Raw genomic sequence first — 410,182 nt, 5'->3', positions numbered from 1 at the left:
GCTTGTAATCCGTTGTTCCGTGTCAGTGGAGGCGCATTATAGGGAGTTATTTCAGGCTGACAAGGGGAAATTTAAAATAACTTTCCGAGTGCGTGTTTTTTCACCAAAACAACCATTAACATGCCATAAAATAAGCAAATTGCCGTTTTTGCAGCCGCAATCACACTTCCAGGTGGCATACTAATGAATAAGAAAAAGAGTAAGGAAGAACATTCATGCCGTTAAATGCCCAACAGCTAGCCGCACAGAAAAACTTGTCCTACGTTCTGGCCGAAAAGCTGGCTCAGCGAATATTAAAAGGTGAATACGCACCGGGTGCGATATTGCCTGGCGAAATAGAGCTGGGCGATCAGTTTGGCGTGAGTCGCACCGCGGTAAGAGAGGCAGTAAAAACATTAACGGCAAAAGGTATGGTATTACCGCGCCCACGTATTGGTACACGCGTCATGCCGCAAGCAAACTGGAACTTCCTTGACCAGGAGCTGCTCACCTGGTGGATGACAGAAGATAATTTCCCGCAGGTCATTAAACATTTTCTGGTGATGCGTATCAGCCTGGAGCCTCAGGCGTGCTTACTGGCAGCGACCATAGGTACGGTTGAACAGAAAGCGCACCTCAACACGCTGATGGAAGAGATGGTTGAGCTGAAAAGAAACTTCAGACGCGAACGCTGGATTGAGGTTGATATCGCCTGGCATGAGCACATCTATGAAATGAGTGCGAATCCGTTCCTTATTTCCTTTGCATCTCTGTTCCATTCGGTTTACCAGACCTACTTTACCTCTATTACCTATAACGATGTGGTGAAACTGGATTTGCACCAGGCCATTGTCGACGCAATAGATGATAACGATGGCGATCGCGCCTTTGCTGCCTGTCAGGCATTGCTGATAGCACCGAACGTGCTACCGGATAAATAATATGTCAGAAAAGAAATCACGCAGTATGGCCGGGCTACCGTGGATAGCAGCCATGGCCTTTTTTATGCAGGCACTAGACGCCACGATCCTCAATACCGCCCTACCCGCAATAGCACATAGTCTTAACCGCTCTCCACTCGCCATGCAGTCGGCCATTATCAGCTATACCCTGACTGTCGCGATGCTGATCCCGGTAAGTGGTTGGCTGGCAGACCGATTTGGTACCCGACGCGTCTTTATGATTGCCGTTAGCCTGTTTACGTTGGGATCGCTGGCCTGTGCGCTGTCCAGTTCCTTAAGCGAGCTGGTGATTTTCCGTGTCATTCAGGGGATCGGTGGCGCCATGATGATGCCCGTTGCCCGTCTGGCGTTATTGCGTGCTTACCCCCGCAGCGAACTGCTTCCCGTGCTTAACTTCGTCACCATGCCAGGACTTGTGGGGCCGATTTTAGGTCCGGTATTGGGCGGTGTACTGGTTACATGGGCCAGTTGGCACTGGATCTTCCTGATTAATATTCCAATTGGCATTGCCGGTATCTTCTATGCCCGCAAATATATGCCGAACTTCACCACGCCACGCCGCGGTTTTGATATGACCGGTTTCTTTCTGTTTGGTTTGAGCCTGGTGTTGTTTTCCAGCGGCGTTGAATTGTTCGGTGAGAAGCTTGTCGAGACCTGGGTCGCACTCGGTATTATTCTTGCCAGTGTGTTGTTACTACTCGCCTATATTCTCCATGCGCGTCGCCACCCAACGCCGCTGATATCGCTTCCGATATTTAAGACTCGGACCTTTTCTGTTGGGATCGCCGGAAACCTCGCCACTCGCCTGGGTACAGGCTGTGTGCCCTTCTTAATGCCGCTGATGTTGCAGGTAGGATTTGGATATCCGGCTCTGATAGCCGGCTGCATGATGGCGCCAACAGCGTTGGGTTCAATTCTGGCAAAATCCATGGTGACGCAGGTACTGCGCAAACTCGGCTACAGGACCACATTGGTGGGTGTTACGGTATTTATCGGCCTGATGATTGCGCAGTTCGCTTTGCAATCTCCTGCCATGCCGATCTGGATGCTAATCCTGCCGTTGTTCATTTTAGGTATGGCGATGTCCACCCAGTTTACTTCAATGAATACCATCACTCTGGCGGATCTGACCGATGAAAACGCCAGCAGCGGCAACAGCGTATTGGCCGTTACTCAGCAGTTATCAATCAGTTTAGGGGTTGCCATCAGCGCCGCCGTTCTGCGTATCTATGAAGGTATGGAAGGAACCAATACGGTCGAACAGTTCCACTACACCTTTATGACGATGGGCGCTATCACGGTAATATCCGCGCTGATGTTCATGCTGCTAAAAGCCAAAGATGGACGTAACCTGATCAAAGATCGGCACAAACCTAAACCGACCCCCGCTCCATCAGAACAGGAGTAAGCTGCAAACGCTGTTGCTGTAATGCGGGCTGCGCCATCCGGTGAATTAATACATCGATGGCCAGTTCGCCCAATTCATCTTTTGGTTGGTGGATGGTCGTCAGGGGCGGCGTCATATAGCGCGCCAGCTCGATATCATCGTAACCCACCACAGCCATATCCTGCGGAATGCGCAATCCTGACTGGTACAGAGCCTGATACGCGCCAACTGCCATTGCATCATTGCCGGTAAAAACGGCCTGCGGTCGCTGTTTATGCGACAGCAACGTTTGCATAGCTTCAAAGCCGCCGCCGAACTCAAAGTCACCGGTAATCTCATAGCCTTCCGGGACAGGCAACCCCGCCCGCTTCATTGCTGCCCGATATCCTTCCAGACGCAAACGCGCCGGGGTTTTATCCAGCGGCCCGGTGATGCAGGCAATGCGCGTAAAACCTTTTTCGATAAGATGTTGCGTGGCTAAATCACCGCCCAGCAAGGAGTTATCCTGAATCAGATCGCTTTCACCATCAAAAGGCGACCAGTCCATCATCACGGTCGGTATAGAAGGATAACGCTGCATTATCTCTCTGGAAGGCTGATGTGTTTCGGTGCAGAGCAGCAACAAGCCGTCCACACGTTTTTGCATCAAGGTTTCCAGGTTACGGTTCATGCGCTGTTCATCGCCTTCGGTATTGCACAGCACCAGGCTGTAGCCGCGCTCAAAACAGCTACGTTCAACGCCGCGCACTAGTTCAGAATAGAAGGGATTGGTACTGGCAGTGATTAACATGCCAATCGTGCGGGTCTGGTTTAGCTTAAGGCTACGCGCCAGTGCGGAGGGCGCGTAGTTAAGCGCTTTAATTGCAGCTTCTACTTTGTCAGTGACGGACTCACTGACAAAGCGATCTTTATTAATGACGTGAGAAACCGTCGACGTGGAAACACCCGCCAGGCGGGCGACGTCCTTCATTGTAGCCAAGCGTTACCTCTGTTGACTTAAAAACGCTTCTATTTCTTCGCGCCACGGAACGGAAGGCTGTGCGCCTTTACGGGTAACCGCAATCGCCGCAGCGGCATGCGCAAAACGGATCGCTTCAGGCAGCGGAGTCTCTTCCAGCAACGCTGTAATTAACGCGCCATTAAAGGTGTCTCCAGCGGCAATAGTATCAACGGCTTCCACTTTAAAACCGGGCACACGCTGACCTTCACCATTAACGCTGGCCCACACACCACGACTACCTAAAGTAATCAGTACAGTATGGATACCTTTAGCGTGCAATGCCTGCGCCGCTTTGGCCGCGTCTTCATCATTTTCGACCCGGATCCCCGTCAGCTTTTCAGCCTCGGTTTCATTCGGGGTAATAATATCCACCAGCGCCAGCAGTTCATCAGAAAGTTCACGAGCCGGTGCCGGGTTCAGGGCGACCATGGTCTTATTTTGATGTGCAATCTTTGCTGCAGTCAGTACGCTTTCGATCGGCGATTCTAACTGCATCAGTAAGGCGGAGGCCTGCGCAATGCGATCGCGCTGTGCTTCCACCAGCGCTGGCGAAAGAGCTGCGTTTGCACCGGCGTGAATGCCGATAACGTTCTCACCTTCACCATTCACAAAAATCAACGCCACACCGGTCGATTCCCCCGAAATTACGCTAATCGGCGCAATATCGATGTTGTCTTTGGCTAACTGTTTACGCACACTTTCGCCAATATCATCATCGCCCGTACAGGCAATGAATGCGATATTCGCGCCACTACGACCCGCAGCAACAGCCTGATTCGCGCCTTTACCGCCAAATGCGACCTGATAATGGCTACCTGTTACGGTTTCACCAGGTGTCGGGAAAGAGTTAAGGTTAAGGATGTGATCGGCATTGATACTGCCAAGAACAACGAGGTTGCCTGCGGTTTTCATATTTGGTGTTCCAAGTCAAAGTGCGCCACCGGGTTAGGGTGGCGCGTGCCCTGCTTTTCTTTTTACGCTTTCATCCCCAAAATCAGATACGGGGATGGCGTATTTATGTCTCCATCAGGCCGCGAGCGACCTGAATCGGTATTACTGCTTGATGACCAGCTTCAGGTCAACCGGATATTTAGCCTGAACCTTCTCGCCTTTCAGGACTTTATCCGCAGTCTCAACGCCTTTCGCGCCGATCTGATCCGGCAACTGAGCAATGGTCGCAGCCAGTTTGCCATCATTTACTGCTTTTTCGCCATCTGGAGTGCCGTCAAATCCAACCACCATCACATCAGATTTACCCGCGGTTTGCAGTGCGCGCAGCGCACCCAGCGCCATTTCATCGTTCTGGGCAAATACGGCCTGCACATCTGGATGCGCGGTCAGCAGGTTCTGCATGACGTTCAGACCTTTGGTGCGGTCGAAGTCTGCCGGCTGGCTGGCCAATACGTTAAATTTGTGTGCCGCAACGGCCTGCTGGAAACCTTCGCCACGCTCACGCGCCGCTGAAGTTCCGGCAATCCCTTGCAGTTCGATAACTTTCGCGCCTTCACCTGCTTTCTTCGCGATGTAATCACCCGCAATTTTGCCACCCAACACGTTATCAGACGCGATGTGGCTTACCACTTCGCCTTTGGAGGCAACACGGTCAAGGGTAATAACCGGAATTTTTGCCTGGTTAGCCATCTTCACAGCATTACCAACGGCATCAGAGTCAGTCGGGTTGATCAGCAGAATTTTAGTTCCACGAACCGTTAAGTCCTGAACGTTAGCCAGCTCTTTCGCCGGGTTGTTCTGCGAGTCCAGAATCACCAGGTTGTAACCCAGCTTATCCGCCTCTTTTTGCGCCCCATCCTTCAGAGAAACAAAGAACGGGTTGTTGAGGGTGGAGACCACCAGCGCAATGGTATCTTTCGCCATCGCATTCGCGCTCACGGTGGCGCTCAGCGCAACAGCAGAAACCAGGGTAGCCAGTTTTTTCATGTTCATATTTAAGATGTCCTGTAATCGTTGTTACTGCTTTTTGTTGTCTACCAGTACCGCCAGCAAAATCACCACCGCTTTGACGATCATCTGGTAATAGGAGGATACACCTAACAAATTCAAACCATTATTGAGGAAACCAAGAATCAATGCGCCGATCAGCGTCCCAACAATACGTCCTTTACCACCCGCCAGGCTGGTACCGCCTAACACCACCGCTGCGATAGCATCCAGCTCATAGCCAGTACCTGCTGTTGGTTGCGCAGAGGAGAGGCGCGCGACTTCAATGATGCCCGCCAGAGATGCCAGCAGACCGCACAGTGAGTAAACGATAATTTTGATTTTACTGACGCTGATACCAGACAAACGCGTTGCCGCTTCGTTACCGCCCAGCGCGTAGATATAACGGCCCAGACGAGTGTGGTGCAGCATGTACCACGCCGCGAGGAAGACAATCCCCATGATCCACACTGGCGTAGGGATGCCTAACGGACGACCAATACCAAACCAGCCAAACAGATCGGCATTGTCAGTAAACCCGGTATTAACCGGACTGCCGTTGGTGTACACCATGGTCACGCCGCGCAGCAGCAGCATCATCACCAGCGTTGCAATAAACGCCTGCACCCGGCCTTTCGCAACAATCACCCCGGTGACTGCGCCAATGGCAGCGCCGAGCGCCAGGGCTGCAGCAACAGCCACCAGCGCATTGACCTCAATCCCTACAATTGAAGCCGCAACCGCGCCGGTAAGCGCCAGCAAGGAACCGACGGACAGATCGATACCTGACGTCAGGATAACCAGCGTCATGCCAACGGCCATGATGGCGTTCACCGACGTTTGCTGGAGAATATTGAACAGGTTATTAACGGTAAAAAAGTTAGGGCTCATGGTGGAAACAATCGCGATCAGCACTAACAGAGCGATGAGCGACTTTTGCTCCAGAAGCCATGCTTTAGTGAAATAACGGCGACCAGAAACAGCCTGGGTAGTCATCTTTTTTACTCCTGATTCACGCGATTAAGCTTGCCCACAGCGGCAGCCATTAATACTTCCTGAGTGGCCTGCTCGCGAGTGAACTCACCGCCGAGATGCCCTTCATGCATAACGATAATTCGATCGCTCATGCCCAATACTTCTGGCATCTCAGAGGAGACCAGAATGATACTCAGCCCGTCAGCCTTAAACTGGTTGATAAGCTGATAGATTTCTTTCTTGGCTCCAACGTCAACGCCGCGCGTTGGTTCATCAAGGATCAGCACTTTTGGCCGGGTCATCAGACCGCGCGCAATCGCCACTTTCTGCTGGTTACCACCGGAAAGCAGGCCGATAGCCTGTTCCATTGATGGTGTTTTAACATTGAACAGACGAATAAAATCACCCACCGCCTGCTGCTCATCTTTATGTTTCAGGCTTCCACCGGCGCGGCTGAAATAACGCAGCGCGGTCAGTGACATGTTCTCTTTCACCGACATGCCCAGCACTAAGCCATCGCGTTTACGGTCTTCAGAAATATAGACGATGCCGTTAGCCAACCCATCCTGCGGCGAACGGGTAACCACTTCATGGCCATCAAGCGTGACGTAACCGCTGGTGCGCGGCAATGCGCCGTACAACACTTTCATCAGTTCGGTACGTCCGGCCCCCATCAGCCCGGATACGCCAAGGATCTCGCCTTTACGCAGCGTGAACGAAACATCGTTTACGCCAGGACCGCACAGGTTATCGACCTTCAGGCGAATATCACCCGGCGCTTTTTCCAGGCGCGGGTACTGATCTTCCAGCTTACGTCCCACCATCATTTCAATCAGCGAGTCTTCAGTCAGCGAGGCAACTTCACGTTCAGCAATAAACTGCCCGTCACGGAAGACGGTTACGTCGTCGCAAATCTCGAAGATCTCTTTCATACGGTGAGAAATATAGACAATGCCGCGTCCCTGGGATTTCAGTTCGCGGATGACGCGGAACAGGGATTCGGTTTCAGTGTCGGTGAGGGCATCCGTCGGTTCATCCATAATGATGACCTTCGATTCAAAGCTCAGCACTTTGGCAATTTCGACCATCTGCTGATCGCCAATCGACAGCTCACCAACCAGTCTGTCGCTTTTAAAGCGCAGATTCAGTTTGGCGAGCAGCAGATCGGCTTCGGCGTACATCTTCTTCCAGTCAATTTTGCCAAAGCGATTCACAAACTCACGGCCAAGAAAAATGTTCTCGGCGATAGTGAGTTGCGGGATCAGGTTCAGCTCCTGGTGGATGATACCGATTCCGGCTTCCTGGGAGGATTTCGGGCCGTTAAAGGTGGTCTCTTTCCCCAGCCACAATAAAGAACCGGCATCACGGGTATAGATCCCGGTCAGCACTTTCATCATGGTGGATTTGCCCGCGCCGTTTTCGCCCACCAGCGCCATTACGCGGCCAGGGTAGACATTCAGCGCGGCGCCGGATAGCGCTTTTACGCCCGGGAACGCTTTATCGATCCCTTTGAGTTGCAGTAATGCGTTCATGATGGCCTCAGAACGTGACGCCAGCACAGAGAATGATATTCGCATACGGAGAACATTCTCCGCTGCGAATTACCGCCTGACTGTCTGCGGTTTGTTTTTTGAATTGTTCATGCGTGGTGTAACGAATTTCTATGGTGTTTCCCTGGTGTTGTTGCAGTTGCTCAATGTGGCTGAGCAACGTTTCGTGGAGTTGCGGATTATGTTGTTTAATTTCCGACGCGAGAATGGCTGCCTCGACCTGCATTTCACGTGTGACCACATCCAGTACCTGCATAAAAGAAGGTACGCCCTGGGTTAATGCCATATCAATACGCGTTGTGCTGTTCGGGATGGGTAAACCTGCATCACACACCACCAGCGTATCGGTATGCCCCAGACGGGAGATCACCGTTGAAATTTCAGAGTTGAGTACCGTGCCTTTCTTCATTTTCTTTCCCCACTAGCGAAACGTTTCGCTGGAGATAAGTGTAGTGCGAAGAGTGGACAGAAAACCACCGCGACGTTACGAAAATGTGATCGCCATCGAAACGTTTCGCAAGGATTATCATTTGATGAAATGAAAACTGAGAGGGGCAAAACAAAACGCCCCCTTTCGCGATGAAAGAGGGCGTCGATGAGATTAAATCTCTACCTGAGTACCAAGTTCAATAACCCGGTTCGGTGGGATTTCAAACTGGTCCGGCGCGCGCAGCGCGTTGCGCTGTAGCAGCAGATACAGCTTGCCGCGCAGACGCAGGTACCATGGCCGCTTGCCTACAATCAACGACTCATGCGACATGAAGAAGGACGTTTCCATCATCCGACAGCTTAAGCCTTCCAGACCGCAGCGATGGAACACTTCCTCCACGTTCGGCGTTTCGCGCCAACCGTAGCTGGCCACCACGCGCCAGAAGGTGGGCGATAACTGCTCAATCTGCACTCTACGCACGTTGTGAACATAGGGCGCATCTTCCGTGCGCAGCGTCAGCAGAATAACGCGCTCATGCAGCACCTTGTTATGCTTGAGGTTATGCAGAAGCGCAAACGGGATGACGTTCAGTGCGCGGGACATATACACCGCCGTTCCCGGCACGCGTACCGGTGGCGATTTCTCCAGAGAAGCAATCATCGCCTCCAGAGAGTTACCGTGCTCATGCATGCGACGCAGCAGACGGAAGCGTTCGCTTTTCCAGGTGGTCATGATGGTGAACATCACCAGACCCAGCGTCAGTGGCAGCCAACCGCCGGAAATAAGCTTATCGAGGTTCGCGGAGAACAGCGGAACATCGACGCACAAGAACGCCACCAGGATCAGGAAGACGAAGTATTTATTCCAGTGCCAGTTTTTGCGCGCCACGGTGGTCGACAGAATTGAAGTCAGTACCATCGTCCCCGTTACCGCAATCCCATACGCCGCGGCAAGGTTACTGGAGTGTTCAAAGCTCACTATCACGATAACTACCGCAAAATAGAGCATCCAGTTAACGAAAGGAATGTAAATCTGGCCCGATTCCATTTCCGAGGTATGGATGATACGCATCGGCGATAAATACCCCAGACGTACGGCCTGACGCGTCAGCGAGAAGACGCCGGAGATAACCGCCTGAGAGGCGATGACCGTTGCCAGCGCGGCGAGGATCAACAATGGAATTAATGCCCAGTCCGGCGCCAGCAGGAAAAACGGGTTTTTGATCGCTTCAGGATGCTTTAACAGCAACGCGCCCTGCCCAAAATAGTTCAGCACCAGTGAAGGCAATACCACGGAGAACCATGCCAGACGAATCGGCAATTTACCGAAGTGGCCCATATCCGCATACAGCGCTTCAACACCGGTAATCGACAGCACCACCGCACCCAGCGCGATAAAGGACAGCGTTTTGAATTCGAGGAAGAAATGCACCGCCCAATACGGATTGAGCGCCTGCAGCACTTCCGGATTGCCAATAATACTGCGCACACCTAATACCGCGAGCGTCAGGAACCATAGCAGCATAATCGGCGCAAACAGCTTACCGACCATGCCGGTACCGTGTTTTTGAATCAAAAACAGCAGGGTCAGCACAATTATTGAGAGCGGAACAATCCAGGTATCCAGTTGCGGGGCAACTATCTCCAGACCTTCAATTGCAGACATCACCGAAATGGCTGGCGTAATCACCACTTCACCATAGAAGAAGCTGCCGCCTATCAATCCCATAATGACCAGCATGGAGGTTGTTCGCGCCGAGGTATTGCGCCCGGCCAATGACATCAGCGTCAGGATCCCGCCTTCTCCGGCGTTATCTGCGCGCATGACAAACGTCAGGTATTTAATGGAGACAACAAAGATCAGCAGCCAGAAAATCAGCGAGAGAAAACCAAATACGGCATCACGTTCAACGCCAAAACCAAACTGGCCGGACAAACATTCACGAAGCGTATAAAGTGGGCTGGTACCAATATCACCGTAGACAACCCCAATGGCCGCAAGGGTAATCGCAGACAATGATTGTTTATTATCAGTGCTCATAGACTCGTCTTTCGTTTATACACATCATCTTTCAAGTCACTCCGTGTGGGCTGCATTCGTTATTCCCCCCATCCCAGAAGAAAACTCCATTGCCGCCTTGGTGCAGCTTGATTGATTTGGTGTATATATAAGAAATGTGTGCGTCGTCCCTTGGCCCACAAAAAGGCGCACAGTATGCACGATTAATCACAAAATCGTACCCCTAAATGAGACCAGATTAATCTGGCTCAAAGAAAAATAAGCGCACCTTCAGTCTATTACTGCAATGGTGTGAAGCATCTATACTCGCAGTTTATGCAGTACATTTGGCGAAAGGACGCCACTTCATTATGGCTCACCCACATTTATTAGCGGAAAGAATTTCCCGTCTGAGCAATGCGCTGGAAAAGGGACTTTATGAACGTAGCCACGCCATTCGTCTGTGTCTGCTGGCAGCACTCAGCGGCGAGAGCGTTTTCTTATTAGGTCCCCCGGGGATCGCAAAAAGCTTAATTGCCCGCCGACTGAAGTTTGCCTTCCAAAACGCACGCGCTTTTGAATACCTGATGACGCGCTTCTCTACGCCCGAAGAGGTGTTTGGTCCGCTGTCCATTCAGGCGTTAAAAGACGAAGGTCGCTATGAACGCTTAACGGCGGGCTATCTTCCTGAAGCTGAAATCGTTTTTCTCGATGAAATCTGGAAAGCAGGCCCGGCAATTCTTAACACCCTGTTGACCGCCATTAACGAACGTCACTTCCGTAACGGCGCGTATGAAGAAAAAATTCCGATGCGTCTGCTGGTGGCGGCTTCCAACGAACTGCCTGAAGCCGACAGCAGCCTGGAAGCGCTGTACGACCGTATGCTGATTCGTCTGTGGCTGGATAAAGTTCAGGACAAGGCCAATTTCCGCTCCATGCTGTTAAGTCAGCAGGATGAAAGCGACAATCCGGTCCCGGCATCATTGCAGGTGACGGATGAAGAGTATCACCAGTGGCAAAAAGACATTGGTGCGATCAAGCTTCCCGATCGCGTGTTTGAGCTCATTTTCACGCTGCGCCAACAGTTGGACGTGTTACCGAATGCTCCTTATGTGTCCGATCGTCGCTGGAAAAAAGCGATCCGCTTACTCCAGGCCAGCGCTTTCTTTAGCGGACGCGATGCGGTAGTACCTATCGACCTGATCCTGCTGAAAGATTGCCTGTGGTACGACGCGCAAAGCCTGAATCTGATGCAACAGCAGCTTGAAATATTGATGACCGGACACGCCTGGCAACAGCAAGCCATGCTGACGCGCCTGGGCAGCATTGTGCAGCGTCGCATTCAGCTCCAGCAGCAGCAAAGTGACAAAACGGCGTTCACGGTGATCCGCCAGGGCGGAATGTTCAGCCGTCGTCCTCATTATGATTTACCGCCAGAAGCCTCGTCTTCTGTCGTGACATTACTGCTGCAAAAGCCTTTAAAACTGCATGATATGGAGGTTATCCATATAGCTTTCGAACGTGGCGCGCTGGAACTGTGGCTAACAAAAGGCGGGGAGATCCGCGGAAAACTAAACGGGATCGGCTTTGCCCAAACGCTGAATATGGAAGTCGATAGCGCACAGCATCTGGTTGTACGCGATGTCAGTTTACAAGGTTCTCGCCTGGCGCTGCCGGGTGCTTCGCAAGAGAGTATGCCCGCAGAGATAAAACAGGAGCTTGAGGCGCTCGATAACGAGTGGCATCAGCAGCACAGCGCATTCAGCGAACAGCAAAAATGCCTGTTTATTCATAGCGACTGGTTAGGCCGCATTGAGGCCAGCCTGCAGGATGTCGGGGCGCAAATCCGCCAGGCGCAACAATGCTGACCCTTGATACGCTCAACATCATGCTGGCAGTCAGCGAAGAGGCGATGATCGAAGAGATGATCGTCGCCCTGCTGGCTTCCCCAAAGATGGTGGTATTTTTTAAAAAATTTCCTCGCCTTAAAAAAGCGATCACTGACGACATTCCCCGCTGGCGTGAATCATTGCGTAGCCGCCTCAAAGATACCCATGTACCGCCGGAGCTGATGGAGGAGGTTATGTGCTATCAACAAAGCCAGCTCCTCTCTCATGCGCAGTTTATCGTTCAGCTACCGCAAATATTATCGCTATTGCACCGCCTCCATTCGCCTTGGGCCGGGCAAGCGCAGCAACTGGTCAATGACAACAGCACCTTTACGCCTGCCCTACATACGCTTTTTCTCCAGCGCTGGCGCCTGAGCCTGGTGGTGCAAACCACAACGCTGAATCAGCAACTACTGGAAGAAGAGCGCGAGCATTTGCTCAGTGAAGTACAGGAACGTATGACCCTCAGCGGGCAACTGGAACCTGTACTGGCAGAAAATGACAACGCAGCAGGCCGGTTGTGGGATATGAGCGCGGGCCAAATCAAGCGCGGTGATTATCAGTTGATGGTGAAATACGGCGAATTTCTGACGCAACAACCCGAACTCCAGCGCTTGGCCGAGCAGTTAGGTCGTTCCAGAGAGGCGAAATCCGTGCCGCGTAAAGATGCGCCAATGGAAACCTTCCGTACCCTGGTGCGCGAACCGGCAACCGTCCCGGAGCAGGTGGATGGCATCCAGCAAAGTGACGATATCCTGCGCCTGCTACCACCAGAGCTGGCCACGCTGGGCATTACCGAACTGGAATACGAGTTCTACCGACGGCTGGTGGAAAAGCAACTGCTCACCTACCGCCTGCACGGCGAAGCATGGCGTGAGAAAGTAACGGAACGTCCGGTGGTGCATCAGGATTTTGACGAGCAGCCGCGCGGGCCTTTTATCGTCTGCGTTGATACCTCGGGATCGATGGGCGGATTTAATGAGCAGTGTGCGAAAGCCTTTTGCCTGGCGCTAATGCGCGTTGCCCTTGCCGATAACCGGCGCTGTTTCATTATGCTGTTTTCAACAGAAGTGGTGCGCTATGAGCTTTCCGGTCCGGAGGGCATCGAACAGGCGATCCGCTTTTTAAGTCAGCGCTTTCGTGGCGGCACTGATATTGCCAGCTGTTTTCGCGCCATAATTGAGCGCATGCAGGGTCGGGAATGGTTTGATGCAGATGCGGTGGTGATCTCAGATTTTATCGCTCAGCGATTGCCCGATGAGGTCGTCAGCAAAGTAGGGGAATTACAGCGGGTACACCAGCACCGTTTTCACGCGGTGGCGATGTCAGCACATGGCAAACCCGGCATCATGCGCATTTTCGATCATATCTGGCGCTTTGATACCGGGATGCGAAGCCGCCTGCTCAGACGCTGGCGGCGTTAATTGTTACAGCAGAGATGCGACGCTTTCACGTACCTGGGCCGGCCATACGCCACACTGAACCTGACCAATGTGCGGTAATTGCAGCAACAGCATGGTCAGACGCGACTGCCCAATGCCGCCACCAATTGTCTGCGGCATTTCACCGCGCAGCAGCGCCTGGTGCCACTCCAGACTCAGGCGATCTTCATCACCGGTCAGAGACAGCTGGTGTTTCAGGGCGTCAGCATCCACACGAATCCCCATAGAAGACAGCTCAAACGCATCTTCCAGAACCGGGTTCCAGACCAGAATATCACCGTTCAGACCGGCATGACCCAGCTCGGACGCTGAACTCCAGTCATCATAATCGGGCGCACGTACGTCATGACGGTGACCGTCACTGAGCTTACCGCCGATCCCCACCAGGAATACCGCACCCAGCTCTTTAGCGATCGCACGTTCACGACCTTTTGCATCAAGATCCGGATAACGAGATAACAGCTCCTGGCTATGAACAAAGTGGATCTGCTCTGGCAGGAACGGTGCCAGACCAAACTCTTTGCTAACCGCAGCTTCGGTGGCCTTAATTCCCGCCCAGATAGCCTCTACCGTGCTTTTCAGAGTGGAGAATTGACGCTCACCGTCGCCCATCACGCGCTCCCAGTCCCACTGGTCAACGTACACTGAGTGCAGCGGGGAGAGGCGATCTTCATCGGGACGTAGGGCTTTCATGTGCGTGTACAGCCCCTCGCCTGCGCTAAAGTCGTGTTGTCCTAACGTTTGACGCTTCCACTTCGCCAGTGAATGAACCACTTCGAATTGAGCGTCTGGCAATGCTTTAACCTTCACCTGCACCGCTTTTTCGCAGCCCGACAAGTTATCCTGCGTGCCATCTCCAACGCGACTGAGGATCGGCGCCTGAACTTCGATCAGGCCTAAACGCTCTTCCAGCTGGCGAGAAAAATGAGATTTTACGAAGCTAATTTGACGTTGTTTGGCAATGTAAGCGGTTTTCATTATGTGTACTCCTGTGTCCTGTTGCCTATGATTAAGCAACAGAATGGAGGTAATATTCAATAATCAACAAGCAAAAAGCCGACTTCGATTTTGATTCGTTAAAAATCACGTCTAAAATAGAGTGAATCATTAATCTACATAAGAAAAACCTATGGAAAATTATCAGATCGACAATCTGGACCGCGGCATTCTTGACGCCTTAATGGAAAATGCTCGTACCGCCTACGCAGAATTAGCCAAACAGTTCGGCGTCAGCCCAGGAACAATTCACGTTCGCGTAGAAAAGATGAAGCAGGCTGGGATTATTACCGGCGCGCGGATTGATGTTAGTCCCAAACAATTGGGTTATGACGTCGGCTGCTTTATCGGCATAATCCTGAAAAGTGCGAAAGACTATCCGTCAGCGCTGGCCAGACTGGAAAGCCTCGATGAAGTGACCGAAGCATATTACACCACCGGGCACTACAGCATCTTTATTAAGGTGATGTGCAAGTCGATCGACGCATTGCAGCAGGTACTTATCAACAAGATCCAAACAATTGACGAAATTCAGTCCACGGAAACGCTGATCGTCCTGCAAAACCCGATCATGCGTACCATCAAGCCGTGATCGCTTTTTTTAATACCCTGGTTTTCCACAGGTAGATCCCAGCTCGCTCACAGCGTACAATACGCCCTCTTTATAAAGGTGGGCGATCATGGCAGACATCACTCTTATCAGCGGTAGTACGCTTGGCAGTGCGGAATATGTAGCAGAGCATCTGGCTGAAAAGCTGGACGACGCGGGTTTTTCCAGCGAAATACTGCATGGGCCAATGCTTGAAGAGGTTCCGACTGACGGGATCTGGCTGATTATCAGCTCCACGCACGGTGCGGGAGATATTCCTGACAACCTGCAGCCTTTATATGATGCGTTACGCGAGCAAAAGCCGGACCTGTCACAAGTGCGCTTTGGTGCAATCGGGATCGGCAGTCGTGAATATGACACCTTTTGCGGCGCAATCGACAAGCTGGAAGCCGAATTGAAGGCCTGTGGGGCAAAACAGATCGGCGAAACACTCAGGATCAACGTACTGGAACATGAAATTCCGGAAGATCCGGCTGAAATTTGGCTGGGATCGTGGCATCCGTTGCTCAGAGATTTGTAAAGATCGTACTTTTTTATGTGGATAACTCTGGTTAAAAGCTTGGATCAACCGGTAGTTATCCCAAGAACAACCGTTGTTCAGTTTTTGAGTTGTGTATAACCCTTCATTCTGATCCCAGCTTATACGGACCAGGATCACCGATCATTCACAGCTAATGATCCTCAGCAACCTGTTGATCTTACTTAAAGGATCGTCCTTATCCACAGAAAGGTGCGATCCTAATAAGAGATCACAATAAAACAGATCTCTAAATAAAAAGATCTTCTTTTTAATACCCAGGATCCCAGGTCTTTCTCCATCGACTAAAGTTGAGTAGAATCCACGGCCCGGGCTTCAATCCATTTTCACACCGCGTTATGCGAGGCAATTACCATGTTTTATCAGGATCCTTTTGACGTCATCATCATTGGCGGGGGTCATGCAGGCACCGAGGCCGCAATGGCCGCGGCGCGAATGGGTCAACAGACTCTGCTTTTGACACACAATATCGACACTCTGGGGCAGATGAGCTGCAACCCGGCGATCGGCGGTATTGGGAAGGGACACCTGGTAAAAGAAGTGGATGCGCTTGGTGGGTTGATGGCAAAAGCGATCGACCACGCGGGTATCCAGTTTAGGATACTAAACGCAAGCAAAGGGCCAGCCGTTCGCGCTACCCGAGCTCAGGCCGATCGTGTGCTCTATCGCCAGGCGGTACGCACTGCGCTGGAGAATCAACCTAACCTGATGATCTTCCAGCAGGCGGTTGAAGATCTGATTGTCGAAAACGATCGCGTTGTGGGAGCAGTAACCCAAATGGGACTGAAGTTCCGTGCCAAAGCGGTCGTATTAACCGTGGGGACTTTCCTCGACGGCAAAATTCATATTGGCCTGGATAACTACAGCGGTGGCCGCGCTGGCGATCCGCCGTCCATCCCGCTGTCACGCCGTCTGCGTGAACTGCCGCTGCGCGTCAGCCGCCTGAAAACCGGTACACCGCCGCGTATCGATGCGCGCACGATTGATTTCAGCGTGCTCGGCCAGCAAAACAGCGATAACCCGATGCCGGTCTTCTCATTCCTGGGCGATGCTTCTCAACATCCGCGCCAGATGCCGTGTTACATCACGCATACCAATGAGAAAACCCATGACGTGATCCGCAATAACCTTGATCGTAGCCCAATGTACGCTGGCGTGATCGAAGGTATCGGCCCACGCTACTGCCCGTCGATCGAAGACAAAGTGATGCGCTTTGCCGATCGTAACCAGCATCAGATCTTCCTCGAACCGGAAGGACTGACCTCTAACGAAATTTACCCGAATGGCATCTCCACCAGCCTGCCGTTCGATGTGCAGATGCAAATTGTCCGCTCCATGCAGGGGATGGAAAATGCCAGAATCGTCCGCCCTGGCTACGCGATTGAGTATGATTTCTTCGATCCGCGCGACCTGAAACCTACTCTGGAAAGCAAATTCATCCAGGGTCTGTTCTTTGCGGGCCAGATTAACGGTACAACCGGTTATGAAGAAGCCGCCGCACAAGGCATGCTGGCTGGTCTGAACGCCGCACGTTTGTCTGCTGAAAAAGAAGGTTGGGCACCGCGTCGCGATCAGGCTTATCTTGGCGTGCTGGTGGACGACCTGTGTACGCTGGGCACCAAAGAACCGTACCGTATGTTCACATCTCGCGCTGAATACCGTTTGATGCTGCGTGAAGATAACGCCGACCTGCGTCTGACCGAAATTGGTCGTGAACTGGGTCTGGTGGACGATGAGCGCTGGGCTCGCTTCAACGAGAAACTGGAGCGTATCGAACAGGAACGCCAACGTCTTAAATCAACCTGGGTGAATCCATTAGCGGAGTCCGCAGCAGAAGTGAATGCTCACCTGGCTACACCTCTGTCACGTGAAGCGAGCGGTGAAGATCTGCTGCGTCGCCCGGATATGACCTATGCTCAGTTGACCTCTTTATCTGCGTTCGCACCCGCGCTTGATGATGCTCAGGCCGCAGAACAGGTTGAGATTCAGGTGAAATACGAAGGGTATATTGCCCGTCAGCTGGAAGAAATTGAAAGGCAACAGCGCAATGAAAACACCCTGTTGCCTGCAACGCTGGATTATCGTCAGGTCTCTGGCTTGTCGAATGAAGTTATCGCTAAGCTGAACGATCACAAACCCGTTTCGATCGGTCAGGCATCGCGTATTTCCGGCATAACGCCTGCCGCCATCTCCATTCTGCTGGTATGGCTGAAAAAACAAGGTATGCTGCGCCGCAGCGCTTGATAACACTATTTTGGCGGGGGCGCTTCGCTTGCCCGCCGTACAAATTTGTAGGCCCGATAAGCGAAAGCGCATCGGGCATTTGATTATTAACAGGTAACGACCGTGCTCAACAAACTCTCTCGTCTGCTGGCTGATGCCGGTATTTCTCTTACCGATCACCAGAAAAATCAGCTGATTGCGTATGTCGATATGCTGCACAAATGGAACAAAGCCTACAACCTGACGTCGGTGCGGGATCCAAACGAAATGCTGGTACGCCATATTCTGGACAGCATTGTCGTTGCACCGTATCTGAAGGGTGAGCGTTTTATCGATGTAGGTACGGGACCGGGCCTGCCGGGAATTCCGCTTTCTATAGTGCGTCCAGAAGCGCATTTCACACTGCTCGATAGCCTGGGAAAACGCGTTCGTTTCTTGCGTCAGGTGCAGCATGAGCTTGCGCTTACTAACATCACTCCTGTGCAAAGTCGGGTTGAAGAATTTCCTTCAGAACCGCCGTTTGATGGGGTGATTAGCCGTGCTTTCGCTTCACTCAATGATATGGTGAGCTGGTGTCACCATTTGCCGGGCCAGAATGGGCGTTTTTATGCGCTAAAAGGGCAGTTGCCTGCAGATGAAATTGATTCGCTGCCAGCAGAATTCAGCGTTGAGTCCGTCGAAAAATTACGCGTTCCGCAGTTGGATGGTGAACGTCATTTGGTGGTTATTAAGCCAAACAAAATTTAATTTTTATCAAAAAAAATAGCGAAAAAACGGCTTTTCAGGTGTTAAAAGTCATAGGTAATAGTGTGGTTAAATGTCGTTACATTTCACTAGTGCCTTACGGTTTTGCATCATAACTATAACGTACCGTTTTTTGTTAAAAGCGAAACAAGTCAGCTGTGAAAATATCAGTCTGCTAAAAATAGAACGTAAGAATCACCGTTTGTGTTAATTTTTTATTATAAATGTCAATGAGCGGTTTTTTTGTTGTTAGGCGTTGTTTTTTAAATAGTGGCTATTTTTACGCTTAAATATCAAAAAGATGAAAAGGCATCAATTGCCACGTAAATAAATTATGCGAAGGTGAATATGTTCAATATGTGATCTGGTGCACGCTTTGACGCCAGTGTTTTCGCGGCATTTGCAGTTTTGCATGATCGTTCACAGTTTGCCTAAAAGTAATAAATGTGGGGCAGCGAAAAATATTTAAACATTTATTCACTTTTTAGCTACTTATTGTTTGAAATCACGAAGGCGCACCGTATAATTTGTCCGCTTTTTGATGCTTGACTCTAAGCCATAAAGAACGTTTTATACGACACGCGGCATACCTCGAAGGGAGCAGGAGTAAAAACGTGATGTCTATGTCGCTCTTGAGTCGAAACGTTGCTCGTAAGCTTTTGCTCACACAGCTTCTGGTTGTAATAGCAAGTGGATTGCTGTTTAGCCTCAAAGACCCTTTCTGGGGCATCTCCGCGTTGTGTGGAGGATTGGCAGTGTTACTGCCTAATGTGTTGTTTATGATATTTGCCTGGCGTCACCAGGTACATACACCAGCGAAGGGCCGAGTAGCCTGGTCGTTCGCTTTCGGCGAAGCCTTCAAGGTATTAGCTATGCTGGTGTTGTTGGTGGTGGCGTTGGCTGTTTTGAAAGCGGTATTCATGCCGCTGATCGTTACGTGGGTTTTGGTGCTGGTGGTTCAGATACTGGCGCCGGCTGTAATTAACAACAAAGGGTAAAGGCATCATGGCTTCAGAAAATATGACGCCGCAGGATTACATAGGACACCATCTGAATAACCTTCAGTTGGACCTACGTACATTCTCGCTGGTGGATCCGCACAACCCCCCAGCCACCTTCTGGACGCTCAATATTGACTCCATTTTCTTCTCGGTGGTTCTGGGTCTGTTGTTCCTGCTTATGTTCCGTAGCGTAGCCAAAAAGGCGACCAGCGGCGTACCAGGTAAATTTCAGACCGCGATTGAGCTGGTAATCGGCTTTGTGCATGGTAGCGTGAAAGACATGTACCATGGCAAAAGCAAGCTGATTGCTCCGCTGGCCCTGACGATTTTCGTCTGGGTATTCCTGATGAACTTGATGGATTTGCTGCCTATCGACCTGCTGCCGTACATCGGTGAGCATATCTTTGGCCTACCGGCTCTGCGTGTGGTTCCGTCTGCTGACGTGAACATCACCCTGTCGATGGCGCTGGGCGTATTTATCCTCATTCTGTTCTACAGCATCAAAATGAAAGGCATCGGTGGCTTCGCGAAAGAGTTGACGCTGCAGCCGTTCAATCACTGGGCGTTCATCCCTGTCAACTTAATCCTTGAAGGGGTAAGCCTGCTGTCCAAACCAATCTCTCTTGGTCTGCGACTGTTCGGCAACATGTATGCCGGTGAGCTGATTTTCATTCTGATTGCTGGTCTGTTGCCGTGGTGGTCACAGTGGATCCTGAATGTGCCTTGGGCCATTTTCCACATACTGATTATCACGCTGCAAGCCTTCATATTTATGGTTCTGACGATTGTCTATCTGTCGATGGCATCTGAAGAGCATTAATTTACCAACACTACTACGTTTTAACTGAAACAAACTGGAGACTGTCATGGAAAACCTGAATATGGATCTGCTGTACATTGCTGCCGCTGTGATGATGGGTCTGGCGGCAATCGGTGCTGCGATCGGTATCGGCATCCTCGGGGGTAAATTCCTGGAAGGCGCTGCGCGTCAACCGGATCTGATTCCTCTGCTGCGTACTCAGTTCTTTATCGTTATGGGTCTGGTGGATGCAATCCCAATGATCGCTGTAGGTCTGGGTCTGTACGTGATGTTTGCTGTCGCGTAGTAAGCGTTGCTTGAATTAAGAGCAATATCAGAACGTTAACTAGATAGAGGCATTGTGCTGTGAATCTTAACGCAACAATCCTCGGCCAGGCCATCGCGTTTGTCCTGTTCGTTCTGTTCTGCATGAAGTACGTATGGCCGCCATTAATGGCTGCCATCGAAAAACGTCAAAAAGAAATTGCTGACGGCCTTGCTTCTGCAGAACGAGCACATAAGGATCTTGACCTTGCAAAGGCCAGCGCGACCGACCAGCTGAAAAAAGCGAAGGCGGAAGCTCAGGTAATCATCGAGCAGGCGAACAAACGCCGTGCTCAGATCCTGGACGAAGCTAAAACTGAAGCAGAGCAGGAACGTACTAAAATCGTGGCACAGGCGCAGGCGGAAATTGACGCCGAGCGTAAACGTGCTCGCGAAGAGCTGCGTAAGCAAGTTGCTATCCTGGCTGTTGCTGGCGCCGAGAAGATCATCGAACGTTCCGTGGATGAAGCTGCTAATAGCGACATCGTGGACAAACTTGTCGCTGAACTGTAAGGAGGGAGGGGCTGATGTCTGAATTTATTACGGTAGCTCGCCCCTACGCCAAAGCAGCTTTTGACTTTGCCGTTGAGCACCAAAGCATTGACCGTTGGCAGGATATGTTGACGTTCGCCGCTGAGGTGACAAAAAACGAACAAATGGCAGAGCTTCTCTCTGGCGCGCTGGCGCCGGAAACGCTCGCTGAGTCGTTTATCGCCGTGTGCGGTGAGCAGCTGGACGAAAGCGGCCAAAACCTGATTAGGGTTATGGCTGAAAATAACCGTCTGAATGCGCTCCCGGATGTTCTTGAGCAGTTTATTCACCTGCGTGCAGCCAGTGAGGCTATCTCTGAGGTAGAAGTCACTTCTGCCAATGCACTGAGTGATGAACAGCTTACGAAGATTAGTGCTGCGATGGAAAAACGTCTGTCACGCAAAGTTAAGCTGAATTGCAAAATCGATAAGTCTGTAATGGCAGGCGTAATCATCCGAGCGGGTGATATGGTCATTGATGGCAGCGTACGCGGCCGTCTTGAGCGCCTTGCAGACGTCTTGCAGTCTTAAGGGGACTGGAGCATGCAACTGAATTCCACCGAAATCAGCGAACTGATCAAGCAGCGCATTGCTCAGTTCAGTGTTGTGAGCGAAGCTCATAACGAAGGTACTATTGTTTCTGTAAGTGACGGTGTTATCCGCATTCACGGCCTGGCCGATTGTATGCAGGGTGAGATGATTTCCCTGCCGGGTAACCGTTACGCTATCGCACTGAACCTGGAGCGCGACTCCGTAGGTGCAGTTGTGATGGGTCCATACGCTGACCTCGCCGAAGGCATGAAGGTTAAGTGTACGGGTCGTATTCTGGAAGTTCCGGTTGGCCGTGGCCTGCTGGGTCGTGTGGTGAACACTCTGGGTTCCCCGATTGACGGTAAAGGTCCGGTTGATAACGATGGCTTCTCGCCAATCGAAGTTATCGCACCAGGCGTAATCGAACGTCAGTCCGTCGACCAGCCAGTACAGACCGGTTATAAATCTGTTGATGCCATGATCCCAATCGGTCGTGGCCAGCGTGAGCTGATCATCGGTGACCGTCAGACAGGTAAAACTGCGATGGCAATCGATGCCATCATCAACCAGCGTGATTCCGGCATCAAATGTGTGTACGTGGCTATCGGCCAGAAAGCGTCCACCATTTCCAACGTGGTTCGTAAACTGGAAGAACACGGCGCACTGTCCAACACCATCGTTGTTGTGGCGACCGCGTCTGAATCTGCTGCACTGCAATACCTGGCACCATATGCCGGTTGCGCAATGGGCGAATACTTCCGTGACCGCGGTGAAGATGCACTGATCGTTTACGATGACCTGTCTAAACAGGCTGTTGCTTACCGTCAGGTTTCCCTGCTGCTGCGTCGTCCGCCAGGACGTGAAGCATTCCCAGGCGACGTATTTTACCTCCACTCCCGTCTGCTGGAACGCGCATCCCGCGTAAACGCGGAATACGTTGAGAAGTTCACCAATGGTGAAGTTAAAGGTAAAACCGGCTCCCTGACCGCTCTGCCGATTATCGAAACCCAGGCGGGTGACGTTTCTGCGTTCGTTCCGACCAACGTAATTTCCATTACCGATGGTCAGATCTTCCTGGAAACCAACCTGTTTAACTCCGGTATTCGTCCGGCAGTTAACCCGGGTATCTCCGTATCTCGTGTTGGTGGTGCAGCGCAGACCAAGATCATCAAGAAACTGTCCGGTGGCATTCGTACCGCTCTGGCACAGTATCGTGAACTGGCAGCGTTTTCTCAGTTCGCTTCCGACCTGGATGAAGCTACTCGTAAGCAGCTGAGCCATGGTCAGAAAGTAACTGAACTGCTGAAGCAAAAACAGTATGCGCCAATGTCTGTTGCACAGCAGGGTGTGGTGCTGTTTGCGGCTGAACGCGGTTACCTCGAAGATGTGGAACTGGCGAAAATCGGTAGCTTCGAAGCCGCTCTGCTGGCTTACGTTGACCGTGACCACGCTCCGCTGATGCAAGAGATCAACCAGTCCGGTGGCTATAACGATGAAATCGAAGGCAAGCTGAAAGCTATCCTCGATTCCTTCAAGGCAACCCAGTCCTGGTAACGTCTGGCGGTCTGCTTTAGGGCGGACCGCAAGGCATTGAGGAGAAGCTCATGGCCGGCGCAAAAGAGATACGTAGTAAGATCGCAAGCGTCCAGAACACGCAGAAGATCACTAAAGCGATGGAGATGGTCGCCGCTTCCAAAATGCGTAAATCGCAGGATCGCATGGCGGCCAGCCGTCCTTATGCAGAGACCATGCGCAAAGTGATTGGTCACCTTGCGAATGGTAATCTGGAATATAAGCACCCTTACCTGGAAGAACGCGACGTTAAACGCGTGGGCTACCTGGTGGTGTCGACCGACCGTGGTCTGTGCGGTGGCTTGAACATTAACCTGTTCAAAAAGCTGCTGGCGGATATGAAAACATGGTCCGATAAAGGCGTTCAGTGCGATATCGCAATGATTGGCTCTAAGGGCGTGTCTTTCTTTAACTCCGTTGGCGGAAACGTGATCGCTCAGGTAACCGGCATGGGGGATAACCCTTCCCTGTCCGAACTGATCGGTCCGGTTAAAGTGATGCTGCAGGCCTACGATGAAGGTCGTCTGGACAAACTGTACGTTGTCAGCAACAAATTTATTAACACCATGTCTCAGACGCCAACCATCACTCAACTGCTGCCTCTGCCGGCATCAGATGATGATGAATTGAAGCGTAAATCTTGGGATTACCTGTATGAGCCAGACCCGAAAGCGCTGCTGGATACCTTGCTGCGTCGTTATGTCGAGTCTCAGGTTTATCAGGGCGTGGTAGAAAACCTGGCCAGCGAGCAGGCCGCACGTATGGTGGCGATGAAAGCCGCGACCGACAATGGCGGCAGCCTGATTAAAGAGCTGCAGTTGGTATACAACAAAGCTCGTCAGGCCAGCATTACTCAGGAACTCACCGAAATCGTCGGTGGTGCATCCGCGGTATAACCAGGTTAATTCGTAGAGGATTCAAGATGGCTACTGGAAAAATTGTCCAGGTAATCGGCGCCGTGGTTGACGTCGAATTCCCTCAGGATGCCGTACCGCGCGTGTACGATGCTCTTGAGGTTATGAATGGTAAAGAGAGCCTGGTGCTGGAAGTTCAGCAGCAGCTCGGCGGCGGTATCGTACGTACCATCGCCATGGGTTCTTCCGACGGTCTGCGTCGTGGTCTGGAAGTTAAAGACCTCGAACACCCGATCGAAGTCCCGGTAGGTAAAGCAACCCTGGGTCGTATCATGAACGTCCTGGGTCACCCGATCGACATGAAAGGCGATATCGGTGAAGAAGAGCGTTGGGCTATCCACCGCGCAGCACCTTCCTACGAAGAGCTGTCCAGCTCTCAGGAACTGCTGGAAACCGGCATCAAAGTTATCGACCTGATGTGTCCGTTCGCTAAGGGCGGTAAAGTCGGTCTGTTCGGTGGTGCGGGTGTAGGTAAAACCGTAAACATGATGGAGCTGATCCGTAACATCGCGATCGAACACTCCGGTTACTCCGTGTTTGCGGGCGTAGGTGAACGTACTCGAGAGGGTAACGACTTCTACCACGAAATGACCGACTCCAACGTACTGGACAAAGTGTCCCTGGTATATGGCCAGATGAACGAGCCGCCGGGAAACCGTCTGCGCGTTGCACTGACCGGTCTGACCATGGCTGAGAAGTTCCGTGACGAAGGTCGTGACGTTCTGCTGTTCGTTGATAACATCTACCGTTACACCCTGGCCGGTACAGAAGTATCTGCACTGCTGGGTCGTATGCCATCAGCGGTAGGCTACCAGCCGACCCTGGCGGAAGAGATGGGTGTTCTTCAGGAACGTATCACCTCTACCAAAACCGGTTCTATCACCTCCGTTCAGGCGGTATACGTACCTGCGGATGACTTGACTGACCCATCCCCAGCAACCACCTTTGCTCACCTGGATGCAACCGTGGTACTGAGCCGTCAGATCGCTTCTCTGGGTATCTACCCGGCAGTTGACCCGCTGGACTCCACCAGCCGTCAGTTGGATCCGCTGGTTGTTGGTCAGGAACACTACGACACCGCGCGTGGCGTACAGTCCCTGCTGCAGCGTTATCAGGAACTGAAAGACATCATCGCCATCCTGGGTATGGATGAACTGTCTGAAGAAGATAAACTGGTGGTAGCACGTGCGCGTAAGATCCAGCGCTTCCTGTCCCAGCCGTTCTTCGTTGCGGAAGTATTCACCGGTTCTCCGGGTAAATACGTTTCCCTGAAAGACACCATCCGTGGCTTTAAAGGCATCATGGAAGGCGAATACGACCACCTGCCAGAGCAGGCGTTCTACATGGTTGGTTCTATCGACGAAGCCGTGGAAAAAGCCAAAAAACTTTAACGCCTTAATCGGAGGGTGATATGGCAATGACTTACCACCTGGACGTCGTCAGCGCAGAGCAACAAATGTTCTCTGGTCTGGTCGAGAAAATCCAGGTAACGGGTAGTGAAGGTGAACTGGGTATTTTCCCGGGTCACGCCCCGCTGCTCACCGCCATTAAGCCTGGTATGATCCGCATCGTTAAACAGTTCGGTCATGAAGAGTTTATCTATCTGTCCGGCGGCATTCTTGAAGTGCAGCCTGGCAGTGTGACCGTACTGGCTGATACCGCGATTCGCGGACAGGATCTCGATGAAGCGAGAGCCCTGGAAGCGAAGCGTAAGGCTGAAGAGCATATCAAGAGCTCTCATGGTGACGTGGATTACGCTCAGGCATCTGCGGAACTGGCCAAAGCGATCGCGAAACTGCGCGTTATCGAGTTGACCAAAAAAGCGATGTAACACCGGCTTGAAAAGCACAAAGGCCAGTCTGGTTTCCAGGCTGGCTTTTTTTATGGCTTGGTTACAGGAAATATGTAAATAAATAGCAGTTTTATTATTTCGTGATTTAGATCATAAAAATATTGATTGGTTAAAAAATGAGGCGTAGACTCTTTTTTATGTGATGTATGTCACATAATGAACTCAGATAAAAAAAGAGATACCAACATGAAATTGATCAACAAAATCATCGCCCTGTTCAGCAATATGAGTTTTTAGTCTTTCCCCGCCAGCTCTGTGGCGCGAAGCTTTATGCGGTTTATCAGCTAGCGTCATCGTCATTAAATCCCCCCTCCTTCGCTGTATCATTTGTTCTCTATCATTCCTCCCCTCAATTTTCCCAACCCGTTTTTCTGCTTCTCACTGAATCACATAAATAAAATCGTACTATGCTGATGTAATGCTTTATTCATGCGGTAAAAAAATAGCAAAAACATTAACCTAAGGCTTTAATAAGAGCAGACTCCTGGTTTTTGGGAGACAAAAGACGCAGATATAGACGAAAATAGTGAGTTATCAGATGGGGAATCCCCCCTGTTGAACGTTTTATCTTCGGTCCATTTCACGCTGAAAAAAATGTAGTATTTTCAATGTGAAACGGTATAAATTCGTTCTCAAATTACAGTCAGGACGTGTATGTTGAATAATGCTATGAGCGTTGTGATCCTTGCCGCAGGCAAAGGCACGCGTATGTATTCCGATCTTCCTAAAGTGCTGCACACCCTCGCAGGAAAGCCGATGGTTCAGCATGTCATTGATGCAGCTAATGAATTAGGTGCGACTCATGTGCACCTTGTCTACGGACACGGTGGCGATCTGCTTAAGCAAACGCTGAAAGATGGCAATCTGAATTGGGTTCTGCAGGCTGAGCAGTTGGGTACCGGCCATGCAATGCAGCAGGCGGCGCCATTCTTTAGTGATGACGAAGACATTTTAATGCTCTATGGAGATGTGCCGCTGATCTCTACCGATACCTTACGTCGCCTGCGTGAAGCCAAACCGCAGGGTGGTATCGGTTTGTTAACGGTAAAACTGGACGACCCATCCGGCTATGGGCGTATTACCCGTGATAACGGCAAAGTTACTGGCATTGTTGAGCATAAAGATGCAACCGACGAGCAGCGTCAAATCCAGGAAATCAACACTGGCATTCTGATTGCCAACGGCGCTGACATGAAGCGTTGGCTGTCTAAACTGACCAACAACAACGTGCAGGGTGAATACTACATCACCGATATCATCGCGATGGCGTATCAGGAAGGACGTGAAATTGCTGCGGTACATCCGGCACGAATCAGTGAAACGGAAGGGGTAAATAACCGCCTTCAGTTATCCCGTCTGGAACGTGTGTATCAGTCCGAGCAGGCAGAAAAACTGCTGCTGGCGGGCGTGATGCTGCGCGATCCTGCACGTTTTGATCTTCGCGGTACGCTGATTCACGGGCGCGATGTTGAAATTGATACTAACGTTATCATTGAAGGTAACGTAACCGTTGGAGATCGCGTCAAGATTGGTGCTGGCTGCATCATCAAAAACAGCGTGATTGGTGAGGGTTGTGAGCTTAGCCCGTACAGTGTGGTGGAAGATGCCCATCTGGATGCCGCTTGCACCATCGGTCCATTCGCGCGTCTGCGCCCGGGTGCAGAGCTGCAGGAAGGCGCACACGTGGGTAACTTCGTCGAAATGAAAAAAGCGCGTCTGGGTAAAGGCTCTAAAGCTGGTCATTTGACCTATCTGGGCGATGCGGAAATTGGCGATAACGTGAATATCGGCGCGGGTACGATCACCTGTAACTACGATGGTGCCAATAAGTTTAAAACCATTATTGGTGATGATGTGTTTGTGGGTTCTGATACTCAGCTGGTGGCACCTGTCACCGTGGGTAAAGGTGCGACGATTGCAGCAGGAACCACCGTAACGCGTAATGTCGCTGATAACGAATTGGTATTAAGCCGTGTACCTCAGGTCCATAAACAGGGCTGGCAGCGTCCGGTGAAGAAGAAGTAATTTATTTTTGCCGGATGGCGGCTTTGCCTTATCCGGCCTACGTGCGGTGACGTTCTGTAGGCCTGATAAGCGTGAGCGCCCTCAGGCAGACAAGAGATGAGGGGATAATATAATCCTCCGCTCAACAAGCAGTACCTATAAAAATAACCCCACTCTCTACAAGGCTCGGGGCGCCCGTAAATACGGGTTTTATCCAAAGATTTCGCGTTGTGGTAAGGCGGCAAGCGCGTGAGACCATGGGAGCTTACAATCAGTAAGTGACCATGGCGAAAGCGTGCAGCCAACACAGCCACAGCGTGAAAGATGAAGGATAAATACAGGTTGACCGACAACGACAGGCTAATGCCTAAATTCGGAATCAAAAAATATGTGTGGAATTGTTGGCGCTATCGCGCAGCGTGATGTAGCTGAAATCCTTCTCGAAGGTTTACGTCGTCTGGAATATCGTGGTTATGACTCTGCTGGTCTGGCCGTTGTCGATGCTGAAGGCAACATGACCCGTCTGCGTCGTCTGGGTAAAGTGCAGATGCTGACTGCTGCTGCGGAAGAACATCCGCTGCATGGTGGTACTGGTATTGCTCACACCCGCTGGGCGACACACGGTGAACCTTCAGAAGCGAACGCGCATCCCCATGTTTCTGAACACATTGTTGTGGTGCATAACGGCATCATTGAAAACCATGAACCACTGCGTGAGCTGTTGAAAACGCGTGGCTACACCTTTGTTTCTGAAACCGACACCGAAGTGATTGCTCACCTGGTGCACTGGGAGCTGGAACAGGGTGGTACGTTACGTGAAGCCGTGCTGCGTACTATTCCGCAGCTGCGCGGTGCCTACGGCACGGTGATCATGGATACCCGTAACCCGGAAACCCTGCTGGCGGCCCGTTCTGGCAGCCCGCTGGTGATTGGTCTGGGTATGGGTGAGAACTTTATCGCTTCCGATCAGCTGGCACTGCTGCCGGTAACCCGTCGCTTCATCTTCCTGGAAGAGGGCGATATCGCGGAAGTAACCCGTCGTTCGGTCTCTATTTTCGACAAGTCTGGCGCGGAAGTTAAACGTCAGGATATCGAATCTAATCTGCAATACGATGCGGGCGAAAAAGGTATTTATCGCCACTACATGCAGAAAGAGATCTACGAACAGCCGAACGCAATTAAAAACACGCTGACCGGCCGTATCAGCCACGGTGAAGTGGATTTAAGCGAGCTGGGTTCGCATGCCAACGAGCTGCTGTCTCAGGTTGAGCATATCCAGATTATCGCCTGCGGTACGTCGTACAACTCCGGTATGGTGTCCCGCTACTGGTTTGAATCGTTGGCTGGCATTCCTTGTGATGTCGAAATTGCTTCCGAATTCCGCTATCGCAAATCCGCCGTGCGTCGTAACAGCCTGATGATCACTCTTTCCCAGTCTGGTGAAACGGCAGATACCCTGGCGGGTCTGCGCTTATCCAAAGAGTTGGGCTATCTGGGTTCGCTGGCTATTTGTAACGTACCGGGCTCTTCTCTGGTGCGCGAATCCGACCTGGCGATGATGACCAATGCCGGTACCGAAATCGGCGTGGCCTCCACGAAAGCATTTACCACTCAGCTGACCGTTCTGCTGATGCTGGTGGCGAAACTGTCTCGTCTGAAAGGCCTGGATGTGGCTATTGAGCAGGAAATCGTTCACGGTCTGCAGGCGCTGCCGAGCCGTATTGAGCAGATGCTGTCTCAGGACAAACGCATTGCCGCTCTGGCTGAAGGTTTCTCTGATAAACACCATGCGCTGTTCCTGGGCCGTGGCGATCAGTACCCGATTGCGCTGGAAGGCGCGCTGAAGCTGAAAGAGATCTCGTATATTCACGCTGAAGCATATGCCGCAGGCGAACTGAAACACGGTCCGCTGGCGCTGATTGATGCCGATATGCCGGTTATCGTGGTTGCGCCGAACAACGAACTGCTGGAAAAACTGAAGTCCAACATTGAAGAAGTTCGCGCCCGTGGTGGTCAACTGTACGTCTTTGCTGACCAGGATGCTGGCTTTACCAGCAGCGAAAATATGCACATCATTGAGATGCCGCATGTGGAAGAGGTGATTGCACCGATCTTCTATACCGTTCCGCTGCAGCTGCTGGCGTATCATGTGGCGCTGATTAAAGGCACCGACGTGGATCAGCCGCGTAACCTGGCGAAGTCGGTTACCGTAGAGTAATCCGTACCTAACTGAACTGAAAATGCCCTGCTATGAGCGGGGCATTTTTTTAAACTTGTTCTGTTTTTAATCAATTATCCCGCCTGTTTTATGTGACAAACCGTCATCTTCAGCTACTGTTTGCAGTGTCATAAAAAGAAAATTTTAGCGAAATGTTATTGTCATGGTAATGGTTAACGTTTTGTTTTAAATGTATTTTTAGACAAATAACTTCCCGTGTTTTTCATTGTCATAAAAATGTCATATTTCGTACATTTAACTGTCACCTGTTTGTCCTATTTTGCTCACAGTAGCAACTCAAACAACGATTTACGAAAACCGTGCAGGAGACATTATGAAAGTTATGCGTACCACTGTCGCAACTGTTGTCGCCGCGACCTTATCCATGAGCGCGTTCTCTGCGTTTGCAGCAGCGAGCCTGACAGGTGCAGGTGCAACCTTCCCTGCGCCAGTGTATGCCAAATGGGCAGATACCTATCAGAAAGAGACCGGTAGCAAAGTAAACTACCAGGGTATCGGCTCCTCCGGTGGTGTAAAACAAATTACGGCCAATACCGTTGATTTCGGCGCTTCTGATGCACCGCTGTCTGACGAGAAACTGGCACAAGAAGGCCTGTTCCAGTTCCCGACCGTTATCGGCGGTGTGGTGCTGGCGGTGAATATCCCTGGACTGAAATCCGGCGAGCTGGTGCTTGACGGTAAAACGCTGGGCGACATCTACCTCGGTAAAATTAAGAAGTGGGATGACGAAGCCATCACCAAACTGAACCCAGGTCTGAAGCTGCCTTCGCAAAATATCGCCGTTGTGCGTCGCGCTGATGGTTCTGGTACTTCCTTCGTCTTCACTAGCTACCTGGCGAAAGTGAACGAAGAGTGGAAATCTAAAATTGGTTCCGGCTCTACCGTTAACTGGCCGACCGGTCTGGGCGGTAAAGGTAACGACGGTATCGCCGCGTTCGTACAGCGTCTGCCGGGTTCTATCGGTTACGTTGAGTACGCTTACGCTAAGCAGAACAACCTGGCGTACACCAAGCTGGTCTCTGCTGATGGTAAACCGGTAAGCCCGACCGAAGAAAACTTTGCCAACGCCGCTAAAGGCGCTGACTGGAGCAAAACCTTTGCTCAGGATCTGACGAACCAGAAAGGTGACGATGCGTGGCCAATCACTTCCACCACCTTCATCCTGGTCCATAAAGAGCAGAAGAAGCCTGAGCAGGGCGTTGAAGTGCTGAAATTCTTCGATTGGGCATATAAAAATGGTGGCAAACAGGCTAATGACCTGGATTACGCCAGCCTGCCGGACAGCGTGGTTGAGCAGATTCGTGCTGCATGGAAGACCAACGTGAAAGACAGCAGCGGTAAAGCGCTGTACTAATAGAATATCTTTAACGAGTTGGCGGATGGCGCTACGCTTATCCGCCCTACAGTTCCGACTGTAGGCCCAATTTGTAGGCTGGATAAGCGTAGCGCCATCCGGCAGGGCAATTTCGTAAACGCGTTTAACTTAAAGAGTGATTTATGGCTGCAACCAAGCCTGCTTTTAACCCACCGGGTAAAAAGGGTGACATGATATTCAGCGCGCTGGTAAAACTGGCTGCGCTGATTGTGCTATTGATGTTGGGTGGCATTATTGTCTCTCTGGTTATCTCCTCCTGGCCAAGCATACAGAAATTTGGTTTCTCCTTTTTGTGGACCAAAGACTGGGATGCGCCGAACGATATCTACGGCGCGCTGGTACCGATTTACGGTACGCTGGTCACCTCGTTTATTGCATTGCTGATTGCCGTTCCGGTGAGTTTCGGCATTGCGCTGTTCCTGACTGAACTTGCACCCGGTTGGCTGCGTCGTCCGCTGGGTATCGCTATTGAACTGCTGGCAGCAATTCCGAGTATCGTATACGGCATGTGGGGCCTGTTTATCTTTGCCCCGCTGTTTGCGACGTACTTCCAGGAGCCGGTCGGAAACATCCTTTCCAACATTCCGTTTGTTGGCGCACTGTTCGCTGGCCCGGCGTTTGGTATCGGTATTCTGGCGGCTGGTGTGATCCTCGCTATCATGATCATTCCGTACATTGCTGCGGTTATGCGTGATGTGTTCGAACAAACGCCGGTGCTTATGAAAGAGTCAGCCTACGGCATCGGCTGTACCACCTGGGAAGTTATCTGGCGTATCGTCCTGCCGTTCACCAAAAATGGTGTGATCGGCGGTGTGATGCTGGGTTTGGGCCGCGCGCTGGGTGAAACCATGGCGGTCACCTTTATCATTGGTAACACCTACCAGCTCGATAGCGCCTCGCTGTACATGCCGGGCAACAGTATTACCTCTGCGCTGGCGAATGAATTTGCCGAAGCGGAATCGGGGCTGCACGTTGCTGCGTTGATGGAACTGGGTCTGATTCTGTTTGTGATCACCTTCATCGTACTGGCGGCGTCTAAGTTCATGATCATGCGCCTTGCGAAGAACGAGGGGGCACGCTAATGGCTACGCTTGAAATGCAAAACACCACTGCGCTGGCGGAGTCCCGCCGTAAAATGCAGGCACGTCGCCGTCTGAAGAACCGCATCGCGCTGACGCTCTCTATGGCGACCATGGCGTTCGGACTGTTCTGGCTCATTTGGATCCTGATGTCCACGATCACCCGTGGTATTGACGGTATGTCGCTGGCGCTGTTCACCGAAATGACGCCTCCGCCGAATACAGCGGGTGGTGGTCTGGCGAACGCCCTGGCCGGTAGCGGACTGTTAATTCTGTGGGCGACCGTGTTTGGTACACCGCTTGGCATTATGGCGGGTATCTACCTGGCAGAGTACGGACGTAAGTCCTGGCTGGCTGAGGTTATCCGCTTTATCAATGACATTCTGCTGTCTGCGCCATCAATCGTGGTCGGTCTGTTCGTTTACACCATTGTGGTAGCAAAAATGGAACACTTCTCTGGCTGGGCGGGCGTTATCGCGCTGGCGCTGCTGCAGGTGCCCATTGTTATTCGTACCACGGAGAACATGCTCAAGCTGGTGCCGGATAGCCTGCGTGAAGCCGCCTATGCACTGGGTACGCCGAAATGGAAGATGATTTCTGCGATCACCCTGAAGGCGTCTGTCTCGGGGATCATTACAGGCGTTCTGTTAGCGATTGCTCGTATCGCAGGTGAAACGGCTCCGCTGCTGTTTACGTCGCTCTCCAATCAGTTCTGGAGCACCGACATGATGCAGCCTATCGCCAACCTGCCGGTCACTATCTTTAAGTTTGCGATGAGCCCGTTTGCTGAGTGGCAGCAACTGGCCTGGGCCGGGGTACTGATTATTACCTTGTGCGTACTGCTGCTGAACATTCTGGCGCGCGTCATTTTCGCGAAGAAGAAACACGGTTAATTTTTACGGCGTGGCTGATGCGGCGCCGGATGAGGAAGAGATTGAAATGAGTATGGTTGATACTGCCCCAGGTAAGATTCAGGTTCGTGATTTGAACTTCTACTATGGCAAATTCCATGCCCTGAAGAACATCAACCTGGATATTGCTAAAAACCAGGTAACGGCGTTTATCGGGCCGTCAGGCTGTGGTAAATCAACGCTGCTGCGTACGTTCAACAAAATGTTTGAACTGTACCCGGAGCAGCGTGCGGAAGGTGAAATCCTGCTGGATGGCGACAATATTCTCACCAATACCCAGGATATCGCTCTGCTGCGTGCCAAAGTGGGCATGGTATTCCAGAAGCCGACGCCGTTCCCGATGTCCATCTACGACAACATTGCTTTTGGCGTACGTCTGTTTGAGAAACTCTCGCGTGCGGATATGGACGAGCGTGTGCAGTGGGCATTGACCAAGGCCGCATTGTGGAACGAAACCAAAGATAAATTACACCAGAGCGGGTACTCTCTCTCGGGTGGTCAGCAGCAGCGTCTGTGTATTGCGCGTGGTATCGCCATTCGCCCGGAAGTGCTTCTGCTTGATGAGCCATGTTCAGCGCTCGACCCTATTTCTACCGGGCGTATCGAAGAGCTGATCACTGAGCTGAAAGAGGATTACACCGTCGTTATCGTTACCCACAACATGCAGCAGGCTGCGCGTTGTTCCGATCACACGGCATTTATGTACCTGGGCGAGTTGATTGAGTTCAGCAACACGGACGATCTGTTCACCAAGCCCGCGAAGAAACAAACTGAAGATTACATCACCGGTCGTTACGGCTGATTCAGGAGCTTGTTGTGGATAACCTTAACCTTAATAAACATATTTCCGGCCAGTTCAATGCAGAGCTGGAAAGCATCCGTACCCAGGTGATGACCATGGGCGGCATGGTCGAGCAGCAGCTTTCTGATGCAATCACGGCGATGCACAACCAGGACAGCGAGCTGGCAAAACGCGTCATTGAAGGCGATAAGAACGTCAACATGATGGAAGTGGCGATCGACGAAGCCTGCGTGCGTATCATCGCCAAGCGTCAACCGACAGCGAGCGACCTGCGTCTGGTGATGGCGATTATCAAAACCATCGCTGAGCTGGAACGTATTGGCGACGTGGCGGACAAAATTTGCCGTACCGCGCTGGAGAAGTTCTCGCAACAGCACCAGCCTCTGCTGGTAAGCCTGGAATCACTGGGCCGCCACACCGTACAAATGCTGCATGACGTGCTGGATGCGTTTGCGCGTATGGATCTGGACGAAGCAGTGCGTATTTATCGCGAAGATAAGAAAGTTGACCAGGAATATGAAGGCATCGTGCGTCAGCTGATGACTTATATGATGGAAGACCCACGTACCATTCCAAGCGTGCTGACCGCGCTGTTCTGCGCACGTTCCATCGAACGTATCGGTGACCGCTGCCAGAATATCTGCGAATACATCTTCTACTTCGTGAAGGGACAAGACTTCCGTCACGTGGGCGGGGATGAGCTGGATAAGCTGCTGGCGGGCAAAGATCCGAAGGAATAAGCAGCTTGTTGCGTTCGCCGGGATCCCCCGGCGTCGCTATTGTTGGCCGGATAAGGTGTTACGCCGCATCCGGCATTCTGCGCCATTCGCCTGATGGCGCTTTGCTTATCGGGCCTACTGTTTATTCGACGATATTCCAACCCCGCGCTTTCCACAATTCCGGCAACTGTGCCAGATCGGTAAACGTCGTCACTTTTGGATGATCGATCGGTTTGTTATGCGGATCGGCGCAGAAGTAGAACACTTCCATCCCGGCGGCAATCCCCGCCTGCGCACCTGCGCTGGAATCATCAACCAGAATGCAGTTCTCAACGTTAACGTCCATCGCTTTCGCCGCATGGAACATCAGGGCCGGATCGGGCTTCCAACGCTGAATATCGTAGCCGCTGAACAGTAAATCAGGGAAATGGTGCAACATGCCCAGCTTACCCAGCGAATGCTGCATTTTGCTGACTGGACCGTTAGAGACCACACACATTGGTACGGCCATGCTGTCCAGTAGCGCATTGGCACCGGCAATCACCTCCAGTTCCGTATCGAACAGACGTGCGACCTCAGCGCGGTAAACCGGTTCTAAATCGGCTTTTGCCAGTTCGACACCGTGCTCTTCGTTGATAATGTCGATGATCTCGTACAGCTTTACCCCCTTGAAGCGTTTGAAAATTTCTTCAAGATCGAGCGTAATGCCAAACGCCTGGAACATGCTGACATACGCGCGAGAACAAATCACTTCACTGTCGACAAGGGTACCGTCACAGTCAAAAAATACGGCTTCTATCTGGGACATGTCATTTCCGTTTTAACAAGTTTAACGTTTTCGTAATGCATTATTGGGCGACGCAATCGTTGCCGTATAAGCAAAATCAATGAAAAAAGTTGCTCATAACCCAACCCTATTGTCGCATTTTGGTATAGGATAGCGACGAATTTTCCCTCCTTGTTCGGAAATTGATAATGAGTCAACAACACACAACCCAGGCTTCTGGCCAGGGGATGCTGGAACGCGTGTTCAAACTGCGCGAACATGGCACGACGGCACGGACCGAAGTGATCGCCGGTTTAACGACCTTCCTGACGATGGTGTATATCGTTTTTGTTAACCCGCAAATTCTTGGCGTGGCTGGCATGGATACCAGCGCTGTCTTTGTTACCACCTGCCTTATTGCTGCATTTGGTAGCATCCTGATGGGCCTGTTTGCCAACCTGCCGGTCGCACTTGCGCCTGCTATGGGCCTGAACGCATTCTTCGCTTTCGTGGTCGTTGGCGCGATGGGACTGTCATGGCAGATTGGTATGGGCGCTATCTTCTGGGGCGCTGTTGGTCTGCTGCTGCTGACGATTTTCCGCGTTCGTTACTGGATGATTGCCAATATCCCGGTTAGCCTGCGTGTGGGGATCACCAGCGGTATTGGTCTGTTCATCGGCATGATGGGGCTGAAAAACGCCGGTGTTATCGTGGCGAACAAAGACACGCTGGTGTCCATCGGTAACCTGACCTCCCACAGCGTACTGCTCGGCATTCTGGGCTTCTTTATCATCGCTATTCTGGCGTCACGTAATATTCATGCGGCGGTGCTGATCTCTATCATCGTGACCACGCTGCTGGGCTGGATGCTGGGCGATGTTCATTACAACGGTATCGTTTCTGCGCCACCGAGCGTGATGTCCGTTATCGGACATGTCGACCTGGCCGGTTCGTTTAACATTGGCCTGGCGGGTGTGATTTTCTCGTTCATGCTGGTTAACCTGTTCGACTCCTCCGGTACGCTGATTGGCGTTACGGATAAAGCCGGTCTGGCGGATGCGAAGGGCAAGTTCCCGCGCATGAAGCAAGCGCTGTATGTGGATAGCGTGTCGTCGGTTACCGGGGCGTTTATCGGGACTTCTTCCGTTACTGCGTATATCGAATCTTCTTCCGGGGTTTCGGTCGGTGGACGTACCGGTCTGACCGCCGTGGTCGTTGGCCTGCTGTTCTTGCTGGTTATCTTCCTGTCGCCGCTGGCGGGGATGGTACCGGGTTATGCAGCCGCTGGTGCGCTGATTTACGTTGGCGTCCTGATGACATCAAGCCTGTCGCGCGTGAAGTGGGATGACCTGACAGAAGCGGTTCCGGCGTTTATTACCGCCGTGATGATGCCCTTTAGCTTCTCAATTACCGAAGGTATTGCGCTGGGCTTTATTTCTTACTGCGTGATGAAGATTGGTACCGGACGTTTCCGCGATCTCAGCCCGTGCGTCATCATTGTCGCGCTGCTGTTTGTGCTGAAGATTGTGTTTATCGACGCGCACTAATCGCTGTTTATTTGCCCATATATCAACAAGCCCGGCATATCGCCGGGCTTTTTCTTTTACGCTTTCACGCGCTGAATGTAGTCGCCAAATGCGGTCAGTTGACCGGTCAGATGGTCCAGCGTGCTTTGGTCGATCACTTCACCTGTCTGCGGGTCTACTTTGTTCTGAATGACGCCGCCCATAAATTCCGGCTTGTTCATTACCATGGCGTCGAGGAATACCAGGATCTGACGCAGATGATACTGGCAGCGCGCGCCGCCAATAGCGCCCATAGAACTGGTCTGGATCAGCACCGGCTTACCCGATAATGGCTGATCGGGCAGGCGGGACAGCCAGTCGATGGCGTTCTTCAGTCCGCCCGGAACAGAATAGTTATATTCAGGTGTGACGATGACGACACCGTCAGCCTTTCTGATTTGCTCAGCCAGCGCTTCTACGCTGGCCGGAAAACCTTCTTCCTGTTGGAGGTCGGCATCGTACAGAGGGATATCACCAATCGACGGCAGCGCGTTCACTTCCATTCCCGCTGGAGCAATCTTGGGCAGCGTACGGGCAACCATTCCATTAAACGAACCTTTGCGCAGACTTCCCAGTAACGTAACAACATTCAATGTTTCAGACATGGTGACTCCTGTTTCATCATGAAGGTTAAATCAAAGCGTATGGCTCTTCGCTGCACATAATTGAGAGAACCGGATCAGACGCCCCGTTGGCTCATTGGCGCGAGTCTGGATATCAGGCAAACTTTTCCAGTCCTGTTTACCATCAAACTCCCAAACCTTGAGTTTTTCAATGGTTGGCGTAACTGCAACTGACCACACCAGTACATCTTCCGCATCGCAAATGGCTTCAACCTGCGCCACATGGGCACATTTCAGGCGCCCTGCGCCGGGTAAAAGCTGGAGCTCGCGCGGATCGTCATTGCACACATCGCCAGTGAGTTTGAGTACGCTCTGGCGCAATGTAATGAGCTGCGCGCGTGCTTCGTTGGGGTCGTTTTGGTTATTGATCCACAGGTTTTCGTTACTGGAGAAGCGCCACGTTTCCGCTGAATTTGGATTGTGAAACCCGCGGGTGGCCCGCTGAAGTTCCATATCCAGGCCGCACGTTCCTTCAGTTGTTAGCACAACACCGACGATATTCCCGGCATAGGAAATCGAAAAACCCGGCAGGTTCTTATCGCGAAAAACGGGCTTACCTTTGGCCTGAGTAACAATTTCGGGCAGCGTGCTGGTGCCGTAAAGCATAAACATCAGTTCAGCGAGAAGACTTCGGGAAGCCAGGAAACGTGTCCGGCGATGAGCGGGTAGATCTCTTGCTTCGATATGACATGGAGAAGGGAGGCGAGCTGAAACCAGGTGTCCCTCCGTAAGAATCCCTCTGGCAAAATGTGTCGCCATTTGTCGCTCCGTGATTAATGGTCCGTGATTATTACCAGAGTAACATTTACACGGCTTCCGGGCAGGCTTTGCTGCCCAAAAACTAAGCGAAAATGGGAGACATTACGCGATATTTACATTTCTGTTGCCAGAATGGTCGATTTAGCAACACCAAAATGAAGGATCGTCAGGAGATATCGCGATAAAGAGCCTTGATCGTGTCTTTTAGCCAGACGATCTTAGGATTGTGGCTGTTGCGTTTATGCCAAAGAAGAGTGAACGGTACGCGCATTTTTTCCAGTTGCGCCGTATCAAATGGCATTGGCCGTGCAACGAGTGGAAGCTGGTGGAGTTGGTTATAACGCTGGCAATAGACCGGTGCGGTGGCTATCAGCGCGTGATCCGGCTGCGCGGCCATAAACAGCGATTGCTCAAAACCGGGCAGACATAACGCGATATTGCGTGCGCGTCCCATTTCTTGCAGGACTTCATCCAACGCCCATGTATCGCTTTGCTCCCAGCTAATGCTGATGTGCGGATAGCGCAGAAAGGTGTCCAGATTCCACTCTTCCTGCAGTGCGGGATGATCTTCACGTAGCCAGACGCAGGGCAGATCGGAAAACAGCACTTCATGGTCGATCGACAATGGCAACAAACTCAGCAGTTCGCGCGAACGCGGATGACTTTCGCGCCCGGTAAAGCCAATATCCACTTCACCGCGAATAATGGCATCCAGCGAGTCATAGTCCCAGTTGCGTATTTTGATTGTTGCCTGGGGATAGCGCTGATAAATCTGCTGGGAGAGCGCATTGAACATGATCATCACTAACGGCGTTTCGGCCGCCAGATCAAACTTCAGCCCGCGTGGAGACTCATGGTGCGGCTTATCGAGCAACTGATTGCCCATCTGCATCCATTCAGCAAGGCTCTGCTCCATGCTGACCATCAGCGGCGTCGGTGATAGCCCCAGCGGGGTGTTCACAAACAAGGGATCGTCAAACCAGGTCCGCAGCTTCGACAGCGACTTACTGACCGCCGACGGTGTGACGTTCATCCGTTTGGCGGTTTTAGTGACGCTGCGTTCCTGCATCAACAGCTGCAGGCAGAGCAATAAATTAAGATCGAGACTGCTGAGGGATTTCTTCATGAGTTGGCGCGGACCGGTTAGGTGCAACAGTGATAATCAGCATGATACTCACTATGCTACAGCCAATCAGAATCCCGATCAGCATATTCAGCGCATCAAGGCCAAGAACCGCCGCCAGCCAAATCCACAGCGAGGAACCGCAAACCTGGGCAATACCTAATGCCGAGCTGGCGACGCCCGCGCGCAGCGAGAACGGCCCAAGCGCCTGGCTCATCGCAACACCGAAGCCGACCGAGAATCCGGCGCAGATTAACGTCAGCCCGAAAAGCGTTACTGCGTGTGAAGTGGCAAGGGTTAACACCACGCCGGCACACAGAAACAGCACCTGTGAGGTCAGCATCAGAACGCGAGGCTTAAATACGCTCAGAGCAAATGGCGTAGAGAAAGAGACCGCCATACTGATGCCTGCGGTCATGGCCATCGTGGTGGCGTACTCACCACGGTCGAAGCCCATCACTTCCATCAGCAGCACCGGAGACGTATTCACGAAGGTCAGGATCACCGACACGCTGAGGGTGGTAATGGCCAGACGGCTTAAGAAAAAGCGGTTTACCAGTGATTCGGTCGTGTGGTTCTTTTCCGTCGTCGCCATAAGCGTTGCTGGGCGCGATTCTCGCAGGACAAACACCGACAGCAGGCAAACAGCCACACCCATTCCCATCATCGTGTAGAACAGGCTCTGCCACGGGTATTTGAGCATGATCAGATGCCCCATCACCGGAGCCAGCACCGGCACGATACAGGTAATACCGTTCAATAACGACAGTACCTTCGCCCGGCGGCGATCGTCGAGCGTATCGCGCAGGATAGCGAAAGCCACCACGTAGCAACAGCCCGCACCTACGCCCTGAATAAAACGACCTATGAGGAATGGCGTACCGCTTTCGGCGAAAGAACATATCGCAGAGGCGAAAATAAAGATGAGTGCGCCGACTATGGCGACCGGTTTGCGACCTGACTGGTCGGCAATTTTACCGGCGAACAGCATCGCCGTCGCCATTCCTGCCAGATATACCGAAAACGCGATATGCAGTTGCGCCTCGCTGGCCTGTAAATCGGCAGCAATACGGGGCAGCCCCACCAGATACATATCAATACCGGCAGGATAAAGAAGAACCAGGGCGAAACTGCAGATTAGAAAGCGTGTCATAGCGACCTCATAAGAAATGTGGCGCTAAGCATACGGTCAGAGAGTCAACTGCACGAGTTGCCATTTGGACAACAGTGATTTCCACATGGGAAATAGTTGTTGCCGGATGGCGGCGTAAACGCCTTATCCGGCCTACGGGGCCTGTAGGCCCGGTTAGCATCACGCCACCGGGCAACACAACGTTACTTACCGATACAGAAGCTGGAGAAGATCCGTCCCAGCAGATCGTCGGAGGTAAACTCTCCTGTGATCTCACTGAGGTTCTGCTGCGCAAGGCGTAGCTCCTCAGCCAGCAATTCTCCGGCCCATGCTCCGAGCAGTTGGGCTTTACCCTGCTCGAGATGCTCTGCAGCTTCTGCCAGCGCCTGCAGATGACGACGACGGGCCAGGAAGCCGCCTTCCATATTGGTTTCAAAGCCCATGCTCTGTTTGAGATGATTACGCAGTACGTCAACGCCTTCACCGGTACGCGCGGAGAGGCGAACCAGTGAGTGGCCATTTACTTCACTAAGGCCCAGCGTCTCACCGGTAATATCCGCTTTGTTACGCACCACAGTGATCGGCAGTTTGGCTGGCAGACGGGCAATAAAGTCTGGCCAGATATCTGCCGGGTCCACGGCGTCGGTGGTGGTGCCATCAACCATAAACAGTACACGGTCGGCCTGTTCAATTTCCTGCCAGGCACGTTCGATACCGATGCGTTCCACTTCATCGTTAGCGTCGCGCAAACCGGCGGTGTCGATGATGTGTAGCGGCATGCCATCGATGTGAATATGCTCACGCAGCACGTCGCGAGTAGTCCCGGCGATATCGGTGACAATGGCCGCCTCACGGCCAGCCAGCGCGTTCAGCAGGCTTGATTTCCCGGCGTTTGGCCGACCGGCAATCACCACCTTCATCCCTTCGCGCAGCAGGCTGCCCTGATGCGCTTCCGCACGCACGGCATCAAGATCGCTGATAACGTTGTTGAGTTGCGCTTCAATCTTGCCGTCAGACAGGAAGTCGATTTCTTCATCCGGGAAGTCGATCGCTGCTTCAACATAGATGCGCAGGTGAGTGAGCGCTTCCACAAGATGATTTACCCGTGCGGAAAATGCGCCCTGCAACGAGTTCAGCGCTGAGCGAGCGGCTTGCTCTGAGCTGGCATCGATCAGGTCGGCAATCGCCTCTGCCTGAGCTAAATCGAGCTTATCATTGAGAAACGCTCGCTCGGAGAATTCACCCGGTCTGGCAATGCGCAGCCCGGGAATGGTCAGAATACGTTTGAGCAGCAGGTCAAGAATCACTGGACCGCCGTGGCCCTGAAGCTCTAAAACGTCTTCGCCAGTAAAGGAGTTTGGGCCGGGGAACCACAGGGCAATCCCCTGATCCAGCGCGCTGCCATCCGCGTCTTTAAACGGCAGATAATCGGCATAACGCGGTTTGGGCAGTTTCCCCAGTACGGTTTCTGCGACCTCACGCGCCTTCAGGCCGGAGATACGCAGGATACCCACGCCACCACGTCCCGGTGGGGTGGCCTGAGCGACGATGGTGTCGTTATGGCTCATGGTTTGTCTCTTCTTAATGCAATAAAAAAGGCGGTCTAATGACCGCCCTTTACTTTATGTTCCGTTTGCCGGATGGCGGCTTCGCCTAATCCGGCCTACACCGAATCAGGAGTTTTTCTTCTCGCGGCTATGCAGGCCACGTTTCTCCAGACCACGGTAAATCAGCTGCTGCTGAATAATGGTTACCAGGTTGCTGACGATATAGTACAGCACCAGACCTGACGGGAACCACAGGAAGAACACGGTGAAGATGACCGGCATAAAGGTCATGATCTTCTGCTGCATCGGGTCGGTTACAGTGGTCGGAGACATCTTCTGAATGAAGAACATCGTCACGCCCATCAGAATCGGCAGGATGTAGTACGGGTCCTGTGCAGACAGGTCATGGATCCACAGAGCGAATGGCGCATGACGCAGTTCAATGGAGCCCATCAGCATGTAGTACAACGCCAGGAAGATTGGCATCTGGATGATCAGCGGGAAGCAGCCGCCCAGCGGGTTAACCTTCTCAGCTTTGTACAGGGCCATCATTTCCTGGCTCTGACGCTGTTTGTCATCGCCCAGACGCTCACGCATAGCCTGAATCTTCGGCTGCAGCATACGCATCTTCGCCATGGAGGTGTACTGCGCTTTGGTCAGCGGGTACATGATGCCACGAACGATAAAGGTGATAACGATGATGGAGAAGCCCCAGTTACCCAGGAAGCTATGGATCCACTTCAGCAGTTTAAACAGCGGCTGAGAAATGAACCACAACCAGCCGTAGTCCACGGTCAGATCCAGGTGCGGTGCAACGGCCGCCATTTTATCCTGAATTTCCGGGCCGACCCACAGGGTGCTGGTCATCGCGCCAGTCTGGCCAGGCTGCACCAGTACCGGCTGTGATTTATAGCCGATAGCGGCAATGCCGTTACCCAGGTTAGCGGTATAGAAGTTGTTGGTGCCGTCGTTACGCGGAACCCATGCCGTTGCGAAATACTGTTGCAGCATTGCGACCCAGCCGTCTTTAGCATTGACGTTCAGGTTTTCGTTTTCAGCAATGGTGTCGAATTTGTATTTCTCATACTTCTCATCCGGCGTGGAGTACGCCGCGCCACGGAAGGTGTGCAGCGCAAAGTTGCTGCTACCGGTGTCGCGATGAGATGGCAGATTGATGGATTGCTTCAGCTGACCAAAGGTGGAGATTTCCAGCGGTTTTTCGCCGGCGTTCTGCACGCTGTAGTTAACGTTGACAGCATATTCACCACGCTTAAGAACAAACGTTTTAGTGAATGTGTTACCCGCTGCGTCAGTATAGGTCATCGGGATCTGCAGTTCGTTCTGACCGTCAGCCAGTACAAACGCGTCTTTATCGACGTTGTACAGCGGACGTGGGCCGTTAGCCGGGTTATCCGGGCCGTCACGACCTGTCAGGCCACTCTGTGCCTGGTAGATGAACTGTGGCGTAGTTTCCAGTAACTGGAACGGTTCGGTAGAACCGAGTTCTTTCGGGTAAGCTGGCAGTGAAGCCTGTTCCACATCACCACCACGGGTGTTGATGGTCAGATCAAGCACGTCAGTTTTAACCGTAATCAGTTTCCCCTGGCCACTGGCCGGTACGCCCTGGTCTGCGGCGCTACCCGCTGCGGTGGTCGTTGTCTGCGTGGTCTGTTGGGCCTGAGGTTGCGGGTTTTTATCCTGCTCCCAGGCTTGCCAGATCATGAAAGACACGAACAGCAAAGCGATGACTAAAAGATTGCGTTGCGAATCCATCGTTAGTGTTCTCTGGTATCAAATGGTCCGGGCGGGACGGGATCGTCACCACCAGGGTGTAAAGGGTGGCATTTTAATACGCGTTTCACCGTCAACCAACTGCCTTTTATCACTCCAAACCTGCGCAATGCCTCAATTCCGTAGCTCGAACAGGTTGGAGTGAAGCGGCAATGCGGCCCAAGCAGCGGACTGATCAGGCGTTGATAGACCCGAATGAGGGCTATCAGGACCCGCGAGCCAGGCGACAATGGCGACGCCATAATTTTTCCAACGCTTCCGAGAGAGCACGGTTATCGAGGTCAGCAACCCCTTTTTTCGCCACCACCACGAAATCCATTGCTGGAAGCTCGTGCTGACGTAAACGGAAGCTTTCACGCGTCAGACGTTTAATCCGATTGCGTTCATGCGCACGTTTAACATTTTTCTTGGCGACTGTAAGACCGATACGGGGATGCCCCAGCGAATTCAGGCGGCCGAGGATGGTGATTTGCGGCGTGCCAGCCCGTTGTGGCTGCTGGAAGACGAATGTGAAATGAGTGGGAGTTAACAAACGTAACTCCCTGGGAAATGCGAGCTTAACCACTCAGGGGCTAGCTTTTATTACTTAGAAACGGTCAGACGAGAACGGCCTTTAGCACGACGACGTGCCAGAACCTGACGACCATTTTTATTAGCCATACGAGCACGGAAGCCGTGAGAACGGTTGCGCTTCAGTACAGACGGTTGAAAAGTGCGTTTCATGGCGATTTCTACCTAAACTTGAATAAATTCACTGACTTTTGCGTATACCCGAACGAATTTCGAACGACTTACGCCACAGTGTGGGTGATTAAAGAGGCCGGATTGTAATAATTGTACACTCCGGAGTCAATTCTCTTTCCTTATTTCCCGCTTTTTTCCGCATGGTTTCGCGTAAAAAACAGGCAGCGTTGACGCCGTAAGGCGACCGTTACTCGCTGGGGGTAAGAATTATACGGGCTGGTGGATAAAGCGCAAGGATCGCACGGGATCTTTATTAGATCGTTTAAGCAGTAAAGCATCTTTACTCATTAATTTTTTCAATATGCGCGCTAAAACCTGCAGCACTTCTCCAGGATCGTTTACACTTAGCCGATTCTGGATCATCCTGTGGATAAATCGGGAAGAATCTGTGAGAAACAGAAGATCTCTTTCTCAGTTTACGCTATGATCCGCGGTCCTGATCGTTTCAATGGATCCTGATCGGGTAAAAATTGCAGATAGCAATTCGCACGTCACCCTTTGCATAGGGTCTTGTCGATGTGCGTCAACAATCATGAATGTTTCAGCCTTTGTCATTTATCGACTTTTGTTCGAGTGGAGTCCGCCGTGTCACTTTCGCTTTGGCAGCAGTGTCTTGCCCGATTGCAGGATGAGTTACCAGCCACAGAGTTCAGTATGTGGATACGCCCGTTGCAGGCGGAACTGAGCGATAACACGCTGGCTTTGTATGCGCCAAACCGTTTCGTGCTCGATTGGGTAAGGGATAAATACCTTAATAATATTAATGGATTACTCAATAATTTCTGTGGAGCGGATGCCCCACAGCTGCGCTTTGAAGTCGGCACTAAACCCGTCACGCAAACGCTGAAAACGCCGGTCAACAATGTTGTTGCGCCCGCCCACGTGGCTCAGCAAGTGCAACCACAACGTGCTGCTCCGGCGGCTCGTCCAGGCTGGGATAACGTCCCGGCTCCGGCAGAACCTACCTATCGTTCTAACGTCAACGTCAAACACACGTTTGATAACTTCGTTGAAGGTAAATCTAACCAACTGGCGCGCGCGGCGGCACGTCAGGTGGCGGACAATCCTGGCGGCGCCTACAATCCGTTATTCCTTTATGGCGGTACGGGTCTGGGTAAAACCCACCTGTTGCACGCTGTCGGTAACGGCATTATGGCGCGTAAGCCAAACGCCAAAGTGGTGTATATGCACTCCGAGCGTTTTGTGCAGGACATGGTCAAAGCCCTGCAAAACAACGCGATCGAAGAGTTTAAACGCTACTACCGTTCCGTTGACGCGCTGCTGATTGACGATATCCAATTCTTCGCGAATAAAGAGCGATCGCAGGAAGAGTTTTTCCACACCTTTAACGCCCTGCTGGAAGGCAATCAGCAGATCATCCTGACCTCGGATCGCTATCCGAAGGAGATCAACGGCGTTGAAGATCGTCTGAAATCCCGCTTTGGCTGGGGACTGACTGTCGCGATCGAACCGCCTGAACTGGAAACGCGTGTTGCGATCCTGATGAAAAAAGCCGACGAAAACGACATTCGTCTGCCGGGTGAAGTAGCGTTCTTTATTGCCAAGCGTCTACGCTCTAACGTACGTGAGCTGGAAGGCGCACTGAACCGCGTGATCGCCAACGCCAATTTTACCGGCCGGGCGATTACTATCGATTTCGTGCGTGAAGCGCTGCGCGATCTGCTGGCTTTGCAGGAAAAGCTGGTCACCATCGACAATATCCAGAAGACGGTGGCGGAGTATTACAAAATCAAAATTGCGGATCTGCTTTCTAAGCGTCGATCTCGCTCGGTAGCTCGTCCGCGCCAGATGGCGATGGCGCTGGCAAAAGAGCTCACTAACCACAGTCTGCCGGAAATTGGCGACGCGTTTGGTGGGCGTGACCATACTACCGTGCTTCATGCCTGCCGCAAGATTGAGCAGTTGCGTGAAGAAAGCCATGATATTAAAGAAGATTTCTCCAATTTAATCAGAACATTATCTTCGTGACGCTATGAAATTTACCGTTGAACGTGAACATTTATTAAAACCGCTTCAGCAGGTCAGCGGCCCGCTGGGTGGACGTCCTACACTGCCTATTCTCGGAAACCTGCTGCTGCAGGTTGCTGACGGCACGCTTTCGCTGACCGGTACCGATCTCGAAATGGAGATGGTGGCGCGCGTGGCGCTGATCCAGCCCCATGAACCTGGCGCGACCACCGTTCCGGCGCGTAAATTCTTCGATATTTGCCGCGGATTGCCGGAAGGCGCGGAAATTGCCGTTCAACTGGAAGGCGACCGTATGCTGGTGCGTTCTGGCCGCAGCCGTTTCTCGCTGTCTACGCTGCCTGCCGCCGACTTCCCGAATCTGGACGACTGGCAGAGCGAAGTCGAATTCACCCTGCCGCAGGCGACGATGAAGCGCCTGATTGAAGCCACGCAGTTTTCGATGGCGCATCAGGACGTACGTTACTACTTAAACGGCATGCTGTTTGAAACCGAAGGGGAAGAGCTGCGTACCGTGGCGACCGACGGTCACCGCCTGGCGGTTTGTTCAATGCCTGTTGGTCAGCCGTTGCCAAGCCATTCGGTGATCGTACCGCGTAAAGGTGTGATTGAACTGATGCGTATGCTCGACGGCGGCGATAACCCGCTGCGCGTGCAGATTGGCAGCAACAACATTCGTGCGCACGTTGGTGACTTCATCTTCACCTCTAAGCTGGTTGATGGCCGTTTCCCGGATTATCGCCGCGTATTGCCGAAGAATCCGGACAAGCATCTGGAAGCCGGTTGCGATATCCTCAAACAGGCGTTTGCGCGTGCGGCGATCCTCTCGAACGAGAAATTCCGCGGCGTGCGTCTGTATGTCAGCGAAAACCAGCTCAAAATCACCGCCAACAACCCGGAGCAGGAAGAAGCAGAAGAAATTCTGGATGTCTCCTATCCTGGTACAGAACTGGAAATCGGCTTTAACGTGAGCTACGTGCTGGACGTTCTGAACGCGCTGAAGTGCGAGAACGTGCGTATTCTGCTGACTGATTCCGTATCGAGCGTACAGATTGAAGATGCCGCATCACAGTCGGCTGCCTATGTTGTTATGCCAATGAGACTGTAATGTCGCTCACCCGCCTGTTGATCCGCGATTTTCGCAATATCGAAAGCGCGGATCTCGCTTTATCCCCTGGCTTTAACTTCCTGGTTGGCGCGAACGGCAGCGGCAAAACCAGTGTGCTGGAAGCCATCTATACGCTCGGCCATGGCCGGGCGTTTCGCAGTTTGCAGATTGGCCGCGTGATTCGCCACGAGCAGGAGTCGTTTGTTTTACACGGACGTTTGCAGGGAGAAGAGCGTGAGACGTCGATTGGTCTGACGAAAGACAAACTGGGCGACAGTAAAGTGCGCATTGATGGCACTGACGGGCACAAGGTCGCTGAACTGGCACACCTGATGCCGATGCAGCTGATCACGCCAGAGGGGTTTACTTTACTCAACGGCGGCCCCAAATACAGAAGAGCATTTCTTGACTGGGGATGCTTTCACAATGAAGCCGGATTTTTCACCGCCTGGAGCAACCTGAAGCGACTGCTCAAGCAGCGTAATGCGGCACTGCGCCAGGTGAGTCGTTATGAGCAACTGCGCCCGTGGGATAGAGAACTTATCCCGCTGGCGGAACAAATCAGCACCTGGCGCGCGGAGTACAGCGCCGGTATCGCGCAGGATATGGCGGATACCTGCCAGCAGTTTCTTCCCGAATTTTCGCTCTCCTTCTCATTCCAGCGCGGCTGGGAGAAAGAGACTGATTATGCCGAAGTGCTGGAACGCAGTTTTGAACGCGATCGCATGTTGACCTACACTGCGCACGGCCCGCATAAGGCGGATTTCCGCATTCGCGCCGACGGTGCGCCGGTGGAAGATACGTTGTCGCGTGGGCAGCTAAAGCTGCTGATGTGCGCCTTACGTCTGGCGCAAGGGGAGTTCCTGACCCGTGAAAGCGGGCGGCGCTGCCTGTACCTGATAGATGATTTTGCCTCTGAACTGGATGACGCGCGTCGCGGACTGCTGGCCAGCCGCTTAAAAGCCACGCAATCTCAGGTCTTTGTCAGCGCAATCAGCGCTGAACACGTTATAGACATGTCCGATGAAAATTCGAAGATGTTTACCGTGGAAAAGGGTAAAATAACGGATTAACCCAAGATAAAATGAGCGAGAAACGTTGATGTCGAATTCTTATGACTCCTCCAGTATCAAAGTCCTGAAAGGACTGGATGCGGTGCGTAAGCGCCCGGGTATGTATATCGGCGACACGGATGACGGCACCGGTCTGCACCACATGGTATTCGAGGTGGTAGATAACGCTATCGACGAAGCGCTCGCGGGTCACTGTAAAGATATCGTGGTAACGATTCACGCTGACAACTCCGTGTCCGTTACCGATGATGGCCGTGGTATCCCAACCGGTATTCACCCGGAAGAGGGCGTTTCGGCAGCGGAAGTTATCATGACCGTTTTGCACGCAGGCGGTAAATTCGATGATAACTCCTATAAAGTTTCCGGCGGTCTGCACGGCGTGGGTGTTTCCGTCGTTAACGCCCTGTCACAGAAGCTGGAACTGGTGATTCGTCGTGAAGGCAAAGTGCATCAGCAAACTTACGTGCACGGTGTGCCGCAGGCGCCGCTGGCAGTAACCGGCGAAACAGAATTGACGGGGACTCAGGTCCGTTTCTGGCCAAGCCACGAAACCTTTACCAATGTTGTTGAATTTGAATACGACATTCTGGCGAAACGTCTGCGTGAGCTGTCATTCCTGAACTCCGGCGTCTCTATTCGTCTGCGCGACAAGCGTGACGGCAAAGAAGACCATTTCCACTACGAAGGTGGCATCAAGGCGTTTGTTGAATACCTCAACAAAAACAAAACGCCGATCCACCCGAATATCTTCTACTTCTCCACCGAAAAAGACGGTATCGGCGTTGAAGTTGCGCTGCAGTGGAACGATGGTTTCCAGGAAAACATCTACTGCTTCACCAACAACATTCCACAGCGTGACGGCGGTACTCACCTTGCAGGCTTCCGTGCGGCGATGACCCGTACCCTGAACGCCTACATGGACAAAGAAGGCTACAGCAAAAAAGCGAAAGTCAGCGCTACTGGTGACGATGCCCGTGAAGGCCTGATTGCCGTTGTTTCCGTGAAAGTACCGGATCCGAAGTTCTCCTCACAGACCAAAGACAAGCTGGTCTCCTCTGAGGTGAAATCGGCGGTAGAACAGCAGATGAACGAACTGCTGAGTGAATATCTGCTGGAAAACCCGTCTGACGCGAAAATCGTTGTTGGCAAAATTATTGATGCTGCGCGTGCTCGTGAAGCTGCACGTCGTGCGCGTGAAATGACCCGTCGTAAAGGCGCGCTCGACTTAGCCGGTCTGCCGGGCAAGCTGGCGGATTGTCAGGAACGTGACCCGGCGCTGTCCGAACTGTACCTTGTGGAAGGGGACTCCGCGGGCGGTTCTGCGAAGCAGGGCCGTAACCGTAAAAACCAGGCGATTCTGCCGCTGAAGGGTAAAATCCTCAACGTCGAGAAAGCGCGCTTTGACAAGATGCTCTCCTCTCAGGAAGTCGCGACGCTGATCACTGCGCTCGGCTGTGGCATCGGTCGAGACGAGTACAACCCGGACAAACTGCGTTATCACAGCATCATCATCATGACCGATGCGGACGTCGATGGCTCGCACATTCGTACGCTGCTGTTGACCTTCTTCTATCGTCAGATGCCGGAAATCGTTGAACGCGGCCACGTTTACATTGCACAGCCACCGCTGTACAAAGTGAAAAAAGGCAAGCAGGAACAGTACATTAAAGATGACGAAGCGATGGATCAGTATCAGATCTCTATCGCTCTGGATGGCGCAACGCTGCACACCAACGCCAGCGCACCGGCCCTTTCCGGTGAGTCGTTAGAGAAACTGGTTTCTGAATACAACGCGACGCAGAAAATGATTGGCCGTATGGAACGTCGTTTCCCGAAAGCGCTGCTGAAAGAGCTGGTTTATCAACCGACGCTGCCAGAAGCCGATCTGGCTGATGAAGCGAAAGTTACGGCCTGGGTTTCCCAGTTGGTTAACGTGCTTAATGAAAACGAAATGCACGGCAGCACCTGGAATAGCTTCGTGCGTAAAGACGCTGAACTGAACCTGTTCGAACCGGTGATCCGGGTGCGTACCCACGGTGTCGATACTGACTATCCATTGGAACATGAATTTGTGACCGGTGGCGAGTACCATCGTATTTGTACGCTTGGCGAGAAGCTGCGTGGGCTGATCGAAGACGATGCGTTTATCGAACGTGGCGAGCGTCGCCAGCCGGTTGCCAGCTTTGAGCAGGCGCTGGAATGGCTGCAGAAAGAGTCTCGTCGTGGCCTCGCTATCCAGCGTTATAAAGGTCTGGGCGAGATGAACCCGGAACAGCTGTGGGAAACCACCATGGATCCGGAAAGCCGTCGTATGCTGCGCGTTACCGTGAAGGATGCGATTGCTGCCGACCAGCTGTTCACCACGCTGATGGGCGATGCCGTTGAACCGCGTCGCGCATTTATCGAAGAGAACGCCCTGAAAGCGGCGAACATCGATATTTAAGCCAATCTGTAGGCCGGATAAGGCGGTTTACGCCGCCATCCGGCAAGACGTTGTATTGTGCCTGATGGCGCGTTGCTTATCAGGCCTACAAACGACAACCAATCTACAAAAAGGGGAATCTCGATTCCCCTTTCTATCCCCCTTTTCGTAGCTGTTTTTTGAGCGGAATCGCGTTAGCATGAGGACGGACTCATTTAATCCGGGGAACTCATGGCTATCAAACTTATTGCTATCGACATGGATGGCACACTTCTGCTACCCGATCACACCATTTCACCAGCGGTCAAAACGGCGATTGCCGCGGCACGCGCGCGTGGCGTGAATGTGGTGCTGACCACGGGACGCCCGTATGCCGGCGTTCACAGCTATCTGAAAGAACTACATATGGAACAACCCGGTGACTACTGCATTACCTACAACGGTGCGCTGGTGCAGAAAGCAGGGGATGGCAGTACCGTGGCGCAAACCGCGCTGAGCTATGATGATTATCGTTACCTGGAGCAGCTCTCCCGGGAAGTCGGCTCGCATTTCCATGCCCTCGATCGCAATACGCTGTATACCGCGAACCGTGATATCAGCTACTACACGGTGCACGAATCGTTTGTCGCGACCATCCCGCTAGTGTTCTGTGAAGCCGAGAAAATGGATCCCGCAACCCAGTTCCTGAAAGTGATGATGATTGACGAGCCGGAGATCCTCGATAAAGCTATCTCTCGTCTACCTGCGGAAGTAAAAGAGAAGTACACCGTGCTGAAAAGTGCGCCGTACTTCCTCGAAATCCTCGATAAACGCGTCAATAAAGGGACGGGCGTTAAATCGCTGGCCGATGCGTTAGGCATTAAAGCCGAAGAGGTGATGGCGATTGGCGATCAGGAAAACGACATCGCGATGATTGAATACGCAGGGGTGGGCGTTGCCATGGATAACGCTATTCCGTCAGTCAAAGAAATCGCCAACTTCGTGACGAAATCTAACCTTGAAGATGGCGTCGCCTGGGCGATAGAGAAATACGTCCTTTCCTGATGCGTGTTATGCCTGGCCTCGGCTGGGCATTAACATTAAAATGTTATAAAACATATATTTATATTATCAGATGTGAAACCGCACATTAATACCTCCACATAGTACGTAACTTCTATACTCTCCCTTCTTCTTTTATATCTGGGCAATTCCTGCCTGCTACTAAACTTTCTTATGACAAACACAAGCATCCGCGTGGTGTTGATAACGTCTTCCTGTCTGGTTTTTCATGCCAGTGCCGCGACGGATTCCAGCTCAACTATTACACCTCTCTTTGGCTATCAGGATGACGGTCTGTCTGCGCCTGTACCGGAAAAAACGACGGTTAAACCTGCTGAAAACCACACTATTTTGCCCTTTTTAGGCGATGAAGCGCGTAAGCGCGGATATGAACTACCGGCACCGTTTGGCGTGAATATTAACTACATGAATATCCGACAAAATATTAATGTGGATAGTATTAACTTCAACGGTCTTTCCCTCGGTGGCCGCTCACTGGATAACGCGTTTAAAATTAGCGTCGGCAATACGCGTGAACGCAGTAAAACCGAAACGCTGAAGCTGGATGCCTGGCTGCTGCCGTTTATGAATGTCTATGGCTTGATTGGCTATACCGATGGCCACTCCGTTTCGCAAATAGGCGTCGGGATAAAAGGCCCCCTTAAAGACCGCACACCAAGCAGTTTGCAGAATCTGGCGTTTCAGCTCGATTTTAAAGGCACCACCTACGGCGTAGGGACGACGTTGGTCGGCGGTGTAGGCAACTGGTTTACTGCTTTTGATGCCAACTACACCCAGACGCGGTTCGATATTCTGGATGGGAGTATTGACGCCTTAACTCTTTCTCCGCGCATCGGATATCGCTTTACCACCCCCAGTGTGGATGCGCTGCACCTGCCATCCGGAAAGTTGAATCTATGGGTTGGCAGTATGTACCAGGACGTGCAGCAAGAATTTAGCGGTAGCCTTAACGACCTCACCATGCCGTCTGAAACGCTGCAAAGACTCGTTGATATTGCCAACAAAGACGGTAATGGTCGCTTTGACGTTAAACAGCATCTGCAATCCCCCTGGAACGTACTGGTGGGCGCACAGTATGAAATTACCCGGAACTTCAACGTCACGACCGAAATCGGCTTTGCTGAACGTAACAGTTTCTTCATGGCGGGAGAGTATCGCTTTTGAGCCGTCTTACCCTCTTCCTGCTGTTCAACATGCTCTCCTGTACAGTGCGGGCAGCGTTGCCGAGCCGAGGCGAAGTTGACGGTTGGCTAAATAAGTTGGGTGCCAGTGATAGCTTTGACGCCAGCAAAGGCATTGACTGGGGAGTAATGCCGGGACCGTTTTATACCCCAGAGCTGGGGTTAGGGATCGGTACAGCGGTGGTGGGGATGTATCGCCCTGACCCGAATGATACGGTAAGCCAAAACTCGACGCTGACGCTCAGCGGCTATTTTAGCTCAACTGGCGCATTCGGTATCACGATGCAAAATTACGCATTTTTTGCCGACGATCGGTGGCGATTTTTTCTCAATGGCGCATTAACGGATACTCCAACCTACTACTGGGGGCAAGGTTTTAGCTCTGGGGATAAAGATAACCAAAAACAGCAATACACCGCTCAGGTTCTGGAGTTGCGTCCAACGTTGTATCGCCAGTTGGCACCCAATGTTTATCTGGGGCTTGGCTGGTCGCTGAACGCCCAGCACGCTACCCAAATGGACGATAACGATCCGCCCAACATTGAGCATACCGGGCAGGGGGCGTCGGTTCTCAGCTCCGGAAGTAGTGTCGAACTCAGCTGGGACGATCGTGATTTCGTTCCCAACCCGCGTAAAGGACAGTATGCCGATGTGCGCTATACCCGATTCACACCAGAGGTGGGAAGCGATACGCGATTTGATGAATATCAACTGCACTACAGCCGCTATCACTCGCTGGACGAGAACAATGTGCTTGCCTGGGAGATGGACGGCGCGTTTACCCAGGGCGATGTGCCGTGGAGCATGATGCCGCTGCTTGGCAGCAATCAGCGTATGCGCGGTTATTACGAAGGGCGCTACCGGGATAAAAACGCCGTCAGCGGGCAACTGGAGTATCGGCGGAAACTTGACTGGCGGCATGGTGTGGTTGGTTGGCTCGGTGCGGGCACGATGGGACCCTCTTTTCATGCGCTGGACGATGGACGCTGGTTACCGTCCGCCGGTGTGGGCTACCGCTTTGAATTTAAGCCCCGGGTGAATGTGCGTCTTGATTATGGGATTGGCAAAGGGAGCAGCGGTTTTTATTTTCAGGTTGGAGAGGCATTTTGATCAATAAGGTGGTGTTAATAGCGCTCTTATGGCTGGCAACGGCGATAGCCCGTGCGGCAATACCTGTAACTTTGCAGCTCGTTTCTACAGAGGATAAGGCCCAGGGTACTGCCTGGCCGGTATTTTCGCCCCTCCCTGCACCTCAGGGATTACGTCCGTGCTGCGCGTTTGGCTACGACCTGCACGCACAGGTACTGCATATGCCGGTGCCATTTTATGAACTTGATAATGTTGTCACGATCGATAGCATCGGCGAGCACCGCTATAACGATAGCCTACTGTTAGGGCTAGCGAATCTGGCAGGGATCGGGCATGAGAATAACGGCATAGTGTATACCGCTCGCGGTGGCTTCATTGATACCGCACATGTCCGTGATACCGCAGACATGACGGCCTGGCTCTTTAGCCATCTTCTTCCACGGCTTGGTCAATCATTTACGCTGCGTCTGGATGATGAGCTTGCGCAACGGCATGTCGTATTTAACGCTTTCACACCCCCCACAGAGCCTGCTGATCGTTACGCGCTGGCGGCATGGATGGCCGCGCATCTGGCGTTTCAGCTCGCTGCCTGGCATGAAATTGCGCAATGGTATGGTTTTGAGTCTGTTCCAGGATTTTCGGAGGAGGTTTCTGCATTTTCCCCGGAAGATCTCTACTCAAATTTGTTGGGTGCCAGAATTGCGGTATCGCTGATCCTCAATGGGCAACTGGCAACAACGGAAATGTACGATGCGGCGATGAACAACGCGCTGCGCCAGGCGTTGATGCAATTGGGGGCAAAACCGGAAAAAATCACCCGCTTTCAGTTTGATATGCTGGATGGCAAATGGTGGAACAGCCAGCGTCGGGTACCAGAGAAATATTTGGTTCTGCACAGAAACTATGATGTGAGTGACTCGCGTTTACCGACGCCGGTACCGGGTGAACAAGCCTCGCCATTGAGACTGATGTTGCCACATCACTGGCGAGAATATTCCCTTGATGCGTTGGCACAACTCGAACTTTGGCCTGGCCGTACAATGGAGCGGCTGCCTACGCCAGGTTCCTGGTACACCGTCGCCAACTTTCCCGCGCTGGCTACAGTGGCACAATGCCGTGACAGCGAGGTGAACTCAGTCCCTTAAGAAAACGCGCCACAATGTCATTGCCTTACTACGTTTTCTCTCACGTTTTTCTTTCGCTGGCGGGTGACTTTCAGATTTTGCCAAGGGAATATGCGCAACGCCGCTACGCATAATCCATTTACGGGAAAATGCCGACGTCAGGGCCCGGCTTTTCAGGATTTTGCCATACAGTTTGAGACGTAACTTGTGGGTGGCTTTACGGTAAGCGTGATTCATATCTGGCGTATCCCGCAGCAGTACCGATTTGAGGATCTCCGCGCTGTCCAGCGCATAGCTAATCCCTTCCAGCGAGCTGGCGCTGATAAAACCGGCCGCTTCACCAATCAAAAATGCGTTGTCCTCGCCGCAGACGAAGTCTTTCCAGCGTGAGGGGAATAGCACCGTACATTTTTCACTTTTCACCGGTTTGCCGAACTGGAAATGGAACGCTTCCAGCTTCTCTTTCAGCGCGTCAAAGCGTGCCTGTCCGTCCTTCATGGGGTAGGCGCCACCAAAGATAAAATAGCCATCTTTGCTGATACTCCAGGAATAACAGTCAGTTGCATCGTTATCAAAAATACAGGAATAGAACGGTACGGGATGCTTTTCCGCAATCCATTGTTGAATAGCGACATATTTACGGATTTGGTGCTGTGGATAGAGATGACGGCGCACCAGTGAATTCGCGCCGTCTGCCCCCACCAGATAACGTGCAGTGATCTGCTGCTCCCAACCGTCGGCGCGGAAGATAACATGCCATTTATCGCCCTCGCGCCAGATTTTCCGACACAGGCTGTCGTGATACACCTGCACATCATCAGGGATGAGAGATTTAAGCCATAAATCAAAAGCATGGCGGTTGATATTAATGTAGCTGCGTTGGTAGTTACGCGTCAAAGAAGCGGCAACATCAACCGTTTTAACGCTAAATATCTGCGGGTTGGCGATAACATCAACGGGTAAGGTTATCCCGTCGCGGATAAACGAACGCTGGGCGTCCGGGGCCAGCAGACCGCCGCAGGGTTTAGTGAAACCTTCGTTGCCGCACTGGCGTTTTTTATCCAACGCAATCACGCGCATTTTTCCGCTTAGCTGTCGCGCCAGCGCTGCGCCTGCCGGACCTAAACCGATAATCGCTACGTCAAAATGTTCCATCTTTCTGTCCGCAAAAATGAAGATGGCGATACGCTAAAGCCTGAAAGTGAAGTGCTTGTGAAGTATGATTGTTTTAATCGTCTTGTATCAGGGCATCCCATGAAGCAAATCACCTTTACGCCGCGTAATCATCAGCTTACCAATATCAATACCTGGACACCGGACAGCCAGTGGCTGGTCTTTGATGTGCGCCCTTCCGGCGCCTCTTTTACCGGTGAAACAATTGAGCGCGTCAATATCCATACTGGCGAGCTGGAGGTGATTTACCGGGCTACTCAAGGATCGCACGTTGGCGTGGTGACCGTTCATCCAAAGTTGGAAAAATATGTCTTCATTCACGGGCCTGAAAATCCTGATGAAACATGGCATTACGACTTCCATCATCGTCGTGGGGTGATTGTTACGCAGGCTGGGGTGGAGAATCTGGATGCAATGGATATTACTGCGCCCTATACGCCAGGTGCGCTGCGCGGCGGGAGTCATGTGCATGTCTTTAGCCCGAACGGTGAGTTTGTCAGTTTCACCTATAACGACCATGTACTGCATGAGCGCTCTCCGGCGCTCGATTTACGCAACGTCGGCGTGGCTGCACCGTATGGTCCGGTGAAGGTCTCCGCGCAGCATCCGCGTGAATACAGTGGCAGCCATTGGTGCGTGCTGGTGAGCCAGACGACACCAACGCCAAAACCGGGTAGCGATGAGATTAACCGCGCCTATGAAGAGGGCTGGGTTGGAGAAAACAGGCTGGCGTTTATCGGTGATACGCTATCAGCCACTGGCGAGAAAGTACCGGAGCTGTTTATTGTTGATTTGCCACAGGATGAAAGTGGCTGGAAACAGCCGGGGGACGCGCCTCTGGAGGGGACTGACATGACCATGCCTGCGCCACCATCCGGTATTCGCCAACGCCGTCTGACGTTTACCCATGAGCGCGCCTTCCCGGGGCTGGTGAATCAGCCTCGCCACTGGGTACGCAGTAATCCAAAGGCATCAGAGATTGCGTTTTTAATGCGTGATGACAACGGTATTGTACAGCTTTGGCTGATTTCCCCACAGGGTGGAGCGCCGCGTCAGCTTACCCAGTGCGCTACGAATATTCAGTCAGCCTTTAACTGGCACCCATCGGGGAAATGGCTGGGATTTGTACTGGAGAACAGAATTGCCTGTTGTGATGTTCAAACGGGCGAGATTGATTTTTTAACGGAACGTCATGATAACCCGCCGTCGGCCGATGCGATCGTCTTCTCCCCTGATGGTCGACAGGTTGCGTGGATGGAAGACGTCGAGGGTTTCCGCCAGCTGTGGGTGACTGAAACCGGGCGTTAATTTATGGAGCAGACATTTCTGCCGGGGGAATAACGGCGTTCGTGGCCTGGGTTCTCTCCTCGCTCTTTTCTACGCGGGATCTCACCGAGTTATCTTTGCGAAAGAGATCCCAAGGTAGCAATACCGTATCGAGCACCGCGGTAAAAGGCATATCCAGAATCGCCAGCGACTTGGTTCCCCAGTTTGTATCACTTTCGCTAATCATTGTGGCACTGGCTCGCGTGCCAGGATACGTCCCTTCTTTACCACCTGTATGCGACATGATGCTGGAACAACCGCTTACAAACGCCATCCCACTACACATCGTCAGTGTTACCAACATTTTTTTAATCATCATTTATTCATCTGTATTTATCGTGTTTGCATGGTGAGTTAAAGCGATCCGTTGCGAAAATAACATCACCATTTCGTCGCACTGTGGCGGCCATCGCGATTTAACGAGAACAACTGCTCCCCCCAGTGTATGCAATAGACAACAAACTGCAAAAAAAGTGAGATGAATACGCTTGAAAAGTTTGTATTAAGACCCATTTTTAGAGTGTAGACAAATGAAGGGCATGCCTGATGGGTGTCCTGGCTACCTGACCTGTCCATGATGGAAGGTCAATATTCTCGCTGATTTCAGGAGCTATTGATTATGCGTAACTTTGATTTATCCCCGCTGTACCGTTCTGCTATTGGTTTTGACCGTCTGTTTAACCTGCTGGAAAACAATCAGGGCCAGAGCAATGGCGGCTACCCTCCGTACAACGTTGAGCTGGTAGACGAAAACCATTACCGCATTGCAATTGCCGTTGCCGGTTTTGCTGAAAGCGAACTGGAAATTACTGCCCAGGACAATCTGCTGGTGGTAAAAGGCGCCCATGCGGACGATCAAAAAGAACGTACTTACCTGTATCAGGGTATTGCCGAGCGCAACTTTGAACGCAAGTTCCAGTTAGCGGAGAACATTCATGTTCGCGGCGCAAACCTGGTAAATGGTCTGCTGTATATCGATCTTGAGCGCGTGATTCCTGAAGCGAACAAACCGCGCCGCATCGAAATTAACTAATTCTGTAGGCCGCTTCAGGCGGCCTTGCTAAGTCATCGGCTTGCCGTCAGGGAGCCGAAAGGTACCTACTCGCTTCTTAGAAGGAGATTATTATGCGTAACTACGATTTATCCCCACTGCTGCGTCAATGGATCGGTTTTGACAAACTGGCCAATGCCTTGCAAAACACCGGTGAAAGCCAGAGCTTCCCGCCTTATAACATCGAAAAGAGCGATGATAACCACTACCGCATTACCCTTGCGTTAGCCGGTTTCCGCCAGGAAGATCTGGATATTCAACTGGAAGGCACGCGCCTGACCGTGAAAGGTACGCCGCAGCAGCCGGAAAAAGAGACCAAATGGTTGCATCAGGGGCTGGTCACTCAGCCGTTCAGCCTGAGCTTTACGCTGGCTGAAAATATGGAGGTCTCCGGCGCAAGCTTCACTAACGGCTTGCTGCATATTGATTTGACCCGGAATGAACCTGAAACCATTGCTCCACAACGTATCGCCATCAGCGAACGTCCTGCATTAGATAGTTAAATAGCTCCATGCCTTTGCCCCGCCAGAAATGACGGGGCTTTTTTGTGCTTTACCACCCATACATTGCGACTGTACTCTGCGAGAATCCATTTACTTAATGATGTTATTCACAGGGAACAGGATATGAGTGATATAGCATTGACGGTCAGCGTTCTGGCATTAGTGGCAGTTGTCGGGTTATGGATCGGCAACATAAAAATACGTGGCGTGGGTTTTGGCATTGGAGGCGTGCTGTTCGGCGGTATTATCGTCGGGCATTTTGTCGATCAGGCAGGGATGACCCTGAGCGGCGACATGCTGCATTTTATTCAGGAATTTGGCCTGATTCTTTTCGTCTACACCATTGGTATTCAGGTGGGGCCGGGCTTTTTTGCTTCTCTGCGCGTTTCGGGCCTGCGGCTGAATCTGTTTGCTGTGCTGATTGTCATCATGGGTGGCCTGGTCACCGCGATCCTGCATAAGATTTTTGCCATTCCTCTCCCTGTGGTGCTGGGAATATTCTCTGGAGCGGTCACCAATACCCCGGCGTTAGGTGCGGGGCAGCAAATTCTGCGAGATTTAGGTACGCCTGGCGACGTAGTTGACCAGATGGGGATGAGCTATGCCATGGCTTATCCTTTCGGCATCTGCGGAATTTTACTGACCATGTGGCTGATGCGCCTTATTTTCCGCGTTAACGTCGATGCTGAAGCCCAGCAGCATGAATCCACGCTGACCAACGGGCACGCACTGATTCAGACGATGAACATCCGCGTGGAAAACCCAAACATCAACAATATGGCGATTCAAGATGTCCCGATTCTGAACAGCGACAAAATCATCTGCTCGCGTCTGAAACGTGACGAGACATTGATGGTGCCGTCGCCAGGGACGGTTATCCAGATGGGCGACCTGCTACACCTGGTCGGGCAGCCAGCTGACCTGCATAACGCGCAGGTGGTGATTGGGCAGGAGGTAGACACATCGCTGTCCACGCGAGGTACCGATTTACGCGTCGAACGCGTGGTGGTGACCAACGAACAGGTACTGGGTAAACGAATCCGCGACCTGCATTTCAAAGAGCGTTACGACGTGGTGATTTCCCGCCTGAACCGTGCGGGTGTTGAGCTGGTAGCCAGCAGTGACGCCAGCCTGCAATTCGGGGATATCCTCAATCTGGTGGGGCGTCCCGCGTCCATTGATGCCGTTGCCAATGTTGTGGGTAACGCGCAGCAAAAACTGCAGCAGGTGCAGATGCTGCCGGTATTTATCGGTATCGGGCTGGGTGTTCTACTGGGTTCAATCCCGCTGTTCATCCCGGGGTTCCCGGTGGCGTTAAAACTGGGTCTGGCTGGTGGCCCGCTGATTATGGCCCTGATCCTGGGGCGTATTGGTAGCATCGGTAAGCTGTACTGGTTTATGCCTCCCAGCGCTAACCTGGCGTTGCGAGAGTTGGGTATCGTGCTGTTTCTTGCAGTGGTGGGACTGAAGTCAGGCGGTGATTTTGTCGATACCCTAACACAGGGAGATGGTCTGAGCTGGGTGGGCTACGGTATTTTCATTACCGCGATTCCGCTCATTACCGTGGGCTTGCTGGCGCGAATCTTTGCCAAAATGAACTATCTGACGCTGTGCGGCATGTTGGCTGGCTCAATGACCGATCCCCCGGCTCTGGCGTTTGCTAATAACCTGCATGCCACCAGCGGGGCAGCAGCGCTCTCCTACGCTACCGTTTATCCACTGGTCATGTTCTTGAGGATTATCACCCCGCAACTGTTGGCGGTGCTCTTCTGGGGATTAGGTTAAAACTGACTTATCCGGCCTGCATCTCCTGTAGGCCGGATAAAACGCAACTCTCCATCCGGCATTACAAACACCCTCTCTCTTTCCCATTGTCTCATCACCCGACTCGCCCTCTCGTTTGAGAATCAGGTTCATACTCCTTAACTGTTCCGGTATAACGACCAGACAACAATATTTAAGGAGCTGTCATGAAGATTTCTCGCCTTGGAGAAGCACCGGATTATCGCTTCTCACTGGCAAATGAGCGTACTTTTCTGGCGTGGATCCGCACCGCGCTCGGATTTCTGGCGGCGGGGGTTGGCCTTGATCAACTGGCCCCGGATTTTGCCACGCCGGTCATCCGTGAGGCACTTGCCTTGTTGCTGTGTCTGTTTGCCGGCGGTCTGGCGATCTACGGCTACCTGCGCTGGCTACGTAACGAAAAGGCGATGCGACTGAAAGAGGACTTGCCCTACACCCACAGCCTGCTGATTATCAGCGTCATGCTGACTATTGTGGCGGTGATTGTCATGACGCTGGTGCTGTATGCCGGATAGCCGCAAATCGCGACGCATCGCTGATCCGGGGTTACAACCGGAGCGGACTTCACTGGCCTGGTTTCGCACGTTGTTGGGCTATGGCGCGTTAATGGCGCTGGCGATTAAGCACAACTGGCACCAGGCGGGAGTGCTGTTCTGGATATCGATAGTTGTGCTGGCGATAGTGGCGATTATCCTCTGGCGCTACACCCGTAGCCGTAATCTGATGGATGTGAGTCATAGCGATTTTTCTGAATCTCGCGCGGTGCGTGACAAATTTATGATCTCCCTCGCGGTGTTATCCCTCGCAATGCTGTTTGCTGTAACGCATGTTCGCCAACTTATCGTATTTATCGGGAATTTTGCATGACAGGATGTGAGAACATGGATGTTAGTGATGATGTTTTAAACGTGGTGATTGACCATCAGAAGTGTTTACAACCGGTTGAAGTGTACCGTGGTTTGCAACAAGGAAATGTTCGCCTGGTACAATTTATTCCGCTGGTTAAGCTCGATGGTTCAGGTCATCTGACAGACGAATCGGTTACGTCTGAGGCATGGGGCCGATTTTTAATTACGATATTTGATATCTGGGTACGTGAAGATATTAATCAGATATCTATCCAGCTTTTCGATAAAACGCTTCGCCAGTGGTGTGGTCTGACGGCACAGATTGAACGACAGACCATGTCATCAATGAATACGCGTTGCCAGACATGCTCATTGTTTCAATATTACCACGGTGATTGTCCTGCGTACTGCGAGGAAAATGGAAAGGGCGTGCTGTGTGCAGGCTATCAGGCTTTCTTCAGCCACACCGCACCGCATATGCGCGTGATGCGTGACCTGCTTAAGCAGCATCGCTCACCGATGGAGCTGATGGCGATGCTGCGTTAAGCTCAGCGGTATTTAACGTCCTTTGGCCAGATACTGCGCCATTTCATCTTCCGGGACCATTCCACCGCCGGTCGCCCACACCAGATGAGTGGCGTTATTGAGCTGATCCGCGCTGAAGCCGTGCATGTGCTGATAGTCAGCAGAGGCGCAAACGTGTTGCGGACCGGCCATCCCTGCCAGCGCTGACGGTTCAAGGCGAATACCTTCTTCCTGCGCCAGCCAGCCCAGCATATCGTACATAGTCTGATCGTCCAGGGTGTACAGACCGTCGAGCAGACGTTCCATTGCCCGGCCAACAAAGCCAGACGCACGGCCGACAGCCAGCCCATCAGCCGCTGTCAGGTTGTCGATGCCAATATCCTGCACGGAAATCGTATCGTGCAGTCCGGTATAAATCCCCAGTAGCATGCACGGTGAATGGGTTGGTTCTGCGAAGAAGCAGTGCACGTTATCGCCAAACGCCAGCTTCAGGCCAAACGCCACGCCGCCAGGGCCACCGCCGACACCGCATGGCAGGTAAACAAACAGTGGATGGTCTGCATCCACCACGCGCCCCTGCTGGGCAAACTGCGCCTTTAAGCGCTGTCCGGCCACCGCATAGCCTAAAAACAGCGTGCGCGAGTTTTCATCATCGATAAAGAAGCAGTTTGGATCGGACTCCGCCGCCTTACGGCCCTGTTCAACCGCCACGCCGTAATCTTCTTCATACTCCACGACCGTTACACCGTGGCTGCGCAGTTTGGCTTTTTTCCATGCGCGGGCGTCGGCCGACATATGCACCGTCACCTTAAAGCCGATACGGGCGCTCATTATACCAATCGACATGCCGAGATTACCGGTGGAGCCTACCGCGATGCTGTACTGGCTAAAGAACTGTTTGAATTCGGGCGAAAGCAGAACGCTGTAATCGTCTTGTGTGGTCAGCAGACCGGCTTCCAGCGCCAGTTTTTCCGCGTGGGTCAGTACTTCATAAATGCCACCACGGGCTTTAATCGAGCCAGAAATTGGCAGGTGACTGTCTTTCTTCAGCAGAATTCCGCCATTGATGCGCTGCCCGTACTCTTTCTCCAGTCGCTTTTGCATGGCCGGAATCGCGGCCAGCTCAGATTCAATAATGCCGCCGGTGGCCGCGGTTTCCGGGAATGCCTTTGCCAGGTACGGCGCAAAGCGCGTCAGACGGGCGTGGGCATCCTGAACATCGTGTTCAGTCAGGCCAACATACGGTAAACCTTCCGCAAGAGAGGTGGTGCCAGGGTTAAACCAGGTTGTCTCCTTGAGAGCAACCAGATCTTCCACTAAAGGATACTGGGCGATAAGTGTTTGAATGTTTTCCATAGTCAGTCTCTTTGCGCTTAGATAATAAAGGAAAGCAGGAATGTGCAAGCCAGTGCAATCACGGACGCGATAAATGTCGCGGTCGTATAGTATTTAAACGTTTCATTCAGGGTGGCACCGCAGTATTGCTTCACCAGCCAGAAGAGGGAATCGGTAACGATCGTGCAGCCAATAGCGCCGGAACCGATAGCAATGGCGATGATCTCCGGGCTGACGTTGGGATAGAGCGGCAGCATCGGTGCAACGATTGCCGTGGCGCCCATCATTGCCACCGTGGCGGAACCCACCGCGGCATGCAGGATTAACGCCACCAGCCACGCCAGCAGAATCGGGTGCATATGCATGTTCGAGAGGATCAGCGCAAGAGTATCCGCCAGCCCACTGCTCTTGAGGATAGCGTTGAATGCGCCGCCTGCGCCGATAATCAACAGAATGTTAGCGATGGAGCCAAAACCGTTTTCAGTGTGGGTCAGCAACGTACCCATACCGATGTGCTGACGCAGGCCGAGAATGTAATAGGCAACGAAAACGGCAATAAACATCGCGGTGATCGGGTTACCAATAAACTCCAGCAGCGTATATACCGTGCTGCCTTTCGCCATGTTCAGCTCAGCGACGGTTTTTACCAGCATCAGGCCAATCGGCAGCAGAACGGTAAACAGCGTAGCACCCAGCGACGGTAGCGTACTTTCGTCACGCACTTTAAGGTCAGAAAACTCAGCCGGAACCGGTTTAAACGGGAGACGGTTACCCAGGAATTTCAGGTACAGAGGACCACCGATCAGCGAGGCCATCAAGCCGACCAGTAAGCCGTAGACAATCACGGTGCCAATGTCTGCGCCCAGCTTGTTCGCCACGAACAGGGCAGCCGGATGCGGTGGTACCACGCAGTGCACCGCCATCAGCGCCGTACACAGCGGAATCGCCAGCTTCAGTAATGAAGTATTGGTTTTCTTGGCAATTGAAAAGGCCAGTGGAATCAACAGCACCACGCCGACTTCAACAAACAGCGTGATCCCGCAAATCAGCCCAACCAGAACCATAATGACGTCGGCGGATAGCCAGCGGCAGCGCTGCAGCGTCAGGCCAATGCGTTCGGCTGCGCCGGACACTTCCATCATTTTGCCCAGAATGGTCCCAAGGCCGATAACCGCGGCGAGGAAGCCCAGCGTACCGCCGATGCCACTCTCAATGGCATTGACCATATCCAACGGCCCCATGCCCATCATCGTACCCACGAAGAAGCTGGCTAACAGTAGCGCCAGAAACGGGTGGAATTTGAACTTCACGATGGTCAAAACGATTAACACGATGCTTATCAGCAGCGTGCTCACAACCCAGATTTGAGAGTGCATAACTCACCTTGCCCTGTGATTAATATAGGGTTATTGGACAAAAATAAGGCATGGTCTGACAAACGATATAAATCCCCCTTCACATGAGCCAGATTGCATCAAATGAGTGATTTATGTCTAATTGCGCTTTGTTTATGCGATATGGTTCACTCTGATTCACCTTTGAGCTGATTTTTGCAGCGAACTTTTTTACACTCCAGCGCATGAATCAGAAGGAAAGGAGGTGAGAATGGATCCCCTACGCGAAGTCAGAAACCGGCTGCTCAACGGCTGGCAGTTGTCAAAGCTGTATACTTTTGAAGTGGCGGCCCGGCATCAGTCTTTTGCGCTGGCGGCAGACGAGCTGTCATTGAGCCCCAGTGCCGTCAGCCATCGCATAAATCAGCTTGAAGATGAGCTTGGTATCCAATTATTTGTTCGTTCTCATCGCAAAGTGGAACTCACTCATGAGGGCAAACGGGTATTTTGGGCGCTGAAGTCGTCACTGGACACGCTCAACCAGGAGATTCTTGATATTAAGAATCAGGAGCTCTCGGGGACGCTCACCGTCTACTCACGACCTTCTATCGCCCAGTGCTGGCTGGTTCCGGCGCTCGGCGACTTTACCCGTCGCTACCCGTCAATTTCGCTAACCATGTTGACCGGGAATGACAACGTCAATCTACAGCGTGCGGGTATCGATCTCGCCATCTATTTTGACGATGCACCCTCCGCGCAACTCACGCATCACTTCCTGATGGATGAAGAGATCCTGCCGGTGTGCAGCCCGGACTACGCCCGCCGCCATGACCTTACCGGTTCGCTGGTGAATTTGCCGCACTGTACGTTGCTGCACGACAGACAGGCGTGGAGTAACGATTCCGGGACCGATGAGTGGCACAGTTGGGCGCAGCATTTTGCGGCGAATTTGCCGACATCGTCGGGGATTGGTTTTGATCGTTCGGATTTAGCAGTAATTGCGGCAATGAACCATATCGGCGTGGCGATGGGCCGAAAACGGCTGGTGCAAAAACGCCTCGACAGCGGAGAGTTGATTGCGCCTTTTGGCGATATGGCGCTGAAATGTCATCAGCATTACTACATCACCACGCTGCCCGGCAGGCAGTGGCCGAAAATCGAGGCGTTTATTGGCTGGCTACAGGAGCAGGTTAAATAAGCGGGTCGCGAATATTTTTTACGCTTTCGCTCTACACTGAAAGTGAAAAAGCGTGCTAAATACGTGATATCACTCCTGATGATTTGCGTAAGGACGACCGTGTTAAAGCCGATTGTTTCCCTTTTACTGTTGGCCAGCGCCACCGTGTGTGCCGCGCAACCTGCGTTGACGGCGGCGCAGTATGTGCAGCAGCTTGGGGTTGGGATGGACGTAGATTGGGCGCGTACCGATCGGGGCATCCGTGAATTCGATCCGCTGGTGGTGAGGGATTATAAGGCGAAAGGGTTGACCCACGTGCGCATTCGCGTGGCGGGTGAGCCTACGGAGGCGCGGCTCATTCATCTGCGCAAGCTGGTGGAAGCCTGCGAGCAGTATGGCGTGATCCCGATAATCGCCTATCAGGCTGACGAGTATAAAAAAGACCCCAGTGCCAGTAACGAAAAAGAGGTGGTTAACTGGTGGGTGGCAGTGGCGCATTACTTTGGTCAAAGTTCGCCGTTGCTGGGTTTCGACCTGATTTATGAACCTGCCGATAAGCTCAACCATAATCAGGCGTCGCTCAATAGGGTGTATGACAAAACCATCCGTACCATCCATGCCATCGATCCACAGCGAATGATATTTATCGCGCCGAAACTGCATGCCGCTCCGGAAGATTTGCCCAACCTAAAGCTGCCGCCGCAAAGTCAGAATACCGTGCTGGCCCAATGGCATATTTTCCCGTGGGGGCCGCTGAAAAATAACGGTAAATACCCGTGGACCTCAGGGACAGCGGCAGAAAAGGCCGCCATTCGCGCCCGTATCAATAACGCCATTCACTGGCAGCAGAAAACCGGTCATGTTAGTTGGGTAGGAGGCTGGTCGCCGGGAGAAACCATCAGGAATGCGCCTTCTGCCTCGCAAATGGCGTTTGCCCGCTTTATGGCTTGCGAGCTGAAGAAAGCGAAAATTCCCTATGCTATCAATGCGGATACGCAGTTCTATGATGGTGAGGAAGGGGCATGGAGACCGGCGCTGGAGCCGTTGTTGAATACCATGATTGCCCCTGAGTGTGAAAAGCCCGGCGAGAAGCCGGGCCATCATACGCTTAAACCGCCTGTCCCTGATGCGACACGCGTGACGCCAGCGGAAGCCAGCAAACAAAAATCAACAGCCCCATAAGGGTCATCAGCAGGCCCAGACTGGCTTGCCCGGTCTGCGGCAGCATGGCAGAGAACCACGCCAGCACGCCGGAACCAATGTTCTGTAATCCACCAACCAGCGCACCAGCAGTACCGGCCAGGAACGGGAAAGGCTCCATTGCGCCGCTGGTTGCCAGCGGAAACAGCATCCCGGCGCCGAAGAAAAACAGTGCGGCGGGAACCAGCAGCGTCCAGACGTTCATCACGTCGAACAGACCAGGGATCCACATCATCAAACCGGCGACCAGACAGCAGATAACTGACTGCCACATTAGCGTCGAGAAACGCTTATTCGGGCGACCGGCGAACCAGGCACCAAAAAACGCCGCCGGAATGGGCAGAATAAACAGGATACTGACCACCATGCTGCTTAAGCCGAGACGCGCGCCTAACAACACCCCGGAACAGGCTTCGAAGACCGCAACGCCCGCCAGGCCGCCGATCAGCATCAGCACGTAACAGGTGAAAGAGCTGTTGCCAAACAGCGTTTTGTAGCTGGCGATAAGCCGTGGACGCGGCGCACCTGCGGGGCGCGTTTCCGGCATCCAGCGCGCCATGCTAAACGTAACGCCTGCGCACAGCACCAGCAGGAAGATGTAACAGGCACGCCAGTTCCACAGGGTATCCAGCATACCGCCAATCAATGGTGCCAGCAGTGGGCTGACCAGAATCCCCATGTTTAACAGGCTATTAGCGTGGCGTAACTGCGTGCCTTCATACAAATCGCGCGGTAACGTTCGCGCCATCACACCGCCGACGCCCGTTCCCATCCCCTGTATTGCGCTGGCGATAATCAATACCGTCAGGCTGTGGGTGGTTATGGCGACCAGCGTAGCCAGCATAAAAATGGACATCCCGGCGAGGATCACCGGGCGGCGGCCAACGCGATCGGAAAGTGGGCCGTAAATCAGTTGTGACAGGCCGTAGGTCAACAGATAGGCGGCCATCACGCTTTGCACCGCCCCTTCGCGAACGTTCAGCTCACGCGCCATATCAGCAATCGCGGGGATATAAATGGTTTGCGCCATCTGACCTACCGCCACCAGTAATACCAACATCAACAACAAATTGACGCTTCTATGCCTTTTCATTTCGCTGATTACTTTTCAAAAAGTGAAAAAATAAGAATAAGGTGCTGCACTTTCCCGTAAATGCGCGTGGAATCTACCACAACAGAAAAAGAAGGCCAGATAGTGGGCTGGAATGTTTAAACGATGGACGGCAGGAAATGTAAACAAAAAGCGGCAACAAATGTTGCCGGATTGCATCGGGTTTACAGAGGTCATGATAAGCGTAGCAAAACTGCGCCTATGGCAATGCCTCCAGCCGCAACGAGACGTATTCCGGCAACCTTCTCTTTCAGTAGCAGCCACGCGAGCAGCGCGCCAAACAGGATGGAAGTTTCACGCAGCGCAGCGACTACCGCCAACGGAGCCTGAGTCATGGCCCACAGCGCCAGACCGTAAGAACCCATTGTGCCAATCCCGCCAAGAATACCTTTCTTCCACTGCTGTACCAGATAGCGCGACGCTTCCCGGCGTCGGGCAATCATCGCCCAGCCCAGCAGGCAGGAGCCGTTCAGAAAGAAGGTCCACAGCGTATAACCCAGCGCGGTTTCTGATAAACGTACGCCGGTGCCATCAACCAGCGTATATCCGGCGATAAAGCAGGCGTTAATGAGCGCCAGCACGATCCCGCGTTGCGAGCTGCTGCGTCCGTTAAACGCCATGCCGAGGATCGCCAGACAGATCGTGGCAATCCCCACCCAGGCTAGAACAGAGAGGCTATCGCCAAGAAACAGGACGCTGATAATTGCAACCAGCAGCGGCGCTGTGCCGCGCATTAACGGATAGGTCTGGCTCATATCCGAAACCTGATAGGTTTTGGCGACCAGGACGGTATATACAATTTGCAACGCAGTTGAGACGGCTAAAAACGGCAGGCTGGCGGCGGAAGGTTGCGGCGCAAAGGGTAAGCAAATTAATGCCATAATTGCAGCAGAACCGCTGACACCGATCGCTGAGTACAGTTTATCGTTTCCAGCTTTAACAATGGCATTCCAGCTGGCATGCAGCAGCGCGGCGAACAGCAAAATGCAGAAAACAGAAAGCGTCATGGTGGAATTCTTCCCTGAGAATGTCATAAAAACGTAACATATTGGCGCGACACAAGCACCAGGGAGAAGGTGAAAGGGGAGCGGAGTGTTACCCGCCCCCCTTAGGTGCGACTTGAATCCGAATTACTTAACGTATTTCAGAACGGCATCAAGTAGTTGCAGTGCTGCAACAATGAGTTTGAGGATAAGAATAGCGATATCCACGAGGCTCATACGCTCTCCTTTTGGTACAAGGAGCACGGTGCTGACGTACCTCGCCGCTGCCTGTTGCCAGCACCTTTGTTGACATAACACAGTGTGCTCACACGGGGGTTAAGGCGCTGACGGCACCACCCGTTTCAGCCAGGACTTTGATGCGCCGGTTTACGATGCGGCCCCCGCATAACACATTGCGTACCGAGACATTATAGATAAACACTGTATAAATTAACAGTATTTTATGGACGTTACGCTATTCATGTTCCATACTCAAAACCATCAAAATTCGTGCCGAAATTGCGTGTTCTTCGCAGAACGCGTATACTTTTTTCGTTGACATAACACAGTGTGTTCGGCGGCTACCAACCGCACAGCACTGAAAAAAACCTCGCTCCGGCGGGGTTTTTTGTTTTTCAGCAATGCACAACGAAATGTGATCATTGACGCATTTTTATGCAGATGAAAATTTTTCCATTGTCACGCTGAAAAACCTGTGTTTGTATAAATCCAGTTAATCAACAAACAGACAGGTCCCTAATGAACCCTTCCATGCTGACTGCGACCCTACTAAAAACTGCGCCATCTCGCGCAGCGGTCGTCGTGCGTGTGGTGGTGGTCGTCGGCAATGCGCCGTAGGGTCCGAATCAACACACGATTCCAAAACCCCGCCGGCGCAAACCGGGCGGGGTTTTTCGTTTCAGAGACCTGCCCGGAGCAAAGGCCCAGAATAAAAGGACTGGAGCATGGCAAGTTCGGGCATAACATCCAAGCGTACGCGTTTTACGGGCGCAGAATTCATCGTTCATTTCCTGGAACGCCAGGGAATTCAGGTTGTTACCGGTATTCCCGGCGGATCGATTCTTCCCGTCTATGACGCCTTAAGTCAAAGCACGCAAATCCGTCATATCCTGGCGCGCCACGAGCAAGGAGCAGGGTTTATCGCTCAGGGAATGGCGAGAACCGATGGCAAACCCGCCGTCTGTATGGCCTGCAGCGGACCGGGCGCAACCAATCTGGTGACCGCCATTGCTGATGCGCGTCTGGATTCCATCCCGCTGGTGTGTATCACCGGGCAGGTTCCGGCCTCAATGATAGGCACCGACGCCTTCCAGGAAGTCGACACCTACGGCATCTCTATCCCCATCACTAAGCACAACTATCTGGTCCGCCATATCAGTGAATTACCTCAGGTCATGAGCGATGCGTTCCGCATTGCGCAGTCCGGACGTCCAGGCCCGGTGTGGATAGACATTCCTAAGGATATTCAAACCGCCGTTTTTGATATTGAAGAGATGCCGGAGCCTGCGCAGAAAATGGCGGCACCAGCGTTCAGCCAGGACAGCATTCGCGATGCCGCAGCCATGATTAACGCCGCACAGCGTCCGGTGCTGTACCTCGGCGGCGGCGTGATTAACGCACCTGAGCGCGTGCGTGAACTGGCGGAAAAAGCGATGCTGCCCACCACTATGACCTTAATGGCGCTCGGTATGTTGCCGAAAGCCCATCCGCTGTCGTTAGGCATGCTGGGCATGCACGGCGCGCGTAGCACTAACTTTATTCTGCAAGAAGCGGATTTATTGATTGTTCTGGGCGCACGTTTTGATGACCGGGCGATTGGTAAAACGGAGCAGTTCTGCCCGAACGCCAAAATCATTCACGTGGATATCGACCGCGCGGAGCTGGGTAAAATCAAACAACCGCACGTGGCGATTCAGGCGGATGTCGATGAGGTTCTGGCGCAATTGATCCCATTAATTGACGCGCAGCCGCGAGAGTCGTGGCATCAGACGGTGGCCGATTTACAACGTGAATTCCCTTGCACTATTCCGCAGGAAAGCGACCCGCTCAGCCACTATGGATTGATCAACGCCGTGGCTGCCTGCGTAGACGATAGCGCCATTATCACCACCGACGTAGGCCAGCATCAGATGTGGGCGGCACAGGCTTATCCGCTGAACCGTCCGCGTCAGTGGCTGACCTCCGGCGGTCTGGGAACTATGGGCTTTGGCCTGCCAGCGGCAATTGGTGCAGCGCTGGCCAATCCAGACAAAAAAGTGCTGTGCTTCTCCGGCGACGGCAGCCTGATGATGAATATTCAGGAAATGGCGACAGCCAGCGAAAATCAGCTGGATATTAAAATCATCCTGATGAATAACGAAGCGTTGGGTCTTGTATATCAGCAGCAGAGTCTGTTCTATAAGCAGGGTGTTTTTGCCGCGACCTATCCGGGGATGATTAACTTTATGCAGATAGCCGCCGGGTTTGGTCTCGAAACCTGCGATCTGAATAACGAAGCGGACCCACAGGCAGCGTTGCAGGAGATTATTAATCGCCCTGGGCCTGCGCTGATCCACGTGCGCATCGATGCCGAACAAAAAGTGTACCCGATGGTGCCGCCGGGTGCGGCAAACACAGAAATGGTGGGGGAATAAGCCATGCAACAGCAGACACATGACAACGTAATCCTGGAACTCACCGTACGCAACCATCCGGGCGTAATGACTCACGTTTGCGGGCTGTTCGCCCGCCGCGCGTTCAACGTGGAAGGCATTCTCTGTCTACCGATTCAGGACAGCGATAAGAGCCGCATCTGGCTACTGGTCAACGACGATCAACGTCTTGAGCAGATGATAAGCCAGATCGACAAGCTGGAAGATGTGGTGAAAGTGGCCCGCAACCAGTCCGATCCGTCGATGTTTAACAAAATTACCGTGTTCTTTGAGTGAGTTAGTCGCCGTCTGAATCCGGGGTGATCACTTTTACAGAGCCGTTCCGGCAGTGGGTTGCGTAATCTGCCGGTAACGGACGGTCGCTTATCAGTACGTCAAAGGTGGAGAGTGGACCAATGCTGGCGGGGGCGACCTCATCGAACAGGGCGTGGCGCGTCAGCAGAATTTTGCGTAATCCGCGTTCCATCGCTTTGCGTTTTGTGGCCAGATCGTCCGGATTGAACCAGCTAACGCCGAAATGCTCATGGACTCCGCTGGCGGAGATAAAGACTTTCCGTGGGTTGAGTGCATCCAGCGGGGAGGGATTGCTGGTGTCGTAAAAGGCGTCACTTTTCGCCCGGTAGGTCCCCCCGCAAAGAATCGCTGTGGCGTTGGGCTTTTCATTTAGCGCTACGAACACCCGGTGCGAGTAGCAAATCCCGGTAAAGGAAATATCGTCCGGGATCATGCTGACCACCAACGGCATTTCCGCACCATTATCAAAAAAGACCAGATCATTTTCACTCACCAGCCCCGCAGCCAGAATGGCAACCGGTAAATCGTCGCGGTGATACTGTTTTTGCGCGGGGAGTGGCGCGTTAACGATGGCAGCAGGTTTGTTCACCATCACAATGTAACCACCGAGCAGCGTGAGTGGTAACGGTTCGTCATCCTGACTGAGATCCCGACGAATAGTCATCACGGAAACTTCCAGCATTCGTGCCGCCTCTTTCAGATGGATTCGGTCGGTCTTCTTCAACAATTCCATCAGACGTCGAATACGTTCTTTTTGCTTAGTTTCCATGTGCTTCTCCACGAATCATGTTCCCATGTTCCTTCAGTAACATTTTTGTGTTTCTGAGAACATGACATTGCCACATTACTATACGTCTGACTATCCGGAAATAAAAGCGTGTTTTTTCACGTTTTATTGATTATAACCAGTTAATTTTCAGTCAATTGTAAGCAACTTCATCATTTGTATTGTGATGTGGGTGTAACATTTAGTGCAATAAATAAACAATAAAATGATCTTCCAATCGCGATCCTAGTCACAAATGATACGAAAGTAACATGATAATGTTATTTTAATATCATTGTTGTGTGATTGTTTCTGAGAGGTAGTAAAATGGATATCGCGGTTATTGGCTCCAACATGGTGGATCTCATCACCTACATCAACCAGATGCCCAAAGAAGGGGAAACGCTGGAAGCACCGGCGTTCAAAATTGGCTGCGGGGGCAAAGGCGCAAATCAGGCCGTTGCGGCCGCTAAGCTCAATTCCAAAGTGCTGATGCTGACAAAAGTCGGTGATGATATTTTTGCGGATAACACTATTCGCAATCTCGAATCCTGGGGAATTAATACCACCTATGTCGAAAAGGTACCCTGCACCAGCAGCGGTGTCGCACCGATCTTTGTTAATGCGAACTCCAGCAACAGTATTCTGATTATTAAAGGAGCGAACAAATTTCTCTCCCCGGAAGATATCGATCGTGCGGCGGAAGATTTGAAAAAATGTCAGCTTATTGTCCTGCAACTGGAAGTGCAGCTGGAAACTGTTTATCACGCGATTGAATTTGGCAAAAAACACGGTATTGAAGTGTTACTAAATCCCGCCCCTGCATTACGGGAATTAGATATGTCTTATGCCTGTAAATGTGATTTTTTTGTGCCGAATGAAACCGAGTTGGAAATATTAACCGGTATGCCAGTGGATACTTATGACCATATTCGCGCAGCAGCACGTTCTCTGGTTGATAAAGGTCTGAACAATATTATCGTCACCATGGGTGAGAAAGGTGCGCTGTGGATGACGCGTGACCAGGAAGTCCATGTTCCAGCGTTTAAAGTGAACGCTGTCGATACCAGTGGTGCAGGCGACGCTTTCATCGGTTGTTTTGCTCACTATTACGTTCAAAGCGGTGATGTGGAAGCCGCCATGAAAAAAGCCGCTCTCTTCGCTGCTTTCAGCGTTACCGGGAAAGGCACTCAATCATCTTATCCAAGCATCGAACAATTTAATGAGTTTCTTACCTTAAACGAATAATACTCCTGCACTGTAAAAGGTAGCACTATGAACGATAAAAACATCATTCAGATGCCTGACGGCTATTTGAATAAGACCCCTCTGTTCCAGTTTATTTTGTTATCCTGTTTATTCCCGTTATGGGGATGCGCAGCCGCATTAAATGATATTCTGATTACGCAATTTAAAAGCGTATTTTCACTCAGCAACTTTGCCTCGGCATTAGTTCAGAGTGCCTTTTATGGCGGTTATTTTTTAATTGCGATTCCAGCATCTCTGGTGATTAAAAAGACCAGTTATAAAGTCGCCATCTTAATGGGGCTGACCCTTTATATCGTTGGGTGTACGCTCTTTTTCCCGGCATCGCACATGGCCACCTACACCATGTTCCTTGCGGCGATTTTCGCGATTGCGATTGGTCTGAGCTTCCTGGAAACAGCAGCCAACACCTACAGCTCAATGATCGGCCCAAAAGCGTATGCCACTTTACGCCTGAACATCAGTCAGACTTTTTATCCTATTGGTGCGGCTGCTGGCATTCTGCTAGGTAAATATCTGGTCTTCTCTGAAGGTGAAAGCCTGGAAAAACAGATGGCCGGGATGAACGCTGAGCAGATCCATAACTTTAAAGTGTTGATGCTGGAAAATACCCTTGAGCCATACAAGTACATGATTATGTTACTGGTTGTGGTGATGGTGTTATTCCTGCTGACTCGCTTCCCGACCTGTAAAGTCGCGCAAACCACGAGTCATAAACGCCCGTCAGCGATGGATACACTGCGTTATCTGGCCAGCAATGCCCGTTTCCGTCGTGGAATTGTGGCGCAATTTCTTTATGTGGGGATGCAGGTCGCGGTGTGGTCATTCACCATCCGTCTGGCACTGGAATTAGGTGATATCAACGAGCGCGACGCCTCAACCTTCATGGTCTATAGCTTCGCCTGCTTCTTTATCGGCAAGTTTATCGCCAACATTTTGATGACGCGCTTCAATCCGGAAAAAGTGCTGATTCTCTATTCCATTATTGGTGCGCTGTTCCTCGTCTATGTTGCACTGGCGCCAAGCTTCAGCGCTGTGTATGTCGCAGTGCTGGTGAGTGTCCTGTTTGGACCCTGCTGGGCGACAATCTATGCGGGTACGCTTGATACCGTGGATAACGAGCATACCGAAATGGCGGGTGCCGTCATTGTCATGGCGATTGTCGGCGCGGCGGTGGTTCCGGCGATTCAGGGCTATGTGGCCGATATGTTCCATTCATTGCAACTTTCGTTCCTGGTTTCCATGCTCTGTTTCGTGTACGTCGGTATCTACTTCTGGCGTGAAAGCAAAGTGCGCAACAACCTGGCTGAAGCGACAGTTTCCTGAGGAGAGCGATCATGACAACACGTATAACGCTGTGGCGAGAACTCTTTGCAGAGCATCCGCGAATCTTACTGAAGAATAACGACTTCACGGTTACCGCATTTCGTTACGCCAGCGGAGTGGAAGGGCTGAAGGTAGAAAACAGTCGTGGACATCTGGTTATTCTGCCCTGGATGGGGCAGATGATCTGGGATGCTCAGTTTGATGGCCATGACCTGACCATGCGTAACATGTTCAGTCAGCCGAAACCGGCGGCGGAAGTGGTGGCGACCTACGGCTGTTTTGCCTTCCACTCAGGTCTGTTGGCAAATGGCTGCCCATCACCAGAGGATTCACATCCTTTGCACGGTGAAATGGCTTGTGCCGCGATGGATGAAGCCTGGCTGGAGCTGGAGGGTGAGAATTTGCGCGTGGGTGGACGCTATGAGTATGTGATGGGGTTCGGTCATCATTATCAGGCACATCCTGCGGTGGTAATGCACAAAGCGAGCGCGCTGTTTGATATTCAGATGGCGGTTACCAACCTTGCCTCAGTGGCAATGCCGTTGCAGTACATGTGCCATATGAATTATGCCTACGTACCGGAAGCCACCTTCAGCCAGAATATTCCGGATGAGGCCATGAAGCTGCGTGAGTCGATACCCGCGCATGTTAAACCGACTGAGCAGTGGCTGGCGTTTAATCAGCGGATTGTACAGGGCGAGGCTTCTCTGGCGCGGCTCAATGAACCCCATTTTTACGATCCGGAAATTGTCTTCTTTGCTGACCAACTGGACAGGTACACTGATAAGCCAGAATTTAGCATGATCGCGCCTGATGGCACCACGTTCGTTACGCGTTTCTCCAGCACGGAGCTGAATTATGTGACGCGTTGGATCCTCTACAACGGCGATCAACAGGTTGCGGCATTCGCCTTGCCTGCAACCTGTCGACCTGAAGGATTCCTGGCAGCACAACGCAATGGCACCTTGATTGAAATAGAACCGCAGCACACCCGGACATTTACAGTCACAACTGGCATAGCCTGATCGCTCAAGGCTTGAACACCAAAGCACTTATCGTTAAGGTAAGCGCTTTTGCTGGGTGGCGGCATTAATGCCTTATCCGGCCTACAACGGCACCCGCCCGTAGGCCTGATAAGCGTAGCGCCATCAGGCATGCCTTAGCGCCAGGATGAACCCATGATTACCGTTGCCCTTATTGACGACCACCTCATCGTCCGCTCCGGCTTTGCCCAACTGCTGGGGCTGGAACCTGATTTGCAGGTGGTCGCTGAGTTTGGCTCAGGCAGTGAGGCGCTGGCGGGATTACCGGGACGCGGCGTGCAGGTGTGTATCTGCGACATCTCGATGCCTGATATCTCTGGTCTTGAACTGTTAAGCCAGTTGCCAAAAGGAATGGCGATTATCATGCTTTCTGTCCACGACAGCCCGGCGCTGGTGGAGCAGGCGCTCAACGCGGGCGCGCGTGGTTTCCTTTCTAAACGTTGTAGCCCGGATGAGCTGATCGCGGCGGTGCATACCGTAGCGACCGGCGGCTGTTACCTGACGCCGGACATCGCCGTCAAACTGGCGGCCGGTCGTCAGGATCCTCTCACCAAACGTGAACGTCAGGTGGCGGAAAAACTGGCGCAAGGTATGGCGGTCAAAGAGATTGCCGCTGAACTGGGTCTGTCGCCGAAAACGGTGCACGTGCATCGCGCTAACTTGATGGAAAAGCTGGGGGTCAGCAACGACGTCGAACTGGCCCGCCGGATGTTTGACGGCTGGCAATGAACACGCTCTGTTCCCGGTTAATCACCGTTGTTGCCTGCTTTTTTATCTTCTCCGCCGCGTGGTTTTGCTTGTGGAGCATCAGCCTGCATCTGGTTGAGCGCCCGGAGCTGGCGGTACTGCTGTTTCCGTTTGGCCTGCGTCTGGGGTTGATGCTGCAATGTCCGCGCGGCTACTGGCCGGTGCTGCTGGGCGCGGAATGGCTGCTTCTTTTCTGGCTGGCGCAGGAAGTGGCGCTGGCCCATTTACCACTTTTGATGATCGGCAGCTTCCTCACGTTACTCCCGGTGATGTTGATTTCGCGATACCGCCATCAGCGCGACTGGCGCACGCTGTTGTTGCAGGGCGCGGCGCTCACGGCGGCGGCGTTGCTGCAATCGCTGCCCTGGCTTGGGCAAGGTGAAGAGGCGTGGAACGCGCTGCTGCTGACGCTCACCGGCGGATTAACGCTGGCGCCGATCTGCCTGGTGTTCTGGCACTATCTGACCAGCACGACCTGGCTGCCGCTGGGCCCGGCGGTGGTGTCGCAGCCGGTGAACTGGCGCGGGCGACATCTGGTCTGGTACCTGCTGCTGTTTAGCGTCAGCCTGTGGCTACAGCTCGGTTTACCCGCCGAACTTTCGCGCTTCACGCCGTTTTGCCTCGCGTTGCCGATCATTGCGCTGGCCTGGCACTACGGCTGGCAGGGGGCGCTGATTGCGACGCTGATGAACGCCATCGCGCTGATTGCCAGCCAGACCTGGCACGATCATCCCGTTGACCTGTTGCTCTCGCTGCTGGTGCAAAGCCTGACCGGGCTGCTGCTCGGTGCGGGTATTCAGCGTCTGCGCGAACTTAACCAGTCGCTGCAAAATGAATTAGCGCGCAACCATCGTCTGGCGGAACGTCTGCTGGAAACCGAAGAGAGCGTGCGCCGTGATGTGGCGCGCGAACTGCATGATGATATCGGCCAGACCATCACCGCCATTCGCACCCAGGCGGGTATTGTCCAGCGCCTGGCGCCGGAAAACGCAGGGGTGAAGCGCAGCGGGGCGCACATCGAACAACTTTCTCTCGGCGTGTACGATTCGGTGCGTCGCCTGTTAGGCCGTCTGCGACCGCGCCAGCTGGACGATCTCACGCTGGAGCAGGCCATCCGCTCACTGATGCGCGAAATGGAGCTGGAAAGTCGCGGTATCGTCAGCCATCTCGACTGGCGAATTGATGAATCTGCACTTAGCGAAAGCCAGCGGGTGACGCTGTTTCGCGTCTGTCAGGAAGGGCTGAACAACATCGTTAAGCACGCCAACGCCAGCGCGGTGACGCTTCAGGGCTGGCAACAGGATGAACGGCTAATGCTGGTGATTGAGGATGACGGCAGCGGCCTGCCGCCAGGGTCGAATCAACAGGGATTTGGCCTTACGGGGATGCGTGAACGGATTAGCGCCCTCGGCGGATCGCTCTCGATTTCCTGTACGCACGGCACGCGGGTCAGCGTGTCGTTACCCCAGCGATATGTGTAAGGCGCGGTCATGTTTTCGTTTTTAAAAGCTCCGGCCAGTGCGCCGCTCATTACTGATAAGCGTGAAGTGGATGCCCTCTACCGCTACTGGCGGCGGCATATCCTGACCACCATCTGGCTCGGCTACGCGCTGTTCTATTTCACACGCAAGAGCTTCAATGCCGCCGTACCGGATATCCTCACCAGCGGCGTGCTGACTCGCAGCGACATTGGGCTGCTGGCGACGCTGTTTTACATCACCTACGGCCTGTCGAAGTTTGTTTCCGGTATCGTCAGCGACCGATCCAACGCTCGCTATTTTATGGGCATCGGACTGATTGCCACCGGCGTGGTAAACATTCTGTTTGGATTCTCCACCTCGCTATGGGCCTTTGCGGTGCTGTGGGCGCTGAACGCCTTTTTCCAGGGCTGGGGATCGCCGGTCTGCGCGCGTTTATTGACCGCGTGGTATTCGCGTACTGAACGCGGCGGCTGGTGGGCGCTGTGGAACACCGCGCACAACGTCGGCGGGGCGCTGATCCCTATCGTGATGGCGGCGACAGCGCTGCACTACGGCTGGCGCGCCGGGATGATGATCGCCGGGCTGCTGGCGATTGTGGTGGGGATTTTTCTCTGCTGGCGGCTGCGCGACAGGCCGCAGGCGATTGGTCTGCCGCCAATTGGCGACTGGCGGCATGATGAACTGGAAATTGCCCAACAGCAGGAAGGCGCTGGGCTAAGCCGCAAAGAGATCCTCACCCGTTATGTGCTACTGAATCCTTATATCTGGCTGCTGTCACTGTGTTATGTGCTGGTGTACGTGGTCCGTGCCGCGATTAACGACTGGGGCAATCTGTATATGTCGGAGACACTTGGCGTTGATTTGGTCACTGCCAATACCGCCGTGACAATGTTTGAGCTGGGCGGATTTGTTGGCGCGCTGGTGGCGGGTTGGGGTTCGGACAAGCTGTTTAACGGCAACCGCGGTCCAATGAACCTGATTTTCGCCGCCGGAATTTTGCTCTCCGTTGGCTCGCTGTGGCTAATGCCGTTCGCCAGCTATGTGATGCAGGCCGCGTGCTTCTTCACCACCGGATTCTTCGTCTTCGGCCCGCAGATGCTGATCGGCATGGCGGCGGCGGAGTGTTCGCACAAAGAGGCGGCGGGCGCGGCAACCGGATTTGTCGGGCTGTTTGCTTATCTGGGGGCATCGCTCTCCGGCTGGCCGCTGGCGAAGGTGATGGAGGTCTGGCACTGGACCGGATTCTTTGTGGTGATCGCTATTGCGGCGGGAATTTCCGCGCTGCTGCTGCTGCCGTTTTTAAACGCCCAGGCTCCGCGCGAACTCAACGAAGCGTGATGTACCTCACCTTTTTGCCCCGAGTGGAGCAAAACTAAGAAATTTTCCCGGTTTCACCTGGACGCTGTCTCAGGCGCGTCTTCCGGCTGATTTTTACAATGCCTGCTATTCGCAGGTATAAAAATTAGCTCGGGAGTGTCAAATGCTGGCCTTTCTAAACCAGGTGCGCAAGCCGACCCTGGATCTGCCGCTCGATGTGCGGCGCAAAATGTGGTTCAAACCATTCATGCAGTCCTATCTGGTGGTCTTTATCGGCTACCTGACCATGTACCTGATCCGCAAAAACTTCAACATCGCGCAGAACGACATGATCTCCACCTACGGGCTGAGCATGACGCAGCTGGGGATGATTGGCCTGGGCTTCTCCATCACCTACGGCGTGGGTAAAACGCTGGTTTCCTACTACGCGGATGGAAAAAACACCAAGCAGTTCCTGCCGTTTATGCTGATCCTCTCCGCCATCTGTATGCTTGGCTTCAGCGCCAGCATGGGCGCGGGTTCAACCAGCCTGTTTTTGATGATCGCTTTCTACGCGCTGAGCGGTTTCTTCCAGAGTACTGGCGGCTCATGTAGCTATTCCACCATTACTAAATGGACGCCGCGTCGCAAGCGGGGTTCTTACCTCGGTATGTGGAATATCTCCCACAACCTCGGCGGTGCGGGTGCAGCGGGCGTGGCGCTGTTTGGCGCTAACTATCTGTTCGACGGTCACGTCATCGGTATGTTTATCTTCCCGTCGATTATTGCTCTGATTGTTGGCTTTATCGGCCTGCGCTACGGCAGCGACTCCCCGGAATCTTATGGCCTCGGTAAAGCCGAAGAGCTGTTCGGTGAGGAGATCAGCGAAGAAGACAAAGAAACCGAAGAAAACGAGATGACCAAATGGCAGATCTTTGTTGAGTACGTGCTGAAAAACAAAGTGATCTGGCTGTTATGTTTCTCGAACATCTTCCTGTACGTAGTGCGTATCGGTATCGACCAGTGGTCCACAGTCTACGCCTTCCAGGAGCTGAAGCTTTCCAAAGAAGTGGCGATTCAGGGCTTTACCCTGTTCGAAGTGGGCGCGTTGGTCGGTACGCTGCTGTGGGGCTGGCTCTCTGACCTGGCGAATGGTCGTCGTGCGCTGGTGGCCTGTGTAGCGCTGGCGTTGATTATCGCCACCCTGGGCGTTTATCAGCACGCCAGCAACCAGTACGTTTATCTGGCTTCGCTGTTTGCGCTGGGCTTCCTGGTGTTTGGCCCGCAGCTGTTAATCGGCGTTGCGGCAGTCGGATTTGTGCCGAAAAAAGCGATCGGCGCAGCCGATGGGATTAAAGGCACTTTCGCTTATCTGATTGGTGACAGCTTCGCCAAGCTCGGTCTGGGGATGATTGCCGACGGCACGCCGATTTTCGGGCTGACCGGCTGGGCAGGCACCTTTGCTGCGCTGGATACCGCCGCCATTGGCTGTATCTGCCTGATGGCCATCGTGGCTGTGTTTGAAGAACGTAAAATTCGCCGCGAGAAAAAGATTCAACAATTGAAAGAAGCTTAAGTTAAGTGTGCATTGGTAACTTTTGCCCGCCTTAATGGCGGGCTTTTTTATGCTCTCAACTGGCTGGTTTCATGTACCAGATTGCGCAGCCACTGATGAGCGGCATCGCGGTGCGTGCGTTCATGCCAGGCCATGCTTTTTGTAAAACTGGCTATGGGCAGCGGGGGCGGTAAAACGTGCATACGGGTGTCGTCATACGCCAGACGGGCAGGAACAACGGCAATCATATCGCTGATAGCGAGGATGTCCGGCAATACCAGGAAGCTGCTAACCGACAAACCAATCTGCCGTTGGCGTCCGACGCTTGCCAGTGCCTCATCGGTGACGCCCCAGAAACTTTCACCCTCATAAGAAACCAGCACATGCTCCAGCGCGCAGAAGCGATCGAGCGTCAGCGGTTGCCCCGCATCAGGATGCGCATGACGCATGAGACAAACGTACTCTTCATCATATAACGCCCGGCTATGCAGGTTGTCGGGCGTGGAATCCGGCGTCAGCAATGCCAGGTCGATTTTCCCCTGCTCAAACTGTGTGGTGAGCAGCACTGGCTCAACCGGGATCACTCGTACACGAATGCCCGGTGCGCGCACGCGAAGCGCGGCAATAAATGGCACGATAACCGCTTTGAGCGCGTAATCCGTAGCGGCGACGGTAAAGGTGAGCGCTGCGGTGAGCGGGTCAAATTGTGTCGGTTTAAGCAGGATATCGATATCGCTGAGGATCTGTTTGACCGGGGCGGCCAACTGTTGGGCACGCAGCGTCGGAACAATGCCATGCGGTGTGCGACTAAACAGCGGATCGTCAAAATAGTCGCGCAGGCGGTTGAGCATACCGCTTACCGCAGGCTGGGTGAGCGACAGCCGCTGCGCCGCCCGGGTTACGCTGCGTTCATCCAGCAGGGCATCCAGCGTTTTTAACAGATTGAGATCGAGTGTTCTGATATCAGATTTCATGATGTCTGCCTGCGAGTTCGATAAGTCACATTATGACACGTTCAGTCGTCGACAGAGGTGAATTTGCCGCTATGATGGGCGTCCTGTCTGGTAATGGATGTGCGCATGATTTGGATAATGCTGGCCACGCTGGTGGTTGTTTTTGTGGTGGGATTTCGGGTGCTAACGTCCGGGTCGCGGCGGGCAATTCGCCGTCTGAGCGAGCGGCTGAACATTGATGTCGTGCCGGTAGAATCGATGATCGATCAGATGGGAAAAGTACAGGGTGAGGCTTTTTTACAGTACCTCCACCGTCCTGATGAATCGCATCTACAAAATGCCGCCCAGGTGCTGTTGATCTGGCAAATCGTTATTGTCGACGGCAGTGAGCAGAACTTGTTGCAATGGCACCGCTGGCTGCAAAAAGCCCGGCTGGCTGCACCGATTACCGACGCGCAGGTGCGTCTGGCGCTCGGTTTTCTGCGCGAGATGGAGCCGGATATGCAGGAGCTTAATGCGTTCCAGATGCGCTATAACGCCTTTTTCCAGCCCGAGGATGGCGTGCACTGGCTGCACTGATATCAAAATTTATGATGACGACTATTTTGAATCGTCATTATCTTTATATCTTACGCGAAAGCATGATGTACCTCGTTAACTCACACGACGAGGTACATCATGAATCAAGCGACTCAACAACGTGCAATTATCTGGCCTGCAGCGTATCTGCCGGGGACGACTGATAACTTTGCCTCAAATGAAATTATCGTTGCCGGACTGAGCGCCCGTGCCGTCTGGGCACAGCTTAATGACACAACGCGCTGGCCGACGTATTACAGCAACGTGGCGGATATCCGTTTTCACGACGGTTCCGGTCCATTGTTAAGCATGGATGCCCGCTTTCGTTTTACGACTTTTGGTTTCCCCATCGAAGCGCAAATCACTGAGTATGTGCCGCCGGTTGACGGCCAGGCCGCGCGTGTTGCCTGGCATGGCTGGGCGGAAGGCGACGCCACTACACGTCTGGATGTGATCCACGCCTGGCTCTTTGAGGATTTACCCGGCGGGCGCGTACGTATTCTGACCCAGGAATCACAAATTGGTGTTCCGGCACAAGAACTGGCACGTACGCTGCCCAATCCGATGATCAACGGTCATCAGGAGTGGATAACCGGCCTGGCCCGGGCTGCGCGTGACGCTTAATTGAGCCAGAAAGGGCTCTCTGTCCTGGGCTGGATAAGGCGCAGCCGATCTCTGGTGAATAGTTGTCAAAACGTTAAATACGTCACAAATTTAATGTTACACTGCGTAACTTTTCTACAATAACCCCACGCAGGTAACAAAATGAGTGAAGCTGTTGAACAAAAATCCCGCGCTGAGGCAAATTCCCGACCTAACTGGTCGGCGGTATTTGCCGTGGCGTTCTGCGTTGCCTGCCTGATAACCGTTGAATTTCTCCCCGTTAGCCTGTTAACGCCGATGGCGCAGGATTTGGGGATTTCTGAAGGCGTGGCCGGACAATCGGTGACCGTGACGGCATTTGTCGCCATGTTCGCCAGCCTGTTTGTGACGCAAATTATTCAGGCGACCGATCGTCGCTACGTGGTGATTCTGTTTTCGGTGCTGCTGACGCTTTCCTGTCTGCTGGTTTCCTTTGCCAATTCCTTTTCGCTGCTGCTCGTTGGCCGCGCCTGCCTCGGTCTGGCGCTTGGCGGCTTCTGGGCGATGTCGGCGTCGCTGACCATGCGTCTGGTTCCTGCACGTACGGTGCCGAAAGCGCTGTCGGTTATTTTTGGCGCGGTCTCCATCGCGCTGGTAATTGCCGCGCCGCTGGGGAGCTTTTTGGGCGGCATTATCGGCTGGCGCAACGTGTTTAATGCGGCGGCGGTAATGGGCGTGCTGTGCACGATTTGGGTGGTGAGAGCGTTGCCTTCGCTGCCTGGTGAACCTTCGCATCAGAAACAAAACATGTTCAGCCTGTTGCAGCGTCCTGGGGTGATGGCCGGGATGATTGCCATCTTCATGTCCTTTGCTGGTCAGTTCGCCTTCTTTACCTATATTCGCCCGATCTATATGAATCTGGCGGGCTTTGACGTTGATGGCCTGACGCTGGTGCTGCTGAGCTTCGGTATTGCCAGTTTCGTTGGTACGTCGTTCTCGTCGATGATTTTGAAGCGTTCGGTCAAACTGGCGTTAGCCGGTGCGCCACTGGTGCTGGCGCTCAGTGCGCTGGTCCTGATCCTGTGGGGCAGCGACAAAGTGGTCGCGGCGGGTATTGCGATTATTTGGGGGCTGTTGTTTGCGCTGGTACCGGTCGGCTGGTCGACGTGGATCACCCGTTCGCTTGCCGATCAGGCAGAAAAAGCCGGATCCGTCCAGGTCGCCGTGATCCAGCTTGCCAATACCTGCGGGGCAGCGGTGGGAGGCTATGCGCTCGATACCCTCGGACTGCTGTCGCCCCTGATGCTTTCCGGCAGCCTGATGCTGCTGACGGCGCTTTTGGTGGCAGCGAAAGTTCGCATAAAAGGTATGCAATAATCTCGGTGTTGTTCGCCGGATGGCGCTGTCGTCGTAGGCCGGATAAGGCGTTCTCGCCCTATCCGGCACTCCACGACTCACTAATCAGAACCATGCTTCCCACATGGCACCAAGGTTAAAGTCGTCCAGCGTTTCATCCTGCGTGCCGTTGACCCGCGCGGTGCGATCGTTATCCACCTTGCCGCCGGTGACGTAGAAGCGCAGCATCGGGCGGAACTCCGGTCCCATGGCGATCGACATGTTCTGCGACAGCGTCAGTTTCCAGCCGTGGTTATCCCCGCCGTTGTCGTAATCTACGCGCTGATAGCCCGCTTCCAGCCAGGTGGAGTGAACGTCGTTCCAGAAGTACATTGGACGCACAATCGCGCCGTAGTTCTTACGGTTATCGCTCTTATCGGTGCTGTTATCGTAATCATGGAACGCTAACAGGTATTCCACCTGCGCCTGGCGGGTAAACTTATGACTTCCCTCGAAGCTGGCGTAAACCGTAGTCAGGTCGTCGGTTTTGTTATAGACGCTGTTGTCGGAGTTATCAGAATAACGGGCAATCACTTTATTCACGCCGCTGTCGTTGGTGTGGCTCAGCACGAATGCGCCCTGCCAGGCTTTCAGGCGGTCATCGCTCTCGACGGCTTTGGAGTCAAAACCGTAGTTGGCGTAGATCTCCAGATCCAGCGGGCCCACTTTCATATTGTGAATTTTTGACGTCACAGCGTAGTTGCCTTTATCGCCGGTACCGGAACCGCCGGTACAGGTAATACGCGATGGGTTGGCTTCGTCTTCCATCACTTCCGGGCTGCACGATTCAACTGCGGCAACGGTGGCGACATCAAACTGTACGCCGCCGATGTCGAAGTTCTTCACCCCGGCGCCCTGGCCGTCGTGGTTCATCCAGAAGTAGTCGTTGATACCCTGTTGCGGACGCTGGTGGAAGTCGCGGCCTGCCCAGATATAGGCGTTGGGATTGGATTCCAGTACGTTGGTGACGCCCGCGTAGGCTTTTTTCAGGTTAACTTCGTCGCCCCAGTGGTCGATCATCACGTTGATGTCCCAGATGGCGCCGTTATCGCTTTTGAACGCTTTTGAGAGCTGGAACTCGCCGCCGTTGCCTTCGTTACCCAGGCGACCGATAGCGGAAGCACCGTTGTAGGAGCCATCAACGCCAACGTATTTCTGATCGCCGCTCTGGAAATGCGCGCCGTAACGCGCATAGCCGCTGAATTTCACACCGAACGGAATAGCCATATCCGGCGATTGCGCCGCGCTTTGCGGCTCGTTAATGACATCGGTTTTTTTCGCCACGGCGGCGTCCATTTTAGCCTGACGCTCAGCCAGCGCTTTATCGACGGCTTTGGCAACGATGGCATCGATTTGTTCTTGTGTGAATTCCTGTGCGAGGACAGAAATTGGGCACAGCGCGGCGACGACCGCCAGCGTGACTGGAAGTTTTTTTATCATGTTCATGGTTATCTCATCGACACTTTACCCTTCAGTTTGCGTAGAGCATTCTGAATAAGCGTGTGCATTAATTTATTTTAAGATAATAACCATCCCGTCTTGGTTTAATTTGCTATCACCAAAACAAGTTGATTTGTCTATTTAATAACGGGTACAGGGCTGCTTTATTTAATCGTAATGCTTTCTCCGTTGTTGAATGTTTAATTAACGATTAACGCTGATACAGATGAATAATTTCTTCTGACAGTTCGCGGGCTAATAACGACGTCATTAAGTGATCCTGCGCATGCACCATAATTAATGTCATTGGTTGCCGGGCTTCCCCGGCGTCCTGTTCGATCAATTTGGTTTGCATGTGATGAGCCTGACGGGCGTAACCGTCAGCCTCACGAAGCAGGCTTTTTGCCTCGTCAATATTGCCGGCGCGCGCGGCATGCAGCGCTTCAAAGCACAGACTGCGGGATTGCCCGGCATTGACGATGATTTCCATTACTGCTTCTTCTAATGCAATCATGTTGTTCTCTTCCTAATCGAATCCGTTATTTTCGGCGGTCTGGGCAAACCATTCGCCGCTTTTTTTCACCGTACGTTTTTGCGTTGCTAAATCTAACTGAACAAAACCGTAGCGGTTTTTATAGCCGTTAAGCCATGACCAGTTATCAATAAAGGTCCACATATGGTAGCCAAGACAATTACAGCCTTCGCTAATTCCTTTATGTAGCCATTTAAGATGCTCAGAAACAAATTCAATACGGTAGCTGTCGTTTATTTGCTCTTGCTGAATAAAACGCTGCTCATTCTCGACACCCATACCGTTTTCAGAAATAAAACAGCGCGGGTTGCCATAATTATCACGCAGATTGGTAATAATATCGTAAATACCCGGCTCATAAATTTCCCAGCCACGATAAGGGTTCATTTTCCGACCCGGCATTTCGTAATAATCAAACAGCCACTCCGGCATAAACGGTGCATCCGGGTTGACGGCGCTATCACGACATTTCACGCGACGCGGCTGATAGTAGTTGATGCCGAGCAGGTCGATTTTGCCCTCGGCGATTAACTGGCTGTCGCCTGGCTGGCATGTTGGTAACTGATCGTACTCCTTCAGCAGCTCAACCAGATCCGCCGGATATTCACCCTTCAGCACCGGGTCGAGGAAGCTGCGGTTAAACAGCAGATCCGCATAGTGTGCGGCTTTTACATCCGCCGGATTTTGTGAGCGCGGGTAGGAAGGCGTTAAATTCAGCACCACGCCGATTTCACCGTCATGGTTTGCGGCACGATATGCCCGAACCGCCGTCGAATGCGCCAGTATGGTGTGATACGCCACGGTGGCTGCACGTTTGAAATCCACCACATTAGGGTAATGGAAGTCATACAGATAGCCGCCTTCAACCGGGACAATTGGCTCGTTAAAGGTAAACCAGTGCTTAACCCGGTTGCCGAACAATGTAAAACACGTTTGTGCATAGCGGCCAAACGCCTCGACCACTTCACGGTTTTCCCAGCCACCTTTCTCCTGCATCACCATCGGCATGTCGAAATGGAACAGGGTGATAAATGGCGTAATGCCTTGTGCCAGCAGCTCGTCGATGACGTTGTTATAGAACTCGACGGCTTCAGGATTAACCTCGCCGGTACCGTCCGGAATCAGGCGCGACCAGCTCAGAGACGTACGGAAGCTGTTGTGCTTCAGCTGTTTGAGCAGTGCGATGTCCTGTTTCCAGTGCTGATAAAAGGTCGAGGTAGTTGCCGGGCCAACTCCCTGATGGAAACGACCTGGCTGACGGTCGAACCACACGTCCCACGTGGTCTGGCTTTTGCCGCCGTTCAGGCTATCCCCTTCGGTTTGCAGCGCTGAGCAGGCACTGCCCCACCAGAAGTTTTCAGGAAAACGGTATCTCATTGTTCTGACTCCTTGATTCATTATGAGTTGCTACGGGCAGCGTTCGCCACGGAGACGGCATCCTGTGCTTTTTGCTCTTCGGTTTTCAGCAAAGAACGTTCGTAAGCACGCAGGAATGGAAGGTACATCAGCGCTGACATCGCCATACAGATAAAGCACATCACCACCGGACTTAATGCCCAGTTTGCGGCCCAGGAAGCACCGATTGGCGCAGGCGTAGTCCACGGCGTCAGTGAAACAACCTGTGCCAGCCAGCCGAGTTTGGTGGCGCTATAGGCCAGCACGGCGTTAACCAGCGGGACGCAGACAAACGGGATGAACAACATCGGGTTCATGATGATTGGCGCACCAAACAGAATAGGCTCATTGATATTAAAGAAACTAGGCACAATTCCCATTTTGCCGATAGTACGCAGATGCGCGACGCGACTGCGCAGCAGCAGGAATGCCAGCGGTAAAGTTGAACCGACGCCGCCAATCAGCAGGTAGTGATCCCAGAAACCTTGCAGATAGACATGGGGCAGCGCAGCGCCCGCTGCCAGAGCGGCCTGGTTAGCGGACAGGTTCGCCATCCAGAATGGGTTCATGATGCCGGTTACGATCAATGAGCCGTGAATGCCGGCAAACCAGAAAATCTGGCACAACAGCACAGAAAGCAGAATAGCGGGCAGTGAGTCAGAAGCGGAAACCAGCGGCTCCAGCAGGTGCATAATCGCCTGCGGGATGATCATCCCGGTTTGTGCTTCGATAAACAGGTTCAGCGGATGCAGGGTCGCAATCACCACCAGTACCGGAATGAGGATCTCGAATGAACGCGCGACGCCGGTCGGGACTTCCTTCGGCAGGCGGATTGTCACGTTATTCTGCTTCAGCCATGCATATATACGGGTGGAGTAAATGGCGGTGATGAGGGCGGTAAAGATACCCTGACCGGAAAGATACTGCGTCGAGATTTTACCGTCGGCATAGGGTGCAGCAACCAGTAAAAACGCCATAAAGGCCAGCAGGCCAGACATCACCGGATCGAGGTTAAACTGACGGCCCAGGCTGGCACCAATGCCCACGGAGATAAAGAACGTCATAACACCCATGCTGAGGTTAAACGGCAGCATCAGCTGTTCACGATAAGTTGCCGAGAAATCGAGCCAGCCCCGGGCAAAGCTGTTGGTAGTATCGGCAGAGAACGGCGGAAAAATAAACACCAGCATGAAGGAGCCGATGATCATAAACGGCAGCGCCGCCGTAAAACCGTCACGAATTGCAATCACATACTTCTGCTGCCCTAACTTGCCAGCGAGCGGGGTGATGGATTGTTCAATGACGGCAACCATTGACTGATATAACGAACTCATAATGACACCTTTCTAGTGTGTCGCTTCAATCAGCGACAGAGCATAATCCAGCACTTTGTCACCGCGTTGCATACCGTAATCCATCATATCTATGGCTTTTACGGGTATACCCTGGGTGGCAGCCTTTTCGGAGAGCGTATTAAGCATGTACTTTACCTGGGGGCCGAGTAGCACCACCTGGTAATTTGGAAACTGAATGTCAAATTCGGAAACGCCGTAGGCCTCAATCTTCACAGGCAATCCGCGAGACTCTGCCTCTTCAACCATTTTGCGAACCAGCAAGCTGGTGGACATCCCTGCCGAACAACACAACATAATCCTGAACATAGTGAACCATCCTTTAAATGTAAAAACTTATTGCGAGTCTGATTTGATATCATGCGGAAACCGGTTTCCATTCATGGAAAACAGAACTGTGACGGCCATCAAGATCTTATTCTTATAAAGGCTAATTATTTGGATTTAGCTCACGAAATTAGCTGTGAAGATCTCTTTTTGAGTCCAAATGGAAAATCGGTTTCCATGAAAAACGGAAACAGCTATACTGCGGATGGCGATTATTTGAGCCAATGTTAAATTCAGGATGGAAAGGGCCAGGCGGGTCCTGTCAGGGGAGAATGATGTCTACTATCAACGATGTATCGCGTTTGGCTGGCGTGTCAAAAGCCACTGTGTCACGCGTGTTGAGCGGATCGCGTGGCGTAAAAGAGGCCAGCCGCCTCGCCGTGTTGAAAGCGGTGGATGAACTCAATTATCGTCCGAACGTGATTGCGCAGTCGCTACTCAGCCAGTCTACGGGCTGTATTGGCGTGATATGCGCGCAGGACAACATTAATCAGACCACGGGTTATCTCTATGCGCTGGAAAAGCATCTTAGCCAGCATCAAAAGCACCTGCTGCTGCGTTTTGCCAATACCAAAGCGGAAGTCATGAGCGCTCTTGATGAATTAAGCTGCGGCTTGTGCGATGACGTCCTGATTATTGGCGCGCGTTTTCCGCTGAACATCAATCAGGAGAATGTCATTCTGGTGGATTGTCTGGATTCCGGCGATGACGTCAACAGCATCCAGTTCGATCATGAGTTCGCTACCGAAACCGCCTGTAACTACCTGATAAGTCAGAACCGACGCCAGATTGCTTTAATTCATCCGGACGGGATGGGTTTCTCCGATCAGGTGCTGTTGGGCTATAAACACGCGCTGGAAAAAAACTTCCTGCCGTTTAACCGTAACCTGGTATTTATGGCTGCAACGTCATCGTCAGTGGCCTTGCAGGAGCTGCTGAACAACGCGTCAACGCTGAATTTTAACGCGCTGCTGGTGGCGGATGAACAGCAGGCACAGCGGGTGATCCCGCAGTTGCAGGCGTTTAATAAATCAGTACCGCAAGATATTATGGTCTTTAGCCTGGCCGGTTCGCTGCATCTGCCGGGAATCCCTACGATCCCGGCGATTGAATATTCTATGGACGCCATGGCGGCGCGGATCGTCAGTTGGCTCAACGAGAAAACCCAGAGCGTGCTGGGGTCGTACGTGCTGCGCGGCGACTTAATTATTCCTCAGCGTTAACGCTTTCCCTCTGGCGTGGGGCTATTTCGCTTCACGCCTATAAATCCGGGCATTCAACTTTGCCAAGCGCTTCCCAGTAGTTGTTTTGATTGTTTCTTTGAATTGCCAGAATGGCTTCGCGGATGTGCTGCTGATTACGCGTATCAGCCATAATCGTTTTTTCCCACACCTCATCAGATGGCGACCCTTGCGGGGTGCAAATCTTACGTAAATCCTTCATAACAGTATTCTTTTCGTGTACAGCCTGCAGACTGCCATAAGCCGAGTCGGCATGTGCCAGACCGGGTAGCGTGAAAAGGACGGCAATAATCGGAAAAATGACTCGTTTCATGATAATAATCCTTGTTGTCTATGCGCATCATCTCAAGAGTAAGTGTAGACGGCATACGACTCACTCATCACCCTGTGTTAATGTCTAAAAATAAATCAGCCAGAAGTTGTAGTTATTTCAGGAGGATAGGATGCAAATACAGATTACAGATACGATTACCGAAGACGATCAAGATGCCCTGCTTGCCGGATTGCGCGCTTACAACCGGCAGTTTCTGAGAACCACCAATTTTGGCGACCTGGCGGTGTACTGGCGCGATGAGCGCAATGACATTCTGGGTGGGCTGATCGGCAAAATCAAAGGCGAATGGCTGTGCATTGATTTTCTGTGGATGCATGACTCGCTGCGTAAAGGTGGTTACGGCACAAAATTGATGCAGGCCGCAGAACAGACGGCGCGTGAGAGAGGATGCCTGCATGCGCTGGTGGATACCATGAGTTTCCAGGCGCTGCCGTTTTATCAGAAAAACGGCTATCAGCTGCAAATGACCCTCGATAACTTCCCGGAAACCGGTTCCGCGCGCCATTATTTGTCGAAAACGTTTTGATGACCGGAAGGTCTGGATGCTGCCGCCAAAGAGGATTTAGGTACTTGCCCGGAGGTGATCACGCTTACCGGGCATTTTTGCGAGCGTTATTCCCTGAAAATGAATACATTGCAAAAGTATGTATTTATCCGCCAAGCCGCCTCGCAGATAGAAAAATTCCCAGATGTTGTGTGTGCGACTGGCGAGTAAGGTTCCGTCATCTTGTTCTTTTGGTGACGGACCGCCATGAAAAAACCAACAACTTCTACGCCGCATGATGCGGTATTTAAAAAGTTCTTAAGCCATCCAGAAACGGCTCGGGATTTTCTTGATAGCTATCTCCCCGCACCATTACGTGAACTTTGCGATCTGAACACACTGAAGCTGGAGCCAGGGAGTTTTATTGAGGAAGACCTGCGTGCCAGTTATTCCGATGTTCTGTGGTCGCTAAAAACGAGAACTGGTAAAGGCTATATCTACGCGTTGATTGAACACCAGAGTTCACCGGATGCTCATATGGCATTCCGAATGATGCGTTACGCCATTGCCGCGATGCAGAATCACCTTGATGCCGGGCACAAAACGCTGCCGCTGGTGGTTCCGATACTTTTTTACCATGGCGTTGCCAGCCCGTACCCTTTTTCGCTGTGCTGGCTGGATGAATTTGACGATCCAGAGACTGCGCGGCAGCTTTATGGAGCGGCCTTCCCGCTGGTCGATATCACGGTGGTGTCTGATGATGAGATTATGCAACACCGGCGAGTGGCACTACTGGAACTTGTCCAGAAGCATATATGCGAGCGCGATTTGATGGTGCTGGTCGATAAACTGGTTGCCCTGTTGATTAAAGGACACGCTAATGACAGTCAGGTAGAAACGCTATTTAATTACCTGGTGCAGTCTGGCAGCGCACCGCGTTTTGAGGCGTTTATTCGAGAGGTTGCCCTGCGCGTTCCCCAGCATAAGGAGAGATTAATGACGATTGCAGAATGCTTACGTGAGTCGGGACGAAGGACAGGGTTGCTAGAGGGCAAACGCGAGGGCAAAAAGGACGAAGCGTTGCGGATAGCCCATGCCATGCTTGAGAAGGGGATCGATCGTGAACTGGTGCTAATTATTACCGGGCTTGCAATTGATGAACTAACGGTATCTTCCGACTAATTTATCTTAGCCCCATTATGCTTTTTTCTTCTTGCTGATGCTTTTTCGTTTTTTAAACCGCAGCGGCCTTCCCGCTATAGTCATTTCATTACTCATCAGGCGGTTATTGCAAAAGGATAAAACGTGAAGCTGAAGATACCTTATTTCGGGGCCGGGGCGGCGGTATTACTGGCGGGATTATTGCTGGCAGGATGCGATCAACAGAGCAGTGATGCAAAGCATATAAAAGTGGGTGTAATTAACGGTGCTGAGCAGGATGTAGCGGAGGTCGCGAAGAAAGTCGCTAAAGAAAAATATGGTCTGGAGGTGGAACTGGTGGGTTTTAGCGGTTCTCTGTTGCCCAACGATGCCACCAATCATGGTGAGCTGGATGCCAACGTCTTCCAGCATCGTCCGTTCCTTGAACAAGATAATAAAGCACACGACTATAAGCTGGTTGCGGTGGGCAATACCTTTGTGTTCCCGATGGCTGGTTATTCGAAGAAAATCAAAACTGTCGCTGAACTAAAAGACGGTGCAACGATTGCGATACCTAACGATCCTACCAATCTGGGCCGGGCGCTGTTGCTGCTGCAAAAAGAGAAGTTAATTACGCTGAAAGCGGATACCGGTCTGCTGCCAACAGCGTTGGATATCACTGATAATCCGCGGCATCTGAAAATTATGGAACTGGAAGGTGCGCAGTTGCCGCGTGTACTGGACGATCAGAAAGTGGATGTGGCGATTATCAGTACCACCTACATCCAGCAAACCGGGCTTTCCCCGGTACATGACAGCGTATTTATTGAAGATAAAAACTCACCGTACGTGAACATTCTGGTGGCGCGAGAAGACAATAAAGATGCCGAGAATGTGAAAGAGTTCCTGCAATCTTATCAGTCACTTGAAGTGGCGAAGGCGGCAGAAACTATCTTTAACGGTGGCGCGGTTCCGGGCTGGTAATCATGACCTTTTGCCGCGCCGGTTGGTGTTAAACCGCTCTGGCGCGGCGACGTGAGTCCATTGAGATAAGTATTACCGAAGAGAGGATCAAAAGCGTGCCCAGCCAGTCTGGCAGGGTAAAGGTAATACCTAACAGCAGCAGGGACAGCAATGCGCTGCTCAACGGTTCCGCGCAGCTTAAAATGCTCGCTTTCGGTCCACCAATCATCTGCGCGCCTTTCAGGTACAGGCTAAACGTCAGCGATGTGCCGATGACCACCAGATAGAAAAACGCCAGAATCAAACTGCCATTCACCACGAAATTAGTGCCCTGTCCGGCATAAAACGGCAGCAGGATCATCCCGCCGATTAACATACTCCAGCCGACAACCGGCAGCGTGCCGTAGCGCGCGATAAGCGTTGAGGGGTAGGTGGTGTAGAACGCGGCGGCAAACGCCGAGGCAATTCCCCAGAACAGCGCGGCAGGTGAGATAGACAGCGACGTCGGGTTACCGTGGGTGACCAGCAAGAAGGTGCCGATAAGCGAGGTGAAGATCGCAGTCAGCACTAAAATCCCCGGTCGTGCTTTGCGCACCACGGAAAACCACGCCACGATTATGGTCGGTGACAAAAATTGCAGCACCGTCGCGGTGGCGGCGTTGGATTTTTCAATAGTCAGCAGAAAGGTTAGCTGTACGGTGAGCGCCCCAACCACGGAAAAAATCAGCAGGCTGATGGCGTCTTTGCGGTTTTTGATAATGGAGAACACTTTGTCGCCGTGAACGAAAGAGAGCATCAGCAGAATGAGCCCGGCGAAAATCAGGCGCGTCATGGTCAGAAACTGCGACGACATCTGGCTTTGCTCCATGATGTATTGCGCGCAAACGCCTGAACTTCCCCACAATACGGCGGCAATCAGGACGTTCATCATCCCTCTTCTGGTGGAACTCATCTTTCCCTCGGCATGTTGTTTTGTTTTATTTGTGTGCAGGCATCATAGCAGAGATGGTTGTGATTTCTGCCAGCACATCCGCAATCAGCCAGTCATTAAAGACTTTTACCTCCGGACGCATTACCGCGTGCTGTGGCGTAACAATGTAGTAAGACCACGCCAGAGGCCAGCGGGTGTTGGGATGAAGCTGAACCAGTTGTCCGTCTGTCAGTAGCTGCTGCACCAATGCTCTACGCACAATGGCGACACCTTGACCGCTGAGCGCCGCCAGAATCACCGCAGAGGTAGAGTTGATGTGCAATCCACTGTCGCAAACGGCAGGTGCCTGGGTGGCGGTCAGGACATCATTCCAGCCCGGGAAATTGGCGCCGGGGTGGGGAGTGTCATCATGGATAAGCTTCTGTGCGGCCAACCATCCTCCACAGGAAATTTTATCTACTGGCACAATACGCGGGCTACAAACCAGAACCGCTTCTTCATCCATCAGCCAGGTTTTATTTACCCCAGGCCAGTCGCCTTTACCGCAACGTACGCCCAGATCCGCTTCGCCATGAGCAACATCCATCAGCTTTTCCGTCACGTTCAAGCGTAATTCTATGTTTTCATGCGCTTGTGAGAAACGATTGAGGCGGCTCATCAGCCAGTTCATCACCAGTACCTGAGAGGCCGTGATAATCACCACCGAGCGCGCTCGCCGACCGCGTAACTTGTTCAGCCCAGATTCCAGACTATCCAGTCCCTGGGTTATCTCGCGCAACGCGTCCTGTGCTTCGCTGACCAGCGTGAGACGCTCTTTGCCTGAACGGGTACGATGCAGCAGCGGGTGGCCAACCCAGTCTTCCAGCGCACGAACCAGTTGCCCAACGGCAGCCGGAGTGACCCCCAGTTCCTGCGCCGCACCAGTAAAACTGCCGTGGCGGGCAGTGGCCTCAAAAGCGTGTAACCATTTAAGCCGATTAAGCGAGCGCATCAGGTCATTTCCCGTTTTGTGAATATCTTCAGTATATGCCATCGAGATAGATTTTCTTTCTCGGTTCGCTATTTCTTCTCATTCGTCAGCGCCTCAGGGGAGTGGCATTGTTAGCGCATTAACGAATACTTGAAACGAGGCTAGCGATGAACACATTATTTGTCGGCAAAAAACTGTTAGTGGTGGGTGGTACCAGTGGTATCGGATTTGAAACCGCAAAACTGATCCTCCAGGGTGGTGGTCGAGTGGTGCTGGTTGGCAATCGTGCCGAGAAAGCGGAACGGGCCCGTCAGGCGTTGTCGGAGCTGGGTGACGTCTCTGTCATTGTGGCGGATCTGATGTCAGAAGCGGGCGTTAAGCAGGTGATGGCAACGGTGAATGCTGAGCACAAAGACATCAACCTGTTAGTAAATGCAGCTGGGGTTTTCTTCCCAAAACCTTTCACTGATCATGAAGTTGAAGATTATGAACTGTACATGAGCCTCAACCGCGCGACGTTTTTTATCACCCGCGATGTCGTGCGTAATATGGTGGCGGCTAACATCCAGGGTGCCATCGTGAATATTGGTTCGATGTGGGCGCAACAAGCAATTGGCGCAACACCTTCTTCAGCGTACTCAATGGCAAAAGCGGGCCTGCATGCATTAACTAAAAATCTGGCCATCGAGCTGGGGGCGAATGGGATCCGCGTCAATGCCGTTTCGCCAGCAGTCGTGCATACACCTATCTACGAAGGATTTATCCCGAAAGAAGACGTACAAGGTGTGATGAGTAGCTTTGACAGCTTCCATCCGATTGGTCGGGTTGGTACGCCGCGTGATGTGGCTGAATCCGTCGCCTTCCTGTTGTCAGACAAAGCGCAATGGGTAACTGGCGCTATCTGGGATGTAGATGGGGGAGTTATGGCCGGACGTAATGGCTGATGTAAATCCCCCGCATAGCTGCGGGGGAGCGTCGAGACATTAAGGCTCAATCGGCGTCAGATAATCCAGCCGTAGCGGTTCGGCTAGCAGCTCGTTCATTTGTAGAATGAACGCCTGGAAATGTGGCAGAGCGATATGCTCATCCAGACCGGCCTGACCGCGCCAGGATTCGCGTACGTAGAACACATCCGGCGTGTCGCGTAACTGGAACAGGGCATATTCAATATTGCCCGGCTCCCGGCGCGTGGGCAGCAGCAGAGCTTGTAGCGCCTGTTTCAGTGCGTCGATTTTCCCCGGTTTGGCTTTCAGTACCGCAATAATTGAAATCACGTCAGAATCAGACATGTTAAAACCCCTCCAGCACAATCTTGCCGACCGAGCGACCGGTTTCAATTTGCGTGTGGGCTTTTTGCAGATTTGCCGCGGTAATCGCGCCAAAATGTTCGCCCAGCGTGGTACGGAGGGTGCTGTCGTCGATCAGCTGCGCCACGCGGGTCAGTAACTGATGCTGCGTAATGATGTCGTGGGTGGTAAACATCGAACGGGTAAACATAAACTCCCAGTGCAGCGAAATGCTTTTGGCCTTCAGCGGGCGCGCATCGAGAGATTGAGGATCGTCAATCAGCGCCAGTTTGCCCTGCGGCGCCAGTGCGGCAATAATTTGCGAATAGTGCTGCTCGGTATTGTTCAGGCTGGCAACGTGCGTCACCTCTTTAATGCCTATCCGTGCCAGCTCTTCCGTCAACGGCTTGCTGTGGTCAATCACATGATGAGCGCCCGCTTCACGTACCCATTTCTGGCTCTGCGGACGTGATGCGGTACCGATGACGGTCATTTTGGTCAGCTTACTGGCCAGTTGTGTCAGAATAGAACCGACGCCGCCAGCCGCGCCAACAATCAATAACACATCATCTTCATTGCCATTTTCCTCAACGCCCAGACGGTCGAACAGCATTTCCCAGGCGGTGATAGCTGTCAGTGGCAGCGCCGCAGCAGAAGCATTATCCAGTGTTTTTGGCTTCAGCGCGGTAATACGTTCATCAACCAGCTGAAATTCACTGTTACTGCCAGCGCGGCCGAGCGCTCCGGCGTACCAGACTTCATCACCGGGTGCGAACAGGGTGACCGCTTCGCCCACGGACTTCACCACGCCAACGGCGTCCCAGCCCAGCACACGCGGCACATCAGCGTTAAAACCTTCGCGGACCTTGGTATCAACGGGGTTGACGGAAATGGCTTTCACTTCAACCAGCAGATCGTGCCCGGTAGCAACTGGCATGGGCAGGTCAATCTCTTGTAAAAATTCAATGTTATTGCCGTCGGTCGCGGCGCGGGTAATGGCGATGGCTTTCATATTCTCTCCGGTCACAGGAATCAGTTGAATAATTCGATGGTAAACCGGTAACAGAACGGGAAAAATAGCCCTATGGCGACAGGACTTATACTCGGGGAGTGAAAATGTTCCGGCTTGAAGATCTCACGTTGTTTGTCCGCGCCGCGGCGCTGAATAGTTTTAGTGATGCTGCGCGCGAAGTCGGCGTTCAGCCTGCTCAGGTCAGTTCAGCTATCAAGCGCCTGGAGTCTACGTTGGCTATCCGCTTGTTCGCCCGCTCCACGCGCAGCCTGCGCCTGACGCCAGAAGGTGAAATCTGGTTACCCTATGCTCGCCAGATGCTGGACGTAATGCATGCCGGGCTGCAAAAAATTCAGACTCCGGAAGATGAAGTTTCTGGCACGCTGCAAATCGCCGTGCCTTCCGATCTCGGTCGTAACCTGCTGCTGCCGGTCTTTCAGTCGTTTCGACGCCGCTATCCCGCGCTGCGCCTGCGGATTTTTTTCTCCGACCAGGTAACGGATGTCTTTAAAGACCCCGTCGATGTTGCGTTTCGCTATGGCAACACCGAAGACGCGTCCTACATTGCGCTGCCGGTTGCACCGGGTAACCGACGCGTGCTGGTGGCATCACCGGAATGGGTTGAGCAAAACGGCGCGCCGCAAAAACTGGATGATTTAACACAGCTCAACGCCATGACTTTCGTATTACGCGGCCGCCTGCACGATCGCTGGACGTTTACGCGCAACGGCGAGGTCAGCAGTGTGCAGGTTAACGGCACCATTATGAGTGACGATGCGGAAGTGATCCGGCGCCTGGCGATTGCCGGAGAAGGTGTGGCGTACAAGTCGTGGCTGGATGTCAGCGAGGATGTGCGTGACGGTCGATTACAACTGCTGATGCCGGATTATCAGGGAGAGAAAGTCCCGCTGAATATGATTTGCCCGCATCGGAAGCAGCTTTCAACCGCGGTACGCCTTCTGCACGAGGCGGTGAAGGCACGGTGTGAAATGCTGGCGCAAAGCTAATAAGCGCTTTACGCCAGAATACTATCGCGTCGTTACTCAGTCTTTTTTCGTTGCATTCGCAAAGAAAATATCAGACTGAATGTCTTTAGTGCGGATGGTAAAGAGCTGATTAGTCAGATCTTCCGTCAGCTTCTCGGCATCGGCCATGATGCGCAGGTTGAAGTCATTCAGCATCTTATCCGCGGCGGGTTTATCGGTTTTCGCCATCTTCAGATACTCTGCTTCGACCTCTTTTTGCTCCTTCGCCACTTTGTCTTCCCACGCTTTGTAGGCTTTTTTGACGATTGGTGCGAGCTTCGGATAATCGGTCATCGTCAGCGTTTGTAATTTACGATATTTCCAGTAGATAGACTGATCGTCCGCTTTATCGGTACCCATCGTGTAGTTAGCCGGATACGCTTTCAGGCCGCTGTAGTACGGAACGAAGGCGGTGAGGTCAGCCATGCCCAGGCCAATGTAGGTCGTTTCACCAATCTCTTTTGGCAACCACGGACGGACCTGCATGACGTGCGCTTCATAGGTACGGAAAACGCTGACCGGACGCCATGGTTCTTTGCCGTTCAGACCGTTGGTGTACGGGTCATGGCTGGTCCCTTCATAGTGACTACGCAACACGGCCTTCACATCGTCCAGCGTCATTTTCTTCTCTGGCGTCATGAAGACCGGGAATTCGCGCCCTTTGGCCATATCCTGATTTACGGAAGGATTGAACTCTTTCTGGATGGTCCATACGCGAGGGTCGTTATACGTGCGGTCACGCTCGTCATCACGGGTATAGGCTTTGGAGAAGTTGAATTTACCGTCTTTCGCCGGATCGTACAGCCCTTTTTCAGTCGCAAATTGAATCAGGTTTTTTGACGCCATCATGTCCGGACTTTTAGGATCGTAATCCTGTAAGCGGCCCTGATTACCGGTGGCAAAATACTGGTTATTCGGCAGACGCTGCGCCATCCACTGGTGGCCGCTACCGGTTTCCAGGTACCAGATCTCGTTATCGTCGACGACGGCAACGCCAAAACCTTCGCCTGCGCCGACGGTCTCAACGATATGGCCCAACAGCGCCACAGCTTCACGTGCGGTTTTACTTTGTGACAGCAGAATATCCGGGATATCGTCTTCGGTGATCCCTTTATCCTCAACGTACGGGTCGGCGGCCAGTGCTTTCGGAGAGGCAAAAATGGATTCTGTACCGCTCACGCCGACACCCAGCTCGTTAAATCCGGTCGCGCCGTGCAGTTGGGTTTTCCAGTTTGGGACAGTGGTATAACGCAGAGAGTTTTTCGGCAGTGGCCAGGTAAAATCATTCGCACCATTATGTGCTTTGGTGCTGTATACCCCGGTCTGATTTTGCTTTGCCGGATGAATGACAAAATGCTGTGCTTTCAGGGCATCGCTGTCTGCGCTACGGGCGACCAGCATGGAGCCGTCCGCTGATGCTTCGTTGCCGACCAGCAGGGTCGTACAAGCAAAACCTGATGAAACAACGGCCAAATTTATAGAAAGTGCAATCAGGCACTTTTTAAAAGTAAACATTACGTATCCCTCATATGTACGCCAAAAATACACCGGAAACACACCGTTTCCTGAAATGCGATAACGCCTGAACACTCAGACATTGCTCGCGAGAGAGATAAACGCCCCTGCCCACGTCTTCTCCAAATATCCATCCGTAGGTTGAAGTCTTCTGGGCAAAATATAACGCCCATTTCGCTTAATTATTACGCAACGGATATTATGATATTCAGGATGTTTCCTGATTCGCGATGAAGAATAGCAATGGGTTATGTGTGGATTCAGTGACCCATGTCGCGTAAGTCAATGATGACAAATGTGAATTTCATTGAGGGGCCGTACTTTTTGTTTCCGGATATGACGCTACCTTTTGCGGCAATACAGCGAGGGCACATTGGAGCTGGCAAAAATCCATGCACCTTTATACTCCTCCATGACCAGGCTCAGGCTTCGTCCGCTTTGGCGGTAAAATCCAGGTAATGTGTCGTTAATATCCGCTTCATCAGCGGTGTCAGCGAAGGTTTTGACGACCTGCATCGCCTGTAGCACTCGGGCATCGCGCTTTTGGGTGTAGTTAAAATAGATGTTCCTGCTAATGTCTGAGGTATTACGCCCGTACAGTTTGCCGGTAATAGTGGCCAGGCCTTCACTGTTGTACATCCGAAACGATAACGTACCCGTAAAGCGGTTGCTGCCAATATTCCATTCCATGTTACCGATGCAATTCAGCGGTTTGTCGGCATAGCGTGAATGCCATAACCATCCGCCTGAACCGAGCACAGTAACCAGCCCGGCCACGAGCACTATAAGGTGGCGTGTTTTTTTCATTGCCCGCGCATCCAGTAATAATGAGTAGTACAAAATGCGTTAGCATCCACCCGTGCATCTTTATCACAGACAAATGCCACGATCCTTTCCGCTTTGCTGTAACCGGTAAGAAACACGTGCTTGTTGTTTTCACAGAGATAGGGATGTAACTGCATCAGATTGAAATAGCCTTGCTGGTCGTGTTCATTTGGTGAGTAATAGATTTTGCAATTTTGCCGCGATGGCGTCTGCATGGAAGCCTGGACAAATTTACTAAACGGCATAACAGGGCGCGTTTGATACCACACCAGCCAGATGATCAACGTGGCAATCACGACACTGGTGCTAAATAAAACCTCAAACCAGGGTATCTGCGTCGTTTGTTGTGGTGTCGAAGGAATTATCTTTGCGGGGGGGATTTCTTCAATAACCGGCGGCGGGGAAACTTCACTCTGTTGAAGCGTTATTGTCTCTACTTGCGTATTCTCATTTAATCTGAGCCCGCGTCGGGAAATAGTTTTCACCGTATCACGAGGCAACCCCACGTCCGCCAGCGCGTTTCGTAGCGTCAGAATAGCCTGGTAAAATGTGTTGGTGGTGGTCACATTATTTCTTTCACCCCAACCAATTGTCATCAACGTGTTCTGGGAAACAATGTCACTTGCGTGAGTAATTAAATAGAGAAAACAGAGCGAGGCAGGGAGCTGGAGCTGAATTGCTCGCCCGGTCTGACGATTGACCAGACTTTTGCTATCAGGATTAAATTCGACCAACTGATTGATAAGGTACAATTGCCCAGCCCTCAGTAACCAAAACGAATCACAGCGTGTGCTAACGCATCCTTTAAATTTTACATCCAAATCGAAAATGCGCCTCACTCTTTGTTCATGAACGAAGATAAGAATTTCACCAATTCATTAAAATCTCTTTAAATACAATGTGTTAGCAATCTCATTTCTTAGGTGAGAATTAACTAAGGTTAAATAATGAGAATTCATTACAGTTTTATCTGAATTATCTTTATATTTGTCCACAACATGACAAGGGTGATTGAGTTATCAGAATTACGTAATTAGTAAGTAACTTTTACGCAGGTTATTTTTTAGCAAATAGTGCTTTTTTACTGTTTATCCTGGAATCTGAATTTATGCATAAAATTCCTAATGCATAGGTTGTTATTCTGAGATAAAGCGTAAATAAGCTTAGCGCAATCGTATTACTCACAGACCATACATATTAGTGCATCAGGAGTTTATTACATTTTATTAGCGCCACTGTTATTAGCTGACAAGGAACGTACTACGTGTTGGATTGACACATTTATTTACCAATGAAATATTTATGGAAAAATAACAGGAGTCATTTTTGATGAAGAGATCACCGTCACAGACTGTTCGTTGCATAAGCTGTGAATTATCCTGTCAATTATTTCCGGATACTGCGGTTCGTGCCAGTTACTGTCACCGTGCCGCATTTGCGATCTGGCCTGAGGGGAATGGCTTTCTGCAAAAAGGAATTATTGAAAAGCTTCTGCTTAATAATCAAAACCATTTGTCGCGTGGGTTTATTTTTGTGGACTTTTCTTTCCCGAATCTGCGCCTGTTTGCCGACCCGCAATGGGTTGACCGGCTTGCCTACAGCGGTATGCATATTGTGTTGATAGCAGACAGGAACCTGGCGCCGTTAGCCAACTACTGGCTGTCCAAAAGCAATAAAATACAAGGGATTATATATTCTGATGATGATGACGAAGTTCAACATCAGAAAATTAGGCGACTCTTTACGGGTCATCTCGCTAACAGCAAACGTGGACGCTCACTTAACTATACTGAAATGATATTACTGAAGCGTTTTGTGTCAGGGAAAAGTATTCAGAAAATTACCAAAATAGATAATATCGATATTAAGAAAATATATGTCTACAAGCTCAGGCTTGAAGATAAGTTAGGCCATAGTATTCATCAAATATTGTCGAATATTTTATAACGTATTTTTGAATTTTATTATTTTCACATCCTTGCGATGTGGTGGACGCTCTACGCCTGAAAGCAGGAGGCTAATATGCCAAATCCCAAATCTTATTCTCGTATTGCCATAGCGGTTTCAGCCGCATTAACCTCTATGGTATTTTCAGCTCAAGCGGCATGGGTTGACGTTGATAGTCTACCCTCCACCGGACTGGTTAGCAGTCTGCCCCCGGAATTGCAGGCAATAATTCCAGCGCAGGCAAATGCCAGTTTCGCTAAAACCAGCGCCATGCCGAATTATGTTTATCAATGGAGTGCGGGCACGATTCCCGTTTATGGCAATGGATTAACGATTAATGGACCCGGCGCTGAAGCTTTTGAGCACTCTGTTACCGTTATTCAGAACAGTACAACGGGTAGTCCGGGCGTTATTTTTGGGGACGACCTGACGATTCGCACGCAGTCGAAGAATGCCGCCAATAATGGTAAAGATGTTGACGGTATCCGCACGCACGGGGCCAATACGCCGGATAACCCGGTCTTTATCATCACCGGGGATCGCACCAGTATTTATGTGGACGGTCAGGATGGTGACGGTATTAACGCCGGTTACAACTCCTATAGCCAGGGTTGGAAGGGCTCGGCCAGCATTTACGTCGGCGACGATCTGTATATTCAAACCACCGGTTCCCAGGGACGTGGTATCACAGCAAACGCGATGAAAGACGCCACGCAGGCCAAAAATACAATTGTGGTCGGCGACCGGGCACACATTGTGACGACAGGTGACAGTTCAGAGGGTCTTCGCACCGGGCAGAACGGTTCCTCGATACTGCTTGGCAATGACGCCACCATTGAGACTTCGGGTGCTTCTTCAACGGGGATTTATGCCGCCTCATCGTCCAAAACGGAACTGGGCAACAACGCGACGATTACGGTCAACGGCGTCAGCGCTCATGCGGTTTATTCCACCAACGCGACCGTGAATCTCGGTGAAAACGCAACGATCAACGTGAACAGTTCGGCGAAAGCGGCGTCATACAGCAAAGCGCCACGCGGCCTGTATGCGACTTCACGCGGGGCGATAAATCTGGCAGGCGGTGCCGCCATTACCATGGCGGGCGATCACAGCAACGAAAGTTATGCCATCAGCACCGAAACGGGCGGCATCGTAGACGGTTCTACTGGCGGGCGTTTTCTTATCGACGGCGATCTTCATGCCGCTGGCGCGACTGCTGCAACCAGCAGCCTGCCGCAGCAAAACAGTACCATTAAGCTCAACATGACCGACAACTCGTTGTGGAGCGGGGCGTCATATATCACCAGCGCCACTGCCGGGACGGGCGTTATCTCGCTGCAAATGAGCGACGCGACCTGGAACATGACTAACAGTTCAACGCTCACCGACCTGACGCTGAACGGCGGGTCAGTGGTGAACTTTGGGCATGCTGACGGCGAACCGTGGCAGACGCTTACCATCAATGAAGATTTTACCGGGAACGGCGGCAAACTGGTTTTCAATACTGTCCTGAATGACGATACCTCCGAAACCGACAAGCTGAAAGTGCTCGGCAACACCGCGGGTAATGCGTTTGTGGCGGTGAATAACATTGGCGGAACCGGGGCGCAGACCATTGAAGGTATTGAGATCATCGAAGTGGCCGGTAATTCTGACGGTACTTTTGAGAAAGCGGGCCGTATTGTTGCCGGTGCGTACGACTATAACGTTGTGCAGAAAGGCAGTAACTGGTATCTGACCAGCTTTATTCCTGCTCCTCCGGATCCGGAAGACCCGGACCCCGTCGATCCGCATGACCCTGACCCTGTTGATCCGGACCCGGTTGACCCTATTGATCCAGACCCGGTCGATCCTGTAGACCCGATTATCCCTGAGCCGGAAGAACCTGTTGCGCCTCCTGTCACTGAGCAGCAATACCGTCCGGAAGCAGGCAGTTATCTGGCGAACAACTATGCGGCTAACACGCTGTTTATGACCCGACTGCACGATCGTCTGGGTGAAACGCAGTACGTCGATATGCTGACAGGCGAGAAGAAAGTTACTAGCCTGTGGATGCGTAACGTTGGGGCGCATACCCGCTTCAAAGACGGTAGCGGGCAGTTGAAAACCCAAAGCAACAGCTATGTGATGCAGCTGGGCGGCGACCTGGCGCAGTGGAGTAGCGACGGTCTTGACCGCTGGCACCTCGGCGCGATGGCCGGTTATGCCAACAGCCAGAACCGCACGCGGTCCAGCCTGACCGGCTACCATTCACGTGGCCAGGTCACCGGTTACAGCGTGGGGTTGTACGGCACATGGTATGCCAATGACGCCGACAAGACCGGCACCTACGTAGATACCTGGGCGCTGTATAACTGGTTTGATAACAAAGTGATGGGCCAGGAGCAGGCAGCAGAGAAATACAAATCCAGCGGAATAACCGCTTCGGTTGAAGCCGGTTACAGCTTCAAACTGGGCGAAAGCGAGCGCAACAGCTACTGGCTGCAACCGAAAGCGCAAGTGGTATGGATGGACGTGCAAGCTGACAGTCACCGCGAAGCGAACGGTACCCGCGTGAAGGACAACACCGATGGCAACCTGATGACTCGTCTGGGCGTGAAAGCCTTTATCAACGGGCACAACGCCATCGACGACGGTAAATCTCGCGAGTTCCAGCCGTTTGTTGAAGCCAACTGGATCCACAACACACAGACGACCAGCGTGAAGATGGACGATGTTAGCAACGACATGCGCGGCACCAAAAACATCGGCGAGCTGAAAGTCGGCGTTGAAGGTCAAATCACTCCGCGCCTCAACGTGTGGAGCAACGTGGCCCAACAGGTCGGTGATAAAGGCTACAGCGATACCCGCGGTATGCTCGGCGTGAAATATAACTTCTAATGTAATGCAGTAATGTAAAAGCCGCTGATTAACCGATCGGCGGCTTTATTTTTTCTGGGAATCGTAGGCCGGATAAGCGTTAGCGCCATCCGGCATTAAGGTGGTGGGTTACAAACGTTGTCCCAGATGTTTTGTTGGTACTCGGCTTTGGTGTAAGACTGCCAATACAACAATATTTGTGTCTTGTGCACAGTAGTAAATCATATGACTAACATAAGGAAAGCTGTAAACATCTGCACCAAAATCATCAATGCGATGCTGCCCCATGCCTGGCATTTCAGCTAACTGAGAGAGAACGACCTGTAATTTCCTAAGATAATCCCTAGACTGTTTAGCGCCCCAATTTCTTGATGTGTAATCACGGATTTCAATAATATCGCGCTGTGCTTCTCCAGTAAGTTTGTAACTCACTTTTTATCCTTTGTGTTGATCCATCAACTCATCAAAAAAAGCATCACCATCAACAATATTGCCCAAATGAATATCGTTTTGAGCACGCTGAATTTTGGCCTTCAGTAACTGGAGCTTCATGGCTTCCATTTGTTCATAGTCCTCAATGGAAACGACGACTGCAACAGGTTTACCGTTACGATTAATTTGCACAGGTTCTCGCTGCGCTTTAAGTAGCATATCGCCAAACTGGGTTTTGGCTTCATTTGCCGTAAGAGTATGCATATTGCCACCATTTCGCATGAATCGTTCGATTCGTTCATTATAGTCGATATCTTTCTGGGGGTCACTATGAGGTGGGTGGTCAGACAAAGGGTATTGTGAAAGTAGGCCGGATAAGCGCAAGCGCCATCCGGCACCAAGTAAACCTGTAAGTACCGCTTGCAGGTTCAGCCGTGCTTCACTGGAGAGTCGCCAATGTGCTCTCGATTCTGTTCAGCTTCTGATGTGCCTCTTTCAACTCATCCTGCAACCGTTGCTCCTGCTCGCCATAGACCATCAGGACGATACAGCCATTCATCACTTTTACGGTAATCTGTTGCCCGGTATCAAACCCCGCTTCGCGTAGCCACTTGCCGGAAAGAATAATTTTGGGTGTGGATTTGTCGAAAACATTCGGGCGGTATCCCACAATTACCGAACGCTCGGTTCCGGATTGGTCGGTGTCTGGGGTAGAATGCGAATCAGCCATAATCAACTCCTTGATAGTTGGTGAGGTTAGCTTTCGCCGGGTACTGCGAATACCAGGCGAGGGCGTTTATAAGTCAGGTCGTCAGATACAAAGGTACGTACCTGATTGGTGGTATACTGCTCTTGTAGGTACGTACATGTCAACGGCGAAACGCGATCCAAATCAGTCTAAATCCGGAAAAGCACCAACTTTCCAGATTCGTATCACGCCTGAGTTAAAGGCGCAGTTTGAGGCTGCGGCAAAGACCGAAGGGATGAGTTTGGGGAATTGGCTCAAAACCTTGGGGAGAAAAGAACTTGAAAAATTAGGAATTGAGCCAGTTTCATAATTTTATAGTTCTAGTCGATATGGAAAATTAGAGTATACACTCTCCAAATCGTCTAGTATTTTATTAAATATTGATTCTAAGTCGTTGCTGACGTCTTGTAGGGGTAATGAGTGTGGAATTCTGTGCAGTCTATGTAATGGGTTGCCACATGTGATAAATTCAGCTTCTCTTACTGCCCCCCAGTGTCCGTGTGCGAATCCTGAGGTCCAAGAGTAGTAGGCGTCATAGAATTCTTTTAAATTTGATTCAATACTTAGCTTTCGTAAATCTAAATTTGTCCAGTTACCTAACTCTATATCTAAATACTCTTCCCAAGTATCTTCGCCAGCTATTATTTCAAGTGTTTCTTGATTGATATATTTCGGAGGTGCCAGATTTTCATCGAATCGGAGAGCATTGAGTTTTGCTTGCCCTGCACCATATTTACGCCACTTATTCCATAGCTTACCTTCATTTTTATTGATTAAATAATGCAGCGTGACATAATTTTCAAATAAACTTCTCAACGATAACCGACCAAGAATTCCTGATGAAACATTGCCCTCAATACATTCTCTGATAAGCTTTAAAGAGTAAAGGGTTATTCCAAAAATACAATCATGCTTTGCATCTATCTCGGTAGTTTTATGAGTTTTTTTCCAATGAATTATTAATTGAGAATGAATTAATTCTACTGAGCTAAGGCCATCGTCGATATTTTCAGATCTTTCTTTGGGTTCTCTTGGAACCAAACAAGGTGTATTCTCCCAACACTCATTCCAAAATCCTGTTGGCCAATCTTTGTTTTCAATCGTGAATGTCATTTCTAATGAACGGATCATTGGCCTTACATAACGCTGATCACCCATATTTGGGTAATGTATTAACTTTTCTATTTCATCTCTTGGGATATGAACTTTATTCGCAGCTACTAACGCCATAACTCTTAGCCAACGACAATCAGTAGCTTCTTGAGTCTGATGAAAAAGAGTTTCTCCAACCGCCGACATTAAAAGATGCATATTTGGCGCGGCTGCAGGTAAATATTTATACCAAGTTTCTTTTGCTGGAAGGGATGGAAATAACCGAAGAATAGTAAGTGCATTTGCAACATGTTTATCGGAAGTAATTATTTTTATTAGTTGTTCTCTTAGATCTAGATCAAGCTCAGATATACTAGTAATTGAAATATCTTCAAATTTATCCTTTAGGGGATGACTTTTGATAAAAGATATTATTTTATTGAAGTGTTGTAATGCTAAAGTTTGTGAGTATGCAGAACGTATTACAATTGCCCAAATCATCTCAGGTAAGCGCTCATATGTCCAATTGGAATAGAATAATCGCCCCTCAAGTTTGTTTTCAAGTTGGCTGAAAGCTGGCTTTAATGTTTTTCCTTGCTTCTTATGCTCACGTAATGTTGTGCGGCTCTTTCCACTTTTATTTCTTTTGTTTTTGCTAACAGGCATATTAATCTCCTTATAAAAATTTACCTTCTATGAAGGTTACTTATATCATTCCTAAGAGCTACTCTAAAATCATTTCTTGCTTTCCAAATCTTATCGATTTGAATATCAGTGTATCTATCACCATTTCCAGGTAAATTTCCTAACGATTTTCTTAGCTTATAATAAGCATTGATTACATCTGTAGATAAAAATAAACCTGCTTCATCTTCAACCCACAAATTTAATTTTTTTACTATCCTGAGTTGCTGTTCTCTTGGGATTATACCACCGTGCTCTTGTATTTTTTTAATTTTTGATGATATTTTAAATGCCGTAGGATAAAGCTCAATTCTTTTTTCGTAAAGTATATTTGTGTACTTGTTTTTTAACTCTCTTTCGAATCTTTTTTGTGATATTTTTGTTTGAAATAAATTTGTAAAAAATCCGAATATAGATACTAGAATGGACACACTTGCAGCAATAATCGCAACTATTATCTTTTCAGAATATTCCATATCGATATTCCTGTAGTTCAGAGATGTTAAATCGGAGATAAAAGAATTTTGGCGGAGATCACAGGAGTCGCATTTGATTGTTAACTTATTGATTTAAAATTGATATATTGTGTTGGATAAATGAGTAACCCCCATAAGCACCCCCAAATGATTTTGCTTGTGGGGAGCGGAGGCATCCAGAGCTACGTTTGACCTCTGTTTTCCACGGTAGTAAAGCGGCAATATCATTCTCGCTTTCGGTTGTTGTTTAGCACCGCAGTTATTTGGTAAAACCGAACAACTGAAGTTTCGCATATTAAGTTTGCCAGTGTCTGGCGGTGCTCTTCCTGTTGAACTTGTAAATTAGACTTACAGGTTGCGTAATAGCCTGTTGAGAATTCTTGGCAGCAATGATTATGCCAGAAACCCATAATCGACTCAGGTTATCTTGCAGGTAGCGCTCTAGGAAAATGTTTTGCCACGATATCATTCATCCTCTCCACCAGATCTAGGCGTTTAAAAGTGATATGCCCACTGCCCTTCTGAAAGTAGCGAATAGTGAAGAGATTATCTTCGAATACCTGCTGATGTGGATTATCGCGAATGAAGTCCATCAGTCGGATAGTCACATCGTGCCGATTATCGGGAATGGTTTTACCATCCAGTAGGAACAACATGCGCTCCAGATCCGCAATCTGGTCACGTCGCCAGCCCCAGTTCAGGCCGTAGCCCCATTTATCGTACTTCACCAGATTGTTAACGATAATCTTCTTGCCGAAGTAACAGGGGTTATTGGTTTTGTAATCCCAGCTTAATCCCCTGAACACATTGATGATGCCACGCTCAAAGACCTCCTGTTTGTTGTGATGAAGCTGCTCAAAGGTACTCAGGATATTCGCTTCGCTGATTGCCGGGAGGTCATCCTCTTCGAGGTTCTTAGCCCACTGGCTACGCGCCTCAGCATCCATTAACGTCAGCATCCCTGACTTCAACATCAGATCGCGCCAGATACTACGGTCAATGTTGCGGGTGATGACTGGCATCGCTTTGTCTACAGGTTGCACAAGCCAGCAGTCGAAAGAATGGCCCTGCTGCAACGCCCAGTGACTCGCTATGTCACCACCAATCGTGGAAGTGAGTCGGGAAACGTCATCAAGCTGACGAATCAGCGCCTCGATCTGTTTCAGCGCTGCATCGCGTCCTATCACGATACGCTCAATGCTGGTTGAGCAAATTAGCTCATTATGATCGGTTAAAACCTCAGCTTCTGTTTGCATGATATTTTGTCCGTAAAAGCAAACACACCCACCGTAAATGGCAGGCGCATTATGCAATGAGTAAAAGAGGAAGTAAGTTCGGGAATGTAAATCGGGAAGACGGCTCGCAAGATTCAGCGTGTCGAAGGAAGCTGGTTCTGCCGCAACAGACCGGTTGCCTGCCTCGCCCGTAAAATATCTACCGCCCGAAGGTAAGGTGACTGCTCCTGACAGTTAACCCCCCTGCGATCGATACGAACCAGTTCGTACTTTTCCACCAGAAAGTTAACTGCATCCGCCAGCGTGATACCGGCGTTGATGTGCTCCTGAATAACGGTTTCATCACTGAACGGCGTATCGTTCAGCGACAGGCCATAGTGCTGTTCCAGCAGACAGGTCAGCAGGGTCTGCCAGACATCAACGGAAGACGGACGTGACGATGCCGCCCGCATGAGGGGGGATGATTTGGTTTGCATAAGCGTTATCTCTTTAGTGGGAAGATATGTGCGTTGAAGGGCGAAGTATTAAAGTGTTATGCCGTGGCGACGGGAGTGGGATAAATCGCGATATAAACATAGCCGTGCGAGCCCAGCGTATCCGCCTCGCAGGTCAGACCTTTTGCATACAGTGTGACGCCGTGCTGATGACAGGGATTCAGTTCACCGCTGGTGAGCATTAACTCCAGCTGTTTCATCAATACCGGGAAAGCCTGGTCAAGATGGCGCAAATCCGCATCGCAGAACTGACCATCAAAATTTGCCCGGTCAGCCAGGTAATGCAGGCGGTTTCCCTCCTGGACCAGACGGGCACCAAAACACGGGGAAACACTGCGTCTGAGTCCCCACCAGGGTTCGCTGATATCATGTGTTGTTATCGTGGTATTCTTCGACAAAATGTCGCTCTCCTTAATCGTGAATTAATTCAGGCTTACGCTGCGTAATACGACATACGGGCCGTTGCGGTCCTGGCGGCGCTCTGCGAATACGGCCAGTACACCACTGATATCTTCCACCTCACGACCGGCATAGTGGCAGATGCTACCGGACCATTTATATTTACCGGTACAGAAGCGAAACAACCGGGACTGTGGATGCTGGCGGTATATCGCCATTGCCTGACGCTTACTGATAATTTTCATTAATGACTCCTCCCTTATAACCAGCCCCGTTCGGCAAACGAGACAATATCCATTCCGCCGATAACGAGGTGGTCCAGGAGACGCACACCCACAAGGTCCAGAGCATTCTTCAGTCGCTCAGTCACCCGTCTGTCAGACTGGCTGGGTTTGGCATGGCCTGAGGGATGACAGTGAGCAACAATCACCGCTGCCGCATTGTATTTCAGGGAGGCCTTCACCACTTCCCGTGGATGGACTTCGGTATGGCTGATGGTGCCTTTGAACAGCGTTTCGTGCGTAATCAGGCGGTGCTGGTTATCCAGCAGCAGCAGAACAAATGCCTCTCTTTCCTCCATAGTCAGATGAAGCCGTAACCAGTCACGTACTGAGCTGCCGGAGGTAAACGACGCGCCGGGCTCACGTAACTGGCGCTCCAGCAGAGTCAGCGCCTCGCGGATGGTCTGTTGTGCTGATGCCGTCAGTTCATATGCAAACAACGGTAACTGTTTTTCCATGGTGCAGTACCTCAGTCGATGATGTGCATAATGGCGTTGCACTCAGGGTGGTTCAGCGCATAGTCGCGCAGACGGTAATAATGCTCTGTCATGGCATCGCACTCCGTGCGGCAGGCATGGTGGCTGTAAGCAATCAGGCAGGCGGCAATACCCGCAGCTTCAGCACTCATTTCAGCCCCGTTACCATTCAGGATATTAAACAGAGACCATAGACCTTCACTCTCTTCCGGAGCCATAAAGGCACCACCGTTGCTGAGAGTGTAAAAGGCCCAGACGCCACCGCAGTAATCCGCACACAACCGGTCCATCCACGCAAAGATACTGGACTCAAGGGTTATCCATTGCGGGATGGAGCCAAAGCGCTGAGGCCAGAAACGAAGGCGCTGTTCATCCGGTACGTTAGTGGCTGCGAGGATGAATGGCTCTGTCACCTCAGGGGGCTGCGAAATGTGTTTATCCATTAATATATCTCCTGTAATCAAAATGACTGGCATCAACGGCCAGACAGGGCTAGCATGTTTTCGGTCATCACCCACAGGGCCCGGTTGAGCTTTACGTCCCCGTCAATGCCGTTCACGGCGCGGGTTCGGCTGCGTTTACCCTGTGCGTTCCGTCCTGACAGTCCTCCCTTCATCAGGTTCTCCTGCACACGCTGGTAAACGGTCCAGAGGTCATCATTGCGGTCTTCATAGCGACGCGGTGTGAGTACCTGGGCGGCAGTCACCGGCTGGTGGTCTTCACCAAAGCGATACGCCAGCGCCGCTTTAGCCAGTACCTGCTGTGCGGGTAGCGGTAATATCAGGGACTGCATCGCATCGCGCTTCTCCTCCACCCGGTCAAATATCCCCAGCACCTCATAGGCCCCTTCAATAACTTTCTCAACAACATCTCCTTTGTGGGGGACACGCACTTCGCCAAAGGACTCACCGCAAATTAACCCGTTCTGACATACAGCCCTGAAAATCCCAGGTAACATTTGATAGCTACTCGAACCATCATGGCTGTTAAGCAGGATGATCTCCGGCACCTGTTTGTCGGTGATTTGGCCTTTACGGCGTAACCGCAGCATATGTTTGGTGTGTTCGCGTTTGCTCTGGTCGCGCACACGGGTCTGACAGGCGAAGAACGGCTGAAAACCTTCACGTTGCAGGTTATCCAGTAGGGTAATTGTCGGAATATAAGTATAGCGATCACTGCGTGATGCATGCTTTTCCTCACTGAATACGCTGGGGACGACACAAAACAATTCATCGCGAGTTAAAGGACGGTCGCGGCGGATTACATTCACTTTACCAAAGCGGGAAGCTAAACGAGTCATTTTTCATTCCTTTTAAACTGGTATAAAAAAACCACCCCGAAGGATGGTTTTTTAGATAAGAGAGAATTAATAAAACACTGCTTATAAAAACAAGGTAGTTTTATTAACACGTGAATCATATATACTTTAAAAAGTATGCATGTGAATCTTACTTGCATAATCCAGCAGGTATGGAAGTTGACCTGCTATAGATGTAGTTATTTGGAACTTATCCTATTTTTTCCACAGTCGAATGCCAAGTTCCATACGGGTATGTTTTTTTAGGGAGTTCTCATCTACAGATACAACGGACTGACTCATGAATATTTTAATGTATTGTCCATTTATATTGCTAACATCCTTTTTACATTTAAAATCATTAACATAGTTTGTCATTTCATCTAATGTTCGTGGGCGATGTAAAAACCCAACAAAGTAACCACGATTCCTGATGTAATCAGTAAAACCCTCCAGATATATTAGTCGGTGATATTTGTTTCGTGCAATATGCCCTTTGGCTATAGCTGCGAAAGATTTAAATTGTATATTATCAAAGTCAAGAAGCCTGAACAAAAGATCTTTCTCAGCATAAAGAGAGGGAAATCTCTTAATAGAATAAGAAACACTAATGTATAACTGAACCATATTATCAACAATGCCTAGCACTGAAATATCAAGCCTACTAACCATGAATAAATTAATGTCTGCCTTTCCATATGCATGAGTTTGAGCAATTTCAGAGTCCCAAAACGTTTCATTTATGTTTGGAACGATTGATTTAAATTCATCATGCAAAATTTCAATAAGCTTTGGCTTTAGATGCTTAATTAAAGAGTAAGGGTTGTCAATTGTATAATTCATGAAACTATAAACAAAGCTATGAGTATCGCTAATGTTAGATATTTTGCTCTTTTTCTTTACATCTTTATGTCCATCAGCAGTATGACTTTCTTTTATTATTACCTCTGTATTTTCCATTTGATACCATATGGCATCAAATGTTTTCTTCATTATCTCTTTTCCCGCAGATGCTTTAAGCAATTCAGCAGTAGTCATTTCATTAAAATCATTTTTAAAGAAACGCTCATTTTCAAAATAATGCTTTCTTTTACTGTAAAAGTATTCTTCTTCATATTTTTCTTTCAATACCTGTAATATGAATCGTGAAATACTTTTACTTTTCCCTTTGCCATCTTTATTTTTTGTCTTGGGAGCAGCTGTCTTCTCAAGAAACTCGAGGAAAGACACATCGTCAAAGTTTACTGAAACTCTTTTTTCACTCGGCATAGACACCTCTAACCCACAAAGTACAGCACTTATTTTTACTAAAAAAGTACAGCACTTTTCTTTAATAGTCCACTATGCCTGTAACTATACTTCTCGCCAAGTCGACATAGCTACCAGCTTCACCAAGTTGTAAGGCTGGTAAAAAACTGAATGGAACACCATATCGCTTCCACGATGCCTATTACTTTCAAGCTCCGTATAAAAATACTGCTACTTCAATTAAAAGAGCTTTTACTATCTCTGACGCACTGGCAGTAAATTCAAGCCCCATTCCTGCATGCCCAAAACTCCCCGACAGGCCACACTAACTTGAGAGTGATTTCAGTGGGTGTCGATAGAAGTTTTCCTTCATTTTTAGGTTTTCTTTCTTCTATTGCCATTCCCTTCCTTTTCCCTTCTGTTCCTTCGTATTGTTAATAATGGACGTAGATGTAGTAGACATAGGTATCAGTAAGCAACAAAGACATACGGAAGTAGATCTACATAAGGGGATATGAGTACCCGTAACCATCCCGTTAGGGGAAATCTATAGGAAGTGGAGTAGTGGCATATCGCAAGGAGAAGAGATTAGTAGATTTCAGCATTCCTTAAATCATTACCAGGTATCCGATGAGCTGAGTTCAATCAGCTAAGGACACCACGTAATGAACACCAAGAACCAAAGCCGGTATGGGGAACTGAATCAAACCTATGTGCACGGTATCACCAGAACAATTGACAGAGCGTTAAAACAGTATCCCCGGCTATTGGCAATCAGATTCGATCTGCGCTTCCCTGACGAAGAAGAGCGTCCAGATTGCCCTACACAGTGTTATACAGGCTCTGAGGTCATCACTCGCTTCATCAACTCGGTAAAAGCACAGATCAAAGCGGACATTAATCGTAAGAGAAAAGCGGGTAAGAAGACCCTGACATGCAACATGAGATTTGTATGGGTACGGGAATTTAATCAGGAAGGGAGCAAGAAACATTATCACGTATTGCTTTTGCTCAACAAAGACGCCTATGCATGGCCGGGGAAGATTAAACAAGATCCTGGTAATACCTTCAACCAGAGTGTTTTTAATATGGTTGTTCGGGCATGGATACGGGCAATCAAACGAGAATACGCGGAAAGCAAGTATGTGGGACTGATTCACATCCCACCAAGCGGGTTTTATCAGTTAAACCGTAATAACCGTTACTTCGAGGACACTTACGAAGATTTGACCTCAAGAGCAATTTATTTGGCTAAAGAGTACAGCAAAGACAACTCCGATGGTCAGCGTAACTTTGGCTGCTCTCAGAACTGATACGTAATTTTTTACGAGGGAGTGGATGTTGAGAAGGAGAATGCGTCAACCGTCAACCACCAGCAATGGCGCGTCTCCTGATTCACTCAATATCAGTATGGAGACAACCCCATGAGCAACAACGACCAACAATCCTACCTCGCCAACGACAAAATGGTCGATATGGCATTTATCACCAGCTTTACGGGCTTAACCGATAAATGGTTCTACAAGCTGATCAAAGACGGAGAGTTTCCGAAGCCAATTAAACTGGGTCGTAGTTCCCGCTGGATGCAAAGTGAAGTGGAGGCCTGGGTTCAAAACCGCATCAATCAGTCGCGACAGTAATATAACTGAGAATAAATCTGATAAGTTAACTCGAGCTACTGACTCAAACCGCCCCAAAGCCTTCATTGAAGCTTTACGCTTTAACACTAACGAGTTACACATCTTAAAAAGAAAACCGGTTAGAAATGCATGTAGCGCATTCTACGCATATCGAAAATAACGACAGAGGTACACTGGGCATGTACACATCTCATCTGATTGTCATCCCCGTCTCATCTGTATGAAACTAAAAGGAATCATAGCCATGCCCAAGATAAACATATTGCGGGTAAAGCAGTATCTGGCACTCGACGCTGACAATCATTACGTTCCTGCAAAAGAGGTTCAGCCCGGAACTGACAATCTGTGGCGCTGTCCTGATTGCCATTGTCCTGTAAGGCTGCAGGACAACATCATTGGTGAAGAAGCCTGGTTTGAGCATTTTCCGCCTACTAAAGTCACTAAAGCCGATGTGTCAAAATGTGGTTACATTCGGGCAGAAATCAGGAGGCAGGCTTTTCTTCTACGATTACGCGCACTGGTTGACAGTATGGATACCATCAACCCGGTTACGCACTGGTTCTGTGTCTGGTGCAATACTCACTATCAGGGGGAGAAACATTGTAAGACCTGCAAAACGGGGATATACAGCATCAGCAGAGGAGACTGGAGCTGGAATTATAACCAGCCGGAAGGTAAATCGAATTCGGGGAATAAAGCGACAGCTCAGATACCGCCCTCAGGCGACCGGTAAGCCACCCTGAAGGCCGTTGCTCACCATAGCGGAATCCCACGATCTCATCATCAAAACAGCCAGAAATGCGCTTACAGGCCCACACTATCCCTTTATTTTGACCGCCTTACTGGTAGCGAGAGAAGGATGAAATACAGAACTCAGGCCACCTTGCTGAAAAGCATGGATAATTTTGGTTTTATTTTCAACGTCCAAAGCGTCGAAAATAAGGCCCCACCATTTTTTGATATCTTCTTCTGAAAAGTGTTCCTGCTTGGCGTTGTCCGTAAAGGGGTCGCCTTCCCCCGTAATAAGCCAGGTCAGAGAACGTCCGGTACAGGCGGCAATCATAGCCACGCTATCGATACCTGGCTCTGTACCGGTTTTAAGGTATTTTCTCATGGATGCTTCGGAGACCCCGCAATCCCTGGCAAAAGAAGCGACAGACTGCTTTCCTATAACAGCTTTGAGACGCTCGCCGAAATGCTCCGGTCCTTTCGGGATAGGGCGCTCCCCCCAACTGAGCTGACTATGATTACTCTTCATACTGATCAATCCAAGCTATTAGAAAGAAAACTATAGTGCGATACTTAACTTAATTAATAGTAATATTTTACCGAAATCATAGTTATTCGTCTTTATTATTAGCTTTATGCCGTAATATAGTACGGAAAATTCATTTCATTATATTGCAACCGGAAGATTTGTTGAAGGTGGCAGTACGAACCTACACTTTGGAAAGCAATCCATCCAAAAGCAACGAAAAAAATTACTTCTTACCTGTCATCAGTAATCACAACGTAAGTTGCGCTATGCCCCTGATATCATTAGGCCGGGGTTTTGATACCACGAAATTGAGATAGAATCGCGTTAACAGCAGATGCCAAGGACAGATCACAGGATAAAAAATGACAAGCCTTCAACAGTGTGCAGAACTACATCGTCAAATCAGGGCCATTGCCAACGATGTCAGAGGCTCAGTAGATGGGTGGAATTTTAAACAGTATATTCTCGTGCGCTTTTTTACCGCTTTATCAGTGAAAACTTCTCTAATTACATCGAAGCCGGTGACGATAGTGTCCACTATGCTGCGCTCGACGACAGCATTATCACTGATGACATTAAAGAAGATTCAATCAAAACCAAGCGTTATTTCATCTAAAGTGATGCCGTGGAGAAAAAGCATTGCGTAGAATGTATTCTTAGATAAGTGATCTGAACGTCAGCCATGTGCAAAATATAGTAAACCACTACACTACATTATTGATAACAATAAGCTGTGTAAGACTGTGATCCTCTCATGGTCCAATCCAATTCTGGCATGCTTTCAGTTGCCATCTTCAGATGATAAAATATGCAAAACCTTTCTAATTCAAAAAGGGCTGCTTGTGGATAATTCATTTCGTGCAGAAATAAAGGTTCTTTCCGTTTTCGACTTTGATGGAACGCTTACCCGACATGACAGCTTTATCCCCTTTTTGCGCTTTGCCTTCGGTAACAGTGTCTTCACCCGCCGGTTGGTTAAACTCGCTCTTCCTACCCTGCGGTGTTTGAGTCGCAAACTAACTCGTGATGAACTCAAAGAAATTTTGATATCAACGTTTCTCACTGGTATCGAGGAAAAGTGGGTCAAGGAGAAAGCTGAAGCCTATTGCAACATTTATTGGGGGCGTCTGATGAGAGCATCAGGCCTATTGGCTGTGGCATCAGAAGTGTCTAACAATGTTGAGGTGACACTCTGCTCAGCCTCACCGAGGCTTGTACTTGCTCCGTTTGCTGAACGACTGGGGATCAAGCTCATCGGTACAGAGCTGGAAAGCGTTAATGGTATCCTGACCGGGCGCATTACAGGGCACAATTGTCGTTGCATACAGAAAATTAACCGGCTGGAGTCTATTTACGGACCATTAGATCAGTATCATCTTAGAGCCTGGGGGGACACTCGAGGCGATTATGAATTGCTGGCAGCCGCCAAAGATGCCCACTGGCGGCACTTCCATCCTCGTTGGGACAGAAAAAAAGCTTTTATACACCGCTTAAAAAAGGAGTCGTTCAGGGTCTAAAATCGCACCACATGAACGTTTTAAAGAATAGACCGGGTTAGCTTTCACAGTTTCCTCCATGACCAGTGGTTGACCGTTGATACCTTTAAGACCCAGCCAGCTGGGTCTCTCGCCAGAGCCCTCTAATTAAGCTTATCCGGAAGCAAGCTAAAGGATATTTAACCTTTTTGTTTCATCTATCCACGGTCTAAATTCTTCCAGTAAGTTATCGTATAATTTTTCATCGCTGATAGAGCCGAAGTCATCCATTGCAAAGAAATGGGTGTTATCAACGCGGCGGTCTGTAAAATCATCCAGGTTTTTCAGGATTCCGTAGCTAGACCCACCGAGGCCGACAAATTTCCAGAAGATCGGGAAGTTGGCTGAGCGCCGGATAGCATTCTTAATTGCTCCGGTTTTGCTTATCCCGCCATCGGTAATAAACACTATGTAAACCGGGATTTTTGAGTCTTTGAAGTAGTCGACAATTTCTTCCATTACCGGTGGTTCATTGTTAGTACCACCAAGCCCCGGCAAATTTTCCCAGGCTGAACGCTTTCCGGAGCCACGAATGGTCTGAATGTAATCGTCAAGGTTATCCAGAGTGACGTTTGGATACTTCTTATGCTTCTCTCCAAACCCCCAGACATCCATCTCGCCATCGTCATCGAACTGGGCAGCAAGGACGGCTATGCGATCCAGCACGGACTGAACGTTGCCCTTACTGAACTGGCCACTCATTGAACCGGACGCGTCAAGAACAAACGCAACTGCTGCCTCCAGGGTGTCCAGCTTATTTTTAGTGAGGCTGACTGAGGCCTTTTTAGCGAGACTTACAAGTCGCGGAGATTTTGTTTCGAGTTTCTTTTCCAGACTGATACGAGCAGGTTGTGCTGGCTGCGGAGCTGTCTGTGCGACATCAACACCATAACTCATCGCCAGGGGCTCAAGCCCACCATTGAAACCGAGGCCAAGTGCCCGTAGCTTCCAGCTGCCGTTATGGCGATACACCTCCGCCACGATAATAGCTTTCTCGCTGCGCCCTGCTGTTTCGGGATCAAACGATGCGATACCGGAGGCCTGCAAATTCAGATTCTGCAAGCCTGTAATAGTATCGCTTCCGTCGATCACGAGGGTTATGGCGATTTTCTGAACAGCCGAGGAAACGCGGTTAAGTTCAATATGTACGCTTGATTGCTGCGTCCCTGCCGTCAGTTTTAAAGCCCCCTCCGGTGAACTCAGGTTATTGAAAAAGATGAAATCGTTATCACCGCTCACCTTACCTTGTGCGTTGAGCATGAAAACGCAGGTGTCGGGTTCGCCGTTAAAACCGGGACGTACCGGGTATCGCAGATTAAGAGTGACTGATGATGAAGATAGAAGGATATTTTGACCTGACTGTAATTGCATGACTCTGTTCCTTGTTTAGTAACCGTAGTCTCTGCCACCCTTTACCCGGGTTCTGGCCTGAAGTGCTGAAATACACTCATCGCGCTTTTGCTTGTTCGAAAAGTTGATGCGTCGGGATCCAAAATCACCATGAATATAGAAGTTGACACCTTTCTCGCGTGTGATATTCGATATTTTTCGAATCTCAATGCTGTCCTGCTCGCCCATTCTGCTCAGAAACTTGAGGCGAAGCCGGTCACCCAATCCCATATTACCTATATCAGCAGGAAGAATCATCGTCCTGTCATTGTCGTTAAAAATTATGCCGAAATATTCGATGGCGATGCGTTCTGCCATTTTTTTCATCGGCCAGATCATTACAATCGGATAGAGAACTAATATAACTCCTGCAATATTACGTGATGTTTCCGGGGATAAATTTTTCGCAAGAAGCCCACAAAATTGTAGAACGAGCACTGCTGAAACCACAATAACAACGATGGAGGCACCCAATGTTTTAAACAGGACGCCAATATCATATACACGCTGAATGTTAGGGATTGCTGAATATTTTCTTTTTAGTTTCCGGTAGAAAAATATCCCGAATATCAGGAACGGTAGAAACACAAAAAAAGCCACAACAAAAAGTAGCATTACAGCTGAACCATCATCTTTTTTCTTTGCCATGTGCTAACACCTATAAAAAACCCCGGTGACAGCACCGGGGTTGAGTTTATTTTTATTATTAAATATTCACGCCGTGCTGGGTTGCCAGTGCAGATAACCCGCCAGCAAAGCCCTGACCGACAGCTTTAAACTTCCATTCAGCGCCATGGCGGTACAGTTCGCCAAAGACCATTGCGGTTTCGGTTGAAGCGTCTTCAGACAGATCGAAACGAGCAATTTCCGCGCCGTTGTCGTTGTTGTACACGCGCATGAAGCTGTTACTCACCATGCCGAAGTTTTGTTTACGCGCTTCTGCATCATAGATGGTAACGGCAAACACCAGTTTTTTGATGTCTGCTGAGACTTTGGTCAGATCGATTTTGACCTGCTCATCGTCGCCGTCGCCTTCACCGGTACGGTTGTCACCCTGGTGCTCTACTGCGCCATCAGGACTGGTTTTGTTATTGAAGAAAATGAAATGGGCATCTGACAGCACTTTACCGTCTTCGCCTACTGCAAATACGGAAGCGTCCAGGTCAAAACCCTGACCGTCGGTTACACGGGCATCCCAGCCCAGGCCAACCATAGCGACATTCATGGTTGGTGCTTCTTTGGTCAGAGATACGTTGCCGCCTTTTACGAGAGAAACTGCCATTTTAAGCTCCTGCAAACAGTTGAATTAGGGCTGAATAAACAGCCCAGGATAAGAAAAGTAACTTTTCGATCAGGACGCGTTAATGCCGTACTGAGCACAAACAGATGCCAGACCACCAGCATAACCCTGGCCGACTGCGCGGAATTTCCACTCACTGTTGTTGCGATACAGCTCGCCAAACAGCATGGCGGTTTCAGTCGATGCATCTTCGGTCAAATCATAGCGAGCGACTTCAGTCTGGTTATCGTCATTGACCAGACGAATAAATGCACCCGATACCTGACCAAAACTCTGGCGACGAGCCTGAGCATCATGGATCGTCACAACGAAGATAACCTTGTCAACATCAGAGGGGACGGCGTCCAGTTTAATTTTCAGCGACTCATCATCACCATCACCTTCACCGGTACGGTTATCACCAGTATGCGTTACGGAACCATCAGAAGACGTCAGGTTGTTGTAGAAAATGAAATCAGCGTCACCCCGGACTTTACCGTTAGCGGCCAGCAGGAATGCTGATGCATCAAGGTCAAAGTCCTGACCGTCAGTTGAACGCGCATCCCAGCCAAGGCCCACCAGGACGTTTTTCATTGTAGGAGCTGCTTTACTCAGGGAGACGTTCCCGCCTTTTGAAAGAGAAACACTCATAAAATAACCTCTTCGATTAGTAATTGTTTAGGTTAACACTTAAGGGGATTAGCTCCCCTTTTCCTCAGATTCAGGTTTGCCCGGGAACATGACGCTTGCAATGATACCCAGCGCCAGAACACCCAATACAACATACAGGCTGGTTGTGGCCGCGATGCTGTAACCATGATGCCAGATGTGATCGGTCGCATTCAGCCCAAGTTTTGCCGCAATGAAGAACAGCAGCACGATAACGGCCTTCTCCAGATGAACCAGATACTGTTTCAATGCCTCAAGGACAAAGTACAGGGTACGCAGGCCCAGGATAGCAAACATCATGGCACTATAGACGATTAGCGGTTCACGGCTGACGGCAATAATTGCCGGTACCGAGTCAAACGCAAACATAACATCCGAAAGTTCAACCACGGCCACACACAGGAACAGCGGAGTGGCATACAGCGCCGCCTTTTTACCACGGCCAATGGTCACATCGCTGTTTTCTGGCTTCGCCAGCTCGGCATCCACTTCCTTCTGATTAAGCAGGAAAGCATGACCTCTGAGCTTCGGCCAGATGGGGAAGAAGCGTTTAACCATGCGGTAAGCCAGATGCTGAGAATAATCCTCAATTTCATCATCATCATCACCACTTTTAAGCATCATGACCGCCGTCCAGGCAACGATGATAGCAAAGATGACTTCAACGTACGGCCCCAGGCTCAGCAGGCTCGTACCGATGGCGACAAAAATGCCCCTGAAGACAATGGCACCAATGATCCCCCAGTACAGAACGCGATGGCGATAACGATCCGGTACGGCGAACCAGGAGAAAATGGCCATCATGACAAACAGGTTGTCAACCGACAGCACTTTCTCCAGCGCATAACCCGTAACAAACAGGCTGGCAACCTCAGCACCGTGGTGGATGTAGAGGAAACCGGCAAATGCCATCGCAACCACAACCCAGAATACGGACCAGAGTGCCGCACTCTTCAGGGAGATGGGCTTATCATCACGGTGCATAAACAGGTCAATAAAGATGGCACCGACTGAAAGTGCAATGAAAACAATGACCGTTTCAGTCGGGAAGCCGATGTGTGTTGAAACCATATTTTACCCTTAGGGATGTAGATCAGAGGCCAAATTCAGCCGGGTCGAAGCCCAACGCGATAGCGATCTCGCGGGAGGCCAGTTTCTCATCCTGATCGAAGTTACCGTCGCTCTTCGCAACAGCAATACCAACACGTAAGGCCAGCTGAGCGGCCTCAGGCTGATCCTTCAGCGCCAGGATGTATTTCATTGTTTCGCCCTTGCCGATTTCCACATCGAAATCGAAGCTTGAAACCAGTTTATTGAAAAACTCGATCACCTCATTGGTATCGAAGACCTTCAGCTCTTCTGAAGAGCGCAGAAAGCCCATCATTTTCTGCTTTTCTTCTGAGCTCACGCCGTCACTGGATACGGCAATACGGGCGCAGACAGCAACGGTGCCCTGCATAAATTTTTTGTTTTTGAAACAGCCAACCTGGCGGGTCAGTTCGTCCCGGCCGGAGTTAATGGCACCTTTAACTTTGTCGAAAAAACTCATACTTGCTTCCTTTGTTGCTGTGTTATTTAGAACCGGCGCTCCAGCGAAATCCCCAGCCAAATGCCCGGTCCATTTCGTCCTGGCCTTTGAAGTACTGGTTGATACGCTCGACCTTAATCGCGCCGTTTTCGTTTACGAGTCTGGCAATGGCGCACAATGTGCGACGGTTTTCACCTTCTGTCAGGCGGGTCTCAATCGGGGGCTGATCCGGAACGTGAATGGTGACCACACCATCTGTCTTATCCCAGCTGGGAACTCCTTCGTAGATAAAAGCGTAAATCAGCACTTCACGGATATGCTTCCATTCACGGCCATTGATATGCAGCCACTCGCCGTCTGACACATCCCCCGTACGATCATCGCCCTTGAGCTGAACATAAGGCTCATCACGATAATCACCGAAAGCATTACCCAACGCCTGAATGACCGACTTATAACCATCCTGAAGCTCAACAAACGCCCCCAGGTCCAGGTCGATTCCTTTGGAGCCGAACATGCCTGCAAGCCCGGATTTACTGCTACCCCGGTGCCAGTTCAGATTAATCCGGATTTCACCGAAGTTATCCCGCTTGGTCAGGCTGATTGCAGGCTTCTCTTTTGTCAGAGATACCTTACTCAGGCTGATTTTTGTCTCAGCGGGTGGAGGGGTTGCAACTGGCGGAGTCGGGGCTGCGGGGGCTGGATCATCGGCAATATTTACGCCGAAATGTTCTGCCAGTGGTTTGAGTCCACCGTTGAACCCTTGCGCAACAAAGCGAAATTTCCAGTCATTATTACGACGGTAAAATTCACCCAGAATTAAGGCTGCTTCCTGACGGCCGCTCAGGTCGACAATGCCGCTAACCAGGCCGGTAGCCCCCTGCTCCACGTCGATGGAAAGATTACGAAGACCAGATACCGTCTGCCCACCATCACAGGTCACGGTGAACGCAATTTTCTGAACATCAGATTTCAGCCGGTTGAGCGCGACAGTAAACGTTGAGTACTGGCCTTCACTGACCAGGCTGACGGTACCATCATCGTTACGTGGCTGGCCATAGAACACCATGTCCGCATCACCCTGCACCTTCCCGTCTGCGAACAGTCGAAACGCAGAAGCATCCACCTGGCCACCCGAGGTGATCCGGACCCGCAATTCCTGGGCTGGAACGGGGGCATTGCCCCCCGGCGTCAGATTCATTAGCGGATTACCACTGAAACGATATCGGAGTGCATATCGTCGATTGTGCGGCCGCGACAGGCATGGCCAAGGGCAGTAAAGTCCCAGTTGCCGTTATTACGACGCAGCGAAGCAATAACGATCCCGGTATGTGAGCCCTGCTCAGTCAGCTTGTAGTTAGCCAGCTCTTTGCCGGTTTGATCGACCACACGGCAGAAGGCATTTTCGACGTCATTGAACGACTGACCACGGAAGCTGTTAACCGTAAACGCCAGGTATTCAGCATTTGCAGGCAAGCGGGACAGGGTGACATTAATCACTTCATCATCGCCATCACCCTCACCAGTCAGATTATCGCCACTGTGCACCACAGAGCCGCAGGTGGATTTCAGTTTGCGGAACCAGATGGTGTCAATTTTTTTACCGGTGCTGTCCATTAATACGCAGCCAGCATCGAGATCGATTGAGCCGTTGCCACCTAACAATCCGCCAAGAAAACCTTTTTTCTTAATCGGATCCCAACCGAGACCGAATTGAAGCTGGCTTAACGCAGAAGATTGTTTGCTGAGTGATACCGTCTGGTTCTTACTTAATGAAACCATATATTATTCCTTAAAATGGTAATGACCGAGACAATCAAAGGTATGTTTATTAACTGACGAAAAAATCATATCATGATGAAGTTCACTGACAAGGGAAATTTTGGTAGGTTTCTGAAAAAACACGAATAAAAGATGCTCCAATCCTTGTTTTAATCAAATAAAAACCTTTAAATTCAACATTATGAAAAATTAAGTAAAATCTCAACACTCAATTTTTAGAAGATTGATAAATCATATTATGATTGACATGTAGCAAGGTCACCCATAGACTCATTTCTCAATCACAATACTGCATGGCGTTCTGGATAATAAAAAACTATGAACAAAAAAATTTGGTTTATGGAAGGCTTGTCCTCACAACGAGATATTATTCAGGGGGTAAAGTCATTTGCACAAAAAAATAACTTTGGAATTACCGTTTTTGCCTCCCACCGTAACGAAAGAAATGAAATTCTTTCCGTTGCCGATTATTCGTTGACTGAACCTGAAGACCCGCAAAAACGCCTTCAGTTTATTCAGGAAACCATCCAGAACCATGGCATCCACCATATTCACACGGGCCGTAATACCCAGTGGTTTGAGGAACACCGCACAGCCATTGAGTCGACAGGTGCCACCCTTACTACCGGTGCAACCGGAGCCGACTGGCTTACCCTGGCAGACGAAAAAGTTACTTTTGCTCAGTTCATGGAGCAAAACGGCCTCCCGGTCGTGCCCTCCTGGCGCGTGAATACCCTTGCTGAATTAAAGGCGCACCTCGTGGCCCCACCGTTTTCTGACAGTCCGGTATGCGTGAAGCCGGTGACGGGTATTTATGGCATGGGATTCTGGCGCTTTGATGACAGTGCATCGCCCATGGCCGTCTTTAATCATCCAGAACATCGCCTGGTCAGTCCGCAACAGTATATTGCAGCAGCATCGGCCTCTGAGTCGTTTAAACCCCTTGTTTTGATGCCATACCTGCCAGGCCCGGAATTTTCCGTTGATATCCTCGCAGCTAAAGGTGAAATTCTCGCAGCTGTGGGGCGTCGTAAAGAGGGGGCTATCCAGTATCTGGTGAACGAAGGATGCGCCTGGGAGCTGGCGTGCGCCTGTGCCCGAATTATGAAAGCGGACGGGCTGGTGAATGTTCAGACGCGAAACGATGTACATGGCAACGCAGTGCTACTTGAAACAAACATGCGTCCGTCAGGAGGGGTCGGTTACACGCTTCACAGCGGGGTAAACCTTCCCGGGCTGTTTGCTGCCTTTAAGCTTGGTCTGATGTCTAAAGATGCGGTGATCCAGAGCGCTACAAACACCTTTTCTCCGGTTGCAGTCAGATCCATCACGGATGTAATCGCATACCCGGAATTACTCTCTAACCGACTGAATTAAGGCGAATTTATGTCTGAATCCCTCGAAGATATGATTTATCGCCGTAAACTCTCAAGCGGCACTATCCAGGTTACCCGGGACCGGGGTGAAATCCCGCTCGATGACCTGTTTGATATCGCTGAAAGACGCAACCCGAAACGGGCCTTTCTGTTTGTCAGCAAAGTTCTCGGCAGGCATATTCCCGTTCCACCCTCAGTCATGCGGCAGGCCTACAGGCAGCTTGCCAACCAGTTTCCATCAACACTGGCAGGGCCCGTGCTGTTCATCGGCATGGCTGAAACGGCCGTTGGGCTTGGTGCAGGTGTGTTTGATGAAGTACGCCATCAGCATCATGAATCTGTCTATCTGACGTCTACCCGGCACCCGGTTGATGGCTCGTTGCTTTGCGAGTTCAAGGAAGAACACAGCCATGCCACCGATCATCTGATTTTTCTGCCAGATGATGAAGAGAAAAGACGCCGGGTTACCGATGCGCGAACGCTGGTTTTGATTGATGACGAAGCAACGACCGGTAATACCTTTGTTAACTTGCTTTCTGCCCTGCGTAATACCGGCAAACTCCAACATATCGAACAGGTTATCGCCGTAACACTTACCGACTGGAGTAGCAATGCCCTGCCGGAGCGTAGCCCCTTGCCTGTCCGTTCAGTTTCTCTTGTAAGCGGTCGGTGGGGATGGACCCCATTACCTGATGCACCTGTGCCAGACATGCCGAAGGTCAACGTAACTTCGCGCGGAGAATGGGACATTCAGGGAAAACAGTCCTGGGGGCGACTGGGGATGCTCGCACCAGCGGCCGATCTCGGTCATGGGGTATCAGTCCGCCGGGGAGAACGTATTCTGGTTCTCGGGACCGGGGAATTCGTCTGGGAACCGTTCCTGCTCGCTGAACGGCTCGAAGCTGCCGGGGCACAGGCATTTTACGGCTCGACCACCCGCTCCCCTATCGCTGTTGGTTATGCCATTGAGTCCGCGATTTCATTTACTGATAACTACGGGCTGGGCATCCCCAATTTTGTCTATAACGTAGCCCACCAGCAGTTTGACCGTATTCTTGTTTGTACTGAGACTTCCGCAGAAAGTATTGATAGTCAGCTTATGAACGCGCTGGCTGATGTTGCCCCCGTCGTTGAGATTGTTACCTATGAATAAACCCGTTGTTCTGAGCGACCTTGACGACACGCTGTTTCAGACCCGTCGTAAAATGGTAGACGAGCTGGCCCTGGAACCATTTCGTACCGGTGCCGTTGATCGCACCCTGAATCCACGAAGTTTTATGACAGAAGAACAGTCCATGCTGGTGGACTGGCTCCTTGAGCAGGCTGAGCTCATTCCTGTTACCGCACGGGGAACTGAAGAAATAAGCCGCGTCAGGATCCCTTTCCGCTCCTGGGCAATCACAACGCACGGGGCCGTCATTCTAACGCCAGAGGGAACGCCCAACGAGGAATGGAAGGCCCTTATGCTCGACCAGTTAGCGCCCTACCAGGAAAGGTTAGAGTCTATGCAACGTCTGATCACTGAAATGATGGACGCAAAGGGTATCAAGGCCTGGGCAAGGCTTAACTATGAATATGATGAAACTCCGGTTTATATGGTCATGAAACACCGGGACAGCACACGCCTCGATGAGCTCACTGCTATTGCTGATGAAATTGAAAAGGTGTTCTCAACGGAAGGTTTCTACATCCATCGAAACAGTAATAACGTAGCCTGGCTCCCCACGCCGGTTGAGAAGGGGCGAGCTGTCAGCTGGCTGCTCGAAAAGCTTCGCGCTGAGCGAGGGGTTTTCCCCGTAATAGGTCTGGGTGACAGCCTGAGCGATCACCGTTTTATGAAACTGTGCAGCTGGTTTGGCCTTCCGCGACAGAGTCAGTTTGCAGAGGCCATTTCACAGCGAATTTTTGGAGAAGAATAAAATGCAGCTACATGAAACATTCGCTGGCTCATACCAGCCCGGTGACGTGGAGTTTCTGCTAAAGCCGGTAGTCATTGAGATGACGCCGGTTGAGCAAAAAGAAGAGCTGATTCAGTCCGGAAAGAAACATTATTCGGACATGCTCAGCAAGGAGCCAGCGCCAACAAAATGGCATCTTGATTTGTTTCACCGGGCGCTGGATCGGGGTGCAGACAGGCTTGCAAAAGAAGTCACGCAGCTCGCTATTGCTCTGGCCGAACGCTTCGGTGATGAGCCCATCGTTCTGGCCAGTCTTGTCAGGGCTGGCGTGCCCCTCGGCGTTATGCTGCACCAGGCCCTGCGTGATATGGGGAAAACCTCATGGCATTACGGCATCAGCATCATCCGGGATCGCGGAATTGACAGTACAGCACTCGACGTCATTGAAGAGCGACATGGTACCAGCGGTATTGTTTTTGTTGACGGATGGACAGGTAAAGGTGCAATTACCGGAGAACTTGTACGCGCACTGAAAGATCGCCCAGGCTATCCTGAGCAGCCGCGACTGGTTGTCCTGGCGGATCCCTGTGGCTGCTCCTGGCTTGCTGCCAGTGATGACGACTGGCTCATCCCTTTTGGCATCATGGGTGCGCCGGTGTCAGGCTTGATCTCCCGATCAGTATGGTCCTCCGAAGGGTTACATGGTTGCATGGTTTGCGAGCATCTCAGCGAATACGAATGCAGCCGTATGCTTGTTGATACCATCGCTCATTTCCGTAAGAAGTTAGCACCGTCATCCCTCGCACCTCTGAACTGGAATATGGAATCAGCCCGGGCCTTATGGCAGACGAGTCGTGACGTTATCGCGTTCCTGGCCGATGAATTTAAAGTGGACAGCGTCAATCGTATTAAGCCAGGCATTGCTGAAGCAACCCGGGCCGTTTTACGTCGGGTACCGGATCATGTTTTTGTGCGTTCAATTGATGACCCGGACGTTGCACTGCTTGTAGGGCTTGCTCGTGAAAAGGGAATAGTTGTTACAGAAATGGGGGGAACCCTCGGCCAGTATCGGGCTGTAACCATTATCAAGAAGGTACACTGATGAAAAATCGTCTTTCTCCCTGGAATCTGGGGGCAACGCTATACATGCCTGCAACCCGGGAAAATATTGCTGATGCCGTTCTGCACGGGAAAATCCCAGGCTTACGATCTCTGGTCATTTGCCTTGAGGATGCTGTCAGTGAAGCAGACATCCCCGTTGCCCTCAAAAACCTTGAGCAGTTGCTGCACGAGCTCAGTAACAGCATGCGTAGCCGGGGTAAAAATGACTGGCCTCTGGTGTTTATTCGTCCCCGGCATGCCGAAATGGGCAAATGGTTAAAAGAGCATTATGATCTTTCTGCTGTCGATGGATTTGTGTTGCCTAAATTTACCCTCAGTTCGTTAACTGAATGGTGGGATATCATGGGCGGGACTCACCTGTGCATGATGCCAACACTGGAAACAGAAGACGTCTTTGACGTGGTTCAGATGCGCGTGCTGGCCACCCGCCTCATGGAACATCCCTGCCACGAACGCATTATTGCACTCCGAATCGGCGGCAACGATCTTATGAACGTTGTGTCGCTTCGCCGTCCCCGGGATCTGACGCTGTATGACAGCCCGATGGGTTACGTCATCAAAATGCTCGTTTCGGTCTTCGGGCCGCGTGATTTTGCCCTGACCGCACCCGTGTGTGAGCATATTGACGATCATGCCGTTATGGCCAGAGAGTTGGCTCTTGATATGGCGCATGGGCTCGTGGGTAAAACAGCCATTCATCCGCGTCAGATAGAGGTCATTCAAAACGCGCTGATGGTCACCCAAGGTGAGCACTCTGACGCTCTGCGGATCCTGAACTCTACCCAGGCTGTGTTTAAGTCGCAGGGAGCAATGTGTGAACCCGCTACACATCGCCGCTGGGCGGCGGATATTCTGGACAGAGCTCGTTTTTACGGATTACAGAATGAGCAAAGCGCTGATGGAATCAGATTACTTACCGTGACCCAGCATCATTAAGGAAATCATAATGGGGTTCAGGTTCAGAAAATCGATCAATATTATTCCGGGTGTTCGCCTCAACCTGAGTAACGGAACACCGAGCCTGAGCGTCGGGCCGAGAGGTGCTTCCGTTTCTTTTGGTAGCCGGGGGACCTATGCCAATCTGGGCTTGCCCGGTACCGGGCTGAGTTACCGTACCCGACTTGACCGGGCAGCGCGTTCCGGAGGAAGGAACCGGTCGGCAACCGACCCGGGGCTCAGACAATCTCTTGAGCAGGAAGCAGCTGAACTCATGTCAGCTGTGACCGCAATCCGTAATATTCATGAACTGACGCCAGACCCAAAAACAGGCATCAGCCGGACGGAACTGGAGGCAGTATACCTGCAAAACAGAGCGTCGCCTTTTCAGGTCCCGGCACCAGTTCGGCCTGAAAAGCCAGAATACCTTTCATTGCCGGAAGAGCCTGCCGGGAACGAAGGCATTAGTTTTCTGGGTAAATGGTTTGAATCGGAATCAGCTAAGGCTGAGCGCCATGCCGAGAATCTTCGCCGGTGGCAGCAGGAGCTGATTGATGTGGAGCGTGATAATACCCTCCGACAGCATCGATACCAGCAACAACGGACGGCCTGGGCCGAACAGTATGCAAACTGGAAGTTTGATGCTGAAGAACATGAAAAACGGCTCGCCACGGCTCAGGCAGATGCCCGACAACAGTTCCGGACAGATGCCGCGTTTTTTGAATCATACCTGGCGGGAGTGCTTGCAGAAACTGAATGGCCGCGTGAAACGCTTGTAGCATTTGAAGTAAAACCCGATCAATCGACTGTCCTGCTGGATGTTGATTTAGCTGAGATTGAAGATTTCCCTGATAAGATTTACGGCGTCAATGCCCGGGGCACGGAGCTGACGGAAAAAGCCATGACGCAAAAAACCGTACGCGAAAACTATGCCCGCCACGTTCATGGATGCTTGTTCCGCCTGGTCGGTATCGTTTTACATACGCTACCGTTCGACAACGTGATTGTGTCAGGCTTTACTCAACGGGTAAGTAAGCGGACCGGCTACCTGGAGGATGAGTATATTCTGTCCTGCAAATGCACTCGCAGCCAGATGTCATCGGTGAATTTTGAGGGCATAGAACACGTTGATCCGGTTGAAGCATTAGGCAATCTCACGGTTATTCGAAAGATGAGCAGTACATTCATTTTTCAGCCTATTGAACCACTAACCCTTTAAGCAGGCTAAATCTAACGATGCAATTAAATACCAGACAGGCCCGGATTTTTCAGCTTGCCAACTTACTGGGCACCGGCAAGCCTGTTTCCGCTGCCGACATTATAACCAGTCTGGAATGCTCAGAGCCGACGTTAACCCGGGCACTAAAAGAGCTACGCGAGTCATATTCTGCGGAAATCAAATACAGCAAGGCTGGTCATTCCTACCATCTCGTTAATCCGGGTCAACTGGATAAAAAGGCCCTACGCCGGATGAATGAAGCGCTCGCACAGAATGCTGAACTGAAAACCAGTGAGTCTGTAGGAAAGGTCGTTCTGGACAAGGATAAAAAAACGTCCGTGTCATTATCACTACGAATGCGGATTTTAAGAAAAATTGACCGCCTGGCAGCACTCAGTGGAACCACCCGAAGTGAAGCGGTTGAGAAACTGGCTTTGCGCGCCGTTGACGAACTGATAAAAGAATATAACGTAAAAAAGTCCTGACGCTAAATCTCAAACCGGGGCGGAAACCCCGGTTGTCTCATTTTTCACATCTGTCTTGATATGACATAGTTTTCGTCGAATATCTTGTCAGCAAGGCAACTGCTCCTTTCTGCCTACAAAACCTGGTGTCTTGACAGCCACTTGTGCTACACATCAATCTTTGCGCGATTTACACTCCATACATGCAGATCTGTGATGTATGATGATTTTCATGCACATGACAGTTTATTTTTGCCGGAGTTTTTTCAGAAACCTTATATTTCTGTCCGGTCTGAATTATTTTCTGTTGATAAGAGGCCATTCAGATGTCGGTAATTAAATGGTGGTTAACCAATTACTCTAAAGTGGCTTCTGAGCCAACGCCTGAGTATATACCCCCCTCCCCCCCCCGACTGATGCCGTCCCGTTTTATCAAATCAACAAACTCTAGCATCATCCTGAAACTACTTTCCTCTTCCGATCTCTTAAGAAGGAATTACATTTGAGACGCTTACCCGTATATCTGCTACTCGACACGTCCGGCTCTATGCACGGAGAGCCTATCGAGGCGGTCAAGAACGGCGTTCAGACGCTGCTTACCACGCTGAAACAGGATCCGTATGCACTTGAAACGGCCTTTGTATCAGTTATCACCTTTGACTCTTCTGCCCGACAGGCAGTCCCCCTGACAGACCTCCTGAGTTTCCAGTTGCCAGCACTAACAGCCAGCGGTACCACGTCTCTTGGCGAAGCGCTTTCTCTCACGGCCAGCGCCATTGCCACTGAAGTACAGAAAACGACTGCTGACACAAAAGGTGACTGGCGTCCCCTGGTATTCCTGATGACGGATGGGAGTCCGAATGATGACTGGCGTAAAGGTCTAAATGAGTTTAAAGCGGCCAGAACTGGCGTTGTTGTGGCATGTGCAGCCGGGCATGATGCTGATACCAACGTTCTCAAAGAAATCACTGAAATCGTGCTTCAGCTGGATACGGCTGACAGTTCGACAATTAAAGCTTTCTTTAAATGGGTAAGTGCGAGCATTTCGGTAGGCAGTCAGAAAGTTGAGTCCAATAAAAAAGAAGTAATCGGTCTTGAAGACTTGCCACCACCACCACCTGAAGTGAATGTGGTTTTATAATTTTATTGATTAAGGGGATGTTATGTCTGTCAGTCTGAGCAAAGGTCAGGGCGTAAGCCTGAAAAAAAATGAATACGATCTCTCGTCCGTTACTATCGGCCTCGGTTGGGATATTAATGAGGAAAAGAAAGGTTTCCTTGGTGGGATCTTTGGCAAGAAAGAAGAAGAATACGACCTTGATGTGATCGCTTTCCTGTGTAATTCAGCCGGAAAAGTGACCGATCTCGGCAATGTGGAAAATGGTAAACCTACGCTGGTGAATGGCGATATTATCTTTTTCAATAGCCTTCGCCATAAGTCAGGCAATATCTGGCTGACGGGCGACAACCGAACTGGAGCCGGTGATGGTGACGATGAGCAAATTATCGTTCGCCTGAATTCCCTTGATGCTCAGTACGAGAAAATTGTGTTTATCGTTCAGATCTACAATGGAGAAAAACTACAGCAGCACTTTGGCAAGGTTCAGAATGCCTTCATCCGGGCAGTTGATGCCCGTAATATTGAAATGGCACGATTCGATCTTTCTGGCGGACCCGCCTTCGCCAGCCAACGTTCCATGGTTTTTGCCGAGCTGATACGCGAACCTACAGGCTGGAAACTCAGGGCAATTGGTGAGCCTTCAGAATCAGATTCGTTTGTATCACACCTGAGGAATTACATCTGATGCGTCGCCTGCCTGTTTACCTTGTTATCGACACATCCGGCTCAATGCGCGGTGAGTCCATCCATTCCGTTAACGTTGGAATTCAGGCGATGCTTAACGCTCTCCGCCAGGATCCATACGCCCTCGAAAGCGTTCATGTCTCCATTATCACCTATGACAATGAGGCACGTGAGTTTATTCCTCTCACGCCGCTGGAAGACTTCCAGTTTTCTGACATCGTAGTGCCAAGCGCTGGCGGGACGTTCACCGGTGCTGCCCTTGAATGTCTGATGCAGTGTGTAAACCGTGATGTGCGTCGCTCGGATGGCGATACAAAAGGAGACTGGCGTCCCCTGGTATTCCTGATGACTGATGGTACGCCTTCTGATGCCCTGGCGTACGGTGAAGCAGTAAAAGCTATTCGCGGGCGAGGATTCGGCTCCATCATTGCCTGCGCCGTTGGTCCTAAAGCAGGCCACGAGCACTTAAAACAGCTCACCGATAAGGTTGTGTCTCTGGAGACTCTCGATTCAACCGCATTTGCAGGTTTCTTTAAATGGGTTTCGGCCAGCGTTTCTTCCGGCAGCACAAGCGCGGGGATCAATACCGGAACAGATACCCTCCCACCTCCTCCACCAGAAATACAGCTGGTGCTCTGACAGACAGGAAGGTGCTACTTTACCCGGCGGCGCCTTCCTGTACAGAACCGTTTTCTGCTGGCTGTTACCAGCCGTACGAGGAATATTATGAGACGCCTTCCCGTTTTTTTTGTTCTGGACTGTTCAGAGTCCATGATCGGTGAAAACCTGAAAAAAATGACTGATGGTCTGCAAATGATCGTCGGAGATTTAAGAAAAGATCCACACGCACTTGAAACAGCTTGGGTCTCGGTAATCGCCTTTGCCGGAATAGCCCGCACGATTGTACCTCTGCACGAAATTGCATCGTTCTACCCTCCACGCCTTCCCGTTGGCGGCGGCACGAGCCTTGGGGCTGCATTGCGTGAGTTGACCGTGCAAATTGATACCCAGGTAAGAAAAACCACTCATGAGACTAAAGGCGACTGGAAACCCGTAGTGTATCTCCTTACCGACGGGCGCCCTACTGACGACACAACCGCAGAAGTGAAACGCTGGAAAAATCACTACGCGAGTAAGGTGAATCTCATTGCCGTTGGCCTGGGCCTATCAGCGGACCTGAATATCCTGCGACAGCTGACAGAGAATGTCATGCTATTCACAGAATCACAGGAAGGTGACTTTACCCGTTTCATCAAATGGATCACGGCCTCGGTTACCGCCCACAGCCGCAGCGTCGGGGACGAAAAACAACCGGAGCTCAGCCAGACTGAATACGTAGTTCGCCTGTCCAAAGACGAATATGTAAAAGCGTACGACGAAAACTGCGTTACGCTCACCGGCCGTTGCAGCAAGACCCGTCGACCGTACCTGATGAAATATGAACGGCCACCAGCAAGGGTTTCCGGACTCGATTTCAACCTGAACCTGAACAGCTTTAATATTGCCGGATGCTATCCCATCGATGAGGACTATTTTGCGTGGTCAGATGCCACCGCTACCGGTTTGCAGGTAAACACCAGCGAACTGCATGGCGTACCGGGTTGCCCCCACTGTGGTAATGCCAGTGCGTTTGCCATGTGTTCATGCGGGAAGCTGCTGTGCATTGACGGCCCTGATGACGTGATCTGTCCATGGTGTGAAAAAGGCCTTTCATTCAGCAATGATGGCGGAAACACTAACTTCGACGTAAACAGAGGGAGAGGTTGATGTCGCAAGATACTTCACTTGAACAGAAGATTATCCGCTTAGTACTGTCTGAGTTGGGCCACGCTGTAGAAGCGGAGCGGCTTTTCCATCCATCGCAGGATCCAACCCTCTCCGGCGAGGTTATGCAGCTTATAAAGCGGATTGAGAACCTTGCACAGGGTTCATCTGCCCGGGTTAACGAAGGTGAGAACGAATCAGCGGCTGCCGTCTCGTCTGCTCCCGGCCTTTCCGATCAGCAACAGAAGGTCGGAGCTGATGCTGATCACCCGGACAACGACACTACCACTAAACCAGAGACGCAAACAGTCACAGATAATGAAATCAGCCCTACCTTCTGGAAATTGATGCCTTTTTACGAACTTCAGAAACCAGCTAAAAATGAAACTGCAAACCTGGCTTCTCCGATACTAAAACCTGGGCAGGTACCGGCAGGCCAGCAGCGGACCGGGTCAGAAGTGCAATTTGTAATGCCCCCGAAAGCGAGAATAACCATACCCAACGCCCGCGCAGGCGAACGTTTCTCTTCGCCGGTTGCCATCATACTGGATGAGGGTGGGCTGGCGACGATAAGAGACGTCGTCTTTCCCCGGGACATTGGCCTGTCGTATAAAAAAGAACAAGGGTTGCTCACTGGCATCCCCACTGAAAGTGGCGATATTGAGCTTTCAGTACTGTGGTCATGCACTTCGCACGACGAATGCGAAACAAAGTTACTTTTTGTAGTAAACCCGGATCCGAGAAGCCTGTGGAAGGTAATAGAACCACCAGCAGACGCTCCCTACCCTAAGTCCCATCTGGACGCTGCTAGCCTGGTCAGGGATAACATACGTATTGCTGCCGCCAGTCGCCGGGGGCGCTCTCACGAGCATGCCGGGAGCTTCAGAGATGATGACTTCTATATCAACCACTGCCAGGAAACAGGATGGTCTGTCATGCTGGTCGCAGACGGGGCCGGTAGTGCAGTAAATTCCAGAGAAGGATCGCGAATTGCCGTCAGGACGGCTGGCGATTACCTTTTCAATCAGCTCAGTGGAGTAAAAGGCGTCTATTTAAAAGAGCATATCTCGACGTGGGAAGGGAGCGATCGGCAGGCAACCATAAACGCGATGCTTCATCATTTTAAACAGGCAGCTACGCTCGCGGTCAATAGCATCCAGAACGAAGCCATTTGCGCAGAACAACCGGTGAAATCCTATTCAACAACCCTTCTGGCAACTGTAGCACTGCGAACTGATACGGACCTGTTTGCAGCTGCTTTCTGGCTTGGCGATGGTGCGATAGGTGCATACAGCCCTTCAGGTAAAGTCAGGATACTGGGAAATCCCGATAGCGGAGAATACGCAGGACAAACCCGCTTCCTTGACCAGAGCATTATCGCAGACCCACTATTTACCGGCCGCATCAGCGTGGGTAAATGGAATGACGTATCTCACTTGATCCTCATGACCGACGGCGTTTCAGACCCTCTGTTTGAGACGGATAACGGGCTTCGCAGTGACGAAAAATGGACCCGCCTCATTAATGAGCTCTCCCCTGTCCTCGCAGACGCCAGTATTGCGTCTGAGAGGTTAGGCGATTGGCTAAACTTTTTCTCCACTGGGAACCATGATGACCGCACTATTGCGGTGTTGTGGTAAGGGATACGCTTTTTCGGTGATCAATATGGCAAATATCGTTACGTGCAAAACAAAGGACGGCGAAACAGTCCAGTATGTTGACGAGGTGATTGGTTCAGGCTCGATGAAGGATGTTTACTTTTCCCCTGATAAATCTTACGTCGTCGCTTTTTATCATAAACCGCAGAATGAGCAGGCCCGGGATCGTATTGATATGATCACCGGCCGCTACAGGCAAAACATTTTTGGCCAATCCGGTGGCGAATACTGGAAGGATCTGTTTTGTTGGCCGACCCACGTTGTTGAGCATGGGAATAAAATCGGTATCGTGGTTCCAACCTACCAGAACCATTTTTTCTTTAAATATGGTTCCAAAAACGATGATTTCCTGGACATTAAAGGCCGGGAGAAAGAAGGCAAATGGTTTGCCAGCGCCAGCAACCAGAATAAATTCCTCGATCCGCGTGAACGAGGCAATACGCTTACCTATCTCAAAGTCTGTCTGCTGCTGACAAGAGCTGTCAGGAGGATGCATGCAGCGGGCCTCTGTCACAGCGATCTCAGCTATAAAAACGTGCTGATTGATCCAGAAATGGGCCATGCCTGCATCATTGACGTAGACGGTCTTGTCGTTCCAGGAAAGTATCCTCCCGATGTGGTGGGCACTCCGGATTTTATCGCTCCGGAGGTGGTGAAAACCAGCCATCTTTCTAAAGAAGATCCTAACCGCTTACTGCCAAGCATTACTACTGACCGCCATGCGCTGTCGGTGCTTATCTACATGTACCTGTTTTTCCGTCACCCTCTACGTGGCGGAAAAATACATGACATGTTGGATGAAGTACGTGATGAGACCTTATCAATGGGTGAGAAGGCACTCTTCATTGAACATCCGACAGACAAAAGTAATGCAGTCAAACTCAGTCAGTTATCCCCCTTTTCACTACCTTGGGCTGACCCAGATAAAATTCCATACACCATCATGGGCCCCTATCTGACACCGTTGTTTGAACGAGCCTTTATTGATGGCTTACATGATGCCACTAAACGCCCTACCGCAGATGAATGGGAAAGCGCTCTGGTAAAAACAGTGGATCTGATACAGCCGTGCCAAAACAAGGGCTGTGAACAGAAATGGTATGTTTTCTCGGGTAAGACAAAGCCGGTCTGTCCTTACTGCGGTACGCCGTATAAAGGTAAATTGCCAGTGCTTAATTTTTATTCTTCGCGAAAAGAAGGCAGCTATCGTCCTGACGATCACCGGTTGATGGTCTGGAGCGGGCAGTCTATCTATGCGTGGCATGTGAATCGTCTTATCGCGCCAAATGAACGTACAACGGGTGCACAAAGGAAACGGGTTGGTTATTTTGTTTACCATAACGATCAATGGTGGTTGGTAAATGAAGGCATATCAGGACTAATGTCATTACCGGATAAGCGGCAGATTATGGTTGGGGAAAAAATAGAACTGACGAATAACGCTCAATTTGTTTTGTCAAAAGAGGAAGGTGGCAGGCTGGTAGTTGTTCAATTAGTAGAAAACTAACAAATATCTCTCACCAGATTATAGCAGCTACGGTATTCACGTGATCGATAACCATGGTCAGTAATGCCATGATCTTCACCATGTCGACCGCACCCGGACTGAGTATCAGCCATCTGTGCATCTGCATTTCTGATGTTGTTTGCGGGGCTTTTGGTCGTTGATACTGGTTTTGTCATGAGTCACCTCTGATTGAGAGTTTACTCACTGAGTCGCGTATCCACTAATGGTGGGTAAGATCAACCAGACCTGTGCGAATGACAAAGAAGTCATATCCAATTACGGCTTAGGCCGTAGCTGCCCCCGGTGCGACAAGGCCAGTGAAAGGAATTAGCGAGCCATTAACCAGGGATGGTCTGAATATGGCCAGTGTTTACAGGCCCGCGAGGAAAGTGCCCGTACCTACAATCTGGAATTCCCTTCGTCTTTAGATAAAATGAGGTTATGGACATTGCTAAATGGACGATGAATAATTTCACTTATGACTCTTTTACCAAACTTGATATTATTCGACATAGCTCACAAACTCAGTTAATTTGGGAAAGAAAAGATGGACTTACTGGCATGGTTAATTGTGAAGAAGGTAGTAGGCCAATCGTAATCATTGTTCTAGAATCTTTACCACAAAGGATGATCGTGGATTAACATGAATGTAAGTTGCAATGCTTTTTTAGAAAAAACAAATAATAATTTCATTAATTGTCATTAAGTGGATTGTATGAAAAAAATAACATTGATTCTCCCCATGGCTATCATTCTTGCTGGATGTGGGGAAAAAAACATTGAGTGTTCTTCTGATGTCAGCAAAGATACAGTCATTGATATAATCAGAGATTCATCTACCAATAATCTAAATGGTTTTTTTAAACGAAATAACATCATTAATGATTTTAGCGATAAGTTAAAAAAATCAACCTTGGATGATCTTGATTTTGATGTTTCAGAAGTAACTACAATTAAGAAAGACCCTAACAGTAACATTAGAGAGTGTGAGGCGGTTGTAAGTATAAATGTTTCGCCTTCGGAATTTAATAAATTAAAACTAGAGTACAGAAATTATTTTTCTAATGGAGATCTTGATTCGTTAATAAGTCGCAATGGATTAAAAAATAACTCCGGGATTATATCTACCACTGTATATTATACAGTGAAGCCAACAGATGATAAAGAAAATGTATACGTTACCGTTACAGAAAGTGACCGTCTTTCATATGTCTCTGGGTTTATTTCTTTTCTTCAAATAGCAGAAAAGAAATTAGAAGAAAAAATAGCTGAACAAGAAAGAATTCAGAAGGTGCAGGCAGAGCAGCAAGCACAACGGGAGGCTGAGCGACAGGCACAACAACAGGAAAGAGAACGAGTTTATAAAGAGCAATTGCAAGCCGAGCAGGCACAACAACAAGAAAATGAAAGGGTTTATAAAGAACAGTTGCAAGCCGATCAGGCTCTGCGGGAAGCTGAGCAAGCACAGCGGGAGGTTGAGCAGGCACAACAGCAGCAGCCAACAGGTGGTCAGGAAGTAGCCCCTACACCACCTAAAGAAGAAACGGTTAGTACTGCAAAAAGTAAATTTATTATTTCAGATCAGGAGCTCAATAAAAATTGGCGAGCGTTGGATCCAACCGCTAAAAAAAATCTTCTTAATGAACAGAGGCAGTGGTTGAAAAACAAAGATATGACTTGTGGAAAAGTTGATATGCAAGCCACTGACTCAATGACTATAAAGATGTTCAATTGTCAGTCCGAATGGACACAAAAAAGAGCCGCTGAACTTCTAAATATACATTGAGTATTTTTAGGGGCCTGGAAACGGAAAATAAACCACGCCAAGACTACTTTTTAATCAGGATGGTTTTGCCTGTATCCCGAACGGCGTGGTTACGACGTTTTTAGGTCAGAAACGGAGATATTATGATAACGAGTTCAAAAGTAAGCAAAATCTTTAACAGATAGGAAAATGGCCCGTCAGGTGATGGAGCATCATGGGTATCAGCTTGACCAGATGGGAGTTCGTCTCAGAAGAAATGAGCTTTTCCTTAGCGCGGCACGCTATAAAAAGTAAAAAAATAAGAGCGCCATTAATGGCGCTCTTATTTATATGTAAAACAACTAACCTTGGTGTTGGCTGAAAATGATTTTGTGTTTCTGGTACTCAGATTCCATACTGTTAACGCAGTAAACGATGTAATAGACGTTGAAAAGGAATGTGTAAAATACGTTCATTTTGAGTTCAAACTTGAACTCTTTCAAAGCGTAAGCCTGTAATGAGGTCTTAGCCTTAAAACCCCAGATGATATACATAACAACGGATACGAATGACAGCAGCGCGGCGAGGTAGTCCAGAATGGTATCTTTGTCACTGATTTCATAGCTGAAATCCGACAAAAACCACCCCAGACCCGTAGCAACGGCTATCCATAGCGGGTAGTTGCTATCGACAAAGTTATCCCTCATTGCTTCGGTTAATTTCCTCTGATTGAGAAATAACCACATTAATGGGTAAATACCCCCCGTAACAGCGGTCAACAGAACAAAATTTAATACCTTAGTATCAATGCTTCTCTTTAATAAATTTATATCGTTCATAGTTAATTTTTCCAGCGGAAGGTTGAAATACCTTTATTGGTTTCAATAAGGGCTTCACGAGGTCTGCACTTGCCATAATCACTGTCAGAAGAAACCGTAAAGTAATAGACGCCACCAGTGTTAAGATCCCAGTCTGTACGGGGCATTTCATTGTCTTCTGAAATCTGATTCCGTCCACCATTATGCAACCGATCAAGCATATTGTGCTCACGTGCTTTGGTCATAAAGACTCGTTTCTTTTCATTTATCAGGCAATGTCCACTGTTGACAGTGATTTTATTAATTGTAAGATTATCCACGTTACTAATTAATTGATATTTCCAGAAGTAATATCTCCCTGCCGGGACATCTTTGTATTTAGATGACACATTAAGTGTAATAGTGTCATTAGCATTAGCATTAGCATTAGCATTAGCATTAGCATTAGCATTAGCATTAGCATTAGCATTAGCGTTATTTGAGAATTTCTCTATGTGATTTTCCAGCGTATCTCCACTCAATTCAATTTCACTAATAAGTTTCTGCTGTTTCCATACCTGAATAGATGAGCCACCACGCAGGGATTCACCCACAGTGTAGCTGTAGTCACCATTAGGAATGGTTACGCTCTGATCGCCATTCCCGGATATAGTGAATTTAACTTTATCCGCAGGTACATTTAATAAAATATCCGGCTTTCCTGAATCCTTACCGTACACATAACGAACATTTCCAGCGACATGACACACACCAACGTGCTTACCGCCCTTAATGGCATATGCATCAAAGATAGTTTGTTCACCATCACAGGAATCAGCCGGGTTTGCATAAACAGGCACAGAGAACATTCCTACACTTAATAGCATGGCACTGCCGAGTAATCTTTTCATATGTAATCCTTCAATGAGAAATGCCTCCTGAGATTCAGGAGGCTGAACAGGCTTTTAACCGAAGAAGAAATTCCAGGCTTTCTTTAACCCACTGACAACCATTGTTTTGGCTGCTTTCACCACATTTGCCACTGGCTTAGGAAGAGAGGCATCAATGAATTCATCAATCACACGATCAACGGTGTCTCCGAACCCTTCTGTTGCTTCTTCTATTACGCTTTTTGTTTTGTGCTCTTCCTTTACCTGCGACGCTACGCCGCTTTGTGCGTGCTTTGGGAGTGCCCGCACCATTGCCTCAACTAGTTGAGTGACGTTATAGCCCTCGCTGGCAGCAACAGCGATGACAGGATGATCAGTAAAACCGAGTCGGTGAGTAATGTAGGTTTTCTTATCGATGATGTTTTTTATCTGAGCTGGCGAGGGTTGAGCATTCTGTACATCCCATTCACGGAAAGGCTCAATCTTGTCTACCTGATTAAGCACAAACAGCGTCTTCTCTTCACCCCCGGCAGGTTTCAGAACGTTTTTGTAAAAATGTTCATCTGCTGAAAATGCTCGATCATCCCCTTTAATGACCCAGAGAACGAGATCGAGCTTCGGTAGTAATTCCCGATAAAGCTTCTCGTACTCACCATCACGCACTGCACTTTCACCTACTCCCGGAATATCAATCAATCTGATTGCGCGTTTACCAAACTGGATGCGTACTTCCTGCGTTTCTCGTGTACATGCTTCCACATCACTGACAGCACAGATATCCCCTTTGAAGATCGCATTACACAGGCTGGATTTACCCGCCCCGGTCTTACCCATGATGCCAATCACTGGCTCATAGTTGATGACCTCATTTATTCGCCTTGAAATACTCTCCCTGATATTTTCAGGTAAAATCTCCAGTGCATCTTTGACCGGGTTGAAACCGCCTTTCTCTTTGTATTCCATTAACTCCCTCTCTTTACTAATCAGTCCAGACGAAAATCTTGCTGCGAAAATCATCGAACAACGTCCAAAACTCCCAACAGATAACTCGCTGATGAAGACAAATTTTTGTGATTTTTTCAGGAAGGTAGGGTGGTGTAAAATTGTTAATACCGATCGAAACATTGAAATTGATCTGTTTAGCCTATTGATAAAAACGATCAATTATAAAAAATCAATAGTTATAAACTATTAAAATGCCAAGTACCGATCGGTATAGCAGATCAATAAGAAAAAGTAATTAAGAAAATGAATGGGGATTTACTGAGTTTTTGGCGCGCAGATAGAAGGAAAACCAAAGCTAATTAGTCAAAAGTATGTTCACAGTCACGACATTCATACTGATCGAACAGGACGCCATCAATGATGCTCCTGTTACCGCTCCAGCCGTCACACCGGCGACAAATCTCCCCAGTATTGTGCCAATGACCGCCCCAGTCGCAGTCCCCGCCACCGGAACAACAGAACCTATCGCCGCCCCTGTACCTGCACCACTAAGTGCTCCTGCCACGCCTCCAGCGATACCTCCTGCCTTCCTGCCAATATGACGTTCACTTATACGGTTAGAGCCGCATTCCGGGCATATCGTAGTCATTCTATAATTCTCTTTAATTTCAGTTTGTTAGAAAGCAAAAAGGCCCCCGGACGTTGTTGAACGGATGCCTTCTCGTAGGTAATTTTATCGTTAATAATTATTCAATTACTAAATAATCAATTGAGCTTTCACGCTGTCTTACCAAATGCTCTCAGTATCACTGTCCCTTTCGCCAAAGCGTCAATGTAATCCGCATACCACTGCATCATCTCTCGCCTTCCGTCCAGATACTGAGCATGGTTATACGTTCCGCGAATCGCGTTCTTATCGACATGTGCAAGCTGTGTTTCAATCCATGCCGAGTTAAAGCCCTCTTCATGCAGAATAGTACTCATTGTGTGGCGGAAGCCATGCCCCGTCAGTCTGCCTTTATATCCCAACAACTCAATCACCTGATTGATGCTTTCCTTGCTGATAGGCTTGCGAGGATCGTTCCTGCCGATAAAAACCAGTGGGTGATGTTTTGAGATCGGTTCAAGTTGCTTAAACAGGGCAATGACCTGCTCTGAGAGCGGCACAATGTGAGGCCGTTTCATCTTCATTACCTCTGCCGGTATCTCCCACAATTTTGCCTCAAAATCGATATCTTCCCAGCGTGCGAAGCGCAGTTCTTGCGTGCGTACACCGGTTAACATAATGATTTGGGTGGCTGTCTTCGTGATAATACTGCCGGTATAGCCCGACAGATCGTTAAGGAAGTGGGGAAGTTCATTGGCAGTAAGGAAGGGGAAATGTACTTTTTTCGGCGTAGCTAATGCGCTGGCAAGGTCGGGAGCAGGGTTATAGTCGGCCCTACCAGTGACTATTGCATAGCGGAACACCTCACCACAGCGTTGGCGGACCTTACGCATTTTCTCCAGTGCTCCACGTTTTTCCATTTTACGCAGTGCTTCCAGTAACTCCATTGGTTTGATTTCAGCAATAGGGCGTTTGCCAATATAGGGGAAGATATCTTTCTCAAAGGTGTCGATGATTTCATCACGATAGCGTAATGACCAGCGATCGGCTTTTGTCTGGTGCCATTCGCGGGCAACGGTCTCGAAGGTATTTTTCAGACTCATTTGCTGGGCGATTTTTTCTTCTTTCTTTGTCTCACCTGGATCGCCTCCAGTGGCGAGGATTTTTCTGGCCTCGTTACGTTTCTCTCGTGCGTCGGCCAGTGAAACATCGGGGTATACGCCAATAGAAAGCATCTTTTCTTTACCGGCGAAACGGTACTTCATTCGCCAGTATTTGGAACCATTAGCGTTAATCAGCAGATACATACCGCCGCCATCAGCCAGCTTATAGGGCTTTTCTTTTGGCTTCGCGGTTTTCACTTTAACATCGGTTAGCGCCATGACATCCTCCGGCTTTTGATGAACCCATCCTCCTGGGGGGATTTCCGCCAGTAACTAACCTGATACCCCCAATGCACCCCTTGTATAACAAAGATGTCTTTAAAACCCTATGTTATATCTCACATTTTTACCATTATGGGGGTGCTGATATTTTAAGGGAAAATAGCACCCCCTAATGCACCCCCAAAAACAACTTGATGTAGGTTGAGGTTGGTTGACCTCTGGATACAAGGAAAACCTGATATATAAGGGGTTTTAAGGGGTTTTGTTGACGTCGGGAGAGTTCAGTAGAGGCTAATTGGCGGAAGATCACAGGAGTCGAACCTGCCCGGGACCGCTGGCGGCCCCAACTGGATTTGAAGTCCAGCCACCTCACCGGAGATGACGATCTTCCGCGCCTCGATTGCTACATGGAGGCGGGGCGCATTATAGCTACTTCCAAACGTTTCCACACCCCCTCCCTCACTTTTTTAACTTCCGTTTCTCCATACCATGACCAGTTTCAAATAAATCCCCGCAAAATCCATTACTTACACTTAGACACATTTTTTGACGCTACTCTGATCACAGAAAACAAGAATCGTAATTTGATAACGAGATATCGGAATACCCGCGCTCACAGGGATGGTTTACAAGAACTGTAACCGGTATCAGTGCGTGTGAAAGTGCTAACAAGGATGCGTAATGAAAAGTGAGATTTTGTCCGTTAAAGAGAAGATTGGCTACGGCATGGGCGATGCCGCCAGCCACATCATCTTTGATAACGTTATGTTATATATGATGTTCTTCTATACCGATATTTTTGGTATCCCGGCCGGTTTTGTCGGCACGATGTTCTTACTGGCTCGCGCGCTGGATGCTATTTCAGACCCTTGCATGGGACTGCTCGCCGACCGCACCCGTTCGCGCTGGGGGAAATTCCGCCCGTGGGTGCTGTTTGGCGCTCTGCCATTTGGTCTGGTCTGTGTGCTCGCCTACAGCACGCCGGATCTCAGCCTGCACGGCAAAATGATTTATGCCGCAATCACCTACACGCTGCTGACCCTGCTTTATACCGTGGTGAATATTCCCTACTGCGCGCTGGGCGGTGTGATAACCAATGACCCAACGCAGCGTATCTCCCTGCAGTCATGGCGCTTTGTGCTGGCGACGGCGGGCGGCATGCTCTCCACCGTGCTGATGATGCCGCTGGTGAATCTGATTGGCGGCGAAGATAAAGCGTTGGGCTTCCAGGGCGGGATTGCCGTGCTCTCGGTTGTGGCGTTCCTGATGCTGGCGTTTTGCTTCTTCACCACCAAAGAACGTGTGGAAGCGCCGCCGAGCAGCAACTCAATGCGTGAAGACCTGCGCGACATCTGGCAGAACGACCAATGGCGCATCGTCGGCCTGCTGACCATCCTCAACATCCTGGCCGTCTGCGTACGCGGCGGGGCGATGATGTATTACGTCACCTGGATTCTGGGTACCCCGGAAGTGTTTGTCGCCTTCCTCACCACCTATTGCGTCGGCAATCTTATCGGCTCTGCGCTGGCAAAACCGCTGACTGACTGGAAATGCAAAGTCAGCGTCTTCTGGTGGACGAACGCCCTGCTGGCGGTCGTCAGTCTGGCAATGTTCTTCGTGCCGATGCACGCCAACCTCACCATGTTCGCCTTCATCTTCGTGATTGGCGTACTGCATCAGCTCGTGACGCCAATCCAGTGGGTGATGATGTCCGACACCGTTGATTACGGCGAGTGGTGTAACGGAAAACGTCTGACGGGGATCAGCTTCGCGGGCACGCTGTTCGTGCTCAAGCTGGGTCTGGCGCTCGGCGGGGCGATGATCGGCTGGATGCTGGCGGGCGGCGGTTACGATGCCGCAGCGAAAACCCAGAACAGCGCCACCATTAGCATCATTATCGCATTGTTCACGATTGTCCCGGCTATTTGTTACCTATTGAGTGCCGTGATTGCCAAACGCTTTTATACCCTGAAAACGCCGTATCTGACGGAAATCATGAGTCAGCTGGCTCAGGGTGCGCACCGCAATCAGCAGGATTTTTCGACGAAAGAATTACAGAACTAAGGAACCAACGATGAAAATTAGCGACGGAAACTGGCTGACGCAGCCTGGCCTGAATTTAACTCACCCGATTCAGGTATTCGAGGTCGAGCAACAGGGTAACGAGATGATTGTCTACGTTGCACCGCGCGATGTGCGTGAACGTACCTGGCAACTGGATACTCCACTCTTCACCCTGCGCTTTTTCTCGCCGCAGGAAGGCGTGGTTGGGGTGCGTATGGAACACTTCCAGGGCGCGTTGGATAACGGTCCGCACTATCCGCTGAACGTGCTGCAGGACGTCAATGTAGAGATACAAAACACCGCTGAATTTGCCGAACTGAAAAGCGGAAATTTGAGCGTGCGGGTCACTAAAGGTGAGTTCTGGTCGCTGGATTTCCTGCGTAACGGTGAACGTATTACCGGCAGCCAGCTGAAAAATAACGGCTACGTGCAGGACACCAACAGCGGGAAAAACTATATGTTTGAACGCCTGGATCTGGGCGTTGGCGAAACGGTGTACGGTCTGGGCGAGCGCTTTACTGCGCTGGTACGTAACGGCCAGACGGTGGAAACATGGAACCGCGATGGCGGCACCAGTACCGAGCAGTCTTACAAGAACATCCCGTTTTATCTCACCAACCGTGGTTACGGCGTGCTGGTAAACCATCCGCAGTGCGTGTCGTTTGAAATTGGCTCTGAGAAAGTGTCAAAAGTGCAGTTCAGCGTTGAAAGCGAGTATCTGGAATATTTCGTCATTGACGGCCCTACGCCGAAAGCGGTGCTGGATCGCTATACCCGCTTTACCGGTCGTCCGGCACTGCCGCCAGCCTGGTCATTCGGTTTGTGGCTGACTACATCGTTCACCACTAATTACGATGAAGCGACGGTGAACAGTTTTATCGATGGGATGGCCGAGCGCAATCTGCCGCTGCACGTCTTCCATTTCGACTGCTTCTGGATGAAAGCCTTCCAGTGGTGCGACTTTGAGTGGGATCCGGTGACCTTCCCTGACCCGGAAGGCATGATCCGCCGCCTGAAAGAGAAAGGGCTGAAGGTCTGCGTATGGATAAACCCCTATATCGGCCAGAAATCCCCGCTGTTCAATGAACTGAAAGAGAAAGGTTATCTGCTCAAGCGCCCGGACGGCTCCCTGTGGCAATGGGATAAATGGCAGCCGGGCCTGGCGATTTATGACTTTACCAATCCTGAAGCCTGCGAGTGGTATGCCAACAAGCTGAAAGGTCTGGTGGATATCGGCGTTGACTGCTTCAAAACTGACTTTGGCGAACGCATTCCTACTGACGTTAAGTGGTTTGACGGTGCCGATCCGCAGAAAATGCACAACCATTATGCGTACATCTACAACGAACTGGTATGGAACGTGCTGAAAGAGACCGTCGGTGAAGAAGAGGCAGTGCTGTTCGCCCGTTCGGCCTCGGTGGGTGCGCAGCAGTTTCCGGTGCACTGGGGCGGCGACTGCTACGCCAACTATGAATCGATGGCCGAAAGTCTGCGTGGCGGGTTGTCCATTGGTCTGTCCGGCTTTGGTTTCTGGAGTCACGATATTGGCGGCTTTGAGAATACCGCCCCGGCGCACGTCTACAAGCGCTGGTGTGCGTTCGGGCTGCTCTCCAGCCACAGCCGCCTGCACGGTAGTAAATCCTACCGTGTGCCATGGGCGTACGATGATGAATCCTGCGACGTGGTACGCTACTTCACTGAGCAGAAATGCCGCATGATGCCATACCTGTATCGCGAAGCGGCGCGCGCCAATGAACTCGGAACACCGATGATGCGCGCAATGATGCTGGAGTTCCCGGACGATCCGGCATGTGATTATCTCGACCGCCAGTACATGCTGGGCGATAGCGTGATGGTTGCGCCGGTGTTTAGCGAGGCGGGTGATGTGCAGTTCTATCTGCCGGAAGGACGCTGGACACATCTGTGGCGTAACGACGAGGTGGTGGGCAGCCGCTGGCATAAGCAGCAGCATGACTTCCTGAGTCTGCCGGTTTATGTGCGCGACAATACACTGCTGGCGCTGGGCTGCAATAACCAGAAGCCGGACTACGCCTGGCACGAAGGGACGGCGTTCCAGCTGTTCCAGCTGCAGGAGGGTCGGGAGGCGATTTGTGAAGTCCCGGCGGCTGACGGTTCGGTTATCTTCACGCTGAAGGCGACGCGCACGGGTAATACCATCACCGTGCAAGGAAGTGGCGAAGCGCGCAACTGGACGCTGTGTCTGCGTAATATTACGCAGGTTAGCGGCGTGAAGGGCGGCTCATCTGTGGGCAGTGAGTGGGGAACGGTTGTCACGCCGGATGCGGATGTGCTGACGATTACCCTGTAAGTAAATCTCAACGTGGGCTGGATGGCGATGCAATGCGTTTTATCCGGCCCACGCTGCGAGCAGCATTCCAGATCTGAAAATCCAAAACATCCTGAATTAAATTTTTATCTCCCCATATTTGCGAGCGATATCACTCTGAATCCCACGAAAAATGTGATCTGCGCCGTAAATATCTCACTATTTCCCGTTTTTGTCTTATTTCTGTCCGGAATACAGGACACGATTTAGTATTGTTGGCGCATCGTAGTCCTCTTATATTTATCATCACGGATTACACGTGGAGCATCAATGCTTCTTTATAACCTAAATAATTCGAGTTGCAGGAAGGCGGCGACGCAGCGAATCCCCTGAACGTACATAAGTACGTGACTGGGGTGAGCGAGGAAAGCCAACGCACATGCAGCTTGAAGTATGACGGGTATAGATATTTAATCTGGTATGTAATAAGGGTAAATAATGCAAATGATTACCTCGCGACAAAACAGATTATTAAAATTTCTTCTGTCTAAGAAGGAATATGTCACGCTGCTGAAAATTGCCGAGTATTTATCTGTTTCAGAGAAAACTGTGCAGCGCGATCTGCGCTTACTGGAACCATGGTTATCAGAATGGAAAATAACTATCGATAAACGTGCTGGTGCTGGGGTGATATTAAGTGCCGATAATATTACCGACCTTTTATATATGGACCAGTTATTAGGATCGGAGGGTGATGATGCTGACGGCATGATGAATAATTCACGGCGAGTCAAGATAGCTTCACAATTATTAAGCGAAACGCCGCATGAAACGTCGATCAGTAAATTATCCGAACGTTATTTCATTAGTAGCGCATCGATTGTGAACGATCTGAAAGTAATTGAATCCTGGATTACCCCGTTGGGCCTGTCGTTGATTCGTAGTCAGAGCGGCACGCACATTGAAGGCAGCGAGAGCGGTGTGCGCCAGGCGATGGCATCGTTGATTAACGGCGTGATTAACCATAATGAACCTGGTAACGTGGTTTATTCACGCCTGGATCCGGGCAGTTATAAAGCGTTAGTGCATTACTTTGGCGAAGAAGACGTTTTATTTGTCCAGACGTTATTGCAGGAAATGGAGAACGACCTGTGCTGGTCGCTCGGCGAGCCTTATTACGTCAATATCTTTACCCATATTCTGATCATGATGTACCGCATCACGCGGGGCAATGCGCTTCCGAGAAAAGAAGAAAGCATCTCTACCTGTGATGAGAACATATTTTCCATTGCCAGTCGCATGATTCAGCATATCGAAAAACGCATTGCCCACCCGCTGCCGGAAGACGAAGTCTGGTTTATATATCAATACATTATCTCCTCGGGTGTGGTGATTGAAGAGCATAATGACGTGAGCGTGATTGGTCATATGCACTCCAGCGACGAAGCGCGTTTGATTACCCATCGGTTGATTGCCACCTTCGCCGAGATGGTCGACAGCGATCTTAGCCAGGACACGGCGCTGTATGACGGATTGCTGATCCACATTAAGCCGCTGATTAACCGACTGAACTACCAGATCCGCATTCGTAACCCGCTGCTGGAGGATATCAAAGGCGAGTTGCAGGACGTGTGGCGTCTGACCCAGTGTGCGGTGAATCGAGTGTTTAGCGGTTGGGGCGAGCGGGCCGTGTCGGAAGATGAGGTGGGATATTTAACCGTGCATTTTCAGGCCGCAATGGAGCGTCAGATAGCGCGTAAACGCGTGCTGCTGGTCTGTTCAACGGGTATCGGCACTTCTCACTTACTCAAAAGCCGTATTCTGCGCGCCTTTCCGGACTGGACTATCGTCGGCGTGGTGTCGGCAGGTAGCCTGCCCACTGTACTGACGGACGATATTGAACTGGTGGTATCGACGATTAATTTACCCGCGGTTGCCATGCCGGTCGTGTATGTCACTGCCTTCTTCAATGATGCGGATATTAAGCGGGTAACAGAAACGGTTATTACGGAAAAATTACATCGGGCGACGTCGCTGGTCGTTGAAAATTAATGTCTGAACTCCATGAGGTATGATTGATGGACATCACGAAAATACTCAATACAAATCGCGTTATTTTGGACATGAAGGCTACAAGCAAAACGGAGGCTATTGAGGAACTGACGGATATTCTGCAAAAAGATGGAGCAATTAGCTGTCGCGAAACGTTTATTCAGGATGTCTGGCAACGTGAGTCAGAAGGCTCGACCGGCTTCGAAAACCATATTGCGATCCCGCACGGAAAATCCTCGGCGGTGGTCAATACCACGCTGGCGATTGGGCGTACCCGCCAGGATATTCCCTGGGAAACCCTAGATGGCAGCAACGTGCGCTGCATTATTCTGTTTGCCGTACGTCTTGAAGATCAAAACACCACCCATATTCGTCTGCTTTCGCAGGTTGCTGGCGCGTTGGCAGATGACGACATTATTGAACAACTATTAGTTGAAAGTAGTCCACAAAAAATTATTGAGCTTTTTAGCCAATATGCTGAATCCAATGTCTGCTAAATAAAATGTGGAGCATGTTATGAATATTGTTTGTGTTGCCGCCTGTACGGCGGGTATTGCGCACACCTATATTGCCCGTGAGAAGTTAATTAAAGGTGCCAAAGCGCTTGGTCATAATATAAAAGTTGAAACCCAGGGCACCATTGGCACAGAAAACGAACTGCTGACAGAAGATATTTCTGCGGCTGATGTCGTGATTCTTGCTGTCGATGTAAAAATAAAAGGGGAGGAGCGATTTTCAAACAAACGCATCGTGCGAGTAAAAACTGAAATCGTCATAAAATCGCCCATTCAGTTTCTTGAAAAGGTCGAAAAATCATTAGTTAATAATAACCAGTAGCGATCCTCATTCTGGAGGGGTTTCACATGAGTGAAAATAAAATTCCGCTATCTCAGGAAATAAAAAAACATTTATTAACGGGAATTTCGTGGATGATCCCGTTAATTGTCGCCGCCGGGATCTGTATTGCTCTCGGGCAAATACTTGGCGGCACTAACGTCGGTGAAAAAACAGGAACTATTCCCTGGATGCTCAACCAGATTGGCGGCTGGGGGATGGGGTTAATCGTACCGCTGATTAGTGCGGCGATTGCGTACTCCATTGCTGACCGTCCGGGATTCGCGCCGGGCCTGATTGTCGGCTTCGTCTGCGGAGAAATTCATACCGGTTTTATCGGCGGGATGCTGGGCGGATTTCTGGTCGGTTATACCGTCCTGCTGCTCAAGCGCTATATCCGTTTGCCGCAGTCGATGCAGGGGTTGATGCCCATCATGGTGTTGCCGGTACTGAGTACCGTTATCGGCGGCCTGTTGATGATGACGCTGATTGGCAAGCCGATTGCCTGGCTGCAGGACGCGTTGATTCATCTGCTGGAGTCCATGCAGGGCGGATCCCGCTTTCTGATGGGCGCTATCCTCGGTGCGATGGCGCCATTCGACTTCGGTGGGCCGGTGAATAAAACCATGTCGCTGTTTGCTGACGGCATGCTGGTCAGCGGCGTGTACGGTCCGGAAGCGGTGAAGTTTGTCGGTTCGATGATCCCTCCATTTGGCATTACGCTCTCTTTCCTGCTGACGCGTCACAAGTACACCCGTGCGGAACGTGAGGCGCTGAAGGCTGCATTCCCGATGGGGATTTGCATGATTACCGAAGGGGTTATTCCGATTGCGGCGCGCGACCTGCTGCGGGTGGTGGGCTCCTGCGTGGTGGCCTCGGCGATTGCGGGTGGCCTGATTATGGTGTGGGGTGTCGAAAGCCCGGTACCGCACGGCGGAATGTTTGTGGTTCCGCTCTTTACGCATCCGCTGCTGTTTTGCCTGGCGCTGGGGATCGGTACGGTGATTTGCGGCGTCATGCTGTCGCTGTGGAAGAAACCGGTAACCGAGCGTGATGAAGAGTTTGACGAACTCAGCGATCAAAAGCTGAAAGACGAAGAAATCACCTTCACCCTGGAATAACCGGAGGCCGTATGTTTGCCGATATGAAAAGCATGGTGACCAAAGCCTGGCGCGAGCAGTACGCGCTGCTGGCCATCAACTGTATGAACCTGGAAAGCGCCCGCGCAGCGGTGCGAGTGGCGGAGAAACACCGTGCGCCCATCATTCTGAATTTGTATCAGGGGCATCTGGAGCATTTTCCGGCCCCGATAGCGGCAGCGGTGGTCAAAACGCTGGCAGAGGAAGCCTCGGTACCGGTCGCGCTGGCGCTGGATCATGGAAAGGATCCTGTACGCATTCGCCAGGCTTTTCGCGCCGGATTCAGTGGCTTAATGATCGACGCCTCCGCCTTTGCGCTGGAGGAGAACATTCGCCAGACCCGGGCGGTGGTTGAGCTTGCCGCCAGCGTTTCTCTGTGCGTGGAAGGCGAGCTGGGCCATCTGGCCGATGCTCCGTGCTATGACCACGCCGCTAACGCTGATTTGATGACCCAGGTCGCCGACGTGGAACCCTTCATCCAACAGACCGGGATCGATTTGCTGGCGGTGTCGGTGGGTACGGCACACGGCATGTACGCGCCGGGCATCACACCTGCTATTGATTTCCAGCGGCTGGAGGAAATAGCCCGGTTATCAACGGTGCCGCTGGCGCTGCATGGCGGCAGCGGGACGCCGTTTGACCAGCTACAGCGCTGCCCGACGTTTGGTGTCGCCAAGATAAACGTTGGTGCGGCGGTTTTCGAAGCCGGAAAGGCTGCGCTACTGCATACCCTATGTCGCGACACATCCGGTGAACTCGTTGATGCCCTGGCCCTGATGGAACAGGCCTGCGAGGAAGCCATTATTCCGTACCTGCAGGCCAGCGGCGCTATCGGCAAAGCCTGATTCATTTTCTGTAACGCCTTCTATGCCTCTGCGATGACGCACTGGCAGGGCTTTCTACACCCTGAAACTGGAGAATTAACATGTTAGTTTCGATGAAAGAATTACTGCAACCTACCCGTCAGCACGGTTTTGCCATCGGCGCATTCAACGTAGCGGACAGCTGCTTTGTTCGCGCAGTAGTGGAAGAAGCGGAAGCGACCAATACCCCGGCGATTATCTCCATTCACCCCAGTGAACATGATTTTGTCGGCGATGCGTTTTTTAGCTACGTCCGTGATATCACCCTGCGCAGCCCGGTTCCCTTTACTCTGCATCTGGACCACGGCGCTTCGGTTGAGCATGTCCTGCGGGCAATTCAGTGTGGGTTTACCTCGGTGATGATTGATGGCTCGCTGCTGCCGTATGAAGAGAACGTGGCGCTGACCCGCGAAGTGGTCAAACTGGCGCATGCGGTAGGCGTTTCGGTGGAAGGGGAGTTGGGTACGATTGGCCAGACCGGGACGTCAGTGGAAGGCGGCGTGTCGAAGGTTACTTATACCGATCCTGCTCAGGCAGAGGATTTCATCGCCCGAACGGGTGCAGACACGCTGGCGGTGGCGATTGGAACCGCGCACGGGATCTACCCGAAAGGGATGCAGCCAGAGCTGCAAATGAACATCCTGCGCGACATCGCCGGGCGTGTGGATATTCCGCTGGTGCTGCACGGTGGTTCCGCGAACCCGGATGCGGAAATTGCCGAATCCGTGACGCTGGGCGTTGGCAAAATCAACATTTCCAGCGATATGAAATACGCCTACTTCCAGAAAGTCCGCGAAATCCTGGCGAAAGAAACCTGGTGGGACCCGAACGTAATCTACCCGGAAGCCATTAGCGCCGCGCGGGACGTGATCCGCCACAAAATGAAACTGTTCGGTTCAACCGGCAAAGCATCACTTTACTAACGGCATGCAGGCGGGGCGACCCGCCTCTTTCGCAACAAGGAAAAGTGGAATGAAGCGTTCACACATTAATTATGCCGTCGATAAAGCGCATGCCATCGCTGAGACTTTTCGGGTCTGTCTGCCTGATTTTGCGTATTTTACGGTCGATGCCTGGCGGCAACAGGATCAAACTCTGTGGCGTGAAGTGCGCGATCTCCAGTTGGGCTGGGATATTACCGACTTTGGGCACGGAGATTTTGCGCAAACAGGGCTGACGTTACTAACGTTGCGCAATGGTCTGATGGGGTCAGCGGATTACCCCAAACCGTATGCCGAAAAGATGCTGCAAATTCAGCAGGATCAGCAAACGCCATGGCATTTTCATCGCCATAAAATGGAAGATATCGTTAATCGCGGCGGCGGTGATTTATGTATGCAGCTGGCGTGGGCCACGCCTGATGATGAGTATGACGCCCGACGCGTTGTTGAGGTTAGCGTGGATGGTCAGCGGCGTACAATTAACGCTGGCGAGACGCTGGTATTGAAACCGGGACAAGGAGTGTGTCTGCCGCCGCGCTTGTATCATCGCTTTTGGGCGGAGAAGGCGTTTGTGCTGGGCTGGGAAATCTCGATGGTCAATGACGACCAGCATGACAACCACTTTCTGGAACCTGGCGGTCGCTTCCCGGTGATTGAAGAAGACGAGCCGGTGAAATGGCTGTTGTGCAGTGAATATATTCACTTATGAGCGTGAGTAGGCCCGGTAAGCGAAGCGCCACCGGGCAATAAATCATTGTGCAGGTGGTGGTGCAGTGACTTCACTCCCCGAAACCACGCCCGCCTGCATGGTTTGCGTTACCTGCTGTTTCTCCACGTTCACCGCATGCAGCTGACCGTTGACCGTTGGCTTGAGCGGCGCATCGGCCTGAATATTGCCGCTGGCGGTAAGCTGGATGTTGCCATCGCCGGAAAGCGGCAGTGCGGGCCAGCCCCACTGCTGCAGGATCGTCATTGGCACGCCGCGCCCGTTCAGGCTGACCTGCGTCTGGCGCTGAGGTAGCTGCGAAATGCTGGCGGTGGCCTCCAGCAGTCCTTTTTCCGTATAGGCGCTCAGTTCGCTGATATTGATGGTGCTGCTGTTTGCCGTTAGCGCCAGAGAAGGACGACGCACATCCGTACGGTTAAAGGTGGCTGCGGCAGCGTTGAGGGTGGCGCTCCCGCTCCAGATCCCCCACTGATTGTTCTGTACCAGCCCGAGGTTAGCGCCGTAGCCGTCCAGCGCGGTGAGCTGCCACGGGAAATTCGGGTCGATATCAATCACCAGATTGCGGCTGGCGCTGAATTTCTTCAGCGTCAGGCTGTTTAGCCACGCTGGCAGGGGTTTCATCCACAGCTGCTTCCAGTTTTCCGGCAGCGTGTATTCCAGACCAGCAATAGCGGCATCGTCAAGGACCAGCGCTTTGTTGCTGCGCATCCAGTTTCCGGATGTTCTGACCATACCGCCTTCCCAGCGGGTGGTGAACTGGCGCAGCGCAATGCCCTGCGGTGAGAACTCGGCGTTCAGAATCGGATCGAAGAAGTGCAGAGAGCCGTAAATAAACTCGCTGGCGTTCATCGACAATTTTCCTTCCTGAGTTTGCCAGTCGTCCTTACTGAAGGTCATGTTGCGCAAGCTCAGATCGAGATCCGTCACCGCCCAGTCGGGGCCTTGCAGACGGGCATCCGTCACTTCCAGACGACCAATTTGCAGGGAAGGAATAGTGCTTAACGGGGCAAAAAAGTCGGCCAGCGATTTGTCGCTTTGCAGCCGGATATCGTTCAGGCGCAGATTCTCCACAACCCAGCTCCCGTCGGCATTGCGTTGCGCTACGCCGGTTAATGCCCCACGCGCCACGTCAGCGCCAATATTGCTTAGCGTCACCCGGTCATGGTCGATGCTGCCTTCAATCAAGACGTTGGTAGTTGGAACATCGTTGAGCGTCAACGAACTGGCGCTGAGCTGAATTTGCGCTTTGCTCCCGAGAATTTTACCTGCCTCAGGGCTCCAGGGAATGACGCCGCCGTTAACGCGCTGGGCGCTGAGGTTCCACTCGCTGCCGGGGCTGTTAAGCGCCATATCCTGCAATTGCAGGCGATCGGCCTGGAACGGTAGCGGCGCGGTTTGCTGGGAAAGATTCAGCGTGCCGTTTTGCAACAAAATGGTGTCTACGTGCAGCGGGTCGGTGATTTGGCGGCTACTCAGCCCAATATCGACCGTTTTAGCGACCAGCGTTGAGGGCTGACCATCCCGGCCAAAGGTGACGTTTTCCAGCAGAATATGGGAAGGGGAGGAAAACCGGTGATCGATGGCATCAAACGCCAGATGGTAGCTGCTGTTCTCCGAAACCCAGGCACTGACGTGCTCTGCCCCCCAGCGGGTTTGCAGTAGAAAATAAAGGCCGAGAATCGCCACTGCAAGGGCGATCAGCACGTAAAAAAGCAGCTTTCCAATAAATTTCATGGTCTTCCATCCCGCGAAGTGCACATAGTCAAGTTATGCACGATTTAGGCGCAATGCTCAAGGCGGGAATGGTGAAAGAGCGTTACAGCGGCGTTGATTCAGAACCAACGCCGCATTTTGCTTATTGCTTTTCTGGCGGGAATACCAGATTCAGAACGATTGCGGTAATACCGCCAGCGGCGATACCGGAAGAGAGCAGGTTTTTCACCCAATCCGGGGCGAACTGGAGAATCAGCGGCTGCTGGGAAACACCCAGACCAACGGCCAGCGACAGCGCGATAATCAGAATCGCGCGGCGATTCAACGGCTCGCGGGACACGATACGCACACCGGATGCTGCGATAGTACCGAACATCACCAGCGTTGCGCCGCCCAGTACCGGCTCAGGAATATGCTGTACAAAACCGCTGACTGCCGGGAACAGGCCCAGCGCGATCAACATCAGCGCCACCACAAAACCAACGTAGCGGCTGGCAACGCCTGTTAACTGAATAACCCCATTGTTCTGGCCAAAACAGGAGTTCGGGAAGGTGTTGAACACGGCGGAAACAAACGAGTTCAGACCGTTCGCCAGCACGCCGCCTTTCAGGCGCTTCATATACAGCGGACCAGAAACCGGCTGCTCGGAGACATCAGAGGTGGCCGTAATATCGCCGATGGTTTCCAGTGACGTGATCATAAAGACCAGCATCAGCGGCAGTAGTAAACTCCAGTCGATGCCCAGGCCATAATACAGCGGCGTTGGCACCATCAGCAGGTCCTGACTTACCGGTGCGGTATTTTGCGGCAGCATGTCCATAAACCAGGCCAGCAGATAGCCTGCCGCCATCGCAATCACCAATGACGCAACGCGCAGGTACGGGTTGCGTTGACGGTTAAGCAGGATGATTAGCGCCAGCACCACGCCTGCCAACAGTAAATTCTTCGGCGCACCAAAGGTGTTGTCGCTCATTGCGGCATAGCCACCGCCAATCGATGTCAGACCCACCTGAATCAACGACAGGCCGATAATCATCACTACCACCCCTGAGACCAGCGGAGTAATAATACGACGCGCCAGGTGCAGGACACGCGAGATAACCATCTCGGTGCAGCTTGCCAGCATCAGCGTACCGAACAGCGCCGCCATCATGGTTGGGACATCTGCGCCACCGGTTTTTAGCGCCGTACCGCCCATAATCAGTGGCGCAACAAAGTTAAAGCTGGTGCCCTGAATGGATAGCAGCCCTGAGCCGACCGGCCCCCAGGCTTTGATCTGGATGATAGAAGCCACGCCGGAGGCGAACAGCGACATACTGATAATGTGTTGAGTATCCTGAGCCGGTAAACCAAGCGCCTGGCAAATTAACAGAGCAGGGGTGATCACCGCGACGAACATGGCCAGCAGATGCTGACAGGCGGCAAACAGGGTCTGGGCTAACGGGGGGCGATCTTCAAGACGGTAAATCAGTTCACTGTTGTGAGTCTGCGCAACCGGTTGCGCATTTGTTGACTCTACGGCGTTAACGGACATCAGAGGCAATCCCATGGTGGAAAAGCGGTGATTTTATCTGACCAGGGCAGAAAAGCAAACGTTTGCTAGCAGGTATTCTTAATATTTAAAACGGATAAACAAACATTTTTATATAACTTTTCATCATTTTCTGCTTAAAATCCACTCCGAAAACTCAATAAGAGCTAAAAATCGGTCTGGAATGCATCGTGCGTGATTGTGCTAAACGCACTAATGGAGCTGTAAATGTTTTATCTCGATACGTTATCAACGCTGGTTGCGGCAACCCTTGTGTTGCTGCTGGGACGTAAGCTCGTCCAGTCTGTTTCCTTCCTGAAAAAATATACCATTCCCGAACCTGTTGCAGGCGGATTGCTGGTGGCGATTGCGCTGCTGGTGCTGAAAAAAAGCATGGGTTGGGAAGTGAACTTCGATATGACCCTGCGCGATCCGCTGATGCTGGCTTTCTTCGCCACTATCGGCCTGAACGCCAATATCGCCAGTTTGCGTGCTGGCGGCCGCGTGGTGGGTATTTTTCTGATTGTGGTTGTTGGCTTGTTGCTGATGCAAAACGCCATCGGTATCGGTATGGCGACCCTGCTGGGTCTGGACCCGCTGATGGGTCTGATCGCTGGCTCGATCACCCTCTCTGGTGGACACGGAACCGGGGCCGCGTGGAGCAAGCTGTTTATTGAACGTTATGGCTTCACCAATGCGACTGAAGTGGCGATGGCTTGCGCAACGTTTGGTCTGGTGTTGGGTGGGCTGATTGGCGGCCCGGTGGCACGCTATCTGGTCAAACACTCCACCACGCCAGACGGTATGCCGGACGATCAGGCCGTGCCGACCGCATTTGAAAAGCCGGACGTTGGGCGCATGATCACCTCGCTGGTGCTGATTGAAACCATTGCTCTGATCGCTATCTGTCTGACGGTGGGTAAAATCGTTGCGCAAATGCTGGTTGGAACAGTGCTGGAATTGCCGACCTTCGTCTGCGTCCTGTTTGTTGGGGTGATCCTCAGTAACGGTCTGGCGCTACTGGGCTTTTATCGGGTGTTCGAACGTGCGGTTTCTGTACTGGGTAACGTTAGTCTGTCGCTGTTTCTGGCGATGGCGCTGATGAGCCTGAAGTTGTGGGAACTGGCTTCACTGGCCTTGCCGATGCTGGCAATCCTGGTTGTGCAGACTATTTTCATGGCGCTGTACGCGATATTCGTCACCTGGCGCATGATGGGTAAGAACTACGATGCCGCCGTGCTGGCTGCCGGACACTGCGGTTTTGGCCTCGGCGCGACGCCGACGGCGATTGCCAACATGCAGGCGATTACCGAACGTTTTGGACCATCCCATATGGCGTTTCTGGTGGTGCCGATGGTGGGGGCGTTCTTTATCGATATCGTCAACGCGCTGGTAATTAAGCTGTATCTGCTGTTACCGATTTTCGCGCAATAACGGCTGTGCGGCGGGGTAACATCCGCCGCCGCTATGAATTAACTACGCGTTGGAGTAGCGTTCGGTTTCCGGCATCCAGCGCTCTATCAGTGCCGCGGCCTGTTGCGGATAACGTTCGTGAATATGGCGGGCAATGCGCTGAACTTCCGGGATAATCGCCTGATCGCGCAGTAAATCTGCGACCTTGAATTCTGCCGTTCCGGTCTGGCGAGTACCTAACAGCTCGCCGGGTCCGCGAATCTCTAAATCTTTTTGCGCAATTACGAACCCGTCGTTGCTGTCTCGCAGAACCTGCAGGCGTTTCTGCGCGGTTTTAGACAGCGGTGATTTGTAGAGCAGAACGCAGTGGGAAGCCACCGCGCCACGGCCTACGCGACCACGCAACTGGTGCAACTGGGCCAGACCTAAGCGTTCCGGGTTTTCAATAATCATCAGGCTGGCGTTTGGCACGTCCACGCCCACTTCAATCACCGTGGTAGCAACCAGCAGATGCAGTTCACCCTGCTTAAAGGCCGCCATTACTGACTGCTTCTCGGCGGGCTTCATGCGCCCATGTACCAGGCCAATATTGAGTTCTGGCAGCGCCAGTTTAAGCTCTTCCCACGTCGCTTCTGCCGCCTGAGCTTCCAACAAGTCAGACTCTTCAATCAGCGTACAGACCCAGTATGCCTGACGTCCTTCGTGGGTACAGGCGTTGCGCACGCGATCAATAATATCGCTGCGGCGGGTATCCGGAATGGCGACCGTAGTGACCGGCGTACGCCCCGGAGGGAGTTCGTCAATGACCGACGTGTCGAGGTCAGCATAGGCCGTCATCGCCAGGGTACGTGGAATCGGCGTGGCGGTCATGATTAGCTGGTGTGGGTGGAAACCCTGCTGCTGACCTTTCTCCCACAGTGCCAGACGCTGATGAACGCCGAAGCGGTGCTGTTCGTCGATGATAACCAGCGCCAGCCCGCTGAACTGCACCTGTTCCTGGAAAATCGCGTGCGTGCCGACAATCATCTGCACCTGACCGCTGGCGATGGCTTCTTGTTGCGCCAGACGCGCTTTACCTTTCTGCTTGCCCGCCAGCCAGCCCACTTCAACGCCCAGTGGCGCGAACCAGTTGCGGAAGTTATTTGCATGTTGTTCAGCCAATAGTTCGGTAGGAGCCATTAGCGCAACCTGCTTACCATGTGCGATAGCCCGCAGCGCGGCCAGCGCGGCAACCAGCGTTTTACCGGAGCCGACATCACCCTGCACCAGGCGCATCATCGGCACATCCAGTGCCATATCGCGTTCAATCTCAGCGGTAACGCGGGCCTGTGCGCCCGTAGGTTTGAACGGCAATGCTGCCAGCAGCTTATCTTTTAGCGCGTTGTTAGCACTTAACGGCTGGGCGTGAAAACGCTGTGCCCCGGCGCGTAGTGCCAGCATGCTGAGATTATGCGCCAGCAGTTCTTCGAGAATCAGACGTCGCTGCGCCGGATGTTGTCCGGTTTCCAGATCGCTGAGTTGCAGCGACGGTGGGGGGCGGTGCAACGTGCGCAGTGCTTCGGGTAGGCTCATCATGCCCTGTAACAGCTCTGGCGGCAGCAGTTCGACAATGGCGCAGGTATCGAGCAGATCCAGTGCCTGATCGGTCAGCTTGCGCAGCGTGGCCTGCTTCACACCTTCGGTGGTTGGATATACTGGTGTGAGTGTTTCCTGCAATTCTGGCGTGCTGAGATCGCCTTGTACGCGGTATTCCGGGTGAATCATCTCTGCGCCGTATTTCCCGCGTTTGGCTTCGCCGTAGGCCAGTACCCTACGCCCGGTAGCAAGGCTGTTTTTCATCGCTGCGCTGAAGTTGAAAAAGCGCATGGTGAGAATCCCCGAGCCATCGCTGATTTGACAGGTCATCATCCGGCGGCCGCCGAAGGTGATATTGCAGTTCAGCACTTCGCCTTCAACGGTGGCATAGACACCCGGCAGCAGTTCGCCAATTGGGTACAGATGGGTACGGTCTTCGTAACGCAGAGGGAGGTGGAGCAGGAGGTCCTGCACGGTGTGCAGGCCAATTTTAGCCAGTTTACTGCTTTGCGCTGCGCCAACGCCGGTCAGAGAGTTGAGTGGGATGGCATCCAGTAAACGGCCTTTCATCGCGTTTATCTCGCAGATTGCATAGTGGCCCACCACGTTGCATCGGCTTCAATTTCGCCCTGCGTGTTTACGTGAGGGTAGGGAAGACCTTTGCGCTTAGCGACATTCGCCAGCACCGGATAACCGCCTTCAAACAGTAAGCGCTGCTGCTCTTCTTGTGGCAGCATGCTGTTTTCTCGTCGGTACATCCCCGCGTTTTGCCGCTGGCGCTGTGCTTCGTACAGAATCAGCGCGGAGGCGACAGAAACGTTCAGTGACTGCACCATGCCAGTCATGGGAATGATGATGTCCTGATCAGCCAGATCCAACGCTTCCTGAGTGATGCCGGTTTTCTCCTGGCCCATCAGGATGCAGGTGGGGCGCGTGTAATCAATCTCGCGAAAATCCACGGCTTTATCTGACAGATGGGTTGCCAGGACCTGCATGCCCCGGCTTTTTAAATGTGTGACCGCATCGCCAATGGTAAGGTGAGTTTTCACCTGCACCCAACTGTTGCTGCCTGCAGCAGAAGAGGCCATGGTGCGCATACGGCTACCCGGCCAGACGGCGTGGACTTCATGCACGCCGACCGCATCTGCAGTACGAATAATCGCAGAAACGTTATGAGGTTTGTGAACCTGCTCCATGCAGACGGTCAGATCGGGCTGACGACGTGCGAGCATCTCGCGGATACGTGCATAGCGCTGTTCATTCATAAGACTAGTTTCGGTTACGGGTGACTTTTATCACGTCCGGCATGACGCGGATTTTGCGCATGATATTCGCCAGGTGCACGCGATCACGAGCGGTCAGGCGAATAAAGGCGCTATAAACGCGGCCATCTTTCTCTTCCGTATTCAAACTTTGAATATTGGAGGTGGTCGTGTTGATTGCCGCCGTCAGGTTCGCCAGAGCACCCTGGTGGTTAAACATATCCACCTTAATCTCGGTGATGAATTCCTGCTCCGTCTCTTTATCCCATTCCACCGCCATAAACTTCTCTGGCTCTTTCTGGTAGCCACGAATATTACGGCAGGACTCATGGTGGATCACCAGACCTTTACCCGGACTGACGTGGGCAATGATTGGATCGCCTGGAATTGGACGACAGCATTTCGCGAAGGTGATCAGTACGCCGTCAGCGCCTTTGATTGGCAGATGACCATGGCCAGATTGTGCTGGTACGTTCGCTGTTGCTTCGCCCTGCTGGAGGTTTTTCGCTACCACCACGCTCATGGCGTTACCCAGACCGATTTCTGCGAGCAGATCGTCAAGCGTGGCGAGCTTCATACGCTCAAGCTCACGCTGGATGCTCTCTGGCGGGATCTCAGCCAGTTTACGGCTACCGCCCAGGGCATGGTTGAGCAGTCGACGACCCAGACTGACGGAATCATCGCGCTTGAGGTTTTTCAACAGTTGGCGAATCTTGGCGCGCGCTTTCGAACTGACGACGAAGTTTAGCCACGCTGCGTTCGGACGTGCGCCCGGCGCGGTGATAATCTCAACGGTCTGGCCGCTAAAGAGTGGTTGTGAAAGCGGGTAAGGCTGTCTGTCGACGCGCGCGCCGACGCAGGCGTGACCGATATCGGTATGCACGGCGTAGGCGAAGTCGACAGGCGTTGCACCGGCGGGCAGTTCGACAATGCGCCCTTCCGGTGTGAAAACATAAATCTCATCCGGGAAGAGATCAGATTTGACGCTTTCAATAAATTCAAACGAGCTACCGGCGCTCTGCTGCAGTTCCAGCAAGCTTTGCATCCAGCGCTGAGCGCGGATTTGCGCAGTGGTGCTGCTTTCGCCGCCGTGCTCTTTGTAAGCCCAGTGCGCTGCGACACCCATCTCTGCCATCTGGTCCATGTCTTCAGTACGAATCTGTACTTCAACCGGGACGCCATGAGGGCCGATCATTGAGGTGTGCAAAGACTGATATCCGTTCGCTTTCGGAATGGCGATATAGTCTTTCACGCGACCAGGGCGTGGTTTGTACAGGCTGTGCATCTGGCCGAGTACGCGATAGCAGGTATCGGAATCATGAACGATGACGCGAAATGCGTAGATATCCATGATGGAGTGAAAACGCTGCTCTTTGAGCACCATTTTGCAGTAAATAGAGTACAGGTGCTTCTCACGCCCGCTTACGCGACACGGAATACCTGCCTCCTGCAAACGCCCTTCGATTTCCGAGAGGATTTTTTGGATCATCTCTTTGCGGTTGCCGCGAGCGGCTTTAACCACTTCTTTAATCACGCGATAGCGGTTTGGGTACAGCGCTTCAAAACCCAGCTCTTCCAGCTCGGTTTTAATGTGATGAATACCTAAACGGTGTGCCAGCGGACTATAGATTTCGAGGGTTTCACGGGCGATGCGGCGACGTTTGTCCGGGCGTAATGAGCCCAGCGTGCGCATGTTGTGGGTGCGGTCGGCAAGTTTGATGAGAATGACGCGGATATCCTGCACCATCGCCATAATCATCTTGCGAAAGTTTTCAGCTTGCGCCTCTTTCTTATCGCGAAACTTAAGCTTATCAAGTTTCGATACCCCTTCTACCAGCTCTGCAACGCTTTTGCCAAAAAGCTGTTCCATGTCCTGATAGGTGGCTGGGGTATCTTCAATCACGTCATGCAGCAGCGCAGCCATCAGCGTTTCGTAGTCGAGTTTCATCTCGGCCAGAATGCAGGCTACCGCTACCGGGTGCGTGATATAGGGTTCACCGCTTGAACGTGTCTGGCCCTCGTGAGCGTCACGTGCAACGAGATACGCCTGCCGAAGACGCTTAATCTGGTCTTCCGGCAGGTAGTTTTGAATCAGTTGATTCAGGCTTTCAAACAGATACAAGGGCGACCCGCTTTGTGATTAACGACGACCTTCAGCAATAGCGGTAACGGCTTGTAATTCAGCGGCTTCCTGCTCTTGCTGTTCCTGGCGCTCACGCACGTCGAGGATCTGATTGTTGATCAGACCTTCTTCGATTTCGCGCAGCGCGATAACGGTAGTTTTATCGTTTTCTTCCGGTACGAGCGGATCCTTTCCGCCTACCTGCATCTGACGAGCGCGACGCGCGGCGACCAGTACCAGGTCAAAACGGTTACCAATTTTCTCTACAGCGTCCTGAACAGTTACGCGTGCCATACTTAAAATGCTCCACAGGTGAAGAAATGACTGGGCATGATACTGAATGTGGGTTCAGTCTGCCAACAGTTTGCTGATTAAAGCGTCATGACGCTGCTTTTGGCGGCTCATGCGCAGACGTTCGGCGCGAATGATGGTTTTCAAATCGCCCAGGGCGGTGTCGAAATCATCATTCACAATAAGATAATCATATTCGGCGTAATGGCTCATTTCTGCAACAGCTTGCGCCATACGTTTCGCGATCACGTCTTCGCTATCCTGACCGCGGCCACGCAGGCGGCGGTCCAGCTCAATCTTAGACGGTGGCAAAATAAAAATACTGCGCGCATGCGGCATTTTTTCACGAATTTGCTGCGCACCTTGCCAGTCGATATCTAAAAAGACGTCTACGCCGGATGCTAATACTTGCTCAATGGTTTCACGCGAGGTGCCGTAGTAATTACCGAAAACCTCCGCGTGTTCCAGGAACGCGTCTCTGCCAATCATGGTTCTGAATTCATCATGGTTCACAAAGAAATAGTGTTCACCGTGCACTTCCCCCGGGCGCGGTGCGCGCGTGGTGTGCGAAACAGAAACCTGGGTGTCATACAACGGTTGGGTCTTTAATAAAGCCTGAATCAGGCTGGATTTACCCGCGCCACTGGGGGCAGAAACAATATAAAGCGTGCCTTGAGCCATGAGTATCTTAATGTATGTGATTGTCGAAAGAGAGCCTACATACGGGCTTATTATACACGTAGCCGCTATGTGACGTAGCCCTTGTCACACTTTTTGCGCATGTTTATTGCGTTTTGCGTACCAGTTTCCTGTTTTATCGGTGATTTGCAGCAATACATGCAAATGTCCGGAAAGCTGTTCGCAGGATGAATTTTTGCCGCTCTGTTTCTATTTCACTTCGCGCTATACCTGCCGGGAAACGTATCGTTCAGCGGAGATAGCATGGGATTATGGAAATGCATAGGGCTGGTTTTACTGGTGTGGCATTTACCTGCGTGGGCGGTATGCCCCGTCTGGTCGCCTGCCAGGGCAAACGAGGAAATTTCACGACTACAGCAGCAGATTACACAGTGGAATGACAGTTACTGGAAGCAAGGGGAAAGTGCCGTAGACGACGGCGTTTATGACCAGCTCAATGCGCAACTAATTCAATGGCAGCGCTGTTTTGGCGATGATGTCCCACCAGATCTGTCTGTGCCCCCAATAAGTGGCACCGTCTCGCATCCAGTTCCCCACACGGGCGTTCGAAAACTTGCTGATAAGCAAGCGCTACAGCAATGGATGCTCGCTCGCAGCGATCTCTGGGTGCAACCGAAGGTGGATGGTGTGGCGGTGACGTTAGTCTATCGCAATGGCAATCTGGTACGGGCGATTAGCCGTGGTAATGGCATGAAAGGCGAAGACTGGACGCAAAAGGTTCTGCAGATCCCTTCCGTACCACATTCCACCAAGGGGAAACTCGCTAACAGTACGTTGCAGGGTGAGATATTTTTGCAGCAAGAGGGGCATATTCAGAAGCAGAGAGGGGGAATGAACGCCCGCTCGAAGGTTGCTGGATTAATGATGCGCCAGGGCAATCCGGAAATGTTACGCTCGCTGGCAATTTTTATCTGGGCCTGGCCTGATGGTCCGGCGGTCATGCCTGAAAGACTGGAGCAGCTCACGGCTGCCGGGTTCAGTTACACGCAACGTTATACTCACGCCGTGAAGAATGCGGATGAAGTCGAAAAGTTGCGCGCCAGGTGGTGGAGTTCAGCATTACCTTTTGTGACAGATGGTGTCGTGGTGCGAACGGCAAAAGAGCCACGGGCAAAGTATTGGCTACCCGGGCAGGGTGAGTGGCTGGCGGCGTGGAAATATCCTCCCGTGACGAGGGTATCTGAGGTTACTGGTATTCAGTTCTCCGTTGGTAAAAGCGGGAAAATTGCGGTGGTTGCATTGCTGACTCCCGTCATGCTGGATGATAAACGCGTACAGCGCGTCAATATTGGCTCCGTCCGACGCTGGAATGAATGGGATATCGCGCCTGGCGATCAGATTCTGGTGCGCCTGGCTGGACAAGGGATACCCCGTATAGACGAGGTGGTCTGGCGCAGCACTCAGCGTACTAAGCCAATACCCCCCGAGGGGCGCTTCAATTCATTAACCTGTTTTTATGCTACAGCGGAGTGCCAGGAACAGTTTGTTGCCAGACTGGTCTGGCTGGGCGGCAAAGAGGTGCTGGGGCTGGAGGGGATCGGCGAGGCGGGATGGCGAGAGCTCAACCAGGTGTATCGCTTTGAACATATCTTTTCCTGGCTTGGGTTAACTCAGGAACAGTTAGAGTCTGCACTTGGTGTAATCAAAGGGGAGAAGCTGTGGCATCAGTTCAACCTGTCGCGCGATCTCCCGTTCACACGTTGGGTTATTGCCATGGGAATACCGTTAACACAGGCAACCCTGAATGCCAGTCGGGATGCTTCGTGGCAACAATTGCAGGACCGTGATGAGCAAAGCTGGCGGCAGCTCCCTTTCATGGGGGAACGGCGGGCACGACAGATCATTCAGTGGCTGGAGACCAGGGAGGTCATAGCGCTGAGCAACTGGCTGGCTGCCCAGCGTATTACGGGCTTTATGCCTTAATGACCTTCATGGCGATAATAAAATACTGGCAGGCCCAACTTCAGGCGTAGCGCCAGTAAGCGGGCGGTAAAACCGAAGAGTAGGGTAGAGATAACCACCACATCGTGGCTGGAGACGTAATGTTGCAGCACGATGTAAAGCACGGCAGCGGCAAAAGAAACCCCAGCATACAACTCTTTCTGGAACACTAACGGAATGCGTTTGCAGAACATGTCGCGTAACACGCCACCGAAGACGCCGGTCGTGACCGCAGCGACCACGGCGATAATCGGCCCGTGACCCATATCCAACGCCACCTGTGCGCCAATAATAGAAAAGACCACCAGGCCCAGCGCATCCAGTACAAGGAATATTTTACGCAGGTAGGGCATAACAGGAGCAATAATGGTGGTGAGTACCGCAGCGGCTGCCACGATAATGACGTATTCGGGATGCTTGACCCAGCCAAGCGGATAGTGGCCGAGAAGAATGTCGCGTACCGATCCGCCGCCAATGGCCGTCGCGGTGGCAATGATAATGACGCCAAATGTATCCATACGACGACGCCCAGCAGCAAGCGCACCGGTCATGGCTTCGGCAGTAATACCAATTAAATATAAAACGTGTAACAGCATGTATTCCCCCTGATTTGCTGGGGGCTAAGGTTAACGATTTGTGCGCCTTGTCACGATTGAGATTTTCTAAGGTGAAGTGATTTTAATAACTACAGCTAATGCGAGTTTGCTGAAAATGCGTGGTGATATGCGCTTTGTATTATGACCTTCAATAAAGAATGATGAGAAAATATAATTCGAATTGAACAAGAGAGTATCAAAGCGTCGGGAAAAATACGTAGCCTCGCCATTTATTGGCGGGCTACGTAGAATGGTTGCTTACTCGATGTTCTGAATTTGCTCGCGCATTTGCTCGATCAGTACCTTCAGTTCAATCGCGGAATTCGTCACTTCGGCATTGATAGACTTCGATGCCAGAGTGTTCGACTCACGGTTGAATTCCTGCATCATAAAGTCCAGACGACGGCCAACCGCCTCTTTTTTCTTCAGAATGTTGTAGGTTTCTTTGACGTGGGCTTCCAGACGATCTAATTCTTCCGCCACATCGATACGTTGCGCCATCAGCACCAGCTCTTGCTCAAGGCGGTTATTTTCCAACTGCACCTGGGCGTCTTCCAGTTTGGCTACCAGACGCTCGCGCTGCCATTGCAGGATTTCTGGCATATGAGCACGCACTTTTGTGACTTCAGCACTGACGCCTTCCAGACGCTGCTCGATCAGCGCTTTCAGCGCCTGACCTTCGGTTTCACGCGCAACGATGAAGTCATCCAGCGTACCGTCAAGCGCGGCGAGGATTTCGGCGGCAATGGCGTCCAGATCCTGCTCCTGGGCAGCCATTACGCCTGGCCAGCGCAGGATATCAACCGGGTTGATTTCACCTTCATCGCTCTGCATTTTGACCCAGTTAGCAGCGCTAACGAGCTGTTTAGCGAGTTTTTCATTCAGAATCAGCTCGCCTTGCGCGCTGGCATCAGGCTCAAAACGCAGGGTACATTCGACTTTACCGCGCGTCAGACGCGTGCGAATACGTTCGCGAACAACGGGTTCGAGACTACGGAACTGCTCCGGCAGGCGAAAATAGGTTTCCAGATAACGCTGGTTTACCGAGCGCATTTCCCAGGTGGCGCTACCCCATTCACCCTTGATTTCACGCCGGGCGTAGGCGGTCATGCTGCGGATCATAGACGTTCCTGTTTTTAAAGATGAGATGGGAGGATTATAGCCATCCGCGTCTTGTCAGGATAGGAATAACAGTCGGAAGTCCGTATAATGCGCAGCCACATTCGTTTCAAGCCGGAGATTTTATCATGCGTCCAGCAGGTCGTAGTGCCAATCAGGTGCGTCCCGTCACCCTGACCCGTAATTATACAAAACACGCTGAAGGCTCCGTGCTGGTCGAATTTGGTGATACCAAAGTGCTGTGTACCGCCTCTATTGATGAAGGCGTACCGCGTTTTCTGAAAGGTCAGGGCCAGGGCTGGATCACCGCAGAATATGGCATGCTGCCACGCGCCACGCACACCCGTAACGCCCGTGAAGCGGCGAAAGGTAAGCAGGGCGGCCGTACCATGGAAATCCAGCGCCTGATCGCTCGTGCGCTGCGCGCCGCCGTTGACCTGAAGACGCTCGGTGAATTCACTATTACGCTGGACTGTGATGTTATTCAGGCAGATGGCGGTACGCGTACTGCATCGATTACTGGCGCATGCGTTGCGTTGGCGGATGCGCTGAACAAGCTGGTGGCGAGCGGTAAGCTGAAAACTAACCCGATGAAAGGGATGGTTGCCGCGGTTTCCGTGGGCATTGTGAACGGTGAAGCACTCTGTGACCTTGAGTACGTTGAGGACTCTGCTGCTGAAACCGACATGAACGTAGTGATGACTGAGGACGGTCGCATTATAGAGGTTCAGGGTACGGCGGAAGGCGAACCGTTCAGCCATGAAGAACTTCTCACCCTACTGGCATTGGCCCGAGGGGGAATCGAATCCATTGTAGCGACGCAGAAGGCGGCGTTAGAAAATTGATTTTAAAGGCGACTGATGAGTCGCCTTTTTTTTGTCTGTAATAAAGTGAGATGAGGAGCGAATCCATGAAACCGTATCAGCGCCAGTTTATTGAGTTTGCGCTTAGCAAGCAGGTACTAAAGTTTGGCGAATTTACGCTGAAATCCGGGCGCAAAAGCCCCTATTTCTTCAACGCCGGGCTGTTTAATACCGGGCGCGACCTGGCACTGTTAGGCCGTTTTTATGCCGAAGCGCTGGTGGATTCCGGTATTGAGTTCGATTTGCTGTTTGGCCCTGCCTACAAAGGTATTCCGATTGCGACTACTACGGCTGTAGCACTTGCGGAACATCACGATAAAGATATGCCGTACTGCTTTAACCGCAAAGAGGCGAAGACCCATGGCGAAGGCGGTAATCTGGTAGGTAGCGCACTTGAGGGGCGTGTCATGCTGGTAGATGATGTTATCACCGCAGGTACGGCTATTCGTGAGTCGATGGAGATTATTCAGGCGAATGGCGCCACTCTGGCGGGGGTACTGATTTCTCTCGATCGTCAGGAACGCGGTCGCGGCGAGATTTCCGCGATTCAGGAAGTGGAACGCGATTATGGCTGCAAGGTGATTTCTATCATTACCCTGAAAGATCTGATTGCGTATCTGGAAGAGAAACCAGAGATGGCGGAGCATCTGGTGGCAGTACGGGCCTATCGCGAAGCGTACGGCGTTTAAGAACTGCCGGATGGCGCTGCGCCTATCCGGCCTACGTAACCCCGTAGGCCGGACAAGACGAAATCGCTACTGCAATTGAGCGGCAACCAACGGCCAGCGGGTGTCAAAATCATCCGTTGGGCGGTATTTAAATTCGCTACGTACAAACCGGGACAGCATACCTTCGCAGAAAGCCAGTAACTGGCTGGCCAGCAGCGTTTCATCCACGGTGTAGCCTTCACCTTCACGCATTCTTTTTTCTCGCAGAACCTGGCGCAACTGCGCTTCAATGCGCTCAAAAAGTTGGTTAATGCGACCTTGCAGACGGTCTTGCTCGAACATCAACGCGTGTCCGGTCAGAATTCGTGTCAGGCCTGGATTACGCTCACCAAACCCTAAAATCAGCAGAACGATCAGACGCAGACGCGCGTTGGTGTCTTTTTCATCTTTCAAAATCAGATTGATACGCGTAATCAGACTATCTTCGATAAACTCAATCAGGCTATCGAACATACGGGTCTTGCTGGGGAAATGGCGATACAATGCCGCTTCGGATACGCCAACTGAGGCTGCCAGCTTTGCTGTGGTGATGCGTTGGCTACCATCGCTGGACTCAAGCATCAGTGCCAGAGACTGAAGTATTTCTTCGCGACGATTCCTTTTCGCAGTTTGCTTTTCTACCATGTTACAAAATACCCCTGAAAATAAGCTCTTGCCAGGCAGGCATCCACACAGCGACCGCAAACTGTTGTTTGCGGTGTGTTATTGCGTTATTACGCTATGGGATGCTTTTCTGCGGGTTACTTGCGCCCGGAATGGCCGAAGCCACCTTCGCCACGATCGGTGGCTTCAAACTCTTCCACCAGATTAAATTCAGCCTGCACGACCGGTACAAATACCATCTGCGCGATACGTTCGCCCGGCTCAATAGTGAAGCTGTCCTGACCACGGTTCCAGACGGACACCATCAGTTGGCCCTGGTAGTCGGAATCAATCAAACCAACCAGATTGCCCAACACGATACCGTGCTTATGGCCCAGCCCGGAGCGCGGGAGCATTACCGCTGCCAGAGAAGGATCGGCAATGTGGATAGCTAACCCGGTTGGCACCAGCGTTGTTGCGCCCGGCGCCAGCTCTACGGCGTCATCAAGACAAGCACGCAGGTCAAGTCCGGCAGAACCAGAAGTGGCGTACGTCGGGAGCGGAAATTGTTGCCCTACGCGCGGGTCCAGAATCTTAACGTCGATTTTTTTCATCATAACGGGTCACGATCTCGTCGAGTAATAATTGGCCCAGGAGTTCTTTACGCTCAAGCGGTAAGACTTTGTCTCCATCCTGCCAAAAAAGGTGTAATGCGTTGCTATCGCTGTTAAACCCTTGAGTTGACAGCGAAACGTCGTTCGCACAGATCACATCAAGGTTTTTGCGGATGCGTTTTTGCCGGGCATATTCTTCCACATTATTTGTTTCGGCGGCAAACCCAACGACAAAAGGACGGTTAACATCCAGTGCGGCAACACCGGCGATAATGTCCGGATTTTTGACCATTTTTACTGTTAATTCATCGCCCTGCGTCGCTTGTTTTTTTATTTTTTCGTGGGCGACAGTTTCAGCGCGATAATCAGCGACTGCAGCGCAGCCGATAAAAATATGCTGTTGTTGCACCGTAGACTGCACAGCGGCTTCCATTTCCAGCGCGGTCATCACATTAACCCGTTGAACAAATGGTGGTGTGGATAACGAAACCGGACCCGATACCAGTGTGACGTTTGCCCCGCGCTTTGCGGCAGCGGCCGCGATCGCAAACCCCATCTTCCCGGAACTGTGGTTGGAAATATAACGCACGGGATCAAGCGGTTCACGCGTCGGACCCGCCGTAACCATGATGTTGAGATGTTGCAGATCGTTGACAGGTGAAAAATGTTCTGCCGCCATATCCACAATCGTTAACGGATCCAGCATGCGCCCAGGGCCGATATCACCACATGCCTGACTACCGCTGTCAGGACCCCAAATGAGTAAACCGCGTGAGGCAAGAATACCCAGGTTGTGCTGGGTCGCGGCAGAGCGATACATCTGCTGGTTCATGGCTGGCAGTACAGCAACAGGAGCAGGCGTTGCCAGACAAATCGTTGACACCAGGTCGTTGGCCATACCTGCGGCGACACGAGCAATCAGGTCTGCTGTAGCGGGCGCCAGGATGACCAAATCGGCCCATTTCCCCAGCTCAATGTGGCCCATCGCGGCTTCGGCTGCGGGGTCAAGCAGGCTGTCGGAAACGGGATAACCTGAAACCGCCTGTAAACTCAGGGGAGTAATAAATGCTTTTGCCGCTTCGGTCATCGCCACGCGGACGTCAGCGCCGCGTTCCCGTAAACGACGCACCAACTCAGGGGTCTTGTACGCAGCAATACCGCCACTGACGCCAAGTACGATTTTTTTACCGGCCAGGCTCATCATGATCTTTCCTGTTGGGTTTCACCAGAAGGCGGATATTTTATCACAATCCGCAATTTGTCGTGCTTTTGACCGTGCTCCACTTTGCGAGGCGCTACGAAGAAGTGAAAACAACGCGTCGAATCACCGTCGGTGTTATGCCACTATGCGGACGCGAGAGGAGGGAGAAGTATGGAAAATACAGGAAGTATGATGCCCCGGGAAAAGCTATTGGCGCAGGGGGCCAGTTCTCTGACCGATGTTGAGCTTTTGGCTCTTTTTTTACGTACCGGCATGCAGGGTAAAGATGTGCTTACGCTGGCGAAAGAGATGCTTCAGCATTTTGAGTCGCTGTATGGTCTGCTGTCTGCTGATTACATGGATTTTAGCTATGTTCAGGGAATCGGTATCGCAAAGTACGCACAGTTGAAGGGGATTGCGGAGCTGGCAAGACGCTACTACAACGTGCGAATGATAGAGGAGCGGGCTCTACTTAGTCCGGAAATGGCGCGTGAATTTCTGCAAAGCCAGCTTTCGCAAGAGGAACGCGAGATCTTTCTGGTGATCTTTATGGATTCTCAACATCGCGTGATTAAACACAGCAAACTTTTTTCCGGTACGCTTAGCCATGTCGAGGTACATCCGAGAGAAATTGTCCGGGAAGCGATAAAAATGAATGCTTCTGCGGTGATCCTTGCGCATAATCACCCTTCGGGGTGTGCAGAGCCGAGTAAAGCAGATAAACTCATCACCGAGCGTGTTGTGAAATGCTGTCAGTTCATGGATATCCGGGTGCTTGATCATCTGGTCATTGGGCGCGGAGAGTACGTTTCTTTTGCGGAACGCGGTTGGATTTAACGCACTTTACGCGATCCATCGGGATCTTTGTCTGTTCGGGACTTGAGCACATCGCTGACTCAGCGTATACTACGCCACCTTTGAGAATCTCGGGTTTGGCATTTGGGCCTGGCAATCGAGAGTTCGCAAATACGCAAAATCATTCTTGTTGCGTCCAATGACGAGGCGACATTGAAAGATTAAGTGTATTGAACTGCGATAACCGGGCTGAGAAGCCTGACGAGGCGCCAATACCCCATACGAAGCTCGAGCTAATTTGATTTTTGGAGAATAGACATGTCCCGAGTCTGCCAAGTTACTGGCAAGCGTCCGGTGACCGGTAACAACCGTTCCCACGCACTGAACGCGACTAAACGCCGTTTCCTGCCTAACCTGCACTCTCACCGTTTTTGGGTTGAGAGCGAGAAGCGTTTTGTCACCCTGCGTGTATCTGCTAAAGGTATGCGTGTTATTGATAAGAAAGGCATCGAAACAGTTCTGTCTGAACTGCGTGCCCGTGGCGAAAAGTACTAAGTACTAAGAGGAAATAAATCATGGCTAAAGGTATTCGTGAGAAAATCAAGCTGGTTTCTTCTGCTGGTACTGGTCACTTCTATACCACTACGAAGAACAAACGTACTAAGCCGGAAAAACTGGAACTGAAAAAGTTCGATCCAGTTGTTCGTCAGCACGTTTTATACAAAGAAGCGAAAATCAAATAATTTTCGTTTTGATGTAAAGAAAAACCCTGCCTCGGCGGGGTTTTTTGTTTTCTGGCCGTCCCCATATTAATGAGACCTGACATACCGCCGGAGATACTATGCCTGAATTACCTGAAGTCGAAACCAGCCGCCGTGGTATTGAGCCGCATCTGGTGGGGGCAACGATTATGCACGCGACGGTGCGTAACGGTCGTTTGCGTTGGCCAGTATCTGAGGAAATCTATCGTCTGAGTGATCAACCTGTCCTCAGCGTACAGCGGCGCGCGAAATACCTGCTGCTAGAACTGGCGGATGGCTGGATAATCATTCATCTGGGGATGTCGGGTAGCTTGCGTATCCTTCCTGAAGAGCTTCCGGCAGACAAGCACGACCACGTTGACTTAGTGATGAGCAACGGCAAAGTTCTGCGTTATACCGATCCCCGCCGCTTTGGCGCCTGGCTGTGGACTAAAGAACTGGATGGATATAATGTCCTCGCTCATCTTGGCCCTGAGCCGCTGAGCGACGATTTCAACGCCAATTATCTACAGCAGAAATGTTCGAAGAAGAAAACGGCGATTAAACCCTGGCTGATGGATAACAAGCTGGTGGTGGGTGTGGGTAATATCTACGCCAGCGAGTCGCTATTTGCGGCTGGGATTCATCCTGACCGTCTTGCGTCATCGCTGTCGAAAGATGAGTGTGAATTGCTGGTACGCGTTATCAAAGCGGTGTTGCTGCGTTCTATCGAGCAGGGCGGGACGACGCTGAAGGACTTTCTGCAAAGTGACGGTAAGCCTGGCTATTTTGCCCAGGAGCTGCAGGTCTATGGGAGAGAAGGTGAGCCTTGCCGCGCATGTGGCGCACCGATTGTTGCGACAAAACACGCCCAGCGTACAACGTTCTATTGCCGTCGCTGTCAGAAATAGTGTCATTGCTGGCCGGATGCTGCATCCGGCCTGGTGCATTACTTCAGTTTACTCATTAATGCCTGATGGACGTTTTCCGGCAAAAAGTGCGTCACGTCACCCTGGTGGCGGGCAACTTCTTTCACCAGTGACGATGAGATAAATGACCACTCTTTAGATGGCATCAGAAAAACGCTTTCCAGCTGTGGCATGAGGTGGCGGTTCATATGGGCCAGCTGCATTTCATACTCAAAATCGGCTACCGCGCGCAGGCCACGGATCAGAATGTTCGCCTGATTATCACGGGCAAAGTTTGCCATCAGATCGCTGAATCCCAGCACTTCCACATTGCCAAGATGTGCCGTTGCCTGTTGTGCCAGCTCAACGCGCTCTTCCAGAGTAAACATCGGCTTTTTACTGGGGCTTGCGGCAATCGCCAGAATCACGTGATCAAACATGCTTGTCGCACGCGTCACGATATCAAGGTGGCCGTTAGTAATAGGATCAAAGGTTCCTGGATAAATCGCCCGTTTTTGCATGACTTGCCTCAATGCGTTTTGGGTGGCAGGTAAGGTTCCAGCAGTTGCAGCAGACGCTGTAGCGCGCCCTGATTTTGATACAGAACTTCAACTGCGTGACGGCCATAAAAATTACGATAATCTGCATCGGTCAGTAAGGAAGAGACCTCTTTCACCAGCGTAGTTGCGTCGGTGACGGTGATCAATCCGCTTGCCTGTTCGAGACGGGCGCAAATATCTTTAAAATTAAACGTATGTGGTCCCATCAACACCGGAATAGCATGCGCTGCCGCTTCCAGCGGGTTGTGTCCACCACGTTCAACCAGTGAACCGCCGACAAAAGCAAGGTCGGCAATGCCATACAGCAACATCAGCTCACCCATGGTATCGCCGATCACAACCTGAGTACCTGATGATGGAACTTCACCCGAAGAACGAGTGGTATAGCTTAGTCCAGCCTGGCGTACGAGGTTAATGGCATCCGGGAACCGTTCAGGATGTCTGGGAACCAGAATCAATAAAAGATTCGGGAACTGATTTAATAACGCCTGATGAGCGGCAATGATGATGCTTTCTTCACCGTCGTGGGTGCTGGTTGCAATCCATACCGGGCGGTGAGGCGCCCATTGACGACGTAATGTCACCGCTTTTGCGGCCAGTTGCGGTGTGACGGATATATCAAACTTCAGGCTGCCAGTAACGGTGACTTGATTGCTTCTGGCGCCAAGCGTAATAAAACGTGCGCCATCTTCTTCGTTTTGTGCGGCAATCAACGTAATTCGTCGCAGTAGTCTGCCAACAAATTTACCCAATTTCGCATAACCAGCGGCTGAACGAGCAGAAAGACGTGCGTTGGCAATGACCAGAGGAATGTGGCGCTTATGGAGTGCCGCGATCAGATTTGGCCACAGCTCGGTTTCCATAATTAACACCAGTTTGGGGTCAACTTTATTCAGAAAACGGTTCAGGGCATCCGGTAAATCGTATGGCAAATAAATGTGCTGAACGTCAGTGCCAAAAGCAGATTGTACGCGCTCAGAACCGGTTGGCGTCATGGTGGTTACCGTGATCGGCAAGTCGGGATAACGATGTCGCAGAGCGCGAACTAATGGGATTGCAGCCAGCGTTTCGCCCACAGAAACCGAATGAAGCATGATGCCGCCAGGTTTTAGCGGGCGGCGATAAAAGCCGTAGCGTTCGCCCCAGCGTTTACGGTAGGCCGGAGCCTTACGTCCGCGCACCCAAAGCCGTATCCAGATCAAAGGCTGAATAAGGTAGAAAAGGGCGGTGTAAAGCAATTCGAGCATAATGGTAGCTGACTTATGAATGTGCTGGGGATTCTATGTATTTAACTATGGCTTTACCATCATTTTTATCCAGGTTGTATCAAAACGATGGAATTGGTGAGGGACCGATTTCGCTGATGGCTATTTCAAAAATGCACATGGCCGCATTTATATGTCTTAACCTCTTGTGCGGTGTACGTTTTCTGATGAACTGGTTTCTTTTTTATCTGTATGTTTTTCATGGCTTATTTTGTATTTTGTTCAAAAAATATTCATTTCGGAATGCGTGATAATAAATGATATACTACTGCGTAATTTCAGGTAGCTAGCGGGCAGAAACGTTTCGAAAGCTCAGAAAGTCATCTTTGGATGCTTTAGGCAAGGATTACACGATTCTGATGCTTCAAACCTGACATGCCTGGCGACGCGATGCGGATATTAATGCATGAATATTGCTTTTTGTTTGTACAAGTATTTTCCCTATGGTGGGTTACAACGTGATTTCTTGCGGGTAGCGCTGACGGTTGCTTCTCGTGGCCATCATGTTCAGGTATTTACCCAGTCATGGCAGGGCGAGCGTCCGAAAGGGCTGGAGATTATACTCGTCCCCGTCACATCCAGAACGAATCATGGGAAAAACGAGCAATATTATCAGTGGGTTCAGAATTATTTTACTCAACATCCCGTCGATCGTGTCGTTGGTTTTAATAAAATGCCTGGGTTGGATGTGTATTACGCTGCGGACGTTTGCTATGCAGAAAAGGTCGCCCGCGAGAAAGGCTTTTTCTACAAATTGACGCGCAGGTACCGACACTATTCTGCATTTGAAAAAGCCGTATTTCAGCAGGGTGCCGGCACTACGCTTTTGATGTTAACCGATAAGCAAATTGGTGACTTCAAACATCATTACCAAACTGAGAGCCAGCGTTTTTGTATCCTGCCACCAGGAATCTATCCTGACCGAAAGTACAGCCAACAACCTGAAAACAGCCGGCAGGTTGTCAGAGAAAAAAACGGTATTGGTCTCGATCAGTACTTACTCTTACAGGTAGGTTCCGATTTCAAACGCAAAGGCGTGCCAAGAACATTACAGGCGTTGGCTTCTTTGCCTGATGTCATCCGCCACCGCACGCGATTGATGGTTGTTGGTCAGGATAAGGCCGATCGCTATCGCGCTCAGGCTCGTCAATTGGGGGTTGAAGAACAAGTGCAGTTCTTCTCGGGGCGAGACGATGTCGCAGAATTGATGTCTGCTGCTGATTTATTACTTCACCCCGCTGTACAGGAAGCTGCCGGTATTGTCTTGCTAGAAGCTGTAGTTGCCGGGCTACCGGTATTAACTACCGAAGTTTGCGGCTATGCGGGTTATATCAACGCCGCACAATGTGGGGTGGTGATTCCTGAACCTTTTGAGCAGGAAAATCTGAATACAGCACTTTTCGATGCGCTGCAAAATAATGAGCAGAGAAGCCGTTGGGCCGGGAACGCGCGGCATTTTGCTGATACAGAAGATCTCTACAGCCTGGCAGATAAAGCTGCAGATATCATTTTAGGTCCTAAGAATGATTGAATTAAAAGAACCATTTGCCACGCAGTGGCAAGGAAAAGACCCGTTTACTGAAGTCACTAAGCTGGATGGTGAGGTTTTTCGCGCTCTGGAAACACGGCGTACCCTACGTTTTGAGATGATGGGAAAGGGTTATTTTCTTAAATATCATCATGGAACCACGCTTAAAGAAGTGGTGAAGAACCTTATATCTCTGCGTATGCCTGTTCTGGGTGCCGACCGTGAGTGGCTGGCGATTCACCGCTTAAAAGAACTGAATGTTGATACTATGACAGGGGTTGCATTTGGTCAAAAAGGTCTGAATCCGTTAGAGCGAACCTCGTTTATCATCACTGAGGACCTTTCTCCCGCCATCAGCCTTGAAGATTTTTGTGCCGGGTGGGGAGTTGAGCGTCCTGATTTTGTATTAAAACGGACCATTATTACCCGTGTGGCAGAAATGGTGGGTAAAATGCATCGAGGTGGAGTAAATCATCGGGATTGCTATATTTGCCATTTTTTACTCCAACAACCGATGCCAGAAAATATTGCGGATATCAAACTTTCCGTAATCGATCTGCATCGTGCACAAATTCGTCAACATGTACCGCGCCGCTGGCGAGACAAGGACTTGATCGGACTCTATTTCTCTTCACTTGAGATCGGTCTAACGTCCAGAGATATCTACCGTTTTTTACGTGTCTATTTTTCGATGCCACTACGTGAAATCTTTCGTCAGGAAGTCAGGTTGTTTGAACAGGCTGTCACAAAAGCGCAAAAAATAAGACGAAGAACAATAAGAAAAGCGCTATAAATCACATATAAAGTTTGAGGCCATTTTATTATGAACATTGATTTCCAGAAGCTAGTTATTCAAAAACACGTCATAGACAGCTCTACGCATGAGAAGAGTAAAAAACTAAGTGTTGCGTATGGTGTCGACCGTAATTTTTTATTTGGTTCTGGCATTTCAATGACCTCAGTATTAGTGAATAACCCTGATATTGATATTCACTTTTATATAGCAACAGACTATATAGATGATGATTATCTGGAGAGTGTAAGACGCCTGACCCAAATGTATAGTACAACTGTGACTCTCCTTGTGTTCGATAACACGGTATTTCGTGAACTACCGAGTACGAAATCATGGACTTATGCGATGTACTATCGTTATTTTGCATTTGAATATTTAAGCACAGAATTAAGTTCTGTACTGTATCTTGATGCCGATATTATTTGCAAAGGATCTCTCCGCGAGTTTACCGAAGTTAATTTCCGTGGGGAATATGCGGCTGTCGTCAATGATATCGATGAAGTACGGATTAAATCCGGAAACAGACTCGGTATTCCTGAACTGAGTAACGGTTACTTTAACTCTGGCGTGATATTTGCCAATCTCGAAGTGTGGCGTGAACAGCAGTTGCTGACCAAAGCATTTTCTGTCTTAGATAAACGCCAAAAAGAACTCCTTTATTTTGATCAGGATGTGCTGAACATCTTGTTTGTCGGTAATGTTATTTTCCTGAGAAGAGACTTTAACTGTATTTATGAAGTCGATCGAGAACTCAAAAACAAAAATGATAAGGTTTATCAGGATTTCATTACCGACGATACGGTATTAATTCACTATACCGGTGTCACTAAACCATGGCATTCATGGGCCAAATACCCGGTGGCTAAGTTTTTTATTGAAGCATATCAGAAATCTGCATGGGCAGAAAAGTCTTTGTTAAACGCAAACACAGCCAGGTTGTATAAACGTAAGTCACGACATGAAAGAGTGCAACGAAAATATATCCGTTCAGTGCTAAGTCATGTTATGTATATAAAAAATAAGTTACATAACTCCAAGGCTCATTGAAATAAAAGATAGTGACTTATTGATAATAAATTAAATAGGTGTAGCGAATGAACTTTAATTGTCATCAGTCTATAAAAAAGATCCTTGATTTTAATCAAGCACCATCTGAACAAGAAACACAGCTCAATATCGCCTGGGGTGTGGACAAAAATTTTATGTTTGGTGCTGCAATTTCGATGACATCGGTATTATTGAATAATAAAGATTTAAATATCCATTTTCATCTTTTTACTGACTACATTGATGCTGATTACCAGCAGCGGATTGCTAAATTAGCAGAGCAATTTTCCACAAACATCTCAATTTATGTTATGGATGCTAATGGGTTAAAGGTTTTACCAAGTGGCCACGCTTGGTCACACGCAATGTACTTCAGATTTATTGCCTTTGAATATCTTGGTGAGAAAATTGATTCACTTTTATACATTGATGCGGATGTGATGTGCAAAGGTTCACTTTTTGAACTCACGCAGATTGATCTTGGAGAATATGTCGCAGCGGTAATTACTGATGTGGATGATAGCCCTGCCAGAGATATTGAGATAAATAAAGATTATTTCAATTCAGGTGTCATATTTGCAAACCTGAAAAAGTGGAAAGAGCAGAATTTTATCAATGCAGCTTTTGATATCTTATTAGACAAAAATAACAAACTTTCATTTCCGGATCAGGATGTCTTGAATATTCTTTTCTTTAAAAAAGTGATTTTTCTGGAAAGAAGATTTAATGCTATCTATGGTATTAAGCAAGAATTAAAAAGCAAGAACCTTTCGAAATATAAAGAGTATATAACGCCTGAAACGATTCTTATCCATTATATAGGTGTAACTAAACCATGGAATTCATGGGCTAGCTATCCCTCTGCACAGTACTTTGTTGAAGCCTGGAAGGCTTCGCCTTGGGCGGATGTTCCACTGCTACCAGCCAGAACGCCAAAACAGTATAAAAAGAAATCACGCCATGAAAGATTACAAGGGAAGTATTTCGCCTCGGTAATAAGCTATATTGGTTATTTGCGTGAAAAATTAAAAAGTAAGTAAAAAAACTCCCGTAAGGGAGTTTTATATTAACGTAATTTAGTCTTAAGGTATTTCAAATACCATTTGAATGAGGTGAAATAATTCCCTTTTTTAGCTTCCTGGCGTGAATAGACCCGGTAATCAGTAGGTCTCATGCGTGGAGCATAAGAACGCATTTCTGTGTTTCGCCATGGTGTGAAATGATGGTAGAAAAGATAAAGTTGCTGTGAAAGCCCAGTATGTTCTTTATACCAGGGTTTTCTCCCACCAGTAAAATGAATAATGCGAGGCAGGATATCTTTTTGGTAAAAAAAGGTATCTTTTTGCTGGTCTGTGAACCAGTTAAATAAGAAATTCCATCGCTTATCAATAAATTTAACGTTACCGTTCATTGCGACGTTCAGTGCATCCTGATCAAAGTAAGGTAAGGATTTACCTTGTTCAAATAACACTGTATTTGCTTTATTTTCAATGTCAAACTTGATCCAGTTTTCAATGTTAATATATAAAAAACCAGCATTGAAATAATGACCAGTACTGAGGCTCAGACGTTTGGCATTTTTTGTATCATGAATATCGAGAGAATCATGGCTGACAGCGCAAATGACATTGCTAATATCAATGCTGTTAATATCATTGAGCTTATCAAAACATAGTGTATCAGCATCTAAATAGATAAAATGTTCAACCTTATCTTTAAGTAAGCGCGGTACGGCCAGACGCATATAGGTAGAACGGTTCAGGTGTTTGATTGCAAAGTCATTGTTATACTTTTCAATCTCTTCCTTATCGATATTAATAACCTGAATTTTATCACTGGTAGAACGTAGTTTATTGATTTCTTCATCTGTAACGTCATAGACAAAGACGAAAAATGACAGGTTTTGCCCCGGATTGTTCATTATGACAGACATAATGGACACTGCTACATATTCCAGATAATTGGCATCTGTACAGTAAGCAATGTTAATAACGTTTTTTTTGCTGTCCATTTATGCTTTCTCATTACCTTTTATATTTTCACTATCATGAAGTACCTTATCGATAGCGTCAATCACGGCTTGCTCCGGTATCCATGTTAGATATTTTTTAGATCTGTCGAGTTCATCTCGAGAAGGCATCGGATGATAATCGCCAGCCCAAATCAATAAAGCTTTATCCGACCATGGCTTCCACTGTTGATAATTGGTGGCGCCAAACAGGCAGACCTGCGGTGTCTTTAGCGCCGCTGCCATATGCATAGGAGCAGAATCGACGCCAATGTACAGGACGGCATGATCGATCAATGCAGCCAACTGTAAAAAGGTGGTTTTACCTGCCAGCGTCAGATCAGGGGAAGATTGACACAGTTCAGCAATGCGCTGAACCTGCTGTTGCTCACTTAGCGCTGGCCCACAGGTAAGATAAACATGCAGACCACGCCGATGAAGGTGGTCTATAACATGCGAAAATTTTTCATCGTCCCAGCATTTAAACTCTTGTCTGGCAGTGGGTTGAATAACGACATATTTTTGTGAAGGCAATTCCGGGAGTAGGGTAACTAAATGTTGATAGTCGTCAGGGCGATAACAAAGAGACATCTCTTTCTTCAGTTCTGTTTCGCTAAATCCAATACCTTTTAGAATAGATAAATTTTGTTCAACAATATGCGTTCCAATGGATGGCGTTACTCGCGTAAAAAGTAGGTTCCACTGAACTTTTTCGCGCTCAAAAGCAACTGAAGGGCAACGCAAAGACGCTATAAGAGCGCCGATCGGCCATTGTTCGGTGAGGTTAACGATCAGGTCGTAGTGATTTTTCTTCAGTTGTTTACGCACTGAAAGGTAATTTTTCACTGTTGACAGCAGGTCTTGCTTTTTCTCAATCAGATAAAAATTATTGATATCTTTATGGGCGGCTAAGATTGCTTTAGTATCTTTATAGAGTAGCAGATCGATCTTAGCTTGCGGATAACGTGCCCGAATGCTGGCAATGACAGGCGTAGTTAGCAGAACATCCCCATAAAACTTGAGCTTGCAAATGAGAATCCGGTCAACTTTTTCAAACATGTTAAAATCCCTTTCGCAAGAATAAGCTTTTGCAAGCAGATATTATCTTACACCTTGTTTCAGAAATAGAACGATCGATATGGGGATATTTCATCTTCAGAATTATTTTCTTCTTAACGATTTTCGTATCGCAGCATGCAAGTGCATTCTGAATGTCATTTAGCATACTTTCGCTATAGCGATAATAGCCTTTTTTCTTGCGTAAAATTTTACGTCCTTCGAGAAAGCAATTGATAATCATAAATGTCGCAACAGTACGCTTGGAACTATTTTCATTAATATAGTTATACATTTTTCGCATAGCAAAGAAGATGCTGTCAGCGTCACTATCAATAATGTTCTCGGTAATGCTTTTATTATTTACTCGGTAGTAATATAGCTTATTCTCGATTTTTAGAATCTTATGGCATTTAAAATACTGGAATGGGCAAAAAATCATGTCTTCGTAGCGATGATGTTCCTCGAACTTATCGCTACCAATGATATTGCGGTGAAAGATTTTTGTCATCAGATGCCATTGCCCTGCCTTGAATGTTGGTAATAGAGGGGCGTAATTGTCATCTGATAAGATTATTTCGCGCTGGGTAATGTTGTTTTCCATTTTCGGCGCGTTCTTATACAAATTGTTTATATCTCGAGTTAAGTTAAATTCGATGATGTCATATTTTTCGTCTCTTAACTTAGGTAAGAGAATTGTAAAATAATTCTGGCAGACAATATCATCACTGTCTACAAAACCAATATATTTCCCTGTCGCATGAGCAAGCCCAACATTACGGGTGATTGCAACACCCTGATTTTTTTGGCTTATATATTTAACATTATGACAATCTTTTTCGCGGTAAAACGCATTTATATGCTCTTCGGTTAAATCCGTAGAGCCATCATTAACAATTATTACCTCCACATCATCAGTGATGCTCTGATGTATAGATGCCAACGTCGCTGTGATGAGTTCAGCGTTGTTGTATGTAGGTATAATAATGCTCAGTAAATAACCGGAAGCGTTAACCATGGCATCGTTCTCTTGTTGGACTCGAGCTCAGTACTGCTGCTACACATAACGCCAGCACGCTGCTCAGGGCTTCACCTTTGGCATATAATAATAAATCACTCAAGCCATAGACTGCGATAGCGCCTGAGACGACGAACAACAGAGGACTACGTTGCCAGTAAGCTATTAAAAACATGGCAGTATAGAGCAAGAGTAGCACAACAACACCAGGGATGCCTTTTAGTGAGAAGGTATCAACCATTTCGTTATGCAGGTGGACATCAATGAAGACCAGTGCCCCTTGCAGCGAGGTGTCCTGCACCGCAAGTCGCTGAATTTCTGCTCCGCGTTGTTCGAGTGACTGTCCCCAGTGGTGCACTTTCCCGGCTTCAATACCTGCCCGTTGCATCGCCAGTCTCGCACCGATAGAAGTATTACTATTGTTTTGATTATAAGAGTGCAGATCAACCAGGAAGTTCTGATAGCGGCTTTCAATGATTGGTTTTAAGGGGATTGCAGCAGCCCCCACCAGTATTACAAAACCCAGCAGTGCCCTTAATAGCATGGTGCGGTTGTGACGATAGTACATCAGGAATAGGCCGACACTCAGGATCGGGTATACCAAAATAGCGGCTCGAGTTTGCGTTGTGATGATGACTGCCAGCGATATCAAAAAATGTAACAGATAGAGTGCAACGGTGTGTTTTAGACGCAGATTAATAATGGCCTGAGAGGCTAATAATGCAATTAGCGTCAGAGCGTAGGCTGTGCCGGTTTGGTGTTCAAAGCCCAGCGCAACACGGTAGGTCATAATATCTGGTGCCCCGGCGACCTCGTAGCCTGCGAAAAGATACAGACCTATTGCTGTAAGAATTGTCCAGATACTGGTGATGCGAGTTGTGTTGGCACATGGCTCTCGCGATGCCAAAGCGGTCATAACCAGTGCGGCAAAAATCATCACTTTGCCACCGTTCTGGTATGACCTATAGGCTCCGGTAAAAGCAGATCCTGGCTGTTTGAATATTTCTACCCAAATAATCTGGAGTAAACCGAAGAGCAACAACATAACAGGTAAAAACAGGTTTTTCTTGTTGCTGCACACATGTTTTATATTTTTTCCTATAAGCGGTAGAGATAGCGCCGTGGAGAAAATAAATACCTTCAGCGCTTCATCTGGATTGACCAACACCATCGCAAGCGTTGCCAGGATCCCAGCGTAAAATAAGAAGTATATAAAATCGAATGGGTTATTTCTTATACTACAAATAAAGCGAGAAAACATGTGTTGGCGAAGCATGGTTCATCTCTTAAAGTTAAAGCAAATTATTATCAACTAGCGATATGTTGACTAAGTTAGCATCCAGATCCTGCAATTTTCCGGAATGGCTTTGCTGTGTGTATTGATTCTTCCCATATCCCCCAATCAGTCCGGGATCCGTTGGGCCATACAACGTAATATTGGGGCGATCCAACGCGGCGGTTAAATGGCTCAATCCTGTATCAACCGACACCACAAACTTTGCCCCCGCCAGAATGCGAGCAACGTCTTCCAGACTCATTCGCGGCAGGACATCAACGTAGGGAAACCCTTCTGCCAGCCTTTTGGCGCGCGCTTCTTCATGAGGAGCACCCCAGGGGAGTTTAATACGGATGCCCGTATTATTTAACAGGCCAATCAGCTCCCGCCAGTTGGCTTCTGGCCAGTGCTTATCATCACGTGTCGTGGCGTGCAGAAATACAGCATACTGGCCTGCATCAGCCTTATGTTCATTCATAAAATGCTGCGCAATCGCGTAATCACCCTGCAACTGCGGTTTAGCATACCCCAGACTTTTGGCGAACAATTCACGGGTACGTTCTACCGCGTGCTGCTGTTTGGCTATGTGATGTTTGCGATTATAAAACAGACTCGCCAGCGGTTCGCGGGCTGTGCTCCAGTCCATACCATGCTTGATGCCACGTGCCAGACGTGTCACCAACGCGGCGCTCTTAACTAAACCCTGAGCATCGATTATCGCGTCATACTTCTGTAAACGCACCGCATCACGAAACGCTTTACGCTCGGCTTTAATCGGCGCTGAAAACCAGGCTTTACGCCAGCGACGGATCGCCACTGGAATAACCCGGTCAACGGCTGAATGCCAGGAGGGGATTTGAGCGAACCCTTCTTCCACCACCCAATCAAATTGAATACCCGGAATAGCCTGCTGCGCATCGGTTAATGCGGGCAACGTATGCAGTACATCGCCCATAGACGACGTTTTAACGATCAGAACCCGCATCCGTCAGGCTTCCTCTTGTAACAACAGGTCGTTGAGTTCTTCCAGCACGCGCTGGGGTGTGATGTCAATCAGGCTCTGGTGATAGCCTTCTGCCGCATCGCCCTTACGCACTTTGTGATACCCCGTAATCAGGCGAATGACACGTGCCTTGTGGGAAAGCGGGGGCGTAAAATCCGGGCTGCTTGGACCATACAATGCGACCAGTGGACGGTTCAGTGCTGCGGCCACGTGCATTAATCCAGAATCGTTGGTGACGACCGCTTTGCAGGCGGCGAGCAGAATGACGGCCTGTTCCAGCTGTGTTTCGCCCGCCAGATTACGGCACCAGGCTTGCTGTTCAGTGCTCAGCGTTGCCAGGATCTCATTGCCAGCTTCATGGTCTTTTGCTGAGCCAAACAGCACAATCTGATGGCCTTCATCGATCAACTGCTTCGCCAACTCTGCGTAGTGATAATGTGGCCAGCGTTTCGCTGGACCAAATTCCGCACCAGGGCAAAAACCGATGATGGGGCGTTCGGCTGAAAGGGAGAACTGGCTACAGGTTAGCGATTTTTCACCCTCGCTGACCTGCAACTGTGGCCATAGCAGAGGCTGCGGCAAATCTTTTGCCGTCAGCATCACACCTTTATCATAAGCCAGAGCCACATAGCGCTCGACCATCAGTGGCCATGCGTCTTTATCCAGTACGCGCGCATCGTTCAGCAGACCGTAGCGCATCTCGCCACGCCAACCGGTACGATGGGGAATACCCGCAAAGAATGGCACCAGAGCGGATTTAAACGAGTTAGGCAGCACATAAGCGCGGTCATAGCGCTTCTCACGCAGACTGTGGCCGAGTTTACGGCGCTCGCCAATCTCCAGCGCGCCGTGCCCCAACGGCATGGCGATAGCTTCGTTGACTTCTGGCATGCGCGACAATAACGGACGGCACCACGCAGGTGCCATCACGTCGATTATCGCCTGGGGATAGCGCGCCTTGAGCGTGCGATAGAGACTTTGCGACATCATCATGTCGCCCACCCAAGACGGGCCAACCACCAAAATCTTCATTCACTTCATCCTTCAAGCTGTCTCTGCGTTGGCTGCCTGCGTTCACTACGGTCACTTACTTTTGTAAGCTCCCGGAGGTTCACTTAGTTGCCGCCTTGATACCGCTCGAATGATTTTGTGAATTTGTAGCGTTGTCGCGGTTCAGCCAGGCCATATATTCCGTGACGCCTTCGGCGACTGTTTTAAACGGCTTGTCATAGCCCGCTGCGCGCAGGTTCGTCAGATCTGCCTGGGTAAATGCCTGGTAGCGGCCTTTCAGTTTTTCTGGGAATGGAATGTACTCAATGCTGCCTTTTTTGTGGTACGCCAGCGTAGCATCGGCAACGGCCTGGAAAGATTCCGCACGACCTGTACCGAGGTTAAAGATGCCGGAAACCCCGTTTTCCAGGAACCACAGGTTTACCGCAGCCACGTCGCCTACGTAAACGAAATCACGTTTGAAGTTTTCACTGCCTTCAAACAGTTTTGGCGTTTCGCCATTGTTAAGCTGGGTGTTGAGGTGGAAAGCAACGCTTGCCATGCTGCCTTTGTGGCCTTCACGCGGTCCGTAGACGTTGAAATAGCGGAAGCCAACAATCTGTGAATTGGCTTCTGGCAGGATCTGACGCACGTACTCGTCGAACAGGAATTTTGAGTAGCCATAGACGTTCAGCGGTTTCTCATATTCACGGGATTCGATGAAATCAGAAGTGCGCCCGCCGTAGGTGGCGGCAGAGGATGCGTACAGGAACGGGATTTCACGCTCCAGGCAGTAGTGCAGTAGCTCTTTGGAGTATTGATAGTTGTTGTCCATCATATACTTGCCGTCCCACTCGGTGGTGGAAGAGCATGCGCCTTCGTGGAAAATCGCTTCGATATCGCCGAAATCTTCCCCGGCCATAATCTGGATCAGGAAGTCTTCCTTGTCCATGTAGTCAGCAATATTCAGATCCACCAGGTTAACAAACTTGGTGCCGTCTTTCAGGTTGTCCACCACCAGGATGTCGGTGATGCCTTTATCATTCAGGGACTTAACGATGTTGCTGCCGATAAAGCCCGCGCCGCCGGTAACGATGATCATAAATGTAACCTTCGAATTATGGAGTCAGAGACAATCTCAGACACGAATACTTCTATCATATCACTACATGGCTTAGGCTTCAGCCATTCACCGATAAGCCGTGCGGGTACACGTGATTTATGCTTCATTTTGAAGAAGTGATGATGCGTCATCTCGTATCAACGTATAGCTTTGGGTAATATGTGCTGAAATTTGCCCAGTCTGGAGAATTGAAATGCGTGGGGATTTTTACAAACAGTTAACGAACGATCTCGAAACCGCACGTGCGGAAGGATTGTTTAAAGAAGAACGCATTATTACATCTGCCCAGCAGGCGGATATTACCGTGGCGGATGGAAGCCACGTTATTAACTTTTGTGCGAACAACTATCTGGGGTTGGCTAACCATCCGGAACTGATTGCTGCGGCAAAAGCGGGTATGGATTCTCACGGATTTGGTATGGCTTCGGTTCGCTTTATTTGCGGTACCCAGGACAGCCATAAGCAACTGGAGCAAAAACTGGCGGCATTCCTCGGTATGGAAGATGCCATCCTTTACTCTTCCTGCTTCGACGCAAACGGCGGCCTGTTTGAAACGCTGCTGGGCGCAGAAGACGCAATTATTTCCGATGCCCTGAACCACGCTTCTATCATTGATGGCGTGCGTCTGTGTAAAGCAAAACGTTTCCGTTACGCCAACAACGATATGGTGGAACTGGAAGCTCGCCTGAAAGAAGCGCGTGAAGCGGGCGCTCGTCATATCCTGATCGCCACTGATGGCGTGTTCTCTATGGATGGGGTAATCGCTAACCTGAAAGGCGTTTGCGATTTGGCGGATAAATACGACGCTCTGGTCATGGTTGATGATTCCCATGCCGTCGGTTTTGTCGGCGAAAATGGTCGTGGCTCCCATGAATACTGTGACGTGATGGGTCGCGTGGACATCATCACCGGTACGCTGGGTAAAGCACTCGGCGGCGCATCCGGTGGTTACACCGCAGCGCGCAAAGAAGTTGTTGAGTGGCTGCGTCAGCGTTCCCGCCCTTATTTGTTCTCCAACTCACTGGCACCGGCGATTGTTGCGGCTTCCATTAAAGTGCTGGAAATGGTTGAAGCTGGCAGCGACCTGCGCGATCGCCTGTGGGCGAATGCACGTCAGTTCCGTGAGCAAATGTCTGCCGCAGGCTTTACGTTAGCCGGTGCGGATCACGCGATCATCCCGGTTATGCTGGGTGATGCAGTAGTGGCGCAGGCATTCGCCCGCGAGCTGCAAAAAGAGGGGATTTACGTTACCGGATTCTTCTATCCGGTGGTTCCAAAAGGCCAGGCGCGTATCCGTACCCAGATGTCTGCGGCGCATACCCCTGAGCAGATTACGCGTGCTGTTGAGGCGTTCACACGCATTGGTAAACAACTGGGCGTTATTGCCTGAGGATGTGAAATGAAAGCGTTATCCAAACTGAAAGCGGAAGAGGGCATTTGGATGACCGACGTTCCTGAACCGGAAGTCGGTCATAACGATTTGCTGATTAAAATCCGTAAAACAGCCATCTGCGGGACTGACGTTCACATTTATAACTGGGATGAATGGTCGCAAAAAACCATCCCGGTACCGATGGTCGTTGGGCATGAATATGTCGGCGAAGTTGTTGGCATCGGTCAGGAAGTTAAAGGCTTTAAAATCGGTGATCGCGTTTCAGGCGAAGGTCATATCACCTGCGGGCATTGCCGTAACTGCCGCGGTGGACGTACTCACCTGTGCCGCAATACGACCGGTGTCGGTGTAAACCGCCCTGGCTGCTTTGCGGAGTACCTGGTGATCCCGGCATTTAACGCATTTAAAATCCCGGACAATATCTCCGACGACCTGGCGTCTATCTTCGATCCGTTCGGTAATGCAGTGCACACGGCGCTGTCGTTCGATCTGGTTGGGGAAGATGTGCTGGTTTCCGGTGCGGGTCCAATCGGTATTATGGCGGCAGCGGTCGCGAAGCATGTTGGCGCACGCCACGTGGTGATCACCGACGTTAATGAGTATCGCCTTGAGCTGGCGCGCAAAATGGGTATCACCCGCGCGGTCAACGTGTCGAAAGAGAATCTGACCGACGTGATGGCTGAACTGGGTATGACCGAAGGGTTTGATGTGGGCCTGGAGATGTCCGGGGCGCCGCCAGCGTTTCGCGCCATGTTGGACACCATGAACCACGGTGGCCGTATTGCTATGCTGGGTATTCCGCCATCTGATATGTCAATCGACTGGACGAAAGTTATCTTTAAGGGGCTGTTTATTAAAGGTATCTACGGTCGTGAGATGTTTGAAACCTGGTACAAAATGGCTGCACTGATCCAGTCTGGTCTGGATTTGTCGCCGATCATCACCCATCGATTCTCTATCGATGAATTCCAGCAGGGCTTTGACGCGATGCGTTCAGGCCAGTCAGGGAAAGTGATCCTGAGCTGGGATTAACCGTATCCACCCTGTGGATTCTGTGTGTTGTCCCCGGATGTTGATTATCATTACCGTCCGGGGCTTTTTTGCTTCCTCCTGCCCGGCGCATTTTCCGCTAAAGAATTAATATTTTTTTCTGAAAATCTACCGCTTAATATGCTAAAAAGTGCCGATAACTCTACTGTTTGGCAGGATTTGATATGACCTATACCCCTGGTCTCCTGAGCGTCATTATGCCGCTTTACAACACGGGTGAGCCGTTCATTGCGTGTATGGATTCACTGATTGCGCAAACCTGGAAGAACCTGGAGATCATTATTGTTAATGATGGCTCTACGGATAACTCTGCGGAGCTTGCTCAGTCTTATGCGGATCGTTATCCGCACGTTCATCTGCTGCACCAGCGCAATGGGGGCGTTTCTGCGGCGCGCAATACCGGTATGAAAGTTGCCAGGGGGGAGTACATCGCGTACGTAGACGGCGATGATATTGCCTATCCGGAAATGTATGAAACGCTGATGAATATGGCGCTGAAAGACAACCTGGATGTTGCGCAGTGCAACGCTGACTGGTGTATTGCTGAGACGGGCCACACCTGGGCATCCATTCCTACCGATCGTATTCGTTCTACCGGCGTGATGACCGGGCCAGACTGGTTACGCAAAGCGTTAGCCAGCCGCCGTTGGCGGCACGTTGTCTGGATGGGCGTTTATCGTCATCAGACTATCCGCGACGCGGGGCTGACCTTCCTGTCTGGCCTGCACCACCAGGATATTATCTGGACAACGGAGTTTATGTTTAATGCGAAGCGCGCGCGTTACACGGAAGTCCCGCTGTACAAATACTTCCTGCACGGCGCATCTGTTAGCCGTCTGCCGCGCACCGGGCTGAAAAACCTCGCTTACCAGCGCCACTACATCAAAATTACCCGTCTGCTGGATAAGATGAATCACGACTACGCCGGACGCATTCCAATTTACCCGGAATTCAAACAGCAGGTGATTTACGAAGCGCTACGCGTTTGTCATTGCATACGTAAAGAGCCGGACGAGAAAATCCGCCAGCGCATGATTGCTGAAGTATTTGTATCGGGTATGTTCAAGCGTATGGTGAGTAATATCTGCAGCGTTAAGCTGGGTTATCAGGTGCTGTTGTGGGCTATCCGTTTTAGCCAGTGGCGCGATAAATCATTGACGCCGCGCCGCCTGGCCCATTTAACGCTGGATAGTAAAGACTGATTATTGCCAGCCCTGCCACTGCAGGCGCATATACTGCACCAGCGTGCTTTGGGTGATGCTTTCGCCGAGCACGCTGAAGAAGCGGCTGGCGTACACCGGCTCTAACGGCTGTTTCGGTTTGCATAATTTCACCCCGCGGAAAGGATTACGCGGCGCATCAGGCGTACCGTTCTTCGGTGGTGTGAGGTTTGGTCTGGAGGTATCCACCTGTGGTTCATTGAGCAAACTGCTTGGGCGAACCAGCGTGATGTCGGCTGGCAGGCTATACAGCATCTGCTGCAGGACGCGAACCGTAGACGGGTGAGGGTGGCCAATGGCGATTGCGGAACCGTTGCGGCGCGCAAGCTCGACGGCACGATTAAACTGACGGCGAATATCGGCTTCGTTTTGCGTGTCATCCAGGAAGACTTTGCGTTTGATGACCTTCACACCGGTGCCTGACGCTGCGCGCATTGCCTGGCTGTTACCGATGGTCATGCTGTCCAGGAAGTAGAGGTCGTAGCGTTCCAGCGCCTGCATCACCTTCTGCATGCCGAAAAGACTGGAGGTCATCGCGCTGCCCATATGGTTGTTCAGACCGACCGCATTCGGTACTTTGCTTACCGCGTCGCGAATGATCCGCTCAATCTCTTCGCTGCTCATTTCAGGGCGTAACGTGTCTTTCTCTAACGGCTGCTTGCTCAGCGGCGCCATTGGCAGATGGATCAAGACTTCATGCCCGCTGTTATGCGCTTTGATTGCCATTTCACGCGCATGTGGGGCGTTAGGCAGAACGGCAACGGAGATGGTAGAAGGCATCGCCAGTACCTGGTTTTCAGTGTGTGGGCGATAGCCGAAATCATCAATGACGATGGCGAGTTTGCCAGCAAATACAGGTGTTGCGAAGGCCAGCAGACTGGTGAGAGAGAGTAGTAGACGACGAAATTGTTGTGGCAAAACTTATCTTCCCAACCACGGCTGTGGATTGACCGCCTGACCCTGGCGACGAATTTCAAAATAGAGTGCCGGCCTGCCCTGACCGCCGCTGCTACCCACAAGTGCTATAGGCTGCCCGGCGCGAACCTGCGTACCGACGCTGACCAGTGCGCTTTGGTTATAACCGTACAGGCTCATATCGCCTTTACCGTGTTCAACGACGACCACCAGGCCATAGCCCTGCAGCCAGTCCGCCAGAATGACGCGACCATCGGCAATGGCTTTAACTTCGGTGCCTTCGGATGCGCCAATAACCATCCCCTTCCAACGTAGCTCACCCTGCAGCTGTTCGCCATAACGATGTAACGTTGGACCACGAACGGGCCAGAATGCCTGACCGCGCGGCGAACCCAAACCGCCGGTACGCGACATCAGTGATTTTTCACTCTCGGTCGGTTTATAGGTTGAGCCTTTTCGTGACGCATCCTGTTGCTTATCGCGTACGGCCTGCGCCTCGCGTGCTTCACGTTCTGCACGCGCTTTGGCTGCGGCTTCGGCGCGGGCAATGCTGTTGCGCAGACGGGATTCGTTGGCGCGCATTTCGCCCAGTTGCTGTTGACCCTGTTGAATCGATGATTCCAGACTCGAAAGCGTTTTCTGACGTTCGTTACGTGCCTGTTCCAGCTTAGCCTGCTGAGCGCGCTGTTCGTACAGTAGCGTCTGCTGCTCGCTCTGCTTATCTTCCAGCTCGGCTTTTTGCGAGTCGACCTCTTCGCGGGTTTGTTTCAACTGCGCGATGGTTTCCTGTCGCGCCTGGTTCAGATAGCCGAAATAGGCCTGCAGGCGTTGCCCACGCTGGCTTTCTTCACCGCTAAGAATGAGCTGAATGCCGGTGTGTTCGCCCTGGCGAAAAGCTGCGTCGAGTTGGGCTGCCAGGCTGCGTTCTTGCGCGGCCCGCTGTTTTTCCAGCTTCGCGAGTGCTGCGTTCATCTCTGCGATTTGCGCATTCAGCTGTGCCAGTGAGTTTTGCGTTTCGCGCAACTGCCTTGCGGCAACGGCGATGGCTTGTTCCTGAGCTTTAAGCTGAGCGAGGAGGGTGGCGCGTTGTTGTTGCTGTTGGCGTACCGCGCGTTCTTTTGCCGCGATATCAGCCTGAATAGATTTGAGCTGGTCGCGTTCGTCCGCGTGGGCGGAAAAGGCGCACAGCAATACGCCAGCGCTAAGTGCGCTGGCGTAGAACAAGGGCCTGACTGAAAACTTACGCGGTTTCACGGCCCGAGTGATGGTATTAATCGCCTTTCCCCTCATGGGGAGGGATTATTCCACGATGAACAGCGGCTTACCAGTCATCTCTTGCGGGATTTCCATACCCATCAGCGTCAGCATCGTCGGGGCGATATCAGAAAGTTTGCCGCCTTCGACTGCTTTAACGTTCTTGCCACCGACATAAATCAGCGGAACGGGCAGGTTGGTGTGCGCAGTGTGCGCCTGACCGGTGGACGGATCGCGCATCTGCTCTGCGTTACCGTGGTCCGCGGTGATCAGCAACTGGCCACCAACGGATTCAACCGCTTTCGCGACCTGTTCAACGCAGTGATCCAGCGCTTCAACAGCTTTAACTGCTGCTTCCATCACTCCGGTATGACCAACCATGTCGCCGTTCGGGTAGTTACAAATGATGGTGTCGTATTTTCCGCTCTCAATCGCCGCAACCAGTTTTTCGGTCAGCTCAGCAGAGCTCATCTCCGGCTGCAGATCGTAGGTCGCCACTTTCGGCGAGTTGATCAGGATGCGGTCTTCGCCTTTGAACGGCTCTTCTACGCCGCCGTTGAAGAAGAAGGTCACGTGCGCATATTTTTCGGTTTCGGAAATACGCAACTGCGTTTTGTCGTGCTTCGCCATCCACTCTCCAAGGGTGTTAGCCAGAGATGCTGGTGGGTAAGCAACCGCAGTTTTGATGTCGGCCGCGTATTCGGTCAGCATCACAAAGTTGAGGTTAACGACTTTCTTACGGGCGAAGCCGTCGAAGTCAGCGTTAACAAACGCACGAGTGATTTCACGCGCACGGTCAGCACGGAAGTTCATGAAAATCAGCGTATCGCCGTCTTCCATGGCGGCTTCAGCCTGGCCTTCAGCACGGATCACGGTCGCTTTCACGAATTCGTCGTTTTCGTCGCGGGCATAAGCAGCCTGCAGGCCTTCAACCGCCGTAGCGAACTGGAACTCGCCTTTGGCCAACGTCATCAGGTCATAAGCCTGTTCAACGCGATCCCAACGGTTGTCACGGTCCATCGCGTAGTAACGACCGATGATGGACGCTACGCGGCCTTTGCCCAGTGCGGCAAATTTCTCTTCGAATTTCTGCAGTGAATGTTCAGCGCTGCGCGGCGGGGTATCGCGGCCATCAAGGAAAGCGTGCAGATAGATTTTTTCCGCGCCGCGTTCAGCAGCCATTTCTACCATCGCCATGATGTGATCTTCGTGGCTGTGAACACCGCCCGCAGAGAGCAGACCCATAATGTGAACCGCTTTGCCGCTATTTTTTGCCTGGTCGACCGCATTGGTCAGTACCGGGTTAGCGAAGAAAGTACGCTCTTTAATTTCGACATCCAGACGGGTCAGGTCCTGATACACGATGCGGCCCGCGCCCAGGTTGACGTGACCGACTTCGGAGTTGCCCATCTGGCGATCGGGCAGGCCAACTTCCAGGCCAGACGCATCAATCAGGGTATGCGGACGTTTTGCCCACAGGGCATCCATTACCGGGGTTTTGGCATTAAAGATGGCGTTATCCTGGCTGTCTTCGCGATAGCCATAGCCATCCAGAATCACCAGTACCATAGGTTTTTTAGAAACCGACATTGCGACAACCTCACACTTAATAGGTAAAAAATAATTGAGTAATTTTACTACAGCTGAATCGATAAAGTAGCCCCGGAAGATCAAATAATCGACCAGAGCGCGCCGCAGAGGGCGTGGTTTTAGGTTTTTTTTTCCGTAGCGCCCCGCAAAAATGCAATCCAATGCACGCTCTGGCTGTATTTGCGCCAACGCGCAGGTATACTCCTTTCCTGGTTTTTTTAATCACTGAGTCGGGAGTTGTTACCCCCCATGCAAGAAATTATGCAATTTGTTAGTCGCCACCCTGTATTGAGTATCGCCTGGATTGCGTTACTGGCGGCTGTATTATTTACCACGTTTAAGAGCCTGACTTCCAAAGTGAAGGTGATTACGCGCGGAGAAGCCACACGTCTCATCAATAAAGAAGACGCCGTTGTCGTGGATTTACGTCAGCGCGACGACTTCCGCAAAGGTCATATCGCTGGCTCCACGAACCTGCTGCCGAGCGAAATCAAAGCCAACAACTTTGGCGAACTGGAAAAACACAAAAACAAACCTGTTATTGTGGTTGATGGCTCAGGCATGCAATGCCAGGATTCAGCGACTGCGCTGATCAAAGCCGGTTTTGAGCAGGTGTCTGTACTGAAAGATGGCGTAGCGGGCTGGAGTGGTGAGAATCTGCCACTGGTTCGCGGCAAGTAATTTACCCGTCTTCTTTCATGCCGCAGGGTAAAAAGAACACTGGAGATAAGTCATGGCCAATATTGAGATCTATACCAAAGCAACCTGCCCGTTTTGCCATCGCGCAAAGGCGCTCCTGAACAGCAAGGGTGTGAGTTTCCAGGAGCTTCCGATTGACGGTGATACCGTGAAGCGTGAAGAAATGATCAAGCGCAGTGGCCGTACTACGGTTCCGCAGATTTTTATTGATGCACAGCACATTGGTGGTTGTGACGACTTGTATGCGTTGGATGCGCGTGGTGGACTGGATCCGCTGCTGCGTTAAGGCGTACCGAAGTATTTAAAGGACAACACTAAAGGGTTTTCTCAACATGTCAGAACAAAATAACACTGAAATGGCTTTCCAGATCCAACGTATTTATACCAAGGATGTGTCTTTCGAAGCGCCAAATGCACCGCATGTTTTCCAGAAAGATTGGCAGCCAGAGGTTAAACTGGATCTTGATACCGCATCTACCCAACTGGCAGATGACGTGTATGAAGTAGTGCTGCGTGTCACCGTAACGGCTTCCCTGGGTGAAGAAACTGCGTTCCTGTGCGAAGTTCAGCAGGGCGGTATTTTCTCCATCAGTGGTATCGAAGGGACTCAGATGGCGCATTGCCTGGGCGCATACTGCCCGAACATTCTGTTCCCGTATGCCCGCGAATGCATCACCAGCCTGGTTTCACGCGGTACGTTCCCGCAACTGAACCTTGCGCCGGTCAACTTTGATGCGCTGTTCATGAACTATTTACAGCAGCAGGCTGGCGAAGGTACTGAAGAACATCAGGATGCCTGATGAACCAAAGTAATGCTTCAATGACTGTGATTGGTGCCGGCTCGTACGGCACCGCTCTTGCCATCACCCTGGCAAGAAATGGCCATCAGGTTGTCCTGTGGGGCCATGATCCTAAACATATCGCGACTCTCGAGCACGATCGCTGCAACGTCGCGTTCCTTCCTGATGTGCCTTTTCCCGACACGCTGCGCCTGGAAAGTGATTTAGCCACAGCGCTGGCCGCCAGTCGTAATATTCTGGTGGTGGTGCCGAGCCACGTCTTTGGCGAAGTGCTGCGTAACATCAAACCATTGATGCGTCCTGACGCACGACTGGTCTGGGCGACAAAAGGTCTGGAAGCGGAAACAGGGCGTCTGCTGCAGGACGTCGCGCGTGAAGCGCTGGGGGACTCAATTCCACTGGCGGTTATTTCCGGCCCGACGTTCGCCAAAGAGTTGGCTGCGGGCATGCCGACGGCGATTTCTCTGGCCTCGACGGACGACACTTTTGCTGACGATCTCCAGCAGTTGCTGCACTGCGGCAAAAGCTTCCGCGTTTATAGCAATCCGGATTTCATTGGCGTGCAGCTTGGCGGCGCGGTGAAAAACGTCATTGCCATTGGTGCGGGGATGTCTGACGGCATCGGTTTTGGCGCGAATGCACGAACCGCATTGATCACCCGTGGGCTGACCGAAATGTCTCGTCTTGGTGCGGCGCTGGGGGCCGATCCTGCCACCTTTATGGGGATGGCGGGTTTAGGCGATCTGGTGCTGACCTGTACCGACAACCAGTCGCGCAACCGTCGTTTTGGCATGATGCTCGGCCAGGGGATGGACGTGCAGGGTGCGCAGGACAAGATTGGCCAAGTGGTTGAAGGCTATCGCAATACGAAAGAAGTTCGTGAATTGGCGCACCGTTTTGGTGTTGAGATGCCAATAACCGAGGAAATTTATCAAGTATTGTATTGCGGAAAAAACGCGCGCGAGGCAGCATTGACGTTATTAGGCCGTGCACGCAAGGACGAGCTGAGTCGCCACTAGCTGTAAGGAACTGTTGAATATAACGACCCGATCCGCGAAGAACGGATCGGTCGTTTTGCTACCTTCTGGAGTACGCAATGCCGTGTGAAGAACTGGATATCGTCTGGAAAAACATTAAAGCGGAAGCCCGGGCACTGGCGGAATGTGAGCCAATGCTGGCCAGTTTTTACCACGCAACGCTGCTCAAGCATGAAAATCTCGGCAGTGCGCTAAGCTATATGCTGGCGAATAAACTCGCTTCTCCAATTATGCCCGCCATTGCGATTCGCGAAGTCGTAGAAGAGGCCTACGCGGCCGATCCTGAAATGATTGCCTCAGCGGCCTGCGATATTCAGGCAGTACGCACGCGTGACCCGGCTGTCGATAAATATTCCACTCCACTGCTGTATCTGAAGGGCTTTCATGCGCTTCAGGCCTACCGTATCGGTCACTGGCTGTGGCATCAGGGGCGTCAGGCGCTGGCGATCTTCCTGCAAAATCAGGTGTCCGTTACCTTCCAGGTAGACATTCATCCGGCGGCAAAAATTGGCCGTGGGATTATGCTCGATCACGCCACCGGCATTGTGGTTGGTGAAACCGCGGTGATTGAAAACGACGTCTCTATTCTGCAATCCGTCACGCTGGGCGGGACCGGTAAAGCCGGCGGTGACCGCCACCCGAAAATTCGTGAAGGCGTGATGATCGGCGCGGGAGCAAAAATTCTCGGCAACATTGAAGTCGGACGCGGCGCGAAGATTGGCGCAGGTTCGGTCGTGCTACAGCCCGTACCGCCGCATACCACCGCCGCAGGCGTACCGGCGCGCATCGTCGGTAAGCCAGACAGCGATAAGCCGTCTATGGATATGGATCAGCATTTCAACGGGATTCATCATACTTTCGAATACGGCGATGGAATCTGATTTCGAGCTATCTTACTTGTCATCTTGAACCCGGGCTGTGCTCGCCATCCTCACGTACTACGTGTACGCGCAGGTCGGCAAGCGCAGTCCGTGTCCAACCTGACTACGCCGATAACGCTCGAAAAATAACGGTAAATTCTTTCGTAGGTCGGATAAGGCGTCAGCCGCCATCCGACAAAAATCAACTACGCAATACCGCGCCGGGATAACCTAACTGGCGCCAGGCCTCATACACCACCACCGACACCGCATTCGACAGGTTCATGCTGCGACTGTCCGGCATCATCGGAATACGAATTTTTTGTTCGGCAGGCAGCGCGTCGAGGATGCTGGCTGGCAGACCGCGAGTTTCCGGGCCAAACATCAGATAATCCCCATCCTGATAGCTTACCGCGCTATGTGCTGGAGTACCTTTGGTGGTCAGGGCAAACAGACGTTGCGGATTTTCTGCGGCGACGAAGGCGGCGTAATCAGGGTGGCGTAGCACAGCGGTAAATTCATGGTAATCCAGCCCCGCGCGACGCAGGCGCCTGTCGTCCCAGGTAAAGCCCATTGGCTCAATAATATGCAGACGAAAGCCGGTGTTGGCGCAAAGACGGATAATATTGCCGGTATTTGGCGGGATTTCTGGTTCGAATAAAACGATGTTTAGCATGCTGCCCCCTTAAGTACGGGGCAGCATAGCAAATTAACGTTTACGCCGCATTTCCACGTTTGGGCTGCATCGGGTAGTCAGCCACCTGTTTGCCCAGTTCCTGTACCAGCGAATCACCGCTGATTTCGCTAATCGACTTCGCACCGGTCAGGGTCATTGCCACTTTCATCTCTTTCTCGATCAGATTCAGCAGATTCGCCACCCCGGCCTGGCCGTGGGTCGCCAGCGCGTACAGATAGGCCCGCCCCAGCAGTACGCTATCCGCGCCCAGCGCAATCATGCGCACAACGTCCAGACCGTTGCGGATCCCGCTATCGGCCAGAATGGTGATATCGCCCTTCACCGCATCGGCAATGGCGGGTAACGCGCGAGCTGAAGACAGCACGCCGTCTAACTGGCGACCACCGTGGTTAGAGACAACGATGCCGTCCGCACCAAAGCGTACGGCATCACGAGCATCTTCCGGATCGAGGATCCCTTTGATCACCATCGGACCGTCCCAGAATTCGCGGATCCACTCGAGGTCTTTCCAGGAAATTGACGGATCGAAGTTATTCGCCAGCCAGCCGATGTAATCCTCAAGACCGGTAGGTTTACCAAGATAAGTCGAGATATTGCCTAAATCATGTGGGCGACCGTTCAGGCCAACGTCCCATGCCCACTGTGGATGGGTGACTGCCTGCCAGTAGCGGTGTAGTGCGGCATTTGGGCCGCTCATCCCGGAATGGGCGTCACGGTAGCGTGCACCAGGGGTTGGCATATCGACGGTAAAGACCAGCGTGGAGCAACCCGCCGCTTTGGCGCGCTCCAGCGCGTTGCGCATAAAGCCACGATCGCGCAGAACATATAGCTGAAACCACATTGGACGTTTGATGGTTGGGGCGACTTCTTCAATCGGACATACGGATACCGTGGAAAGCGTAAACGGAATGCCTTTGGCATCAGCGGCGGCGGCGGCTTGAACTTCGCCCCGGCGCGCGTACATGCCGCACAGACCGACAGGTGCAAGGGCCACCGGCATGGAGAGCGTTTCGTTGAACAGCTTTGTCTCTAGGCTCAGGTCGGACATATTCTTCAGCACGCGCTGGCGAAGTGCCACTTCAGACAGGTCTGCCACGTTACGGCGCAGAGTGTGCTCTGCATACGCCCCACCGTCTATATAGTGGAACAAGAAGGGGGGTAGGATGCGCTGGGCTGCGGCGCGATAGTCGCTGGCTGCTGAAATAATCATGTGTTGTTCTCCCTGCTATTCTCACCAGGGTCACCGGGCAGGCGGGTGATACGCGCCTGGCGGGCCTGATCTTCATCAAATCGTTTAATCGTGGTGTGGACAAAACTGAGGTGCGCCATCATTGCTTTACGCGCTCCGTCGGCATCTCCGGCAACAATCGCATCCAGGACGGCCTGATGCTGCGCCGTCAGTTGCGAAAATACGGGCGGCACAAGGTACATTCGCTGGCGGCTCTGTTTCACCGAAGACTGCAATACGTCGAAGAAACCGCGCATGGTCTGTAACAGCACCACGTTGTGCGAGGCCTCCGCAATGGCGAGATGAAAGCGAACGTCTGCCTGCGAGGCGAGATCTGGATCTTCGCTTTGTGTGGCCTCGAAACAGAGTCTGATCTTCTCTTTGTCGGCAGCAGTGGCACGCATAGCTGCATGCCAGGCGGTGCTGGCTTCGATGGCGTGGCGGGCTTCCAGAATATCGAAACTGTAATCAGGGTCGTCTGCCAGCAGAGTTTTCAGCGGCTGAACGATGTTTTGTTCAGACCATGCCTCATGCTGCCAGCGGATAAACGTCCCGCCGCCACGACGGCTAATCAACACGCCTTCGCTCACCAGTTTCGCCAGCGCCTCGCGCAGCGAGTTGCGCGATACGCCGAGCTGTACGGCCAGTTGGCGCTCAGCGGGCAACTTCATGCCCGCCTCCAGCTGTTGTTCTTCAATCAGCGCCCGCACACGAGATGCGACTTCGTCTGACAGGCGTCTGGGCATCACTATCATGGAATCATCCAGGTTAAGACATAGGCCTGCAGCGTGGTAATCACACCCACCATGCAGGTGAAAATCAGACTGTGCTTCACGGTAAAGCGGAACAGATCAGACTCTTTCCCCACTAATCCCACTGCCGCACAGGCGATAGCGATAGATTGTGGAGAGATCATCTTGCCGGTCACGCCGCCGGTGGTATTTGCGGCCACCATCAGCACATCCGAAACGCCGATTTGCTGAGCGGCCGTGGCCTGCAGGGCGGCGAACAATGCGTTTGATGAGGTGTCGGACCCGGTCAGGAATACCCCCAGCCAGCCAAGGAACGGCGAGAAGAAGGTAAATGCGCTGCCGGTATGTGCCAGGGCCAGTGCCAGGGTGGATGAAAGCCCGGAGTAGTTAGAGATAAACGCGAACGCCAGCACCATCCCGATGGAGTAGATAGGCAGCGCCAGATCTTTCAGCGTGCTACCAAAGGTCTGCAGCGCAGCAGATGGCTTCATCTTCAGCCAGACGATAGACAGCAGGGCGGCAAACAGTATTGCGGTACCGGTCGCGGAGAACCAGTCAAATTTGTACACCGCCGCGTAGGCCGTGGCTTCGTGTACGACCGGCGGCATACGGGCAACCAGCTTGTCGAGGAACGGAACCGGAATATTGACCACCCAGTGGTACATCGCGCCGCCTGGCGCAAACAGCGCTTTAAACGGCGGTATGCTCCACAGCGTGACGGTAGCTGTCAGGAACAGGAACGGTGACCAGGCACGTACCACCTGCCCAGCGGTGTAGCGGGTGCGCGACAGATCCATATCGACCTGCGAAGCGCCCATATCGCCAAAACGGAAGATACGTACCGGCTGCCAGCGTTTCAGGAAAAGCGTCAGACACACCAGTGAGACCAGAGAAGAGATGATGTCCGGCAGTTCCGGCCCGATAAAGTTAGAGCTGAGGTACTGTGCGATAGCAAACGAGCCGCCAGCGACCATCACCGCAGGCCAGGTTTCTTTGACACCACGCCAGCCATCCATAATCGCCATAATCCAGAACAGCACGATAATGGTCAGGAACGGCAGCTGACGACCTACCATCTGGCCAATCTCGAAGCTGTCCAGTCCGGTAACCTGACCGGCGACCAGAATCGGAATGCCCATTGCGCCAAAAGCGACCGGCGCGGTATTTACGATCAGGCACAAACCTGCCGCATACAGCGGGTTAAAGCCAAGACCAACCAGCAGTGCGGCGGTAATCGCTACCGGAGCGCCAAAGCCTGCCGCTCCTTCGAGGAATGCCCCAAAGGAGAAACCAACAATCAGCATTTGCAGACGCTGGTCTGGGGTAATCGAGAGTATCGATGATCGGATAATGTCGAACTGCCCGGTCTTCACCGAGATTTTATAGACGAATACCGCGGCGATAATGATCCAGGCAATTGGCCACAGACCGTAGAAGAAACCGTACACTACGGATGCCAGTGCGTGATCGACCGGCATTTTGTAGAACAGCAGGGCGACCGACAAAGCGATCACCACCGTCCATGACGCCGCAACATAGCCTTTCAGCTTGAGCTTAATCAGGGCGAAGAAAAAGAACAGGATAGGGAGCGATGCGATCAGACTGGAAAGCCAGATGTTACCGGCCGGGTCGTAGTTCTGTTGCCAGAGATTCATTGCAGGTCTCCTGGGGGCCGCTGACATAATGGAATGAGTCTTTGCTCAAATCTTCGTCACATTATGTGTAAAAGTGGCCCTGCCAATATTGTTGTGTAGGGGTAATGACAATGAATGGTTAATCAAATGTTATTTATTGGCAACGGTATTGTACTCACATTTTAATGAAATGTGAGGTGTTGGTATGATCTGGCTAAAATTGGTAGGGCCAATTGGCGGAGTGAGGGCAACAAAGAGAAGTGAAACGGCAATGGCATGATGCCATTGCCTTTGATGTCGGGAGTATTGTTACTTCATTACCACTGGAAGCCAGCACCAATGGCTGCAGAGTAATCGCCCTGGCTGTTGCTGGTTCCTTGCAATTTATACACCCAGCCCCCGCTTTCACTTACCATGGAGACACCAATGGCGACGGCACTTTCACCATTAAACGTACCCCCAGCAATCGAGGTCATGTTGGCTCCCGGTGCGTAAGCTTGTGGAAGACCAGCCATGGCCATTGCTGAGGCAATACCGCCGCTCATCTTGTTTTCTACTCCTTTGATTTTACTGTTCATTTCACCCATTTTTTGATCGGTATAGGTGTTTGCTTCTTCTACGCTGCGTTTCAATTGCGCATAGTTCACCGCATCCGTATCGTTCACCGCCGCTGAAACATTGCCGATCCGAGTGGTACCGCCACTCCCGTCTCCCAGGTTGAGCACACTGTAGTTAACCGAGCCATCGGTATTGGTTTCATAACGAACGGAACCTGCTTCTGAAGCTTTCAGTTGCGCCACATTAACCGCGTCAGTGTTGTTCACCCCTGCGGCAACATTGGTAATACGACGTTGTTGAGTAGAAGAGCCGACAGACACCGTATTCGCTTCATCTGCGACTGAATTTGTACCTAACGCCACGCTGTTTTCAGCAGCCGCAATAGATCCGGAACCTATCGCGACGCTGTCCGTACCTTGGGCATTTGCATCTACGCCATCGGTGTTGGTCTTGAAGTACTTGGTGCTCCCCGTAGTGACAATATCGCCGACAGAATTTTCGATATTGGTGACACGGGTATCAAGGCTACTCACCTGCGTATTCAGGTTATTGATGCTTTCGGTATTTGCGGCAACGTGGCTGTCGGTGACTTTCAATTGACCAACGTTTACGGCATCGGTGTCTGCGCTTCCTGCTGCAACATTGGTGATCTGCCGCTGGCCATCTCCACTGCCTACAGAAACTTCGCCCACCGACGTTTGTGGCGTATCCATGTTGTAAGCGGTATAGCTGCTTTGTGCGCCGACGGTGGTTTGTGAATTGCTGCCGAGCGCGATACTGTTGGCGTGATTTACCTGTGCGCTTGAACCAATGGCTATGCCGTTGAAGGCAGATTGCTCCACAACTGCGCCATAGCCAATACCGACTCCTGAATCGCCATTGACGATGGTTTTAGCGCCGACGGCAATCGCGTTTTCACCCACAGCCAGGGAATCTCCCTCATCCGAGTTGGCATGGAAATATTGTGTCGGCGTTGTTGAAACGGCGGCGATAGCATTTTGTAACTGACGAACTGTTACTGCATCTTGTGCTTCAGAGCCGTCCGCAACGTTGGTAATTTGACGATAGCTTTCTCCATCCGTCCCCAATGACAACGCGCCCAGCAACTCTCTGTCTGTTGTATCGTAACCAATGACGACGCCATCGCTTGTTACGCTCGTTGCTTGTATGCCTGATGAAATAGCGCGGTTTGATGTAGATCCGCTACCCAGCGCAATACCTGTATCAATTGTGCTGCTGCTATTTTTACCCAAAGCGAGACTGCTAACACCTGATGCAACTGCATTGTAACCAACTGCCGTTGCACCTACGCCAGAAGCATGTGCGTCATCTTCAGCTAACCCGGTGTCGTTAGTGCGAATATATTTCACACCAGTACCGTTGTCGGTGATGTAGGTTTCGCTGGTATCACCAGCTAAATTGGAAATAACTTCATTATTCAGTGCGATTAATTGGTTTGTTTCATACAACTGAGCGCCATTAACGGCGTCAGTACTGTCACTGGCGATTTCACCTGCTGCTACATTGGTTATCTTATTGGTACCGCTGGTACCGTGGCTGGCGCTGAACGCACCCTCTTCGTCATCCCAGCTCAGTGCATCGGTACCAAGGTTGGTGATGGACGTATTGATATCCGCGATAGCAGAGGTGTTTTGATCTACCTTCTGGTTGGTTTCATACAACTGTGAGCCGTTTACCGCGTCGGTACTGTCCTCAGAAAGCACCCCGGCGGCGACATTGGTTATTTTACTGGTACTTTCACCGTGGTTTGCGCTGAAAGCTCCGATGTCTTCGTCCCATAACAGAGCGTTATCAGTGAGGCCGGTAATGGACGTATTAATGTCGGAGACAGAAGTATTCAGGTTCTCAATCGCGGTGCTGTTCTGAGTGATGTTGGTGGTATTGGCGGCGATATCGGTCGTGTTCTGATCCACTTTCTCATTGGTTTCGAACAACTGCGAGCCGTTAACCGCGTCGGTACTGCTCTCAGAAAGGTCCCCGGCAGCAACGTTGGTGATTTTGTTTGCCGTACTACTTCCGTGGCTGGCAGAGAACGAACTCGTTGTTTCATCCCAGCTCAGTGCATCAGTGCTAAGGTTGGTGATCGTCGTATTGATATCTGCAATATCTGATGTGTTTTGATCTACTTTCTGGTTGGTTTCATATAACTGTGAGCCGTTCACCGCGTCTGTACTGTCTTCAGAAAGATCGCCGGCGGCGACATTAATGATTTTGCTGGCGCTTCCGTTGCGGTTAGCGTTGAATGCGCCAGAGGCTGCATCCCACAAAAGGGCATCGTCAGTGAGCGTGGTGACTGAGTCGCTCAGGTTGTTGATATTGGTGGTGTTGGTGGCGATATCAGTGGTGTTTTGGTTGATGCTGTCGGTATTGATGGTGATATCAGCAGTGTTCTGATCCACTTTCTCATTTGTATCAAACAACTGGGAGCCGTTAACGGCATCGGTGCTGTCCGCGGCCAGGGTGCCTGCCGCCAGATTGGTGATCTTGCTGGCACTTCCGTTGTGCTTAGCACTGAATGCACCAGAGTCAGCATCCCACAGTAGGGCATCATCGGTGAGCGTGGTAACAGCGTCGCTCAGGTTATTGATATTGGTAGTGTTGGTGGCGATATCAGTGGTGTTCTGATTGATGCTGGTCGTATTAGCGGCGATATCGGTTGTGTTCTGGTTAATGCTGTCGGTATTGGCGGTAATATTGGCAGTGTTTTGGTTGATGCTGTCGGTATTGGTGGTGATATCAGCAGTGTTCTGATCCACTTTCTCATTTGTATCAAACAACTGGGAGCCGTTAACGGCATCGGTGCTGTCCGCGGTCAGGGAGCCTGCCGCCAGATTGGTGATCTTGCTGGCGCTTCCCGCGTGGTTAGCGCTGAATGCGCTTGCGCTGTCATCCCACAACAACGCGTCATCGGCTAACCCTGCGACAGAGGCCTCTGTATTCGTGATAGAAGTGTTAAGTGCGCTTAACGCACTGCCTACGTTATTGTAGATGCCTGTGCCTACCTCGTAGAGGGGCGCATTTACTGTACCATCAGAATTAACGGAAGCTCCTCCGCCGAGTCGGTCGGCGACGGATTGACTTAAAGAATAAATTTGCGCACCTGTGACTGCATCTGTACTGCTGGAATTGATGTCGCCTTTAGCAACGTAGGTGATCTGCCGCTGCGTGGTGCTGTTACCCACGGCGACGGAATTGTCTTCCTGGGCGGTAGAGCCTGCGCCAAGAGCAACTGAGTTGGTGCCTATCGCTTTTGCGCCATTACCAAATGCAGTGCTGTCGTCGCCGCTCGCAGTGGATTGATTGCCTAATGCAACGGATGTAGCTCCGCTCGCAGTGGCTTTATTACCTAATGCAACCGATTTTTCACCGCTCGAATTGGCATTAACACCCATTGCCATTGAATAACTTCCCGCGGCTGAAGATGAGGCACCCATCGCAATGGCACGGTTGCCGGTTGAGCTTGCTTTTACGCCGAGCGCTAGCGAAGAGTCACCGGATGAATCACTGTATGAACCAATAGCGGTACTCCATTTCCCCATCGCGGAGGCGTGATAACCCATCGCGGCGCTTGCGCCATCAACGTTGGTGTAAGTATTTGCTGTGGCATCGGTACCAATTGCAATCCACCCTGTTCCTCCTGTCTGGGTACCCGTTGGAGTAACGCCATCGCCAGTATCTTTACCTGCATTGGCCAATACATCCGCAGAAACCATAATACTGCTAAGACCGATGAGTGCGGAAACCGCCAGCTTTCTACGGCCGCTTTTTTTCCCGCGGCTTTTTGCGGTTTCACTGGTGACAATAAATGTTCCCGTAGCGGCATTCCAGAGGACTTTAAATATTCTGTTCATGGATAAGTGCTTTCCTTTTCTAAAATAGTTGTATCAATAGCTATTATTTTTTGGGCTTCTTTTTTGTATCGTTAATAGGTTGTGTGCTTTCGAAAATAACATTCTTCATGTTAATGCCTATTTTTAGATACTTAAGATTATTGGGCGATACGCCTTTTAATGTCAGCGTGACATTGGTCCATGCTCCCGGTAAGAGTTCGATTGTCGAATCCATTTGCGTGTTGAGCAGGAGTTGTCGCCAGCGAGGTAGATCTTTTGCCTCGGAAGGTTTTTTCGTACCCCACGTCATATTAAACGCCAGGTTTGATACGGGAACGCTGAGTAAGTTAACCAAATCAAGATGAATAACACTTCCATCATCTATTGGCTCAATAGATAAAATACGCCCGGCTAATCCAATATTGCCGTTGTTAATAATAAAATAGTGCGTTTGTGATGGGTCCAGTTCTGTGTAGTCGAATAGTCGTTGTTTACGTTCAATGCGGCCAACGACTTCGGCGACCTTTTGGGTCGCCTGGATAAGCGTAGTTTGTTGTTTTTCTAAAAGGTCTATCTTTGCTTCTTGTTCTTTTTGCTGTTTTTTTAGTTCTTCGACAAGGTGTTTATCTGCAAAGTAATCACAACCAGATAACAAGAATGTGAATCCCAAAACAATCAGGGGAATGAGTTTTCCATTTTTGTGCATATAAAATATCCTTATTAATTACTAATGTAGTATTAATAGTTAATCTATTATTTATACAGCTAACTCATCATCCTGCGAGTATTGTCAATAACCCGTTAATACATGGTTATAATGAACACATTCATTGCTTTTATAGGATTGAGCCATTGCTCGATAATTTTAATTAATTACCCATAGCAATGCCTTATAAAAATATAATCATAATATTTATGTATGGGGCATTGTTTTATAGATGATAATGTTATTTAATTTTGTGGGTCAATTATATTCTGCGGGTCATGAGAAAAGTGGAAGAAAAAATTCATTGTATAAATACAAATGGACATGGTGGAGTAATTTATTTTCATGAAAAGCAGGGAGGGCCGTTAAAAATGAACTTGTATATAAGCGGTGTAAATATTTATGGGGAAAAATTCGGAATATAGCCCGATGCTCTCAAGACACCCGCTGTACGACGGGTGTCTTGAGAGCCTGTGATACGAGAGTGTTTAGAACTCGTTCTTCGCAAAGCCAGTCATCTCTTTCAGGCCCATTTCACGGCCAAGCTCGGTCATCGGGTGGACGACGATCAGGCCGCGCACGCTTTTCTTCAGTTTGCCCATGTCAGCCTGCTCTTTTTTGGTGATGGCCCGACGGAACGGAAGTTTTGTCAGCTTTTGCGCTTCTTTGCTCAGTTTCTGGCCGTGAACTTCACGCAGGCGTGCGATCTCGGCTTCCAGAGTTTCTTTCTCTTTTTCCAGCTCGGCGTATTTGTCGGCGGCTTCAACCAGGGACAGGTCTGCCTGCTGGTGGCGAATAGCGTCCAGACGATCGCTCAGGCGTTTAATTTCGTTTTTTTCGACTTCTTTCATAGGATAGCTTCTGATAAAAATAGGATGAATGCCCTATAGTATGCGCGCAGAGCGGGATTATTCACAACTGCTCGAAGATAAATAATCAAATACCGTAAGTATTAATTAGCTAATGATAATGTTACTACATTGATTAACAAGGAATTTTAAGCGATAAGATCGACCGTGGTGCTTTTTATTGGCGTGTTCGTGGTGAAGCACGTTTTCCTCAATATAAACACCCAACTGATCCTAAACTTAAATGATCAACCGCACAGGCTGAGCGCGGTTAATACATGGAGGAGGGAAGATTATGGCGAAAATAGGTGAGAACGTTTCAATCCTGATTGATAAAACTGTCGATTTTATGGCTTCAAGCCAGGCTTTTCGCGAATATTTGAATAAAACACCGCCGCGCAACGTTGTCCCTTCAGAAATACCGCAGGAAAACGCGCAGCTGTATCTGCAACGTCTGGCGTACTATCGGCAGCTGTATCGACCGCAGCAGGAAGAGAAATAAGCAAGCATCGTCTTATTTTTGAAAGGCTTTTTTTAAGCTGATTTTAGAAATCAGCTCGGTCAGGGAAAGGACCATGGTGGATCGTACCATCTGCTGGTAACGCTGGATCTGCATGGCATGCAAACCAGAGTCTGAGGTATCAAACTGGGGTGGCGGCGGGAGTGCCGTCACGCAGTGAAGTTCACCAAACGGTCCAAGAATTTCGTCGTCGGTGAATGCGTATTCGTTGCCGTCGTGATTCAGCTCCTCCCGCAGCGCCATCAGCAGCTCCGCATCTTCGTACTCCGGGCGACTGAGTACGCCCAGGCCGTAGATTAACTTCAGACGAACGGAAAGATCGCCCAACGGACCATCGCCGTCTAGCAGCGGTTCTACGGCGTATTTCACCGCATAGTCGTCTTTGCGAAATACCTGAAGCACAAGGATATTCACCGCCTCGGTGAGCAGTTCTACGGCGGTGATGAGGAAGCTGCGTACGGTTTTGCCAGCATTCAGACGCTCAAGCACACGATTTTCAAAGGCCTGCGTTTGTTCCATTATTGCCTGCATATCTGACAATCTATTATTCAGGCGCAGGATATCCTGCGCCAGGTCCTGCATCATTTCTTTGCGTTATACGCGTTAACAGCCTCAAGCACGACATCACTATTGGCATCCAGCCCGGAAACTTGCGCCAGCGCGGCCTGTGGGCCTTTTTCGTCAATCAGCGCGGCCAGTTCCTGTGCCTGCGGATCTTCTTCGCTGCGATAGTGCATCGCTGCCGCAATACCGGTAACCAGATTCGCATGCGGCAAACCATATTCCAGCGTACCCAGCAGTGGTTTAATCAGGCGGTCGCCTGCGCTCAGCTTACGCAGCGGCTGACGACCCACGCGCTCAACGTCATCTTTCAGATACGGGTTTTCAAAACGACCGAGGATTTTCTGAATGTATGCCGCATGTTTTGCTGCATCAAAGCCATAGCGTTTGATCAGTACCGCGCCGCTCTCTTCCATCGCACCTTTTACCACTGCGCGGATTTTCTCGTCGAGAATCGCGTCACGGATGGTCTGATGACCGGTCAATTTTCCGAGGTACGCGGTTATAGCATGCCCGGTGTTCAGCGTGAAGAGTTTACGTTCGACAAATGCCATCAGGTTATCAGTTAATTCCATTCCTGGGATATTTGGCAGTTCACCTTTGAACTGTGTTTTGTCGACAATCCACTCACTGAAGGTTTCGACGGTAACTTCCAGCGGATCGTTGGTTGCTGAAGCTGAAGGCGGAACAATGCGGTCCACGGCAGAATCGACAAAGCCAACATGTTCTTCAACCCAGGCTTTATCTTCATCTGCTAACGCGTTCATTACATGGCCTTTCAACTGGGTCGTTCCGCGCACCATGTTTTCACAAGCGATGATATTTAGCGGAGTAGCGATGCCCTGCGCCTTGCGTTTAACCAGTCCTTTGGCGATGGCTGGAGCGATACGCTCAAGTACAATCGGACCGACGGCGGTAGTGACTAAATCTACGTGGGCAATCAGTTCAACAACATCATCGCCGATGCTGCTTACAGCGTTGACGCCGGAGACGGTATCAACCTGCTCATTTTCACCCACGACATGAACCTGATAGCTATGACGGGCATTCAGGGCATCGAGCACGACCTGATTTACATCCGCGAACGTCAGCTGTATCCCCGCGTCCGCCAGCAGTTTGCCGATAAAGCCACGACCGATATTACCTGCGCCAAAATGTAATGCTTTCATAGTATTAACCTTCATTAATGTTTTTACCCAAGAGGGCTGGGGTGAGGGACTGCATTGATTTCCCCTCAACCTAACCCTCTCCACAAGGGAGAGGATATCGCCTTCATATTTCGAACTGCAGATGCGTTGGCTCTCCTCGCTCACCCCAGTCACGTACTTATGTACGCTCCTGGGGATTCACTGCGTTGCCGCCTTCCTGCAGCTCGAACTATTTTGGGGATACTTAACTGTTAAGCTTTTTTACCTGCCAGCAGTTCCAGAACTTCATCCACGCTGGTGGTATGGGCCAGACGTTCGATCACGGATTCATCATCCAGAGCGTTGGTCAGGCTGGTAATCACCTGGATGTGCTCGTTGTTACGCGCTGCGATACCAATAACCAGACGGGCAATATCGTCTTCTTCTTCACCGAAGCGAACGCCTTCCGGGTACTGGCAGAACACCACACCGGTTTTCAGCACGCGGTCTTTGGCTTCAACCGTACCGTGCGGTACTGCGATGGACTCACCCAGGTAAGTCGGGGTCAGTTTTTCGCGGTCCAGCATCGCCTCGACGTATTCTGGCTCAACGTAACCGCCTTTCACCAGTTGCTCACCAGCAAAGCGAATCGCTTCTTCTTTGTTAGCCGCTTTACGGCCAAGGAAGATGTTCTCCGCACCCAGTTTGAACAGGTGGGTATCACCCTCTTCAAAGCTGTCTTTCAGGTGGTCGCGAACTTTCTCCTCGTTCACGTTGTGGCGCTGCGCAGCGACCAGACGTTCGGTCAGGTTGGAGTACAGACCGCTGTCGAGGAAGTTGGTCAGCGAAATGTGCTGTGCCTGAGGCACCTGGCGCATCGCGCGTTCGGTCAGGTCACGGTGGGTAATGACCAGATCCACATCCGGCGGCAGATTGTTAATCGCGCTGTTAGTGACGGAAATCTGAGACAGCCCTGCATCCTGCACTTTCTTACGTAGTACGCCCGCACCCATGGCGCTGGAACCCATACCGGCATCGCAGGCAACGATGATTTTACGCACATGGCTCAGGTCGTTGGTTACATCGCCAGCCGCCAGCGGAGATGCGCCTTTGGATTCCGCTTTCATGTCGTGCATACGACGGGTTGCGGCATCAATGTCATCATCTTCTTTCACTTTGCTGGTTTTCAGCAGAATGGCTGAGACCACAAAGGAGACTGCCATAGCCGCACAGATAGCAGCGATGTTAGCGAAGTAAGCTCCCTTAGGTGTCATTGCCAGCACGGCCAGGATAGAACCCGGAGACGCCGGAGAAACCAGACCGCCGTTCAGGATAGTCAGGGTAAATACGCCAGTCATACCGCCGAGAATAACGGCCAGGATCAGGCGCGGGTTCATCAGCACGTACGGGAAGTAAATTTCGTGGATACCACCCAGGAAGTGGATGATAGCCGCGCCGCCTGCAGACTGCTTAGCGCTGCCGCGACCGAAGAACATGTACGCCAGCAGCACACCCATACCCGGACCTGGGTTAGCTTCAATCAGGAAGAAGATGGATTTGCCCATCTCATGGGACTGCTGAATACCCAGCGGTGAGAAAATACCGTGGTTAATGGCGTTGTTGAGGAACAGGATTTTCGCCGGTTCAACGAAAATCGATGCCAGCGGCAGCATGTCATGGACAACCATGAAGTTAACGCCTGCCGCCAGAATTTTGGACAGTGCTTCAACCAATGGACCAATGCCAAGGAATGCCAGAATGGCGAGGATCATACCGATGATGCCAGCGGAGAAGTTATTCACCAGCATCTCAAAACCGGATTTGATCTTACCGTCTACCCAGTTGTCGAAGTGTTTGATCGCCCAGCCGCCCAGTGGACCTGCAATCATCGCGCCGAGGAACATTGGCATGTCCGCACCGACGATAACGCCCATGGTGGTGATTGCACCAACTACGCCGCCACGCTCGCCGCCAACCAGTTTACCACCGGTATAACCGATCAGTAGCGGCAGCAGATAGGTGATCATCGGGCCGACCAGCTTCGCCAGCGTTTCGTTCGGCAACCACCCTGTCGGAATGAATAATGCGGTGATAATACCCCACGCGATAAACGCGCCGATATTTGGCATCACCATGTTGCTGAGGAATCGACCAAAGCTTTGCACCTTGATCTTAATATCGGATGACATAAAAACACCCCTTCTTATGTTTGCTATCACGCAGGCTGAAAGCCCGAGGTTTGTTAATGTAGCGGCAGGAGGTAGCCGGACCCTGTAGATACTGCGAAATCTGGCACTGAATCGTTCAACTGTCCAGTCGACGGCCTTTTATGTGACATTCGTCACGTAAATATAGGGTGTATGGCGTTAGTTAATGTGATTTTCATCACAAAATACCGGTACAAAAAAACATCGCAGTGCAATAATTCGCTGAAAATGAGGATTAAATGTGAAGTGATTCACATTTTTGCTTTCCTTGTTTGTTGGATTTTTGTGATGTGAATCGCAAAGTATTTTCATCTGAAATTTATCAGATGTGATCTGCGGCAGGTTCTACCCCCGACATTTTTTATTGCAAAACAAAGCAACTTCTCACCAGAAAAAATATTTATTTTGTGGTATGGCAAAAACCCTTAACTCCAGTTATGTTCAAAACATCAGCCAGGGTGCATACGGCTGCCGGCATAAAAAAACTCTAATTAGCGTGAATTCGAGGCAGGTATGTTTCTAAATTATTTCGCGTTGGGCGTGCTGATCTTCGTTTTTCTGGTTCTGTTTTACGGAATCATCGCCATTCACGATATTCCCTATAACATGGCTAAAAAACGTAACCATCCCCATGCCGATGCCATCCATACTGCAGGATGGGTGAGCTTGTTCACTCTTCATGTTATTTGGCCGTTCCTGTGGATCTGGGCCACGCTCTACCAGCCTGAAAAGGGATGGGGAATGCAGTCACACATCACACCGACCGGAAAGGAGTCAGACCCTGAGATTGCCGCGCTGGCTGCGCGAATCACCCAGTTGGAAAAAAGACTGGATGGGGAGAAAAAAACCGATAACTCCACCTTTCCGGAGATTTAATCATGGATTTGTTGATAGTCCTGACCTATGTGGCCTTTGCCTGGGCCATCTTTAAAATATTCCGTATTCCGGTAAACCAATGGACGCTTGCTACCGCTGCATTAGGTGGGGTGTTCATTGTTGCTGGATTGATTTTATTAATGAACTATAACCACCCGTATACCTTTACGGCGCAAAAAGCGGTTATTTCAATTCCGGTCACTCCGCAAGTCACAGGAATTGTTAGTGAGGTAACGGATAAAAATAATCAGCTAATTAAAAAAGGCGATGTGCTGTTTAAGCTCGATCCGGTACGGTATCAGGCGCGTGTCGACAGGCTGCAGGCTGATCTGGTTACCGCTACGCACAACATCGACAACCTGAAAGCACAGTTGTCGGAAGCGGTCGCCAATACCACCCGTGTATCTGCTGAACGTGACCGTCTGTATAAAGATTATCAACGCTATTTGAAAGGCAGTCAGGCGAAGGTTAATCCGTTCTCTGAAAGCGATATCGATAACGCCCGGCAAAACTATCTGGCACAGGATGCGCTGGTCAAAGGCTCTGTTGCAGAACAGACGCAGATTCAGAGCCAATTAGACAGTATGGTCAACGGTGAGCAATCTCAGGTTGCGTCCCTACGTGCCCAGCTTGCCGAGGCTAAATACAATCTTGAACAGACGGTAGTTCGTGCCCCCAGCAACGGTTATGCCACGCAGATTTTAATTCGTCCGGGGACTTACGCAGCAGCATTACCTTTGCGTCCGGTAATGGTGTTTATTCCTGAGCAAAAACGGCAAATCGTGGCGCAATTCCGCCAGAACTCGCTGCTGCGCCTTAAACCGGGCGATGAAGCGGAAGTGGTGTTTAATGCGCTGCCTGGCCAGGTTTTCACCGGCAAGCTGACCAGTATTCTTCCGGTCGTTCCGGGCGGTTCTTATCAGGCGCAGGGCGCATTACAGTCCTTAACGGTGGTGCCGGGTACCGATGGCGTGCTGGCCACGATTGAGCTGGATCCGAATGCCGATGTGGATGCGCTGCCGGACGGTATCTATGCTCAGGTTGCAGTCTATTCCGACCATTTCGCCCACGTGTCGGTAATGCGTAAAGTACTGCTGCGCATGACCAGTTGGATGCATTACCTTTATTTGGATCATTGAGACTGCCATCACCTGCCATTTTCAGTGACCTGAGCCATACTAAGCGGTGTCCCACTATCGTTGGGCACCGCTTTTTTGTTGGCAAAAAGGACCCGGCATGAAACTCATTGGCAGCTATACCAGCCCTTTTGTGCGTAAAATTTCTATTCTGTTACTGGAAAAGGGCATCACCTTCGAATTTGTGAATGAACTCCCCTATAACGCGGATAGCGGCGTGGCGCGCTATAACCCGTTAGGTAAAGTACCCGCGTTGGTCACCGATGCGGGCGAGTATTGGTTTGATTCTCCTATCATTGCGGAATATATAGAGCTACTGGATATTGCACCAGCCATGCTGCCGCGTGATCCGCTGGCTGCGCTGAAGGTACGCCAGTTGGAAGCGTTGGCAGACGGCATTATGGATGCCGGTTTAGTTTCGGTGCGCGAACAGGCTCGCCCTGCCGCGCAGCAGTCAGAAACTGAATTGTTACGTCAGCGTGAGAAGATCACCCGTAGTCTGGATGTGCTGGAAGGCTATCTGGCGGATGGTACGCTGAAAACGGATACGGTTAACCTGGCAACCATTGCGATTGCCTGCGCCGTCGGTTATCTCAATTTCCGTCGGGTTGCGCCCGGTTGGTGTGTTGATCGCCCCCGTCTGGTCAAACTGGTGGAAACGCTCTTTCAACGCGAGAGTTTTGCCCGTACAGAACCGCCAAAGGCTTGATGCGTATTATGTCCGCCTGAGCAAAGTCACGGTACAATCCTGCCTATATCGATATCCCTCTCCACGGTGGAGAGGGCCACCAACAGCCAGGCCCTTTCATGACAACCGACATGCGTTCACTCTACAGCCAGCTTCCTGCTATCGATCGTTTATTGCGCGATAGCGCCTTCCCAGCCTTACGTGAATCTCACGGCCATACCCGGGTGGTTGACCTGCTGCGTCACATGCTCGATGAAGCCAGAGAAGCTATTCGCGACACGCACGCGCTCCCGGAATGGTGTGAGGACTGGGCGCAAGAAGCCAGCGCCCGGCTTGAACGAGAATCGCAAAGCGCGCTACGCCCGGTGATTAACCTGACCGGAACGGTGCTGCATACCAACCTTGGGCGCGCGTCGCAGGCCGAAGAAGCAATTGAAGCGGTGGTACAGGCGATGCGCACGCCGGTGACGCTGGAATATAGTCTGGATGATGCCGGGCGGGGACATCGGGATCGGGCCCTGGCGGATTTACTCTGCCGTCTGACGGGGGCGGAAGATGCCTGTATCGTCAATAACAATGCGGCAGCTGTTCTACTGATGCTGGCCGCCACGGCGAACGGCAAAGAGGTGGTTGTTTCTCGCGGCGAGCTGGTGGAAATTGGCGGCGCGTTTCGTATTCCGGACGTCATGTGTCAGGCCGGATGCATTTTGCGTGAGGTGGGGACCACCAACCGGACCCATGCGAAAGATTACCGCCAGGCGGTGAATGAAAACACCGGTCTGCTGATGAAAGTGCATACCAGTAATTACAGCATTGAAGGCTTCACAAAGTCGGTGGATGAGGCGGAGCTGGCCGTAATTGGGCAGGAACTGGATGTACCGGTGGTGGCGGATCTGGGCAGTGGTTCGCTGGTCGATCTCAGCCAGTATGGTTTGCCGCAGGAGCCGATGCCGCAGCAACTGATTGCCGCTGGCGTCAGTCTGGTGAGTTTCTCCGGCGATAAACTGCTGGGCGGGCCGCAGGCTGGGATAATTGTCGGTAAAAAAGAGATGATCGCTCGTTTGCAGAGCCATCCGCTGAAACGCGCATTACGGGCAGATAAAATGACACTGGCTGCGCTGGAAGCTACGCTACGGCTCTATCTGCACCCGGAAGCACTGGCGGAGAAGTTGCCCACATTGCGCCAGCTCATCCGCTCACAAGAAGCGATCCACGCGCAGGCACAGCAATTACAGGCACAGCTTGCAGAGCATTACGGTGATGAGTTCGCCCTGAATGTGATGCCTTGCCTGTCGCAGATTGGCAGCGGCTCACTACCTGTTGATAGGCTGCCCAGCGCGGCGCTAACCTTTACCCCACATGACGGGCGCGGGAGCCGCCTTGAAGCGTTGGCAGCCCGTTGGCGTACGCTGCCCGTGCCGGTTATTGGGCGAATTTATGATGGCCGCTTATGGCTGGATCTGCGCTGCCTTGAAGACGAGACCCGGTTTATGGAGATGATGCTGAAATGATTATTGCAACCGCCGGACACGTTGACCACGGAAAAACAACGTTATTACAGGCGATTACCGGTGTGAATGCCGACCGTCTGCCGGAAGAAAAAAAGCGCGGCATGACCATCGATCTCGGCTATGCCTACTGGCCGCAGCCGGATGGGCGGGTGCTGGGGTTTATCGACGTTCCTGGACACGAAAAGTTTCTGTCCAACATGTTGGCGGGGGTCGGCGGCATCGATCACGCGTTGCTGGTGGTGGCGTGTGATGATGGCGTAATGGCGCAAACCCGTGAGCATTTGCAAATTCTGCAGCTGACGGGCAATCCGCAGATCACCGTGGCACTCACGAAAGCCGACCGCGTAGACGAAGCAAGAATTGAAGAGGTGCGTGCGGAGATTCAGGCCACGCTGGGGAATTATGGTTTCGCGGAGTCGGTGCTTTTCGTCACTGCGGCCAGCGAAGGCCGTGGCATCGAGGAACTGCGTGACCATTTGTTGCAATTAACGTCGCGCGAGCATGCCCACGATCACAGCTTCCGCCTGGCGATTGACCGCGCCTTTACGGTCAAAGGCGCAGGACTGGTGGTAACCGGGACGGCGCTCAGCGGTGAAGTGAATGTCGGTGACACGCTGTGGCTCACGGGCGTCAACAAACCGATGCGCGTACGTAGCCTGCATGCACAAAATCAGGCCACCGACCGCGCGCAAGCGGGACAACGTATTGCGCTGAATATTGCCGGCGATGCGCAAAAAGAAGAACTAAACCGCGGCGACTGGCTGCTTTCCGATGCGCCGCCAGAGGCTTTTACCCGCGTGATTGTTTCTTTAGAACATGCCGTGCCGCTGATGCAGTGGCAACCGTTGCATATTCACCACGCGGCCAGCCATGTCACCGGGCGCATCTCTCTGCTTGAAGGGACACTAGCTGAACTGGTGTTTGATACACCACTCTGGCTTGCTGATAACGACCGTCTGGTGCTGCGTGATATTTCTGCCCGCACAACGCTGGCAGGTGCACGTGTTGTGACGCTTAATCCGCCGCGACGCGGAAAGCGTAAGCCGGAATATTTGCAGTGGCTGTCGGCGCTGGAAAACGCGCAGACTGACGGTGACGCTCTGGCGCTGCACCTGACGCGTGGGGCGGTGAATATTCCTGACTTTGCCTGGGCGCGTCAGCTCAATGGCAATGGTATGCGTCCGTTGATTGAGCAACATGGATTTATTCAGGCGGGATACAGCCTGTTGAATGCCCCCGTTGCCGCGCGCTGGCAGCGGAAAGTTCTCGATACGCTGGCGACCTACCATGAGCAGCACCGTGATGAACCAGGGCCCGGGCGCGAGCGCCTGCGCCGTATGGCTTTGCCGATGGAAGACGAAGCGCTGGTATTGCTGTTAATTGAAAAGATGCGCGAGAGTGGCGCTATTCATAGCCATCATGGCTGGTTGCATTTGCCGGAACATAAGGCGGGTTTCAGCGATGAGCAGTTGGCAATCTGGCAAAAGGTAGAACCACTTTTTGGCGATGAGCCGTGGTGGGTGCGCGATTTGGCAAAACAGACGGGAACGGATGAACAGATGATGCGTGTGGCGTTACGACAAGCGGCACAGCAAGGCATCATTACCGCGATCGTGAAAGATCGTTATTACCGTAACGATCGGATTGTGGCCTTTGCCAATATGATCCGCGAACTGGATCAGGAAAGGGGATCGACATGTGCCGCCGATTTTCGCGACAGGCTTAACGTTGGGCGCAAATTGGCTATCCAAATTCTGGAATATTTTGACCGCATTGGTTTTACTCGCCGTCGGGGAAATGATCATTTATTACGCGATGCATTGCTGTTCCCTGAAAAATAATGAAACAATTAATTCATGGATTAAATGAATTAATACAAAATAGATGTTGATTGAAATAAGCACATTAGATTATGAACCTAATGTGCTTTTTAATTGTAAGTGTTATTAAAATAACAACCACGATCATATTTTGTTGGAAATTTCACTCGTATGCTTCCTACCTCTTTAGAGTAATTAAGGATCGTACAATGGCTGCTTCAACATTTTTTATTCCTTCCGTGAATGTAATCGGCGCTGACGCATTAAAAGACGCAATGAATACAATGGCGGAATATGGTTTTCGCCGTACGCTGATTGTTACGGATGCCATGCTGACGAAATTAGGTATGGCTGGCGATATTCAAAAAGCGCTACAGGAACATGATATTTCCAGCGTAATTTACGATGGTACGCATCCTAACCCCACGACCAGTAACGTTGCCGCTGGCCTGAAAATGCTGAAAGAAAATGACTGTGATAGCGTTATTTCTCTCGGCGGCGGCTCTCCTCACGATTGTGCGAAGGGCATTGCGCTGGTGGCGGCTAACGGTGGCGATATTCGTGACTACGAAGGCGTAGACCGCTCTGCAAAACCGCAACTGCCGATGATCGCCATCAACACCACGGCGGGTACGGCATCTGAAATGACCCGCTTCTGCATCATCACTGATGAAGTACGCCACATTAAAATGGCGATTGTGGATAAGCATGTTACACCGCTGCTGTCCGTCAATGACTCCTCGCTGATGGTCGGTATGCCGAAGTCTCTGACGGCGGCTACCGGTATGGATGCGCTGACTCACGCTATCGAAGCCTATGTTTCTATTGCTGCGACCCCCATTACCGATGCGTGCGCGCTTAAAGCCGTCACCATGATTGCGGAAAACCTGCCGGTCGCCGTGGAAGAGGGCAGCAATGCTCAGGCGCGCGAAGCCATGGCCTATGCGCAGTTCCTCGCAGGCATGGCCTTTAACAATGCCTCTCTGGGATACGTGCATGCGATGGCGCACCAGTTGGGTGGCTTCTACGATCTGCCACACGGAGTATGTAATGCCGTACTGCTGCCGCATGTACAGGTATTTAATAGCAAAGTTGCTGCCGCCCGCCTGCGCGATTGCGCCTCGGCAATGGGTGTGAACGTTGCAGGTCTGAGCGAAGAGCAAGGGGCAGAAGCCTGCATCGCGGCGATCCGTGAACTGGCGCAGAAAGTGAATATTCCGGCTGGGCTGCGTGAGCTGAACGTGAAAGAAGAAGATTTTGCCGTTCTGGCGACTAATGCCCTGAAAGACGCCTGTGGTTTCACTAACCCGATTCAGGCGACACATGAAGAAATCATGGCGATTTATCGTGCTGCCATGTAATTCGTGATACTTGTCGTAAAGCAGTAAAAGGCTGGCGAATAATTCGCCAGTCCCGTCTACCCTTGTAGTACCCCTACAGCAAGGAGACGGTCATGACCAATAACCCCCCTTCAACGCGTATTTATCCCGGCGAGTATGGTTACCCTCTGAAGTTAAAAGCCCGATACGATAACTTTATCGGCGGTGACTGGATCGCACCGGTGGACGGTGAGTATTACCAAAACCTGACGCCGGTAACCGGGCAATTACTGTGCGAAGTGGCCTCTTCCGGCAAAAAGGACATCGATTTGGCACTGGATGCCGCGCACAAAGCAAAAGACAAATGGGCGCAGACTTCCGTGCAGGACAGGGCGGCGATTTTGTTCAAAATTGCCGATCGTATGGAGCAAAATCTGGAGCTGCTGGCGACGGCTGAAACCTGGGATAACGGTAAACCCATCCGTGAAACCAGCGCGGCAGATGTGCCGCTGGCGATTGACCATTTCCGCTATTTCGCGTCCTGTATTCGTGCACAGGAAGGGGGAATAAGCGAAGTTGATAGCGATACCGTGGCGTATCACTTCCATGAACCTCTTGGCGTGGTGGGGCAAATTATCCCGTGGAACTTCCCGCTGTTGATGGCCAGTTGGAAGATGGCGCCCGCCCTGGCTGCCGGTAACTGTGTCGTGCTTAAACCTGCGCGTCTGACGCCGCTGTCCGTGTTGTTGCTGATGGAAGTTGTCGGCGATCTGCTCCCGCCTGGCGTGGTGAACGTGGTAAACGGCGCGGGAGGGGAAATCGGTGAGTATCTGGCGACGTCAAAACGCATTGCAAAAGTGGCGTTTACCGGCTCAACGGAAGTTGGGCAGCAGATCATGCAGTACGCCACGCAGAACATTATCCCTGTCACGCTGGAGCTGGGCGGGAAATCCCCCAATATCTTCTTCGCGGACGTGATGGATGAAGAAGATGCGTTCTTTGACAAAGCGCTGGAAGGTTTTGCATTGTTTGCCTTCAACCAGGGCGAAGTATGTACCTGCCCGAGTCGGGCGCTGGTACAAGAATCCATTTACGAACGTTTTATGGAAAGAGCCATACGTCGGGTGGAAAGTATCCGTAGCGGCAACCCGTTAGACAGCGTGACGCAAATGGGTGCGCAGGTGTCGCATGGTCAACTGGAAACCATTCTGAATTACATCGACATTGGTAAAAAAGAAGGGGCAGATGTTCTCACCGGCGGGCGGCGCAAGCAGCTGGATGGCGAGTTAAAAGAGGGGTACTACCTCGAACCGACTATTCTGTTTGGTAAGAACAACATGCGGGTTTTCCAGGAGGAGATCTTCGGACCGGTGCTGGCCGTCACGACCTTCAAAACTATGGAGGAAGCGCTGGAAATCGCTAATGACACCCAATATGGGCTTGGCGCTGGTGTCTGGAGTCGAAACGGAAATCTGGCTTACAAAATGGGGCGTGGGATTCAGGCGGGGCGAGTTTGGACCAACTGTTACCATGCTTACCCGGCGCATGCGGCGTTCGGCGGCTACAAGCAGTCGGGTATCGGGCGCGAGACGCATAAGATGATGCTTGAGCATTATCAGCAAACCAAATGCCTGTTAGTGAGCTACTCTGATAAACCACTGGGGCTGTTTTAATTTCACGTCACCTACTGCCCGGTTGCGTTTAGCGTACCGGGCATCAAGTTATGTCCTCAGGTAAGTGGCTGGGGTGAACGAACGCAGCCAACAAAGAAGCAGCTCGAAAGACGACGGGTATATAGAAACCCATATATCGTTATATAAATAAGATAATTGCATCCAATCTGGTCATTCCAATACTATTATCAACTCTATTGTTTAAATCAAATTGCATCCGAATTCCTTAATTTAAATCCCTGAGGCAAATATGTTCCTTAATTATTTTGCATTAGGAGTGCTTATTTTTGTATTCCTGGTCATTTTTTACGGGATTATTATTCTGCATGATATTCCCTATCTAATTGCAAAGAAACGTAACCATCCTCATGCCGACGCAATACATGTTGCGGGTTGGGTTAGTTTGTTTACCTTACATGTTATTTGGCCCTTTTTATGGATCTGGGCAACGCTTTATCGCCCGGAACGCGGGTGGGGCATGCAGAGCGCGGATTCTTCCCTGATCCAGCTTCAGGCAAGGGTTGCGGATCTGGAAAAGAAACTGGGTGAGGCCAAGACCTCTCCGGCGGAGTAATATCGATGGATTTACTGATTGTTCTGACCTATGTGGCGTGTGCATGGTCAATATTTAAAATTTTTAAAATTCCTGTAAATAAATGGACAGTTCCTACCGCGGCATTAGGCGGTATATTCATTGTTTGCGGACTTATATTACTGATGAATTATAACCATCCGTATACATTTAAGGCACAAAAAGCGGTAATTTCTATTCCCGTGGTGCCGCAGGTAACGGGTGTAGTGACAGAAGTGACGGATAAGAAGAATACGCTAATCAAAAAAGGCGAGGTTCTGTTTAAGCTTAATCCAGGGCGTTATCAGGCGCGGGTCGATCGCCTGAAGGCTGATATTGTCACCGCACAGCATAAAGAGCAGGCTCTGGTTGCGCAGTTAGACGAAATGAAAGCCAACACGCAGCGGGCAAAGGCCACGCGTGACAAACTGGCAAAAGATTACCAGCGCTATGCGCAGGGGAGTCAGGCGAAGGTGAATCCTTTTTCTGAACGCGATATCGACGCGGCGCGCCAAAACTACCTGGCGCAGGAAGCCTCGGTGAAATCCTCCGTTGCAGAACAACAGCAAATTCAGAGCCAGTTGGACAGCCTGGTACTAGGTGAGAATTCGCAAATTGCCAGCCTGAAAGCACAGCTAGCGGAAGCAGAGTTCAACCTGGACCAGACCGTGGTTCGCGCGCCCAGCGATGGTTACGTCACTCAGGTGCTGATGCGCCCAGGAACCTATGCCGCCGCGCTGCCGATGCGCCCGGTCATGGTATTCATCCCGGATCAGAAACGACAAATTATCGCCCAGTTCCGTCAAAACTCGTTGTTGCGACTGGAGCCAGGCGATGAAGCGGAAGTGGTGTTTAATGCCCTGCCGGGTAAGGTGTTTAGCGGTAAACTGGCAGCTATTAGTCCGGCAGTACCGGGTGGTACATACCAGTCGAACGGGGCACTGCAATCTTTAAACTCTACGCCTGGTTCGGAAGGGGTAATCGCCACGATTGAGCTGAACGATAATGCGGATGTGAACGCATTACCTGATGGGATCTACGCCCAGGTCGCCGTTTACTCTGACCACTTCGAACATGTGTCGGTCATGCGCAAGGTGTTGCTGCGGATGACCAGTTGGGTGCATTACCTGTACCTCGACCACTAGCGCAGGCTATTTCGCTTACTCAGGCTGTCGTATCGCCTGAGCAAGCTGCTGACGTATCTCCGCGAGCATTGCATCGAGAATATACTGCACTCGCCAGGGCTGGTATTCACGCTTGCGGAAAATCGCCACTAAATCCAGCCACCATTCATGTTGCTCCGAGAAACACGGGACCAGCATCTCGGAACGACAATCTCTTTGCACACTTTCATTTGGCGCAAAAACAATCCCCAAATGATTACGTGCCAGCGCCAGTGCGGATTGTGTATTGTCGCAGATGTAATTTCCCGTCACACGATAGTCGCGCATCTTTTTGTCTTCAGCAGAATTGAATCGCCAAATGTTGGCATCATCAATCATCATAGAATCAATTAGAATGCAGGAATGGTTGACTAATTCATCAGGACTACTAATAGGTTTCTTGGTGAGATATTCCCGACTGGCAAAAGCAATAACCGCATATTTAGTGATGAAACTGGCGACCAGTGATTCATCTTTAGGATGAGCATAGGAAAGTAAAATATCACAATCGTCAGGAAAGTCGACGCCTTCATAAAATGCTTTGCGATCCAGGTTATAGGTTTTTAGCACCAGACTGATATCGCCAATATTCATTATTTTTGCAATAACATGTTGCGATAAGTAAGCAATAATTCCGGTTGGTGCATATACCGTTACTTTGCCACGTTTCTCGTGCTTATAATCAGCAATGAAATTATTTAACTGCTCATTTCTGTCTAACATGTCATTGATGTAAGGAAGTAACGCAATACCAAACGGCGTGAGGGTCAGTTGTCGGGTGGTGCGGTCAAATACCTTTAGCCCCACTTTTGATTCAAAATCAGCAAGATACTTACTTACGTTGGCCTGAGCAATGCCGAGAACAGTAGCGGCATGGCTGATATTTTCACTGGCAGCAATTACCGAAATAATCTTCAGTTCCCGGTGTTTAAGTTGTAATTTATTCATCGCCAAGCCCAATATATATAATTTTATATATATTACTATATAAATATGAACCTTGCACCGATGAAATTGTAAGCATTATTATGCACCCGCTTTGTAGCTTATTTTAAAATGGAATGTTGGCATGTTAATTAAACACAATATTGAGGTGCTGCTCGCCTTTTCTTTTATGGCGAGTGCAACTGCCGCAGAATTTTCTATTGGCGCTGGCGCTGTATATAATGAATCACCTTATCGCGGGTATAATGATAATGTTCACGCAGTACCGCTTGTCAGTTATGAAAGTGAATCATTTTATTTTAGGCAAACAACGCTAGGTTATATTTTGTCTAAGAGTGAAAGTAATGAATTTAGTATTACTGCCTCTTATATGCCGCTTGAGTTTGATCCCGGCGACAATGACGATCACGCGATGAAAACGCTGGATAAGCGTGACGCAACTGCAATGGCGGGTGCCGCGTGGTATCACCATGAAAGATGGGGTAGCGTGAAAGTCTCCGCTGCTGCGGATGTGCTGGACAACAGTAATGGCTGGGTAGGGGAAGTTTCACTGTTCCGTCCAATGCCGATGGGCAAGCTGACGCTGACGCCATCAATTGGCGTGCTCTACTATGACGAAAAATTCAATGAATACTACTACGGCATTTCGGGTAATGAGTCCCGTCGTAGTGGTTTATCAAGCTATTCCCCAGGCGATAGCTGGACACCGTATGTTGGCCTGTCCGCTAAATACGCATTAACCGCTAACCTGACGCTGCTGGCAAGCGCCAACTATAGCGCACTGCCGGATGACATTAAAAATAGCCCGATGGTTGATCGTGATGACAGCTTCACCTTTATGTCCGGTCTGACCTGGCGTTTCTGATTCTCACCCGTTTGTCCTCAGGGAGGAGGGCAATCTTTTCATGAGACATTGACGGATGGGGGCTAACCGCCGCCATCCGCCTAATTATTACTGCTCGTTTATCCAGATACGCATTTCGCCTTCACCACGGTTCGCCCAGCTAAACCACGGAATAAACGTCAACGTATGCGCCTGGCGCGAAGCTGGGGAAACATCGTAGTGCCACAACGATTGTTGTGCTGCATCGGCAGTACTTTGCTTCACGCCTTCAGCCTGAATTAACATTTTATGGCTGAACAATCCCTTACCCTCGAATACTCTGAAATCACTCTCTTTTGGCAACCACAGGTTATGCAATTCCTCACCGTTGTCGGCCTGCTCCAGGCAATACACCAGCGGTCCACGCTGAATGGCGACCTTACCGGCGACATGACGCACTAATGGATTTCCGTATACCCGACGCACCGGCATTGGCAGGGTCAGACTGAGCGTATCGCCTTCCTGCCAGGTTCGGCTGATGTGCAAATAGCCTTTGCGAATATCCTGCTCAACTGGCTGACCATTCAGCAAAACCTGCGGTGCGGTGCACCAGTCTGGCAGGCGCAGGGCCAGGGTGTGATATATCGACTGCGGTGATTCGATGGCGATTTTCACCTGCTCATGCCATGGATAATCCCCGCTAATGCGCAGCTTGAGCGAGCCATCCGCCACGGGGACTTCCATGCTATTGCCCACGTACATATTGATATACAGCGCGTCCTGACGTGGTGTGTAGATGTAATGACCAATAGAGGTGAGTACGCGGGCGATATTCGGCGGGCAACAGGCGCAGCCAAACCAGCGCTGACGAACGGGTTTCACGTGGTCATAAATATGATTGAATTTTAATGATTTAGGATGCACTTCCAGCGGGTTCACATAGAAGAAGTGCTTGCCATCGAGCGCCATCCCGCCCAATACGGTGTTATACAGGGCGCGCTCCATCACGTCGGCATACTGGCTGTCTGCCTCCATCTCCAGCATTCTGCGGGCGAACATCATTAGACCGATTGAGGCGCAGCTTTCCGCATACACGGAGTCGTTAGGCAGATCGTAATCGCTGCTAAACGCCTCGCCGCTGCTTTGTGAACCGATCCCGCCGGTAATGTACAACTGACGCTGGGCCATGTTTTTCCACAGACGCAGGCAATCCTGACGCTTGCCTTCGTCCTGACTCAAGCGTGCCAGATGCGCCACGCCGGTCATCAGATAAACAAAACGTACTGCATGACCGATCGCCGTTTGCTGTTCTGAAATGGGCTGATGAGCCTGGCTATAGGGTTTATCCTTCACCATCCATGCCGGGCCGTAAGTATGCCAGTAAGAGGTTTGGCCGCGTTTTTCGTACTCTTCGTCATAGAAATGGGGTTGCGTGCCGCGCTGTTCCACAAAGTAATTTACCAGCGCCATATAGCGTGGTTGCTGGGTCACTTCGTATAAGCGCATTAACGCCAGCTCAATTTCCGGGTGTCCCGGATAGCCGCGCAGTTGATTATCACCAAGCCCGAAAACGTTATCGATGTGGTCTGCCAGACGGCACACTACATCTAAAAGACGACGTTTTCCCGTCGCCTGAAAGAACGCGACGCCTGCTTCGATCAAATGACCTGCACAGTACAACTCATGACACTCGGCGAGGTTAGTCCAGCGTTCATCCGGGGCTTTCACTGTAAAGTATGTATTGAGATAGCCGTCTTCACACTGCGCAGCGGCCACCAACTCGATGACCTCATCTGCGGTTTTCTCAAGTTCCGCATCAGGTTTCTGGCACAGGGACCAGGCGACTGCCTCCAGCCATTTCGCTACGTCGCTATCCTGAAAAACCATGCCGTAAAATTCGCCATCCTGCAGTCCTGCGGCGATACGAAAGTTCTCTATTGCATGACTTGGTTCCGCCTCTGCAATGCGGTCATTCAGCGCATCCCACTGGTAGGGGATCACTACATCACGGACCAACTGTTGGTATTGTCCGAGGAACGGATCGCTGACGGTGAGCTTATGCAGGTCGACTTCCAGTACGTTCATTTCGTGCTCCTTAAGGCTGTACATGACGCTGACGCAGATCGGTGGCAATGCGCGACATCATCGGATTATTGAGTTTGCAGATGCGGATAGACAGCGCCAACAGCAGGTGGAACAGCGCGGGAAGCAGCGTCTCCATCGCGGTAATTCCTTGCAGCGAACTGGCGGTTTGGTTACCAGCGCCTGGCTGATAGGCGACAAAAATAAATAACAGGCTGATGATCCCCGCGCTTGAGGCCCAGGCCAGCTTGATGAAAAACAGGTTGAAGGCGAAATTCATGCCGGAAGAACGCACGCCGGTTTTCCACTCGCCGTAATCGTCGGCAAAGGCCATCAGCGAGAAGTGCAGAGGCAGCGTAAAGCCCAGAATAATGCCGTTGCCGAGAATAACCGCCAGCCATAATGTTTGATAAGCCGGACCGGTCGGCAGGAACCACATCATCACTGCCAGGGCTGCCAGCACCAGGTTGGTGTAGTAATAGAGTTTGACGGTATCTATACGGCGGGTCAGCGGGCTGACAACCACTGAACCGATGATGGACGCAAAGGTCACCATGGTGAAAAACAGCGACGTGTAAGCGGTACTGCCTTCCAGCACGTAGGTAATGAAATACATGTACCCGCCGCCACGAATATTGAAGACGTTAATCAGCAGGAAAGACATCACCAGCATCAGCAGCAACTGGTCATTTTTGCGTAGCCCACCAATGTGTTCACGCAGGGTAAATTTCCCCATCATCGCCAGCGGTACACGCTCGCGAACCCAGAAGAAGCAGCACAGGAACATCACCACAGCGATGGCGCACAGGATGCCCACGCCGAACTGATAACCCTGCGCGGCATTGCCCTGACCCAGAATATCCACCATCCACGGCAGACCAACGGAGACAAGGAATCCCGCCACGCCGCACAGCACAAAGCGCCAGGACTGACAGGCGATCACCTCGTTATGGCGGGTCGTCATGGTGTTGATCAGCGCACAATACGGTACGTTGATGGCGGTATAGCCGACAGAAAGCAGTAGATAGGTGCCGAATGCCCAGGCGATTTTTACGCTCATGCTGGCGTCAGGGACGGTAAACGTGAGTACGCCAATGATGCCAATGGGAATTGCCACCCACAGCTGCCATGGGCGAAAACGCCCCCAGCGGCTTTGCGTGCGGTCGGCAAGTATGCCCATTATCGGATCGGAAATGGCATCAAATACACGCAGGGCAATAAACAATGTGCCGACCAGCGCGGGCGTTAACCCGAAGACATCGGTGTAGAAAAATGTCAGGAAGTTCATGATCAGACAGGTAATTACCGTCCCGCCAGCATCGCCTAACCCATAACCTATTTTTTCACGCAGGGATAATTTGTCGTCCTGGGCACGCTGTGCCAAATCAGATGTCGTAATCGGAGCCGAAGTCATAAATAACTCCCGGAGAGGATGTTCAGAAAGTATCCCGCTACGTTGCGGGTTATTTGTTTGTAATTTGCAAAGTACGTTATTTATTCTGCACGAAATGTTTGGGTCAACAAGGGAAGAGAAAAGTATAAAAAGATGACAATTCCGACTTCATTATAAAAATGTGATTTCGATCCAGCGAAAAGCAAGTTTATCGTGAATAATCAATAATAAAGAGCAGTTTAAATAATGCAAAAAGCGGGAATTTGAATATATATGCTCGAATTATCCATGTCTCTTCCGATTAAAGTGCAAAATGGTGGGCTATTTATTTCCCGAGGTGTGGGAAGCCATCCGGCGCGGCAATTGCAATCCTGGGAAATCATCTTTGTCGAAAAAGGGACATTAACGATTCGCGAAGGTCAGACCGTTTTTTGCGTGAATGCTGGAGAAAGTTTGCTGTTATGGCCGCAGCGTTCGCATATTGGTGTGGGACAGTTTCCGGCTGATTTAAAATTTTACTGGCTACACTTTGAGGTGACAGCAGAAAACGATGCTTCACTTACAGAACCGTTGCTTGCGATTCCTCAGCATGCCCGGGTTAGCGAGCCACAATATATTATTTCGCTGTTTCGCCAGTTCTTACGCGAGCAGGAAAATATTCATCGCAGCGTTGCGCTGGAACTGATCCTACTGCTGATTTTGCAGCAAATCTCCGCGGCGGCTAGCGAGCAACCCGCAGATAGCCCCGGTAATGCGCTGGCATGGAAAGCGCAACAAATAATCCACACCCAGTTCCACCTGCCGATTAGTGCCTCAACTCTGGCGAAAGAGCTGCATTGCAATGCGGATTATCTGGGGCGTGTATTCCGGAGCGCTTTCCGGCTGACGCTAACTGAAGCATTGCATCGCCAGCGGGTAAGGGCGGCAGAAAAGCTGTTGATCAGTGACTCGCTGTCGCTTACCGAAGTGGCGATTAAATGTGGATTTAATGATGTGGGTTACTTTCGTAAAATCTTTCGTAAGCATACCAGCCTGACGCCTGCGGCGTGGAAAAGGCGCTACTGCAAAGAGCATATTAATTCGGCGTAAATGAGGATCGCCGGGTGGCGCTATGCTTACCCGGCCTACAAAATGACAGACCAGTGCAAGCACAGCGCCGCCGGACGTTAATTTTGCCCGTAATACGCATTCACACCGTGTTTACGCAGATAGTGTTTATCCAGCAACTCAGGCTGCATATCCGGCAACTGCGGAGCTAACTGGCGCGAGAAAAGCCCCATGTAGGCGCATTCTTCGAGTACCACTGCGTTATGTACGGCATCTGCGGCATCTTTACCCCAGGCAAACGGACCGTGTGAATGCACTAACACTGCCGGAACCTGCAGCGGATTGAGATCGCGTTGCTCAAAGGTCTGAATGATCACTTCACCGGTTTGATATTCATATTCACCATTGATTTCCTCAACGGTCATCAGCCGGGTACACGGAATAGAACCATAGAAATAATCGGCATGCGTGGTGCCCCATGCCGGGAGATCAAGACCCGCCTGCGACCAGATCGTCGCGTGGCGTGAGTGAGTATGGACGATCCCACCGATCTCAGGGTAGCGGCGGTACAGCGCCAGATGGGTTGGCGTGTCTGAGGAGGGTTTTTTACTGCCTTCAACCACGTTGCCGCTGGCAATATCCACCACCACCATATCGTCGGCGGTCATCACGTCATATTCCACGCCGGACGGCTTAATCACCATCAGCTTACGCGTTTCATCCACAGCGCTGACGTTACCCCAGGTAAAGGTGACTAAACCATGAGCCGGAAGCGCCAGATTGGCCGCCAGCACATCGGCTTTCAGTTTTTCTAACATGAAAATCCTCCTTCCTGCATACGTGCTTCTATCCAGCGTCGTGCCTGGATAATTTCCAGTACCGGCTCTTTTGCTTTTTCAGTCCACATTTCAATCAGAAACGACCCGCGATAGTTCAGCTCATGCAGCGTTTTGAAGATACCAATAAAGTCCACGCACCCTTCGCCAAAGGGCACATCGCGAAACTGGCCCGGATGGGTTTCGGTTACTGGCAGTGTGTCTTTCAGATGGATAGCGGCGATACGGTCGATGCCCAGCGTCAGTTCGGCAGTGACGTCATTACCCCATGCGCTGAGGTTGCCCACATCCGGGTAGACGGTGAACCACGGCGATGACAGCATTTCATCCCACTTTTTCCACTTGCTAATTGAGTTCATAAAAGCGGTATCCATGATTTCTACCGCCAGCATGACCTGCGCGGCGGCGGCTTGCTCGACTGCCCATGCCAGCCCTTCGGCAAAGCGCTGCTGCGTACCTTCGTCATGTTCCTCGTAATAGACGTCGTAACCTGCCAGTTGAATAGTGCGAATACCCAGATCGCGCGCCAGACGAATGGCTTTGGTCATGATGTCGCGCGCCCGAACGCGGACTGATTCATCGCGGCTGCCAAACGGAAAACGGCGGTGGGCGGACAGGCACATTGAGGGGATTGCCACGCCGGTTTCCAACATTGCGCTCACCAGCGATGCACGCTGAGCAGGGCTCCAGTCGAGACGCGACAGGCGTTCATCGGTTTCATCCACCGACATCTCGACGAAATCAAAACCACAGCTTTTCGCCAGCACCAGACGCTCCGGCCAGGAGAGGTCTTTCGCCAGCGCTTTTTCATAGATACCTAACGGATGATTACGCATACTGTGCTCCCCAGATAGCATCGATTTGCGTATGGAATTCAGCGGCAACCTGCGTTGGGTTTTGCGCCCCAGCCAGCGCGCGTCCGGCGATAAAGGCTTTGACGTTGATATCGCGAAACAGCGGCAGGTCGGCGGGCGTAATCCCGCCGGTAATCGACAACTCCAGACCGATATCGGAAAGCGCTTTCATGCGCGCCAGATCAGCTTCTCCCCATTGTTGTCCGCTGGCCTGAGCATCGCGGCCACGATGGTAAATTGCCTGGCGAACCCCAACGCGATACCAGTCACGGGCATCATCCAGCGTCCAGTTGCCGAACAGTTCCATCTGAATTTCGCCGCCGCAGGACTGCGCGACGCCATGGCCTTTCTCTACCGTCGCCAGTGGGGCAGCGCAGATGATAGTCATCCAGTTTGCGCCAGCGCCAAACGCTTGCTGTGCGAGGGTTTCGCCCGCATCGGCTACCTTCCAGTCGGCAACGATGATTTTATTTGGACACTGGGTACGCAGCGCTTTCACGGCAGCCAGGCCTTCGGTTAAGCAGAGAATCGTCCCTGCCTCAACGATATCAACGCTCTCTTGTAGCAGTGCGACATCGTGTTGGGCCGCCTGCAGGTTGGTGTGGTCGAGCGCCAGTTGCAGTAATGGTCGACTCATCATTCGTGCTCCTTAATGCGGGCGTGATAGCCCTGTAGTGCGGTAATTAAATTCTGGTATTGGCGGTATTTACGCTGGTAGCTGGCATGCGCCGTAGCGTCTGGCAGCAGTGTGCGAACCGGGTGCTGTAAGCTGCGCTGCGCGTCACTGAAATTGTGATAAACGCCAGTGCCTACGCGGGCGGCGAGCGCAGCGCCAAAGCAGCCGGTCTCTTCAATCTGTGGCAATTCGATACGTAAACCGCTGACGTCCGCCAGCATTTGCATCCAGATGTCGGAGTGCGCTGGACCTCCGGTGACGCGCAGGGTATGTGCCTGCGTAAAACGTTCGCGCATGCGGTTCAGATGGGTCATGTGGCTGAAAACCACGCCTTCGTAGATGGCCTGTAATAAGTGGGCACGAGTGTGTATAGCCTGCATGCCATAAAAGCCGCTGGTCATCTCCAGTCCGGCGTTACTGCCGTACAAAAAGGGCAGAAAGAAAAGCTCGCTACCGGCTTTCGGTAAGCTGGCAACGGCCTGATTAATCTCATCAAAAGAGAGTTCGCCCCACTGGGCGGTAAACCATTCCAGATTGCCTGAAGAGGTCGGACTGGCTTCATGAACGATGTACTGCCCGTCATTTACATAGCGACCATAGACATAGGGATGGGGCTCGTGGTCGCGCAGGCCGTGAGCGATCCCGCTGGTGACGGCCCAGGTACCCATCACCGCGTTGAGGGTGCGTTCATCTTCGATACCGGCGCAGAGTGCGGTGGAAACCACATCAAACAGTCCGCCGACGACGGGGGTACCCGCCGCCAGACCGGTTATGGCGGCTGTCTGAGCGGTGATTTCCCCGCATATTTCTGCTGAACCAACGATGGGGGGCAGGGCATTGTCGATTTCACTGATGCCCAGCCACTGAGTCAGCCTCGGGTCGTACTGACCCGTGGTCATATTGTAGAGGTTCGACTCGGAGATATTGCTCTCTTCACAGCCTTTGGCGCCGGTTAAGCACCAGCGCAGGTAGTCATGACCCATCATGACGCTACCAATTTGCGCGTAGCGCTGGGGGGTGTTCTCTTTCACCCAGCGCAGGAGCGATGCCGGATGACCGGTCCACAATGTCTGGCGGGTGATCGGGTAGAGCTGCTCAGGGATCCCATCTTGCTGCCAGCGCTGAACGATTTCCATCGCCCGTCGGTCAGAAGAGAGAATGGCATTGCCTAGCGGCTTATCTTGCTTATCGAGAAGGAACAGACCTTTGCCCTGAGCGGATATACCGACGCCTTTGATTTGCTCACCGCACACGCCTGTGCGCTTTAACAGCCCGGCGATGGTCGCGACGCACTGTTGCCACAGTTGGTGCATATCGCGTTCGGCGTAACCAGGCAATGGCGATATTGTCTGCAGCGATTGCCGGTTAATTCCCTGCTCATGACCTTTGGCATCATACAAACCCGCTTTCAGATATGTACCGCCACAATCAATACCCAGCCAGAAGGTCGCTTTCTCACTCATCTTTGTTATCTCATTTTTGCCGGATGGCGCTGCGCTTATCCGGCCTACGACGGTTGCTACCTGTAGGCCCGGTAAGCGAAGCGCCACCGGGCATTGTTTTAAGCTGTACGTTTATGTGGATTCAGCGTCTTTAGCGGCGCGGCACCTGCATCGCATTTCGCTGGCAGCAACAGGGCCATCAGCGCGGCCAGAGCCAGTGAAATTGCCAGGCAATAAACGCCCGCATCTTTGCTGTACAGGGTGATGAGAACGCCGACTGCGTAAGGGCCACAGAAACCACCGAGGTTGCCGAGAGCGTTGATGACCCCACGTGCGCCACCGGCCATTTCCGCACTGAACAAACGCGCTGGAATAGTCCAGAACACGCCCGCAGCCGATTGCAGGAAGAATCCGCAGCCGACCAGCGCGGCATAAGCCAGCCAGACGTTATTTTTCAGCGCCACAGAGAGGAACATGCACAGGGCAAAGCCAATCAGCGGCAGGCAGACGAACAACTTGCGTTTACCGGTGCGGTCAGAGAGTGAAGAGAACAGGAACATCCCGGCAATTGCGCCGACGTATGGCAGAATGGCGAGCATGCCGACCTGTCCCATGCTGCTGTGAGTCAACTCTTTGAGGATGGTCGGCAGCCACAGGGTGTAACCGTAAATCCCGGTCTGATAGAAGAAGTTCAGCGCGATTAGCTGCCACATGGTTTTATCGGAAAGTACTGCACCCAGAGAGGCGTTTTTGACCTCTGTTCCGGCAATAGCTTTTTGCTCGGCGGCCAGGGTTTCTACCAGGTAATTTTTCTCCGCCTCAGAGATCCAGCGTGCTTCCTGCGGACGGTCGTAAACGGTATAGGCCCACAGCACCAGGACGACGACAGACAGTAAACCTTCAATGATAAACAGCCAACGCCAGTCGAGTACGGTGATGATCCAGCCCGAGAGCGGGGCGGTAATGATCCCGGCAATCGGCACAAACATAATCACAATCGCATTGGCGCGACCGCGTTCTGCATCGGGGAACCAGTTGCTGATCATCGTCAGCACGACCGGCAGCATGCCACCTTCGGCAACGCCGAGTAAGAAGCGCAAAACCAGCAGTTGATACTGATTCGTGATTAATCCCGTCAGAACGGAAATAACCGCCCAGGCAACCAGCGACCAGCCGATAAATTTCTTGCCGCTGCCGTGAACGGCAATTTTTCCGCCGGGAACCTGTAAAAACAGATAGCCGATAAAGAAAATACCGCCGGCCAGACCGGCCATGGTGGCGGAAATACCTAATTCTTCATCCATTCCGCCGGGCATCGCGAATGCGATATTGACGCGGTCCATATAAGAAATAATACAGGCGATGAGAATAGGTGGAATAATCCGTAGCCAGCGCTGACGGGGTATGTCTTGAAGTGTAGGGCGAGAGGTCATGTTCATATTAATATTCTCGTAGAGTAGTATTTTATTTTTATAGTTTTGCTTTATTTAATGCGGCGATACCGTCGCGCAATATCGCTACACGATGGTTCACATCTGCACTGGCATTTATTTCCAGCAATTTAATGCCAGAAAATTGCAATGGGTCTGCTCCTGCGCAGGCGAATAATTCGTGGGCATGCTCTGTGGTCATTAGACCTTCTGGACAGAAAGGGGCAAACGGTGCGTGTAAGTCCTGCCACTCGCCGTATTCCCCCGCAAGCGTGGTACCGGAAAACATCAGTGCGCCCAGTTTTCCAGCCCGTTTGGTCTGCTGCGTGTGGGTCAGCGGTAGGGTGAGGCTCCGCCCTTCAATGGCCGAGCGCGCCCAGTTAATGCACACGCTGATGTCATATCCGGCTATCGCGTCCAGCACGTTGTCTAACGGTAAAAATCCTTTGCGTGGCGCGGGGCCTGTCATGGCATCGCAATGTTCCAACACCAGATCGCAGGACCAGTCCCAGCGGGTAATTTCTTTCAGCGAACGAGCAAACGCGTCGGTGGCCTGAGCGACGTTCGGGTTGCCCGCCAGCGGGGCAGCATGCAACTCCAGTGCAATCACTTTTCCGCCGTTGGCCGCATTGATATGGTTGATTTTCTGCTGCAGATGACGGTAATACGCCACGCAGGCTTTACGCTGTTCTTCATCGCTGGAGGCCAGCCCGAAACCACCATTAATACCGCGACGGCGCATGGTTTCCATAATGGCCGTGACCACGATTTGCCAGTCGCCCGGCGTATGGCGTAATAACCATTCGTCGCCTAACGGGTGCAGATGTTCAAGACAGGGCTGCTCCAGTCCGCGAATATCCGGGGTATCGGAGAGTTGTCGCCAGAATTCCTTCTCTTCCTCTTCACTCTTTTGGTGAAATGAGGGTGCACAGGGGTACGCACCGATAATATAACCGGTAGTGTTAGCTTTCATTTTTTGTGCTCCTTTTATAAAACTGAAATAGCAACCTTCACGACTATTTTGCGGATCGGTGTGGCGACAGTTTTATGACATGCTGGACGATGAACATCCTGCGGGAAAAATATGGCGTAACTTCCCGGAATCATTTCAATAAAAGATTCATGTTCGCTGGCGTGATAAAAAATAATATCGCGCTGTTCTAATAGCGATTCACTGATTTGGTTATTCCCGGTATCAATGGCGATCCCGATTTTCTCTTCACCCCAGGCCAGAAACTGAATATCCAGATAGCGGCGATGCACCTCAGGACGATTTTCGGCAACGTCACGCGTGGTTAAATCAATAATTTGCGCGAAGATATTTTTACCGTCGATCTCCACCACGCCCGGCTCCAGTTTGCGAAAATCTGTGGTGCGCAGAAAGTCGAGCGCCCTTTCAATCGCAGCAGGCAAATGGCATGGGTTAGGTTGAGCAATATGTCCGAAGATCATGGTGTTGCTCCTTACAGGGCCTGAATTTTTGCCCAGACGCTGTCGTCAACGGTGATACCGTTCCGGCGATTTTCTTCCAGTAGCTTCGTAAACTCGTGGCCCGGCAGACGGACAGGCGTGTTTTCATCTGCGCGTTCGGCGGTGGTGATGAAATCCATAATCCGCTGTAGCTTGGCATCACGGGTGGCGCCATCGATCAGCTTATCCACTTCAATGGCGATAAATATCTGTGAAACGCCATATTCATCGCTGTTATCCTGGGTGACTTCCGCAACGGAAGAGCCATCAGAAAGCAGGGTGGCAATCATATCCAGCACAATCGACAGACCTGAACCTTTCCAGTAACCCATTGGTAATATGCGGCGGTTTTGTTCGATAACGCCCGGCTCTTTGGTGAGATTGCCTTCATCATCAAAGCCACCGTCTACCGGCAGTTCGCGACCGGCCAGGCGATTCACTTCCAGCATGCCGTAGGAGAACATCGACATCGACATATCAACCATGGTGATTGGCGATGAGGGGATCGCGACGATCAGCGGGTTAGTGCCAATGCGGCACTCTTTCGAACCCCATGGTGGCATGACGGCAATCGAGTTAGTCCAGCAGATACCGATGTAACCTTTCTCCGCCGCCTGCCAGCCATAGCTGCCGCCGCGCATCCAGTGGTTGGCGTTACGCAGTGCGACCAGGCCAATACCGTGATCGGAGGCCAGCTCAATGGCTCTGTCCATCATCTTTTTCGCCGTCAGATTGCCGATCGAACGCTGAGCATCCCATTGTTCAATCGCCCCTAGGCTGGTAATGCGTTGCGGTTTGGCCTCAGGAATGATGTCGCCGTTATCCAATTGCTGAATAAAACGAGGAAAACGATTCACACCGTGCGAATAAACGCCGGACTCGGTGGTGCGCGCAAACATTTCGGCACAGGCATCGGCGGTTTCAACGGCAATACCGCGTGCTAGCAGTACCCGATTGAACGCATCTTTCAACTGCTCAAAAGTGACTTTCATTCCTGTTTCCTTGTTTAAATTTGATCGCTTTTTTATCTCTAAATTTCACTATACGAAATCTGATTTCAAATATAGCGATCAAATTTTGACAGATCAACGGGGTGGTCTATTTTTTAAAATCATCAAAATCAAATAGTTGTGTTTTTTCGGTTCAGATCGTGAACTGAAACACACTTTGCGCTACCATCAGAGCGCGACGAAAAGGGGAGCGGAAGCGATGGGCACAAAAGAGAGTGAAATGACGCAAGACAAAGAGAGGCCAGCCGGAAGTCAGAGCCTGTTCCGTGGTTTGATGTTGATTGAGATTCTGAGTAACTATCCGAATGGGTGCCCATTGGCCCATCTGTCTGAACTGGCCGGGCTGAACAAAAGTACAGTGCATCGACTCCTGCAAGGGCTGCAGTCCTGCGGATATGTCACGCCTGCACCTGCTGCGGGTAGCTATAGGCTGACCACCAAATTTATCGCCGTTGGGCAGAAGGCACTGTCGTCACTGAATATCATCCATGTTGCCGCGCCGCACCTCGAAGCGTTGAATATTGCTACTGGTGAAACAATCAACTTCTCCAGCCGTGAAGATGACCACGCGATTCTGATTTATAAGCTGGAACCGACGACGGGCATGCTGCGTACTCGCGCTTATATCGGTCAACATATGCCACTGTATTGCTCCGCGATGGGTAAAATTTACATGGCGTTTGGGCATGCGGATTATGTGAAATCTTACTGGGAGAGCCATCAGGATCTTATTCAGCCGCTGACCCGCAATACCATTACCGGTTTACCGGCGATGTACGACGAATTGGCGCAGATCCGCGAAAGCAGTATGGCGATGGATCGGGAAGAGAACGAATTGGGCGTTTCCTGTATTGCCGTGCCGGTGTTTGATATTCATGGTCGGGTGCCGTACGCAGTGTCAATTTCACTCTCTACCTCGCGACTTAAGCAGATAGGGGAAAAAAATCTACTCAAGCCGCTACGGGAAACCGCGCAGGCGATTTCAAATGAGCTGGGTTTTACCGTTCGCGATTAAGGTTATTCAGGCACCTGACAATATTTAACCGTTTCCCCTGTCCGATCAAAGCGTCAGGGGCGGTCTCTCTGGCACTCTGTGGTTTTCACGCAGAGGGAGGGGGCAATGAACGTGTTTATTATGGCGGATGCGGCAAAATGTATTGGGTGTCGTACCTGCGAAGTTGCCTGCGTCGTCGCGCATCAGCAAAATCAGGACTGTGCTTCGGTCTCTTCTTCTGCGTTTATACCGCGGATTCGGGTCATCAAAGACGACGCCTTTACCACGGCGGTCGCCTGCCATCAATGCGAAGACGCTCCCTGTGCGAATGTTTGTCCAACTCACGCCATTCGTCGTGAACATGGGCATATCTTCGTTGAACAGGCACGTTGTATTGGTTGTAAAAGCTGTATGCTGGCCTGCCCGTTTGGGGCAATGAATGTCGTTGCCCGTTCGTCGCGGGTGCAGGCGATAAAATGCGATTTGTGCTGGCATCGCGAGGCGGGACCAGCGTGTGTCGAAGCCTGCCCGACCAGCGCGTTGCAGTGTATTGATGTCGTCAGTATTCAGCGCCAGCGCCTGCGTTCACAGCCGCTGTGAAGTGAGCCCGACCCGCACTTGGGTCGGGTTTGCGTTAGCCTTCCAGCCAGGCGCGTTCGATCTCTTCAGCCAGAATCTTCACGCCAGCTTCGATTTTCTCCGGCTCTGGCACGTAGTTCATCCGCATGCACTGATGGGTATGCGGCCAGGGTTTATCCAGCCCCGGGAAGAAGTAGTCACCAGGAACCATCAGTACGCCGCGCGCTTTCAGACGCTGATACAACAGTTCGGTGGTGATCGGTAAATCTTTGAACCATAGCCACAGGAAAATCGCGCCTTCAGGTTTATGGATAAGGCAGCGATCTTCTGACAAATAGCGGCGAATAATCGCAATCGTCTCCTGAACGCGCTGATAGTAAAACGGCTTGATAACCGTTTCGGACAGGCGCAGCAGATCGTTACGTTTAATCATCTCGCACATCATCGCCGGTCCCATCCCGCCAGGTGCAAGGCTGATGATGCCGTTCATATTGGTAATCGCAGTGATGATTTTTTCATTCGCGATAATGATACCGCAGCGGGAGCCTGGCAGACCCAGCTTGGAAAGGCTCATGCACAACACAATGTTGGGGTTCCACAGTGGGCGTGCTTCGCTAAAGATAATGCCAGGGAATGGTACGCCATAGGCGTTATCAATCACCAGCGGGATCCCATGCTGGTTGGCCAGCCGGTCCAGCTTCATCAGCTCGTCGTCGGTGATCACGTTGCCTGTCGGGTTAGTGGGGCGCGACACGCAGATCATCCCCGTCTCTTCACCGATGTGCAGGTGTTCAAAATCAACGTGATACTTAAACTGGCCTTCCGGTAGCAGCTCAATGTTCGGACGTGCTGAGACGAAGAGATCTTCTTCCAGCCCTGAATCGGCATAGCCAATGTATTCCGGGGCTAACGGGAATAACACTTTTTGCGTTGTTCCGTCAGCGCGGCGTCCGGCGAACAGATTGAATAAGTAGAAAAACGCGCTCTGACTGCCATTTGTCAGTGCAATATTTTGTGGCTCGATATCCCAACCCTGCTTCTCACGTAGCAGTTTCGCCAGTTCAGACAGTAGCTCGGTTTTCCCTTGCGGACCGTCATAATTGCAAAGCGCATCAGTGGCTTTGCCGTTTGCCAGCATATCTGTCAGCAGAGACTGGAAGTAATTTTGCATCTCTGGAATTTGCGCCGGATTACCACCGCCGAGCATGATGGCGCCTGGGGTGCGTAAACCGTCGTTGAGGTCCTCCATCAGGCGGGTGATGCCTGAATGGCGGGTAAATTTGTCGCCAAAAAGTGAGAATGTCATAGCAGGGGGTCTGTCGAACTGAGTAGTAAAGTGGCTAACCATAGCGCTACCTATGGCAGGGTGCAAATCAGGGGGAACGAGCTGGATTGATGTTTTGTGCTGCAGATGTTTGCCTGGCTGGTTTTTTATTTTGTGTTGGGCTTCCCGCTGTATGCACAGCGGGAAGCCTGTTGGGATCAGGGCTGACCGGCCCACACCACCATCACCTTATCGTCGCCATGCTCGCGGATAAATCCGTATCCCTGCGTCAATGTCAGCGTGGTCTGTTTACCAGCACCGATGGCGGGATGTCTGGCCCGGAACTGACTGATGCGCTGCCAGTGAGCGACGCTGGCGGCAGATTTCCCGGCCACATCCTGCCAGTTCATTTCTGAGCGCGTACCCTGCAATGGGTCTGAACCTGTTGGTCCAAAGGGCCGGGCCGACTCGTCTCCGTAAAAGAGTTGTACCGCGCCTGGCGCCAGCAGCAATAGCTCGGCGGCTTTGTCTCCACCTTCGCGGAACAGACGCGTATCGTGCGAGGAAAGATAGCTCAGAACGTTGAAATCCTGCAATTTCTCAGCCATCTGTTGCCAGGTGACATCCATATTTGCCAGACAATCGACGGCCTTCGCCGCCTGCTCCTGATAGTCGAAATTGATCATCGCATCAAAGCCGTGACGGTAATAGTCGCTTTGCATCACGCCGTGACCCCAGGCCTCGCCGGTCATCCAGAAAGGTTTGTCATCCAGCGCTTTATCCGGGTTCGCTTTCTTCCATTCAACCAGCGCCGTGCTGGCCTGTGTTTTTAACTGCTGCCAGGCGGGAAGTTCGACGTGTTTGGCGGTATCGACCCGAAACCCGTCAATCCCGTAATCACGCACCCACTGGCTGAGCCAGTGGGTCAGATAATCTCGGGGCGTGTAACCAGCAATAGCTTTAGCGTGCGTATCTGGTTTGTGTAGATAAAAGTTTGGCAGCCCGGAAGGCGTGGTGGATTCGGTTTTCAGATCGGGCAGGAAAGCCAGCGACATGGTCAGGTCGTCAAAACCCGGATTGTCGTAATCACCAATATCGGTGCGGATCCAGTTTTTCCCCCACCATTTTTCCCAGCCTGCTTTATCGCTGAAGTTGATATAATCATTAAAGCTGTGCCAGCTTTGCCCGGCGGCTGGCTTCCAGTCCGTCCAGCGTTCACCGAGCGTGTTTTTCAGTTCATCGCCCGACAAGTACAGGGCCCCAAACTGATACTCCTGCATATCCGCCAGCGTGGCGTAGCCGGTATGATTCATGACGACATCAAACAGGATGCGAATGCCGCGCTGGTGCGCGCCGTCAACCAGCGCACGCAGGTCAGCTTCATTACCCATATTCGCATCGAGCGTGGTCCAGTCCTGAGTGTAATAGCCGTGGTAAGCATAATGGGGGAAATCACCTTTGGTGCCACCGCCGACCCAGCCGTGAATTTGCTCAAACGGCGCGCTGATCCACAGGGCGTTGATGCCTAACTGTTGTAGATAGTCGAGTTTGCTGGCGAGCCCGCGCAAATCGCCCCCGTGGAAAGTACCAATTTCCTGCATGCCGTCGTTGCGACGCCCGTAGCTGTGGTCGTTGCTCGGGTCACCATTTACAAAGCGATCCGTCAGGACGAAATACACCGTAGCGTTATGCCAGTCGAAAGCGGCCGGGGCATCAGTTTCCGCCCGTTCCAGAAGCAACAGTCCGTTACTGGCTGTGGCAGGCTGTAGGGTAATCGACCCATTTTTTACCGTTGCCGTTTGCTGGCTGTAGAAATCACGCACCACGGCACCTTCCGGAAAGGTCTGGCTCACATCCAGTGTTAACGGCGAACCATCCCATTTCGGGCACTGGCGAATCTGGGTCGTGACAGGGTCTGCGGCTCTTTTTACCGAGAGCATCAACGTTGGCGTTCCGGAGCGGGTATCCACTTCCAGCGTGTAATCGCCGTCTTTGAATAAGCGCCACTGCGGCGGGGCGCCTTCACACGGTTTTAGCGACAGCATCTGGTTGAGTTTTATCGCATCAGCAGGCTGCCAGCACTGTTGGTCAAAATTTAGGATTAAAGGACGCGTACCCTTCGTCAACGCTGCATGGCTGACGAATTTACCCGTACCTTCCGCTTCGAAGGTGGGGAGTCCCTGAGAAGTCCATGATGAGGCGATGGCAATGCCGGGCATGAGCGCCAGCGCAACGGCGGCAAGTTTCATAATGCTGTCCTTGGTGCTGCGATTTTCGCCAGTTTGCCAGTGAAATCAGGCCGGAAACTCCTCCTTTGAGTCGATTCCGCCAGGAGGAGAAGTGAGGGTGAGCGATCGCGCGCAAAAAATGAACTTATTTTGCGATAACCTCCACATTTTCTTCGAATTAATAGCACCCTGAACCGTTAATGCGTGACATGGTTTCAGAATTGGACTATTCCTTTGGGTGCTCTTGACGGCTATTTTTGATATGATTTGAGATTCATCTCTCATTTTTGTGAAAAATATAAGGTGTTGGAATGTATAAATCCGACCAGGAGACCTAATGATATTGACTCCCATTCGACGATATGGGGCAATGATTCTTATGTTACTCACCGTTGCATTTTCGGGTGAGGTGCTGGCAAAGACACACACGGCGACAACGAGTCACAAGCCCCAGGTAATCAAGACAAGTAATACACAGGTAAGCAGTAAACAAGAGTATTCTCGCAATAGTGCAAAGAGTAGTTCACTTCCTGATTTGCGAAAATACCCTTCCGGAACACCAAGGAAAAAAGCGTTTCTCCGGACGGTTATGCCTTATATTACCAGTCAAAATGCTGCCATTACGGCGGACCGTAACTGGTTGATTTCAAAACAGTACCAGAACCGCTGGTCACCGACTGAGCGTACGCGTATGAAAGACATCGCGAAGCGCTACAAGGTGAGCTGGTCTGGCAACACGCGTAAAATCCCATGGAATACGCTGCTTGAGCGCGTAGACATTATCCCGACCAGTATGGTGGCAACCATGGCTGCGGCTGAAAGTGGCTGGGGTACGTCGAAGCTGGCGCGTAGCAACAACAACCTGTTTGGCATGAAATGTGGCAAAGGTCGTTGTAACAATGCCCCGGGTAAGGTGAAAGGCTACTCACAGTTTGAATCGGTGAAAGAGTCGGTGAATGCTTACGTCATCAACCTGAACACGCATCCGGCTTACTCTTCATTCCGTAAGTCACGTGCGCAGCTGCGTAAAGCCGATCAGGAAGTCACCGCTACCGCGATGATTCATAAGCTGAAGGGTTATTCCACTAAAGGACAGAGCTACAACAACTATCTGTTCGCAATGTATCAGGATAACCAGCGTTTAATCGCCGCGCATATGTAATTCTGTGTGCCGGATGGCGGCTTCGCCGCATCCGGCAATAATCCTCACAGCAACACTTCGCTGTTCACATCGCGATACTCTTTGGGCGTCGTGTCATACTCTTTCTTAAAGACCGAATAAAAATATTGCAGAGACGGATAGCCGCACATCTGTGAGATTTCGTTGATTGAAAGCGTGGTAGATATCAACAGGCTGCGCGCTTTTTCCAGCTTTTCGGCATGAATCACGGCGTGGATAGTCTCTCCAACTTCTTCTTTAAAACGCTTCTCCAGATTCGAACGAGAAATCCCCACTGAATCCAGCACTTGTTCAACCTTAATACCTTTACAGGCATGGTTGCGGATAAAGTGCATCGCCTGAATCACCGCCGGATCGGTTAATGAACGGTAGTCGGTTGAGCGGCGTTCAATGACGCGCACCGGAGGAACCAGTGTACGTTGCAGCGGCAGCTCTTCATTTGCCAGTAAACGATGTAAGAGCTTAGCGGCCTGATACCCCATCTGCCTGGCTCCCTGGGCCACGGATGACAGTGCCACCCGCGACAGATAGCGGGTCAGTTCTTCGTTGTCGATCCCAATTACACACAGCTTTTCCGGAACCGGAATATGCAGGTGCTCGCAGACTTGCAGGACGTGTCGTGCCCGCGCGTCGGTAACGGCGATAATACCGGTTTGCGGCGGTAGTGTTTGTAGCCAGTCCGCCAGACGATTTTGCGCGTGCTGCCAGTTTTCCGGTGCGGTTTCCAGCCCCTGATAGACAACACCGCGGTACTTCTCTTTGGCAACCAACTGGCAAAACGCATACTCACGTTCCTCGGCCCAGCGTTTTCCGCTTGACGATGGCAGACCATAGAATGCAAAGCGGTTAATCCCTTTTTCCTTCAGGTGCAGGAAAGCGCTTTCTACCAACGCGTGGTTGTCGGTGGCGATGTAATGTACCGGTGGATAATCTTGCTCCAGATGGTAGGAGCCTCCAACGCCGATGATGGGAACTTCAACATCGGCAAGTAATTGCGCAATATCATCATCGTCATAATCAGCAATAACGCCGTCGCCTAACCAGTCTTTAATATTATCGATACGGGCGCGGAAATCTTCCTCAATGAATATATCCCACTCGGATTGCGATGCCTGTAAATATTCACCCACACCTTCTACCACCTGGCGGTCGTAGGCTTTATTGGCATTAAATAGCAGAGTGATGCGGTGACGTTTATCAAACATAAGAACCTGTCCTGGAAAGGTTAACGTGGGCCTGTCGATACTAGCAAAACCGCAGGTACGACTGCTTGATGAAGCGTGACAAAATTCCTGATTGCCTGAGGCTACGCAAAATTTACATACTGGTCGCGGGATGACAATTGTCATTTTTTATCTGCGCATTACGGTTTTTTGTTTAATGACTAACCTTCGATCGCGATCGCTTTTTTATTTCTTTATTTAGCGCGTTTTTTTGGGAGCCAGCGCACGTTTGGGTATTCTCTTAATGGCGGTGTGAAATAACGTAATTGAGCAATAAATCAGGAAATTCCAGTATAGCCATATCGCAGTTTACTTGCCGTATTACCTGATTATGGAGCTTATTATGCCGGCTTATTTTGACCAACTCGATCGTGTTCGTTTCGAAGGCACTCAATCCACCAACCCGCTCGCATTTCGCCATTACAACCCTGACGAAATCGTATTGGGCAAGCGCATGGAAGATCATCTGCGTTTTGCGGCCTGCTACTGGCATACCTTCTGCTGGAACGGGGCGGATATGTTCGGTATGGGCGCTTTCGATCGTCCATGGCAGCAGCCTGGTGAAGCTTTGGCGCTGGCGAAACGCAAAGCGGATGTGGCATTTGAGTTTTTCCACAAGCTGAACGTGCCTTACTACTGCTTCCATGACGTGGATGTTTCGCCGGAAGGCGCGTCTTTGAAAGAGTACAAAAACAACTTTGCGCAGATGGTTGATGTGCTGGCGGCAAAACAGGAACAGAGCGGCGTGAAGCTGCTGTGGGGTACAGCAAACTGCTTCACTAACCCACGCTACGGTGCGGGTGCGGCCACAAACCCAGATCCAGAAGTGTTCAGCTGGGCCGCCACGCAGGTGGTTACGGCCATGGATGCCACGCACAAGTTAGGTGGTGAAAACTACGTTCTGTGGGGCGGCCGTGAAGGTTATGAAACACTGCTGAATACCGATCTGCGTCAGGAACGTGAGCAGATTGGTCGTTTCATGCAATTAGTCGTGGAACACAAACACAAAATCGGTTTCCAGGGCACTTTGCTTATCGAGCCGAAACCGCAGGAACCGACCAAGCACCAGTACGACTACGATGCGGCGACCGTGTACGGATTCCTCAAGCAGTTCGGCCTGGAAAAAGAGATCAAACTGAATATCGAAGCCAACCACGCTACGCTTGCAGGCCATTCGTTCCATCACGAAATCGCCACCGCTATCGCGCTGGGTCTGTTTGGCTCTGTCGATGCCAACCGCGGCGACGCACAGCTGGGCTGGGATACCGACCAGTTCCCGAACAGCGTAGAAGAGAATGCCTTGGTGATGTACGAAATCCTGAAAGCGGGCGGCTTCACTACCGGCGGCCTGAACTTTGATGCCAAAGTACGTCGTCAGAGCACCGATAAATACGATCTGTTCTATGGTCATATTGGCGCGATGGATACCATGGCGCTGTCGCTGAAAATTGCGGCCCGTATGATTGAAGACGGTGGCCTGGATCAGCGTGTGGCTAAACGTTATGCCGGTTGGAATGGTGAACTGGGCCAGCAAATTCTGAAAGGCCAGATGACGCTGACAGAAATTGCGCAGTACGCTGAACAACACAACCTGGCGCCAGTGCACCAGAGCGGTCATCAGGAATTGCTGGAAAATCTGGTAAACCATTATTTGTTCGACAAATAACGGGTCTCTGAGAACGTCCGTAAGCCCGGTCAGCTAGCGCTACCGGGCCTTTCTTTAAGGAACGATGCCTTATGTATATCGGGATAGATCTTGGCACATCAGGCGTAAAGGCCATTCTGCTCAATGAGCAGGGCGATGTGGTGGCTTCAAAAACGGAGAAACTCACCGTCTCGCGCCCGCACCCGTTATGGTCAGAACAAGACCCAGAGCAGTGGTGGCTGGCAACGGATCGCGCGGTAAAAGCACTGGGTCAGCAGCATTCACTCCGCGAGGTGAAAGCGTTGGGGATTGCCGGGCAGATGCACGGCGCGACGCTACTGGATGAACAACAGAAGGTATTGCGTCCGGCTATCTTATGGAACGACGGTCGCTGTGCTGAAGAGTGCGTGATGCTGGAGAGTCAGGTTCCGCAGTCTCGAGCCATCACTGGCAACCTGATGATGCCTGGCTTTACCGCGCCAAAACTGCTGTGGGTGCAACGCCACGAGCCGGAGATTTTCAACCAGATTGATAAAGTCCTGCTGCCGAAAGATTACCTGCGTTTGCGCATGACCGGTGATTTTGCCAGCGATATGTCTGATGCGGCAGGGACAATGTGGCTGGATGTCGCGAAGCGTGACTGGAGCGATGTCATGCTGGCTGCCTGTAAACTGACTCGCGCACATATGCCTGCGCTCTATGAAGGCAGCGAGATTACCGGAACCTTATTGCCAGACGTCGCTAAAGCCTGGGGAATGCAGGAGGTTGCGGTTGTTGCCGGAGGCGGTGATAACGCGGCGGGCGCGGTTGGCGTAGGTATGATGAATGCCGGTCAGGCGATGCTTTCGCTGGGGACATCCGGCGTCTATTTTGCGGTGAGTGATGGTTTCCTTAGCAAACCGGAAAGTGCGGTTCACAGTTTTTGCCATGCTTTGCCTGAGCGATGGCATCTGATGTCTGTAATGTTAAGTGCGGCATCGTGTCTGGACTGGGCGGCAAAATTAACCGGACTGGCGAGCGTTCCTGCGTTGATTGACGCTGCGCAACAGGCGGATGAACACGCGGAGCCGGTCTGGTTTTTACCTTATTTGTCCGGCGAGCGTACGCCGCATAACAATCCGCAGGCTAAGGGCGTATTTTTCGGTCTGACTCATCAGCATGGTCCGGCAGAACTGGCGCAGGCGGTGCTGGAAGGTGTGGGTTTCGCGCTGGCTGACGGTATGGACGTGGTACATGCCTGTGGCGTTCAGCCCGCCAGCATTACGCTGATCGGCGGTGGGGCACGCAGTGAATACTGGCGTCAGATGCTATCTGACATCAGCGGATTGCAGTTGGATTACCGTACCGGCGGTGACGTTGGCCCTGCACTCGGCGCGGCGCGCCTGGCGCAAGTTGCCATGAATCCGCAAACGTCGTTATCAGAGTTACTGCCTCAGCTTACGCTGGAGCAGGCGCATTATCCTGACGCGGAGCGTCATGCTCGTTATCAACAGCGTCGAGAAACCTTCCGTCGTATCTATCAGCAATTACAACCGCTGATGTCCTGACCACTTTCCCCTCTGGCTAGCAGAGGGGAATTTGCCGCATACATATATCCACAAAAATAATAAGTTACACGTATGGATGTATTCTGAAAGTCCTGCGTAGTCGCTTTTTTCTGTGTTGTCTTTAGCGGGTTATTCATATTGTATCCATGATGGATAAGGAGATCCCAATGAAGACAACCAGGCTGTTGCCATGGATATTATTTCTCTCAGGCATACTGACTTACAGTATCGGTTTATGGCGCGCATGCCCGTTATTGAGCGGCAAGGGGTATTTTTTGGGGGCGCTGATGACGGGGATGTTCGTAACGTATGCCTATCAGCGCGCAGTAAATCTCAATCAAAACGATGAACGCTTCGCTTCCGTATGTCAGATGGTGGCGCTCATCACGGCAGGGTTGTTGCTGGTGGGGGTGTGGAATGCCCCGTTGGCGCCCTTCGAAATAGGGTTATACCCGGCAGCATTCTTCGTCTGTTTAATGGGGCAATTTTTACTTCAGCGTTCGTGTAATCGGGCGCTGCCTGGAGACACCTAACTCACCAGCCTACGTGTATCAATACGCTGCAACAGAATAGACAACAGTAAACTTCCTGCCAGCGTGGCGCTGAAAATCCACAGCATATCCAGCGGTGGCCAGTTTTTGAGTTCAATTCCGTTGGTACGTAGTGCGTGAATGATCAGCGCATGAAAACCATAAATGCCCAATGAATGGCGAGAAATAAGGCCCAGTAGCGGCAGGGTACGTGTGCTGAGCGTATTTTTGACCAGCGTCAGGAGCGAGACGGCGCAAATAAATACCGCTGGGCCGCAGTAGAGGTACCAGGTGTCGGCAAAATTTCCTCGCCAGCGCAGTTCATGCAATGTGCCACGAGAAATAATAAATACTGCGGTAATAAATACCGCCGCACAGAGCCAGCTGAGCGCACGCTTTTGCGTATCCATCATGCCAATCGCCCGGCCCAGCATGCCGTACAGGATGTAATAGAAAGTATCGCCACTGATGTACAGGTTGACTGGGAGCCACTCAAAGCCGCCGATTTTTTGCGAGACGGTGTTGGGATTGGCAATCACCCCAATCACAACCATGAGCGCCAGTAGCATCTTGCCGCTGATATTTTTCACCTGTATCAGCGGAGAAACCAGGTAGATGACGGCGATCGCGAAGAAAAACCACAGGTGATAGAACACCGGCTTTTGCAGCAGGTTCTTCAGCGACAGCTCCGCGTTGATCGAGGTAAACAGCAGGATATAGGCCAGCGCCACGCTGCTGTAGAACAGAATGCAAAGTGCGATGCGCAGGAAATGGCGCGGTTTGGCGCTACGCTCACCAAAGAACAGATAGCCCGAAATCATAAAGAACAGCGGAACGCTGACGCGAGAGGCTGAATTGAGCACGTTAGCCAGATCCCAATTCAACGGGCTGACGCTTTGCGCATTGGTGATGTACCAGGTTGTGGTGTGGATCATCACGACCATTAAACAGGCTATCCCGCGCAGGTTATCAATCCAGAAAATTTTGGGCTGCATCAGTTCCTCTGTGTCCATTAAAAAAAGTCTGACCGATATTTTGCGAACGTAGCTCACTGGAATAATCCGAGTTCTTACGCTAAAGCTTGAGATGGTCTGATGAGATTCTCAAAATAGGATCTGTTTCCAGACACTAATAATAAGACTGACCAGCAAACCAGGCGGTAATAAAATGATGATGAAGTATTTCTTTCCCGCGATCGCTGCCCTTTTGCTGGTAGCGTGCGCTGACACACAATCGTCTGCACCTGCGCAGAAAGCGCAAAAGGTTAAGGTCAGTGCCACACGTTCGCTGGATATGGAGTCATTGTGCAAAAATGAGGCGGCGCAACGCTACAACACTGGCGCGCAGAAAATTGATATCTCTGGACTGGAACAATTCCAGGGCAGCTATGAGATGCGTGGTTCTACCTTCCGTAAAGAGAGTTTTGTCTGTTCTTTTGATGCAGACGGGCAGTTTTTGCACCTTTCCATGCGCTAAGTTCCCCCTTTTTCCCGTTTCGTACTGTATATCTTGCAGCCAGCGGGTATACTGATCGCTTCCTTTAAATCCACACGTATCCAGCACGAAATAATATGCAAAAGTTTGATACCAGGACCTTCCAGGGCTTGATCCTGACCTTACAGGATTACTGGGCTCGCCAGGGCTGCACCATCGTTCAACCATTGGACATGGAAGTCGGCGCGGGAACATCTCACCCAATGACCTGCCTGCGTGCGCTGGGGCCGGAGCCGATGGCGACTGCTTATGTGCAGCCTTCTCGTCGTCCGACCGATGGCCGCTATGGCGAAAACCCGAACCGCTTACAGCACTACTATCAGTTCCAGGTAGTGATTAAGCCGTCTCCGGACAACATTCAGGAGCTGTACCTGGGTTCTCTGAAAGAACTGGGTATGGACCCGACCATTCACGATATCCGTTTCGTGGAAGATAACTGGGAAAACCCGACGCTGGGTGCCTGGGGTCTGGGTTGGGAAGTGTGGCTGAACGGCATGGAAGTGACGCAGTTCACCTACTTCCAGCAGGTTGGTGGCCTGGAATGTAAACCAGTAACCGGGGAAATTACTTACGGTCTGGAACGTCTGGCCATGTACATTCAGGGCGTAGACAGCGTTTACGACCTGGTCTGGAGCGACGGCCCGCTGGGTAAAACCACTTACGGCGACGTGTTCCATCAGAACGAAGTGGAGCAATCCACCTACAACTTCGAATACGCCGACGTGGACTTCCTGTTCACCTGCTTCGAGCAGTACGAGAAAGAAGCGCAGCAGCTGCTGGCGCTGGAAAATCCGCTGCCGCTGCCTGCGTATGAACGTATTCTGAAAGCCGCCCATAGCTTCAACCTGCTGGATGCGCGTAAAGCCATCTCCGTCACCGAGCGTCAGCGCTATATCCTGCGCATTCGCACCCTGACCAAAGCAGTGGCAGAAGCTTATTACGCTTCCCGTGAAGCCCTTGGCTTCCCGATGTGCAACAAAGACAAATAAGAGGCGGCCATGTCTGAGAAAACTTTTCTGGTGGAAATCGGCACTGAAGAGCTGCCACCAAAAGCACTGCGCAGCCTGGCTGAGTCCTTTGCTGCAAACTTTACCGCGGAGCTGGATAACGCTGGCATCGCGCACGGCAACGTTGAGTGGTTCGCCGCGCCGCGTCGTCTGGCGCTGAAAGTCGCGAATCTGGCGGAATCTCAACCCGATCGCGAAGTTGAAAAACGCGGTCCGGCCATTGCTCAGGCGTTTGACGCTGAAGGCAAACCGAGCAAAGCGGCAGAAGGTTGGGCACGTGGCTGCGGTATCACGGTTGATCAGGCTGAGCGTCTGACTACCGACAAAGGCGAATGGCTGCTGTACCGTGCGCATGTAAAAGGCGAAAGCGCAGAAACGCTGCTGCCAAACATGATCGCCACGTCACTGGCGAAGCTGCCTATCCCGAAACTGATGCGCTGGGGCGCGTCTGATGTCCACTTCGTGCGTCCGGTTCACACCGTGACCCTGCTGTTGGGCGACAAAGTGATTCCGGCAACGATTCTGGGCATTCAGTCCGATCGCGTGATCCGTGGACACCGCTTTATGGGCGAGCCGGAATTCACCATCGATTCTGCCGATCAGTACCCGGAAATCCTGCGTGAACGCGGCAAAGTAATTGCGGATTACGCTGAGCGTAAAGCGAAAATCAAAGCCGATGCTGAAGAAGCGGCGCGTAAGATTGGCGGTAACGCTGACCTGAGCGAAAGCCTGCTGGAAGAAGTCACCTCGCTGGTGGAATGGCCGGTAGTGCTGACCGCGAAATTCGAAGAGAAATTCCTCGCTGTTCCGTCTGAAGCGCTGGTACACACCATGAAAGGTGACCAGAAGTACTTCCCGGTTTACGCGAACGACGGCAAACTGCTGCCGAACTTTATCTTCGTTGCCAACATCGAATCGAAAGATCCGATCCAGATTATCTCCGGTAACGAGAAAGTCGTTCGTCCGCGCCTGGCGGATGCCGAGTTCTTCTTCAATACCGACCGTAAAAAACGTCTGGAAGACCATCTGCCGCGTCTGCAAACCGTGCTGTTCCAACAGCAACTGGGTACGCTGCGCGACAAGACTGACCGTATCCAGGCGCTGGCGGGCTGGATTGCTGGTCAGATTGGCGCTGATGTTAACCACGCAACGCGTGCTGGCCTGCTGTCCAAGTGTGACCTGATGACCAACATGGTCTTCGAGTTCACCGACACCCAGGGTGTGATGGGCATGCACTACGCGCGTCACGATGGCGAAGCAGAAGATGTAGCTGTGGCGCTGAACGAGCAGTATCAGCCGCGTTTTGCCGGTGATGACCTGCCGTCGAACCCGGTAGCTTGTGCCGTGGCGATTGCTGACAAGATGGACACCCTGGCGGGTATCTTCGGTATCGGTCAGCATCCGAAAGGCGACAAAGACCCGTTTGCGCTGCGTCGTGCTGCGCTGGGTGTGCTGCGTATTATCGTTGAGAAGAACCTGAATCTGGATCTGCAAACGCTGACCGAAGAAGCGGTTCGTCTGTATGGTGACAAGCTGACCAACGCCAACGTGGTGGATGACGTTATCGACTTTATGCTCGGTCGCTTCCGCGCCTGGTATCAGGACGAAGGTTATACCGTCGACACTATTCAGGCCGTACTAGCACGTCGTCCGACTCGTCCGGCTGATTTTGACGCACGTATGAAGGCGGTTTCGCACTTCCGTACGCTGGAAGCCGCGTCCGCGCTGGCTGCCGCGAACAAGCGTGTATCGAACATCCTGGCGAAGTCTGAAGAGACGCTGAATGACCGCGTGAATGCGGCAACGCTGAAAGAGCCGGAAGAAATTGCGCTGGCGATGCAGGTGGTTGTGCTGCGCGATAAGCTGGAGCCTGTCTTCGCTGCCGGTCGTTACCAGGAAGCGCTGGTTGAGTTGGCGGAACTGCGTGAACCGGTTGATGCGTTCTTCGAGAAAGTGATGGTCAACGTAGAAGATAAAGATCTGCGTATTAACCGTCTGTCTATGCTCGAAAAACTGCGCGAGCTGTTCCTGCGCGTGGCAGATATTTCTCTGCTGCAGTAACGGCCCTGCGCTGACTTAGAAAATGCCGGATGGCGGCTTCGCCTTATCCGGCCTACGAGAGAAACACCAGTAGGCCGGATAAGCATTACGCCATCCGGCATTTTTTTATGTTGTTAGCGCAACTGCAATTTTGTCAGACATGTCTGGCTGTCTTCCATCGTCTTAATAGGATACTCCGCCGTTTTACCGTTGTAGCTCACTGCAATGGTGCCTTCCATATTGCGCGGTAGCCATACCCCGACAAAGCCATTACGGCCGCTCTTCATCGCTTTTTGTACCACCACATCACCCTTGTTATCCGTCACTTTGACATTGAATGTCTTCTCCGGCATTTCGCCCTGGCAGCCAGAAAGGCTGTGGTTGAAACAAGGATGTGTTTGCCATTCATACGGTGCAAACGACAGATAGAACTTGTCACCGAGCGGCAGGGTATAAACCTGATCGCCCGAAGAGAGCTTCAACGCGGTGCTGGTGATGGACGCGGAGTACGGCAGCGGGCGACTCTGCGGTGACTGATCAATCGTCTCTACGATTTGTTCGACGGATTTCCCGCTAAGCCCGTGTTCGGCCAGAAAAGTAGCTTCCGGCGTTGCCGCGAACGCAGTACCTGTAGTGAGCAAACCTAAAATCAGCAGCAGTGAGGATTTCGACATAGCTTCAATTCCTTGTGAAAATTGTGGAATATAGACTGGCTCACTATAAAGCTTGCCCTTAGGGAAAGGTCAAAGGGGCGACGGGTAAAGTAATGCAAAGAAGCGTTTAGGTGGGATGTACTGCGAAGTACAGATAAAAAAAATCCCCGCCGTTTGGCAGGGATTCAGAATTTTGAGCTTTTTAAGCTTACAGGCTGGTTACGTTGCCAGCTGCCGGGCCTTTAGCGCCGCTTTCGATGGTGAAGGAAACTTTCTGACCTTCGTCCAGAGATTTGTAGCCATCGTTCTGGATAGCAGAGAAGTGTACGAACACGTCTTTAGAGCCATCGTCAGGAGTGATGAAGCCGAAACCTTTGTCAGCGTTGAACCATTTTACGATACCAGTCATTTTACCGGACATAGTGTATTACCTTTTAAAAAATAAGTGTGCCTTTCGGCGATATGGCGTGCTTTACAGATTTTTTAACAGTAAAGGAAATGCTCACTACGAAGGGTATCAACGATAACTCTTGAAGGGACTTGCCTTACTAACTGCTGTAATGGTCTGTACGTCAAACCGTTGAGGGCATTAACTCATTTTACGCATGTGGATGCAACTACTATTTTCTTTTTTGTGGATAACCTTCGTAAGAGAACGGCCCTGAAACAGGACCGTTCTTAAGCAAAATTGAAAAATAGTTCAATCCATCAGTTGCTTACTTAACCTAGGGTCTGCCTGAATCAGGCGCATTAACTTCAATTCGGTAGTGGAAGGCTTTACGCGTTTAGACTCCCATTCATGAACCATCGCGACCGTCACGCCCATCACTCGGGCAAAATCATCTGTTTTTAAACCTGTCCCTCGTCGTAGCTGTTCAAATTCGGTGAAAGGGTTGGTTTTTTGCGGCAGAGTGACCGTCTGCGATACATCTTTAAAAACAATCTGCTCCAGACTGCTTAGCAGTTCAAACATAGGATCTTTGTATTCCATTGAGAACTCCTACAAATCACACAGCGGGATCGTGAATTTCTTCGAAGCTCATTAAGAGTAGTCGGAAAAAATGAAGCCGGATTTAAGGGTTGTGTGATGGATTCGTTTCAGCGGATCGCAGGTGACAATCTTTTGCTGGCTAACGCACTGATAAAGGTCGGGATCTCCGAACGATCGATTCCGATTGTAAAGATGACTAAAATATGACGCCGAGTGGTGAATGCAGCATTGTTTAGCAAAACGAACGGTGGCGGGAACGGTTATTTTCCCCCACAAGATTACGCGGAAAGGGTATCTTGCGGGGCTGACCTGGACTATCCTTGTCAACGTCAGGCACGCGGGTGTCGTTGTGCGCATTTTTGGGTGAAAGGAGTATTAAAATGGCGACAGGTAAGTCCTGCTCTCGCTGGTTTGCGCCTGTTTTGGCGCTCTTAATGGTAGTTGGCCTGAGTGGGTGTTTTGATAAAGAAGGCGATCAACGCAAAGCGTTTATCGATTTTCTGCAGAATACTGCAATGCGTAGCGGAGAGCGTTTACCAACGCTGACCGCCGATCAGAAAAAACAGTTTGGCCCGTTTGTGTCCGATTACGCGATTCTGTATGGCTATTCGCAACAGGTTAATCAGGCGATGGACTCCGGTCTGCGTCCGGTGGTTGATAGCGTAAATGCGATTCGTGTTCCTCAGGATTATGTGACTCAGCGTGAACCGCTGCGTCAGGCAAATGGTGCGCTAGGTGTATTAGGGCAACAGTTGCAGAATGCGAAGCTACAGGCAGATGCTGCGCATGGCGCGCTGAAGCAGGGCGAAGATCTGAAGCCGGTCTTTGATCAGGTGTACAACAAAGTTGTTACTGCACCAGCAGAGGCCTTACAGCCGCTGATCCCTGCCGCGCAAATTTTCACGCAGCAGCTGGTGCAGGTTGGTGATTTTGTGGCGCAGCAGGATACGCAGGTGAGCTTTGTCGCCAACGGTATCCAGTTCCCAACGTCACAGCAGGCAAGTCAGTACAATACGCTGATTGGCCCGTTGGCTGCTCAGCATCAGGCATTTAATCAGGCCTGGACAGCTGCGGTGAATGCCGCTCAGTAATTAAGATACGGTAATACATGAAAGGCCGGGTGAGCGTAAGCGCTACCCGGCCTTTTGTTTATGATGCGACCTGCGGGTTTACGCAGTTCTTCTCAACGCGTCCTTGCAGCGCATCGATTAAGTTATCCACAGCACAGGCCGCCATGTTGTAGCGCGTTTCGTGCGTGGCTGAACCAATGTGCGGTACGGCCACCACGTTGGGCAGTGACAGCAGCGGTGAGTCTACCGATAATGGCTCTTGCTCAAATACATCCAGGCCAGCGGCATGAATTTCGCCTTTTTGCAGGGCGGCAATCAACGCTTTTTCATCGACCACCGGGCCACGTCCGGCGTTAATGAAAATGGCGGAAGACTTCATTTTGGCAAACTGCTCGGTGCTGAACAGATGATGCGTTTCGTCGGTTAACGGCAGGATCAGGCAGACAAAATCAGACTCCTGCAACAGCGTATCGAGGTCGCAGTAACGTGCATTGAAGCGCTTTTCTGCTTCCTGATGATGACGGCGCGCATTATAGAGTATCGGCATGCTAAAGCCGAAATGCGCACGTTGTGCCAGCGCCAGCCCAATGCGGCCCATACCGACAATCCCCAGCGTTTTGTGGTGTACATCGGTACCAAACCAGTCCGGTCCGATACTTTTGGTCCATTCGCCGACCTTTACCCGTTCGGCAACTTCCACTACGCGTCGAGCGGTGCTTAACACCAGCGCCATTACCGTATCGGCGACGGTTTCCGTCAGCACGGTTGGCGTGTGCATCAACAGCACCTTACGCGCGTTGAGGGCATCGACGTCGAAGTTGTCATAGCCTACGGAAATCGTGGATGTCGCACGCAGCCTGGGCATTTTCTCCAGCAGAGCGGTATTGACGGCTTCACTGGAGCCCAGCAGACCTTCTGCATTGGCAAAAGCGTCGGCGTGCTGTGCGACCGTTTCCGGGCGCAGGTTAGGCACCTGAGTCACAGTAAAATGTTCTTCCAGGCGATGCAGTAAATCGTCAGGTAACGCTTTATAGAGAATAATGGACGGCTTCATGCGAATCTCCGTAAGTTAAAATTTAAGCGTGGCGTGCGCCAATAGGTAGCTGTTGATTATTAGCAGGCTTAACAATGAGAGTTAGCCACACTGAGACAAAAAGCGCTACCCCCATAAAAATGTACGAGGCAGACGGGCTGCCGGTAGCGCCATTGAGGTAGCCGACAAACCATGAACCAAAGAATGAACCTAGTGCGCCCATGCTGTTGATCAGCGCCATTGCCCCACCGGCGACGTTGCGCGGCAGCATTTCCGGGATGATGGCGAAGAAGGGACCATAGGGGGCATACATTGCCGCGCCTGCAATAACCAACAGCGTGTAAGAAATCCAGAAGTGGTCTGCGCCTACGGCCCAGGAGCCGATAAACGCGAACGCCGCGATCAGTAACAGTGGCCAGACAAACAGCTTACGGTTTTGCAGCTTATCGGACGCCCAGGAGACGAGGATCATCGCCGCCGTTGCCGCCAGATACGGTACGGATGACAGCCAACCAACTTCCACCATCCCCAGATTTGCGCCGCCGTTGCGGATAATCGACGGCAGCCACAGGACAAAACCATAGACGCCAATACTCCAGGCGAAATACTGCATACACAGCAGGATGACGTTACGTGAGCGGAAAGCCTCGCTATAGTTACGTACGGCTTTGATGCCTTGCTGCTCTTTTTCCAGTTGTGCCTGAAGCGCGGCTTTTTCAGATTCTGACAGCCAACCGACCTGAGACGGTTTGTCTTTTACCAGCACCCACCAGCAGAACGCCCAGATGATGGCCGGGAAGCCCTCGATGATGAACATTTCTCGCCAGCCCAGCGCCTGAATCAGGTAACCGGAAACCACGGACATCCACAGAACGGTGACCGGATTACCGAGGATCAGGAAAGTGTTTGCGCGAGAGCGTTCAGATTTCGTAAACCAGTTGCTGATGTAAATCAGCATTGCCGGCATCACGGCGGCTTCAACGACGCCAAGAATAAAGCGGATGGCGGCAAGCATTGGAATATTGCTGACCATGCCGGTTAACGACGCGCATGCGCCCCAGAGGATCAGACAGACAAAAATCAGTTTTCGTACGCTGCGGCGTTCAGCGTAAATTGCGCCCGGGATCTGAAAGAAGAAATAGCCGAGGAAAAACAGTGCGCCCAGCAGGGAAGAGATCCCCTTGGTAATGCCGAGGTCCTCGTTGATACCGGCGGCGGAGGCGAAGCTGAAGTTCGCGCGGTCAAGGTACGCCAGGCTATACGTGATAAACACGATTGGCATGATGTACCACCAGCGTTTTGCTGCATTAGTTGAGCTATTCATAGACTGCCCTCTGGTTATGCTGATACGCCGCCTCTGTATGTAGGGTACAGAGTTGGCCGGGAGTTTATTCCCCTAATTGTTCACGTGTGGGTAATCCTTCGCTGTCGCCCTGAACCTGAATGGCCAGTGCGCCAATTTTATTGCCGCGGGTCACCGCCTGATGCAACGAGCGGCCTTCCAGCAGGGCGCTGATAACGCCCACGGCAAAACCATCGCCTGCGCCGACCGTATCGACCACGTTGTCGACTTTTACCGGTGCCACGCAGCCTTGTTCGCCGCTGGCGGTTTTGTACCAGGCGCCATCAGCCCCGGTTTTCACGATCACGGCCTTCACGCCATGGCGCAGATAAAAGTCGGCGATGGCTTCAGGCGTTTGCTGACCGGTTAAAATCATGCCCTCTTTTAACCCTGGTAAAACCCAGTCTGCCTGGAATGCCAGCCGGTTCAGTTTTTCCACCATTTCGGCTTCGCTTTTCCACAGCACCGGGCGCAAATTCGGGTCGAACGAGATGGTCTTCCCCTGGGCCTTCATGGTGCGGGCGGTATGCGCCAGTAGTTCATAAGAGCTGGCAGAAAGCGCTGCTGCTACGCCGCTCAGGTGCAGGTGGCGCGCGCTGGCGAAATAGTCCTCGTGATAATCTTCAATGCTGAGGTGGCTGGCAGCGGAACCTTTACGGAAATATTCCACAATGGGATCGGTTCCATTTTCGACTTTAGATTTAAGCTGAAAGCCAGTAGCGTAACGCCCGTCCTGGGTGACTCCCTGCGCATCAATCCCTTCTTTTTCCAGCGACTTAACGATAAAACGGCCAAAGCTGTCGTTGCCAACGCGGCTCACCCAACCGACCTTCAGGCCCAGACGGGCAAGACCAGTCGCTACGTTAAGCTCAGCGCCTGCAACGCGCTTGATAAACTGCTCCACATCCGCCAGTTCGCCGGTTTGCGTGGCGACAAACATCGCCATCGCTTCACCAATAGTGACCACATCCAGTGAATTTTTCATGCGTTACTCCTCGCGTAACAGCTCGACGTAGCGGCGGGTAACCGCCACCAAATCCTGCCCTTCCAGGGGGAACTCAATGCCGCGTGGGACATCGTTGGGCAGCGTTTTTAGCAGCGCCAGCCAGCGCGGATCGGCTTCATCAGGCGGTACGGCGCGGTAGCTGTCGCGATGGGCAACGGCGGCTTTAACATGGATATACCCAACGGTTGACGCCAGGTTTTGTGCTGCTTCTTCCGGGGAGTCGCCCACCCACAGCCAGTTGCCCATATCGAAGGTCAGAGATATCGGCAGGTTTTGCGCCTGACAGGCTTCGTTAAAGCCCTGCATCGGCTGCAGGCGTCCGCAGTCGGTCTGATCGTTCTCGACAACCAGCTCCATTCCGCTGTTGTCCAGCCATTGGCGTAGAACGTCGAACTGTTTTGTATGGGAAAAATGGCCGAGGGAGACTTTTAACCACAGCGCCTGCAAGGCCTGCGCTTCCTCAAGTAGTTCTGGAAGACGGGGGTTGAGGTTACCGTCCTCAAGGAACAACGGTTCAGGCGCTGAGTAACAGGCCAGCAGGCCGAAGATTTCGATCGCAGAAGCCATCGTAGGGAGCGTTTTCAGCTCGGCGTCGGTTAATAGCTCGCGGCGGATTTCGACGCCGTCAGCACCGGCTTCAGCGATGATGGGCAGCATTGCCGTTTGCCCGCCTGCGGCCCGTACCTGGTCATGCCCGTAAGCGGCGGTGACCACCATAATTTTTCTTTTCATGGAAACTCCAGACTAGCATTCTTGTTATAACGCTAGATGGAACCGGTTCCAAAGAAAAGCCTATGATGTCGAATTTATGATCACCATCACGAAGGTAATTTAACGGGCGGTAGAGCCGCGCACGATCAGCTCGCCGGAGAAGACCTGTTCCTGAATGGCAGCGGATCCGCCATCAATCCGGCGCACAACCTGCTCAACGGCGGTGTAACCAATCTGCCAGGTGGGTTGTTTCAACGTGGTAATACCGACGCCCGCCAGCTCAGCCCATTCCAGTTCGTCAAAGCCGAGTAAGCCAATGTCGCTCCCCCAGTTGAGGCCAATGCGTTTCAGGGCGCGGGCTACTTGTAGCGTGAGGGCACCGTTGGCAGAGATAACGGCTTTGCGCATTCCACGATGCTGCTGGTGAAACTGGCGCAGGGTGTCGTCCAGTTGCGTATTGTCCGTGAGCGGGACTTCGGCATTTTGCGCGATAACGCCGGGGTATTGCGCGAGCGTGGCGCGAAAAGCGCTCAGGCGTTCGCGGCGGGTATTCACCATGCCGAGTGGTTCGCTGAGGAACAGGATGGCTTCAAAACCTTGTTCGACCAAATGCTCGGTGGCAACCGTTGCCGCCTGGGTGTTATCCAGCCCGACCATATCACAGGCGAAATCGGGAATTTTACGGTCAATCAGCACCATCGGCAGCGCAGACTGTTGCAGGCGGTTCAGCCCCTCTTCGCGCATCCCGACGGCGTTGACCACTATCCCTTCGACCTGGTAGCTGCGCAGCAGGTCGAGATAATGCAGTTCCTGATCCACTTCGTTGTTGGTGTTACACACCAGCGGGGTAAAACCTTTATCGCGACAGGCGGCTTCAATACCACTTAACACGTTGACTGAGTAGGGATTAGTAATATCGGCGATGATCAGGCCAATCAGGCGGGTACGACCATGTTTCAGGCCTCTTGCCATCAGGCTGGGACGGTAGTCGAGATCGGCAATGGCTTGTTCAATGCGGGCCAGCAGCGCGTCGGAAAGCAGGTGCTTTTCACCGTTGAGATAACGTGAAATGCTGGTCTTGCCGGTTTTTGCAGCTTTCGCCACATCGCTGATGGTTGCCCGTGTTGATTTGCTCATCGCTGATTTCCCTGAATTTGGTGACAACACCTTAACGCGAAAATCAACGATGGCAAGTGCTTCATGCCGGATGGACGCGGTCTGCTTCCATCCGGCACAAAACGTTACTGGATCGGGCTTAAGGTAATTTCTACGCGTCGGTTTTGCGCTTTACCTTCCGCTGTGCTGTTGCTGGCGATCGGATTTGCCGGGCCCATACCCTGAGTGCGGATGCGGTTAGCTGCGACCCCTTGAGTGATCAAGGCGCTGGCTACGGAGTCTGCGCGCTGCTGTGACAGACGCATATTCAGATCCTGGCTGCCGGTGCTGTCGGTGAAGCCCAGCACATTGACGGCGGTTTTATTGTACTCTTTCAGTACCATCGCCACGCCGGTCAGGGTGTTAGCACCCGCAGGCTTCAGGTTGGCGCTGCTGCTGTCGAAGGTGACGTTGTTTGGCATGTTCAGAATGATGTTATCGCCACTGCGTGTCACGCTGACGCCCGTTCCCTGCATTTTTTCGCGCAGTTTTGCTTCCTGTACATCCATGTAATAGCCGATACCACCGCCAACGGCCGCGCCAGCCGCTGCGCCAATCAGTGCGCCTTTGCCGCGATCTTTCTTCGAAGAAGAGAGTGCGCCAATGCCCGCGCCGACCAGAGAGCCAATACCTGCGCCAATGCCGGATTTACCCGCTTCGCGTTCGCCGGTGTAAGGGTTTGTTGTGCAGCCAGAAACCGCCAGGGCGCCGCTCACGATGGCAGCAATAACAAATACACGTTTCTTCATCTTAATTCCTTAATGACTTTTTCTTCTTTGCCACAGCGACCGTGGCGGTTGATTATGACGTGTGAACATGAAGAAAATTCCAGGGAAGACTCTGAAATTTGTAAGTAACATTGAACGGCATAATAAATAAGCCGTCACATCGCATTCAGGAGCGCCATCTTGGCTAATTCACCCGCACATTACTCGGTGTTAACCGCCGCCCACTGGGGACCAATCCTCATCGACACTGATGGGGAGACAGTTTTCTCCTCGCGTGGCGCGCTGCCCACCACTCATCCCAACTCTTTGCAAACCGTGGTGCGCGACCAGGTTCACAGTAAAACGCGGGTACGTTTTCCGATGGTGCGTAAAGGGTTTCTCGCCTCGCCGGAGAACCCACAGGGCATACGTGGGCAGGATGAGTTTGTTCGCGTCAGTTGGGACGACGCGCTGAATCTTATCCATACGCAGCATAAACGCATCCGTGACAGCTACGGCCCGGCCTCAATTTTTGCCGGTTCGTACGGCTGGCGTTCCAACGGCGTGTTACACAAAGCGGCGACCCTGTTACAGCGTTATATGGCGTTGGCGGGCGGTTATACCGGGCATCTGGGGGATTACTCGACGGGGGCTGCGCAGGCGATCATGCCGTACGTGGTGGGCGGGAACGAAGTTTACCAGCAGCAAACCAGCTGGCCGGTGGTGCTGGAGAACAGCGAGGTGGTGGTATTGTGGAGCGCCAATCCGCTGAATACCCTGAAGATTGCCTGGAACGCGTCCGATGAGCAGGGCCTCGCGTACTTTGAGGCATTGCGCGACAGCGGTAAACGGTTGATCTGTATCGATCCGATGCGATCGGAAAGCGTCGATTTCTTTGGCGATAAGATGGAATGGATTGCCCCGCATATGGGGACCGACGTAGCGCTGATGCTGGGCATCGCGCATACGCTGGTGGAAAACGGCTGGCATGACGAGGATTTTCTCGCCCGGTGTACCACCGGATATGACCGTTTTGCCGACTATCTGCTGGGTAAATCTGATGATGTTGCAAAAACGGCAGAATGGGCGGCAGAGATTTGTGGCATTCCGACGGCGAAGATACGCGAACTTGCGGCGATATTTCACCAAAATACCACCATGCTGATGGCCGGATGGGGCATGCAGCGCCAACAGTATGGCGAGCAGAAACACTGGATGATTGTCACCCTGGCCGCCATGCTCGGACAAATCGGGACGCCAGGCGGCGGTTTTGGGCTGTCGTACCATTTTGCCAATGGCGGCAACCCAACGCGCCGGGCTGCGGTGCTGGCTTCAATGCAGGGCAGCGTTAAAGGCGGCACCGACGCGGTAGATAAAATCCCGGTGGCGCGAATTGTCGAAGCGCTGGAAAACCCCGGCGGTTTTTACCAGCACAACGGCATGGACCGCCATTTCCCGGACATCCGTATGCTGTGGTGGGCGGGCGGGGCTAACTTCACCCATCATCAGGACACTAACCGTTTAATTCGCGCCTGGCAAAAACCGGAGCTGGTGATCATCTCGGAGTGTTTCTGGACCGCCGCAGCAAAGCATGCCGATATCGTGCTGCCAGCAACCACCTCCTTTGAGCGTAATGATTTGACTATGACCGGCGATTACAGCAACCAGCACCTGGTGCCGATGAAGCAGGTCGTACCGCCGCAGGACGAAGCGCGAAATGATTTTGATGTCTTTGCCGAGCTGAGTGAGCGCTGGGAAAAGGGCGGATATGAACGGTTCACCGAAGGTAAAAGCGAACTGGCGTGGTTGGAGACTTTTTACAATATTGCCGGGCAACGTGGGGCCAGTCAGCAGGTGACATTGCCGCCTTTCGCCGAGTTTTGGCAGCGCAACGCCCTGATCGAAATGCCGGAAAACGCCGCCAGCGCACAGTTTATCCGTTTTGCGGATTTTCGCTGCGACCCGCAGGCGCATCCGCTGAAAACGGACAGCGGCAAAATTGAAATCTACTCCGCGAGGATTGCCGGTTACGGCTACGCGGACTGCGGGGGACACCCGATGTGGCTGGAGCCGGATGAGTGGTTCGGTAACGCCGAACCGGACCAGCTACAGCTGCTTTCCGCCCATCCGGCGCACCGTTTGCATAGTCAGCTTAACTACAGTGCGCTACGTGAGCAGTACGCGGTAGCGGATCGTGAGCCGATAACGATTCATCCGCAGGACGCCCACGCGCGCGGCATTGCGGATGGCGATACGGTCAGGGTGTGGAACCAGCGCGGGCAAGTTCTGGCGGGCGCGGTGGTGACGGCGGGTATTAAACCCGGCGTCATCTGTATTCATGAAGGCGCCTGGCCTGATTTGGATCTCGCAGCGAACGGTATTTGTAAAAATGGCGCCGTCAACGTGCTGACCAAAGATCTCCCCAGCTCGAAGCTGGGGAATGGCTGCGCGGGCAATACTGCGCTGGCGTGGCTTGAAAAATATAGCGGACCAACGTTGGCGCTTACGGCGTTTGATCCGCCTGCCAGCCCATAATCCACGTGGGGTGGTGAGTCTCTTCCTGCCATGCGCCGTCTTCAATGCGAAAACCCAGCGCATGGTAGAAGTTCACCGCTGATTGATTCTTCTGGTAGACCTCAAGGCTGAGTATCGAAAAGCGCTGCTGGACATGCTGCACCAGCGCTTTGCCGATCCCGCTTCTGATGGCGGCAGGTGCGACAAACAGCGCGCCGAGAAAGCGGTCGTCAATCACGCTGGCAAAGCCTTTGAGCTCGCCTTCTTCTTCCCAAACCCAGGTTTGCGCGGCGGGCAGATAAACATCCCGCACCACGGATTCACTTTCGCGCCAGTAGCGCTCTTCGATAAATGGATGGGCATGGATTGTGCTTTCCATCCACAGCGCCAGAATTGACGGCAGATCGTCAGCCTTGGATTCACGAATCATGTTGTTCTCCCGGATAACAGATGCAGCTGGTGACATGGTCGTTGACCAGGCCGCACGCCTGCATAAAGGAGTAACAAATGGTGGTGCCGACAAACTTAAATCCGCGTTTTTTTAACGCTTTAGACAGCGCGTCTGACGCAGGCGTGGAGGTGGGAATATCGCTCAGGTTGGCGGCGCGAGTCACTTGCGGTTGGTTATCAACAAATGACCAGACGAATTCGCTAAACGACTCTCCGTTTTGCGCCATCGTCAGAAAAGCGCGAGCGTTGCCGATAATGGCCTGAATTTTTCCGCGATGGCGAATAATGCCGGCATCCAGTACCAGCCTTTCCACATCCTCTTCGGTCATGGCCGCCACTTTTTCCGGGTCAAAATGGTGGAAAGCGTGGCGATAATTTTCCCGTTTCTTTAGCACGGTAATCCACGATAACCCGGCCTGCTGACCTTCCAGGCAGATCATTTCGAACAGTTTATTACTATCGGTTTCGGGGACGCCCCATTCCTTGTCGTGGTAGGCAATGTAAAGTGGATCCTGACTGACCCATCCGCAACGCTGCATATTCTTCCTCGCTGTTTTTACTGGCGTAAAAATTTCATTCGGCCCGCCTTGACGCGCCAGCTAAAAAGACAATATTTAATACAGGGCCAGATGGGCCCATATCCTTCATACAATGACAATAATATTGCCGAATTCGGCTCTTTTCTGGAGTCGCGTTGATGATTATAAGAAACAGTAGTGGTCATCAGAGGTTAACTCTGGTGAGCGTTGTAGTTTGTGCGCTGTCCATCAATACAGCATATGGCTGGCAACAAGAATATATCGTTGATGCGATGTCAGGGCATACGGCTGAACGTTATACATGGGACAGCGATCACCAACCACGTTATAACGACATTCTGGAAGAACGTATTCGTTCCACTCAGAACGTGGCGGGTCCCGTGGTGAATCTGGCGGATGAGACGCCTATGGATGCGACCAGCGGCATGAGTATGGGCTGGAACTTCCCGCTTTCAAGGCAGGTGACAACTGGTCCGGTTGCCGCACTGCATTATGACGGTTCAACCACATCTACTTACAACGAATTTGGCGATAGCGCGACGTCGGTAACGCAGAACGATCCGCTGTGGCATGCCAGCGTGAGCTCGTTGGGCTGGCGAGTCAATTCGCAGTTCGGTGATGTGCGACCGTGGGCGCAAATCAGCTATAACCAGCAGTTTGGCGAGAATATCTGGAAGGCGCAGTCGGGTCTCAGCCGCATGTCAGCAGCGGGTCAGGATGGTAACTGGGTGGATGTCACCGTCGGTGCGGATATGCTGTTGAACCCGCACATGGCGGCTTACGCAGCGCTTTCGCAGGCGGAAAACAGTACCAACAACAGCGACTATATGTACACCATGGGAGTGAGCGCCAAATTTTAACGTAAGTAATCAGCATACAAACATCTTGATTACATGTTGAGATCAACAATCACACGCACTCCAGCGATAGCGTGTACTAACTCATGCGATAAAATTCAGTAACCCGACTTTTTGTCTCGTCATTCATTCCGCATTCCAGGCATTTCATTCCGTCCTGGCGGCATTTCATGCCGTTTTCTCCTGCTCATAAAAGCGCTTCGGTATGGTTGTTGGCAGAGAATTTCCCATTTTGTTTATGCAGGAAGACTGCCATGAAAACTTCTGATTATCAGCGTACACGCTGGCTGACACTGATCGGCACCATCATTACCCAATTTGCTTTAGGTTCTGTTTATACCTGGAGCCTGTTTAACGGTGCGCTCTCTTCTAAGCTTGATGCACCGGTGAGTCAGGTTGCCTTTTCCTTTGGCCTGCTGAGCCTCGGGCTAGCAATTTCTTCTTCTGTCGCCGGGAAACTGCAGGAACGTTTTGGCGTGAAACGCGTCACCATGGCCTCCGGTATTTTACTGGGTGTCGGCTTCTTCTTAACCGCCCACTCTGACAGCCTGATTATGCTGTGGCTGAGCGCCGGTGTATTGGTCGGTCTGGCGGATGGCGCAGGCTACCTGTTAACACTTTCCAACTGTGTAAAATGGTTCCCTGAGCGTAAAGGGCTGATTTCCGCCTTTGCCATCGGTTCTTACGGTCTTGGCAGCCTCGGTTTTAAATTCATCGACAGCCAACTGTTGAGCACTGTGGGTCTGGAAAAAACCTTCATGATTTGGGGCGCGATTGTGCTGGTGATGATCGTCTTTGGCTCCACGCTGATGAAAGACGCGCCGAATCAGGAAGTGAAAACGAAAAATGGCGTGGTTGAGAATGACTACACCCTGGCGCAGTCCATGCGTAAACCGCAGTACTGGATGCTGGCAGTGATGTTCCTGACGGCGTGTATGAGTGGGCTGTATGTGATTGGCGTGGCGAAAGATATTGCACAAAGCCTGGCGCATATGGATGTGGCAACGGCGGCAAATGCGGTTACCGTCATTTCTATCGCTAACCTGTCAGGTCGTCTGGTTCTGGGGATTCTGTCCGACAAAATCTCTCGTATTCGCGTTATCACCATTGGGCAGGTCGTTTCGCTGGTCGGTATGGCGGCACTGCTGTTCGCCCCGCTGAATGATGCGACCTTCTTCGCGGCGATTGCCTGTGTAGCATTTAACTTTGGCGGTACCATCACCGTGTTCCCGTCACTGGTGAGCGAGTTCTTCGGTTTGAATAACCTGGCTAAAAACTACGGCGTCATTTACTTAGGTTTCGGTATCGGCAGCATTTGTGGTTCCATTATCGCCTCGCTGTTCGGCGGTTTCTATGTGACCTTCTGCGTTATCTTTGCGCTGTTAATTATCTCGCTGGCACTCTCCACCACCATCCGCCAGCCACAGCGTAGCGTATATACCGAGGCGCACGCCTAAACCTATTAGTAGTCTGATTAATACCTGGCGCATATATTTACAAAAATATATGCGTCATTTGCATTCTCCATAAGCACTTTTTCCCCCTCCTGTGGTCTACTTACCCGCGCCCGTAGACATTTCACTTCTGCTGTTGTCGCATTTTCCCCTGCCTGGTCTGTTTGACTACTGCTCAGGGTGTTTTAATCCCGATTCCCAGGGTTTGTTTGCATGAGATATATTAAGTCGATGACGCAGCAGAAACTCAGTTTCCTGCTGGCAATCTATATCGGTTTGTTTATGAACTGTGCTGTATTTTTCCGGCGCTTTAGCGGATATGCACACGAGTTTACCGTCTGGAAAGGACTCTCTGCGGTTGTTGAATTAGCCGGCACTGTGCTGGTGACTTTCTTTTTACTACGACTTCTCTCTTTATTTGGTCGGCGCGCCTGGCGTGTCCTGACAACCTTAGTGGTGCTGTGTTCTGCCGGTGCCAGCTATTACATGACCTTCCTGAATGTGGTAATTGGTTACGGTATTATTGCCTCCGTAATGACCACGGATATTGATTTATCGAAAGAAGTTGTTGGCTGGCATTTTGTCGTGTGGCTGGTTTCGGTCAGCATTTTACCGTTGGTTCTGATTTGGAGTAATCGCTGCCGCTATACCCTGATGAAACAGATCCGTACGCCTGGCATGAGATGGCGCAGCGTGGCGGTAGTTTTACTGGCTGGTCTGATGGTATGGGTCCCGATTCGCCTGCTGAGTATGCAACAGAGAAGCGTTGAGCGAGCAACGGGGATCGATTTGCCCAGCTATGGCGGGGTAGTGGCGAATTCCTATCTGCCGTCAAACTGGCTCTCAGCGCTGGGTCTGTACGCCTGGGCACAGGTGGATGAATCCTCAGACAACAAATCGTTGATGAACCCGGCGAAGAAGTTTACCTATGTTGCCCCCAAAAACCTCGACGACACCTATGTGGTCTTTATTATCGGCGAAACGACCCGCTGGGATCATATGGGGATTTTTGGCTATGAGCGTAATACCACACCAAGGCTCGCCCAGGAGAAAAATCTGGCCGCCTTCCGTGGATATTCCTGTGATACGGCAACAAAACTTTCGCTGCGTTGCATGTTCGTACGTGAGGGTGGGGCAGAAGAAAACCCGCAGCGTACTCTGAAAGAACAAAACGTCTTCTCCGTGCTCGGCCAGTTAGGGTTCAAGACCGATCTTTACGCGATGCAAAGCGAGATGTGGTTCTACAGTAACACCATGGCGGAGAACATCGCCTATCGTGAGCAGATTGGCGCAGAGCCACGTAACCGTGGCAAGAACGTTGACGATATGCTGTTGATCGCCGAGATGCAGCAGTCCTTGCAGCAGAATGATAAGAGTGGAAAACGTCTGATTATTCTGCATACAAAAGGCTCGCATTTTAACTACACTCAGCGCTACACCCGCGAATATGCGCAGTGGAAGCCGGAGTGTGTCAATGTTGATAGCGGTTGCTCGAAAGCTGAGATGATCAACTCATTCGATAACTCGGTAACCTATGTTGATCACTTTATTACCAAAGTATTTGATCAACTACGCGATAAGAAAGCGATCGTGTTCTACGCCGCCGATCACGGTGAGTCGATTAACGAGCGCGAGCATCTGCACGGTACGCCGCGTAAAATGGCGCCACCTGAGCAGTTCCGCGTTCCTATGATGGTATGGATGTCTGACAAGTATCTGGAAGACCCCGACCATGCGAAGGCGTTTGCACACCTTAAGCAAGAAGCTGATATGAAGGTGCCGCGTCGTCATGTGGAACTGTACGACACCATTTTGGGTTGCCTCGGTTATACCTCGCCAAATGGCGGTATTAACGAGAATAATAACTGGTGCCGTATCCCGGACGCGAATAAGGCTACAGCCCAGTAACTGAGCTGCTGACTTTCTCGCCGATCAAATGGCATTTTGATACTAAGGGATTGACGGGCGCGCAGCTGAGCAGTAAGATGCGCCCCGCATTCGGTGATTGGCGCAGCCTGGTAGCGCACTTCGTTCGGGACGAAGGGGTCGGAGGTTCGAATCCTCTATCACCGACCAAATTAGAAAAGCCCGCTCTCTGAGCGGGCTTTTTGCATTTGTGGCTTTTGTAGGCCTGATAAGCGAAGCGCCATCAGGCAAAACATCACGCTATAACAGATATTGCCGGATGCGGCGCAAGCGCCTTATCCGGCCTACAGGCGAAGCGCTGGCAGGGCGTATTTTGTGTTTTTCCGACCCCACGTTTGACCTTCATTTTATCTGCAAAAATTGTGCACCACTTCCCACTGACTGTTAACGATTCTGTGACATATTCCATTGCCTTTTTTTATATTTGCTTGAAACTTTTTTTGCGCTACTTATGGCTGAAGCTGGCATTTTCCGCTGTGCGCTTTAACGTTCATGGTATTAATCGCTCAGATATGCAGCATTAATTTAGAAAGTTTGAATAAATTGCATAAATGTTAATCACCAAATGTTGCGAAATATGAAGATGTTTATTCTGGCATAGTACGCGTAGCACAAATTTCCCTGCTGAAAATGTCCTTCCGCACTTTTTTTAATCTTTGTTTGTGAATTCTCACCGTTGGCGTAAATCACGGTGACCTGTATTGACGTTTTCACATTCTGTTGACAGATTGTAGGGTATGAGGGGCATTTCATGGAGAATCCGCACTGCAACTCAGTCGCTTATGTGAACGGAATCCCCATCCTCTTAACGCCGACCCGGCCGGGTAAAAAACAAAAAAGGCCAGGCGGTGCAAACCCACTGCAAAGGGTAAAACAACAAACATCACATTGGAGCAGAAGAATGAGTATTTCCTTGAAGAAGTCAGGGATGCTGAAGCTTGGTCTGAGCCTGGTGGCTATGACCGTCGCAGCAAGCGTACAGGCTAAAACTCTGGTTTATTGTTCAGAAGGATCTCCTGAAGGCTTTAACCCGCAGCTTTTCACCTCTGGCACCACCTATGATGCCAGCTCCGTACCGATCTATAACCGCCTGGTCGAGTTCAAAACCGGTACGACTGAAGTGATCCCGGGCCTTGCTGAGAAGTGGGAAATCAGCGAAGACGGCAAAACCTACACCTTCCACCTGCGTCAGGGCGTGAAGTGGCAGGACAACAAAGAATTTAAACCGACGCGCGATTTTAACGCCGATGACGTGGTGTTCTCTTTCGATCGTCAGAAAAATGCCCAGAACCCGTACCATAAAGTCTCTGGCGGCAGCTATGAATACTTCGAAGGGATGGGTCTGCCGGATCTGATCTCCGAAGTGAAAAAAGTGGACGATAAAACCGTTCAGTTCGTGCTGACTCGCCCGGAAGCGCCGTTCCTGGCTGACCTGGCGATGGACTTCGCTTCTATTCTTTCCAAAGAATATGCTGACAACATGCTGAAAGCCGGTTCTCCGGAGAAAGTGGATCTGAACCCAATTGGTACCGGTCCGTTCCAGCTGCAGCAGTACCAGAAAGACTCCCGTATTCTGTATAAAGCATTCGAAGGTTACTGGGGCACCAAGCCGCAGATCGACCGTCTGGTCTTCTCCATTACGCCTGACGCTTCCGTGCGTTACGCCAAACTGCAGAAGAACGAGTGCCAGGTGATGCCGTACCCGAACCCGGCAGACATCGCGCGCATGAAGCAGGATAAAAACATCAACCTGATGGAGCAGGCGGGTCTGAACGTTGGCTACCTCTCTTTCAACACCGAGAAGAAACCGTTTGATGACGTGAAAGTCCGTCAGGCGCTGACCTACGCGGTAAACAAAGAAGCGATCATCAAAGCGGTTTATCAGGGCGCTGGCGTTGCCGCGAAAAACCTGATCCCGCCGACCATGTGGGGCTATAACGACGACGTTAAAGACTACACCTACGATCCTGAGAAGGCCAAAGCGCTGCTGAAGGAAGCGGGTCAGGACAAAGGCTTTACCGTTGAGCTGTGGGCTATGCCGGTACAGCGTCCATATAACCCGAACGCACGTCGTATGGCAGAAATGGTTCAGGCTGACTGGGCGAAAATTGGCGTTCAGGCCAAGATTGTGACCTACGAGTGGGGCGAGTATCTGAAACGCGCCAAAGCGGGTGAACATCAGGCGGTGATGATGGGCTGGACCGGTGACAACGGGGATCCGGACAACTTCTTCGCGACCTTGTTCAGCTGTGCGGCAGCGAAAGACGGTTCCAACTACTCTCGCTGGTGCTACAAGCCGTTTGAAGACCTGATCCAGCCGGCGCGTGCGACCGACGATCACAACAAACGTATTGAACTGTACAAGCAAGCTCAGGTTGTTATGCACGACCAGGCTCCGGCTCTGATTGTTGCTCACTCCACCGTGTACGAACCAGTACGTAAAGAAGTGAAAGGCTATGTGGTTGATCCATTAGGCAAACACCACTTCGAAAACGTCTCTGTCGAATAATTAAAAGCAATTAAGGAAGCGCTGCGTCCCGGTATTGTGTAGGCCGGATAAGCGCAGCGCCCTCCGGCGTAATGCTTTACCCGCGATGCAGTTTGCGTGGGATAAGATTTGTGAGCAATACAGACTCACGGTTCCAGGCCGTGCGTCATTAGAGAGAATCCGGGTTATGTTGCAGTTCATTCTCCGACGTTTGGGACTCGTCATCCCCACGTTTATCGGTATCACTCTTCTCACCTTTGCCTTCGTCCATATGATCCCCGGCGATCCGGTTATGATCATGGCGGGTGAACGTGGGATCTCCCCTGAGCGTCATGCTCAACTGTTGGCTGAACTCGGTCTGGATAAGCCGATGTGGCAGCAGTACCTCCACTATATCTGGGGGGTTATGCATGGTGATCTAGGTATCTCACTGAAAAGCCGCTTACCGGTGTGGGAAGAGTTCGTACCTCGCTTCAAAGCAACGCTGGAACTCGGCGTCTGCGCGATGATTTTCGCCGTCGCAGTGGGTATCCCAGTGGGTGTACTTGCTGCCGTTAAGCGCGGCTCCATTTTCGATCACACGGCAGTTGGCCTGGCGCTGACCGGTTATTCCATGCCGATTTTCTGGTGGGGCATGATGCTGATCATGCTGGTTTCCGTGCAGTGGAACCTGACGCCAGTTTCTGGGCGGGTGAGCGACATGGTGTTCCTTGATGATTCCAATCCGCTAACCGGCTTTATGCTTATCGACACCGCCATCTGGGGTGAAGAGGGCAACTTTATTGATGCGTTGGCGCATATGATCCTGCCTGCGATGGTGCTGGGTACCATTCCTCTGGCGGTCATTGTGCGTATGACCCGTTCATCGATGCTGGAAGTGCTGGGTGAAGATTACATCCGTACCGCGCGCGCCAAAGGCCTGACCCGTATGCGCGTCATCATTATTCACGCTCTGCGTAACGCGATGCTGCCCGTGGTGACCGTTATCGGCCTGCAGGTTGGTACGCTGCTGGCCGGGGCGATTCTGACCGAGACCATCTTCTCGTGGCCGGGGCTGGGGCGCTGGCTGATCGATGCGCTGCAACGCCGCGATTATCCGGTGGTGCAGGGCGGGGTGCTGCTGGTCGCGACGATGATTATCCTCGTCAACCTGCTGGTAGACCTGCTGTACGGCGTGGTGAACCCGCGTATTCGGCATAAGAAGTAAGGGGCCATCATGTCACAGGTTACTGAAAATAAAGTTATTGCTGCACCGGTGCCGATGACTCCGCTGCAGGAGTTCTGGCACTATTTTAAACGCAACAAAGGTGCGGTTGTTGGGCTGGTGTACGTTGTGGTGATGATCCTGATTGCGGTCTTTGCCAACGTCCTCGCACCCTACAACCCGGCAGACCAGTTCCGCGATACGCTGCTGGCTCCTCCCGCGTGGCAGGAAGGCGGTACCATGGCGCATCTGTTTGGTACTGATGATGTAGGCCGCGACGTGCTGTCCCGCCTGATGTACGGTGCGCGTCTGTCGCTGTTGGTCGGCTGTCTGGTGGTAGTACTCTCCCTGCTGATGGGCGTGGTTCTTGGGCTGATCGCCGGTTACTTTGGCGGGATTGTCGATAACGTCATCATGCGTGTGGTCGATATCATGCTGGCATTGCCGAGCCTGTTGCTGGCACTGGTGCTGGTGGCTGTATTTGGCCCCTCGATTGGCAACGCCGCGCTGGCGCTGACGTTCGTGGCATTGCCGCACTATGTCCGTTTGACGCGCGCCGCCGTGCTGGTGGAGGTTAACCGCGACTACGTCACTGCATCTCGCGTGGCGGGAGCCGGCGCGATGCGCCAGATGTTCGTCAACATTCTTCCTAACTGTCTTGCGCCGCTGATTGTTCAGGCGTCGCTTGGCTTCTCTAACGCCATTCTCGATATGGCTGCCCTCGGCTTCCTGGGGATGGGCGCACAGCCGCCTACGCCGGAATGGGGCACCATGCTCTCTGACGTTCTGCAGTTTGCCCAAAGCGCCTGGTGGGTTGTGACCTTCCCGGGGCTGGCGATCCTGTTGACGGTGCTGGCATTTAACCTGATGGGTGACGGTCTGCGTGACGCGCTCGATCCCAAACTGAAGCAGTAAGAGGTTCGAGATGGCGTTATTAAATGTAGATAAATTATCGGTGCATTTCGGCGACGTAGGTTCCGAATTCCGCGCCGTAGACCGCATTAGCTACAGTGTGAATCAGGGTGAAGTGGTTGGCATTGTAGGAGAGTCCGGCTCTGGTAAGTCCGTCAGTTCGCTGGCGATTATGGGACTGATTGACTACCCAGGCCGCGTTATGGCCGAAAATCTGGAGTTTAATGGTCGCGACCTGAAGCGCATCTCTGAGAAAGAGCGTCGCCAGTTAGTGGGGGCGGAAGTGGCGATGATCTTCCAGGACCCGATGACCAGCCTTAACCCCTGCTACACCGTCGGCTACCAGATTATGGAAGCCATTAAAGTGCACCAGGGCGGCAACAAAAAAACGCGTGTTCAGCGGGCAATAGACCTGCTGACGCTGGTGGGAATTCCCGATCCGGCCTCACGTCTGGATGTATATCCTCACCAGTTGTCCGGTGGGATGAGCCAGCGCGTGATGATCGCGATGGCGATAGCCTGTCGTCCGAAACTGCTGATTGCCGACGAACCGACAACGGCGCTGGATGTGACTATTCAGGCGCAGATCATCGAGCTACTGCTGGAATTGCAGCAAAAAGAGAACATGGCGCTGGTCTTAATCACGCACGATCTGGCGCTGGTGGCTGAAGCGGCACACAAAATCATCGTGATGTACGCCGGTCAGGTGGTAGAAACCGGAGCCGCGCAGGATATCTTTCGCGCGCCGCGTCATCCTTACACCCAGGCGCTGCTGCGCGCGCTGCCTGAGTTTGCTCAGGATAAAGCACGTCTGGCCTCGCTGCCGGGCGTGGTTCCCGGGAAATATGACCGCCCGAGCGGCTGTTTGCTGAACCCACGCTGCCCCTATGCGACCGACAAATGCCGCGCTGAAGAACCTGAACTGAACCTGCTGGAAGGCGGTCGTCAGTCGAAATGCCACTACCCACTTGATGATGCCGGGAGGCCTGGGCTATGAGTACGCAAAAGGCCACTTTGTCACAGCCGCTGTTGCAGGCTATTGATCTGAAAAAACACTACCCGGTGAAAAAGGGCATGTTCGCCCCGGAGCGCCTGGTGAAAGCGCTGGATGGCGTCTCCTTTACCTTAGAGCGTGGTAAAACGCTGGCGGTAGTAGGCGAGTCGGGCTGTGGGAAATCCACCCTTGGCCGCCTGCTGACGATGATTGAAGTCCCGACCGGCGGTGAGCTGTATTACCAGGGACAGGATCTTCTTAAGCACGACCCGCAGGCGCAAAAGCTGCGTCGGCAGAAAATCCAGATTGTATTCCAGAACCCGTACGGTTCCCTGAACCCGCGTAAGAAAGTGGGGCAGATTCTGGAAGAGCCGCTGCTGATCAACTCCACGCTCAGCAAAGAGGAGCGTCGTGAAAAAGCGCTGGCGATGATGGCGAAAGTGGGGCTGAAAACCGAACACTACGACCGCTATCCGCATATGTTCTCCGGCGGTCAGCGTCAGCGTATTGCCATCGCTCGCGGTCTGATGCTTGACCCGGACGTGGTGATTGCCGATGAACCGGTCTCAGCGCTGGACGTCTCGGTGCGTGCGCAGGTGCTGAATCTGATGATGGATTTGCAGCAGGAACTGGGGCTGTCATACGTCTTTATCTCGCACGACCTGTCGGTGGTCGAGCACATTGCCGATGAAGTGATGGTGATGTATTTAGGCCGCTGCGTGGAGAAAGGGACGAAGGACCAAATCTTCAATAATCCGCGTCATCCGTACACGCAAGCGCTGCTCTCCGCAACGCCGCGTCTGAACCCGGACGATCGCCGTGAGCGTATCAAGCTGACCGGTGAACTGCCAAGCCCGCTGAATCCGCCGCCGGGCTGCGCGTTTAACGCCCGCTGCCGTCGTCGCTTTGGTCCGTGTACCCAGCTTCAGCCGCAGTTGAAAGATTACGGCGGTCAACTGGTGGCTTGTTTTGCCGTTGACCAGGATGAAAACCCACAGCAATAAACCTGGGTTATGACCCGATAACCGGAGCCTTGTGCTCCGGTTTTTTTATATTTTCTCTTTACGTCCACAATGTGAGTCCTTTGGCAGAACATTATTCCACAGCGTCTAGAATGTAGTCAGATTCCCTCTAGTCACAAAAATATCTATTTCGCAGTTGCTAACTACCAGGAGCAAATGTGGTCACGATACGCTGGGATATTAAAACAATTGATCGTCTGTCGATGGTTGAGGATGTCCTGAAGGAGTTTTCCTGCTGTGATATCAATATCATCTCCATGAAAGTCACGCCTGGGCGGATCCTGATTAAATCCTGGTGCCGCCAGCTACAGGATATTTCCTGTGTGCAATCCTGTTTAAGCCAGCGCGCCGATATTATTCATGTCGCTTACCTCTGTGAGGAGATAAGTGAGCTGTCAACGCCGGAACCGGAACGCCCGCGCTATTTCTCTGACATTATTTGCAGCAGCCAGAGCATGCACGCGCTTATCGAAAAGGCGATAAAAATTGCCGACAGCAAATATACCGTTCTGATCCGTGGCGATACGGGGACCGGTAAAGAGCTGCTGGCCCGGGCTATCCATAATTCCGGGCAGCGACGTTTTTATCCGTTTATTCCGGTCAACTGCTCTGCGCTACCTGAGTCGCTAATGGAGAGTGAATTCTTTGGCTATGAGAAAGGGGCTTTCAGCGGCGCGGATTGTAAAGGCAAAAAAGGGCTGTTTGAAATGGCCGATAAAGGCACCCTTTTTCTCGATGAGTTTGGCGAAATGTCGTTGAGCTTACAGGCTAAACTCCTGCGCGTGCTTCAGGATGGCGGGATTCGGCGCGTTGGCGGAGCGCATATTATTCCGGTCAATGTGCGCATTATTGTGGCAACCAATGCCAATCTGGAAGAGATGGTAGAACAACGTCTGCTGCGCGCCGATCTCTATTACCGCATCAACGTGCTTTCACTGACCATTCCACCTTTGCGCGAGCGTCCACAGGATATCAGCCTGCTGATTCGCCACTTTGTGCAGAAATACGCAAAGGAATTCCAGCGGCGGATCATTCTGGATAAAGCCTGTTTTGATGCCCTGCACCATCACACCTGGCCGGGAAACGTGCGCGAACTGGAAAATACCATTATTCGCCTGATGCTGATGGCGGAATCCGATGTTATTACGCGGGAAGAATTAGGGATGGTGAATTTGCCTGCCGTTGAGCGGGGCCCGACAGAACGTCCTTTTAAAGAGCAGGTTCTGTGTGCTGAACGCCAGCTCATTGAACAGATGGTGGAAGATAATGTGTCGTCACGGCATATCGCCAAAGCGCTGGGCGTGTCGCACACCACGGTGCTGAATAAAATTCGCGGCTATCAGCTGGAGAGTGTGAGTTAAGCGCCGCCAGCGTCTGACGGCGCGATATACGTGGGTTATTCAATCAGCTTCAATAAGGGCGACAGGCACAGCAGAATTCCGTACAGCAGGATCAACCAGGTTTTCAGTCCGCGCAGTTTTTCCAGTTGCGTTACTTTATAGATCAGGAAGAACGGAATAATACACGACACAATCCCGTAAAGCGGACTACCTAGCTGGAAGAACACCAGTACCGATACGCGAAATGACACCCAAATGACCAGGGTGATAACAATAAAGGTGCAAATACCCAGCGTAAGCACCAACGGATTAATTTTCTCAATGTCAATGACGCGGCTCAGAACGTTGAGAATAATACCTTTGATCGCTTCGTGGAATCCCAGATAAATACCAAAGAACGCGGTTAATACGGCGAAGATATTTAATACCGTTGAGGTGATATGAATAATCTGCCCAGGAATGACCTGAGCCGCCAGCGCCAGTGCTGAAATATTTTGTTCGAAAGCCGAAACGGCCTCTTCATGGCTAATGGAAAAGGTAAAAGAGAAGGAGAAAAACAGAATGACAGCAATCAGAGTAATGTAACTGATGCGATGCGTACGGATTGCCATACGCGTAGCCAGCACCCGGTCCGCCACCCGTTTGCGGTAGGCGATGTTCATTGGGTTCAACACCTGAATAAACACCGCCGAGAAGAAGCAGAACGGGATGGTTAGCAGTACATCACGAAAGAAGACCGATGCTTCAGGGAAGGCGCTGATATTAGCGAAGTTCCAGTGCGGAACCATCGCAAAACCAAATACGATGATGATACCCACTTTGACCACCACCATCGGGCCGGAGATTTTGAACAGCAGCTTTTCTCCCCCGGAAGCAATGGCGACCAGCACGGCAAAAATGGCCACTTTATAGATTATCGACTGCGAAAGATCGGCCTCGGTCAAGCCGAAGGTTTTGATATATGAGGCGCTGTCAAAAACCACGGATAAGGAATAAATAAATATGCCGTGAATAATCATCAGAAAATAGATGACGCCAAGAAATACGCCCCAGTTTTTTCCCAGATAATGACTTATAATATCCGTGTAGTCATTACAGGTTTCGCTTTCTGATAATGTTTTTAAATAAATATCCTGCACAATATAAGTTGCCGGATAAGCAATAATAAAGGCAACGATAAATACCCAAATGCCTGTTAAGCCAATTTGTACCGGCATCAGTACCGTTCCGGCACCAATGGCCATGCCGATGCACAGTAATACCCAGCCAAAATCGTATTTCGTAAACGGTATTTTTTTTGAGAATGGTACGGCGGTTGCTGTATTGTTGCTTAATTGTAATGTGTTGTCCTGCATAGAACCCCCTGCCCAAAATACACGTTCTCCCCGAAAGAGGATCGCGTGTATTGCCAGACTGTTGTGCCTTGATTCTCAACAACCTGAACCGAACGGCGTCGGTTCAGGCCATATTGGTCAGAATGTTGCCTTTCTGATGGCGTGTTCAAGGTCGTTAATAATATCTTCTGGATCTTCAAGACCCACAGAAAGACGGATAAGCCCGTCGGTAATACCTGCTTTGAGCCGTTCCTCAGGTGCAACGGGCGAATGTGTCATAGACGCTGGGTGCTGAATGAGGGTTTCGGTATCACCGAGACTGACCGCGAGGAGGCACAATTCTACAGAATTGATCATCCGCCTACCAGCCTCGAGGCCGCCGGCGATTTCGAAGCTGATAATTCCACCTGGCAGGCTCATTTGCCGCTGGCCCAGCTCATACTGCGGATGCGAAGTCAGGCCAGGATAATACACCCGAGTAATAGATGGATGCCCTTCGAGGAAGCGGGCGATTTTCAGCGCATTTTCACAGTGGCGTTCCATACGAATGCCCAGCGTTTTAACGCCGCGCAGTGTTAACCACGCATTGAAAGGACTCATGCAGCCGCCGGTGATATCTTTCAGGCCTACAAACCGCGCCTGGTCGATAAACTCCTGCTTACCAACAATGATGCCCCCAATCACATCCCCGTGACCGTTGATATATTTGGTGACGCTGTGAACCACAATATCCGCGCCCAGTTGCAAAGGCTGCTGACAGTACGGCGACATAAAGGTGTTATCCACCACCAGCAATGCGCCCTGTTGATGGGCGATACCGGCAACCGTTTCAATGTCGACCAGCGACAGCGTTGGGTTGGCGGGCGTTTCGATATACACAACTTTGGTTTCTGGTCGCATGGCGGCGCGGATTTCTTCAGGCTTTGCCGCGTCGACAAAGCTGACGTTAATCCCAAACTTCGGCATGCTGTGCGACAAAAACGCGTGGGTGCAGCCGTAAATCGCGCTGGCGGAAACGATATGGTCACCCTGCTGGCAAAGCGTCAACAGCGTTGTGGTGATAGCAGAAATACCGGACGCGGTTGCCAACCCGGCTTCACCTCTTTCCAGTACCGCCAGCTTTTTCTCCAGCGCATCGGTGGTGGGGTTACCCAAACGGGTGTAAATGTACCCGGACTCTTCGAGCGCAAAGCGGGCGGCACCTTGTTCGGCGCTGTCAAAAACAAACGTTGAGGTCTGGAAAATAGGCGTACTAAGCGCGCCAGTTGAAGGGTCGGGTTGTTGCCCCGCGTGAACGATCTGGGTGTTGAATCCGTAAGTACGACAGTCAGACATGATATCTCCTTTAATTCGGAACAGAACAGCTCACAGTCAAATAGCAATCGCTGTGCCAGAAAATGAACTGATAGATATCAATGTGTTATGTTTTTGTCTGAACGAATGGTCGGCAGGAATATTGCCAACTGGCAAGAATCTTTCCAGCGTGCTGGTAAGAAAATGGGTGAATTGCGAGGCGCTACGCAGAGCGCAATATTGCGCAGTGATATGGCAAGTGGGCTGCCGTAGAATCAGCGGCAAGCCGGGAATTCCCGGTGAGGCGCAATGTTGCGGGGGCTTGATCCCCGGCGGCATCGGTTGCTGGAAAGAGAAAACCCCCGCACGTTGTTCGGTATAAACCAGGCAACAAGACGGGGGCTAACTTGACTCCAGACAAGTTAAGGATAGCCGCGAACAGTTGCCATTGCAACACAGGCGGCTATATGACGCTCGCACAGTTAGGCGTGGCCTTCTGGCACGATTTAGCGGCTCCAATCATCGCTGGCACTATTGCCAGCCTGATTGTGAGCTGGCTGCGTAACAGGAAGTAATGCGCTTTGTGGGCGTCTGCCTGCCGTGATGGCAACATGCGCCCGAACCAGGCCGCAGGGGGCAACCTTGCGGCCTATTTCGGCTTAAATGCAGATAAATCTCGTCGCCAGGTGCCTATCCTGTCGCGATAATGCACGCTGGGAAGTTTTCAGATACCGCCTCTCTTAATACCGCTACGATCGGGTATACTCTGACGGCAGTTTCGTCTATCCGTGGAGAGTCAGTTTGCGTGTCAGTCGCTCGTTAACAATTAAGCAGATGGCAATGGTTGCGGCCGTTGTTATGGTGTTCGTTTTTATTTTTTGCACCGTTTTGTTGTTCCATCTGGTCCAGCAAAACCGCTATAACACGGCTACGCAACTGGAAAGTATCGCTCGCTCCGTCCGTGAGCCTCTGTCGGACACTATCCTGAAAGGGGATATTCCCGAAGCGGAAGCCATTTTAAAAAGTATTCGGCCAGCGGGCGTGGTAAGTCGCGCCGATGTGGTGCTGCCCAATCAGTTTCAGGCGTTGCGGATGAGCTTTATCCCTGAACGCCCCGTTCCTGTTACGGTGACTCGCCTGTTTGAGCTTCCGGTACAAATTTCGCTGCCGATCTATTCTCTTGAGCGTTCAGCTAACCCGCAACCGCTGGCGTATCTGGTACTGCAGGCGGATTCGTACCGCATGTACAAATTCGTGATGAGTACGCTCTCGACGTTAGTGACCATTTACTTACTTTTATCGTTAATACTGACCGTCGCCATCTCCTGGTGCATTAACCGCTTGATTGTGCACCCCTTACGTAAAATTGCCCGTGAGCTGAACGACATCCAACAGCAGGATCTGATTGGTTATCAACTGGCATTGCCGCGTCTACATCAGGATGATGAGATTGGTATGCTGGTGCGTAGCTACAATCTTAATCAGCAGTTGATTCAGCGACATAGCGAAGAGCAAAGCGACTTTGCAATGCGTTTCCCGGTTTCCGAACTGCCCAATAAGTCGTTTTTAATGGGGCTGCTGGAGCAGGTTGTTACCCGCCAGCAGACGACGGCGCTGATGATTGTCACCTGCGAAACCCTACGTGACACCGCGGGTGTGTTAACCGAAACTCAGCGGGAAATCCTGCTGCTTACGCTGGTCGAAAAACTCAAGTCGGTATTAGCCCCCAGGATGGTGCTTTCCCAGGTGAGTGGCTATGACTTCGCCATCATCGCCCATGGCGTAAAAGAACCCTGGCACGCTATTACTTTAGGTCAGCAAGTACTCACTATCGTTAACGAGCGATTACCTATTCAGGGTATTCAACTGCGTCCTACCTGCAACATTGGGGTAGCAATGTTCTATGGTGATTTGACCGCAGAACAGCTTTACCGCCGCGCTCTCTCGGCCGTATTAACCTCGCGCCATAAGGGTAAAAATCAAATTCAGTTCTTTGATCCGTTACAGATGGAAGAGGCGCAGCAGCGTTTGACGGAAGAGAACGATATTCTCAGCGCGCTGGATAACCGTCAGTTCGCGCTTTGGATGCAGCCGCAGGTGGAAATGTCCAGCGGTAAGGTATTGAGCGCAGAAGCATTATTGCGGATGCAGCAGCCGGACGGAAGCTGGGAGCTGCCCGAAGGGTTAATCGACAGAATTGAGTCCTGTGGTCTGATGGTGACGGTTGGTTACTGGGTGCTGGAAGAGACGTGTCGCCAGCTGTCAGCGTGGCAGGAACGGGGTCTGATGCTGCCGCTGTCGGTGAATTTGTCCGCACTACAGCTGATGCACCCGAGTATGGTCTCGGACCTGCTGGAGTTGTTAAACCGCTATCGCATCAAGCCTGGTACGTTGATCCTGGAAGTGACTGAAAGCCGGCATATCGATGATCCCCACGCCGCGGTGGCCATTTTGCGCCCATTGCGTAATGCGGGAGTACGTATCGCACTGGATGACTTTGGCATGGGGTATGCGGGCCTGCGACAGCTGCAGCACATGAAGTCGCTACCGGTGGATGTCCTCAAAATCGATAAGATGTTTGTCGACGGAGTACCTGAGGATTGCAGCATGATCTCCGCCATCATTCAGTTGGCCCACAGCCTTAATTTGCAGATGATCGCCGAAGGTGTCGAAACCGAAGCGCAGCGTGAATGGCTATCACAAGCCGGGGTGGAAGTGGCACAAGGGTTCCTGTTTGCCCGACCGGTTCCGGCAAATATCTTCGAAGAACGTTATCTGGCGCCGGAAAGCGCTGATTACAAAAGTTAAAAAAGGTCTCGCTTGTGCGAGCCAGCTCAAAATTTTTAACATTTCTGTATCAATTATGATCCAGGTACATTTCTGTCAAGTTGTGTGGGTGTTACTTTAAGGCCGCAGGTTAAACAAAACCTTACAAGACCTGTGGTTTTTACTTTAAGGACACCCTATGAAAACCTCTATATTCAAAAGCCTTTACTTTCAGGTCCTGACAGCGATTGCCATTGGTATTCTCCTTGGCCATTACTACCCTGAATTAGGCGCCCAAATGAAACCGCTTGGTGATGCCTTCGTTAAGCTCATCAAGATGGTCATCGCACCTGTCATCTTCTGTACTGTCGTTACCGGCATTGCAGGCATGGAAAGTATGAAAGCTGTTGGCCGCACCGGTGCGGTTGCACTGCTTTATTTTGAAGTGGTCAGTACGATTGCGCTGATCATCGGTCTTATCATTGTTAACGTGGTGCAACCCGGTGCCGGGATGAACGTCGATCCGGCGACGCTGGATGCCAAAGCGGTTGCGATTTACGCCGAACAGGCAAAAGACCAGGGGATCGTAGGTTTCCTGATGGATATTATCCCGGCGAGCGTCATTGGCGCGTTTGCCAGCGGTAACATCCTGCAGGTATTGCTGTTTGCAGTAATGTTTGGTTTTGCGCTGCATCGTCTGGGCAGCAAGGGCCAGATGATTTTCAACGTGATTGAAAGTTTCTCGCAGGTTATTTTCGGCATCATCAATATGATCATGCGCCTGGCGCCTATCGGTGCTTTCGGTGCTATGGCCTTTACCATCGGTAAATATGGCGTCGGAACGCTGGTGCAACTGGGTCAGCTAATCATCTGCTTCTACATCACCTGTATTCTGTTTGTGGTGCTGGTGCTGGGTTCAATTGCGCGCGCAACCGGCTTCAGTATCTTTAAATTCATCCGCTATATCCGTGAAGAGCTGCTGATCGTTCTGGGTACTTCTTCTTCCGAGTCTGCGCTGCCGCGTATGCTCGATAAGATGGAAAAACTGGGCTGTCGGAAGTCGGTTGTCGGATTGGTTATACCCACGGGCTACTCGTTTAACCTTGATGGGACATCAATCTATCTGACGATGGCGGCGGTGTTTATCGCTCAGGCGACCAACAGCCACATGGATATCTTCCATCAGATAACCCTGTTGGTGGTGCTCCTGCTCTCCTCAAAAGGTGCAGCGGGTGTGACCGGGAGTGGCTTCATTGTTCTGGCCGCGACTATCTCTGCGGTGGGGCATTTACCGGTTGCTGGCCTGGCACTGATTCTTGGTATTGACCGCTTCATGTCTGAAGCCCGTGCGCTGACCAACCTGATTGGTAACGGTGTTGCAACTGTGGTTGTGGCTAAATGGGTGAAAGAATTGGATACCAAAAAGCTGGATGACACGCTGAATAATCGTGCGCCGGATGGCAAAACGCACGATTTATCCTCTTAATCTCGTCACTTATGCCCGTAGTCCCTTCCAGGACTGCGGGCGTTTGCGCATAATTACCCCCTGTGCCTGAAACCGTCGATTCGGCGGCTCGGGATTTTTTCACTTCTTCCGTGACATTTTTATGTTCTCGCGGTCTAACACGAAGTGTTTTTAACGTCATATTCAGAGAGTCCTTTCGAGGGCTGTCTTTTTATTTCCAGGATAGTTGATCAGGGGTTCACATGCAGGGCACAAAAATTCGACTTTTAGCGGGCGGCTTGCTGATGATGGCCACTGCCGGCTATGTGCAGGCAGATGCGCTCCAGCCTGATCCAGCGTGGCAACAGGGCACGCTGGCAAATGGTTTACAGTGGCAAGTGTTAGCCACTCCCCAGCGTCCGAGCGACCGTATTGAGGTTCGCCTGCTGGTCAATACCGGTTCACTCACCGAAAGTGCGCAACAGAGTGGTTTCAGCCATGCGATCCCGCGTATCGCGCTGACGCAAAGCGGTGGCCTCGATGCCACGCAAGCCCGTTCACTGTGGCAGCAGGGGTTCGATCCCAAACGTCCCATGCCGCCGGTTATCGTTTCCTATGATTCCACGCTGTATAACCTCAGTCTGCCTAACAGCCGTAACGACCTACTGAAAGAGTCACTTTCTTATCTGGCGAATATCTCCGGTAAACTGAGCATCACCTCTGAAACGGTCAATCATGCGCTGAATAGCGAAGATATGGTTGCAACCTGGCCGTCAGATACCAAAGAAGGGTGGTGGCGTTACCGTCTGAAGGGATCGACCCTGCTGGGGCACGATCCCGCCGATCCGCTGAAAACGCCGGTAGACGCGTCGAAAATTCAGTCTTTCTATCAGAAATGGTATACCCCGGACGCGATGACGCTGATCATCGTCGGTAACGTTGATGCACGCAGCGTAGCTGAGCAAATCAATAAAACCTTTGGCGAGTTAAAAGGAAAACGCGAAACGCCTGCACCGGTTCCCACGCTCTCTCCGCTGCGAGCAGAAGCCGTGAGTATTATGACCGATGCGGTACGCCAGGATCGCCTTTCCATCATGTGGGACACGCCATGGCAGCCGATCCGTGAATCTGCCGCGCTGTTACGTTACTGGCGCGCTGATTTAGCTCGTGAGGCGCTGTTCTGGCACATTCAGCAAGAGCTAACCAAAAACAATGCCAAAGACATTGGCCTCGGATTTGACTGCCGGGTGCTGTTCCTGCGCGCGCAGTGCGCGATTAACGTTGAGTCGCCGAACGATAAGCTGAACGCCAATCTGGGTACGGTTGCGCGTGAGCTGGCGAAAGTGCGTGATAAGGGACTGCCGGAAGAAGAGTTCAATGCGCTGGTAGCGCAAAAGAATCTGGAACTGCAGAAGCTGTTTGCCACCTATGGTCGTACCGATACCGATATTTTGATCAGCCAGCGTTTGCGCTCGCTGCAAAATCAGGTGGTGGATATTGCGCCTGAACAGTACCAGCGTTTACGCCAGAGCTTCCTCAACAGCCTGAGCGTTGAGATGCTGAATCAGGACCTGCGTCAGCAGCTGTCGCAAGATATGGCGTTAATTCTGCTGCAGCCGAAGGGTGAACCTGAATTCAATATGAAGGATCTGCAGGCGACGTGGGATAGCATTATGGCGCCCGTTACCGCAGCGGCAACGTCTGTTGAAACGGATGAATCACACCCTGAAGTGACGGATATCCCGCCTGTACAGTAAAGGGTATCGTAACCTGTAAGCCGGGAAAGTGAAGCGCTCCCGGCTTACCCAGTGCCGGATGCGGCGTTAACGCCTTATCCGGCCTACAGGAACAATAAATTATTGCGGCATGGCGTCGCGGGGGATAATCGCCCCACGATGCTGAATGACGGTGCTTGCCGTCAGGTGGCCGCGTTTTGCGGCTTCGGCGGCATCGCCACCGGTCAGACGGACCGCCAGATACCCGGCGCTGAAGGAGTCTCCGGCCGCAGTGGTATCGATCACTTTCTCTTTCGGCAATTTAACGGCCGGAACGTCGATCAGTTCTTCGCCTGCAATGGAAACCAGGCAAGAGTCTGCGCCGCGCTTCACTACCACTTCCTGAACGCCAGCTGCGTGAGTACGGGCAATCACCTCGGCAACGGGTTTTTCACCCCACAGTGCGTCTTCATCGTCCAGCGTCAGGAATGCGATATTGGTGCATTCCAACATCTGCTGATACACCTGCTGGGTTTCTTCTTTGCTGCTCCAAAGACGTGGGCGGTAGTTATTGTCAAAAATGACCTTTCCGCCGTTGGCACGGCATTCACGCAGCAATGACAGCAGCTTGTCACGGCTTGCCGGGCTTAAAATCGCCAGACTGATTCCGCTCAGATACAAGTAGTCAAATGTCGCCAGTTCTTCGCAAATCGCGGCAGACTGCTCGCTCTCCAGCCAGAATTTTGCGGCGGCTTCATTACGCCAGTAATAGAAGGTGCGCTCGCCAGTGCTGTCGGTCTCAATGTAGTAGAGACCCGGCAGGCGGTTTTCCATGCGTTGGGTTAATGAGGTATCTACGTTTTCACCCTGCCAGGACTCCAGCATTTGTTGGCTAAAACTGTCGGTACCCAGTGCAGTCACATAGTGTACGGAAAGTGCCGCCGCATCGACCTGACGGGCGATATAAACGGATGTATTCAACGTGTCGCCACCGAATCCGCGCTGAACGTCAGCGCCTTTCTGTGACAGCTCAATCATGCATTCGCCAATCACGGCAATCTTTCTGGACATAGTCGTAACCTGCTCTGAAAAAAATTAGCGTTAGTGTGCGCTGTGGGTGTTAAGTGGTCAACTATATTAAAACATCGTTCCATTATTTTTTTGAGCCAGCACGTGTTCTGCGTTGTTTTTGCCGCTTAGTTTTTATTTTTGCGCACAGCTGAACGTAAAGTTCTTCGTCTGAGCGCCGATAACCTTTGACGAGTCCGGTCAGTCACACTCTTATTTACAGGACATCTCAGATGATAAAGCAGGTTACCCAGCAGCTCATTACGCCCGATGCGAGTATTGAAAGCTTGCTGGAAAGACGCTATTGGCTGCAGTGCGAGCGTGCTTACACCTACCAGCCAATTTACCAGACCAACGGAAGGCTGATGGCCGTTGAACTGCTGACCGTCGTGAGCCATCCTGATAACCCTTCCCAACGTATTGCACCAGACCGCTATTTTGCTGAAGTGGCTGTACGGCATCGTGTTGATGTAGTGAAAGAGCAACTTCTGCAGCTTGAGCTGAAAGGGGGCTTTTTCAGAGCCAACAACCTGCTGGCTTCAGTGAATGTCGATGGACCAACACTCATTGCGATGCGTCAGGATCCCGAAATCCTGAAAATCATTGAAGGCCTGCCGTGGCTGCGTTTTGAGCTGGTGGAACATATCCGCTTGCCGAAGGGGTCGTCGTTCGCCTCAATGTGCGAGTTCGGCCCGCTCTGGCTGGATGACTTTGGTACCGGAATGGCGAACTTCTCGGCGCTTAGTGAAGTGAGTTATGACTATATCAAAGTGGCGCGGGATCTGTTCGTCATGCTGCGCAAGACGCCGGAGGGACGTAATCTCTTCACACTACTATTACAGCTCATGAACCGCTATTGCCGCGGTGTCATTGTCGAAGGCGTTGAAACGCTGGAAGAGTGGCGCGATGTGCAAAACTCACCGGCTTTCGCTGCGCAAGGCTATTTTCTCTCTCGTCCAGTGCCTCTGGATACGCTTGAAGAGGTGATCCTGTCGCTTTGATGAGGGCGTAGTGCACCTCCTTTTCATCCTGCTGGACTATCTTTAGGACAGGCAAGGAAGGAAGTAAGGAGGTTAGACATGACGAGAACAGGTAAAATAACCACTTCAGTAATAGGGGTTTTCTTGTTGTTGATCGTCGTACTCATCATTGTGATTGCGACATTTGACTGGAACCGGCTCAAACCGACCATCAACCAGAAAGTCTCTACAGAACTCAACCGGCCCTTTGCTATACGGGGTGACCTGGGTGTGGTTTGGGAACGCCAGAAGCAGGAAACAGGCTGGCGTAGCTGGGTTCCGTGGCCACATGTTCATGCTGAAGATATCATCCTCGGCAACCCGCCGGACATTCCCGACGTCACCATGGTGCATCTTCCGCGTGTTGAAGCTACGCTCGCCCCGCTGGCACTGCTGACAAAAACCGTCTGGCTCCCGTGGGTCAAGCTGGTCAAACCCGATGCGCGGCTGATCCGCCTGTCGGAGAAAAACAATAACTGGACCTTTAACTTAGCTGGGGACGAAAACCGCGATCCTGATGCGCCGCCATCAGCATGGTCTTTCCGGCTGGATAACATTCTGTTCGACCAGGGACGTATCGCCATTAACGATAAGGTGACGAAGTCGGAGATTGAGATCCTGGTCGATCCGCTGGGGAAACCGTTACCCTTTAGCGAAGTGACCGGCGCAAAAGGTAAAGAGAGCAACGCCCGCGTCGAGGACTACGTGTTTGGGCTGAAAGCGCAAGGGCGATATAACGGCGAACCGCTAAGCGGTAGCGGAAAAATAGGCGGAATGCTGGCGCTGCGTGGCGAAGATACGCCTTTCCCGATTCAGGCTGATTTCCGTTCGGGCAATACGCGCGTAGCGTTTATCGGCACGATAAACGATCCGATGAATATGGGCGGGGCGGATCTGCGGCTTAAATTCTCGGGAGATTCGCTAGGGGATTTGTACGATTTGACCGGCGTACTGCTCCCGGATACGCCGCCGTTTGAAACCGACGGACGTCTGGTGGCGAAAATTGACCCGGAAAAATCCTCTGTTTTTGATTATCGCGATTTCAATGGCCGCATTGGCGACAGCGATATTCACGGAACGCTGGCCTACACCACCGGTAAGCCGCGACCCATGCTGAAGGGCGATGTGGAATCACGCCAGCTGAGGCTGGCCGATTTGGGGCCGCTGATCGGGGTGGATTCAGGCAAAGGGGCGGAACGGGCAAAACAATCTGAACAGCGCAAAGGTGAGAAGAGCATTCAGCCAGCGGACAAGGTCTTGCCGTATGACCGTTTTGAAACCGATAAATGGAACGTAATGGACGCTGACGTGCGTTTCAAAGGACGGCGTATTGAGCATGGCAGTAGCCTGCCGATCAGCGATCTCTCCACTCATATCATCCTGAAAAATGCTGACCTGCGCCTGCAACCGCTGAAATTTGGTCTTGCGGGAGGCAGCATTGTCTCCAGCATCCATCTGGAAGGGGATAAAAAGCCGATGCGGGGGCAGGCGGATATTCAGGCGCGGCGGCTGAAGCTAAAAGCGCTGATGCCCGATGTGGAACTGATGCAGAAAACGCTCGGTGAAATGAACGGGGACGCCCGGTTTAGCGGAAGTGGAAACTCGGTAGCGGCGCTGCTGGGTAACAGCAATGGCAACCTGAAACTGCTGATGAATGACGGCTTGATCAGCCGGAATCTGATGGAAATTGTGGGCTTGAATCTGGGGAACTATCTTGTCGGGCAGATATTTGGTGATGACGAAGTGCGGGTGAACTGCGCGGCGGCGAATCTGGATATTGTTAACGGCGTGGCGCGTCCGCAGATTTTTGCTTTCGACACGGAAAACGCAGTCATCAATGTCACTGGTACGGCAAGCTTTGCGTCGGAGCAACTGGATTTAACCATCGATCCGGAGAGCAAAGGGATTCGTATTATTACTCTGCGTTCGCCGCTGTATGTTCGCGGCACATTTAAGAATCCGCAGGCTGGCGTGAAGGCCGGACCGCTGATTGCGCGCGGTGCGGTTGCTGCCGCATTAGCCACGTTAGTTACTCCTGCGGCGGCCTTGTTGGCGCTGATTTCGCCGTCAGAGGGTGACGCGAATCAGTGCCGGACGATCCTGTCGCAGATGAAGAAGTGATGTCTGGCCGGATGTTTATCCGGCCTGGATTTCATACTCAACCCAGGCCGGATTAAGGTGGTTACACCGCATCCGGCAAAAGAATTACAACGACTGATGGCGGGTTTCGTGGGTCAACAGCAGTGCAATCAGCGTCAATGCCGCCATCGATGCCAGATACGTACCAACAGCCGCCAGACCATAATTCGCCTGCAACCATGCAGCGATGTATGGGGCAACCGATGCGCCGAGAATCGACGAAACGTTGTATGAGAACGACGCCCCCGTGTAGCGCACTTCGGTCGGGAACAGCTCCGGCAGCAGTGCGCCCATCGGGCCAAATGTCAGACCCATCAGGCTTAAGCCCAGCAACAGGAAGGCGAACACCAGCACCGGATTGCCAGAGCCGAGCAGCGGTTTAAAGGCAAACAGCGCAAACAGAATGATCAGCGTGGTGATGATGAGCATGCTCTTGCGGCGACCAAACGCATCGGCCAGCAGGCCCGCCACCGGCACCATGACGCCAAAACCAATGACCGCCATCATCAGCATCCACAACACTTCATTACGCGGCAGGCCAAGCCCTACAGGCGCTGCGGCGGTACTGAACGTCATCGAATAGACGGTCATGATATAGAACAGCGTATAGGTCGCCAGCATGATGAACGTGCCGAGGATCGTCACGCGAACATGTTTTGTCAGTAGAGTACCCAGCGGGATTTTCACCTGTTTTTTCGCCGCGGCTACTTTGGCGAAAACCGGGGATTCATGCAATGAAACGCGGACGTACAGACCGATAATCACCAGCACCGCGGAGAAGATGAACGGTACGCGCCAGCCCCAGCTCATGAACTGTTCGTCGGTCAGCAGCCAGGAGAGCAGCAGAAAGGTACCGTTGGCGAAGAAGAAACCGATAGGCGCGCCCAGCTGAGGAAATGATCCGTACAGCGCGCGTTTGCGCGGTGGTGCGTTTTCCGTCGCCAGCAACGCTGCGCCGCCCCATTCACCGCCCAGACCTAAACCCTGACCAAAACGCGCCAGCGCCAGCAGCAGTGGGGCGAAAATGCCGATAGTTTCATAGCCCGGCAGCAGGCCAATGACGACTGTCGAGATCCCCATGGTAAGCAGTGAAGCAACCAGCGTGACTTTACGGCCGACGCGATCGCCGAAATGTCCGAACACCGCGGAACCGATTGGTCGGGCCACAAAGGCGATAGCAAAAGTGGCGAGGGACTGTAGCGTAGCCGCGGTCGGATCCCCCTGCGGGAAGAAGATATGGGGAAACACGATTACCGCGGCGGTGGCGTAAATATAGAAGTCGAAGAACTCAATGGCGGTGCCAATGAGCGAGGCGACGACAACTTTATTGCGCGAGTTGACCGGGGTGTGTTCCTGTTCGTTGTCGAGTGTTGTGGCTGTTGCTTGCATAATATTTTCTTATTTTTGGCCGAACGAAAGGTCATATTACGCACAGCAAAAGAGACATTTCAATCTGTAACAAACTTTGAGATCGGTCAAAAATGGAGCAAAAAGGGGATAATTTTTAGGCTTGAGATTTCACTTCCATGAAATGCTTCACACAATTTAAAGCTTGGATGATAAAACTGGTTTTTGGTTAAATAAAAGTTACGGGTTGGATTTATTCACTAAATCAGTGAGAACAGGCGGCATTATAATTGCCGGATGGCGCTGCGCTTATCCGGCCAACAAAACTCTCCCGTAGGCCAGATCAGCGCAGCCCCATCCGGCCAGTTAACAAAGATTAGCGGTGTGTTTTCCCCGGCATACGCGGGTCGTCTTTGTATTCCGCCGTGGCAATCCAGGCTGCGCAAAACAGGGTCAGACGAGCGAAGAAGTAGAAGAACGCCATCAGTCCAAGCACGGAACCAAATGCCGCGCCCGACGGCGACTGCACCAGTGATGGCAGCGTATACGTCATGATCATTTTGATGACTTCAAACCCCAGCGCCGCGATAAAGGTACCGCGTATGAGCGCTTTCTTACGCGGTCGGTGACGCGGTAGCCGCCAAAAAATCCAGAAGAACAGCAGGTAGTTGGCGAAAATAGAGATGGTCAGGCCGATCAGCCGCCAGGCGGGCTTCAGCCATTCGATACCGTCGAGATACAGCGCAGAGATAATCATCTGCTGGGCGGAACCGGCGATAGAGGTAATGGACAGGGTAACAATCAGCGCAACCAGTAAGCCAATCAAGGAAACAAAATCACGCAGATATTTGACCCAAATTTTTTCCTGATCCTGCGGCGTACGTTCCCAAACATCCCGCGACTGGGCACGAATCGCTTCGCGCAGGTTCCCCATCCAGTTAATGCCGGAATAGAGCGCGATACCCAGCCCAACCAAACCTACGGTCGTACGCTGCTGAACGGCGGTATTGATGGTGTTTTTCAGCGTAGAGGCGAGCGTCGGATCGCTGACGTTCAGCAGAATCTTGCTGAAGATATCCTGCAACAGCGTAGGGTGCGAAGCGAGAATAAAACCCGCGGCGGCAAACGACACCATCAGGATTGGGATCATCGACAGAAACGAGAAGTAGGTAATGGCGGCGCCAAACTGATTTCCCATACGATCGTTAAACCGCTCTGCGGCACGAATAAGATGGGCGATGATGGGCTGGCGTTGAATTTTATCGGCGAAGGTCAGCGCGGTTTTCAGCGCCTGGTTCGCTTTAGCGTTTTTCTCCGGCGAGGCGGAGGCTGATTTATGTTCTGGCGTAGGGTGTTTTGCGTCTTGTTCCTGCGTCATCCGATCGGTTGTCCTTATTTTGTTCACTCATGACATTATAGCCTGCTCAGGGGCGCATCCTGAAAAATGGACTAATCCACATAGTCTTTCATCACGCCAGTCAGCCATTCCATAAACAGATGTACCCGGCGGGAGAGGTTGCGCCGATGCGGATAAAGCAAAGAGACTGGCATTGGCTCGGCGCGATATTGCGGCAACACTTCGACCAGCGTACCGGCGCGCAGGGCATCACGCACGCCAACGCGCGGCACCTGAATAATGCCCAGACCGGCAAGGCATGCTGCGTGATAGGTTTCGGTACTGTTTACCGTTAGCATGCCGCCGGTTTTAACCCATTGCGTGCCGTTTTCTGTCGCCACTTCGAAACCTTGCGCACGCGTTCCCAAATTGACCGAGTAATGCACCACTGCATGCGAGGCAAGATCCTCCAGATTTTCCGGATAACCAAAGCGGGCGAGGTATTGCGGGCTGGCGCAGTTAATCTGCGTGAGTTTCCCCAGCGGGCGCGCAATCAGCCCTGAATCTTTCAGCGTACCCACGCGTACCACACAGTCGAAACCTTCGCGGATCAAATCCACCAGACGGTCGCTGCTGCTGAGTTCGAGTTCCAGGCCTGGATACTGATGCAAAAAGCTCGGTAAGCGGGGCATCACCAGGTTTCTTGCTACACCGACCGGCATATCAACGCGCAGCTTGCCGCTGATGCTGGACGGATCGTGATGGAACAACCCATCCAGCTCATCCAGATTACTCAACAGATCTTTCGCGCGTTCGTAATAGATCATGCCGTCTTGCGTGAGCTGAACGCGGCGTGTTGTGCGGTGCAACAACTGCGTGCCCAGATGATTTTCCAGAGCCTGGATCTGGCGCGATACGCTACCTTTAGGAAGTCCGAGGGTGTCTGCGGCACGCGAAAAGCTCTCCAGTTCTGCGACGCGGATGAACAACTGCATTGCGTGAATTTTATCCATTCTCATGCCCTATTGTTGTTCTAAATGAAACAGTAATGCGCAGTTAGCAGTATTTATTGTTCTTCTATCACCTAATAAGCTTTGTCTCAATCTTCACAACACCTGAAATGAGGTTTCTTATGACGCAACGTATCGCATTGGTGACTGGCGGCGGCCGTGGACTCGGTAAAAACGCGGCGCTGAAGCTGGCGAGTAAAGGAATCGGTATTATCCTGACGTGGAACAGTAATGAAAAAGAAGCGCAGCAGGTTGTGGATGAAATACGCCAATCTGGCGGTAAAGCAGCGGCATTACCGTTGAATGTCGGTGATATTTCTACATTCCCTCAGTTTGTTCAACAGGTGCAGGGAACGTTACAAACGCAGTGGCAAAGTAACGTGTTTGATTATTTATTGAACAATGCCGGAATCGGCATTAACGCACCGTATCCGGCATTTACTGAAGCGCAATTTGACCAACTTTTGAACATCCATTTTAAGGGCCCCTTTTTCCTGACGCAGAGCCTGCTACCGCTGATGAATAAAGGTGGTCGCATCCTCAATGTCTCGACCGGGCTTGCCCGCTTTGCGCTACCGGGTTACAGCGCATACGCAGCCATGAAAGGTGCGATGGAAGTGTTAACCCGTTATCAGGCAAAAGAGCTGGGAGAGCGCGGCATAACGGCGAATATTATTGCGCCAGGCGCAATAGAAACGGATTTTAGCGGCGGAAATGTGCGGGATAATGCGCAATTGAATGCGTACATTGCATCGCAAACGGCGCTGGGACGCGTTGGTTTGCCGGATGATATCGGCGATGCCATTGCTGCGCTGCTTAGCGATGAACTGGCCTGGATGACGGCACAGCGTATCGAGGTATCCGGCGGAATGTTCCTGTAAACCCATAAGGTGCTTATTCAACAGGTCACGGAATGCGTTGAATAAGCACTTAATGCTAGATTGTATTTTGTAACAGATTTATCCATTGTCGTAGATATCTTATTTTTAGCTAAAAATATAAAATCATATTAATTAATATTCATTGTCTTATCATGAGCGTCGAATATTAAGACTTTCCCTAATTTTCGAACCTGTTTTTGCTCCTTTGTATGATCCTTCGGGTTGAGCTGTAACTATTCATAACTTCTGCTTCTTTCTTCTCCGTCTATCGGTAAAATGGCCCCCCGCCAAATGGTGACTTCTTATTTTACCCTATGGGTAATACCCTTCCGCATGTTAAGGCTAATATCCTATTCGGATGGAGATAAATAATGCAGGTAGTAATGTTTGACAGGCAGTCAATATTTATTCATGGAATGAATGTAAGTTTGCAGCAACGTATTCCAGGAGTGGATGTTCAGGGTGTCAGTCAGGCAGATGAACTTTGGCTGACGCTGGAAGATAAACCCGAGGCATTAGTTATATTGGATGGCGACCTTGATGCTGAGTTCTGCTGTAGCTTGCTGCAACAGATAGCAGAGCGCTTTGTGATGGTGAAGGTGCTGGTGACCGCAACGGACTGCCGTAAAAAATGGCTGCAAGAGGTCACTAAACTGAACGTGCTGGCCATTGTTCCGCGCGATTCTGACGCGGAAACCTTTACGCTGGCCCTCAATAGCGTCGCGATGGGTATGATGTTTATCCCCAGAGACTGCATAACCGCTACCGAAAGTGGTGGGCAAAATATCAGATTGCTCAGCGCGCGTCAGCGGGAGATTTTGACCATGCTGGCCGCCGGAGAATCTAATAAACAAATTGGTCGACTGTTAAATATCAGTACCGGAACGGTAAAAGCCCATCTTGAATCGTTGTACCAGCGCCTGGAGGTAAAAAACCGTACGCAGGCAGCAATGATGTTAAACAACACCATTTACTAGGAACATATTTCACAGTCAGAATATTTCTGGCTGTGAAATAAACACCGGCCAGATATTTTTAGCGCAAAATTGGGTAATTCCCACACTGAATATCCACGTAATTAATGCTTCCAGCTGAAACCTGTCTTTTATTTGCGTCATTTCCTTATGGATGAATGCCTCGCAGATCCTCATATCTGCGAGCAGCAATGTTTCTGCCTGCATCACCGTAATTGGGGTATCAAAGGATTCATTGGCGGTGATTTCGTGTCCGTATCCAATGACCCAGATGCCTTTTTTGTCCTGATACTTTTCCAGCGACAGGCCCTGCCATTGCTTAATAAATGCAATACAAGCGGGCGTGAAATGCGTCGAACGCAGCGGCATAATAGTCTCTGTGCAAAGAGACCTATTCTAAAAAAAACACGCCGTTACGCTAGTTGCCTGACAGCCAGTATTTACCGCAAAACGACCTATGCCGTGGGCGGCTGATATTCCTGTTTTAACAGACCAAAAATCCAGTCATCGTGCCAGGTATGATGTAGCCAGTAGCTTGCGCGTAGCGTGCCTTCATGAATGAACCCGACCTTTTCCAACAGACGCCGTGAGGCTTCGTTTCCTGCGGTGACACAGGCGGTCAGTCGCCGCAGACCGCCGCTGGCAAATGCGTATTCACACACGGCATGCAGAGATTCAGCGCCATACCCTTTACCCTGCGCCTGTGGGGCGAGCAGAAAGCCAACCTCGGCACACTCATTGCTCTCCTGAATGTATCCTGTCACGCCAAGCGGTGCTCCCGATGTCTTATCGCACAGGAGCAGACATAGCCAGTGCGGGCTGCCGGGAAACCATTCAGGCAGGCGGGAGTCGAAGGCTGTCCGTATTTCCTCTTCAGTACGTGCGTCAGCGACAAAACGCATCACATCTGGGTTCTGTTGTAGCGTTAAGAAGAACGTCCAGTCATTTTCTGTCAGTGGGCGGCAGAGCAGACGTGATGTTTGCAGTACAGGCACAGGCTTATCTCCAGAATAATTTTCAATGATTGTGCGGAAGTCACTGTAAAACTTATTTATTTGCTATATGAATGTGTTCTAGTCTACATCGGCACAACGTTGCGTTTAAAAAAGATAATTACATACCATGGTGAGGCCGCACGTTTTGGGTCCTTTTAGGGAAGATGATGACCAATAGCGCGTTACAAGCGACATGTACACCCTTTGAACATTGTCTGGGGATTATCCGCCAGGCGTCGGTAGAAATATTACTGCTGCTAGGCGTACATGCCGCAGAAGGCAAAGACCCACGGTGGTTTCTCGAACAACTGGATCAGGCACGACTGAATCTGGGCGGCTGGGGGGCTGTCGCCAGACGGTTGCAGATGAATGATGCGCAATTGAGCCAGTTCACTCTGCGGCTACGTCATCTTCAACAGAGTGTACCCCAATATGAAAATGGCCAGGACGTCAGTGAAAACCAGCTGATTTCAGCGCTGCGCTTTGTGGCTTCTCTGGAACAATTACGCCAGCAACAGCCCATCCTGAAGTATCAAACCGAAATTGCACCTGTGGAGCCGGATGCTCAGATGCGGGCGCAGCGTCAACTTCGCGCAATAGAATTAACCCTCAAATCTCTGATTGCACGGGTATGGCCGGATCAACATCCTCTCAACAGCTTTCTGAAACAGCACTTTGGTGGTGAACGTCTGCGTCGCTGGCTAAAGTTGGGCGAAGGACGAGATGCGCTGGACGGTATGATGTTTAGCGAGCTGGCGCTGATGGTCGTCGATAAGAAATTATTCGTTCGCCACTTTACGCAGATTTTTAACGATACCTCAGTGCTCATGTCATTTGTTGAGCCGCGTATCACGCTACGCATGTTTTTGGATGATTGCCGCCTGGCTCGTAACTGCGTTATCGCGCAGCAGCCGCTGACGTCGGTACAACTGATGTTGCTGGACTACCAGTACCGACAGATAACTCATCCTGTGCAACGGGCATTTGAAGAACGGCGTACGCGCATTAATCCTGCGTCGTATCTGGAATCTGATGAGGCCATGGTCCGCCAGTTTTGGGAAACAGCAAAGCAAAAAGACGAGCAAGCGGGAGGCGATAAGCATGAAATCGCAGACAGTATTGATCCGCCGGAAAAGCGGGCCAAGCGCACTGCGGAAGAACGTGAACAGCTGATTTCCGGTATGTTGTGGGTAGCGGTCGGCGTGATGGTGCTGGCGATTTCGCTGGGTGCGTTCTGGTTATTCACTTCGCCAGCGCCACAGGCGTCTTCCGGACAATCCGTTGAAATTGTGCAGGAGGAACCGCGACGCGATGCCCCCAGCGCACGGGAGGCGGTGACCAGAATGGGCATCACCTGGGATGCCTTTAACATGCGGGCGGCTATCGACCGCAATGACACCCGCGTGACGTCACTGTTCCTGCAGGGCGGGATGGACTGGAAGCTGGCGTGGACGGAGCAGGCGTTTTCGGCGGGCAATACAGAGGTGTTGAGACTGCTGCTGCGTTACCCTTCGCAGATGGATGAAAGCAAACCATGCCGACAGTTTATGACTACGCTCAGCCATGCGATGTCGAATGGGGCATCGCTCACTTCGCTGCATAAAAGTTATCTGCAAAGTTTTTGTTCCGTGCCTGCGGTCGTTGCGCGTCAGCAATATGATCTTGAGCAGGCCGAGCTGCGTGTTCGCGCCCAGCCAAGCCCTGAGAACAAGAAATGGCAGAAAATTCACGCCGAGCTGTACGATGCGATTAACTAAAAGCCTGATGACTCAGACCGTCAGCTGCTAGGGTTCGCCATACAAACCGATGAGTCGGCGCACCACGCCATTGGTCCAGCCAAAGCCGTCCTGCAACGGATATTCCCCACCGCCGCCTTCGCGCGGCGCTGCGTCGGCTATGTGGTATTTTTCGATAAGTTTGTGGTGTTCCTGATAAAAGAGATTCACCGTTTTCAACCAGTTACGGGCAATTTCATCCCCGAGATGGTCGTCACCGTACAGTTTGAAGCCCTGGATCGCCATCCACTGCAGCGGCGCCCAGCCGTTGGGTTTATCCCATTGTTCCCCGGTTTCATGCTCCGTGGCTAAAATGCCACCGGGCGTGAGCAGGCGACTGCGAACTGCGTTAGCAAGCCGATCGGCTTGTTCATGCGTTGCCATACCGACATACAGCGGCACAATACTGGCGGCAGAGAACAGGGCCATTTGTTCGCGCCGCCAGTCGTAATCGCGATAGCAGCCGTTTTCATCGTCCCAGAGATAGCGGTTTACCGCATCACGACGATCGCTGGCTTTCTGGCGAAACAGCGCTTCCGTTTCTTTGTCACCTTTCAGCGCGGAAATATTGGCGATAGTGCTTTCCAGCTTGTAGAGGAATGCGTTCAGGTCAATTGGGATGAACTGCGTGGTGCGTATGCTGGCAAGGCGGCCTGCGTCGCGCAGCCAGCGCGATGAATAATCCCAGCCAGAAGCCGCGCCCGCGCGTAAATCCCGATACACTTCATTGGGCGGGCGACCCGAATGCTTGGCGGTCTCGACGTCTTCAAGCCATGACTCATCGCGCGGCGTATCACGATCGTCCCAATAGCGGTTAAGTAGAGAGCCGTCCGACATTCTGATCACGTGGCGGTAGGCCTGGTTGAGTACCAGGGAATCGGCGCCATCCATCCAGAACGCGTACTCCATTTTTAGATGATCAAGGTAACGACGCGCGCCGCGTACGCCATCTTCTTCAAACAGCTCCACCATCAGGGCAAAAACGGGCGGCTGTGAGCGGCTCAGATAGTAAGTACGGTTGCCGTTTGGGATGTGACCATAGTTTTCAATCATCCAGGCAAAGTTATCTGCCATACATTTCAGCAGATCTTCGCGGCCGCTCTCTGCCAGACCCAGCATGGTAAAGTAGGAATCCCAGTAGTAGGTTTCGCTAAAACGCCCGCCTGGCACAATGTATGACTGCGGTAACGCCAGCAGCGAGGACCAGGGAATGTGATCCTGCGGCTCGCGCGTCAGCACCGGCCACAGTTGATCGATATGTTCTTTCAGCGAACTTTCCGGGTCAGAAACGTATTCGCTGGAGGGCGTTTCCGGGAGCCAGAAATGGTTCTCGACGAAGCGTCGCAGATCGAAGTCCCGATGGCGTTTAACCTTGCGATAGCGAATTAAAATGTCGAGCGGGTCCATTTTGGGCGCACAATCTGGGAAGGTTTTACTATCCGCAAACAGTTTGGATGACTGGACGTGTTCGAACAGTTCGAGATAACGATCGGCAGGGGTTAACGCATCTGAAGCGGGAAGTCCTTCAATCATCTCCGGCTCAGGCTCCGCCTCAATCATTTCATCCAGCTTTAACTCGCACGGATCCATTTCATAAAGCAGATCGATGTCGATCGTCATTTCTTCAGAAGGGGCGTGGGGTAGTTTCTGGTTGAGCATAATGAGAAAGACCTCCGATGGACGTTGAAAGATTAAGGCTATTGCCCGGTCGTCAGTTAAGCGTAGACATTCGCTTCGGTGTCGGGTGAGTAAAGCGTGCGGTTGATCACGTTTTAATGCTGAGCAAAATTTAAAAAATCAGACTATCCCAATGAAAACAATGGATAATTTAAAGTTCTGCATGATCTGAATATATTCCATTTTCAGAGCATTCGATTGCAACGAGGTGTGAACAGAGACAGGTAACGCCTTATCTCTATAATAGGCGCAGGCTATTCTATTGATAGTTCTCCTCCATGTAATTGCTTGATACTTATCAAAATAGTAATCCCCTTATTTCCTATGATGGTCAGGTCTGACAAAGACTGTGCATTAATTATTCTAATTTTTCTGGGTCACAATAACTCACAACGGTGAGGGTAAAATAATGAAAATCATTACCCGTCTTACCGCGATTGCCATAGCTGGCATCGTGATTTGTTATTTTGGATTATCCGGTTATGTGTGGTATCACGATAATCAACGTAGCAAACAGGCTGATGTTCAGGCCTCTACGCTGGAAGAAAATAATAAGGTATTAGGATTTTTACGCGAAAAAGGATGCGATTATTGTCACACGCCTTCAGCTGAATTACCTTTCTATTCTTCTTTTCCTGTCGCTAAGCAGTTGATGAATTATGATATTCAACTGGGATACAAATCATTCAATCTTGAGGCCGTTCGTGCGGCGCTGGTCGGGGATAAACCCGTATCGCAAAGCGACCTGAATAAAATTGAATGGGTGATGCAGTACGACACCATGCCACCGACGCGTTATACCGCATTGCACTGGGCTGGCAAGGTAAGCGATACGGAGCGAGCCGAGATCCTGGGCTGGATTGCGAAACAGCGTGAGCAGTACTACGCCAGTAACGATACCGCCGCACAGCATCGTAACGAACCTGTGCAGCCGATACCGGAAAGTATCCCGACCGATGCCCGCAAAGTGGCGCTGGGCTTTACGCTTTACCACGACCCGCGTATTTCCGGCGATAGCACGATTTCTTGCGCGCATTGCCACGCCCTGAATGCGGGCGGCGTGGATGGCCGGAAAACATCAATCGGCGTAGGCGGCGCGGTTGGGCCTATTAATGCGCCAACGGTATTTAACTCGGTCTTCAACGTTGAACAATTCTGGGATGGTCGTGCGCCAACATTGCAGGCGCAGGCAGGCGGCCCGCCGTTGAACCCTATCGAAATGGCGTCTAAATCCTGGGATGAAATTATCCAGAAACTGGATAAAGATCCGCAATTGAAGCAGGAGTTTATTGCGGTTTATCCGCAGGGATTCAGCGGGGATAATATTACCGATGCGATTGCTGAGTTTGAGAAAACGCTAATTACGCCAAATTCGCCGTTTGATAAATGGCTACGCGGCGATGAAGCGGCGTTAACTGCTCAGCAGAAACATGGCTATCAATTGTTTAAAGATAATAAGTGTGCGACCTGTCATGGCGGTATTATTTTAGGCGGGCGATCATTTGAGCCATTGGGTTTGAAAAAGGACTTTAATTTCGGTGAGGTCACTGCCGCAGATATTGGCCGCATGAACGTCACTAATGAATTACGTGACAAGCTGCGTCAAAAAGTCCCGGGCTTGCGTAACGTTGCGCTGACCGCGCCTTATTTCCATCGCGGTGATGTGCCTACGCTCGATGGCGCGGTAAAACTGATGCTGCGTTATCAGGTGGGTAAAGAACTGCCGCAGGAAGATATCGACGATATCGTGGCGTTCCTCGAAAGCTTAAACGGCGTGTATACGCCATATATGCAGGGTAAATAACCTCTGGCGTTATCCAGCCTGACGCGTTTTGCAGGCTGGATAATTCTTCTTTACCTGGCGAGTATTTACCTCTGCTCATCCACAAATATTCCCCACAATTCTTCTACTGCTCTGGACATTCTGCCCGCAGGCCGAAACAGTCGGATATCAATGGGTATCCATAACCCGCTCTTCTGTGAAGCCGCCGCGGCGATCGTCCCGGCCTGAACGTCCGGAGCCGCCAGACTTTCCGGCAGCCAGGCAATGCCGTCCCCGGCTTTGACCATTGCCAGCAGCGTGGCGGCCAGATCGGCGGTGAATGCGATGTCCATACCGCGTCGGGCATGATTCACCGATGACGTGTTCGAGAGGATCCTCCCCAGACCGGATTCTGCAGAGAAGGAGAGAAACGGAAATTTTTTGCCCCCCGTAGCCTGCCAGAGCGGCTGATGAGAGCGGGGATCGCATTTGGAGTAAGGTAATAACATTTCTCGACCGAGACGGACGCTAAGATATTTCGTCTGATCGAGGTTGATGTGCATGTGAGGGTGGTAATAACACAGCAGAAACTGCGCATCCCCTTTTTCAATCATCCGTTCACAGGCGCTGAGCGTGTCTGACAGCAGGCGAAATGAGCCGAAACGGGCGATTTTTTCATTATTGCGCATCAGCGCCGGAAAAAATGAGAACGACAGGGAATGCGTTGCGGAGAAAATAACATCCGGTCGGGAATTTCCCGCCGCTTCGATGGTTTCATTTCTCAGGGTGTATAGCGCCCGGATCAGTTCGGGCACCTGAGCGACGAAAACTTCCCCCGCACGGGTCAGGCTGACACCACGGCGGTTACGTTCAAAAATCGGCGTTCCAAGCCACTCTTCCAGTGAAACAATGCGCCGACTGAATGCGGGCTGCGTCACATATCGGGAAGCGGCTGCGCGGGAGAAATTGAGTGACTGCGCCAGCGCAACGCAGTCTTCAAGCCAGGTGAGTTCCAGATGATGCCGATTTTGCATTACAGCCAGCCTCTTTGGCATTAGATCAGTAAATAGGCACTGCTTAAGATGGAGAAATACAGGACGATGGCGTCCTTAAATGCTGCCTGAGTGCATTATGCCAATAATAAACCGGCATGAGTTATCACTTTTTACAGGCGCGTAAGTGCAAGCATAACTGACCAAGAACCCGCCGGAGAAAACATGCGTATCCTCGATGTTGTAGAAATTACCAAACCCATCGCTTCCCCTATTCGTAATGCCTATATCGATTTCAGCAAGATGACGACCAGCCTGGTGGCCGTTGTGACTGATGTTGAGATAGAGGGCCGCCGCGTGGTGGGATACGGATTTAATTCTAATGGCCGTTACGGCCAGGGGGGATTGATCCGCGAACGCTTCCGTAACCGCATTCTGGACGCTGACCCGGAACGTTTGTTGAATGCCGAAGGCGATAACCTGGATCCGCATAAAATCTGGGACGTCATGATGAGTAATGAGAAGCCGGGGGGCCATGGTGAGCGTTCGGTGGCTGTGGGTACGCTGGATATGGCTATCTGGGATGCCGTTGCCAAAATTGCCAACAAGCCGTTGTTCCGTCTGCTGGCTGAGATGAAGGGTGTTGAGGCGAATCCACGCGTCTTTGTCTACGCGGCGGGGGGGTACTATTATCCGGGTAAAGACCTGAGCGCGCTGCGTCAGGAAATGCGAGGCTACCTGAACCGCGGCTACAACGTGGTTAAAATGAAAATCGGTGGCGCATCGTTGGAAGAGGACCGTCGCCGTATCGAAGCGGTGTTGACTGAAATTGGCGATGAAGCGCGTCTTGCCGTTGATGCCAATGGACGCTTTAATCTGGAAACCAGTATTGCCTATGCCAAAATGCTACGAGATTATCCATTGTTCTGGTACGAAGAAGCTGGCGACCCGCTGGATTATTCTCTCCAGGCCGCGCTGTCAGAATTTTACCCAGGTTCGATGGCGACGGGTGAAAATCTCTTTTCTCATCAGGATGCGCGCAACCTGCTGCGCTACGGCGGTATGCGCCCGGATCGAGACTACCTGCAATTTGACTGTGCGCTTTCCTACGGTCTGGTCGAATATCTGCGTACCCTCGACGTACTGGCGCAGTTTGGCTGGTCCCCATCACGCTGCATACCGCATGGCGGTCATCAGATGTCGCTGAACATTGCGGCGGGTCTTGGTCTCGGTGGGAATGAAAGTTATCCGGATCTGTTCCAACCGTACGGCGGTTTCCCGGATTCAGTTAAGGTGGAAGAGGGTCATATCGTCATGCCAGAACTGCCGGGCATAGGGTTTGAAGGTAAATCTGACCTGATTAAAGAGATGCGCGCGTTGGCCGAATAGCGCGGGCGGCGGTGACATAACACCCCTCCGGTTGCCGGAGGAGTGTTACTTAAGCGTGTAGTGAATAACGTCTACACGTGGGCAATTAGCGCATAGTGACGAATTCTTCTGCCGCAGTCGGGTGAATAGCGACGGTGTTATCGAAGTCTTTCTTAGTCGCGCCCATTTTCAGCGCGACCGCGAAGCCTTGCAGCATTTCGTCCATGCCAAAACCGATGCCATGAATACCAACAATCTTCTCTTCCGGACCGACGCAAACCAGCTTCATGCGGCACGGCTGGCGGTGTGAAGTCACGGCAGTGTACATCGCGGTAAACGAGGATTTATACACTTTCACCTGGTCATCGCCGTGCTGTTCGCGAGCCTGCTGCTCGGTCAAGCCCACGGTGCCAATCGGCGGGTGGCTGAAGACCACGGTCGGGATGTTGCTGTAGTCCAGATGCTCGTCCGGTTTGTTGTTAAACAGACGCTCGGACAGGCGACGGCCCGCGGCAACGGCAACCGGCGTCAGCTCAACGGCACCGGTATTGTCGCCGACGGCATAAATACCCGGCACGCTGGTGTTCTGGAATTTATCAACGACGATGTAGCCTTTTTCGTTGGTTTTCACGCCGGTAACAGCCAGATTGAAGTTGTCCGTTTCTGGCTCACGACCAATCGCCCAAATCAGGCAGTCTACCGTTTCGCTACGACCATCTTCCAGTTGCAGGGTCAGGCTGCCGTCAGCGTTTTTAACAACCGCTTTTGGAATCGCGTGAGTATGCAGAGTCGGGCCTTCGGCGTTCATTACCTCAACCAGCGTGTCGACGATCATCGGGTCAAAGCTACGCAGCGGCGCGTGTTTGCGTACGAACAGGTGCGTTTGGGCACCCAGGCCGTTAATCACACCAGCCAGCTCAACGGCAATGTAGCCTGCACCAACAACAGCCACGCGTTCTGGTAACGATGGCAGCTCAAAGAAACCATTAGAATCAATACCGTATTCCGCGCCAGGGACAGCCGGGCGACTCGGGCGACCACCAGTGGCAATCAAAATATGATCGGCAGTGATGATTTCACCATTCACTTCAACGGTTTTTGCATCAACGAAGCGCGCAAAGCCTTTGATCACATCGACATTATTTTTGCCCAGCACGTTGTCGTACGAGGTATGAATACGATCGATATAAGCGGTACGCGTGGCGATCAGTTTATCCCAGTCGAACTTATTGATGGTGGTGTCGAAACCGTAATCCGGACCGTACATGTGGATCGCTTCGCGGACCTGTGCGGCATGCCACATCACTTTCTTCGGTACGCAGCCAACGTTAACGCAGGTGCCGCCTAACTCTTTGGCTTCAATCAGTGCGCATTTTTGACCGTACATTGCTGCACGGTTAATGGAGGCAATACCGCCGCTGCCGCCGCCAATAGCGATGTAATCATAGTGCTTGGTCATGACCGCTCCTTTATGTTCATTGTAGGGCGGAGAAGCGTTACGCCATCCGCCAAAATATTCGCGATTGTATACCTGATATTAAAAGGTTCCACCGATGGCTGCGATTACTCCGGCACTATCCAGCTTACGGAAGTATGCCCGGTTCCTGTCGGAACCAGTTTGCTGTGCAACCACGGCAGGACGTTGTTCATCTGCTGCTCCAGCTTCCACGGTGGGTTAATCACAATCATGCCGGATGCCGTCATGCCGCGCTGATCGCTGTCCGGGCGTACTGCCAGCTCAATTTGCAGAATTTTGCGGATGCCGGTGTCTTCGAGATCGTGGATCATGCGCTTGATTTGTTGGCGCAGAACCACTGGATACCACAACGCATAGGTGCCGGTCGCGAAACGTTTGTAGCCTTCGTTAATACCGGTCACTACTGCCTGGTAGTCGCTTTTGATTTCGTAGGGTGGATCGATAAGGATCAACCCACGACGGGAAACCGGCGGTAATTTTGCTTTCAGCTGCTGATAACCATCGGCTTTGGCCACGCGAGCGCGCTCATCTTTCTGGAATTCGCCGCGCAGCAGAGGGAAGTCGCTCGGGTGCAGTTCAGTTAATTGCAGACTGTCCTGTTCGCGCAGCAGCTGGCGAGCAATTAACGGAGAGCCCGGGTAGTAGCGCAACTGACCGCTACGGTTGAAGTGCTGCACTACGCCAATGTAGGGTTCCAGTTCGGCAGGCAAATCGTCCTGCTGCCAGATACGGGCGATTCCTTCCAGGTATTCACCGGTGCGTTCGGCATGCTCACTGCTCAGCTGATAACGGCCAGCACCAGCATGGGTGTCCAGATAAAGAAACGGTTTTTCTTTCTCTTTGAGCGATTCAATGATCAGGCTCTGAACGGTGTGTTTAAGGACGTCGGCGTGGTTGCCTGCGTGATAACTGTGGCGATAACTGAGCATGGGTAATGAAATTCCGCTGAAATGACGATTTGCCACAGTTTACAGCAGATCGACACGGATTACCCGTAGGCCCGGTAAGCGTAGCGTCACCGGGCGTCTTTCCATCACGGTTAGCATTGAAATCCTCTACACTTAACCCCATTGTACAAATTAATATGCACAGCGCCGGATACGCGCTTCATTCACTCTTTTCAACAGGACCGCGCTAATGACCAATCCATTGCTGACTCCCTTCGAACTGCCGCCGTTTTCTAAAATTCAGCCAGAGCACGTTGTGCCTGCCGTCACTAAGGCGTTGAACGATTGCCGTGAAAATGTTGAGCGAGTGGTTGCGCAGGGCGCGCCGTACACCTGGGAAAATCTCTGCCAGCCGTTGGCAGAAGTCGACGATGTGCTGGGGCGTATTTTCTCTCCGGTTAGTCACCTGAATTCGGTGAAAAACAGCCCGGAACTGCGTGAAGCCTACGAACAAACGCTGCCGCTGCTGTCTGAATACAGCACCTGGGTTGGACAACATGAAGGCCTGTACAAAGCGTACCGCGACCTGCGTGATGGCGATCATTACGCCACCCTGAACACCGCACAGAAAAAAGCGGTTGATAACGCGCTGCGCGATTTTGAGCTTTCTGGTATTGGTCTGCCGAAGGAAAAACAGCAGCGCTATGGTGAGATTGCCACCCGCCTGTCTGAGCTCGGCAACCTGTACAGCAATAACGTCCTCGATGCTACGATGGGCTGGACCAAGCTGGTGACCGACGAAGCGGAACTTGCCGGGATGCCGGAAAGCGCGCTGGCCGCCGCAAAAGCGCAGGCTGAAGCCAAAGAGCAGGAAGGCTATCTGTTAACCCTGGATATCCCAAGCTACCTGCCGGTGATGACCTACTGTGATAACCAGGGGCTGCGTGAAGAGATGTATCGTGCATACTCCACGCGCGCATCTGACCAGGGGCCAAACGCGGGCAAATGGGACAACAGCCCGATAATGGAAGAGATCCTCGCGCTGCGCCACGAACTGGCACAACTGCTGGGCTTTGAAAGCTACGCCTTTAAATCTCTGGCTACCAAAATGGCGGAGAACCCGCAGCAGGTACTCGACTTCCTGACTGATCTGGCGAAACGTGCCCGTCCGCAGGGTGAGAAAGAGCTGGCTCAACTGCGCGCCTTCGCGAAAGCGGAATTTGGTGTTGATGAGCTGCAGCCGTGGGATATCGCTTACTACAGCGAGAAACAAAAACAGCACCTCTACAGCATCAGCGACGAGCAGCTGCGTCCTTACTTCCCGGAAAACAAAGCCGTTAACGGTCTGTTTGAAGTGGTTAAACGTATTTATGGCATCACCGCCAAAGAGCGCACCGATGTTGACGTCTGGCATCCGGAAGTTCGTTTCTTCGAGCTGTACGACGAAAACAACGAGCTGCGCGGCAGCTTCTATCTTGATCTGTATGCCCGTGAACACAAACGCGGTGGGGCGTGGATGGACGACTGTGTCGGCCAGATGCGCAAGACAGACGGCACATTGCAAAAGCCGGTCGCTTACCTGACCTGTAACTTTAACCGTCCGGTGAACGGTAAACCTGCGCTGTTTACCCACGATGAAGTGATCACCCTGTTCCACGAGTTCGGCCATGGTCTGCACCATATGCTGACTCGTATTGAAACTGCGGGGGTTTCCGGTATCAACGGTGTGCCATGGGATGCGGTCGAACTGCCGAGCCAGTTTATGGAGAACTGGTGTTGGGAGCCGGAAGCGTTGGCGTTTATCTCTGGTCACTTTGAGACCGGTGAGCCGCTGCCGAAGGAACTGCTGGATAAAATGCTGGCGGCGAAAAACTACCAGGCAGCGCTGTTTATTCTGCGTCAACTGGAGTTCGGTCTGTTTGATTTCCGTCTGCACGCGGAGTTTAACCCGCAGCAAGGGGCTAAAATCCTCGAGACGCTGGCGGAAATTAAAAAACAGGTCGCCGTGGTGCCGGGCCCAACGTGGGGCCGCTTCCCGCATGCCTTCAGCCACATTTTTGCTGGTGGCTACGCAGCGGGTTACTACAGCTATCTGTGGGCAGACGTACTGGCGGCAGATGCCTTCTCTCGCTTCGAAGATGAAGGGATTTTCAACCGTCAAACCGGACAATCGTTCCTCGATAACATCCTCACCCGTGGCGGTTCTGAAGAGCCGATGGAACTGTTCAAGCGCTTCCGTGGCCGCGAGCCACAGCTGGATGCAATGCTGGAGCATTACGGGATCAAAGGCTGATTATTCACGTGAAAATCTGCTTAGTAGATGAAACAGGCGCCGGAGACGGCGCCTTATCTGTTCTTGCCGCCCGCTGGGGACTGGAACACGATGAAGATAACCTGATGGCGCTGGTGATGACGCCGGAACATCTGGAACTGCGCAAACGTGATGAACCCAAACTCGGCGGTATCTTCGTGGATTTCGTGGGCGGTGCGATGGCCCATCGGCGCAAATTTGGCGGTGGACGCGGTGAAGCGGTGGCGAAGGCGGTTGGCATTAAAGGCGATTACCTGCCGGATGTGGTCGATGCAACCGCAGGGCTGGGGCGCGATGCGTTTGTACTGGCCTCGGTAGGCTGCCGCGTACGAATGCTGGAACGTAATCCGGTGGTTGCGGCACTGCTCGATGATGGCCTGGCGCGCGGCTATGCCGACCCGGAAATCGGTCCGTGGCTGCAGGAACGTTTACAGCTGATCCATGCGTCGAGTCTGACGGCGTTAACCGATATCACGCCGCGCCCGCAGGTGGTGTACCTCGATCCGATGTTTCCACATAAGCAGAAAAGCGCGCTGGTGAAAAAAGAGATGCGGGTGTTTCAGTCGCTGGTGGGGCCGGATTTAGATGCGGATGGGCTGCTGGAACCTGCGCGTCAGTTGGCCACCAAACGTGTGGTGGTGAAGCGCCCAGACTACGCGCCGCCGCTGGCGGATGTCGCCACGCCGAACGCGGTTGTGACGAAAGGGCATCGGTTTGATATCTACGCTGGGACAGCATAGTTTGTAGATCTGTGCGCTGTGCTGCCTGATGCGCTGCGCTTATCAGGCCTACGGCTGTGCGTGGTTTGTAGGCCGGATAAGGCGTTAGCCGCATCCGGCTTGGTGCGCTGTGTTGCCTGATGTGCTGCGCTTATCAGGCCTACGGCAGCGTGTGGTTTGTAGGCCGGATAAGGCGTTAGCCGCATCCGGCATGGTGCGCTGAACTGCCTGATGCGCTACGCTTATCAGGCCTACGGCAGCGTGTGGTTTGTAGGCCGGATAAGGTGTTAGCCGCATCCGGCTTGGTGCGCTGTGCTGCCTGATGTGCTGCGCTTATCAGGCATACGGCTGTGCGTGGTTTGTAGTCCGGATAAGGCGTTAGCCGCATCCGGCATGGTGCGCTGAATTGCCTGATGCGCTGCGCTTATCAGGCCTACGGCAGCGTGTGGTTTGTAGGCCGGATAAGGCGTTAGCCGCATCCGGCTTGGTGCGCTGTGCTGCCTGATGTGCTGCGCTTATCAGGCCTACGGCAGCGTGTCTTTGTAGGCCGGATAAGGCGTTAGCCGCATCCGGCATAACCTATTAAACAAACGGTGCCAGCGGGTCGGCAATCTCAAATGCTACTGCTCGGTCTGCTTTCGGTGGGTAAATCAGCTCGCTGACAATCGACACCTTCAGCTTCTTCGCTTCTGCGCGCGTCAGTTTCACCTGTTGATCCCATCCTTCGCTATACACTGCACCCCAGGCACCAAGATCCAGGCAGGTGACGTAGTTTTCCTGACGATATGGCAATGGTGTTACGTCCAACAGGTCCGCCGCGGCGTTATTACCGGCAAATTTACCCAACAAAATCGCGTGCTGACAGGTCATTAACGCATGGTTGCCTTTGTCGTCGGTGGCGGCATAGGCCACATCGCCAGTGGCGTAGATATCATCGTGACCCACAACCTGCAGATTGGCATTCACATGCAGACGGCCCTGCCGATCGCGCGGGGCGTTAATCTGTGCTGCCAGGCTATTAGCCTGCACGCCGACGGTCCAGATAACCGTCTGAGAGGCAATCACCTGCCCATCTTTCAGCGTGACGCCGGAGGCATCCACGCACTCTACTTCCGCATTGACCAGCCACTCGACGCCCAGTTCAGCAGAGGCTTCGATAATCACGTCACGTAATTCCTGGCTCCAGCGTCCGCCTGGCTGAGCACCGCGTTCAACTACGACAACTCTGGTCTTAGCATCAGTGCCCAATATTTCGCGCAAACGACCCGGTAATTCCAGCGCCATCTCTATCCCGGTGAAACCACCACCACAGACCACCACGGTATTACGAGCCTCACTTTCCGGTTGTAATGCCAGCTTGTTAATGTGCTGCTCCAGTACGGCGGCGCTCTCGAGTTGGTCGAGGTCAAACGCGTGCTCGGCGGCACCGGCAACGGCGTCGCGGTTTACGTGACTTCCGCTGGCGAGCACCAGGCGGTCATAGCGATGCAGATGAGTGTCACCGTTGGCATCTTTCCAGCTCACCTCTTTAGAGTCCGGGAGGATTTGCTCGACGTGACCTTGCAGGAAGTTGACGCCGGTAACGTCAAATAGCGGTTGCAGTGGTGCGACTAGCGTATGAACGGCGCTTTCATAAAATCGTGGGCGGACACGCAGCTCCGGTTGTGGCGCAATTACTGTAATATCAATGGCCTGCTGATGTTTATCCGCCAGTCGTGCGGCGCTTAATGCTGCCCACATACCGGCAAAACCGGCGCCCACGATCAGAATTTGTTTACGCATTGGGGTTTTCTCACTGGTGACTACGATTTATTTACTCGGATTTTATTTGTCGTAGTTATGAATTGCAATGCGATCGAGATCCTTTTTGCCTCAAAGGGTGGTGTTTTTTGATTATCTGTTTGATAAATATGCATTTAAAGTTCTGTTGTGAAAAGGGAGTACTTTGCTGTCTGGAATGAATGAGATGAAAAAGCTACAATAAACTCAGATTCATTTTGGCTGAGATAAGAGAATGGCATTCTACAGTTCGGGAGTTGAGTACGGCATTCATAGCCTGATGTGTATGGTCGACAGTAAGGGCGACGCGCGGGATATGAGCGTGCGGGAAATAGCCGAACTGCAAAGCGTACCGTATGACTATCTGGCAAAAATTTTCACCCGTCTGTCCAAAGCGGGTCTGGTGCGCAGCATTGAAGGCAAAGGTGGCGGTTTCCAGTTAGCTAAACCCGCTGAACACATCACGGTGCTGGATGTGGTGAATGCTATTGATGGCGATAAGCGCATCTTTGAATGTCGTGAAATTCGCCAGCGGCTGGCGGTATTTGAGGAACATCCACCGGAGTGGGCCTGTGAAGGCATTTGTGGCGTGCGTTCGGTAATGGACATGGCCCAGCAGCGAATGGAAGAAGCGCTCGGCCAGCATACGATTCTGGACTTGGCGCGCAAAATGTACCGTAAAGCACCGGATACCTTTGTGGTGGAAGTGCAGGAGTGGATAGACGCGCGTAAAGGGTAGTGAGTGAAAATGCCCGATAGCGCAAGGCGACCGGGCATGTTGAATGTAGGCCGGATAGGGGCAATAGCCGCCATCCGGCACTGAAGGTTATTGCTCGGTGCTCGGCGTATTAATCATGCGGTTCAGCCATGGCACCATAATCGCCATCACGACCGTTACGGCCAGGGTGACAAGGCCAATCTTACTGAAGACGTTGGTATAGATAGGCAGCGTTTGCAGCGGGTCGGTGATGTTCTCTGGTACGGCGGTGAACGTAGCGACATAACCCCCCATCAGGAAGGCTGCGGCTTGTGTCAGGAACCACATCCCAAGAATGAAGCCCATCAGGTGTTGTGGCACGAGAGCGGCGACCATAGCCAGTCCCAGGGCGCTAATCAGCAGTTCACCCAGGCTCTGGAACAGATACACCAGCACGATAAACCACGGCGACGTCAGCCCTTGTGCATCGGCAAACCACATCCCGGCAGCGGCGGCCGTCAGGAAGCCCAATGAGCACAGGAACATACCGAGCGTAAATTTCATCGGCATGGTCAGGTCTTTGCCTTTGTTGCCCAGACGGGTATAGATTGCGGCCAGTACCGGACTCGCCAGTACCACCCAGAACGGGTTCAGCGCCTGGAAGCTCACCGGGTTGATGGCGAAACCAAGAATTTCATGGTGTACGTTATTGATCGCAAAGAAGTTTAGCGATGTCGGCATCTGCGCGTACAGCACGTAGAACACCACCGCTTCCAGCATCAGGATAAATGCCACGAACATCTTGTTGCGCCCGGTTTTATCCAGTTTGAATGCCTGACGGAAGAAGATGATGGTCACGGCAATCGACAGGACGATCAGCACCAGGTTGGCAATCTGCACGTTGTGCATCAGCCAGGCGCAGATAAATACCATCACTACCGTACCGGCCAGCACGTACAGCAGGTTACGGAAGTTCAGTGGCTTATGGTCTGGCTCAGAGCCGATATTTTTCACCATTCCGCGGCAGGCAAAGTAGACCAGCAGCGCGACGATTAGTCCGGCTCCGCACAGGTTGTAAGTCACAGCGTAGCCAAACTTATCGGCAATCACCGGCGCCAGCGACAGTGACAGCAGCGAACCGATGTTAATCGACATATAAAACAGAGTGAAAGCACCGTCCAGACGGGCGTCTTTCGGGGGATAGCATTTTGACAGCAGGCTTGCCGGGTTGGCTTTAAATAGCCCGTTACCAACGGCAATGGTACCCAAAGCAATAAAGATCAGATCCGGCTTAAGCAGCGACATCCCGGTCATGAAGTAGCCGATTGCCAGCACAATGGCACCGAGTACCAGCGTGCGCTTGGTGCCTAACAGGTGGTCGCCGACGTAGCCGCCGATCGAGATCAGGCCGTAAACCAGTGCGGCAAAGGCACCAAAGGTGACAAATGCCTGTTCTTGTGAAAATCCGAGCTGCTTAACAAAAAATACCGCCAGGATGCCCTGTACGCCGTAATAGCCAAATCGTTCCCATAATTCCACAAAGAAGATCATGAAGAACGGACGAGGTTGCTGCAGCAAGCCCGTAGGTGCAGTTTTATTCATATTCCATCGCCTTTCAAAGCCATCCCGAAAAGTATGAACGCGTATGCTTAAACGCGCCGAAAAAGTCTTATTTTGTTATAGACTGCGGTTATTGGCCGCAAGGGTAGAGTATTATAGAGATAGTTTTCGATCCAATTAGTTGATCACACTAATTATGATTTGTTTGTTGGATTGATGTACTAATTATGACCGAATGATAAAAACAAAAACGCCCGCGAAGGCGGGCGTTTACAGGCTTAACGACTTGCAGTGGGCCGGGTTAACTTCCGGCGGCAAGCATTTTATGCTTCTTCGTCGTCACGCAGCGGAACAATCAACATGTCGACGTGGACGGTGTTGATCAGTTGGCGCGCGGAGGACATCAGTTTGCTCCAGAAATCCTGGTGGTGACCACAGACGACCAGATCCATGTCGTATTTTTTGATGGCATCAACCAGAACCTGACCCAGGTCGCCGCTACCGCTCAGGGTTTCGGTGATAGGGTAGCCTGCATTGGTGGACAGCTCGGTTAACGCGTGGTGGGTTTCTTCAGAAATGCGTTTCTGCATGTCGCCCAGATTCACGTCGATGAGCCCGGTGTACAGGTCGGAATAGTTTACGTCAACGTGGATAAGGGAGACTTTAGCATTGTAAGGTCGCGCCATAGAAACCGCTTTTTCAACCAGAACTTTGCTTTCCGGAGAAAGATCAACCGCGATAAGAATGTGTTTATAAGCCATAGTGTTACTCCTTCCATAAGTTGTCGATGACTAGCCTGCTGGCGTTATATGCCGCCGCGTCATCCGCGTCCTGCGAACCTTGTGCGCGGGGCTAGCCCAGTCGTAAAAACGTACCATATAAGGACTATCCTTACATTATAGCGACCAGGATAATCCGTCAATCCGCCTTGCTTGCCAAATAGTTAAACAAATTTTTTAGTTAATTGCATTGATAGCGATTAACCTTATGGCAAAAAAATTAACTAATCTCCTACACTATCTAAAGAGGCGTTCGGATGCGTGATACTAACACGAACGGTTTCGGCTGCACTCTTCATTGAATGGTTTGGCAGGGTATCGGGGAGCGGTAGTCCCGGAAAGGAGTTCCGTGGGCGGGTCGCCGGGGAGGAGGTATGATAAGCACCATTGCATTATTCTGGGCTTTATGTGTCGTTTGCATTGTTAATATGGCGCGCTATTTTTCTTCGCTACGCGCACTGTTAGTGGTACTTCGTGGTTGCGATCCATTACTTTACCAGTATGTAGATGGAGGGGGCTTTTTTACCTCGCATGGGCAACCGAACAAGCAGATGCGTCTGGTGTGGTATATCTACGCTCAGCGTTACCGCGATCATCATGATGATGAATTTATTCGCCGCTGTGAGCGGGTTCGCGGTCAGTTCATTCTCACCAGCGCGCTATGCGGCCTGGTGCTAATCAGCATGGTTGCGCTGATTATCTGGCACTGATGCCAACAACAGATACAAAAAAAGCGGGTCAGCTTCCTGACCCGCTTTTTTATCATGCATTCGCTTAGATAAGCTTCAGGGAGAGCCAGTACAGCACCCCGGAAAGAATAATCGCAGCCGGCAGGGTGAAGACCCAGGCCATCAGAATGCTGGTTACCGTTTTACGCTGCAATCCGCCGCCATCAACAACCATCGTCCCCGCAACGGAAGAAGAGAGAACGTGGGTGGTGGAAACGGGCATACCGGTGTAGCTGGCGAGACCGATAGAGACTGCGGCGGTCATCTGCGCCGACATCCCCTGGGCATAAGTCATGCCTTTCTTACCGATTTTCTCGCCGATGGTGGTGGCAACGCGACGCCAGCCAATCATCGTACCAATACCCAGCGCCAGTGCGACGGCCATAATGATCCAGATAGGCGCGTACTCAATGGTGCTCAGCATGTCGGCTTTCAGTTTTTTCAGCAGACGCTGATCGTCAGCGCTTACGCCAGGCAGCTTAACCACTTTATCGGTGGTATCAGAGATGCACAGCATAATACGGCGCAGCTGACCACGCTGTTCGACGCTTAACTTGTCGTAGGTTTCCAGGTTCGCCAGCATACCTTTCGCACGTTCCAGCGCGTTGATGGTATTCGCCGGGTGGCAATGGAACTCTGTCGTCGTCGCGGGTGCCGCGTCCGTCGGGGACGGAATCAGCTGGTCTACGCCTGTGGCCTGTTTAAGCAGGTCAGGGCGCTGCTGGAAGAAGACTTCGACGTTATTGATTGCATCACGGGTACGGGTAATCTCGTAACCGGAAGCATTCATATTCACCACGAAGCCTGCAGGCGCTACGCCAATCAGCACCAGCATCACCAGACCAATGCCTTTCTGCCCGTCGTTAGCGCCATGAGAGAACGCTACGCCGATAGCGGAGAGGATCAGTGCAATACGGGTCCAGAACGGCGGCTTTTTCTTGCCATCTTTCTTTTCACGTTCTGCTGGCGTCAGGTGGATACGGGCACGTTTTTTTGTACCGCTCCAGTAACGACGCAGAATGAAAATAAGACCGCCTGCAACCACCAGACCAACAATTGGCGAGATGATAAGCGAAGCAAAAATACCGATAACTTTCGGAATGTTAAGTGCGTCCACCACCGAGGTGCCGGTCATCAGTGCATTGGTTAAACCAATACCGATAATGGCGCCAATCAGCGTGTGGGAGCTGGATGCAGGTAAACCAAAGTACCAGGTACCCAGGTTCCAGATAATTGCCGCCAGCAGCATGGAGAACACCATGGCAAGGCCATGTGACGATCCCATATTAAGCAGCAGATCCGTTGGTAGCATATGCACGATGGCATACGCCACGCTGAGACCACCCAGCAAAACACCAAAGAAGTTGAACAACGCAGCCATGACCACCGCCAATTGCGAACGCATTGCACGGGTATAGATCACGGTTGCGACAGCATTGGCTGTGTCATGGAAGCCGTTAATTGCTTCGTAGAACAGCACAAAAGCCAGAGCAAGCAATAGTAAAAGCCCGGTATGTAAATCCAGGCCAGCAAACAAATGTAGCATAGGACGTTACGCCATTTTGAGGACATGAACGCGGCGCATTATCAGTGACTTTGGCGGCGCGGGCAAAGTGAAATATAGAGTTTTTTTGATTTGTCTCCTGCTTTGTTTTACACCACTAAAGAATTATCCTATATATTTCAGTTAAATACCCTTTATCGGTAGTTTGGTGCTGGTGCGACCACTGAGGAATCTTTACAATTCACACCCGCTTTTTAGAGAGGATCGCAACGTGGAAAGGTTTGATACCGTTATTATAGGCGCTGGCGCAGCGGGTATGTTTTGTGCCGCGCAGGCAGGACAAGCAGGTAGTCGAGTACTGCTTATTGATAATGGTAAAAAGCCAGGACGCAAGATTCTCATGTCTGGCGGGGGACGTTGCAACTTTACCAATCTTTATGTCGAACCGGCCGCCTATTTGAGCCAAAACCCGCATTTTTGCAAATCGGCACTGGCGCGTTACACGCAGTGGGATTTTATCGACCTGGTGGGCAAACACGGTATTGCCTGGCACGAAAAAACGCTGGGTCAGCTGTTCTGCGATGATTCCGCTCAGCAAATTGTCGATATGCTGGTAGACGAGTGTGAAAAAGGTAACGTAACTATGCGGTTACGGAGCGAAGTCCTGAGCGTGGTGCAGGATGATGAAGGTTTCACCCTCGAACTGAACGGCATGACGGTCGGCACGAAAAAACTGGTTATCGCTTCCGGTGGGCTTTCCATGCCGGGTCTGGGGGCAACGCCGTTTGGTTATAAAATTGCCGAACAGTTCGGACTGAAGGTGTTGCCAACGCGCGCGGGACTGGTGCCCTTTACATTGCATAAGCCACTGCTGGAGCAGCTTCAGGTGCTCTCTGGCGTGTCGGTCTCCTCCGTTATCACCGCCGAGGATGGCACCGTATTTCGCGAAAATCTGCTCTTTACACACCGAGGACTTTCGGGCCCAGCTGTTTTGCAGATTTCCAGTTTTTGGCAGCCAGGCGAATTTGTCAGTATTAATTTGTTGCCGGATGTTGACCTTGCGAGCTTCCTTGACGAACAACGTAGCGCACACCCTAACCAGAGCTTAAAGAACACCTTAGCAATGCAGTTGCCAAAGCGTCTGGTGGAATGCCTGCAGCAGTTAGGGCAAATTCCTGACGTGTCTCTGAAGCAGCTTAACGTGCGCGATCAGCTAACGCTGGTTGAAACGCTGACCGAGTGGCGGGTGCAGCCGAACGGTACGGAAGGGTATCGTACCGCTGAAGTCACGTTGGGCGGCGTCGATACCAACGAGCTGTCATCGCGCACGATGGAAGCCCGCAAAGTGCCAGGGCTCTACTTTATCGGCGAAGTGATGGACGTCACCGGCTGGTTGGGTGGCTATAACTTTCAGTGGGCATGGTCGAGTGCCTGGGCATGTGCGCAGGATTTGGTATCTGAATAAGCGAAGACGATACGTTGAGCGTGGACCCGCTGCGTTTTACATAAAGCTCACTTGTGAAATTTGCCCGGTAAATGGATTGCCGGGCACGATTTTTTTCCTGCAACATACCTGCTACAACCGAATAGACATATTGAATCCAGGTGTTAGTATTCAATAGACAGCAGTAATGAGTATGCGTGTTTCATTTCCGGCCAGGAACGCTGATGATGACAACATTACTACCCGATATCACAGCATTTTCATCATTCACTTCCTTCGCGGCGCAGGTTGCTTACATGCCTGTCTGCTCTCTGGCCATTGTTTCTCATTCCTTCTTATCCCGGATGGAATCTTCCGCTGAATAGCTGTTCAGTGGGCTTTGTGACACGCATCGTTTGATAACAGGGATTACGGCGGGTCGAATATGGATAAGTTTAAACGTCATATGATGTGGTGGGTGGCGGGCATCCTGGTCGTGGTGGCCGCGATAGCCTGGTGGATGCTGCGCCCTGCGGGAATACCGGAGGGGTTTGCAGCCAGCAACGGCAGAATTGAAGCCACTGAAGTGGATATTGCCACCAAAATTGCCGGGCGAATTGACACGATCCTCGTGTCGGAAGGGCAGTTCGTCCGTCAGGGTGAGGTGCTGGCGAAAATGGATACCCGCGTGCTGCAGGAGCAGCGGCTGGAAGCAGTAGCCCAAATCAAAGAGGCCGAAAGTGCGGTGGCGGCGGCGCGGGCGCTGTTAGAGCAGCGGCAAAGTGAAATGCGCGCCGCGCAGTCGGTGGTAAAACAGCGTGAGGCGGAACTGCAGTCGGTCTCTAAACGCCACGTCCGCTCCCGTTCGCTATCTCAGCGAGGGGCTGTGTCTGAGCAACAGCTGGATGACGACAGGGCTGCGGCAGAAAGCGCACGCGCTGCACTGGAATCCGCAAAGGCGCAGGTCTCTGCGGCAAAAGCCGCAATTGAAGCCGCCCGCACCAGTATCATTCAGGCGCAAACCCGCGTAGAAGCCGCGCAGGCTACCGAACGTCGTATTGCGGCTGATATTGATGACAGCGAGCTGAAAGCCCCGCGGGATGGTCGCGTACAGTACCGCGTAGCTGAACCTGGCGAGGTGCTTTCCGCGGGCGGTCGCGTGCTGAATATGGTCGATCTCAGCGATGTCTACATGACGTTCTTCTTGCCAACCGAACAGGCTGGTTTACTGAAGATTGGCGGAGAAGCGCGGCTGGTGCTGGATGCTGCGCCGGATCTGCGTATTCCGGCGACCATCAGCTTTGTGGCTAGCGTCGCGCAGTTCACGCCGAAAACGGTCGAAACCAGCGATGAACGGCTGAAACTGATGTTTCGCGTCAAAGCGCGTATCCCGCCAGAGCTGTTGCAGCAGCATCTGGAGTACGTGAAAACCGGTCTGCCGGGCATGGCGTGGGTGCGTGTTGATGAAAGTCGCGCCTGGCCTGACGACCTGGTGGTGAGGTTGCCGCAATGACGCATCTGGCGCTGGTTCCCGTTCCTCCCGTGGCGCACCTTGACGGCGTGAGTCAGCATTACGGGAAAACGGTAGCGCTGAACAATATCACGCTGGATATCCCTGCCCGCTGTATGGTGGGGTTGATTGGTCCGGATGGCGTCGGAAAATCGAGCCTGCTGTCGCTCATCTCCGGCGCGCGGGTCATTGAACACGGCAACGTGATGGTGTTGGGTGGCGATATGCGCGACCCAAAACATCGCCGGGATGTCTGCCCGCGCATTGCCTGGATGCCGCAGGGGCTGGGGAAAAACCTGTATCACACGCTGTCGGTATATGAGAACGTCGATTTCTTTGCCCGCCTGTTTGGGCATGACAAAGCGGAGCGTGAGGCGCGGATTACCGAGCTGCTGAATAGCACCGGACTGGCACCGTTTCGCGACCGTCCTGCCGGGAAACTCTCGGGGGGGATGAAGCAAAAGCTGGGGCTGTGCTGCGCGTTAATCCACGACCCGGAACTGTTAATTCTCGATGAACCCACCACCGGGGTCGACCCGCTGTCCCGCGCCCAGTTCTGGGATCTGATTAACAGCATTCGCCAGCGGCAGACCAACATGAGCGTGCTGGTTGCGACCGCTTATATGGAAGAAGCCGAGCGCTTTGACTGGCTGGTGGCGATGAACGCCGGGGAGGTGTTAGCCACCGGGAGCGCGCAGCAGCTACGTGAGCAAACCAACAGCAACACGCTGGAGCAGGCGTTTATCGCGCTGTTACCTGAAGCCCAGCGCCAGGCGCATAAACCGGTAGTGATCCCGCCGTATCACGCTGAGCAGGAAGAGATTGCCATCGAGGCGAAAAACCTGACCATGCGCTTCGGTAAATTTGTGGCGGTGGACCACGTTAACTTCCGCATTCCGCGCGGGGAAATCTTCGGTTTTCTCGGCTCCAACGGCTGCGGTAAATCCACCACCATGAAAATGCTCACCGGACTGCTGCCCGCAAGCGAAGGCGAGGCGTGGCTGTTTGGGCAAGCGGTTGATCCGAAAAATATCGATACCCGCCGCCGGGTAGGCTATATGTCGCAGGCATTTTCGCTCTACAACGAGCTGACCGTCCGGCAAAACCTCGAACTACATGCGCGGCTGTTCCATATCCCCGAAGCAGAAATCCCTGGGCGGGTGCAGGAGATGAGTGAGCGCTTTTCGCTGACCGATGTCGAAGATGCGCTGCCCGGTGCGCTGCCGTTGGGGATCCGTCAACGCCTGTCGCTGGCGGTGGCAGTGATCCATCGCCCGGAGATGCTCATTCTTGATGAACCGACCTCCGGGGTCGATCCGGTTGCGAGGGATATGTTCTGGCAACTGATGGTCGACCTGTCGCGCCAGGACAAAGTGACCATTTTTATCTCCACCCACTTTATGAACGAAGCGGAGCGCTGCGACCGCATGTCGCTGATGCACGCCGGAAAAGTACTGGCCAGCGGTACGCCGCAGGAACTGGTGAAACAGCGTGGAGCTGCCAGTCTGGAAGAGGCGTTTATCTCCTGGTTGCAGGAAGCGGCAGGCCCGGCGCCGGAAGCTCAGTCAGCGCCAGCCAATGTCCCGACAGTGCATGAAAACGGTAAGCCGCCGCGGCAAGGCTTTAGCCTGCGACGCTTGTTCAGCTACAGCCGCCGTGAAGCGCTGGAGCTACGACGTGACCCGGTGCGCTCCACGCTGGCGCTGATGGGCACAGTGATCCTGATGCTTATCATGGGCTACGGCATCAGCATGGATGTAGAAAACCTGCGTTTTTCGGTGCTCGATCGCGACCAGACCGTCAGCAGCCAGGCGTGGACGCTGAATCTGGCGGGTTCGCGCTATTTTATCGAGCAACCGCCGCTCACCAGTTATGACGAGCTGGACAAACGGATGCGTTCAGGTGAAGTTGCGGTAGCAATTGAAATTCCGCCAAATTTTGGCCGCGATATCGCGCGTGGAACGCCGGTGAAGATTGGCGTCTGGGTCGATGGCGCAATGCCAAGCCGCGCTGAAACGGTCAGGGGGTACGTGCAGGCGATGCACCAGACCTGGCTGCAGGATGTGATGGCGCGCCAGCCAAATGCCAGCGGGCAAAACGGGCTGATGACCATTGAAACTCGCTATCGTTACAACCCGGATGTGAAGAGTCTACCGGCGATTGTTCCGGCAGTGATCCCACTGCTGTTGATGATGATCCCTTCCATGCTCAGCGCCCTCAGCGTGGTGCGTGAGAAAGAGCTGGGGTCGATTATCAATCTGTACGTTACGCCCACGACCCGCAGCGAGTTTTTACTCGGCAAACAGTTGCCGTACATCGTGCTGGGCATGCTGAACTTCCTGCTGTTGTGCGCGCTGTCGGTGTTTGTGTTCGGCGTTCCGCATAAGGGGAGCTTTGTGACCCTGACGCTGGCTGCGCTGCTGTACGTCACCATTGCCACCGGGCTGGGGCTGTTAATCTCCACGTTTATGAAAAGCCAGATCGCGGCCATTTTTGGTACGGCGATTATTACGCTGATCCCGGCGACGCAGTTTTCCGGAATGATCGATCCAGTTGCCTCGCTGGAAGGGCCGGGTCGGTGGATTGGTGAAATTTATCCGACCAGCCATTTTCTGACCATCGCGCGTGGAACGTTCTCTAAAGCGTTGGATCTGACCGATCTCTGGCAGCTGTTTATTCCGCTGGCGGTAGCCATTCCGGTGGTGATTGGTCTGAGCGTATTACTGCTGAAAAAACAGGAGGGGTGATGCGCCGATTACGCAATATTTATAACCTCGGCATCAAAGAGTTGCGCAGCCTGCTGGGTGACAAAGCGATGCTGACGCTGATCGTCTTCGCCTTCACGATTTCGGTTTATTCTTCCGCGACCGTCCTGCCGGGTTCGCTGCATCTGGCACCGATTGCTATTGCCGATATGGACCAGTCGCAGTTGTCGAATCGGATTGTGAACAGCTTTTATCGCCCGTGGTTTTTACCGCCGGAGATGATCACTGCCGATGAAATGGATGCCGGGCTGGACGCCGGGCGCTATACCTTCGCCGTAAACATTCCGCCTGATTTTCAGCGTGATGTGCTGGCCGGACGACAACCGGATATACAGGTTAACGTCGATGCCACGCGGATGAGCCAGGCGTTTACCGGCAACAGCTATATCCAGAATATCATCAGCGGCGAGGTGAACAGCTTTGTGGCGCGTTACCGCGATAACAATGAGCCGCCGGTGGCGTTGGAAATGCGCATGCGCTTTAACCCTAATCTGGAACCCGCCCGTTTTGGCGCGGTGATGGCGATCATCAATAACATCACTATGCTGGCGATTGTGCTGACCGGTTCGGCGTTGATCCGCGAACGCGAGCACGGGACCATTGAACATCTGCTGGTGATGCCGGTGACGCCGTTTGAGATCATGATGGCAAAAATCTGGTCGATGGGGCTGGTGGTGCTGGTGGTTTCCGGTCTGTCGCTGATGCTGATGGTAAAAGGCGTGCTCGGCGTACCGATTGAAGGTTCGATACCGTTGTTTATGCTGGGCGTGGCGCTGAGCCTGTTCGCCACCACCTCGATCGGCATTTTTATGGGCACGCTGGCGCGCTCTATGCCGCAGCTGGGGCTGCTGATGATTCTGGTGCTGCTGCCGTTACAGATGCTTTCAGGTGGCTCCACACCGCGTGAAAGCATGCCGCAGGCGGTGCAGGACATTATGCTGACCATGCCGACTACTCATTTTGTCAGTCTCGCGCAGGCGATACTTTATCGCGGAGCCGGGTTTAGCATTGTCTGGCCGCAGTTTCTGACGCTGCTGGCGATTGGTAGCGCGTTCTTCCTGATTGCACTGCTGCGTTTCAGAAAGACGATTGGCACGATGGCGTAATCATTATTGCCGGGGGCGCTTCGCTTGCCTGGCCTACAAACGGTAACGGACGTAGGCCGGATAAGGCGTAGCCGCCATCCGGCATCCCGCAACGAAACAGGCAATTACTCTTCTTTCGGCAGGCACTGTAGATGGCCGTGGCGCACGCCGCGCTGGGAAATCACGTCATCGGCAAAATGCTGTACATCGCCCATGTCGCCTTTTAGCACGGCGATTTCCAGGCAGTCGTCATGGTTGATGTGCACGTGCAGCGTGGCGACCGATAAATCGTGGTGGTGGTGTTGGGTAGAAACAATACGGCTGGCCAGATCACGCTTCTCATGCTCATAAACATACGAGAGCACCGCGAAGCCCTGGGTGCCGTGTTCAAGGGTAGTTTCCTGCGCCAGTGCGCCACGCAGAATATCGCGTATCGCTTCGGAACGGTTGTTGTAGCCACGGCGCTGACTCAGGCCGTCGAGCGTTTCCAGTAAATCGTCATCGAGGGTAATGGTGACTCGTTGCATCTGCAGTTAACCTTTCATGTGGCGCGTTGGCGCACAGGGAGTAAGGGGAATAGCGTATTTTGTAACACACGTCCGGCATCCGGGGAAAAGGTTAATGCTCTCGTAATAAAAGCAGCAGGGTACTGACCTGTTCATCCAGCGGAGCGAGCGTATCTTTAACGATCAGATGCAAAGGCGTGGCGCGGCGAGCACCATGGCTTAACGGCAGTGGGCGTAAAAGCCCCTGATCAAGCTGCGTCTGAATACGTTCCTCAGGCAGCCAGCCGTAACCGACCTGATACATCACTGCATCAATCGCGGCATCAATGGTCGAGAAGGTCCAGGCATCACGCGCCGGTTGTTGTGGGTTATCGCGATCGGCAATGCGAATTAGCGGCCAGGCGCGTAATGCGTCTTCATTCAGCGGCGCATCCAGCATGAAGAGTGGGTGATCGCGGTGGGCCACGGCCACGAAGTCAATATTCATCAGCCATTCGCCGCGTCCGGTGACATCCTGACGCCGGGTCAGGACCATTACGTCCGCATCGGCATGTGCTGCCAGTCGAGCATCGCCATTCTCCAGGACTTCGGTCAGACGCACCTGCGTTTGCGGCCAGGCCTGCTGAAACTGTTTGAGAATGGCAAACAGGCGTTTGCGTGGGAAGATGCTATCTACCATCAAATCCAGCCGCGTTCGCGTACCGTTTTGTAACGTTGCGGCCCGGGTTTCCACCCATAAAAAGGCCTTCAGTAGCGGTTTGACCTGATTGAGCAATAGCTCTCCGGCCGGTGTCAGGACAGCCCTGCGCCCTTCCGGGGTCAGCAGCGTTACGCCAAGTCGCTCCTGTAACAGTGCCAGATTGTAGCTTACCGAAGACTGGCTACGGTTGGTCTCTTCCGCCGCTTTAGCGAAGCTGCCCAGCTCCACCACTTTCTCCAATAGGGCCCACTGCTCGAGGGTTGTTTTGTGCATAACTCATCTAATAATTGAATGAATTTGATGCAAACATAGCGTTATTCATCCAATTTTTGAAGCGTTAAGATCCTCGCATCAAGTAAGAGGAGAACGAATATGAGCGCGTTTGATAAACATGATTTAAGCGGATTTGTCGGCAAACATCTGGTCTATACCTACGATAATGGCTGGAATTACGAGATCTACGTGAAAAACGACACTACGCTGGATTACCGCATTCACAGCGGCATTGTGGGGAATCGTTGGGTGAAAGATCAGCGGGCCTATATTGTGCGGGTCGGGGAGAGCGTTTATAAAATTTCGTGGACCGAACCGACCGGGACCGACGTCAGCCTGATCGTAAATCTGGGTGACAAACTCTTTCACGGCACCATCTTTTTCCCTCGCTGGGTGATCAATAATCCGGAAAAAACGGTCTGCTTCCAGAATGACCATATTCCGCTGATGATGTCGTACCGCGATGCCGGCCCGGCGTATCCCACCGAGGTGATTGATGAGTTCGCGACCATTACTTTCGTACGTGACTGCGGCGCGAACAATGATGACGTTATTGCCTGTGCGGCGAGCGAGCTGCCGAAAAACTTCCCGGAAAATTTACGCTAAGGCTTCCAGTCGCTGCACGGCGTCTGCTGTCAGGGTAAACGGCGTGGGGGTGCACACCGCCAGGCTCAGGGTATCGAGCTGGCACTGGCTGACGGAGAGTGAGGAAGTTAGCGCGGTACTGTCGACGCTGACGATTTGCCAGGCGCTACCGCCGCGCTGTTTCACGATAGCTTCTTTACGCGTCCAGATGCGCCAGAACGCCGCCAGCTGTTGCTCCGGGCGTTCGGCCTCGACTTCGGCATGTTCACCAAGACTGAATACCGTATTTGCCAGCGTTTGCCAGTTATCGCGCGGGCGAACGACTTCTATATCGCAGCCGACTTCCCCTTCGTCGCTGAGCAGCAGGGCGATATCATCACCGCTGTGGCTGAGATTGAACCACAGCGGCGTGTCAGCAGAAAAGGCCGGTTTTCCTTGCTCGCCATAGACGATGTCTGGTAATGGCGAAAGGGCATGGGAAAGCAGCACGCGACCGGCCAGCCAGCGCGCACGGCGAGCACCTTGCGGCGCTTGCTCACTCAGTGCGGCAGGCAGTGCACCAGCGCTTAAAACAGAAACTTTCCCAAGAACGATCCGGTACATATTAGGGCTAACCTTTAGTAATAATGGGGTTGTGTATCATTCTTCACATGCTGTTTGCAAGTTTATCCCGGTAATCGGCTTTTGGGCCTGCCGGGCCCCAGCAAAATCGCCAGTTTGCTGCCGCCTTTGGTGGTTTCCATCCAGATTTTACACACGCTGGTTAACGGCACGGAGAGCAACATGCCGACCGGACCGAGCAGCCATCCCCATACCAACAGAGAGAGGAAGACGATTAGCGTCGATAATCCCAGCCGATGCCCCATCATTCGGGGTTCGAGAATATTGCCAATCACCATATGCACCACCAGAAACAGTGCGCCAACCAACAGACATTCGTAAATGCCATTAAAAAGCAGTGCCTGGATCATGGGCGGGACGGCGGAAATGACCGAGCCAATGTTGGGCACGTAGTTTAACAGGAATGCCAGTACGCCCCACATCAGAGCAAACTGAATCCCCATCAGTGCCAGTCCCAGCCAGATTATGGCACCGGTCCATAAGCTGAGCAGCGTTTTCAGCGCCAGATAGTGTGACACACCCTTCAGCGCTCGATGTAGCCCCGCAATGTGGATTTGCGGATTATTCAACGCAAAACGCATCTTATAGGGGACATGACGCACCTCAAACAGCATAAAAACTACCGTCATCACCAGCAGAAAGACGCTGGCCATGGCACCAGAAAGACTCGTCATCAGCGTGGTTGTGAAGGTCATCAGCTTGTCAGAGTCCATGCGTTGCAGTATACGTTCCGGGGACATATGCAGATTCAGAAAAGGCACCATCTCTTGCAAATACAGAACCTTGCGCGTTAGCTCCTTATTGTATTTTGGCAGCAGGTCCATGAATTCAGTGATTGACGACGCCAGCACGCCAACCAACGCCGTAAGAACGATCAGCATCACAACCACGACTAAGGTAATAGCGATTGGGCGACCGACTCCCCGGCGGATAAACCAGGTGACCAGTGGATTCAATACAATGGCAAAAAAGAGGGCCAGCAGCAGCTGCACAATGATATCTGCCGCAGCATGGATACCTGCGAGGATCACCACCAGAGCGGCCAGTTTGAGCAAAATGTGCAAACCCGTTTTATCGGGCTGGGTGGTTATCATGTCTTCTTCCTGTTTGCGTTTTTGCATTAAGTGTAGCGGCTGGCTTGCGACTGATATTCCTAAACTGGCTACTGATTTCTGCTCTGCAACATGGTAGAAATGAAACACTGTTGTGAAAACGTGGTGACCCTCCATGCCCGAACCCGTCGCTGAACCGACGCTTAGCGGTTTACGCCTGAACCTGCGTATTGTTTCTGTGGTGATGTTTAACTTCGCCAGCTACCTGACCATCGGCCTGCCGCTCGCGGTGTTGCCTGGCTACGTCCATGATGTAATGGGATTTAGCGCTTTCTGGGCTGGGCTGGTCATCAGCCTGCAATACTTCGCTACGCTGCTGAGCCGTCCGCATGCCGGTCGCTATGCCGATCTGCTGGGGCCAAAGAAGATTGTGGTATTTGGGCTGTGCGGCTGCTTTTTAAGTGGCCTGGGCTATTTACTGGCGGGATCAACGAACGGCTGGCCGTTGGCCAGTCTGCTGCTGCTATGTCTGGGGCGCGTGATTCTCGGGATCGGGCAAAGCTTTGCCGGGACCGGCTCTACGCTGTGGGGCGTGGGGGTGGTTGGCTCAATGCACATCGGACGGGTGATTTCCTGGAATGGTATCGTGACCTATGGCGCGATGGCGATAGGCGCGCCGCTGGGTGTTCTGTTTTATGCCTGGGGTGGCTTACAGGGGCTGGCGCTGACCGTGATGGGCGTGGCACTGTTGGCAATCCTGCTGGCGCTCCCTCGTCCGGCGGTGAAGGCCAGCAAAGGCAAACCGTTGCCATTTCGCGCGGTGCTTGGGCGCGTCTGGTTGTATGGTATGGCGCTGGCCCTGGCCTCCGCCGGATTTGGGGTAATCGCTACCTTCATTACCTTGTTCTATGATGCCAAAGGCTGGGATGGCGCCGCATTCGCGCTGACGCTTTTTAGCTGCACGTTTGTCGGTACTCGTTTGTTGTTCCCAAATGGTATCAACCGTTTAGGCGGGCTGAATGTGGCGATGATCTGCTTTAGCGTCGAGATTGTCGGGCTGTTACTGGTCGGGATGGCTTCGATGCCGTGGATGGCGAAGATCGGCGTTCTGCTGGCCGGGGCTGGGTTCTCACTGGTTTTCCCGGCGCTGGGCGTGGTGGCGGTAAAAGCCGTTCCTCAGCAAAATCAGGGTGCTGCGCTGGCGACCTACACGGTGTTTATGGATTTATCGCTGGGGGTTACCGGGCCGCTGGCCGGGCTGGTCATGACGTGGGCGGGTGTGCCGGTTATCTATCTGGCAGCGGCAGGGCTGGTAGCGGTGGCGTTATTGCTGACCTGGCGGTTAAAAAAACGGCCTCAGGTGGTGTCACCGGAGGCCGCGTCATCGTCTTAACCGTTACTGGATAACCAGCGTGTTAATGATGTTTTCTGCGGTAGTCTGCGCTTTTTGCTGATCGTCAGCAGGCAGCGTGATTTGCAGCGTCAGCAGTTGGTTGTCCACTTTACCCAACACCACGGAAGAGTATGCGGTCTGGCCTTTGGCCGAGATGATGCTGTCTAACTGCTGCAGCGTGTGGCCTTTCAGCTCAATAGATTTATTGGTGACGACCTGCAGCTGCGGATCACGGCTACGCTGCTGATCTTCCAGACGTTTTGCCAGCACGGCCAGATCTTCGTTGGTGTTGTCGCCAACAATCACAATCACCGCTTTCTGGCCGGTTGCGTCAGAATATACGTGCATATTGTTCGCCTGGGTGCCCAGCTTGCCGCTCTGATCGGTCATATCCGCTGGCAGGGAAAAACTGAGTTTGCCGTCCAGCAGGCTGACCGGTTGTCCGGTGGCGTTACTTTCTGCGGCAGCACCCTCGGCTGGCGCTTTTGTATCGCTATTATCACAGGCCGCAAGCCCCATAACCAGCAGGCCAATACCGACATATTTAACCAGATTGCGCATTGACTTCTTCCTTTCGATAAACGGCCATAACGGCTCATTCGTCCATCTTATCACAACTCGGAAAATGAACCTTTAACTCGTCTGCAATGCAGAGATTTCAGATTTATCTGCCAGCCTTTTCAGTAACATATTCAGCAACACGCCATACATTGGCAGGAAGAAAATAATGCTGATCAGCACTTTGAAGCAGTAATCGACCAATGCGATTTCCATCCAGTGCTCGGCCATAAAGGCATCCGGGCTACGCCAGAAAGCGATAAAGAAGAAGGCCAACGTATCGCTGATATTGCCAAACAGCGTGGACGCCGTCGGTGCCAGCCACCAGCGACGGTTCTGACGCAGGCGGTTAAAGACATGCACATCCAGAATTTGTCCCAGCGCGTAGGCCATAAAGCTGGCGGCGGCGATACGGGCGACAAACAGATTAAAGTGCAGCAGTGCGCCGAATCCTTGCCACGATCCCATATAGAACAGCGATGAAACGACATAGGAGATCAGCAGCGCGGGGATCATAACCGCAAAGATGATACGTCGAGCCAGCGGCGCGCCAAAAATACGCACGGTCAGGTCGGTCGCGAGGAAAATAAACGGAAAGCTAAACGCGCCCCATGTGGTATGGAAACCAAAAATGGAGATTGGAAGCTGCACCAGATAGTTGCTGGAGGTGATCACCAGCAGATGAAATAGCGATAGCCAGAACAACGCTTTTACGCGCTGAGTTTGTGTAAACGGAGTCATATTGTGACCTTTTTGTTGGATGGGGTGAGGGAACCCAATAAAAAACCGTCGCATGATACTGCTTTAAGAGCACATTGCAATGGTTGTTTTTCACGCAATCGTTAACCTGATTGGCTTACGCCACAACAGAGCGTAAAATAACGCCGTTTTTGTATGAATGAGACGACGATGAGCGACCTGTTTACTTCCCCCGACCATACTCTTGATGCCCAGGGGCTGCGCTGCCCGGAACCGGTAATGATGGTACGTAAAACCGTACGCGGCATGCAGGCCGGTGAAACGCTGCTGATTGTCGCCGACGATCCGGCAACAACCCGCGATATTCCTGGCTTCTGTACCTTTATGGAACATGAGCTGGTGGCCAAAGAGACCGACTCGCTGCCGTACCGCTATCTGGTGCGCAAAGGCCAGTAATCTTGTTATGCCGGATGGCGCTAACGCTTCTCCGGCCTATAAAGACTGAGTAATCTGTAGGCCTGATAAGCGAAGCGCCATCAGGCGAGAAACAGGCACTACCCTTTACGCAACAACCGCAGCGCGTTCGCGGTCACCAGCACCGTCGCCCCCGTATCCGCCAGCACCGCCAGCCACAGTCCGGTTATCCCGAGCAGCGTGGTGACGAGGAAAATCCCCTTCAGACCCAGCGCAATCGCAATGTTCTGGCGAATATTGGCGTGGGTGGCCCGCGCCAGCTGAATCATTTGCACCAGACCACGCAGACGGTTGTGGGTCAGAGCGGCATCGGCGGTCTCCAGCGCGACGTCGGTCCCGCTTCCCATCGCAATACCAATTGTGGCCGCTTTCATTGCCGGAGCGTCGTTGATGCCGTCGCCGACCATCGCCAGCGGCGACTGTTGGTTAAGATGGGTAACGGCCTGCACCTTATCTTCCGGCAAGAGTCCCGCTTTGAATTCGAGGCCCAGTTCACCGGCAATGGCGGCGGCCGCACGCGGGTTATCACCGGTCAGGATCACGCCTTTCACGCCAATCTGATTAAGCTCGCTGATGGCGCTGCGAGCGTCATCGCGCAGCGTGTCCTGTAGGGCCAGTACGCCGAGTACAGTATCGTTACGCAGCACCAACACCACCGTTTGGCCCGCGCTTTCCAGCTCGCTAATCTGCCCGGCAAAGGCGTCGGCAGGCTGCTTACCAGCGGCGCAAATCAGTACGCGTTCGCCGTTGACCAGCGCTTCAATTCCAGAGCCAACCAGCGCCCGTTGCTCTTTTGCGACAGGAATAGTCAGCTCGCGCGTTTGTGCTTCCCGAACAATTGCTTGTGCCAGCGGGTGTGTCGCGCCTTGCTCTACCGCTGCCGCCAGTGCCAGCAATTCAGCCTCACCAATACCGCTTGCCGGATGAATCGCCGTGACGCGTGGTTTACCGACGGTCAGGGTGCCGGTTTTATCAAACGCCACCTGAGTGACTCTACCCAACTGTTCCAGCGCGGCCCCGCCTTTGATTAACGCGCCACGACGTGCCGCGGCGGCAAGACCAGAAGTAATGGCTGCGGGGGTTGAAATCACCAGAGCGCAAGGACAGCCAATCAGCAACAGCGTCAGCCCTTTGTAAATCCACTCCTGCCAGGATGCGGCAAACAGCAGTGGCGGTACGAGGGTGACCAGCAGCGCAACCGCCATAATAGCTGGGGTATAAATTCGGCTGAAACGGTCAATAAAGCGCTCAATGGGAGCGCGGCGTTCTTCCGCTTCTTCAATCAGCTTCAGAATACGGTCAATCGCGCTGGCACCCGGTTCTGAGAGCACTTCCAGCGTAACCAGACGATCCACGCTGGTGGCACCCGCCGGGACTTTCTCGCCGGTGGCGCGTTCAACCGGGATCGATTCGCCGGTCAGGGCGCTCTCATCAAAGCTGGCAAAGCCGGAGACCAGTTTGCCGTCGGCAGGTAAACGCCCACCCGCGGCAACTTCAATAACATCGCCAGGCCGGAGGGTATTGATAGCCACCTCTTCGCGTTCGCCGTTACGCAGGCGTGTGGCGGTTTCCGGTTTGAGCGCCATCAGAGCGCTGACCCCTTTACGGGCGCGGCTGGCGGCCCATCCTTCCAGACGCTCGCCAATTAAAAACAGTAGCAGCACCATAGCGGCTTCCGCCGTCGCGCCGATAAACAGTGCACCAATGGCGGCGACGCTCATCAGCGTTTCAATGGCAAAGTAGCTGCCGGTTTTCATCAGACGCAGGGCCTGACGGGCAATGGGATACAGACCGACCAGCGTGGTGGCGATAAACGCTATCTGACCGAAAGGATGATTGAACTGCTCCAGCCCCCAGCTAATCGCCATCATAATAATCAGCGAAATCAGCGGCAGGTTTTCTTTAAAACGTGACTCGGGGGCGGCGTCCGTCGCGTGCTCATCGCGCAGGGTATAGCCTGCTTTTTGCACCGCGTTTTCAACTTGCTGGCGGATATCGGAACCGGCATCGACCACCAGTTTTTCAGTGGCGAACAGAACCTGGACCTGGTTGACGCCGCTGACCTGGCGGACCGCATTCTCTACTTTGCGGGCGCAAGCTGCGCAGTCCATGCCCGCCACTTTCCAGGAATAGCGGGTACCTATTACGGTATCGGATACGGTTGGTGTAGTGGAGCAGCTTCCTTCGCAGCAGCAGTCATCCGCCTTTTGTGGTGCAGGCGCTGGCTTGAAAGAAGAGAATTGTGGGACTTTTTTGCCACGGGTATCGGGTGTCGACATGGCATCCTCCGGTTGATAATCATTTCGTATTAACCGGAGGATACACTCTGGAGTCGACTCCAGAGTCAAGCGTTTTAAAGATACAACGAACGAACAATCAGGAAATGTCCGGCGAAGTAGCAGGCGGCGGCAATAGCGTTATCGGCGCGGAAGCGGCGACGGTAATGGCTACCCAGCCAGACAATGTTGCCGATGAACAGGAGGGATGCGCCCATAAATGCCGACAGCGCCGGGGCGGTCGGTCGAAAGAACCACAGCTCACCGGCCATCCAGACCATCATCAGCGTGATGCCGATAAAGGTGCAGATAGCGACACGCAGCTCTTCCAGACGCGTCCAGATCACGGCGATCAGCAACGCCCCCAGCACTACCAGCACCAACGGCAAAGGCCAGAAGAACGACAGCGTCATTTGGCTGGCGAAGTAAATGGTATAAAGCAGATGCGACAGGAAGAATGCCCCCACGGCGTACAGCAGGCGTTGGCGCGGTAACAGCGTCAGCGCATCGCCCAGCAGCGAGGCAAGCAGGCCAGCCAGCACCAGATAGCTGATAGCGTTAAACATTGGCGCCTGCCAGGCCAGCAGCGCCAGCAGGAGTAACGTCAGGGGCTTAAAGACCCAGCGTTGCCAGGCAGGTCCACGATAGGAAGCATCCACGAACAACCATGCGGAAAGACAGACAGCGATAAACGACCAAAGCATCTTAGTTCCTTGAATTCGTTATTTTTTCGTAAGCGGGGTGCTCACGGCTCTACTGTCCAGTGTAGAGGTCGACACAGCCAGATGACAACACCATAACAGGCGATGTATGCTTATTTCCGCATTTTCTGATGGGTTAATAATATGAGCAAACCACCACTTTTTTTCATTGTTATCATTGTCTTAATCGTTGTCACTGCGTCGTTTCGCTTTGTTCAGCAGCGGCGAGAAAAAGCCGATAATGATGCGGCGCCGCTGGTGCAAAAGCAGGTGGTGGTAAGTAACAAACGGGAAAAACCGCTAAATGATCGACGATCCCGTCAGCAGGAAGTGAGCCCGGCAGGAACCAGCATGCGCTATGAAGCCAGCTTTAAGCCACAAAACGGGGGGATGGAGCAGACGTTTCGTCTGGGTGCCCAGCAGTACCACGCATTAACGGTCGGGGATAAAGGCACGCTGAGTTACAAAGGTTCGCGATTTGTTGATTTTACGCTTGAACGCTAAGGTGTCATCTGACTGATGCCGGATGGCGGCTTACGCCTTATCCGGCCTACAGATTTTTCGCCCCGGCTCGCAACGTGCCGCCGGGCGAAAAGATCACAGCTACTTCTTCAACTGATCTTTAATCTTCTTCTGCCACACCAGTAGCTCAAAGACGCCGAACAGAAAAATACGGATTTTCTCTCCGTTGGTCATCTGCGGGCCATCTTTAGGCATGGTGCTTTTTAGCAGCGCCAGTTGCATGCCATGCATCAGCACCATAAATATCAGTGCGACGTTAACGAAGATGTTAAGCGGGCGTGGAAAGGGTTGGAAAATATTCAGTAGTAAAAATGCCCAGACGCACAGCATCAGCAGGCGTCCCAGGTTAATCAGCATCGTGCTCTCCTTGTGCTTCACGTTGGTACAAGCGATAGGCGACCTGTCCGGCGACTTTCTCACGGTATAGCGACCAGTTCACCGGAACCGGCGGTAAGCCGTTTTCTACTTCGCTTTCAACGTAAATATACGCTTCATTTGCCAGCCAGCCATGAGTTTCCAGAAGCGTTAATGTTTCTTCCAGTAATCCTTTGCGAAACGGCGGGTCAACAAATACCACGTTATGCGGCGTACCTGCCTGAGCCAAAAATGTCAGCGTATTGGTGTTGACGACGCGGGCGTGAGAGGCTTTCAGCGTGGCGAGATTCTTTTGTAGCTGCTGAGATACCGCGCGATCCATCTCCAGAAGCGTCGCATTTGCCGCATAGCGAGAGAGGGCTTCCAGCCCCAGCGCGCCGCTGCCGGCGAAGCAGTCCAGACAGTGAGCATCGACCATTACCGGGGCCAGCCAGTTAAACAACGTTTCGCGCACACGGTCGGTGGTCGGACGTAAGCCGGGGCTGTCCGGAACCGGGAGTTTACGGCCACGCCATTGCCCGCCAATAATGCGGATCTGGCCGCTACCAGAGTGATTCGGTTTTTTCATTTCTATTATTGCTCAATCCGCCTATAGCATGTCATTCCAGGCGGTGATGTGAGTTAAGTTAACCCGTCGCCTTTCAAGTTACCTCTTCGTTGGCTGCACTTACTCACTCGAATCACTTACTAAAAGTAAGCTCATCGGGATTCGTGCGCTTGCCGCCTTGACGTAACTCGAAATTCATTGGGTATAAGTGATAGACTATTTCATCATTTTTTTAGCTGCTATGTACATAGCGTTGACGCTGTGCCATGAAGCAACAGCGGGGAGTGTAGTCGCAAATGGCGAAAGAGAAAAAACGTGGCTTTTTTTCCTGGCTGGGCTTTGGTCAAAAAGAGCAGGCACCGGAAAACGAGACAGAAGTAAAAAATGAAGAACAACAACCGGTTGCTGAAGAAACTACCGTCGTTGACGAACAGCCGCACGTCGAGGAAACCCGTAGCGAGTCTGAAACGCAAGCCTTTGCAGCTGAAGTCGTTGAAGTAACTGAACAGGTTGCGGAAATCGAAAAACTGCAGCCGGAAGAAGAACCTGTCGCCGAACAAGCGCAGCCGGAGATTGAGCCGGTTGCTGAACCCGTTGCTGAAACTGTAGTGGAAACGCCAGCAGCGGTGGTTATCGAACGCGAAGAATTGCCGCTGCCGGAAGAGGTGAAAACTGAAGAAGTTTCTGCCGAAGAATGGCAGGCCGAAGCGGAAACCGTGGAAATCGTTGAGGCGGCTGAAGAAGAAGCTGAAAACGAACCGCAACTGACCGACGAAGAGCTGGAAGCACAGGCGCTAGCCGCTGAGGCTGCTGAAGAAGCGGTTATGGTGGTGCCGGTAGAAGAACCTGCTGTAGAAGAACCGGTAGAAGAAGAGGTGGTCCAGGAGCAGGAAAAACCAACCAAAGAAGGTTTCTTTGCGCGTCTGAAACGCAGCCTGCTGAAAACAAAAGAAAACCTCGGTTCCGGATTTATCAGTCTGTTCCGTGGTAAAAAAATCGACGATGATCTGTTTGAAGAGCTGGAAGAGCAACTGCTGATCGCTGATGTGGGTGTAGAAACGACCCGCAAAATCATTGCGAATCTGACGGAAGGCGCCAGCCGCAAGCAGCTTAAAGATGCGGAAGCGCTGTACGGTCTGTTGAAAGAAGAGATGGGCGAGATTCTGGCGAAGGTTGACGAACCGCTGAATGTTGATGGCAAAACACCATTTGTTATCTTAATGGTTGGCGTCAACGGCGTGGGCAAAACCACCACTATTGGTAAGCTGGCGCGTCAGTTTGAGCAGCAGGGTAAATCGGTAATGCTGGCGGCAGGTGATACTTTCCGTGCGGCGGCAGTAGAACAGCTGCAGGTTTGGGGTCAGCGTAACAACATCCCGGTGATTGCTCAGCATACTGGCGCGGATTCCGCGTCCGTCATCTTTGATGCCATCCAGGCGGCGAAGGCGCGTAACGTAGACGTGCTGATCGCTGATACCGCAGGGCGTTTGCAGAATAAATCGCACCTGATGGAAGAATTGAAAAAAATCGTTCGCGTCATGAAGAAGCTGGACGAAGATGCGCCGCATGAAGTTATGCTGACTATCGACGCCAGCACCGGGCAGAATGCGATAAGCCAGGCCAAACTGTTCCATGAAGCGGTGGGCTTAACCGGTATCACCCTGACCAAGCTGGACGGTACGGCGAAGGGCGGGGTTATCTTCTCGGTAGCCGATCAGTTTGGCATCCCTATCCGCTATATCGGTGTGGGCGAACGTATCGAGGATTTACGTCCGTTTAAAGCGGACGATTTTATAGAGGCACTTTTTGCCCGAGAGGATTAACAATGATTCGCTTTGAACATGTCAGCAAGGCCTATCTCGGTGGGAGACAAGCGCTGCAGGGAGTGACCTTCCATATGCAGCCTGGCGAGATGGCGTTTCTGACCGGCCACTCCGGCGCGGGGAAAAGTACCCTGCTGAAGCTGATTTGTGGAATTGAACGGCCCAGCGCCGGGAAAATCTACTTTAGCGGGCATGACATCAGCCGTTTGAAAAACCGTGAAGTGCCGTTTCTGCGTCGCCAGATTGGCATGATTTTTCAGGATCACCACCTGTTGATGGACAGAACCGTGTTTGACAATGTGGCAATCCCGCTGATCATCGCGGGTGCCAGCGGGGACGATATTCGTCGTCGCGTGTCAGCGGCGCTGGATAAGGTCGGGCTGTTGGACAAAGCGAAAAACTTCCCGATTCAACTCTCCGGCGGTGAACAACAACGCGTCGGCATCGCCCGTGCGGTGGTGAATAAACCTGCGGTGCTGCTGGCGGATGAACCAACGGGGAACCTGGATGACGCGCTGTCAGAAGGGATCCTTCGCCTGTTCGAAGAGTTTAACCGCGTCGGGGTCACGGTATTAATGGCCACGCACGATATTGGCCTGATCTCCCGTCGCTCCTATCGCCAAATGGTTCTGAGCGATGGACATCTGCATGGAGGCCTGGCGCATGAATAGACGTGACGCTATTAACCAAATCAAACAGTTCGGTGGCCGACTGGATCGCTTTCGTAAATCGGGCGGTGCGCCGGGTGACGGCGGTCGCAACGCGCCAAAGCGTGCGAAAGCCGCGCCAAAGCCGAACTCGCGTAAAACTAATGTCTTTAACGAGCAGGTACGTTATGCGTTTCAGGGCGCGTTACAGGACCTGAAAAGCAAGCCGCTGGCGACGTTTCTGACGGTGATGGTCATTGCCATCTCCCTGACGCTGCCAAGCGTATGCTACATGGTTTATAAGAACGTAAACCATGCGGCAAGCCAGTATTATCCGTCTCCGCAGATCACCGTTTACCTGCAAAAAACGCTGGATGATGATGCGGCGGCGCGGGTGGTTGGTCAGTTGCAGGCCGAGCAGGGCGTGGAGAAAGTGAATTATCTTTCTCGTGACGACGCGCTGGGCGAATTCCGTAACTGGTCTGGCTTTGGCGGCGCGCTGGATATGCTGGAAGAGAACCCGCTTCCGGCCGTGGCGGTTGTTATCCCGAAACTGGACTTCCAGGGTACGGAGTCGCTGAACACGCTGCGTGACCGCATCGCACAAATCAACGGTATTGATGAAGTGCGAATGGATGACAGCTGGTTCGCTCGCCTGGCGGCGCTGACGGGCCTTGTCGGACGCGTTTCCGCGATGATCGGCGTGCTGATGGTGGCGGCGGTCTTCCTCGTCATCGGTAACAGCGTGCGTCTGAGTATTTTTGCGCGTCGCGATACCATTAACGTGCAAAAACTGATTGGCGCGACGGATGGATTTATCCTGCGTCCGTTCCTCTACGGCGGTGCACTGCTCGGTTTTTCCGGTGCATTTCTTTCACTGATTTTGTCAGAAATTTTGGTGATGCGATTGTCGTCAGCGGTGACTGAGGTGGCACAGGTATTTGGAACCAAGTTTGATATCAATGGCTTATCATTCGACGAGTGCCTGTTATTGCTGCTGGTGTGCTCAATGATTGGCTGGGTGGCGGCCTGGCTTGCCACGGTTCAACATTTACGCCACTTTACCCCCGATTAAAAAATCTCTGGTATAATCTTTCCCTGCACTGAGTAGTTCGCTCTGCAGGGAAAGAGTCCCTGTGATCTCTTCCCGGCGTATTCATTGTGATGTCACATTTTGTGCGTAATCTATACACATTACGACATGGAACTTGTGGATAAAATCACTGTCTGATAAAAGATTGAATGATATTCTCGTTGCTCATAAGCTCTGGCATGGTTGTTGCTACTGGTTTTTGTTAATTAGTTTTTAGCCAATGCGCCAGATGAAAAGATTGAGAGGATTTGAATGACCAAAGAAATGCAAAATTTAGCTTTAGCCCCTGTTGGTAACCTGGAATCTTACATCCGGGCTGCGAACGCGTGGCCGATGTTGTCGGCTGACGAGGAGCGGGCACTGGCTGAAAAGCTGCATTACCAGGGCGATCTGGAAGCAGCTAAAACGCTGATCCTGTCTCACCTGCGCTTTGTTGTTCATGTTGCTCGTAATTATGCGGGCTATGGCCTGCCGCAGGCGGATCTGATTCAGGAAGGTAATATCGGCCTGATGAAAGCTGTGCGCCGTTTCAACCCGGAAGTGGGTGTGCGCCTGGTTTCCTTCGCCGTGCATTGGATCAAAGCTGAGATCCACGAATACGTTCTGCGTAACTGGCGTATCGTTAAAGTTGCGACCACCAAAGCACAGCGTAAGCTGTTCTTTAACCTGCGTAAAACCAAGCAGCGTCTGGGCTGGTTTAACCAGGACGAAGTTGAAATGGTTGCTCGCGAGCTGGGTGTTTCCAGCAAAGACGTGCGCGAAATGGAATCCCGTATGGCGGCACAGGACATGACGTTTGACATGTCTTCAGACGATGAGTCTGACAGCCAGCCGATGGCCCCGGTGCTGTATCTGCAGGATAAATCTTCTAATTTTGCCGACGGCATTGAAGAAGATAACTGGGAAGATCAGGCCGCGAACAAACTGACCCACGCAATGGAAGGTCTGGACGAGCGTAGCCAGGACATCATTCGTGCCCGTTGGCTGGACGAAGACAACAAGTCGACGTTGCAGGAACTGGCCGATCGCTACGGCGTTTCCGCTGAACGTGTTCGTCAGCTTGAAAAGAACGCCATGAAAAAACTGCGCGCGGCGATCGAAGCGTAATCTTCGCGCATTGCCAATGAACCCTCGAATGTGAATTCGGGGGTTTTGTTTTTTGTAGGCCGGATAAGGCGTTTACGCTGCCATCCGGCAACACCTTTGCCCGATGGCGCTTTGCTTATCGGGCCTACGACCTTTCCTCCCCTCCCCAGATACGAATTTGTTATCTGGATGTAAATTTAGCTATTCCAAAATAATAAAAATCGGGTATGTTTTAGCAGAGTATGCTGCTAAAGCACGGGTGGCTATCCAATAATCGAAATAAAGTGCTGAACAACAACATCACAACACACGTAATAACCACAATAATGGGGATTGTCAGGATGAATATGAAGGGTAAAGCGTTATTGGCAGGATGTATCGCCCTGTCTTTGAGCAATATGGCGTTTGCTAAGGATATTAAAGTTGCCGTCGTCGGCGCGATGTCCGGTCCGGTAGCGCAGTATGGCGATCAGGAATTTACTGGCGCAGAGCAGGCGATTGCAGATATCAACGCCAAAGGCGGCGTGAAAGGCGACAAACTGGTCATGGTGAAATATGACGATGCCTGTGACCCGAAACAAGCGGTAGCGGTAGCTAACAAAGTGGTCAACGACGGGATTAAATATGTTATCGGCCACCTGTGCTCGTCTTCCACTCAGCCTGCGTCAGATATCTATGAAGACGAAGGCATTCTGATGATCACCCCAGCGGCAACGGCGCCTGAGCTGACCGCGCGCGGCTATAACCTGGTGATGCGTACCACCGGTCTGGATTCCGATCAGGGACCAACCGCTGCCAAATATATCGTTGAAAAAGTGAAGCCGAAGCGCATTGCGATCGTTCACGACAAACAACAGTACGGCGAAGGCCTGGCGCGTTCCGTGCAGGACAACCTCAAGAAAGCCAACGCTGACGTGGTGTTCTTCGACGGGATCACCGCTGGCGAGAAAGATTTCTCTACGCAGGTGGCGCGTCTGAAGAAAGAGAATATCGATTTCGTTTACTACGGTGGTTACCACCCGGAAATGGGACAGATTCTGCGCCAGGCACGCGCTGCGGGTCTGAAAACCCAGTTTATGGGGCCAGAAGGGGTAGCGAACGTGTCGTTGTCTAACATCGCGGGTGAGTCTGCAGAAGGCTTACTGGTAACGAAACCGAAGAACTACGATCAGGTTCCGGCGAACAAACCGATCGTGGACGCGATAAAAGCCAAGAAACAGGATCCGAGCGGCGCATTCGTATGGACCACCTACGCCGCGCTGCAATCCTTGCAGGCAGGTCTGAACCAGTCTGACGACCCGGCTGAAATTGCCAAATACCTGAAAGCAAACTCAGTGGAAACCGTAATGGGGCCGCTGTCATGGGATGCGAAGGGCGATCTGAAAGGCTTTGAATTCGGTGTGTTTGACTGGCATGCAAACGGGACGGCGACCGACGCCAAATAATTTTCCAGGTGCCTTTCGCGCTGCAAATGCGTTGGCTACGTTATTCAACCCCGGTCACTTACTTATGTAAGCTCCCGGGGACTTCATAACTTGCCGCCTTCCTGCAACGTGAAATTCTTGGAAAATTGCGAGGTGGTTTTTTATTTTTTGCTCCCAGCATGTAGGCCGGATAAGCGTCAGCGCCATCCGGCTTTTTTATCTTTTTTCCCAGCCATTCTCCTGGGCTGTAAACCCTAACGCCTGCATAAACGCGGCCATCACGCTGCGGTCTTCGACGCCGACGTCGGCCATCCACCATGAACTCACGTCAGGGTTTTCCCGGATGACTTCTTCGATCAAATACTGCCCAACGCCGCGACGGCGGGTGATATCGCGTACGCGCAATGAATCTAATGCACCTTGCGTGCCGCTCAGGGTTACGCGAACTGCGCCTAACAGACGCTCGTTAAAGCGTGCGGCGTAGATCCGGTGCGTTTCATCTACGCTTAACGATGAGGCGGAATATTCCGGCCAGATTTTGCCCAGATCAATCTGGTCCTGGTCGCTAAAGTTATCTAAACGAACGATGGTCAGCTTCATTAACAGCATGTCCAAATCACAAAAGATGGAATGAGTGTACCGAAATAATTCGCCCGGATGCTTTCTCTTTTTTATGTGAATAACCAGATTAATAATTTTGTAACAACGGTAATGACAGTTTGAAACCGTAGAGATTGAAAAACAGGCAGAATAATACCCTGGAATGCAGCATTTTATTCGGCTCTTTGTACCGTTATTTTATGCTGACAAACGTGCTTTTTTTTGTTTATCTATAGTGAAAAGCAGAATATTATCTTTTCTTAATCGACTGAAAAATAGAGATTTTAGCCTGATTTTGCTTAAAAAACTGCGCTAAACCATTAATGAGACTGGTAAAAATAGTGTAGTTCAAAAAAAGCACAGACTGCTTTTTAACCACATAAATACAAAATATTAATTACGTCACGAATGGGGATTCAGGTAATGAAACGGAATGCGAAAACAATCATCGCAGGGGTGATAGCACTGGCAATGTCACACGCGGTCATGGCGGAAGATATCAAGGTCGCTGTTGTCGGCGCGATGTCAGGTCCGGTCGCGCAGTGGGGCGATATGGAATTTAATGGCGCACGTCAGGCCATTAAAGATATCAATGCCAAAGGCGGGGTCAAAGGCGACAAACTGGTCGCTGTGGAATATGACGACGCCTGCGATCCGAAACAGGCCGTTGCGGTAGCGAACAAAATCGTCAATGACGGTATTCAGTACGTTATTGGACATCTGTGCTCATCTTCCACGCAGCCCGCATCAGATATCTATGAAGATGAAGGCATTCTGATGATTTCTCCGGGTGCCACAAACCCGGAACTGACCCAGCGCGGTTACGCTCACATTATGCGTACAGCGGGCCTGGACTCCTCTCAGGGGCCGACCGCCGCGAAATACATTCTGGAGAAGGTGAAGCCACAGCGTATCGCCATCATTCACGATAAACAGCAATACGGTGAAGGTCTGGCGCGTTCGGTGCAGGACAGCCTGAAAGCGGGCAAAGCCAATATCGTTTTCTTTGACGGTATCACCGCCGGGGAAAAAGATTTTTCTGCGCTGATCGCTCGCCTGAAAAAAGAAAATATCGACTTTGTTTATTACGGCGGCTACTACCCGGAAATGGGGCAAATGTTGCGTCAGGCGCGTTCCGTCGGACTGAAAACCCAGTTTATGGGACCTGAGGGCGTCGGCAATGCGTCGCTGTCTAACATCGCCGGTGATGCTGCTGAAGGCATGCTGGTAACCATGCCAAAACGCTATGACCAGGATCCGGCGAATAAGGCTATCGTCGATGCGCTCAAAGCTGACAAGAAAGATCCAACCGGACCATACGTGTGGATCACTTATGCAGCCGTCCAGTCATTGGCGACAGCAATGGATCGCAGCGGTAGTAAAGAGCCGCTGGACCTGGTGAAAGATCTGAAAGCACACGGGGCTGATACCGTGATTGGGCCGCTGAAATGGGACGAAAAAGGCGATTTGAAGGGATTTGAGTTTGGTGTCTTCCAGTGGCATGCAGACGGTTCTTCGACCGTTGCGAAGTAATACCTGAAGACGAGTTATCCCACCGCCCGTGCAAAACGGGCGGGTTTAAAAAGGTTACCTTATGTCCGAGCAGTTCCTCTATTTCTTGCAGCAGATGTTTAACGGCGTCACGCTGGGAAGCACCTACGCGCTGATCGCCATCGGTTACACGATGGTGTACGGCATTATCGGCATGATCAACTTCGCCCACGGCGAGGTATATATGATCGGCAGCTATGTCTCCTTTATGATCATCGCTGCGCTAATGATGATGGGCATCGATTCCAGCTGGCTACTGGTCGCGGCGGGCTTCGTCGGCGCGATTGTCATTGCCAGCGCCTACGGCTGGAGCATTGAACGCGTGGCGTATCGGCCCGTGCGCAGCTCCAAGCGCCTGATCGCGCTGATTTCCGCTATCGGGATGTCCATCTTCCTGCAAAACTACGTCAGCCTGACGGAAGGTTCGCGCGACGTGGCGCTGCCCAGCCTGTTTAATGGCCAGTGGACTGTCGGCAGTAGCGATAACTTCTCTGCTTCCATCACCACCATGCAGTTGGTTATCTGGATCGTAACCTTCCTGGCGATGCTGGCGCTGACGCTGTTTATCCGTTACTCCCGTATGGGCCGCGCCTGCCGTGCCTGTGCCGAAGACCTGAAGATGGCCAGCCTGCTCGGCATCAATACCGATCGCGTGATTGCGTTGACCTTTGTGATTGGTGCGGCAATGGCGGCGGTAGCGGGTGTGCTGCTCGGTCAGTTCTATGGCGTAATTAACCCATACATCGGCTTTATGGCCGGGATGAAGGCCTTTACCGCGGCGGTACTGGGCGGCATCGGCAGCATTCCAGGGGCGATGATCGGCGGCCTGATTCTGGGCGTTGCGGAAGCGCTCTCCTCTGCTTATCTGAGTACCGAATACAAAGACGTCGTTTCATTCGCGCTGCTGATTCTGGTGCTGCTGGTGATGCCGACCGGTATTCTGGGTCGCCCGGAGGTAGAGAAAGTATGAAACCGATGCATTTTGCAATGGCGCTGCTCTCTGCCGCTATGTTCTTCGTCCTGGCGGGCGTTTTTATGGGCGTTCAGTTAGAGCTGGACGGTACCAAGCTGGTGGTCGATACCGCTGCGGATATCCGCTGGCAGTGGGTGTTTATCGGCACTGGCGTGGTCTTTCTTTTCCAACTGCTGCGTCCAGCCTTCCAGAAAGGCCTGAAGAGCGTCTCCGGACCAAAGTTTATTCTGCCGGCGATTGATGGCTCCACCGTTAAACAGAAGCTGTTCCTGGTGGCGCTGCTGGTGATTGCCGTGGCGTGGCCGTTTATGGTGTCACGCGGTACGGTGGATATCGCCACGCTGACGATGATTTATATCATCCTCGGCCTCGGCTTAAACGTGGTGGTAGGGCTTTCGGGCCTGCTGGTGCTGGGCTACGGCGGCTTCTATGCCATCGGCGCTTACACCTTCGCGCTGCTGAACCACTATTACGGACTCGGCTTCTGGACTTGTCTGCCGCTGGCGGGACTGGTTTCCGCTGCTGCGGGCTTCCTGCTCGGCTTCCCGGTACTGCGCCTGCGCGGTGATTATCTGGCGATTGTGACCTTAGGCTTCGGCGAAATCGTCCGCATCCTGCTGCTCAACAACACCGAAGTAACCGGCGGTCCAAACGGTATTAGCCAGATCCCGAAACCGACCTTTTTCGGTCTGGAGTTCAGCCGTACCGCCCGTGAAGGCGGCTGGGATACCTTCAGCAACTTCTTTAACGTCAAGTACGATCCGTCTGACCGCGTCATTTTCCTCTATCTGGTGGCGCTGCTGCTGGTGGTCTTCTCGCTGTTTGTTATTAACCGTTTGCTGCGTATGCCGCTGGGTCGTGCGTGGGAAGCGCTGCGTGAAGATGAAATTGCCTGTCGCTCGCTGGGCTTAAACCCTACGCGCATCAAGCTGACAGCCTTTACCATCAGCGCCGCGTTTGCCGGTTTTGCCGGTACGCTGTTTGCCGCGCGCCAGGGCTTCGTCAGCCCGGAATCCTTCACCTTTGCCGAGTCGGCCTTTGTGCTGGCGATTGTGGTACTGGGCGGAATGGGCTCACAGTTTGCGGTGATCCTCGCAGCTATCCTGCTGGTGGTGTCACGCGAGCTGATGCGTGATTTCAACGAATACAGCATGTTAATGCTGGGTGGTTTAATGGTACTGATGATGATCTGGCGTCCGCAGGGCTTGTTGCCGATGACCCGTCCACAGTTGAAGCTGAAAAACGGGGAAGCAAAAGGAGAGCAGGCATGAGTCAGCCATTATTATCCGTTAACGGCCTGATGATGCGCTTCGGCGGTCTGCTGGCGGTAAACAACGTTGAACTGGAACTGCGACCGCAGGAGATTGTCTCGTTAATCGGCCCGAACGGTGCGGGGAAAACCACGGTCTTTAACTGTCTGACCGGTTTTTATAAGCCGACCGGCGGGACGATTAAGCTGCGCGACCAGCACCTGGAAGGGCTGCCGGGTCAGCAAATCGCGCGTATGGGCGTGGTACGTACTTTCCAGCACGTGCGTCTGTTTCGCGAAATGACGGTGATTGAAAACCTGCTGGTGGCGCAACATCAGCAACTGAAAACTGGCGTTTTCTCCGGCCTGTTGAAAACCCCGTCGTTCCGTCGCGCGCAGAGTGAAGCGTTGGATCGCGCCGCTACCTGGCTGGAGCGTATTGGCTTGCTGGAGCATGCCAACCGTCAGGCCAGTAACCTGGCCTATGGCGATCAGCGCCGTCTGGAAATTGCCCGCTGCATGGTGACCCAGCCGGAAATCCTGATGCTCGACGAACCCGCTGCTGGACTCAACCCGAAAGAGACCAAAGAGCTGGACGAGCTGATTGCTGAACTGCGTAACCATCACAACACCACCATTTTGTTGATTGAGCACGACATGAAGCTGGTGATGGGGATTTCTGACCGTATTTACGTGGTGAACCAGGGCACGCCGCTGGCGAATGGGACGCCGGAACAGATTCGTAATAACCCGGATGTTATCCGCGCCTATTTAGGTGAAGCATAATGGGGGCGAGGATTAATATGGATAAGGCGATGTTATCGTTCGACAAAGTCAACGCCCACTACGGCAAGATACAGGCGCTGCACGACGTCAGCTTGTATATCAACCAGGGTGAAATCGTTACTCTGATTGGTGCTAACGGCGCGGGAAAAACCACGCTGCTCGGCACATTGTGTGGCGACCCGCGAGCGACCAGCGGGCGAATCGTCTTTGATGGTAAAGACATTACCGACTGGCAGACGGCGAAAATCATGCGCGAAGCGGTAGCGATTGTGCCGGAAGGGCGTCGCGTGTTTTCCCGCATGACGGTGGAAGAGAACCTGGCGATGGGCGGCTTCTTTGCCGAAAAGGACCAGTTTCAGGAACGCATCAAATGGGTGTATGACCTGTTTCCCCGTCTGCATGAGCGTCGTATTCAGCGTGCGGGAACGATGTCCGGCGGTGAACAGCAGATGCTGGCGATAGGCCGTGCGCTGATGAGCCAGCCGAGGCTGCTGCTGCTTGATGAACCGTCGCTGGGTCTGGCGCCGATTATCATCCAGCAGATTTTTAACACCATCGAACAGCTGCGCGAGCAGGGGATGACCATCTTCCTCGTCGAACAGAACGCTAACCAGGCGCTGAAGCTCGCCGATCGCGGCTACGTGCTGGAAAACGGTCATGTGGTGCTGGAAGACACCGGTGATGCGTTACTGGCTAACGAAGCGGTGCGTAGCGCGTATCTGGGCGGTTAATCATTCTCTGAATAGACAAGGGGCCCGCTGTGGCCCCTTTTTATTGCTCTATGTTATTATTGAGAATAGTTATCAATAATAAAAATGAACATGGAGAAAGGATGATTCGTTCAGGTACTTGCATGATGATTGGCAGTTTGTTTTTGACGCTTTCACTAACCACCCAGGCCTCAACACCGCCAGCGTTTGACCCGCGCGATCCCGCTATCTGGGAAGAGAAACCGGACAACCCGTTAGTGCAATCCGACTCGCCCTGCGAAGTGTTTACCAGCTCGGTATGCCCAGGCTGGGATGATGATAAATCGGATATCCAACGTGAACGTGAGCGGCGAGAGCAGCAGCGTTTACAGAATGAATATGAGCGACGCTGGCGTCGGGATTAATCTTCCTTGCTGGAGCAGCAGATAACGCTATCCAGGCCGGAGAAGGTATAGCGATATCCGGCTTTGTTGTGCACCACCCCGCATTTTCCTGTCACTACGCTTTCACCGCCTTGCCATCTGTTTGTCGCCTTACTATCTTTTTTTTGTAATAAAAAAGTTATTTTTCTGTCATTCGAGCATGTCATGTTACCCCCGCGAGCATAAAACGCGTGATATCGCGCATCCGGCACAACAAGAGAGATAACCGATGATATCGTTACGACATACAGCTTTAGGACTGGCACTTAGCCTGGCATTTGCAGGTCAGGCACTGGCGGTCACCACTATCCCGTTCTGGCACTCAATGGAAGGCGAACTGGGTAAAGAAGTTGATTCACTGGCGCAACGTTTTAATGCAGCCAATCCCGACTACAAAATTGTTCCGCAGTACAAAGGCAACTACGAGCAGAGCCTGAGTGCAGGAATTGCTGCTTTCCGTACCGGAAACGCGCCTGCGCTGCTGCAGGTTTATGAAGTGGGTACGGCAACCATGATGGCCTCAAAAGCCATTAAACCGGTCTATGAAGTATTCAAAGAGGCTGGCATTAACTTCGATGAGTCTCAGTTCGTACCGACCGTTTCCGGTTACTACACCGACTCTAAAAGCGGACACTTGCTCTCCCAGCCGTTTAACAGCTCCACTCCGGTGCTGTACTACAACAAAGATGCCTTCAAAAAAGCCGGTTTAGACCCGGAGCAGCCGCCGAAAACCTGGCAGGATCTGGCGGAATATACCGCGAAGCTGAAAGCCGCAGGTATGAAGTGCGGTTACGCCAGCGGCTGGCAGGGATGGATTCAGATTGAAAACTTCAGCGCCTGGAACGGTCTGCCGGTAGCAACCAAAAACAATGGCTTTGACGGTACCGACGCGGTGCTGGAGTTCAATAAACCGGAACAGGTGAAACACATCGCTCTGCTGGAAGAGCTGAACAAAAAAGGTGATTTCAGCTACTTCGGGCGTAAGGACGAATCCACCGAGAAGTTCTACAACGGGGATTGTGCCATTACCACCGCCTCTTCCGGTTCTCTGGCTGACATCCGTCACTACGCTAAATTCAACTATGGCGTCGGGATGATGCCGTACGATGCTGATGTGAAGGGCGCGCCGCAGAATGCGATTATCGGTGGGGCCAGCCTGTGGGTGATGCAGGGTAAAGACAAAGCAACCTACGAAGGCGTGGCGCAGTTCCTCAACTTCCTGGCGAAGCCTGAAATTGCTGCCGAATGGCACCAGAAGACCGGCTATCTGCCGATCACCACCGCTGCCTACGACCTGACCCGTGAGCAGGGCTTCTATGAGAAGAACCCTGGGGCTGATATCGCCACCCGCCAGATGCTGAACAAGCCGCCGTTGCCGTTCACCAAAGGGCTGCGTCTGGGCAATATGCCGCAGATCCGCACTATTGTGGATGAAGAGCTGGAAAGCGTCTGGACCGGGAAGAAAACCCCGCAGCAGGCACTGGATGCCGCCGTTGAGCGTGGCAATCAGTTACTGCGCCGCTTTGAGCAATCGACCAAGTCTTAAGTGTATAAGTGCCTGATGGCGCTGCGCTTATCAGGCCTACAAGTTCGTAGTTTGTAGGCCGGATAAGGTGCTTGCACCGCCATCCGGCACCTTCCAGGAAAAGAATCTACATGTCTTCATCCCGTCCGGTATTCCGCTCGCGTTGGCTTCCCTATTTATTGGTGGCTCCGCAGCTGGTTATCACCGTTATTTTCTTTATCTGGCCCGCCGGTGAAGCGCTGTGGTACTCGCTACAATCCGTTGATCCGTTTGGTCTTTCCAGCCAGTTTGTCGGACTGGAAAACTTTGTCGCGCTGTTTCATGACCCGTACTACCTCGACTCATTCTGGACCACCATTAAGTTCAGTACGTTAGTCACGGTAAGCGGTCTGCTGGTGTCGTTATTTTTTGCGGCGCTGGTGAATTACGTGGTGCGCGGCAGCCGTTTTTACCAGACGCTGATGTTGTTGCCTTATGCCGTTGCGCCCGCCGTCGCCGCCGTATTGTGGATCTTCCTGTTTAACCCAGGACGCGGGCTGATTACCCATTTTCTCGGTGAGTTTGGCTATGACTGGAACCATGCGCAAAACAGCGGTCAGGCAATGTTTCTGGTGGTGTTCGCGTCGGTCTGGAAGCAGATTAGTTACAACTTCCTGTTCTTCTTTGCCGCACTGCAGTCTATCCCGCGATCGCTGATCGAAGCTGCTGCGATTGATGGCGCAGGGCCGGTTCGCCGCTTCTTTAAGCTGGCGCTGCCGTTGATAGCCCCGGTCAGCTTCTTTCTGCTGGTGGTGAATCTGGTTTATGCCTTCTTTGATACCTTCCCGGTTATTGATGCCGCCACGGCGGGTGGGCCGGTGCAGGCGACGACCACGCTGATTTATAAGATCTACCGTGAAGGGTTTGTCGGGTTGGATCTGGCTTCTTCCGCCGCACAATCGGTGGTGCTGATGTTCCTGGTCATTATTTTGACGGTGGTGCAGTTCCGCTATGTGGAAAGTAAGGTGCGTTACCAATGATTGAGAACCGTCGTGGGCTGACAATATTCAGCCATGCCATGTTGATTATGGGGATCATGGTGATCCTGTTTCCGCTGTACGTCGCATTTGTTGCGGCGACGCTGGACAACAAAGCGGTGTTTGAAACGCCGATGACGCTGGTTCCCGGCACGCAGTTGCTGGAGAACATGAAATACATCTGGGTCAACGGTGTGGGCGTCAACAGCGCGCCGTTCTGGTTGATGATGCTTAACAGCTTCATCATGGCGTTCAGTATTACGGTAGGGAAAATCACCGTCTCCATGCTCTCCGCATTCGCCATCGTCTGGTTCCGTTTTCCGCTGCGCAACCTGTTCTTCTGGATGATTTTTATCACCCTGATGCTGCCGGTTGAGGTGCGAATCTTCCCCACCGTGGAGGTTATCGCCAACCTGAAAATGCTCGACAGCTATGCGGGTCTGACGCTGCCGTTGATGGCATCGGCTACTGCGACCTTCCTGTTCCGACAGTTCTTTATGACCCTGCCGGATGAGCTGGTTGAGGCGGCGCGAATTGACGGTGCGTCACCGATGCGTTTTTTCCGCGATATCGTACTACCACTGTCAAAAACCAATCTGGCGGCGCTGTTCGTTATCACCTTTATCTACGGCTGGAACCAGTATTTGTGGCCGTTGTTAATTATTACCGACGTCAATTTGGGCACTGCGGTGGCGGGTATCAAAGGCATGATCGCCACCGGTGAAGGCACCACGCAGTGGAACCAGGTAATGGCTGCCATGCTGCTGACGCTTATCCCTCCGGTAATCATCGTGTTAGCCATGCAGCGTGCCTTCGTACGCGGTCTGGTCGATAGTGAGAAATAAAAATGGCTGGTTTAAAACTACAGGCAGTAACCAAAAGCTGGGACGGCAAAACCCAGGTGATTAAACCGCTGACGCTGGACGTTGCGGACGGGGAATTTATCGTGATGGTTGGCCCATCCGGCTGCGGAAAGTCTACGCTGCTGCGGATGGTGGCTGGGCTGGAGCGGGTGAGCGGTGGCGATATCTGGATTGATAATAAACGCGTCACCGAGATGGAGCCGAAGGATCGCGGCATTGCGATGGTCTTTCAAAACTACGCGCTCTACCCGCATATGAGCGTGGAAGAAAACATGGCCTGGGGGCTGAAAATCCGCGGGATGGGCAAGGAGCACATTGCTGAACGGGTAAATGAGGCGGCGCGTATTCTCGAGCTGGGTGAGCTGCTCAAACGTCGTCCGCGCGAACTTTCTGGCGGTCAGCGCCAGCGCGTAGCGATGGGGCGAGCGATTGTGCGTGACCCAGCGGTATTCCTGTTCGATGAGCCGCTTTCTAACCTCGATGCCAAGCTGCGCGTGCAGATGCGTCTGGAGTTACAACATCTGCATCGCCGCCTGAAAACCACTTCGCTATACGTGACGCACGACCAGGTTGAAGCGATGACCCTCGCCCAACGGGTGATGGTGATGAACAAAGGCATTGCCGAGCAGATAGGTACACCGGTTGAGGTGTATGAAAAGCCTGCCAGCCGCTTTGTGGCGAGTTTTATCGGCAGCCCGGCAATGAACCTGCTGGACGGGTGCATCAGTACCTCGGGCACCCATTTTGAACTGGAGGGTGGCATGACGCTACCCATCGGCAGAAGCGCGAGAGAGGCTATTGGGCGTAACATGACATTGGGTATCCGCCCAGAGCATATTGCGCTAAGCTCGCAGGCCGAAGGCGGCGTGCCGTTGGTTGTTGATACACTGGAAATGCTGGGCGCAGATAACCTGGCACACGGACGCTGGGGTGAGCAAAAGCTGGTGGTGCGACTGGCGCATCAGCATCGCCCGACGGCAGGCAGCACGCTGTGGCTGCATCTGCCGGAAAAACATCTGCATCTTTTTGATGGCGAAACAGGACAACGCGTATGAGTAACTGGCCTTACCCCCATATTGTCGCCCATCGTGGCGGCGGTAAGCTGGCCCCGGAAAACACCCTGGCGGCGATCGACGTGGGGGCGCGATACGGGCATACCATGATCGAGTTTGACGCTAAATTGTCGAAAGACGGTGAGATCTTCTTACTGCATGACGACAACCTGGAGCGAACCAGCAACGGCTGGGGCGTGGCAGGCGAGCTGAACTGGCAGGATTTATTGCGCGTGGACGCCGGCGGCTGGTTTAGCGGTGAGTTTAAAGGTGAACCGCTGCCGCAGCTCTCGCAAGTGGCCGAGCGCTGCCGTCAGCACGGTATGATGGCGAATATTGAAATTAAACCCACAACCGGCACCGGAACGTTAACCGGCAAAGTCGTGGCGCTGGCCGCGCGGGAACTGTGGGCGGGAATGACGCCGCCACTATTGTCATCCTTTGAAACTGATGCACTTGAAGCGGCGCAGCAGGCGGTACCTGAACTGCCGAGAGGCTTGCTGCTTGATGAATGGCGCGAGGACTGGCGCGAGCTGACCATGCGGCTTGGCTGCGTCTCTATTCATCTTAATCACAAACTGCTGGATGAAGCGCGTGTGGATGCGCTGCGCGATGCGGGGCTACGTATTCTGGTATATACCGTCAACCGACCCCAGCGCGCGGCAGAACTGCTGCGCTGGGGCGTGGACTGCATCTGTACCGATGCCATTGATACGATTGGTCCGGATTTCCAACCTTTTTAAGGCCCAATCGTTTTTAACGGAACGTTAGGCTGCGGCGTGCTGGAGGGCTTCAGCATGTCGCCGTTCTTTTTCTCTGACAGCATATGTTGCTTATTCAGAGAGCTGTCCGGGTTACGGGTTCCACTCAACATCCCACCGTTGCTGTTGGGCAGCATTTGCTGCTGGCTGGGATTCAACTCGCCTGGCTGAGACTGAAGGACCCGCTGGGAGTTGGTGTTAATTTGGTTTTCCAGATGCTGTTGCTGCATACGCGTCTGGGTTTGCAACTGTTGGTTGAGCATCCCTTTCTGCTGAATTTGCTGCGTTTGCATTTGTGTTTGCATACGCTGCTGACTCGGGATCTGATAACCGGGTTGGTTCGGGTTATTCATGGTGTTGATGGGCTGTGCAAAGCCTGCAAACGGCAACAGCATGGCTAAAAGTAAGAGTCGTTTCATCGCTTTTCTCCTCTCGGGGATCTCTTAAGTTTACTCCTTTCTCGCCGTTACGATGATTATTTCAGAGTTATGCACCAGGCTTAGTGGGGGCCGACCCCTATACATCTGGAGAATAACGATGATAAAACCGACGTTTTTACGCCGGGTAGCCATTGCTGCTCTGCTCTCAGGAAGTTGTTTTAGCGTTGCTGCCGCGCCGGCTGCGCCAACGCCGGTATCTTACGGAGTCGAGGAAGATGTGTTCCATCCCGTACGCGCTAAGCAAGGGATGGTGGCCTCCGTGGATGCTTTAGCTACCCAGGTTGGGGTGGACATTCTTAAACAGGGCGGGAATGCCGTTGATGCCGCCGTGGCCGTTGGCTATGCGTTGGCGGTGACGCATCCCCAGGCGGGCAATCTGGGCGGCGGTGGTTTTATGCTGCTGCGTACCAAAGACGGTAACACCACCGCGATCGATTTTCGTGAAATGGCGCCTGCTGGCGCGACCCGTGATATGTTCCTTGATGAGCAGGGCAACGCCGATGCGAAAAAGTCGCTGACGTCGCATCTGGCATCCGGTACGCCGGGTACCGTGGCGGGTTTCTCGCTGGCGCTGGAGAAATACGGCACGATGCCGCTAAACAAAGTGGTGCGCCCGGCGATGAAGCTGGCGGAAGAGGGCTTTGTGGTTAATGACGCGCTGGCCGACGATCTGAAAACCTATGGCAGCGAAGTGCTCCCTAATCACGAGAATAGCAAAGCCATTTTCTGGAAGGACGGCGAGCCGCTGAAAAAGGGCGACAAGCTGGTGCAAAAGAATCTGGCGAAAAGCCTGGAAATGATTGCCGAGAATGGCCCGGATGCGTTTTATAAAGGGGCTATTGCCGATCAGATAGCCGGGGAAATGCAGAAGAACGGCGGGCTGATGACCAAAGAGGATTTAGCCAGCTATAAAGCCGTGGAGCGCACGCCGATCAGCGGTGACTATCGCGGGTATCAGGTCTTCTCCATGCCGCCGCCGTCCTCTGGCGGTATTCACATCGTGCAGATCCTCAATATTCTCGAAAACTTCGATATGAAGAAGTACGGGTTTGGCAGCGCCGATGCTATGCAGGTTATGGCTGAAGCGGAGAAATATGCTTACGCCGACCGTTCAGAATATCTGGGCGACCCGGATTTTGTGAAAGTGCCGTGGCAAGCGCTGACCAACAAAGCTTATGCTAAAACGCTTGCCGATCAGATTGATATCAACAAGGCTAAGCCCTCCAGCCAGATCAAACCTGGCAAGCTCGCCCCGTATGAAAGCAACCAGACTACGCACTTCTCGGTAGTGGATAAAGACGGCAATGCCGTGGCGGTGACCTATACCCTGAATACCACCTTCGGGACCGGCATCGTGGCGGGTAACACCGGTATTCTGCTGAATAATGAAATGGACGATTTCTCCGCCAAGCCGGGCGTGCCGAACGTTTATGGACTGGTGGGCGGTGATGCCAACGCGGTTGGGCCGAAGAAGCGTCCGCTGTCATCGATGTCGCCGACTATCGTGGTAAAAGACGGGAAAACCTGGCTGGTTACCGGCAGCCCAGGTGGAAGCCGAATCATCACTACCGTACTGCAAATGGTGGTCAACAGCATTGATTTCGGGATGAACGTCGCCGAAGCGACCAACGCGCCGCGTTTCCATCATCAGTGGTTGCCGGATGAACTGCGCATCGAGAAGGGCTTCAGCCCGGATACAATCAAGCTGCTGGAGCAAAAAGGACAGAAAGTCGCGCTGAAAGAGGCGATGGGCAGCACGCAGAGCATTATGGTTGGACCGGATGGCGCACTGTATGGTGCTTCTGACCCGCGTTCCGTGGATGATTTAACGGCGGGATACTAAGGATGACGGCCCTCTTCGATGGGAGAGGGCTTGACAAATATTTTTTACTATAGTGAATGGTCTTGGTGATACCGGTCAATTTCGATTAGCAACTTATGGCCTTGGGCGGATACGCGATAATAATCCATTCCTGAGGGGGTTCTTGCTACTATATCGACTAAACCCGCTTTGGATAGGTTATTTATGAGCCTAACTACGTTACCAACTCCATCCATTCTCCTACTGGTCATTGCGCGATCAAGATTATACCAGGTCCAATTTACGTCATCTCTGGAAGCTAATAATTTCAATATGTTAAGTTCAGTATCGTTTACCATGATGGTGCATCCGGGTGATAAAGGTCATTACCAGTTATTCTATAATCTTCGAGTGTTGATGTATGCGTGTTATTCCATAGATCATAAGCCTCTTGGTTATCGCTTGGCCTGCCAGTTTCCCAACCTAAATTGCAATAACGTTGATACTCTCGACATTCATGAGTGTAGTAGTTTAAATCCACTTGTTCTGGTAACAATTCACCGTTCGCTATCTTTTTTAAACGGCTTACCATAAATTCATTACCAGGATCTGGATCGAAGCGAGATATGTGTTTTTCTACAATTGCAATTCCTTCATGGGTAATATTTACGCCTTCAGTTGTAAGATGTTCAACAGGGCCTCCCGCTTTATCTGGATCAAATGGCCTTGATGTATAAGTTCCTTTCGCTCCAAACTGCTCCAGTTCTTCTAATTCAGGAAATTTCATCCTTCCCATAGTTAAGCCTGCAGCTACTGAAGCACCAAGAATCAGCAATCCTTTGTTATCCATAACCTGCTCGTAACCCGCAGGAGCATCGCCACCCAGCTTTTTCGCCGTTTCCCTGAAACTGTCGATATTGCCGTTGTAGATCCCTCCGGCAGCAAGCAATCTGCCAACCCCTTTGCTGTTTAACGTTTTGAGGCCGTTGTCTGCGGGGGTTTTTGGTCGGGGGATAAACAGGCGGTTGTAGTTTTCGGGCAACGCCAGGTAGCTGAACTCAGTGTTGGCAATAAGATGTTTGCAGAGGATATATTCATAGTTGATGGTTATTGTTTCTGTGTCTAAATTATTCTCGATGAATTGGTGTTGAATGGCTGATAGAAATGCTCCCCGCAGTTGAATATAATAATATTTTTCCCATCTACCGAACCTATTGATGCGGTAGAAATAAAATTCCATATACAACTGCTCGTTGTTGTTAATAGCATTTATAAACAATGGGGTGCTTTTATCTATCAGTTTGCAAAATTGCAGTCCGTGAAAATGTGAACCTCTACCAGTACTGGTTATACTATTAGACAGCGAAAAAGTAAAAATTTCGTCTTCGTGCCCTATTTGCCAGCGGTTACCCACGGATGCAATGGTTCCGCATCCGTCAGAAATAGCACCCTGCTGCTGCCCTGAAACCATCAGATAGACGATATCACTCATGACATCCATATCCTTTTATTACTTACTGTCATAAAAACGATAAATTGATTTTTGTTTTTATTACGCTTTCTGATGGCGTTCGTATATAGCAGAAATAAAACGTTTCACTTTAAATGAATTTTCTTGAGGGGAATCTGAATATAAATAGCTAAGGGCGTAATTTTTATTTATTTTATAATGGAGGATTATTGATGGAGTTTTCATTGATGTTTATTAACCCATATCAACAGCCTACAGCGTTCTGAACGATGTAGGCCTGACCGGTAGGTTATGGCGCATATCGCTGCAGTGATTCGGACCAGCGGAATATTTGGCTGCTTTTATCCTGTAGGCTAACGCGCTCTAAGTCATAAAATCCGTGCGTCTTTGCCGAGCGCATTTTGAGAATGTACTTACTTTCGCTGATGTCGTGCTGCCTTGTGCCGTCTTTATTCCAGTCTCCAGCAATGTCCGAATAGTAATAAACAAGGTCAGAAAACACGTTGATTATCTTGCTGTCTTTGATGGTGTAGAGTTCCAGCACTTCATAAAATGCGCCGCCGCCGGAATACGCATCAGAGTATCCACCCCGCACCCCGAATGCCAGGGTATCGGGTGCTATCCGGTACGGTGCCAGATCCAGCTTTGTATAATAAGCCAGCGGTCTGACGGACTCATCATCGCTCTCTTTTTCAGCGGCTTTATTCCACTCTGAGAGCTGGTTTAACGGTTTTTCCGAGCGTGCAATCGGCGTTAGCTGCGGCTTCTGCCAGGAAAAAATGCCGAGATATAATTTATTAGCGCGCCCGTTGCTGTAGTTTTCCGGGCAGGTGTTATCCGCGTATTTTTTTGCTTGCTCGGCGTCAGCCTTATTATCGGCGAAACAGGCAATGCCAATATATTTACCGTCTTTTCCCCAAGATTTAGCACCGGTCAGGATCAGATTGTCAGGATCTTCATTCGGTGCAACCCATGCAATCCACTGCTTTTCAGATAAGCCCTGAGGAAGCTCACCAAATCCTTTCGCAGGGGTTGCTCCTGCCATTTGCTCAGCAAAAATCTGTTTACCTTCAGGATGTTGGATAGCACTGGCTACGGAATCGAGATTTTGTACGGTAGTGGCAAAAGCAGGGGAGAGCGAGGCCAGCAAAAGCAGGGGAAGAAACTTTTTCACTATTGCGTCCTTTCAATAAGCAGGGCGATAAGGCTCGCCCTTAAATTTATTTCACGCGCGCCATAAAGTAGGCATCAACATACTCACCGTTGCGCAGGCCGTATTTCTTACCGGTGCCTTCGATTTCAAAGCCGTACTTCTTATAGACTGCTACAGCAGGCTCATTATCAACAAATACCGTCAGCTCAATGCGCTCGACGCGCAGCCAGTTGTCGCACATGTCGATCATCGTACGAATCAGCGCGCTGGCAACGCCACGATTGTGCCACCTGCCATCCACGCAGATACCAAAATCGGCCACGTGGCTGCGGCGCGGGCGCTGCGCGACCTCAATACAGAGATGCCCCACGACGATATCATCAATGCAGGCAACCAGCTGTTTGACACCGGCTTGCTCGGTTAGCCGCGCTTGCCACATTTCGAGAGAAGGATGAGGAACCTGTAGCGTGTTGTGGTACACCTCCGGCTGGGCGTGGATCTGACGAATTGCGTCGTAATCTTTCGGTTCAGCGTGGCGTATCACTATCTCACTCATTCCTTATCTCCTGCAGGGTTAATTGTGCATTTACACTCGCTGAGAAAGAAAAATCCGTCAACTGCATTTTTTTGCAAAAAGAAGTAGACAAGTGCGAATGAGAATGATTATTATTGCTCTGCGTTCAGGGGAACCCCTACGGAGAACCTGAAAGCACGACATTGCTCACATTGCTTCCAGTATTACTTTAGCCAGCTTTTGCTGGCTTTTTTTTTGGCTGGGTTTCGGGCTAGTTTGCTTGCCAGCTTAATCCCGGGCTGTGCTCGCAATCCTCACGTACTCTGTGTACGCTCCGGTTGCTGCGCGCAGGCCGTGAATAATCTGCCTACGCCACTTACGCCCGATCTTTTGGCTGTATAATGCGGTAGGCCGGATAAGGCAACGCCGCATCCGGCACGATGACAGGATGGATTCAGTCTCCAGCCGCTTTGCGCTATGGTGTAGACAATCACCTTCAAAAGGATCGTCTCATGACCTTACACTGCGCATTTATTGGTTTTGGTAAAAGCACCACCCGCTACCATTTGCCGTACGTCCTCAACCGCAAAAATAGCTGGCACGTCGCGCACATTTTCCGCCGCAACGCCAGGCCGGAAGAGCAGGCGCCGCAATATTCACATATTCACTTCACCAGCGACCTCGATGAGATCTTAAACGATCCGCAGGTGAAACTGGTGATCGTCTGTACTCATGCTGACAGCCATTTTGAATACGCCAAACGCGCGCTGGAAGCGGGTAAAAATGTGCTGGTTGAGAAACCTTTCACGCCGACGCTTGCGCAAGCAAAAGAGCTGTTCGAACTGGCGCGAAGCAAAGGACTGACCGTTACGCCGTATCAGAATCGCCGTTTTGACTCCTGCTTCCTCACCGCGAAAAAAGCCATTGAGAGCGGCATGCTCGGCAAGATTGTTGAGGTTGAAAGCCATTTCGATTACTACCGTCCTGAAGCAGAAACCAAGCCGGGACTGCCGCAGGACGGCGCGTTTTATGGTCTGGGCGTACACACCATGGATCAGATTATCTCGCTGTTCGGACGTCCCGATCATGTGGCCTATGACATCCGCAGCCTGCGCAACAAAGCGAACCCGGACGATACCTTTGAAGCGCAGCTGTTTTACGGCGACCTGAAAGCCATTGTTAAAACCAGTCATCTGGTAAAAATCGACTATCCGAAGTTTATCGTCCATGGCACCAAAGGCTCGTTTGTGAAGTACGGCATCGACCAGCAGGAAACCAGCCTGAAGGCCAATATCATGCCGGGTGAGCCAGGTTTCGCTGCTGATGATTCCATTGGGATGCTGGAGTACGTCAACGATGACGGCATCACAGTAAAAGAAGAGGTGAAGCCGGAAGTGGGGGATTACGGTCGTGTCTATGACGCGTTGTACCAGACGTTGACCGCCGGTACGCCTAATTACGTCAAGGAATCTGAAGTTCTTACCAACCTGGAGATCCTCGAACGCGCCTTTGAACAGGCAACGCCTGCCACGATAACCCTCGCCAAATAGCCTGCACAGACTCCTCTGGGCTTGTTCATATTTTTTGAACAGAGGAGTCAATTTTCACCCTCTATGATCCCAGGCAGATTGAGTCCACACTTACTCCATCGAAAACATCTGGGGGTGAACACAATGATCTACTTACGCAAAGCTAACGACCGTGGCCACGCTAATCATGGCTGGCTTGATTCCTGGCATACCTTCTCTTTTGCCAACTACTATGACCCGAACTTTATGGGGTTCTCGGCACTGCGCGTGATTAACGATGACGTGATCGATGCAGGTCAGGGATTTGGTACTCATCCCCATAAAGACATGGAAATCCTGACCTACGTGCTGGAAGGCGCGGTAGAGCATCAGGACAGCATGGGCAACAAAGAGCAGGTTCCGGCCGGTGAGTTTCAGATTATGAGCGCCGGGACGGGGATCCGTCACTCGGAGTACAACCCGAGCAATACTGAGAAGCTGCATCTGTATCAGATCTGGATCATGCCGCAGGAGAACGGTATTACACCGCGCTATGAACAGCGTCGTTTCGATGCCGCTCAGGGTAAACAACTGGTGCTGTCGCCGGATGCCCGTGATGGTTCACTGAAAGTGTACCAGGATATGGAGCTGTACCGTTGGGCACTGGTCAAAGATGAGCAGTCGGTGCATCAGATTGCCGCGGAACGCCGCGTTTGGATCCAGGTGGTAAAAGGCAACGTGACTATTAACGGCACCAAAGCGACCACCAGCGACGGTCTGGCAATCTGGGATGAACAGGCAATTTCTATTCATGCCGACAGCGACAGTGAAGTGTTACTGTTTGACCTGCCGCCAGTATAAAAATACACGTCATCCTTCAAGCCGCATCTATGTTGGCTTTATTACTCGGCCCATCCATAGGCCTCGCCCCTTCGGGGCCGCTGTATGCAGCGTTCAAATCTGCTCCCGGCAGATTTGTCGCTCACCCCGGTCGCGTACTTAATGTACGCTCCCGGGGATTCACTGCGTCGCCGCCTTGATGCAACTCGAATGATTTTGTGTATTTATCACAATAAAAACTCCTTTTTTTCTCTGCAAAGGTTCACGCACGTCCGTGGTAAACTGGGGGAATCTATCCCTTTTTAACGCTTCAGGACGATGAAAAAGAAAAGACCCGTACTTCAGGATGTAGCCGACCGCGTGGGCGTGACTAAAATGACGGTCAGTCGCTTTTTGCGTAACCCGGAGCAGGTCTCCGTGGCGCTGCGGGGCAAAATTGCCGCTGCACTTGATGAGCTGGGTTATATTCCCAATCGCGCTCCTGATATCCTTTCTAACGCTACCAGCCGCGCTATCGGCGTGCTGTTACCGTCTCTCACTAACCAGGTTTTTGCTGAAGTGCTACGCGGCATTGAGGCTGTCACCGACGCCCATGGTTATCAAACGATGCTCGCGCACTACGGCTATAAGCCTGAGATGGAACAAGAGCGCCTGGAATCGATGCTGTCGTGGAATATCGATGGCCTGATCCTCACCGAACGTAGCCATACGCCCCGTACGCTGAAAATGATTGAAGTTGCCGGTATCCCGGTGGTTGAGCTGATGGATAGCCAGTCTCCGTGTCTGGATATCGCCGTCGGTTTCGACAACTTCGAAGCCGCGCGGCAGATGACTGCCGCTATTATCGCCCGCGGGCACCGTCATGTAGCCTATCTTGGCGCTCGTCTTGATGAACGTACTATCATCAAACAGAGAGGCTACGAGCAGGCAATGCGCGATGCCAACCTGGTGCCGTACAGCGTGATGGTGGAACAGTCTTCTTCCTACTCCTCCGGTATTGAACTCATCCGTCAGGCGCGGCGTGAATACCCGCAGCTCGACGGCGTTTTCTGTACCAACGATGACCTGGCGGTAGGGGCGGCTTTCGAATGCCAGCGTTTAGGGCTGAAAATCCCGGATGACATGGCGATTGCCGGATTCCACGGTCACGACATCGGGCAGGTGATGGAGCCGCGTCTGGCGAGTGTGCTCACGCCACGTGAACGGATGGGCAGCATTGGCGCAGAACGCCTGCTGGCGCGCATTCGTGGTGAAGCAGTCACGCCTAAAATGTTAGATTTAGGTTTCACCTTGTCACCGGGCGGATCTATTTAAGCCAACAAGTTTGAAGTAGCTCACACTTATACACTTCGAGCACGAATGGATATTGCTTCTCTATTTATCCGGCTGGACAATGTTACCGATAACAGTTACCCGTAACAATTTCCTGATTCTTGTACCAGTGGGGGCAACGCTTTGAGCACGACTAATCATGATCACCACGTTTACGTTCTGATGGGCGTATCGGGCAGCGGTAAATCTGCTGTCGCCAGCGAAGTGGCGCATCAACTGCAGGCCGCGTTTCTTGATGGCGATTTTCTCCATCCGCGCAGCAACATCATGAAAATGGCTTCCGGTGAGCCACTCAACGATGACGACCGTAAACCGTGGCTACAGGCGCTTAATGACGCCGCTTTTGCGATGCAGCGTACCAATAAGGTTTCTCTGATCGTCTGTTCTGCCTTGAAAAAAGTCTACCGCGACCAGTTGCGCGACGGTAACCCGAACCTCTCTTTCATTTATCTGAAAGGGGATTTTGACGTTATCGAAAGCCGTCTGAAGGCGCGTAAAGGCCACTTCTTCAAAACGCAGATGCTGGTTACCCAGTTTGAAGCGCTGGAAGAACCGGGTGCGAATGAAAACGATGTACTGGTGGTCGATATCGATCAACCACTGGACGGTGTGGTCGCCAGCACCATTGAGGTTATTAACCAAGGCAGTAAGTAGTGAGCACATTAACGCTTGTTTTAACAGCAGTAGGGTCCGTTTTATTACTGCTGTTTTTAGTGATGAAGGCGCGTATGCACGCCTTCGTTGCTTTGATGGTGGTATCCATTGGTGCAGGTCTCTTTTCCGGTATGCCGCTCGATAAAATCGCGGCGACCATGGAAAAAGGGATGGGAGGCACGCTCGGTTTCCTGGCGATTGTGGTGGCGCTGGGGGCGATGTTCGGCAAGATTTTGCATGAGACCGGCGCGGTCGATCAGATTGCCGTCAAAATGCTGAAATCCTTCGGTCATAGCCGCGCACATTACGCGATTGGCCTGGCCGGTCTGATTTGCGCGCTGCCGCTGTTCTTTGAGGTGGCGATTGTGCTGCTGATTAGCGTAGCGTTCTCAATGGCGCGCCATACCGGTACTAACCTGGTTAAGTTGGTCATTCCGTTGTTTGCGGGCGTGGCGGCTGCCGCAGCGTTCCTGCTGCCGGGGCCTGCGCCGATGCTGCTGGCCTCTCAGATGCACGCCGACTTTGGCTGGATGATCCTGATTGGCCTGTGCGCCGCGATCCCGGGCATGATTATCGCCGGGCCGCTGTGGGGTAACTTCATCAGCCGTTACGTTGAGCTGCACGTACCGGAAGACATTACCGAGCCGCATCTGGGCGAAGGCAAAATGCCCTCCTTTGGCTTCAGCTTATCGCTTATCCTGCTGCCGCTGGTGCTGGTTGGTCTGAAAACCATCGCCGCACGCTTTGTTCCGGTCGGTTCTTCAACCTACGAATGGTTCGAGTTTATCGGTCATCCGTTTACCGCGATTCTGGTTGCCTGTCTGGTGGCGATTTATGGTCTGGCGGTGCGCCAGGGCATGCCAAAAGACCGCGTGATGGAAATCTGCGGCCATGCGCTTCAGCCAGCGGGGATTATTCTGCTGGTGATTGGTGCTGGCGGCGTGTTCAAACAGGTACTGGTAGATTCCGGCGTTGGTCCTGCACTGGGCGAAGCGTTAACCGGTATGGGCTTGCCGATCGCTATCACCTGCTTCGTGCTGGCGGCGGCGGTGCGTATCATTCAGGGGTCCGCGACAGTGGCCTGCTTAACGGCGGTCGGTCTGGTGATGCCAGTGATTGAGCAACTGAACTACTCCGGTGCCCAGATGGCGGCGCTGTCTATCTGTATCGCGGGCGGCTCTATCGTGGTCAGCCACGTTAACGACGCCGGTTTCTGGTTGTTCGGTAAATTTACCGGCGCGACTGAAGCGCAAACGCTGAAGACCTGGACGATGATGGAAACCATCCTCGGTACGGTCGGCGCGATTGTCGGTATGATTGCCTTCCAGCTGTTGAGCTGATGGCATTGCCCGGTGGCGCTAGCGCTTACCGGGCCTGGAAACGAGCACATATCGACACCGTAGGCCGGGTAAGGCGAAGCCGCCACCCGGCTTTTTTACAGCACCATCACACCATCCTCGGTTTTCAACCAACGCGGCGCTTTTAACGTATCGGCGAAATAGCCCACTAAATCCTGCAGTAAATCGCCCGCCACGCGTTCCATCTCGTCAGACAGCGTTTTGCTCATCAGTAAATGCGTCAAAAGCTGGCAGTAACGCCCCATCTGATCTGGTTCGGGTTCAAAGAGGGGAGAGCGGGTCGGTAAGGTTTCTACCGTCAGGCTGGCCTGTAGATGCTGCGGTACAGGTTCCGTTAAGGTTGGTTGTAGTAGTGCCAGACAGGCCGACAGGCGCGCACAAATCGCCAGCTTTTCTACCGGGTCATGACATTCAACAAGCCCTTCGACAAAACGCTCACAGTTATCCGCCAGTTCGGTGAAGTCCGTGGCATGGCTAAAGGGAAGGGTAAATAAAGAGTATGAAAAGAGAGGGGTAGTAGCCATAGGGCAGCCTCCAATGAGTGAAATTTACCACCACCGAAGGGACCAACCTTTTGGTGGCGGGCTGAACGGAGTTGGTCCTACCGGCCTCATTGGATACCGGTGCGTCTTGTGACGCCACCGTCCAGCCCACCATTGAGGTGTAGCTGGTCGCACGACAAAAGTGAATTTTATCGCGAATGAGGTAATCAGGGGACCAATCCTGGCACCTGATTTTGCAAGTGCTGCGAGAAGATAATGCTAATCCGCGATGCTGACAAGAGCGTATTCCGGAAGGCGCTTCGCAGAAATGAAAATACGTTTTCTCAGCGGTTTAAAAGCATAAGGAATACCTGGTATTACAGTGCAATGCCGTTCAGTTAAGCATGTAGGGTGAACATGTGATTATTGCTCAGGGTTCCGTTCACCTCAGTGGTGTCATTTCTCTGAAGCGCTGATGCCCGTGAACGTGCAAGGGAGGCTCACCGCCGCCTCCCTTGCAACCCAGGCTCCCGGCGGGAAAATCGTCGCTGCGCGAGTTATTCGTCTTATTCCGTCTGCCTGTCGGGTCGGGGCCGAGCCTGCATCCATGCAGGCCGTCCCCTCTGCCCGCATCCCTGCGGGCAGACCCGGTCAGCCGTCAACACCTCATCGATTTTCAGCCGGACCAGGGTGTCGCTTCAGCGCTCTGGCTTTCAGCTATATCCGTTTTGCTGTTCACAGGTATTCAAGTAAAAGCTCAGGTGGTCAGGTGTGGGCTGGTCCGGCTGAAAATTGCCGACGCGTTTCCGTAAGGCCGGGAGAACCCGAAGGGATGCGGGTTCAGGGCGCGTTTTGCATGGACGCTGCCTCGCGCCCGGCCCGGTAGCCTGGAGGAATAAGTGGAGGGAACCACGAAGTGGCAATTTTCCTGCCGGGAGCCGGGATTGTTAAGGGGGCTGCGTAGCCCCCTTAACACGTTCACTGGTGACGAGATCTCAGAGAAGCAATGAACATAACGAGAACGGAATCGTTCTCTGAAATGCCATGCTCTCCAGCTTCAAAACGGTTACCCCTTCATCCACATCCGCACGCCATCGAGGAACATCTGGGTTGCCATCATCACCAGAATCAGCCCCATCAGGCGCTCCAGCGCGTTAACCCCTTTCTCTCCCAGCAGACGTAAAAACAGCGAAGACTGCAGCAAAATCACGAATGTACCGCCCCAGGCGATCAGCAGCGCAATCACCAGATGCCCCATCTGGTTTGGGTACTGATGCGACAACAGCATTAATGAGGCCAGGATTGTCGGACCGGCGACCAGCGGAATCGCCAGCGGTACGATAAACGGCTCTTCACCAGCCGGAAGCCCGGTGCTATTCCCGGTGGCGCTGGGGAAAATCATCTTAATGGCGATCAGGAACAGAATGATGCCCCCGGAGATCGATACGGTTTCTGCACGCAGGTTAAGAAATGCCAGAATTTTCTCGCCCGCAAACAGGAATATCAGCATCACCAACAGCGCAATAAACAGCTCGCGAATCATAATCGCGCGGCGACGTTTTGGTTCGGTATGTTTCAATACGGACATGAAAATGGGCAGATTTCCGAGCGGATCCATAATCAGGATCAATAAAACTGCCGCTGAAATGATTTCATTCATAACTCAAATTCCCTGATAATTACCGCGGACTTTCTGCTTGCTTGCGCAGCGGGATAAGTCGCATTACTGATGGCTTCGCTATCATTGATTAATTTCACTTGCGACTTTGGCTGCTTTTTGTATGGTGAAGGATAGGCCAGTAGGATACTGGTTAGCATACACAGCACACATCTCTGCAGGAAAAAACGCTATGAAAAATGTTGGTTTTATCGGCTGGCGCGGTATGGTCGGCTCTGTTCTCATGCAACGCATGGTTGAGGAGCGTGACTTCGACGCCATTCGCCCTGTTTTCTTTTCTACTTCCCAGCTCGGGCAGGCGGCACCGACGTTCGGTGGCACCGCGACCGGCACACTTCAGGACGCTTTTGATCTGGATGCGCTGAAGGCGCTCGATATCATCGTGACCTGTCAGGGCGGCGATTATACCAACGAAATCTATCCAAAGCTTCGTGAAAGCGGTTGGCAGGGTTACTGGATTGACGCAGCCTCTTCGCTGCGTATGAAAGACGATGCCATCATTATTCTCGATCCGGTTAACCAGGATGTCATCACCGACGGCCTGAACAAAGGCATTAAGACCTTTGTCGGTGGCAACTGTACCGTTAGCCTGATGCTGATGTCCCTCGGTGGCCTGTTTGCCAATGACCTGGTTGACTGGGTTTCCGTGGCGACCTATCAGGCGGCTTCCGGCGGCGGCGCGCGCCATATGCGTGAACTGCTGTCTCAGATGGGTCATCTGTATGGCCATGTGGCCGAGGAACTGGCGACCCCTTCCTCTGCTATTCTCGACATCGAACGTAAAGTAACGACCCTGTCCCGCAGCGGCGAACTGCCGGTTGATAACTTTGGCGTACCGCTGGCCGGTAGCCTGATTCCGTGGATCGACAAACAGCTCGATAACGGTCAGAGCCGCGAAGAGTGGAAGGGACAGGCGGAAACCAACAAAATTCTCAACACGTCTTCCGTGATCCCGGTTGATGGTCTGTGCGTGCGCGTCGGCGCGCTGCGCTGCCACAGCCAGGCGTTCACCATTAAACTGAAAAAAGATGTGTCTATTCCGACCGTGGAAGAACTGCTGGCGGCGCACAATCCGTGGGCCAAAGTTGTACCAAACGATCGGGATATCACCATGCGTGAGTTAACCCCGGCGGCCGTTACCGGCACGCTGACCACGCCAGTAGGCCGTCTGCGTAAGCTGAACATGGGACCGGAGTTCCTGTCAGCCTTTACTGTGGGCGACCAGTTGCTGTGGGGTGCTGCGGAGCCATTGCGCCGTATGCTGCGCCAATTGGCGTAATAGTTTGTTAACGATCAAGGGGTGAGGAATCACCCCTTTTTTTGCGTAATACAGGAGTAAGCGCAGATGTTTCATTTTTTACCAGGAGTAAGATAAAGCATTGGCTATTCTTTAAGGGTGACTTAGTACCGGAGGTATTAAGTTGTTGCCTGAAGGTGGGACGACGCAGAGAGGATGCACAATTGTGCTGCGCCGTTCAGGTCAAAAAAAGTGTCACTACCTGATGTCGAAAATCAGTTGGAAGGGGTGACGCCATAAAACAGGATGACAACCATGTCCGTTCGTATCGATAGAGACGTGATTAATGCGCTAATTGCAGGCCATTTTGCGGATCCTTTTTCCGTACTCGGTATGCACCAAACTGATGCTGGACTTGAAGTCCGCGCCCTATTACCTGACGCCACCGAAGTGTGGGTAATCGAACCCAAAACCGGACGCAAAGTCGGCAAGCTGGATTGCCTCGACTCTCGCGGTTTTTTCTGTGCAGTACTTCCCCGCCGTAAAAATTTCTTTCGCTATCAGTTGGCCGTTGTCTGGCATGGACAGCAGAATCTGATTGATGACCCTTATCGTTTTGGCCCGCTGATCCAGGATATGGATGCCTGGCTGTTATCTGAAGGTACGCATCTGCGACCTTACGAAACGCTGGGTGCGCATGCGGATACCATGGATGGCGTAACCGGTACGCGCTTCTCAGTCTGGGCGCCTAACGCTCAACGCGTGTCAGTGGTTGGGCAGTTCAACTACTGGGATGGCCGTCGCCACCCAATGCGCCTGCGCAAAGAAAGCGGTATCTGGGAGCTGTTTATCCCCGGCGCGCAGCATGGTCAGCTGTATAAATACGAGATGATCGATGCGAACGGTAAGCTGCGAATCAAAGCGGACCCTTACGCCTTCGAAGCGCAAATGCGCCCGGAAACCGCGTCGCTTATCTGTGGTCTGCCGGAAAAAGTAGTGCAAAGCGAGGCGCGCAAAAAAGCCAACCAGTTTGATGCACCGATCTCTATCTATGAAGTTCACTTGGGGTCATGGCGTCGTCATACCGATAACAACTTCTGGCTGAGCTACCGCGAGCTGGCGGATCAGTTGGTGCCGTACGCCAAATGGATGGGCTTTACCCACCTCGAACTGTTGCCGATTAACGAGCATCCGTTCGACGGTAGCTGGGGCTACCAGCCTACCGGCATGTATGCGCCGACCCGTCGCTTCGGGACGCGCGATGATTTCCGTTATTTCGTGAATGCCGCGCATCAGGCGGGGCTGAACGTTATTCTCGACTGGGTGCCGGGCCACTTCCCGTCGGACGACTTTGGTTTGGCTGAGTTTGATGGCACCAACCTGTATGAACACAGCGACCCGCGCGAAGGATATCACCAGGACTGGAACACGCTGATCTACAACTATGGTCGCCGTGAAGTCAGCAACTACCTGGTGGGTAATGCTCTGTACTGGATTGAACGCTTTGGTATTGACGCGCTGCGCGTGGATGCCGTGGCGTCGATGATTTATCGCGACTACAGCCGCAAAGAAGGGGAATGGATCCCAAACGAATTTGGTGGTCGTGAAAACCTCGAAGCCATTGAATTTTTGCGCAATACCAACCGCATTCTTGGCGAGCAGGTGCCTGGTGCGGTGAGCATGGCGGAAGAGTCGACCGACTTTGCCGGCGTTTCAAGACCACAGGATATGGGCGGTTTAGGGTTTTGGTATAAGTGGAACCTCGGCTGGATGCACGACACGCTGGACTACATGAAGCTGGATCCGATTCATCGTCAGTACCATCACGACAAGCTGACCTTCGGCATGCTGTACAACTACACCGAAAACTTCGTCCTGCCGCTGTCGCATGATGAAGTGGTACACGGTAAAAAATCCATTCTCGATCGCATGCCGGGAGACGCATGGCAGAAGTTTGCCAACCTGCGCGCCTACTACGGCTGGATGTGGGCCTTCCCGGGCAAAAAACTGCTGTTTATGGGCAACGAGTTTGCGCAGGGACGTGAATGGAACCATGACGCCAGCCTCGACTGGCACCTGCTGGAAGGTGGCGATAACTGGCACCACGGCGTACAGCGTCTGGTGCGCGATCTGAACCACACCTACCGTCATCACAAAGCGCTGCACGAGCTCGACTTTGACGCCTATGGTTTTGAATGGCTGGTGGTGGATGACAACGAACGTTCGGTGCTGGCTTTCGTGCGTCGTGACAAGGTCGGCAATGAAATCATCGTGGTCAGTAACTTTACGCCTGTGCCCCGCCACGGCTATCGCTTCGGTATCAATCAGCCAGGCAAATGGCGTGAGATCCTCAATACCGACTCGATGCATTACCACGGTAGCAATACCGGCAACGGCGGTGCGGTGCACAGCGATGAAATCGCCAGCCATGGTCGTCAGCACTCACTGAGCCTCACGTTACCGCCGTTGGCAACGATCTGGCTGGTCAGGGAGGGGTAATGACGCAACTGGCAACCGGCAACGCCACCCCCCATGGTGCAACGTATGACGGCCATGGTGTCAATTTCACACTCTTCTCGGCCCACGCTGAACGCGTTGAATTATGCGTATTCGATGAGCAAGGGTGCGAACTTCGCTATGACCTGCCGGGGCGTAGCGGTGATGTCTGGCACGGCTATCTGGCCAACGCCCGGCCCGGTCTGCGCTATGGCTATCGTGTTCATGGCCCATGGCAACCGCAGCAGGGCCACCGGTTTAATCCGGCCAAGCTGCTGCTTGACCCTTGCGCCCGTCGGGTGGATGGCGAGTTAAAAGATAACCCGCTGCTGCACGGTGGGCTAAATGAACCGGATCATCATGATAATGCCACCATCGCGCTGAAGGGCGTGGTGGTGTCCGATCATTATGACTGGGAGGATGATACCCCGCCGCGCACGCCGTGGGGCAATACCGTGATTTACGAAGCGCATGTCAAAGGGTTGACGTATTTGCATCCTGAGCTGCCGGAAGAGATTCGCGGAACCTACAAAGCGCTGGGCCATCCAGTGATGATCGATTACTTCAAGCGCCTCGGCATTACCGCGCTGGAGCTGCTGCCGGTGGCGCATTTTGCCAGCGAACCACGGCTTCAGCGGCTGGGGCTGTCGAACTATTGGGGCTACAACCCGGTAGCGATGTTTGCACTGCATCCGGCCTATGCCTGTTCGCCGGAGAGTGCGCTTGATGAGTTTCGCGACGCGGTAAAAGCGCTGCACAAAGCGGGGATTGAGGTCATTCTCGATATCGTTTTGAACCACAGCGCCGAGCTGGATCTCGAAGGCCCCGTCTTCTCGCTGCGCGGAATTGATAACCGTAGCTATTATTGGATCAGGGACGATGGTGATTACTACAACTGGACCGGTTGTGGGAACACCCTCAATCTGAGCCATCCGGGTGTTGTGGAATACGCATGTGAATGCCTGCGCTACTGGGTTGAAACCTGCCATGTGGATGGTTTTCGTTTTGATTTGGCTTCCGTCATGGGGCGTACACCTGCGTTTCGTCAGGATGCGCCACTGTTTACCGCGATCCAAAACTGTCCGCTGCTCTCACGCGTTAAGCTGATTGCGGAACCGTGGGATATTGGTGAAGGCGGGTATCAGGTGGGGAATTTCCCCCCGCCGTTTGCCGAGTGGAATGACCATTTCCGCGATGCGACCCGACGCTTCTGGCTCCAGCGTAATCTCTCGTTGGGTGAGTTTGCCGGGCGTTTTGCCGCATCAAGCGACGTGTTTAAACGCGATGGTCGCAAGCCCAGCGCGACGGTCAATCTGGTGACTGCGCACGACGGTTTTACGCTACGCGACTGTGTGTGCTTCACAAATAAGCACAATGAAGCGAATGGTGAGGAAAATCGCGACGGCACTAGCAATAACTACAGCGACAATCATGGTAAAGAAGGATTAGGCGGCACGCTGGACCTGATTGAGCGGCGGCGCGACAGCATTCATGCGCTGTTATCCACGCTGTTGCTCTCCCTGGGGACGCCGATGTTGCTGGCGGGCGATGAGCATGGTCATAGCCAGCACGGCAACAATAACGCTTACTGCCAGGATAACGCCCTGACCTGGCTGGACTGGCAGCAGGCAAACAGCGGACTAACCACATTTACCGCTGCCCTGATCCATCTTCGCCAGCAAATTCCTGCACTAACGGGTGATCGCTGGTGGGAAGAGGGCGATGGCAATGTTCGTTGGCTGAATAAGTACGCACAACCCTTAAGTGCGGATGAGTGGCAAAACGGCCCGAGGCAGATGCAAATCCTGCTTTCAGACCGTTTTCTGATTGCAATAAATGCCACGCTTGAGGTGACAGATATCGTTTTACCTGAAGGGGAATGGTGCGCCGTTCCCCCATTTGCCGGAGAGGATAATCCGGTGCTTACGGCTGTCTGGCAGGGACCTGCGCACGGACTGTGTGTGTTCCAGAGAAGATAAAAAAGGAGTTAGTCATGGTGAGTTTAGAGAAGAACGATCGTGTAATGTTGGCGCGCCAGCTGCCATTAAAATCTGTTGCCCTGATCCTGGCCGGTGGCCGCGGTACTCGCTTAAAAGATTTAACCAACAAACGTGCCAAACCTGCTGTGCACTTTGGCGGTAAGTTCCGCATTATCGATTTTGCCTTATCCAACTGTATTAACTCCGGGATCCGCCGTATTGGCGTGATCACCCAGTACCAGTCCCACACGCTGGTGCAGCATATTCAGCGCGGCTGGTCGTTCTTTAGCGAAGAGATGAACGAGTTTGTCGATCTGCTGCCTGCCCAGCAGAGAATGCAGGGTGAAAACTGGTATCGCGGTACGGCGGATGCGGTGACCCAAAACCTGGACATCATTCGACGCTATAAAGCGGAATATGTGGTGATCCTCGCGGGCGATCATATCTACAAGCAGGACTACTCACGCATGCTGATCGACCACGTCGAGAAAGGCGCGCGTTGCACCGTGGCCTGTATGCCAGTGCCTATTGAAGAGGCCAGCGCGTTTGGCGTAATGGACGTGGACGACACCGATAAAATTATCGAGTTCGTTGAAAAACCCGCCAACCCGCCAGCTATGCCAGGTGACCCGACCAAATCTCTTGCCAGTATGGGGATCTACGTTTTCAACGCCGATTATCTGTATGAATTGCTGGCGGAAGATGACCTCGATGAAAACTCCAGTCACGATTTCGGTAAAGACATTATCCCGAAAATCACCGAAGCTGGCATGGCGTATGCACATCCATTCCCGTTGTCCTGCGTGCAGTCTGACCCGGAATCCGAGCCGTACTGGCGTGACGTGGGTACGCTGGAAGCCTACTGGAAGGCGAACCTCGATCTGGCTTCGGTGACGCCTGAACTGGACATGTACGACCAAGACTGGCCAATCCGTACGCACATGGAATCGCTGCCACCGGCGAAATTTGTTCAGGACCGTTCCGGCAGCCACGGAATGACGCTGAACTCGCTGGTTTCTGGCGGATGCATAATTTCAGGTTCGGTGGTGGTGCAGTCCGTTCTGTTCCCGCGAGTGCGGGTGAATTCATTCTGTAACATTGATTCGGCAGTGTTGTTACCTGAAGTGTGGGTGGGACGTTCGTGCCGCTTACGTCGTTGCATTATCGACCGCGCCTGCGTTATTCCCGAAGGCATGGTGATTGGTGAAAACGCGGAAGAAGATGCGCGTCGTTTCTACCGTTCAGAGGAAGGTATTGTGCTGGTCACGCGTGAAATGCTACGCAAACTGCAGATCAAACAGGAGCGATAATGCAGGTTTTACACGTTTGTTCAGAGATGTTCCCCCTGTTAAAAACCGGGGGACTGGCGGATGTTATTGGGGCGTTACCCGCAGCGCAAATAGCGGACGGCGTGGATGCCCGCGTGCTGCTCCCGGCGTTTCCTGATATTCGTCGCGGCATTCCCGATGCGCAGGTTGTAACGCGTCGGGATACCTTCGCCGGACGTATCACGCTGCTGTTCGGGCATTTCAACGGCGTGGGTATTTACCTGATTGACGCGCCGCATCTCTATGACCGCCCCGGTAGCCCGTATCACGACACTAACCTGTTTGCGTATACCGATAACGTGCAGCGTTTTGCATTGCTGGGCTGGGTTGGCTGTGAAATGGCCTGTGGCCTTGACCCATTCTGGCGCCCGGATGTGGTGCATGCGCACGACTGGCATGCGGGTCTGGCTCCGGCGTATCTGGCGGCGCGCGGCCATCCGGCGAAATCGGTGTTCACCGTCCACAACCTGGCGTATCAAGGCATGTTTTATGCAAAGCATATGGATGACATCCAATTGCCATGGTCGTTCTTTAATGTGCACGGACTGGAGTTTAACGGGCAGATTTCGTTTCTGAAGGCAGGGTTGTACTACGCCGACCACATTACGGCGGTCAGTCCGACCTACGCGCGGGAAATTACCGAGCCGCAGTTTGCCTACGGGATGGAAGGTCTGTTGCAGCAGCGTCATCGCGAAGGGCGTCTTTCCGGCGTGCTGAACGGCGTTGATGAAAAAATCTGGAGCCCGGAAACCGATCTCCTGCTGGCATCGCGATATACGCGCGACACACTGGAGGAGAAGGCGGAGAACAAACGTCAGCTTCAGATAGCGATGGGACTTAAGGTCAACGATAAAGTACCGCTGTTTGCTGTGGTGAGCCGTCTGACCAGTCAAAAAGGGCTGGATCTGGTGCTGGAAGCGCTGCCGGGGTTGTTAGAGCAGGGTGGACAGCTGGCATTGCTAGGCGCGGGTGATCCGGTATTACAGGAAGGATTCCTCGCCGCAGCGGCGGAACATCCAGGACAGGTGGGTGTGCAGATCGGCTATCACGAAGCCTTCTCGCACCGCATCATGGGTGGGGCCGATGTGATATTGGTTCCCAGCCGTTTTGAGCCGTGTGGCTTAACGCAGTTGTATGGACTGAAGTACGGCACGCTGCCGCTGGTGCGGCGCACCGGTGGGCTGGCTGATACAGTCTCTGACAGTTCGCTGGAAAATCTGGCGGACGGTATCGCCAGTGGGTTTGTATTTGAAGATAGTAATGCCTGGTCGCTGTTACGCGCGATCCGGCGTGCTTTCGTATTGTGGTCCCGGCCTTCGCTTTGGCGGTTTGTACAACGTCAGGCCATGACCATGGATTTTAGCTGGCAAGTCGCGGCGAAGTCATACCGTGAGCTTTACTATCGCTTGAAATAGATATCCAGGAATCACCTATATGAATGCTCCATTTACTTATGCATCGCCCACACTCAGCGTAGAGGCACTTAAGCATTCTATTGCCTATAAGCTGATGTTCACGATTGGTAAGGACCCGGTCATTGCCAATAAACATGAGTGGCTGAACGCCACGTTGTTCGCGGTGCGCGACCGTCTCGTGGAGCGCTGGCTGCGTTCTAACCGTGCGCAATTATCTCAGGAAACTCGTCAGGTCTATTACTTGTCTATGGAGTTTCTGATTGGCCGCACGCTTTCCAATGCACTGTTATCGCTGGGCATTTATGACGATGTCAAAAATGCGCTGGAAGGTATGGGGTTGGATCTTGAAGATCTGATCGACGAAGAAAACGACCCGGGTCTTGGCAATGGCGGTCTCGGGCGCCTGGCGGCCTGCTTCCTGGACTCTCTGGCAACGCTGGGATTGCCGGGACGCGGCTACGGTATTCGTTATGACTACGGCATGTTCAAGCAGAACATTGTTGATGGCCGCCAGAAAGAGTCGCCTGACTACTGGCTGGAATACGGTAACCCGTGGGAATTCAAACGCCACAACACGCGCTACAAAGTGCGTTTTGGCGGGCGCATTCAGCAGGAAGGTAAGAAAACGCGCTGGATAGAAACCGAAGAGATCCTCGCGGTCGCCTACGACCAGATTATCCCCGGCTACGACACCGACGCCACCAACACGCTGCGCCTGTGGAATGCCCAGGCCAGTAGCGAGATTAATCTCGGTAAATTTAACCAGGGCGACTACTTTGCGGCGGTGGAAGATAAAAACCACTCCGAGAACGTCTCCCGCGTACTGTACCCGGACGACTCCACCTATTCAGGACGCGAACTGCGGTTACGCCAGGAGTATTTCCTGGTCTCCTCCACGGTGCAGGACATTCTGAGCCGTCATTACCAGTTGCACAAAACCTACGACAACCTGGCGGATAAAATCGCCATTCACCTCAACGACACCCATCCGGTGCTGTCGATCCCTGAGCTAATGCGTTTGCTGATCGATGAGCATAAGTTCAGCTGGGACGATGCGTTTGAGGTCTGCTGTCAGGTCTTCTCGTATACCAACCACACTTTGATGAGCGAAGCGCTGGAGACCTGGCCCGTCGATATGCTGGGCAAAATTTTGCCGCGCCATCTGCAAATCATCTTTGAGATCAACGACTACTTCCTGAAGACGTTGCAGGAACAGTATCCGAACGATACCGCTCTGCTGGGGCGGACGTCGATTATCGATGAGTCTAACGGCCGTCGCGTGCGTATGGCATGGCTGGCGGTGGTGGTGAGCCACAAGGTAAACGGCGTTTCTGAATTGCACTCCAACCTGATGGTGCAGTCGCTGTTTGCTGATTTTGCGAAGATTTTCCCGACTCGTTTTTGCAACGTCACCAACGGCGTGACGCCGCGCCGCTGGCTGGCGCTGGCTAACCCGTCGCTCTCTGAAGTGCTGGATGAGAACATTGGTCGCACCTGGCGAACCGATCTCAGCCAGCTCAGCGAGCTTGAGCAGCACTGCGATTACCCACTGGTAAATCAGGCTGTGCGCCGCGCGAAGCTGGAGAATAAAAAGCGTCTGGCCACGCTCATCGCCCAGCAACTGAACGTGGTGGTGAACCCGAAATCGCTGTTTGATGTGCAGATAAAGCGTATTCACGAATACAAACGCCAGTTGATGAACGTGCTGCATGTGATCACCCGCTACAACCGCATTAAGGCCGATCCTGACGCTGAGTGGGTGCCGCGTGTGAATATCTTCGCCGGTAAAGCGGCTTCTGCTTATTACATGGCGAAACACATCATTCACCTGATCAACGACGTCGCGAAAGTGATCAACAACGATCCGCAAATTGGCGACAAGCTGAAAGTGGTGTTTATCCCCAACTACAGCGTCAGCCTGGCGCAGGTGATTATTCCTGCTGCCGACCTTTCTGAACAGATTTCTCTGGCCGGGACCGAAGCCTCCGGTACCAGTAATATGAAATTTGCTCTTAACGGTGCGCTGACCATCGGTACGCTGGACGGCGCTAACGTTGAGATGCTGGAGCATGTGGGCGCAGAAAATATCTTTATCTTTGGTAATACGGCGGAAGAGGTCGAGGCTTTACGCAGCCAGGGCTACAAGCCGCGTGAGTATTACGAGAAAGACGAAGAGCTGCACCAGGTGCTGACGCTGATCGGCAGCGGCGTATTCAGCCCTGAGGAGCCGGGACGCTATCGCGACCTGGTGGATTCGCTGATTAACTTTGGCGACCACTATCAGGTTCTGGCGGATTATCGCAGCTACGTTGATTGCCAGGATAAGGTTGATGAACTGTATCGTCACCCGGAAGAGTGGACCACCAAGTCGATGATTAATATCGCCAACATGGGGTACTTCTCGTCGGACAGAACGATAAAAGAGTACGCCGAAAACATCTGGCATATCGATTCGGTGCGGTTGTAACACACGATGCCGGGGGCGTTTCGCTTGCCCGGCCTACGTTTATGCACTCTTGTAGGCCGGATAAGGCGCTAGCCGCATCCGGCATTTTTATCAGGACGCCAGCGACAGCTGGTGTTTTTCAATGTACTCCGCCAGCCACTGGGTCATACGCGACTGCTGCTCAGCATTCAGCCACATACCTTCTTTCGTGCGACGCCACAACGCATCTTCCGCACGACGAACCCATTCATGATCGACCAGATATTTCAGTTCGGCCTCATAAAACTCATGGCCAAAGTCTTCACCTAACTCGGCAAGCGAGGTGGCTTCGCCGATAACCCATTCGGTGTTGCTGCCGTAGGTGCGAGAATAATGGCGTGCCAGCGACTCGGTCAGGAACGGGTAGCGACGGCGCAGTTTGGCCGCGTAATCTTCGCGATCGCCGCCAATGTCACCGCCTGGCAGAATGCACTCTTTCGTCCATGCCGGACCAATTCCCTGATAGTACGATGCCAGTTTTTCCATCGCGTGCTCAGCCAGCTTACGATAGGTGGTCAGCTTACCGCCAAAGACCGACAGCAGCGGCGCTTTGCCGTTCTCGTCGTGGATATCCAGCGTGTAATCACGGGTGATCGCCTGCGGTGAGTCAGACTCGTCATCGCACAGCGGACGCACGCCTGAGTAAGTCCAGACGATATCATCGCGGCCCAGTTGCTTCTTAAAGTGCGCGTTGTAGACCTTCAGCAGGTAATTGATTTCGCTTTCATCAATTTTCACTGCTTTCGGATCGCCTTTGTATTCAACGTCTGTCGTCCCGATGATCGAGAATTCGTCCATCCATGGGATAACAAACACAATACGCTTATCTTCGTTTTGCAGAATATAAGCTTGCTTCTGGGTATGTACGCGCGGCACTACGATGTGGCTGCCTTTAATCAGGCGAATGCCGTACGGTGATGGCAGGTGCATACCGTCGTCGAAGAACTCTTTCACCCACGGACCGGTGGCGTTGACCAGGCCACGCGCCTGCCAGGTGTATTTTTTGCCGGTATCGATATCTTCAGCTTCAACAATCCACAAACCGTTTTCACGGCGAGCAGAAGTGGCGCGAGTGCGGGTTAATACTTCTCCGCCTTTGCGTACGACCATTTGGGCGTTTGCCAAAACCAGTCGCGCATCGTCTACCCAGCAGTCGGAATATTCGAAACCGCGCACAATCTCAGGTTTCATTACGGAATCTGCGCCAAAACGCAAACCGGTAGAGCTTGGCAAACTGGTGCGTTTGCCCAGATGATCGTACATAAACAAACCAATGCGGATCATCCACGCCGGACGCAGGTGCGGGCGATGGGGCAGGCGAAAGCGCATCGGGAAGGCGATATGCGGTGCCATTTTCAACAGCACTTCACGTTCGGCCAGCGCTTCGCTTACCAGACGAAATTCGTAGTGTTCCAGGTAGCGCAGGCCACCGTGGATGAGTTTGGAGCTAGCGGAAGAGGTGGCGCAGGCTAAATCCTGCGCTTCCAGCATCAGCACGGATAAACCGCGTCCAGCGGCATCTGCCGCGATACCGGCACCGTTGATGCCTCCACCTATCACAATCAGATCTTTGGTTTCCATGCTGGCCTCTCGCACTTTCGTTATAGCTCATTAATGTTCGTTATCGAGCATAATAGCAAAGAATCGCGCCATTGGTAACATCGGATAAACAATTTACAGTGATACATATAACATTATGGCGTTTAACTGCCGTCGGGACGTACACTAAGCAGTAACATGTCCGAAAAGCATCACCTGCCATATAAAGAAGAGAGAGCAATGGATCAGTTTGAATGTATTAATGTCGAAGAAGCGCATCAGAAGCTGCATCAGGGGAGCGCGGTGTTAGTGGATATCCGTGATCCGCAAAGCTATGCCATGGGTCATGCCCCGCAGGCGTTTCATCTGACGAACGACACGCTGGGGTCATTTATGCGCGAGCATGATTTCGACACCGCTGTGTTGGTGATGTGTTATCACGGCAACAGCAGTAAAGGCGCGGCGCAATATCTTCTTCAGCAGGGCTATGACGCGGTTTACAGCGTTGACGGCGGCTTCGACGCCTGGCATCGACATTTTCCGGCAGAAGTGGCATACGGTTCGTAAGCTAACAAAGATGCAGCCTGAAACGGGCAGGATATATATACTGTCCTCTTTTGTGTGGAATAAGCGACAGCAACCATGTTGATGATTACCTCTTTTGCTAACCCCCGCGTGGCGCAGGCATTTGTTGATTATATGGCGACACAGGGCGTTATCCTGACGATTCAACAACATCAGCAAACGGATGTCTGGCTGGCGGATGAGTCCCAGGCCGAGCGCGTGCATGCTGAACTGGCGCGATTTCTGGAGAATCCGGGCGATCCGCGCTACCTCGCGGCAAGCTGGCAGTCGGGTCAGACCGACAGCGGTCTGCACTACCAGCGTTATCCATTCCTGGCCACATTGCGCGAACGCGCAGGCCCGGTAACCTGGTTGGTGATGGCCGCGTGTGTGCTGGTGTTTATCGCGATGAACGTGCTGGGCGACCAGGCGGTGATGCTTTGGCTGGCATGGCCGTTTGACCCTTCGCTGAAATTTGAATTCTGGCGTTATTTCACCCACGCTTTTATGCACTTCTCGCTGATGCATATTCTGTTCAACCTGTTGTGGTGGTGGTATCTCGGCGGTGCGGTTGAAAAGCGTCTGGGCAGTGGAAAACTGATTGTAATTACCGTGATCAGCGCCCTGTTGAGCGGCTATGTTCAGCAGAAATTTAGCGGCCCGTGGTTTGGTGGACTGTCTGGCGTGGTATATGCGCTGATGGGCTACGTGTGGTTGCGCGGCGAGCGCGATCCGCAAAGCGGTATTTTCCTGCAGCGTGGTTTGATTATCTTTGCTTTGATCTGGATTGTTGCCGGCTGGTTTGATCTATTCGGCATGTCGATGGCGAATGGCGCTCATATCGCCGGGTTGGCCGTGGGTCTGGCAATGGCGTTTGCCGATACGATGAATGTGCGGAAACGAACTTTGTAGGCCGGATAAGCGTTAGCGCATCCGGCAAAATTTCAGGGAACACTAATGAAGCAAACACAACGACATGACGCGATCATCGAGCTGGTAAAAAAACAGGGATACGTCAGTACTGAAGAGCTGGTGGAGCATTTCTCCGTCAGCCCGCAGACGATTCGCCGCGATCTTAACGATCTGGCCGATCAGAACATGATTTTGCGCCATCACGGCGGCGCGGCGCTGCCATCCAGCTCGGTCAACACCCCGTGGCATGACCGTAAAGCGACGCAGACGGCGGAAAAAGAGCGCATTGCCCGCAAAGTTGCCACGCAAATCCCGAACGGCTCAACGCTGTTTATTGATATCGGAACCACGCCGGAAGCGGTGGCTCACGCGCTGCTTAATCACAGCAATTTACGCATTGTGACCAACAACCTCAATGTGGCGAACACGCTGATGGCGAAAGAGGATTTCCGCATAATCCTCGCCGGTGGTGAACTGCGTAGCCGCGACGGCGGTATTATGGGCGAAGCGACCCTCGACTTTATTTCTCAGTTCCGTCTGGACTTCGGCATCTTAGGGATCAGCGGCATCGACAGCGATGGTTCTCTGCTGGAGTTTGATTATCACGAAGTTCGTACCAAGCGCGCGATCATTGAGAATTCACGGCATGTGATGCTGGTGGTGGACCACTCGAAGTTTGGGCGTAACGCGATGGTGAATATGGGCAGCATCAGTATGGTGGATGCGGTGTATACCGATACGCTGCCGCCTGCTGGTGTGATGCAGGTGATTGCTGACCATCATATCCAGTTAGAGCTGTGCTAAGGTAATTCCAGGCCTGATAAGCGTTGCGTATCAGGCATTAACTAAACGCCGTACCCCATCATCTTCAGCAGCTTCTGCGCATGTTGCACCGCATCCTGGCGATGTGCGACGCCGAGCTTTTGGTACAAATTGCGGATGTGCGTCTTGATGGTCGTTGCCGCGACGGCCAGCTCACCGGCGATCTGCTCGTTGCTGTAGCCTGAATAAATCAGTCCCAGAACCTGCCATTCGCGCTGGGTCAGCGGGCTGGTGCGGATAAGTTCCGGCACTTCCGGGTGAGTAAGCAGACGCTCAACGAACCCTTCATCGAAGTGGGCAAATTTATGGCGGTGATGCTGGTTAATCTCACGCAAAATGCGCTGGGCGCGGTGCTGATCGAGTTCCGGTAAGGTATTGAGCTGAATCAGCTGACGCAGTTGTTGCGCCATGGCCTCGCCTTCGATAACAAAGTGGCTGATAAACCCGGTACGGTTCGCCAGCTGTAGGGCGTCGAGTAACACACGCTGGGCGTCATTTTTGCGCCCTGCCTGCCAGTAGAGCTGATTAAGCAGCAACAGGTTGCGGTTCAGATCGCTCATCAGGCGCAGGTTGCGCGCATTTTCATTCAACTCTTCCAGCACAATCTCAGCCGGTTCAAACTCTCCGAGCAGGATTTGTGCACGAGCGATGTTGCGCCACTGGCTTTGCAGGAAGTGGTTATTGGCGAATTCTGGTTTCGGCGTGTGGCGCAGCCAGTTGGCGGCCGAGTTTTTGTCGCCCACCATTTGCCAGTAAATCACCCGCACCTTATCGGCGTTGGAGATCCAGTCGCTGTGATAGTGACCGTTGCCCAACAGGTTTTCCAGACGGTTGAGCAGGCTGCGAGCGTTATCGAGATCGCCCCGTGCCAGTGAACACTGAACCAGCAGCGCCAGACACTGTAGCTGTTGCTGCGGCTGGAAGGTGGAAAGCAGTTCAATACCGCTACGGGCAGAGGCTTCTGATTCGTCCAGACGCGCCCATGCCCACAGTAGCTGCGCGCGAATACGTACCAGGAATTCGTGCATCGGCAGCTGTTCCAGGTGCTGTTCTTTGATCAGCTGGAACGCTTTTTCCTGAGTTTCCCAGGCGGCCTGTAAAAAGCCCTGGGCAAACAAAATTTCGCTTTGCTGGATAAGACTCCACAGTGCGTAATGCCAGACGTCATGATGGCGGGCCATTTGCTCGGTTTGCTGCATCAACGCCAGAGAGCGCGTGAGATCGCCCTTACAGTGCAGGACTTCGCCGTGCACCGAGGTGGCGACGATACGGCTATAGAACCAGGCGATGGGTAACTCATCCAGCGCCAGTTTCGCCAGACGCTCGGCTTCGTCAGGGTTTCCGTCGTTAATCGCTACCTGCGCCCGCAGGGCGTTGAATTCGGCGTGCAGTGTCGGCTCCATGTCGCCTTTTATTTCCTGCTCAGCACGCGCCAGCAGAGTGTTAACCTCTCCGTAGCGGTGCTGGCTTTGCATCAGCCAGGCCTGGAGCAGAACCAGACGCGGATTTTCCAGCAGGCTTTCCCACGGCAGGGCTTTCAGCGACTCTTCCAGTAACGTCAGCTCGCTATGGTTAAACAGTCCCCACGCATGATTAAGCAGGATATCGCGCAGCATATGGGCGTCGCCGGCCGCCAGCGCGTGGTGGATAGCTTCGCTGGGGAAGCCTTGCGCCATCCAGCTTTCAGCTGCGGCGCGGTGTATTTCGGGCAGTTCGTTCGCCAGCTCCCATTGGCAGCGCTGGCGTAAAAAGCTGCCAAACAGCGGGTGATAGCTGAACCACTCGCCAACGTCATCCATTCGCTGCAGGAATAACCCCTGGCGCTCAATTTCTTCCAGCCGCATCTGGCCGTTTTCTTCCCCGGTAACGCGGACGATTAGCGCATCGTTCATGGAACGCAGAATGGCGCTTTTTAGCAGGAAGTGACGGGTGCCGAGGTCGACGCTGTCCAGCACTTCATCAACCAGATAATCGGACAAATGGCTGGCGTTGATCCCCGCGAGGCGTCGTGCTGACTGGTGCGCGGAATGATTGTTCTGGCGGGCGGAAAGGGCGATCAGTTGTAATGCTGTGGCCCAGCCAGCAACGTCATCGCACATCCGGCTGCTTTCAGCCGCTTCGATGGGGGAGGACAAACGTCGGTCGAAAAATTGTTTGGCTTCCTGATGGTTAAAGGCCAGCTGTTGGCTGCCTATCTCCAGCAGTTGATCGCGTACCCGCAGGTTGGCAATACCCAACTGCGGCAGGTTGCGCGACAGCACGACCAGCGTGAGGTTCTCAGGCTGATGACGCAGGAAGAAACGCATTGATTCGTGAATGGCCGGATTAGAGATCAGATGATAATCATCTACTACCAGGTAGAGCGGGCGGTGCCACTCGGCCAGTTCGATAAATAGCTGGGCAAACAGTGACGTCAGGCTGGCGTACTGACGTTTTTGCACCATCGCTTCGCTGGTGGTGCAGTGTCCACCTGTTGCCTGTTGGATAGCGGCGATCAGATAACTGGCAAAGCGCTCTTGCTGATTATCGCCCTCATCCAGAGAATACCAACCTAAATCATTTTTCCCTGCCGCCCATTGTGAAACCAGCGTCGTTTTTCCATAACCAGCAGGACTTGTTATCAGGGCAAGCCTGAAATTGTTCGCGCCGGAAAGTTTAGCCAACAGGCGCTCACGAACCACCGTATGGTCGAGTCGAACCGGACGACTTAATTTAGACGGAATCAACATAAGTTAGTCACTTCACTGTGTGAAAATAGGGAAGAATGATTTTTTTTGCGCTTCGTAATTAATAGATATAAGGTCGGCCAGATTAAGATTTATTGCAAGTTATGTCCGGGATTGGACTGTCTTAATTTGCACTTGGTCACAAATTCTTAAGATGATAGACACGTACTGAAACCGGTGTCAGGATGCGCGGCTTTTGAAGTGTTTGACCAAGGGCGGCGATTGAACACCCTCTGACGAAGCATGATTTGCTGTTATAGAATTATCTTAATTGTTACTGTTAGTGATAATTTTTAATGTAGATTATTGGTGACTATAGATTTTGCAGAGTTCTATACCCATTTTCTTTGAAAATAACGATTCAATTCCTTAAATGAATAAAAGTATGATGAAACCGTTACCACAAGCCACGTTTATCTACGATAGTTTTACACAGTTCGATATCTGTAACGTAGAAATCATGAAGCTTCTTCTGGGGGCAGGATGTGTATGATAATCCAAGCAATAAAAAGGGAATAAGACAGTTAGCAATAATGCCTATGAGAAAGGAAATTACTACAATCATTGTCATCCATAACTCTATTGTAGTGGGCAGTTTTTTCAAACGACCTCCCTTACTAAATAATGCGAAAACAGAAAGTATTGAAAATAGAAATATTGTTGGTATTCCTCCTACTATTGCGCATGTATTTTTGTTATAGGAAATTACATCACCCATTCTAATTAGTGAAAGAAAATTTTCCATTATGCTCCCAGTGAATATCATATAAAGGAGACTACAGAAAAAAATAGTAAGAGAGAAAGATATCAGGCGCAAATGGAGCTTAGTCATTCGCTTTCCTTAAAAAGAGTAAAAATAAGGGCTATTAAAACCATAATTTTCATGTTTACTATGGTGAAGATAGTCGCGAAGTTTGTTCTTTAATGAAACTGATAGCCCTATTTTATCGTCCAGGTCATTTAATTCATAGTTGAAAAATAACCCTACAATAATAATACCAAAAGTCGTGATTACTACAGGAACACTAAATATTGCCAATACTCCAGTAACCATCACTCCAATCACTACCCCCGATACCACCGCTTTTGCTGCATCCATTGAGATATCTACCAAAAAATCTACCATGTCATAATCGGACTTAAAGATCAGTTCGATTGCCCGCCAGGCAAGGGAGAAGTAAATGCAATATTTGACGCCATTTCTAAGGCTGTTATAAAGCCCACGTTTACCCAATACCATTTCCAGCATCTGTGGATGGCTTGCTCCGTAGCGGGTTCCGTTAAGAATCCGGCGCAGGGCGGGATACCCGGTAATTTTGATATAGGTTTTCCCACCGACTTTGTATTCAATGGCTTTAATGCGGATTGCCCTGAAATTAAAGACCAGCTCCTGTGCGGAATTGTAATAGGTAGTAAGCTTAGAGAGACTGCGGAAGCCATCCAGGCCATCTTTGAAGTTGCCGGGTGCAGCGCGGTAAGAAAAAAATTTATCTACTCCGCCCATTAAATCGTCCGCCACCTGCTGTGCTTCTTCGAGAGTGAGCAGAAGGATGTGATGACTTTGCGTGATAAATGAGCCATCCATAAAGGCCATATCGCGCTGCACAGGGTTCATGGTATGCCAGCTATTAAAATCTCTTGCCTGCGGTCGTTCGTCCTGAAACCTGAGTGAGTTGCCATTTAATGCGTTGTTGCGTTTACGCATGATTTTTCCTTATCAAGAGATGTTTGGCGTCAGAAAATTCGTTCACTCCACAAACTATAAGCGCTGGTACTAGCCATGCAGTGTTCCCAACTAATCGATTCAAAAATAAAGGAAACGCGTTCTTGTGCTTCGTTTCCGTTTTCAATGATATTGTGAGGGACTATTAATTTAATGTTTGATATATGTGCTTTGAATAATTTGATTTTATAATAGACTTCTTGCATTCCTGTAGGTGTGGTTCGATAGAGGGATATTTCGCATTCCAGCGTTTCGTTATCGTTGATCGCTTTGTTCAACAAAGGGGACGAACGATCAACAGGTTTGATAATCTGGAGTTCGTGGTGATTAACGTTCTGCTGACGCGTTGTTTCATGCTCAAGTCCATAAATCATAATTTGGTTGAGATGATTTGTCTGAGACTTATTTCCTATAGAGTACCTGGAGCCGCAGTTTTCGGAAATATTACCCTGTAATTCACCTTTCAGAGTAATCCAAGATAAGTTTGCCATATATATCCTTGGATAGTATTTGTTTGTTTTATTTTTATGTCGAAGATTTATCTCAGTGTGCTCTTGAATTATTTTGATTTCAACCGTCTTGTTATTTTTAAAATAGCGGCTGTAGTAATTGTTGTAAAAGTTATAATTATTAATTTGTCATCTCGTCTTGCAAGGTATTATGCTGATTCTTGTCAAATCAGGCGAGGCGTCTCTGGTACAGTGCACTGCGAAGTCAGTCGATTTATTGGCGTAGTTGGTAATAATAAAGTGGCAGCGATCACACTTTTATGCTCATCCCCGCTCCTCCTCCCTCCCTAATCCGTGCCAGGATGAGGAATGTCAACAACGAGCCAGGCAAACTAGCGATAACGTTGTTTTATTACCTAAGGATCTGGAACCCCTATGTCACAGCCTACTTTCAACAAAGATCAATTTCAGGCTGCCCTGACGCGTCAGTGGCAGCGCTTCGGTTTACTGTCGGCTCAAGAAATGACGTCGCGCCAGTGGTGGCAGGCAGTGAGTGGGGCGTTGGCTGAGTTACTCAGCGCCCAGCCAGCGGCGAAACCGGCAAAAAATCAGCGTCACGTTAACTACATCTCGATGGAGTTTTTGATTGGTCGCCTGACCGGCAACAATTTACTCAACCTCGGCTGGTATCAGGCGGTGAGCGATGAGCTGAAAGCGCATGACGTCAACCTGACTGATCTGCTGGAAGAAGAGATCGATCCGGCGTTGGGTAACGGTGGATTGGGACGCCTGGCGGCCTGCTTCCTTGATTCGATGGCGACAGTCGGCCAGTCGGCGACGGGCTATGGCCTCAACTACCAGTACGGCCTGTTCCGTCAGTCGTTTGCCGATGGCCAACAGATGGAAGCCCCGGATGACTGGCATCGTGGCAGCTACCCGTGGTTCCGTCACAACGAGGCGCTGGATGTGCAGGTTGGGATTGGCGGCAAGGTCACCAAAGAAGGGCACTGGGAGCCAGAGTTTACTATCACCGGCCAGGCCTGGGATCTGCCGGTTCTCGGTTACCGTAACGGCGTAGCGCAACCGCTGCGTCTGTGGCAGGCCAGCCATGCGCACCCGTTTAACCTGACCAAATTTAATGACGGCGATTTCCTGCGCGCAGAGCAGCAGGGCATCGACGCTGAAAAACTGACGAAAGTGCTGTACCCGAACGATAACCACACCGCGGGTAAAAAGCTGCGCCTGATGCAGCAGTACTTCCAGTGCGCCTGCTCCGTAGCCGACATTCTGCGCCGCCATCATCTGGCAGGGCGTAAGCTGCACGAACTGGCTGATTACGAAGTCATTCAACTTAACGATACTCACCCGACTATCGCGATCCCTGAACTGCTTCGCGTGCTGATTGATGAGCACCAGATGAGCTGGGACGATGCGTGGGCGATTACCAGCAAGACCTTCGCTTACACCAACCACACCCTGATGCCGGAAGCGTTAGAGTGCTGGGATGAGAAACTGGTGAAAGCACTCCTGCCGCGCCACATGCAAATCATCAAAGAGATTAACGACCGCTTTAAGACGTTGGTTGATAAAACCTGGCCGGGTGATGCTGAAGTCTGGGCGAAGCTGGCAGTGGTGCACAATAAACAGGTGCGTATGGCCAACATGTGCGTGGTCGGCGGTTTTGCGGTCAACGGTGTGGCGGCGCTGCACTCCGATCTGGTAGTGAAAGATCTGTTCCCGGAATATCACCAGCTCTGGCCGAACAAATTCCATAACGTCACTAACGGGATTACTCCGCGTCGCTGGATTAAGCAATGCAACCCGGCGCTTGCCGCACTGCTGGATAAATCGCTGAAAAAAGAGTGGGCTAACGACCTCGACCAACTGATTAACCTGGAAAAATACGCGGACGATGCGAAGTTCCGTCAGCAGTATCGTGACATCAAGCTGGCGAACAAAGAGCGTCTGGTGAAGTTTATTAACGCGCGTACCGGTATTGAAATAACGACTAACGCTATCTTTGATATTCAGATTAAACGTCTTCATGAGTACAAGCGCCAGCACCTGAATCTGCTGCATATTCTGGCGTTGTACAAAGAAATCCGTGAGAACCCGCAGGCAGATCGCGTGCCGCGCGTATTCTTGTTTGGCGCAAAAGCTGCTCCGGGTTACTACCTGGCGAAAAATATCATCTTCGCCATCAACCAGGTTGCACAAACCATCAATAACGACCCGACAGTCGGCGACAAGCTGAAGGTCGTCTTCCTGCCGGATTATTGTGTCTCGGCGGCGGAAATGCTGATTCCGGCGGCGGACATCTCTGAGCAGATTTCAACCGCAGGGAAAGAGGCTTCCGGCACCGGTAACATGAAGCTGGCGCTGAACGGTGCGTTAACCGTAGGTACGCTGGATGGCGCAAACGTCGAAATCGCCGAGAAGGTGGGTGACGAGAATATCTTTATCTTTGGTCATACCGTGGAAGAGGTGAAGGCGCTCAAAGCCAAAGGTTACGACCCGGTGAAATGGCGTAAAAAAGACAAAGTGCTGGATGCTGTCCTGAAAGAGCTGGAAAGCGGGAAATACAGCGATGGCGACAAGCATGCCTTTGACCAGATGCTGCACAGTATCGGCAAGCAGGGCGGGGACCCGTATCTGGTGATGGCGGACTTCGCGGCCTACGTTGAAGCTCAGAAGCAGGTTGACGTGTTGTATCGTGACCAGGACGCCTGGACCCGGGCGGCGATTCTGAATACCGCGCGTTGCGGCATGTTCAGCTCGGATCGCTCCATCCGCGATTATCAGGCTCGTATCTGGCAGGCGAAACGTTAAGGAATCGCGATGGAAAGCAAACGTCTGGATAATGCCGCGCTGGCGGCGGGGATCAGCCCCAATTACATTAATGCCCACGGTAAACCGCAGTCTATTGGCGCCGAAACCAAACGGCGTTTGCTTGACGCCATGCATCGCACCACCGCTGCCACTCAGGTGGCGGTAACCCCGGTGCCGAATGTCATGGTCTATACCGCTGGCAAGAAAATGCCGCTGGCGGTTGAGGGAAACGGAGAGTTTAACTGGCTGCTGACCACCGAAGAGGGCGTGCAGCACAAAGGGCATGCCGTCGGCGGTAAATCTTTTAACCTTCCGGCGAAGCTGCCGGAGGGGTATCACACGTTGACCCTGACCCAGGGCGAGCTGCGTTCCCATTGTCGTATCATCGTGGCACCAAAGCGCTGCTATGAACCGCAGGCGTTGTTAGCCGGGCAGAAGCTGTGGGGCGCATGTGTTCAGCTCTACACCCTGCGATCGGAAAAGAACTGGGGGATTGGCGATTTCGGCGATCTCCGCACCATGCTGGTGGATGTGGCGCAACGCGGCGGCGCGTTTATCGGGCTTAATCCGATTCACGCGCTGTATCCGGCGAATCCGGAGAGTGCCAGCCCGTACAGCCCGTCGTCACGTCGCTGGTTGAACGTTATTTATATTGATGTAAACGCCGTAGATGATTTCCGTCTGAGTAAAGAGGCGCAGGCGTGGTGGAAGAAACCCGCGACTCAGCAAGCTCTGCAACGCGCCCGCGATGCCGAGTGGGTTGATTATTCTGCTGTTACCGCACTGAAGATGACGGCGCTACGTATGGCGTGGAAAAGCTTCTCTGCGCGTGATGATGAGCAGATGGCGGCATTTCGCCAGTTTGTGGCTCAGGAAGGGGATAGCCTCTACTGGCAGGCGGCCTTTGATGCGCTGCATGCGCATCAGGTGAAAGAGGACGCATTGCGCTGGGGCTGGCCGGTGTGGCCAGAAGCTTTTCAGTCAGTGGACTCGCCAGAGGTAAAACGCTTCTGCGAAGAACATCGTGATGACGTAGATTTCTACCTGTGGTTACAGTGGCTGGCGTATACCCAGTTTGCTGACTGCTGGAAAACCAGCCAGGGCTTTGCAATGCCGATAGGGCTGTATCGCGACCTGGCCGTTGGCGTGGCCGAAGGCGGGGCGGAAACCTGGTGTGACCGCGAGTTGTATTGCCTGAAAGCTTCCGTTGGCGCGCCGCCGGATATTCTCGGTCCGCTTGGGCAAAACTGGGGACTGCCGCCGATGGATCCGCACATCATCACGGCACGCGCTTACGAACCGTTTATCGAACTGCTGCGTGCCAATATGCAGAACTGCGGCGCGTTGCGTATCGACCATGTCATGTCGATGCTGCGTCTGTGGTGGATCCCTTACGGTGAAACTGCCGATCACGGTGCCTACGTGCATTATCCGGTCGACGATCTGCTGTCAATTCTGGCGCTGGAAAGTAAACGTCATCACTGCATGGTGATTGGTGAAGATCTGGGTACCGTGCCGGTGGAGATCGTCAGCAAGCTGCGTGACAGTGGCGTCTACTCCTACAAAGTGCTTTATTTTGAGAATGACCATGAGAAAAACTTCCGTGCGCCGAAAGCGTACCCGGAACAATCAATGGCAGTCGCGGCGACGCATGACCTTCCTACGCTTAAAGGTTATTGGGATAGCGGCGATCTGACGCTGGGTAAAGCACTGGGCCTGTATCCGGATGAAGTCGTGCTGCGCGGGTTGTATCAGGACCGGGAACTGGCGAAACAGGGGCTGCTGGACGCGCTGCACAAATACGGCTGCCTGCCAAAACGTGCCGGTCACAAGGCGTCCCTGATGTCGATGACGCCGATTCTGAATCGCGGCATGCAACGCTACATCGCTGACAGCAACAGTGCGTTGCTGGGCCTGCAACCGGAAGACTGGCTGGATATGGCTGAGCCGGTCAACATTCCGGGGACCAGCGACCAGTACAAAAACTGGCGGCGAAAACTCACCGCCACGCTGGAGCAGATGTTTGCCGATGAGGGCGTGAATAAGCTGATTAAGGATTTGGATAAGCGGCGAAAAGCGGCCGCGAAGAAGAAGTAAGAAAGCCGGGGATTTCCCCGGCTTTTTTATGGTGATGGCTCGTAGCACGTAGGCCTGATAAGCGTAGCGCCATCAGGCTCAGTTTTATCAGACCACCATACCCAGCAGCAGACACCCTACCAGACCGCAGACGGAGATAATGGTTTCCAACATTGACCATGACTTGATGGTTTCACCGATGGTCAGGTTGAAGTACTCCTTGAACAGCCAGAACCCAGGATCGTTCACGTGGGAGAAGATGACGGAACCGGAACCAACCGCAATAACCATCAGCTCAGGGCTTACGCCGGTCGTTGCAATCAGCGGTGCCACAATCCCACCTGCAGTAATCGCTGCAACGGTTGCGGAACCCAGTGCGATACGCAGTACTGCAGCGATAGACCATGCCATCAGCAGCGGAGAAACGTTAGAGCCGTGCATCATTGAAGCGATGTATTTGTCCACGCCGCTATCCACCAGAACCTGTTTGAAGGCACCGCCACCACCGATGATCAACAGCATCATCGCGATGATTTTGATTGAGGACACCAGCGTGTCGTTAATCTGATCCATCGAACGTCCGCGGTTCAGACCAAAAGTGAACATCGCAATCAGCACTGCAATCAGCGTTGCCATGACCGGGTCACCGAGGAATTCTGCAACCGTCAGGAAAGCATGACCTTTCGGCAGAATCATCTCCGCCACAGCGCGCATTGCCATCAGGATAACCGGGACCAGAGAGGTCCAGACGCTGACGCCAAAGCCTGGCATCTCTTCTTCAGTGAAGGTTTTTGCGCTGTACAGACCTTCCGGGATTGGCTTATCGATGCCTTTCAGGAAACGCGCGTATACCGGACCGGCGAGAATAACGGTCGGGATTGCCAGAATCGTACCAAACAGCAGAGTTTTACCCATATCTGCATGGAAAATGGTGGCAATAGCGGTTGGACCCGGGTGCGGCGGCAGGAAGCCGTGAGTAACGGACAGCGCAGCCGCCATCGGCACACCAACGTACAGCAGCGGGATGTTAGCAGCGGCAGCAATGGTGAATACCAGCGGCAGCATCAGCACGAAGCCGACTTCGTAGAACAGGGCAAAACCGACGGTGAAGCCGGTTAATACCACCGCCCACTGAATGTGTTTTTTGCCGAATTTAGCAATCAACGTGGTTGCGATGCGCTGTGCGCCGCCGCAGTCCGCCAGCATTTTGCCCAGCATGGCGCCAAAACCCATAATCAGGGCGAGGCTGCCAAGGGTTCCGCCGACGCCGGCTTTAATCGAACCGATGACTTTATCCAGTGGCATCCCTTGCATCAATCCGACAGCAAGCGCCACCAGGACGAGAGCGATGAAGCCGTTCATTTTGAAACGGATCATCAGGAGGAGTAACAAGATTACACCGATAGCAACGATGACTAATGGCATGATTTACCTGGCCTTTACTTTGTTATGGGTAACGTCAGTGTTTAGATGACAAATTCCGATTGTCCCGACCGGGAACAGAGTATTCTCAGCACCAATGCTGGTTGCCTTCAAAACTAATCAGTTTAACTGGCTATTATGTGTGTGTTAGGTGCTGACACAAATGATACGGGTAACATGCTACGCTTGAAAATCACCTGGACAGGCAAAATTTAAAATATGAGAAGCTGGTCAAATTATGCGGGGGATTGTTGCAGGATAAATGCGAAGAAATGTTGGGGTGTAAGCCGGAGACCGCGATTACGCTACCACCCGGCATTAATGCCCGATAGCGACGCGGGTGCGTCTTACCGGGCCTACGGATACTCTACAGGTTCGGGCGTTAGTAGTAAGAGTGCTCGCCGCGCTGGTGTTCGGTTAAATCGCGAACGCCTTTCAGTTCAGGGAATTCAGCCAGCAGCTGCTTCTCGATACCTTCTTTCAGCGTTACATCTACCATTGAACAGCCGTTACAGCCGCCGCCAAACTGCAGAATGGCGTAGCCTTCATCGGTGATTTCCATCAGAGAGACACGACCACCGTGGCCAGCCAGCTGTGGGTTGATCTGCGATTGCAGCATGTACTCCACGCGTTCCATCAGCGGCGCATCATCGGCAACTTTACGCATTTTGGCGTTTGGTGCTTTCAGGGTCAGCTGGGAGCCTAACTGGTCGGTAACGAAATCGATTTCTGCATCTTCCAGATACGGTGCGCTCAGTTCATCAACATATGCGGTCAGCAGGTCAAATTTAATGGCGGTGTCGGTTGCTTCCACGGCGTCCGGCGGACAATAAGAAACGCCGCATTCAGCGTTAGGCGTGCCGGGATTAATCACAAATACGCGGATTTGTGTCCCTTCTTCCTGATTTGCCAGCAGTTTGGCAAAGTGCGCTTGTGCAGCATCGGAAATATGGATCATAGTAATGGCCTAATAGTTGACTATTTTACTTGGTTATAATACGCCCATCATCGAGGCTCTACAAGGTTCGACACAGGCACCATACCTGGACAGTCGCCGCGCCGTTGCGTAAAAGCAGCTGCGCGATTTCCGCGACGGTACTTCCGGTAGTGACGACATCATCCACAATAACCATATGGAGTCCCTGCACCGGCAATTCAAGGCGAAAGGCATTTTTCAGGTTACGTTTACGTAATCGGGCGCTGAGATGGTGCTGTGTGGCGGTTGCCCGAACCCGCGAGATGGTCCGGCTGTCCCAGTCGCAACCCAGCCAGCGTGCCAGCGGACGGCACAGTAAATCGCTCTGATTAAACCCTCTGCGCCAGTGTCGACGTTGCCAGAGCGGGACGCTGACCAGCCTGTCCGGTAGAGGAAGGCCGCTGGTGCGCCGGGCCTGTAGTACCTCCAGCAACAACAAACGTGAAAGAGCTGAGGCTGTTTCGCTGCGTCGTGAAAACTTGAGCTGGTGGATAAGCCCGCTCAACGGCGGAACATAGTCGCTGACGGTAACCAGTCTCTGCCACGGCGGCGGTTTTTGCAGGCAGCGCCCACAGGGAATGACGGTATGAGCGGCAGGGAGTCCACATTGAGGGCACAGGCTGGCGTTTTGACGCGTTGCCCGCGTACAGACTGAGCAGATCCCCCAATGCCCTAATGTCAGGGGCATTCGGCATAGCCAGCACAATCCCGGTACTGTTAGCATAGATGCATCCTTTCAGGCTAAAAGAGAACAATAACTGATGAATGACATCTGGTGGCAGACCCAGGGTTCGGGAAATTGCCATCTTGTGCTGCTGCACGGATGGGGACTGAATGCGCAAGTGTGGCATTGCATAAGCGAGGAACTGAGCTCGCATTTTACGCTGCATCTTGTCGACTTACCGGGATTTGGTCGTAGCCAGGGTTTCGGTGCAATGTCGCTGGAAGAGATGGCTGAGCGGGTATTGAAACAGGCACCGGAGAAAGCTATCTGGCTCGGCTGGAGTCTGGGCGGGCTGGTCGCGAGTCAGGTGGCGTTAACGCATCCTGAGCGTGTTCAGGCGCTGGTGACCGTCGCGTCTTCTCCTTGCTTTAGCGCGCGGGATGAGTGGCCGGGAATCAAGCCAGAGGTGTTGGCAGGCTTCCAGCAGCAGCTGAGCGAAGATTTCCAGCGTACGGTGGAGCGTTTTCTGGCATTGCAAACGATGGGCACAGAAACTGCGCGTCAGGATGCGCGAGCGCTGAAGAAAACGGTACTGGCTTTACCCATGCCGGACGTCGAGGTGCTCAATGGTGGACTTGAGATCCTGAAAACGGTCAATCTGCGCGAACCGCTGTGCGCGGTGGAAATGCCTTTCCTGCGGTTGTACGGCTATCTTGACGGGCTGGTGCCGCGCAAAGTCGTCCCAATGCTGGATGCACTGTGGCCGCAGAGCGAGTCTTTGGTGTTTGCCAAAGCGGCGCATGCGCCGTTTATCTCGCATCCCGCCGAATTCTGTGCAGCGCTTGTGGCGTTAAAACAGAAACTATAAATTTGATGTGTTGCCCGGTGGTGCCATGCTCGCCGGGCCTAAGATTAATGGCTGCGCGTAGCCAGATCCTCAGCGGTCAGGCCAGTAATTCTGAAGATGGTTAGTGGGTCTATACCATCAGCCTGCATGGTTGATGCAATACGTAATGCTTCCTCTCGTTTGCCTTGTTGCAGACCCGTTTGTAACCCTTCTTGCAACCCTTTCCTATGGCCTTCCTGAAGACCATTAAGGTGCCCTTCCTGTCGTAATCTTTCGGCGATAGTCATCAACTTGTCCTTATGTTGGGGTAAACGTTCGGCGACTTCATGAAGAAACTCGCCAAAGTGTGTGGTGTTACCAGCCTGCATTAAATAATTAAACAAGGCTTTCAACTGGTTGTCATTAGCGTGTCCTTTAACAAGCAGGATGGCCAGTTTTTCTACCAGCCCCATCAAATCGCGTTTACGAATATGCTTTTGGATGAGCTCCAACAGCGCCATCCGGCGATGCTGCATAATCTCGTCATCGGGCACAACAGTGATATCGATCAGTGGAAACGCGGTGCTATACCTGAGAAAAAAGATGACGAGACTCTACTTCCCAGGTTACCAGTAATCATCCACGGATTAATAACGATGCGTGGCTGGCTGGAGGATAGATCTTTTTTGCTGAAATAATGAAATCTGTGTGGAATCCATTACGCAAAAAAGCCGGATATCAGCGTAAACGCGTTATCCGGCCTGGACGTTTGCATCATTTGTAGGCCGGATAAGCGTAGCGCCATCCGGCAAAGAGCATCTGATTAGCGTAAAGCCCACCACTCGCGCAGGCAGGCTTTACCTTCCGGGCAACTTTTGCAGCTTCCGGAAAGACACCCGTCGGCATCTTCCTGAATCCGCACCGCTTTGCCCATCTTTTCTAACTGATTCAACATGGCGTCAATCATGGGCTGCGGGGTATGCAGCGTGTGGCTAATTTGTGTCGCCTCCATGCGCCCCCGCAAAGCCAGTAAATCACGAACCTGAATAAGCGATGCCATTGTCGATAACCTTAGTGGCAATCGCCAGTCGTGCTGGAACAGCAGGAACTCGCCGTTCTGTTGGTTGCCAGCAGTGCGAGGTCCACGCGGCTGCGAGCTCGACGCAGCAGGCCCAGCAACACGATGTTAAACAGGATGACCGCTAAAATGCACACCAGGCTGTAGGTCGGGTGCTCTTTGTAGCTGACCGTCTGATAAAACAGCGTCGACAGAGAGTAGGCGATATTCAGGCCCCACAGAATCGAGAAGCTCATCCAGCCACGGCTGGATTCACGTGCGATAGCGCCCATCACTGAAATGCACGGTACATACAGCAGAACAAAGATCAGATAGCTGTACGCGGCGGCGGCGCTGCCAAATTTCTCGCCCATCACGCCCATTGCACCGGTAGCCATTTCACCGTCACCCTTGCTGGCTTCGATAGGGTTAGCCAGCACGCTCAGGCTGAAAGTGTCTTTCAGGCTTTGCCAGGTTTCATCTACCGCGCCGAGCAGCTCATCACCGAGGTGGAAATCTGCCGGGTTGAACTCTTCTTCCTGAATGTTTTCTGCGGTATAGAGCGTGTTCAGCGTACCGACAACCACTTCTTTCGCCATCGCGCCGGTGAACAGACCTACGGTTGCCTGCCAGTTATCTTCGTGAACACCAATCGGCTTAAAGACTGGGGTAATGACGCGGCTAACGGAAGCCAGAGCAGAGTCGTTGATGTTGTCGACGATTTTTCCGCTCAGTGAGAAGCTGTTAAACGCGCTGAGGAAAATACTGACGATGATGATGACTTTACCTGCACGCAGAACGAAGCCTTTCAGACGTTGCCAGGTTTGAATGATCAGACTCTTAATGTGCGGTACGTGATATACCGGCAGTTCCATCACAAACGGCGTTGCTTCGCCACGCATGATGGTGTGTTTGAGCATCAGGCCGGTCAACACCGCCATGACGATACCCAGTACGTACAGCGAGAAGACCGCCAGCGCGCCGTTCTGACCAAAGAAAGCCGCGGCAAAGACGGCGAAAATCGCCAGACGTGCGCCACAGGACATAAACGGCGCCATCATGATGGTCATCAGACGCTCACGCGGGGCATCCAGCGTACGTGCGCCCATCACTGACGGTACGTTACAGCCAAAGCCGACGATCAGCGGGACGAACGATTTGCCCGGCAGTCCCAGCGCCTGCATCAGACGGTCCATCACAAACGCAGCGCGCGCCATGTAGCCGGAGTCTTCAAGGAAGGAGAGGAACAGATACATCATGCCGATTTGCGGTACCAGCGGCAGCACGGTGTTAATCCCGCCGCCAAGGCCCTGGGCCAGGAAGATGGTCAGCCAGTCCGGGAAATGCAGCGTATAGCCAATCCACTGAATACCATGGATAAAGAGAGCCACGGAGCCAACATCAAACAACGGCTGCAGCGCGCCGCCAATGTTGATGGCAAGCAGGAACATCAGGTACATCACGAACAGGAAAATCGGCAGACCGAGGAAGCGGTTGAGGATAATTTTATCTACCGCGGTGGTGAAACGGCTCGGCTCTGCCGTCAGGGTATTACTGACGGTATCGCAGATAGCAGCAATGCACTGGTAACGTGCATCGGCAATATGCAGCGCCGGGTCGTCCATTGTCTCACTCAGGCGAGCAACAGCGGCATCAAGGTTTTGTGCTGCATCACCGGCGTAAGCACGGCTGTAGATATCGCCTTCGAGCATCTGCAGGCCTAGCCAGCGGCGCTGTTTGAGCGGCATATCTTTGGCCATTGCGTCGGCGAGGGAATCAGCTTCTTGCAGCAGCGGCTGGGCATAATGGACCAGCTCAACGGTGTCGTTTTCTTTGTAGCGATCGATCGCCAGCTTCAGTGCTTCAATGCCGCGGGCGCGGGTGGAAACCAGTGGAACCACCGGACAGCCAAGACGAGCGGAGAGGGCGTCGATATCGATACGGATTTGCTGTTTCTCAGCAATATCCAGCATGTTCAGTGCGACGATACAGGGAATACCCAGCTCAAGCAGTTGCAACGTCAGGTAGAGGTTGCGTTCAAGGTTTGAAGCATCGACCACGTTGATCAAGAGATCCGCGTCGCCGCTTAAAATATAGTGACAGGCAATTTGCTCATCGAGAGAGGTTTGGGATGAGATTGTCGTCAGAGAATAGGTGCCGGGTAAATCGACCAGCGTGACCTGGTGGTCCGTCGTGGCGAAATGGCCTTCTTTACGCTCAACGGTAACGCCAGCCCAGTTGCCTACACGCTGGCGCGCGCCGGTGAGCTGGTTGAATAAGGTTGTCTTGCCGGAATTAGGATTACCAATTAAACCAATGGTTAGTTTTTTCATTTTTATAGACTCACTGTATTAACAGGAAACCGCTTCCACTTCTAATAACGCCAGATCCTTCTTACGCAATACCAGACTTACGCGACGCGTTTCGATATGGATAGGATCGCCGAGCGGGGCGACGCGTACCACGTTGAAGGATGAGCCGGGTAGCATGCCAAGTGACAACAGTTTCTGACGATAAGCCGGGCTGATTTCACGGGCAAAACCGGTAATTTTCCACGCACTGTCAGGAGTGAATTGCATAGGGACCTACTTATATCTCGCTAACTGGATGATTACCTCATGGGGCGACAGGGCGGCATGAGACCAGATGATTAGCCAACGTAAGGAAAGAGTAAATAATCAACAAACCAATGATAATGAGAATGGTTTCTATCATCAATAGAATAAGTGTGACGGAATGTGCAATTGGATAATAATTTGAGCCAATTTTGATATTCCTCAATATTTATTCTGGTTGGAAACGAGTGATTCGCGGAAGTAATTATTGAGATTCTTAATGTTTAATTAAGGTTTCATCTGTTAATGAAGTGATAAATATATTGTGGTGCAACGCGGGGCATAGATTAAATATGCCGGATGGCGACGCTCATGCGTCTTATCCGGCCTGCAAATTAATTGCGATAACCTGGCCGGACAGGGCGTTTACACCACCATCCGGCACAGGGTTTAAACTTAGCGTTTTTTACCCATTGCCGCAGCCAGCGCATCCATCATCGCGCTGTTGCCCGCAGGCTGTGCGTCACGGCCACGCGGTTTCGCGGCTTTTGGCGTCGGGCGATTACCCTGAGCGCGATCGTTATTCCCGCCGCCGCGACGCGCATTAGTTTCACCCGGCTGCTCGTCCAGACGCATGGTCAGTGCGATACGCTTACGCTGCAGGTCCACTTCCAGCACTTTCACCTTCACAATGTCGCCTGCTTTCACCACGGTGTGCGGATCTTCGACGAACTTATTCGACAGCGAAGAGATATGCACCAGACCATCCTGATGCACGCCGATATCAACAAACGCGCCGAAGTTGGTGACGTTGGTGACTGCCCCTTCCAGAATCATTCCCGGCAGCAGATCGTTCATGGTTTCTACACCATCGGCAAACTGCGCGGTTTTAAATTCAGGACGAGGATCGCGGCCCGGCTTTTCCAGCTCTTTGATGATGTCGGTGACGGTCGGCACCCCGAAGCGTTCGTCGGTAAAATCAGCGGCTTTCAGATTACGCAATTCGCTGCTGTTACCCATCAGATCACGCAACGATTGCTCGGTGGCGGCCAGAATGCGTTCCACAACCGGATAAGCTTCCGGGTGAACGGTTGAGGCATCCAGCGGGTTATCGCCGTGGTTGATACGCAGGAAGCCCGCGCACTGTTCAAAGGCTTTAGGCCCAAGACGGCTGACTTTTAAAAGTTGCTGACGGTTCTGGAATTGACCGTTCTCATCGCGCCAGGCAACGATATTCTGCGCCATCATGCGCGTCAGACCAGCAACACGGGTCAGCAGCGGTACGGAGGCGGTATTCAGATCGACGCCGACGGCGTTCACGCAGTCTTCCACCACCGCATCCAGCTTACGCGCCAACTGAGTCTGGCTTACGTCGTGCTGATACTGGCCCACGCCGATAGATTTCGGATCGATTTTCACCAGCTCAGCCAGCGGATCCTGCAGACGACGGGCGATAGACACCGCGCCACGCAGAGATACGTCGAGGTCCGGGAACTCCAGCGCCGCCAGTTCGGATGCGGAGTAAACCGACGCTCCGGCTTCACTGACGATCACTTTCTGCGCGGTCACTTGCGGGAACTGCTTTTGCACGTCGAGGAAGAAACGCTCGGTTTCGCGCGACGCCGTACCGTTACCAATCGCCACCAGTTCAACGTTGTGTTTTTCACACAGCGCCGCAACGGCAACGGCGGCTTTGGCGGCCTGACCGGTATGCGGATAAATGGTGTCGGTCGCGACCAGCTTGCCGGTACCGTCAACCACTGCCACTTTTACACCGGTACGCAGACCTGGATCGAGGCCCATGGTGGCGCGCAGCCCGGCCGGAGCGGCCATCAGCAGGTCATGCAGGTTACGGGCAAAGACGTTGATAGCTTCATCTTCCGCACGTTCGCGCACGGTACCCATCAGCTCCGTTTCGAGGTGCATCAGCACTTTGATGCGCCAGGTCCAGCTAACCACGCCTTTACGCCAGCTGTCTGCTGGGGCGTTGTTCAGGCGTAGTCCCAGGTGATCCCGGATAATCTGCTCGCCGTGGCTCTCTTTTGGTGGCTCATCGAATTGCGGATCGGCATTCAGTGAAAGTTGCAACACGCCTTCGTTACGGCCACGGAACATGGCCAGCGCACGGTGGGATGGCACGGTAGAAATCGGTTCGTGGTGATCGAAGTAGTCGCGGAACTTAGCGCCTTCCTCTTCTTTACCGCTTACCACGGTGGCGACCAGGTGGGCGTTTTTCCACAAATAATCACGTACTTTCGCCAGCAGAGCAGCGTCTTCAGCGAAGCGCTCCATCAGAATGTAGCGCGCGCCGTCGAGGGCGGCTTTGGTATCCGCCACGCCGTTTTCGGCGTTGAGATATTTTGCGGCTTCCGTTTCCGGGTCGTGAGACGGTTCGTTCCACAGCAGGTCTGCCAGCGCCTCCAGTCCGGCCTCAATGGCGATCTGCCCACGGGTGCGGCGCTTAGGTTTGTACGGCAGATAGAGGTCTTCGAGTTCGGTCTTACTTAACGTGCCGTTGATCGCTTTCGCCAGATCGTCGGTCAGTTTGCCTTGCTCGCCGATAGATTTCAGGATTGCCTGACGGCGGTCTTCCAGTTCACGCAGATATCCCAGACGGGTTTCCAGATTACGCAGTTGCGTATCGTCCAGACCGCCGGTGATTTCCTTACGATATCGTGCGATAAACGGCACGGTGTTCCCTTCGTCAAGCAGGCGAACGGCAGCTTCTACCTGTTCAGCACGAGCCTGAATTTCACCTGCGATAATGCGGCAGAAAGAATCATTCATCATGGATAGCTTCGTCTATAGGATAAAAAATCAGGGGATAGTTATACGGATTGACTGGCAAAAATGCCAGCCATCTGCCGGGGCTTCGGATTGTTCCGGTCTCACTTCACGTATTCAATCTCATTCACGTACCAGCTGGCTTCGCCACCTGGGGTGTTTACTACTGCGAGATCGCCGACCTCTTTTTTCAATAGCGCCCGCGCCATTGGTGAGTCGATTGAGATGTAATCTTTACGACCGAAGATCTCATCGTAGCCAACAATACGGAATTTGCGGATGTCGCCATCGTCATTTTCAATCTCAACCCATGCGCCAAAGAAGACTTTGCCTTCCTGCTGTGGGGAGTAATCGACGATTTTTAGATTCTCCATGCACTTGGTCAAATAACGGACGCGGCGGTCGATCTCACGCAGGCGCTTTTTATTATACTGGTAGTCGGCATTTTCGCTGCGGTCACCCAGACTTGCGGCCCAGGTAACTTTTTTGGTGACTTCCGGGCGCTCTTCACGCCAGAGATAATTCAGCTCTTGTTTAAGTTTTTCATACCCTTCACGGGTTATCAGGGGCGTTTTCATCTTATTGTTTTACCTTCGACTCTGTGATGATGCGCACAATTAGTATTACGTGAGCATATCAACAGAATAAATAATGTATTGCGAGAAACATTGTATACTTAAGCTGCTGTTTAATATGCTTTGTAACAATTTAGCCTGGAATTCATACCAGAATTCGCTGGTGACTCACGTTAGCTTTCTTAAGAATATACACTTAATTGTTGCGAACCTTTGGGAGTAATAACAATGCAAGAGAACTATAAGATTCTGGTGGTCGATGACGACATGCGCTTGCGTGCGCTTCTGGAGCGTTATCTGACCGAGCAGGGCTTCCAGGTTCGAAGCGTCGCAAACGCTGAGCAGATGGATCGTCTGCTGACCCGTGAGTCCTTTCACCTGATGGTGCTGGATTTAATGCTGCCGGGAGAAGATGGCCTGTCTATTTGCCGTCGCCTGCGCAGCCAGAGCAACCCGATGCCGATCATTATGGTCACAGCGAAGGGTGAAGAAGTTGACCGTATCGTAGGGTTGGAAATCGGTGCCGACGATTACATCCCGAAACCGTTTAACCCGCGTGAGCTGCTGGCACGTATTCGCGCAGTTCTGCGTCGTCAGGCGAATGAACTGCCGGGCGCACCTTCTCAGGAAGAAGCGGTTATCGCTTTTGGTAAGTTCAAGCTGAACCTCGGTACGCGTGAAATGTTCCGCGAAGATGAGCCGATGCCGCTCACCAGCGGGGAGTTTGCGGTACTGAAAGCGCTGGTAAGCCACCCGCGCGAGCCGCTGTCCCGCGACAAGCTGATGAACCTCGCCCGTGGTCGTGAATATTCTGCGATGGAACGTTCTATCGACGTCCAGATCTCCCGTCTGCGCCGCATGGTGGAAGAAGATCCGGCTCATCCACGCTACATTCAGACCGTATGGGGTCTGGGCTATGTCTTTGTTCCGGACGGTTCTAAAGCATGAGGCGAATGCGCTTCTCACCACGAAGTTCGTTTGCCCGCACGTTATTGCTCATCGTCACCTTGCTGTTTGCCAGCCTGGTGACGACATACCTGGTAGTGCTGAACTTCGCGATTCTGCCGAGCCTCCAGCAGTTTAATAAGGTTCTGGCGTACGAAGTTCGTATGCTGATGACCGATAAACTGCAACTGGAGGACGGTACGCAACTGGTGGTGCCGCCCGCATTCCGCCGGGAAATTTATCGTGAGCTGGGTATTTCTCTCTATTCCAACGAGGCTGCTGAAGAGGCCGGACTGCGTTGGGCGCAACACTATGAATTCTTAAGCCATCAGATGGCGCAGCAACTGGGTGGCCCAACGGAAGTCCGCGTTGAGGTCAACAAAAGCTCGCCGGTCGTGTGGCTGAAAACCTGGCTGTCGCCCAATATCTGGGTACGCGTGCCGCTTACGGAAATTCATCAGGGCGATTTTTCACCACTGTTCCGCTATACGCTGGCGATTATGCTGCTGGCTATCGGTGGGGCGTGGCTGTTTATCCGTATCCAGAACCGGCCATTGGTGGATCTTGAACATGCGGCGCTGCAGGTGGGGAAAGGTATCATTCCGCCGCCGTTGCGTGAGTATGGCGCTTCAGAGGTGCGCTCCGTAACCCGAGCCTTTAACCATATGGCCGCGGGCGTGAAGCAGCTGGCCGATGACCGTACACTGTTAATGGCGGGCGTGAGCCACGATTTACGTACCCCGCTGACGCGTATTCGTCTGGCGACGGAAATGATGGGCGAAGAGGACGGTTATCTTGCGGAGTCCATCAATAAGGACATCGAAGAGTGTAACGCCATCATCGAGCAGTTCATCGATTACCTGCGTACCGGTCAGGAGATGCCAATGGAGATGGCAGATCTGAACTCGGTGCTGGGTGAAGTGGTTGCGGCGGAAAGCGGCTACGAACGTGAAATCGAAACTGCGCTGCTGCCGGGCAGCATTCAGGTGAAGATGCACCCGCTGTCGATCAAGCGTGCGGTTGCCAATATGGTGGTTAATGCCGCCCGCTACGGCAACGGCTGGATTAAGGTCAGTAGCGGAATGGAGCAGCATCGCGCCTGGTTCCAGGTAGAAGATGATGGTCCGGGCATCAAGCCGGAGCAGCGTAAGCACCTGTTCCAGCCGTTTGTCCGCGGCGACAGCGCGCGCAGTACCAGCGGCACGGGCCTGGGTCTGGCGATTGTGCAGCGTATTATTGATAACCATAACGGTATGCTGGAGATTGGTACCAGTGAACGCGGTGGGCTGTCGATTCGTGCATGGCTTCCGGTTCCCTTCACTCGCGCGCCGGGCAACACGAAAGACGCATAACAAAGAGAGGCGAAATGCCTTAATGCTCGTCAGTTAAGCATGTATGGTGAACATGTGATTCTTGCTCAGGGTTCCGTTCACCTCAGCGATGTCATTTCTCTGAAGCGCTGATGCCCGTGAACGTGCAAGGAAGGCTCACCGCCGCCTCCCTTGCAACCCAGGCTCCCGGCGGGAAAATCGTCGCTGCGCGAGTTATTCGTCTTATGCCGTCTGCCTGTCGGGTC

General features: G+C 52.0%; 376 protein-coding genes, 2 tRNA genes, 4 pseudogenes and 1 other annotated feature. Of the genes and pseudogenes, 204 read left to right on the top strand and 178 right to left on the bottom strand.

Annotated features, from left to right (window positions below; genetic code table 11):
* Nucleotides 1–215 precede the first annotated feature (215 nt).
* Together OGY13_RS24090 and mdtD are read left to right on the top strand one after the other, a co-directional pair.
* Nucleotides 216–920 carry a FadR/GntR family transcriptional regulator gene (locus OGY13_RS24090; RefSeq protein ID WP_100271716.1) on the top strand — a complete coding sequence of 235 codons (705 nt, stop codon included), beginning with the start codon at nt 216–218 and terminating at the stop codon, nt 918–920.
* A gap of 1 nt (nt 921) precedes the next feature.
* On the top strand, nt 922–2,349 hold the full coding sequence (gene mdtD, locus OGY13_RS24085; protein WP_213752177.1) for a multidrug transporter subunit MdtD: 1,428 nt from the start codon (nt 922–924) through the stop codon (nt 2,347–2,349).
* On the opposite strand, the gene rbsR is transcribed toward mdtD, so the two are convergent.
* From rbsR to kup, 7 genes are all read right to left on the bottom strand, one after another.
* Entirely contained in the window at nt 2,315–3,307 is a 993-nt protein-coding gene (gene rbsR, locus OGY13_RS24080; RefSeq protein WP_003023757.1) for a ribose operon transcriptional repressor RbsR, read from the bottom strand. The genes mdtD and rbsR overlap by 35 nt on opposite strands.
* A gap of 3 nt (nt 3,308–3,310) precedes the next feature.
* Complete coding sequence (gene rbsK / locus OGY13_RS24075) at nt 3,311–4,240, bottom strand: ribokinase (protein ID WP_008786556.1); 930 nt, start codon at nt 4,238–4,240, stop codon at nt 3,311–3,313.
* A gap of 141 nt (nt 4,241–4,381) precedes the next feature.
* A complete protein-coding gene (gene rbsB / locus OGY13_RS24070; RefSeq protein ID WP_003023760.1) occupies nt 4,382–5,272 on the bottom strand; it encodes a ribose ABC transporter substrate-binding protein RbsB in 891 nt (296 codons plus the stop codon).
* Nucleotides 5,273–5,296: 24 nt separating this feature from the next.
* Entirely contained in the window at nt 5,297–6,262 is a 966-nt protein-coding gene (gene rbsC / locus OGY13_RS24065) for a ribose ABC transporter permease (RefSeq protein WP_003826999.1), read from the bottom strand.
* Between the two features lie 5 nt (nt 6,263–6,267).
* Entirely contained in the window at nt 6,268–7,773 is a 1,506-nt protein-coding gene (gene rbsA / locus OGY13_RS24060; protein ID WP_003023764.1) for a ribose ABC transporter ATP-binding protein RbsA, read from the bottom strand.
* Nucleotides 7,774–7,780: 7 nt separating this feature from the next.
* A complete protein-coding gene (gene rbsD, locus OGY13_RS24055; RefSeq protein ID WP_003827001.1) occupies nt 7,781–8,200 on the bottom strand; it encodes a D-ribose pyranase in 420 nt (139 codons plus the stop codon).
* A gap of 192 nt (nt 8,201–8,392) precedes the next feature.
* A complete protein-coding gene (kup, locus tag OGY13_RS24050; RefSeq protein WP_003827003.1) occupies nt 8,393–10,261 on the bottom strand; it encodes a low affinity potassium transporter Kup in 1,869 nt (622 codons plus the stop codon).
* 329 nt (nt 10,262–10,590) lie between these two features.
* Between kup and ravA the strand changes: the two genes are divergently transcribed.
* A complete protein-coding gene (gene ravA / locus OGY13_RS24045; protein WP_020996042.1) occupies nt 10,591–12,087 on the top strand; it encodes an ATPase RavA in 1,497 nt (498 codons plus the stop codon).
* Complete coding sequence (viaA, locus tag OGY13_RS24040) at nt 12,081–13,532, top strand: ATPase RavA stimulator ViaA (RefSeq protein WP_003827006.1); 1,452 nt, start codon at nt 12,081–12,083, stop codon at nt 13,530–13,532. Before ravA ends, viaA begins: the two co-directional genes overlap by 7 nt.
* Before the next feature lie 3 nt (nt 13,533–13,535).
* Here the strand turns inward: viaA and asnA are convergent, their stop codons facing one another.
* Complete coding sequence (asnA, locus tag OGY13_RS24035) at nt 13,536–14,528, bottom strand: aspartate--ammonia ligase (protein WP_003827009.1); 993 nt, start codon at nt 14,526–14,528, stop codon at nt 13,536–13,538.
* Between the two features lie 151 nt (nt 14,529–14,679).
* On the opposite strand from asnA, the gene asnC reads away from it, so the two are divergent.
* The 13 genes from asnC to OGY13_RS23970 all read left to right on the top strand — a co-directional run bounded on the left by asnC (nt 14,680) and on the right by OGY13_RS23970 (nt 26,163).
* The gene (gene asnC, locus OGY13_RS24030; protein ID WP_003023780.1) at nt 14,680–15,138 is read left to right on the top strand and encodes a transcriptional regulator AsnC; all 459 of its coding nucleotides are present in this window, start codon (nt 14,680–14,682) and stop codon (nt 15,136–15,138) included.
* 88 nt (nt 15,139–15,226) lie between these two features.
* On the top strand, nt 15,227–15,676 hold the full coding sequence (gene mioC / locus OGY13_RS24025; RefSeq protein ID WP_003827013.1) for an FMN-binding protein MioC: 450 nt from the start codon (nt 15,227–15,229) through the stop codon (nt 15,674–15,676).
* 372 nt (nt 15,677–16,048) lie between these two features.
* Nucleotides 16,049–17,938, top strand: coding sequence for a tRNA uridine-5-carboxymethylaminomethyl(34) synthesis enzyme MnmG (mnmG, locus tag OGY13_RS24020; RefSeq protein WP_003827014.1), 1,890 nt, complete (start codon nt 16,049–16,051; stop codon nt 17,936–17,938).
* Nucleotides 17,939–18,040: 102 nt separating this feature from the next.
* Nucleotides 18,041–18,664 carry a 16S rRNA (guanine(527)-N(7))-methyltransferase RsmG gene (rsmG, locus tag OGY13_RS24015; RefSeq protein ID WP_003827017.1) on the top strand — a complete coding sequence of 208 codons (624 nt, stop codon included), beginning with the start codon at nt 18,041–18,043 and terminating at the stop codon, nt 18,662–18,664.
* A gap of 614 nt (nt 18,665–19,278) precedes the next feature.
* Nucleotides 19,279–19,659 (top strand): F0F1 ATP synthase subunit I, encoded by a 381-nt coding sequence (atpI, locus tag OGY13_RS24010; protein WP_003827019.1) that lies wholly within the window; start codon nt 19,279–19,281, stop codon nt 19,657–19,659.
* Between the two features lie 7 nt (nt 19,660–19,666).
* On the top strand, nt 19,667–20,482 hold the full coding sequence (atpB, locus tag OGY13_RS24005) for a F0F1 ATP synthase subunit A (RefSeq protein WP_003023792.1): 816 nt from the start codon (nt 19,667–19,669) through the stop codon (nt 20,480–20,482).
* Between the two features lie 46 nt (nt 20,483–20,528).
* A complete protein-coding gene (gene atpE / locus OGY13_RS24000; RefSeq protein WP_003023794.1) occupies nt 20,529–20,768 on the top strand; it encodes a F0F1 ATP synthase subunit C in 240 nt (79 codons plus the stop codon).
* A gap of 59 nt (nt 20,769–20,827) precedes the next feature.
* Nucleotides 20,828–21,298 (top strand): F0F1 ATP synthase subunit B, encoded by a 471-nt coding sequence (gene atpF / locus OGY13_RS23995; protein ID WP_003827022.1) that lies wholly within the window; start codon nt 20,828–20,830, stop codon nt 21,296–21,298.
* Between the two features lie 14 nt (nt 21,299–21,312).
* Nucleotides 21,313–21,846 carry a F0F1 ATP synthase subunit delta gene (atpH, locus tag OGY13_RS23990; protein WP_003827024.1) on the top strand — a complete coding sequence of 178 codons (534 nt, stop codon included), beginning with the start codon at nt 21,313–21,315 and terminating at the stop codon, nt 21,844–21,846.
* Between the two features lie 12 nt (nt 21,847–21,858).
* A complete protein-coding gene (atpA, locus tag OGY13_RS23985; RefSeq protein ID WP_003827026.1) occupies nt 21,859–23,400 on the top strand; it encodes a F0F1 ATP synthase subunit alpha in 1,542 nt (513 codons plus the stop codon).
* A gap of 50 nt (nt 23,401–23,450) precedes the next feature.
* On the top strand, nt 23,451–24,314 hold the full coding sequence (atpG, locus tag OGY13_RS23980) for a F0F1 ATP synthase subunit gamma (RefSeq protein WP_006687765.1): 864 nt from the start codon (nt 23,451–23,453) through the stop codon (nt 24,312–24,314).
* A gap of 26 nt (nt 24,315–24,340) precedes the next feature.
* Nucleotides 24,341–25,723, top strand: coding sequence for a F0F1 ATP synthase subunit beta (gene atpD, locus OGY13_RS23975; protein WP_003023806.1), 1,383 nt, complete (start codon nt 24,341–24,343; stop codon nt 25,721–25,723).
* 20 nt (nt 25,724–25,743) lie between these two features.
* A complete protein-coding gene (locus tag OGY13_RS23970; protein WP_003023809.1) occupies nt 25,744–26,163 on the top strand; it encodes a F0F1 ATP synthase subunit epsilon in 420 nt (139 codons plus the stop codon).
* Between the two features lie 183 nt (nt 26,164–26,346).
* On the opposite strand, the gene OGY13_RS23965 is transcribed toward OGY13_RS23970, so the two are convergent.
* On the bottom strand, nt 26,347–26,484 hold the full coding sequence (locus tag OGY13_RS23965; RefSeq protein WP_213752176.1) for a hypothetical protein: 138 nt from the start codon (nt 26,482–26,484) through the stop codon (nt 26,347–26,349).
* A gap of 354 nt (nt 26,485–26,838) precedes the next feature.
* Here OGY13_RS23965 and glmU point away from each other — a divergent pair, with 354 nt between their 5' ends.
* From glmU to phoU, 7 genes are all read left to right on the top strand, one after another.
* Complete coding sequence (gene glmU, locus OGY13_RS23960; RefSeq protein WP_213752175.1) at nt 26,839–28,209, top strand: bifunctional UDP-N-acetylglucosamine diphosphorylase/glucosamine-1-phosphate N-acetyltransferase GlmU; 1,371 nt, start codon at nt 26,839–26,841, stop codon at nt 28,207–28,209.
* A gap of 367 nt (nt 28,210–28,576) precedes the next feature.
* Complete coding sequence (gene glmS, locus OGY13_RS23955; protein ID WP_003827031.1) at nt 28,577–30,406, top strand: glutamine--fructose-6-phosphate transaminase (isomerizing); 1,830 nt, start codon at nt 28,577–28,579, stop codon at nt 30,404–30,406.
* A gap of 334 nt (nt 30,407–30,740) precedes the next feature.
* A complete protein-coding gene (pstS, locus tag OGY13_RS23950) occupies nt 30,741–31,781 on the top strand; it encodes a phosphate ABC transporter substrate-binding protein PstS (protein ID WP_003827033.1) in 1,041 nt (346 codons plus the stop codon).
* A gap of 143 nt (nt 31,782–31,924) precedes the next feature.
* Nucleotides 31,925–32,884: a phosphate ABC transporter permease PstC gene (gene pstC / locus OGY13_RS23945; protein ID WP_008786549.1), complete on the top strand. Its 960-nt coding sequence runs from the start codon at nt 31,925–31,927 to the stop codon at nt 32,882–32,884.
* Nucleotides 32,884–33,774: a phosphate ABC transporter permease PstA gene (pstA, locus tag OGY13_RS23940; RefSeq protein ID WP_003827037.1), complete on the top strand. Its 891-nt coding sequence runs from the start codon at nt 32,884–32,886 to the stop codon at nt 33,772–33,774. The genes pstC and pstA overlap by 1 nt, the downstream gene beginning before the upstream one ends.
* A gap of 46 nt (nt 33,775–33,820) precedes the next feature.
* On the top strand, nt 33,821–34,594 hold the full coding sequence (pstB, locus tag OGY13_RS23935; RefSeq protein WP_003023821.1) for a phosphate ABC transporter ATP-binding protein PstB: 774 nt from the start codon (nt 33,821–33,823) through the stop codon (nt 34,592–34,594).
* Between the two features lie 14 nt (nt 34,595–34,608).
* On the top strand, nt 34,609–35,334 hold the full coding sequence (phoU, locus tag OGY13_RS23930) for a phosphate signaling complex protein PhoU (protein WP_003023824.1): 726 nt from the start codon (nt 34,609–34,611) through the stop codon (nt 35,332–35,334).
* 121 nt (nt 35,335–35,455) lie between these two features.
* On the opposite strand, the gene yieH is transcribed toward phoU, so the two are convergent.
* Nucleotides 35,456–36,121, bottom strand: a complete 666-nt coding sequence (gene yieH / locus OGY13_RS23925) for a 6-phosphogluconate phosphatase (RefSeq protein WP_003827040.1) — start codon at nt 36,119–36,121, stop codon at nt 35,456–35,458.
* Between the two features lie 167 nt (nt 36,122–36,288).
* Between yieH and adeP the strand changes: the two genes are divergently transcribed.
* Nucleotides 36,289–37,626, top strand: coding sequence for an adenine permease AdeP (adeP, locus tag OGY13_RS23920; RefSeq protein ID WP_003827042.1), 1,338 nt, complete (start codon nt 36,289–36,291; stop codon nt 37,624–37,626).
* A 56-nt stretch (nt 37,627–37,682) separates the two neighbouring features.
* On the opposite strand, the gene OGY13_RS23915 is transcribed toward adeP, so the two are convergent.
* The 10 genes from OGY13_RS23915 to OGY13_RS25190 form a co-directional block, all read right to left on the bottom strand.
* A complete protein-coding gene (locus OGY13_RS23915) occupies nt 37,683–38,249 on the bottom strand; it encodes an NADPH-dependent FMN reductase (protein ID WP_003827046.1) in 567 nt (188 codons plus the stop codon).
* Nucleotides 38,250–38,279: 30 nt separating this feature from the next.
* Nucleotides 38,280–39,026 carry a 4'-phosphopantetheinyl transferase family protein gene (locus tag OGY13_RS23910; RefSeq protein WP_003827048.1) on the bottom strand — a complete coding sequence of 249 codons (747 nt, stop codon included), beginning with the start codon at nt 39,024–39,026 and terminating at the stop codon, nt 38,280–38,282.
* Nucleotides 39,027–39,192: 166 nt separating this feature from the next.
* A complete protein-coding gene (gene yidZ, locus OGY13_RS23905; protein WP_003827051.1) occupies nt 39,193–40,152 on the bottom strand; it encodes an HTH-type transcriptional regulator YidZ in 960 nt (319 codons plus the stop codon).
* The gene (locus OGY13_RS23900) at nt 40,121–41,302 is read right to left on the bottom strand and encodes an MFS transporter (protein WP_213752174.1); all 1,182 of its coding nucleotides are present in this window, start codon (nt 41,300–41,302) and stop codon (nt 40,121–40,123) included. Before OGY13_RS23900 ends, yidZ begins: the two co-directional genes overlap by 32 nt.
* A gap of 182 nt (nt 41,303–41,484) precedes the next feature.
* Nucleotides 41,485–42,849 (bottom strand): tRNA uridine-5-carboxymethylaminomethyl(34) synthesis GTPase MnmE, encoded by a 1,365-nt coding sequence (gene mnmE / locus OGY13_RS23895; RefSeq protein ID WP_213752173.1) that lies wholly within the window; start codon nt 42,847–42,849, stop codon nt 41,485–41,487.
* 105 nt (nt 42,850–42,954) lie between these two features.
* Complete coding sequence (gene yidC / locus OGY13_RS23890; protein ID WP_003827058.1) at nt 42,955–44,601, bottom strand: membrane protein insertase YidC; 1,647 nt, start codon at nt 44,599–44,601, stop codon at nt 42,955–42,957.
* Between the two features lie 2 nt (nt 44,602–44,603).
* The gene (gene yidD / locus OGY13_RS23885) at nt 44,604–44,861 is read right to left on the bottom strand and encodes a membrane protein insertion efficiency factor YidD (protein WP_003023846.1); all 258 of its coding nucleotides are present in this window, start codon (nt 44,859–44,861) and stop codon (nt 44,604–44,606) included.
* A complete protein-coding gene (gene rnpA / locus OGY13_RS23880) occupies nt 44,825–45,184 on the bottom strand; it encodes a ribonuclease P protein component (protein WP_003844432.1) in 360 nt (119 codons plus the stop codon). Before rnpA ends, yidD begins: the two co-directional genes overlap by 37 nt.
* Before the next feature lie 17 nt (nt 45,185–45,201).
* Nucleotides 45,202–45,342 (bottom strand): 50S ribosomal protein L34, encoded by a 141-nt coding sequence (gene rpmH, locus OGY13_RS23875; protein ID WP_003023858.1) that lies wholly within the window; start codon nt 45,340–45,342, stop codon nt 45,202–45,204.
* 228 nt (nt 45,343–45,570) lie between these two features.
* A complete protein-coding gene (locus OGY13_RS25190; RefSeq protein WP_418221920.1) occupies nt 45,571–45,651 on the bottom strand; it encodes a hypothetical protein in 81 nt (26 codons plus the stop codon).
* Nucleotides 45,652–45,948: 297 nt separating this feature from the next.
* Here OGY13_RS25190 and dnaA point away from each other — a divergent pair, with 297 nt between their 5' ends.
* From dnaA to OGY13_RS23835, 8 genes are all read left to right on the top strand, one after another.
* Nucleotides 45,949–47,352, top strand: a complete 1,404-nt coding sequence (gene dnaA, locus OGY13_RS23870) for a chromosomal replication initiator protein DnaA (protein WP_003827078.1) — start codon at nt 45,949–45,951, stop codon at nt 47,350–47,352.
* Nucleotides 47,353–47,356: 4 nt separating this feature from the next.
* Entirely contained in the window at nt 47,357–48,457 is a 1,101-nt protein-coding gene (dnaN, locus tag OGY13_RS23865) for a DNA polymerase III subunit beta (protein WP_003023863.1), read from the top strand.
* On the top strand, nt 48,457–49,530 hold the full coding sequence (gene recF, locus OGY13_RS23860; RefSeq protein ID WP_038635725.1) for a DNA replication/repair protein RecF: 1,074 nt from the start codon (nt 48,457–48,459) through the stop codon (nt 49,528–49,530). The genes dnaN and recF overlap by 1 nt, the downstream gene beginning before the upstream one ends.
* Nucleotides 49,531–49,558: 28 nt before the next feature.
* Nucleotides 49,559–51,973, top strand: a complete 2,415-nt coding sequence (gene gyrB / locus OGY13_RS23855; RefSeq protein ID WP_008786542.1) for a DNA topoisomerase (ATP-hydrolyzing) subunit B — start codon at nt 49,559–49,561, stop codon at nt 51,971–51,973.
* Nucleotides 51,974–52,183: 210 nt separating this feature from the next.
* Nucleotides 52,184–52,996, top strand: coding sequence for a sugar-phosphatase (gene yidA, locus OGY13_RS23850; RefSeq protein WP_008786541.1), 813 nt, complete (start codon nt 52,184–52,186; stop codon nt 52,994–52,996).
* A gap of 171 nt (nt 52,997–53,167) precedes the next feature.
* Nucleotides 53,168–54,178 (top strand): hypothetical protein, encoded by a 1,011-nt coding sequence (locus OGY13_RS23845; protein ID WP_020996043.1) that lies wholly within the window; start codon nt 53,168–53,170, stop codon nt 54,176–54,178.
* Complete coding sequence (locus OGY13_RS23840; RefSeq protein ID WP_374214046.1) at nt 54,175–55,305, top strand: BamA/TamA family outer membrane protein; 1,131 nt, start codon at nt 54,175–54,177, stop codon at nt 55,303–55,305. The genes OGY13_RS23845 and OGY13_RS23840 overlap by 4 nt, the downstream gene beginning before the upstream one ends.
* Nucleotides 55,302–56,429, top strand: a complete 1,128-nt coding sequence (locus OGY13_RS23835; RefSeq protein ID WP_213752172.1) for a DUF4056 domain-containing protein — start codon at nt 55,302–55,304, stop codon at nt 56,427–56,429. The genes OGY13_RS23840 and OGY13_RS23835 overlap by 4 nt, the downstream gene beginning before the upstream one ends.
* On the opposite strand, the gene cbrA is transcribed toward OGY13_RS23835, so the two are convergent.
* Entirely contained in the window at nt 56,418–57,563 is a 1,146-nt protein-coding gene (cbrA, locus tag OGY13_RS23830; RefSeq protein ID WP_213752171.1) for a colicin M resistance lipid reductase CbrA, read from the bottom strand. The two genes, OGY13_RS23835 and cbrA, sit on opposite strands and share 12 nt — an antisense overlap.
* A gap of 99 nt (nt 57,564–57,662) precedes the next feature.
* On the opposite strand from cbrA, the gene OGY13_RS23825 reads away from it, so the two are divergent.
* Complete coding sequence (locus OGY13_RS23825) at nt 57,663–58,889, top strand: YidR family protein (RefSeq protein WP_213752170.1); 1,227 nt, start codon at nt 57,663–57,665, stop codon at nt 58,887–58,889.
* Nucleotide 58,890: 1 nt separating this feature from the next.
* Here the strand turns inward: OGY13_RS23825 and OGY13_RS23820 are convergent, their stop codons facing one another.
* Nucleotides 58,891–59,223 (bottom strand): YceK/YidQ family lipoprotein, encoded by a 333-nt coding sequence (locus tag OGY13_RS23820; protein ID WP_003023879.1) that lies wholly within the window; start codon nt 59,221–59,223, stop codon nt 58,891–58,893.
* Between the two features lie 238 nt (nt 59,224–59,461).
* Nucleotides 59,462–59,533, top strand: a sequence feature (ROSE (Repression Of Heat Shock gene Expression) occurs in the 5'-region of heat shock genes and acts as an RNA thermometer to modulate expression.).
* Here OGY13_RS23820 and ibpA point away from each other — a divergent pair.
* From ibpA to OGY13_RS23790, 6 genes are all read left to right on the top strand, one after another.
* A complete protein-coding gene (gene ibpA, locus OGY13_RS23815) occupies nt 59,527–59,940 on the top strand; it encodes a small heat shock chaperone IbpA (RefSeq protein WP_003023882.1) in 414 nt (137 codons plus the stop codon). (Overlaps the previous feature by 7 nt.)
* A 92-nt stretch (nt 59,941–60,032) precedes the next feature.
* On the top strand, nt 60,033–60,461 hold the full coding sequence (gene ibpB, locus OGY13_RS23810) for a small heat shock chaperone IbpB (RefSeq protein ID WP_003827096.1): 429 nt from the start codon (nt 60,033–60,035) through the stop codon (nt 60,459–60,461).
* 123 nt (nt 60,462–60,584) lie between these two features.
* Complete coding sequence (locus OGY13_RS23805) at nt 60,585–62,246, top strand: putative transporter (protein ID WP_048227364.1); 1,662 nt, start codon at nt 60,585–60,587, stop codon at nt 62,244–62,246.
* A gap of 185 nt (nt 62,247–62,431) precedes the next feature.
* Entirely contained in the window at nt 62,432–62,779 is a 348-nt protein-coding gene (locus tag OGY13_RS23800; RefSeq protein ID WP_003023888.1) for a YidH family protein, read from the top strand.
* Nucleotides 62,769–63,131: a DUF202 domain-containing protein gene (locus OGY13_RS23795; protein ID WP_008786533.1), complete on the top strand. Its 363-nt coding sequence runs from the start codon at nt 62,769–62,771 to the stop codon at nt 63,129–63,131. Before OGY13_RS23800 ends, OGY13_RS23795 begins: the two co-directional genes overlap by 11 nt.
* A gap of 14 nt (nt 63,132–63,145) precedes the next feature.
* Nucleotides 63,146–63,658, top strand: a complete 513-nt coding sequence (locus OGY13_RS23790; protein ID WP_053069354.1) for a radical SAM protein — start codon at nt 63,146–63,148, stop codon at nt 63,656–63,658.
* 12 nt (nt 63,659–63,670) lie between these two features.
* On the opposite strand, the gene dsdA is transcribed toward OGY13_RS23790, so the two are convergent.
* Both dsdA and dsdX read right to left on the bottom strand, forming a co-directional pair.
* Nucleotides 63,671–64,993: a D-serine ammonia-lyase gene (gene dsdA, locus OGY13_RS23785; protein WP_213752169.1), complete on the bottom strand. Its 1,323-nt coding sequence runs from the start codon at nt 64,991–64,993 to the stop codon at nt 63,671–63,673.
* Nucleotides 64,994–65,010: 17 nt separating this feature from the next.
* On the bottom strand, nt 65,011–66,348 hold the full coding sequence (gene dsdX / locus OGY13_RS23780; RefSeq protein ID WP_003827107.1) for a D-serine transporter DsdX: 1,338 nt from the start codon (nt 66,346–66,348) through the stop codon (nt 65,011–65,013).
* 229 nt (nt 66,349–66,577) lie between these two features.
* On the opposite strand from dsdX, the gene dsdC reads away from it, so the two are divergent.
* Together dsdC and OGY13_RS23770 are read left to right on the top strand one after the other, a co-directional pair.
* Nucleotides 66,578–67,504, top strand: a complete 927-nt coding sequence (gene dsdC / locus OGY13_RS23775) for a DNA-binding transcriptional regulator DsdC (RefSeq protein WP_003827110.1) — start codon at nt 66,578–66,580, stop codon at nt 67,502–67,504.
* A gap of 78 nt (nt 67,505–67,582) precedes the next feature.
* Nucleotides 67,583–68,665, top strand: coding sequence for a cellulase family glycosylhydrolase (locus OGY13_RS23770; RefSeq protein ID WP_213752168.1), 1,083 nt, complete (start codon nt 67,583–67,585; stop codon nt 68,663–68,665).
* Here the strand turns inward: OGY13_RS23770 and emrD are convergent.
* The 3 genes from emrD to tisB all read right to left on the bottom strand — a co-directional run bounded on the left by emrD (nt 68,592) and on the right by tisB (nt 71,014).
* The gene (gene emrD, locus OGY13_RS23765) at nt 68,592–69,776 is read right to left on the bottom strand and encodes a multidrug efflux MFS transporter EmrD (protein ID WP_032934162.1); all 1,185 of its coding nucleotides are present in this window, start codon (nt 69,774–69,776) and stop codon (nt 68,592–68,594) included. The two genes, OGY13_RS23770 and emrD, sit on opposite strands and share 74 nt — an antisense overlap.
* 191 nt (nt 69,777–69,967) lie before the next feature.
* Complete coding sequence (locus tag OGY13_RS23760; protein WP_020996046.1) at nt 69,968–70,801, bottom strand: EamA family transporter; 834 nt, start codon at nt 70,799–70,801, stop codon at nt 69,968–69,970.
* A gap of 123 nt (nt 70,802–70,924) precedes the next feature.
* On the bottom strand, nt 70,925–71,014 hold the full coding sequence (gene tisB / locus OGY13_RS23755; protein WP_003023909.1) for a type I toxin-antitoxin system toxin TisB: 90 nt from the start codon (nt 71,012–71,014) through the stop codon (nt 70,925–70,927).
* Nucleotides 71,015–71,536: 522 nt separating this feature from the next.
* On the opposite strand from tisB, the gene ivbL reads away from it, so the two are divergent.
* The 3 genes from ivbL to ilvN all read left to right on the top strand — a co-directional run bounded on the left by ivbL (nt 71,537) and on the right by ilvN (nt 73,725).
* On the top strand, nt 71,537–71,635 hold the full coding sequence (gene ivbL, locus OGY13_RS23750; RefSeq protein ID WP_003827118.1) for an ilvB operon leader peptide IvbL: 99 nt from the start codon (nt 71,537–71,539) through the stop codon (nt 71,633–71,635).
* A gap of 107 nt (nt 71,636–71,742) precedes the next feature.
* Nucleotides 71,743–73,431, top strand: coding sequence for an acetolactate synthase large subunit (gene ilvB, locus OGY13_RS23745; RefSeq protein ID WP_048215245.1), 1,689 nt, complete (start codon nt 71,743–71,745; stop codon nt 73,429–73,431).
* A 3-nt stretch (nt 73,432–73,434) separates the two neighbouring features.
* On the top strand, nt 73,435–73,725 hold the full coding sequence (gene ilvN / locus OGY13_RS23740; protein ID WP_003023914.1) for an acetolactate synthase small subunit: 291 nt from the start codon (nt 73,435–73,437) through the stop codon (nt 73,723–73,725).
* A 1-nt stretch (nt 73,726) separates the two neighbouring features.
* Here ilvN and OGY13_RS23735 read toward each other — a convergent pair whose 3' ends face one another.
* Entirely contained in the window at nt 73,727–74,512 is a 786-nt protein-coding gene (locus tag OGY13_RS23735; RefSeq protein ID WP_003827122.1) for a DeoR family transcriptional regulator, read from the bottom strand.
* Between the two features lie 324 nt (nt 74,513–74,836).
* Between OGY13_RS23735 and rbsK (OGY13_RS23730) the strand changes: the two genes are divergently transcribed.
* From rbsK (OGY13_RS23730) to uhpT, 7 genes are all read left to right on the top strand, one after another.
* The gene (rbsK, locus tag OGY13_RS23730) at nt 74,837–75,757 is read left to right on the top strand and encodes a ribokinase (protein WP_003827124.1); all 921 of its coding nucleotides are present in this window, start codon (nt 74,837–74,839) and stop codon (nt 75,755–75,757) included.
* A 27-nt stretch (nt 75,758–75,784) separates the two neighbouring features.
* Complete coding sequence (gene fucP, locus OGY13_RS23725; protein ID WP_213752166.1) at nt 75,785–77,101, top strand: L-fucose:H+ symporter permease; 1,317 nt, start codon at nt 75,785–75,787, stop codon at nt 77,099–77,101.
* An 11-nt stretch (nt 77,102–77,112) separates the two neighbouring features.
* Nucleotides 77,113–78,126: an aldose 1-epimerase family protein gene (locus OGY13_RS23720; protein ID WP_032945437.1), complete on the top strand. Its 1,014-nt coding sequence runs from the start codon at nt 77,113–77,115 to the stop codon at nt 78,124–78,126.
* A 153-nt stretch (nt 78,127–78,279) separates the two neighbouring features.
* The gene (gene uhpA, locus OGY13_RS23715; RefSeq protein WP_003023923.1) at nt 78,280–78,873 is read left to right on the top strand and encodes a response regulator transcription factor UhpA; all 594 of its coding nucleotides are present in this window, start codon (nt 78,280–78,282) and stop codon (nt 78,871–78,873) included.
* Complete coding sequence (gene uhpB, locus OGY13_RS23710) at nt 78,870–80,372, top strand: signal transduction histidine-protein kinase/phosphatase UhpB (protein ID WP_057066455.1); 1,503 nt, start codon at nt 78,870–78,872, stop codon at nt 80,370–80,372. The genes uhpA and uhpB overlap by 4 nt, the downstream gene beginning before the upstream one ends.
* 9 nt (nt 80,373–80,381) lie before the next feature.
* Nucleotides 80,382–81,710, top strand: coding sequence for an MFS transporter (locus OGY13_RS23705; protein ID WP_048237040.1), 1,329 nt, complete (start codon nt 80,382–80,384; stop codon nt 81,708–81,710).
* A 142-nt stretch (nt 81,711–81,852) separates the two neighbouring features.
* On the top strand, nt 81,853–83,244 hold the full coding sequence (gene uhpT / locus OGY13_RS23700; protein WP_213752165.1) for a hexose-6-phosphate:phosphate antiporter UhpT: 1,392 nt from the start codon (nt 81,853–81,855) through the stop codon (nt 83,242–83,244).
* Nucleotides 83,245–83,291: 47 nt separating this feature from the next.
* Here uhpT and OGY13_RS23695 read toward each other — a convergent pair whose 3' ends face one another.
* On the bottom strand, nt 83,292–84,197 hold the full coding sequence (locus OGY13_RS23695) for a LysR family transcriptional regulator (protein WP_213752164.1): 906 nt from the start codon (nt 84,195–84,197) through the stop codon (nt 83,292–83,294).
* 105 nt (nt 84,198–84,302) lie between these two features.
* On the opposite strand from OGY13_RS23695, the gene OGY13_RS23690 reads away from it, so the two are divergent.
* The 3 genes from OGY13_RS23690 (at nt 84,303) to nepI (ending at nt 86,714) form a co-directional block, all read left to right on the top strand.
* The gene (locus OGY13_RS23690) at nt 84,303–84,755 is read left to right on the top strand and encodes a DUF1198 family protein (protein WP_003827141.1); all 453 of its coding nucleotides are present in this window, start codon (nt 84,303–84,305) and stop codon (nt 84,753–84,755) included.
* Nucleotides 84,756–84,854: 99 nt separating this feature from the next.
* Entirely contained in the window at nt 84,855–85,379 is a 525-nt protein-coding gene (locus OGY13_RS23685; protein ID WP_003827143.1) for an SRPBCC domain-containing protein, read from the top strand.
* Between the two features lie 141 nt (nt 85,380–85,520).
* Nucleotides 85,521–86,714: a purine ribonucleoside efflux pump NepI gene (gene nepI, locus OGY13_RS23680; protein WP_008786516.1), complete on the top strand. Its 1,194-nt coding sequence runs from the start codon at nt 85,521–85,523 to the stop codon at nt 86,712–86,714.
* Nucleotides 86,715–86,798: 84 nt separating this feature from the next.
* On the opposite strand, the gene OGY13_RS23675 is transcribed toward nepI, so the two are convergent.
* The 5 genes from OGY13_RS23675 to OGY13_RS23655 all read right to left on the bottom strand — a co-directional run bounded on the left by OGY13_RS23675 (nt 86,799) and on the right by OGY13_RS23655 (nt 91,760).
* On the bottom strand, nt 86,799–88,178 hold the full coding sequence (locus tag OGY13_RS23675) for a carbohydrate porin (protein WP_008786515.1): 1,380 nt from the start codon (nt 88,176–88,178) through the stop codon (nt 86,799–86,801).
* A 205-nt stretch (nt 88,179–88,383) separates the two neighbouring features.
* Entirely contained in the window at nt 88,384–88,686 is a 303-nt protein-coding gene (locus tag OGY13_RS23670; RefSeq protein ID WP_008786514.1) for a PTS lactose/cellobiose transporter subunit IIA, read from the bottom strand.
* A 12-nt stretch (nt 88,687–88,698) separates the two neighbouring features.
* The gene (gene gmuD / locus OGY13_RS23665) at nt 88,699–90,081 is read right to left on the bottom strand and encodes a 6-phospho-beta-glucosidase GmuD (protein WP_198802972.1); all 1,383 of its coding nucleotides are present in this window, start codon (nt 90,079–90,081) and stop codon (nt 88,699–88,701) included.
* A gap of 20 nt (nt 90,082–90,101) precedes the next feature.
* Nucleotides 90,102–91,433: a PTS cellobiose transporter subunit IIC gene (locus OGY13_RS23660; protein ID WP_008786512.1), complete on the bottom strand. Its 1,332-nt coding sequence runs from the start codon at nt 91,431–91,433 to the stop codon at nt 90,102–90,104.
* A gap of 12 nt (nt 91,434–91,445) precedes the next feature.
* Nucleotides 91,446–91,760, bottom strand: coding sequence for a PTS sugar transporter subunit IIB (locus tag OGY13_RS23655; protein WP_008786511.1), 315 nt, complete (start codon nt 91,758–91,760; stop codon nt 91,446–91,448).
* 293 nt (nt 91,761–92,053) lie between these two features.
* Between OGY13_RS23655 and OGY13_RS23650 the strand changes: the two genes are divergently transcribed.
* A complete protein-coding gene (locus tag OGY13_RS23650; RefSeq protein WP_032941556.1) occupies nt 92,054–93,001 on the top strand; it encodes a LacI family DNA-binding transcriptional regulator in 948 nt (315 codons plus the stop codon).
* Nucleotides 93,002–93,038: 37 nt separating this feature from the next.
* Here the strand turns inward: OGY13_RS23650 and OGY13_RS23645 are convergent, their stop codons facing one another.
* Nucleotides 93,039–93,332, bottom strand: a complete 294-nt coding sequence (locus tag OGY13_RS23645) for a YicS family protein (protein WP_008786509.1) — start codon at nt 93,330–93,332, stop codon at nt 93,039–93,041.
* A 130-nt stretch (nt 93,333–93,462) separates the two neighbouring features.
* Here OGY13_RS23645 and OGY13_RS23640 point away from each other — a divergent pair, with 130 nt between their 5' ends.
* The 3 genes from OGY13_RS23640 to nlpA all read left to right on the top strand — a co-directional run bounded on the left by OGY13_RS23640 (nt 93,463) and on the right by nlpA (nt 95,961).
* On the top strand, nt 93,463–93,879 hold the full coding sequence (locus OGY13_RS23640) for a GNAT family N-acetyltransferase (RefSeq protein WP_079934369.1): 417 nt from the start codon (nt 93,463–93,465) through the stop codon (nt 93,877–93,879).
* 225 nt (nt 93,880–94,104) lie between these two features.
* Nucleotides 94,105–95,019: an Rpn family recombination-promoting nuclease/putative transposase gene (locus tag OGY13_RS23635; RefSeq protein WP_213752163.1), complete on the top strand. Its 915-nt coding sequence runs from the start codon at nt 94,105–94,107 to the stop codon at nt 95,017–95,019.
* A gap of 123 nt (nt 95,020–95,142) precedes the next feature.
* Nucleotides 95,143–95,961 carry a lipoprotein NlpA gene (nlpA, locus tag OGY13_RS23630; protein WP_212024641.1) on the top strand — a complete coding sequence of 273 codons (819 nt, stop codon included), beginning with the start codon at nt 95,143–95,145 and terminating at the stop codon, nt 95,959–95,961.
* Nucleotides 95,962–95,989: 28 nt separating this feature from the next.
* Here the strand turns inward: nlpA and OGY13_RS23625 are convergent, their stop codons facing one another.
* Both OGY13_RS23625 and OGY13_RS23620 read right to left on the bottom strand, forming a co-directional pair.
* Nucleotides 95,990–96,892: a carboxylate/amino acid/amine transporter gene (locus OGY13_RS23625; RefSeq protein WP_003827166.1), complete on the bottom strand. Its 903-nt coding sequence runs from the start codon at nt 96,890–96,892 to the stop codon at nt 95,990–95,992.
* Between the two features lie 25 nt (nt 96,893–96,917).
* Nucleotides 96,918–97,862: a LysR substrate-binding domain-containing protein gene (locus OGY13_RS23620; protein ID WP_213752181.1), complete on the bottom strand. Its 945-nt coding sequence runs from the start codon at nt 97,860–97,862 to the stop codon at nt 96,918–96,920.
* 146 nt (nt 97,863–98,008) lie between these two features.
* Here OGY13_RS23620 and OGY13_RS23615 point away from each other — a divergent pair, with 146 nt between their 5' ends.
* Nucleotides 98,009–98,785: an SDR family NAD(P)-dependent oxidoreductase gene (locus OGY13_RS23615; protein WP_125363063.1), complete on the top strand. Its 777-nt coding sequence runs from the start codon at nt 98,009–98,011 to the stop codon at nt 98,783–98,785.
* Nucleotides 98,786–98,824: 39 nt separating this feature from the next.
* Here OGY13_RS23615 and OGY13_RS23610 read toward each other — a convergent pair whose 3' ends face one another.
* Together OGY13_RS23610 and OGY13_RS23605 are read right to left on the bottom strand one after the other, a co-directional pair.
* Nucleotides 98,825–99,115, bottom strand: a complete 291-nt coding sequence (locus tag OGY13_RS23610; protein ID WP_213752180.1) for a putative quinol monooxygenase — start codon at nt 99,113–99,115, stop codon at nt 98,825–98,827.
* Between the two features lie 16 nt (nt 99,116–99,131).
* Nucleotides 99,132–100,139: a zinc-binding alcohol dehydrogenase family protein gene (locus tag OGY13_RS23605; RefSeq protein WP_213752162.1), complete on the bottom strand. Its 1,008-nt coding sequence runs from the start codon at nt 100,137–100,139 to the stop codon at nt 99,132–99,134.
* A 104-nt stretch (nt 100,140–100,243) separates the two neighbouring features.
* On the opposite strand from OGY13_RS23605, the gene OGY13_RS23600 reads away from it, so the two are divergent.
* Nucleotides 100,244–101,146 (top strand): LysR family transcriptional regulator, encoded by a 903-nt coding sequence (locus OGY13_RS23600; protein WP_213752161.1) that lies wholly within the window; start codon nt 100,244–100,246, stop codon nt 101,144–101,146.
* A 36-nt stretch (nt 101,147–101,182) separates the two neighbouring features.
* Here OGY13_RS23600 and OGY13_RS23595 read toward each other — a convergent pair whose 3' ends face one another.
* From OGY13_RS23595 to OGY13_RS23585, 3 genes are all read right to left on the bottom strand, one after another.
* Nucleotides 101,183–102,679 carry a C69 family dipeptidase gene (locus OGY13_RS23595; RefSeq protein ID WP_032945412.1) on the bottom strand — a complete coding sequence of 499 codons (1,497 nt, stop codon included), beginning with the start codon at nt 102,677–102,679 and terminating at the stop codon, nt 101,183–101,185.
* A 342-nt stretch (nt 102,680–103,021) separates the two neighbouring features.
* Nucleotides 103,022–103,486 carry a YqeJ family protein gene (locus OGY13_RS23590; RefSeq protein WP_003827183.1) on the bottom strand — a complete coding sequence of 155 codons (465 nt, stop codon included), beginning with the start codon at nt 103,484–103,486 and terminating at the stop codon, nt 103,022–103,024.
* Nucleotides 103,483–104,256: a winged helix-turn-helix domain-containing protein gene (locus OGY13_RS23585; RefSeq protein WP_213752179.1), complete on the bottom strand. Its 774-nt coding sequence runs from the start codon at nt 104,254–104,256 to the stop codon at nt 103,483–103,485. Before OGY13_RS23585 ends, OGY13_RS23590 begins: the two co-directional genes overlap by 4 nt.
* Nucleotides 104,257–104,833: 577 nt before the next feature.
* Between OGY13_RS23585 and OGY13_RS23580 the strand changes: the two genes are divergently transcribed.
* Nucleotides 104,834–105,451, top strand: coding sequence for a helix-turn-helix transcriptional regulator (locus OGY13_RS23580; protein WP_213752160.1), 618 nt, complete (start codon nt 104,834–104,836; stop codon nt 105,449–105,451).
* A gap of 75 nt (nt 105,452–105,526) precedes the next feature.
* Entirely contained in the window at nt 105,527–108,331 is a 2,805-nt protein-coding gene (misL, locus tag OGY13_RS23575) for an intestinal colonization autotransporter adhesin MisL (RefSeq protein ID WP_213752159.1), read from the top strand.
* 108 nt (nt 108,332–108,439) lie between these two features.
* Here the strand turns inward: misL and OGY13_RS23570 are convergent, their stop codons facing one another.
* The 3 genes from OGY13_RS23570 to OGY13_RS23560 all read right to left on the bottom strand — a co-directional run bounded on the left by OGY13_RS23570 (nt 108,440) and on the right by OGY13_RS23560 (nt 109,472).
* Nucleotides 108,440–108,742 carry a type II toxin-antitoxin system RelE/ParE family toxin gene (locus OGY13_RS23570; protein WP_208743607.1) on the bottom strand — a complete coding sequence of 101 codons (303 nt, stop codon included), beginning with the start codon at nt 108,740–108,742 and terminating at the stop codon, nt 108,440–108,442.
* 3 nt (nt 108,743–108,745) lie between these two features.
* Complete coding sequence (locus OGY13_RS23565) at nt 108,746–109,006, bottom strand: type II toxin-antitoxin system Phd/YefM family antitoxin (protein WP_008786497.1); 261 nt, start codon at nt 109,004–109,006, stop codon at nt 108,746–108,748.
* 175 nt (nt 109,007–109,181) lie between these two features.
* Nucleotides 109,182–109,472, bottom strand: a complete 291-nt coding sequence (locus OGY13_RS23560) for a SymE family type I addiction module toxin (protein WP_071444564.1) — start codon at nt 109,470–109,472, stop codon at nt 109,182–109,184.
* A gap of 136 nt (nt 109,473–109,608) precedes the next feature.
* On the opposite strand from OGY13_RS23560, the gene OGY13_RS23555 reads away from it, so the two are divergent.
* Nucleotides 109,609–109,800, top strand: coding sequence for a toxin-antitoxin system HicB family antitoxin (locus OGY13_RS23555; RefSeq protein ID WP_213752158.1), 192 nt, complete (start codon nt 109,609–109,611; stop codon nt 109,798–109,800).
* A gap of 2 nt (nt 109,801–109,802) precedes the next feature.
* On the opposite strand, the gene OGY13_RS23550 is transcribed toward OGY13_RS23555, so the two are convergent.
* The 10 genes from OGY13_RS23550 to OGY13_RS23505 all read right to left on the bottom strand — a co-directional run bounded on the left by OGY13_RS23550 (nt 109,803) and on the right by OGY13_RS23505 (nt 117,193).
* The gene (locus OGY13_RS23550; protein WP_213752157.1) at nt 109,803–111,248 is read right to left on the bottom strand and encodes a DUF5677 domain-containing protein; all 1,446 of its coding nucleotides are present in this window, start codon (nt 111,246–111,248) and stop codon (nt 109,803–109,805) included.
* Nucleotides 111,249–111,268: 20 nt separating this feature from the next.
* Nucleotides 111,269–111,742: a hypothetical protein gene (locus tag OGY13_RS23545; protein WP_213752156.1), complete on the bottom strand. Its 474-nt coding sequence runs from the start codon at nt 111,740–111,742 to the stop codon at nt 111,269–111,271.
* A 422-nt stretch (nt 111,743–112,164) separates the two neighbouring features.
* Nucleotides 112,165–112,998, bottom strand: a complete 834-nt coding sequence (locus OGY13_RS23540; RefSeq protein WP_286637914.1) for a DUF4942 domain-containing protein — start codon at nt 112,996–112,998, stop codon at nt 112,165–112,167.
* A gap of 113 nt (nt 112,999–113,111) precedes the next feature.
* On the bottom strand, nt 113,112–113,453 hold the full coding sequence (locus OGY13_RS23535; protein WP_286637912.1) for a TA system toxin CbtA family protein: 342 nt from the start codon (nt 113,451–113,453) through the stop codon (nt 113,112–113,114).
* Between the two features lie 56 nt (nt 113,454–113,509).
* Entirely contained in the window at nt 113,510–113,869 is a 360-nt protein-coding gene (locus tag OGY13_RS23530) for a type IV toxin-antitoxin system YeeU family antitoxin (protein WP_286637909.1), read from the bottom strand.
* Between the two features lie 24 nt (nt 113,870–113,893).
* Nucleotides 113,894–114,115: a DUF987 domain-containing protein gene (locus OGY13_RS23525; protein ID WP_004192297.1), complete on the bottom strand. Its 222-nt coding sequence runs from the start codon at nt 114,113–114,115 to the stop codon at nt 113,894–113,896.
* A 14-nt stretch (nt 114,116–114,129) separates the two neighbouring features.
* Nucleotides 114,130–114,609: a RadC family protein gene (gene radC / locus OGY13_RS23520; RefSeq protein ID WP_286637906.1), complete on the bottom strand. Its 480-nt coding sequence runs from the start codon at nt 114,607–114,609 to the stop codon at nt 114,130–114,132.
* Between the two features lie 11 nt (nt 114,610–114,620).
* Nucleotides 114,621–115,070, bottom strand: a complete 450-nt coding sequence (locus tag OGY13_RS23515) for an antirestriction protein (protein WP_048213146.1) — start codon at nt 115,068–115,070, stop codon at nt 114,621–114,623.
* 32 nt (nt 115,071–115,102) lie between these two features.
* Entirely contained in the window at nt 115,103–115,927 is an 825-nt protein-coding gene (locus OGY13_RS23510; protein WP_182928533.1) for a DUF932 domain-containing protein, read from the bottom strand.
* A gap of 213 nt (nt 115,928–116,140) precedes the next feature.
* A complete protein-coding gene (locus OGY13_RS23505) occupies nt 116,141–117,193 on the bottom strand; it encodes a hypothetical protein (RefSeq protein WP_250127001.1) in 1,053 nt (350 codons plus the stop codon).
* A gap of 644 nt (nt 117,194–117,837) precedes the next feature.
* Here OGY13_RS23505 and OGY13_RS23500 point away from each other — a divergent pair.
* From OGY13_RS23500 to OGY13_RS23490, 3 genes are all read left to right on the top strand, one after another.
* Complete coding sequence (locus OGY13_RS23500) at nt 117,838–118,485, top strand: inovirus Gp2 family protein (RefSeq protein ID WP_075848920.1); 648 nt, start codon at nt 117,838–117,840, stop codon at nt 118,483–118,485.
* Between the two features lie 111 nt (nt 118,486–118,596).
* Nucleotides 118,597–118,812: a helix-turn-helix transcriptional regulator gene (locus tag OGY13_RS23495; protein WP_075848918.1), complete on the top strand. Its 216-nt coding sequence runs from the start codon at nt 118,597–118,599 to the stop codon at nt 118,810–118,812.
* A gap of 244 nt (nt 118,813–119,056) precedes the next feature.
* Nucleotides 119,057–119,545: a putative zinc ribbon protein gene (locus OGY13_RS23490; RefSeq protein WP_075848916.1), complete on the top strand. Its 489-nt coding sequence runs from the start codon at nt 119,057–119,059 to the stop codon at nt 119,543–119,545.
* 84 nt (nt 119,546–119,629) lie between these two features.
* On the opposite strand, the gene OGY13_RS23485 is transcribed toward OGY13_RS23490, so the two are convergent.
* Nucleotides 119,630–120,070 (bottom strand): helix-turn-helix domain-containing protein, encoded by a 441-nt coding sequence (locus OGY13_RS23485; RefSeq protein ID WP_075848914.1) that lies wholly within the window; start codon nt 120,068–120,070, stop codon nt 119,630–119,632.
* 362 nt (nt 120,071–120,432) lie between these two features.
* On the opposite strand from OGY13_RS23485, the pseudogene OGY13_RS23480 reads away from it, so the two are divergent.
* A pseudogene (locus OGY13_RS23480) lies at nt 120,433–120,683 on the top strand (type I restriction-modification system subunit M N-terminal domain-containing protein); the annotation flags it as partial.
* A 223-nt stretch (nt 120,684–120,906) separates the two neighbouring features.
* On the top strand, nt 120,907–121,587 hold the full coding sequence (locus tag OGY13_RS23475; protein WP_050875561.1) for an HAD-IB family phosphatase: 681 nt from the start codon (nt 120,907–120,909) through the stop codon (nt 121,585–121,587).
* A gap of 147 nt (nt 121,588–121,734) precedes the next feature.
* Here the strand turns inward: OGY13_RS23475 and OGY13_RS23470 are convergent, their stop codons facing one another.
* The 8 genes from OGY13_RS23470 to OGY13_RS23435 form a co-directional block, all read right to left on the bottom strand.
* The gene (locus OGY13_RS23470; RefSeq protein WP_123651081.1) at nt 121,735–122,976 is read right to left on the bottom strand and encodes a vWA domain-containing protein; all 1,242 of its coding nucleotides are present in this window, start codon (nt 122,974–122,976) and stop codon (nt 121,735–121,737) included.
* 15 nt (nt 122,977–122,991) lie between these two features.
* Nucleotides 122,992–123,642 carry a hypothetical protein gene (locus tag OGY13_RS23465; protein ID WP_123651082.1) on the bottom strand — a complete coding sequence of 217 codons (651 nt, stop codon included), beginning with the start codon at nt 123,640–123,642 and terminating at the stop codon, nt 122,992–122,994.
* A gap of 58 nt (nt 123,643–123,700) precedes the next feature.
* Entirely contained in the window at nt 123,701–124,276 is a 576-nt protein-coding gene (locus OGY13_RS23460; protein WP_015062975.1) for a TerD family protein, read from the bottom strand.
* Nucleotides 124,277–124,345: 69 nt separating this feature from the next.
* The gene (terD, locus tag OGY13_RS23455; RefSeq protein WP_075849312.1) at nt 124,346–124,924 is read right to left on the bottom strand and encodes a tellurium resistance membrane protein TerD; all 579 of its coding nucleotides are present in this window, start codon (nt 124,922–124,924) and stop codon (nt 124,346–124,348) included.
* A 48-nt stretch (nt 124,925–124,972) separates the two neighbouring features.
* A complete protein-coding gene (gene terC / locus OGY13_RS23450; protein ID WP_075849310.1) occupies nt 124,973–126,013 on the bottom strand; it encodes a tellurium resistance membrane protein TerC in 1,041 nt (346 codons plus the stop codon).
* Between the two features lie 22 nt (nt 126,014–126,035).
* Nucleotides 126,036–126,491, bottom strand: a complete 456-nt coding sequence (locus OGY13_RS23445) for a tellurite resistance TerB family protein (protein WP_075849308.1) — start codon at nt 126,489–126,491, stop codon at nt 126,036–126,038.
* A gap of 22 nt (nt 126,492–126,513) precedes the next feature.
* Nucleotides 126,514–127,671, bottom strand: coding sequence for a TerD family protein (locus tag OGY13_RS23440; protein ID WP_075849306.1), 1,158 nt, complete (start codon nt 127,669–127,671; stop codon nt 126,514–126,516).
* On the bottom strand, nt 127,671–128,252 hold the full coding sequence (locus OGY13_RS23435) for a TerD family protein (protein WP_075849304.1): 582 nt from the start codon (nt 128,250–128,252) through the stop codon (nt 127,671–127,673). The genes OGY13_RS23440 and OGY13_RS23435 overlap by 1 nt, the downstream gene beginning before the upstream one ends.
* Nucleotides 128,253–128,570: 318 nt before the next feature.
* Here OGY13_RS23435 and OGY13_RS23430 point away from each other — a divergent pair, with 318 nt between their 5' ends.
* The 14 genes from OGY13_RS23430 to OGY13_RS23365 all read left to right on the top strand — a co-directional run bounded on the left by OGY13_RS23430 (nt 128,571) and on the right by OGY13_RS23365 (nt 143,786).
* Complete coding sequence (locus tag OGY13_RS23430; RefSeq protein WP_123651083.1) at nt 128,571–129,629, top strand: ATP-grasp domain-containing protein; 1,059 nt, start codon at nt 128,571–128,573, stop codon at nt 129,627–129,629.
* Between the two features lie 9 nt (nt 129,630–129,638).
* Complete coding sequence (locus tag OGY13_RS23425; RefSeq protein ID WP_075849300.1) at nt 129,639–130,781, top strand: phosphoribosyltransferase domain-containing protein; 1,143 nt, start codon at nt 129,639–129,641, stop codon at nt 130,779–130,781.
* Nucleotides 130,774–131,547, top strand: coding sequence for a hypothetical protein (locus OGY13_RS23420; protein WP_075849298.1), 774 nt, complete (start codon nt 130,774–130,776; stop codon nt 131,545–131,547). Before OGY13_RS23425 ends, OGY13_RS23420 begins: the two co-directional genes overlap by 8 nt.
* 1 nt (nt 131,548) lies before the next feature.
* Entirely contained in the window at nt 131,549–132,628 is a 1,080-nt protein-coding gene (locus tag OGY13_RS23415) for a cysteine protease StiP family protein (RefSeq protein ID WP_182928529.1), read from the top strand.
* Nucleotides 132,628–133,584, top strand: a complete 957-nt coding sequence (locus tag OGY13_RS23410; RefSeq protein ID WP_075849294.1) for an HpcH/HpaI aldolase/citrate lyase family protein — start codon at nt 132,628–132,630, stop codon at nt 133,582–133,584. The genes OGY13_RS23415 and OGY13_RS23410 overlap by 1 nt, the downstream gene beginning before the upstream one ends.
* A gap of 10 nt (nt 133,585–133,594) precedes the next feature.
* A complete protein-coding gene (locus OGY13_RS23405; protein WP_075849292.1) occupies nt 133,595–134,803 on the top strand; it encodes a DUF4236 domain-containing protein in 1,209 nt (402 codons plus the stop codon).
* A 17-nt stretch (nt 134,804–134,820) separates the two neighbouring features.
* Entirely contained in the window at nt 134,821–135,288 is a 468-nt protein-coding gene (locus OGY13_RS23400; RefSeq protein ID WP_182928528.1) for a tellurium resistance protein TerW, read from the top strand.
* Between the two features lie 481 nt (nt 135,289–135,769).
* Nucleotides 135,770–136,408, top strand: a complete 639-nt coding sequence (locus OGY13_RS23395) for a vWA domain-containing protein (RefSeq protein ID WP_075849288.1) — start codon at nt 135,770–135,772, stop codon at nt 136,406–136,408.
* A 22-nt stretch (nt 136,409–136,430) separates the two neighbouring features.
* Nucleotides 136,431–137,072: a TerD family protein gene (locus OGY13_RS23390; RefSeq protein WP_075849286.1), complete on the top strand. Its 642-nt coding sequence runs from the start codon at nt 136,431–136,433 to the stop codon at nt 137,070–137,072.
* Nucleotides 137,072–137,710 carry a vWA domain-containing protein gene (locus OGY13_RS23385; RefSeq protein WP_050875522.1) on the top strand — a complete coding sequence of 213 codons (639 nt, stop codon included), beginning with the start codon at nt 137,072–137,074 and terminating at the stop codon, nt 137,708–137,710. The genes OGY13_RS23390 and OGY13_RS23385 overlap by 1 nt, the downstream gene beginning before the upstream one ends.
* 87 nt (nt 137,711–137,797) lie before the next feature.
* Nucleotides 137,798–138,838, top strand: coding sequence for a TerY-C metal binding domain-containing protein (locus OGY13_RS23380; protein WP_182928526.1), 1,041 nt, complete (start codon nt 137,798–137,800; stop codon nt 138,836–138,838).
* Nucleotides 138,838–140,475 carry a PP2C family serine/threonine-protein phosphatase gene (locus OGY13_RS23375; protein ID WP_050875520.1) on the top strand — a complete coding sequence of 546 codons (1,638 nt, stop codon included), beginning with the start codon at nt 138,838–138,840 and terminating at the stop codon, nt 140,473–140,475. The genes OGY13_RS23380 and OGY13_RS23375 overlap by 1 nt, the downstream gene beginning before the upstream one ends.
* A gap of 25 nt (nt 140,476–140,500) precedes the next feature.
* Nucleotides 140,501–142,000: a helix-hairpin-helix domain-containing protein gene (locus tag OGY13_RS23370; RefSeq protein WP_182928525.1), complete on the top strand. Its 1,500-nt coding sequence runs from the start codon at nt 140,501–140,503 to the stop codon at nt 141,998–142,000.
* A 715-nt stretch (nt 142,001–142,715) separates the two neighbouring features.
* The gene (locus tag OGY13_RS23365) at nt 142,716–143,786 is read left to right on the top strand and encodes a lysozyme inhibitor LprI family protein (protein WP_286637895.1); all 1,071 of its coding nucleotides are present in this window, start codon (nt 142,716–142,718) and stop codon (nt 143,784–143,786) included.
* Between the two features lie 320 nt (nt 143,787–144,106).
* Here OGY13_RS23365 and OGY13_RS23360 read toward each other — a convergent pair whose 3' ends face one another.
* From OGY13_RS23360 to OGY13_RS23340, 5 genes are all read right to left on the bottom strand, one after another.
* Nucleotides 144,107–144,451, bottom strand: coding sequence for a hypothetical protein (locus OGY13_RS23360; protein ID WP_223307988.1), 345 nt, complete (start codon nt 144,449–144,451; stop codon nt 144,107–144,109).
* A 134-nt stretch (nt 144,452–144,585) separates the two neighbouring features.
* Complete coding sequence (locus OGY13_RS23355) at nt 144,586–145,452, bottom strand: hypothetical protein (RefSeq protein WP_286637893.1); 867 nt, start codon at nt 145,450–145,452, stop codon at nt 144,586–144,588.
* A 54-nt stretch (nt 145,453–145,506) separates the two neighbouring features.
* The gene (locus tag OGY13_RS23350; RefSeq protein ID WP_182928524.1) at nt 145,507–146,394 is read right to left on the bottom strand and encodes a GTPase family protein; all 888 of its coding nucleotides are present in this window, start codon (nt 146,392–146,394) and stop codon (nt 145,507–145,509) included.
* Nucleotides 146,395–147,153: 759 nt separating this feature from the next.
* On the bottom strand, nt 147,154–148,365 hold the full coding sequence (locus OGY13_RS23345) for a tyrosine-type recombinase/integrase (protein ID WP_234662397.1): 1,212 nt from the start codon (nt 148,363–148,365) through the stop codon (nt 147,154–147,156).
* A gap of 299 nt (nt 148,366–148,664) precedes the next feature.
* Nucleotides 148,665–148,759 (bottom strand) — tRNA-Sec (locus OGY13_RS23340).
* A 290-nt stretch (nt 148,760–149,049) separates the two neighbouring features.
* Here OGY13_RS23340 and OGY13_RS23335 point away from each other — a divergent pair.
* From OGY13_RS23335 to OGY13_RS23295, 9 genes are all read left to right on the top strand, one after another.
* Nucleotides 149,050–150,432 (top strand): glycoside-pentoside-hexuronide family transporter, encoded by a 1,383-nt coding sequence (locus tag OGY13_RS23335; RefSeq protein WP_103014665.1) that lies wholly within the window; start codon nt 149,050–149,052, stop codon nt 150,430–150,432.
* Nucleotides 150,433–150,442: 10 nt separating this feature from the next.
* Entirely contained in the window at nt 150,443–152,761 is a 2,319-nt protein-coding gene (gene yicI / locus OGY13_RS23330) for an alpha-xylosidase (RefSeq protein WP_213752148.1), read from the top strand.
* 456 nt (nt 152,762–153,217) lie between these two features.
* Complete coding sequence (locus tag OGY13_RS23325; protein WP_213752147.1) at nt 153,218–154,771, top strand: BglG family transcription antiterminator; 1,554 nt, start codon at nt 153,218–153,220, stop codon at nt 154,769–154,771.
* 26 nt (nt 154,772–154,797) lie between these two features.
* Entirely contained in the window at nt 154,798–155,268 is a 471-nt protein-coding gene (locus tag OGY13_RS23320) for a PTS sugar transporter subunit IIA (RefSeq protein WP_008786490.1), read from the top strand.
* A gap of 19 nt (nt 155,269–155,287) precedes the next feature.
* On the top strand, nt 155,288–155,608 hold the full coding sequence (locus tag OGY13_RS23315; protein ID WP_003827230.1) for a PTS fructose transporter subunit IIB: 321 nt from the start codon (nt 155,288–155,290) through the stop codon (nt 155,606–155,608).
* A gap of 26 nt (nt 155,609–155,634) precedes the next feature.
* Entirely contained in the window at nt 155,635–156,726 is a 1,092-nt protein-coding gene (locus tag OGY13_RS23310) for a PTS fructose transporter subunit IIC (protein WP_286637889.1), read from the top strand.
* A gap of 11 nt (nt 156,727–156,737) precedes the next feature.
* Nucleotides 156,738–157,589 (top strand): class II fructose-bisphosphate aldolase, encoded by an 852-nt coding sequence (locus tag OGY13_RS23305; protein ID WP_008786487.1) that lies wholly within the window; start codon nt 156,738–156,740, stop codon nt 157,587–157,589.
* 80 nt (nt 157,590–157,669) lie between these two features.
* Complete coding sequence (locus OGY13_RS23300) at nt 157,670–158,530, top strand: ketose-bisphosphate aldolase (protein ID WP_003024018.1); 861 nt, start codon at nt 157,670–157,672, stop codon at nt 158,528–158,530.
* Between the two features lie 49 nt (nt 158,531–158,579).
* Nucleotides 158,580–159,257: a D-lyxose/D-mannose family sugar isomerase gene (locus OGY13_RS23295; RefSeq protein WP_186412852.1), complete on the top strand. Its 678-nt coding sequence runs from the start codon at nt 158,580–158,582 to the stop codon at nt 159,255–159,257.
* 42 nt (nt 159,258–159,299) lie between these two features.
* Here the strand turns inward: OGY13_RS23295 and OGY13_RS23290 are convergent, their stop codons facing one another.
* Nucleotides 159,300–161,009 carry an AsmA family protein gene (locus OGY13_RS23290; protein ID WP_213752146.1) on the bottom strand — a complete coding sequence of 570 codons (1,710 nt, stop codon included), beginning with the start codon at nt 161,007–161,009 and terminating at the stop codon, nt 159,300–159,302.
* Nucleotides 161,010–161,130: 121 nt separating this feature from the next.
* Complete coding sequence (gene xanP, locus OGY13_RS23285) at nt 161,131–162,522, bottom strand: xanthine/proton symporter XanP (RefSeq protein ID WP_003024026.1); 1,392 nt, start codon at nt 162,520–162,522, stop codon at nt 161,131–161,133.
* A 225-nt stretch (nt 162,523–162,747) separates the two neighbouring features.
* Here xanP and gltS point away from each other — a divergent pair, with 225 nt between their 5' ends.
* The gene (gene gltS, locus OGY13_RS23280) at nt 162,748–163,953 is read left to right on the top strand and encodes a sodium/glutamate symporter (RefSeq protein WP_003024029.1); all 1,206 of its coding nucleotides are present in this window, start codon (nt 162,748–162,750) and stop codon (nt 163,951–163,953) included.
* 42 nt (nt 163,954–163,995) lie between these two features.
* On the opposite strand, the gene recG is transcribed toward gltS, so the two are convergent.
* The 5 genes from recG to gmk are packed head-to-tail and all read right to left on the bottom strand — an operon-like array spanning nt 163,996 to nt 169,863.
* Nucleotides 163,996–166,077, bottom strand: a complete 2,082-nt coding sequence (recG, locus tag OGY13_RS23275) for an ATP-dependent DNA helicase RecG (protein WP_125363673.1) — start codon at nt 166,075–166,077, stop codon at nt 163,996–163,998.
* Between the two features lie 5 nt (nt 166,078–166,082).
* Complete coding sequence (trmH, locus tag OGY13_RS23270; protein WP_032945382.1) at nt 166,083–166,772, bottom strand: tRNA (guanosine(18)-2'-O)-methyltransferase TrmH; 690 nt, start codon at nt 166,770–166,772, stop codon at nt 166,083–166,085.
* 4 nt (nt 166,773–166,776) lie between these two features.
* Nucleotides 166,777–168,891 carry a bifunctional GTP diphosphokinase/guanosine-3',5'-bis pyrophosphate 3'-pyrophosphohydrolase gene (gene spoT, locus OGY13_RS23265; protein WP_003024038.1) on the bottom strand — a complete coding sequence of 705 codons (2,115 nt, stop codon included), beginning with the start codon at nt 168,889–168,891 and terminating at the stop codon, nt 166,777–166,779.
* An 18-nt stretch (nt 168,892–168,909) separates the two neighbouring features.
* Nucleotides 168,910–169,185, bottom strand: coding sequence for a DNA-directed RNA polymerase subunit omega (gene rpoZ / locus OGY13_RS23260; protein ID WP_000135058.1), 276 nt, complete (start codon nt 169,183–169,185; stop codon nt 168,910–168,912).
* A gap of 54 nt (nt 169,186–169,239) precedes the next feature.
* Nucleotides 169,240–169,863 (bottom strand): guanylate kinase, encoded by a 624-nt coding sequence (gene gmk, locus OGY13_RS23255; RefSeq protein ID WP_003024042.1) that lies wholly within the window; start codon nt 169,861–169,863, stop codon nt 169,240–169,242.
* Nucleotides 169,864–170,124: 261 nt separating this feature from the next.
* Here gmk and ligB point away from each other — a divergent pair, with 261 nt between their 5' ends.
* The gene (gene ligB / locus OGY13_RS23250) at nt 170,125–171,804 is read left to right on the top strand and encodes an NAD-dependent DNA ligase LigB (protein WP_213752145.1); all 1,680 of its coding nucleotides are present in this window, start codon (nt 170,125–170,127) and stop codon (nt 171,802–171,804) included.
* On the opposite strand, the gene OGY13_RS23245 is transcribed toward ligB, so the two are convergent.
* Both OGY13_RS23245 and OGY13_RS23240 read right to left on the bottom strand, forming a co-directional pair.
* Nucleotides 171,801–172,418, bottom strand: coding sequence for a trimeric intracellular cation channel family protein (locus OGY13_RS23245; RefSeq protein ID WP_038635410.1), 618 nt, complete (start codon nt 172,416–172,418; stop codon nt 171,801–171,803). The two genes, ligB and OGY13_RS23245, sit on opposite strands and share 4 nt — an antisense overlap.
* Nucleotides 172,419–172,676: 258 nt before the next feature.
* Entirely contained in the window at nt 172,677–173,540 is an 864-nt protein-coding gene (locus OGY13_RS23240) for a YicC/YloC family endoribonuclease (protein ID WP_003024052.1), read from the bottom strand.
* A 125-nt stretch (nt 173,541–173,665) separates the two neighbouring features.
* Here OGY13_RS23240 and rph point away from each other — a divergent pair, with 125 nt between their 5' ends.
* Complete coding sequence (gene rph / locus OGY13_RS23235; protein ID WP_003024054.1) at nt 173,666–174,382, top strand: ribonuclease PH; 717 nt, start codon at nt 173,666–173,668, stop codon at nt 174,380–174,382.
* A gap of 65 nt (nt 174,383–174,447) precedes the next feature.
* On the top strand, nt 174,448–175,089 hold the full coding sequence (gene pyrE, locus OGY13_RS23230) for an orotate phosphoribosyltransferase (protein ID WP_020996052.1): 642 nt from the start codon (nt 174,448–174,450) through the stop codon (nt 175,087–175,089).
* Between the two features lie 66 nt (nt 175,090–175,155).
* Here the strand turns inward: pyrE and slmA are convergent, their stop codons facing one another.
* The 3 genes from slmA to coaBC all read right to left on the bottom strand — a co-directional run bounded on the left by slmA (nt 175,156) and on the right by coaBC (nt 177,525).
* Nucleotides 175,156–175,752, bottom strand: a complete 597-nt coding sequence (gene slmA / locus OGY13_RS23225) for a nucleoid occlusion factor SlmA (RefSeq protein WP_003827257.1) — start codon at nt 175,750–175,752, stop codon at nt 175,156–175,158.
* A 116-nt stretch (nt 175,753–175,868) separates the two neighbouring features.
* Entirely contained in the window at nt 175,869–176,327 is a 459-nt protein-coding gene (gene dut / locus OGY13_RS23220; protein WP_003827259.1) for a dUTP diphosphatase, read from the bottom strand.
* The gene (gene coaBC, locus OGY13_RS23215; RefSeq protein WP_213752178.1) at nt 176,305–177,525 is read right to left on the bottom strand and encodes a bifunctional phosphopantothenoylcysteine decarboxylase/phosphopantothenate--cysteine ligase CoaBC; all 1,221 of its coding nucleotides are present in this window, start codon (nt 177,523–177,525) and stop codon (nt 176,305–176,307) included. Before coaBC ends, dut begins: the two co-directional genes overlap by 23 nt.
* A 171-nt stretch (nt 177,526–177,696) precedes the next feature.
* On the opposite strand from coaBC, the gene radC (OGY13_RS23210) reads away from it, so the two are divergent.
* The 4 genes from radC (OGY13_RS23210) to mutM all read left to right on the top strand — a co-directional run bounded on the left by radC (OGY13_RS23210) (nt 177,697) and on the right by mutM (nt 179,971).
* Nucleotides 177,697–178,362, top strand: a complete 666-nt coding sequence (gene radC / locus OGY13_RS23210; RefSeq protein WP_048227329.1) for a RadC family protein — start codon at nt 177,697–177,699, stop codon at nt 178,360–178,362.
* A gap of 276 nt (nt 178,363–178,638) precedes the next feature.
* A complete protein-coding gene (rpmB, locus tag OGY13_RS23205) occupies nt 178,639–178,875 on the top strand; it encodes a 50S ribosomal protein L28 (protein ID WP_003024071.1) in 237 nt (78 codons plus the stop codon).
* A 20-nt stretch (nt 178,876–178,895) separates the two neighbouring features.
* Nucleotides 178,896–179,063 carry a 50S ribosomal protein L33 gene (gene rpmG / locus OGY13_RS23200; RefSeq protein WP_003024094.1) on the top strand — a complete coding sequence of 56 codons (168 nt, stop codon included), beginning with the start codon at nt 178,896–178,898 and terminating at the stop codon, nt 179,061–179,063.
* 98 nt (nt 179,064–179,161) lie between these two features.
* The gene (mutM, locus tag OGY13_RS23195; RefSeq protein WP_213752144.1) at nt 179,162–179,971 is read left to right on the top strand and encodes a bifunctional DNA-formamidopyrimidine glycosylase/DNA-(apurinic or apyrimidinic site) lyase; all 810 of its coding nucleotides are present in this window, start codon (nt 179,162–179,164) and stop codon (nt 179,969–179,971) included.
* Nucleotides 179,972–180,009: 38 nt separating this feature from the next.
* Here the strand turns inward: mutM and coaD are convergent, their stop codons facing one another.
* Both coaD and waaA read right to left on the bottom strand, forming a co-directional pair.
* Entirely contained in the window at nt 180,010–180,489 is a 480-nt protein-coding gene (coaD, locus tag OGY13_RS23190) for a pantetheine-phosphate adenylyltransferase (RefSeq protein WP_003024099.1), read from the bottom strand.
* Between the two features lie 8 nt (nt 180,490–180,497).
* On the bottom strand, nt 180,498–181,775 hold the full coding sequence (gene waaA, locus OGY13_RS23185; RefSeq protein ID WP_048237015.1) for a lipid IV(A) 3-deoxy-D-manno-octulosonic acid transferase: 1,278 nt from the start codon (nt 181,773–181,775) through the stop codon (nt 180,498–180,500).
* A 424-nt stretch (nt 181,776–182,199) separates the two neighbouring features.
* On the opposite strand from waaA, the gene OGY13_RS23180 reads away from it, so the two are divergent.
* Genes OGY13_RS23180 through OGY13_RS23165 form a run of 4 tightly spaced genes read left to right on the top strand, consistent with a single transcriptional unit; the run spans nt 182,200 to nt 186,204 of the window.
* A complete protein-coding gene (locus OGY13_RS23180; RefSeq protein WP_213752143.1) occupies nt 182,200–183,324 on the top strand; it encodes a glycosyltransferase family 4 protein in 1,125 nt (374 codons plus the stop codon).
* Nucleotides 183,317–184,114 carry a lipopolysaccharide core heptose(I) kinase RfaP gene (gene rfaP / locus OGY13_RS23175; RefSeq protein ID WP_048215298.1) on the top strand — a complete coding sequence of 266 codons (798 nt, stop codon included), beginning with the start codon at nt 183,317–183,319 and terminating at the stop codon, nt 184,112–184,114. The genes OGY13_RS23180 and rfaP overlap by 8 nt, the downstream gene beginning before the upstream one ends.
* Before the next feature lie 30 nt (nt 184,115–184,144).
* Nucleotides 184,145–185,164: a glycosyltransferase family 8 protein gene (locus tag OGY13_RS23170; RefSeq protein WP_128611270.1), complete on the top strand. Its 1,020-nt coding sequence runs from the start codon at nt 184,145–184,147 to the stop codon at nt 185,162–185,164.
* 47 nt (nt 185,165–185,211) lie between these two features.
* Entirely contained in the window at nt 185,212–186,204 is a 993-nt protein-coding gene (locus OGY13_RS23165; RefSeq protein ID WP_174770926.1) for a glycosyltransferase family 8 protein, read from the top strand.
* 26 nt (nt 186,205–186,230) lie between these two features.
* On the opposite strand, the gene OGY13_RS23160 is transcribed toward OGY13_RS23165, so the two are convergent.
* The 7 genes from OGY13_RS23160 to rfaD form a co-directional block, all read right to left on the bottom strand.
* Entirely contained in the window at nt 186,231–187,175 is a 945-nt protein-coding gene (locus OGY13_RS23160) for a glycosyltransferase family 8 protein (protein ID WP_186412869.1), read from the bottom strand.
* Nucleotides 187,176–188,231: a lipopolysaccharide core heptosyltransferase RfaQ gene (gene rfaQ, locus OGY13_RS23155; RefSeq protein WP_186412870.1), complete on the bottom strand. Its 1,056-nt coding sequence runs from the start codon at nt 188,229–188,231 to the stop codon at nt 187,176–187,178.
* A 1-nt stretch (nt 188,232) separates the two neighbouring features.
* The gene (locus OGY13_RS23150; protein WP_186412871.1) at nt 188,233–189,246 is read right to left on the bottom strand and encodes a glycosyltransferase family 2 protein; all 1,014 of its coding nucleotides are present in this window, start codon (nt 189,244–189,246) and stop codon (nt 188,233–188,235) included.
* Entirely contained in the window at nt 189,239–190,522 is a 1,284-nt protein-coding gene (locus OGY13_RS23145) for an O-antigen ligase family protein (protein ID WP_186805000.1), read from the bottom strand. The genes OGY13_RS23150 and OGY13_RS23145 overlap by 8 nt, the downstream gene beginning before the upstream one ends.
* A 16-nt stretch (nt 190,523–190,538) precedes the next feature.
* Nucleotides 190,539–191,507, bottom strand: coding sequence for a lipopolysaccharide heptosyltransferase RfaC (gene rfaC / locus OGY13_RS23140; RefSeq protein ID WP_048215304.1), 969 nt, complete (start codon nt 191,505–191,507; stop codon nt 190,539–190,541).
* A 3-nt stretch (nt 191,508–191,510) separates the two neighbouring features.
* Nucleotides 191,511–192,557, bottom strand: coding sequence for an ADP-heptose--LPS heptosyltransferase RfaF (gene rfaF, locus OGY13_RS23135; RefSeq protein ID WP_071446339.1), 1,047 nt, complete (start codon nt 192,555–192,557; stop codon nt 191,511–191,513).
* Between the two features lie 79 nt (nt 192,558–192,636).
* Nucleotides 192,637–193,617, bottom strand: coding sequence for an ADP-glyceromanno-heptose 6-epimerase (gene rfaD, locus OGY13_RS23130; protein ID WP_048227317.1), 981 nt, complete (start codon nt 193,615–193,617; stop codon nt 192,637–192,639).
* A gap of 214 nt (nt 193,618–193,831) precedes the next feature.
* Here rfaD and kbl point away from each other — a divergent pair, with 214 nt between their 5' ends.
* The 3 genes from kbl to OGY13_RS23115 all read left to right on the top strand — a co-directional run bounded on the left by kbl (nt 193,832) and on the right by OGY13_RS23115 (nt 197,283).
* Nucleotides 193,832–195,028: a glycine C-acetyltransferase gene (gene kbl / locus OGY13_RS23125; RefSeq protein ID WP_003827313.1), complete on the top strand. Its 1,197-nt coding sequence runs from the start codon at nt 193,832–193,834 to the stop codon at nt 195,026–195,028.
* 9 nt (nt 195,029–195,037) lie between these two features.
* Nucleotides 195,038–196,063: an L-threonine 3-dehydrogenase gene (gene tdh, locus OGY13_RS23120; protein ID WP_003024132.1), complete on the top strand. Its 1,026-nt coding sequence runs from the start codon at nt 195,038–195,040 to the stop codon at nt 196,061–196,063.
* Nucleotides 196,064–196,245: 182 nt separating this feature from the next.
* Complete coding sequence (locus tag OGY13_RS23115; RefSeq protein WP_048215306.1) at nt 196,246–197,283, top strand: glycosyltransferase; 1,038 nt, start codon at nt 196,246–196,248, stop codon at nt 197,281–197,283.
* Here OGY13_RS23115 and OGY13_RS23110 read toward each other — a convergent pair whose 3' ends face one another.
* Genes OGY13_RS23110 through gpmM form a run of 3 tightly spaced genes read right to left on the bottom strand, consistent with a single transcriptional unit; the run spans nt 197,284 to nt 201,060 of the window.
* Entirely contained in the window at nt 197,284–198,219 is a 936-nt protein-coding gene (locus tag OGY13_RS23110; protein WP_213752142.1) for a divergent polysaccharide deacetylase family protein, read from the bottom strand.
* A 3-nt stretch (nt 198,220–198,222) separates the two neighbouring features.
* Nucleotides 198,223–199,482 (bottom strand): murein hydrolase activator EnvC, encoded by a 1,260-nt coding sequence (gene envC, locus OGY13_RS23105; protein WP_231504629.1) that lies wholly within the window; start codon nt 199,480–199,482, stop codon nt 198,223–198,225.
* A 33-nt stretch (nt 199,483–199,515) separates the two neighbouring features.
* Nucleotides 199,516–201,060 (bottom strand): 2,3-bisphosphoglycerate-independent phosphoglycerate mutase, encoded by a 1,545-nt coding sequence (gene gpmM / locus OGY13_RS23100; protein WP_003827325.1) that lies wholly within the window; start codon nt 201,058–201,060, stop codon nt 199,516–199,518.
* 249 nt (nt 201,061–201,309) lie between these two features.
* Here gpmM and OGY13_RS23095 point away from each other — a divergent pair, with 249 nt between their 5' ends.
* The 5 genes from OGY13_RS23095 to cysE all read left to right on the top strand — a co-directional run bounded on the left by OGY13_RS23095 (nt 201,310) and on the right by cysE (nt 204,477).
* Entirely contained in the window at nt 201,310–201,741 is a 432-nt protein-coding gene (locus tag OGY13_RS23095) for a rhodanese-like domain-containing protein (RefSeq protein ID WP_003024148.1), read from the top strand.
* A 52-nt stretch (nt 201,742–201,793) separates the two neighbouring features.
* Nucleotides 201,794–202,045 carry a glutaredoxin 3 gene (gene grxC, locus OGY13_RS23090; protein WP_032945356.1) on the top strand — a complete coding sequence of 84 codons (252 nt, stop codon included), beginning with the start codon at nt 201,794–201,796 and terminating at the stop codon, nt 202,043–202,045.
* A gap of 46 nt (nt 202,046–202,091) precedes the next feature.
* The gene (gene secB, locus OGY13_RS23085) at nt 202,092–202,559 is read left to right on the top strand and encodes a protein-export chaperone SecB (RefSeq protein WP_003024155.1); all 468 of its coding nucleotides are present in this window, start codon (nt 202,092–202,094) and stop codon (nt 202,557–202,559) included.
* Nucleotides 202,559–203,578, top strand: a complete 1,020-nt coding sequence (gpsA, locus tag OGY13_RS23080) for an NAD(P)H-dependent glycerol-3-phosphate dehydrogenase (protein WP_008786462.1) — start codon at nt 202,559–202,561, stop codon at nt 203,576–203,578. The genes secB and gpsA overlap by 1 nt, the downstream gene beginning before the upstream one ends.
* Before the next feature lie 77 nt (nt 203,579–203,655).
* Nucleotides 203,656–204,477: a serine O-acetyltransferase gene (cysE, locus tag OGY13_RS23075; RefSeq protein ID WP_003024160.1), complete on the top strand. Its 822-nt coding sequence runs from the start codon at nt 203,656–203,658 to the stop codon at nt 204,475–204,477.
* 181 nt (nt 204,478–204,658) lie between these two features.
* On the opposite strand, the gene trmL is transcribed toward cysE, so the two are convergent.
* The 7 genes from trmL to OGY13_RS23040 form a co-directional block, all read right to left on the bottom strand.
* Nucleotides 204,659–205,132: a tRNA (uridine(34)/cytosine(34)/5-carboxymethylaminomethyluridine(34)-2'-O)-methyltransferase TrmL gene (gene trmL, locus OGY13_RS23070; RefSeq protein WP_213752141.1), complete on the bottom strand. Its 474-nt coding sequence runs from the start codon at nt 205,130–205,132 to the stop codon at nt 204,659–204,661.
* Between the two features lie 40 nt (nt 205,133–205,172).
* The gene (lldD, locus tag OGY13_RS23065; protein ID WP_213752140.1) at nt 205,173–206,363 is read right to left on the bottom strand and encodes an FMN-dependent L-lactate dehydrogenase LldD; all 1,191 of its coding nucleotides are present in this window, start codon (nt 206,361–206,363) and stop codon (nt 205,173–205,175) included.
* Nucleotides 206,360–207,136 carry a transcriptional regulator LldR gene (gene lldR, locus OGY13_RS23060; protein ID WP_003024170.1) on the bottom strand — a complete coding sequence of 259 codons (777 nt, stop codon included), beginning with the start codon at nt 207,134–207,136 and terminating at the stop codon, nt 206,360–206,362. The genes lldD and lldR overlap by 4 nt, the downstream gene beginning before the upstream one ends.
* Nucleotides 207,133–208,788: an L-lactate permease gene (lldP, locus tag OGY13_RS23055; protein ID WP_003827332.1), complete on the bottom strand. Its 1,656-nt coding sequence runs from the start codon at nt 208,786–208,788 to the stop codon at nt 207,133–207,135. The genes lldR and lldP overlap by 4 nt, the downstream gene beginning before the upstream one ends.
* Before the next feature lie 296 nt (nt 208,789–209,084).
* Nucleotides 209,085–213,197 carry a trimeric autotransporter adhesin SadA gene (gene sadA / locus OGY13_RS23050; RefSeq protein ID WP_213752139.1) on the bottom strand — a complete coding sequence of 1,371 codons (4,113 nt, stop codon included), beginning with the start codon at nt 213,195–213,197 and terminating at the stop codon, nt 209,085–209,087.
* A gap of 43 nt (nt 213,198–213,240) precedes the next feature.
* Nucleotides 213,241–213,882 carry a SadB/YajI family lipoprotein gene (locus tag OGY13_RS23045; RefSeq protein ID WP_213752138.1) on the bottom strand — a complete coding sequence of 214 codons (642 nt, stop codon included), beginning with the start codon at nt 213,880–213,882 and terminating at the stop codon, nt 213,241–213,243.
* 488 nt (nt 213,883–214,370) lie between these two features.
* The gene (locus OGY13_RS23040; RefSeq protein ID WP_071446115.1) at nt 214,371–214,733 is read right to left on the bottom strand and encodes a YibL family ribosome-associated protein; all 363 of its coding nucleotides are present in this window, start codon (nt 214,731–214,733) and stop codon (nt 214,371–214,373) included.
* 292 nt (nt 214,734–215,025) lie between these two features.
* Here OGY13_RS23040 and OGY13_RS23035 point away from each other — a divergent pair, with 292 nt between their 5' ends.
* Nucleotides 215,026–215,232, top strand: a complete 207-nt coding sequence (locus OGY13_RS23035; RefSeq protein WP_032945348.1) for a hypothetical protein — start codon at nt 215,026–215,028, stop codon at nt 215,230–215,232.
* Nucleotides 215,233–215,244: 12 nt separating this feature from the next.
* On the opposite strand, the gene mtlR is transcribed toward OGY13_RS23035, so the two are convergent.
* The 3 genes from mtlR to mtlA all read right to left on the bottom strand — a co-directional run bounded on the left by mtlR (nt 215,245) and on the right by mtlA (nt 219,127).
* Nucleotides 215,245–215,832, bottom strand: coding sequence for a mannitol operon repressor MtlR (mtlR, locus tag OGY13_RS23030; RefSeq protein ID WP_003024179.1), 588 nt, complete (start codon nt 215,830–215,832; stop codon nt 215,245–215,247).
* A complete protein-coding gene (gene mtlD / locus OGY13_RS23025; protein ID WP_128611262.1) occupies nt 215,832–216,980 on the bottom strand; it encodes a mannitol-1-phosphate 5-dehydrogenase in 1,149 nt (382 codons plus the stop codon). Before mtlD ends, mtlR begins: the two co-directional genes overlap by 1 nt.
* Nucleotides 216,981–217,210: 230 nt before the next feature.
* Nucleotides 217,211–219,127, bottom strand: coding sequence for a PTS mannitol transporter subunit IICBA (mtlA, locus tag OGY13_RS23020; protein WP_003827337.1), 1,917 nt, complete (start codon nt 219,125–219,127; stop codon nt 217,211–217,213).
* 531 nt (nt 219,128–219,658) lie between these two features.
* Here mtlA and OGY13_RS23015 point away from each other — a divergent pair.
* The 9 genes from OGY13_RS23015 to OGY13_RS22975 all read left to right on the top strand — a co-directional run bounded on the left by OGY13_RS23015 (nt 219,659) and on the right by OGY13_RS22975 (nt 229,884).
* Nucleotides 219,659–220,021 carry a DUF3302 domain-containing protein gene (locus tag OGY13_RS23015; RefSeq protein ID WP_003827338.1) on the top strand — a complete coding sequence of 121 codons (363 nt, stop codon included), beginning with the start codon at nt 219,659–219,661 and terminating at the stop codon, nt 220,019–220,021.
* A 2-nt stretch (nt 220,022–220,023) separates the two neighbouring features.
* Nucleotides 220,024–221,160 (top strand): HlyD family secretion protein, encoded by a 1,137-nt coding sequence (locus OGY13_RS23010; RefSeq protein ID WP_003827339.1) that lies wholly within the window; start codon nt 220,024–220,026, stop codon nt 221,158–221,160.
* 97 nt (nt 221,161–221,257) lie between these two features.
* The gene (locus tag OGY13_RS23005; protein WP_008786453.1) at nt 221,258–221,866 is read left to right on the top strand and encodes a glutathione S-transferase; all 609 of its coding nucleotides are present in this window, start codon (nt 221,258–221,260) and stop codon (nt 221,864–221,866) included.
* 98 nt (nt 221,867–221,964) lie between these two features.
* Nucleotides 221,965–223,356: an L-seryl-tRNA(Sec) selenium transferase gene (gene selA / locus OGY13_RS23000; RefSeq protein WP_213752137.1), complete on the top strand. Its 1,392-nt coding sequence runs from the start codon at nt 221,965–221,967 to the stop codon at nt 223,354–223,356.
* On the top strand, nt 223,353–225,197 hold the full coding sequence (selB, locus tag OGY13_RS22995) for a selenocysteine-specific translation elongation factor (protein WP_286593906.1): 1,845 nt from the start codon (nt 223,353–223,355) through the stop codon (nt 225,195–225,197). The genes selA and selB overlap by 4 nt, the downstream gene beginning before the upstream one ends.
* A gap of 188 nt (nt 225,198–225,385) precedes the next feature.
* Nucleotides 225,386–226,537: an L-threonine dehydrogenase gene (yiaY, locus tag OGY13_RS22990; RefSeq protein WP_057066864.1), complete on the top strand. Its 1,152-nt coding sequence runs from the start codon at nt 225,386–225,388 to the stop codon at nt 226,535–226,537.
* A gap of 92 nt (nt 226,538–226,629) precedes the next feature.
* On the top strand, nt 226,630–228,168 hold the full coding sequence (gene aldB, locus OGY13_RS22985; RefSeq protein ID WP_008786449.1) for an aldehyde dehydrogenase AldB: 1,539 nt from the start codon (nt 226,630–226,632) through the stop codon (nt 228,166–228,168).
* Between the two features lie 250 nt (nt 228,169–228,418).
* A complete protein-coding gene (locus OGY13_RS22980; protein WP_003024200.1) occupies nt 228,419–228,742 on the top strand; it encodes a DUF3302 domain-containing protein in 324 nt (107 codons plus the stop codon).
* 5 nt (nt 228,743–228,747) lie between these two features.
* Nucleotides 228,748–229,884, top strand: coding sequence for an HlyD family secretion protein (locus OGY13_RS22975; RefSeq protein WP_003827345.1), 1,137 nt, complete (start codon nt 228,748–228,750; stop codon nt 229,882–229,884).
* A gap of 15 nt (nt 229,885–229,899) precedes the next feature.
* Here OGY13_RS22975 and OGY13_RS22970 read toward each other — a convergent pair whose 3' ends face one another.
* Nucleotides 229,900–230,850 carry a LysR family transcriptional regulator gene (locus tag OGY13_RS22970; protein ID WP_213753141.1) on the bottom strand — a complete coding sequence of 317 codons (951 nt, stop codon included), beginning with the start codon at nt 230,848–230,850 and terminating at the stop codon, nt 229,900–229,902.
* A 121-nt stretch (nt 230,851–230,971) separates the two neighbouring features.
* On the opposite strand from OGY13_RS22970, the gene OGY13_RS22965 reads away from it, so the two are divergent.
* Nucleotides 230,972–231,712, top strand: a complete 741-nt coding sequence (locus OGY13_RS22965) for a MipA/OmpV family protein (protein WP_286637883.1) — start codon at nt 230,972–230,974, stop codon at nt 231,710–231,712.
* A gap of 87 nt (nt 231,713–231,799) precedes the next feature.
* Here the strand turns inward: OGY13_RS22965 and OGY13_RS22960 are convergent, their stop codons facing one another.
* On the bottom strand, nt 231,800–233,755 hold the full coding sequence (locus OGY13_RS22960; protein ID WP_213752463.1) for a glycoside hydrolase family 127 protein: 1,956 nt from the start codon (nt 233,753–233,755) through the stop codon (nt 231,800–231,802).
* Between the two features lie 10 nt (nt 233,756–233,765).
* Nucleotides 233,766–235,166, bottom strand: coding sequence for an MFS transporter (locus OGY13_RS22955; RefSeq protein ID WP_008786444.1), 1,401 nt, complete (start codon nt 235,164–235,166; stop codon nt 233,766–233,768).
* A gap of 252 nt (nt 235,167–235,418) precedes the next feature.
* Between OGY13_RS22955 and OGY13_RS22950 the strand changes: the two genes are divergently transcribed.
* A complete protein-coding gene (locus OGY13_RS22950) occupies nt 235,419–236,234 on the top strand; it encodes a helix-turn-helix domain-containing protein (RefSeq protein WP_003827350.1) in 816 nt (271 codons plus the stop codon).
* A gap of 77 nt (nt 236,235–236,311) precedes the next feature.
* Here the strand turns inward: OGY13_RS22950 and araD are convergent, their stop codons facing one another.
* From araD to yiaK, 8 genes are all read right to left on the bottom strand, one after another.
* On the bottom strand, nt 236,312–237,010 hold the full coding sequence (araD, locus tag OGY13_RS22945) for an L-ribulose-5-phosphate 4-epimerase (protein WP_213752464.1): 699 nt from the start codon (nt 237,008–237,010) through the stop codon (nt 236,312–236,314).
* Entirely contained in the window at nt 237,004–237,864 is an 861-nt protein-coding gene (locus OGY13_RS22940) for an L-ribulose-5-phosphate 3-epimerase (RefSeq protein WP_213752465.1), read from the bottom strand. The genes araD and OGY13_RS22940 overlap by 7 nt, the downstream gene beginning before the upstream one ends.
* On the bottom strand, nt 237,857–238,519 hold the full coding sequence (ulaD, locus tag OGY13_RS22935; RefSeq protein WP_048227376.1) for a 3-keto-L-gulonate-6-phosphate decarboxylase UlaD: 663 nt from the start codon (nt 238,517–238,519) through the stop codon (nt 237,857–237,859). Before ulaD ends, OGY13_RS22940 begins: the two co-directional genes overlap by 8 nt.
* Nucleotides 238,519–240,021, bottom strand: coding sequence for an FGGY-family carbohydrate kinase (locus tag OGY13_RS22930; RefSeq protein ID WP_128611255.1), 1,503 nt, complete (start codon nt 240,019–240,021; stop codon nt 238,519–238,521). The genes ulaD and OGY13_RS22930 overlap by 1 nt, the downstream gene beginning before the upstream one ends.
* A 98-nt stretch (nt 240,022–240,119) precedes the next feature.
* Nucleotides 240,120–241,439: an MFS transporter gene (locus OGY13_RS22925; RefSeq protein WP_128611254.1), complete on the bottom strand. Its 1,320-nt coding sequence runs from the start codon at nt 241,437–241,439 to the stop codon at nt 240,120–240,122.
* 31 nt (nt 241,440–241,470) lie between these two features.
* On the bottom strand, nt 241,471–242,403 hold the full coding sequence (locus OGY13_RS22920) for a DUF4862 family protein (protein WP_208743629.1): 933 nt from the start codon (nt 242,401–242,403) through the stop codon (nt 241,471–241,473).
* A gap of 14 nt (nt 242,404–242,417) precedes the next feature.
* Entirely contained in the window at nt 242,418–242,882 is a 465-nt protein-coding gene (locus tag OGY13_RS22915; protein WP_103014694.1) for a YhcH/YjgK/YiaL family protein, read from the bottom strand.
* Between the two features lie 11 nt (nt 242,883–242,893).
* Nucleotides 242,894–243,892, bottom strand: a complete 999-nt coding sequence (gene yiaK / locus OGY13_RS22910) for a 3-dehydro-L-gulonate 2-dehydrogenase (RefSeq protein ID WP_213752466.1) — start codon at nt 243,890–243,892, stop codon at nt 242,894–242,896.
* 217 nt (nt 243,893–244,109) lie between these two features.
* On the opposite strand from yiaK, the gene yiaJ reads away from it, so the two are divergent.
* The gene (yiaJ, locus tag OGY13_RS22905) at nt 244,110–244,925 is read left to right on the top strand and encodes an IclR family transcriptional regulator YiaJ (RefSeq protein ID WP_003827359.1); all 816 of its coding nucleotides are present in this window, start codon (nt 244,110–244,112) and stop codon (nt 244,923–244,925) included.
* Nucleotides 244,926–245,030: 105 nt separating this feature from the next.
* A complete protein-coding gene (locus tag OGY13_RS22900) occupies nt 245,031–245,504 on the top strand; it encodes a 4Fe-4S dicluster domain-containing protein (protein WP_213752467.1) in 474 nt (157 codons plus the stop codon).
* A 34-nt stretch (nt 245,505–245,538) separates the two neighbouring features.
* On the opposite strand, the gene avtA is transcribed toward OGY13_RS22900, so the two are convergent.
* Both avtA and malS read right to left on the bottom strand, forming a co-directional pair.
* The gene (gene avtA, locus OGY13_RS22895) at nt 245,539–246,789 is read right to left on the bottom strand and encodes a valine--pyruvate transaminase (protein WP_003837697.1); all 1,251 of its coding nucleotides are present in this window, start codon (nt 246,787–246,789) and stop codon (nt 245,539–245,541) included.
* A gap of 176 nt (nt 246,790–246,965) precedes the next feature.
* Nucleotides 246,966–248,996: an alpha-amylase gene (malS, locus tag OGY13_RS22890; protein ID WP_213752468.1), complete on the bottom strand. Its 2,031-nt coding sequence runs from the start codon at nt 248,994–248,996 to the stop codon at nt 246,966–246,968.
* A gap of 316 nt (nt 248,997–249,312) precedes the next feature.
* Between malS and OGY13_RS22885 the strand changes: the two genes are divergently transcribed.
* Entirely contained in the window at nt 249,313–250,137 is an 825-nt protein-coding gene (locus OGY13_RS22885) for a protein bax (RefSeq protein WP_008786441.1), read from the top strand.
* A gap of 44 nt (nt 250,138–250,181) precedes the next feature.
* On the opposite strand, the gene xylR is transcribed toward OGY13_RS22885, so the two are convergent.
* The gene (xylR, locus tag OGY13_RS22880) at nt 250,182–251,360 is read right to left on the bottom strand and encodes a D-xylose utilization transcriptional activator XylR (protein WP_125362770.1); all 1,179 of its coding nucleotides are present in this window, start codon (nt 251,358–251,360) and stop codon (nt 250,182–250,184) included.
* Nucleotides 251,361–251,721: 361 nt separating this feature from the next.
* Between xylR and xylA the strand changes: the two genes are divergently transcribed.
* The 3 genes from xylA (at nt 251,722) to yiaB (ending at nt 255,103) form a co-directional block, all read left to right on the top strand.
* Nucleotides 251,722–253,044: a xylose isomerase gene (gene xylA, locus OGY13_RS22875; RefSeq protein ID WP_048236992.1), complete on the top strand. Its 1,323-nt coding sequence runs from the start codon at nt 251,722–251,724 to the stop codon at nt 253,042–253,044.
* A gap of 71 nt (nt 253,045–253,115) precedes the next feature.
* Entirely contained in the window at nt 253,116–254,570 is a 1,455-nt protein-coding gene (xylB, locus tag OGY13_RS22870) for a xylulokinase (protein ID WP_153687817.1), read from the top strand.
* 167 nt (nt 254,571–254,737) lie between these two features.
* Entirely contained in the window at nt 254,738–255,103 is a 366-nt protein-coding gene (yiaB, locus tag OGY13_RS22865; protein WP_079934333.1) for an inner membrane protein YiaB, read from the top strand.
* On the opposite strand, the gene OGY13_RS22860 is transcribed toward yiaB, so the two are convergent.
* A complete protein-coding gene (locus tag OGY13_RS22860) occupies nt 255,100–256,095 on the bottom strand; it encodes an acyltransferase (RefSeq protein ID WP_213752469.1) in 996 nt (331 codons plus the stop codon). The genes yiaB and OGY13_RS22860 overlap by 4 nt on opposite strands.
* Nucleotides 256,096–256,267: 172 nt before the next feature.
* Between OGY13_RS22860 and OGY13_RS22855 the strand changes: the two genes are divergently transcribed.
* The 3 genes from OGY13_RS22855 to glyS all read left to right on the top strand — a co-directional run bounded on the left by OGY13_RS22855 (nt 256,268) and on the right by glyS (nt 259,662).
* A complete protein-coding gene (locus OGY13_RS22855) occupies nt 256,268–256,576 on the top strand; it encodes a YsaB family lipoprotein (protein ID WP_020996059.1) in 309 nt (102 codons plus the stop codon).
* Nucleotides 256,577–256,671: 95 nt separating this feature from the next.
* Complete coding sequence (glyQ, locus tag OGY13_RS22850; RefSeq protein ID WP_001168551.1) at nt 256,672–257,583, top strand: glycine--tRNA ligase subunit alpha; 912 nt, start codon at nt 256,672–256,674, stop codon at nt 257,581–257,583.
* A gap of 9 nt (nt 257,584–257,592) precedes the next feature.
* A complete protein-coding gene (glyS, locus tag OGY13_RS22845; RefSeq protein WP_008786433.1) occupies nt 257,593–259,662 on the top strand; it encodes a glycine--tRNA ligase subunit beta in 2,070 nt (689 codons plus the stop codon).
* Between the two features lie 113 nt (nt 259,663–259,775).
* Here glyS and cueP read toward each other — a convergent pair whose 3' ends face one another.
* From cueP to OGY13_RS22830, 3 genes are all read right to left on the bottom strand, one after another.
* Nucleotides 259,776–260,315 (bottom strand): copper-binding periplasmic metallochaperone CueP, encoded by a 540-nt coding sequence (gene cueP / locus OGY13_RS22840; protein WP_032945331.1) that lies wholly within the window; start codon nt 260,313–260,315, stop codon nt 259,776–259,778.
* Nucleotides 260,316–260,502: 187 nt separating this feature from the next.
* The gene (gene cspE / locus OGY13_RS22835; protein ID WP_000014594.1) at nt 260,503–260,715 is read right to left on the bottom strand and encodes a transcription antiterminator/RNA stability regulator CspE; all 213 of its coding nucleotides are present in this window, start codon (nt 260,713–260,715) and stop codon (nt 260,503–260,505) included.
* Between the two features lie 279 nt (nt 260,716–260,994).
* Nucleotides 260,995–261,285 carry an HTH-type transcriptional regulator gene (locus OGY13_RS22830; RefSeq protein WP_003827383.1) on the bottom strand — a complete coding sequence of 97 codons (291 nt, stop codon included), beginning with the start codon at nt 261,283–261,285 and terminating at the stop codon, nt 260,995–260,997.
* Nucleotides 261,286–261,665: 380 nt separating this feature from the next.
* Here OGY13_RS22830 and OGY13_RS22825 point away from each other — a divergent pair, with 380 nt between their 5' ends.
* Nucleotides 261,666–262,376, top strand: coding sequence for a DUF3053 domain-containing protein (locus OGY13_RS22825; protein ID WP_003827386.1), 711 nt, complete (start codon nt 261,666–261,668; stop codon nt 262,374–262,376).
* 58 nt (nt 262,377–262,434) lie between these two features.
* Here the strand turns inward: OGY13_RS22825 and ghrB are convergent, their stop codons facing one another.
* From ghrB to OGY13_RS22795, 6 genes are all read right to left on the bottom strand, one after another.
* Nucleotides 262,435–263,409, bottom strand: coding sequence for a glyoxylate/hydroxypyruvate reductase GhrB (gene ghrB, locus OGY13_RS22820; RefSeq protein ID WP_213752470.1), 975 nt, complete (start codon nt 263,407–263,409; stop codon nt 262,435–262,437).
* A gap of 22 nt (nt 263,410–263,431) precedes the next feature.
* The gene (locus OGY13_RS22815) at nt 263,432–264,712 is read right to left on the bottom strand and encodes an MFS transporter (protein WP_003827389.1); all 1,281 of its coding nucleotides are present in this window, start codon (nt 264,710–264,712) and stop codon (nt 263,432–263,434) included.
* A gap of 64 nt (nt 264,713–264,776) precedes the next feature.
* Nucleotides 264,777–265,715 (bottom strand): sugar kinase, encoded by a 939-nt coding sequence (locus tag OGY13_RS22810; protein WP_153752047.1) that lies wholly within the window; start codon nt 265,713–265,715, stop codon nt 264,777–264,779.
* Nucleotides 265,716–265,718: 3 nt separating this feature from the next.
* The gene (locus tag OGY13_RS22805) at nt 265,719–266,468 is read right to left on the bottom strand and encodes a sugar phosphate isomerase/epimerase family protein (RefSeq protein WP_213752471.1); all 750 of its coding nucleotides are present in this window, start codon (nt 266,466–266,468) and stop codon (nt 265,719–265,721) included.
* 99 nt (nt 266,469–266,567) lie between these two features.
* Nucleotides 266,568–267,584 (bottom strand): LacI family DNA-binding transcriptional regulator, encoded by a 1,017-nt coding sequence (locus OGY13_RS22800; protein ID WP_005133828.1) that lies wholly within the window; start codon nt 267,582–267,584, stop codon nt 266,568–266,570.
* 104 nt (nt 267,585–267,688) lie between these two features.
* The gene (locus OGY13_RS22795) at nt 267,689–268,351 is read right to left on the bottom strand and encodes an OmpA family lipoprotein (protein ID WP_003827397.1); all 663 of its coding nucleotides are present in this window, start codon (nt 268,349–268,351) and stop codon (nt 267,689–267,691) included.
* A gap of 159 nt (nt 268,352–268,510) precedes the next feature.
* On the opposite strand from OGY13_RS22795, the gene OGY13_RS22790 reads away from it, so the two are divergent.
* Nucleotides 268,511–270,844: a molybdopterin guanine dinucleotide-containing S/N-oxide reductase gene (locus OGY13_RS22790; RefSeq protein WP_213752472.1), complete on the top strand. Its 2,334-nt coding sequence runs from the start codon at nt 268,511–268,513 to the stop codon at nt 270,842–270,844.
* Here the strand turns inward: OGY13_RS22790 and OGY13_RS22785 are convergent.
* Both OGY13_RS22785 and tag read right to left on the bottom strand, forming a co-directional pair.
* Nucleotides 270,813–271,253, bottom strand: a complete 441-nt coding sequence (locus OGY13_RS22785) for an N-acetyltransferase (RefSeq protein ID WP_008786424.1) — start codon at nt 271,251–271,253, stop codon at nt 270,813–270,815. The genes OGY13_RS22790 and OGY13_RS22785 overlap by 32 nt on opposite strands.
* Nucleotides 271,243–271,812, bottom strand: coding sequence for a DNA-3-methyladenine glycosylase I (tag, locus tag OGY13_RS22780; RefSeq protein ID WP_008786423.1), 570 nt, complete (start codon nt 271,810–271,812; stop codon nt 271,243–271,245). Before tag ends, OGY13_RS22785 begins: the two co-directional genes overlap by 11 nt.
* A gap of 158 nt (nt 271,813–271,970) precedes the next feature.
* Between tag and OGY13_RS22775 the strand changes: the two genes are divergently transcribed.
* The 10 genes from OGY13_RS22775 (at nt 271,971) to OGY13_RS22730 (ending at nt 284,030) form a co-directional block, all read left to right on the top strand.
* On the top strand, nt 271,971–272,672 hold the full coding sequence (locus OGY13_RS22775; protein ID WP_020996061.1) for an autotransporter outer membrane beta-barrel domain-containing protein: 702 nt from the start codon (nt 271,971–271,973) through the stop codon (nt 272,670–272,672).
* Between the two features lie 251 nt (nt 272,673–272,923).
* Nucleotides 272,924–274,126, top strand: a complete 1,203-nt coding sequence (locus OGY13_RS22770; protein WP_020996062.1) for an L-lactate MFS transporter — start codon at nt 272,924–272,926, stop codon at nt 274,124–274,126.
* 210 nt (nt 274,127–274,336) lie between these two features.
* Nucleotides 274,337–276,031, top strand: coding sequence for a kdo(2)-lipid A phosphoethanolamine 7''-transferase (eptB, locus tag OGY13_RS22765; RefSeq protein ID WP_153687809.1), 1,695 nt, complete (start codon nt 274,337–274,339; stop codon nt 276,029–276,031).
* A gap of 91 nt (nt 276,032–276,122) precedes the next feature.
* A tRNA-Pro gene (locus OGY13_RS22760) sits at nt 276,123–276,199 on the top strand.
* Nucleotides 276,200–276,950: 751 nt separating this feature from the next.
* Entirely contained in the window at nt 276,951–278,558 is a 1,608-nt protein-coding gene (gene dppA / locus OGY13_RS22755; RefSeq protein ID WP_003827414.1) for a dipeptide ABC transporter periplasmic-binding protein DppA, read from the top strand.
* A gap of 166 nt (nt 278,559–278,724) precedes the next feature.
* Nucleotides 278,725–279,744 (top strand): dipeptide ABC transporter permease DppB, encoded by a 1,020-nt coding sequence (gene dppB, locus OGY13_RS22750; RefSeq protein WP_003827415.1) that lies wholly within the window; start codon nt 278,725–278,727, stop codon nt 279,742–279,744.
* Between the two features lie 9 nt (nt 279,745–279,753).
* A complete protein-coding gene (dppC, locus tag OGY13_RS22745; protein WP_003024315.1) occupies nt 279,754–280,656 on the top strand; it encodes a dipeptide ABC transporter permease DppC in 903 nt (300 codons plus the stop codon).
* Nucleotides 280,657–280,666: 10 nt separating this feature from the next.
* Nucleotides 280,667–281,650, top strand: a complete 984-nt coding sequence (gene dppD / locus OGY13_RS22740; protein ID WP_048236981.1) for a dipeptide ABC transporter ATP-binding protein — start codon at nt 280,667–280,669, stop codon at nt 281,648–281,650.
* Nucleotides 281,647–282,651, top strand: coding sequence for a dipeptide ABC transporter ATP-binding subunit DppF (gene dppF / locus OGY13_RS22735; protein ID WP_008786417.1), 1,005 nt, complete (start codon nt 281,647–281,649; stop codon nt 282,649–282,651). Before dppD ends, dppF begins: the two co-directional genes overlap by 4 nt.
* 176 nt (nt 282,652–282,827) lie before the next feature.
* A complete protein-coding gene (locus tag OGY13_RS22730) occupies nt 282,828–284,030 on the top strand; it encodes a sigma-54 interaction domain-containing protein (protein WP_057067482.1) in 1,203 nt (400 codons plus the stop codon).
* A 35-nt stretch (nt 284,031–284,065) separates the two neighbouring features.
* Here OGY13_RS22730 and OGY13_RS22725 read toward each other — a convergent pair whose 3' ends face one another.
* The gene (locus tag OGY13_RS22725; protein ID WP_008786415.1) at nt 284,066–285,364 is read right to left on the bottom strand and encodes an SLC5/6 family protein; all 1,299 of its coding nucleotides are present in this window, start codon (nt 285,362–285,364) and stop codon (nt 284,066–284,068) included.
* Nucleotides 285,365–285,481: 117 nt separating this feature from the next.
* Nucleotides 285,482–286,678 carry a methionine gamma-lyase gene (gene megL, locus OGY13_RS22720; protein ID WP_008786414.1) on the bottom strand — a complete coding sequence of 399 codons (1,197 nt, stop codon included), beginning with the start codon at nt 286,676–286,678 and terminating at the stop codon, nt 285,482–285,484.
* Nucleotides 286,679–287,103: 425 nt separating this feature from the next.
* Here megL and OGY13_RS22715 point away from each other — a divergent pair, with 425 nt between their 5' ends.
* The 4 genes from OGY13_RS22715 to OGY13_RS22700 all read left to right on the top strand — a co-directional run bounded on the left by OGY13_RS22715 (nt 287,104) and on the right by OGY13_RS22700 (nt 292,603).
* Nucleotides 287,104–287,211 (top strand): type I toxin-antitoxin system toxin Ldr family protein, encoded by a 108-nt coding sequence (locus tag OGY13_RS22715; RefSeq protein ID WP_003827426.1) that lies wholly within the window; start codon nt 287,104–287,106, stop codon nt 287,209–287,211.
* A gap of 226 nt (nt 287,212–287,437) precedes the next feature.
* Entirely contained in the window at nt 287,438–289,444 is a 2,007-nt protein-coding gene (hmsP, locus tag OGY13_RS22710; protein ID WP_111464559.1) for a biofilm formation regulator HmsP, read from the top strand.
* A gap of 157 nt (nt 289,445–289,601) precedes the next feature.
* On the top strand, nt 289,602–290,888 hold the full coding sequence (gene dctA, locus OGY13_RS22705) for a C4-dicarboxylate transporter DctC (protein WP_008786411.1): 1,287 nt from the start codon (nt 289,602–289,604) through the stop codon (nt 290,886–290,888).
* A 221-nt stretch (nt 290,889–291,109) separates the two neighbouring features.
* The gene (locus OGY13_RS22700) at nt 291,110–292,603 is read left to right on the top strand and encodes a M16 family metallopeptidase (RefSeq protein WP_032945317.1); all 1,494 of its coding nucleotides are present in this window, start codon (nt 291,110–291,112) and stop codon (nt 292,601–292,603) included.
* Nucleotides 292,604–292,702: 99 nt separating this feature from the next.
* Here the strand turns inward: OGY13_RS22700 and kdgK are convergent, their stop codons facing one another.
* Complete coding sequence (gene kdgK / locus OGY13_RS22695) at nt 292,703–293,632, bottom strand: 2-dehydro-3-deoxygluconokinase (RefSeq protein ID WP_008786409.1); 930 nt, start codon at nt 293,630–293,632, stop codon at nt 292,703–292,705.
* 230 nt (nt 293,633–293,862) lie between these two features.
* On the opposite strand from kdgK, the gene pdeH reads away from it, so the two are divergent.
* On the top strand, nt 293,863–294,630 hold the full coding sequence (gene pdeH, locus OGY13_RS22690; protein WP_008786408.1) for a cyclic-guanylate-specific phosphodiesterase: 768 nt from the start codon (nt 293,863–293,865) through the stop codon (nt 294,628–294,630).
* Between the two features lie 78 nt (nt 294,631–294,708).
* On the top strand, nt 294,709–296,769 hold the full coding sequence (locus OGY13_RS22685; protein ID WP_186412888.1) for an AsmA family protein: 2,061 nt from the start codon (nt 294,709–294,711) through the stop codon (nt 296,767–296,769).
* A gap of 84 nt (nt 296,770–296,853) precedes the next feature.
* Here OGY13_RS22685 and OGY13_RS22680 read toward each other — a convergent pair whose 3' ends face one another.
* The 3 genes from OGY13_RS22680 to OGY13_RS22670 all read right to left on the bottom strand — a co-directional run bounded on the left by OGY13_RS22680 (nt 296,854) and on the right by OGY13_RS22670 (nt 300,483).
* Nucleotides 296,854–298,176 carry an MFS transporter gene (locus tag OGY13_RS22680; protein ID WP_003023312.1) on the bottom strand — a complete coding sequence of 441 codons (1,323 nt, stop codon included), beginning with the start codon at nt 298,174–298,176 and terminating at the stop codon, nt 296,854–296,856.
* Nucleotides 298,177–298,510: 334 nt separating this feature from the next.
* On the bottom strand, nt 298,511–299,512 hold the full coding sequence (yhjD, locus tag OGY13_RS22675) for an inner membrane protein YhjD (RefSeq protein WP_020996065.1): 1,002 nt from the start codon (nt 299,510–299,512) through the stop codon (nt 298,511–298,513).
* A 71-nt stretch (nt 299,513–299,583) separates the two neighbouring features.
* Nucleotides 299,584–300,483 carry a LysR family transcriptional regulator gene (locus tag OGY13_RS22670; RefSeq protein WP_008786405.1) on the bottom strand — a complete coding sequence of 300 codons (900 nt, stop codon included), beginning with the start codon at nt 300,481–300,483 and terminating at the stop codon, nt 299,584–299,586.
* A gap of 119 nt (nt 300,484–300,602) precedes the next feature.
* Between OGY13_RS22670 and OGY13_RS22665 the strand changes: the two genes are divergently transcribed.
* Together OGY13_RS22665 and OGY13_RS22660 are read left to right on the top strand one after the other, a co-directional pair.
* Entirely contained in the window at nt 300,603–301,361 is a 759-nt protein-coding gene (locus OGY13_RS22665; protein WP_032945309.1) for an SDR family NAD(P)-dependent oxidoreductase, read from the top strand.
* A 371-nt stretch (nt 301,362–301,732) separates the two neighbouring features.
* Nucleotides 301,733–302,338, top strand: coding sequence for a helix-turn-helix transcriptional regulator (locus OGY13_RS22660; protein WP_213752473.1), 606 nt, complete (start codon nt 301,733–301,735; stop codon nt 302,336–302,338).
* Between the two features lie 15 nt (nt 302,339–302,353).
* On the opposite strand, the gene OGY13_RS22655 is transcribed toward OGY13_RS22660, so the two are convergent.
* Both OGY13_RS22655 and OGY13_RS22650 read right to left on the bottom strand, forming a co-directional pair.
* The gene (locus tag OGY13_RS22655) at nt 302,354–302,704 is read right to left on the bottom strand and encodes a glycoside hydrolase family protein (protein ID WP_048215347.1); all 351 of its coding nucleotides are present in this window, start codon (nt 302,702–302,704) and stop codon (nt 302,354–302,356) included.
* Nucleotides 302,705–302,790: 86 nt separating this feature from the next.
* Nucleotides 302,791–303,330: a GNAT family N-acetyltransferase gene (locus OGY13_RS22650; RefSeq protein WP_111464561.1), complete on the bottom strand. Its 540-nt coding sequence runs from the start codon at nt 303,328–303,330 to the stop codon at nt 302,791–302,793.
* Between the two features lie 167 nt (nt 303,331–303,497).
* On the opposite strand from OGY13_RS22650, the gene OGY13_RS22645 reads away from it, so the two are divergent.
* Nucleotides 303,498–305,087, top strand: coding sequence for an STY4199 family HEPN domain-containing protein (locus OGY13_RS22645; RefSeq protein WP_032945303.1), 1,590 nt, complete (start codon nt 303,498–303,500; stop codon nt 305,085–305,087).
* 27 nt (nt 305,088–305,114) lie between these two features.
* Here the strand turns inward: OGY13_RS22645 and OGY13_RS22640 are convergent, their stop codons facing one another.
* Nucleotides 305,115–306,764, bottom strand: a complete 1,650-nt coding sequence (locus OGY13_RS22640) for an alpha,alpha-trehalase (protein ID WP_003827453.1) — start codon at nt 306,762–306,764, stop codon at nt 305,115–305,117.
* A 427-nt stretch (nt 306,765–307,191) separates the two neighbouring features.
* Here OGY13_RS22640 and OGY13_RS22635 point away from each other — a divergent pair, with 427 nt between their 5' ends.
* Nucleotides 307,192–308,586 (top strand): cytochrome-c peroxidase, encoded by a 1,395-nt coding sequence (locus tag OGY13_RS22635; protein ID WP_213752474.1) that lies wholly within the window; start codon nt 307,192–307,194, stop codon nt 308,584–308,586.
* Nucleotides 308,587–308,651: 65 nt separating this feature from the next.
* Here the strand turns inward: OGY13_RS22635 and OGY13_RS22630 are convergent, their stop codons facing one another.
* Nucleotides 308,652–309,578: a LysR family transcriptional regulator gene (locus OGY13_RS22630; RefSeq protein WP_020996067.1), complete on the bottom strand. Its 927-nt coding sequence runs from the start codon at nt 309,576–309,578 to the stop codon at nt 308,652–308,654.
* Between the two features lie 183 nt (nt 309,579–309,761).
* On the opposite strand from OGY13_RS22630, the gene OGY13_RS22625 reads away from it, so the two are divergent.
* Nucleotides 309,762–310,925 carry a mandelate racemase/muconate lactonizing enzyme family protein gene (locus OGY13_RS22625; protein ID WP_204558658.1) on the top strand — a complete coding sequence of 388 codons (1,164 nt, stop codon included), beginning with the start codon at nt 309,762–309,764 and terminating at the stop codon, nt 310,923–310,925.
* Nucleotides 310,926–311,010: 85 nt separating this feature from the next.
* Here the strand turns inward: OGY13_RS22625 and gorA are convergent, their stop codons facing one another.
* Both gorA and OGY13_RS22615 read right to left on the bottom strand, forming a co-directional pair.
* A complete protein-coding gene (gene gorA, locus OGY13_RS22620) occupies nt 311,011–312,363 on the bottom strand; it encodes a glutathione-disulfide reductase (RefSeq protein ID WP_213752475.1) in 1,353 nt (450 codons plus the stop codon).
* Nucleotides 312,364–312,467: 104 nt separating this feature from the next.
* Nucleotides 312,468–313,310 (bottom strand): 23S rRNA (adenine(2030)-N(6))-methyltransferase RlmJ, encoded by an 843-nt coding sequence (locus tag OGY13_RS22615; RefSeq protein WP_003827459.1) that lies wholly within the window; start codon nt 313,308–313,310, stop codon nt 312,468–312,470.
* A gap of 208 nt (nt 313,311–313,518) precedes the next feature.
* Between OGY13_RS22615 and prlC the strand changes: the two genes are divergently transcribed.
* Both prlC and rsmJ read left to right on the top strand, forming a co-directional pair.
* A complete protein-coding gene (gene prlC / locus OGY13_RS22610; RefSeq protein WP_191238035.1) occupies nt 313,519–315,561 on the top strand; it encodes an oligopeptidase A in 2,043 nt (680 codons plus the stop codon).
* Nucleotides 315,562–315,569: 8 nt separating this feature from the next.
* Complete coding sequence (gene rsmJ, locus OGY13_RS22605; RefSeq protein WP_003827462.1) at nt 315,570–316,319, top strand: 16S rRNA (guanine(1516)-N(2))-methyltransferase RsmJ; 750 nt, start codon at nt 315,570–315,572, stop codon at nt 316,317–316,319.
* 561 nt (nt 316,320–316,880) lie between these two features.
* On the opposite strand, the gene OGY13_RS22600 is transcribed toward rsmJ, so the two are convergent.
* Nucleotides 316,881–318,080 (bottom strand): NAD(P)/FAD-dependent oxidoreductase, encoded by a 1,200-nt coding sequence (locus tag OGY13_RS22600; protein WP_213752476.1) that lies wholly within the window; start codon nt 318,078–318,080, stop codon nt 316,881–316,883.
* A gap of 232 nt (nt 318,081–318,312) precedes the next feature.
* Between OGY13_RS22600 and OGY13_RS22595 the strand changes: the two genes are divergently transcribed.
* Nucleotides 318,313–318,816 carry an RrF2 family transcriptional regulator gene (locus OGY13_RS22595; protein WP_003023361.1) on the top strand — a complete coding sequence of 168 codons (504 nt, stop codon included), beginning with the start codon at nt 318,313–318,315 and terminating at the stop codon, nt 318,814–318,816.
* Between the two features lie 87 nt (nt 318,817–318,903).
* Here OGY13_RS22595 and dtpB read toward each other — a convergent pair whose 3' ends face one another.
* Entirely contained in the window at nt 318,904–320,376 is a 1,473-nt protein-coding gene (gene dtpB / locus OGY13_RS22590) for a dipeptide/tripeptide permease DtpB (protein ID WP_048215357.1), read from the bottom strand.
* A 281-nt stretch (nt 320,377–320,657) separates the two neighbouring features.
* Nucleotides 320,658–321,095, bottom strand: a complete 438-nt coding sequence (uspA, locus tag OGY13_RS22585) for a universal stress protein UspA (RefSeq protein WP_003023368.1) — start codon at nt 321,093–321,095, stop codon at nt 320,658–320,660.
* Between the two features lie 392 nt (nt 321,096–321,487).
* Between uspA and uspB the strand changes: the two genes are divergently transcribed.
* Nucleotides 321,488–321,823 carry a universal stress protein UspB gene (gene uspB / locus OGY13_RS22580; protein WP_003023371.1) on the top strand — a complete coding sequence of 112 codons (336 nt, stop codon included), beginning with the start codon at nt 321,488–321,490 and terminating at the stop codon, nt 321,821–321,823.
* Between the two features lie 64 nt (nt 321,824–321,887).
* On the opposite strand, the gene pitA is transcribed toward uspB, so the two are convergent.
* Nucleotides 321,888–323,387 (bottom strand): inorganic phosphate transporter PitA, encoded by a 1,500-nt coding sequence (gene pitA, locus OGY13_RS22575; RefSeq protein ID WP_003827471.1) that lies wholly within the window; start codon nt 323,385–323,387, stop codon nt 321,888–321,890.
* 229 nt (nt 323,388–323,616) lie between these two features.
* On the opposite strand from pitA, the gene OGY13_RS22570 reads away from it, so the two are divergent.
* The 4 genes from OGY13_RS22570 to OGY13_RS22555 all read left to right on the top strand — a co-directional run bounded on the left by OGY13_RS22570 (nt 323,617) and on the right by OGY13_RS22555 (nt 330,149).
* Complete coding sequence (locus OGY13_RS22570; protein ID WP_103014711.1) at nt 323,617–324,810, top strand: BaiN/RdsA family NAD(P)/FAD-dependent oxidoreductase; 1,194 nt, start codon at nt 323,617–323,619, stop codon at nt 324,808–324,810.
* A 403-nt stretch (nt 324,811–325,213) separates the two neighbouring features.
* Nucleotides 325,214–326,281 carry an HlyD family secretion protein gene (locus tag OGY13_RS22565; protein ID WP_003827499.1) on the top strand — a complete coding sequence of 356 codons (1,068 nt, stop codon included), beginning with the start codon at nt 325,214–325,216 and terminating at the stop codon, nt 326,279–326,281.
* Nucleotides 326,278–329,025 carry a ribosome-associated ATPase/putative transporter RbbA gene (gene rbbA / locus OGY13_RS22560; RefSeq protein ID WP_213752477.1) on the top strand — a complete coding sequence of 916 codons (2,748 nt, stop codon included), beginning with the start codon at nt 326,278–326,280 and terminating at the stop codon, nt 329,023–329,025. The genes OGY13_RS22565 and rbbA overlap by 4 nt, the downstream gene beginning before the upstream one ends.
* Nucleotides 329,025–330,149 carry an ABC transporter permease gene (locus OGY13_RS22555; RefSeq protein WP_020996068.1) on the top strand — a complete coding sequence of 375 codons (1,125 nt, stop codon included), beginning with the start codon at nt 329,025–329,027 and terminating at the stop codon, nt 330,147–330,149. Before rbbA ends, OGY13_RS22555 begins: the two co-directional genes overlap by 1 nt.
* A 104-nt stretch (nt 330,150–330,253) precedes the next feature.
* On the opposite strand, the gene nikR is transcribed toward OGY13_RS22555, so the two are convergent.
* Nucleotides 330,254–330,655, bottom strand: coding sequence for a nickel-responsive transcriptional regulator NikR (gene nikR / locus OGY13_RS22550; RefSeq protein WP_003827507.1), 402 nt, complete (start codon nt 330,653–330,655; stop codon nt 330,254–330,256).
* A gap of 91 nt (nt 330,656–330,746) precedes the next feature.
* Entirely contained in the window at nt 330,747–331,607 is an 861-nt protein-coding gene (locus tag OGY13_RS22540; protein WP_048236965.1) for a LysR family transcriptional regulator, read from the bottom strand.
* A 99-nt stretch (nt 331,608–331,706) separates the two neighbouring features.
* Between OGY13_RS22540 and OGY13_RS22535 the strand changes: the two genes are divergently transcribed.
* A complete protein-coding gene (locus tag OGY13_RS22535; RefSeq protein WP_008786388.1) occupies nt 331,707–332,213 on the top strand; it encodes a phenolic acid decarboxylase in 507 nt (168 codons plus the stop codon).
* On the opposite strand, the gene acpT is transcribed toward OGY13_RS22535, so the two are convergent.
* Nucleotides 332,205–332,795: a 4'-phosphopantetheinyl transferase AcpT gene (acpT, locus tag OGY13_RS22530; protein WP_003827514.1), complete on the bottom strand. Its 591-nt coding sequence runs from the start codon at nt 332,793–332,795 to the stop codon at nt 332,205–332,207. The genes OGY13_RS22535 and acpT overlap by 9 nt on opposite strands.
* A gap of 62 nt (nt 332,796–332,857) precedes the next feature.
* Entirely contained in the window at nt 332,858–333,907 is a 1,050-nt protein-coding gene (locus tag OGY13_RS22525) for an AI-2E family transporter (RefSeq protein WP_079934309.1), read from the bottom strand.
* 133 nt (nt 333,908–334,040) lie between these two features.
* Between OGY13_RS22525 and OGY13_RS22520 the strand changes: the two genes are divergently transcribed.
* Nucleotides 334,041–335,258 carry an MFS transporter gene (locus OGY13_RS22520; RefSeq protein WP_003827545.1) on the top strand — a complete coding sequence of 406 codons (1,218 nt, stop codon included), beginning with the start codon at nt 334,041–334,043 and terminating at the stop codon, nt 335,256–335,258.
* Nucleotides 335,259–335,261: 3 nt separating this feature from the next.
* Here the strand turns inward: OGY13_RS22520 and OGY13_RS22515 are convergent, their stop codons facing one another.
* On the bottom strand, nt 335,262–335,819 hold the full coding sequence (locus tag OGY13_RS22515; protein WP_003827547.1) for a DcrB family lipoprotein: 558 nt from the start codon (nt 335,817–335,819) through the stop codon (nt 335,262–335,264).
* 72 nt (nt 335,820–335,891) lie between these two features.
* Entirely contained in the window at nt 335,892–336,557 is a 666-nt protein-coding gene (locus OGY13_RS22510; protein ID WP_003827549.1) for a 7-cyano-7-deazaguanine/7-aminomethyl-7-deazaguanine transporter, read from the bottom strand.
* Between the two features lie 168 nt (nt 336,558–336,725).
* Here OGY13_RS22510 and tusA point away from each other — a divergent pair, with 168 nt between their 5' ends.
* The gene (gene tusA, locus OGY13_RS22505; RefSeq protein ID WP_003827551.1) at nt 336,726–336,971 is read left to right on the top strand and encodes a sulfurtransferase TusA; all 246 of its coding nucleotides are present in this window, start codon (nt 336,726–336,728) and stop codon (nt 336,969–336,971) included.
* A 98-nt stretch (nt 336,972–337,069) separates the two neighbouring features.
* Here tusA and zntA read toward each other — a convergent pair whose 3' ends face one another.
* Both zntA and OGY13_RS22495 read right to left on the bottom strand, forming a co-directional pair.
* Nucleotides 337,070–339,268, bottom strand: a complete 2,199-nt coding sequence (gene zntA / locus OGY13_RS22500; RefSeq protein WP_060682898.1) for a Zn(II)/Cd(II)/Pb(II) translocating P-type ATPase ZntA — start codon at nt 339,266–339,268, stop codon at nt 337,070–337,072.
* 74 nt (nt 339,269–339,342) lie between these two features.
* Nucleotides 339,343–339,969: a lysoplasmalogenase gene (locus OGY13_RS22495; protein WP_003827558.1), complete on the bottom strand. Its 627-nt coding sequence runs from the start codon at nt 339,967–339,969 to the stop codon at nt 339,343–339,345.
* 141 nt (nt 339,970–340,110) lie between these two features.
* On the opposite strand from OGY13_RS22495, the gene OGY13_RS22490 reads away from it, so the two are divergent.
* Complete coding sequence (locus OGY13_RS22490) at nt 340,111–340,470, top strand: DUF2500 domain-containing protein (protein ID WP_213752478.1); 360 nt, start codon at nt 340,111–340,113, stop codon at nt 340,468–340,470.
* A 99-nt stretch (nt 340,471–340,569) separates the two neighbouring features.
* Here OGY13_RS22490 and OGY13_RS22485 read toward each other — a convergent pair whose 3' ends face one another.
* Entirely contained in the window at nt 340,570–340,845 is a 276-nt protein-coding gene (locus OGY13_RS22485; protein ID WP_003023415.1) for a DUF1145 family protein, read from the bottom strand.
* A complete protein-coding gene (gene rsmD, locus OGY13_RS22480; protein ID WP_032945257.1) occupies nt 340,835–341,431 on the bottom strand; it encodes a 16S rRNA (guanine(966)-N(2))-methyltransferase in 597 nt (198 codons plus the stop codon). Before rsmD ends, OGY13_RS22485 begins: the two co-directional genes overlap by 11 nt.
* 275 nt (nt 341,432–341,706) lie before the next feature.
* On the opposite strand from rsmD, the gene ftsY reads away from it, so the two are divergent.
* The 5 genes from ftsY (at nt 341,707) to OGY13_RS22455 (ending at nt 347,504) form a co-directional block, all read left to right on the top strand.
* Nucleotides 341,707–343,233 carry a signal recognition particle-docking protein FtsY gene (gene ftsY, locus OGY13_RS22475; RefSeq protein ID WP_213752479.1) on the top strand — a complete coding sequence of 509 codons (1,527 nt, stop codon included), beginning with the start codon at nt 341,707–341,709 and terminating at the stop codon, nt 343,231–343,233.
* A gap of 2 nt (nt 343,234–343,235) precedes the next feature.
* Nucleotides 343,236–343,904 (top strand): cell division ATP-binding protein FtsE, encoded by a 669-nt coding sequence (gene ftsE, locus OGY13_RS22470; RefSeq protein ID WP_003023420.1) that lies wholly within the window; start codon nt 343,236–343,238, stop codon nt 343,902–343,904.
* Entirely contained in the window at nt 343,897–344,955 is a 1,059-nt protein-coding gene (gene ftsX, locus OGY13_RS22465) for a permease-like cell division protein FtsX (RefSeq protein ID WP_003837835.1), read from the top strand. Before ftsE ends, ftsX begins: the two co-directional genes overlap by 8 nt.
* Nucleotides 344,956–345,225: 270 nt before the next feature.
* On the top strand, nt 345,226–346,080 hold the full coding sequence (rpoH, locus tag OGY13_RS22460; RefSeq protein ID WP_003023425.1) for an RNA polymerase sigma factor RpoH: 855 nt from the start codon (nt 345,226–345,228) through the stop codon (nt 346,078–346,080).
* Between the two features lie 320 nt (nt 346,081–346,400).
* The gene (locus OGY13_RS22455; protein ID WP_213752480.1) at nt 346,401–347,504 is read left to right on the top strand and encodes a branched-chain amino acid ABC transporter substrate-binding protein; all 1,104 of its coding nucleotides are present in this window, start codon (nt 346,401–346,403) and stop codon (nt 347,502–347,504) included.
* An 83-nt stretch (nt 347,505–347,587) separates the two neighbouring features.
* Here the strand turns inward: OGY13_RS22455 and OGY13_RS25185 are convergent.
* Nucleotides 347,588–347,715 (bottom strand): annotated as a pseudogene (locus OGY13_RS25185) (hypothetical protein).
* Nucleotides 347,700–348,083 carry an aspartate 1-decarboxylase autocleavage activator PanM gene (panM, locus tag OGY13_RS22450; protein ID WP_003827573.1) on the bottom strand — a complete coding sequence of 128 codons (384 nt, stop codon included), beginning with the start codon at nt 348,081–348,083 and terminating at the stop codon, nt 347,700–347,702. Before panM ends, OGY13_RS25185 begins: the two are co-directional and overlap by 16 nt.
* 423 nt (nt 348,084–348,506) lie before the next feature.
* Here panM and livK point away from each other — a divergent pair, with 423 nt between their 5' ends.
* The 11 genes from livK to ugpQ all read left to right on the top strand — a co-directional run bounded on the left by livK (nt 348,507) and on the right by ugpQ (nt 358,973).
* Nucleotides 348,507–349,616 (top strand): high-affinity branched-chain amino acid ABC transporter substrate-binding protein LivK, encoded by a 1,110-nt coding sequence (livK, locus tag OGY13_RS22445; RefSeq protein ID WP_003023433.1) that lies wholly within the window; start codon nt 348,507–348,509, stop codon nt 349,614–349,616.
* A 61-nt stretch (nt 349,617–349,677) separates the two neighbouring features.
* Entirely contained in the window at nt 349,678–350,604 is a 927-nt protein-coding gene (gene livH / locus OGY13_RS22440) for a high-affinity branched-chain amino acid ABC transporter permease LivH (protein WP_003827575.1), read from the top strand.
* A complete protein-coding gene (gene livM / locus OGY13_RS22435) occupies nt 350,601–351,878 on the top strand; it encodes a branched chain amino acid ABC transporter permease LivM (RefSeq protein WP_048215381.1) in 1,278 nt (425 codons plus the stop codon). Before livH ends, livM begins: the two co-directional genes overlap by 4 nt.
* On the top strand, nt 351,875–352,642 hold the full coding sequence (livG, locus tag OGY13_RS22430; protein WP_003023438.1) for a high-affinity branched-chain amino acid ABC transporter ATP-binding protein LivG: 768 nt from the start codon (nt 351,875–351,877) through the stop codon (nt 352,640–352,642). The genes livM and livG overlap by 4 nt, the downstream gene beginning before the upstream one ends.
* 17 nt (nt 352,643–352,659) lie before the next feature.
* Nucleotides 352,660–353,373 carry a high-affinity branched-chain amino acid ABC transporter ATP-binding protein LivF gene (livF, locus tag OGY13_RS22425; RefSeq protein WP_003827581.1) on the top strand — a complete coding sequence of 238 codons (714 nt, stop codon included), beginning with the start codon at nt 352,660–352,662 and terminating at the stop codon, nt 353,371–353,373.
* Nucleotides 353,374–353,474: 101 nt separating this feature from the next.
* Nucleotides 353,475–353,756, top strand: a complete 282-nt coding sequence (locus OGY13_RS22420; protein WP_213752481.1) for a hypothetical protein — start codon at nt 353,475–353,477, stop codon at nt 353,754–353,756.
* Between the two features lie 247 nt (nt 353,757–354,003).
* On the top strand, nt 354,004–355,320 hold the full coding sequence (gene ugpB, locus OGY13_RS22415; protein ID WP_003827583.1) for a sn-glycerol-3-phosphate ABC transporter substrate-binding protein UgpB: 1,317 nt from the start codon (nt 354,004–354,006) through the stop codon (nt 355,318–355,320).
* A gap of 110 nt (nt 355,321–355,430) precedes the next feature.
* Nucleotides 355,431–356,318 (top strand): sn-glycerol-3-phosphate ABC transporter permease UgpA, encoded by an 888-nt coding sequence (gene ugpA, locus OGY13_RS22410; RefSeq protein WP_003837841.1) that lies wholly within the window; start codon nt 355,431–355,433, stop codon nt 356,316–356,318.
* On the top strand, nt 356,315–357,160 hold the full coding sequence (gene ugpE / locus OGY13_RS22405) for a sn-glycerol-3-phosphate ABC transporter permease UgpE (RefSeq protein WP_003023450.1): 846 nt from the start codon (nt 356,315–356,317) through the stop codon (nt 357,158–357,160). The genes ugpA and ugpE overlap by 4 nt, the downstream gene beginning before the upstream one ends.
* A gap of 2 nt (nt 357,161–357,162) precedes the next feature.
* The gene (locus OGY13_RS22400) at nt 357,163–358,233 is read left to right on the top strand and encodes a sn-glycerol-3-phosphate import ATP-binding protein UgpC (RefSeq protein WP_213752482.1); all 1,071 of its coding nucleotides are present in this window, start codon (nt 357,163–357,165) and stop codon (nt 358,231–358,233) included.
* Entirely contained in the window at nt 358,230–358,973 is a 744-nt protein-coding gene (gene ugpQ / locus OGY13_RS22395; protein WP_213752483.1) for a glycerophosphodiester phosphodiesterase, read from the top strand. Before OGY13_RS22400 ends, ugpQ begins: the two co-directional genes overlap by 4 nt.
* On the opposite strand, the gene OGY13_RS22390 is transcribed toward ugpQ, so the two are convergent.
* Complete coding sequence (locus OGY13_RS22390) at nt 358,970–359,410, bottom strand: DUF2756 family protein (RefSeq protein WP_048215386.1); 441 nt, start codon at nt 359,408–359,410, stop codon at nt 358,970–358,972. The genes ugpQ and OGY13_RS22390 overlap by 4 nt on opposite strands.
* 118 nt (nt 359,411–359,528) lie before the next feature.
* On the opposite strand from OGY13_RS22390, the gene ggt reads away from it, so the two are divergent.
* Nucleotides 359,529–361,274 (top strand): gamma-glutamyltransferase, encoded by a 1,746-nt coding sequence (gene ggt / locus OGY13_RS22385; protein ID WP_213752484.1) that lies wholly within the window; start codon nt 359,529–359,531, stop codon nt 361,272–361,274.
* Between the two features lie 310 nt (nt 361,275–361,584).
* On the opposite strand, the gene tssD is transcribed toward ggt, so the two are convergent.
* The 3 genes from tssD to yhhY form a co-directional block, all read right to left on the bottom strand.
* On the bottom strand, nt 361,585–362,724 hold the full coding sequence (tssD, locus tag OGY13_RS22380) for a type VI secretion system tube protein TssD (RefSeq protein ID WP_213752485.1): 1,140 nt from the start codon (nt 362,722–362,724) through the stop codon (nt 361,585–361,587).
* 268 nt (nt 362,725–362,992) lie between these two features.
* On the bottom strand, nt 362,993–363,877 hold the full coding sequence (locus OGY13_RS22375) for a hypothetical protein (protein ID WP_060682885.1): 885 nt from the start codon (nt 363,875–363,877) through the stop codon (nt 362,993–362,995).
* Between the two features lie 46 nt (nt 363,878–363,923).
* Complete coding sequence (gene yhhY / locus OGY13_RS22370; protein WP_008786353.1) at nt 363,924–364,412, bottom strand: N-acetyltransferase; 489 nt, start codon at nt 364,410–364,412, stop codon at nt 363,924–363,926.
* 470 nt (nt 364,413–364,882) lie between these two features.
* Here yhhY and OGY13_RS22365 point away from each other — a divergent pair, with 470 nt between their 5' ends.
* The 5 genes from OGY13_RS22365 (at nt 364,883) to gntU (ending at nt 370,044) form a co-directional block, all read left to right on the top strand.
* On the top strand, nt 364,883–365,920 hold the full coding sequence (locus tag OGY13_RS22365; protein WP_213752620.1) for an oxidoreductase: 1,038 nt from the start codon (nt 364,883–364,885) through the stop codon (nt 365,918–365,920).
* A 123-nt stretch (nt 365,921–366,043) separates the two neighbouring features.
* Nucleotides 366,044–366,739 carry a quercetin 2,3-dioxygenase gene (gene yhhW, locus OGY13_RS22360; RefSeq protein WP_003023472.1) on the top strand — a complete coding sequence of 232 codons (696 nt, stop codon included), beginning with the start codon at nt 366,044–366,046 and terminating at the stop codon, nt 366,737–366,739.
* Nucleotides 366,740–367,036: 297 nt separating this feature from the next.
* On the top strand, nt 367,037–368,032 hold the full coding sequence (gntR, locus tag OGY13_RS22355; protein ID WP_008786351.1) for a gluconate operon transcriptional repressor GntR: 996 nt from the start codon (nt 367,037–367,039) through the stop codon (nt 368,030–368,032).
* A 141-nt stretch (nt 368,033–368,173) separates the two neighbouring features.
* On the top strand, nt 368,174–368,704 hold the full coding sequence (gntK, locus tag OGY13_RS22350) for a gluconokinase (protein ID WP_003023475.1): 531 nt from the start codon (nt 368,174–368,176) through the stop codon (nt 368,702–368,704).
* On the top strand, nt 368,704–370,044 hold the full coding sequence (gene gntU / locus OGY13_RS22345) for a gluconate transporter (protein ID WP_003827609.1): 1,341 nt from the start codon (nt 368,704–368,706) through the stop codon (nt 370,042–370,044). Before gntK ends, gntU begins: the two co-directional genes overlap by 1 nt.
* Here the strand turns inward: gntU and OGY13_RS22340 are convergent.
* The 3 genes and pseudogenes from OGY13_RS22340 to yhgN form a co-directional block, all read right to left on the bottom strand.
* A pseudogene (locus tag OGY13_RS22340) lies at nt 369,967–370,146 on the bottom strand (MarC family protein); the annotation flags it as partial. The gene gntU and the pseudogene OGY13_RS22340 overlap by 78 nt on opposite strands.
* The gene (locus tag OGY13_RS22335; RefSeq protein ID WP_168978683.1) at nt 370,140–370,586 is read right to left on the bottom strand and encodes a hypothetical protein; all 447 of its coding nucleotides are present in this window, start codon (nt 370,584–370,586) and stop codon (nt 370,140–370,142) included. The pseudogene OGY13_RS22340 and the gene OGY13_RS22335, both read right to left, overlap by 7 nt.
* A 1,024-nt stretch (nt 370,587–371,610) precedes the next feature.
* A complete protein-coding gene (gene yhgN, locus OGY13_RS22330; RefSeq protein ID WP_003023480.1) occupies nt 371,611–372,204 on the bottom strand; it encodes an NAAT family transporter YhgN in 594 nt (197 codons plus the stop codon).
* 190 nt (nt 372,205–372,394) lie between these two features.
* On the opposite strand from yhgN, the gene asd reads away from it, so the two are divergent.
* The 6 genes from asd (at nt 372,395) to glgP (ending at nt 383,144) form a co-directional block, all read left to right on the top strand.
* Complete coding sequence (gene asd / locus OGY13_RS22325) at nt 372,395–373,501, top strand: aspartate-semialdehyde dehydrogenase (protein WP_003827614.1); 1,107 nt, start codon at nt 372,395–372,397, stop codon at nt 373,499–373,501.
* A gap of 273 nt (nt 373,502–373,774) precedes the next feature.
* Nucleotides 373,775–375,958, top strand: a complete 2,184-nt coding sequence (gene glgB, locus OGY13_RS22320) for a 1,4-alpha-glucan branching enzyme (protein ID WP_032945237.1) — start codon at nt 373,775–373,777, stop codon at nt 375,956–375,958.
* Nucleotides 375,958–377,934 carry a glycogen debranching protein GlgX gene (gene glgX, locus OGY13_RS22315; RefSeq protein ID WP_213752619.1) on the top strand — a complete coding sequence of 659 codons (1,977 nt, stop codon included), beginning with the start codon at nt 375,958–375,960 and terminating at the stop codon, nt 377,932–377,934. The genes glgB and glgX overlap by 1 nt, the downstream gene beginning before the upstream one ends.
* A 14-nt stretch (nt 377,935–377,948) precedes the next feature.
* Nucleotides 377,949–379,244, top strand: coding sequence for a glucose-1-phosphate adenylyltransferase (glgC, locus tag OGY13_RS22310; protein ID WP_003827621.1), 1,296 nt, complete (start codon nt 377,949–377,951; stop codon nt 379,242–379,244).
* Entirely contained in the window at nt 379,244–380,677 is a 1,434-nt protein-coding gene (glgA, locus tag OGY13_RS22305; protein WP_003827622.1) for a glycogen synthase GlgA, read from the top strand. The genes glgC and glgA overlap by 1 nt, the downstream gene beginning before the upstream one ends.
* Nucleotides 380,678–380,696: 19 nt before the next feature.
* Nucleotides 380,697–383,144, top strand: a complete 2,448-nt coding sequence (gene glgP / locus OGY13_RS22300) for a glycogen phosphorylase (protein WP_286637878.1) — start codon at nt 380,697–380,699, stop codon at nt 383,142–383,144.
* Between the two features lie 90 nt (nt 383,145–383,234).
* On the opposite strand, the gene glpD is transcribed toward glgP, so the two are convergent.
* Complete coding sequence (gene glpD, locus OGY13_RS22295; RefSeq protein WP_008786343.1) at nt 383,235–384,743, bottom strand: glycerol-3-phosphate dehydrogenase; 1,509 nt, start codon at nt 384,741–384,743, stop codon at nt 383,235–383,237.
* A 198-nt stretch (nt 384,744–384,941) separates the two neighbouring features.
* Here glpD and glpE point away from each other — a divergent pair, with 198 nt between their 5' ends.
* The 3 genes from glpE (at nt 384,942) to OGY13_RS22280 (ending at nt 386,981) form a co-directional block, all read left to right on the top strand.
* On the top strand, nt 384,942–385,268 hold the full coding sequence (gene glpE, locus OGY13_RS22290) for a thiosulfate sulfurtransferase GlpE (protein ID WP_003827629.1): 327 nt from the start codon (nt 384,942–384,944) through the stop codon (nt 385,266–385,268).
* Between the two features lie 75 nt (nt 385,269–385,343).
* Nucleotides 385,344–386,177, top strand: coding sequence for a rhomboid family intramembrane serine protease GlpG (gene glpG / locus OGY13_RS22285; protein WP_032945236.1), 834 nt, complete (start codon nt 385,344–385,346; stop codon nt 386,175–386,177).
* Between the two features lie 45 nt (nt 386,178–386,222).
* A complete protein-coding gene (locus OGY13_RS22280; protein ID WP_003023499.1) occupies nt 386,223–386,981 on the top strand; it encodes a DeoR/GlpR family transcriptional regulator in 759 nt (252 codons plus the stop codon).
* 41 nt (nt 386,982–387,022) lie between these two features.
* Here the strand turns inward: OGY13_RS22280 and malT are convergent, their stop codons facing one another.
* From malT to OGY13_RS22265, 4 genes are all read right to left on the bottom strand, one after another.
* Nucleotides 387,023–389,728, bottom strand: a complete 2,706-nt coding sequence (gene malT / locus OGY13_RS22275) for an HTH-type transcriptional regulator MalT (protein WP_213752618.1) — start codon at nt 389,726–389,728, stop codon at nt 387,023–387,025.
* A 394-nt stretch (nt 389,729–390,122) separates the two neighbouring features.
* Nucleotides 390,123–390,443 (bottom strand): DUF1240 domain-containing protein, encoded by a 321-nt coding sequence (locus OGY13_RS25070; RefSeq protein ID WP_353622102.1) that lies wholly within the window; start codon nt 390,441–390,443, stop codon nt 390,123–390,125.
* Nucleotides 390,444–390,566: 123 nt separating this feature from the next.
* The gene (locus OGY13_RS22270; protein WP_213752616.1) at nt 390,567–391,430 is read right to left on the bottom strand and encodes a hypothetical protein; all 864 of its coding nucleotides are present in this window, start codon (nt 391,428–391,430) and stop codon (nt 390,567–390,569) included.
* 29 nt (nt 391,431–391,459) lie between these two features.
* Complete coding sequence (locus OGY13_RS22265; RefSeq protein WP_213752615.1) at nt 391,460–391,939, bottom strand: Hcp family type VI secretion system effector; 480 nt, start codon at nt 391,937–391,939, stop codon at nt 391,460–391,462.
* A gap of 393 nt (nt 391,940–392,332) precedes the next feature.
* On the opposite strand from OGY13_RS22265, the gene malP reads away from it, so the two are divergent.
* Nucleotides 392,333–394,726: a maltodextrin phosphorylase gene (malP, locus tag OGY13_RS22260; protein ID WP_213752614.1), complete on the top strand. Its 2,394-nt coding sequence runs from the start codon at nt 392,333–392,335 to the stop codon at nt 394,724–394,726.
* A gap of 9 nt (nt 394,727–394,735) precedes the next feature.
* Nucleotides 394,736–396,823: a 4-alpha-glucanotransferase gene (gene malQ, locus OGY13_RS22255; protein WP_008786338.1), complete on the top strand. Its 2,088-nt coding sequence runs from the start codon at nt 394,736–394,738 to the stop codon at nt 396,821–396,823.
* An 87-nt stretch (nt 396,824–396,910) separates the two neighbouring features.
* Here malQ and gntT read toward each other — a convergent pair whose 3' ends face one another.
* From gntT to gntX, 3 genes are all read right to left on the bottom strand, one after another.
* Nucleotides 396,911–398,227, bottom strand: coding sequence for a gluconate transporter (gntT, locus tag OGY13_RS22250; RefSeq protein WP_003023507.1), 1,317 nt, complete (start codon nt 398,225–398,227; stop codon nt 396,911–396,913).
* Between the two features lie 379 nt (nt 398,228–398,606).
* Complete coding sequence (nfuA, locus tag OGY13_RS22245) at nt 398,607–399,182, bottom strand: Fe-S biogenesis protein NfuA (RefSeq protein WP_003023509.1); 576 nt, start codon at nt 399,180–399,182, stop codon at nt 398,607–398,609.
* A gap of 58 nt (nt 399,183–399,240) precedes the next feature.
* Nucleotides 399,241–399,924 carry a DNA utilization protein GntX gene (gene gntX / locus OGY13_RS22240; protein ID WP_208743647.1) on the bottom strand — a complete coding sequence of 228 codons (684 nt, stop codon included), beginning with the start codon at nt 399,922–399,924 and terminating at the stop codon, nt 399,241–399,243.
* 37 nt (nt 399,925–399,961) lie between these two features.
* Between gntX and bioH the strand changes: the two genes are divergently transcribed.
* A complete protein-coding gene (gene bioH, locus OGY13_RS22235) occupies nt 399,962–400,732 on the top strand; it encodes a pimeloyl-ACP methyl ester esterase BioH (RefSeq protein WP_213752613.1) in 771 nt (256 codons plus the stop codon).
* 44 nt (nt 400,733–400,776) lie between these two features.
* Here bioH and OGY13_RS22230 read toward each other — a convergent pair.
* From OGY13_RS22230 to greB, 6 genes and pseudogenes are all read right to left on the bottom strand, one after another.
* Nucleotides 400,777–401,280 (bottom strand): annotated as a pseudogene (locus OGY13_RS22230) (Rpn family recombination-promoting nuclease/putative transposase); the annotation flags it as partial.
* Nucleotides 401,281–401,513: 233 nt separating this feature from the next.
* The gene (gene feoC, locus OGY13_RS22225) at nt 401,514–401,750 is read right to left on the bottom strand and encodes a [Fe-S]-dependent transcriptional repressor FeoC (protein ID WP_003023516.1); all 237 of its coding nucleotides are present in this window, start codon (nt 401,748–401,750) and stop codon (nt 401,514–401,516) included.
* Nucleotides 401,751–401,761: 11 nt separating this feature from the next.
* Nucleotides 401,762–404,080, bottom strand: a complete 2,319-nt coding sequence (feoB, locus tag OGY13_RS22220) for a Fe(2+) transporter permease subunit FeoB (RefSeq protein ID WP_003827652.1) — start codon at nt 404,078–404,080, stop codon at nt 401,762–401,764.
* Between the two features lie 18 nt (nt 404,081–404,098).
* Nucleotides 404,099–404,326: a ferrous iron transporter A gene (gene feoA, locus OGY13_RS22215; protein ID WP_003023519.1), complete on the bottom strand. Its 228-nt coding sequence runs from the start codon at nt 404,324–404,326 to the stop codon at nt 404,099–404,101.
* A 432-nt stretch (nt 404,327–404,758) separates the two neighbouring features.
* On the bottom strand, nt 404,759–407,092 hold the full coding sequence (locus tag OGY13_RS22210; protein WP_213752612.1) for a Tex family protein: 2,334 nt from the start codon (nt 407,090–407,092) through the stop codon (nt 404,759–404,761).
* 98 nt (nt 407,093–407,190) lie between these two features.
* Nucleotides 407,191–407,664: a transcription elongation factor GreB gene (greB, locus tag OGY13_RS22205; RefSeq protein ID WP_003023524.1), complete on the bottom strand. Its 474-nt coding sequence runs from the start codon at nt 407,662–407,664 to the stop codon at nt 407,191–407,193.
* A 225-nt stretch (nt 407,665–407,889) separates the two neighbouring features.
* On the opposite strand from greB, the gene ompR reads away from it, so the two are divergent.
* Together ompR and envZ are read left to right on the top strand one after the other, a co-directional pair.
* Complete coding sequence (ompR, locus tag OGY13_RS22200) at nt 407,890–408,609, top strand: osmolarity response regulator transcription factor OmpR (protein ID WP_001157751.1); 720 nt, start codon at nt 407,890–407,892, stop codon at nt 408,607–408,609.
* Nucleotides 408,606–409,958 carry a two-component system sensor histidine kinase EnvZ gene (gene envZ, locus OGY13_RS22195; protein WP_003827658.1) on the top strand — a complete coding sequence of 451 codons (1,353 nt, stop codon included), beginning with the start codon at nt 408,606–408,608 and terminating at the stop codon, nt 409,956–409,958. Before ompR ends, envZ begins: the two co-directional genes overlap by 4 nt.
* Nucleotides 409,959–410,182 lie beyond the last annotated feature (224 nt).

This window comes from Citrobacter sp. Cpo045 (genome assembly GCF_030332875.1).
GTDB lineage: Bacteria > Pseudomonadota > Gammaproteobacteria > Enterobacterales > Enterobacteriaceae > Citrobacter > Citrobacter portucalensis.
Note: the sequence above shows the minus strand (reverse complement) of the source record. Positions and strands in the feature narration are given on the sequence as shown.

Excerpts from the sequence above, each read along its gene's own strand:
- OGY13_RS24090 (WP_100271716.1), top strand. The coding sequence starts at position 216 with ATGCCGTTAAATGCCCAACAGCTAGCCGCACAGAAAAACTTGTCCTAC.
- mdtD (WP_213752177.1), top strand. The coding sequence starts at position 922 with ATGTCAGAAAAGAAATCACGCAGTATGGCCGGGCTACCGTGGATAGCA.
- rbsK (WP_008786556.1), bottom strand. The coding sequence starts at position 4,240 with ATGAAAACCGCAGGCAACCTCGTTGTTCTTGGCAGTATCAATGCCGAT.
- rbsB (WP_003023760.1), bottom strand. The coding sequence starts at position 5,272 with ATGAACATGAAAAAACTGGCTACCCTGGTTTCTGCTGTTGCGCTGAGC.
- rbsC (WP_003826999.1), bottom strand. The coding sequence starts at position 6,262 with ATGACTACCCAGGCTGTTTCTGGTCGCCGTTATTTCACTAAAGCATGG.
- rbsA (WP_003023764.1), bottom strand. The coding sequence starts at position 7,773 with ATGAACGCATTACTGCAACTCAAAGGGATCGATAAAGCGTTCCCGGGC.
- rbsD (WP_003827001.1), bottom strand. The coding sequence starts at position 8,200 with ATGAAGAAAGGCACGGTACTCAACTCTGAAATTTCAACGGTGATCTCC.
- kup (WP_003827003.1), bottom strand. The coding sequence starts at position 10,261 with ATGAGCACTGATAATAAACAATCATTGTCTGCGATTACCCTTGCGGCC.
- ravA (WP_020996042.1), top strand. The coding sequence starts at position 10,591 with ATGGCTCACCCACATTTATTAGCGGAAAGAATTTCCCGTCTGAGCAAT.
- viaA (WP_003827006.1), top strand. The coding sequence starts at position 12,081 with ATGCTGACCCTTGATACGCTCAACATCATGCTGGCAGTCAGCGAAGAG.
- asnA (WP_003827009.1), bottom strand. The coding sequence starts at position 14,528 with ATGAAAACCGCTTACATTGCCAAACAACGTCAAATTAGCTTCGTAAAA.
- asnC (WP_003023780.1), top strand. The coding sequence starts at position 14,680 with ATGGAAAATTATCAGATCGACAATCTGGACCGCGGCATTCTTGACGCC.
- mioC (WP_003827013.1), top strand. The coding sequence starts at position 15,227 with ATGGCAGACATCACTCTTATCAGCGGTAGTACGCTTGGCAGTGCGGAA.
- mnmG (WP_003827014.1), top strand. The coding sequence starts at position 16,049 with ATGTTTTATCAGGATCCTTTTGACGTCATCATCATTGGCGGGGGTCAT.
- atpI (WP_003827019.1), top strand. The coding sequence starts at position 19,279 with ATGTCTATGTCGCTCTTGAGTCGAAACGTTGCTCGTAAGCTTTTGCTC.
- atpB (WP_003023792.1), top strand. The coding sequence starts at position 19,667 with ATGGCTTCAGAAAATATGACGCCGCAGGATTACATAGGACACCATCTG.
- atpE (WP_003023794.1), top strand. The coding sequence starts at position 20,529 with ATGGAAAACCTGAATATGGATCTGCTGTACATTGCTGCCGCTGTGATG.
- atpH (WP_003827024.1), top strand. The coding sequence starts at position 21,313 with ATGTCTGAATTTATTACGGTAGCTCGCCCCTACGCCAAAGCAGCTTTT.
- atpA (WP_003827026.1), top strand. The coding sequence starts at position 21,859 with ATGCAACTGAATTCCACCGAAATCAGCGAACTGATCAAGCAGCGCATT.
- atpG (WP_006687765.1), top strand. The coding sequence starts at position 23,451 with ATGGCCGGCGCAAAAGAGATACGTAGTAAGATCGCAAGCGTCCAGAAC.
- atpD (WP_003023806.1), top strand. The coding sequence starts at position 24,341 with ATGGCTACTGGAAAAATTGTCCAGGTAATCGGCGCCGTGGTTGACGTC.
- OGY13_RS23970 (WP_003023809.1), top strand. The coding sequence starts at position 25,744 with ATGGCAATGACTTACCACCTGGACGTCGTCAGCGCAGAGCAACAAATG.
- OGY13_RS23965 (WP_213752176.1), bottom strand. The coding sequence starts at position 26,484 with ATGACGATGACGCTAGCTGATAAACCGCATAAAGCTTCGCGCCACAGA.
- glmU (WP_213752175.1), top strand. The coding sequence starts at position 26,839 with ATGTTGAATAATGCTATGAGCGTTGTGATCCTTGCCGCAGGCAAAGGC.
- glmS (WP_003827031.1), top strand. The coding sequence starts at position 28,577 with ATGTGTGGAATTGTTGGCGCTATCGCGCAGCGTGATGTAGCTGAAATC.
- pstS (WP_003827033.1), top strand. The coding sequence starts at position 30,741 with ATGAAAGTTATGCGTACCACTGTCGCAACTGTTGTCGCCGCGACCTTA.
- pstC (WP_008786549.1), top strand. The coding sequence starts at position 31,925 with ATGGCTGCAACCAAGCCTGCTTTTAACCCACCGGGTAAAAAGGGTGAC.
- pstA (WP_003827037.1), top strand. The coding sequence starts at position 32,884 with ATGGCTACGCTTGAAATGCAAAACACCACTGCGCTGGCGGAGTCCCGC.
- pstB (WP_003023821.1), top strand. The coding sequence starts at position 33,821 with ATGAGTATGGTTGATACTGCCCCAGGTAAGATTCAGGTTCGTGATTTG.
- yieH (WP_003827040.1), bottom strand. The coding sequence starts at position 36,121 with ATGTCCCAGATAGAAGCCGTATTTTTTGACTGTGACGGTACCCTTGTC.
- adeP (WP_003827042.1), top strand. The coding sequence starts at position 36,289 with ATGAGTCAACAACACACAACCCAGGCTTCTGGCCAGGGGATGCTGGAA.
- OGY13_RS23915 (WP_003827046.1), bottom strand. The coding sequence starts at position 38,249 with ATGTCTGAAACATTGAATGTTGTTACGTTACTGGGAAGTCTGCGCAAA.
- OGY13_RS23910 (WP_003827048.1), bottom strand. The coding sequence starts at position 39,026 with ATGGCGACACATTTTGCCAGAGGGATTCTTACGGAGGGACACCTGGTT.
- yidZ (WP_003827051.1), bottom strand. The coding sequence starts at position 40,152 with ATGAAGAAATCCCTCAGCAGTCTCGATCTTAATTTATTGCTCTGCCTG.
- OGY13_RS23900 (WP_213752174.1), bottom strand. The coding sequence starts at position 41,302 with ATGACACGCTTTCTAATCTGCAGTTTCGCCCTGGTTCTTCTTTATCCT.
- mnmE (WP_213752173.1), bottom strand. The coding sequence starts at position 42,849 with ATGAGCCATAACGACACCATCGTCGCTCAGGCCACCCCACCGGGACGT.
- yidC (WP_003827058.1), bottom strand. The coding sequence starts at position 44,601 with ATGGATTCGCAACGCAATCTTTTAGTCATCGCTTTGCTGTTCGTGTCT.
- yidD (WP_003023846.1), bottom strand. The coding sequence starts at position 44,861 with ATGGCGTCGCCATTGTCGCCTGGCTCGCGGGTCCTGATAGCCCTCATT.
- rpmH (WP_003023858.1), bottom strand. The coding sequence starts at position 45,342 with ATGAAACGCACTTTTCAACCGTCTGTACTGAAGCGCAACCGTTCTCAC.
- OGY13_RS25190 (WP_418221920.1), bottom strand. The coding sequence starts at position 45,651 with ATGAGTAAAGATGCTTTACTGCTTAAACGATCTAATAAAGATCCCGTG.
- dnaN (WP_003023863.1), top strand. The coding sequence starts at position 47,357 with ATGAAATTTACCGTTGAACGTGAACATTTATTAAAACCGCTTCAGCAG.
- recF (WP_038635725.1), top strand. The coding sequence starts at position 48,457 with ATGTCGCTCACCCGCCTGTTGATCCGCGATTTTCGCAATATCGAAAGC.
- gyrB (WP_008786542.1), top strand. The coding sequence starts at position 49,559 with ATGTCGAATTCTTATGACTCCTCCAGTATCAAAGTCCTGAAAGGACTG.
- yidA (WP_008786541.1), top strand. The coding sequence starts at position 52,184 with ATGGCTATCAAACTTATTGCTATCGACATGGATGGCACACTTCTGCTA.
- OGY13_RS23845 (WP_020996043.1), top strand. The coding sequence starts at position 53,168 with ATGACAAACACAAGCATCCGCGTGGTGTTGATAACGTCTTCCTGTCTG.
- cbrA (WP_213752171.1), bottom strand. The coding sequence starts at position 57,563 with ATGGAACATTTTGACGTAGCGATTATCGGTTTAGGTCCGGCAGGCGCA.
- OGY13_RS23825 (WP_213752170.1), top strand. The coding sequence starts at position 57,663 with ATGAAGCAAATCACCTTTACGCCGCGTAATCATCAGCTTACCAATATC.
- OGY13_RS23820 (WP_003023879.1), bottom strand. The coding sequence starts at position 59,223 with ATGATTAAAAAAATGTTGGTAACACTGACGATGTGTAGTGGGATGGCG.
- ibpA (WP_003023882.1), top strand. The coding sequence starts at position 59,527 with ATGCGTAACTTTGATTTATCCCCGCTGTACCGTTCTGCTATTGGTTTT.
- ibpB (WP_003827096.1), top strand. The coding sequence starts at position 60,033 with ATGCGTAACTACGATTTATCCCCACTGCTGCGTCAATGGATCGGTTTT.
- OGY13_RS23805 (WP_048227364.1), top strand. The coding sequence starts at position 60,585 with ATGAGTGATATAGCATTGACGGTCAGCGTTCTGGCATTAGTGGCAGTT.
- OGY13_RS23800 (WP_003023888.1), top strand. The coding sequence starts at position 62,432 with ATGAAGATTTCTCGCCTTGGAGAAGCACCGGATTATCGCTTCTCACTG.
- OGY13_RS23795 (WP_008786533.1), top strand. The coding sequence starts at position 62,769 with ATGCCGGATAGCCGCAAATCGCGACGCATCGCTGATCCGGGGTTACAA.
- OGY13_RS23790 (WP_053069354.1), top strand. The coding sequence starts at position 63,146 with ATGGATGTTAGTGATGATGTTTTAAACGTGGTGATTGACCATCAGAAG.
- dsdA (WP_213752169.1), bottom strand. The coding sequence starts at position 64,993 with ATGGAAAACATTCAAACACTTATCGCCCAGTATCCTTTAGTGGAAGAT.
- dsdX (WP_003827107.1), bottom strand. The coding sequence starts at position 66,348 with ATGCACTCTCAAATCTGGGTTGTGAGCACGCTGCTGATAAGCATCGTG.
- dsdC (WP_003827110.1), top strand. The coding sequence starts at position 66,578 with ATGGATCCCCTACGCGAAGTCAGAAACCGGCTGCTCAACGGCTGGCAG.
- OGY13_RS23770 (WP_213752168.1), top strand. The coding sequence starts at position 67,583 with ATGATTTGCGTAAGGACGACCGTGTTAAAGCCGATTGTTTCCCTTTTA.
- emrD (WP_032934162.1), bottom strand. The coding sequence starts at position 69,776 with ATGAAAAGGCATAGAAGCGTCAATTTGTTGTTGATGTTGGTATTACTG.
- OGY13_RS23760 (WP_020996046.1), bottom strand. The coding sequence starts at position 70,801 with ATGACGCTTTCTGTTTTCTGCATTTTGCTGTTCGCCGCGCTGCTGCAT.
- tisB (WP_003023909.1), bottom strand. The coding sequence starts at position 71,014 with ATGAGCCTCGTGGATATCGCTATTCTTATCCTCAAACTCATTGTTGCA.
- ivbL (WP_003827118.1), top strand. The coding sequence starts at position 71,537 with ATGAACCCTTCCATGCTGACTGCGACCCTACTAAAAACTGCGCCATCT.
- ilvB (WP_048215245.1), top strand. The coding sequence starts at position 71,743 with ATGGCAAGTTCGGGCATAACATCCAAGCGTACGCGTTTTACGGGCGCA.
- ilvN (WP_003023914.1), top strand. The coding sequence starts at position 73,435 with ATGCAACAGCAGACACATGACAACGTAATCCTGGAACTCACCGTACGC.
- OGY13_RS23735 (WP_003827122.1), bottom strand. The coding sequence starts at position 74,512 with ATGGAAACTAAGCAAAAAGAACGTATTCGACGTCTGATGGAATTGTTG.
- rbsK (WP_003827124.1), top strand. The coding sequence starts at position 74,837 with ATGGATATCGCGGTTATTGGCTCCAACATGGTGGATCTCATCACCTAC.
- fucP (WP_213752166.1), top strand. The coding sequence starts at position 75,785 with ATGAACGATAAAAACATCATTCAGATGCCTGACGGCTATTTGAATAAG.
- OGY13_RS23720 (WP_032945437.1), top strand. The coding sequence starts at position 77,113 with ATGACAACACGTATAACGCTGTGGCGAGAACTCTTTGCAGAGCATCCG.
- uhpA (WP_003023923.1), top strand. The coding sequence starts at position 78,280 with ATGATTACCGTTGCCCTTATTGACGACCACCTCATCGTCCGCTCCGGC.
- uhpB (WP_057066455.1), top strand. The coding sequence starts at position 78,870 with ATGAACACGCTCTGTTCCCGGTTAATCACCGTTGTTGCCTGCTTTTTT.
- OGY13_RS23705 (WP_048237040.1), top strand. The coding sequence starts at position 80,382 with ATGTTTTCGTTTTTAAAAGCTCCGGCCAGTGCGCCGCTCATTACTGAT.
- uhpT (WP_213752165.1), top strand. The coding sequence starts at position 81,853 with ATGCTGGCCTTTCTAAACCAGGTGCGCAAGCCGACCCTGGATCTGCCG.
- OGY13_RS23695 (WP_213752164.1), bottom strand. The coding sequence starts at position 84,197 with ATGAAATCTGATATCAGAACACTCGATCTCAATCTGTTAAAAACGCTG.
- OGY13_RS23690 (WP_003827141.1), top strand. The coding sequence starts at position 84,303 with ATGATTTGGATAATGCTGGCCACGCTGGTGGTTGTTTTTGTGGTGGGA.
- OGY13_RS23685 (WP_003827143.1), top strand. The coding sequence starts at position 84,855 with ATGAATCAAGCGACTCAACAACGTGCAATTATCTGGCCTGCAGCGTAT.
- nepI (WP_008786516.1), top strand. The coding sequence starts at position 85,521 with ATGAGTGAAGCTGTTGAACAAAAATCCCGCGCTGAGGCAAATTCCCGA.
- OGY13_RS23675 (WP_008786515.1), bottom strand. The coding sequence starts at position 88,178 with ATGAACATGATAAAAAAACTTCCAGTCACGCTGGCGGTCGTCGCCGCG.
- OGY13_RS23670 (WP_008786514.1), bottom strand. The coding sequence starts at position 88,686 with ATGATTGCATTAGAAGAAGCAGTAATGGAAATCATCGTCAATGCCGGG.
- gmuD (WP_198802972.1), bottom strand. The coding sequence starts at position 90,081 with ATGAGATACCGTTTTCCTGAAAACTTCTGGTGGGGCAGTGCCTGCTCA.
- OGY13_RS23660 (WP_008786512.1), bottom strand. The coding sequence starts at position 91,433 with ATGAGTTCGTTATATCAGTCAATGGTTGCCGTCATTGAACAATCCATC.
- OGY13_RS23655 (WP_008786511.1), bottom strand. The coding sequence starts at position 91,760 with ATGTTCAGGATTATGTTGTGTTGTTCGGCAGGGATGTCCACCAGCTTG.
- OGY13_RS23650 (WP_032941556.1), top strand. The coding sequence starts at position 92,054 with ATGTCTACTATCAACGATGTATCGCGTTTGGCTGGCGTGTCAAAAGCC.
- OGY13_RS23645 (WP_008786509.1), bottom strand. The coding sequence starts at position 93,332 with ATGAAACGAGTCATTTTTCCGATTATTGCCGTCCTTTTCACGCTACCC.
- OGY13_RS23640 (WP_079934369.1), top strand. The coding sequence starts at position 93,463 with ATGCAAATACAGATTACAGATACGATTACCGAAGACGATCAAGATGCC.
- OGY13_RS23635 (WP_213752163.1), top strand. The coding sequence starts at position 94,105 with ATGAAAAAACCAACAACTTCTACGCCGCATGATGCGGTATTTAAAAAG.
- OGY13_RS23625 (WP_003827166.1), bottom strand. The coding sequence starts at position 96,892 with ATGAGTTCCACCAGAAGAGGGATGATGAACGTCCTGATTGCCGCCGTA.
- OGY13_RS23620 (WP_213752181.1), bottom strand. The coding sequence starts at position 97,862 with ATGCGCTCGCTTAATCGGCTTAAATGGTTACACGCTTTTGAGGCCACT.
- OGY13_RS23615 (WP_125363063.1), top strand. The coding sequence starts at position 98,009 with ATGAACACATTATTTGTCGGCAAAAAACTGTTAGTGGTGGGTGGTACC.
- OGY13_RS23605 (WP_213752162.1), bottom strand. The coding sequence starts at position 100,139 with ATGAAAGCCATCGCCATTACCCGCGCCGCGACCGACGGCAATAACATT.
- OGY13_RS23600 (WP_213752161.1), top strand. The coding sequence starts at position 100,244 with ATGTTCCGGCTTGAAGATCTCACGTTGTTTGTCCGCGCCGCGGCGCTG.
- OGY13_RS23595 (WP_032945412.1), bottom strand. The coding sequence starts at position 102,679 with ATGTTTACTTTTAAAAAGTGCCTGATTGCACTTTCTATAAATTTGGCC.
- OGY13_RS23590 (WP_003827183.1), bottom strand. The coding sequence starts at position 103,486 with ATGAAAAAAACACGCCACCTTATAGTGCTCGTGGCCGGGCTGGTTACT.
- OGY13_RS23580 (WP_213752160.1), top strand. The coding sequence starts at position 104,834 with ATGAAGAGATCACCGTCACAGACTGTTCGTTGCATAAGCTGTGAATTA.
- misL (WP_213752159.1), top strand. The coding sequence starts at position 105,527 with ATGCCAAATCCCAAATCTTATTCTCGTATTGCCATAGCGGTTTCAGCC.
- OGY13_RS23565 (WP_008786497.1), bottom strand. The coding sequence starts at position 109,006 with ATGCATACTCTTACGGCAAATGAAGCCAAAACCCAGTTTGGCGATATG.
- OGY13_RS23560 (WP_071444564.1), bottom strand. The coding sequence starts at position 109,472 with ATGGCTGATTCGCATTCTACCCCAGACACCGACCAATCCGGAACCGAG.
- OGY13_RS23555 (WP_213752158.1), top strand. The coding sequence starts at position 109,609 with ATGTCAACGGCGAAACGCGATCCAAATCAGTCTAAATCCGGAAAAGCA.
- OGY13_RS23550 (WP_213752157.1), bottom strand. The coding sequence starts at position 111,248 with ATGCCTGTTAGCAAAAACAAAAGAAATAAAAGTGGAAAGAGCCGCACA.
- OGY13_RS23545 (WP_213752156.1), bottom strand. The coding sequence starts at position 111,742 with ATGGAATATTCTGAAAAGATAATAGTTGCGATTATTGCTGCAAGTGTG.
- OGY13_RS23540 (WP_286637914.1), bottom strand. The coding sequence starts at position 112,998 with ATGCAAACAGAAGCTGAGGTTTTAACCGATCATAATGAGCTAATTTGC.
- OGY13_RS23535 (WP_286637912.1), bottom strand. The coding sequence starts at position 113,453 with ATGCAAACCAAATCATCCCCCCTCATGCGGGCGGCATCGTCACGTCCG.
- OGY13_RS23525 (WP_004192297.1), bottom strand. The coding sequence starts at position 114,115 with ATGAAAATTATCAGTAAGCGTCAGGCAATGGCGATATACCGCCAGCAT.
- radC (WP_286637906.1), bottom strand. The coding sequence starts at position 114,609 with ATGGAAAAACAGTTACCGTTGTTTGCATATGAACTGACGGCATCAGCA.
- OGY13_RS23515 (WP_048213146.1), bottom strand. The coding sequence starts at position 115,070 with ATGGATAAACACATTTCGCAGCCCCCTGAGGTGACAGAGCCATTCATC.
- OGY13_RS23510 (WP_182928533.1), bottom strand. The coding sequence starts at position 115,927 with ATGACTCGTTTAGCTTCCCGCTTTGGTAAAGTGAATGTAATCCGCCGC.
- OGY13_RS23505 (WP_250127001.1), bottom strand. The coding sequence starts at position 117,193 with ATGCCGAGTGAAAAAAGAGTTTCAGTAAACTTTGACGATGTGTCTTTC.
- OGY13_RS23500 (WP_075848920.1), top strand. The coding sequence starts at position 117,838 with ATGAACACCAAGAACCAAAGCCGGTATGGGGAACTGAATCAAACCTAT.
- OGY13_RS23495 (WP_075848918.1), top strand. The coding sequence starts at position 118,597 with ATGAGCAACAACGACCAACAATCCTACCTCGCCAACGACAAAATGGTC.
- OGY13_RS23490 (WP_075848916.1), top strand. The coding sequence starts at position 119,057 with ATGCCCAAGATAAACATATTGCGGGTAAAGCAGTATCTGGCACTCGAC.
- OGY13_RS23485 (WP_075848914.1), bottom strand. The coding sequence starts at position 120,070 with ATGAAGAGTAATCATAGTCAGCTCAGTTGGGGGGAGCGCCCTATCCCG.
- OGY13_RS23470 (WP_123651081.1), bottom strand. The coding sequence starts at position 122,976 with ATGCAATTACAGTCAGGTCAAAATATCCTTCTATCTTCATCATCAGTC.
- OGY13_RS23465 (WP_123651082.1), bottom strand. The coding sequence starts at position 123,642 with ATGGCAAAGAAAAAAGATGATGGTTCAGCTGTAATGCTACTTTTTGTT.
- OGY13_RS23460 (WP_015062975.1), bottom strand. The coding sequence starts at position 124,276 with ATGGCAGTTTCTCTCGTAAAAGGCGGCAACGTATCTCTGACCAAAGAA.
- terD (WP_075849312.1), bottom strand. The coding sequence starts at position 124,924 with ATGAGTGTTTCTCTTTCAAAAGGCGGGAACGTCTCCCTGAGTAAAGCA.
- terC (WP_075849310.1), bottom strand. The coding sequence starts at position 126,013 with ATGGTTTCAACACACATCGGCTTCCCGACTGAAACGGTCATTGTTTTC.
- OGY13_RS23445 (WP_075849308.1), bottom strand. The coding sequence starts at position 126,491 with ATGAGTTTTTTCGACAAAGTTAAAGGTGCCATTAACTCCGGCCGGGAC.
- OGY13_RS23440 (WP_075849306.1), bottom strand. The coding sequence starts at position 127,671 with ATGAATCTGACGCCGGGGGGCAATGCCCCCGTTCCAGCCCAGGAATTG.
- OGY13_RS23435 (WP_075849304.1), bottom strand. The coding sequence starts at position 128,252 with ATGGTTTCATTAAGTAAGAACCAGACGGTATCACTCAGCAAACAATCT.
- OGY13_RS23430 (WP_123651083.1), top strand. The coding sequence starts at position 128,571 with ATGAACAAAAAAATTTGGTTTATGGAAGGCTTGTCCTCACAACGAGAT.
- OGY13_RS23425 (WP_075849300.1), top strand. The coding sequence starts at position 129,639 with ATGTCTGAATCCCTCGAAGATATGATTTATCGCCGTAAACTCTCAAGC.
- OGY13_RS23420 (WP_075849298.1), top strand. The coding sequence starts at position 130,774 with ATGAATAAACCCGTTGTTCTGAGCGACCTTGACGACACGCTGTTTCAG.
- OGY13_RS23415 (WP_182928529.1), top strand. The coding sequence starts at position 131,549 with ATGCAGCTACATGAAACATTCGCTGGCTCATACCAGCCCGGTGACGTG.
- OGY13_RS23410 (WP_075849294.1), top strand. The coding sequence starts at position 132,628 with ATGAAAAATCGTCTTTCTCCCTGGAATCTGGGGGCAACGCTATACATG.
- OGY13_RS23405 (WP_075849292.1), top strand. The coding sequence starts at position 133,595 with ATGGGGTTCAGGTTCAGAAAATCGATCAATATTATTCCGGGTGTTCGC.
- OGY13_RS23400 (WP_182928528.1), top strand. The coding sequence starts at position 134,821 with ATGCAATTAAATACCAGACAGGCCCGGATTTTTCAGCTTGCCAACTTA.
- OGY13_RS23390 (WP_075849286.1), top strand. The coding sequence starts at position 136,431 with ATGTCTGTCAGTCTGAGCAAAGGTCAGGGCGTAAGCCTGAAAAAAAAT.
- OGY13_RS23385 (WP_050875522.1), top strand. The coding sequence starts at position 137,072 with ATGCGTCGCCTGCCTGTTTACCTTGTTATCGACACATCCGGCTCAATG.
- OGY13_RS23380 (WP_182928526.1), top strand. The coding sequence starts at position 137,798 with ATGAGACGCCTTCCCGTTTTTTTTGTTCTGGACTGTTCAGAGTCCATG.
- OGY13_RS23375 (WP_050875520.1), top strand. The coding sequence starts at position 138,838 with ATGTCGCAAGATACTTCACTTGAACAGAAGATTATCCGCTTAGTACTG.
- OGY13_RS23370 (WP_182928525.1), top strand. The coding sequence starts at position 140,501 with ATGGCAAATATCGTTACGTGCAAAACAAAGGACGGCGAAACAGTCCAG.
- OGY13_RS23365 (WP_286637895.1), top strand. The coding sequence starts at position 142,716 with ATGAAAAAAATAACATTGATTCTCCCCATGGCTATCATTCTTGCTGGA.
- OGY13_RS23360 (WP_223307988.1), bottom strand. The coding sequence starts at position 144,451 with ATGAGGGATAACTTTGTCGATAGCAACTACCCGCTATGGATAGCCGTT.
- OGY13_RS23355 (WP_286637893.1), bottom strand. The coding sequence starts at position 145,452 with ATGAAAAGATTACTCGGCAGTGCCATGCTATTAAGTGTAGGAATGTTC.
- OGY13_RS23350 (WP_182928524.1), bottom strand. The coding sequence starts at position 146,394 with ATGGAATACAAAGAGAAAGGCGGTTTCAACCCGGTCAAAGATGCACTG.
- OGY13_RS23345 (WP_234662397.1), bottom strand. The coding sequence starts at position 148,365 with ATGGCGCTAACCGATGTTAAAGTGAAAACCGCGAAGCCAAAAGAAAAG.
- OGY13_RS23335 (WP_103014665.1), top strand. The coding sequence starts at position 149,050 with ATGAAAAGTGAGATTTTGTCCGTTAAAGAGAAGATTGGCTACGGCATG.
- yicI (WP_213752148.1), top strand. The coding sequence starts at position 150,443 with ATGAAAATTAGCGACGGAAACTGGCTGACGCAGCCTGGCCTGAATTTA.
- OGY13_RS23325 (WP_213752147.1), top strand. The coding sequence starts at position 153,218 with ATGCAAATGATTACCTCGCGACAAAACAGATTATTAAAATTTCTTCTG.
- OGY13_RS23320 (WP_008786490.1), top strand. The coding sequence starts at position 154,798 with ATGGACATCACGAAAATACTCAATACAAATCGCGTTATTTTGGACATG.
- OGY13_RS23315 (WP_003827230.1), top strand. The coding sequence starts at position 155,288 with ATGAATATTGTTTGTGTTGCCGCCTGTACGGCGGGTATTGCGCACACC.
- OGY13_RS23310 (WP_286637889.1), top strand. The coding sequence starts at position 155,635 with ATGAGTGAAAATAAAATTCCGCTATCTCAGGAAATAAAAAAACATTTA.
- OGY13_RS23305 (WP_008786487.1), top strand. The coding sequence starts at position 156,738 with ATGTTTGCCGATATGAAAAGCATGGTGACCAAAGCCTGGCGCGAGCAG.
- OGY13_RS23300 (WP_003024018.1), top strand. The coding sequence starts at position 157,670 with ATGTTAGTTTCGATGAAAGAATTACTGCAACCTACCCGTCAGCACGGT.
- OGY13_RS23295 (WP_186412852.1), top strand. The coding sequence starts at position 158,580 with ATGAAGCGTTCACACATTAATTATGCCGTCGATAAAGCGCATGCCATC.
- OGY13_RS23290 (WP_213752146.1), bottom strand. The coding sequence starts at position 161,009 with ATGAAATTTATTGGAAAGCTGCTTTTTTACGTGCTGATCGCCCTTGCA.
- xanP (WP_003024026.1), bottom strand. The coding sequence starts at position 162,522 with ATGTCCGTTAACGCCGTAGAGTCAACAAATGCGCAACCGGTTGCGCAG.
- gltS (WP_003024029.1), top strand. The coding sequence starts at position 162,748 with ATGTTTTATCTCGATACGTTATCAACGCTGGTTGCGGCAACCCTTGTG.
- recG (WP_125363673.1), bottom strand. The coding sequence starts at position 166,077 with ATGAAAGGCCGTTTACTGGATGCCATCCCACTCAACTCTCTGACCGGC.
- trmH (WP_032945382.1), bottom strand. The coding sequence starts at position 166,772 with ATGAATGAACAGCGCTATGCACGTATCCGCGAGATGCTCGCACGTCGT.
- rpoZ (WP_000135058.1), bottom strand. The coding sequence starts at position 169,185 with ATGGCACGCGTAACTGTTCAGGACGCTGTAGAGAAAATTGGTAACCGT.
- gmk (WP_003024042.1), bottom strand. The coding sequence starts at position 169,863 with ATGGCTCAAGGCACGCTTTATATTGTTTCTGCCCCCAGTGGCGCGGGT.
- ligB (WP_213752145.1), top strand. The coding sequence starts at position 170,125 with ATGGGATTATGGAAATGCATAGGGCTGGTTTTACTGGTGTGGCATTTA.
- OGY13_RS23245 (WP_038635410.1), bottom strand. The coding sequence starts at position 172,418 with ATGCTGTTACACGTTTTATATTTAATTGGTATTACTGCCGAAGCCATG.
- OGY13_RS23240 (WP_003024052.1), bottom strand. The coding sequence starts at position 173,540 with ATGATCCGCAGCATGACCGCCTACGCCCGGCGTGAAATCAAGGGTGAA.
- rph (WP_003024054.1), top strand. The coding sequence starts at position 173,666 with ATGCGTCCAGCAGGTCGTAGTGCCAATCAGGTGCGTCCCGTCACCCTG.
- pyrE (WP_020996052.1), top strand. The coding sequence starts at position 174,448 with ATGAAACCGTATCAGCGCCAGTTTATTGAGTTTGCGCTTAGCAAGCAG.
- slmA (WP_003827257.1), bottom strand. The coding sequence starts at position 175,752 with ATGGTAGAAAAGCAAACTGCGAAAAGGAATCGTCGCGAAGAAATACTT.
- dut (WP_003827259.1), bottom strand. The coding sequence starts at position 176,327 with ATGATGAAAAAAATCGACGTTAAGATTCTGGACCCGCGCGTAGGGCAA.
- coaBC (WP_213752178.1), bottom strand. The coding sequence starts at position 177,525 with ATGAGCCTGGCCGGTAAAAAAATCGTACTTGGCGTCAGTGGCGGTATT.
- radC (WP_048227329.1), top strand. The coding sequence starts at position 177,697 with ATGGAAAATACAGGAAGTATGATGCCCCGGGAAAAGCTATTGGCGCAG.
- rpmB (WP_003024071.1), top strand. The coding sequence starts at position 178,639 with ATGTCCCGAGTCTGCCAAGTTACTGGCAAGCGTCCGGTGACCGGTAAC.
- rpmG (WP_003024094.1), top strand. The coding sequence starts at position 178,896 with ATGGCTAAAGGTATTCGTGAGAAAATCAAGCTGGTTTCTTCTGCTGGT.
- mutM (WP_213752144.1), top strand. The coding sequence starts at position 179,162 with ATGCCTGAATTACCTGAAGTCGAAACCAGCCGCCGTGGTATTGAGCCG.
- coaD (WP_003024099.1), bottom strand. The coding sequence starts at position 180,489 with ATGCAAAAACGGGCGATTTATCCAGGAACCTTTGATCCTATTACTAAC.
- waaA (WP_048237015.1), bottom strand. The coding sequence starts at position 181,775 with ATGCTCGAATTGCTTTACACCGCCCTTTTCTACCTTATTCAGCCTTTG.
- OGY13_RS23180 (WP_213752143.1), top strand. The coding sequence starts at position 182,200 with ATGAATATTGCTTTTTGTTTGTACAAGTATTTTCCCTATGGTGGGTTA.
- rfaP (WP_048215298.1), top strand. The coding sequence starts at position 183,317 with ATGATTGAATTAAAAGAACCATTTGCCACGCAGTGGCAAGGAAAAGAC.
- OGY13_RS23170 (WP_128611270.1), top strand. The coding sequence starts at position 184,145 with ATGAACATTGATTTCCAGAAGCTAGTTATTCAAAAACACGTCATAGAC.
- OGY13_RS23165 (WP_174770926.1), top strand. The coding sequence starts at position 185,212 with ATGAACTTTAATTGTCATCAGTCTATAAAAAAGATCCTTGATTTTAAT.
- OGY13_RS23160 (WP_186412869.1), bottom strand. The coding sequence starts at position 187,175 with ATGGACAGCAAAAAAAACGTTATTAACATTGCTTACTGTACAGATGCC.
- rfaQ (WP_186412870.1), bottom strand. The coding sequence starts at position 188,231 with ATGTTTGAAAAAGTTGACCGGATTCTCATTTGCAAGCTCAAGTTTTAT.
- OGY13_RS23150 (WP_186412871.1), bottom strand. The coding sequence starts at position 189,246 with ATGGTTAACGCTTCCGGTTATTTACTGAGCATTATTATACCTACATAC.
- OGY13_RS23145 (WP_186805000.1), bottom strand. The coding sequence starts at position 190,522 with ATGCTTCGCCAACACATGTTTTCTCGCTTTATTTGTAGTATAAGAAAT.
- rfaC (WP_048215304.1), bottom strand. The coding sequence starts at position 191,507 with ATGCGGGTTCTGATCGTTAAAACGTCGTCTATGGGCGATGTACTGCAT.
- rfaF (WP_071446339.1), bottom strand. The coding sequence starts at position 192,557 with ATGAAGATTTTGGTGGTTGGCCCGTCTTGGGTGGGCGACATGATGATG.
- rfaD (WP_048227317.1), bottom strand. The coding sequence starts at position 193,617 with ATGATCATCGTTACCGGCGGCGCGGGCTTTATCGGCAGCAACATCGTT.
- kbl (WP_003827313.1), top strand. The coding sequence starts at position 193,832 with ATGCGTGGGGATTTTTACAAACAGTTAACGAACGATCTCGAAACCGCA.
- tdh (WP_003024132.1), top strand. The coding sequence starts at position 195,038 with ATGAAAGCGTTATCCAAACTGAAAGCGGAAGAGGGCATTTGGATGACC.
- OGY13_RS23115 (WP_048215306.1), top strand. The coding sequence starts at position 196,246 with ATGACCTATACCCCTGGTCTCCTGAGCGTCATTATGCCGCTTTACAAC.
- gpmM (WP_003827325.1), bottom strand. The coding sequence starts at position 201,060 with ATGTCGGTTTCTAAAAAACCTATGGTACTGGTGATTCTGGATGGCTAT.
- OGY13_RS23095 (WP_003024148.1), top strand. The coding sequence starts at position 201,310 with ATGCAAGAAATTATGCAATTTGTTAGTCGCCACCCTGTATTGAGTATC.
- grxC (WP_032945356.1), top strand. The coding sequence starts at position 201,794 with ATGGCCAATATTGAGATCTATACCAAAGCAACCTGCCCGTTTTGCCAT.
- secB (WP_003024155.1), top strand. The coding sequence starts at position 202,092 with ATGTCAGAACAAAATAACACTGAAATGGCTTTCCAGATCCAACGTATT.
- gpsA (WP_008786462.1), top strand. The coding sequence starts at position 202,559 with ATGAACCAAAGTAATGCTTCAATGACTGTGATTGGTGCCGGCTCGTAC.
- cysE (WP_003024160.1), top strand. The coding sequence starts at position 203,656 with ATGCCGTGTGAAGAACTGGATATCGTCTGGAAAAACATTAAAGCGGAA.
- trmL (WP_213752141.1), bottom strand. The coding sequence starts at position 205,132 with ATGCTAAACATCGTTTTATTCGAACCAGAAATCCCGCCAAATACCGGC.
- lldD (WP_213752140.1), bottom strand. The coding sequence starts at position 206,363 with ATGATTATTTCAGCAGCCAGCGACTATCGCGCCGCAGCCCAGCGCATC.
- lldR (WP_003024170.1), bottom strand. The coding sequence starts at position 207,136 with ATGATAGTGATGCCCAGACGCCTGTCAGACGAAGTCGCATCTCGTGTG.
- lldP (WP_003827332.1), bottom strand. The coding sequence starts at position 208,788 with ATGAATCTCTGGCAACAGAACTACGACCCGGCCGGTAACATCTGGCTT.
- sadA (WP_213752139.1), bottom strand. The coding sequence starts at position 213,197 with ATGAACAGAATATTTAAAGTCCTCTGGAATGCCGCTACGGGAACATTT.
- OGY13_RS23045 (WP_213752138.1), bottom strand. The coding sequence starts at position 213,882 with ATGCACAAAAATGGAAAACTCATTCCCCTGATTGTTTTGGGATTCACA.
- OGY13_RS23040 (WP_071446115.1), bottom strand. The coding sequence starts at position 214,733 with ATGAAAGAAGTCGAAAAAAACGAAATTAAACGCCTGAGCGATCGTCTG.
- OGY13_RS23035 (WP_032945348.1), top strand. The coding sequence starts at position 215,026 with ATGGCGAAAATAGGTGAGAACGTTTCAATCCTGATTGATAAAACTGTC.
- mtlR (WP_003024179.1), bottom strand. The coding sequence starts at position 215,832 with ATGCAGGACCTGGCGCAGGATATCCTGCGCCTGAATAATAGATTGTCA.
- mtlD (WP_128611262.1), bottom strand. The coding sequence starts at position 216,980 with ATGAAAGCATTACATTTTGGCGCAGGTAATATCGGTCGTGGCTTTATC.
- mtlA (WP_003827337.1), bottom strand. The coding sequence starts at position 219,127 with ATGTCATCCGATATTAAGATCAAGGTGCAAAGCTTTGGTCGATTCCTC.
- OGY13_RS23015 (WP_003827338.1), top strand. The coding sequence starts at position 219,659 with ATGTTTCTAAATTATTTCGCGTTGGGCGTGCTGATCTTCGTTTTTCTG.
- OGY13_RS23010 (WP_003827339.1), top strand. The coding sequence starts at position 220,024 with ATGGATTTGTTGATAGTCCTGACCTATGTGGCCTTTGCCTGGGCCATC.
- OGY13_RS23005 (WP_008786453.1), top strand. The coding sequence starts at position 221,258 with ATGAAACTCATTGGCAGCTATACCAGCCCTTTTGTGCGTAAAATTTCT.
- selA (WP_213752137.1), top strand. The coding sequence starts at position 221,965 with ATGACAACCGACATGCGTTCACTCTACAGCCAGCTTCCTGCTATCGAT.
- selB (WP_286593906.1), top strand. The coding sequence starts at position 223,353 with ATGATTATTGCAACCGCCGGACACGTTGACCACGGAAAAACAACGTTA.
- yiaY (WP_057066864.1), top strand. The coding sequence starts at position 225,386 with ATGGCTGCTTCAACATTTTTTATTCCTTCCGTGAATGTAATCGGCGCT.
- aldB (WP_008786449.1), top strand. The coding sequence starts at position 226,630 with ATGACCAATAACCCCCCTTCAACGCGTATTTATCCCGGCGAGTATGGT.
- OGY13_RS22980 (WP_003024200.1), top strand. The coding sequence starts at position 228,419 with ATGTTCCTTAATTATTTTGCATTAGGAGTGCTTATTTTTGTATTCCTG.
- OGY13_RS22975 (WP_003827345.1), top strand. The coding sequence starts at position 228,748 with ATGGATTTACTGATTGTTCTGACCTATGTGGCGTGTGCATGGTCAATA.
- OGY13_RS22970 (WP_213753141.1), bottom strand. The coding sequence starts at position 230,850 with ATGAATAAATTACAACTTAAACACCGGGAACTGAAGATTATTTCGGTA.
- OGY13_RS22965 (WP_286637883.1), top strand. The coding sequence starts at position 230,972 with ATGTTAATTAAACACAATATTGAGGTGCTGCTCGCCTTTTCTTTTATG.
- OGY13_RS22960 (WP_213752463.1), bottom strand. The coding sequence starts at position 233,755 with ATGAACGTACTGGAAGTCGACCTGCATAAGCTCACCGTCAGCGATCCG.
- OGY13_RS22955 (WP_008786444.1), bottom strand. The coding sequence starts at position 235,166 with ATGACTTCGGCTCCGATTACGACATCTGATTTGGCACAGCGTGCCCAG.
- OGY13_RS22950 (WP_003827350.1), top strand. The coding sequence starts at position 235,419 with ATGCTCGAATTATCCATGTCTCTTCCGATTAAAGTGCAAAATGGTGGG.
- araD (WP_213752464.1), bottom strand. The coding sequence starts at position 237,010 with ATGTTAGAAAAACTGAAAGCCGATGTGCTGGCGGCCAATCTGGCGCTT.
- OGY13_RS22940 (WP_213752465.1), bottom strand. The coding sequence starts at position 237,864 with ATGCGTAATCATCCGTTAGGTATCTATGAAAAAGCGCTGGCGAAAGAC.
- ulaD (WP_048227376.1), bottom strand. The coding sequence starts at position 238,519 with ATGAGTCGACCATTACTGCAACTGGCGCTCGACCACACCAACCTGCAG.
- OGY13_RS22930 (WP_128611255.1), bottom strand. The coding sequence starts at position 240,021 with ATGAGTGAGAAAGCGACCTTCTGGCTGGGTATTGATTGTGGCGGTACA.
- OGY13_RS22925 (WP_128611254.1), bottom strand. The coding sequence starts at position 241,439 with ATGAACATGACCTCTCGCCCTACACTTCAAGACATACCCCGTCAGCGC.
- OGY13_RS22920 (WP_208743629.1), bottom strand. The coding sequence starts at position 242,403 with ATGAAAGCTAACACTACCGGTTATATTATCGGTGCGTACCCCTGTGCA.
- OGY13_RS22915 (WP_103014694.1), bottom strand. The coding sequence starts at position 242,882 with ATGATCTTCGGACATATTGCTCAACCTAACCCATGCCATTTGCCTGCT.
- yiaK (WP_213752466.1), bottom strand. The coding sequence starts at position 243,892 with ATGAAAGTCACTTTTGAGCAGTTGAAAGATGCGTTCAATCGGGTACTG.
- yiaJ (WP_003827359.1), top strand. The coding sequence starts at position 244,110 with ATGGGCACAAAAGAGAGTGAAATGACGCAAGACAAAGAGAGGCCAGCC.
- OGY13_RS22900 (WP_213752467.1), top strand. The coding sequence starts at position 245,031 with ATGAACGTGTTTATTATGGCGGATGCGGCAAAATGTATTGGGTGTCGT.
- avtA (WP_003837697.1), bottom strand. The coding sequence starts at position 246,789 with ATGACATTCTCACTTTTTGGCGACAAATTTACCCGCCATTCAGGCATC.
- malS (WP_213752468.1), bottom strand. The coding sequence starts at position 248,996 with ATGAAACTTGCCGCCGTTGCGCTGGCGCTCATGCCCGGCATTGCCATC.
- OGY13_RS22885 (WP_008786441.1), top strand. The coding sequence starts at position 249,313 with ATGATATTGACTCCCATTCGACGATATGGGGCAATGATTCTTATGTTA.
- xylR (WP_125362770.1), bottom strand. The coding sequence starts at position 251,360 with ATGTTTGATAAACGTCACCGCATCACTCTGCTATTTAATGCCAATAAA.
- xylA (WP_048236992.1), top strand. The coding sequence starts at position 251,722 with ATGCCGGCTTATTTTGACCAACTCGATCGTGTTCGTTTCGAAGGCACT.
- xylB (WP_153687817.1), top strand. The coding sequence starts at position 253,116 with ATGTATATCGGGATAGATCTTGGCACATCAGGCGTAAAGGCCATTCTG.
- yiaB (WP_079934333.1), top strand. The coding sequence starts at position 254,738 with ATGAAGACAACCAGGCTGTTGCCATGGATATTATTTCTCTCAGGCATA.
- OGY13_RS22860 (WP_213752469.1), bottom strand. The coding sequence starts at position 256,095 with ATGCAGCCCAAAATTTTCTGGATTGATAACCTGCGCGGGATAGCCTGT.
- OGY13_RS22855 (WP_020996059.1), top strand. The coding sequence starts at position 256,268 with ATGATGATGAAGTATTTCTTTCCCGCGATCGCTGCCCTTTTGCTGGTA.
- glyQ (WP_001168551.1), top strand. The coding sequence starts at position 256,672 with ATGCAAAAGTTTGATACCAGGACCTTCCAGGGCTTGATCCTGACCTTA.
- glyS (WP_008786433.1), top strand. The coding sequence starts at position 257,593 with ATGTCTGAGAAAACTTTTCTGGTGGAAATCGGCACTGAAGAGCTGCCA.
- cueP (WP_032945331.1), bottom strand. The coding sequence starts at position 260,315 with ATGTCGAAATCCTCACTGCTGCTGATTTTAGGTTTGCTCACTACAGGT.
- cspE (WP_000014594.1), bottom strand. The coding sequence starts at position 260,715 with ATGTCCGGTAAAATGACTGGTATCGTAAAATGGTTCAACGCTGACAAA.
- OGY13_RS22830 (WP_003827383.1), bottom strand. The coding sequence starts at position 261,285 with ATGGAATACAAAGATCCTATGTTTGAACTGCTAAGCAGTCTGGAGCAG.
- OGY13_RS22825 (WP_003827386.1), top strand. The coding sequence starts at position 261,666 with ATGGCGACAGGTAAGTCCTGCTCTCGCTGGTTTGCGCCTGTTTTGGCG.
- ghrB (WP_213752470.1), bottom strand. The coding sequence starts at position 263,409 with ATGAAGCCGTCCATTATTCTCTATAAAGCGTTACCTGACGATTTACTG.
- OGY13_RS22815 (WP_003827389.1), bottom strand. The coding sequence starts at position 264,712 with ATGAATAGCTCAACTAATGCAGCAAAACGCTGGTGGTACATCATGCCA.
- OGY13_RS22810 (WP_153752047.1), bottom strand. The coding sequence starts at position 265,715 with ATGAAAAATTCACTGGATGTGGTCACTATTGGTGAAGCGATGGCGATG.
- OGY13_RS22805 (WP_213752471.1), bottom strand. The coding sequence starts at position 266,468 with ATGAAAAGAAAAATTATGGTGGTCACCGCCGCTTACGGGCATGACCAG.
- OGY13_RS22800 (WP_005133828.1), bottom strand. The coding sequence starts at position 267,584 with ATGAGCAAATCAACACGGGCAACCATCAGCGATGTGGCGAAAGCTGCA.
- OGY13_RS22795 (WP_003827397.1), bottom strand. The coding sequence starts at position 268,351 with ATGAAGAAACGTGTATTTGTTATTGCTGCCATCGTGAGCGGCGCCCTG.
- OGY13_RS22785 (WP_008786424.1), bottom strand. The coding sequence starts at position 271,253 with ATGATTCGTGAATCCAAGGCTGACGATCTGCCGTCAATTCTGGCGCTG.
- tag (WP_008786423.1), bottom strand. The coding sequence starts at position 271,812 with ATGCAGCGTTGCGGATGGGTCAGTCAGGATCCACTTTACATTGCCTAC.
- OGY13_RS22775 (WP_020996061.1), top strand. The coding sequence starts at position 271,971 with ATGATTATAAGAAACAGTAGTGGTCATCAGAGGTTAACTCTGGTGAGC.
- OGY13_RS22770 (WP_020996062.1), top strand. The coding sequence starts at position 272,924 with ATGAAAACTTCTGATTATCAGCGTACACGCTGGCTGACACTGATCGGC.
- eptB (WP_153687809.1), top strand. The coding sequence starts at position 274,337 with ATGAGATATATTAAGTCGATGACGCAGCAGAAACTCAGTTTCCTGCTG.
- dppA (WP_003827414.1), top strand. The coding sequence starts at position 276,951 with ATGAGTATTTCCTTGAAGAAGTCAGGGATGCTGAAGCTTGGTCTGAGC.
- dppB (WP_003827415.1), top strand. The coding sequence starts at position 278,725 with ATGTTGCAGTTCATTCTCCGACGTTTGGGACTCGTCATCCCCACGTTT.
- dppC (WP_003024315.1), top strand. The coding sequence starts at position 279,754 with ATGTCACAGGTTACTGAAAATAAAGTTATTGCTGCACCGGTGCCGATG.
- dppD (WP_048236981.1), top strand. The coding sequence starts at position 280,667 with ATGGCGTTATTAAATGTAGATAAATTATCGGTGCATTTCGGCGACGTA.
- dppF (WP_008786417.1), top strand. The coding sequence starts at position 281,647 with ATGAGTACGCAAAAGGCCACTTTGTCACAGCCGCTGTTGCAGGCTATT.
- OGY13_RS22725 (WP_008786415.1), bottom strand. The coding sequence starts at position 285,364 with ATGCAGGACAACACATTACAATTAAGCAACAATACAGCAACCGCCGTA.
- megL (WP_008786414.1), bottom strand. The coding sequence starts at position 286,678 with ATGTCTGACTGTCGTACTTACGGATTCAACACCCAGATCGTTCACGCG.
- OGY13_RS22715 (WP_003827426.1), top strand. The coding sequence starts at position 287,104 with ATGACGCTCGCACAGTTAGGCGTGGCCTTCTGGCACGATTTAGCGGCT.
- dctA (WP_008786411.1), top strand. The coding sequence starts at position 289,602 with ATGAAAACCTCTATATTCAAAAGCCTTTACTTTCAGGTCCTGACAGCG.
- OGY13_RS22700 (WP_032945317.1), top strand. The coding sequence starts at position 291,110 with ATGCAGGGCACAAAAATTCGACTTTTAGCGGGCGGCTTGCTGATGATG.
- kdgK (WP_008786409.1), bottom strand. The coding sequence starts at position 293,632 with ATGTCCAGAAAGATTGCCGTGATTGGCGAATGCATGATTGAGCTGTCA.
- pdeH (WP_008786408.1), top strand. The coding sequence starts at position 293,863 with ATGATAAAGCAGGTTACCCAGCAGCTCATTACGCCCGATGCGAGTATT.
- OGY13_RS22685 (WP_186412888.1), top strand. The coding sequence starts at position 294,709 with ATGACGAGAACAGGTAAAATAACCACTTCAGTAATAGGGGTTTTCTTG.
- OGY13_RS22680 (WP_003023312.1), bottom strand. The coding sequence starts at position 298,176 with ATGCAAGCAACAGCCACAACACTCGACAACGAACAGGAACACACCCCG.
- yhjD (WP_020996065.1), bottom strand. The coding sequence starts at position 299,512 with ATGACGCAGGAACAAGACGCAAAACACCCTACGCCAGAACATAAATCA.
- OGY13_RS22670 (WP_008786405.1), bottom strand. The coding sequence starts at position 300,483 with ATGGATAAAATTCACGCAATGCAGTTGTTCATCCGCGTCGCAGAACTG.
- OGY13_RS22665 (WP_032945309.1), top strand. The coding sequence starts at position 300,603 with ATGACGCAACGTATCGCATTGGTGACTGGCGGCGGCCGTGGACTCGGT.
- OGY13_RS22660 (WP_213752473.1), top strand. The coding sequence starts at position 301,733 with ATGCAGGTAGTAATGTTTGACAGGCAGTCAATATTTATTCATGGAATG.
- OGY13_RS22655 (WP_048215347.1), bottom strand. The coding sequence starts at position 302,704 with ATGCCGCTGCGTTCGACGCATTTCACGCCCGCTTGTATTGCATTTATT.
- OGY13_RS22645 (WP_032945303.1), top strand. The coding sequence starts at position 303,498 with ATGACCAATAGCGCGTTACAAGCGACATGTACACCCTTTGAACATTGT.
- OGY13_RS22640 (WP_003827453.1), bottom strand. The coding sequence starts at position 306,764 with ATGCTCAACCAGAAACTACCCCACGCCCCTTCTGAAGAAATGACGATC.
- OGY13_RS22635 (WP_213752474.1), top strand. The coding sequence starts at position 307,192 with ATGAAAATCATTACCCGTCTTACCGCGATTGCCATAGCTGGCATCGTG.
- OGY13_RS22630 (WP_020996067.1), bottom strand. The coding sequence starts at position 309,578 with ATGCAAAATCGGCATCATCTGGAACTCACCTGGCTTGAAGACTGCGTT.
- OGY13_RS22625 (WP_204558658.1), top strand. The coding sequence starts at position 309,762 with ATGCGTATCCTCGATGTTGTAGAAATTACCAAACCCATCGCTTCCCCT.
- gorA (WP_213752475.1), bottom strand. The coding sequence starts at position 312,363 with ATGACCAAGCACTATGATTACATCGCTATTGGCGGCGGCAGCGGCGGT.
- OGY13_RS22615 (WP_003827459.1), bottom strand. The coding sequence starts at position 313,310 with ATGCTCAGTTATCGCCACAGTTATCACGCAGGCAACCACGCCGACGTC.
- prlC (WP_191238035.1), top strand. The coding sequence starts at position 313,519 with ATGACCAATCCATTGCTGACTCCCTTCGAACTGCCGCCGTTTTCTAAA.
- OGY13_RS22600 (WP_213752476.1), bottom strand. The coding sequence starts at position 318,080 with ATGCGTAAACAAATTCTGATCGTGGGCGCCGGTTTTGCCGGTATGTGG.
- OGY13_RS22595 (WP_003023361.1), top strand. The coding sequence starts at position 318,313 with ATGGCATTCTACAGTTCGGGAGTTGAGTACGGCATTCATAGCCTGATG.
- dtpB (WP_048215357.1), bottom strand. The coding sequence starts at position 320,376 with ATGAATAAAACTGCACCTACGGGCTTGCTGCAGCAACCTCGTCCGTTC.
- uspA (WP_003023368.1), bottom strand. The coding sequence starts at position 321,095 with ATGGCTTATAAACACATTCTTATCGCGGTTGATCTTTCTCCGGAAAGC.
- uspB (WP_003023371.1), top strand. The coding sequence starts at position 321,488 with ATGATAAGCACCATTGCATTATTCTGGGCTTTATGTGTCGTTTGCATT.
- pitA (WP_003827471.1), bottom strand. The coding sequence starts at position 323,387 with ATGCTACATTTGTTTGCTGGCCTGGATTTACATACCGGGCTTTTACTA.
- OGY13_RS22565 (WP_003827499.1), top strand. The coding sequence starts at position 325,214 with ATGGATAAGTTTAAACGTCATATGATGTGGTGGGTGGCGGGCATCCTG.
- rbbA (WP_213752477.1), top strand. The coding sequence starts at position 326,278 with ATGACGCATCTGGCGCTGGTTCCCGTTCCTCCCGTGGCGCACCTTGAC.
- OGY13_RS22555 (WP_020996068.1), top strand. The coding sequence starts at position 329,025 with ATGCGCCGATTACGCAATATTTATAACCTCGGCATCAAAGAGTTGCGC.
- nikR (WP_003827507.1), bottom strand. The coding sequence starts at position 330,655 with ATGCAACGAGTCACCATTACCCTCGATGACGATTTACTGGAAACGCTC.
- OGY13_RS22540 (WP_048236965.1), bottom strand. The coding sequence starts at position 331,607 with ATGCACAAAACAACCCTCGAGCAGTGGGCCCTATTGGAGAAAGTGGTG.
- OGY13_RS22535 (WP_008786388.1), top strand. The coding sequence starts at position 331,707 with ATGAGCGCGTTTGATAAACATGATTTAAGCGGATTTGTCGGCAAACAT.
- acpT (WP_003827514.1), bottom strand. The coding sequence starts at position 332,795 with ATGTACCGGATCGTTCTTGGGAAAGTTTCTGTTTTAAGCGCTGGTGCA.
- OGY13_RS22525 (WP_079934309.1), bottom strand. The coding sequence starts at position 333,907 with ATGATAACCACCCAGCCCGATAAAACGGGTTTGCACATTTTGCTCAAA.
- OGY13_RS22520 (WP_003827545.1), top strand. The coding sequence starts at position 334,041 with ATGCCCGAACCCGTCGCTGAACCGACGCTTAGCGGTTTACGCCTGAAC.
- OGY13_RS22515 (WP_003827547.1), bottom strand. The coding sequence starts at position 335,819 with ATGCGCAATCTGGTTAAATATGTCGGTATTGGCCTGCTGGTTATGGGG.
- OGY13_RS22510 (WP_003827549.1), bottom strand. The coding sequence starts at position 336,557 with ATGACTCCGTTTACACAAACTCAGCGCGTAAAAGCGTTGTTCTGGCTA.
- tusA (WP_003827551.1), top strand. The coding sequence starts at position 336,726 with ATGAGCGACCTGTTTACTTCCCCCGACCATACTCTTGATGCCCAGGGG.
- zntA (WP_060682898.1), bottom strand. The coding sequence starts at position 339,268 with ATGTCGACACCCGATACCCGTGGCAAAAAAGTCCCACAATTCTCTTCT.
- OGY13_RS22495 (WP_003827558.1), bottom strand. The coding sequence starts at position 339,969 with ATGCTTTGGTCGTTTATCGCTGTCTGTCTTTCCGCATGGTTGTTCGTG.
- OGY13_RS22490 (WP_213752478.1), top strand. The coding sequence starts at position 340,111 with ATGAGCAAACCACCACTTTTTTTCATTGTTATCATTGTCTTAATCGTT.
- OGY13_RS22485 (WP_003023415.1), bottom strand. The coding sequence starts at position 340,845 with ATGCTGATTAACCTGGGACGCCTGCTGATGCTGTGCGTCTGGGCATTT.
- rsmD (WP_032945257.1), bottom strand. The coding sequence starts at position 341,431 with ATGAAAAAACCGAATCACTCTGGTAGCGGCCAGATCCGCATTATTGGC.
- ftsY (WP_213752479.1), top strand. The coding sequence starts at position 341,707 with ATGGCGAAAGAGAAAAAACGTGGCTTTTTTTCCTGGCTGGGCTTTGGT.
- ftsE (WP_003023420.1), top strand. The coding sequence starts at position 343,236 with ATGATTCGCTTTGAACATGTCAGCAAGGCCTATCTCGGTGGGAGACAA.
- ftsX (WP_003837835.1), top strand. The coding sequence starts at position 343,897 with ATGAATAGACGTGACGCTATTAACCAAATCAAACAGTTCGGTGGCCGA.
- rpoH (WP_003023425.1), top strand. The coding sequence starts at position 345,226 with ATGACCAAAGAAATGCAAAATTTAGCTTTAGCCCCTGTTGGTAACCTG.
- OGY13_RS22455 (WP_213752480.1), top strand. The coding sequence starts at position 346,401 with ATGAATATGAAGGGTAAAGCGTTATTGGCAGGATGTATCGCCCTGTCT.
- panM (WP_003827573.1), bottom strand. The coding sequence starts at position 348,083 with ATGAAGCTGACCATCGTTCGTTTAGATAACTTTAGCGACCAGGACCAG.
- livK (WP_003023433.1), top strand. The coding sequence starts at position 348,507 with ATGAAACGGAATGCGAAAACAATCATCGCAGGGGTGATAGCACTGGCA.
- livH (WP_003827575.1), top strand. The coding sequence starts at position 349,678 with ATGTCCGAGCAGTTCCTCTATTTCTTGCAGCAGATGTTTAACGGCGTC.
- livM (WP_048215381.1), top strand. The coding sequence starts at position 350,601 with ATGAAACCGATGCATTTTGCAATGGCGCTGCTCTCTGCCGCTATGTTC.
- livG (WP_003023438.1), top strand. The coding sequence starts at position 351,875 with ATGAGTCAGCCATTATTATCCGTTAACGGCCTGATGATGCGCTTCGGC.
- livF (WP_003827581.1), top strand. The coding sequence starts at position 352,660 with ATGGATAAGGCGATGTTATCGTTCGACAAAGTCAACGCCCACTACGGC.
- OGY13_RS22420 (WP_213752481.1), top strand. The coding sequence starts at position 353,475 with ATGATTCGTTCAGGTACTTGCATGATGATTGGCAGTTTGTTTTTGACG.
- ugpB (WP_003827583.1), top strand. The coding sequence starts at position 354,004 with ATGATATCGTTACGACATACAGCTTTAGGACTGGCACTTAGCCTGGCA.
- ugpA (WP_003837841.1), top strand. The coding sequence starts at position 355,431 with ATGTCTTCATCCCGTCCGGTATTCCGCTCGCGTTGGCTTCCCTATTTA.
- ugpE (WP_003023450.1), top strand. The coding sequence starts at position 356,315 with ATGATTGAGAACCGTCGTGGGCTGACAATATTCAGCCATGCCATGTTG.
- OGY13_RS22400 (WP_213752482.1), top strand. The coding sequence starts at position 357,163 with ATGGCTGGTTTAAAACTACAGGCAGTAACCAAAAGCTGGGACGGCAAA.
- ugpQ (WP_213752483.1), top strand. The coding sequence starts at position 358,230 with ATGAGTAACTGGCCTTACCCCCATATTGTCGCCCATCGTGGCGGCGGT.
- OGY13_RS22390 (WP_048215386.1), bottom strand. The coding sequence starts at position 359,410 with ATGAAACGACTCTTACTTTTAGCCATGCTGTTGCCGTTTGCAGGCTTT.
- ggt (WP_213752484.1), top strand. The coding sequence starts at position 359,529 with ATGATAAAACCGACGTTTTTACGCCGGGTAGCCATTGCTGCTCTGCTC.
- tssD (WP_213752485.1), bottom strand. The coding sequence starts at position 362,724 with ATGAGTGATATCGTCTATCTGATGGTTTCAGGGCAGCAGCAGGGTGCT.
- yhhY (WP_008786353.1), bottom strand. The coding sequence starts at position 364,412 with ATGAGTGAGATAGTGATACGCCACGCTGAACCGAAAGATTACGACGCA.
- OGY13_RS22365 (WP_213752620.1), top strand. The coding sequence starts at position 364,883 with ATGACCTTACACTGCGCATTTATTGGTTTTGGTAAAAGCACCACCCGC.
- yhhW (WP_003023472.1), top strand. The coding sequence starts at position 366,044 with ATGATCTACTTACGCAAAGCTAACGACCGTGGCCACGCTAATCATGGC.
- gntR (WP_008786351.1), top strand. The coding sequence starts at position 367,037 with ATGAAAAAGAAAAGACCCGTACTTCAGGATGTAGCCGACCGCGTGGGC.
- OGY13_RS22335 (WP_168978683.1), bottom strand. The coding sequence starts at position 370,586 with ATGGCTACTACCCCTCTCTTTTCATACTCTTTATTTACCCTTCCCTTT.
- yhgN (WP_003023480.1), bottom strand. The coding sequence starts at position 372,204 with ATGAATGAAATCATTTCAGCGGCAGTTTTATTGATCCTGATTATGGAT.
- asd (WP_003827614.1), top strand. The coding sequence starts at position 372,395 with ATGAAAAATGTTGGTTTTATCGGCTGGCGCGGTATGGTCGGCTCTGTT.
- glgB (WP_032945237.1), top strand. The coding sequence starts at position 373,775 with ATGTCCGTTCGTATCGATAGAGACGTGATTAATGCGCTAATTGCAGGC.
- glgX (WP_213752619.1), top strand. The coding sequence starts at position 375,958 with ATGACGCAACTGGCAACCGGCAACGCCACCCCCCATGGTGCAACGTAT.
- glgC (WP_003827621.1), top strand. The coding sequence starts at position 377,949 with ATGGTGAGTTTAGAGAAGAACGATCGTGTAATGTTGGCGCGCCAGCTG.
- glgA (WP_003827622.1), top strand. The coding sequence starts at position 379,244 with ATGCAGGTTTTACACGTTTGTTCAGAGATGTTCCCCCTGTTAAAAACC.
- glgP (WP_286637878.1), top strand. The coding sequence starts at position 380,697 with ATGAATGCTCCATTTACTTATGCATCGCCCACACTCAGCGTAGAGGCA.
- glpD (WP_008786343.1), bottom strand. The coding sequence starts at position 384,743 with ATGGAAACCAAAGATCTGATTGTGATAGGTGGAGGCATCAACGGTGCC.
- glpE (WP_003827629.1), top strand. The coding sequence starts at position 384,942 with ATGGATCAGTTTGAATGTATTAATGTCGAAGAAGCGCATCAGAAGCTG.
- glpG (WP_032945236.1), top strand. The coding sequence starts at position 385,344 with ATGTTGATGATTACCTCTTTTGCTAACCCCCGCGTGGCGCAGGCATTT.
- OGY13_RS22280 (WP_003023499.1), top strand. The coding sequence starts at position 386,223 with ATGAAGCAAACACAACGACATGACGCGATCATCGAGCTGGTAAAAAAA.
- malT (WP_213752618.1), bottom strand. The coding sequence starts at position 389,728 with ATGTTGATTCCGTCTAAATTAAGTCGTCCGGTTCGACTCGACCATACG.
- OGY13_RS25070 (WP_353622102.1), bottom strand. The coding sequence starts at position 390,443 with ATGGGTGATGTAATTTCCTATAACAAAAATACATGCGCAATAGTAGGA.
- OGY13_RS22270 (WP_213752616.1), bottom strand. The coding sequence starts at position 391,430 with ATGCGTAAACGCAACAACGCATTAAATGGCAACTCACTCAGGTTTCAG.
- OGY13_RS22265 (WP_213752615.1), bottom strand. The coding sequence starts at position 391,939 with ATGGCAAACTTATCTTGGATTACTCTGAAAGGTGAATTACAGGGTAAT.
- malP (WP_213752614.1), top strand. The coding sequence starts at position 392,333 with ATGTCACAGCCTACTTTCAACAAAGATCAATTTCAGGCTGCCCTGACG.
- malQ (WP_008786338.1), top strand. The coding sequence starts at position 394,736 with ATGGAAAGCAAACGTCTGGATAATGCCGCGCTGGCGGCGGGGATCAGC.
- gntT (WP_003023507.1), bottom strand. The coding sequence starts at position 398,227 with ATGCCATTAGTCATCGTTGCTATCGGTGTAATCTTGTTACTCCTCCTG.
- nfuA (WP_003023509.1), bottom strand. The coding sequence starts at position 399,182 with ATGATCCATATTTCCGATGCTGCACAAGCGCACTTTGCCAAACTGCTG.
- gntX (WP_208743647.1), bottom strand. The coding sequence starts at position 399,924 with ATGCTAACAGTACCGGGATTGTGCTGGCTATGCCGAATGCCCCTGACA.
- bioH (WP_213752613.1), top strand. The coding sequence starts at position 399,962 with ATGAATGACATCTGGTGGCAGACCCAGGGTTCGGGAAATTGCCATCTT.
- feoC (WP_003023516.1), bottom strand. The coding sequence starts at position 401,750 with ATGGCATCGCTTATTCAGGTTCGTGATTTACTGGCTTTGCGGGGGCGC.
- feoB (WP_003827652.1), bottom strand. The coding sequence starts at position 404,080 with ATGAAAAAACTAACCATTGGTTTAATTGGTAATCCTAATTCCGGCAAG.
- feoA (WP_003023519.1), bottom strand. The coding sequence starts at position 404,326 with ATGCAATTCACTCCTGACAGTGCGTGGAAAATTACCGGTTTTGCCCGT.
- OGY13_RS22210 (WP_213752612.1), bottom strand. The coding sequence starts at position 407,092 with ATGATGAATGATTCTTTCTGCCGCATTATCGCAGGTGAAATTCAGGCT.
- greB (WP_003023524.1), bottom strand. The coding sequence starts at position 407,664 with ATGAAAACGCCCCTGATAACCCGTGAAGGGTATGAAAAACTTAAACAA.
- ompR (WP_001157751.1), top strand. The coding sequence starts at position 407,890 with ATGCAAGAGAACTATAAGATTCTGGTGGTCGATGACGACATGCGCTTG.
- envZ (WP_003827658.1), top strand. The coding sequence starts at position 408,606 with ATGAGGCGAATGCGCTTCTCACCACGAAGTTCGTTTGCCCGCACGTTA.